The 461,373-nt window shown below is 40.3% G+C and carries 395 protein-coding genes and 1 tRNA gene (1 of these 396 only partly in view); 127 read left to right on the plus strand and 269 right to left on the minus strand.

The window, feature by feature from the left end:
* Positions 1-173 precede the first annotated feature (173 nt).
* The gene (locus DMZ48_RS00005; RefSeq protein ID WP_143953049.1) at positions 174-551 is read left to right on the plus strand and encodes a nuclear transport factor 2 family protein; all 378 of its coding nucleotides are present in this window, start codon (positions 174-176) and stop codon (positions 549-551) included.
* A gap of 19 nt (positions 552-570) precedes the next feature.
* Here DMZ48_RS00005 and DMZ48_RS00010 read toward each other — a convergent pair whose 3' ends face one another.
* Both DMZ48_RS00010 and DMZ48_RS00015 read right to left on the minus strand, forming a co-directional pair.
* A complete protein-coding gene (locus DMZ48_RS00010; protein WP_143953050.1) occupies positions 571-1,164 on the minus strand; it encodes a hypothetical protein in 594 nt (197 codons plus the stop codon).
* A gap of 132 nt (positions 1,165-1,296) precedes the next feature.
* Positions 1,297-1,917, minus strand: a complete 621-nt coding sequence (locus DMZ48_RS00015; RefSeq protein WP_143953051.1) for a hypothetical protein — start codon at positions 1,915-1,917, stop codon at positions 1,297-1,299.
* 124 nt (positions 1,918-2,041) lie between these two features.
* Between DMZ48_RS00015 and DMZ48_RS00020 the strand changes: the two genes are divergently transcribed.
* From DMZ48_RS00020 to DMZ48_RS00060, 9 genes are all read left to right on the plus strand, one after another.
* Positions 2,042-3,511 (plus strand): sensor histidine kinase, encoded by a 1,470-nt coding sequence (locus tag DMZ48_RS00020; protein WP_143953052.1) that lies wholly within the window; start codon positions 2,042-2,044, stop codon positions 3,509-3,511.
* Complete coding sequence (locus tag DMZ48_RS00025; protein ID WP_199287913.1) at positions 3,499-4,194, plus strand: response regulator transcription factor; 696 nt, start codon at positions 3,499-3,501, stop codon at positions 4,192-4,194. The genes DMZ48_RS00020 and DMZ48_RS00025 overlap by 13 nt, the downstream gene beginning before the upstream one ends.
* Positions 4,195-4,215: 21 nt before the next feature.
* Complete coding sequence (locus DMZ48_RS00030) at positions 4,216-4,473, plus strand: hypothetical protein (RefSeq protein ID WP_143953053.1); 258 nt, start codon at positions 4,216-4,218, stop codon at positions 4,471-4,473.
* A gap of 117 nt (positions 4,474-4,590) precedes the next feature.
* A complete protein-coding gene (locus tag DMZ48_RS00035) occupies positions 4,591-5,718 on the plus strand; it encodes a Gfo/Idh/MocA family protein (RefSeq protein ID WP_143953054.1) in 1,128 nt (375 codons plus the stop codon).
* Positions 5,719-5,849: 131 nt separating this feature from the next.
* Entirely contained in the window at positions 5,850-6,320 is a 471-nt protein-coding gene (locus DMZ48_RS00040; RefSeq protein WP_143953055.1) for a YybH family protein, read from the plus strand.
* A 155-nt stretch (positions 6,321-6,475) separates the two neighbouring features.
* On the plus strand, positions 6,476-6,877 hold the full coding sequence (locus tag DMZ48_RS00045) for a DoxX family protein (RefSeq protein WP_242009061.1): 402 nt from the start codon (positions 6,476-6,478) through the stop codon (positions 6,875-6,877).
* Complete coding sequence (locus DMZ48_RS00050) at positions 6,874-7,707, plus strand: MBL fold metallo-hydrolase (RefSeq protein WP_143953057.1); 834 nt, start codon at positions 6,874-6,876, stop codon at positions 7,705-7,707. The genes DMZ48_RS00045 and DMZ48_RS00050 overlap by 4 nt, the downstream gene beginning before the upstream one ends.
* A gap of 442 nt (positions 7,708-8,149) precedes the next feature.
* A complete protein-coding gene (locus tag DMZ48_RS00055; protein WP_143953058.1) occupies positions 8,150-8,494 on the plus strand; it encodes a hypothetical protein in 345 nt (114 codons plus the stop codon).
* A gap of 74 nt (positions 8,495-8,568) precedes the next feature.
* Complete coding sequence (locus DMZ48_RS00060; RefSeq protein ID WP_143953059.1) at positions 8,569-10,008, plus strand: DUF1254 domain-containing protein; 1,440 nt, start codon at positions 8,569-8,571, stop codon at positions 10,006-10,008.
* 95 nt (positions 10,009-10,103) lie between these two features.
* Here DMZ48_RS00060 and DMZ48_RS00065 read toward each other — a convergent pair whose 3' ends face one another.
* The 12 genes from DMZ48_RS00065 to DMZ48_RS00120 all read right to left on the minus strand — a co-directional run bounded on the left by DMZ48_RS00065 (position 10,104) and on the right by DMZ48_RS00120 (position 26,712).
* A complete protein-coding gene (locus DMZ48_RS00065; RefSeq protein WP_143953060.1) occupies positions 10,104-12,083 on the minus strand; it encodes a calcineurin-like phosphoesterase C-terminal domain-containing protein in 1,980 nt (659 codons plus the stop codon).
* A 10-nt stretch (positions 12,084-12,093) separates the two neighbouring features.
* Positions 12,094-13,326: a BACON domain-containing protein gene (locus DMZ48_RS00070; protein WP_143953061.1), complete on the minus strand. Its 1,233-nt coding sequence runs from the start codon at positions 13,324-13,326 to the stop codon at positions 12,094-12,096.
* A gap of 23 nt (positions 13,327-13,349) precedes the next feature.
* The gene (locus DMZ48_RS00075; RefSeq protein ID WP_143953062.1) at positions 13,350-14,924 is read right to left on the minus strand and encodes a SusD/RagB family nutrient-binding outer membrane lipoprotein; all 1,575 of its coding nucleotides are present in this window, start codon (positions 14,922-14,924) and stop codon (positions 13,350-13,352) included.
* Between the two features lie 11 nt (positions 14,925-14,935).
* Complete coding sequence (locus DMZ48_RS00080; RefSeq protein ID WP_143953063.1) at positions 14,936-18,526, minus strand: SusC/RagA family TonB-linked outer membrane protein; 3,591 nt, start codon at positions 18,524-18,526, stop codon at positions 14,936-14,938.
* 136 nt (positions 18,527-18,662) lie between these two features.
* Positions 18,663-19,649: a FecR family protein gene (locus DMZ48_RS00085; RefSeq protein WP_143953064.1), complete on the minus strand. Its 987-nt coding sequence runs from the start codon at positions 19,647-19,649 to the stop codon at positions 18,663-18,665.
* Between the two features lie 199 nt (positions 19,650-19,848).
* Positions 19,849-20,439, minus strand: a complete 591-nt coding sequence (locus tag DMZ48_RS00090) for an RNA polymerase sigma factor (protein ID WP_143953065.1) — start codon at positions 20,437-20,439, stop codon at positions 19,849-19,851.
* Positions 20,440-20,564: 125 nt separating this feature from the next.
* Complete coding sequence (locus DMZ48_RS00095) at positions 20,565-21,026, minus strand: DUF4377 domain-containing protein (protein ID WP_162558636.1); 462 nt, start codon at positions 21,024-21,026, stop codon at positions 20,565-20,567.
* Positions 21,027-21,228: 202 nt separating this feature from the next.
* The gene (locus tag DMZ48_RS00100; protein ID WP_143953067.1) at positions 21,229-22,503 is read right to left on the minus strand and encodes an NAD(P)/FAD-dependent oxidoreductase; all 1,275 of its coding nucleotides are present in this window, start codon (positions 22,501-22,503) and stop codon (positions 21,229-21,231) included.
* Positions 22,504-22,646: 143 nt separating this feature from the next.
* Positions 22,647-23,084 (minus strand): carboxymuconolactone decarboxylase family protein, encoded by a 438-nt coding sequence (locus DMZ48_RS00105; RefSeq protein WP_143953068.1) that lies wholly within the window; start codon positions 23,082-23,084, stop codon positions 22,647-22,649.
* A gap of 63 nt (positions 23,085-23,147) precedes the next feature.
* A complete protein-coding gene (locus DMZ48_RS00110; protein WP_143953069.1) occupies positions 23,148-23,723 on the minus strand; it encodes a Crp/Fnr family transcriptional regulator in 576 nt (191 codons plus the stop codon).
* A 306-nt stretch (positions 23,724-24,029) separates the two neighbouring features.
* Positions 24,030-25,376, minus strand: coding sequence for a sensor histidine kinase (locus DMZ48_RS00115; protein ID WP_143953070.1), 1,347 nt, complete (start codon positions 25,374-25,376; stop codon positions 24,030-24,032).
* The gene (locus DMZ48_RS00120; protein ID WP_143953071.1) at positions 25,366-26,712 is read right to left on the minus strand and encodes a sigma-54-dependent transcriptional regulator; all 1,347 of its coding nucleotides are present in this window, start codon (positions 26,710-26,712) and stop codon (positions 25,366-25,368) included. Before DMZ48_RS00120 ends, DMZ48_RS00115 begins: the two co-directional genes overlap by 11 nt.
* A 380-nt stretch (positions 26,713-27,092) precedes the next feature.
* Here DMZ48_RS00120 and DMZ48_RS00125 point away from each other — a divergent pair, with 380 nt between their 5' ends.
* Genes DMZ48_RS00125 through DMZ48_RS00145 form a run of 5 tightly spaced genes read left to right on the plus strand, consistent with a single transcriptional unit; the run spans position 27,093 to position 35,370 of the window.
* Complete coding sequence (locus DMZ48_RS00125; protein WP_143953072.1) at positions 27,093-28,346, plus strand: efflux RND transporter periplasmic adaptor subunit; 1,254 nt, start codon at positions 27,093-27,095, stop codon at positions 28,344-28,346.
* Between the two features lie 54 nt (positions 28,347-28,400).
* Entirely contained in the window at positions 28,401-29,078 is a 678-nt protein-coding gene (locus tag DMZ48_RS00130) for an ABC transporter ATP-binding protein (protein WP_143953073.1), read from the plus strand.
* 31 nt (positions 29,079-29,109) lie between these two features.
* Positions 29,110-31,512, plus strand: a complete 2,403-nt coding sequence (locus DMZ48_RS00135) for an ABC transporter permease (protein ID WP_143953074.1) — start codon at positions 29,110-29,112, stop codon at positions 31,510-31,512.
* A 24-nt stretch (positions 31,513-31,536) separates the two neighbouring features.
* The gene (locus tag DMZ48_RS00140) at positions 31,537-33,936 is read left to right on the plus strand and encodes an ABC transporter permease (protein ID WP_143953075.1); all 2,400 of its coding nucleotides are present in this window, start codon (positions 31,537-31,539) and stop codon (positions 33,934-33,936) included.
* Positions 33,937-33,948: 12 nt separating this feature from the next.
* Positions 33,949-35,370, plus strand: coding sequence for a TolC family protein (locus DMZ48_RS00145; protein ID WP_143953076.1), 1,422 nt, complete (start codon positions 33,949-33,951; stop codon positions 35,368-35,370).
* Between the two features lie 101 nt (positions 35,371-35,471).
* Here the strand turns inward: DMZ48_RS00145 and DMZ48_RS00150 are convergent, their stop codons facing one another.
* Both DMZ48_RS00150 and DMZ48_RS00155 read right to left on the minus strand, forming a co-directional pair.
* Positions 35,472-36,407 carry a glycerophosphodiester phosphodiesterase family protein gene (locus tag DMZ48_RS00150; RefSeq protein ID WP_143953077.1) on the minus strand — a complete coding sequence of 312 codons (936 nt, stop codon included), beginning with the start codon at positions 36,405-36,407 and terminating at the stop codon, positions 35,472-35,474.
* Positions 36,408-36,412: 5 nt separating this feature from the next.
* Positions 36,413-38,005 carry a calcineurin-like phosphoesterase C-terminal domain-containing protein gene (locus DMZ48_RS00155; RefSeq protein ID WP_199287914.1) on the minus strand — a complete coding sequence of 531 codons (1,593 nt, stop codon included), beginning with the start codon at positions 38,003-38,005 and terminating at the stop codon, positions 36,413-36,415.
* A 291-nt stretch (positions 38,006-38,296) separates the two neighbouring features.
* Between DMZ48_RS00155 and DMZ48_RS00160 the strand changes: the two genes are divergently transcribed.
* From DMZ48_RS00160 to DMZ48_RS00180, 5 genes are all read left to right on the plus strand, one after another.
* On the plus strand, positions 38,297-38,737 hold the full coding sequence (locus DMZ48_RS00160; protein ID WP_143953078.1) for a DinB family protein: 441 nt from the start codon (positions 38,297-38,299) through the stop codon (positions 38,735-38,737).
* Positions 38,738-38,790: 53 nt separating this feature from the next.
* Positions 38,791-40,143 (plus strand): serine hydrolase domain-containing protein, encoded by a 1,353-nt coding sequence (locus DMZ48_RS00165; protein ID WP_143953079.1) that lies wholly within the window; start codon positions 38,791-38,793, stop codon positions 40,141-40,143.
* 730 nt (positions 40,144-40,873) lie between these two features.
* Positions 40,874-44,179 carry a SusC/RagA family TonB-linked outer membrane protein gene (locus DMZ48_RS00170; RefSeq protein WP_143953080.1) on the plus strand — a complete coding sequence of 1,102 codons (3,306 nt, stop codon included), beginning with the start codon at positions 40,874-40,876 and terminating at the stop codon, positions 44,177-44,179.
* Between the two features lie 12 nt (positions 44,180-44,191).
* Positions 44,192-45,592, plus strand: a complete 1,401-nt coding sequence (locus DMZ48_RS00175; protein ID WP_143953081.1) for a RagB/SusD family nutrient uptake outer membrane protein — start codon at positions 44,192-44,194, stop codon at positions 45,590-45,592.
* Between the two features lie 26 nt (positions 45,593-45,618).
* A complete protein-coding gene (locus DMZ48_RS00180; RefSeq protein WP_143953082.1) occupies positions 45,619-46,596 on the plus strand; it encodes a hypothetical protein in 978 nt (325 codons plus the stop codon).
* Positions 46,597-46,671: 75 nt separating this feature from the next.
* Here the strand turns inward: DMZ48_RS00180 and DMZ48_RS00185 are convergent, their stop codons facing one another.
* The gene (locus DMZ48_RS00185) at positions 46,672-47,241 is read right to left on the minus strand and encodes an RNA polymerase sigma-70 factor (RefSeq protein ID WP_143953083.1); all 570 of its coding nucleotides are present in this window, start codon (positions 47,239-47,241) and stop codon (positions 46,672-46,674) included.
* 121 nt (positions 47,242-47,362) lie between these two features.
* Between DMZ48_RS00185 and DMZ48_RS00190 the strand changes: the two genes are divergently transcribed.
* From DMZ48_RS00190 to DMZ48_RS00205, 4 genes are all read left to right on the plus strand, one after another.
* Positions 47,363-48,484, plus strand: coding sequence for a FecR family protein (locus DMZ48_RS00190; protein ID WP_143953084.1), 1,122 nt, complete (start codon positions 47,363-47,365; stop codon positions 48,482-48,484).
* A gap of 94 nt (positions 48,485-48,578) precedes the next feature.
* Complete coding sequence (locus tag DMZ48_RS00195; RefSeq protein WP_143953085.1) at positions 48,579-52,112, plus strand: SusC/RagA family TonB-linked outer membrane protein; 3,534 nt, start codon at positions 48,579-48,581, stop codon at positions 52,110-52,112.
* 2 nt (positions 52,113-52,114) lie between these two features.
* Positions 52,115-53,512 carry a RagB/SusD family nutrient uptake outer membrane protein gene (locus DMZ48_RS00200; RefSeq protein ID WP_143953086.1) on the plus strand — a complete coding sequence of 466 codons (1,398 nt, stop codon included), beginning with the start codon at positions 52,115-52,117 and terminating at the stop codon, positions 53,510-53,512.
* Positions 53,513-53,519: 7 nt separating this feature from the next.
* Positions 53,520-54,737, plus strand: coding sequence for a TlpA disulfide reductase family protein (locus tag DMZ48_RS00205; protein WP_143953087.1), 1,218 nt, complete (start codon positions 53,520-53,522; stop codon positions 54,735-54,737).
* A gap of 3 nt (positions 54,738-54,740) precedes the next feature.
* Here DMZ48_RS00205 and DMZ48_RS00210 read toward each other — a convergent pair whose 3' ends face one another.
* Positions 54,741-56,189 (minus strand): hypothetical protein, encoded by a 1,449-nt coding sequence (locus tag DMZ48_RS00210; protein WP_143953088.1) that lies wholly within the window; start codon positions 56,187-56,189, stop codon positions 54,741-54,743.
* A 7-nt stretch (positions 56,190-56,196) separates the two neighbouring features.
* A complete protein-coding gene (locus tag DMZ48_RS00215) occupies positions 56,197-56,844 on the minus strand; it encodes a hypothetical protein (protein ID WP_143953089.1) in 648 nt (215 codons plus the stop codon).
* 277 nt (positions 56,845-57,121) lie between these two features.
* Between DMZ48_RS00215 and DMZ48_RS00220 the strand changes: the two genes are divergently transcribed.
* Positions 57,122-57,706, plus strand: coding sequence for a hypothetical protein (locus DMZ48_RS00220; protein WP_143953090.1), 585 nt, complete (start codon positions 57,122-57,124; stop codon positions 57,704-57,706).
* 20 nt (positions 57,707-57,726) lie between these two features.
* Here DMZ48_RS00220 and DMZ48_RS00225 read toward each other — a convergent pair whose 3' ends face one another.
* Positions 57,727-58,368 carry a hypothetical protein gene (locus DMZ48_RS00225; RefSeq protein WP_143953091.1) on the minus strand — a complete coding sequence of 214 codons (642 nt, stop codon included), beginning with the start codon at positions 58,366-58,368 and terminating at the stop codon, positions 57,727-57,729.
* Positions 58,369-58,529: 161 nt separating this feature from the next.
* Between DMZ48_RS00225 and DMZ48_RS00230 the strand changes: the two genes are divergently transcribed.
* From DMZ48_RS00230 to DMZ48_RS00240, 3 genes are all read left to right on the plus strand, one after another.
* Positions 58,530-58,901: a VOC family protein gene (locus DMZ48_RS00230; protein ID WP_143953092.1), complete on the plus strand. Its 372-nt coding sequence runs from the start codon at positions 58,530-58,532 to the stop codon at positions 58,899-58,901.
* 126 nt (positions 58,902-59,027) lie between these two features.
* Positions 59,028-59,723 (plus strand): NUDIX hydrolase, encoded by a 696-nt coding sequence (locus DMZ48_RS00235; RefSeq protein ID WP_143953093.1) that lies wholly within the window; start codon positions 59,028-59,030, stop codon positions 59,721-59,723.
* Between the two features lie 349 nt (positions 59,724-60,072).
* The gene (locus DMZ48_RS00240; protein WP_143953094.1) at positions 60,073-60,552 is read left to right on the plus strand and encodes a hypothetical protein; all 480 of its coding nucleotides are present in this window, start codon (positions 60,073-60,075) and stop codon (positions 60,550-60,552) included.
* A gap of 161 nt (positions 60,553-60,713) precedes the next feature.
* Here DMZ48_RS00240 and DMZ48_RS00245 read toward each other — a convergent pair whose 3' ends face one another.
* The 6 genes from DMZ48_RS00245 to DMZ48_RS00270 form a co-directional block, all read right to left on the minus strand.
* The gene (locus DMZ48_RS00245) at positions 60,714-62,732 is read right to left on the minus strand and encodes a glycoside hydrolase family 97 protein (protein ID WP_242009062.1); all 2,019 of its coding nucleotides are present in this window, start codon (positions 62,730-62,732) and stop codon (positions 60,714-60,716) included.
* A 10-nt stretch (positions 62,733-62,742) separates the two neighbouring features.
* Complete coding sequence (locus tag DMZ48_RS00250) at positions 62,743-63,984, minus strand: glycoside hydrolase family 99 protein (protein WP_143953096.1); 1,242 nt, start codon at positions 63,982-63,984, stop codon at positions 62,743-62,745.
* Between the two features lie 72 nt (positions 63,985-64,056).
* Complete coding sequence (locus tag DMZ48_RS00255; protein WP_143953097.1) at positions 64,057-65,559, minus strand: RagB/SusD family nutrient uptake outer membrane protein; 1,503 nt, start codon at positions 65,557-65,559, stop codon at positions 64,057-64,059.
* A 26-nt stretch (positions 65,560-65,585) separates the two neighbouring features.
* Complete coding sequence (locus DMZ48_RS00260; protein ID WP_143953098.1) at positions 65,586-68,516, minus strand: SusC/RagA family TonB-linked outer membrane protein; 2,931 nt, start codon at positions 68,514-68,516, stop codon at positions 65,586-65,588.
* A gap of 43 nt (positions 68,517-68,559) precedes the next feature.
* Positions 68,560-69,642: a hypothetical protein gene (locus DMZ48_RS00265; protein ID WP_242009063.1), complete on the minus strand. Its 1,083-nt coding sequence runs from the start codon at positions 69,640-69,642 to the stop codon at positions 68,560-68,562.
* The gene (locus tag DMZ48_RS00270) at positions 69,639-70,151 is read right to left on the minus strand and encodes a DUF5004 domain-containing protein (protein ID WP_143953099.1); all 513 of its coding nucleotides are present in this window, start codon (positions 70,149-70,151) and stop codon (positions 69,639-69,641) included. Before DMZ48_RS00270 ends, DMZ48_RS00265 begins: the two co-directional genes overlap by 4 nt.
* 415 nt (positions 70,152-70,566) lie before the next feature.
* Between DMZ48_RS00270 and DMZ48_RS00275 the strand changes: the two genes are divergently transcribed.
* Positions 70,567-72,204: a DUF6377 domain-containing protein gene (locus DMZ48_RS00275; protein ID WP_143953100.1), complete on the plus strand. Its 1,638-nt coding sequence runs from the start codon at positions 70,567-70,569 to the stop codon at positions 72,202-72,204.
* Between the two features lie 63 nt (positions 72,205-72,267).
* Here DMZ48_RS00275 and DMZ48_RS18875 read toward each other — a convergent pair whose 3' ends face one another.
* The 3 genes from DMZ48_RS18875 to DMZ48_RS00285 are packed head-to-tail and all read right to left on the minus strand — an operon-like array spanning position 72,268 to position 73,543.
* Positions 72,268-72,426, minus strand: a complete 159-nt coding sequence (locus DMZ48_RS18875; RefSeq protein ID WP_422395430.1) for a DUF6686 family protein — start codon at positions 72,424-72,426, stop codon at positions 72,268-72,270.
* Entirely contained in the window at positions 72,389-72,619 is a 231-nt protein-coding gene (locus DMZ48_RS00280; protein ID WP_143953101.1) for a DUF6686 family protein, read from the minus strand. The genes DMZ48_RS18875 and DMZ48_RS00280 overlap by 38 nt, the downstream gene beginning before the upstream one ends.
* A gap of 18 nt (positions 72,620-72,637) precedes the next feature.
* Entirely contained in the window at positions 72,638-73,543 is a 906-nt protein-coding gene (locus DMZ48_RS00285; protein WP_143953102.1) for a DUF6607 family protein, read from the minus strand.
* Between the two features lie 105 nt (positions 73,544-73,648).
* Between DMZ48_RS00285 and DMZ48_RS00290 the strand changes: the two genes are divergently transcribed.
* From DMZ48_RS00290 to DMZ48_RS00300, 3 genes are all read left to right on the plus strand, one after another.
* The gene (locus tag DMZ48_RS00290) at positions 73,649-75,772 is read left to right on the plus strand and encodes a TonB-dependent receptor plug domain-containing protein (RefSeq protein ID WP_143953103.1); all 2,124 of its coding nucleotides are present in this window, start codon (positions 73,649-73,651) and stop codon (positions 75,770-75,772) included.
* A 10-nt stretch (positions 75,773-75,782) separates the two neighbouring features.
* The gene (locus tag DMZ48_RS00295) at positions 75,783-77,192 is read left to right on the plus strand and encodes an HmuY family protein (protein ID WP_242009064.1); all 1,410 of its coding nucleotides are present in this window, start codon (positions 75,783-75,785) and stop codon (positions 77,190-77,192) included.
* A 430-nt stretch (positions 77,193-77,622) separates the two neighbouring features.
* Complete coding sequence (locus tag DMZ48_RS00300; RefSeq protein ID WP_143953104.1) at positions 77,623-77,817, plus strand: hypothetical protein; 195 nt, start codon at positions 77,623-77,625, stop codon at positions 77,815-77,817.
* 256 nt (positions 77,818-78,073) lie between these two features.
* On the opposite strand, the gene DMZ48_RS00305 is transcribed toward DMZ48_RS00300, so the two are convergent.
* From DMZ48_RS00305 to DMZ48_RS00325, 5 genes are all read right to left on the minus strand, one after another.
* Positions 78,074-78,259, minus strand: coding sequence for a hypothetical protein (locus DMZ48_RS00305; protein ID WP_143953105.1), 186 nt, complete (start codon positions 78,257-78,259; stop codon positions 78,074-78,076).
* A 30-nt stretch (positions 78,260-78,289) separates the two neighbouring features.
* Positions 78,290-78,451: a DUF1328 domain-containing protein gene (locus tag DMZ48_RS00310; RefSeq protein ID WP_143953106.1), complete on the minus strand. Its 162-nt coding sequence runs from the start codon at positions 78,449-78,451 to the stop codon at positions 78,290-78,292.
* A 132-nt stretch (positions 78,452-78,583) separates the two neighbouring features.
* The gene (gene fabD, locus DMZ48_RS00315; RefSeq protein ID WP_143953107.1) at positions 78,584-79,474 is read right to left on the minus strand and encodes an ACP S-malonyltransferase; all 891 of its coding nucleotides are present in this window, start codon (positions 79,472-79,474) and stop codon (positions 78,584-78,586) included.
* Positions 79,475-79,842: 368 nt separating this feature from the next.
* The gene (locus DMZ48_RS00320) at positions 79,843-80,355 is read right to left on the minus strand and encodes a gamma carbonic anhydrase family protein (protein ID WP_143953108.1); all 513 of its coding nucleotides are present in this window, start codon (positions 80,353-80,355) and stop codon (positions 79,843-79,845) included.
* Between the two features lie 30 nt (positions 80,356-80,385).
* On the minus strand, positions 80,386-81,381 hold the full coding sequence (locus DMZ48_RS00325; protein WP_143953109.1) for a PorP/SprF family type IX secretion system membrane protein: 996 nt from the start codon (positions 81,379-81,381) through the stop codon (positions 80,386-80,388).
* 86 nt (positions 81,382-81,467) lie between these two features.
* Here DMZ48_RS00325 and DMZ48_RS00330 point away from each other — a divergent pair, with 86 nt between their 5' ends.
* Positions 81,468-82,391: a NifU family protein gene (locus DMZ48_RS00330; RefSeq protein ID WP_143953110.1), complete on the plus strand. Its 924-nt coding sequence runs from the start codon at positions 81,468-81,470 to the stop codon at positions 82,389-82,391.
* An 85-nt stretch (positions 82,392-82,476) separates the two neighbouring features.
* Here DMZ48_RS00330 and DMZ48_RS00335 read toward each other — a convergent pair whose 3' ends face one another.
* Positions 82,477-84,741 carry an inorganic phosphate transporter gene (locus tag DMZ48_RS00335; protein WP_143953111.1) on the minus strand — a complete coding sequence of 755 codons (2,265 nt, stop codon included), beginning with the start codon at positions 84,739-84,741 and terminating at the stop codon, positions 82,477-82,479.
* A gap of 190 nt (positions 84,742-84,931) precedes the next feature.
* Here DMZ48_RS00335 and DMZ48_RS00340 point away from each other — a divergent pair, with 190 nt between their 5' ends.
* The 4 genes from DMZ48_RS00340 to DMZ48_RS00355 all read left to right on the plus strand — a co-directional run bounded on the left by DMZ48_RS00340 (position 84,932) and on the right by DMZ48_RS00355 (position 89,072).
* Entirely contained in the window at positions 84,932-85,132 is a 201-nt protein-coding gene (locus tag DMZ48_RS00340; protein ID WP_143953112.1) for a dodecin family protein, read from the plus strand.
* A 53-nt stretch (positions 85,133-85,185) separates the two neighbouring features.
* Positions 85,186-87,213 (plus strand): thioredoxin domain-containing protein, encoded by a 2,028-nt coding sequence (locus DMZ48_RS00345; RefSeq protein WP_162558637.1) that lies wholly within the window; start codon positions 85,186-85,188, stop codon positions 87,211-87,213.
* A 146-nt stretch (positions 87,214-87,359) separates the two neighbouring features.
* Positions 87,360-88,157 (plus strand): mechanosensitive ion channel family protein, encoded by a 798-nt coding sequence (locus DMZ48_RS00350; RefSeq protein ID WP_422395433.1) that lies wholly within the window; start codon positions 87,360-87,362, stop codon positions 88,155-88,157.
* A gap of 102 nt (positions 88,158-88,259) precedes the next feature.
* Positions 88,260-89,072 (plus strand): mechanosensitive ion channel family protein, encoded by an 813-nt coding sequence (locus tag DMZ48_RS00355; RefSeq protein WP_143953115.1) that lies wholly within the window; start codon positions 88,260-88,262, stop codon positions 89,070-89,072.
* Here the strand turns inward: DMZ48_RS00355 and tsaB are convergent.
* The 28 genes from tsaB to ruvB all read right to left on the minus strand — a co-directional run bounded on the left by tsaB (position 89,069) and on the right by ruvB (position 121,081).
* Positions 89,069-89,743, minus strand: a complete 675-nt coding sequence (gene tsaB, locus DMZ48_RS00360; RefSeq protein ID WP_143953116.1) for a tRNA (adenosine(37)-N6)-threonylcarbamoyltransferase complex dimerization subunit type 1 TsaB — start codon at positions 89,741-89,743, stop codon at positions 89,069-89,071. The genes DMZ48_RS00355 and tsaB overlap by 4 nt on opposite strands.
* 21 nt (positions 89,744-89,764) lie before the next feature.
* The gene (locus DMZ48_RS00365; RefSeq protein WP_143953117.1) at positions 89,765-91,084 is read right to left on the minus strand and encodes a TolC family protein; all 1,320 of its coding nucleotides are present in this window, start codon (positions 91,082-91,084) and stop codon (positions 89,765-89,767) included.
* A gap of 25 nt (positions 91,085-91,109) precedes the next feature.
* On the minus strand, positions 91,110-92,231 hold the full coding sequence (locus DMZ48_RS00370; protein WP_143953118.1) for an efflux RND transporter periplasmic adaptor subunit: 1,122 nt from the start codon (positions 92,229-92,231) through the stop codon (positions 91,110-91,112).
* A gap of 48 nt (positions 92,232-92,279) precedes the next feature.
* A complete protein-coding gene (locus tag DMZ48_RS00375; RefSeq protein ID WP_143953119.1) occupies positions 92,280-93,548 on the minus strand; it encodes an ABC transporter permease in 1,269 nt (422 codons plus the stop codon).
* A 1-nt stretch (position 93,549) separates the two neighbouring features.
* Complete coding sequence (locus DMZ48_RS00380) at positions 93,550-94,782, minus strand: ABC transporter permease (RefSeq protein WP_143953120.1); 1,233 nt, start codon at positions 94,780-94,782, stop codon at positions 93,550-93,552.
* Positions 94,775-95,476, minus strand: coding sequence for an ABC transporter ATP-binding protein (locus DMZ48_RS00385; RefSeq protein ID WP_143953121.1), 702 nt, complete (start codon positions 95,474-95,476; stop codon positions 94,775-94,777). The genes DMZ48_RS00380 and DMZ48_RS00385 overlap by 8 nt, the downstream gene beginning before the upstream one ends.
* A 154-nt stretch (positions 95,477-95,630) precedes the next feature.
* The gene (locus DMZ48_RS00390; RefSeq protein WP_143953122.1) at positions 95,631-95,852 is read right to left on the minus strand and encodes a hypothetical protein; all 222 of its coding nucleotides are present in this window, start codon (positions 95,850-95,852) and stop codon (positions 95,631-95,633) included.
* A gap of 1 nt (position 95,853) precedes the next feature.
* A complete protein-coding gene (locus tag DMZ48_RS00395; protein WP_143953123.1) occupies positions 95,854-96,387 on the minus strand; it encodes a DUF420 domain-containing protein in 534 nt (177 codons plus the stop codon).
* Positions 96,388-96,394: 7 nt separating this feature from the next.
* A complete protein-coding gene (locus tag DMZ48_RS00400) occupies positions 96,395-97,075 on the minus strand; it encodes an SCO family protein (protein WP_143953124.1) in 681 nt (226 codons plus the stop codon).
* Complete coding sequence (locus DMZ48_RS00405) at positions 97,065-97,748, minus strand: hypothetical protein (RefSeq protein WP_143953125.1); 684 nt, start codon at positions 97,746-97,748, stop codon at positions 97,065-97,067. Before DMZ48_RS00405 ends, DMZ48_RS00400 begins: the two co-directional genes overlap by 11 nt.
* A gap of 75 nt (positions 97,749-97,823) precedes the next feature.
* Positions 97,824-98,171: a cytochrome C oxidase subunit IV family protein gene (locus DMZ48_RS00410; RefSeq protein ID WP_143953126.1), complete on the minus strand. Its 348-nt coding sequence runs from the start codon at positions 98,169-98,171 to the stop codon at positions 97,824-97,826.
* Between the two features lie 17 nt (positions 98,172-98,188).
* The gene (locus DMZ48_RS00415; RefSeq protein ID WP_143953127.1) at positions 98,189-99,166 is read right to left on the minus strand and encodes a cytochrome c oxidase subunit 3; all 978 of its coding nucleotides are present in this window, start codon (positions 99,164-99,166) and stop codon (positions 98,189-98,191) included.
* A gap of 53 nt (positions 99,167-99,219) precedes the next feature.
* Positions 99,220-99,801 carry a cytochrome c oxidase subunit 3 gene (locus DMZ48_RS00420; RefSeq protein WP_143953128.1) on the minus strand — a complete coding sequence of 194 codons (582 nt, stop codon included), beginning with the start codon at positions 99,799-99,801 and terminating at the stop codon, positions 99,220-99,222.
* Positions 99,801-100,706, minus strand: a complete 906-nt coding sequence (cyoE, locus tag DMZ48_RS00425; protein ID WP_143953129.1) for a heme o synthase — start codon at positions 100,704-100,706, stop codon at positions 99,801-99,803. The genes DMZ48_RS00420 and cyoE overlap by 1 nt, the downstream gene beginning before the upstream one ends.
* A gap of 94 nt (positions 100,707-100,800) precedes the next feature.
* Complete coding sequence (locus DMZ48_RS00430) at positions 100,801-101,586, minus strand: energy transducer TonB (RefSeq protein WP_143953130.1); 786 nt, start codon at positions 101,584-101,586, stop codon at positions 100,801-100,803.
* Positions 101,587-101,688: 102 nt separating this feature from the next.
* Positions 101,689-102,402: an energy transducer TonB gene (locus DMZ48_RS00435; RefSeq protein WP_143953131.1), complete on the minus strand. Its 714-nt coding sequence runs from the start codon at positions 102,400-102,402 to the stop codon at positions 101,689-101,691.
* 66 nt (positions 102,403-102,468) lie between these two features.
* Positions 102,469-102,843, minus strand: coding sequence for a VanZ family protein (locus DMZ48_RS00440; protein WP_143953132.1), 375 nt, complete (start codon positions 102,841-102,843; stop codon positions 102,469-102,471).
* The gene (gcvH, locus tag DMZ48_RS00445) at positions 102,833-103,213 is read right to left on the minus strand and encodes a glycine cleavage system protein GcvH (RefSeq protein ID WP_143953133.1); all 381 of its coding nucleotides are present in this window, start codon (positions 103,211-103,213) and stop codon (positions 102,833-102,835) included. Before gcvH ends, DMZ48_RS00440 begins: the two co-directional genes overlap by 11 nt.
* Before the next feature lie 71 nt (positions 103,214-103,284).
* Complete coding sequence (sov, locus tag DMZ48_RS00450) at positions 103,285-110,346, minus strand: T9SS outer membrane translocon Sov/SprA (protein ID WP_143953801.1); 7,062 nt, start codon at positions 110,344-110,346, stop codon at positions 103,285-103,287.
* A 53-nt stretch (positions 110,347-110,399) separates the two neighbouring features.
* The gene (gene ruvA / locus DMZ48_RS00455; protein WP_143953134.1) at positions 110,400-110,981 is read right to left on the minus strand and encodes a Holliday junction branch migration protein RuvA; all 582 of its coding nucleotides are present in this window, start codon (positions 110,979-110,981) and stop codon (positions 110,400-110,402) included.
* 88 nt (positions 110,982-111,069) lie between these two features.
* Positions 111,070-113,349, minus strand: coding sequence for an NADP-dependent malic enzyme (locus tag DMZ48_RS00460; RefSeq protein ID WP_143953135.1), 2,280 nt, complete (start codon positions 113,347-113,349; stop codon positions 111,070-111,072).
* 70 nt (positions 113,350-113,419) lie between these two features.
* On the minus strand, positions 113,420-115,390 hold the full coding sequence (locus DMZ48_RS00465) for a trehalase family glycosidase (protein ID WP_143953136.1): 1,971 nt from the start codon (positions 115,388-115,390) through the stop codon (positions 113,420-113,422).
* Positions 115,391-115,460: 70 nt separating this feature from the next.
* Positions 115,461-116,405: a tRNA epoxyqueuosine(34) reductase QueG gene (gene queG / locus DMZ48_RS00470; protein ID WP_143953137.1), complete on the minus strand. Its 945-nt coding sequence runs from the start codon at positions 116,403-116,405 to the stop codon at positions 115,461-115,463.
* A gap of 92 nt (positions 116,406-116,497) precedes the next feature.
* Positions 116,498-117,076 carry a hypothetical protein gene (locus DMZ48_RS00475; RefSeq protein ID WP_143953138.1) on the minus strand — a complete coding sequence of 193 codons (579 nt, stop codon included), beginning with the start codon at positions 117,074-117,076 and terminating at the stop codon, positions 116,498-116,500.
* Positions 117,077-117,350: 274 nt separating this feature from the next.
* Positions 117,351-118,007, minus strand: a complete 657-nt coding sequence (locus tag DMZ48_RS00480; protein ID WP_143953139.1) for a hypothetical protein — start codon at positions 118,005-118,007, stop codon at positions 117,351-117,353.
* A gap of 339 nt (positions 118,008-118,346) precedes the next feature.
* The gene (locus DMZ48_RS00485) at positions 118,347-118,742 is read right to left on the minus strand and encodes a DUF4242 domain-containing protein (RefSeq protein ID WP_162558638.1); all 396 of its coding nucleotides are present in this window, start codon (positions 118,740-118,742) and stop codon (positions 118,347-118,349) included.
* A 96-nt stretch (positions 118,743-118,838) separates the two neighbouring features.
* Positions 118,839-119,939: a nickel-binding protein gene (locus tag DMZ48_RS00490; RefSeq protein ID WP_143953141.1), complete on the minus strand. Its 1,101-nt coding sequence runs from the start codon at positions 119,937-119,939 to the stop codon at positions 118,839-118,841.
* 119 nt (positions 119,940-120,058) lie between these two features.
* On the minus strand, positions 120,059-121,081 hold the full coding sequence (ruvB, locus tag DMZ48_RS00495; protein ID WP_143953142.1) for a Holliday junction branch migration DNA helicase RuvB: 1,023 nt from the start codon (positions 121,079-121,081) through the stop codon (positions 120,059-120,061).
* 144 nt (positions 121,082-121,225) lie between these two features.
* Between ruvB and DMZ48_RS00500 the strand changes: the two genes are divergently transcribed.
* Complete coding sequence (locus DMZ48_RS00500; RefSeq protein ID WP_143953143.1) at positions 121,226-123,487, plus strand: acyl-CoA dehydrogenase family protein; 2,262 nt, start codon at positions 121,226-121,228, stop codon at positions 123,485-123,487.
* A gap of 55 nt (positions 123,488-123,542) precedes the next feature.
* On the opposite strand, the gene DMZ48_RS00505 is transcribed toward DMZ48_RS00500, so the two are convergent.
* From DMZ48_RS00505 to DMZ48_RS00530, 6 genes are all read right to left on the minus strand, one after another.
* Complete coding sequence (locus DMZ48_RS00505) at positions 123,543-124,127, minus strand: DUF3332 domain-containing protein (protein ID WP_143953144.1); 585 nt, start codon at positions 124,125-124,127, stop codon at positions 123,543-123,545.
* 74 nt (positions 124,128-124,201) lie between these two features.
* Positions 124,202-125,215, minus strand: coding sequence for a phytase (locus DMZ48_RS00510; RefSeq protein ID WP_143953145.1), 1,014 nt, complete (start codon positions 125,213-125,215; stop codon positions 124,202-124,204).
* A gap of 84 nt (positions 125,216-125,299) precedes the next feature.
* The gene (locus tag DMZ48_RS00515) at positions 125,300-128,140 is read right to left on the minus strand and encodes a TonB-dependent receptor (protein WP_199287915.1); all 2,841 of its coding nucleotides are present in this window, start codon (positions 128,138-128,140) and stop codon (positions 125,300-125,302) included.
* Positions 128,141-128,358: 218 nt separating this feature from the next.
* On the minus strand, positions 128,359-128,619 hold the full coding sequence (gene rpmA / locus DMZ48_RS00520) for a 50S ribosomal protein L27 (protein ID WP_143953146.1): 261 nt from the start codon (positions 128,617-128,619) through the stop codon (positions 128,359-128,361).
* A gap of 29 nt (positions 128,620-128,648) precedes the next feature.
* Positions 128,649-129,140: a 50S ribosomal protein L21 gene (rplU, locus tag DMZ48_RS00525; RefSeq protein WP_143953147.1), complete on the minus strand. Its 492-nt coding sequence runs from the start codon at positions 129,138-129,140 to the stop codon at positions 128,649-128,651.
* Between the two features lie 98 nt (positions 129,141-129,238).
* Positions 129,239-129,700, minus strand: coding sequence for a DUF4199 domain-containing protein (locus DMZ48_RS00530; RefSeq protein WP_143953148.1), 462 nt, complete (start codon positions 129,698-129,700; stop codon positions 129,239-129,241).
* A gap of 301 nt (positions 129,701-130,001) precedes the next feature.
* Between DMZ48_RS00530 and DMZ48_RS00535 the strand changes: the two genes are divergently transcribed.
* Positions 130,002-132,068, plus strand: coding sequence for an insulinase family protein (locus DMZ48_RS00535; RefSeq protein WP_162558639.1), 2,067 nt, complete (start codon positions 130,002-130,004; stop codon positions 132,066-132,068).
* A gap of 6 nt (positions 132,069-132,074) precedes the next feature.
* Here DMZ48_RS00535 and DMZ48_RS00540 read toward each other — a convergent pair whose 3' ends face one another.
* Positions 132,075-132,950, minus strand: coding sequence for a DMT family transporter (locus DMZ48_RS00540; RefSeq protein WP_143953150.1), 876 nt, complete (start codon positions 132,948-132,950; stop codon positions 132,075-132,077).
* A 199-nt stretch (positions 132,951-133,149) separates the two neighbouring features.
* On the opposite strand from DMZ48_RS00540, the gene DMZ48_RS00545 reads away from it, so the two are divergent.
* A complete protein-coding gene (locus DMZ48_RS00545) occupies positions 133,150-133,572 on the plus strand; it encodes a hypothetical protein (protein ID WP_143953151.1) in 423 nt (140 codons plus the stop codon).
* Between the two features lie 36 nt (positions 133,573-133,608).
* On the opposite strand, the gene gldD is transcribed toward DMZ48_RS00545, so the two are convergent.
* From gldD to mutY, 4 genes are read right to left on the minus strand one after another with little or no spacing between them, the layout of a single operon-like run.
* Positions 133,609-134,163 (minus strand): gliding motility lipoprotein GldD, encoded by a 555-nt coding sequence (gene gldD / locus DMZ48_RS00550; protein WP_143953152.1) that lies wholly within the window; start codon positions 134,161-134,163, stop codon positions 133,609-133,611.
* Positions 134,164-134,165: 2 nt separating this feature from the next.
* A complete protein-coding gene (locus DMZ48_RS00555) occupies positions 134,166-135,482 on the minus strand; it encodes a gliding motility-associated protein GldE (RefSeq protein ID WP_143953153.1) in 1,317 nt (438 codons plus the stop codon).
* A gap of 24 nt (positions 135,483-135,506) precedes the next feature.
* Complete coding sequence (locus DMZ48_RS00560; RefSeq protein ID WP_143953154.1) at positions 135,507-135,986, minus strand: single-stranded DNA-binding protein; 480 nt, start codon at positions 135,984-135,986, stop codon at positions 135,507-135,509.
* A 55-nt stretch (positions 135,987-136,041) separates the two neighbouring features.
* On the minus strand, positions 136,042-137,079 hold the full coding sequence (gene mutY / locus DMZ48_RS00565) for an A/G-specific adenine glycosylase (protein WP_143953155.1): 1,038 nt from the start codon (positions 137,077-137,079) through the stop codon (positions 136,042-136,044).
* Between the two features lie 133 nt (positions 137,080-137,212).
* Here mutY and DMZ48_RS00570 point away from each other — a divergent pair, with 133 nt between their 5' ends.
* From DMZ48_RS00570 to DMZ48_RS00580, 3 genes are all read left to right on the plus strand, one after another.
* Positions 137,213-137,503 carry an HU family DNA-binding protein gene (locus DMZ48_RS00570; RefSeq protein WP_143953156.1) on the plus strand — a complete coding sequence of 97 codons (291 nt, stop codon included), beginning with the start codon at positions 137,213-137,215 and terminating at the stop codon, positions 137,501-137,503.
* Between the two features lie 332 nt (positions 137,504-137,835).
* Complete coding sequence (locus tag DMZ48_RS00575) at positions 137,836-139,380, plus strand: Rne/Rng family ribonuclease (RefSeq protein ID WP_143953157.1); 1,545 nt, start codon at positions 137,836-137,838, stop codon at positions 139,378-139,380.
* Between the two features lie 43 nt (positions 139,381-139,423).
* Complete coding sequence (locus DMZ48_RS00580) at positions 139,424-139,900, plus strand: regulatory protein RecX (protein WP_242009066.1); 477 nt, start codon at positions 139,424-139,426, stop codon at positions 139,898-139,900.
* On the opposite strand, the gene DMZ48_RS00585 is transcribed toward DMZ48_RS00580, so the two are convergent.
* The 6 genes from DMZ48_RS00585 to DMZ48_RS00610 form a co-directional block, all read right to left on the minus strand.
* Entirely contained in the window at positions 139,887-140,756 is an 870-nt protein-coding gene (locus DMZ48_RS00585) for a cupin-like domain-containing protein (RefSeq protein ID WP_143953159.1), read from the minus strand. The two genes, DMZ48_RS00580 and DMZ48_RS00585, sit on opposite strands and share 14 nt — an antisense overlap.
* 124 nt (positions 140,757-140,880) lie before the next feature.
* Complete coding sequence (gene bioB, locus DMZ48_RS00590; RefSeq protein ID WP_143953160.1) at positions 140,881-141,981, minus strand: biotin synthase BioB; 1,101 nt, start codon at positions 141,979-141,981, stop codon at positions 140,881-140,883.
* A 131-nt stretch (positions 141,982-142,112) separates the two neighbouring features.
* Positions 142,113-143,300 carry a beta-ketoacyl synthase N-terminal-like domain-containing protein gene (locus DMZ48_RS00595; RefSeq protein ID WP_143953161.1) on the minus strand — a complete coding sequence of 396 codons (1,188 nt, stop codon included), beginning with the start codon at positions 143,298-143,300 and terminating at the stop codon, positions 142,113-142,115.
* Between the two features lie 39 nt (positions 143,301-143,339).
* Positions 143,340-144,632, minus strand: a complete 1,293-nt coding sequence (bioA, locus tag DMZ48_RS00600) for an adenosylmethionine--8-amino-7-oxononanoate transaminase (RefSeq protein ID WP_143953162.1) — start codon at positions 144,630-144,632, stop codon at positions 143,340-143,342.
* 81 nt (positions 144,633-144,713) lie between these two features.
* Complete coding sequence (gene bioD / locus DMZ48_RS00605) at positions 144,714-145,334, minus strand: dethiobiotin synthase (RefSeq protein ID WP_143953163.1); 621 nt, start codon at positions 145,332-145,334, stop codon at positions 144,714-144,716.
* A gap of 28 nt (positions 145,335-145,362) precedes the next feature.
* A complete protein-coding gene (locus tag DMZ48_RS00610; protein WP_143953164.1) occupies positions 145,363-146,523 on the minus strand; it encodes an aminotransferase class I/II-fold pyridoxal phosphate-dependent enzyme in 1,161 nt (386 codons plus the stop codon).
* Between the two features lie 100 nt (positions 146,524-146,623).
* Between DMZ48_RS00610 and DMZ48_RS00615 the strand changes: the two genes are divergently transcribed.
* The gene (locus DMZ48_RS00615) at positions 146,624-148,408 is read left to right on the plus strand and encodes a M61 family metallopeptidase (RefSeq protein ID WP_143953165.1); all 1,785 of its coding nucleotides are present in this window, start codon (positions 146,624-146,626) and stop codon (positions 148,406-148,408) included.
* Between the two features lie 77 nt (positions 148,409-148,485).
* Here the strand turns inward: DMZ48_RS00615 and DMZ48_RS00620 are convergent, their stop codons facing one another.
* From DMZ48_RS00620 to DMZ48_RS00640, 5 genes are all read right to left on the minus strand, one after another.
* Positions 148,486-148,764, minus strand: coding sequence for a F0F1 ATP synthase subunit delta/epsilon (locus DMZ48_RS00620; RefSeq protein WP_143953166.1), 279 nt, complete (start codon positions 148,762-148,764; stop codon positions 148,486-148,488).
* Between the two features lie 58 nt (positions 148,765-148,822).
* Positions 148,823-150,331: a F0F1 ATP synthase subunit beta gene (gene atpD / locus DMZ48_RS00625; RefSeq protein WP_143953167.1), complete on the minus strand. Its 1,509-nt coding sequence runs from the start codon at positions 150,329-150,331 to the stop codon at positions 148,823-148,825.
* Positions 150,332-150,711: 380 nt separating this feature from the next.
* A complete protein-coding gene (glmS, locus tag DMZ48_RS00630; RefSeq protein WP_143953168.1) occupies positions 150,712-152,559 on the minus strand; it encodes a glutamine--fructose-6-phosphate transaminase (isomerizing) in 1,848 nt (615 codons plus the stop codon).
* A gap of 24 nt (positions 152,560-152,583) precedes the next feature.
* Positions 152,584-154,275 (minus strand): BamH family beta-barrel-assembly machinery protein, encoded by a 1,692-nt coding sequence (locus tag DMZ48_RS00635; RefSeq protein ID WP_143953169.1) that lies wholly within the window; start codon positions 154,273-154,275, stop codon positions 152,584-152,586.
* 19 nt (positions 154,276-154,294) lie between these two features.
* On the minus strand, positions 154,295-155,104 hold the full coding sequence (locus DMZ48_RS00640; RefSeq protein ID WP_143953170.1) for a glycogen/starch synthase: 810 nt from the start codon (positions 155,102-155,104) through the stop codon (positions 154,295-154,297).
* A 109-nt stretch (positions 155,105-155,213) separates the two neighbouring features.
* Between DMZ48_RS00640 and panC the strand changes: the two genes are divergently transcribed.
* From panC to radA, 5 genes are read left to right on the plus strand one after another with little or no spacing between them, the layout of a single operon-like run.
* Positions 155,214-156,062: a pantoate--beta-alanine ligase gene (gene panC / locus DMZ48_RS00645; protein ID WP_143953171.1), complete on the plus strand. Its 849-nt coding sequence runs from the start codon at positions 155,214-155,216 to the stop codon at positions 156,060-156,062.
* Positions 156,063-156,074: 12 nt separating this feature from the next.
* Complete coding sequence (gene panD, locus DMZ48_RS00650; RefSeq protein ID WP_143953172.1) at positions 156,075-156,425, plus strand: aspartate 1-decarboxylase; 351 nt, start codon at positions 156,075-156,077, stop codon at positions 156,423-156,425.
* 15 nt (positions 156,426-156,440) lie between these two features.
* The gene (locus DMZ48_RS00655; RefSeq protein ID WP_242009067.1) at positions 156,441-157,394 is read left to right on the plus strand and encodes a lysylphosphatidylglycerol synthase transmembrane domain-containing protein; all 954 of its coding nucleotides are present in this window, start codon (positions 156,441-156,443) and stop codon (positions 157,392-157,394) included.
* Between the two features lie 34 nt (positions 157,395-157,428).
* A complete protein-coding gene (locus DMZ48_RS00660; protein ID WP_143953174.1) occupies positions 157,429-158,574 on the plus strand; it encodes an alpha/beta hydrolase in 1,146 nt (381 codons plus the stop codon).
* Positions 158,575-158,614: 40 nt separating this feature from the next.
* Positions 158,615-159,976, plus strand: coding sequence for a DNA repair protein RadA (gene radA / locus DMZ48_RS00665; RefSeq protein ID WP_143953175.1), 1,362 nt, complete (start codon positions 158,615-158,617; stop codon positions 159,974-159,976).
* A gap of 13 nt (positions 159,977-159,989) precedes the next feature.
* Here radA and DMZ48_RS00670 read toward each other — a convergent pair whose 3' ends face one another.
* The 3 genes from DMZ48_RS00670 to DMZ48_RS00680 all read right to left on the minus strand — a co-directional run bounded on the left by DMZ48_RS00670 (position 159,990) and on the right by DMZ48_RS00680 (position 162,883).
* A complete protein-coding gene (locus tag DMZ48_RS00670; protein ID WP_143953176.1) occupies positions 159,990-161,030 on the minus strand; it encodes an aldo/keto reductase in 1,041 nt (346 codons plus the stop codon).
* An 89-nt stretch (positions 161,031-161,119) separates the two neighbouring features.
* Positions 161,120-162,079 carry an OmpA/MotB family protein gene (locus DMZ48_RS00675; RefSeq protein ID WP_143953177.1) on the minus strand — a complete coding sequence of 320 codons (960 nt, stop codon included), beginning with the start codon at positions 162,077-162,079 and terminating at the stop codon, positions 161,120-161,122.
* A gap of 39 nt (positions 162,080-162,118) precedes the next feature.
* Positions 162,119-162,883 carry an exodeoxyribonuclease III gene (locus DMZ48_RS00680; protein WP_143953178.1) on the minus strand — a complete coding sequence of 255 codons (765 nt, stop codon included), beginning with the start codon at positions 162,881-162,883 and terminating at the stop codon, positions 162,119-162,121.
* A 104-nt stretch (positions 162,884-162,987) separates the two neighbouring features.
* Here DMZ48_RS00680 and DMZ48_RS00685 point away from each other — a divergent pair, with 104 nt between their 5' ends.
* A complete protein-coding gene (locus DMZ48_RS00685) occupies positions 162,988-165,051 on the plus strand; it encodes a TonB-dependent receptor family protein (RefSeq protein WP_143953179.1) in 2,064 nt (687 codons plus the stop codon).
* Here DMZ48_RS00685 and DMZ48_RS00690 read toward each other — a convergent pair.
* Both DMZ48_RS00690 and DMZ48_RS00695 read right to left on the minus strand, forming a co-directional pair.
* On the minus strand, positions 165,048-166,601 hold the full coding sequence (locus tag DMZ48_RS00690) for a glycine--tRNA ligase (RefSeq protein ID WP_143953180.1): 1,554 nt from the start codon (positions 166,599-166,601) through the stop codon (positions 165,048-165,050). The two genes, DMZ48_RS00685 and DMZ48_RS00690, sit on opposite strands and share 4 nt — an antisense overlap.
* A gap of 35 nt (positions 166,602-166,636) precedes the next feature.
* Positions 166,637-167,557: a hypothetical protein gene (locus DMZ48_RS00695; protein ID WP_143953181.1), complete on the minus strand. Its 921-nt coding sequence runs from the start codon at positions 167,555-167,557 to the stop codon at positions 166,637-166,639.
* A gap of 139 nt (positions 167,558-167,696) precedes the next feature.
* On the opposite strand from DMZ48_RS00695, the gene DMZ48_RS00700 reads away from it, so the two are divergent.
* Both DMZ48_RS00700 and DMZ48_RS00705 read left to right on the plus strand, forming a co-directional pair.
* Positions 167,697-168,296 carry a ComF family protein gene (locus DMZ48_RS00700; RefSeq protein WP_143953182.1) on the plus strand — a complete coding sequence of 200 codons (600 nt, stop codon included), beginning with the start codon at positions 167,697-167,699 and terminating at the stop codon, positions 168,294-168,296.
* Positions 168,297-168,346: 50 nt separating this feature from the next.
* The gene (locus tag DMZ48_RS00705) at positions 168,347-169,957 is read left to right on the plus strand and encodes an Ig-like domain-containing protein (RefSeq protein ID WP_143953183.1); all 1,611 of its coding nucleotides are present in this window, start codon (positions 168,347-168,349) and stop codon (positions 169,955-169,957) included.
* On the opposite strand, the gene DMZ48_RS00710 is transcribed toward DMZ48_RS00705, so the two are convergent.
* The 3 genes from DMZ48_RS00710 to DMZ48_RS00720 are packed head-to-tail and all read right to left on the minus strand — an operon-like array spanning position 169,944 to position 176,170.
* Positions 169,944-170,723, minus strand: coding sequence for an amidohydrolase (locus DMZ48_RS00710; protein WP_143953184.1), 780 nt, complete (start codon positions 170,721-170,723; stop codon positions 169,944-169,946). The two genes, DMZ48_RS00705 and DMZ48_RS00710, sit on opposite strands and share 14 nt — an antisense overlap.
* 42 nt (positions 170,724-170,765) lie before the next feature.
* Positions 170,766-173,435 carry a DUF5689 domain-containing protein gene (locus DMZ48_RS00715; RefSeq protein ID WP_143953185.1) on the minus strand — a complete coding sequence of 890 codons (2,670 nt, stop codon included), beginning with the start codon at positions 173,433-173,435 and terminating at the stop codon, positions 170,766-170,768.
* Positions 173,436-173,446: 11 nt separating this feature from the next.
* Positions 173,447-176,170 (minus strand): carboxypeptidase-like regulatory domain-containing protein, encoded by a 2,724-nt coding sequence (locus tag DMZ48_RS00720; protein ID WP_162558640.1) that lies wholly within the window; start codon positions 176,168-176,170, stop codon positions 173,447-173,449.
* Between the two features lie 71 nt (positions 176,171-176,241).
* On the opposite strand from DMZ48_RS00720, the gene DMZ48_RS00725 reads away from it, so the two are divergent.
* Positions 176,242-177,270: an endonuclease/exonuclease/phosphatase family protein gene (locus DMZ48_RS00725; protein ID WP_143953187.1), complete on the plus strand. Its 1,029-nt coding sequence runs from the start codon at positions 176,242-176,244 to the stop codon at positions 177,268-177,270.
* A gap of 6 nt (positions 177,271-177,276) precedes the next feature.
* Here the strand turns inward: DMZ48_RS00725 and DMZ48_RS00730 are convergent, their stop codons facing one another.
* The 10 genes from DMZ48_RS00730 to uvrC all read right to left on the minus strand — a co-directional run bounded on the left by DMZ48_RS00730 (position 177,277) and on the right by uvrC (position 192,712).
* Complete coding sequence (locus DMZ48_RS00730) at positions 177,277-177,720, minus strand: hypothetical protein (protein WP_143953188.1); 444 nt, start codon at positions 177,718-177,720, stop codon at positions 177,277-177,279.
* A gap of 135 nt (positions 177,721-177,855) precedes the next feature.
* Positions 177,856-180,492 (minus strand): TonB-dependent receptor, encoded by a 2,637-nt coding sequence (locus tag DMZ48_RS00735; RefSeq protein WP_143953189.1) that lies wholly within the window; start codon positions 180,490-180,492, stop codon positions 177,856-177,858.
* A gap of 169 nt (positions 180,493-180,661) precedes the next feature.
* On the minus strand, positions 180,662-182,299 hold the full coding sequence (gene pgi, locus DMZ48_RS00740; RefSeq protein WP_143953190.1) for a glucose-6-phosphate isomerase: 1,638 nt from the start codon (positions 182,297-182,299) through the stop codon (positions 180,662-180,664).
* Position 182,300: 1 nt separating this feature from the next.
* Positions 182,301-183,602 carry a M23 family metallopeptidase gene (locus DMZ48_RS00745; RefSeq protein ID WP_143953191.1) on the minus strand — a complete coding sequence of 434 codons (1,302 nt, stop codon included), beginning with the start codon at positions 183,600-183,602 and terminating at the stop codon, positions 182,301-182,303.
* Positions 183,603-184,568, minus strand: coding sequence for a tryptophan 2,3-dioxygenase family protein (locus DMZ48_RS00750; protein WP_143953192.1), 966 nt, complete (start codon positions 184,566-184,568; stop codon positions 183,603-183,605).
* On the minus strand, positions 184,568-185,359 hold the full coding sequence (locus DMZ48_RS00755) for a DUF3108 domain-containing protein (protein ID WP_143953193.1): 792 nt from the start codon (positions 185,357-185,359) through the stop codon (positions 184,568-184,570). Before DMZ48_RS00755 ends, DMZ48_RS00750 begins: the two co-directional genes overlap by 1 nt.
* Before the next feature lie 753 nt (positions 185,360-186,112).
* Complete coding sequence (gene hppD / locus DMZ48_RS00760) at positions 186,113-187,252, minus strand: 4-hydroxyphenylpyruvate dioxygenase (protein ID WP_143953194.1); 1,140 nt, start codon at positions 187,250-187,252, stop codon at positions 186,113-186,115.
* A 200-nt stretch (positions 187,253-187,452) separates the two neighbouring features.
* A complete protein-coding gene (locus DMZ48_RS00765; RefSeq protein WP_143953195.1) occupies positions 187,453-188,610 on the minus strand; it encodes a homogentisate 1,2-dioxygenase in 1,158 nt (385 codons plus the stop codon).
* 62 nt (positions 188,611-188,672) lie between these two features.
* The gene (locus DMZ48_RS00770; protein ID WP_242009068.1) at positions 188,673-190,904 is read right to left on the minus strand and encodes a patatin-like phospholipase family protein; all 2,232 of its coding nucleotides are present in this window, start codon (positions 190,902-190,904) and stop codon (positions 188,673-188,675) included.
* Positions 190,905-190,924: 20 nt separating this feature from the next.
* Positions 190,925-192,712, minus strand: a complete 1,788-nt coding sequence (gene uvrC, locus DMZ48_RS00775) for an excinuclease ABC subunit UvrC (protein WP_143953196.1) — start codon at positions 192,710-192,712, stop codon at positions 190,925-190,927.
* Positions 192,713-192,928: 216 nt separating this feature from the next.
* Between uvrC and DMZ48_RS00780 the strand changes: the two genes are divergently transcribed.
* Positions 192,929-193,327, plus strand: a complete 399-nt coding sequence (locus DMZ48_RS00780) for a hypothetical protein (RefSeq protein ID WP_143953197.1) — start codon at positions 192,929-192,931, stop codon at positions 193,325-193,327.
* Between the two features lie 3 nt (positions 193,328-193,330).
* Positions 193,331-193,900 (plus strand): 5-formyltetrahydrofolate cyclo-ligase, encoded by a 570-nt coding sequence (locus DMZ48_RS00785; RefSeq protein ID WP_143953198.1) that lies wholly within the window; start codon positions 193,331-193,333, stop codon positions 193,898-193,900.
* Here DMZ48_RS00785 and DMZ48_RS00790 read toward each other — a convergent pair.
* The 7 genes from DMZ48_RS00790 to DMZ48_RS00820 form a co-directional block, all read right to left on the minus strand.
* Entirely contained in the window at positions 193,897-194,523 is a 627-nt protein-coding gene (locus DMZ48_RS00790) for a lipoprotein signal peptidase (RefSeq protein ID WP_143953199.1), read from the minus strand. The genes DMZ48_RS00785 and DMZ48_RS00790 overlap by 4 nt on opposite strands.
* 77 nt (positions 194,524-194,600) lie before the next feature.
* Positions 194,601-195,320 carry a DUF4097 family beta strand repeat-containing protein gene (locus DMZ48_RS00795; RefSeq protein WP_143953200.1) on the minus strand — a complete coding sequence of 240 codons (720 nt, stop codon included), beginning with the start codon at positions 195,318-195,320 and terminating at the stop codon, positions 194,601-194,603.
* Positions 195,280-195,663 (minus strand): TraR/DksA family transcriptional regulator, encoded by a 384-nt coding sequence (locus DMZ48_RS00800; RefSeq protein WP_143953201.1) that lies wholly within the window; start codon positions 195,661-195,663, stop codon positions 195,280-195,282. The genes DMZ48_RS00795 and DMZ48_RS00800 overlap by 41 nt, the downstream gene beginning before the upstream one ends.
* Before the next feature lie 4 nt (positions 195,664-195,667).
* On the minus strand, positions 195,668-199,066 hold the full coding sequence (ileS, locus tag DMZ48_RS00805) for an isoleucine--tRNA ligase (protein WP_143953202.1): 3,399 nt from the start codon (positions 199,064-199,066) through the stop codon (positions 195,668-195,670).
* A gap of 230 nt (positions 199,067-199,296) precedes the next feature.
* On the minus strand, positions 199,297-200,013 hold the full coding sequence (gene recO / locus DMZ48_RS00810) for a DNA repair protein RecO (protein ID WP_143953203.1): 717 nt from the start codon (positions 200,011-200,013) through the stop codon (positions 199,297-199,299).
* An 85-nt stretch (positions 200,014-200,098) separates the two neighbouring features.
* Complete coding sequence (gene gdhA / locus DMZ48_RS00815; RefSeq protein WP_143953204.1) at positions 200,099-201,439, minus strand: NADP-specific glutamate dehydrogenase; 1,341 nt, start codon at positions 201,437-201,439, stop codon at positions 200,099-200,101.
* 102 nt (positions 201,440-201,541) lie between these two features.
* A complete protein-coding gene (locus DMZ48_RS00820) occupies positions 201,542-202,696 on the minus strand; it encodes a cystathionine gamma-synthase (protein WP_143953205.1) in 1,155 nt (384 codons plus the stop codon).
* Between the two features lie 92 nt (positions 202,697-202,788).
* Between DMZ48_RS00820 and DMZ48_RS00825 the strand changes: the two genes are divergently transcribed.
* Positions 202,789-203,535 (plus strand): DUF3298 and DUF4163 domain-containing protein, encoded by a 747-nt coding sequence (locus DMZ48_RS00825; protein WP_162558641.1) that lies wholly within the window; start codon positions 202,789-202,791, stop codon positions 203,533-203,535.
* A 27-nt stretch (positions 203,536-203,562) separates the two neighbouring features.
* On the opposite strand, the gene DMZ48_RS00830 is transcribed toward DMZ48_RS00825, so the two are convergent.
* Complete coding sequence (locus DMZ48_RS00830; RefSeq protein WP_143953207.1) at positions 203,563-206,124, minus strand: T9SS type B sorting domain-containing protein; 2,562 nt, start codon at positions 206,122-206,124, stop codon at positions 203,563-203,565.
* A 111-nt stretch (positions 206,125-206,235) separates the two neighbouring features.
* On the opposite strand from DMZ48_RS00830, the gene DMZ48_RS00835 reads away from it, so the two are divergent.
* Together DMZ48_RS00835 and DMZ48_RS00840 are read left to right on the plus strand one after the other, a co-directional pair.
* Positions 206,236-206,601, plus strand: a complete 366-nt coding sequence (locus DMZ48_RS00835) for an arsenate reductase family protein (protein ID WP_143953208.1) — start codon at positions 206,236-206,238, stop codon at positions 206,599-206,601.
* Positions 206,601-207,494: a DMT family transporter gene (locus DMZ48_RS00840; RefSeq protein WP_143953209.1), complete on the plus strand. Its 894-nt coding sequence runs from the start codon at positions 206,601-206,603 to the stop codon at positions 207,492-207,494. The genes DMZ48_RS00835 and DMZ48_RS00840 overlap by 1 nt, the downstream gene beginning before the upstream one ends.
* Here the strand turns inward: DMZ48_RS00840 and DMZ48_RS00845 are convergent.
* Entirely contained in the window at positions 207,486-207,962 is a 477-nt protein-coding gene (locus DMZ48_RS00845) for an acyl-CoA thioesterase (RefSeq protein WP_143953210.1), read from the minus strand. The genes DMZ48_RS00840 and DMZ48_RS00845 overlap by 9 nt on opposite strands.
* A 90-nt stretch (positions 207,963-208,052) precedes the next feature.
* Here DMZ48_RS00845 and DMZ48_RS00850 point away from each other — a divergent pair, with 90 nt between their 5' ends.
* From DMZ48_RS00850 to DMZ48_RS00860, 3 genes are all read left to right on the plus strand, one after another.
* Positions 208,053-209,036: a YheT family hydrolase gene (locus DMZ48_RS00850; protein WP_143953211.1), complete on the plus strand. Its 984-nt coding sequence runs from the start codon at positions 208,053-208,055 to the stop codon at positions 209,034-209,036.
* A gap of 82 nt (positions 209,037-209,118) precedes the next feature.
* A complete protein-coding gene (gene azu / locus DMZ48_RS00855) occupies positions 209,119-209,631 on the plus strand; it encodes an azurin (protein WP_199287916.1) in 513 nt (170 codons plus the stop codon).
* Between the two features lie 8 nt (positions 209,632-209,639).
* Positions 209,640-210,506 (plus strand): 3-keto-disaccharide hydrolase, encoded by an 867-nt coding sequence (locus tag DMZ48_RS00860; RefSeq protein ID WP_143953212.1) that lies wholly within the window; start codon positions 209,640-209,642, stop codon positions 210,504-210,506.
* A 55-nt stretch (positions 210,507-210,561) separates the two neighbouring features.
* Here DMZ48_RS00860 and DMZ48_RS00865 read toward each other — a convergent pair whose 3' ends face one another.
* From DMZ48_RS00865 to DMZ48_RS00910, 10 genes are all read right to left on the minus strand, one after another.
* On the minus strand, positions 210,562-211,962 hold the full coding sequence (locus DMZ48_RS00865) for an efflux transporter outer membrane subunit (protein ID WP_143953213.1): 1,401 nt from the start codon (positions 211,960-211,962) through the stop codon (positions 210,562-210,564).
* A 7-nt stretch (positions 211,963-211,969) separates the two neighbouring features.
* Positions 211,970-215,119: an efflux RND transporter permease subunit gene (locus tag DMZ48_RS00870; RefSeq protein ID WP_143953214.1), complete on the minus strand. Its 3,150-nt coding sequence runs from the start codon at positions 215,117-215,119 to the stop codon at positions 211,970-211,972.
* Positions 215,120-215,137: 18 nt separating this feature from the next.
* The gene (locus DMZ48_RS00875; RefSeq protein ID WP_143953215.1) at positions 215,138-216,262 is read right to left on the minus strand and encodes an efflux RND transporter periplasmic adaptor subunit; all 1,125 of its coding nucleotides are present in this window, start codon (positions 216,260-216,262) and stop codon (positions 215,138-215,140) included.
* Between the two features lie 26 nt (positions 216,263-216,288).
* Entirely contained in the window at positions 216,289-216,801 is a 513-nt protein-coding gene (locus DMZ48_RS00880; RefSeq protein WP_143953216.1) for a GbsR/MarR family transcriptional regulator, read from the minus strand.
* A gap of 157 nt (positions 216,802-216,958) precedes the next feature.
* Complete coding sequence (locus DMZ48_RS00885) at positions 216,959-218,104, minus strand: AEC family transporter (RefSeq protein ID WP_143953217.1); 1,146 nt, start codon at positions 218,102-218,104, stop codon at positions 216,959-216,961.
* A 12-nt stretch (positions 218,105-218,116) separates the two neighbouring features.
* Complete coding sequence (locus DMZ48_RS00890) at positions 218,117-219,301, minus strand: pyridoxal phosphate-dependent aminotransferase (RefSeq protein ID WP_143953218.1); 1,185 nt, start codon at positions 219,299-219,301, stop codon at positions 218,117-218,119.
* A 137-nt stretch (positions 219,302-219,438) separates the two neighbouring features.
* Positions 219,439-219,834, minus strand: a complete 396-nt coding sequence (locus DMZ48_RS00895) for a hypothetical protein (protein ID WP_143953219.1) — start codon at positions 219,832-219,834, stop codon at positions 219,439-219,441.
* A gap of 13 nt (positions 219,835-219,847) precedes the next feature.
* Positions 219,848-220,867 (minus strand): phenylalanine--tRNA ligase subunit alpha, encoded by a 1,020-nt coding sequence (locus DMZ48_RS00900; protein WP_143953805.1) that lies wholly within the window; start codon positions 220,865-220,867, stop codon positions 219,848-219,850.
* Between the two features lie 51 nt (positions 220,868-220,918).
* On the minus strand, positions 220,919-221,614 hold the full coding sequence (locus DMZ48_RS00905; RefSeq protein ID WP_242009069.1) for a ceramidase domain-containing protein: 696 nt from the start codon (positions 221,612-221,614) through the stop codon (positions 220,919-220,921).
* Positions 221,614-221,970: a hypothetical protein gene (locus tag DMZ48_RS00910; RefSeq protein ID WP_143953807.1), complete on the minus strand. Its 357-nt coding sequence runs from the start codon at positions 221,968-221,970 to the stop codon at positions 221,614-221,616. The genes DMZ48_RS00905 and DMZ48_RS00910 overlap by 1 nt, the downstream gene beginning before the upstream one ends.
* Before the next feature lie 64 nt (positions 221,971-222,034).
* On the opposite strand from DMZ48_RS00910, the gene DMZ48_RS00915 reads away from it, so the two are divergent.
* On the plus strand, positions 222,035-222,559 hold the full coding sequence (locus DMZ48_RS00915) for a CvpA family protein (protein ID WP_143953220.1): 525 nt from the start codon (positions 222,035-222,037) through the stop codon (positions 222,557-222,559).
* Between the two features lie 67 nt (positions 222,560-222,626).
* On the opposite strand, the gene DMZ48_RS00920 is transcribed toward DMZ48_RS00915, so the two are convergent.
* The 12 genes from DMZ48_RS00920 to DMZ48_RS00975 form a co-directional block, all read right to left on the minus strand.
* On the minus strand, positions 222,627-223,253 hold the full coding sequence (locus DMZ48_RS00920; RefSeq protein ID WP_143953221.1) for a carbonic anhydrase: 627 nt from the start codon (positions 223,251-223,253) through the stop codon (positions 222,627-222,629).
* 30 nt (positions 223,254-223,283) lie between these two features.
* Positions 223,284-224,867: a SulP family inorganic anion transporter gene (locus DMZ48_RS00925; protein ID WP_143953222.1), complete on the minus strand. Its 1,584-nt coding sequence runs from the start codon at positions 224,865-224,867 to the stop codon at positions 223,284-223,286.
* Positions 224,868-224,948: 81 nt separating this feature from the next.
* Positions 224,949-225,266 carry a hypothetical protein gene (locus tag DMZ48_RS00930; protein WP_143953223.1) on the minus strand — a complete coding sequence of 106 codons (318 nt, stop codon included), beginning with the start codon at positions 225,264-225,266 and terminating at the stop codon, positions 224,949-224,951.
* Between the two features lie 59 nt (positions 225,267-225,325).
* Positions 225,326-226,099, minus strand: coding sequence for an SH3 domain-containing protein (locus tag DMZ48_RS00935; protein WP_143953224.1), 774 nt, complete (start codon positions 226,097-226,099; stop codon positions 225,326-225,328).
* A 13-nt stretch (positions 226,100-226,112) separates the two neighbouring features.
* Positions 226,113-227,888, minus strand: coding sequence for a BatD family protein (locus DMZ48_RS00940; protein ID WP_143953225.1), 1,776 nt, complete (start codon positions 227,886-227,888; stop codon positions 226,113-226,115).
* A 29-nt stretch (positions 227,889-227,917) separates the two neighbouring features.
* The gene (locus tag DMZ48_RS00945; RefSeq protein ID WP_242009070.1) at positions 227,918-228,766 is read right to left on the minus strand and encodes a tetratricopeptide repeat protein; all 849 of its coding nucleotides are present in this window, start codon (positions 228,764-228,766) and stop codon (positions 227,918-227,920) included.
* Between the two features lie 82 nt (positions 228,767-228,848).
* Positions 228,849-229,901 carry a VWA domain-containing protein gene (locus DMZ48_RS00950; protein WP_143953227.1) on the minus strand — a complete coding sequence of 351 codons (1,053 nt, stop codon included), beginning with the start codon at positions 229,899-229,901 and terminating at the stop codon, positions 228,849-228,851.
* Entirely contained in the window at positions 229,902-230,903 is a 1,002-nt protein-coding gene (locus tag DMZ48_RS00955; RefSeq protein ID WP_143953228.1) for a vWA domain-containing protein, read from the minus strand.
* A 2-nt stretch (positions 230,904-230,905) separates the two neighbouring features.
* Complete coding sequence (locus DMZ48_RS00960; protein WP_242009071.1) at positions 230,906-232,588, minus strand: hypothetical protein; 1,683 nt, start codon at positions 232,586-232,588, stop codon at positions 230,906-230,908.
* Positions 232,589-232,591: 3 nt separating this feature from the next.
* Positions 232,592-233,458, minus strand: a complete 867-nt coding sequence (locus DMZ48_RS00965; protein WP_143953229.1) for a DUF58 domain-containing protein — start codon at positions 233,456-233,458, stop codon at positions 232,592-232,594.
* Between the two features lie 69 nt (positions 233,459-233,527).
* Positions 233,528-234,529, minus strand: a complete 1,002-nt coding sequence (locus tag DMZ48_RS00970) for an AAA family ATPase (protein WP_143953230.1) — start codon at positions 234,527-234,529, stop codon at positions 233,528-233,530.
* Positions 234,530-234,682: 153 nt separating this feature from the next.
* The gene (locus tag DMZ48_RS00975) at positions 234,683-235,768 is read right to left on the minus strand and encodes a DUF4382 domain-containing protein (protein ID WP_242009072.1); all 1,086 of its coding nucleotides are present in this window, start codon (positions 235,766-235,768) and stop codon (positions 234,683-234,685) included.
* A gap of 254 nt (positions 235,769-236,022) precedes the next feature.
* On the opposite strand from DMZ48_RS00975, the gene DMZ48_RS00980 reads away from it, so the two are divergent.
* The 3 genes from DMZ48_RS00980 (at position 236,023) to DMZ48_RS00990 (ending at position 238,860) form a co-directional block, all read left to right on the plus strand.
* Positions 236,023-236,886, plus strand: coding sequence for an aldo/keto reductase (locus tag DMZ48_RS00980; protein WP_143953231.1), 864 nt, complete (start codon positions 236,023-236,025; stop codon positions 236,884-236,886).
* A gap of 17 nt (positions 236,887-236,903) precedes the next feature.
* On the plus strand, positions 236,904-237,662 hold the full coding sequence (locus DMZ48_RS00985) for an SDR family NAD(P)-dependent oxidoreductase (RefSeq protein WP_143953232.1): 759 nt from the start codon (positions 236,904-236,906) through the stop codon (positions 237,660-237,662).
* A gap of 61 nt (positions 237,663-237,723) precedes the next feature.
* Positions 237,724-238,860, plus strand: coding sequence for an ATP-binding protein (locus DMZ48_RS00990; protein WP_143953233.1), 1,137 nt, complete (start codon positions 237,724-237,726; stop codon positions 238,858-238,860).
* On the opposite strand, the gene DMZ48_RS00995 is transcribed toward DMZ48_RS00990, so the two are convergent.
* Positions 238,851-239,801, minus strand: a complete 951-nt coding sequence (locus DMZ48_RS00995) for a carbohydrate kinase family protein (protein WP_143953234.1) — start codon at positions 239,799-239,801, stop codon at positions 238,851-238,853. The genes DMZ48_RS00990 and DMZ48_RS00995 overlap by 10 nt on opposite strands.
* A 121-nt stretch (positions 239,802-239,922) precedes the next feature.
* Here DMZ48_RS00995 and DMZ48_RS01000 point away from each other — a divergent pair, with 121 nt between their 5' ends.
* The gene (locus tag DMZ48_RS01000; protein WP_143953235.1) at positions 239,923-240,657 is read left to right on the plus strand and encodes a metallophosphoesterase family protein; all 735 of its coding nucleotides are present in this window, start codon (positions 239,923-239,925) and stop codon (positions 240,655-240,657) included.
* Between the two features lie 46 nt (positions 240,658-240,703).
* Here the strand turns inward: DMZ48_RS01000 and DMZ48_RS01005 are convergent, their stop codons facing one another.
* The 15 genes from DMZ48_RS01005 to DMZ48_RS01075 form a co-directional block, all read right to left on the minus strand.
* Positions 240,704-241,225 carry a hypothetical protein gene (locus tag DMZ48_RS01005; protein WP_143953236.1) on the minus strand — a complete coding sequence of 174 codons (522 nt, stop codon included), beginning with the start codon at positions 241,223-241,225 and terminating at the stop codon, positions 240,704-240,706.
* A 20-nt stretch (positions 241,226-241,245) separates the two neighbouring features.
* Positions 241,246-242,142: an OmpA family protein gene (locus DMZ48_RS01010; protein WP_143953237.1), complete on the minus strand. Its 897-nt coding sequence runs from the start codon at positions 242,140-242,142 to the stop codon at positions 241,246-241,248.
* 560 nt (positions 242,143-242,702) lie between these two features.
* Positions 242,703-244,133, minus strand: coding sequence for an SDR family oxidoreductase (locus DMZ48_RS01015; protein WP_143953238.1), 1,431 nt, complete (start codon positions 244,131-244,133; stop codon positions 242,703-242,705).
* Between the two features lie 104 nt (positions 244,134-244,237).
* Positions 244,238-244,621, minus strand: coding sequence for a VOC family protein (locus tag DMZ48_RS01020; RefSeq protein WP_143953239.1), 384 nt, complete (start codon positions 244,619-244,621; stop codon positions 244,238-244,240).
* A 4-nt stretch (positions 244,622-244,625) separates the two neighbouring features.
* Entirely contained in the window at positions 244,626-245,534 is a 909-nt protein-coding gene (locus DMZ48_RS01025; RefSeq protein WP_143953240.1) for a bestrophin family protein, read from the minus strand.
* Between the two features lie 84 nt (positions 245,535-245,618).
* Positions 245,619-246,464 carry a metallophosphoesterase gene (locus tag DMZ48_RS01030; RefSeq protein ID WP_143953241.1) on the minus strand — a complete coding sequence of 282 codons (846 nt, stop codon included), beginning with the start codon at positions 246,462-246,464 and terminating at the stop codon, positions 245,619-245,621.
* A 118-nt stretch (positions 246,465-246,582) separates the two neighbouring features.
* Positions 246,583-248,481: a DUF4139 domain-containing protein gene (locus DMZ48_RS01035; RefSeq protein WP_143953242.1), complete on the minus strand. Its 1,899-nt coding sequence runs from the start codon at positions 248,479-248,481 to the stop codon at positions 246,583-246,585.
* A gap of 194 nt (positions 248,482-248,675) precedes the next feature.
* Complete coding sequence (locus DMZ48_RS01040) at positions 248,676-250,253, minus strand: DHA2 family efflux MFS transporter permease subunit (protein WP_143953243.1); 1,578 nt, start codon at positions 250,251-250,253, stop codon at positions 248,676-248,678.
* Positions 250,254-250,273: 20 nt separating this feature from the next.
* Positions 250,274-251,422 carry an HlyD family secretion protein gene (locus tag DMZ48_RS01045; protein ID WP_143953244.1) on the minus strand — a complete coding sequence of 383 codons (1,149 nt, stop codon included), beginning with the start codon at positions 251,420-251,422 and terminating at the stop codon, positions 250,274-250,276.
* A gap of 12 nt (positions 251,423-251,434) precedes the next feature.
* Positions 251,435-252,796 carry a TolC family protein gene (locus tag DMZ48_RS01050; RefSeq protein ID WP_143953245.1) on the minus strand — a complete coding sequence of 454 codons (1,362 nt, stop codon included), beginning with the start codon at positions 252,794-252,796 and terminating at the stop codon, positions 251,435-251,437.
* Position 252,797: 1 nt separating this feature from the next.
* Positions 252,798-253,421, minus strand: a complete 624-nt coding sequence (locus DMZ48_RS01055) for a TetR/AcrR family transcriptional regulator (protein ID WP_143953246.1) — start codon at positions 253,419-253,421, stop codon at positions 252,798-252,800.
* A 171-nt stretch (positions 253,422-253,592) separates the two neighbouring features.
* Positions 253,593-253,985 (minus strand): hypothetical protein, encoded by a 393-nt coding sequence (locus DMZ48_RS01060; protein WP_143953247.1) that lies wholly within the window; start codon positions 253,983-253,985, stop codon positions 253,593-253,595.
* A gap of 13 nt (positions 253,986-253,998) precedes the next feature.
* Positions 253,999-255,420, minus strand: a complete 1,422-nt coding sequence (locus tag DMZ48_RS01065; protein WP_143953248.1) for an amidohydrolase family protein — start codon at positions 255,418-255,420, stop codon at positions 253,999-254,001.
* A gap of 75 nt (positions 255,421-255,495) precedes the next feature.
* Positions 255,496-256,029 carry a YfiT family bacillithiol transferase gene (locus DMZ48_RS01070; RefSeq protein ID WP_143953249.1) on the minus strand — a complete coding sequence of 178 codons (534 nt, stop codon included), beginning with the start codon at positions 256,027-256,029 and terminating at the stop codon, positions 255,496-255,498.
* Between the two features lie 31 nt (positions 256,030-256,060).
* Positions 256,061-256,753, minus strand: coding sequence for a cyclase family protein (locus DMZ48_RS01075; RefSeq protein WP_143953250.1), 693 nt, complete (start codon positions 256,751-256,753; stop codon positions 256,061-256,063).
* 346 nt (positions 256,754-257,099) lie between these two features.
* On the opposite strand from DMZ48_RS01075, the gene DMZ48_RS01080 reads away from it, so the two are divergent.
* Entirely contained in the window at positions 257,100-258,089 is a 990-nt protein-coding gene (locus DMZ48_RS01080; RefSeq protein WP_143953251.1) for an acyl-ACP desaturase, read from the plus strand.
* A gap of 46 nt (positions 258,090-258,135) precedes the next feature.
* On the opposite strand, the gene amaB is transcribed toward DMZ48_RS01080, so the two are convergent.
* From amaB to DMZ48_RS01155, 15 genes are all read right to left on the minus strand, one after another.
* On the minus strand, positions 258,136-259,692 hold the full coding sequence (gene amaB / locus DMZ48_RS01085; RefSeq protein WP_143953252.1) for an L-piperidine-6-carboxylate dehydrogenase: 1,557 nt from the start codon (positions 259,690-259,692) through the stop codon (positions 258,136-258,138).
* Between the two features lie 70 nt (positions 259,693-259,762).
* Positions 259,763-260,302 (minus strand): 3-hydroxyanthranilate 3,4-dioxygenase, encoded by a 540-nt coding sequence (locus DMZ48_RS01090; RefSeq protein WP_143953253.1) that lies wholly within the window; start codon positions 260,300-260,302, stop codon positions 259,763-259,765.
* A gap of 246 nt (positions 260,303-260,548) precedes the next feature.
* Positions 260,549-262,168, minus strand: a complete 1,620-nt coding sequence (locus DMZ48_RS01095) for a sodium:solute symporter (protein WP_143953254.1) — start codon at positions 262,166-262,168, stop codon at positions 260,549-260,551.
* A 4-nt stretch (positions 262,169-262,172) separates the two neighbouring features.
* Positions 262,173-263,360 (minus strand): aldose epimerase family protein, encoded by a 1,188-nt coding sequence (locus tag DMZ48_RS01100; RefSeq protein ID WP_143953255.1) that lies wholly within the window; start codon positions 263,358-263,360, stop codon positions 262,173-262,175.
* Positions 263,361-263,383: 23 nt separating this feature from the next.
* Complete coding sequence (gene araA, locus DMZ48_RS01105; RefSeq protein ID WP_143953256.1) at positions 263,384-264,892, minus strand: L-arabinose isomerase; 1,509 nt, start codon at positions 264,890-264,892, stop codon at positions 263,384-263,386.
* A 30-nt stretch (positions 264,893-264,922) separates the two neighbouring features.
* Positions 264,923-265,624 carry an L-ribulose-5-phosphate 4-epimerase gene (locus DMZ48_RS01110; RefSeq protein ID WP_143953257.1) on the minus strand — a complete coding sequence of 234 codons (702 nt, stop codon included), beginning with the start codon at positions 265,622-265,624 and terminating at the stop codon, positions 264,923-264,925.
* Positions 265,625-265,627: 3 nt separating this feature from the next.
* Positions 265,628-267,304: a ribulokinase gene (locus tag DMZ48_RS01115; protein WP_143953258.1), complete on the minus strand. Its 1,677-nt coding sequence runs from the start codon at positions 267,302-267,304 to the stop codon at positions 265,628-265,630.
* A 77-nt stretch (positions 267,305-267,381) separates the two neighbouring features.
* On the minus strand, positions 267,382-269,373 hold the full coding sequence (locus tag DMZ48_RS01120) for an alpha-L-arabinofuranosidase C-terminal domain-containing protein (protein WP_422395431.1): 1,992 nt from the start codon (positions 269,371-269,373) through the stop codon (positions 267,382-267,384).
* A complete protein-coding gene (locus DMZ48_RS01125; protein WP_242009073.1) occupies positions 269,373-271,289 on the minus strand; it encodes a glycoside hydrolase family 127 protein in 1,917 nt (638 codons plus the stop codon). Before DMZ48_RS01125 ends, DMZ48_RS01120 begins: the two co-directional genes overlap by 1 nt.
* A 62-nt stretch (positions 271,290-271,351) precedes the next feature.
* The gene (locus DMZ48_RS01130; RefSeq protein ID WP_143953260.1) at positions 271,352-272,332 is read right to left on the minus strand and encodes an arabinan endo-1,5-alpha-L-arabinosidase; all 981 of its coding nucleotides are present in this window, start codon (positions 272,330-272,332) and stop codon (positions 271,352-271,354) included.
* Positions 272,333-272,342: 10 nt separating this feature from the next.
* On the minus strand, positions 272,343-273,341 hold the full coding sequence (locus DMZ48_RS01135) for a glycoside hydrolase family 43 protein (protein ID WP_143953261.1): 999 nt from the start codon (positions 273,339-273,341) through the stop codon (positions 272,343-272,345).
* Between the two features lie 10 nt (positions 273,342-273,351).
* The gene (locus tag DMZ48_RS01140; protein WP_143953262.1) at positions 273,352-274,875 is read right to left on the minus strand and encodes an arabinan endo-1,5-alpha-L-arabinosidase; all 1,524 of its coding nucleotides are present in this window, start codon (positions 274,873-274,875) and stop codon (positions 273,352-273,354) included.
* Between the two features lie 11 nt (positions 274,876-274,886).
* A complete protein-coding gene (locus DMZ48_RS01145; RefSeq protein ID WP_143953263.1) occupies positions 274,887-276,443 on the minus strand; it encodes an alpha-N-arabinofuranosidase in 1,557 nt (518 codons plus the stop codon).
* 91 nt (positions 276,444-276,534) lie between these two features.
* The gene (locus DMZ48_RS01150; protein WP_143953264.1) at positions 276,535-278,169 is read right to left on the minus strand and encodes a RagB/SusD family nutrient uptake outer membrane protein; all 1,635 of its coding nucleotides are present in this window, start codon (positions 278,167-278,169) and stop codon (positions 276,535-276,537) included.
* A 22-nt stretch (positions 278,170-278,191) separates the two neighbouring features.
* Positions 278,192-281,212: a SusC/RagA family TonB-linked outer membrane protein gene (locus tag DMZ48_RS01155; protein WP_199287917.1), complete on the minus strand. Its 3,021-nt coding sequence runs from the start codon at positions 281,210-281,212 to the stop codon at positions 278,192-278,194.
* 224 nt (positions 281,213-281,436) lie between these two features.
* On the opposite strand from DMZ48_RS01155, the gene DMZ48_RS01160 reads away from it, so the two are divergent.
* Positions 281,437-282,126, plus strand: coding sequence for an NUDIX hydrolase (locus DMZ48_RS01160; protein WP_143953265.1), 690 nt, complete (start codon positions 281,437-281,439; stop codon positions 282,124-282,126).
* 11 nt (positions 282,127-282,137) lie between these two features.
* Here DMZ48_RS01160 and DMZ48_RS01165 read toward each other — a convergent pair whose 3' ends face one another.
* On the minus strand, positions 282,138-282,650 hold the full coding sequence (locus DMZ48_RS01165; RefSeq protein WP_143953266.1) for a CAP domain-containing protein: 513 nt from the start codon (positions 282,648-282,650) through the stop codon (positions 282,138-282,140).
* A gap of 215 nt (positions 282,651-282,865) precedes the next feature.
* On the opposite strand from DMZ48_RS01165, the gene DMZ48_RS01170 reads away from it, so the two are divergent.
* Positions 282,866-283,945: an isoaspartyl peptidase/L-asparaginase family protein gene (locus tag DMZ48_RS01170; protein ID WP_143953267.1), complete on the plus strand. Its 1,080-nt coding sequence runs from the start codon at positions 282,866-282,868 to the stop codon at positions 283,943-283,945.
* Between the two features lie 39 nt (positions 283,946-283,984).
* On the opposite strand, the gene DMZ48_RS01175 is transcribed toward DMZ48_RS01170, so the two are convergent.
* On the minus strand, positions 283,985-284,986 hold the full coding sequence (locus tag DMZ48_RS01175) for an NAD(P)H-dependent glycerol-3-phosphate dehydrogenase (RefSeq protein WP_143953268.1): 1,002 nt from the start codon (positions 284,984-284,986) through the stop codon (positions 283,985-283,987).
* Between the two features lie 396 nt (positions 284,987-285,382).
* Between DMZ48_RS01175 and lysM the strand changes: the two genes are divergently transcribed.
* Positions 285,383-285,856 carry a peptidoglycan-binding protein LysM gene (gene lysM, locus DMZ48_RS01180; RefSeq protein WP_143953269.1) on the plus strand — a complete coding sequence of 158 codons (474 nt, stop codon included), beginning with the start codon at positions 285,383-285,385 and terminating at the stop codon, positions 285,854-285,856.
* Between the two features lie 7 nt (positions 285,857-285,863).
* Here the strand turns inward: lysM and nadD are convergent, their stop codons facing one another.
* From nadD to DMZ48_RS01200, 4 genes are all read right to left on the minus strand, one after another.
* Positions 285,864-286,448 (minus strand): nicotinate (nicotinamide) nucleotide adenylyltransferase, encoded by a 585-nt coding sequence (gene nadD, locus DMZ48_RS01185; protein ID WP_143953812.1) that lies wholly within the window; start codon positions 286,446-286,448, stop codon positions 285,864-285,866.
* 16 nt (positions 286,449-286,464) lie between these two features.
* The gene (gene gmk / locus DMZ48_RS01190; protein ID WP_143953270.1) at positions 286,465-287,073 is read right to left on the minus strand and encodes a guanylate kinase; all 609 of its coding nucleotides are present in this window, start codon (positions 287,071-287,073) and stop codon (positions 286,465-286,467) included.
* Between the two features lie 20 nt (positions 287,074-287,093).
* Complete coding sequence (locus tag DMZ48_RS01195) at positions 287,094-287,966, minus strand: YicC/YloC family endoribonuclease (RefSeq protein WP_143953271.1); 873 nt, start codon at positions 287,964-287,966, stop codon at positions 287,094-287,096.
* A gap of 129 nt (positions 287,967-288,095) precedes the next feature.
* A complete protein-coding gene (locus tag DMZ48_RS01200; protein ID WP_143953272.1) occupies positions 288,096-288,455 on the minus strand; it encodes a toxin-antitoxin system YwqK family antitoxin in 360 nt (119 codons plus the stop codon).
* A gap of 251 nt (positions 288,456-288,706) precedes the next feature.
* Between DMZ48_RS01200 and aspS the strand changes: the two genes are divergently transcribed.
* The 4 genes from aspS (at position 288,707) to DMZ48_RS01220 (ending at position 292,887) form a co-directional block, all read left to right on the plus strand.
* The gene (gene aspS, locus DMZ48_RS01205) at positions 288,707-290,455 is read left to right on the plus strand and encodes an aspartate--tRNA ligase (protein ID WP_143953273.1); all 1,749 of its coding nucleotides are present in this window, start codon (positions 288,707-288,709) and stop codon (positions 290,453-290,455) included.
* A gap of 94 nt (positions 290,456-290,549) precedes the next feature.
* The gene (locus DMZ48_RS01210; RefSeq protein ID WP_143953274.1) at positions 290,550-292,349 is read left to right on the plus strand and encodes a chloride channel protein; all 1,800 of its coding nucleotides are present in this window, start codon (positions 290,550-290,552) and stop codon (positions 292,347-292,349) included.
* A 2-nt stretch (positions 292,350-292,351) separates the two neighbouring features.
* The gene (locus DMZ48_RS01215) at positions 292,352-292,600 is read left to right on the plus strand and encodes a hypothetical protein (RefSeq protein ID WP_143953275.1); all 249 of its coding nucleotides are present in this window, start codon (positions 292,352-292,354) and stop codon (positions 292,598-292,600) included.
* Between the two features lie 92 nt (positions 292,601-292,692).
* Complete coding sequence (locus DMZ48_RS01220; protein ID WP_143953276.1) at positions 292,693-292,887, plus strand: cold-shock protein; 195 nt, start codon at positions 292,693-292,695, stop codon at positions 292,885-292,887.
* Between the two features lie 57 nt (positions 292,888-292,944).
* On the opposite strand, the gene DMZ48_RS01225 is transcribed toward DMZ48_RS01220, so the two are convergent.
* Positions 292,945-293,394, minus strand: a complete 450-nt coding sequence (locus DMZ48_RS01225) for a nucleoside deaminase (protein WP_143953277.1) — start codon at positions 293,392-293,394, stop codon at positions 292,945-292,947.
* 120 nt (positions 293,395-293,514) lie between these two features.
* Here DMZ48_RS01225 and dxs point away from each other — a divergent pair, with 120 nt between their 5' ends.
* Together dxs and DMZ48_RS01235 are read left to right on the plus strand one after the other, a co-directional pair.
* Positions 293,515-295,293 carry a 1-deoxy-D-xylulose-5-phosphate synthase gene (dxs, locus tag DMZ48_RS01230; RefSeq protein WP_143953278.1) on the plus strand — a complete coding sequence of 593 codons (1,779 nt, stop codon included), beginning with the start codon at positions 293,515-293,517 and terminating at the stop codon, positions 295,291-295,293.
* A gap of 41 nt (positions 295,294-295,334) precedes the next feature.
* On the plus strand, positions 295,335-296,357 hold the full coding sequence (locus tag DMZ48_RS01235; protein ID WP_143953279.1) for a DUF3078 domain-containing protein: 1,023 nt from the start codon (positions 295,335-295,337) through the stop codon (positions 296,355-296,357).
* Positions 296,358-296,387: 30 nt separating this feature from the next.
* Here the strand turns inward: DMZ48_RS01235 and DMZ48_RS01240 are convergent, their stop codons facing one another.
* On the minus strand, positions 296,388-297,734 hold the full coding sequence (locus tag DMZ48_RS01240; protein WP_143953280.1) for a deoxyguanosinetriphosphate triphosphohydrolase: 1,347 nt from the start codon (positions 297,732-297,734) through the stop codon (positions 296,388-296,390).
* Between the two features lie 327 nt (positions 297,735-298,061).
* Here DMZ48_RS01240 and DMZ48_RS01245 point away from each other — a divergent pair, with 327 nt between their 5' ends.
* Positions 298,062-299,261, plus strand: coding sequence for a porin (locus tag DMZ48_RS01245; RefSeq protein ID WP_143953281.1), 1,200 nt, complete (start codon positions 298,062-298,064; stop codon positions 299,259-299,261).
* A gap of 28 nt (positions 299,262-299,289) precedes the next feature.
* The gene (locus DMZ48_RS01250; protein ID WP_143953282.1) at positions 299,290-301,587 is read left to right on the plus strand and encodes an inorganic phosphate transporter; all 2,298 of its coding nucleotides are present in this window, start codon (positions 299,290-299,292) and stop codon (positions 301,585-301,587) included.
* Positions 301,588-301,671: 84 nt separating this feature from the next.
* Here the strand turns inward: DMZ48_RS01250 and DMZ48_RS01255 are convergent, their stop codons facing one another.
* The 4 genes from DMZ48_RS01255 to DMZ48_RS01270 all read right to left on the minus strand — a co-directional run bounded on the left by DMZ48_RS01255 (position 301,672) and on the right by DMZ48_RS01270 (position 307,161).
* Positions 301,672-304,092 carry a ribonucleoside-diphosphate reductase subunit alpha gene (locus DMZ48_RS01255; RefSeq protein ID WP_143953283.1) on the minus strand — a complete coding sequence of 807 codons (2,421 nt, stop codon included), beginning with the start codon at positions 304,090-304,092 and terminating at the stop codon, positions 301,672-301,674.
* A gap of 121 nt (positions 304,093-304,213) precedes the next feature.
* Positions 304,214-305,194, minus strand: a complete 981-nt coding sequence (locus DMZ48_RS01260) for a ribonucleotide-diphosphate reductase subunit beta (RefSeq protein WP_143953284.1) — start codon at positions 305,192-305,194, stop codon at positions 304,214-304,216.
* A gap of 270 nt (positions 305,195-305,464) precedes the next feature.
* Positions 305,465-306,436 (minus strand): hypothetical protein, encoded by a 972-nt coding sequence (locus DMZ48_RS01265; RefSeq protein ID WP_143953285.1) that lies wholly within the window; start codon positions 306,434-306,436, stop codon positions 305,465-305,467.
* 155 nt (positions 306,437-306,591) lie between these two features.
* Entirely contained in the window at positions 306,592-307,161 is a 570-nt protein-coding gene (locus DMZ48_RS01270; RefSeq protein WP_143953286.1) for a DUF3109 family protein, read from the minus strand.
* Positions 307,162-307,284: 123 nt separating this feature from the next.
* Between DMZ48_RS01270 and DMZ48_RS01275 the strand changes: the two genes are divergently transcribed.
* Genes DMZ48_RS01275 through DMZ48_RS01285 form a run of 3 tightly spaced genes read left to right on the plus strand, consistent with a single transcriptional unit; the run spans position 307,285 to position 308,708 of the window.
* Positions 307,285-307,857, plus strand: coding sequence for a MarC family protein (locus DMZ48_RS01275; protein ID WP_143953287.1), 573 nt, complete (start codon positions 307,285-307,287; stop codon positions 307,855-307,857).
* 39 nt (positions 307,858-307,896) lie between these two features.
* Positions 307,897-308,100, plus strand: a complete 204-nt coding sequence (locus tag DMZ48_RS01280) for a hypothetical protein (RefSeq protein ID WP_143953288.1) — start codon at positions 307,897-307,899, stop codon at positions 308,098-308,100.
* On the plus strand, positions 308,097-308,708 hold the full coding sequence (locus tag DMZ48_RS01285) for an FAD-dependent oxidoreductase (RefSeq protein ID WP_143953289.1): 612 nt from the start codon (positions 308,097-308,099) through the stop codon (positions 308,706-308,708). Before DMZ48_RS01280 ends, DMZ48_RS01285 begins: the two co-directional genes overlap by 4 nt.
* Before the next feature lie 7 nt (positions 308,709-308,715).
* Here the strand turns inward: DMZ48_RS01285 and DMZ48_RS01290 are convergent, their stop codons facing one another.
* The 4 genes from DMZ48_RS01290 to DMZ48_RS01305 form a co-directional block, all read right to left on the minus strand.
* Positions 308,716-310,317, minus strand: a complete 1,602-nt coding sequence (locus DMZ48_RS01290) for a S41 family peptidase (RefSeq protein WP_143953290.1) — start codon at positions 310,315-310,317, stop codon at positions 308,716-308,718.
* Positions 310,318-310,752 (minus strand): deoxycytidylate deaminase, encoded by a 435-nt coding sequence (locus DMZ48_RS01295; RefSeq protein ID WP_143953291.1) that lies wholly within the window; start codon positions 310,750-310,752, stop codon positions 310,318-310,320.
* A 118-nt stretch (positions 310,753-310,870) separates the two neighbouring features.
* Positions 310,871-311,455 (minus strand): HupE/UreJ family protein, encoded by a 585-nt coding sequence (locus DMZ48_RS01300; RefSeq protein ID WP_143953292.1) that lies wholly within the window; start codon positions 311,453-311,455, stop codon positions 310,871-310,873.
* Positions 311,456-311,549: 94 nt separating this feature from the next.
* A complete protein-coding gene (locus tag DMZ48_RS01305) occupies positions 311,550-312,281 on the minus strand; it encodes a TerB family tellurite resistance protein (protein ID WP_143953293.1) in 732 nt (243 codons plus the stop codon).
* A 185-nt stretch (positions 312,282-312,466) separates the two neighbouring features.
* Here DMZ48_RS01305 and DMZ48_RS01310 point away from each other — a divergent pair, with 185 nt between their 5' ends.
* The 4 genes from DMZ48_RS01310 (at position 312,467) to DMZ48_RS01325 (ending at position 314,818) form a co-directional block, all read left to right on the plus strand.
* Positions 312,467-312,877: a BrxA/BrxB family bacilliredoxin gene (locus tag DMZ48_RS01310; RefSeq protein WP_143953294.1), complete on the plus strand. Its 411-nt coding sequence runs from the start codon at positions 312,467-312,469 to the stop codon at positions 312,875-312,877.
* 66 nt (positions 312,878-312,943) lie between these two features.
* Complete coding sequence (locus tag DMZ48_RS01315) at positions 312,944-313,378, plus strand: arsenate-mycothiol transferase ArsC (protein ID WP_143953295.1); 435 nt, start codon at positions 312,944-312,946, stop codon at positions 313,376-313,378.
* Between the two features lie 24 nt (positions 313,379-313,402).
* Entirely contained in the window at positions 313,403-314,146 is a 744-nt protein-coding gene (locus DMZ48_RS01320; RefSeq protein ID WP_143953296.1) for a lysophospholipid acyltransferase family protein, read from the plus strand.
* A gap of 9 nt (positions 314,147-314,155) precedes the next feature.
* Complete coding sequence (locus tag DMZ48_RS01325) at positions 314,156-314,818, plus strand: HD domain-containing protein (RefSeq protein WP_143953297.1); 663 nt, start codon at positions 314,156-314,158, stop codon at positions 314,816-314,818.
* A gap of 18 nt (positions 314,819-314,836) precedes the next feature.
* Here DMZ48_RS01325 and DMZ48_RS01330 read toward each other — a convergent pair whose 3' ends face one another.
* From DMZ48_RS01330 to DMZ48_RS01360, 7 genes are all read right to left on the minus strand, one after another.
* Positions 314,837-315,613: an enoyl-CoA hydratase/isomerase family protein gene (locus DMZ48_RS01330; RefSeq protein WP_143953298.1), complete on the minus strand. Its 777-nt coding sequence runs from the start codon at positions 315,611-315,613 to the stop codon at positions 314,837-314,839.
* Between the two features lie 45 nt (positions 315,614-315,658).
* Positions 315,659-317,110 carry a sensor histidine kinase gene (locus DMZ48_RS01335; RefSeq protein ID WP_143953813.1) on the minus strand — a complete coding sequence of 484 codons (1,452 nt, stop codon included), beginning with the start codon at positions 317,108-317,110 and terminating at the stop codon, positions 315,659-315,661.
* Positions 317,111-317,198: 88 nt separating this feature from the next.
* Positions 317,199-317,747 (minus strand): CopD family protein, encoded by a 549-nt coding sequence (locus tag DMZ48_RS01340; protein ID WP_143953299.1) that lies wholly within the window; start codon positions 317,745-317,747, stop codon positions 317,199-317,201.
* Between the two features lie 52 nt (positions 317,748-317,799).
* Positions 317,800-319,137: an MATE family efflux transporter gene (locus DMZ48_RS01345; protein WP_143953300.1), complete on the minus strand. Its 1,338-nt coding sequence runs from the start codon at positions 319,135-319,137 to the stop codon at positions 317,800-317,802.
* 14 nt (positions 319,138-319,151) lie between these two features.
* Positions 319,152-320,174: a ferrochelatase gene (hemH, locus tag DMZ48_RS01350; RefSeq protein ID WP_199287918.1), complete on the minus strand. Its 1,023-nt coding sequence runs from the start codon at positions 320,172-320,174 to the stop codon at positions 319,152-319,154.
* A 92-nt stretch (positions 320,175-320,266) separates the two neighbouring features.
* On the minus strand, positions 320,267-321,001 hold the full coding sequence (locus DMZ48_RS01355; protein ID WP_143953302.1) for a ThuA domain-containing protein: 735 nt from the start codon (positions 320,999-321,001) through the stop codon (positions 320,267-320,269).
* Between the two features lie 2 nt (positions 321,002-321,003).
* Positions 321,004-321,891 (minus strand): helix-turn-helix domain-containing protein, encoded by an 888-nt coding sequence (locus tag DMZ48_RS01360; RefSeq protein WP_143953303.1) that lies wholly within the window; start codon positions 321,889-321,891, stop codon positions 321,004-321,006.
* Positions 321,892-322,099: 208 nt separating this feature from the next.
* Between DMZ48_RS01360 and hemA the strand changes: the two genes are divergently transcribed.
* From hemA to DMZ48_RS01420, 12 genes are read left to right on the plus strand one after another with little or no spacing between them, the layout of a single operon-like run.
* Positions 322,100-323,353: a glutamyl-tRNA reductase gene (gene hemA, locus DMZ48_RS01365; RefSeq protein ID WP_143953304.1), complete on the plus strand. Its 1,254-nt coding sequence runs from the start codon at positions 322,100-322,102 to the stop codon at positions 323,351-323,353.
* A complete protein-coding gene (hemC, locus tag DMZ48_RS01370) occupies positions 323,350-324,273 on the plus strand; it encodes a hydroxymethylbilane synthase (RefSeq protein ID WP_143953305.1) in 924 nt (307 codons plus the stop codon). Before hemA ends, hemC begins: the two co-directional genes overlap by 4 nt.
* 16 nt (positions 324,274-324,289) lie before the next feature.
* Positions 324,290-324,949, plus strand: a complete 660-nt coding sequence (locus DMZ48_RS01375) for a uroporphyrinogen-III synthase (RefSeq protein ID WP_143953306.1) — start codon at positions 324,290-324,292, stop codon at positions 324,947-324,949.
* Between the two features lie 16 nt (positions 324,950-324,965).
* Positions 324,966-325,994, plus strand: a complete 1,029-nt coding sequence (gene hemE / locus DMZ48_RS01380) for a uroporphyrinogen decarboxylase (protein ID WP_143953307.1) — start codon at positions 324,966-324,968, stop codon at positions 325,992-325,994.
* A complete protein-coding gene (locus tag DMZ48_RS01385; protein WP_143953308.1) occupies positions 325,994-326,503 on the plus strand; it encodes a DUF6973 domain-containing protein in 510 nt (169 codons plus the stop codon). Before hemE ends, DMZ48_RS01385 begins: the two co-directional genes overlap by 1 nt.
* On the plus strand, positions 326,500-327,402 hold the full coding sequence (gene hemF / locus DMZ48_RS01390) for an oxygen-dependent coproporphyrinogen oxidase (RefSeq protein ID WP_143953309.1): 903 nt from the start codon (positions 326,500-326,502) through the stop codon (positions 327,400-327,402). Before DMZ48_RS01385 ends, hemF begins: the two co-directional genes overlap by 4 nt.
* A 12-nt stretch (positions 327,403-327,414) precedes the next feature.
* On the plus strand, positions 327,415-328,392 hold the full coding sequence (hemB, locus tag DMZ48_RS01395) for a porphobilinogen synthase (protein ID WP_143953310.1): 978 nt from the start codon (positions 327,415-327,417) through the stop codon (positions 328,390-328,392).
* 7 nt (positions 328,393-328,399) lie between these two features.
* Positions 328,400-328,912, plus strand: coding sequence for a DinB family protein (locus tag DMZ48_RS01400; protein WP_143953311.1), 513 nt, complete (start codon positions 328,400-328,402; stop codon positions 328,910-328,912).
* A gap of 46 nt (positions 328,913-328,958) precedes the next feature.
* A complete protein-coding gene (locus DMZ48_RS01405; RefSeq protein WP_143953312.1) occupies positions 328,959-330,068 on the plus strand; it encodes a CNNM domain-containing protein in 1,110 nt (369 codons plus the stop codon).
* A complete protein-coding gene (locus tag DMZ48_RS01410) occupies positions 330,049-330,525 on the plus strand; it encodes a methylated-DNA--[protein]-cysteine S-methyltransferase (protein ID WP_143953313.1) in 477 nt (158 codons plus the stop codon). Before DMZ48_RS01405 ends, DMZ48_RS01410 begins: the two co-directional genes overlap by 20 nt.
* 50 nt (positions 330,526-330,575) lie before the next feature.
* Positions 330,576-331,748 (plus strand): serine hydrolase domain-containing protein, encoded by a 1,173-nt coding sequence (locus DMZ48_RS01415; protein ID WP_143953314.1) that lies wholly within the window; start codon positions 330,576-330,578, stop codon positions 331,746-331,748.
* On the plus strand, positions 331,726-332,439 hold the full coding sequence (locus tag DMZ48_RS01420) for a 3'-5' exonuclease (protein WP_143953315.1): 714 nt from the start codon (positions 331,726-331,728) through the stop codon (positions 332,437-332,439). Before DMZ48_RS01415 ends, DMZ48_RS01420 begins: the two co-directional genes overlap by 23 nt.
* Positions 332,440-332,466: 27 nt before the next feature.
* On the opposite strand, the gene DMZ48_RS01425 is transcribed toward DMZ48_RS01420, so the two are convergent.
* Positions 332,467-335,067 carry a S8 family serine peptidase gene (locus DMZ48_RS01425; RefSeq protein ID WP_143953316.1) on the minus strand — a complete coding sequence of 867 codons (2,601 nt, stop codon included), beginning with the start codon at positions 335,065-335,067 and terminating at the stop codon, positions 332,467-332,469.
* A 290-nt stretch (positions 335,068-335,357) separates the two neighbouring features.
* Positions 335,358-336,314, minus strand: a complete 957-nt coding sequence (locus DMZ48_RS01430; RefSeq protein WP_143953317.1) for an endonuclease/exonuclease/phosphatase family protein — start codon at positions 336,312-336,314, stop codon at positions 335,358-335,360.
* A 53-nt stretch (positions 336,315-336,367) separates the two neighbouring features.
* Between DMZ48_RS01430 and hflX the strand changes: the two genes are divergently transcribed.
* Positions 336,368-337,591: a GTPase HflX gene (hflX, locus tag DMZ48_RS01435; RefSeq protein ID WP_143953318.1), complete on the plus strand. Its 1,224-nt coding sequence runs from the start codon at positions 336,368-336,370 to the stop codon at positions 337,589-337,591.
* Positions 337,592-337,633: 42 nt separating this feature from the next.
* Here hflX and DMZ48_RS01440 read toward each other — a convergent pair whose 3' ends face one another.
* The 9 genes from DMZ48_RS01440 to DMZ48_RS01480 all read right to left on the minus strand — a co-directional run bounded on the left by DMZ48_RS01440 (position 337,634) and on the right by DMZ48_RS01480 (position 345,325).
* The gene (locus DMZ48_RS01440) at positions 337,634-338,557 is read right to left on the minus strand and encodes a DUF3078 domain-containing protein (protein WP_143953319.1); all 924 of its coding nucleotides are present in this window, start codon (positions 338,555-338,557) and stop codon (positions 337,634-337,636) included.
* A gap of 91 nt (positions 338,558-338,648) precedes the next feature.
* Entirely contained in the window at positions 338,649-339,152 is a 504-nt protein-coding gene (locus DMZ48_RS01445; RefSeq protein WP_143953320.1) for a DUF2480 family protein, read from the minus strand.
* Between the two features lie 15 nt (positions 339,153-339,167).
* Complete coding sequence (locus DMZ48_RS01450; RefSeq protein ID WP_143953321.1) at positions 339,168-339,491, minus strand: SUF system Fe-S cluster assembly protein; 324 nt, start codon at positions 339,489-339,491, stop codon at positions 339,168-339,170.
* Between the two features lie 7 nt (positions 339,492-339,498).
* Entirely contained in the window at positions 339,499-339,921 is a 423-nt protein-coding gene (locus DMZ48_RS01455) for a SufE family protein (protein WP_143953322.1), read from the minus strand.
* 98 nt (positions 339,922-340,019) lie between these two features.
* Entirely contained in the window at positions 340,020-341,234 is a 1,215-nt protein-coding gene (locus DMZ48_RS01460) for an aminotransferase class V-fold PLP-dependent enzyme (protein ID WP_143953323.1), read from the minus strand.
* A 152-nt stretch (positions 341,235-341,386) separates the two neighbouring features.
* On the minus strand, positions 341,387-342,700 hold the full coding sequence (gene sufD, locus DMZ48_RS01465) for a Fe-S cluster assembly protein SufD (RefSeq protein WP_143953324.1): 1,314 nt from the start codon (positions 342,698-342,700) through the stop codon (positions 341,387-341,389).
* Between the two features lie 15 nt (positions 342,701-342,715).
* Positions 342,716-343,468: a Fe-S cluster assembly ATPase SufC gene (sufC, locus tag DMZ48_RS01470; protein WP_143953325.1), complete on the minus strand. Its 753-nt coding sequence runs from the start codon at positions 343,466-343,468 to the stop codon at positions 342,716-342,718.
* A gap of 61 nt (positions 343,469-343,529) precedes the next feature.
* A complete protein-coding gene (sufB, locus tag DMZ48_RS01475; protein ID WP_143953326.1) occupies positions 343,530-344,975 on the minus strand; it encodes a Fe-S cluster assembly protein SufB in 1,446 nt (481 codons plus the stop codon).
* A 20-nt stretch (positions 344,976-344,995) separates the two neighbouring features.
* Positions 344,996-345,325, minus strand: a complete 330-nt coding sequence (locus DMZ48_RS01480) for a HesB/IscA family protein (RefSeq protein WP_143953327.1) — start codon at positions 345,323-345,325, stop codon at positions 344,996-344,998.
* Positions 345,326-345,563: 238 nt separating this feature from the next.
* Here DMZ48_RS01480 and thiL point away from each other — a divergent pair, with 238 nt between their 5' ends.
* A complete protein-coding gene (gene thiL / locus DMZ48_RS01485; protein WP_143953328.1) occupies positions 345,564-346,619 on the plus strand; it encodes a thiamine-phosphate kinase in 1,056 nt (351 codons plus the stop codon).
* Positions 346,620-346,811: 192 nt separating this feature from the next.
* On the opposite strand, the gene DMZ48_RS01490 is transcribed toward thiL, so the two are convergent.
* From DMZ48_RS01490 to DMZ48_RS01500, 3 genes are all read right to left on the minus strand, one after another.
* Positions 346,812-347,054, minus strand: coding sequence for a hypothetical protein (locus DMZ48_RS01490; protein ID WP_199287920.1), 243 nt, complete (start codon positions 347,052-347,054; stop codon positions 346,812-346,814).
* 61 nt (positions 347,055-347,115) lie between these two features.
* Positions 347,116-347,895 (minus strand): alpha/beta fold hydrolase, encoded by a 780-nt coding sequence (locus DMZ48_RS01495; protein ID WP_143953329.1) that lies wholly within the window; start codon positions 347,893-347,895, stop codon positions 347,116-347,118.
* A 141-nt stretch (positions 347,896-348,036) separates the two neighbouring features.
* Entirely contained in the window at positions 348,037-349,329 is a 1,293-nt protein-coding gene (locus DMZ48_RS01500) for an aminopeptidase P family protein (protein ID WP_143953330.1), read from the minus strand.
* A gap of 395 nt (positions 349,330-349,724) precedes the next feature.
* Here DMZ48_RS01500 and DMZ48_RS01505 point away from each other — a divergent pair, with 395 nt between their 5' ends.
* From DMZ48_RS01505 to DMZ48_RS01520, 4 genes are all read left to right on the plus strand, one after another.
* A complete protein-coding gene (locus DMZ48_RS01505) occupies positions 349,725-350,387 on the plus strand; it encodes a succinate dehydrogenase cytochrome b subunit (protein WP_143953331.1) in 663 nt (220 codons plus the stop codon).
* 12 nt (positions 350,388-350,399) lie between these two features.
* Positions 350,400-352,403 (plus strand): fumarate reductase/succinate dehydrogenase flavoprotein subunit, encoded by a 2,004-nt coding sequence (locus tag DMZ48_RS01510; RefSeq protein WP_143953332.1) that lies wholly within the window; start codon positions 350,400-350,402, stop codon positions 352,401-352,403.
* Between the two features lie 50 nt (positions 352,404-352,453).
* Positions 352,454-353,200: a succinate dehydrogenase/fumarate reductase iron-sulfur subunit gene (locus DMZ48_RS01515; RefSeq protein WP_143953333.1), complete on the plus strand. Its 747-nt coding sequence runs from the start codon at positions 352,454-352,456 to the stop codon at positions 353,198-353,200.
* Between the two features lie 128 nt (positions 353,201-353,328).
* Positions 353,329-353,934, plus strand: coding sequence for a DinB family protein (locus DMZ48_RS01520; RefSeq protein ID WP_143953334.1), 606 nt, complete (start codon positions 353,329-353,331; stop codon positions 353,932-353,934).
* A 163-nt stretch (positions 353,935-354,097) separates the two neighbouring features.
* Here DMZ48_RS01520 and DMZ48_RS18470 read toward each other — a convergent pair whose 3' ends face one another.
* From DMZ48_RS18470 to trhO, 7 genes are all read right to left on the minus strand, one after another.
* Positions 354,098-354,235 carry a hypothetical protein gene (locus tag DMZ48_RS18470; RefSeq protein WP_162558642.1) on the minus strand — a complete coding sequence of 46 codons (138 nt, stop codon included), beginning with the start codon at positions 354,233-354,235 and terminating at the stop codon, positions 354,098-354,100.
* 244 nt (positions 354,236-354,479) lie between these two features.
* Positions 354,480-355,136, minus strand: a complete 657-nt coding sequence (locus DMZ48_RS01525) for a CoA transferase subunit B (protein ID WP_143953335.1) — start codon at positions 355,134-355,136, stop codon at positions 354,480-354,482.
* Position 355,137: 1 nt separating this feature from the next.
* Positions 355,138-355,842: a CoA transferase subunit A gene (locus DMZ48_RS01530; RefSeq protein ID WP_143953336.1), complete on the minus strand. Its 705-nt coding sequence runs from the start codon at positions 355,840-355,842 to the stop codon at positions 355,138-355,140.
* A 126-nt stretch (positions 355,843-355,968) separates the two neighbouring features.
* Positions 355,969-358,320 carry a penicillin-binding protein 1A gene (locus DMZ48_RS01535; protein ID WP_143953337.1) on the minus strand — a complete coding sequence of 784 codons (2,352 nt, stop codon included), beginning with the start codon at positions 358,318-358,320 and terminating at the stop codon, positions 355,969-355,971.
* Between the two features lie 8 nt (positions 358,321-358,328).
* Positions 358,329-358,811: a gliding motility lipoprotein GldH gene (locus DMZ48_RS01540; RefSeq protein ID WP_143953338.1), complete on the minus strand. Its 483-nt coding sequence runs from the start codon at positions 358,809-358,811 to the stop codon at positions 358,329-358,331.
* Complete coding sequence (locus DMZ48_RS01545; protein ID WP_143953815.1) at positions 358,804-359,973, minus strand: PSP1 domain-containing protein; 1,170 nt, start codon at positions 359,971-359,973, stop codon at positions 358,804-358,806. Before DMZ48_RS01545 ends, DMZ48_RS01540 begins: the two co-directional genes overlap by 8 nt.
* A gap of 123 nt (positions 359,974-360,096) precedes the next feature.
* Entirely contained in the window at positions 360,097-361,128 is a 1,032-nt protein-coding gene (gene trhO, locus DMZ48_RS01550) for an oxygen-dependent tRNA uridine(34) hydroxylase TrhO (protein WP_143953339.1), read from the minus strand.
* 278 nt (positions 361,129-361,406) lie between these two features.
* Here trhO and recA point away from each other — a divergent pair, with 278 nt between their 5' ends.
* The 4 genes from recA to DMZ48_RS01570 all read left to right on the plus strand — a co-directional run bounded on the left by recA (position 361,407) and on the right by DMZ48_RS01570 (position 364,957).
* Positions 361,407-362,408 carry a recombinase RecA gene (recA, locus tag DMZ48_RS01555; RefSeq protein WP_143953340.1) on the plus strand — a complete coding sequence of 334 codons (1,002 nt, stop codon included), beginning with the start codon at positions 361,407-361,409 and terminating at the stop codon, positions 362,406-362,408.
* A gap of 101 nt (positions 362,409-362,509) precedes the next feature.
* Positions 362,510-362,935, plus strand: a complete 426-nt coding sequence (locus DMZ48_RS01560; RefSeq protein ID WP_143953341.1) for a hypothetical protein — start codon at positions 362,510-362,512, stop codon at positions 362,933-362,935.
* An 18-nt stretch (positions 362,936-362,953) separates the two neighbouring features.
* Entirely contained in the window at positions 362,954-363,499 is a 546-nt protein-coding gene (locus DMZ48_RS01565) for an RNA polymerase sigma factor (protein WP_143953342.1), read from the plus strand.
* Positions 363,500-363,505: 6 nt separating this feature from the next.
* Entirely contained in the window at positions 363,506-364,957 is a 1,452-nt protein-coding gene (locus tag DMZ48_RS01570) for a PorT family protein (protein WP_143953343.1), read from the plus strand.
* A 76-nt stretch (positions 364,958-365,033) separates the two neighbouring features.
* On the opposite strand, the gene DMZ48_RS01575 is transcribed toward DMZ48_RS01570, so the two are convergent.
* Positions 365,034-365,774 (minus strand): lysophospholipid acyltransferase family protein, encoded by a 741-nt coding sequence (locus tag DMZ48_RS01575; RefSeq protein ID WP_143953344.1) that lies wholly within the window; start codon positions 365,772-365,774, stop codon positions 365,034-365,036.
* Between the two features lie 137 nt (positions 365,775-365,911).
* Between DMZ48_RS01575 and trpS the strand changes: the two genes are divergently transcribed.
* Positions 365,912-366,883, plus strand: coding sequence for a tryptophan--tRNA ligase (gene trpS / locus DMZ48_RS01580; protein WP_143953345.1), 972 nt, complete (start codon positions 365,912-365,914; stop codon positions 366,881-366,883).
* 12 nt (positions 366,884-366,895) lie between these two features.
* Here trpS and dprA read toward each other — a convergent pair whose 3' ends face one another.
* Positions 366,896-368,002, minus strand: a complete 1,107-nt coding sequence (gene dprA, locus DMZ48_RS01585) for a DNA-processing protein DprA (protein WP_143953346.1) — start codon at positions 368,000-368,002, stop codon at positions 366,896-366,898.
* A 101-nt stretch (positions 368,003-368,103) separates the two neighbouring features.
* On the opposite strand from dprA, the gene DMZ48_RS01590 reads away from it, so the two are divergent.
* The 5 genes from DMZ48_RS01590 to DMZ48_RS01610 all read left to right on the plus strand — a co-directional run bounded on the left by DMZ48_RS01590 (position 368,104) and on the right by DMZ48_RS01610 (position 373,694).
* Positions 368,104-369,039 (plus strand): HU domain-containing protein, encoded by a 936-nt coding sequence (locus DMZ48_RS01590; protein ID WP_143953347.1) that lies wholly within the window; start codon positions 368,104-368,106, stop codon positions 369,037-369,039.
* A 9-nt stretch (positions 369,040-369,048) separates the two neighbouring features.
* Positions 369,049-369,609, plus strand: coding sequence for a Crp/Fnr family transcriptional regulator (locus DMZ48_RS01595; RefSeq protein WP_143953348.1), 561 nt, complete (start codon positions 369,049-369,051; stop codon positions 369,607-369,609).
* 76 nt (positions 369,610-369,685) lie between these two features.
* Positions 369,686-372,010, plus strand: coding sequence for a beta-glucosidase (locus DMZ48_RS01600; RefSeq protein WP_199287921.1), 2,325 nt, complete (start codon positions 369,686-369,688; stop codon positions 372,008-372,010).
* Between the two features lie 6 nt (positions 372,011-372,016).
* A complete protein-coding gene (locus DMZ48_RS01605; protein ID WP_143953350.1) occupies positions 372,017-373,057 on the plus strand; it encodes an alpha/beta hydrolase in 1,041 nt (346 codons plus the stop codon).
* A gap of 121 nt (positions 373,058-373,178) precedes the next feature.
* A complete protein-coding gene (locus DMZ48_RS01610) occupies positions 373,179-373,694 on the plus strand; it encodes an acyl-CoA thioesterase (RefSeq protein WP_143953351.1) in 516 nt (171 codons plus the stop codon).
* Positions 373,695-373,883: 189 nt separating this feature from the next.
* On the opposite strand, the gene DMZ48_RS01615 is transcribed toward DMZ48_RS01610, so the two are convergent.
* From DMZ48_RS01615 to DMZ48_RS01705, 19 genes are all read right to left on the minus strand, one after another.
* Positions 373,884-375,107: a murein hydrolase activator EnvC family protein gene (locus DMZ48_RS01615; RefSeq protein ID WP_143953352.1), complete on the minus strand. Its 1,224-nt coding sequence runs from the start codon at positions 375,105-375,107 to the stop codon at positions 373,884-373,886.
* A gap of 3 nt (positions 375,108-375,110) precedes the next feature.
* Positions 375,111-375,893, minus strand: a complete 783-nt coding sequence (lolB1, locus tag DMZ48_RS01620) for a lipoprotein insertase outer membrane protein LolB1 (protein ID WP_242009074.1) — start codon at positions 375,891-375,893, stop codon at positions 375,111-375,113.
* Positions 375,894-376,841: a tetratricopeptide repeat protein gene (locus tag DMZ48_RS01625; protein ID WP_162558643.1), complete on the minus strand. Its 948-nt coding sequence runs from the start codon at positions 376,839-376,841 to the stop codon at positions 375,894-375,896. It lies immediately after the preceding gene.
* A gap of 41 nt (positions 376,842-376,882) precedes the next feature.
* On the minus strand, positions 376,883-377,893 hold the full coding sequence (locus DMZ48_RS01630) for a sugar phosphate nucleotidyltransferase (protein ID WP_143953354.1): 1,011 nt from the start codon (positions 377,891-377,893) through the stop codon (positions 376,883-376,885).
* A 23-nt stretch (positions 377,894-377,916) separates the two neighbouring features.
* A complete protein-coding gene (gene dut, locus DMZ48_RS01635) occupies positions 377,917-378,351 on the minus strand; it encodes a dUTP diphosphatase (RefSeq protein ID WP_143953355.1) in 435 nt (144 codons plus the stop codon).
* A 6-nt stretch (positions 378,352-378,357) separates the two neighbouring features.
* The gene (locus DMZ48_RS01640) at positions 378,358-379,839 is read right to left on the minus strand and encodes a lipopolysaccharide biosynthesis protein (protein ID WP_143953356.1); all 1,482 of its coding nucleotides are present in this window, start codon (positions 379,837-379,839) and stop codon (positions 378,358-378,360) included.
* A gap of 58 nt (positions 379,840-379,897) precedes the next feature.
* Complete coding sequence (locus DMZ48_RS01645; RefSeq protein WP_143953357.1) at positions 379,898-380,401, minus strand: hypothetical protein; 504 nt, start codon at positions 380,399-380,401, stop codon at positions 379,898-379,900.
* Between the two features lie 304 nt (positions 380,402-380,705).
* Positions 380,706-381,566 (minus strand): ATP synthase F1 subunit gamma, encoded by an 861-nt coding sequence (gene atpG / locus DMZ48_RS01650; protein WP_143953358.1) that lies wholly within the window; start codon positions 381,564-381,566, stop codon positions 380,706-380,708.
* Between the two features lie 50 nt (positions 381,567-381,616).
* Entirely contained in the window at positions 381,617-383,197 is a 1,581-nt protein-coding gene (gene atpA, locus DMZ48_RS01655; protein WP_143953359.1) for a F0F1 ATP synthase subunit alpha, read from the minus strand.
* A 67-nt stretch (positions 383,198-383,264) separates the two neighbouring features.
* Positions 383,265-383,813 (minus strand): ATP synthase F1 subunit delta, encoded by a 549-nt coding sequence (atpH, locus tag DMZ48_RS01660; RefSeq protein ID WP_143953360.1) that lies wholly within the window; start codon positions 383,811-383,813, stop codon positions 383,265-383,267.
* Positions 383,814-383,820: 7 nt separating this feature from the next.
* Positions 383,821-384,324, minus strand: a complete 504-nt coding sequence (locus DMZ48_RS01665) for a F0F1 ATP synthase subunit B (RefSeq protein WP_143953361.1) — start codon at positions 384,322-384,324, stop codon at positions 383,821-383,823.
* Between the two features lie 83 nt (positions 384,325-384,407).
* Positions 384,408-384,599: an ATP synthase F0 subunit C gene (gene atpE / locus DMZ48_RS01670; protein ID WP_117158138.1), complete on the minus strand. Its 192-nt coding sequence runs from the start codon at positions 384,597-384,599 to the stop codon at positions 384,408-384,410.
* Between the two features lie 33 nt (positions 384,600-384,632).
* Entirely contained in the window at positions 384,633-385,712 is a 1,080-nt protein-coding gene (gene atpB / locus DMZ48_RS01675) for a F0F1 ATP synthase subunit A (protein ID WP_143953362.1), read from the minus strand.
* Between the two features lie 108 nt (positions 385,713-385,820).
* Positions 385,821-386,216 (minus strand): DUF6168 family protein, encoded by a 396-nt coding sequence (locus DMZ48_RS01680; protein WP_143953363.1) that lies wholly within the window; start codon positions 386,214-386,216, stop codon positions 385,821-385,823.
* Positions 386,217-386,220: 4 nt separating this feature from the next.
* On the minus strand, positions 386,221-386,451 hold the full coding sequence (locus DMZ48_RS01685; protein WP_143953364.1) for an AtpZ/AtpI family protein: 231 nt from the start codon (positions 386,449-386,451) through the stop codon (positions 386,221-386,223).
* Positions 386,414-386,830, minus strand: a complete 417-nt coding sequence (locus DMZ48_RS01690) for a bactofilin family protein (RefSeq protein ID WP_143953365.1) — start codon at positions 386,828-386,830, stop codon at positions 386,414-386,416. The genes DMZ48_RS01685 and DMZ48_RS01690 overlap by 38 nt, the downstream gene beginning before the upstream one ends.
* Before the next feature lie 2 nt (positions 386,831-386,832).
* Complete coding sequence (gene porW / locus DMZ48_RS01695; protein ID WP_479685354.1) at positions 386,833-389,352, minus strand: type IX secretion system periplasmic lipoprotein PorW/SprE; 2,520 nt, start codon at positions 389,350-389,352, stop codon at positions 386,833-386,835.
* Between the two features lie 390 nt (positions 389,353-389,742).
* Positions 389,743-390,450, minus strand: coding sequence for an ABC transporter ATP-binding protein (locus DMZ48_RS01700; RefSeq protein WP_143953367.1), 708 nt, complete (start codon positions 390,448-390,450; stop codon positions 389,743-389,745).
* An 8-nt stretch (positions 390,451-390,458) separates the two neighbouring features.
* Complete coding sequence (locus DMZ48_RS01705) at positions 390,459-391,931, minus strand: DUF5687 family protein (RefSeq protein ID WP_143953368.1); 1,473 nt, start codon at positions 391,929-391,931, stop codon at positions 390,459-390,461.
* 215 nt (positions 391,932-392,146) lie between these two features.
* Here DMZ48_RS01705 and DMZ48_RS01710 point away from each other — a divergent pair, with 215 nt between their 5' ends.
* The gene (locus DMZ48_RS01710; protein WP_143953369.1) at positions 392,147-393,199 is read left to right on the plus strand and encodes a ferredoxin--NADP reductase; all 1,053 of its coding nucleotides are present in this window, start codon (positions 392,147-392,149) and stop codon (positions 393,197-393,199) included.
* A gap of 156 nt (positions 393,200-393,355) precedes the next feature.
* Here DMZ48_RS01710 and DMZ48_RS01715 read toward each other — a convergent pair whose 3' ends face one another.
* Both DMZ48_RS01715 and DMZ48_RS01720 read right to left on the minus strand, forming a co-directional pair.
* Positions 393,356-394,093 (minus strand): glycosyltransferase, encoded by a 738-nt coding sequence (locus DMZ48_RS01715; protein ID WP_143953370.1) that lies wholly within the window; start codon positions 394,091-394,093, stop codon positions 393,356-393,358.
* 54 nt (positions 394,094-394,147) lie between these two features.
* Positions 394,148-394,756, minus strand: a complete 609-nt coding sequence (locus DMZ48_RS01720) for a DUF4254 domain-containing protein (RefSeq protein ID WP_143953371.1) — start codon at positions 394,754-394,756, stop codon at positions 394,148-394,150.
* Positions 394,757-394,903: 147 nt separating this feature from the next.
* Here DMZ48_RS01720 and mce point away from each other — a divergent pair, with 147 nt between their 5' ends.
* Positions 394,904-395,341 carry a methylmalonyl-CoA epimerase gene (gene mce / locus DMZ48_RS01725; RefSeq protein ID WP_143953372.1) on the plus strand — a complete coding sequence of 146 codons (438 nt, stop codon included), beginning with the start codon at positions 394,904-394,906 and terminating at the stop codon, positions 395,339-395,341.
* Positions 395,342-395,639: 298 nt separating this feature from the next.
* Here the strand turns inward: mce and DMZ48_RS01730 are convergent, their stop codons facing one another.
* On the minus strand, positions 395,640-395,861 hold the full coding sequence (locus tag DMZ48_RS01730) for a DUF6341 family protein (RefSeq protein ID WP_143953373.1): 222 nt from the start codon (positions 395,859-395,861) through the stop codon (positions 395,640-395,642).
* Between the two features lie 48 nt (positions 395,862-395,909).
* Between DMZ48_RS01730 and DMZ48_RS01735 the strand changes: the two genes are divergently transcribed.
* Positions 395,910-396,848, plus strand: coding sequence for a DUF6427 family protein (locus DMZ48_RS01735; protein ID WP_277872827.1), 939 nt, complete (start codon positions 395,910-395,912; stop codon positions 396,846-396,848).
* Between the two features lie 120 nt (positions 396,849-396,968).
* On the opposite strand, the gene purD is transcribed toward DMZ48_RS01735, so the two are convergent.
* The 25 genes from purD to DMZ48_RS01860 form a co-directional block, all read right to left on the minus strand.
* On the minus strand, positions 396,969-398,240 hold the full coding sequence (gene purD, locus DMZ48_RS01740) for a phosphoribosylamine--glycine ligase (protein WP_143953375.1): 1,272 nt from the start codon (positions 398,238-398,240) through the stop codon (positions 396,969-396,971).
* A gap of 184 nt (positions 398,241-398,424) precedes the next feature.
* Positions 398,425-399,777: an exopolysaccharide biosynthesis polyprenyl glycosylphosphotransferase gene (locus DMZ48_RS01745; protein WP_143953376.1), complete on the minus strand. Its 1,353-nt coding sequence runs from the start codon at positions 399,775-399,777 to the stop codon at positions 398,425-398,427.
* Positions 399,778-399,791: 14 nt separating this feature from the next.
* Entirely contained in the window at positions 399,792-400,925 is a 1,134-nt protein-coding gene (locus DMZ48_RS01750; protein WP_143953377.1) for a glycosyltransferase, read from the minus strand.
* Positions 400,926-400,929: 4 nt separating this feature from the next.
* Complete coding sequence (locus DMZ48_RS01755) at positions 400,930-401,934, minus strand: NAD-dependent epimerase/dehydratase family protein (protein WP_143953378.1); 1,005 nt, start codon at positions 401,932-401,934, stop codon at positions 400,930-400,932.
* Positions 401,935-403,152, minus strand: a complete 1,218-nt coding sequence (locus DMZ48_RS01760) for an O-antigen ligase family protein (RefSeq protein ID WP_143953379.1) — start codon at positions 403,150-403,152, stop codon at positions 401,935-401,937.
* Positions 403,142-404,212, minus strand: a complete 1,071-nt coding sequence (locus DMZ48_RS01765; RefSeq protein ID WP_143953380.1) for a glycosyltransferase family 4 protein — start codon at positions 404,210-404,212, stop codon at positions 403,142-403,144. The genes DMZ48_RS01760 and DMZ48_RS01765 overlap by 11 nt, the downstream gene beginning before the upstream one ends.
* Positions 404,200-405,357, minus strand: coding sequence for a hypothetical protein (locus DMZ48_RS01770; RefSeq protein ID WP_143953381.1), 1,158 nt, complete (start codon positions 405,355-405,357; stop codon positions 404,200-404,202). Before DMZ48_RS01770 ends, DMZ48_RS01765 begins: the two co-directional genes overlap by 13 nt.
* 12 nt (positions 405,358-405,369) lie before the next feature.
* Positions 405,370-406,476, minus strand: coding sequence for a GumK N-terminal domain-containing glycosyltransferase (locus tag DMZ48_RS01775; protein WP_143953382.1), 1,107 nt, complete (start codon positions 406,474-406,476; stop codon positions 405,370-405,372).
* Positions 406,473-407,507, minus strand: coding sequence for a glycosyltransferase (locus DMZ48_RS01780; protein ID WP_143953383.1), 1,035 nt, complete (start codon positions 407,505-407,507; stop codon positions 406,473-406,475). The genes DMZ48_RS01775 and DMZ48_RS01780 overlap by 4 nt, the downstream gene beginning before the upstream one ends.
* Positions 407,508-407,549: 42 nt before the next feature.
* Positions 407,550-408,683, minus strand: a complete 1,134-nt coding sequence (locus DMZ48_RS01785) for a polysaccharide pyruvyl transferase family protein (RefSeq protein ID WP_143953384.1) — start codon at positions 408,681-408,683, stop codon at positions 407,550-407,552.
* A gap of 2 nt (positions 408,684-408,685) precedes the next feature.
* Positions 408,686-409,723 carry a nitroreductase family protein gene (locus DMZ48_RS01790; protein WP_143953385.1) on the minus strand — a complete coding sequence of 346 codons (1,038 nt, stop codon included), beginning with the start codon at positions 409,721-409,723 and terminating at the stop codon, positions 408,686-408,688.
* Positions 409,720-411,246: an oligosaccharide flippase family protein gene (locus tag DMZ48_RS01795; RefSeq protein ID WP_143953386.1), complete on the minus strand. Its 1,527-nt coding sequence runs from the start codon at positions 411,244-411,246 to the stop codon at positions 409,720-409,722. The genes DMZ48_RS01790 and DMZ48_RS01795 overlap by 4 nt, the downstream gene beginning before the upstream one ends.
* Positions 411,247-411,476: 230 nt before the next feature.
* Positions 411,477-412,733 carry a sulfate adenylyltransferase subunit CysN gene (cysN, locus tag DMZ48_RS01800; protein ID WP_143953387.1) on the minus strand — a complete coding sequence of 419 codons (1,257 nt, stop codon included), beginning with the start codon at positions 412,731-412,733 and terminating at the stop codon, positions 411,477-411,479.
* An 18-nt stretch (positions 412,734-412,751) separates the two neighbouring features.
* Positions 412,752-413,657, minus strand: a complete 906-nt coding sequence (gene cysD / locus DMZ48_RS01805; protein ID WP_143953388.1) for a sulfate adenylyltransferase subunit CysD — start codon at positions 413,655-413,657, stop codon at positions 412,752-412,754.
* Between the two features lie 4 nt (positions 413,658-413,661).
* Positions 413,662-414,252: an adenylyl-sulfate kinase gene (gene cysC, locus DMZ48_RS01810; protein ID WP_143953389.1), complete on the minus strand. Its 591-nt coding sequence runs from the start codon at positions 414,250-414,252 to the stop codon at positions 413,662-413,664.
* 4 nt (positions 414,253-414,256) lie between these two features.
* Positions 414,257-414,664 carry a DUF2061 domain-containing protein gene (locus DMZ48_RS01815; protein ID WP_143953390.1) on the minus strand — a complete coding sequence of 136 codons (408 nt, stop codon included), beginning with the start codon at positions 414,662-414,664 and terminating at the stop codon, positions 414,257-414,259.
* Entirely contained in the window at positions 414,664-415,458 is a 795-nt protein-coding gene (gene cysQ, locus DMZ48_RS01820) for a 3'(2'),5'-bisphosphate nucleotidase CysQ (protein ID WP_143953391.1), read from the minus strand. The genes DMZ48_RS01815 and cysQ overlap by 1 nt, the downstream gene beginning before the upstream one ends.
* 58 nt (positions 415,459-415,516) lie before the next feature.
* A complete protein-coding gene (locus DMZ48_RS01825) occupies positions 415,517-416,467 on the minus strand; it encodes a GDP-L-fucose synthase family protein (RefSeq protein WP_143953392.1) in 951 nt (316 codons plus the stop codon).
* An 84-nt stretch (positions 416,468-416,551) separates the two neighbouring features.
* Positions 416,552-416,902 (minus strand): four helix bundle protein, encoded by a 351-nt coding sequence (locus DMZ48_RS01830; protein ID WP_143953393.1) that lies wholly within the window; start codon positions 416,900-416,902, stop codon positions 416,552-416,554.
* A gap of 93 nt (positions 416,903-416,995) precedes the next feature.
* A complete protein-coding gene (gene gmd, locus DMZ48_RS01835) occupies positions 416,996-418,108 on the minus strand; it encodes a GDP-mannose 4,6-dehydratase (protein ID WP_143953394.1) in 1,113 nt (370 codons plus the stop codon).
* Positions 418,109-418,114: 6 nt separating this feature from the next.
* Complete coding sequence (locus DMZ48_RS01840; protein ID WP_143953395.1) at positions 418,115-419,104, minus strand: mannose-1-phosphate guanylyltransferase; 990 nt, start codon at positions 419,102-419,104, stop codon at positions 418,115-418,117.
* A gap of 112 nt (positions 419,105-419,216) precedes the next feature.
* The gene (locus DMZ48_RS01845) at positions 419,217-420,299 is read right to left on the minus strand and encodes a hypothetical protein (RefSeq protein WP_143953396.1); all 1,083 of its coding nucleotides are present in this window, start codon (positions 420,297-420,299) and stop codon (positions 419,217-419,219) included.
* 9 nt (positions 420,300-420,308) lie between these two features.
* Positions 420,309-421,994 (minus strand): DUF6909 family protein, encoded by a 1,686-nt coding sequence (locus DMZ48_RS01850; protein ID WP_143953397.1) that lies wholly within the window; start codon positions 421,992-421,994, stop codon positions 420,309-420,311.
* Between the two features lie 136 nt (positions 421,995-422,130).
* Positions 422,131-423,627 (minus strand): GH3 auxin-responsive promoter family protein, encoded by a 1,497-nt coding sequence (locus DMZ48_RS01855; protein ID WP_143953398.1) that lies wholly within the window; start codon positions 423,625-423,627, stop codon positions 422,131-422,133.
* A 2-nt stretch (positions 423,628-423,629) separates the two neighbouring features.
* Positions 423,630-424,499, minus strand: coding sequence for a M23 family metallopeptidase (locus tag DMZ48_RS01860; RefSeq protein ID WP_143953399.1), 870 nt, complete (start codon positions 424,497-424,499; stop codon positions 423,630-423,632).
* A gap of 119 nt (positions 424,500-424,618) precedes the next feature.
* Between DMZ48_RS01860 and DMZ48_RS01865 the strand changes: the two genes are divergently transcribed.
* Positions 424,619-424,792 (plus strand): Sec-independent protein translocase subunit TatA/TatB, encoded by a 174-nt coding sequence (locus DMZ48_RS01865; RefSeq protein WP_143953400.1) that lies wholly within the window; start codon positions 424,619-424,621, stop codon positions 424,790-424,792.
* A 77-nt stretch (positions 424,793-424,869) separates the two neighbouring features.
* Here DMZ48_RS01865 and DMZ48_RS01870 read toward each other — a convergent pair whose 3' ends face one another.
* From DMZ48_RS01870 to DMZ48_RS01880, 3 genes are all read right to left on the minus strand, one after another.
* The gene (locus DMZ48_RS01870; protein ID WP_143953401.1) at positions 424,870-425,871 is read right to left on the minus strand and encodes a DUF4837 family protein; all 1,002 of its coding nucleotides are present in this window, start codon (positions 425,869-425,871) and stop codon (positions 424,870-424,872) included.
* A gap of 25 nt (positions 425,872-425,896) precedes the next feature.
* Positions 425,897-427,480, minus strand: coding sequence for a LysM peptidoglycan-binding domain-containing protein (locus DMZ48_RS01875; RefSeq protein WP_143953402.1), 1,584 nt, complete (start codon positions 427,478-427,480; stop codon positions 425,897-425,899).
* Positions 427,481-427,681: 201 nt separating this feature from the next.
* Positions 427,682-428,872 (minus strand): phosphoglycerate kinase, encoded by a 1,191-nt coding sequence (locus DMZ48_RS01880; protein WP_143953403.1) that lies wholly within the window; start codon positions 428,870-428,872, stop codon positions 427,682-427,684.
* Positions 428,873-429,258: 386 nt separating this feature from the next.
* On the opposite strand from DMZ48_RS01880, the gene DMZ48_RS01885 reads away from it, so the two are divergent.
* Positions 429,259-430,401 (plus strand): DNA polymerase III subunit, encoded by a 1,143-nt coding sequence (locus DMZ48_RS01885; RefSeq protein ID WP_143953404.1) that lies wholly within the window; start codon positions 429,259-429,261, stop codon positions 430,399-430,401.
* A 318-nt stretch (positions 430,402-430,719) separates the two neighbouring features.
* On the opposite strand, the gene DMZ48_RS01890 is transcribed toward DMZ48_RS01885, so the two are convergent.
* The 6 genes from DMZ48_RS01890 to DMZ48_RS01915 form a co-directional block, all read right to left on the minus strand.
* Positions 430,720-430,793, minus strand: a tRNA-Cys gene (locus DMZ48_RS01890).
* Positions 430,794-430,851: 58 nt separating this feature from the next.
* A complete protein-coding gene (gene folB / locus DMZ48_RS01895) occupies positions 430,852-431,208 on the minus strand; it encodes a dihydroneopterin aldolase (protein ID WP_143953405.1) in 357 nt (118 codons plus the stop codon).
* Positions 431,209-431,267: 59 nt separating this feature from the next.
* Positions 431,268-432,212, minus strand: coding sequence for a PorP/SprF family type IX secretion system membrane protein (locus tag DMZ48_RS01900; protein WP_143953406.1), 945 nt, complete (start codon positions 432,210-432,212; stop codon positions 431,268-431,270).
* Positions 432,213-432,233: 21 nt separating this feature from the next.
* Positions 432,234-443,906, minus strand: a complete 11,673-nt coding sequence (locus DMZ48_RS01905) for a T9SS type B sorting domain-containing protein (RefSeq protein ID WP_143953407.1) — start codon at positions 443,904-443,906, stop codon at positions 432,234-432,236.
* A 45-nt stretch (positions 443,907-443,951) separates the two neighbouring features.
* Entirely contained in the window at positions 443,952-446,129 is a 2,178-nt protein-coding gene (locus DMZ48_RS01910; RefSeq protein WP_242009076.1) for a PorP/SprF family type IX secretion system membrane protein, read from the minus strand.
* A gap of 29 nt (positions 446,130-446,158) precedes the next feature.
* Complete coding sequence (locus tag DMZ48_RS01915; protein WP_143953409.1) at positions 446,159-448,348, minus strand: T9SS type B sorting domain-containing protein; 2,190 nt, start codon at positions 448,346-448,348, stop codon at positions 446,159-446,161.
* A 262-nt stretch (positions 448,349-448,610) separates the two neighbouring features.
* On the opposite strand from DMZ48_RS01915, the gene DMZ48_RS01920 reads away from it, so the two are divergent.
* The 4 genes from DMZ48_RS01920 (at position 448,611) to DMZ48_RS01935 (ending at position 451,407) form a co-directional block, all read left to right on the plus strand.
* The gene (locus tag DMZ48_RS01920) at positions 448,611-450,293 is read left to right on the plus strand and encodes a glutamine--tRNA ligase/YqeY domain fusion protein (RefSeq protein ID WP_143953410.1); all 1,683 of its coding nucleotides are present in this window, start codon (positions 448,611-448,613) and stop codon (positions 450,291-450,293) included.
* A 163-nt stretch (positions 450,294-450,456) separates the two neighbouring features.
* The gene (locus DMZ48_RS01925; protein ID WP_143953411.1) at positions 450,457-450,834 is read left to right on the plus strand and encodes a YtxH domain-containing protein; all 378 of its coding nucleotides are present in this window, start codon (positions 450,457-450,459) and stop codon (positions 450,832-450,834) included.
* A 3-nt stretch (positions 450,835-450,837) separates the two neighbouring features.
* Positions 450,838-451,185 carry a phage holin family protein gene (locus DMZ48_RS01930; RefSeq protein ID WP_143953412.1) on the plus strand — a complete coding sequence of 116 codons (348 nt, stop codon included), beginning with the start codon at positions 450,838-450,840 and terminating at the stop codon, positions 451,183-451,185.
* 18 nt (positions 451,186-451,203) lie between these two features.
* Positions 451,204-451,407, plus strand: coding sequence for a DUF6327 family protein (locus DMZ48_RS01935; RefSeq protein WP_143953413.1), 204 nt, complete (start codon positions 451,204-451,206; stop codon positions 451,405-451,407).
* Between the two features lie 63 nt (positions 451,408-451,470).
* On the opposite strand, the gene DMZ48_RS01940 is transcribed toward DMZ48_RS01935, so the two are convergent.
* Both DMZ48_RS01940 and gltX read right to left on the minus strand, forming a co-directional pair.
* On the minus strand, positions 451,471-452,397 hold the full coding sequence (locus tag DMZ48_RS01940) for an SPFH domain-containing protein (RefSeq protein WP_143953414.1): 927 nt from the start codon (positions 452,395-452,397) through the stop codon (positions 451,471-451,473).
* A gap of 164 nt (positions 452,398-452,561) precedes the next feature.
* Positions 452,562-454,076, minus strand: a complete 1,515-nt coding sequence (gene gltX / locus DMZ48_RS01945; protein WP_143953415.1) for a glutamate--tRNA ligase — start codon at positions 454,074-454,076, stop codon at positions 452,562-452,564.
* Between the two features lie 190 nt (positions 454,077-454,266).
* Between gltX and DMZ48_RS01950 the strand changes: the two genes are divergently transcribed.
* From DMZ48_RS01950 to DMZ48_RS01970, 5 genes are all read left to right on the plus strand, one after another.
* Positions 454,267-457,608 carry a DUF4175 family protein gene (locus tag DMZ48_RS01950; RefSeq protein WP_143953416.1) on the plus strand — a complete coding sequence of 1,114 codons (3,342 nt, stop codon included), beginning with the start codon at positions 454,267-454,269 and terminating at the stop codon, positions 457,606-457,608.
* Positions 457,601-458,023 carry an rRNA maturation RNase YbeY gene (ybeY, locus tag DMZ48_RS01955; RefSeq protein ID WP_143953417.1) on the plus strand — a complete coding sequence of 141 codons (423 nt, stop codon included), beginning with the start codon at positions 457,601-457,603 and terminating at the stop codon, positions 458,021-458,023. The genes DMZ48_RS01950 and ybeY overlap by 8 nt, the downstream gene beginning before the upstream one ends.
* Before the next feature lie 20 nt (positions 458,024-458,043).
* Positions 458,044-459,915, plus strand: coding sequence for a tRNA uridine-5-carboxymethylaminomethyl(34) synthesis enzyme MnmG (gene mnmG, locus DMZ48_RS01960; protein ID WP_143953418.1), 1,872 nt, complete (start codon positions 458,044-458,046; stop codon positions 459,913-459,915).
* 102 nt (positions 459,916-460,017) lie between these two features.
* Positions 460,018-460,857: a class I SAM-dependent methyltransferase gene (locus DMZ48_RS01965; protein WP_143953419.1), complete on the plus strand. Its 840-nt coding sequence runs from the start codon at positions 460,018-460,020 to the stop codon at positions 460,855-460,857.
* A gap of 197 nt (positions 460,858-461,054) precedes the next feature.
* Positions 461,055-461,373: the 5' portion of an OmpH/Skp family outer membrane protein gene (locus DMZ48_RS01970; protein WP_143953420.1), read on the plus strand. 191 nt of this gene lie beyond the right edge of the window; the window shows 319 of its 510 coding nt (coding positions 1-319); the start codon lies at positions 461,055-461,057; its stop codon lies beyond the right edge, outside the window.

Genomic DNA, 461,373 nt, shown 5'->3' on the forward strand with positions numbered 1-461,373 from the left:
TTAACTCTTAATTCTTAATTCTCAATTTTCAATTCCTCTTACTTACGCTGTTACATGTTACCTTGTGAAGCAGTATGCAATAAGCGGTATTCTTTATTAATTCTTAATTCCCAATGATTTTACACTTTACAAAATATCTTTTACCTTCATCATGAAATAGAAAAACTGAAACCATGACGAAGATCATCATGAAAGCTGATTGTGGGAACTCACCGAAGATGCAATTTCTGAAAGATTTCAATATCGCCTTTGCCAAAGGAGATATCGACTATCTGATAAATGCAGTTACTGAAGATTTCGTTTGGAATATTGTTGGCAGTACTACCCTTTCAGGCAAAGAAGCATTTTTACAGGAATTACAGCAGATGAACAAACTGATAGTGAAAGAATTGGCGATCGACAAGGTATTATCTCACGGTCGTGAGGGCGCTGCCAGCGGCTCCCTCACAATGGAAGATGGAAAAACCTTTGCTTTTTCCGATCATTATGAGTTCAAAGGAGCGAAGGGTACAAAGATCAAGGCAATGACCTCCTATGTGATTAGTATTTAAACTTTATTCTTTACTATCATTATTGTAAACCTTCCGAATATCGCTCCAGATATAACCTGAGTTTTTGTCCTTTATTATTCTCCTCTTCGAATTCGGCTAGCAATTCACTGTCATCAGCAATAAGATCTCGTAACCATTCTTTGGTTAGCTCCACGGCTTTCTTATTACGCAGATCAATGACCATCTCGCGTCGGTAATTAGATCTGGAATTGTTTACTTTCATTACATAAGCATATTCAACATAACAAAAGTCCCCCATAAATTGAGGCTGGTAATATCTTACATTTGGATTCATCACATCAGCCCAAGGATTGATATAAACCTCCTTTCCATTGGAGAATCCAAAAATGGAACCTACTTCCTTACCTTCTTTATTCTTTACCTTTAAGTAGGCAACCGGAATACTTCCTCCCAATGCAAACATCCCATACCCTACCTTCTTATGCTTAATTTCATAATCCAGAGGTAACGAAGGTTCATTATTCAGGAATTCCTCATAGGTTTTGTAAATTCCCTTTTTATATGTTTCTGTCATTGAAATGGTGGCCTGTGCAACGCATAGATTCACTATGGTTACTAAAAGGAATAACGAAAATAATATTCTCCTATACATCTGTTTTTTTAATTTAACATTACTTTACCTACAAATATATAAGATACCGTTAGTTCTCACAAATCACGATGCTAAACTTACCATCAATCAATCTTTGGATGTTTGTACATTTAATGCTACATAAATTATCGGTCACTCTGTAAACAGAATTTCAATCAGGAAATAATGAGGAATATCGAATTCCTGAAAGATCTTTTCAGGATCGACACCGGAGCCGGTTACATCACACCAGGAACCGGAGCCATCTTCGTTGCGCTTTGGGGTTATAAACGAGAATAAACAGATCGAATCAGAATCTGAAGAAAGTACTTTATCAGCATTGGTATAACTCTGAAAAGCCAGATCTCCTTTAGTATTATCAATAGATACCACGGTCTTCTTTGAACCAAAGCCCTCGCCCCTGATCCACAATTTCAGCTCATCATCAGAGATCTTTGAAAGTAATTTAAAGGCTAAAGTGTCAGTACTGACTCTGAAATATTCAGATTCGCTCCCATCGAACAACATTCGTGGCGCTTGCGGCACACCTGATCTGAATTCCTTAAGAACTACCCTATACTGCTTGTTTTTTATCCCGTCTCCGGTGAAAAATAGCGTATTATAATTGATGTCCTCAAATTCAAAATAGGTTCTGAGTTCTTCACTAAACCCTGATCCCCCCAGGGAAACCCTGATCGCTCCCTGTGCCTGGCTCTTCCAACCATTAAGCAGTAAAGTTAAAATCAGTACGACGTAAATTTTAAAATGTTGCATAGTCTTTATTTTTATACCACTAAACTATAGCTCCTTAATCGCAAAATAGGTTAGCGGAGCGTTATGCTATGTTATCGTATGTTAACAGGTATCAAATTTAATTTCAGAAAGTTATTTTTGGAATATGAATAAGAAAGTCAGATTCCTGTTGGTATTATCGGTAGTGACCATAATTTCTGTGCTGGTACTGCAATTCCTCTGGGTGGGTAAGTATTACCGGAATGTTCGCTATAACTATGAAAGGGATATCAATCTGGCATTTGAAGATGCCCTGCGAAAGGATTTTCAGCTCCGTTGTGATACGATAGAAAAACTGCTCATCCGGGAATTTCTAAATCCGGAAGAATACAGCATCGCCTCCGCATTCGATCAGAAATTGGACAAATGGAAGTACAGCATCATTAACAGACATGATTCACTGGATAAAATTACCTTTACTCCGGCTGAAGGCGAATTCAAAGAACTCACCCCTGAAAGAGTAGCCGCCATTTATGCCCAAGAGGTGAGAGAAGACGACCTGGAACATCATTTTGTTTATTACAGAACACAGAATCTCGGCAAATACCTGAGTGAAAAGATCGTAGAATTCCAATTCGATACCCTCTCTTTTCGCCCCATATTTGATGCATACTTACAAAGAAGGGCTATTCATTCCCAGTATCAACTCCAATATCAGCAACAATCTAATCTTTATTACGATCACCAAACCGATCGGGAGGTTATCGACACCCGAACACTCCCTACTCATAAATGGTATACTCCTGAGGAAGGTTATGTACATGCTTCATTCACAGACCTGCATTTCGATATTTTCTCAAAGATATCCAGGGAAATATTGAGTAGTCTCCTACTTATCATGGTCACGGCTATTTGCATAGTATTGCTCTTTAAAGCCTTACTGAATGAAAAGAAAATGGCAAAAATAAAGGATGATTTCATCAGTAATATCAGTCATGAACTAAAGACACCGGTGGCCGTGATCGCTGCCTCTCTGGAAACTGTGACCGATAAACAAATTACGCTGGAACCGGAAAAAAAGGCGCGGTTCTTAGAGCATGCCAGGTCAGAGGTACAGCATCTGAATAGTCTGGTTGAGGAATTACTGCAGCTCTCCCTGTATGAGAATAAAACCCTTCCGGTAAATCCGGAGAACTTCGATTATAGCTTTGAGATCGAAAAGATCATAAGTGCATTTCAGACCACCCAGGCTGAAAATTTTAAAACAAGCATCACACATACTTCAGCTGATCCCTTTCTGTACACCGACCTGAAGCATTTCAGGATCATCGTGGGCAATGTTCTGGAAAATGCTATCAAATACAGGAAGCAGACGGCCCACATTCATATAATCTCTAAAAAAAGTCCGGATGAACTTCAAATAGAAATTTTGGATGATGGAGCAGGAATAACTAAAGACGACCTTCCAAGAGTATTAGACAGGTTTTACCGTGCTCCCGGGAAAGCTCATCAAGTCAAAGGACAAGGTCTCGGACTTTACATCGTGAAAAACCTCATCGAATTGAACAAGGGAAGTATTCAGATCGAAAGTAAAAGGAATGAATTCACCAAAGTAATACTGGCATGGAAACTATGACCAATAATGAAAACTATATTCTTTTCTTAGAAGACGAACTCAATCTGGCTGAGATCGTTCGTGAAAACCTTACCGCCAGAGGCTTCTCTATTTCACACGTAGCTACCATACAGGAAGCTAATGATAAGATCGCTTTTGGTAAACCGGCACTCATCATCGCTGATGTCATGCTCCCGGATGGAGATGGCTTTGATTTCATAAAACGTTTACGTCGAACCGATAGCCAGACACCGGTAATTTTCCTTACCGCCCGATCTCAACCCAAAGATGTTGTCAAGGGTTTTGAAACCGGAGGAAATGACTATCTGAAAAAACCCTTCAGCATCGCCGAACTTGAAGTGCGTATCAAAGCCTTACTTCAGCGGATATCATCAAGTGTACCATCACCTATTGAATTTAACTTTGGTAAGTATCAGTTTAAATACCCTTTGGGAACCTTGATCCATGGAGCTTATGAAATACAGCTCACTTCCCGGGAGGCCGATCTGCTTCATTTACTGGCCAGAAACCGCAATTCCTTTGTCAGCAGAGAAGAAATACTTATCAATTTCTGGGGCGAATCCGATTATTTTTCGGGACGCAGTCTGGATGTATTTATCTCCAAATTGCGTAAATATCTGAAAAATGATCCTTCGATCGCTATTAATAATGTGAGGGGATTTGGATATAAATTTGTATACTGACCCAAAAATAATTTTAAGGATATGAATTTAAGGTTTAACCCCCTCGGTTTATATGCCATGGCTATACTCTTTATACTTGTATTTTTCTTTCTGGATAACGATCCTGAAATCGGAAAACTGGTGACTGCTGCCGATGTTACAAGACCGGCAACCGGATTTAGTATCTTCTTTTTAACCGGAATTTTAGCCTATGCTTCTCTTATTTTTGGTATTTCCCTGGCAGGAGTGCAAACTTTTCTTCTAATAAGGCGACTTTTCAGAAAGAATTTACCCCGTTGAATGCTCCCCGAATATGCCCTGGCTAATCCTTCATTAAAAAATTAATTTGATTAGCTTTATAGTATACGGTTCATCTTCCCCTCATGTTTCCGGTAATCGAACATTAAAATGTCTATTATGAAAAAATCAAGCAGAAGATCATTCGTTAAAAAAATTGGACTCGGTTTAGGGGCAACCACATTACTACCCACTTTATCTTCTTTTGAAGCTTATACAACAAACCTGAACCTTCCTTCCGATAAAAAACTCAATATCGCCCTCTGCGGCCTGGGACGATATGCCAGTCTGCTGGCTGAATCTTTTAAGGACACTAAATATTGTCACCTCGCCGGCATCATAACGGGAACACCCTCAAAAGCGGTTAGCTGGCAGCAGAAATACAATATTCCGAAGGAGAACATCTACAGTTATGAAAACTATGATGATTTAGTCAACAACAAGAACATCGATCTGGTCTATGTGGTCCTGCCCAACGGTATGCATAAGGAATATACCATTCGCGCCGCACAGGCCGGTAAACATGTCATCGTGGAAAAGCCCATGGCGAATACCGCTGCAGACTGCCTCGAAATGATCAAAGCCTGTAATAAGGCCGGGGTTCAATTAGCAGTTGGGTACCGACTGCACTATGAACCCAATCATCAGGAACTCATGCGACTCGGGCAACAGAACATATTCGGACAAGTCAACCTCATCGAATGTTCTTTGGGTTATGACATCAGGGATATTTCTTTAAGTGACTGGCATCTGAACAAGGAACTTTCCGGAGGAGGTGCATTGATGAACCTGGGCATCTATTGTGTACAAAGCAATCGGTATGTACTCGGAGAAGAGCCTGTTTCGGTCACCGCGCAATTTGCGCCCAAGACCAGACCTGATATTTTCAAGGAAGTGGAAGAGAATATAAGCTGGCAACTTAATTTTCCCTCCGGAGCCCTTTGCACTTCCAACACCACCTCGATTTGTGGCGTTGATCGCTTTTTCGCATCGGCAGATAAAGGTTATTTCGAATTGAGTCCGGCCGTAAGTTACGGACCCTTTCGCGGAAGATCCAGTGAGAAGGAATTCGATTTTCCCGTGATCAATCAACAGGCGGCACAAATGGACGGAATGGCAAAGGTTATCCTGGCCGGAAATGATCTACCCGATCATATCACAGGAATAGAAGGCTGGAAAGACCTGAAAGTACTGGAAGCGATCTACCAGGCTGCCGAAACCGGCAAGAGAATTAAGATCGAATCCTAAGCGCAGAAATTCCGCTTTTCAAACTCAGATAAATAAACTATATTTAATAGTACCCACTGCTTATCTATACTTCACAAGCACTATACTGCTATGCCGGTAGTATAACCACTAACTAATGACCAACAGCCATTATGAAAAATTCACGCTTGCTGACCCTTATCACACTGCTCACCCTATTCGCTTGTAAAGAAGCACCCAAAACAACAGATACCAGTCTTGAAAAGGAGAAGATAAAAAAACTATTCCTGACCTGGGTAAAGGAAAGCACCGAAAGTAGAGACCCGAATGTTTACTTCTCCTATGTCACCGATGATTATATCTATTCTGCACCTGGTACAGAACCTATGAATGATATAGAAGCAATGCGTCCGGAAGTAGCCGATTTTCTCCAGAATAACGATATCACAATGGAAGACTGGAAATCGGAAGAGGTTATCATCGAAGGTAACCTGGCCATTCACAGACATCAGGGAACCCTGGTGCTGAAACCTGTCAATGATACCGTTGTTATTAAAAATTACCTGAAATACACCGACATACTGAAAAAGAACGAGGCAGGTGAATGGAAGATCTATCTCCATTCTGATATGCCCTATAAATAAAATTTAAGGCGTTTCCGGAGCCATGGCTCCGCTTATTACCCGGATTAAATGGATTCCCGGTTAGGGTATAAGAAGAAGGTACAATTCAGACACCAATATATACAAGACATCCGAAGTTGGATTTTGCATTTTTACGTATCCCTAAAAAAATGAAAATGAAAAAAACAACGTTCTTCTTTTTGCGTCTACCCATGGCACTTTCACTATTGGGGCACGGACTCATACGCTTACCGAAACTTCAGGGCTTCAGTACCTGGATGGCTGATTTTATGCAAGCCTCCTATCTTCCTGAATTTTTGATCACAATCTTTAGTTATAGTGTGCCGTTCATAGAACTGATCACCGGATTACTGCTACTTGCAGGCATTTTCACACGGGTTACCCTATACCTGTCTTTGACATTAATGGCCTTATTCATCTTTGGAAATACGACCATTGAGAATTGGGAAGCCATCACCTCTGAACTGTTACATGCTGCCTATCTGGGCGGATTGCTCATCTGCCTGGAACGTTATAACCTAAAAGATCTGGAACTGTTTAATCTCCGGGAAAAATGAAAAAAACAACCATTTTGATGCTGTTCTTCGGGATCGTAAATCTATGTTATTCGCAATCCGAAATAAAAGAATATAAGGTGCAGGACAGCCTTTACCTGGTCGGTGACCGGGTTTATTCACTTTACTATATCACACCAGACGGTGTAGTGGTGATCGATCCTATCAATGAAAGGATCGCTTCTGAAACCCTGCGATCCATCCGCAGTCATACCGATCTTCCGATAACCCATGTGATCTATAGTCACAATCACTGGGATCATAATTCAGGCGGACGTATCTATAAAGAACAGGGTGCCACTTTTCTGGCTCATGAGAAAGCGGCCGCCAACATGACCCCGAATGAAAATGTGATAGAACCTGACGCTGCCTGGTCCGGAGACAAAACCGTACTGGAAACGGGAGGCAAGGATATCGAGCTCTATTTTTATGGTCAGAATCATGGGAATGGAATGACGGTATTTCGATTTCCGGAGTATAACGCCGTATTCACCGTAGATCTGGTAGTCCCTGATCGAGTACTGTATGCCTACCTGCCGGATGCCAAACCAAAACAATGGTTGGAAGATCTGTATGAGATCGACAAGCTTAAGTTCGACGAACTCTATATGGCCCATGTACGCCCTATCGGCGACCGGTCTGATTTAAAATTACAGATTCGCTATTTTGAAGATCTGTATGCTGCAACTGAAAAGGCCATGGCTGATGGGACTCCCTTCTTCGAGATCCCGGACAAAGTACGAATGCCGCAGTATGAAAACTTGAAAAACTACGACGAATGGTTACATATGAATGTCTGGAGAATCCTGATGGAAAAGTCTATCGGGCAGTAAATCAAAATATTTCGTAGCTGCCATTCAAAAATTGGCATCTAGATCGTAAGTAACCTGTCCTGTTAAAAATTCGGTTCACATCAATACTATTTCTAACAATACTCAGCGGTTGCAACCCGGATTTTGAACCCGCTACTCCAGGTGCAATAACGGAGATCTACTCTCAAGATTACTATCGATCAGATAAGGGAGGTATTCCGCACTTCATCAATCTGGATCCCATAGCCAATTCCACTTCTTTCCCCTCTCACAAAATATATACTGACTACAAAAAACCTTGATTAATCCCTTTATTCAATCTAATTATTTATTAATCCTAAACCCTTAAAAAAGGGATAGTTATACGAATTTTAAACAGGTATATTCATGATTCTGACGTATCTTTATATCCATTATTGATTTACCTTTTTTAAGGTAAATAACTGGTTAAATGAGGTTAAAAATGAAAACTTTAAAGCCTCGACTAATTTTAAACGGCCTACTCATTAAACAGATCAGAACTGATACTGATCTTCTTAAAAATGGGCTTTCTTGTAAGCCACAGGACTTTAGTTTTTCTTTTTTCCGTAAATATACAGTAGGCAAAATCAACTTATATCCTTCTGTTATCTCCAAAGTCCCGACTATTGCTGAAGGGAAGGAACGCGAGGTAAAAAAAATAAACCAACAAAACAAGCATCATCTTTATAATCCTGGAATTGTAATTACAATCTTGCCACGTTATCTAAAGCACTATCTTCAAAATTTTCGCCCTGGTTACTATAATTTCATGGTAATCTCAAGATAATTTAAAGACCATCAACCGGCTGTTGTAATTTCCTAAAACAGTAAATATGTACAACTCCATAAAATTCAGAAAAGATGAAAGCTATAAACAAAGCCCTAGTCCGGCAACTGGTGTTGTCACTGGGAACATTATTTTTTATTTTATCATGTGCCAGCCAGGAAAATTCTAAATCAGATGAGGAAATTCTGGCTATTGCCCAAAAGGCCTATGTCTATGGATACCCCATGATATTAATGGACCTGACTAAAAAGGTCAGCACCAATGTCATCAGCCCTACCGATGACGGATATGCTCCTATAAATCAGGTGGCCAATAACCGCAAATTTCCAGATGATAAATTCACGGCGGTCGTAAAAGCCAATACAGACACCTATTACTCCACCATGTGGTTGGATCTGAAAAATGAACCCTTAGTTCTTATGGTCCCGGAAACAGATCGATATTATCTTTTACCGATGTTGGATGCTTATACTAATATTTTCTCCGTACCGGGAAAAAGAACCACGGGTACTGCAGCTCAGAACTTTCTGATCGCAGGCCCTGAATGGCAGGGTAAGACTCCATCTAATATGACATTAATCCAAGCCCCAACCAATATGGTCTGGATCCTGGGACGCACGCAGGTTAATAGTCCTGAAGATGGTGCTACAGTAGTCAAAACCATACAGAATGGCTTTCAGTTGGTTCCATTAAAATCTTTCGGTAAACATTATACACCCCCTAAAGGAAAGATCATTGACGAGAATAAAAAGATCGTACCCGTAAAGGATATCGAATCGATGCCAATCACAGTATATTTTAATCGAATGTCTGAACTTATGGTCGATAATCCACCTGCAGTCGCAGATTCTGCAATTATTCGTGAAATGGCTTCAATCGGAATCATCCCCGGGCAAAAATTCCGAACAAATTCATTTAGTAAGGAGTTGAAAGAGAAATTAACCCAGATTCCTGAATGGGTAGACCAGTCCTTTAAGAAACAAGTAGCCAATAATGATCCCAGTATATTGATCAATGGATGGAGTTCCCTTTACAGAAATGAATCGATGGGAAATTACGGTACTGATTATAATTTCAGAGCACTTGTATCCTATGTAGGAATCGGAGCAAATTTGCGACAGGATGCGGTATATCCGAATACGGCGCTGGACAGTGACGGCAATTTGTTGAATGCCAGAAATACATATATTATGCATTTTGACAAAAAGGATATTCCACCGGTAAATGCTTTTTGGTCATTGACCATGTATGACAGCAGGAATCTGTTAACTTCTAACCCAATCAACAGGTTCTCTTTAGGAGACAGAGATCAGCTCCAGTATAATGAAGATGGATCTCTGGATATCTATATTCAAACTGAAAATCCGGGAAAAGACAAAGAATCCAACTGGTTGCCAGCTCCGAAAGAAGGGAATTTCGAGTTGACAATGAGACTGTATTGGCCAAAAGAATCCGTTTTGAATGGCGAATGGGCTCCGGTACCCGTCCAGAAAGTTGAACGATCTACGTATTAATAGCGAAATAAGAAAGCCTGCAGCACAAACTGCAGGCTTCTCTACTAATCATAAAATCAACTCTAATTACAAACTAAATCTATTCATGTATTGTATTATTTCATATCCAGGCTGAAAGCTTTAGGACGTGCCATTTCTTCTGTAAAAACATTACCAAATCGATCAGTTACCTTTACCGACAGGGTTGTATCCGGTGCAACGGCGTTCACACTGAATAAGTGAGCGGTCTCTCCGGTTATAAATGCCCCGGTCGGATTTGCACCTGCATTCAATCGAAAAGCCTCATAGGAAATGATATGTAACGGATCTTTATCCCTGATCCTCTTTACTTCAAGCGGATTCCCATTTTCAGAAACCTCGATCTTCCAATGTGGGTCATATCCCCATACGTTGAGGAGCACTTCATTGTTAGCATTCTGACTGGAATACCTACCTGAAAATGCAGCCATGGCCTCTTCTGATGCATTCGGAGCAAAAGCTGCCGCTGTAATATGTACATTATTCATATCATAGGTCCTGAACTGATAATCGTCCTGATATCCGATACCTTTATAATGCCATTGCAGATCCCTCCCTTTTATTTGCCAGATACCATAACCTCCGGGACTACCGTCTTTACAAATGTGATTTCCTGCATAGCCATTCCTTCCTGTCCACCACCAGGTAGCGCAGATCGCCGCAGTATTATGCTCCATTATATTGGCTTCCTTTTCCACGGTGTAATTGATATGGGTATGACCACTAAGTACATGGACATTCGTAAATTCCTTCAGACAATCCACAAGGGTTCCGCCATTGGCCAGATCCAGTTGATCCACCTGATTTCCTGATTCGTCCAGTGTGGGATTCTTATACAAAGGAGTATGCATAGCAACCACTACCGGTGTACTTTTATCGGTAACCGTAGCAAGATCCTTTTTCAACCATTCGATCTGATCGTTACTGATACGCTCATTATAATTCCGGTTTCCTACCGTACCTTCAGCACCTCCTGAATTCAGATATTCCACATCATCGAGTACCACATAGTGCACCTGTCCGAGATTAAAGGAATAATAGGTTGGTCCCAGTACGTCCCGGTAAGCATTCTCAGCTTCCCAGTCTCCTTGCTTATACGGATCGTTATCATGATTTCCCATCAGATTAAACACCTGTGTATTCAATTGATTCATGTATGGGATATAATCATTCAAGCCGAAATTATTGGAATACCAGTACAGGTCCCAGGTCATATCTCCAAGTGTAAGCACATAAGTCTTTTTCCCTTCTGCTATATATTTATCGATCGTGGTATTTACATCCGGAAGTACTTTATTCGTAAATTGATCAAGATCATTATTCCGATTCGCAAGATGCCAATCGGCCATGGATATCACCACATGATCATCATTATCAGTTTTGATCAGGGAAAAATCCTTTTGCTCAACAGCGTCTTTATTATTACTTAGTCGCTTGAAGTACTGGGGCGCATTCCCTACTGCCGCTACTTCATAATTTCCCGGCAGAGAAATAAAAATGAACCCGGTCTTTTTCTCAGATGGCAGATAATAGCGTCCTTCTCCATCTGTAACAGTCACTTCAAACCCGTCTGAAACCACAACACCTGGTATCCCAACCCCATCGCTGTACACCACTCCTTTTACAGTCATGCCTTCACGATCCGGAATATTCAGGTTAGCGACAAGATTCAGTAATAAACTACCGAGTACCAACCTTTCCTCACCACGAAGAATTGTTAACTGATACGTACCGGTAGTTAATTCTTCCGGAACCGAAAAAGTGACCGATCCCGCATCAACCGATACAGTCGAAGTGCTAAACTTCTTACTGGCATCCGTTAACAGATCCAATTGAAGAACATCACCATTTTCAAATCCCTGACCGTTGATGACCAAGGCTCCTCCCGCATAAACATCCATACTGGAGGGTATGGAAACCTTGGTGATTTTGAGTTTGTTATTCTCATCGATGACAGTTTCTTTCGAGCAGCTGGAAAAGGCAAAGCCAATACCGCTGAATCCGGCAAGCGTTGTAAGCCCTCCGATTTTTATAAATTCTCTTCTTTTCTGATCCATCAAAGCTGCCTTAATTGATTATCTCAACTTTGATATCATCCAGAAAGATCCTGTTCTTCCCCTGCCCTATTCCGCGAAGGTCGAAATCACCTCCCAGGAATCTGATCTGAGTCTCGGAAGTGGCTCCGGTGATGGTAAATTCATAGGCTCTGTCTTCCGCCCAAATGTCATTCTCTATTCCCGCATCATCATCCGCTCCTGCATTTGGCACATTGTCGATGGTGAATTGTGAAACACTTACATCTCCTGCACCTAACGATGATATATTGAGCAGACGGTCATCGATATTTCCGCCCTTGGAAATATAAGCCGCTGCTTTGAAGGTAACTTTAAGCGTCACGGTTCCATCGATATTCATTTTGGGTGAGATCAGGTCGCCTCCGTAATTCGTCTTTCCTAGTTTCACGAAGCCTTGTCTCGCATAAACGATCTGCTGTCCACTTGAAACCTCGTTCGGTGTACTGTACCACCCATGATCCTTTTCTTCCTGTGTCCAGGTATCATATCGGGTCTCTCCGCTAGTCTCATAAGGAACTGCGCTTCCATAGGTCAGCCAGGAAAAATTTTCCTCCAGGATCACATTTCCGGGAGACTGAACAATGGTCACTTCCTGCTCCAGCTCCGGAAAACCGGGAGCGCTTAAAGTCAATAACACAGTCCGCTCTTCCCCGATATTAGCATCCGCTAATAATCTGATCTCATCTTCAGAAACTTCAACCTGAGACAACCAGCTATCATCAGACAGCTTATAGGTCCATTCAACATTTGCATTTACGGCAATTCCGAATTCACCACCTGCTGAAGCTATTGTAATTCCCGATCCTGCATCTGGTATGGTAAGGTACGGTACATTCTTATCTTGTTCTATCCGGAATAGGGTAGGTTGCTCTTCACCATCCACTATAAAGGCAAAATTGGTAGCTCTGGCTTCAAATCCATCATTCTTTGAAACAATAAATTTGAAGATTCCATCATCTGCTCCTTCATCAGGAAATGCGGTTACCCAGGTATTCTCATCCTGACCGACGATCTTCCAGGGCCTGTTCGACCGTACGACATATCGCTGGGTAATACCGTTCACATCAGCAGAAAGTCCGGTTGGAGCACCTTCAATACTGAAATAAGGTGCTTCGGAAAACGAATCATCATCACTACACGAGACAAGTCCCAAGGTAAAGCTCAGGCAAAGTAGCATCGGAACGATCAAACTCATTTTCCTTGTTAAGATTCTATTTAAATTCATTTTAGTCTTTTTTAGGTATTGTTTTATTTTCCTTCCTCAATCGCTTGTTTACTCCACCAAACCGGTGTTTTCATCGTATTATCCCCTCCCATTCGCGCAAGCGCAGCCTTTGCATTTTCGTTGTTGGTCGCCATTGTCGTAGTAGGATAGGCAAAACGGGTAGGTAATATATGATCGTTATAGACCGTACCCGCACCGATGGTCAATTCCGGGTATCCGGTACGTCTGTACTCATGATAGGCTTCCATACCGATCCAGAAAAGGGACAGAAACTTCTGATCACCGATCAGTTCTTCTTTATTCGACACAAGATCCCATGAACCCAGTTCTGAAGATAGGAAGGTAGCGATATCCTCCTCGGAGATGCTAACCGGTGTTTCACTGTACTGACCATATTCCGACCATTTCTTCATCGATGCTGTAACCCCGGTTTCGTAGTAAGCTTGCGCAGCAGATTCACCTCCTGAAATAAGTCCTTTTAAAGCGGCCTCCGCCAGAATGAATTGCACTTCGGCATAGTCCATAAAATACCCGGGGGCACCGGATCTACAGAAAACGGCAGCATTCAACCAGGAAGAACCGCGGTCCACAGAACTTTGTTCCTCTTCTGTACAACCGGCCACCGTGCCGATCCATTTGTTATCCGGATTTGAATCCAGACTCGGGTTCTTTTTCCCGAAAATGGCCAATCTTGGGTCTTCATATACCTGATTTTCGCTTCCATCCTCCAACACTGTCATTCCGATCAGTTGCCGGGTCAGCTTTCTTCCTGAACTTGTAAATCCTCCTTCATTAGTATCAGCGAATTCATTTCTGTAAGGATCATTTCCTGAGAACACTACAGTTGCATTATCTGCATTGGAAGTAAAAACAGGATATTTTGCAGCATCGTTCAGTATCGTGGTCATCTTCTCCCCCACGTTCATCTCTGACCGACCACTGACACGACAAAGCAACCTGAGATATAAGGAGTTGTTGAATTTCCTCCATTGCTCCATGGATCCTCCATACATACCATCCAGTTCAGGTTTTATAAATACAGGGTTGCCGGCATATAACGTATTGGCTGTTTCAAGGTCTGCGAACATCTGTTCATAAACTTCTTTCTGAGAATCGAACTTTGGTTTGGTGGTTCCATCCGGCTTTCTGGCCGTAAAGGCTTCCGAATACGGAATATCCCCGAACATATCAGTAAGATTCGACATATACATTACTTTCAGGGTCAAAGCGATAGCCTGCAATGATTCATCATCCTGCTCCATGCTAAGGTCATACATGTGCATGGCATTATTGGCATAACGTGCATACAGATTCCATACGCTCTGCCAGTTACCATCACTGATAAAATAACGATGTTCCTGTCTGGTGGTTCCACCGGTAAAAGCCGTGAACTGAATCAGTTCATCGTTCCAGAACCAGGTATAGTTCAACCAGGCATTGGCTCCATTATATAATAAGGGCTCAAACATTCCCGAAGCCTGGATCTCTCCTACTGTTGTCTGATTAGGGTTCGTATTTACGTCCTCAAAATCTGAGGTACAACTGAGTGTGCTTGCCAGGGAGATTCCCGCTAACACTATTTTCTTTATACTATTCATTACGTCGCTGTTTAGAATGAAAGTTTTACATTAAAACCGTAAGATCTCGTCATCGGGAATGACATGGATTCAATACCCATATGAATATCGGATCCATTGAGCATACCCGTTTCAGGATCGTATTGCGGGAACTCTGTTATACAGAATAAATTCGTTGCGTACATCCCCAGGCTGGCATTCTTGAATACCCCGGTCTTTGCACAAACCTCAGCCGGAACCTGATAATCCAGACGTACTTCTTTGAGCTTGAGGAAATCTGTACTAAACGTGTTCTTCTCTGTGTTATTACGGTTCCATACATAGGTGTTGTAATAGGTCTGTATATTGCTGGTAACCGTTGTATTTTTGGTATAACTAACTGTTCCGTCTCCATTATCCACGACATTGACCCCGTTATGCACGAGTCCGTCATAGCGTCCTTCCAATGAGTTCTTAAGTTTTCCCTGATAGGAAAGTGCGAAGTTGGTCACCGAAAAAGCATTCCCTCCCATTTGTGCGGTAAAAGCTGCAGACAAGGAGAAATTTTTATAACGGATTCGTTGGGTCATTCCTCCCCGCCAATCAGGATTCACATTTCCGATCTTGCGATCCGGAGATTCATCCAGAATGGGATACCCCTCCGAATTCACGATATCCATCCCGGAAGCATCGATCTGATTTCCATCCTCATCGACATAGTAAGCCCCTTCGGGAGCCTTTTGAAAGCCACGTCCATAGATAACATGCATTTGTTCTCCAACATAGGAATAGATATAGGTCCGGTTTCCGATAGTGGTTCCCATGTCAGTCTGTAAAGGCTCGTTCGGGTCCCATCCCTCCTGTAGACTAACCAGTTTATTCTTGTTCATGGACCATGCAAGATCGAAAGACCAGTCGAAGTTGGCAGTACGAACAGGCGTTATACCTGCTGTAACTTCAATACCTTTATTTGAAATCTCTCCGGCGTTGATCTTCATTCCGGTCGCACCGGTGATCTGATCTACATCCACAGAAACGATCTGATTGGTCGTTGATGATGAATAAGCCGTAAGATCCAGGGAAAGCCGGTTCTTAAACAGTTTTGTCTCGATCCCTGCCTCCCAGCTTTCCACATTTTCAGGCTGGATCAACGGATCCGGAATCGTACCCGGAAGGGTATATCCTCCTGGATAGGACGTCGTCCCGTAATACTGATCCAGTGCATAAGGCGAGGTGTCATTCCCTACATTAGCCCAGGAAAAACGCAGCTTCATCATGTCGACCCAGTTTGCGTTTTCTCTGAAATTCAGAACCCGATCCATTAACACACTGGCTGCTACAGAGGGGTAGAAATAAGACCAGTTGCCTTCAGACAAAGTACTTGACCAGTCATTTCTTCCGGTAATATCCAGAAAATAAGTGTCATCCCAGCTAAGTGAGACCAGTCCGTATAAACTGTTCACTACTTTTTTGCTATGGTAGTTATAAGGGTCCGGATTCACCCCTGTTGGCAGGTTGGTGGTATGATATACCCCTTCCTCACCAAGCTGACTTAAGGTGATCTTCGTATTATGATATTTGTTCGTCATATTATTACCCCCCAACATGGCAGAAAATCCGAAACGCTTGTCTGCCCACTCGTTATTGGTATAGCGCAACATGAAATCATTGTTGAGCTCATAATAACCAACGGTCTGTTCACGATAGAATCCATTCTCATATCCGGCAGTATAGAAGGGCTTACGTTGTGTTCTGAAATCACTGGACCAGTCAAGTCCAGACCTCAGGTCCAGCGTTAAATTTTTCATGAGATCTATCGAGAGGCGCATATTTCCGAACACTCGGTTCTTATCCTGAGTATTCAATGCTTCATACAGGGTTCGGTACGGGTTAAAAGATCCGGATGAAGGAAAAACAAGTCCTTGTCCGTTCTCACCCATGGCAGCCCAGTTGGCATAGTTATAACGCCCTTCAAAATATTCATTCTTCCAGTCATCCATGGAGTTTACATTGAAACCCCACACCAGGGCATACATCGGGTTGGTTTCATCATAACCTCCACCAGGCATATTATCACTCTTCTTATGGTTATAGTTGATATTGGAGGTCAGTTTGATCTTATCATTGATAGGTGTGTTAAAAGATAAAGAAACCGTCTGTCTGTCAAATCCGGTATTCGGCATGATCCACTCATTCTTAAAATCGGTTACGGAGAAACGCGTGGATGTTCCCATCCCGTTATTGCCACTAATGGTTACAGTATTGTTATAGGTTACCCCTGTTACGAACAAACCTGTATACCAGTCATCCTGATATACCCATGGTAACTTTGTATAGGTATCATTATCCCAGTCTTTAGAAGCATACAGATAACGCAGTTTGGAGGCATCAAATTTTTCACCGAAGGTATAACGTGAGTAATGTCTGGGTACCGCGATTCCATCGGGAGCCATATCCGACGATATTTCCCAAAGCGAATATTCACCAGCTCCCATATCGGAACCATTTCCGTATTCAGTCTGGAAATCGGGAAAATAGCTGGCTTTATCAAAGGTTACCGAAGAATTTATGGTGACCCCGAGTCCTTTGTTCTTTCTCCCTGATTTTGTGGTGATGATAATCGCACCGTTTGCTGCCCGGGATCCATAAAGTGCAGCAGCAGCCGGACCTTTTAAAACAGATACAGCAGCGATATCTTCTGGATTCAGATCACTTGCCCCATCACCATAATCGATGGGTGCATCGGCCTGAGCATAGTTACTTACACTTCGAGTGGCCGTCATTCCTGATGAGATCGGCACTCCGTCAACGACAAAGAGTGCGGTGTTATTGGAATAGTTCAATGACTGATCGCCACGTAAAGTTACTCGTATCGAACCACTGGGCCCGGTTCCTGCCTGTGCCGAGAAAAGTCCGGCTACCTTGCCATTCATTCCGTTTAGCCAGTTTCCGGAAACCGATTTTGTCAATTCTTCTCCCTCAACTTTAGAGACCGAATACCCAAGTGACTTCTCTTCTCTGGTGATGTTCAGTGCGGTTACCACTACTTCATCCATAGCCACACTCTCCTCAGTCATCATCAGTTCGACCTGAGCACGTCCATCGATAGACTGTTCTTCCTCTTTCATACCGATATAACTAAATACCAGCGTACCATCAGATGGAATACTTTTGAAATTATACAACCCGTCAAAATCGGTAGTGGTTCCTAAGGTGGTGCCTTTTAATCGCACGGTTACTCCATAAAGCGGTACACCCTGCGCATCGGAAACTTTACCTTTCACATTCTTTCTTTCCGTGAATTTAAGGGTAACACTTTTGCCGTCGATCATATAACTGAGTCCGGCATCCTTGCTTATTCTTTTCAGAATATCTTCCAGTGGACGATCGATAAAATTATAGGAAAATTGTTGGTTGCTTTTGAGGATATCGTCGGTATATCTGAATTGATACCCAGATTCTGTTTCCAATCTTTTAAAAAGCTGATCCAGGGTCACCTCGCGTACTTCAAGCGTATAGGTACTGTTATTACCCTGCCCCAGTACACTCCCGAACTGAAAAATGCAGCATAATAACAAAAGAATTTGCAAGCCGGGAACGTTTCTGAAAAGATATTTTTCTTTCCCAGTTGATATTAATTTCATAATTTGATCAATAATTTTTTAGTAAATAGGATTTTGAAAATTCTAACTTTCTATAACCGGAACTGGTGACGACAGTTCCGGTTTTTTTATGTTATTTATTACCGGTTATCGTTAGTATGATTTTTACATAAGGTTCTTATTTTATGATTATTGAATCGTTTTCTATGTGAACCTCGAAACCGATCATAAAACGAAGGTTATCGAGTACGGTTTCCAGAGGCTCGTCGGTATAAACCGCTCTTATCTTTCTATTGAGGATATCTTCAGAATCACAATGAATGGTGATGCCATACCAATTTTCCAGAGTGTTGAACGCTTCTGCAGTCGTGATCTCTTCAAATCGCAGGATATTCCGGTGCCAATCGGTAAAAAGTCGCGCATCCACATCACTGGCTTCGAACTCTTGAGTTTCGCAGTCATAAGCGGCCCGATCGCCTTTTTCAAGAATGACCATGGCTTTTGAATCCTCGCTACACACCTTAACCTTTCCCGATTCAACTGTAACAGCGATCCCGGTACTGTCTTTGGTTAGCACATCGAATGAAGTACCCAACACTGTGGTCTTAAATTTGCCGGAGCTCACGATAAAGGGCTTGTGGATATTTCTTTCCACCTGAAAAAAGGCCTCCCCTGTAAGTTCCACGATCCTTTTGCTTCCATTGAATTGTTTTGGATATTTGAGCATTGCACCCGAATTGAGATAAACGGTTGAACCGTCAGATAGCACGACCTGATTTCGTTCACCAGGCGCACTGGACACTACAATATATTCCATAGGATTTTCCATTCCGTATTGCAACAGGTAATATCCCAATGCGGTTCCAATGAGTAAGGTAAGTGTAGCGGCTACCCTGAAAAAAGTGGTTCTTTTAAAAGATCTATTCAAGCTAACTTCTTCAGCTCTTGCTTTTTGAATCTTTAACCTAAGTTTTCCTAATCCGCGTTCGAGGTCAAAATCTTCAGACCCGGTTCGAATATCACGGCGCCATTCCGTTTTCAACCATTCAAAAGTGTGACGGTATTCCGGATCGCTAAGGAATCCTTCCAGTTCCTTTAGCTCTTCCGGGGTGGCTTCTCCCGTAAGTACTTTTGCCGCCAATTCATAAAACACATCAAAATTCATTGTATACGATCTTTACCTCTAAGACCCAAAAATGAACTCCTACCTGTTATCCGGGTCGATTATGAAAAGGTTAACTTAATGTGAAGTGACGATGCTGCTCCCTATTTATTGGGACAACTTGGACGAAGTTGAATTAACGACCCTGATTGCAGCAGGCTGGATCCTTTTAAAGCAGGAATTACGCGAAGTACCTTCTTTGCTAATGACTGATCACGTAATAGGTTAGAAAAATAAAATAGGGGATACAGGAAATATGGAATTCGGATTCATATTTGGAAATATGACGAATTGCTTCCATCATCTGTTTTTGAACGGTATGTACTGAAATTTGTAAAATTTCGGCGATCTCTTTGTATTTGAAACCTTCGAGACGATTCAAGGTAAAGATCAGTCTTCGTTGTGGAGGGAGTTCTTCAATAATACGCTCAATATGTTTCTCCGTTTCACGGTATTGAATGGAAAGTTCTCCGGAATGATGATCTGATTGTAACTGGATTTCTGAAAAACCGATCTCCTCGAAGGTAATATTATTAGTTCGCATCGCCTTCAGTGACTGATTTTTTATAGCGATGAACAGATACGATTTAAAATTGTATTGAATTTCCAGGGAATGTCTTCCTTCCCAGATCTTGAAGAACACGTCGGCAACGATCTCTTCAGCCAGATCCGTACGTTTTACGAATGAGGCTGCGAACTGACACAAAGGGAAATAATATTTGCGAAATAATCGCTCCAAAGCCCTTTGGTCATCACCTTTTATTTGCTCGATCAACAGCTTATCCTGATCCATTTTCTGACGGGTAAATCGTACCTGATTCAAGGGAAACAATGTACCCAGAAAGTAAGTACCTGCTGTTATCTTAGAATTAAATTAATATTATGAAAGGTATTTTACTATTCCTGAATATCGATTTATCAATTAAAGCCCAGAAGTTCTATGGAATTATTTTCCCCGTGTTTAAAGACCCCGATAAGAAGATTTTCCTCCCTTAACTTCGTAGTCAGTTCATCACAAAGTGCCCCGCAAGCTACATTTACCTGCTTTAACAGTTGATAATTCTCAGGATCATCTCCCGTGATAAAACTATCCCCATTGAGTTTTAGAAAAACAGTGAATTCGGTATCGGCTGCAATCTTTTCCTTTTCAAGGATCTTTTTAAGCGTATACTTCTTCGAGCTTCCATCCGCTGGTGGATCAGGAATTTGTTTTACATCCACAAGCAATTTATAGATATATCCGGGTTCATAATCAAACCCTTTTATCCCGGAATAGAAATGCATCCATTTTGCATCTTCAGACATTGTGCCCTCTTTCACCAGATAGGTAAGTGTCGGACTTACCGCCATGCCTGTACCCAGATAATGATTGATTTGCATTTCAACGGTGGTGGAAACGGATTCTTCATGGTCAGCGCATCCAATAATAAGAAGCAGGACCGATGTAAGTAAAATTTTCAGACAGGTTTGCATGGTTTTGTTTCTATAAAGATTAAAGCCTGCAGGAATGGTTGCGTGAAATTTTATATTATTAAACACGGTAAACAGCACATCCTTTCATAGACTACTTACCGTGTTAAAATTACGATTTGGTATCTCTTGGACGAATGATCATACGGAACGACTGGTCTTTATTAAAATAATATCCGATCCAGTCATAAAGTGCTCTCATTCGGTTTCGGAAATTCACCAGTGACATAATATGTACGAATACCCAAACGAACCAGGCAGGGAATCCTTTTAAAAACAGTTTTTCATTTGGCCCGTCGGTAACCGCTTTGTTCCTTCCTATTATCGCCATTGAACCTTTATCATGATAACTAAAGGGTTCCCAGGTGATTCCTTCTTTTTTCCCGAGGTTCTTTCCTAGGTTTCTGGCTTGTTGAATGGCAACCTGAGCTAACTGAGGGTGGCCTTTGGGATAAGCCGGGTCGCCACTTAATAAGGCTGTATCGCCTAAGGCAAAGATATTTTCATATCCTTCCACTTTATTGAAGGCATCGGTCTTCATCCGTCTTCCCGGTCCGTATACATCCTTCTCAAAACCATCAAAAACCTTAGCGGAAATCCCCGCTGCCCAGATCAGATTACGAGACTGGATGGTAGTGTCATCTGAGAGGTAAACGATCTCATCTTTGAAATCCTTCACAAGAGTATTCAATTTAATCTTCACCCCGAGCTCTTCGAGTTTCTGTTTACTGTATTTCTGGGTCTTCTCAGACATAGCAGAAAGGACTGCGCTTTGCCCGTCAACCAACCAAATATCACCCAAATCTTCATTCTGAAGCTCCGGATAATCCTTCTTGAGGATATGTTTACGCATTTCCGCAAATATCCCGGACAATTCAACACCGGTAGGACCGGCACCGGCGATAACGAAGGAAAGCAATTTCTTTCTCTTTACCGGATCATTTACTCGGGTCGCTCGCTCAAGTCTGGTAAGCATGAGATTCCTGAGGGTCAGGGCATCTCCTATGGTTTTCATCGGTAATGCATACTTCTCAACATTTTCATTACCGAAGAAGTTGGATTCAGCACCGGTTGCCATTACCAGAATATCATAATGCATTTCCCCGTTACTCAGAATAAGTTTGTTCTCGGAAGGGATCACCTTCTGTAAAGCCCCTAAACGGAATCGTACATTATTTTTCTTCCGGAGTATTTTCCTGAAGGGATAACTGATCGCTGAGGGCTCCATAAATCCGGCAGCAACCTGATATAATAAGGGTGGAAAAAAATTATAATTATTAAGATCGACCAGGGTTATCCTGTGTTCTTTCGAGGTATTCAGATTATTGATCAGTTCCAGACCTGCAAATCCGCCGCCAATGATGACAACCTCTTTTTGAACTCCCATAAAATTAGATGTTTACTGATTTTTTAATTCGTGAATTAGGAGGTCCCGTTTTGTTGGGAAACCGGACTACTAATTTACGGCGTTCTGAAGAAAATTCTTCGATTTAACACGCTTTTAATTACGAACTTCACACCTCATTAACATTAGTCAAGAGGCTTTAGTGTACTAACTGCGATACGGTTCCAGGAATTGATTGTGATCACGGCCATAATAAGCTCTGCAAGCATCTTTTCCCCAAAGACTTCCAGGGCCCGCTCATAGGTTTCCGAGCTGAGTCCTGATTCGCTGATCAAAGTGACCTCTTCGGTGATCTTCAATAGTAATTGTTCTTCCGGGGTAAAGAGATCTGACTCCTCCCAGGCATTTAAAAGAAAAATTCTTTCCTGACTAATTCCAATTTTAAGTGCATCTCTTGTATGCATGTTGATACAATAGGCACATTTATTCAGCTGAGAAGCCCGTATTTTGATCAACTCCATCTGAACCTTACTCAACGAGGAACTTTGAACGAACCTTTCAAGGGTTAACATTGATCTGATGGCTTCCGGCACTACCTGGTCTATTTGAATTCGTGTTTCCATGATGATGATATTTAATGTTTCCTCAAAATTAAAAACCCGAACCTGCAAAAAACTTAACCTGGATTAAGAAAGCTCTTTGCCCCTGATCTTGCTGAGATACTCCGGTGTCAGACCGAGAAAACTAGCCAGCAGATATTGCGGCACCCGCTGTACAAACTCGGGAAACTGTTTGCGAAACTGTATAAAGATCTCTTCTTTAGAATGATCATAGATATATTTCATGCGCATTAACGCAGCACCATAGCCAACCTCATAAACCCTTCGAAAATAGCGCTCCATGATCGGAAATTCTTTTAGCAAAGCATTCATATTCGCTACGCTGATCCCAAGAACCTCGGAAGTTTCCACCGCCTGGATTCCAAATCCTGAAGGACTGTCTTTATAGAAATTCAGATGGTCACCGATCCACCAATTCTCCATTGCAAAAAACACAGTCTTCTCCACCCCCTGATCATCCGTAAAGAACATATGCAGGCAACCCGACACAACAAAATATTTCTGAGGCGATACTGAACCTTCAATTTGAAGCATTCCTTTTTTTTCCAGAGAAATCGGTTCAAAATACGCCATCACCCCCCTAAAATCTAAGGCACTCAGGTCACTAAATTTGGTTATATGGTTATAGAATTCATTTGCCATACTATAAAATTAAACCTTTATAAAACAACATTCCAGAATTGATTATAAATGGCTGCTGGTTAATTGTAGATTGTAGATTAAATCATTAAAGGGAAATTATAATAAAACTGAGCCCGAGAAGCCACTATCACCACAGGTCACTCTAGCATTTTGGGCTAAAGGCCCTAAATAGCGACGACACTCGACGAAACCTAAAGCAGGCCTGCCTGCATTAGGAAGGAGATCGTAACTCCTACTTCGCCGAAGGCAGAAGTCAGGATCGTCACTTTTAATTGCGCCAGCAAACGATAAGCCTTCATTTCAACCTCAGTTAAAAATCAAACTCACCCTCGTCCCAACGCCTTCCTTACTTTTGATCTGTATCCTCCCCTTATGCAGGATCATGATCTGCTTACATAAACTGAGTCCGATTCCGCTTCCCGATTTTTTGGTCGTAAAGAACGGTACAAAGATCTGATCGAGAATCTCCTCCGGAATCCCTTTACCATTATCGATAATCTCAATGATTACCCTTCCCCTGAGGTCCTGATACCCCTTCATTCGAATATTGGGTTTCGCTGCAATATCAACGGCATCAACGGCATTCACCAGCAAATTGATGAGCACTTGTTCGATCAGGTAAGTATCGATATCAATTTCCAGACGTGTATCTTCGACCTTAAAATTCAGGTCGATCGATTTATTTTGCAAGGAAGGTTGCATGAGGTTACTGATATTTCTGAACAACTCGCTTACATACACCCTCCTCAGATTCAGTTCGGTGATTTTATGAAGACTTCGATAGGTTTTTGCAAACATAAGTAACCCATCACTCCTTTTACGAATACTACCGATTGCCTGTTCGAGATCTTCCCGATCAAGCGCCACCTCATCAGGTTTTTCGATAGCTTGTCTGATATGATGTTGCAAAGTTTCAGCCAGTGAAGAGATAGGTGCGATGGAATTCATAATCTCATGGGTCATCACACTCAATAACTTTTTCCATGCTACTGATTCCGTTTGGTCGATGGTCTCATCGATATCCTGGATAGCAACGATCTTAAAGGTTTCCTCATCGATCTTAAAAAGCGCATTCGAGACCAGCATATTAACCGAATCACGACTCACTAAAACAGTCAGAGCGGTGGTTTCAGGAAAATAATTCTCCATCACATCCTTATAGAAATCAGATTTTCGCTTTTCAAGAAAACTTACATTCCTGAATTCCGGGACATCCAGAATCTCTTTAAATGCCGAATTCTGTAATAGTACTTGCCCACTATCGAGACTATAGGCTAAAATACCTGTATCCACCATTTGAAGAATTTCCTTGAGATAGATATGTTGGATCTCCCGTTCACGGTTCATCGATTGTATGGTCCTGATTACGGTATTAAAACTTTTATGAAGTTCCTGCATATCACGGGGACCCGATCCTTCGTTGAACCAACGGGAAAAATCCCGGTACTTCACTGATTCCAGAAAATCATCGACCTCAGTCAGACGTTTATTGACAAATGTATAGAGGTTGATAATGATTATAAAAAACAGGAAAATAGCGATCGCCAGCACATATTCGATTCCCGTATTGTAAGCATACACCAGAAAAACGACACTGAGTACCATAAGGAATAACCGCAGTGTAAGACCATATTTATACCTCCTATATGCCATATTTGTTCAGCCTGCGATAAAGCGCGGTTCGGGTTATTCCAAGATCTTTGGCCGACTTTGAGATATTACCCTTGTTTTTCTCGATCACTTTAAGGATTGTTTGTTTTTCCACCTCTTCCAGATTCAGGTGCTGAGGTATACTCACCGGTTGATGTTTTTCAATGGGAGAAAATATCAGGTCATCAGCAGACAGGTTCTTAGTGTCAGCCATGATGACAGCCCTTTCAAGGGTATATTGAAGTTCCCTGACATTGCCCGGAAATGAGTAGGATTCCAGTTTTTCCAAAAATTCCGGGGTCATGGTATATTCCGGTTTGAAATATTTCTCAGAATACAATTCCAGATAGAATGCTGCCAGGAGTTTGATATCGACATTCCTTTCCCTGAGGGGCGGTACATCGATCTCCACGGTATTGATCCTGTAAACAAGATCCTTTCTGAAGCGCGATTCGTCAGCCAGGAATTTGAGTCCGACATTCGTAGCGCAAATGAGCCGTATATCTACTGGGATTGGAGTATTCGATCCCAACGGGATGACCTGTCGGTTTTGAAGCACCGACAATAGTTTAGCTTGTTGCTGCAGGGTAATATTTCCGATCTCGTCAAGAAATAAAGTTCCTCCATTTGCAGCTTCGAAACGTCCGGCCCTGTCTTCTCTTGCATCCGTGTAAGCGCCTTTCTTATGTCCGAAAAGTTCACTTTCAAAAAGCGATGCTGTCAGCGCACCGGCATCCACTTTCAAGAAAGGTTTATCTTTCCTTCCTGAATTTTCATGGATCGCTTTCGCAATCAGATCCTTTCCGGTACCATTTTCTCCAAGAATAAGAACATTGGCATCCGTTGGTGCCACCTTATTGATCTTCAAAAATACATCCTTCATAGCGTCACTTTCACCTATGATCTTTGCGTCGCTCAATAAGGGAACAGGATTAATTTCTTTCGCTTTCGATTTTTTCCCGAGTATTTCCTGTAAAGCATGAATCAGTTTTTCATTTTTCCAGGGTTTAACCAGAAAGTCAGAAGCGCCTTCTTTAAGTGTCCGGATTGCCAGGTCGATATCTGCATAGGCGGTAATAAGCACGACATCGGTCTCAGGAGTGATCTCCTTAATCCTTCCCAACCAGTAAAGTCCTTCATTCCCGGTATGAACCACACCTTCGAAGTTCATATCCAGAATAATGACATCGAAATGTTTTTTACGAAGTAAGGTCGTTATTACCTCTGGTTTTCTTTCGGTGACGACTTCCTTAGCCATCGGTTTCAAAAGGAAACGCATGGCCATAAGCACATCTTCATCGTCATCGATAACCAGAATGGAAGCATTTTTGAGAAGCATACAACAATATTATAAATTATTCTTGGGTATTTACGGGTTTCAGCGTTACATATCGGAGATCCATGTAATTTTTCGATAAAAACAATTTCCGGTCCCTCTTAAGGACGGTTGTAAAACAGGTATGTTACAACTGAATAAGAACTAAATCTTAAACGCACTGTTATTGTGTGTATTATGTTCGGTATTTCGCATTAACCGGAATACACCCATCTTCCTTAACGTTGCAAGGAGCAGCATCGCTAAAGACCTGTTCGCTAGCGAACACAAAGTGTAACGAAACCGAACACCTTCCTTTTCCCTTTATTATCTAACTAATTGATTTACTGCGTTTTAAGATTATGGCACGATAATACGTATACAATGAACAAACCACGCCATATATGGACATTCCGATAGAAAAGAAAAAATTCGATACAACAAAAATTCTTAAGATAGGTGGAGCGATCGCATTGGTTGCGCTAATCCTGTTCGCAATTCTTGCCTCCGGTGGAAATGCAACCCTCAACGTTAAGCGTGAAAGAATTGCGATCAATGATGTAACCAAAGGGATATTTCAGGAAAACATACCGGTAAACGGAGCGGTACTCCCCATTTCAACCATTTACCTCGATGCCGTAGAAGGCGGACGTGTGGAGGAGAAATATGTGGAAGACGGTGCCGTAATGAAGAAAGGTGAGCCGATACTCAGACTTTCAAATACAGACCTTGAACTTAGCCTGATCAATCAGGAAACAGCGGTTTATAATTTAATCACCCAAATGCAGATCTCGCAAACGGCGGCAAGGCAAAATACCATCAACAGACTCAACCAACTAACTGATGTTGAAAATGCCTATATCGAAGCAGAGCGTGTGTACAATCTCAACAAGAAATTATACGCACAACAAGCGATCGGCCGTCAGGATCTGCAGGAGGCTGAAAACAATTACAATTATCAAAAAGAGCGACTCGAACTTGCCAACCAGATTCTGAAACAGGATTCTATTGCCGTACAGCAAACCAATGATCAGGAAAAAAGTTCCTATGCACGAACCAAAAATGCCCTTGACCTTATGCGTAAAAAGGTGGAAGACCTCATCGTACGAGCTCCGGTAGATGGCCAGCTCACATCGCTGGATGCGGAAATCGGTCAAAGTAAGAACAAAGGAGAAAGACTCGGTCAGATCGATGTTCTCAGCGGTTTTAAGGTAAGAGTTGATATTGATGAACACTACATCGCCAGGATCTATTCCGGGCAACGCGGAACCTTTACCTATAAAAATAAACCCTATACCCTGATGATCAAAAAAGTATTTACGCAGGTGGTTAACGGAAGATTTCAGGTCGATATGGAATTCGAAGGGGAAGTGCCGGAAGGGATACGCAGAGGGCAATCACTCCAGATCCGACTGGCCTTAAGCGAGGAGAAAGAGGCTATCCTGATACCGAAAGGATCCTTTTTTCAGGAGACCGGAGGCAACTGGATCTTTAAACTGAGTGAAGATGGCAACACCGCTTATAAGACAGACATTCAGTTGGGAAACCAAAACACGGAATACTATGAAGTATTGACCGGACTAAAGCCCGGCGACAAGGTGATCACCTCCGGATATGACATCTATAAAGACATCGAAGAATTGAATATTAAGGATTGATACAGGGATCAATCCTAACCAAGCAATTGAAATAATTATAAACACAAGAAAATCATGATTAAGATCAAAGACCTTGAAAAATACTATCGTACCGAAGAGGTACAGACAGTAGCGCTGAACAAATTATCGTTTGAAGTTAAAGAAGGGGAATTCGTAGCCGTAATGGGCCCTTCGGGTTGTGGCAAATCGACCTTACTGAATATTATCGGACTTCTTGATGATCCGGATGGAGGAAGTTTCGAATTCAACGGGATCGAAGTATCCGGCTATAAAGAACGTCAACGAGCAAACCTGAGAAAACACAATATCGGATTTGTATTTCAGAGTTTTAATCTCATCGATGAACTTACGGTATTTGAAAATGTGGAACTACCCTTGATCTATACCGGAGTCAAACCGGCTGAAAGAAAACGAAGAGTAGAGGAAGTATTAGAAAAAATGCAGATCATGCATCGAAGAAATCACTTTCCCCAACAATTATCGGGAGGACAACAGCAAAGAGTAGCCGTAGCCAGAGCCGTGGTTAACGATCCAAAACTGATTCTTGCTGATGAGCCAACCGGAAATCTCGACAGCAGCAACGGAAACGAAGTGATGCAATTACTGACCGAATTGAATGAACAGGGAACCACTATTGTTATGGTAACACACAGTGAGCATGATGCAAAATACAGTCACCGCGTCATCAGAATGCTCGACGGACACAAAGTAACAGAAAGCTTACTCGTTTAATCATTTCATCAATCAATCAAAAAGAACAATTATGATCCGTAATTATTTCAAAATCGCCTGGCGAAATCTTAGAAAGAACAAGATCTATTCCTTCATCAATATTTTCGGTCTTGCAATCGGAATGGCGGTTACTATCATTATCGGACTTTGGGTACACGACGAACTCAACTACAATCATTACTTTAAAAATCGCGATAAGATCGCCCAGGTATTTCAGACGCAGACCTTCAACGGTAATAAGGGTACCGGATCAGCCATCCCAAGACCCCTGGAAATGGCGATGAGAGAACAACATTCCGATAAGTTCAAACATATCGTTATGTCTTCCTGGAATCAGCCCTCCTATCTGGAATATAAAGACATCAACATATCAAAGAATGGTAATTCCATGCAGGAAGGAGCCATAGACATGCTCGGACTCAAAATTCTAAAAGGTGTTAAAGACGGCATATCCGATCGGTATTCGATCATGCTTTCAGCGTCTACGGCCAAAGCCTTATTCGGAGACGAAGAACCCATCGGGAAGATCATTAAAGCAAATAGCCAGTATGACCTTAAAGTAACTGCTGTCTATGAAGACATTCCGGTAAATAACTCCTTTTCCGATCTGGATTTCGTTAAACCCTGGGACCTTTATGCCAATTCTATGGACTGGGTGAAAAGATCAATCGATAGCTGGGGTAACAATTCCTTTCAACTATTTGTTCAAATGAATGACGATCAAACCCTGGATGATCTCAACAAACAAATAGAAAGAATCAAATTAGATGCTCCCGGAGCTGAAGATACCAAACAATACAATCCGGTCATGTTTCTACACCCGATGGATGACTGGCATCTGCGCTCAGAATTCAAGAATGGTGTTAAAACAGGGGGTCGCATTGAATACGTTTGGCTCTTTGGAATTATCGGATTATTCGTATTACTGCTGGCATGTATCAATTTTATGAATCTCAGTACTGCCCGTTCCGAGAAACGAGCCAAAGAGGTAGGGATTCGTAAATCGGTAGGATCCAGCAGAGAACAACTTATACGTCAATTCCTCGGCGAATCACTATTCGTTGTGGTTATCGCCTGGGTATTAGCGATAATAATCGTACTGGCATCGCTTGACGGCTTCAATAAATTAGCGAGCAAAGCCATTGAATTCCCCTGGACGAATCCGTCATTCTGGCTTGCTTCAATAGCCTTTGTCATCATCACCGCGGTACTATCCGGTAGTTATCCGGCATTATACCTCTCTTCCTTCAACCCGGTTGAGGTACTAAAGGGAACCTTCAAGGCAGGAAAACTGGCGCATTTACCGAGAAAGGTACTGGTTGTTACCCAGTTCACCGTCTCCATCGCTTTGATCATTGGTACGATCATAATACTGAAGCAAATTCAACATACGAAGAACAGACCTATCGGGTATTCAAAAGAAGGGCTCATTCAGATCCCGGTGATGAGTCAGGATTTTCTTGGGAAACAAGATATCATGCGCAATGCATTTCTTAGTTCTGGTGCTGCGATCGCCATGTCGACCTCAAGTAGTCCTACCACGAATGTTTGGTCGAATCGATCCGGTTTTCTCTGGGAAGGCAAACCTGATGGATTTCAGGAAGACCTTGCATGGGTGGAAGTATCTCCGGAATATGTATCCTCTCTCGGATTAAAAGTAGTTGAAGGCAGAGACTTTTCCAGAGAATTTCCTACCGACTCCAATGCAGTACTTCTGAATAAGACCGCTGTAAAATATATGGGACTTAATGATCCTGTGGGTAAATTGATCCGTAGCGATGATGATGGTGAAGACGAACCTATGAAAGTGATCGGGGTTGTGGAAGATGTGATCATGCAATCGCCCTACGAGCCCGTAAAACAGACCATCTTTGTCTTTGATCGCCATGGTAACGCAAGTTATTATAACCTGAGATTGAATCCAGACAGAAGCGTTTCTCAGAATTTGGAAACCATCGAACAGGTTTTTAAAGAACATTTCCCCAACCTGCCTTTCTCCTATCAGTTCGTCGATGAGGAATATGCACAAAAGTTCGCCGCAGAAGAACGTATTGCCAGTCTGGCATCGGTATTTACCGTACTGGCCATTCTGATCAGTTGTCTCGGACTTTTCGGACTTGCCTCTTTCGTAGCAGAACAGCGCACTAAGGAGATCGGAGTAAGAAAAGTACTGGGTGCTGATATAACCAACCTGTGGATGTTGCTCTCTAAGGATTTTCTTACACTGGTTGCGATATCCTTGCTCATCGCATCTCCTCTTGCCTATTTCTTTATGCAGAACTGGATCACAAAGTTCACCTATAAGACCAATATCTCCTGGTGGATATTCCTGATGGCCGGTATGGGGGCTATCCTGATCACTATGATCACGGTAAGTTTCCAATCGCTGAAAGCAGCGACCGCCAATCCTGTAAAAAGTCTTAGAACAGAATAATAACAATTAGTAAGCTGACCGATCATGATCAAAAACTATATAATTACGGCACTTAGAAATCTTTATAGAAATAAGATATACAGCAGTATAAATATACTCGGGCTCAGTATAGGTCTTGCATGCTCCATGCTGATCATTCTTTATGTGAAAGATGAGCTTAGCTTTGACCGGTTTCATGAAAATGTAGATCGCGTTTATCGCATCGTGAGTGACGAGGTAGACGTAGAAGGCAATGTGACCAACAAAAACAGTCATACCGGAGCCTTGCAAGGACCCTTATTCGCAGAACATGTACCTGAGATCCAAACCTATGTAAGAATTCAGAGCCAACATATGGATATACGGATCGACAATGAAATAAAATCGGAGGAACTATTCAAAGTCGATAAGGACTTCTTTAAGATCTTTTCCTTTCCTATGATTAGTGGAAATCCCGAAACCTGTCTGACACAACCTTTTTCCATCGTACTATCACAAGACATGGCCATTAAGATCTTTGGGACTACCGATGTTCTGGGCCGATCCGTAATGCTAAAAGATGGTCAGGATTTCCAACCTTATCAAGTTACCGGGGTAGCGAAGAATACTCCCATAAATTCTACTGTACGCTTTAATATACTGATACCCCAGCAACTTGATGAGAGTGAGTTGAGTAACCGGATGAACTGGTTCAATTTTTTTCAAAACACCTTCGTCTTACTTGCAAAGAACGCAGACTTAACGAAGGTGGAAGAAAAGATGGATGCCTTCTATAAATCCGATTCCAAAGAAGCCAGAGATCGCATGGCAAAAGAATACGGAATGACCGAGGCAATGGAGAATTACAAACTGCAGCAATTGACTGATATACATCTCAATACAGAACTCCCTGCTCAGAATGGCTTAACAAGTGCAAGCAACCCGATGTATTCCTATCTGCTTTCAGGGATCGCCTTATTCATACTTTTGATCGCCTGTATAAACTTCATCAACCTGACCGTGGCACGTTCTGTAAAACGTTCCCGGGAAATAGGTATTCGAAAAGTGATCGGTGGAGAACGCAGGCAATTGATCATACAATTCCTGAGTGAATCATTTGTGCTCTGTGGTTTTGCCTTTCTTCTTGCAATCTTACTTCTGAAACTCTCTCTTCCGGTTTTCAACAATCTCGGAAATAAAGCACTGTCATTTTCATACCTTTTAGATCTTAAACTAATACTGGGATATCTACTGCTATTCGTTATCACAGGATTTCTGGCAGGCTTCTATCCTGCAATCGTACTTTCCGGATACAATCCGGTGGAAACCCTTTACAGCAGATTCAATATAGGCGGTAAGAACTACCTGCAAAAATCATTGGTGGTATTTCAATTCATCCTTGCCTCCTTTATGATCATGGCTACACTGGTCATCTACTCGCAATTTAATCTGCTTACCGAAATGGAACTTGGATATAATGACCAGAATCTGGTTGAAGTAAGTAAATATCCATTTGAAAGAAGCGAGTTGGAAACCTTTACCGAACAATTGAAAAAAGATCAGAGCATTATCGATATCAGCGGAAAGAATGGAGGTAGCTGGTTTACCGCAGCCAAAGTAAATGGAGAGACCATCTTACAATTCAGCATTGAAACCGTGGATGAAAATTTCATCCCCATGATGGAGATTCCGGTCATTCAGGGCAGGAACTTCTCGAGAGATTTCCCTTCCGATTCCAGTAATTCTGTACTGGTCAATGAAACCTTTGCCAAGGAAGCCGGGTGGAAGGATCCCATTGGAGAAACGGTCAATTTCTGGTATAATGACAACGAAAAATATCAGGTCATCGGGGTGGTAAAAGATTATCATTTTCAGAGTTTGACCAATAAGATCAGACCCCAGCTTTTCACGATGAATATGCGAAATGAAATGGGTAAGGTATTTATAAAGATCAACCCTGAAAAAACGACCAACGCACTGGAACATATCGAAAGTACCTTTAAGACGCTGTACCCGAATGATCCCTATAATTATGTCTTTACCGAGGAACAAAATCTAAGAAGCTATGAACAGGAATCTAAATGGAAGCAGATCATGTTATTCGGGGCCTTGTTAACCATTTTTGTATCCTGTATCGGACTCTTTGGATTGACAGTACTCGCTGCTGAAAAAAGAACGAAAGAGATCGGAATACGCAAGGTATTGGGTGCATCCGTTAATACAGTGGTTGCCACCCTGACCAAAGATTTTCTGAAACTGGTGATTTTGGCACTTATCGTAGCCATTCCCATCACCTGGCTAACCGCAGGAAAATGGCTTGACAATTATCCCTACCGCATAGAAATAAACTGGCAGCTATTCGTCATTGCCGGAATACTTATCCTCCTGATCGCTGTAACCACCATTAGTTTTCAGGCAGTAAAAGCCGCTGTTTCAAATCCCGTAAAAAGCCTGAGAACAGAATAAAACAGTAAATAAATGATACGTATCATCCTCATATTATCCACTTTTCTATTGAACCTTTTTCTATGTAATGCACAGGAAAAGGTATACACGCTCGAAGATTGCATCGCTATAGCCTTTGAAAACAATCTTGACTTAAAGGGCTCTCATCTCAATGCCGATGCAGCCCGGGTGGATTTAAACCGGTCATGGGGAGATATAACCCCTGCAGTTAATGCCAGTTATGAACTAGGGATCACCGACGGACGAAGTATTGATCCCTATACCAATGACTATATCGATCAGGAACTGACCTATTCAACAGCAGCCCTTTCGTTGAGCGCCACCGTGTTCAACGGATTTAAATTAAAGAATACCATAAAGCAAAGTCGCCAGAATCTGAATGCCTCAGAAATGGAGATAGCAGAAGCAAAACAAGACCTACGCTTGAAAGTCACCCTTGCTTATCTTCAGATCTTGAACACCAGAGACCAGTTAACTCTTGCCAAATCCAGGCTGGAAGTAACCGGACAACAGGTTGACAGACTGGAAGTACTATACCAACAAGAAGTTGGAAATCCTGCTGATTATACCGATATGAAGGGGCAATTCTCCTCTGACCAGATGGCCGTTCTCACTGCGGAAAACAATCTCAAGGCAGCGATCATCAACCTGTTTTTATTGATGGGAGTTGAGACCGAACTCGATGCAGATTTCCAGAACACCGCAGCTTCCCTAAAATTTGAGCTTTACCCGATCTCCTCTGAAGATGTATACGAGGAGTCTCTGGCCAACCTTCCCACCTTTAAAGCCAAGGAACTCCGACAGGAAGCTGCAGAAAGTGGTGTTAGTATCGCTATCGCCGATTACTTCCCAAGAATTTCCTTGTTTGGCGGACTCTTCACCAACTATTCAAGTGCTGCAGAGGTCTTCAACCAAACCGGCACCAACACGGTCAATACCGGAAGTTATGTAAATATAAACGGTACTGATTATGACGTTTTCGCTGATCAGGCGATCTTCAGTTCGGAAAAGATATCCTATGGCGACCAGTTCAATAATAACCTGAACACCTCCTATGGTGTAAGTGTGAATATACCCTTGTTCAATGGTGCCAGAGCAAGAAATAATGTCAAGATCAGCAAGATCGAACTGGAATCTGCCGAAAATGAACTAAAACAAACCAAACTCTCTTATAAAAAGTCTATAGAACAGGCCTATATCAATATGGAGACGGCCTATGACAAGTTCCTGGTACTTCAGGACCAGGTGAAAGCGTATGAAGAATCATTCAGAGTGAATGAAATCCGTTTCAACAGCGGAGTATCCAATATCGTTGAATATATTATCGCAAAGAATAATGTCGATTCCTCCCGACTTAATCTCTCGATCGCACAGTACGAATATGTACTGAGAACACTGGTTCTGGATTATTATCGAGGTAGTTTTGATATGTGATCAGTAAGGCCTAAAATACTTCTCATATAATTTTAGACCAGATAGCCCGGTATTCTGAAGAATTCCGGGCTATTGTATGGTTAGTTATATCGATCAAAAGATCATTTACCCCGGATCAAAGCCTTCACCCTCCCAGGAAAATCTGATATAATTCCATCAACCTTCAAAGTATCCATCCTTTGAATAGCGACCGTATCATTCACTGTCCATGGAATTAATTTCAGTCCCTTGCTGCGTATCGAATCCACAAAGGAGAAACTGTGGATTAGCTTATAGGAAGGACTGTAAATTTCAGGCAGGAAGGTAAGTTCATTTAAATTCATGTCGATACCCGGTTTATACACCAGATATGCGAGCGTTATCTCAGGATATTTACGATGCATCACCTCCAGAATGGCCGGATCGAACGACTGAATATTAACGGGCCCCTGAATTATACTATTTTCAAGAATCTCCATAACCATATCGGTCAATTCCTCAGGTTCCGGCTGAGATATCCCATATTCTTCCGGTTTGGATTTGATCTCTATATTATAACCTACAGGCTTGCGGTTATTCGATTTCAGAAAGTTTTCCACACTGTCGACAACCTCCGTCAATAAAGGTTTGTAGGCAGCCATCTTTCGCTGTTGAGGAAAATCGATATTCCCACGTCTACCGATATCATAATTTCTGATACTATCGTAGGTCATCTTATACAGGTTAAGATCATGTTCTTCTGCTGAAGTAACGACGCTTCCATCCGGAAAACTCACATATTTTGAAGACATATAAGGTTCATGAGACACTACCACCTTGCCGTCTGAAGAAATCACGACATCCAGCTCGATGATATCGGCTCCGTCCTCGATGGCTGCAATATATCCAGGTATACTATTTTCCGGCATGAGTCCACGCTCGCCACGGTGCCCCTGGATCTGAATATTCTTTACTTCAGAATCACGGTTACTAACGGAAGCCTCTGAAGGTTTATTCTCCTTACAGGCTACCCCTGTGGAAAGAATAAGGATTGAGGTAACTATTTTTATTGATTTCATACTGATTAAATTTTGGATTTGGCAATTCTGTATTCAGTCACTGCATGATGCTCTTTCCCGAACATGTCTACCGCGCGTATCTCGATCTTATGAGTTCCGATACTCAGTTTAAAGGGAAGCTCACCACGCCATAAATGTTTACAATCAATGGCATCGGAAGCTCTTCTTCCAGGCAATAATATCTCACTGGTATCCCGCTCTAAATTAGTTGCCACAAAGGAAGGGTCTGGAGCCACCACGTAATCCATATCCTGCCAATTACCTCCATCGACTCTATAACTAACTTTATCTCCTTCCCGACCCACAAAGAAATTTGCATAAAGACCCGATTTAGAACGCCTGCCCTGCTCGATCACTTTGGGCGCGAACACCTTGATCTGATAAGCTTCAGGTTCTCCGGCAACTTTATAATCAAATTCATATTGATTTCCACGGAACTTCATAAACACATAACCTTTTGGAGTTCCGTCGCGCATAGTGGAAACGGGAATTCCCTGATCATTTAAGAGTCCGGAATACCAGTCGCCGGAAGTAGTACCCACATTGAAATGATGATGTGGTTCCTTGCGAAGCCAACCTGATGAAGCATCCATATAATCCTGTCGCTGAATATGCGTATGAGCGGAAAGCGAAAGTGTATGGGGAAAATCTTTTAACAACCGAAACAATTTCTCCCGGTCTTTATCCCTGAAACTATCTCCTTCCGGTTCGCTTAGCGGTATATGAAATGCTAGCACGATCAGATGATCCTTAGACACATATTTCAGATCCTCTTCAATAAATTGTAGCTGATCCGGTCGGAATCCACCCCAATATCCCTTTTGATCTCTTGGATCGGGATAAAGGATATCATCCAGTACGATAAAATGAACCTTGCCATAATTATAAGCATAGTTGGCGGGTCCAAAATGAGACTCGTAGGTCTCATCAGATAAGTTATCAGTTTCCGCATCGAAGTTCATATCATGATTTCCCATCAGATTAAACCAGGGGATTCCGGCTTTTTTCATTACCCCGATATACGGCTCGAAAAGTTCAAGATCATTTCCTACAAGATCTCCGAGACTGAGCCCGAAAATTACATCCTGAATCCCTTCAACTTCGGCTACCACGCCTGCTTCAAAATACGCCAATTCTTCCCGCGTATACGGCTGTGGATCTCCAAAAATAAGCGTGGTAAATTCATCCTTCTCCTCAGCCGGTTTAAGTCCGAAATCGACAGACTCAGGTAAAGATCCGGTAGGCTTCACACCCTCAAACTTAAGAGTTGGGGATCCCATTGGTTTATGGATATAATAAAACTGAGGAAGATTGTTAGCGTTAACGGGCAAGCTGAATCCGGATGGCTTAATCACTGCAATGATCATGTCTTCAGAAACCGGAAGTTCATAATGACCCTTACGATCGGTTTGCACCACATGTACGCCATCAGTTACAGACACCCTGGGTATACCCTTTTCTTCGGTATCGCGTACACCATTACCATTGTCGTCTGAATAAATAATCCCGCTTACTGCAGACTGTGAATAAATTATATTACAGGCTCCCAGAAAGATCAGGGAAACCATAACGCTCTTTAAACTGTTATATGAAATCATATTTTTAGATTAATATTTACGTAAATGATCGAATTGGTCATCAGTCCATTCTCATTAAAAAACCTGATAGGCTTCAGAGAAAAGAAGTTATAACGGATCTTTCGTCACCAGATCCGGAAGTTGAGAGTCGGGAAACCGGCAGTACCCGAATCACAAAAGAAATACAGTATCATGAATAAGTGTTGAGCTTAACTTTAAGGTTACGTTAAATCCATTGGAAACCAGGAAATATTCAACATTCCTATGATTCCATAATAAATCTTTGAAATCGGATTTTCTTAACTTTAGTTCATGAAAGAGCTATTCACAGATATCTTCGAATATCACCATCATTTCAATCAGAAACTCATCGCAGTATTCATAGCGCATGTTTCAGACATTTCAGACCGAAGTATTCCAACCCTGTCCCATATCATCAATGCCCATACAATCTGGAACTGCAGAGTACAAAAAATGGAGACACCTCCATTGAACCAATTGCATTCCCTGGAGGAAAGTGCGCAATTGGATCTTTCCAATTACAATTATACTATGCAGATCCTGGATCAGTATGAGCTTGAAGAAATTATCCATTATTCCAATTCACGAGGGAATTCCTATGAGAATACCATAAGAGACATTCTTTTTCATGTAAATAATCATACCACCCACCACCGGGGTCAGCTTATCTCAGACCTCCGACTTAACGGTATTGAGCCATTCATCAGTGACTATATCTTCTGGAAAAGATAATTGCTATCAATATTTTCATAAATTTAAAAAGACCAAAACCAACCACCTTTAAAATGAAAATATTCCTTACTTCCCTTACGGCTGTTATACTACTGGGATCCTGCCAGGTAAAGACCCGTACTCAAAAAGATTCAGAATTAATCGTTTATGCCGATTCGATCTTCTCTATTGCAGTCGATAGCAGTGAGATCGCAGGTGCTGCAATTCTGATCGCCAAAGGTGATTCAGTACTTCTTGATAATCGTTATGGTTTCAGCAGTCTGGAATTACAGGTTCCTATTCCGGAAGAGGCCCAGTTTGAGATCGGTTCTGTAACCAAACAATTTACCGCAGCCGCTATCTTAAAATTAGCAGAAGATGGAAAATTGAATCTGGATGATGATTTTACCCAATACCTGGATTTCGATACCCGTGGAAGAAAAGTCACCATACGCCAGTTACTGGACCATACTTCAGGTATTCCCGGCTATACCGAAATGCCATTTTTCGGAGATCTCATGATCCAACATAAACCTAAGGACACGCTGGTAAGGCTTGTCGAAAAAGGAGATTTCCTCTTTGAACCGGGAGAAGCCATGATCTATAATAATTCAGCGTATTTCTTTTTAGGTATTATTATCGAAAAGGCCAGTGGAGAATCATATGAAACCTATCTGGAAAAAAATATCTTCATACCATTGAAAATGGAACATACCTATTACTGCAGCAATACAGAAATAAAGAACGGAAAAGTATACGGTTACAGTTTTACGGGAGAAGGACTGAGTCAAAAAGGGTATCTCGATCATACCTGGCCCTATGCCGCCGGATCACTGTGCAGTTCTACTCAAGATCTTTATACCTGGTTAAAAGCCTTACACCATGGGAATGTACTCGATGTCGCTACTTATAAGACCATGATCACCCCTGACACTCTAAATGACGGCACACCGCTTAGCTATGCCAAAGGGTTACTTCATTTCAAGAATCAAGGGCATGATATGATCGCTCATGGCGGAGGGATCAACGGCTTTCTATCAGAAGCCCGATACTTCCCTGACGATGATCTGTACGTTATCTGCCTCGTCAATACCACAGGCCCTAAAGGAGCCGGATATTTTGCAGACGCACTGAGTTGGGAATTATTGGATAAGGTTCCGGTCGATCAAAAGGCACTGGATACTGACCTCTCCAAATTAGTCGGTTATTATTCCGGTGCGGTTAGAGGCAGAAGGATCGGTCTGAATGTAGAAGCAATGAACGATACACTTTTGATCAAACATGAAGGAAGAGAGAAGGTCGACACCTTATCCGTCTTTATAGGAAATAATACCTGGGTGGAAGGTAATGACGTCATTTCATTTTCTGAAGATAAAATGAAGATCAATGAGAACTATGGCTTCTATATTTTGAAAAAATCTGAGTAGACCCTCTTAAAAACTCAATAAATTCCTCATTTTCAATACGTTTTCGTTTTCCACGATCAGACAAACCTATTGATCTGATTTACTGCATTTTACAATTTTACAATTTGTTCACCTATCCATTTTTAGTGTATTTCATAATGATTTTTTTAAAAAAAATTAAGAATAATTTAAGGGTAATTAAAGTTTCATTCGTGATATACAATATATAATTCAGGTTCTTTTCAATAATCATGAATTTTTGACATTGACTGAATTTTATGAATTAAAAAACCGAAAAATGCTGCTACATTTTTCGGTTGGTAATTAAGATGATTAATAATTTAACCATTTAAAGTTATGACCAAATTTACAACTTTAATTCTACGCGGTAAAACAGGCTGTTTTTCTTTAAAAAGGATAGAAATACCTCCTTCATTCATTTGATTCAAATAATAGATCGCGATAAGCAGTAACGGGGCTAACTGCAATTCAGGCTTATCGATTTTCACGCTGATCCGGATTGGTTTCACACCTTTTAAGATCAGACGAAGGGACTGTTATGTCTGAACTTTTCTCAAATGAACAGTAAAGAACAGCGTCCATCGATTTGCTGTCAACCCACCAGTCCCACTTCAAACAAATCAAATTATACTAACTAAAAACAATTTGCAAATGAAAAACGAGCACACCACTAACGACCTGAAACCCGAAAACCGAAACAAAATTGATCATTAAAACCTTATCTACAATTATGAGAAGAATTCAAGCTTACTCTGAATTACTGGGTAAGAAGGGGCTGGCGTTGGCCGGATTCTCTTTCGCAATGATGATTGGCCAATCTTCCACGGCTTATGCTACGGATAACCATACATCTATCCAAAACAAGATCCATACTATAAGTCTGATTAAAAATAATTACGACACGAAAGATCAGACGATCACAATTAAAGGAACTGTCATCGATGAAAAAGGTGTTCCCCTCTCCGGTGTTGTAGTGATGGTACCCAACACGACCATTGCCTCTCAGACTGATTTCGATGGGAATTACACCATTACAGTTCCCGAAAATACCAAAACACTGTTGTTCTCTTATCTCGGATTCGAAGATCAGACCATTACTATCGGTAAGAACCTTACCCTCAATATCGTTATGAAAGAGAATATCGAGGAACTCGGAGAAGTAGTGGTTACGGGATATCAGACCATTTCCAAGGAACGATCCACCGGATCCTTTGCCCAGGTAGAGGCTGAACAAATTCAAACCCGACCTGCCGCCACCAATATCCTGGAAAGGATCGAAGGTTCAGCCGCAGGTATCAATTACACCAACGGCTCGGTTACCGTACGAGGAGGCAGTTCCATGTTACTGGGGCAGAGTCCGCTCATCGTAGTTGACGGATTCCCAATTACCGGAGGAATTGAAACCGTAAACCCCGAAGATGTGGCTACGGTTACGGTACTGAAAGATGCTTCTGCCGCTTCAATCTGGGGAGTTGCCGCCAGTAACGGGGTGATCGTGATCACTACTAAAAAAGGTAAAGCCGGACAAAAGTTAACCGTGGAGGTATCGGCCTTTACTTCTATGACCGAACAGATCGATTATAATGAGAACGACTGGATGAGTACTTCCGATCAATTGGACATGCTCCTGGAATATGATGCAAAAGGTTGGTTCCAGTACGATCAGAAAATATCCAGAAAACAGGCTTTCACCGGCTTTGAACTTGCAAAATTGCATTTACTGGGGCTGGCTCCCGACGGAGATGTATGGTCACAGTCACAGTTTGACAACTACATAAATTCCCTGAGAAATAAAGAGGTGATCGATGACTGGAAGAAGTACCTCACCCGTACACCGGTACTTCAAACTTATAACCTCTCTCTGTCCAGTGCCGGAGAGCGTAACTCTACCTATGCATCCCTGGTGTTCAATGATCAGAAGGATGCTGCTATCGGAGATGCAGAACAACGTTTGATCTTCAATATGAATGACACTTATAAATTCAGTGATAAGGTACGCTTTTCTGCCGCGGTAACTGCTACTTACCAACAAGAACTCAATAACGGGATGTCGGTGAGCAGTGTGAATACCTATGAAGGGTATGAGGCACTGGTGGATGATTATGGTCAGCCAACACAGTTCTATCGGGCCTATGATCCGTGGACCAGTAAGGAACGGGAAGCAGCCAACGGTATTCATTTAGGATTCAACCCTATCGAACAACAACGTGCCAATGACAACTCCTATGAAGCTCTTGATATCCGTGCACGCTTCGGTCTCGAAGCTGAGATCTTAAAGGATCTAACTTTCGCAACCAATTTTCAGTATGAAAACAGCTTTGAGAAATATGATAACTTCTACAGCATGGATGAGTACAACCAGCGATATAAGGTCTCGCGAGCCTATGTTGACGGGGTATACCAGTACCCGGTAGGTACCAACTACCGATTCACCGAAGTGAATGAATATTCCTGGAATTTCCGAAATACCCTGAACTGGGATAAAACCTTCGGAAAACACAAGATCACCCTCTTCGGTGGTGCTGAGGTTAGAAAAATATTCTCAGAGACCACCTCCGACAGTAAATACGGGTATAACAAACAAACGACTCAATCAGTTCCGATCAACCAGCAGGATTTTCAGGCAGGTAGAATATTCGACTGGTACGGAAACCGAATGTACGATACCTTCTGGAACACCTACAATTCAGACCGCAGACAATTCTCGGTCTTTGCCAACGGCGCCTATGAGTTCGATTCCAGATATGCAATCAATGGATCCTTCCGTATCGACCAGGCCAACCTGTTTGGGTCTGACCCGGATTTCCGTTATAAACCACTCTGGTCTGCTGGTTTTGCCTGGAACATCACCAATGAATCTTTTGTGAATATCGACTGGGTAGACATGCTGAGAATGCGGGCAACCATCGGGGTGAATGGAAATGCATCTTCCACCGAATCACCATATGCTCAGGCCGCCAATTATGTAACCTCCTGGGGAGCTAACCTGTACGACATGCTGCGTTTTACCAAGCCGGAGAATCAGCAGTTGAAATGGGAAGAGACAAGAACCTTCAACCTGGGGCTTGATTTCAGTCTCTTTGCCAATGCCATCGGTGGTACGATCGAGTATTATAACAAGAATAGTACTGACCTTTTAGGAAACGTAACCCTCGACCCAACGGTAGGATTTACTTCTGCCAGACTAAACTACGCGTCGATGATCAACCGTGGAGTGGAAGTAACCCTTAATGCAAACATCTTGCAGGGTGATGGATTTAACTGGAGAACCTCCGCCAATATTTCCTATAACCACAATGAGGTGACCGATATTCTGGATCAAAAATTCACACCCTATCGGATTGCAACGGGAGGAGATCTCGCGATTGGTTCTCCTCTGAACAATCTCTATTCGTATAACTATGCCGGACTCGACAATGCCGGTGTGATCCAGTTGGTGGATCCGAACGGAGGTACTAAATCCTGGGATGCCGGTGTGGAGGATAAATCAGAACTGCTTTATCACGGAACCACTGTGGCACCCTGGTATGGTGGACTCACCAATACCTTTAACTATAAAGGGATTGACCTGACCCTGAATCTGACCTATAAGTTTGGACATGTATTCCGTAGGTCTCATGATAATTCCTATACCAATGCCTATAACAGACCGGATAATATCTGGGTGAACCGTTGGCAGGAGCCCGGTGACGAACTTACCACCCGAGTGCCGAAGATTCCGTATAATGGTACGAACCCTTATAATGGTGTTGGAGAGACCTTCTATGACGGACTGGATGCAGATCTCTATTATTCCTATTCTCAGGATCTGATCTACAAAGCAGATTTCATCAGGGTACGAGACATCATCCTGGGATATACACTGCCTAAATCCTTTACTGATCAGACTTTCTTCACGAATCTGAAGTTCTCGTTCAACGTGACCAACCCATTCCTCTGGGTAGCCAATGATCCGGGATATGATCCGGAATACGCGTATACCCAGGCATATAACAACCTGAAGACCTACACCTTCGGATTAAGAGCAACCTTCTAAAAAATACGCAAGATGAAAAAACTATTGATACTTCTGATAACCACGATCCTGATCACTTCGTGCAGCACGGATGAATTTCTCGATGTGATACCTACAGGAAGTAAAATACCCAATACCGTAGAGGATTTTGATAAACTTCTGAACGACTATAATTCCTCCTATCCTACCTGGAACAATGTTTCCTATATGGATCCGGATACCTGGATGCCGGGAGAGAATTATAATTATTTGTGGAGACTCTTCTGGAGAGAACAATACAAATGGTCTGAGCAACAGTACAATGTCGATGACAATGATTACGACTGGATCTACAAATACCAGCGGATTTATGTGTATAACCTGATCATCTCCTATGTGGATGAAGCTCCGCTGGGAGGAACGATGACCGAAGCAGACCGTATGCGAATCAAAGGAGAAGCCCATGCACAAAGAGCCTTCGATTATTTCTTTTTGGTGAATGAATACGGTCCTCATTATACCGCTGCCAATCTGGAGGTACCTACTGTACCCCTGGTATTGGAGACCGATCTTTCTGCCCAGCCGCCTAAAGCGACCGTGGGTGAGATCTACGAATTGATCGAAAATGATATTGCTATCGCCGAAGAATTACTTAAGAATGGCCAGGTGATTGACGAGGATGCTAACTTCAGACCTGGATCGGCTTCGGTGTATGCCTTCCGCTCCTGGATTGCACTGTACAAAGGGGATTTCGAAACGGCAAAGACTTATTCCGATAAAGCACTGGATCTGTTCGATTACCTCTATGACTATACTGAGTTGGAGAACAAGACCGCGGGAGACCCCTGGAGTGGCTTGAGCATTACTGATTTTGATTATTCCACCGATAATCATTCTGTTATCTGGAACCGATACCACCGCTGGACCTACTATGATCCGGCGCAGCAATTCCTTCCTGAATTAGCGGAACTGTTCGATCAGGAGAACGATCAACGATTCATCCTGTTCGCTTCACCTACGAACTATTTCGGAACCTTCGACGCTTCCCCCAACTGGTACTATGCACGTTATTATGCCGAATCAGTAGCAGGAATTGACACCAAAGACCTGTTGATGGTAAGTGCGGAAGCCCACATCAGAACCGGAGATGCACAAGGAGCTCTGGATCGCATCAACTACTTACTTGAACACAGAATATTGAACTTCACACCTTATGAAGTCGGTGATTTTTCCGGAAACGAGGCGATCCTGCAATTCGTAAAAGACGAACGTCGCAAAGAACTCATGGCCACCGGGAAGAACTGGTTCGATCTGAAGCGTTATCATGCCTATGGAGAAACCGTTCCAACCTATACCAGAGAAGTAGAAGGACAAACCTATACGCTGGAGCCGGGAAGTGATAAATACATAGTTCCGATCTCCCCGAAGATCCTTAACCTTAATCCTAACCTGTAGTTTCCATATTTTAAAAACCGAATAAAATGAACAAATTCAAGATATTTAAATATATATCGGTATGTACAGTACTGTTCGCACTCTTTTCCTGTTCGGATGAAGGCTATACCGACAATTCAGGCGTTACCCTGCCTGAAACTGAAGACCTGCCCTGGCAGGCCAATACCACACTGGAGGTAACCCCGGATGAAGACCATGCCTCTTTTATCTGGTATCATGACCTGCTTACCGGAGAAGATTACTGGGGAAATGACGAAGTGATCCTGAATTTTGATCTGGAATCTGTGCTTACCGCAGATCAATTCTCCAAAATCGATTTCTACCTGACCGCAGAAGAAAAAGATGGATATAACTATACAGCCCCTTATGAGACCAGTGGTGCACTTTTGACCACCGTTAGTGAATGGAATGAAGAAGGTCAGTTCAGCCTGACCATTGCGGCTGATTCGGCCTACGATCTCTTTCTGAATAAATACACCTATGATCGCTCCGAAAAACTGGCTCGCGAAGGCGACCTTTTTGAAATTCATTGGGTTATCACGGCCAAAAACGGAGAAGTATATGACTCTCGTGAATCCTGGACTGGGGATACCCGTTTTGGCATTCAGACTAAACTGGAAAACTATGCACCACCGATCTTTGAGGGAACCTTCACTTATGAATATACCGACGCGACGGCAGACGCAGAATATTGGGGTAAAATCTCAGTAGGAGAAACCGGATCCATAAATTTCACACATCTTGGAAATCAGGTTTATTCTGTTCCCAATCTCGGTTTTAGTTATAATTACACCAGTTCAGGCACCATTACACTGGATTTCCTCTCCGGATTGATAACGGTCAAGGGAAATGTTGAAGAGAAATGGATCATTACTAAAGTAGACGGACCGGACCTGTATATCGATATCGAATATAAATATTCAGCCTCCTACAATGAATACTTCTCTGTTAAACTTACCAGAACAGACGGAAATAACTGGCCTGAAAACATCCATACCGAATAATTTTCATTGGTATTTTTGATTAATTTGATTAGAGGAAATGGGGACTTGAAAGTCCCCATTTTATTTAGTATCAGATCAGGAATGACAAAATACCTTCCTGAAAAGAAGAAACATATTCATAAATTGTTCGCCGAGCACTTCTCGAATGCGTTTGTAGGCGATCCTCATCTGAGATTCTACGGTTTTAACGGAAATCCCCAATACCTCAGCAATTTCTATATGTGTTAAACCTTCATACTTATGTAATTTCAGTACTTCCTGGCATTTATCAGGAAGTTCATCGATCACTTTGGAAACCTGTCGATATTTCCTCTGCATGCGATCTTCATCTTCCTGACTCTCTGATTCCAGAGCGGAAGCACCTATATTCACATAGATCTCACTTCGCTTATTTTCTCTTCTGAAATGGTCGATAAGAATGTTCTTGGAAAGTGTAAAAAGGTATTTCAAAGGGGTCACTTCAATAACCACCTCTTCCCGCTTTTCCCATAATTTAATAAAAGCCTGTTGCGCTATATCTTCTGCAAGGGAAATATCCTTAGTATAAACAAGACAAAATGCCACCACACGGTTGAAATACATATTGTAGATCTCCCTGAATAATGGCTCCGTTATCTTTCCGTTATATTGGTCTTTTGTATTCATAGCACGATCAACACAAAAATACAGGATAATACGAAATGTTAAATAAATTATAATAAAATATAGTAACTTAAGGGTGGTTAAATTCTCTTTCGTTATCCCTATAGAATTAGTATACTAATAAATGAAAAAACTGATCCGTAAATACCTCAATTCCAATTTAAATGAGGAAGAAACTCTTGCCCTAAAAAAATGGCTGGAGAAGGATGAGAATAACCATGAATTTGAAGAATTAATTCAGGAAGAATATCTCATCAATCTCCATCACGTTGAAAAATATGGCAAGGATCGCGATCGCATTTTCGACAAAATTATCGCCGCCAAACAGCCAAAGATTATTCCACTTTGGAAAAGGACACTCCGATATGCAGCCATATTTATATTGCTTGCAGGTCTCGGACTCATCCTTAATTATTTCCTGAATAATGATACGATTAATGCAGTGCCTGTCGATATGGTCTCTATCTATTTTGGAGAAAACAGTATTCGTATCGATACCGAAGCTGCCAATCATAATGTATATGATCCTGATGGCAAATTGATTGGAAATTTCATGGGCGACACTTTATTCTATAAAGGGAATACCGGACTCACTGCAGAAATGCTGATGCTAAAAGTTCCTTACGGAAGAAGATTTTCAGTTCAATTGACGGATAGTTCCATGATCACTTTGAACGCCGGAAGTATTCTAAAATTTCCTGACGACTTTAAAAATGAAAATAAAAGACTGGTCTACCTGGAGGGAGAGGCCTATTTTGATATCAGTCATAATGAAAATAAACCCTTTGTCGTGAATGCCTACGACATGAATGTAAAAGTATTCGGAACAAAATTCAACGTTGACGCCTATGCCGGTGAGCCTATGACCAAAGTAGTGTTGGTTGAGGGTAAAGTCGGAATGTACAATATAAATCATGATGACCATGCCCTACTGACTCCGGGTACCATGGGAAGCATGCAGCGATTCGATACGACCCCTGATATCACGGTTTCGGAAGTAGATGCCAATATCTATACATCATGGATGGAAGGGAAGCTCGTATTCAGAAATGTCAACTTCGAATCTGTAATCAAAAGTCTGGAGAGGTCCTTTAATAAGGAAATCATCTTAAAGAAAAATGATCTTAGAGACCAGACCATCAATGCTACCTTTGATCAAAAAGAACTGGAATCTATCCTTAAATATCTGAAAGAACTCTATAATTTTGATTATTCCATTCGGAATGATGTTGTCTATATTCGATAACACATGCGAGCAGTGAATAGGCCGGACTGACAGGGTAACTTTCTGACATTATTCTTGATCAAATTGTTGGAATTGAAAAAATAAAACGCATTGAATGAGGTTCAGACCTGAGCATATTCTCGTAATACTATGTCTTTTGTTCATTTCCGAAATGAATGCACAAAAGAAAAGGATAACGCTCGATCTGGTGGATGTTCCACTTATAAAGGTCCTGGAGGATATAGAACGTCAGAGTCGTTATGAATTTGCCTATCTCGTACAAACCATCGATCCTGATCGCAGGGTTACCATTAAGGTCAATGAAGCTAAGATAAACAGAACGCTTGAACTGTTGTTCAAGGATACGACAATTACCTATAAAATTATCGATGACCAGATCATACTTTCCAAAGAAGAGAATGCCCTGGAAAAAGATAACCTGCCACTGACAACAGTGGTACAAAATTCCAGAACATATTTTGGAATCATTTCTGACGAAAATGGCATCCCTATTCCAGGTGTTACCATTAGCACCTCCGATTACAGATTTCTTGGATTCAGTGATGCTCAGGGACGTTTTGCCATTACCGTTTCCACAACAGCAAATCAATTATATTTCTCCTATGTTGGATTTGAAACTAAAAATATAGACCTGTCCAATCTCGTAAAAACCTCGGGGCTTTCTGTGATTATGACTGAAGAAGTGAATTTTCTTGATGAGATCGTTTTAACCGGCTATCAGGATATTCCTTCAGAACGAATGGCAGGATCCTATGACAAGGCGGATGAGGAGGTATTGGCTAATCGAATTTACACCAACCCGCTTGAAAGAGTTCTCGGTAGATTATCCGGGTTGAATTTCAATCCATACTCCCAGAATTTAGAAGTGCGCGGTCAGTCTTCCCTCCTTAGGAGTAGTACTCAACCACTCATTGTACTTGATGGATTCCCTATGACCGACCAAAGTAATCTCGCCGCGATCAATGCGGAAGACATCGCTTCGGTCACTTTATTAAAAGATGCAGCTGCAGCCTCTGTATGGGGTGCACGTGCAAGTAACGGTGTACTTGTGATCGAGACCAAAAAGGGAGAACGAAATACCCCGTTACAATTGGAGTTATCTACTTTTATCGAGATTGAAAAGAAAGTGAACACCAAAGATTTCAGCTGGCTCACCACTACTCAGGAACTGGAATTCGATCAGGAATATTATGACAAAGGTTATAGCAACCTGCCGAATTACCTGTCGCTGGGACGAAGCCTGAACAATTTTCATTTGGCTAAGGTATACCTGAACGGACTTTCTCCCAACGGAGATATCTGGTCACAACATACCTATGAAAATTATATCGCGGCACTCAGGCAATATGATATCGGCAAGGATTGGGAGCGATATTTAATCAGGAATCAGATCCGACAAATTTATAACCTGTCCTTTCGAGGAGGTTCTTCTCAACATTCCTATTATGGTTCTGTATCTTATAATCAACATTTGGGGCAGCTTATGGGCAATAGCGATGACCGTTTGACTGCCAATTTTAAGAACGACCTGAACTTTAGCAAGTACATCCGGCTAAAGCTAGGCGTCAATGGTGTTTTAAAAAATGAAAAGCTGAACGGACTCACCTTTACCGACCTCCGGAATGCCCAGCCCTACGACCGTCTTATTGACGATCATGGCTTTCGTACTGCCATCAACACCTCCTGGAATCCATGGATATCTCATGAGCGTGAAGAACTAACCGGATTATCATATGCTTATAATTCTCTGGCAGAACAGGAAAATCGTGATAATACATCCCACGGATATGATATCAGAGCCGATATTTCGTTAGAAATAGACCTTTTAAAGAATTTACAGTTCGCCACCTCCTTTCGCTTTGAAGAAGGTGAAGTGGTCAATAATGACTTCAAAAATATGGATCTGCCCTCCTACAGGTTTACGATAGCTGATTTTTATGTTGATTCAGCCTTCAGAATTCCATTAGGTTCAGATTACACTAAAAACACCAATTCCTACATGGGCTGGACCTTCAGAAACACCCTATCATATGATTTGGAACTGGAAAAACATAGTCTGAGTCTTTTCGCCGGAGCTGAATATCAAAGGAGATTTCTCAAAACCATTCTCTCCAGAAAACTAGGCTATGACAAATCAGATGGCACCTATGTACCCTTAAGTGCGATCGGACTTGAAAGTGTATCGATCACCGACTGGTACGGGAATCGATATCCTTATAGCTACAGAAGTTTCGAAAATGAAAATATCGATGATAATCGCTTTGTGAATTTCTTTGCCAATATGGGGTATTCATTTCATGAAGAATTTCTTTTAAATGCTAACATAAGGATCGACCAGGCTAACATTTACGGGAATGATCCTTCTTTCAGATATAAACCTCTTTGGTCGGTTGGAGCCGGCTGGATACCCACAAAATCACTGATCCCGGATTCCGACGTTTTGAATTATCTAAAGATTCGGATATCTGCAGGGACCGGAGGCAATACGATCTTTAATCTTTCACCCTACCCAACTGCTATTCACTGGTCGAACAGCAATGGCTATTTTTATCCCTACAGCTATTATTATGAACCAGGAAATCCTAATTTGAAATGGGAGGAGACAAAAATATACGATATCGGAGTTGATTTCACCCTTTTTGATAATCAGCTATACGGATCACTGGACATTTATTTTAAGAAAAGTGACGATCTCATCGGACTCAAATCACTGGATCCGACCAATGGATTTCTGGATGGATTTGTAAACTACGCCGCTATGAAGAATAGAGGATATGAGATAAAACTGGGTGGGGAGATCCTACGATCATCATCGTTCGAATGGAAAGCTGACATCAACTTCAATTATAATAAAAATAAGATCATTAATTATGAGAACCTCAATTCAACTCCGGATGAGATCACAGCCGGTATCCGGTATTTCGAAGAATATCCTGCAAACGGTCTCTTCGCATATAATTATGCAGGCCTTAATGAACATGGTGATATAATGCTTTATGATACCGATGGCCGTAAAAAACTTTGGAGTGAAGCTATCGGGAATGATGAACTGGTCTATGAGGGTCCAAGAACTCCCCCCTATTACGGAGGTTTTTCCACTTCTTTAAGATATGGATCCTTCGACCTTTCGGTTAACACTGCTTATCAGTTCGGGCACGTCTTTCGATATTCCATCGGCTATGGTATCGAAGGCTATGGCGCAGGTAATAATATCTCGGAATTCAGCTCCTTCAATCTAAGAATGAATGAGGCCTGGGCTCACCGATGGCAAAATCCGGGTGATGAGCTTACAACTCAAATCCCCAGAATTCCCTACAACGGTTATAACCCGGAAAAAGGCGTGTATGAAAATTACTATACCGCCTATACCAGTCACCGGATATGGAGTCAATCAAGCTATCAAACCTATGAAGCCGACAATTTTCGGATTCAGGATATAATTTTCGGGTATACGCTCCGGGGATTCGCACTTAAAAGTTCATCCATAAAATCATTGAGATTCACCCTGCAATGGACCAACCCCTATGTCTGGCTTAAGAATGAAAGAAAAATAGATCCGCAAAATCCCAAAGAAAATGCCTATGCCAATCTGCCGAGATTGATCTTTGGATTAAGAGCAAAATTGTAAGTATGAAAAGTATTTTAAAATACATCCTCTTATCAATCCTGATTGGTGCCTGTGAAACTCCGGATGAATTTTTGGATGTGAAACCAGACAACTCATTCAATCCTTCCACGTTGGGAGAGTTTGAGTCGCTGTTAAATAATGTATCATTTTCCTACAGACGACTTCAGAACCTAACGCTCATCGATCCCGATATAGCCATGAATGATCAATCTTATGCGAATATCATGGCCGATGAAGTAATGGTCAATGCCTTCAGATGGAATCACGAACTCTATAATGAGATCACAAACGATCCGGATTACAATGATGCATATTCCAACATCTTTACTTTTAATCAGATCATTATGGATATTGAAGAGGCAACTGTCAATGAAGGCTACGAAGAATCTGACCGTGCAAATATAAAAGCGGAAGCACACGCCCAGCGTGCAATGGAATATTTCCTGCTAATCAATGAATATGCTGCTCATTATGATCCTGATCACCCTGACATCCCAGGTATTCCAATGCCCTTGGAGAATGATATAGAAGCACAACTCCCACGATCTTCAGTTTCAGATATTTATTCACAGATTCTAAGCGATCTTGAAATGGCCGCAACCTTGTTCGATGATACTTTTGAAGATGTGCAACCCGAAGCCAACTTTCGTCCCGGACTTGCCTCAATCTATGGATTATTAGCTGAAGTACATTTGTATATGGGCGAATTTGAGCAGGCCGCGAGTTATGCAGAAGATGTGCTCCTGCGTTATAATTTTCTCTACGATTATAATACCATTGAACTCGAGGACATGGAAAATCCCTGGAAGGGCATCACTGAAACCGACCTGACCTTTGCCACGCTGAATAAAGAGGTTATCTGGAATCGGTATCATCGATGGAACTATTATAATCCTTTTTACCTGTTTAGCGATGACCTCGTATCAACTTTTGATAAAGCCAGAGATCGTCGGTGGTATTTCTGGTCAACGCAGGTCTCACAAAACGGCATTGATACAAGTCCGTATTATATTTTCTGTATGTCGGATATCGAAACGAATGCAGGGATTACCATTCCCCGTTTGCTTTTGACCTATGCAGAAGCTCAAACGCGTTCTGGAAATGTACCACAAGGACTGGAAGCTTTAAACACTTTGCTAACCCATCGAATTTCCAATTTCCGTCCCTATGAAATCACTGATCAGAATGAACTTCTTCAACTTATAAAAACTGAAAGAAGAAAAGAACTCTTTGGGACCTCTTTAAATACCTTCGACCAGAAACGCTATCATATTTATGGTGAAAAAGTACCGGTTTTTGAACGCTCCCTCAATGGCATGAACTATGAATTATCTCCGGGAGACCAGGGTTATTTCATTGCGATACCCCTAAAGATCCGAAACATAAATCCCAACCTTTAAAGTTCAAATGAATCAAAAAACAACTCCATATATTCCTTATTGGATCCTGATACAGATACTGTCTTTGTCGCTTTTATTTAGCGGATGTAAACGTAAGGAAGATCAGGCTTTAAAAAATCAGAACTTTACCGTGATAGGAAATGTAAAAAACCTGAACAGTGAATACCTGATCTACAGTGAAGATTTCAATTCGAAAACCGGAAACAGAATATATGACACCCTATGGATTAAGAATGGGAAATTCCAATTTCAGGATAGTATCGCCAATTTCAAATATTATCGGATTTTCGCGCGCCAAACCGAAAAAACCATATCACGCGTTGATGAAAAGAGCCATTCTTATCTGCCAACTCCGGTATCATGGTTTCACTTTATTGGATATCCCGGAGCTACAATAAAACTCGAAGGTCAGATTACAGACTTTGTAGATGCATACCCGAACGATGGTGGCATCAATGATTCACTGGGAAAACTTAACCGACGGATCTTTCCGTTACTGGATACCATAGTTAATTTAAAGCAACAATATTATCTGAACAATTCGGATCCGGAAACCTATCATGAGATCAGTAAAATATCTGATGCTATCATGAAAGAAATTCGTGCCGAAAAAGAGCGATTCATAGTATCTCAACCTGATTCTCCGGTTGCAGCTTTTGTATTGCTGGATGCCTTTACACGAAGTGAATTCAACGATGCAGAATTCAATCGGTTATATGAAAAACTAGATAGTATAGCCTTGAAGGATGTTTCTTTTTTCGAAGATCTTCGGGTGAGATATCTTGCCATTGAAAATATCAAGATCGGGAAGATCATTCCTGATTTCACCTCTCCCGATACACCTGACAGTACCCTGTTCAATATTCGGGAATTAAGAGGTTACTACGTACTTGTGGATTTTTGGGGAATCTGGTGTTCGCCATGTACCGATGAACTTCCTCAGATCAAATCCTATTATGAGAAATACAAAGATAAGGGATTGACGATCCTGGGGATCAATTCGGGAGATACGAGGGCAAAATGGCAGGATTATATTTACTCGAATGAATATAACTGGCATCATATTCAATCTGATAAACTTCAAAATGACCTGATCACCCAATTAAATGTCAGGTATTTCCCGACCAAATTCCTGATCGACCCTGAAGGCCGAATCATATTTAGTTCAGAACAATCCAGACAAACGATATTTGAAGTGATGGATGAGATCTTTTCAGACAAATGAGTTTTAGAATTTTCTAAAATAAAAAGTGTACCCTAATAAAAATCCAAAGGAATTATAATCGGCCTGCGTAATGGTGGTGGCCCCTTTTAAAAGATCACCTTCGGTCGGATTACTCAGATTACCGGATTGTTCATAATCACCGGTGGTACCTGTGCTGTAGAGAATTCCCAAACTTAAACTACTATTCGTTCTTGTAAACGTTGCTCCGAGAGAAAAATGATACAAATCCCAGGAACTGATCGTAGTACGGATACCATTGCCATCATTCAGATCATTATCGAAATAAGACATATCTGAACGCCCTCCGATCATAAATGACAAACTTTCATCGACTGTGTATTCATAACCCAAAGCTACGTTCAACACCGATGTCGCCGCGCTTCTTACATTCAGGAATTCATCACTTGAAATATCCGGGGCGAGATCGGCCGGTCTTACAAAGGTTCCGGGAGTGACCTCCATAATATCATAGATATCGATCGAGGAAAAATATTGTGCCGCAATTCCAAAGGCATGTTTACCCGAATCGTAATTTACTCCTACTGCCAAGGATGCCGGTGATTTATATTTCGTTTTTAATTCTGCCTGCCTGTCGGTAGCCACGCCACTCTTTCTTTCCCCATCTTCAAATAACACATTCTTTGCTGCCACATTAGCCGCAGTTGTTCCCTGTCCTCCAATATTCAGAGAAGGCGTGGTAAGGGTTATCCCAAAACTCCAGGGTTCCATCCGGTAGATCAACCCGAGTTTCATCGAATAACGGATGTTATAATAATCGACATTTTGCAAAAGGTTACCCCCAATGAATGATTCTTCAGCATTGTTCTGAAAAATATAGGCAGAGTAACTGCGATTATAGGTATGTGATCGGACCGTGATCAGATTGGTAAGTCCGACCGACAGGTTATCCCCTATCTTTCGTCCGATACCGATACCTCCTACTACTTCGTTCACTTTATTCGATAAGGCACTTTCCCCAACCAATTCTTCATTTCCCGGACTTATCGCATCATCGATCACATTGAAGTTTCCGTCAACGCGGGCAATTCCTTTGAATTTGAAGTCCATGGGAACAACAATAGTATAACCCAACTTCCATTCAGAATTCTTCAGGTTTATCATCCCGCCAACCAACAAGGGAACTGAACCAAGATTCTTACTTTTAAAATCTCCGCGATCACCTAAGGCATTATAGATCTTGATATTCTCAAGCCTGTATGCATTTGCATTGATAGAAATGGAGGCGTTCTCCAGAAAGCCCAAGCCTCCCGGATTATACCAGATCATCGTGTTATCATTTGCCCCACCGATGACAGCACCTGACATCAATGCGGTTCTGGTACCAAACTGTTGAGACCAATAATGGGTATCCTGCCCTAAAGCCACCAGTATTCCTGATAACAGAAAGGTCAGTAGTAGTAGTACGGTATGTATACGTTTAAAAATGATCATAATGCAACTACAAACCCTTTTTGATAACCCCATCTTTCACCAACTGATCAGCCAATGCCTTGGTGTATCCTTCGATAAAGTTCTCGTAATCGGTTGGGTTATAGGTCGCAGATTGAGCTGACCACACCAATTCTTCTGTAGCGGTATCATAAAAATTGCTTTCTACAAAATACTTCTTGTCTTCCGTATAATATCCGGGATCATACGTCATTGGATAATAACTGGAATAATATCCATAGAATCTGCCATACCCCCCATATCCCATGGGAGCATAGGTCGTTGAACCGGGAACATACCTTGTTGAAGTCTCTGTATCCTTCAGAGTTACTGTAAAAATGCTTTCACACCCTGTAGACTTGATCTCTTCCAGCAATTCTTCCTTGGTAGGCATGTTCTCCTTCGAGAAAGTCTGCTTGAAGATATCATGACTCTTAACAGCCTTAACACCTTTTGCACTCACCTTTTCAGCAAGTTCATTTTCCAAAAGATTCTTCAGTTGAACATTGGATCCGATAAAGGCTATGAACACACTGTTATATTTCTTGTCGAATTTGGCATCCGGATTTTTCCAGGATCCAGTCATTTTGGTGGTGGCTCCTCCACAGGATAAGAGTAAAAACGCCCCAATAGTCAGAAAAGAGATGAAAATCTTCATAATACTAATGTTTTAGATACACATCAGTATAAGCGGAAAGATAGATGGTTTTAAAATTAAGAGCAACTAACTAATAATAAGCAATTTATGGATTTTTATTGAATATAAAAACCTTATTAATAAAGTATAACAGTAAAATATTGTTGGTTATTTCCTATAACAAAAAAATCATCGGGCAAAAATTAAGGATTTCCTATAACAAGATCTAAAACACAAACTTTGATAGCTCATTATCAGTTATTTATGTTATTTTTATCTTGAATTAAATCCAATCAGAATGTCATTTAAATTCAACGTGTTAATCAGAATCAGATACTGTTGCCTGTTCCTGTTGTTCTTTTTCGCTACACAACATACTGTAAAAGCTCAGGAAGAAGAAGTTACTATAAATGAAGAAGTCGAAAATGAATCCTGGCTTAAAAATAAATTGTCACTGTATACCGGATATGCCTGGGTTCCAAAAGGGAGAAACCCGGAAACAGGAAACAAACAAACCATTTTTGCACCCTCTTTGGGACTTTCCTATGAATACTGGTTTGCTGAAAAATGGGCCATAAGTACCTATGATGATATCGACATCATTAAAGTTGGAATTCAGGAAAAAGACAATAAGATTCTTGAAAGGGAAAACGCTATCCTTCTGACGGTCGGATTTACTTATGAGGTGATCCCGAAATGGACATTTGCCATCGGAGCAGGAATTGAAACCGACAAAAATGAAACCCTGAAAGTGATGCGCTTTGGATCTGAATATGTTATTCTTGAGAAAAACGAATGGGAGCTTTCGGTCTCTTTATGTTATATCAACAAAGATGTTTATGACATTATAGGCATTGGGTTTGTCTTTGGTAAGAAGTTCTGAATACGTCGGTGAATATATATTTAGTTCAACCTGAAAACAAGTCCGCCACCTAAACTAAATTGCACAAAACTGGAATACGTATTAAGTCCTACCTGCGGTCCATATCCGGAAAAATAAAGCCCGCCACCGATGGCCTGAGGCGAGGAGATCAATTGTGCCTGTAATCTGAATCCAGCCCTGGTAGAAAGCCAGTAAGTACCACCGAGACGTGCTCCCCATGCAAACTTCGTTCCATTAGAACTACTACCGGTTGAAGGGTCTTTAACATTGATGATAGCGATCCCTCCAAGAAGACCAAAAAAACCTTCCAATGGTGACCCCACCCTGCGAAAATATTGATTCCCCCCTGCCAGAATGTAATTGATTCCTAAGTCGAAATCAACATATTCAACGGAAGTATTCAACGATCTGAAGTAGGTAGGTGCGTGCGTATCCATGCGTAGATATAGCAATTCAATTCCTGTATGGGGGGCTGGAAGGAATTCAATTCCCCCACCCCACTGAGCACTTCCTTTGATCTTTCCATCATAATATTCACGGGAAGAATAATATGAATTGAAACTGTCGTCAAAAGCATAATTCAAATAGACATTCAATCTTGTTTCCTGGGCCAATCCGTTGGCACTTACGAAAAACAAGGCAATAATGATAAAGTATTTCATAGTAACAGATTTATCTAAAATTGAAAAGCAGTGTAGGAAAGCTCGGGAATATCTTCTTGATTAAAGATAGTTATTTTGTAGAAATATTTTTTCATATATTACTGACATACTGATTATTACTAAAATATTAAAGGAATTAACATTACTAAAAAACTTCGACGATGAAACTTGGTGCCTTTTCCCTGAGTCTGGCGGTCAACGACCTTTCAGCTTCCAAAGAATTCTATACGAAAATCGGGTTTGAGATCTTCGCCGGTAGTGAAGCTCAAAAGTATCTGATCATGAAGAACGGGGATGCTCTCATCGGACTTTTCGAGGGAATGTTCGAGAATAATATCATTACTTTTAATCCCGGCTGGAATCAAAATGCAGAAACCCAGATGAAATTCGATGATATAAGAAGTATCCAAAAGGATTTTAAATCAAATGGTCTGACACTGCTGACAGAAGCAGATCCCGGTTCTAAAGGCCCCGCGAATTTCCTGATAAAAGATCCGGATGGAAATATAATTCTGATCGATCAACACGTTTGAACAACCCATAGGTTCTATTTGAAATAACCTTTAAGAAAAGTACAAAGTGTGTCGTGGGTATCCCGTACAAAATTCTATTGCCCATATCTTTAAACTTCCGTATTTTTGTGTACTATATACGCAAAGATGTCATTCAAATCGGAACAACACATAAAGGTGGCTGTAGATGCAGTAGTGTTTGGTTACATACAAAATCACTTGCAAATCCTGTTAACGAAACAGAACCATGGAAGCGGCATTCCTAAATGGGCATTACCCGGAGGTTTTGTCAAAGATAATGAATCTGTTGAATGTGCAGTTTCGAGAGAATTACAGGAAGAAACAGGAGTGAATGTGAATTATCTGGAACAATTATTCACGTTTGGCTCGGTGGATCGTGACCACCGCGGTAGAGTTGTAAGTGTAGCCTATCTGGCTCTTATCAATCCACGTCATTTTATCCTTTGTACTTCCAGAGAAGATATGGAAACAGAATGGTTTAATCTGGATGAAATTCCGGATCTTGCCTATGATCATAAAGAGATCATCGAAAAAGGATGGGAACGTTTAAAGGCTAAGATCAATTATCAACCCGTAGGATTCGAATTGCTTAAAAGAGAATTTCCATTCTCAGATCTGGAAAACCTCTATCAGACCATATTGAATAAAAAGATCGATCGCAGAAACTTCCGAAAGAAGATCATGAGTTACGATCTATTGTTAGAAACCGATAAGATCTATCAACCAAAAAGCGGTCGTCCCGCTAAATTATATAAGTTCAATCACAGGAAATACCGTAAACTTGAAAAAGACGGTTTCCACTTTGAGGTAAAATTCGCCTGATCTTCCTATGGCTAACACTTCGGGAGAAAGACCTCTTTAAGGTAAGTCTGTATCTCAAAATCAAGCAAAAAATCATCTGATAAAAGCGATAAATCCAATTTCTCCTTTGGATTTTTAAGTTACTGCAACTGTGTTAATTATACATTTACACGTTATTAACCCACTTGTAATGGCCTTCAAAGGCATATTTTCACTTTTTTTTAACTTTTGTAGTGCATTTCATCGATTTTATAGTGCACTTTACCGATATTTGATTTATATTCGTAAGCCCGCTTTGATTGATTAATAGCTGAAATACAATCAAGTAACCTATTTTTTACCATTTTGAACTATTTAACCCCGAAAAACTATGTCTTACTCAGCAAAATCAAACCATTCTCTTGCGGCAAGAATCATTCTGGAATCAAAGGCTGAACTAGCCAAGGGGAATATCAGAATTGCAGAAATGATCTATTACGTGATCGGAGCCGTCAACTTCGTGATCGCCCTAGGCCTTTACCTCTATGCCAGATCTCTGTCGGTAGACGACAGTTTCCTGCTTATGACAAGGAATATTGTCATCAAAGCTGCCTTTGTACCTATCCTGTTAGGAAATCTCTATCTTTTACTGGGTAGTCTTTTCCAAAAACACACAGGTCCCGTTATGTTCACCGGTATTTTTGTGATGGTCATGAAAATCTTATTTCAGATTGTTTCCTCCGGATTTTATAACGCCATAGGGTTTGAATTCATTTTGGATGTAATGTGTTGCATTGCACTGATATGTGCTGCAGTTTTTTACATAAGATCAAAACATATAATCGAAGAAGTGGAAAAGAAAATACTCTAATTGTCGGGAGAATATGCCGGAAATATGACCGGCATTTTTTCTTTACACCAGGTAAGAGGTTGTCCTGTTCGGACAGCCTTTTATTAATTCATAGAATACCCTTAAAAAAGAGCCGGGTTCAAGGTTTCCCGGCTCTTACAGTTCAAGCTAACACCAAATAATTATTCCGTTACCGGAATAAATTTAATCGCGGCCCCACCTCCGGGTGCCAATGCTATAGTTAGTTTATCTCCATTTGTGTAGTTCTCGGTAGAGAACTTAATCGGATATGGATCTGTCCGGTAATCGGCTCCTTCCCCATCGGTATAAAGTTCCGCTCGATATTTGCCATCTCCCAGAAAGTTCAGATCTATATCCAGCTTCCTTGAATTTTCATCGGTAATTACTCCCATGTACCAGTTTTCACCTTCCCATTCCTTTCTTGCAATGGCAACATAGTCCCCTATTTTCGAATCAGGAACAACCGTTTCAGACCATATGGCCGGGACATCCCTGACAAAATTAAATGCTGGATTACCCTCATAATTCTCTGGGAGATCAGCCGCCATTTGTTGCGGACTGAAGAGAACGACATAAAGGGCCAACTGTTTTGCCAAAGTGGTTTGAACACGGGTGCCGGATGCAGTTTTATAATCAAAATCAAATATCCCTGGTGTAAAATCAAATGGTCCGGATAACATTCTGGTAAACGGCATCACCGTGGTATGTTCCGGTGTATTACCCCCATCCGGCGACCAGGCATTATATTCTTGTCCTCTGCCTCCTTCCTGTGTCATAAGATTAGGATACGTACGCTGAATACCGGTACCTTTTACGGGCTCATGATTATCGATCATAATATGATATTTGGCAGCGGTCTCTATAACCTTGCGATAGTGTCTCACGCCAAACTGGCTATCATGCCATTCTTTCTTATCCAGATATTTATTTACATAACCCGTCTTCACGGCATTAACTCCTAACTTCTCATACATCCCAAAAGCATCCTCCAATTGTGATTCATAATGCGTGGCCGCTCCTGCAGTCTCATGATGTCCGATGAGCCTGACATTTCTACTTGCCGCATATTTTGTTATCTCATCCAGATCAAAATCAGGATAAGCCTCTGTAAAACTAAAAGCCGTACCATCTGCGGTCCAATCTCCATCCCACCCAAGGTTCCAACCTTCCACTAAAACTCCGTCAAAGTTGTTATCAGAAGCAAAATCGATGTATTTTTTTGTGTTTGCAGTGGTAGCTCCATGCTTTTCACCCTGACCCCAGGTATATTTATCCAGATGCATCCCCCACCAGATACCGATATATTTAGAAGGAACGATCCAGGATGTATCGTCGATCTTTGAAGGCTCATTAAGATTGAGCATCATGGTAGAAGTGACAAGATCACCAGGAGTATCTCCGATCATAACTATACGCCATGGAGTATTAAAAGGTGCTTTTGTGTATACTTTAATCCCATCAGCCCACGGCACCAAATCACTTTTATAGCGATTGTTTCCAGTGTTTAGCAAGGTCATCGATGCAAAATCTGTAAGGTTTGCTTCGTGAATTGCCAAATATTTATCATTGACCGATTCAAAGGTTGCCGGAGTATTGATCGTATCAGTAGCGCTGATTTCAGTTCTTCTGTAAAAACTTTCATAATAGCTGTTCTCTCTGTGTACCGGCATCCACCAAACCTCCTCATCGGAAGGAAAAGTGAATTCTGTCAGTTCATCTGTAATCCTCACATCCTCCATCCCCGGTTGTTCCGGAAAATGATATCGAAACGCAATACCATCATCAAAGGCACGAAAGATGAAATTTATCCGTCGACCCTCATTTCCCTTTTCCTTTAATTGCAACGAGAGTTCATTATACTTGTCCTGAATCTTGCGGAATTCGCCCCAAGGCTGCTCCCAGAACTCATCTACAGAATCAACGGCGATACTTTCAACTTCCAGATCAGTATTGATTGGATTCTGATCCATAAATTTAAAACCCAATGCTGAACTGAGTATGATCTGTTTCCCGGAAGAATTTATTTCATAGCTGGGTTCTCCGCTATCAGATAGCCTAAAGATCACTTCATGATTATGATTTGGAGAATAGACGGAGTATTGCACTTTTCTGTCACAGGAAGTGATTACAATACTTAAGATAAATAGTAAGAGTACTATTGTAATTCTTTTATATTTCACTTGATCTAATTTAAATTCCATTAATGATTTCGAGCGCCTTTTCCGGTTTTGCAGCAGCAAACCAGGCAAAGGCATCGTCCAGTTTATGCTGAACTTCACGGTCTGAAGCGTATTTTTTTCGAAGTTGAAACCATTTAAAGATCCCTTCGAAGACCTCTGTTGAAGCCTGTACCCCGGCATAGGTTTGAAGGCGATTGACATAGTCGAACCCAAATTCATGAGTCGGTTCTAAAATGGTGCCTTCCCCATAATCATTCCACGTGATCAGTTGTAACAACTCTGATCCCGAAGCCATCTGTAAAGTTTCATTCAGCGTTTCCCCTCCGTTATGAGGTATCGTAAAACCTATGCTACTTTCCGCTCCGCCTTCTTCATAGAAATCAACGAACCCTGGATAAGCAGATCCCATAGAGTTCTGCAATTCAGGGGCACGTACTTCATAAAAATCTTTCAGATGTGAATTATCCTCATAGACCCAGGAATATTCTCCCGTAGCATTGACTCCGGCATCTCCTGACTCATACCATAACGTAAAGAATTCCGGGGCTTCCTCAAAAACACTGAACATATCGGTCCATTCTTCTTCGGTTTGTAAGGTCACTGGTCCGAAGCAAAGCAAGAGTGGTTTTCCGTCTATTTCGATATAATTTTCGTCGGCGAACATTTCGCGGTCCAGATATCTCATATCGTTCTTTCCTGCACTCAATTGAGTGGGGGCCTTGCCTGCCTCAACTACCTGCTGTAAAAACCTGTCCTCGTATACTATAGCATAATCAAGTCCAACCATCAACAGATGCTCCCTGACCACCTCGGTATTGTCGAAGATCATTCGGTAGTCATTTACATCATAGGTACCATACCAATCGATAAGAACACCATCCACTCCAGCATACTTCATGAGCAATAGTTGATAATCGATTACATCCGGATCTCCTGAATGATACGGTCCGGTTAATGGGTAAAAATAGGATGCTATTTCACGCTTTCCATCTGAATCCATCACATCCGGATTTTTGTTGCTCATGGTCCAGTGATATCCCCATTGGCCGTTCCCGCTACTTTCTTTTGTTTCAAACCAGGTCATAAAATGCATATACATTTTGGTTTGATTGGTTTTAGCAATAGCTGTGGGATCAGGAATCTCAACTTCAGGATCGGGTCTATCCGGATCTGAACCATTGTCATTACTACAGCGAGTCCATAACATCAGGCAGCCACAAGCTAAAATCAGTTTTAGAAAATAATATTTCATAAGGTGCACAATCAATTACTTTTAGAATTGCCCTCCGGCAGGTCAGTACCGGAAGGCTGGATTCATAAACCACTAGTATCCCGGATTCTGTACCAGGTTTGTGTTTTTATCCAATTCCACCTGTGGAATCGGAAAAATACCTCTGTAGGTATCGGTAGTCCCTTTCTCCCACCATGGTTCGAAAAAAGTACCAAACCGGATATTGTCGGTTCTTCTTCTGCCTTCAAAACAGAATTCACGCAGGAGTTCTTTATCTATATAGGCCAGATCTATCAATTCAGGAGTTTCCGTACCGGCTCTTTCTGAGATCTGATCCAAAAATGGACGCGCAAGATCCGGAGAGCCCATCCTTACATAGCTTTCTGCCTGCATCATCAGAATTTCAGCATATCGAATGATTACCAGGTCATGATCTCTTTCCCATTTCTCACCAGCCTTAACTTCATATTTCGCTAGTCTTACTCCCTCATTCTGCTTGGCATCGGTAAAGTTCACGATCTCTTCGGTATAGTCAAGTGGCGCTCCACTGTCCATGATCAGCACTGAACCAGTAGCGAGATTTATCTGTTCACCAGCCAGCATTGCAGATTTACGTCTGTCGACATCTTCAAAGCTGGAAAATACACCAGGCTGTGCACAGATCCCATTCCCACACCAAGGATAATCTCCAGTGGCTGAAACGGTAAACCTATGGAGATAATGATAGGTCATTGAAGAGAGGTAGTTGCCTACTGTGCCGGCATCTGACTCATATGGAATTGCCAGAATTATTTCCGGGGAGCTTTGGTTTTCCGTAATGAAATTTGCAAAGTAATCAGGTGTTAAGGAATATCCGGAAACCTTTTGGCACGCATTGATACAGTCCTGCCATCTGGCTACTCCGACAAAGGCTTCTGAATTCAAATACAATCGGGCAAGAATGGAATAAGCAACATTCTGAGTAAACTTTGAATATACAATACCAGAAGGTAGGTAGGGAATCGCTTCAGTAAGCTCGGTCTCCACAAAATCATATACTTCTTGTCTGGAAGAATTCGCCGGAAGATCCTGATCTTCAAAATCTGTAATGATCGGTACATTTCCGAACATATCCAGTAGCATATAGTAATAGTAAGCCCTTACCGCCTTAAGCTCTGCGTTTATCGGTTTTTTATCCGCCTCGGTTAATCCCGACTGATCGATCTGATAAATGATGGAATTTATCTTTGCAATTCCGGTAAAACAATACCTCCATGCAGAAAGGATCATTCCGTTGTCAGCTCTCCATTCATGACGCTGAGCATCCTGATATCTTCCTCCGTCATACCAGTCTTGTCCCCGTGTAGGGATAGTCGCCTCATCAGACACGACTTCGTTCAGGAAAAAAACGTATTCACAGGTAGGGAAAGAAATGGATATTCCGTCATTAAAACCACGCAGGGAAGAATAGGCCCCTCCCACCAGTGCTTCCACTTCTTTGGGTGTCGTTCCAAAATCTTCGTCTTTCACTTTATCGAACAACTCCTCATCTAAATTAGTGCAGGAGGATGACAAAGCGACGGCGCTTAATAATATGATAATGTTTTTTAGTTTCATCGTCTTCATTTTTAATGATTCATCGCTTATTTACCAAGGGTTAGGTTCAGTCCGAAGGAAATGGTTGTCGGCCTTGGATAGCTGTTAAACCTGTCGATTCCCGGATTTGCCAAACCTGTAGTACTCACTTCTGGATCAACTCCTGAATAATCGGTAAATACGGCAAGGTTTTCACCCAGTAAATAAACTCTCATATTTGAAAAAACTCCCGATACAGGGAATGTATACCCCAGGGTTACGGTCTGCAATCTGAAAAAAGAAGCATCCTCCACCCAGTAACTCGAATAGGTAGGACTTGAAGTAATACCACTACCTAAGAAATCATCAGGAACGTTATACGTAGGTAACCGGTTCGGATCATATAACATCATATTTGTAGCGTTCAGTACTTTTTGGCCAAAACTTCCATAACTGGTAAACCCGAGATCAAAATTTCCATAAGAGAAATTCATTCCCAATCCGAGATTAAGTGTCGGCTGTACATCCCCGATCTTCTGTGGTTCCGACCCCAGAATAAATGCTCCGTTCTCATCCAACCCTTCACTTTGTAATCCCCAGAAAGTACCTACCGGATAACCTTCACGAATAACTTGTGAAAATTGATTGGAGAATCCCGAAAGCCCGTGAAGTGACCCACTGTAGATAATATCAGTCTCATATACCTGATTAGACAACTTTTCGATCACCTGTTTGTTATGGGAAAGATTAAGGTTGGCATCCCAGGTGAACTTATCACCATCGATAATATTCGCATTTAATGTAAGTTCCACACCGGTATTCGATAATTCTCCAACATTAGCGAGCATGGTTCCCACGAGATAAGGTGGTTGCGGCACTTCATATGTATATAAAAGATCATTGGTATATTTATAATACCATTCCAATGAACCGGTGATCCTGCCGAAGAGCCCGAAATCGAGTCCGATATTCGTTTGCTCCGTCGATTCCCATTTCAAATCAGGATTTGGGTTCTGTGTTGGCGAATAAGCCAATTTCCAAGTATCTGAAGCAGCATCATAATAGCTGTCATTTCCTACTCCGAGGATGGACAAGGATCGGTATTCACCGATACCATCCTGGTTTCCGGTTACTCCATACCCTACCCGAAGTTTTAAAGTGTTCAGCCATACTGATGTCCCTTCCATAAAATCTTCTGAGGAGATTCTCCAGGCTACTGAGGCCGACGGGAACACACCCCATTTATTGTTCGCACCAAATCGGCTGGATCCGTCTCTTCGTATCGTAGCGGTGAACATATATTTACTATCATAAGAATAATTGGCTCTCGCATACAAGGAGACAAGATTTGACTTCCCCTTATAGGAATAGACATCCCCTAACCTGTAATCCTGTCCCGCTCCGAGATTATTATATTCAAAGAGGTCGGTTTCAAATCCGCTACGCTGAGCACCGAAACCTTCGTATCGATTCTCGAGGAAAGAATACCCCACCATAGCATTGATATTATGATCCCCGATTTCTTTGGTATAGGTGATATAAGATTCAAGCTGCATATTGGTATACTCATCATAGTTCTTATTCGCATAACCGCCTTCTGTTCTTCCTTCCATTACAGCATAAGACGGCTTGTACCCGCTTCCTGTATGTGCATTATGTTCCAGGGACAGATTCACCACCGCTTTGAAATCCGGTAAAAACTCAAGTTCTGTCTTAAAATATCCAAGGAGACGATGTCTTTTGTCATCGGCAACTCTGTTGGTTAATATCTCTACCGGATTTTCATAAAGTGTCCCTCCAACTTCGGTGAATTCACCATTCTGATCATAAACCGGTATAGTTGGATTCAGGTTGAAAGCTCTTTCGAAGATTCTGTAATCCAGTGGATGCCATTTATCGATGTTTGCAAAGAGTCCGACATCGAATTTTAATTTCTTCTGTAACGCATATTGATAAGTACTGATATTAGCACTTAATCGTTCAAGACCGGTAGTTTGAACAATTCCCTCATTATCCAGAAACGACAGAGATGCTCTTAGGCCACTGTCTTCTTTCCCATTGGTAAAACTCAGGGTATGCGACTGTGTATATGCGGTCTGTTCGAGTTCCTTTTGCCAGTCTGTATTACCCCCGAAGTCAATAGCGTCCTGTATTCCATTCGTTCTGACATAATCTCGCCATTGATTAGCAGACAACATATCAATATGATTAGAAGCATAGCTCACTCCCGATAATCCGGTATAGGTAACAGAGGTTCCTGCACCTTGCCCTTTTGTAGTGATAATGATAACTCCGTTAGCTCCCCTGGATCCATAAATCGCAGTAGCTGAGGCATCCTTCAAAACATCTATTGAAGCAATATCGGATGGCTGTACGGCATTGATATCAACCCCTGGAATCCCATCGACTACGATAAGCGGATTGTTACTTGCGGTTAGGGAAGTTCCTCCTCGGAGTCGTAAAGTAGCACCACTACTCGGATCTCCTGTACCCTGAACCACGGTTAGTCCGGCCACCTTTCCTTGAAGTACTTGTTCTGTGGAAGAGATCACCCCTTTAACAAGATCATCTGAAGAAACTGTAGATATAGCCCCCGTCAGGTCAGATTTCCTCATGGTTCCATACCCAACCGCAACAAGTTCAACAGCGTCAAGACTCACCGTATCGGAGTTCAACGTGATCACAAGCGTACTCGTCGCTGCTTCTATTACCAACGTTTGTGTTATAAATCCGATATAAGAAACTTCGATCGAATTTCCCGGTGTGATCAGAAGGCTGAAGTTACCGTCAAAATCGGTGGTAATTCCATTTGAGGTACCCGTTTCAATTACACTTGCTCCGGGTAAAACTTCACCATCGCCATCATATATAGTTCCGCTGACGTTTATTTTTTCCTGCGCCTGTACCTGGAAACCCATTCCGAACAACATGATCAAAAGGATCAATATTCGAAATAGCATTACCGACTGCAAACGCCATTTATGATTAATTGTATTCATTCGAATCAAATTTTTAAGATTGTAAATGCAAAGTCTTGCAGAGTTATTTAGCCAAAGGGATGGTGGTATCGGAGATCACGCGATCATTATTATCTTTTACCAGTACATGTATTTCGTCTAATCCGGAAATTCCCTTTAATTCAGAGACCAGATCCACGAATCCTTTTATTTCACTGATACCTCCGTTAAATTCACCGGTGATCACTTTACTACCTGCCGTAATGGTATAAGAAAGGGTAGTGACTCCTCTTTCATTATTTATCCGGATCATGCCCAGAAAATCCTGTTGACTGATTCGTAGGGGAAAGAACCTGAATTCAGGCGGTGGTGGCGGGATATACTCTGCTGCGAATAACACCTGGTCAGGTGAGGTGACAACCCAATCCTTTCCTACGAAAAGGAAACGCATATTGGTCATGATATAGCCTTCTTCCGTATTGAAATATTCGGAAGGTATCAGGTCCATTTTATAGAAACCATCACCCATGTCCTTTAGCATCGTTTTTTCAGTGATCTCAGGAAGCCAGGCTTGATATTCCTGAAGTACTTCCCAATCGTTAAGACCGGCATGCATATGCACGCTCGGCACCCCCTCGAAACCTGATACCAGATTGGAATTGAACATAATACTCAATCCTTCATCCAATGCCGGCTTTTCAGGATAGGCACGTATCATTTCATCTGAAGTAAAAAAGGAGGAGAAAACGGTATAGGGTACCTGGGCAACCCCGGATTGTATACTTCCGGTTTTATTCTTCAGGCGAAACCAGAATCCGGCACTTGCGGCAATATCTTCTGGCGTTACCGAGAAATATTCAGTAGGGATAAGTGTAAAACTCCAGATCATATCCCCTTCGTAGTTCAGTTTTGCAAAATCAGAAGAGTTCTCCCAGTTCCCTGCATCCGGTTCCGATGGAGACCAGATCCAGATATAGATATCCTGATTCTCTGCAAAGGTCGTACCCGACAGATCGAAATACCAGGTCACCTCCTCATCATAAGCATATACGACCGGATAAGACCAGATTTTACCAACGTCACCGGCTTCCTCCTGAGCTTCAGTCAAAAGCGGACAAAGCATGAAAAACCCTATCAGGGTATAAACATAATTCTTTATTGTTCTCATGGGTTACTGGCATTTAGATTAAAAACATAGGACACGAAAGGAACGCCTTCGGTAATCCTTACCAATTGGATCTCCATTTCCCCGTTACTTCCGGGAACAGAGGTCAGTCTGAGTTCACCGGTCTGAACCGAATGGTCTGCATTCTGGTATAACAAGATCCTTACTGCCGCTGAATTCGTAGGTTGAAAATCAGAGCTCAGCATCCAAAAACCCTCTGGTTCGAACAAAGGAGGAACATCTCCCATTACCTGATATCTGGTCGGATTCATAGCCTCGTCAACATTGAAGCTGATCCTGAAATCAGGGTAATTAAAGAGTGTACTCAGATTCTGTTCGTCGGGAGTAATTCCATTCGCTCTTGCGAATTCATCGATCATGGTGAGTTTCATCAATGACCATTCCCCGTGCACTTTCTCATACAAGGTGATCGGTGCAACATAAGAACCGTCATCCTGATTATCACATGCGGTAAGCCAGCAAATGACCACACCGAAGAGAAATAATCTCATGCGTTGAAAATTCATAAATCAAGTTAGTTTAGTTATCAAAAGTTTGGTACCCCAATCGGGATAATCAAATCTATCTGTAGAAATTGGCGAATGAAAAATGTTGAGAAAAAATCAAGATAAATCAAAGTGTTGATTTTACATAACTATCTGATTTTCAATAATGTAATAAATTTACAAATGTTTGAAAATCAAGAAAATATTTAGAAAAAACCTCTTATATACAACGTTGTAGATTGCTATATTTATAATTATAAAGCTTTAGATTTTACAAAAAGCAATATATTGGCTTTGATTTTTGTCAATAAAATAAAATTCTGGGGGCCTCAAAAAATTTCATCCTTTTTACTGAACTACGATCGAAGGATCCGGAGTACTTTTATGATCAGCAAGTCTGAAAGGAATCGAACCTTGATTTATGCTAAAAACGCTTATCGATATAAACCTGACCAAATTGAAATTAAAATTATTTACTCCTTTATTTATTTTTCTCTTTATCTCTGTTAGTTCAGGCCAACAGTATTCTTTTCTGGATTCGTTAGATCAGGAAATCCTGAAACGGGATTATTACACATCCCTGAAATTCGATCGAATCAAGAAATTAAAGAAATCGATCGAGAAGCATAATCTGAGTAACGATCAGCTAAAATTATATAATACGTATACTGAACTCTTTGAAGAGTATTGCTCTTTCAAGTACGATACTGCCTATTTTTATCTTGATAAAGCGAAACAAAGCGCCTTTAATAGCAGTAGTGATTCCCTGTTATCGGGTGCACGTATCAGTGAGGGTTTTGTTCTGCTCTCGTCGGGATTATTCAAGGAAGCCCTTGATAGTTTAAAGATAATCGATACTACCGATCTTTCCCCTGTAGATCGTTCCCGTTTTCACAGTGTTCTGGCCAGAACCTATTTTGACCTGGCTGACTATAACAAAGATCCCAGATTTACACTCAGTTATATACGAAAGGGGAATCAGCATCTGGAGAAATCTATTAAACTGGTTGATACCGAATCGAATGAATACTGGGCTAATGAGAGTTTAAAAAGAATGAAACAGCAGGATTGGAAAGGTGCAGAATTCGCTTTTACGTACTGGTTGAATAACTTTGATCTTAGTCCGAAATATTATGGCATTGCCACCTCCAGTCTGGGTTATATCTATTCTGAACAAGGTCTGAATGAAAAAGCGATACGCTATCTGGCGATGGCGGCAATTTCAGATATCAAAAATGCAACCCGGGAAACGGTGGCATTGCGCAATCTTGCCAATGAACTCTTTAAGATCGATCAGGTTGAACGTGCTAATCGCTATATCCACCTGGCCATGGAAGATGCGATGACCTACAATGCGCGACATCGCAAAATGGAGATATCAGCAATTCTTCCTATTATCGAAGAGGCTCAGCTTTTCAATATTAAGGAAAAGAATGATTTTCTGGAGTCGATCATATTTTTACTGGCAGTACTCGGGGTGATCATCGTGATCTTTATAGCGATCATCATCAAACAGCTTATGGCGAGGAGTGCTTCCAGAAAGATTCTCGCCGAAAGCAACGAACGTTTACGAGAAATGAATGAAAGTCTCAGGGAAGCAGATGCGATAAAACAGGAATACATCAAATACTTTCTAAATGCTACGTCCGATTTCATAAAGAAGATAGACTCGATCCAAAAGAGTTCACTTAAGAAGATCATTGCCAGAAAACCGGAAGAAGTGATTACCATACTGAACCGATATAGTGTAAAAAAGGAAAGGGAGCAATTATTTCATCGTTTTGATGAAGTATTCTTAACCCTTTTCCCTTCTTTTAAAGCTGATTTCATGAATTTATTCCCCACAGATAATGACTTCAATCACCGAAATGGGGAATTGCTTAATACAGAACAGCGTATTTTCGCTTTATACAGACTGGGCATTCAGGACAGTCATCAACTCGCTGACTTTATGGACCTGTCTGTATCCACGATCTATACGTATAAGACAAGGATTAAGGGTAAGTCTAAATACAAAGAGAATTTCGAGGAAAAGATTATGGAGATTCGTTCGATATAAAAAAGGCCGGATCTCATCCCGGCCTTTATACTTCAAATTAAATAAATAAAACATTACCGACTTTCAATTCATGAACAGCTTGCCTCCAATCTCATCGCTGGACAGCATTCTGTAAGGTTGAAAAGAATCGTTCAGCAGTGATTGCAATTCAAGAATTTCTTCCCGGTTCAGCAGAATGATAAAATCAGCCTGCCGGGGTTGGAATAGGAATTCGTTTATCATAAACGGACCACTGGTATTCCTGTTCCCAGTAGTCTATATCTACGGCGTTGAGATATTTCCTGAAACTATCGAACTCCTCACAGGTGAAATTGAAATTCAGATTATTGAACAATAAGTAATACAAGCCACTAAGCCTGCTTTGGATCAATAATCCATTTCCTGTTCTGTTAATGATCCGAAGTTTCTCAGACATACCGTAATTATGATTCCATTATTTTCCTTCTGCTAAGAAATTATCAAGTACCTGGTTGATCTCCTTCTTACTACTGTTAGGATCCATGGAGAACAAATAACTGAATAAGGTCTTACGATCAACTTTTGGATAAAGGACCAGATCTTCATCGCGGTCAAAGATTTTGTCCCATTTCGTGCGCACCAATTTCCAGAACTGCTGGTTTTCTTTCCACCATGTCTGAGCAGCAAGACATTTAGTATCCGCTACTTTGGTATAAACGTCATATCCCTTTTCTTCAGCAAGAACAAAATCTTTCGCTCCATCTTTACGAACAACTTTTTTATTATCCTGTTCGTGTAGCCATCCTGAATCGGTGATTTCATGAACATTGCGACGTTGTAAAACATCGTAATCATTTCTGATTGTATATTCTCTTCTTGGAAGTGGAGCATCGGCTACATTTGCCCAATAGGAACGACCATCTTCATGGATCCATGTAGCAGTTCCTTCGTAACGCGGACTATCATCCACCTGATATACTTTTTGGGTCCACTGTCCTGCTACATCCTCTTTAGCATACCTATTATATTTCCAGGTTGTTCCTTTATCATAGGTATAGAGTTCCGTATTTTCATAAAGCCAATCCTGGCGCCAGTGCTTAATCACCATTGAATCACTCACTACCAGTAAGTGCTGCATTACGATCTTATCTGAATTATCTTCAACCAGCTGCACCCATTCGAGTCCGCCTACACGTTTCACAGGCGAACCAGTATAGGTAGAATCCTTAGCATTATTGAAGGTTTCAGCAAAATTGAACTTAACTTCATAACAGCCACACATATCTTTAATGGCCTTGATATCCTTATCTTTTTTCGCCTCTTGTGCAAACAATGCAGATCCCATCAGGGCAAGCATAACAAACAAGTTGGTCGTTCTCATGGTATGATGTTTAATTGTTATCGCAGACAAAAATAATAATTTTATTTAGACTGATTAAAAATAATCCTTATATATTTGCCACGTTAATTAGAATTAATCTAAATAATGAAACAACCGACAAGCTTACTATTACTATTGATCAGTATTCTGTCAATTTCTGCACAGGAGAAATCAATTGACACAACTAAAATCAATACTTTGAAAGAAGTAGTGGTCACCGGACAGATCAACCCACAATCGGTGGAACGTTCTGTATTCGAGGTTAAGGTCATCTCCCGAAAAGATATTGACTTACAGGCCGGAAATAATCTGGCAGACCTACTGAATCAACAATTGAACATCAATATTATCCCGAACGCAACGACTGGTAAATCCGGCGTTCAATTGTTCGGATTAGACGCTCGGTATTTTAAAGTGCTTATCGACAATATACCGGTGATCAATGATGAAGGATTAGGAAATCAGACCGATCTCACCCAGATCAATCTGGATGACATCGAGCGTATCGAGATCGTAGAAGGCTCGATGGGCGTGCAATATGGGGCAGATGCAGTTTCCGGGATCGTAAATATAATTACTAAAAAATCTGCCGAAGATAACTGGGAGATCCGGCCCTATGTTCAGGAAGAGACCATAAACGATGAATATGGCTTCTTCGATCAGGGTCGACATATTCAATCGGTCAGTATTGCTCACAATATAAATAAGGAGCTATATGCCAACGGTGTATTCACCCGAAATCAATTCACCGGTTACAGCGGTGATAAACTGGGGGAAAATCATAATTTGAATGATGGAAAACGGGGATATATCTGGCTGCCCAAGGATCAGTTTCACGCAAAGGCGCTTCTAAATTATTCGTCTGAAAAAATAAATTCATTTTACAAATTTGAGTATTTCGATGAAACCGTAAGTCGCTACGATTCGGTAGTGCGTATGAACTACAATCCTTCTACGCAAACTAATAATCCAACCGTTTCCGATGAAATTTTTCATTCAACCCGCTTCGTACATCATCTCAACCTCAACGGGCCTTTAGCCGGATTATTGAACTATGACATTTCTATATCCTATCAACAACAGAAAAGGGATGTGGAAACCTATAATTACAGGATCAATTCCGAAGAAAAATTCGATGTTGCCTCGTTTGAATATGAGTCACGTAAAGGATTTTATTCAAAAGGTAATTTCACAAACTTCATCAAAGATCCAAAATACGGGCTTCAGCTGGGGTATGAGATCAGTGAGATCAATGGATATGCCTCTACCCTATCAGGAGACTATCAGGGTGATTATATCAGCAGAATGCTGGGATCCTATGACGTATTTACCTCATTCGAATATTCCCCCGGCAAAAGATTCTCAATACGACCCGGAGGAAGAGCACTTTTCTCCTCAAATTTCAATCCGCAACTCGCACTATCTCTTAGTTCGAAATACAGCTTTGCCAATGATCTGGAACTTCGTACGGTGATCGGTACAGCGCCCAGATTACCGGGATATGATGAACTTTACACCTATTTTGTGGATATAAATCATGATGTCCGAGGCAATGAGAACCTGCAGCCGGAACAAGGAGTTTCACTTTTCATGCATCTGAAGAAACCCCTGAAATTCACTGAAGGTTCGCTCAGATTACAAAATAAACTGTCTGCCTGGTATATCGATGTCCGTGATCGTATTGAATTGATAATCGTCAATGAGACTCCCCTCGCCTATCAGTACAGGAACATAGACACCTACCGAACTTGGGGACTATCCTATAACAATAGCGTCTATTACAAAAATCTGAGATTTAATGCCGGAATATCCTATACAGGAGTCTCTAAAGTCTTAAACAGCGATGAGAACTATGATGATGATTACCTGTATGCTTTACAGTTGAACAGCAGTATAAATTATTCGATTCCTGCATGGAAAATGGTTTGGTCCGCCTATTTCAAATACAACGGTCCACAATATCAATTCGTCCAGAAGCAAGATAATGACAACAATACTATTATCGTACGAGGCAAACAAGACAGCTATTCCTGGCTGGATACTTCTATAAAGAAATCTCTCTTGGATAATAAATTAGAATTGACACTGGGAGCCAGAAACCTTCTTGATATCACCCGTGTAAATACTACCGCCACAAATGGAGGGGCTCATACCGAAGCACCCTCGAATGTACTTCTGGGATACGGAAGATCATACTTTCTAAAACTATTATATAACCTAAATATTTAATTATTAAACTATGAGAAAGAATCTATACTTTCTGTTTTTTATAACCGGATTACTATTAACCGGATGCAGCAGTGATGACAGCAATGAGATCACTCAGCCATTTGTTGTAGCCTTTGAAAATCCGTCGGCAAGCTTCACTACTGAGGAAGCATCAAAAACAATTAAACTCGTATTTTCAGAGAGTGCTCCTGAAGATGGCACTGTATTTATTACCTATACAGGAGAAAATGCAGTGTACGGAGAAGACTTTACCACAGATCCTGTATCTGAAGAAGGCACGCTGAATGTAGCTATCACCAAAGGTTCTTCAGCGTTGAGCTTTACAATAAACAAATTGCAGAATCCTATGGAAGGTGAAAGCATGTCACTTACCTTTAATCTTGAATCGGTAACGATAGAAAACAGTAGTCTGCAGGGTAATACAGAACTTGCCGTAAGTTTTACTGAAGCGCCGGCAACCGGAGGTGTGATAGCCGCAGAAGTTGGAGGAGCTAATGAACCAAACCAGGTATATGTCGATCTTAGTTCTCAGACACAGGTTTCTGCACAAAGAGACAGTTGGGATCTTGGATTCTATACCGGAACAAACAATCGTGTGATCCTCAACGGATCTATATATATGGCAACAGCAGCACTGGATGCTACTGATATTGATGCTATCAGCGCTGCAGATGTCAGCGAACTTCAACCCGCTGTTGCCGTAGGCACGTTTGACGCCACTAATACCGCCTATGTTGATAGCCCGGATGGATCCCTGGAAGGAACTGCATTGGCAGAGATCACAGCTTCAGAAGACAGTAAGGTTTACTTGCTAAACCTAGGATATGAGGTCGGAACTGAAACAGCGGAGGCAGGAAGCGTAGAAATAACCGGTGAACACCGTGGTTGGAAGAAAATAAGAATTACGATGAGTGGTTCAGATTATATTCTTCAATATGCAGATCTCGATGCTACCGAACACGAGGAGATCACCATCAGCAAAGATGAACTTACAGACTTTACCTTCTTTAGCTTCAATACGGAGGAGATCGTGGAAGTGCAACCTGAAAAAGGTAAATGGGACCTCAACTTCACTGTTTTCACAAATGAAATCCCCGGATATGGTTCTTATGGTTATGCCGACTTTATAGTAAACAATCTTCAGGGCGGAGTACATGCCTATATGGTAAGTACCGAAGACCTGTCTTATGAAGACTACACCATTGCAGATCTTGATGAAACACTTTTTATCGAAGATCAGCGAGGAATCGGAAGCAACTGGCGCAATGGCGGTGGACCCGGAACCCTACCTTCTCTTAAAGAAAATGTGTTCTTCATTGTAAAAGACGGTGATGGTAATGTTTATAAATTACGATTTACTGCATTGCTCAGTGAAAGTAATGAGCGAGGAAATCCAAGCTTTGAATATCATAAATTATAAAATATCTGGATGAATATCCGATATAGTTAGCTGGAAAAGGGAGACATTGTTCTCCCTTTTTTTATGATTTTACTTCAGTTTTAAGAGCAATAGCAAAAAAAACCATATATCCAAATATAAGATCATAGACTAAAGGTTATTCGCACCATATTTAAAAAACGATAGATTTTATCTATATAAAATTCCATGCTGAATTCAACACCCACAATCAGATGAAAAAATCAAAAGTCCTTATCATCTCTAAACGAACTGGTAATGCGGGCTGCGGGGGATTAAATTTTTAACAAACAGCTGGTAAATTAACCACTAAATAATCCAGCAATTACTACGCTATATTTTATAAATATAGCCTGAAAATCAATTACCTATAAAATTTTACTATTTGACTACAGCAACTTAATACACGATATTTGTGCTACATATAACTATTATGGCATTTATAAAGATTAAAAGAACAACACGACTGGAAAAACGTTATAGCAGAAAAATGGGAAACATAAGTGTTAAGGTGACCTATATCAAAAAGGCGCTTTTAGGTATCTTCCCATACAAGACACTGCATAAGTACCGGGAAACCTATAATGGAAGTGTTAAAGATTGTGAAGAATGCGTTATCAGCGCTTAAAAACATAAACCTCTAAAATGAAGAAGCTGCTTTTACAAGCAGCTTTTTTTCATATATGGGGTACGGGTTCATTATTATTCGATGATTGCAAATCATACTATTATCATTCAGGATCTGATAAACCTGAGATGATACTAATAATTCTACGACACCTATACAGTTTAGTATGCATACAACTTACGAAACTTTGCGATAAAAAAAGCCTGTGTGAGATTTTCACACAGGCTTTTTTTCATATAATACATCGCGATACGACCTAATTATCGTCGGTCATATCATCGATTTCATCTTCTACTTCTTCAGCTCCTTCTTCAATAGCATCTCCGGTATCATCTACCGCTTCTTCTATTTTCTCTCCTGCTGTTTTTTTGTTTTCCCGGCAACTTGTCGTAAATACTCCAAGACTACATACCAAGGCTAACATTACAAATATTTTCTTCATAATTTTCATTTTAAGGTTAATAAATAGATTCTATTTTCTTACCAGTCGTCCGATCAAAGAGATCAGGAACAATACTATAAAAACAAAGAACAGAATCTTTGCAATCCCTGCAGCTGCTCCGGCAATTCCACCGAAACCAAAAATAGCCGCTACGATTGCTACAATTAAAAAAATGATGGTCCAACGTAACATAACTTATTGGTTTTTAGTTAATAACAACCTGAAGGTACATAGAAATTTTACTCGGAAGTATTTATTCTAAAAACTTTAACGGTATACGTTAAAACGCTGTTAACCCCTTAAAATGCGTATTTTATCGACTCATTAAGCTTGCTCCACCGATGCAGAAGCTACTTCAGCGTTACGATCGATCTTCTTTACAAGTCCTTGTAAAACCTTACCCGGACCTACTTCAATAAAGCCTGAAGCACCATCGGCGATCATTTGCTGAACGCTTTGAGTCCACTTAACAGGTGCTGTAAGCTGGAGCATCAAATTCTTCTTAATGGTCTCAGGATCGGTAATTGCCGTTGTCGACACATTCTGATATACCGGACATACCGGTGTACTGAATTCAGTTTGTTCAATTGCTGCGGCCAGATCGGCTCGCGCTGGCTCCATCAATGGTGAATGGAATGCTCCTCCTACAGGAAGAACTAAAGCACGTTTTGCCCCTTTTTCCTTCATGACTTCACATGCAGTATTGATAGCTTCCAGTTCTCCAGAAATAACCAACTGACCCGGACAATTATAATTCGCTGCTACTACGATACCCGGAATGGTTTTACATACTTCTTCCACCACTGCATCCTCCAGACCCAGAACAGCTGCCATAGTACCCGGCTGTTTTTCACAAGCCACCTGCATAGCCATAGCACGCTGACTCACCAAACGAAGTCCGTCTTCGAACTTAAGAGTCTTATTAGCCACAAGAGCAGATAATTCACCAAGTGAGTGCCCCGCAACCATATCCGGTTTGAAAGAATCTCCCATAACTTCACTAAGGATTACAGAGTGTAAAAATATTGCAGGTTGTGTAACCTTGGTTTGTCTAAGGTCTTCCTCCGTCCCTTCGAACATTATATCCGTGATCGAAAACCCAAGGATCTCATTAGCCTTTTCAAAGAGTTCCTGCGCACGTGGTGAACTTTCATAAAGATCGAGTCCCATTCCTACAAACTGCGCTCCCTGTCCGGGAAATATATATGCTTTCATAATAGCGTCATTTTAAATTCTCTGCAAAATTATACAAATAAATAAATTCATGACGCAAGAGTCAAATGTTATAATTACGGAAAGATCCTGAAGTATAGAAAACCTATAAAGGTTATACCGTTATTATTACCTGAAAATTCAAACTGAGCCTGCGAAGATCACTTACACCACAGAACTCTCAAGCAGCATGGTACGTCAGCAATATGATCGGGGCGACACTCGACGAACCCTTTTGCAGGCATGTCTGCCTGCGGCAGGTAGGATCGACACTCCAACTTCACCACAGTTTTCCGAGAATTCGGGAGCAGGATCGTCACTTTTTCGTGCGCCAGCAGACGATACGTTTTTAACCCTCCAAATCCCCTAATTTACTCCTTAAACCAAGAAGCATATTTAATATAATTATTAGCAATACGTTCGATCTGCCCCTTACTGAGATCTTCACTCACCGTTTTAACCTTACGTGCCGGAACGCCAGCATAAATACTACCCGCTTCCACAATGGTTCCCTGGGTGACAACCGCCCCGGCTGCGACTATTGAGTTGCTTTCAATGATACAGTCATCCATTACAATACTTCCCATTCCGATCAGGACATTATCATGAATAGTACAACCATGGACAATGGCATTATGCCCTATGGAAACATTATTACCGATAGTAACCGGAGATTTCTGGTAGGTACAATGCAAAACCGCTCCATCCTGAACATTCACCTTATTACCCATTTTAATATAATGTACATCTGCCCTAACCACGGCATTGAACCATACACTGCATTGATCGCCCATTTCAACTTCTCCTATTAAAGTAGCATTTTCGGCGAAATAACAATCTTCCCCATAAACAGGGCTTTTTCCGTTAACAGATTTGATTAACATAACAATAAAATTAGTGTAACTAAAAGATACTTAATAATTGACGGCAGGACAATTACAATCGTATGGTTTTTTACCTTGAAGAAAATCATACCCCAAAGTAATCTGATGATATCCCCCGTTGTCAAAACGAATATCGCCGAACTGGTAGGAATAATTATAAGAAAACATAAAATTCTTATAATTGACACCCAGTATAGGGGTCAATAACTGAAGTTTTTGCGATGCTTCCTGTCCTTCGATATTGTATTTAGCTCCATCAAAACTTCTTCGAAAAGATAATCCACCCCATAGTCTGCCGAATTCCATGTCCTTATAAACTTTAGCATTCAGATCAATAGCCGCTTCCTCCGTAAACTCTGCATACTGAAACATCACGGAAGGTTCAAACTGCCAGTCGGTTTTTCCAAAAACATACCCTACTGAAAAAAGATATCTTCTGAGATTGTCAAACTCCTCTACGGTATAAAGATCCCTACCGCTGCCCAAAAGGTTCTTTACGGTAAAATGGGTATAGAATTCAAACAGATGATAAGAAACGCCCAGATCCATATTGAAATAAGAAGTATTCAGATCGCCACCACTGATAATCGGATCCGGAATAATACTATTGAATTCTGTCTCATCCAGGCGACTTTGTATCATTCCTACGCTGATACCAAAGGATAACTGGTCAAGATCAATTACATTTCTTGAAAATCTTAGATGATGAGCATAAGTGAGCTTTACTCCTGTTTGCGAATGGTAACCATTCTCATCATTGAAAACGATCGCACCCACACCACTTTTATCCCCTAAACGCACATGTGCATTCAAAGTTTGTAAGTTCGGTGCTTTTTCCACGTCAAACCATTGCTTTCTGGCTGTAAGCCTTATTTTCCCTCCTGTTCCGGCACCAGCCATGGAAGGATGGATCAAATAATAATTGTCGGAAAGATAATCGAAGTAGACCGGTAAGCCTTCCTGCGAAAACATTTTCATACAGCAAAGGAAGGAGACTAAAAGAATAAGTCGCTTTTTATGTAGCATCAGACTGTTACGGTAATTACTTCAAGGTTATCAAATATAACCATAGATAGATAACGATTTTGTAATTTTGTAAAAAATCTTTGAAAATGGGAGAAATTAAGATCAGGATACAACCCACAAACCGTCCTGCCATCATAAAGTTCGAAGCGAACAAATTCTTATCAAGACATAAGAATTATGAATTTAAAAATGTAGATGAGGCGTCGATATCACCATTGGCAAAACAATTGTTTTATCTACCCTTCACCAAAACCGTATATATCTCAGGTAATTTTATCGCAGTTGAAAGATATGATATTGTTAAATGGCCTGAGGTTCAGGAAGAAGTTGCCGAGCAGATCGAAAAATACCTGAATTCCGGTGCACCCGTAATCGAAGACCCGAATGTTCAGGATAAAAAGATTCCGGTTACGGTTTATGCGGAAAGTACACCGAACCCGGCTGCGATGAAATTCGTCTGCAATAAAAAACTAGTACTGGCACCCTATGAATTTAAGAATATCGATGATGCCAGAACATCACCTTTAGCCACCGGACTATTCCATTTCCCTTTTGTAAAGGAAGTATTTGTGGATGAAAACTATGTTTCCATTCTAAAATATGAAGTTGCCGACTGGAATGAAATCGGGATGGAACTGCGTGAATACCTGCGTACGTATATCGAAGAAGGCGGTGAGATCGTAACAAAAGAAGCGATCAGTAGTTCGGCAAAACCAAAAGATAATATCGAAGGTCAAACTGCAGCGAATCTGAATACCGACAATATGGACGACACCTCACTTCAGATCATCGATATTCTGGAAGAATACGTGAAGCCTGCAGTAGCCAGTGATGGCGGAAATATTATGTTTGAATCCTATGACGAAAGCAGTAAAACTGTGAAAGTAGTGCTTCAAGGTGCCTGCAGCGGTTGTCCTTCCTCAACAATGACCCTTAAGAACGGGATCGAAACCATGTTAAAAAGCATGCTTTCCGGAAAAGTAAATGAAGTAGTTGCCATCAACGGATAAGCACACTACCCCATTGATATAAAAAAAAGCTGAATATGTACATTCAGCTTTTTTTTATCATCATAGTGTCTTTATGAACCAAATTCTATTTTTTGATCCTGCTGAAATCATCATGAAATTCCTTGAACAAAGTCAGCAAATTGATGGTTGCTGTGATCATATCTTTGGTTTCCAGTAATAAACTGAAATACAATTTTGTGTTCTTCGGACTCGTTTCAGTGCTTCGGATTCGATCGATCTGTTTCTGTATCAAGGAAGATACATAATCGAGTAGTTCCCGTTTCTCCTTGATGATTCCGGCGATATTATCGAAGGAATCTGAGTCAAAATCCACTTTAACCTCATCGAACAACTCCTGAATTCGCAAATCAATACGCTTCAGTTCCCGAATCTGATTAAACTTCAGATTCTTGTGATTATTATTAACGTGCGAATAACTGTTCTTACTGATATAACCTATAGACTGTACCATATCCTGAAGGTAATCGAGTATGAGTATATAGAACTTACTGGCGCCCACCGAATTCTCATCCAGTGATTTGATGAAATAAAAGATATCACTTTTAAGCGAGTCAACATCATCTTCCAGCTTTTTAAGCTGTTTCTTGGTCTTTTTAAGCTTTTTAAGATCCTGAAGTCCTAGATTATCGATTACAGAAGAATAAATATTATTGATATTACCGATCACACGTGAAATATTATCTGAACTCTCACTGATCATCTCATTGATGGTGATCAGCGAAGTTCGATCGATCTTTTTCTTCGAATTCTTTTCCTTCTCTGTTTTTCGGTATACCAGGAAACTTCTTGTCAGCAACAGCGCCGCTATGATCAGTAAGCCGATCACGGCATATTCCTGACCAAAATAGATGATAACCGCAAAGATCGCTGCTGCTGTAAAAGCGACGATCGCAGTAACGAACCATCCACCGATCACATTGAATACACCGGCCACCCTGTACACTGCACTTTCTCTTCCCCAGGCTTTATCAGAAAGCGAGGTACCCATCGCCACCATAAAGGAAACATAGGTAGTGGAGAGCGGTAATTTCAAGGAAGTTGCTGTCGAAATCAGGATACTTGCCACCATAAGGTTTACAGAAGCCCGTACCATATCAAAAGCAGGTTCATCCTGCTTTTTCAACTGTTTTTCCATCGGGATCCGAAAGTTCTCATCGATCTTTTCTCTCCATGCTTTGGGAAGAATAAGATTAAGGCCGGCATTCATATTCACACTGGCTCTTACGATAAGTCTTGAAAGGAAGTTTGGTTGAAACTTCTCAGCTCCATCCCCGCTTCTGGCGAGATTGATCTCGGTATACATAACCGATCTTGCTTTTTTCGACAACCAAAGAGTGACGACCATGATCACACCGGCAAAGACCAGCAGATAGGTAGGTGTCTCCACTTTCCCCGATAGGCTGTCCATCGCAAAATCGGTAGGCAATACGCCACTGCTGAGATAGGATTGATGCCATATCTCGTAAGACTGGTATGCGGCGATCGGTACCCCGATAAAATTTACCAGATCATTACCGGCAAATGCAAGTGCCAATGCAAAGGTTCCGATCAGAATTATGATGGTCAACAGATTTATTTTAGAAAAGGAAATGATCAATTGCGAGATCAGTCCGAATACAAGAAAACAGATCCCGACGATCAACAATTTGTTGCCGTCAACGAATTCAAGAAAGGAGTCCGGAATAAAGCTCACCCCTTTTATACCTTTGATCAGGATAAAGTAAGTGATGCTTGTCATCGCAACGCCTCCAAAGATCGCTCCCACATATTTTATCCGCTTCTGATAGTGAAATGAAAAAACCATTCTGGAGATCCATTGAACGATAGCCCCAACAGTAAATGCGATAAGCACAGAAAGAAGTATCCCTAAAATGATCTCCGTAGCCTTAGAACCGTTGATATAATTGGAAATATCAGAGAGCTGACCATCATTGCTGAATATCTTGATCATGGAAACCGCAACGGATGCTCCTAATAATTCAAAAACTATAGATACCGTAGTAGAAGTGGGTAATGCCAACGAATTAAAGAGGTCTAATAAGAGAATATCGGTGATCATGACCGCCATAAATATGATCATGATCTCATTAAAATAGAACTCACCGGGATTAAAAATTCCCTTCCTCGCGACCTCCATAAGACCCGATGAAAATATAGCCCCAACGGCTACCCCGATACTGGCGATAATTAGAATTGTCCGGAGTGATGCTGCTTTTGAACCTACTGCTGAATTTAAGAAGTTTACTGCATCATTACTAACCCCCACCGTAAGATCGGTAATGGCCAGCACAAACAATGCAATCAACAAGAAAATATAATATTGCTCCATATCAATAATTAACTGAATGCAAATCTGCTGGAAGATATTTAAACTAAAGTTAACTAATCATTACTAAAAGATTACATCATTTGCGATAAACGGCCTTTATCCCTGTTTTTCAGCATGTTATAATCTGTAAATCAGATTATTATCCCTATCTTTAAGTATTAAAGTTAGTGTTTAATTAAAAAAATATCTTATGGCTGTTTTAAAAGTTATAGAAATTTTGTCAAATTCAGATAAAAGTTGGGAAGATGCTGCTAAAAAAGCAGTCAAGAAAGCTTCCAGCACGGTTCAGAATATTCGCTCTGTTTACATCAAAGAACAGAGTGCTACCGTTGAAAATGGTGAACTGGTGAATTTCCGTGTAAATGTTAAGATCACTTTCGAGATCTCCTGAAGTTGATTAAATTTAACCTCCAACGTCCTGTTTGGGACGTTTTTTTTATGCCTATGTCAAACAAGCTAAAATACGAATCTAGTCCGTATCTCCTACAGCACAGTGAGAACCCGGTAAACTGGTATGCCTGGAACGAAGAATCATTGGAACTCGCCCGACGAGAGGACAAACCGATAATCGTTAGTGTCGGATACGCTTCCTGTCATTGGTGCCACGTCATGGAAAAAGAAAGCTTTGAAGATGTTGAAGTCGCCGAGGTCATGAACAAATATTTCATTTGTATCAAAGTCGACCGGGAAGAGCGACCCGACATCGATCATTTATATATGACCGCTGTTCAGATCATGACCGGAAGTGGAGGCTGGCCTATGAATGTAATCTGCCTGCCCGACGGCAAACCATTCTGGGGTGGAACCTATTTTAAAAAAGAGCAATGGATCTCTGTTCTGCAACAGTTGGGAGAACTTTATGAAGAAGACAAACCAAGGATCGAGGATTATGCCGATAAACTAGCCTCAGGTATACTTTCAGTAAACCTTACCATCCCGGAATCTGACGGAACCGTATTCAGCAAGGATGAACTCAATTCAATCATAACGAAATGGTCTCAAAAGCTTGACAATTCTTTTGGAGGGAGGTCCGGAGCACCTAAATTCATGATGCCTGTAAACCTGGAGTATCTGTTAAAATATTATATGCTGACCGGTAATACCATAGCCGGAGACCATGTACAGCTCACTCTTAAAAAAATGGCCCTGGGCGGACTATATGATCATATCGGGGGTGGATTTTCAAGATATTCCGTTGATGACCGCTGGCATGTACCGCATTTTGAAAAAATGTTGTACGACAATGCTCAGCTTATCGATTTGTATACAAAAGCCTGGGTCACTTTCAATGATCCTCATTATAAAAAAGTGGTGGAGGAATGCATCGCATTCCTTCAGAACGAACTACAGCATTCCAATGGAATGTTCTTTTCCTCTCTGGATGCGGATAGTCCCGACAGTAAGGGTAAGGTAACCGAAGGAGCCTACTACGTCTGGAAAGAAAAGGAACTCAAAGACCTTCCCGAAAATGATCAACAACTTTTTCACCGATACTTCAACATCAATGATAAAGGCTATTGGGAATCCGGCAACTATGTATTGTTCAGAGATTTGGATGATCATGCATTTACTTCGGAAAATAAGTTGACCCCGGAAGAGCTTCACCGTAAACTTCTTAGTTGGAAAACTTACCTATTGAAACTGAGGTCTGAAAGAAAACCACCTTCACTGGATGACAAGATTCTCACTTCCTGGAATGCGCTGGCTATCAAAGCACTGGCCAATGCCTCCGTTACTTTCGACAGACAGGATTGGCTCGATATTGCTATTCGGAATGCGGAATTCGTCAATACGGTACTCACCAAACCTGAAGGAACACTTTTCAGAGTATGGAAAGACGGAAAAGCTTATGTGGATGCCTTTCTTGAGGATTATGCGCTTATCATCGAAGCCTTTATCACTTTATATGAAGTAACGGGTAATGATCATTGGATAATGGAAGCAAAAAGACTTTGTAACCTTGTTCTGGATGATTTCTACTATGAACGAACCGGGTTCTTTCTTTTCAGTCCGATTAAAGATGAACAACTCATCGCTCCTACCATCGAAAAAAGTGACAATGTGATTCCTGCTTCAAATTCAGTGATGGCGATAAATCTCTTTAAACTTGCACGATATTTTTCAAATCAAGCCTATGACGATATCGCATTACGTATGTATAAGGCAATGCGAAGTGAGATCATGGAATATCCGGATTCCCATGCCAACTGGTTGAATCTGGGGATGAACTTTTTGTTTCCTTTTCGGGAGATCGTTATCACAGGGGAATCTTCAGCAGGTATTTTTACCTTGCTGCGAAAAACCCCTTTAACGAATATCCTTTGGGCTCATACGAAAGACCCTGTGAACATCCCCTTGCTTAAGGGACGTTACTCGAAGGATGAAACATTGATCTACATCTGCAGGGATCAACATTGTGAACTACCGGTCAAAACACTTGGGGAAGCACTAAAATTACTGGACACTCCATGATTCTTGCTTGAGCGGCCATCGCTGATCAAAAGGTTATATTTTGATTAGAATCATGGTTCATCCTTTAGGTTACCATATGTTATTAGTATCTTCGAATGACAAAAAAAATCAATTGTATGGAAGAAAATGAAATCGTAAAAAATGGAATGGCATACCTCGAATCTATTGATCTGACAGCCTATGCACTGAAAGCAATCGGAGCGATCGTTATATGGATCATCGGTTCCTGGCTAATTTCAAGATTGGTTAAAGCAGTAACCTATGTCATGGATAAAAGGGAATATGACATGAGTTTAAAACTTTTCCTGCGCAGCCTTACCAGTTGGGGATTGAAGATCTTACTCATCATCATGGTTCTCGGAACACTGGGTGTTGAGACCACATCATTTGCAGCAGTAATCGCAGCTGCAGGTCTTGCGATCGGTATGGCACTTCAGGGATCCCTGGCAAACTTCGCCGGCGGGGTACTGATCCTGATCTTTAAACCCTTCAAAGTGGGTGATTTCATCGAAGCTCAGGGGGTCAGCGGAACTGTTAAAGAGATCGGTATCATCAACACCCAGTTAAATACTTTCGGAAATCAACTGGCAGTGGTTCCCAATGGAAAACTTTCCAATGATAACATTATCAACTATAGTGCGGAAAGTACCCGCAGGGAAAACATTACTGCCGGGATCAGTTACGATTCCGACATAAAGAAAGCCAAGGAAATTCTTCTGGATATCGTCAATAACTTCGACAAGGTCAATAAAGAACCGGCACCACAGGTAATGGTTGCAGAACTTGCAGACAGTAGTGTTAACCTTTCCCTTAGATATTGGGCGAACAATGACGTTTTCTGGGATTGTCGCTGGTATGTTATGGAAGAGATGAAGAATCGCTTCGATGCAGAAGGAATTGAGATTCCTTATCCACATCAGGTCGAAATACAAAAACAAGGATAATTTTCCGTATATTAGAGAGGCAGAATTGCCTCTCTTTTTTTTGCCTTCTTCCCTAATACTTCTACCGAAGTGCATGGTCTGTTTCACTAAAAAACCTTTATCATGGAATTAGAAAAATGGACTGACAAGATTCTGGATGCCATCATCTTTTACGGACCAAAATTACTTCTGGCACTCATCCTCTGGCTAATCGGCGCATGGCTGATAAAAAAATTGACCCGAATGGTCTCCAAAATCATGCAACACAGAAATTATGAAGTCAGTCTTACTAAATTTCTCATCAATCTTATAAGCTGGACCTTAAAAGCGCTATTGGTTCTTGCGGTATTAGGCATCCTCGGAGTACCGACAACCTCTTTTGCAGCAGTAATAGCTGCCGCAGGTCTGGCGATCGGTCTCGCACTTCAGGGTTCACTGGCGAATTTTGCCGGTGGGGTTTTGATGATGATCTTTAAACCGATCAAGGTTGGTGATCTGATCGAAGCGCAGGGAGAACTGGGCACTGTTCATGAGATACAGATCTTTACCACAATATTAATCACCCCTGACAATAAAACTGTGATCATTCCAAACGGTCCCCTTTCAAACGGTAACATTACCAATTACACCAAACAGGGCAATCTTCGAATTGATATGGTCATCGGAGTGGATTATGGGAGTGATCTCGAAAAGACACGGGATGTACTGTTACAAGCTATAGCTTCACATCCCAAGACCTTAAAAGAACCGGTGCCTACCGTTGCAGTCTCAGAACTGGCCGACAGTTCGGTCAACTTTGTGGTGCGTCCCTGGGCTTTGAGTGCCGACTACTGGGATGTTCGATTTGGTTGTATAGAAAATTGTAAAAAAGCACTGGATGCAGCCGGAATTGAGATTCCATATCCACATCAGGTGGAAATACATAAGGAGGCTTAAGACTTCGGCTTAGTAGTCACAAAGTCTTTAAGATAATAAGGCTCGAAATAAGCCACATCTTCAAAGCTATCTGACTGATACAACGATTCTGAAAGGGGTATCATTTCCCTGGAGGAAGGAAGCGTAAATACCTCTGGAAAGATCGCGTTTTCATGTTCGATCACAGACACACATTTTTTTGCCCCATCTCCGATGAAATAAAGTTTTGTGGTTGCCAAAGGCTCCGTAAAGGATTCCCCGGTAATTATTTCAGCCGTAGTATTGGCAACCCTTTTATGATCAGGGCCGAATCCTGCAGTGTATACCTCCATTCTTCTGGCATCGAGCATCGGTATGATCATTCCATCGGAGATCTGCATTTGTGCAGCAAGTATTTCAAGGGTATCTATGGCCAGGAGCGGAATACCCAGAGAAAAACAAAGTCCTTTGGCAGCGGAAACTCCGATCCTTAATCCGGTATAAGACCCAGGACCCTTACTGACCGAAATCGCATCCAAATCGGATAGTGTAAGTCCGGCTTCCTTAACAACCTCTAAAATAAAACGATGAAGGTTCTCTGCGTGAGAGTACCCTTCATCGTTCGTTTCTATTATAGCGATCAGTTCGCCGTCTTTACCGAGGCTTACTGAGCAATTTGTCGTTGCAGTTTCGAGATTGAGTATGATTGCCATACTGCAAAAATACCTGCTATTTTATAATTCATCCAAAGGAATTCCGAAATAAAATTCAAGAACCTTCAATCGGAAGATATAATCATATTTGGTTCGTATGAGTTCAGCTTCAGCATCATCCATTCTGGCTTGTGCCTGACTAAAATCAAAACTATTCATCAATCCTACATTATATCGCTCTTTAGCGTACTCATAAGAAAGTCTTCTGGCCTCTACGGTCTTATTTGCCGCCTGATACGATTTCAAGGAACCTTTTACATCTACATAAGCCTGATTAACATTCGACTCCAGATCGAGTTTTGATTGTTCATAAGACAATTGTGTTTTTTCGAGATTGATCCTGCTACGTCTGATATTGTTTCTAACAGAATTACCATTAAAGATCGGCACGCTCAATTGCAGTCCATAAGAGATACCATCATAGAACCATAACTGATCTTTGAATGACAGATCATTCTGATCATTATAACGCGTGTTATAATTGAAATACCCCCCTAACGTCGGATATCTTGCTCCCTGCGCGATCTTCACATCCAGTTCAGCGATCTCTACATTGACTTCGGCACTTTTTACCGAATTCATAACATTTAATGATTTCGCATAGATCTCATCTGCAGAATGGTTAAGTATGTCAGATTCCGGAATCATATAACCCTCATCAACCACATCAAAATTTTCGTAGTCGCTGATCTGTAATAACTGCGCAAGTGCAATTCTCGATATCAGCACATTGTTCTCAGCATTTACGATTTGCTGTTCCTGTGTTGCCACGGTTGCTTCAATTTCCAGCAGGTCTCCTTTTGGCAAAACCCCATTTTCAACAAGCTGCTCTGTACGCTGGTAATCCTGTTGAGAAACGCGATACTGAGCCTGAAGGGTCTTTAGCGTTTCCTTATTAGACAGAATCTGGAGATAATTATTTGCAACCATGAGGCTGATATCATCCTTCATGCCATCCAGCTGGTATTGTGCTGCAAGTGCAGAAACCTCTGCCCGCTTCACCTGTTTATAGTTTCGTAAACCATCAAAGAGTCCGACACTGGAAGTAATTCCTCCAGACAATGAATTAAAAGTCTGGTTGACCAGGATACCCGTGGTTGGATCCTGTGAAAGACCTGTACTTGCCGAATAAGACGCACTGGCATTCAGATTCGGCAACAGATTTCCAATGGCATCCGACTTGTCCAGCTTAATACTTTCCAGATCCAGTTCCGATTGTTGTACTGAAATATTATGTTCAAGTGCATAGTATACACACTCCCTCAATGTCCATCGCTTTTCCTGAGCCTGAACTGAAATGATCGACAGCAGGAACAGACCCGATAATATCCTAAACTTCATAAAATAGATTTTCAAGGGTTCACTTTTAGTTATTCTCGTCTGTTTCGCGCTTCACCGGTTCGGTCTGGTTCCACACTTTAATTTTATCGCTTTCGGTAACTCCGGATTTGATCTCCACATTAATCCCGTCTGAAAGGCCGAGTTCCACATCCTTTCTTTCAAACTTCTGATCACCCACGACTACTTCCACATAAGGTTTCTGTGTCTCTGCATCATACTGTAATAACGCTTCTTTGATCGCCAGTACATCTTCTTTTTTATCGAGGATCATGGTTGCATTCGCACTATATCCGGCTCTGATGAATACGTTGGTGCTATCGAGGTTCACATCGGCTTTGATGGTGAACTGAACCGCACCGCTTTCTTCTACTCCTTTTGGAGCGATAAAGCGCAATTCTGCATCGAGTTCCTGATCCTGAATTGCCCCTAAACTGATCTTCAATGGCATTCCAACTTTCAGTTTGCCAACTTCAGCTTCATCAACCTGACCTTCAAAGATCATCTGTGACATATCAGCAATTGTAGCGATCGTTGTACCATCATTGAAGTTGTTGGCTTCGATTACCTGATGACCTTCATCCACTGGTATCTCAAGAACGGTTCCTGCGATACTCGCACGAATATTGGTGTTCGCAGTTGCAGATCCACCTGCTGATCCTTCTTTGATGATCTGATAGTCATTTTTTGCATTTTCAAGTTCCTGTTTAGCCTGATTGTATTGCAATTCGATATTCATAAAATCCTGATTTGATACCACACCACGATCAAACAGGGTCTTATTTCTGTCGAATTCGGTTTTCGCATTACTCAGTGTGATCTCGGCATTACGAACACGTCCACGGGCACTAACCAGTGATTGTTCATTCGGTACGACCTTGATCTTAGCGATCAGATCGTTCGCTTTTAATTTATCTCCTTCTTCCACGAAGATCTTTTCGATGATACCGGAGATCTGTGGTTTGATCAGTACTTCATCTTCTGGAACCACCTTTCCCGTAGCAACGGTTTTTTCTTCGATCGTGGTTCTAAAAGGTGTTTCAGACGTAAAGGTAATTGGCGATTTTGCATTGGATTTGACCAGGTAATAGAACGCAGCCATCAGGGCTATTATAAATACAGCTATACCTAAATATTTAACTATTTTCATTCCTTAGCGTTTAGATAATTGATGATTATTTTGATTTTTGTTTAGTTTTTATTCTTCTCTTAAAGCATCGATCGGGCGAATACTCACCGCCCTTTGGGCAGGTATTAATCCGATCAAGGTTCCCAGGATCACCATGATCAACATGGCACCTATGACATAAGGTATCGGCACTGTCGGGTTCGTATATGGGAAACCGCCATCTTCCGGAAGCATCGCATTGATCATTGCCAGCACTCCTACTCCTGCAATTATCCCCAGCAATCCGGCAACAACTGTAAGGAAAACCGATTCCAGCAGGATCTGGGCCCTTACCTCTCTTGGCGTAGCCCCGAGGGCACGTCGTATTCCGAGCTCCTTGGTCCTTTCCTTAACCGAGATCAGCAGGATATTTCCGATCGCGATAACCCCTGCGATAATCGTCGCGAGTCCAACGATCAGGGAAAGCAGGTTCATTCCCCTGGCAAAACCGATGATCTTCCCAAACATTTCTCCGAGGTTGAAAGCACCTACGGCTCTTTCATCATCCGGATGAACATCGTGGAGACGTTTTATGGTTTGCTTGATATTCTTTTCGAGGGCAACAATATCGACTTCGGGAAAGGCTGCGATAGCCATCCACCCAACGATATCACCCATGGCATATACTTTCTGATAGGTCGAGAACGGAATGAAGATCGTACTATCATCTTCAAAGCCTCCCTGATTATCATATTCATACACCCCGATCACCTGAAAATAGATGTCGTTTAGTCTGATATACTTCCCTACAGGGTCTTCATCGATATCAAATAATTCCTTTTGCACTCTTTCTCCGATTACCGCCACTTTTCTTTCGTGCTGGATATCCAGATCATTCAGGAACCTACCCCCATCATAGATTTTCTTTCGTGCGATACGATCGATATCAGGATAATCTCCAAAGATGGTATAAGTACCGGATTTCAATCCTCGCACCACTGTTGGTGGAGCATCCCCGAAGACACCTTTTACATTACGCGGTGCTATAAACTGGATCTCCGGATGCTTCTGTTTAAGAACTTCCACATCATTGAGTCGGAGATTAAAGCTTCTCCCTATCTTAAATCCTTTATAGGGCATACTGGTACGCTGGATCCAGACGAACATACTGTTATTGGCAATATCCTTAAACTCCTTTTCGAATCCATTATCCATTCCTTTGGCAGCACCGGACAAGGCGATATAAACAAAGATTCCCCATAGTACACCGATCACGGTTATAACGGTCCGCACCTTGTTCTTACTAATCGAACCCCAGATCTCCTGCCATGTATCTCTATCAAATATAAATCTGAACATATTATTCGTCTCTTAATGCGATTATTGGTTTGATCATAGCTGCCCGACGAGCCGGGATATATCCGGCAACCGCCCCGAATAAGATCAGGATTCCGGTTGCTCCGAGCATCGTTCCAAATCCAACACTGGGATTGGAAATGAAATAGTCCTTCAAATTATTACCGATAAGATTTAAGGCCACAATTCCCAGTATGAGTCCGATGTATCCGGCCACCATGGTAATGAATATCGATTCATGCAATACCAGACCGATCACAGCTTTTGGAGTGGCTCCTAATGCTTTTCGTATTCCGAGTTCTTTCGTTCTCTCCTTGACCACGAACACCATAATATTACTGATCCCGATAATTCCGGCGATCAGCGTTCCGATCCCCACGAACAAAACCACAATCTGAATGATATTTGCAAATCCCATGTTTTGCTTTACTATTTCAGCCATATTACGTACGAATAATCCATTTTGGTCATCCGGGGCTATATCATGCTTATCCTTTAAGAATTTGGTAAGTTCCTGGTCGAGTTTCATCGCACCTGCATAACCTACTGCAAGCCGGTAAGCTAAAATGATCTGATCGATGTTATCTGTATTCTTTTCTATCAATTGACGTGTGGTATACGGCATATAGATATAACGTTCTTCGTTATCACCTCCGTCATCCTGAAAGACTCCGATCACCCGAAATGCACTTCCCCCAATGTCGATATACTTACCCAAAGCACTGGATCCTTTACCGAAGAGGTCAAGTTCTACAAGCCTACCAATGACAACATTCTTAGCCTTATTATCTATATCGTTCTCATTGATATAACGACCTTTCATTATGATGGTCTTTTCTGCGAACTGATGTGCAGGTCCTACCGCCCGTGTCGTATAATCATTAGACTCACCATGATACTTCACCGTTGCACTCCTGGTAATTCTTGGAGTGATATAATCCAGATAAAATGCAAACTCACGTTTAATATCTGTGAGGTCATCATTCTTAAATTGTATTCTTCTCCCCGATTTAAACCCGCGATAAGGCTTTGAAGTAGTTCCCGGAAACAGTGACAACGTATTTGTGGCGTCATCCATAAAGAATTCATTAAAAGAATTCTTTAGCCCGTTACCCATCCCAAAAAGTACGGTAAAAATCAGGATCCCCAGGGCTACTGTAAAACCCGATAAGAAAGTTCGTAGTTTATTCTTCCGAATCGTATCAAATATCTCCTGCCAACGGTCTCTGCTAAACATATTGGGAAGCTCTAACCTGATTTACTACTCTGTCTTCTACGATCACTCCATCCTTGAGATGAACTACACGCTTACACATTTCCGCGATATCCTCTTCGTGCGTAACCACCAGAATGGTTTTACCCTCATCATTGATCTGTTGTATCAGATCCATAACTTCATAAGAGGTTTTACTGTCGAGTGCTCCCGTAGGCTCATCCGCAAGCAAAACCTTAGGTTCTGCTGCCATAGCTCTAGCGATAGCAACTCTTTGTTTCTGCCCTCCTGAAAGCTCACTGGGAAGATGATCTGCCCAGGGTTTAAGTCCAACCACTTCCAGATATTTGATCGCTTTCTGGCGACGGTCTTTACGATTCACCTTTTGATAGTACAACGGTAATGCTACATTCTCCCATGCGGATTTGTAGTTGATCAGGTTGAACGATTGAAAAATGAAACCGAGGAATTTGTTTCGGTAATTAGCTGCTTTGGTCTCATTCAGGTTTTTGATCAACACACCGTCAAGGGTATATTCACCTGAATCGTATCCGTCAAGCATACCCAAAATATTCAGTAATGTGGATTTTCCGGAACCGGACGAACCCATAATCGCCACTAATTCACCTTCTTTGACACTGAAGTTGATCCCCTTCAGTACATGCAAAGAATTCGACCCCATCCTGTAGGATTTATGGAGATTTTTGATTTCGATCATAGAGATGGTTAGATTTTGATTTTTGATTGAGAATCTGCTTATAAGCACTATGTATTTATAAGCAGATTCTGTCAATAAGACTATGAATGACCGAAAATGTTACGCGGAATTTGTGAATTATATGTTAAAAATATTGAAATGCAGATTAATTCGACTAACCACCGCTCTGTCTTAATTTTTTATAGATGAAGAAACCAAGAACTCCTATGAGCACATAAGGAACTGCCATCAGGTAGATTATTCCGTTATTGATACCACGCGCTACTTCCTGCCCTTCACCACTCTCCAGAACCGCACGGCACATGGCACATTGGGCCATAATATCGGATGGCAACAAAGTCAACACTATGATCAGATAGAATAACGTTTTTTTCATATTATACGTAATATGGAGCGATCATCAGGTAAACCACCACTCCTGTAACTGCCACATACAACCAAATAGGAAAAGTAATCTTAGCGATCTTACGATGTTTGTCGAAGCGGGCCGCGAGTGCTTTCACATAGGTAATCAATACTAATGGAATTACTGCTACCGAAAGGAGAATATGAGAAATAAGTATGAAGTAATACGTGTACTTAAGCGCTCCTTCGCCACCAAAAGGTGTGGGATCTGAGGTCATATGATAGGCCACATACATCACCAAAAAGGCAAGCGACAATCCGATGCAGACCTTCATAAGCTTTTCATGCAGATTTCTGTTCCCAGATTTAATAGCTTTTACTGCCCAAACGAGCAACACAGCTGTCAATCCGTTAATACCGGCATAGATAGGGGGTAAAAAGTCAAGCGGAGCCGCATTGGGAATTCGCACCCCGAATAAGACTGCCACTGCTACAGGAATAGCAATCGAAAGGATCACGATCCACTTATTATACTTCTGTTCCAGAGTTTGTTCTTGAGTATTCATTATGTATTTATGATTTAAGGAGGATTCTGATATCTTGTTCGAGCATTTTAACACCCTCATCTGTAGTTCCGTCATAATAGAAGATAGGATTACCAAAATCATCTTTACGGGAACGAATATTTCCATTTCGATCGATCAGTGCAAATAGTCCGGAGTGCTCAAAGCCACCATTGACGTTTGCATTTGCACCGGCATAAAGATTAAACCCTGTATTTGACAAGGCCATGATCTTTTCCATATCTCCGGTCATAAGGTGCCAGTTCGGATTAGTGATACCATACTTAGCGGCATATTCTTTCAGAACCTCCGGAGTATCATGCGTAGGATTGATACTGAAAGATGCAACGGCAAAATCAGATTCATCTCTAAAGAAGTTCTGCAATTTCACCATATTTTGATTCATGATCGGACAAATCGTCGGACACGTAGTAAAGAAAAACTCTACTACATAAACTTTCCCTTTGTAATCCGCATTGGTAATAGTATCGTTATTTTGGTCGACAAAACTAAATTCCGGAACCTTATGATGCTCTTCGAGAGAAGCAGGGTCCATCTTCCGTCCGCCTACATTATGACGATCATTATCAACAACGTCTCCATGAGAAATTCTACTTACGATTTCCGGAATAAATATGATTCCGAAAACCAAAACTACCAATCCAATCCAGATATATGATTTATTTTTCATGCTGAAGTTTTTTAAGGTATGAATCCCGCTGACTTGTGCCGGATTTATTATTCTTTTTCAAGGCAAGCCGGTATTCCGCAAGAATGATCTTCACATCGTCGACCATCTTATTATTGATCTCCGCAACGGATGTTGCATCATAACCGAATAATAAGCCCATATCTTCATCATCACTTCTTCCTCTAAGGCTTCCATCCCGATCGATAATATAAACCCTGTCTATGTAGACATCATCATTCAGCGCTCCCGGAATATTCAACTTATTGTACATATCCGCCACTTGATCCGTCGGTAGAAAAACAAACTTCCAGTTGGAAATATCGGCTAACGGACTCAATTCCTGTTTTAGTGCTGCAACCTGAGACTTCGTATTTTCAGGAAGTACCATCACAAACTGAAAGTCGGTAAACCCGTTAAAGCGTTTGTATATTTTTTGATTCAGATTAAAGGCGTTGGTCTTTTTATGTTCCAGATCGTCACCTAAGAACCCGAGTATACTGATATGGTCTTTAAAACTGACCTCTGACCCGTTTTCATCCAAAAGCGAAACTTCCGCCAGCACACTTTCTCTCAGCGTAGGGAGCTTACCGAAATTATTAACACCTGAAGCGAAGAAAACATACGCAACTATCGGTAAAACAAAGAGAACTCCGAGAACGAGATACTTTTTCATCGAGGGATTTTTTTCGGGTACAAAAATAAAAAAAGACGGTGGAAATACCGTCTTTTTAACTTTATTTGATGTCTTTTAGAAATCCCAGCTAATGTAGCCTTGTGAATATACATCGTGGATATAATTACCTTCCACCAAGAGTATAAAGGCCAGGTAAGGAATAAGAATCAGTAGAGGCAATACGATAGACCATCTGAAACTACCTTTTTCACCTTCCAGGTGCATGAATGCCCAGGCGATATAATATGCTTTTACCAGCGTAAGTATGATGAATATCCAGTTTAGAATTTTCATTCCCAGAACAAGCGCCATCATAGACTCGGGCTTAATGATACCTAATGCTACCTCGACGATCGTAATTACCGAAAGGATTCCAAATACCGTCCAGATTCTTTTACTATTTGATTCGTGTGCGTGTGCCATTTCGTAGTAATTATATTTTAAACAAGATAGAAGAATGTAAATACGAATACCCATACAAGGTCAACAAAGTGCCAGTACAGACCCACCTTTTCGACCATTTCATAATGACCTCTTTTTTCATAAGTTCCAAGGATCACGTTAAAGAAGATAATGACATTGATCACCACCCCTGAAAATACGTGGAATCCGTGAAAACCAGTAATAAAGAAAAAGAAGTCTGCGAATAAACGGTTACCGTATTCATTATGTACAAGGTTAGCACCTTCCACAACCATAATAGCCTGCTTCATACGCTCTTCAGAATCTGCTCTTGAAAGAACGGTCATCTTACCTTCAGCATCCAGTTTTTCAGTCCTTACAACGATATTTGGGTTCGCCTCGAAACCGGCTTTAACTTCTTCGATTGAATGACTTGGTAAACTACTTTCTGAATTGAACCACACCCCTTCATTTGCGGTATGCGTTTCACGGTCTGAATGTACAGGCTTAGCGAAATCTCCGATCGCAAGTCTTTCTCCAGTATTCGCATCAACGAATTGAAGGATACGTCCGGATTTCATTTCAACCGCACCGTATTCTCCTTTGATAAAATTAGCCCATTCCCAGGCCTGAGACCCAACGAATATTGCTCCACCAATAATGGTAAGAAGCATATAAAGGGTAACTTTTGATTTTTTCATATGATGACCTGCATCCACCGCAAGTACCATTGTTACAGAAGAAAAAATCAGCACGAATGTCATGAATGCCACATAATACATTGGCGCATCCACTCCGTGTAAGAAAGGGAAGTGAGTAAACACCTCATCCGCGATAGGCCACGTTTCAATAAATTTAAATCTCGAAAATCCGTATGCGACCAAAAAACCTGAGAAAGTAAGCGCATCAGAGACGATAAAAAACCACATCATCATTTTTCCGTAGCTAACGCTGAGTGGTTGGTTACCTCCGCCCCATACTTTTTCTTCAGTACCTGTAGTAACAGTAGCTTCCATTATCTATTTTTAGTAATTCAGTTTTAAAAATTTGTCAAATTTACATTTTTTATTTATCTAAAGAAATAGAAAAACAAAATGAGATATACCCATAAAAAGTCAAGAAAGTGCCAAAAGGTTGCACCGAGTTCTAAACCAAGCATTTGACCAGGTGTATATTTTTCTTTAAAATGATTATAAATCAGCACAACAAGTACTAAAAGTCCCGCTACAACGTGCACAACATGCGAAAATACGATCGCATAAAGAAACGAAGTGGTCACCGTACTCTCCTTTCCAGTGAAATAATATCCTGCCTTAACCACCTCTCCGAATCCCTGGAACTGGAAAATTACGAAAAGTATTCCTAAAACCAGTGTTGCCGGCAATAATATCGAAGCCATTTTTCGCTGACCGGAAGAAATCGCTTTTTTCGAAAGGAATAAAGTAATACTACTTAAGATAATAAATCCGGTACTGATATAGAATGCAGCAGGTATTTCAAAATCCTTTAACCAATCCGGCCTGGACTTACTCACCACATAGGCACTGGTAAGTCCGGCGAACATCATAGCAATACTTACGATCCCAAACCAAAGCATCATCTTCTTGGCACGGGCATTTTTTTGTTCAAGGTTTCCCTGGGTTAAATCCATTAACTAAGAAATTTATCGACAACATAGATGATCTGCATCAGACTGATGTAGATCACACTAGCCAGCATCAGATTTCTGGCCGTACGTTTATCGCTATTATTATATAATCTGAAGGCAAAATATAGCATTATCATTCCGAGGAAGGCTACGAGAACAGCAGCAGGAACTGAAAGATGCAGGTCTCCGGTCAATCCGGTGACCGGAAATACCGAGGCAAGAATCATCCAGATCGTATACATAATGATCTGCAATACGGTAGCTCCGTCTCGCTTCCCTGTGGGCAGCATCTTAAATCCGGCCAGTTTATAATCATCATCCAACAGCCAGGCGATCGCCCAAAAATGAGGAAATTGCCAAAAGAACTGGATCATGAAAAGTGTGCCGGGTTCTATACCAAAATCATTGGTCGCTGCAACCCAGCCCAGCATAAAAGGGATAGCTCCGGGAAAAGCACCGGCAAAGACGGCAAGCGGAGTTTTAGTTTTTAGCGGTGTATACACACAGGTATAGAGAAAAATTGAGATCGCCCCAAACATCGCTGTTTTCGGGTTGACAATATACAAGGTAAAAACACCCCCAATTGTAAAAAGAATAGCTATGGTCAATGCAAAGGAAACGGACATCCTGCCTGAGGCCACTGGTCTGTTTTGTGTACGCTTCATCAGCGCATCAAGATCTTTCTCGATTACCTGATTAAAAGCATTGGAAGCCCCAACCATCAGATAACCACCGAAAGAAAGCAAACACAGCACGGTAAAACTCACCTTGTCTGCTCCTAATAAATAACCTGCAACTGAGGAGAATACAACACTAAGAGCAAGTCCAACTTTAGTAAGTTGCTTGAAATCATCTACGGAGATCGCAAATGGACTTTTCTTTACAGCAGTATCGATCGCAGTTTTCATCTATCCTTATTCAAACGGGCTGCAAAGATAAATTACAAATGTGTACTGTGCAACATAAAGAACACCCCTGATTTACAGGGGTGTGAGATATTTCCTAATGGACTTTAAAAAGAATGGGTTTAACGAAGATAACATCGACATCTTTCGACCCCTGTTTACCAGGAGTCATTTTAGGGATCATTGCGGTAACGCGCCGAGCCTCCTCATCCAGGGCTTCGTGAGGAGATCTAACTTTTACATCGGTCACATCACCATTCTTATCGATCTTGAACTGTACATAGATGCGCATCATACCGGTAAGATTATAATCAGAAGCGATGGTGGTATCGAAATTCTTCTTCACGATCTTACTGATCTGCTCACTTAGACACGCCACACGCTCCTTATTATCGGTCAGCATTTCACATCCTGGAAAAACGGGAGCCTCCTCAACCATATCGATAGGCAGCGGACCTACATCCACCTCTGGCTCATCGTAAACTACATCATCCAGTTCTACCTCCTCCTGATTGACTTCAGGTATAAAAAGATCGGTGGTCTCCTGTTTTGCCACATCATCTTCGATGATCTTAAGCTCCTGACTCAGCGAAGCTTTTTGTCGCTTCAATTCCGGAGCTTCGTTTTTAACTTCCTTCTCGACGGTGAAATTTGGCATTACATATTCCTTAAGCTCCTCTCGGATCTCCTTATGTTCCGGCTTTATCGTCTTTGCAGCAGCAAAGGAGTAATCAAGAACCAGCCAGATCACAAGTAAACTGGTAATTAATCCGATCTGAAATCGAAACCACGAGTTATTTCGTAAATTTACAGCATGCTTGCGCACGTACTTCGAATCACGATTGCCTTCGTGAGACGGAGTAATTTTAAAAAAAGATTTCATATAAGTATTGGTTTTATTAATGAAATCTTAAATACAACAAGCATACCAAAACAAAAAATCCCGGGAACTTCCCGGGATTTTTTATATATGATCAAATAATAATTAGTTCAGTTTGAACACGATCGGATAAGCAAAGGTTACCGGAGTCGGTCTTCCCCTTTGTTTTCCCGGGATCAGTTTTGGTAATTTATTGATGATCCTTCTCGCTTCTTCATCAAGACTCTTATCCGGAGCTCTTGTATTTAGAATAGTAATAGTTCCATCTTTATTGATACGGAAGTTAACATAAACCCTTCCCTGAATACCCATCTCCTGAGCGATTTCCGGATATTTAAATGTCTTTCTTACGTGCTTATCAAGATTCTCCTTAAAACAGTTAAACTGCTCATTCTTTGGAACATCCTTACAAGCAGGAAACATCGGCTTATCTTCGATCACGGTAAACGGTACATCTACTGCGATAGGCTCATCAACTTCTTCGATCTCTTCAACTTCTACGATCTCTTCTTCCTGATTGGTTTCAGTTGATTCAATTATGGTCTCTTCCACTTCTTCCTCATCTTCTACCACCTGAATAACCTCAGGAGCAGCTGGTGGCGGCGGTGGTGGTGGTGGAGTGTTCAATTGTTCTGTGATCGGTACATCTTCTTCAAGATCATCTTCCACATCCATGGTATATTCGAACTTCTCCTTTTTCTCATATGTTTTCCACTCAATCGCTCTCCAGGTGAAGAAAGTGATCAAAGCCAGACCTACGGCGAAATATAATCCGCTATTACGCGACAGATCGGCTTTCGGGTTTTTCTTAGGTTCCATAATTTATTTATTTGATTTCGCTAATTTAATTATTTAAATATAAAAATTGCAACTTAAATTTTCTTTTTAGGCTCTTGACGCACCTAATATAAACTTTATCAGAAAACTAGCCAATAAAATTCCTGTTAGATTCGCCAACATATCCTTCAATTCAAAGCCTCTGCCATATGGCATTGCATATTGTAAAGCCTCAATAATCATTCCATAAAGGAATGATCCTATTGCAATTTTCAATAAAATCTTTGGAATTCCCGATTTTCTGAAATGAAGATAAAAAACGGTTGTATTTACCAGGTGGAAAATACAATGAACGATCTTATCGGTATGCCGGAATGAAGAACCGACATGAGGCACCATTTCGAAGGGAACCAAACTGGCAAGGGTGATCACGATCAACCATCCCAATCCTAAAATAAGGAAAATGTTATCTTTAAGCGCCAACTAACTCCTTATAAGCTTCGCTATCCATAAGCTCTTCTACTTCGGATGCGTCTGACATTTTAATTTTGATCATCCACCCATCACCATAAGGATCAGTATTCACTTTCTCAGGCTCATCTTCCAATGATTCATTGAATTCAATGATTTCACCTGAAAGTGGTAAAAACAGGTCTGATACGGTCTTTACTGCTTCAACAGTTCCGAAAACCTCTTCTTTCTCCAATGTTTCATCCACAGTCTCAACTTCTACATAAACGATATCACCAAGTTCTCCCTGAGCAAAATCAGTGATCCCTACAGTTGCAACATCTCCTTCGATCTTCACCCACTCGTGATCCTTGGTATACTTTAATTCGGATGGAATATTCATAATAACAGTTAGTTTTAATTTTTCCCGACAAATGTAATTTATTCTGTGTTTGTTTTCAAACAACGCCCTTCTTAATTTCCAAAATTGTACTGCAGCGATATCCCGGAACGAATCGTTGTTTGGGGAAATGCCGTAGAAACCTTGAATTTCGAGAAGGAATGATCATAGTAGAACTGTGCCGTCATATTCTTCGTGAGATTATAGTTCGCCGTAAATTTAAGCGACCATAGATTCTGTCCGGCCGTTACCTGATTGGTATTGATATCCAGGTTACGAATCACCGTATAATTATCTCTCAAGGAAAGATCTGCCTTCAAAATAAGATCTCCTTTTAATACCACCTGGTTCCCTCCTATTCGCGTAGGGAATTTAAGATCCGGGAAACGATACCCCAAACCGAGTATATACTCAACCCCGGAAACCTCCGTAAGGAGATTATTATCAAAGCTCAGTGCGAGCGAACGATCCTTTCGCATCTCGGCCTGAACACTTACGGAATTCTTCATTTCGAAATCAACACGCATCAACGGATTGAACATTTCTGTCAGCGTTGCATTGGTATACAAAATCTCATTCTTATAATTCCCTGACTGATCGAACTCCGTACCCTCACCATAGTCCAGATTTGAACGGAAACCGTTAATACTGTAACTAGAACGATATGCGTGAGACAGTGAAAATCGTCTGAAATGTTCCTTGAACCAACCCATACGCATCAAACCGGTATACTTCATTGTCCAGTTCGGGATCGGCACATCCCTGAATGCCTTTAAAGAAACCTTCTGTACATTCTGCCCCGTATAAGCCGCCACAAAAGCAGGCAACAACACAGCCTGATTGGTAGGACCGTAACCTTCCGGATATTCTGTGGCTTCAGGATTAACCGGCACACCGGCCAATCGCTGTGCAATAACGATCCTGTTGGTGCTGAAATCAGCGAATACCGCAGAAGCGTCTTCAGAACTTGACATGAAGGCCGTTTTGATCATCAGGTTAGAAATCGAAAAATCTCCATATCGATTCTCGATCAGCGCATTATAATCAAGAATTCCATCTCCATCGGAATCGATCACATTATAGTTCTCTGCATAACTGTCTGAATAACGTCTGTCGGCTACAAGATCGATGGTAAGCTCAGGCAAAGGTTCTGCATTCGCTGAAATGTTCAGCTGTGTTTCATTCCGCTGAATAAACTGCTGATTGAATTCCGGGAAAGTAGTTAGCCATCCTCTCCTTGCCGCCTCATAACGCACATCGGCCTGGCTTCCGAAGGTGAAACCGATCGACGGTCTTAAGGTACCGATGAATCCGATAGACTCCGTATATCCAGGCAACATCTTCCCGGCATTCTTGGAATAAGTTACATTGATTCTTTTCACCATGGTGACAAGATCGATCAGGGCATTGGATAAACCGGCTCCTTTATCTTCATCAGCGGTTTGACCCCCCCCTTGTACCCCATCAGGATCTGCTATTGGCAATGTCCCCCGGGAACTGTTTCCTTTCTTTCTTTTATCCTTTCGAACCAATCCGATATAATCATACAATCTGTCCAGACTAAGCGCTGCATTCAGATCGTGTTTACTTGCATTCTGTATAGTATTGAGATCTTCGCCGGCAACTTCATTCAACACATCACTCCCTCGTTGCCAATCGAAATCACCTGTATACATATACGTTGCATCAACAAATTTGAAGATCGGTATCTTATTCAATGGAATCTCATAGTTCAACTGCAAACGCTGCGCATGCCTGTTGGCATCACCCACATCCCAAAATCCATCCCAAAGGCCAAGGTCTGTATTTACGACCTGCTCTCCGCCCTCATCGATCTCGAAATAATTCTTGACTATATTATTATTAGATGCGGTAAAACTGAGTTGTAATGATTTCGTAAGGTTATAATTGATGGCATATTGCCAGTCGAAAAGAAAATTCCTTTGCTGTAATTCAGGCAACCCGAGTAAACCGGTTGTCTCACCGGTAGTCACTTGCCTGAACGATTGCCTGTTAAAAGTTCTTGTGATATTGGAATTCAGGGAAACACTGGTCGGTAAGACATTGAAATTAAAATCCTTTAACCACTGCCAATAGGCTCCTTTCAGGATCGAATCGGCATTCTTCAAAGGCTGGACTTCCGCAGGCTTAAAATTATAACTGTATACCATTCCGGTTTTCACGTTCTGATCCTTATACTTCTCAACCTCAAAATCGCGATGATCGGTCTGATTGTACGCATAATTAAAGGTGAAGTTCTCGACATCATAAAAATGTGGCCGTTGCTCTTCACTCCGGTTCTTTCGAACCCCGATAAGGTTAATACTTTTACGCTTGGTGTAATCTTCAGCCTGTTCCTGAATCTGATCTTTCTCTTCCTGAGTATCAGCGGCAGCGATACGATCGTCTAGTTTCAAATCCTGATAAAGCGGATCGAATTCCGGAGTGATCAGATCTTCCGATACACTATAATGCAAGGGTAACTGAATCCCCCAGTTCTCAGGCAATAACTGTCCGAGGTTAACATTTGTGTTCAGGGAATACTGACGTGCATCTTCCCGGCTACGCTCACTAGGCAACTGATCGAGACTTCCAAATCCGGAAGTACTCATACTTCCGGTAGCAGATATACTTGCAAAATCAGCAATATTCGCATCCATGGCCAATACAGCGGCCCATCCGCCCTGGTTATCAAGTTCTGAAAGACGAAGTTCATTGAACCAGACTTCACCACAGGCCGTATTCCCCAGGGCTGTGCTGCCATTCTTAACCCCGACCATTACTGCACGTACATTCCCGAGACTTGGGTTACCCTTAATAGCCACACGCTGCTCTCCGATCTCACGGGGATCGAACTCCCCGACCGGATTCCCTTCCTCATCATAGAAAGAAGCCTCCTGAAGATTTCCACTGGCTATGGCCTGCGACTTTATCTCTGATAATAATGACAATGGCAGATCGATATTGTTTACATCAGGCCAGATCACAGCGGCATCCGTTGTACCTGCAGGAGTCACCTGCAACGGTATCTCTACCTGATAATAGTTTTCACTGAAGTCGGTTCCGAATCTTAAGAAACCTACCAGCTGACCATCTGAAAGCGGCACATCATCATACTCTTCCGCATGAATAAACATTTTCAGCCGTTTATATTGACGTATGTCAATGTTCACATTCTTAAAAACTCCCCGCGAATCTTCCGGTTCCAGATCACAGACGGCAAACGACAAGGATTGTTCATTCTGTCTGATGATCGTATTATTATTGTTCAATTGCTCTCTTACTACTCCTGGAGGCAAGCGATATGGAATGGGCTCTCTTTGTTCATTCTCCTGAATATTAACCGTATTCACATCTACGAAGGTACCATCATCATCCGGGTCCGGATCGGTATCCGGCTGTAATGATTTACTATAATTTCTCCAATCACCACGAACCAGATCGAGAGTACCGAATCGCAATACCACCGGCTCATCAAATCCTGTCATAAACATACGCATGAAACTGATAGAACGCAGATCAGATATTCCACCGATGGCTTCATCAAACTCATCGATAGGCACTTTAAACTGAATCCACCTTACCCGGTAATTGCTTCGGTCGGGATTACTGACATTTACTTCCTTGATATCAGACACATAATTATCAGCCCTTGTGATATTCGGTTTAATCGGAATACGGTACTGATAATAACTATCTACCGTATTCATCGTAAGGTCCCGGTTGATGTCTTCAACATCCGGCAATGTGGTAGAACCCCGGTTATTGTTGCTAACTTCCACAGGTGAATTGCCCTGAGGGTTATTGTAGTTATAATATCGCTCTACGATACCTCCTTCACGCTGCAGGTAATATTCATAATTATCGAGAGCGGGGTCAGGACCGGGATTGTTATAGATAGCTGCTTCTTCCGCATCCAGCAAACCGTCATAACCCGCATCCTGTACATTTCGGTTAGCCGTATCTGCATTGAAAGCATAAACCAGCGATTGCGTGGAAGGCACCTTACCAAAGTTCGTATTGTTTACAAGTGATGGATTGTCTGTGGCAGGCAATCCATTCTCATATTGTTTTCTTCCGTCCTTCAGAATATCCTCATTGATATTCCCGAGATTAAATACCAGCTCTCCTCCGTTACCGGGTAAAATACCGTCCTGGAAATATGGGTCAAGGACCCAGAACTGAATATATTCAACGTTCGCCTGTTCGAAATTAGTACTGCTCACAGATCTCATTAGTCCGCCCCAACGTTCATCCGAACTTAATCCGCTGAAATTGTCATTTCCGTTATACGGCCCTTTGTCACCGGGATAGTATGCGATATCCAATGTGGGTTGTACCAGTGTCTGACCCTGGGGCACATCCTGTTGCGGAAAGATCTCATCGATGAAAACACGACGGGTTTCATTGAGGGAAAGATCTTCGTCATTGATCCCGGATGGGCGCTGACTACTATAGAATATCGGGTCGATTGAATACCAGGCAATCTTTGCTCTTTTACCTCCTGAAGCAATATTATTATTTTCGAGCTCCCCACCATAACCTACAGGTGCACTTGCAAGAGACCATGCCAATGCCGAACGGATATCGATCAGTGCCTGAGCCCCTTCAAAATCATCCAAATAAGCCGTAGTCTCCCCATCAAAATCAGCATTCTTAGGGGATCCCGGGATGAGGTATGCAAAATCTCCACGCAAAGACAGGTTCGAAGGTACATCGGTATCAATATTCGGAAGCTTATTTACCATTCTGGTTAAGAAGGGTACTTCCGTCGAATAATTTCCATTAAGACCTAGTATTGTATTGTTGACCGGCTCTACTCCAAAATTGGCCTTTTGAGTTAAAGGACGTTCATTAAGATTCAGGAAGGTTGCTCCCATCATGAAATCTTTGGAAAACTGATGCTCCACATTCAATCCGGTAAATCTCCTGGTTTGCTGCCCGAATACGGCATTGTTCTCCACAGAAACTTCTATTGGTGTATTCGATGCTTTGAGTCCTTCATCGAGAATCTGAACGGTACCTGCGGTATAGTTCACGGTATAATCTACACCCTCCTGAAGAATTCTTCCTCCGGCAGTAACCTTAACAGATCCCTGAGGCACATTAAAGGCGCCGATCGGGATTCCTCCAGAATTCTCCGCCTTATATCGCCCTTTAAGCATGAACTTATTCTTTTCCGTTTCTTGCAATGATGCAGCCTTTGTCTGCTTATACAGATCCCGGAAAACATATTTTGCCTGGTTATCGTTATTCGGCGAATAATTGGGATCATCATAATTAGCTCCTCCACCAAGGAGATCGTACAGAAACTCCCCGAAAGGTTCCACTTTTGTAAATATGATCCGTCCGTTTTGAACATCGACCGTGATACCCGGCTGAAAATCGAAGAATCCGTCTCCTCCGTTCTGGGTATCATTATAAACATTCAATCGGTCAAAATTAAAGACATCCAATAAGATACGCTCTTCTAGTCCTTCAGGCCAGGTTGATTCATCGACCGGAGTAATATAATTCACCGGACTCGGATCGGTATACAGGATGTTCAGACGAAAATCTTCCTGAAGTAATTGATAGGATCCGGTTGAATAGATATTCTTCATCATAAGGTCCCAGATAGGATCCGAAACATTGGTAATATTACTTTTAAGCATTTTCAACACCAACGCCTGTGGGTTTATCTGGGTGATAACTCCGTTGCTCTCCTCATATTCCGTAGCATTGATACCATCATTCGCAAATTCACCCACCTGATAAACCTGACCAGCATACGTATACTGATACGCCACTGCCAGCACCTCATCATTACTAAGTTTCTGATTAAGGGATATATACCCCAATTGGGTGTCTATCTGGTACTCCGTATTCTGATTCAGTTTCCTGGCATTTTCGAGAATCGAGTAATCAAATCCCTGATTTACCATATAGCCACCAACATTGAATCCTTGCTGTACGGTTGCAATATCCCGGATACTTTCTGTCAGTGCCGATCCGGCATTCCCGATATTCGTAGGATCATAGGCGTTAGCAGCATTCCTCGGCAGGTTATTCCCCGCGCTGAAGAATCCTGCAGGAGCATTTTGATTTATTCTTGTATCTTCCGGTAATGGCTCCCCGATATCTTGAACAGCCACCACATTTCTTACATTTTCAGTTTGCTGAGTTCGGTTGGTCACCCAAACTTCGATCCTGGTGATCTGAACCTGACTTCTTATAAAAGGATAGTTCTCCAATGCCTGATCATACTGATCACGAAAGAATTGCGACAGAAAGAAGTGCCTGTCCTCGTCATAGTCCAGAGCCAGTATTTCAAATTCATTCATGGTTCCTCCACCCTGCGCGGTTACACTCCGGGTTTGGGAACGCTGTTCCGAAAACACCCCGGTAACGGTAGTATTTCCGAACTTCAATTGTGTCTTTACCCCAAAAAGACTTTGCGCGCCTGTAATCAGGGAGCTGTTAATCGGCATGCTTACGTTACCCACCTCAACCTTCTGAAGAATATCATCTTCTGTGGGCGTATACTCCATCTTAATGAGATTTTGGAAATCGAAGGTAGCCTCTGTATCGTAATTCGCATTGATGGTAAGCCGGGTTCCGATCTTCCCCAAAAGACTTAATCGAATTCGCTGATCGAAATCAAAGGAAAGGTTGCTTCGGTTCCTCGGAGACAGGGCGGGATTATCATTCTTCTGAAAACGAACACCGAGATCCATAGCCACTGATCCCGTTGGAATAACTTCAATTGTATTTCCCCCAAAAATACTTTCGAAGAAGTTAGAATTTACGTAAAAATTCGGCAACAGGTTCTTTTGCGCATCCTCCTCCGTTTTCCGACCCGATACGGCGTCTATCTTTTCCTTGAAATAATCCTTCATCTGCTCTTTGAGCACGAGTTCACGATATTCCTGGGCAGTAAGAATTATGGGATATTTAATATTATACCCTCCTACAGATTCAGTATAGATATAACGGTCGAGTATAGGATCATAGGTATATTTTGATTCGATACTGGAAGGCTGCCTGAGTCTGATCTTCCCGAATGCAGGGCCGGTTTGCGTAGAATCTTGTTCCTCAGTTCTCTCCTCCTGAGCATACGCACCTTCACTTAACAAGAGTGCACTAAAAAGCACCATTGCAAAGCAAAATAGGTTGAGTAGTTTCAGTCGGGTATTGGTCTTCAAGTTGGTTACAAGTTTTTTAGCGCATGTTTGATTATATCTTCGACGTTTAAGCCGGGTTCGTTTTTAATTATTTTTGCTACAACTTTTTCAGCCTGTTTGCGAGCATAACCAAGCACCTCCAAAGCAGATAACGCTTCATCTCTCGCGGTATTGTCCGAAGTGGCAACAACTTCGTCCAAACCGTAAATTTTCAGGATTTTATCCTTGAGATCAATTACAACACGCTGAGCAGTTTTAAGTCCGATACCTTTTACTGACTGTATGGCACTTACATCATTTGAAGCTATGGCTTCCTGTAATTGTACAGGATCCATAGAACTGAGCATAGTCCTTGCAGTACTAGCTCCGATACCAGAAACGGATATCAAAAGTTTAAAGATCTCCCTTTCTGTTTTATCGTAAAATCCATAAAGTGTATGTGAATCTTCTCTGACGATCAGATGTGTATAGAGTCTGAGTTGTTCGTCGGAGGATATCTTCGAATAGGTATTTAGTGAAATATGGATCTGATAGCCCACACCACCACATTCTATAACCACATCAGTAGGATTTTTCTCAATAAGTCGGCCGCTTATATGTGAAATCATTTCTTAGCAAAATGTTAATGCTCCAAATGTAATAAAATAAATTACACTTGGAGCATTAATGGACTTCACCGGAGATATATCCGATGTATTACTTTTGACGTTTTTCCTTTTCCTGTGCATCCACCACAGCGACAGCTGCCATGTTTACGATCTCTTCCACTCCGGCACCGAGCTGAAGAATATGTACCGGCTTATTCATTCCCAATAGAATAGGCCCTATCGAATCTGATTTATTCAATTCCTTCATCAACTTATAAGTGATATTGGCTGCATCCAGATTTGGGAAGATAAGTGTATTAACATTTTTTCCTGCGATCTTTGCAAAAGGGAATTTTGCTTTGAGCATATCCTTGTTCAATGCAAAATCTGATTGCACCTCACCGTCAACAACGATCTCAGGGTAATGTCTGTGAAGGTAGGATACCGCTTCACCCACTTTAGTTGCTCTGGGATCTTTCGAAGATCCAAAGTTCGCATAGGATAGCATGGCGATAACCGGGTCCACCCCAAATAATTTAGTAGCCTGAGAGGTCATTTGAGCAATCTTTGCCAGCTCTTTGGCGCTTGGATCGATATTGATCGAGGTATCGGCCAGGAACATAGGTCCTCTCTCGGTAATCATCACATTCATAGCAGCTACCTTCGTCACACCCGGTGCTTTCCCGATAAGTTCGATCATCGGTCTGAAAACGGTAGGATAGGCTCTTGCATAACCGGAAATAACTCCGTCTGCATCTCCCTCCACAACCATCATAGCCGCAAAGTAATTACGTTCACGCATTTTCTTTTCAGCATCGTAAAAGGTCACCCCATGACGTTTTCTGGTCTGCCAGTATTTTTTGGCATACTTTATCTTCGTAGGATTCTGATCATCATTCTTGGTATCGATAATAGTCACATCTGCATCAAATTCTATTTCCTGCATCAGTTCAACGATCACCTCACGGTTACCAAGCAAAATAGGTTCTGCAATACCTTCATCATGAACGATCTGTGCAGCTTTAAGGACATCGAGCTGATCACCTTCTGCAAAAACGATACGTTTAGGATCGGTCTTGGCGCGATTATGCAGTAGTCTTACGATCTTATTATCATTACCCAGTCGTTGGAGCAGCTCTTCTTCATAACGCTCCCAGTCAGTGATTGGTGACTTAGCTACGCCACTTTCAATCGCAGCTTTGGCGACTGCCGGTGGAACGGCAGCGATCAGACGAGGATCAAATGGTTTTGGTATTATATACTCACGACCAAAGGTCAACTTAGTTTCTCCGTAAGCGATATTAACCTGTTCAGGAACCGGTTCTTTCGCAAGTTCAGCCAGCGCTTTCACGGCAGCCATCTTCATTTCCTCATTGATCTTGGTAGCACGCACATCAAGAGCTCCTCTGAATATAAATGGGAATCCAAGCACATTGTTTACCTGATTAGGATGGTCAGACCTTCCTGTTGCCATAATAATATCTTCCCGGGTATCCATAGCCAGATCATAGGCTATTTCCGGATCCGGATTCGCCATTGCGAAGACGATAGGATCTGCCGCCATCGATTTGAGCATTTCCGGAGAAACGATATCAGCGATAGATAATCCGATAAAAACATCTGCATCTACCATTGCTTCATCCAGAGTATCGATCTTCCGATCCGTAGCAAACTCCTTCTTTTCAACAGAAAGATTATCACGATCGCTTCTGATCACACCTTTACTGTCAAGCATAACGATATTTTCAGAACTCGCCCCAAAGGCTTTATACAATCGGGTACAGGAAACAGCTGCGGCACCAGCACCACTGATCACGATACGTACCTCATCGATCTTCTTTTCTGTCAATTCCAGCGCATTCAATAGCGCTGCCGCAGAAATGATCGCGGTTCCATGCTGATCATCATGCATTACCGGTATATCGAGTTCTTCCTTAAGTCTGCGTTCAATTTCGAAAGCCTCCGGTGCTTTAATATCTTCAAGATTAATACCACCAAATGTAGGTGCGATAGTCTTTACAGTTTCTATAAACTTATCCACATCCTTGGTGTTCAATTCAATATCGATACCATCGATATCTGCGAATATTTTAAAGAGCAGACCTTTACCTTCCATTACGGGCTTGGCCGCTTCCGGTCCGATATCTCCCAGACCCAATACAGCTGTCCCATTGGTGATCACGGCAACCAGGTTTCCTTTGGTGGTATACTTATAAACGTTTTCAGTATTCTTTTCAATCTCCAGGCAGGGCTCTGCAACGCCAGGAGAATAAGCCAGTGCAAGATCACGCTGTGTAGAATATCTTTTAGTAGGCACTATCTTGATCTTACCGGGTTGAGGTTTGGCGTGGTAAATCAAAGCCTCTCTCCTTCTGCTCTCTTTGCTCATAGTTGGATTTTATTTAAACTGCAAAGTTATAAGAATATACACGGATATAACCTAATCTTATGCCTTGTTTTTATTTACTTTTAAAAATTAGATCCGGATCTTTGAGCTGATCCAGCTCAACGGTAAGCGTATGATCAAGAAGGGTGAGTCCTAATTGATAAGAGGCATTCATCCATCCGAAACCAGAAGTTGTAATATACGAGAAATCGGTCCCCACATTCCCATATTCCGCATACACCTTATGGGTGCAATCCACCACATCATATTTCTCAGGAATAGTACCATTATAATCTACCGCATTCCTGGTTATCATCCATAGCCAACGATATGCCAGTTCTGTTGCCTCAACCTCAAAGCCATAATTCAGGAAACCTCTCCAAACCACCATTTGATGCGGAGCCCAACCGTTCGGATAATCCCATTGCCTTTGTACATCATTGGTCGCATACTTCAAAACCGATGCCCGGGAAGTGGCAGCCACCCCACAATGTTCTTTCAGTGTTTCTTCCAAAAGACTCACCATTCGACCTGCCTGTTCTTCGGTCGCCAGACCTGCCCACAATGGAAAATAGTTGGTGGCAGCATCGAAATCGGTCATTCTTCCAGTCTCCAGATTATAATCATAGAACCCTCCTCTTTCCTCATTCCACATAAGTGAATTCATGCGCGTCTTTCTCGCTTCAGCCTTACGAAGCCAATCGGCAGCCGTATACTGATAATTTCCATGATCATATGCTCCGTCGAAATAAGTAGCGATGAGATATTCAAAATCCTTTTCATATTTGTACAACAATGAATTCAGGCCAACGGTATTAAGACTGGCACAAATACCATCGAGTCTCCAGGAGGTATCATGACCACTTTCCCGTAAACTTCTGTCATGCAAAAAGTAAGTATCCAGATCTCTGTCGACGATTTCTCCTGCCTGATAGGCCCGGGTAAATTCCGCGACCGTTAAAGCCTGTTTCTCAAAATCCTTATGCTTTTCATTATATCTTTCTGTGAAAGTTTTCAGTATCTCATCGAAATGTCCCGCTTCCGTTTCAGGAGGAATACCAATACCTCCGGCTCGATATCGATTAAGGCCATTATCGGTCAATCGCACTCCTTTTTCCATCCAAACGGTTTCATATTCCTTGAAAGCCATATCCATTGCGAAAGCCAACCACTCCTTATTTCTTTCAGGATCCGCTTCATAGACCTCCCTGATAAACGAGGTCAGGAATGGTGGTTGCGTTCTTGTGAGATAATAGGATCTGTTCGCGTTGAGTATCTTTCCGTAATATTTGATCTGATAACAAAAATTCTCTACCATTGCCTTCGCGAGATCCACGCGTCCGTCGATCAAAAGTCCCACCCCTTCAAAATAACTGTCCCATCCATACATCTCATTGAATCTGCCACCAGGCACCACAAACGGAACTCCCATGCCCTCCTTTAATTTCAAGGCAAGTATCCCCGGTTGCGTATTGATCGATTTCACATATTCAGGAGTTATACGTTCCGGCAACGTTACCACTTTAAAGTTTTGAAAATTCCCTTCGATACCTTTGAAATACTTTTGTGCCAAAGTATCTGTAGCCGGAACATAAAGTCTTCTTACGATCGTATCTGAAGACTTGGAATCTTCAAGGATCCTCGCCAATCCTTTTTCATCAACCGTTCGGGTCAGGTCATCCCAATAATTCTCTTTGATATTCCTTGAGATCCTGTGGCTTGGCTTTTCAAGAATACGTGAATTCATCAATAAAGCGGTATCCTTTCCTTCCTGCTTCGCAATCGCAAGTTCCTGCAGGAGGTTCGCAAGATGATAGGTCGATTCAACCGCGTGTTCCTCACCTTCAATATCTTTGAAAATAAAGATTCTGTCACCCTGATCATCTTTGGTAATCTTATCATCATTATCCGTGTCCTCATCCTTTAGTAATTCCTGCAATACAACGGGTACTTCAACTTTGAATTCAGTTACAGAATCGCGTTTACATCCGGAAAACAAGAAGAGCACCAGCAATCCCGATGCGAGCAATTTGTATTTAAACATAAATTTTGGTTTGGTTAAGAAATGCTGATAACAGCCTGTAGTAAAGATATTTAATTTTAGACAAACACTTTCACTCCTGATCTTTCAGAAAATCGATATTTCTCTTTAACCCAGCAAATTTTGTACGTTTAACCGCAGATTTCCGAAAAAGTTTCCCAAAGGTTTCCTCAGTGATCTCCTCCCAGTCTTTGCGTGACATGGATAATAGATCAGGATGTGGATCGAACAAAGGTTCGCTATGTGATTTGGAGAAACGGTTCCACGGACAAACATCCTGACACACATCACAGCCGAACATCCAATCATCGAATTTCCCTTTAAATTCAGACGGGATCTTGTCTTTTAATTCGATGGTGAAATACGATATACATTTGCTTCCATCGACAATATAGGGTTCGGTGATCGCCTGAGTTGGGCAAGCATCAATACATGCAGTACAGCTTCCGCAATGATCGGTTACCGGGGTATCCGGCACGAGCTTCAGGTCGACGATCAGCTCTGCTATGAAATAAAACGACCCTCTCTGTTTGGTAAGTACATTAGCATTCTTTCCCATCCAACCCAATCCGCTCCTCACGGCCCAGGCTTTGTCGAGCACAGGGGCTGAGTCAACAAAAGCGCGACCGTTCACTTCCCCGATCTCCTCCTGAATATAGGCCAGCAGTTGTTTCAGTTTATCCTTGATGACGAAATGATAATCGGTACCATAAGCGTACTTAGAGATCTTCAGTGCTTCAGAATCTATTGGGTGTTCAGCAGGAAAATAATTCAGCGTCATTGAAATAACAGAAACTGCACCATCCACCAGAAGCCGGGGATCCAGGCGTTTATCAAAATGATTCTCCATATAGTGCATCTCTCCGTGCATTCCTTTTTGCAACCAGGCTTCAAGTCTCGGCGCCTCTTCCTCCAGAAATTCTGCCCGTGACACACCACACGACAAAAAGCCGAGGCGTTTAGCTTCGGCTTTTATTGCTTCTGTATGTTTTGCACTTATGCTTTCAGAGTGAGTCATTTTTGAATAGCTGTGATCTGGTGTAAAAATACAATTATAATGTTTGTGTCAGCTATTATCATATACCTCACCACACTTCCAGGCGCTATTCGCTAATAGATCAGCGCAAACTTACCCCCAAGGTCTCCTACATTTACATAGACATTAAGCATCCAGGTTTTGGAAACCGGTTCATATCTCCATTTATCGCCTGCACCGGCAAATCCAACAGGTGGATTTCCTGGTTTACCATCGATCTCATCTGAAAGCCGGTATGCTACCCCGATAAGGCTACGCTGCCCGTCTTCATTCTGATAGATAAGTCCTTCAGGTTCTGAGATTTGAAAATCATCATCTACAATATCTGCTTTGATATAGAGTTCAACTCCTTCAGAAAAATTACTATCAGAAGGAACCAATTGATAACCCGCTTGAGTAGCAAATCCATAATCCTGGTATACATCAGTAGGAATCTGAGCAAGTTCAACCGGATCGATCTCTGAAGGAGCCGGAGCTGCAGGAGCAGTATAGTTCGGATAAACTTCATCTTTACTGCATGAAATCATCATGAACATCATCATAATTAAAATACCTGCCACGAGTTGTAAATAACTGTTGGATTGTTCTTTGTGAACGGAATTGCGACACCCTGTCTCAACTCCATTTTTTCTTAGTGTCATTAAAGTTTTCATAACTGTTCGATTTTAGATTGATAACTGATGTAAAATTAGCGGATGTCTTCTCCAAAGCATGCCATTATAAATTCAACATGCATCACATTTGATTCGGGGAAATATCCCTTACAAACTGCCTTTATCCCCCTCATAAAAAGGGTTAAACAGACAGGATAGTAAGGGTCTTTTTTAAAAAGAAAATTTTTGATTGAAACAATACCTCATAAATACGGCATAAAAAAACCGGACATTTAAATGCCCGGTTCGGTTTAATTAGTCAGTGGCATGGAAATCACATCATAGGTTGATTTAATCTTGTCGCCACCGTATTGGATATTGAAGTATTATCCGTTGCAAATACACCTTCAGGATTACTGGCATTTATCCATACATTCAAAGCCCAAATTTGTGTAGCAGTATGGTTGCTCCAGAAGTCATCGGTACCGGAAAAACCATAAGGTGGCCTGGGTAGTTTTGAACTATCATAGTTGGATATACTATAACGAACGCGGTAAGCTACTGCAACCAATGAAAGGGATCCGTCACTCATTTTACGATACAACAACCCTTCTGGTTTATCCATTTCAAAGGTATGATCGAGCCGATCCTTATTGGTATAGTAATAGATGCCTTTACCGAGATAATCTGAACTCTCCATCGAAAACCCTGCTGCGACAGCATTATTGATATCTTCAAAGGATTTAACGGCATATTTTACACTTTCCAGTTCCGCAGCCCTATCTGAATCTGTATTTCCGGGATTTTCATAAAGTACGGAATCCGTATCATCATTACTACATGATGCAAAGGCGATTGCCATACATATGATCAAGGCAAAGTGAAGAGCATTGAAGCCTGAAAATAGACTCAAGCTTCTTTTCATTGAATTCCAGGCATTGTAATGGCCCGAATTCCTGTTTCCGGATTTAATTGAACTAATAGTTTTCATAACGAACGTTTTTTGATGATTAATAAACTGATTACTCAAAAGTACCGGTAACCTCAAAAAATGAATGCCAATTTAAATTCAATTAAAATGACTTTTGACTCGGGGAAAAACACCTATATAATTAGGAATTTCACCCTGACCAAAAGAAAAAGGCCTCATGTGTTAAGTAATACACCAGGCCTGATCAGCTAATTGCAGTGAAGAAATAATAAACCAAGAAGAATTTTAGTTCCTATAAAGGTATTTCACTAAGCTGAAAAACACTATCCTTTTTGATTCATTTAATAGAACAAAAAAAACGCAACCAGTGGTTGCGCCTTGTACAGAAAAAGTTGCTCGTTATTTTGGTGTGGTCTGTGCAACGATACTTTTAATTTCCGAAATCTTGTCTGCCGGAATATTCATGATCTTAGCATGCTCTTTGATGAGATCGATATTCTTTGCTTTATAGATACAATAGATCTTATCTCCAGTGAAATAACTCTGTACCCATTGAATATCAGCATTTCCAAGGTCATTAATGACACTACACGAGCTTTTGGACACATCGGCCAGGCCATCTACAGGAGTTTCCCCTACGCCGGGCATGTTTCTTTCAATAACGAACATTTTAAGTTCTGAATCCTTGTCCAGTACATTTACGGTCATCGGACCTGCTTCTGCAGTTTGTTGTGCATTGACCGAAGCGGTGATGGCAGTCATGATTACTGCCAGACATACAAATGAAGTTTTCATAATAACTAATTTTAGGTTGTGACATAAAAGTACTATGCTATACTTCAGTATGTTAACAGAAATCATTCTGCTAATAGCACAAATCGTTCAACTTGATTAAACCAAGGCGTTCTTATAGGCTCTTGGAGAGATCCCAAACCGGGAATGAAAGCATTTTGTGAAATACGAAGGACTGTTAAATCCGTGACCGAATAGTACCGAGGCGATATTATCTTCACAGGACTCCAGTTTTCTTCTTGCGAATTCCAGACGAATATCCCTGATAAGATTGTTTGGAGATAATCCCGATAATTGCTTACAGCGACGATACAGTTTAGAAGTACTCATATACATCATCAAACTAAGCTCCTGGACCGTAAATTCAGGGTCATCGATATGCTCTCTAATGCATTTCATAAGTTTATGAAAGAACTTTTCCTCAGAAATATCAGGAAAGCAAAAATTCATCTCCTCCAAAACTGATTTCAGATCATCTCCTCCAGCTTCATCTAAAAACAAATTTGAAGCGATAAGACAAGAGTCTCCATTATAATAATACAGATTCTCCGCCGCCTCTATACTCGAACCGAACATCAATCGACTACCTTCTACCGGTTCACCGCCATGAAGTACGATCCTGTAAGTAACATTTTCAGAAAAATTACCGATTCGATCACCCAATAACTCAGCAGCGTGGACAGCACATTTAGGGTGTTTAAAGGAGATAACTTTATATTCCGAACTCCCCGGAGCTATGGTACCTCCTGTACCATGTGCAATTTCGGAAAAGAGTCTATGGAACTCATTATATGTATTTAAAGCAGTTTCTTTGTCTGTCCTGTTCTCCATCAATACCTGCGGCTCCAAATGCACCACGAGAAGAAATCTATAAGCCGAATCTTCAAAGACCTTTGCGCCATTCCTCATCTCAAAAACTGTAGGATCATTCAATCGACCCAGAAAACCCTGTACAAGACTCTCGTCTACCTCTATGATATCATGTGGAACAAGACCGTGAGAATCACTGTGAAGCTTGATTACCGACTCTCGGTCGGGCGCTTCGATCAGGCAAAAAACCTTGCCCCTGGACTGATCCATCCAATAAGTCATGGCATTACAATTATAATGCTGTTGAATTTTGAGGTCCAGAAGGTGGGCTTCGGCAACCTCAACAGGCTTGACCTGCTCGACGTGATGCAAATCCATGAACAATGGCATAGCGAAAAAGATTTACTTAATTACTGATTAACCAAAGATCAGGGGGAACTATGAAGAGGGAGAACCTTATAAAATTAAGAAAAAATGTCGAATATACATAACGGGGGAAAAACCCGTTTTTAAAACAGGCCTCCCTGAATACCACCTTTTACCTTCCCAAGGTGTTTGTAAGCTAGTTCTGTCACCTCTCTACCTCTCGGAGTTCTTATGATGAATCCCTGCTGAATGAGAAAGGGCTCGTAAACCTCTTCGATGGTCTCCGCATTTTCTGAAACCGCAGTTGCAAGCGTAGTAATCCCAACCGGACCACCCTTAAACTTATCGATGATGGTAGCAAGTATCTTATTATCCATTTCGTCAAGGCCAAAAGCATCTACGTTCAGAGCTTTTAAACCAAACCTTGCAATCTCGATATCGATCTTCCCGTTACCTTTGATCTGAGCAAAATCCCGAACTCTTCTTAAAAGTGCATTAGCAATCCTAGGAGTTCCACGGCTTCGTCCTGCAATCTCAATAGCCGCTTCCATGGCGATCGGCACTCTAAGGATATGTGCTGAACGCTGAATGATGTCCGAAAGTAATTCAGTCGAATAATATTGTAGTCGGCTACTGATACCAAATCTGGCCCGCATTGGTGAGGTTAGTAATCCTGAACGGGTTGTAGCACCAACCAGCGTAAACGGATTCAGATTGATCTGTACGGTTCTTGCATTCGGACCGCTTTCGATCATTATATCGATTTTGTAATCTTCCATGGCAGAATACAGATATTCTTCCACGATAGGACTCAAACGGTGAATTTCATCAATAAAGAGCACGTCCCTGTCCTCTAAATTGGTCAGGAGTCCGGCAAGATCTCCGGGTTTATCCAATACCGGCCCGGAAGTGATTTTTATCCCCACTCCCAACTCATTTGCCAAAATATGGGCTAACGTCGTTTTTCCAAGTCCCGGAGGGCCATGAAACAAGGTATGATCCAATGCCTCAGAACGGAGATTGGCTGCCTGCACGAATATTTTAAGATTTTCCAATACCTGATCCTGACCTGTGAAATCATCAAAGGACAAAGGCCTTAAAGCCTTTTCGATATCTACCTCTTCAGGAGACATTCGTTCAGCATTTGGATCTAAATATTCATTCATAACCGCCAGAAAGCAAATTGATAGTTATACCGGTTTCATTTCAGCAAATATAACAAAGTTAAATGGGTATCCACCTGCACCCCGCTAACAATATAAATTCATCCACTCCTTTATTCGCCCGACTAAATATCGTAATTTTCAATTATGAAAAATATGGAATACAGTCAGGGAATTAAGCGATATATTCCCCTGCTCTATGTAATATGGTCTGACGAACTTCTAAGTCCGTCTGAAATAGCAGTTTTCGAAAGAAACCTGGAAGATGACACGGTTAACCCGAAAGAGAAAAAGCAATTGCTTAAATGGCTTGACCCCGATCATCCTCCCAGTCCGGAAACGATCCTTTCCTGGCGGACCCTAATCGATGAATCGGGAATCAAACTAAATGAAAATGATACATACCCTTTGAGTTCATTCAGCACAAAGCTCGAATCTTCTGAAATTGTTGAAAATGCGACGAATGAACATCTGATCAGTATCGAAACTGACCTCGGGATTCAGCCGAACCATTACCGGCACCTGTTTTCAGTGGAACAGCAACGACATTCTGAATCTGACCGTTATCATGCGACAACTATAGATGCTATTCTCCACAGGAACGTTAAGGAAGCTACAAAGCGAATTCGACATACCTTAGACTCCGATAAGTTTCGCTTTGAAATTTTCAGAGATAAGGAGCATCAAAGAAAAAATGTACTGCAACAGGTAAAAGATCTTGCTTCACACGGGTTTGGAGCTATGGCTTATGATCAAGCATATGGTGGATTAAAGGACATGCCAGGATATGCCTCGGTTTTCGAACACCTGATCTATTCCAGCGGAAGTCTGGCAGTAAAGTTCGGTGTGCAGTTCGGCCTCTTCGGAGGAAGTGTTTTTAATCTCGGAACAGAACGCCACCACGATCGCTATCTGAACGACATCGGGCAGACAAAATTATTGGGCTGTTTTGCTATGACAGAAACCCGTCATGGTTCTAATGTAAGAGGAATACGAACTACCGCCACTTATGTAAAGGAAACCGATCAGATCGTTATCAATACTCCGGGGAAAGATGACAATAAAGAATATATTGGAAACGCACTTCATTCAACGATAGCTACGGTTTTTGCACAACTGATCGTGAATGGTAAAAACGAAGGGGTACATGCAGTGCTTGTTCCGTTAAGAGATCATAACGGAAACGTACTCGAAGGTATCAAGATAGAGGATAATGGTTATAAACTCGGTTTAAACGGAGTTGACAATGGTAAGATTTGGTTCTCAGATGTTGCAGTTCCCAGAGAGAATCTATTGAATCGTTACGGTGAGATAGACGATACCGGAAAATATCGTTCTGAAATACAGAACCCTGACAAACGTTTTTTCACCATGCTTGGCACCTTAGTAGGCGGACGAATATGTGTCGCAAAAGGAGCGCTGAGCGGAGCAAAAATAGCGTTGAACATAGCCGTCAAATACGCATTAAAAAGAAGACAGTTTAACAGTGATCAGAAATTGATGGAGGATCTGATCATGGATTATCCCACCCACCAGCTCCGACTGATAGCACCTTTAGCAAATTGTTATGTATACCATACGGTTCTTGACAAACTGATACATGACTATGATAAAGCTGATGAATCAGGCCGACGAAAGATCGAGACGCAGGCAGCTGCCCTGAAAGCCCTGATCACTGATTTTTCCAATAAGACCATTCAGGAATGTCGGGAAGCTTGTGGCGGTAAAGGCTACCTGCTTGAAAATATGATTGCGGACCTGAGGTCAGATATCGATATATTCACCACCTTTGAGGGAGATAATACTGTTTTATTACAGCTGGCCGCCAAAGGGTTACTCACCGAATTCAAATCTGAATTTAACAGTGATAGCTTTATGGATGCTCTCCGTTACATCGGCACAAGCCTGAGTGATAAAATGGCTACCTATAATCCCTTGTTTATAAACAACACGGATAAATCACATCTTTACGACACGGAATTTCACCTGGAGGCCCTGGTATATCGACGCAGAAGGTTAACTTTTTCAGCAGCTTCCCGCATCAGAAAATATCTTAAAAGAGGTTTGCCGGCCCAGCAGGCTTTCCTCAATGTTCAAACGCATTTCATCACATTAGGTCAGGCCTATGCTGACGAATTAGCTTACGAGGCCTTTCTTTTATTCACCAAATCAATTGATGACAGCGATTATAAGGAACTCTTTGAAAAAATCGGCACACTGAGTGCTCTAAACACCTTACACGAACACGCAGACTGGTATCTGGAACACGGATATTTCAGTTCCGGAAAATCAAAAGCGATCAAAAGAAGGCGCGAACGATTATGCTCTGAGTTAAGACCTTATGTAAATAGTCTTGCGGAAGGATTCGGCATCCCGGAGGGTTTGTTAGCTGCCCAGGTATTACAATAAAAAAAAGGCTGTGTTGAAAATCAACACAGCCTTTTCTGATTTTATTAAAATCGACCTATTTGCCTTCCGCATACATACCGTCGAGATAGAAACATTGTTTATACTCTTCAAGCATAGACTTACCTTCTTCTCTGGTTGCATTTTCCTGAATACGAATTTCAGATCCGTCTGGCATATAAACAATATAGAAGCCTTCGTCAAAAGAAGAAAGTTTGATAATTTCTCCATTGGCTTTAACGGCATTCCATGATTTTTCATCCGGCCTGTAAACAAGATCAACCATTTCTCCTGTTTTAGGTCCTTCAACAACCTTGATCTGCATCCTGTTCTGAGTTGCAGTCATTTTATAGGTGTTGTTCTCATATTTTACATATTGAGTCTCCGACTCACCTTCTTTCATGGCGATCGGATTACTTCCAGTCCAGAATTCCAGAACGTTGAAAATGATCACGTCACCAAGTAGGAATATCTCATAAACAGGTATGATCAACAATCCCCAGAATACGAGGTTATTGATGAATTTACTATCAGAAATACCCTGATTCCAATCTCTAAGATTATTAAATGCAGAGAAAGATCCCAGACAACTGGTAAACAAAACGGAAAGTGCCATTGCACTGCAAAGAGCGATTCTTTTCATAATAAAAATTTTGTCGATTGATTTCTCTAAATTAAGAAAAACAATTTAGAATGAAAGACTTATTTGCCTAATAATTAGTTATTTGGAATAATTTTACTCAAATCAAAGAAGTAAAAATTCTTCGCATCGTTCATGGCTACAAATAATCCGCTAGGATATTTCTCACCTAAAGACTCAGTAACTACATCACAACCATCCGTTTCTGTGGTTGTAAGATCAAGTTCTTTGATGAATTCGTTACTATTCCTGTCAAAGATCACAAACGAATGTTGTTGCTGATTTGATACGATGAGATAACCTTCGCCATCTTTAAACCTGGCAATGGCAATCCCTTCAATATCCTCTCTGAACAATGCTGCACCAAAACAGGCAAGCTCTTCATCTCCTTTTGAAGGTTCAGCATAATACTTACGAATACAATGTCCTTCATCCGAATAGTAAACAATCCCGTTTTCATCATCCACAGCAATAGCTTCAATTTCCTTTTTACCACTGAACTGTCCGAATTTACGAACCAGTGTAGCGGAAATTCCAGCTGTATTTGCTTCCAACTTATACTGATGCAGGTATCCGTTTAAAGGACCAGACTTTCTTCCTACAATGGCATAAAAGGCACCGTCGATCGGAGATTTGTATAAACTCACCCCCATAGGAAGATCGTGTTCGACTCCGGTTTCACCTTCAAAGATCTGAATTCCTCCATTATCAAGCGGTTTCATATCAGGTACTGAAAAGATGCGGATTTGTTTGCGCTCTCGCTCGGTCAATACAACAATATCCGTTTTAGTTGAATCATTGAGCTGAAATCCATATCGGAGATCAACATTATTTGGTCTTTTGAGTCCTCTTATAGTTTTAGATTCAATGATCTTTCCATCGAGATCAAAAGCATACAATGCTCCATCTGTGTCTTTATCGGTTCCGAATACTATTGAGGCAGCAGGATCTTCCGGGTTAACCCAAATCGCAGGGTCGTCAGTGTCATGAAGTGTCAATTCCGTTATGACTTGAGGTTCAACAACAGGCAGATCCTTTCCATTACATGCGATCAGTATAAGAGCTAATAGGGTACTAAATTTGAATTTCATAGGATAACTAAAATAAAGAGAAGAGTGCAAAGAAATGAATCTCTGCACTCAAAAGATTAAGAATTATTGATAGATAATTTTTGATTAACCTTTAAACAGGTCGTATTTAAGTCCGATCGTTATTCTTCTCGAATAATATTCCATCTGCATCGTACGATCTTTCACACCCTGATAATATCGTAACGGTTGATTGGTAATATTGGTCAGGTCAGCATAAAGTCTGAGATTCTTATTAATCGAGAAATTCAGATTGAAATCCAGGAAGAATTGCTCGTCATAATAACGATCTTCAAACGCTCGTCCTCCGATCTCATCGATATAGGCATCAGAATAGTTTGCCGATAATCTCATACTAAGACGTTTTCCTGTATAAGCCAGGGAGCCATTGAACATATTGGGTGCAGTATTCGGAAGATCCAGATCATCTCTTTCATCGCCGTCTTCATTTTTAATTCCATTTGCATCTGAAGAAAGATAAGTATAGTTCAGATAGATACTGAAGTTACTTGCAAATCCCGGAAGGAAATCCAATTGTCTCTGCAATGCGATCTCTGCTCCAAGAATACTGGCATCGTCACCATTTTGTGGCTGGAAAACGTCGTAACCCTCGGTTCCTGAACCGAAACTATCATCAGTTGCTTCAAATACTGAAGTATAAATAAAATTGTCAACCTTCTTATAGAACACTCCTCCGGAAATCAATCCGACATTCTTAAAATAATGTTCAGCCATAAGGTCAAAGTTCATCGAGGTGGTTGGATCGAGTTCTGAATTTCCAAGTACGACTTCATTATCATCAGTGATCACATCGATAGATGGAACAAGGTCTACATAATTCGGTCTTGCCAAAGTATTGGTCCATGCTAACCTGAAAATGGTATTTTCATTCAGATTATACTTAAAATGTACCCCAGGCAGCACATTGGTATACGCGCTCTTATCGGTAACTTTTCCAATAAGATCTTCCTCATCCATGATCTGATTTCCTGTAGCGGTTATATTGGTATTCTCAATACGAACTCCGGCAAGAACTGATAATTTATCCGTGATATTCTGATTAGTCATCAGATAACCCGCATAAACGTTTTCATCCACATCGAAATTAGCTCTCAGGTATTCATCGGGAACATCACTTTCTTCAAAGATATCCTCATTTTTAAGATTCAGACCTCCTAAGAATTCAGGAGTCACAAAATAACCAGCCTGATATTGCGATCCCGCAAGGAAATCAGGATCGGTATAGTCATGTATGGCTACATCCTTCATTGTATCAAATCCTGGAATAAGAGACTCATATTCGTAGAAATTATTATTTCTCTCTTTATTCTTGAAACGACCTCGGGCACCGAATTTAATAGTTCCGCCATGTCCGAGAAGATCAGCAGGTAATTGGAAGTTAAGGAAAGCATTGATATCCTTTTCATCGGTATACTGATATTCTTCAGTTAACTCATCGAATTCATAATTCTCAGGAGTAGTATCTGCCGGATCAACCGGAGTCATGATCGGGTAACGGGTATTCAGGTTACGGTTCACCGCGAATTCACTTGCGTAAGCGATATAACGCTCATTCGGACGTTCTTCTGATGCCTTTGCATAGGAAGCCATCCAATTAACCTTCATATTCCCGAATAAATGATCACCACCCAGACTATAGTTCTGCATGCGCTGATCTTCAAGTCGGGCATTATCATTTCGTCCACCCGGTACACCACCTTTAGTCTCTCTCACTTCTTCGGCAGGAAAACGAACAAGGTTGTTATTACCATCGATCTGAAAATCACCTATTGCGATATCTTCTCCATCCAGGATCTCATTACTGTAGGCAAAACGATTCTCGCGATCATCTCTCCAGTTATACATGGATTTAAAATAGATATTATGATTTTCATTAAAATTATAATCCAGATTTGCAGCAAAACTTCTTCTTACCCGTTGAACAAGGTAAGTTCTGGTTTCATATTCTTTGGTATAAGGATTAACCTCCACCTCTTCGGTATCACTACCATTAAAGTATTCGAATTCATCATCCCATTCAGCTTCTACGTTATCCGAACCGAAATCATTATCATTGATCGAAGCGGAAACCATCCATCCGAACTTCCCGTTCTTGGTACGATCCCCTACAAGGAAGGAACCGTTGAGAATTCTCTTTTCAGTGATTGTGTTCACCCCAGAACCTGCAGTTGCCGAAAGACGAAATCCCTGTGGAGCAGTACGTGTAACAAGATTTACAGATCCGCCCAATGCGTCAGCATCCATATCCGGGGTAACAGCCTTACTCACCTCGATGGTCTGGATCATATCGGAAGGGATAAGGTCCATCTGAACATTTCTGTTATCTCCTTCTGCAGAAGGAATGCGGCTACCATTCAGCGTAACCGAATTCAATTGTGGTGAAAGTCCGCGGATAATAATATTTCTGGCCTCTCCCTGATCCACCTGCATAGTGATTCCGGGTATCCGTTTAACGGCATCCCCTATATTCGCATCAGGAAATTTCCCAATTTGATCTGTCGACACCACATTGGTAATATTCATATTGTTCTTCTGGGTGTTGAGTGCTCTTGCCTGACCGCTCAATCCGTAAGCGGAGATTTCCACTCCTTCCAGTTCCATACTCTCAGCGGTAAGAACGATATTTATATGAGTGGTCTCCGAAGCTTTAACGGTAACATCCACCTCAACATCTGAAAATCCCAGATATTTTACGATGACCTTATGATCGCCTTCAGGAACGGCTACGAAAGTAAATTTACCGTTCTGATCGGAAACTGCACCCTTCATCATATCAGATATTATTACAGTGGCTCCCGGAACATAGATACCGTTTTCATCAGCAATTGTTCCCGTAAGGTTTCCTTCCTGGGCAACTGCAGACAAGAACAGCATAAACATTAGTGAAAATGCAAATAGATTCTTCATTAGTGATTGTAATTTAGTTGACGGTTACAAAGAAACTATGAGGAATCCTGAAACATGTTGTGGGAAAAATAAGGTAATGTTAAGCTACCTTTTCGAATACACAGGAAGGAAGTTAAGTTTTAGAATTATTTAACATATGGTTAATAAACCCCCTGAAAAGCAAAAAGCCCTTTGACAGAAATATGTCAAAGGGCTTTTTATTTTTTGTAAAAAGCTTCTTAAGCCTCGAAAGGCTCGATAGAAACGTAAGACTTATTGTCTTTTTTCTTCTGAAACTTAACGATACCGTCAATTTTAGCATGTAAGCTATGGTCTTTACCCATATATACATTATCACCAGGATGGTGAGCAGTACCTCTTTGTCTTACAATGATATTTCCAGCGATTGCGGCCTGACCTCCAAAGATCTTAACACCGAGGCGTTTCGATTCTGATTCTCTACCGTTCTTGGAACTACCAACTCCTTTTTTATGTGCCATTTTATTAGAGTTTTATCGGTTATCAATAATTAGCTTAATGCTTCGATTAATTCGGCTTTTTTCATAGAAGAGTAACCTGTTACTCCTTTATCTTTTGCCATTTCTCTCAACTCAGCAACGGTAAGATCGTTTAGATCCTGACCTGCAGCGGCTGGAGCAGCTTCAGCTTTCTTTTCTTCTTTCTTAGGAGCAGCTTTTTTAGTTGCACCACTAGCTACGATATTCTCGATTACAAGCTCGGTAAGGTATTGTCTGTGACCGTTCTTAACACGGTAACCTTTACGTCTCTTTTTCTTGAATACAATAACTTTGTCTCCTTTAAGGTGCTTTACGACTTTAGCCTCAACAGCGGCTCCGTCTATAGCCGGGGCGCCGATGGTAACTGAACCGTTGTCATCAAGAAGAAGTACATTGTCAAAGGAAACTTTGTCACCTTCTTCTGAAGCCAAACGATGCACATATACCTTCTGATCTTTTGCAACTTTAAATTGCTGCCCTGCTATCTCTACAATTGCGTACATAACGTATGGATTAATAAAATAATAGTAATTAAACTGCTGCCAAAATGTATTTTTGGCGGGTGCAAATATACTGTTAATTCCCTAAACCGCAAACGTTTTTATGCCTTTTGAATATTTTTTTTAGGGTTCCAGCTCGGTTTGAATTTTTGCATGAAGGCAAGTGTGAGTACAACTGTTGAAGCAAATCCTTCAACCAGGAGTATAAATATGAGAATTCCAGGGCCTTGATTGTAGTCTTTCATCCAGCTTTCCATAATCAATTTCGGGAACTCTTTATCGATATGAAACATATAGATAGCCATAAAGCCTACAAAGATGAGGGTAGCCAAAAATCCGGTGAAAATACCGGTCTTAAATCCTTTATAATAGTCAAATTTATCACCCTCGATCAATCTTCTGATTCGGATCACAGAATAGATACCATAAGCTACTATGGCTCCGTTAGAGATCCTTAACCAAGGATTTTCATGCAAACCGATCAATTTCAATATTAAGAAATAAGCGATCAGTCCTATGGCGATGAAAATTCCAAAACGAATATGCAATTTTTCAGGATTCATAGAGGTAACCTTTTAATTAACAGCATTTAAATTACAAAAAATTGAATGACTCCCGGTTAATATTGACTTAAAATTTAGTCGTTAACCCACCTGATCTGAATTATTCCATTAATTTTACGCCAGAAATTATCAACCGGTGTGCCACAGTGATTTAAACATCCCAACACCCCCCTTTCATTCAAAATCGGGTTATTACGATAAACGATGATTGTTAAATTAAATTAAAGGATTTTCAACTGTACGGTACATTTCTTAATTTCAATACGGAGTTAATCCAGCTCGAATTTAAAAAATGAATTTAATGAAATACTTGTTGTCCTGTTTTGCCATCGCTGCCTGCCTTTCACTGACTGCTCAGACCGGCGAAGAACAACAATCGGAAACCGCAACAGCATCTCAACCGACTATCGAAGTATCCCGATCGCTAATTTTAAGCAATGGTTTAAAAGTCATTGTGATCGAAGACAGAGAACTTCCTAAAATCACCTATACACTAACACTGGATAATCCACTTATACCTGAAGATGACCAGCCCGGTATTACTGCCCTGGTTCATAAAATGACCGGTAACGGTTCTGAAAACATTTCCAAAGAAGAATTTGAGAACCAGATCAAACAGATGGGAGCATCCTTCTCTTTCGGATTGGATAAAAATGTGGCCACCGGACTATCCGGAAATCACGACCAGATCCTCAATTTATTCTCCGATGCCCTTCTGCACCCAAATTTCACAACGGAAGAATTGGAGAAAATTAAAGCTGAATTGATCACTAAAATAGAAGAAGATCAAAATCATATTGAACACACAGCTTCTGATGTTGCAAATATTCTGGCCTATGGAAAGTCACACCCAAGAAGCATGAGAGCAAGTGCAGCTTCCCTTAAAAGCATTTCTTTGGAAGATGTCCAGAAGTTCTATCATAACTATTTTGTTCCGGCAAATGCATATTTGACCATAACGGGTGACATCAGCTTTGAAGAAGGTGCGAGAATAGCAGAAAAGAATTTTTCAGAATGGGCTAAAGCCACTCCCCCGTCTTTCACCTTCAATGCACCAAAGGACCCGTATTATACACAGATCGCTTTTATCGACATGCCTGGAGCATCCAAATCGAGAATTATCTATGAGAATCTTATCGACCTCAAGATGAATCAATCTGACTATCCCGCTGTAATTCTTGCCAATTCTATTTTGGGCAGGAAAGGCAAAGGCAGACTTTTCCGCTACCTGACAGAGACCAAAGGCTTTACTAATAATGTAACTTCTCATGTGGGATATAGCAAGAAATCAATGTCTACTTTTCAGGTTCGTTCAACTGCAAACCCCGAGGATACTGAGAATATCATCAAGGCTATTCTGGAAGTTTTAGAGAACATGAAAGAAACTCCGGTCACTGATACTGAATTACAACAGGCACAACAATCGCTGATCGCAGACATGAAGAAAAGACGGTCTAATCCGGTTAACAGAGCAGATCAGGAGGTGAAAATCATGACCGAATCCTTACCTTCAAACTTTTATGCCGATTTTGAAGCCAGAATTCTTTCTGTATCATTGGAAGATATTCAAAGGGCTGCGAATACCTATTTTAAATCTGACCGTGCGAGAATAATAGTTGTAGGAGATGGCAGTGACATGCTCAGTGCACTGAAATCACTCAAATACAAAAATAAACCAGTGCCTGTCAAATTTTATGACAGAAACGGAGAGCCTGCCACGGAACCTAAATATACCTCAGAAATCCCGGAAGGAACTGATGCAAATACGATTCTGCAAAAATTCATCGACTCTTTGGGTGGACGCGAAAGACTAGAAGAGATCAGCTCTATGTATATGTCTGCAGAAGGCAAGGTACAAGGAATGAGCATGAATATGGAGATCAAAAAACTGAGCGGTAAATATTCCATGGCCATGAAAATGATGGGGAGCACGATCACCAAGCAGGTATATAATGGAGAATCCGGATACATGATCGTTCAGGGAAATGTAGAACCCATGCCTGAAAAAATGATCAACGAACTCAATATCACCTCGAATGTCTTTCCCGAACTAGCCATGTTAAATAATAACATCCTAAAACTCGATCGGGTTGAAATGCTGGATGGAAGAAAAACCTATGTGCTTTCCGGTTTCGGCAATAAATACATGTATTTCGATGCTAAGTCTGGTTTGAAGATAAAAGAGGAAACCGTGGTTAAATCAGGTAATGAAACCATTGTTTCAACTACCCTCATGGGAGATTACCGCGAAGTCAATGGAATCAAATTCCCATATTTCCTTTCACAGACAACCGACAATCAGGAGATCGAAATGAATGTTCAGACATTAAAACTCAACGAAGGGGTTTCGGATACTGATTTTCAGTAGTGATCATCATTTGCCTTTATTGACGAGATAGACACCTCCCAGAATGAATATAGCCCCGAACAAATGCCCCAATCCGAAATGCTCTCCGTCAAGAACGCCCCAGAACACCCCCACAACCGGTATCAGATAGGTCACTGAGGTTGAAAAAACAGCATCTGAAATTTGAATAAGTCTGTTGAAAAGGATCTTAGCCATACCGGTTCCAAAAACCGCAAGTATTGCGATATACATCAGTGAGGTCTGCAGTTCCTGCAAATCCGCTTCATCGGTTTCAAATATTCCGGAAAAACAAAGCAATACGATCGCTGGAAGCACCATAAAAGCGAAATTACCCACAGCTATGCTCATCGCAGAAACATCCTGTAATTTAGTCTTTATAATATTCGCATTAGCTGCATAAAGAATCGCAGCAATAATTACCAACAATGAATAGAAATAGTTTTGATCAGGATTCAGGGAGGCTCCCTGTAAAATCAATAATCCGGCACCTATCAGTCCGAAAAGGACACCAAATAATTGAATCCTGACGAACCGGATCCTGAATAATACCACCCCCATAATAATCGCAAAGAGGGGAACCAATGAATTGAGAACCGAAGCGATATTACTATCGATCTCCGTTTCTGCAAAGGCGAACAGGAATACCGGAATAAAGGTGCCACAAAGCGCCGACAGCCCCACCCAGGGCCATTCTTTCTTCTTAATCCTGAACAACGATCTAAAACCTATCAGAAACAAAAATATCGTTGAAAATATGATACGTACTGCACCGAGTTGCAAGGGTGTAAGGCCACCAAGCCCCTTCTTTATGAGAATATAAGAACTCCCCCATATCAATGAAAGTACGATCAGATATACCCATTTACGTGTATCATTATTCATCGAATACCAATTTTTAAGAGAGCAAAAATGACATAATATTTAATTATTCATACTACGATTCACCTTAAAATTATCGACAACCTCATCGTTATGTTCTGCTCAAATCGAAACATGATTACCAAATCAGAGTTTAGATTCCGGGATTATCTTAAGGCATTGAAAAAAAATAGACTTAATTTTAGACTTTAAATTTACATTCATGAAAAAATTATTGATCCTTATTTTAATAGCTCCGTTAATGCTCCTGTCCTGTAAACAGGAAAAACCTGCAGAGAACGAGCAGATGAAGCGAGTGATTGCTATCCACGATGAGGTCATGCCTCAAATGACGAAGCTCACAAAATTAGTTGGAGAACTCAAGCCCCTTGCAGATTCTACTGAGACGGGAGCTCCTTACCAAAAAGCGATGACCGACCTGCAGGAATCTCATGAACTCATGATGTCCTGGATGAAAGGTTTTGGTGATCGTTTCACACACGAAGAGATCCTTCAGGGAAAGGAACTTAGTCCCGAAAAGGAAATATGGCTCGATGAAGAAGAAATAAAAGTCAAGGAGATGCGAGACAAGGTTAATGAAAGTGTCGCCAATGCTGAAAAACTACTCAGCAAGCCATCTGAATAATTAAAAAAAGAGCCCGTTGATCAACGGGCTCTTTTTTTAATTCCAGGTAAATGATTCCATCAAATGCCTGATATCATCTTCCAGATATGCTGCTGCTGGCATAATACTATCATAATTCGGTTTCGATGAGAAATATAGCGACCCGGTTACGAAGTTACGTGTACTGTCAGTCAAATAGAATTGTGATTGTGATGCAGCATTTCCCCTTACCATATAAAACATACCATAAACGCCCTTATCATCATTTATAAAGGGCTGCTCGGTTATATTATCCGCCTTAACCACATGTTCATAAGTCAGCTTTTGCGCATCCCTAAGTAAGAGATCGAGATCTCCATCAACCGCCTTATAGGTTATATAGATCTTTGCATTCATTCCTTTATAATCGAGATTGAATGAACAATCTTTAAAATTCTCAAGGGTTGCCGCTTTATTTTGTTCGAAATCGAAAGGACATTCCTTTGAGATCCCGGAATATAAGGGAGCTGGATATTCCAGCCTTAGCGTAGCTTTAGGCTTCGGTACGGGGGCATCACCGCAACTACTTACAAAGATCACGGCAACAGAAAGGATCAATAACTTCCTGAACATTCTCAACTCAGACTTACTTTTAATTGTTTAATTCTTTTTTTATCCAGGGCTTCGACCTCAAAAATATAATTGTTGAATTTTATCTTCTCTCCCTTTTTCGGAAAACTACCTGCGATCTCCAGAACGAATCCGGCTATGGTTTCCGATTCACCTTTGCAATCCTCAAATTCCGATTCATTTTCTATTCGGATCACCCGATAAAAATCCTTCAATGTCGTTTTCCCTTCAAATACAAAGTTCTTTTCATCAAGTTTGGAATAGATGAGATCTTCATCGTCGAATTCATCACTGATATCACCAACGATCTCCTCTATGATATCTTCCAGAGTTACGAGTCCTGAAGTACCGCCATATTCGTCTACCACAATAGCCAAATGACTTTTCATTTCCTGAAACTCCTTTAAAAGGTCATCAAGCTTTTTATTTTCCGGAACAAAATAAGGATCTCTGATCAAAGATACCCAGTCAAAGACCTTTCTGTCGATATAAGGCAACAGATCCTTAACATAAAGAACGCCGGTAACATTATCCATATTGTCGCGAAATACCGGAATACGCGAATACCCGTTATCGACGATCAAGCTAACGACCTCCGGAAATTTCATTTCCTCATTCAATGCGAAGATATCGATCCTGGGTCGCATAACCTGCCTGGTATCCGTATTCCCAAAGGAAACAATACCTTGTAATATCTTCTTTTCCTCGTTGGTGGTATCGTCCTCCGAGGTAAGTTCAAGAGCATGAGAAAGCTGATCAACCGATATATTACTTCGTTTTTTACCCAGTTTATCCTGAAGATAGATCGTGATCGCCCGCATCGGCATACTCAACGGATAGAATAAATGATCGAGAACATTCAACGGATGAGCCATGAAAAGTGCAAACTTGGTCTTATTCCGACTCGCGTAGATCTTTGGAAGAATCTCCCCGAATAACAGAATCAGAAAGGTTGCCACGACAACTTCAAGAATAAATCTTATATCGATAAAACCAAATATCTTACCATTAACTCCGGAAAAGAACAACTCACTGAGAGAACTGAATAGCAGAACAATGGCAATATTTATAAAATTATTGGCCACCAAAATGGTAGCCAGTAGTTTCTTAGGTTTTTCCAGTAGTTTGACCACTATATTTCCTCGATCCGATTTCGAGACCTGAGGGTCATTGATATCGGAAGGACTCAAGGAAAAGAATGCGACTTCAGCTCCGGAAATAAGTGCAGAAAATGTAAGCAGGCAAATAAGCACCAGCAGTTTGATGACTGAAGCTGATTCTATAAATAAAAAAGCGATTAAACTCGGGGGTTCAGGGTCCAAAGTCCAAGGTTTTAATTAAACAAATCAGAATGGAAGATCGTCATCTTCTTCTTCATACTGCGATGGTGAATTCGTGGCACTTACAGCCGGTCCTGACTGTTGTGGCCGGGATTCATTTTGCTGACGAGGTTGTGGCGCACCACCGCTCTGACCAGCAGGATTATCGTTTTTATTGGATAAAAATGTGAAATCGGTCGCATGAATCTCTGTTGTATACCTCATATTTCCATCTTCACCCTGCCATTGTCTGGTTTTCAGTCTGCCCTCCACATAAATCTTGTCTCCTTTAGAAAGGTATTTCTCGCAGACCTCAGCCGCCTTATTTCGAACAACGATATTATGCCATTCGGTATTGGTTACTTTTTCACCGGTCTGCCTGTTGAGATAGGTCTCGTTCGTAGCCAGCGGAAAACGCCCCAGGCAATTGCCTCCTTCAAAATAATTCATCTTTACCTCGTCTCCAAGGTGTCCTATCAACATTACTTTATTCAGTGTACCACTCATAAGATCGGTTTCTAATAATCAGGTTATTTTATAAATGTATTAATTTTTGTTGTATCTAAAAATCAAATTCCCGGACAAAATTAGCAATCAACACAGGAACAGGATATTCAGAGAGGCTTTTCTCATCAACTCCATCTTTGATACTACCCTGCAAATTTACGATCCAGAACGTAGTATTGATATGTTGATGCGATAATTTATGAACTTTTGGCTTTTCGTTAAAACGAATAATTTCAAACGGATCGTTTTTCACCAATTCTTTAAATGTTGAATCCGCCAAAATATCTGGTTCCTCCAAGACCTTTTCCGATTCGATCAATGGGAATTCGTAAAGATTCTGCCATATATCACCTTCCCCTCTTTTTCTGAGTATAGTATTTTCACCGGTCCTTACAATCACATAATTAAAAAACCGCTGTCTGATCTTCTGCTTTTTGATCTTTACGGGCAATTCCCCAACCTTTCCGGATTGAAATGCCTGACACTCCATATTCAAAACACACGATTCACAATCAGGATTGACCGGCTTACATTGTACCGCTCCGAATTCCATTACAGCCTGATTATGATCTCCGGGATCTTCAGGACCTATCTGATCATTGGCAATTTCTTTAAAGAGCCTGATTCCGACAGTGGAGTTTATGGGCTCATCAATCCCGAAGTAACGCGACAAAACCCGGTAAACATTTCCGTCGACCACGGCAACAGGTTCATCATAACAGATGGAGGCAATTGCATTGGCTGTATATTCACCTACTCCTTTTAATTTTTTTAATTCTGCTGCTGAAGCGGGAAAAACACCATTAAGTTCTGAAGCTATATACTTTGCGGTAGCATGCAAATTTCTCGCTCTCGAGTAATACCCCAACCCTTGCCAAAGCTTTAAAACTTCCTGTTCTTCTGCATCCGCAAGGTCAAAAATAGTCGGAAACCGCTCTTTAAATTTTAAATAATAGGGCAATCCCTGTGCCACACGGGTTTGTTGTAACATTATTTCCGAAAGCCATATATTATAGGGTATTTTCGATGTTCGCCATGGTAGCAGCCTCTTATTCGCTGTATACCAGTTATTTATATTTTTAGTAAAAGACATACCCGATTAAAATAAATTTTAGTAAATTGGGTTTATTTAGTTAAATTTTAATTGTTTAGAGTATAAATATTGATATTTTAATTTATATATTTGCAACCCCTAAATTTATAACACGTAAAACAAAAATAACAAAATGACTAAAGCAGACATCGTAGCTAAGATTTCAGAAAAACTTGGCATGGAAAAAGGAGACGTACAGGCAACTGTTGAATCATTTATGGAAGAGGTAAAAAACTCCTTGGAAGGTGGTGATAATGTATACCTACGAGGTTTTGGAAGCTTTATTATCAAAACTAGAGCTGAAAAAACCGGAAGAAATATTTCCAAAAATACTACAATTAAGATCCCAGCTCACAACATTCCGGCATTCAAACCAGCGAAAGTTTTTGTAGAGGGTGTTAAAACTAGTGTAGAGGTAAAATAAATTATTAATATAAATCATTTCATAAATGCCCAGCGGTAAAAAAAGAAAGAGACATAAGGTAGCTACGCACAAGCGTAAGAAAAGAAGAAGAGCTAACCGTCATAAGAAAAAGTAGTTAGATTAACTACTTTTTCTTTTTCAAGGTATTTAATACAACTATCGTTCATTGAAATAGGAAAATCAATTGATTTGATTTGATTTTCCGCCGGGTTTAAAAAAAACCTGTCTGACAAAAGAAATTAAGCTCAAACGTTTTCTTAAGGAAAACCAGAGTTATTGTTTAATCCATCGGTCCGTGACATCAACTACGGACAGATATAAATTCATTCAGAGTGAATAAAGAATTAATCGTAAGATCTGGTTCCTCTGACGTTGATTTTGCCATATTAAAGGATGGAAAACTAATTGAATTGCACAAGGAGCAGGACAGTAGTGATTTCTCCGTTGGTGACATCATGCTCGCCAAGGTCAGAAAACCTGTTTCCGGATTGAATGCCGCATTTGTCAATGTCGGTTATGAAAAAGATGCATTTCTGCATTATCACGATCTGGGACCACAATTGTCTTCCCTACTGAAATTCATTAAACGAGTAAGCACAGGTAAATTAAAAGATTTCTCTTTAAAAGACTTCCCATTTGAAAAAGATATAGACAAAAATGGCGTCATCAATGATGTTCTTAAAGCCAATCAGTCTATACTAGTACAAATTGTAAAAGAGCCTATTTCAACCAAAGGTCCGAGAATCAGTTCAGAACTTTCCATCGCGGGAAGATATCTTGTTCTCGTTCCATTTTCCGATCGCGTTTCCGTTTCACAGAAAATAGAAAGCAAAGAAGAAAAAGACCGGTTAAAAAGGCTGGTACAAAGCATCAGACCAAAAGGTTTTGGCGTTATTGTACGTACAGTTGCCGATGGCAAAAAAGTCGCAGAACTAGACAAAGATCTGAACAACCTGTTAAGTAAATGGACAGCGTTGTGTAAAAAAATCTATAAAGCGAACTATCCATCCAAGGTCCTAAGTGAATTAAACAGAGCCGCATCCATTCTCAGGGATGTATTTAATGATGATTTCACAGGAATTTTTGTTGATGATGAGACGCTTTACTACCAAATCAAGGATTATGTGCATCAAATTGCACCTGATAAAGAATCCATTGTAAAATTATATGATTCCAGTATCCCGATATTCGAAAAATTCGGAATAGAGAGACAAATCAAAACTTCATTCGGCAGAACCGTTTCAACCAGTAAAGGAGCTTATCTGGTAATCGAACATACCGAGGCTTTACACGTAATCGATGTAAACAGCGGGAATCGTTCCAATAAAGCTAAAACACAGGAAGACACGGCCCTCGAGGTAAACCTGATCGCCGCCAAAGAGATCGCAAGACAATTACGTCTGCGAGATATGGGCGGAATTATCGTGATTGATTTCATCGATATGACTACCGCCGATAATCGTAAAAAACTTTACGATAAATTAAGAGAGGAAATGAAAGATGACCGCGCTAAGCACAAGATTCTTCCTCCGAGTAAGTTTGGACTCATACAAATTACAAGACAGCGCGTAAGACCGGAAATGAATATCAAAACCAGGGAAGAAAATCCTAATGGTGAGGGCGAAGTTGAAGCCCCGATCGTATTGATAAATAAGATTTCCGCTGATCTGGAGCGCATATTACAAAATAAAAGCTTTAAAGAAGGTATCATTCTAAATACCCACCCTTTTATAGCTGCATACTTAACCAAAGGATTTCCATCCGTCCGTTCTAAATGGTTTTTAGAACACAAAAAATGGGTTAAAGTTTTACCAAGAGATGCTTACACGTACCTTGAATATCGTTTTAAAGATAAAAACGGAAAGGTATTATCATAAAAAAAACCACGCCAAGGCGTGGTTTTTTTGTTTCTTTACGTCCGTGAATACCAAAAAATCCTATACCGTTCAGGAGGCTACCGCAAAGTTGGAATACTATTGCGCATATCAGGAAAGATGTCATCGCGATGTTCGTGAAAAACTGATTTCCATGAATATGATCCCCCTCGCGATAGACACCATCATAAATCATCTTATTCAGGAGAACTATCTGAATGAAGAACGCTTTGCAAGAAGTTTCGCCCGCGGTAAATTCCGGATAAAGAAATGGGGACGCAAACGCATTATAAGAGAACTCAAATTACGTGACATCACCCGATATAACATCGAGGCAGCTCTTTCCGAAATCACCGACGAAGAATACTTCTCAGCACTCGAAGAACTGGCAATTAAAAGACTCGAATCCCTCAGGGAAAAAGATACGTTAATGCGAAAGAAAAAACTATGTGACTATCTGCTTTACAGAGGATGGGAACACCATCTCGTCTATGAAATTTCAAACAACCTTATACAGGATTGATGCCTAAGGCCCGGTGTGTATCAATAACAGCCCGGTCATTTTTATAATCGATCCATTCCTGACCTTTACGCCTTCGCATTAAATTATCAAAATGGCGCATTACAAGCACGTTGTATGCTGCCCTGGCCAAATTCACAGGTTTTCGCGGAAACGCCCTTAAACTCATCGAAAACCCCGGAGTAAGGTATTTCATGTAATGCCAGTAACCCTCAGGCATATATAACATCTCTCCATGATTGAGTTCTGCGACATAACCTTCTGCATATTTTAAGGCAGGCCACTTTTCAAAATCCGGATTATCAAAATCGATATCCTCCCTTGAGATCAGCGAATGAGGTATCTTATACATATACTTAGTCTGATCAGGAGGAAGTATTACACAGCGCTTCTTGCCATGAAAATGAAAATGCAGAATATTGGAATAATCGATATCGAAATGCATAAAGACACGACTATTCTCACCTCCGAAGAATAACATAGGTAATTGTTTAACCAGACGCAAACCGATATCGGGCCAGTTAAAATCCTTTTGTAACGAAGGCACCTCCTTCATCAGATTATAGAGAAAGATTCGGTAATTGGTCGGTTTCGATTTAAGAAGATCTATATAATCAGCCATCTTCATCTTCGCATGCGGCTGGTTGAATCCATCTTCGTGTGAAACAGGCCTGTCATCATATAACGGCACTTCCCGTTCACCAGAAATCTCTTTTATATAATCGAGATTCCATTTATCGTAGGCTGCCCAATCTTTGGTCAGTGTCTCGATTACCACGGGTTTCTGAGGCTTTAGATAATGCTTTACAAAATCTTCCTTAGAGATAGATTTTACGCGGGGTATTTCATGTAATTTCATATCAAAAACATAAACAGAACAAAAAATCACCAGGTAAACCTGATGATTTATCCGATCCTGCCAACACCTATTGTGTTAAGCTAAATTGTCTTTAAAGTTAACTGAAATTTAATTAAAATATTATTTAGATCTTATCTGCCGTTTTGCTTTTTTCTCTCGCAGCCTCATTTCTTTCGATCGTATGCCCTGGTCTTGACCACTTCGGTTTTTCTCCCAAAGCGTTGTATTGTGAATCCTTTTCTTCAACGGTAGCTGGCTGCATCTTCTTGATAAAAGGCTTTTGCGGATTCAATCCTAGCTTTTCGAACATCAGCATATCTTCATTTACATCCGGATTCGGCGTGGTAAGCAATTTATCTCCTGCAAAGATTGAATTAGCACCTGCAAAGAAACACATCGCCTGACCTTCACGTGTCATTTGGGTGCGTCCCGCTGATAATCTTACCTGAGTCTCCGGCATTATAATTCTTGTGGTAGCCACCATACGTATCATCTCCCATATTTCAACCGGAGTCTGATCTTCCATAGGCGTTCCATCAACCGCTACCAAAGCATTGATCGGCACCGATTCAGGCTGAGGATTCAGCGAAGATAACGCAACAAGCATACCGGCCCTGTCTTCAACTGCTTCACCCATTCCAATTATTCCGCCACTACAAACCGTAACATTTGTTTTTCGTACGTTATCTATAGTATCGAGACGATCCTGATAACCGCGGGTAGAAATGACTTCTTTGTAATATTCTTCTGAGGTATCAAGGTTATGATTATAAGCATACAAACCAGCTTCAGCCAAACGTTTTGCCTGATTCTCAGTAATCATACCAAGCGTACAGCACACCTCCATATCGAGTTTATTGATGGTTCGTACCATCTCCAGTACCTGATCGAATTCAGGACCATCCTTAACGTTTCTCCATGCAGCACCCATACAAACGCGTGAGCTACCTGAAGATTTAGCACGTAATGCCTGTGCTTTAACCTGTTGTACTGTCATCAGATCATTACCTTCTACCGAAGTGTGGTAACGAGCAGCCTGCGGGCAATACCCACAATCTTCAGGACAACCTCCTGTTTTGATCGATAACAATGTAGAAACCTGCACAGTATTAGGATCATGAAATTTCCTATGTACCGATGCTGCTTCATACAACAACTCCATTAATGGTTTATGATAGATCTCCAGGATCTCTTCCTTAGTCCAGTTATGTCTGATTTCACTCATAATATCCTTTTAAACAGAACCGTTAAAACGAGTTCCGATATTGGCACAAATGTAATAAATAGATTCAGGTATCTTAGCAATCATTAACAAAAGATGCCTTCGAACCATCCCTGAGCCCTAATATATAAACGTTATTCTTTCAGGTACTTTTCCGGAGCTTCCAGCAGTATGCTGACTGCATTACCACCAAAACCTACCGCATTGACCATTACTTTTCTTATAGGCCCTCTAATTCCAGCACCCTCCTCAAAAGGCACGCCCACGAACTTCTGATCACGTATCATGGTAATCGCAAGATCTGCGCTTAGCAAACCGGAGGCTCCAAAAGTATGTCCTATTTTCCATTTATTGGACGTTAAGGCTGGCTTATGATCTCCAAAAACCTTACCGATCGCACGCAACTCTGAAAGATCACCTTTGATGGTTCCGGGCGCATGCATCACGATGACATCCACTTCCCGCGGATCAATCCCTTTCAACGCCATCTTCATGGAACGTTGAAAACATACGGCATCGGATGTAATGGAAATATTATGTTTCAGTATTTCGGTTGCATAGCCAACTCCGGCAATCACAGCCAGTGCATTTGACGCGACACCACGTTCCAGACACATGGCCGCAGCTCCTTCACCTAAAACCATGGTATTGGAACTTTTCTCCATATCCAGAGCACGGCAGGGATAATCAGCCGCAATATCCCGGGCATAAATCTTAAGGGATCGCATCTGAGCGATCGTAAAAGGTGTCAACGAAGCTTCACTTCCTCCTACCAGAAACCGCTCACTCATTCCTGATCGTATCCAGGCTACACCGTTGAGCAATGAATGAAGCGCTGTACTGCATGTAATGGAATGTGAGATCTGAGGACCTTCATTCTGCAGATCATGAGCCACCCATGAAGAGATATTCCCAAGAGTGGTGGTAGGTGATGCCAAAGTACTGCTATATCCCTTTTCAAGAAACTCCTTATGATACTTTTCAAATAGCTCAGTAGCTCCTCTGGATGATCCAAAATTAATGCCGAAATCCTTTTCTTCATTCCAACCTGCTTCTCGCACTGCAATTCTGGAAACCAGTATCGCATAAATCACACTTGGATCCAGCGAGGCATACTTAGGGTCACCGTTTCGAATTTCTCCCGCAATTTCAAGATCTTTCTCTTGTAACCTACCAACGAAAAGCTCTTCCCCATTGAAAAGATCTTTGGTTAAATAATGCCGATTGTTTTTATACGCTTCCCTGACACTAACCTGATTACTCCCCAGTGGCGACAAAACCCCTGATGCAGTAACCGATATCTTATTGTAAGTCTTCTCCATTCCGGTTCTTCAATATGATCAAATGCCTTTTACAGCAACCTATTCAACCTGATTCATTTTCATGGCAGGCAGCTCTTCAAGTAACGAAAGAATTACCTCATAGATCGTATTCATCTCCTCCTGCCCGATCACATATGGGGCCTGAATATAAATCGTGTTCCCCAACGGGCGAAGGTATACCCCTCTCTCCATAAAATAGGAAAACATCTTATTTCTTAAACCGCCATATCGTGACATATCAAGATCGAGGTCCAGAGCAAAAATGACTCCACACTGGCGAACTCCTCGCACCATCGGATGTCTCTTTACCTGCTCACCAAAAATTTCATGATATCGAATCACCTGACGGATCTGAGACTGAATCGCTTCTGTTTGCAGAAGTTCGATTGCCGCCAAAGCAGCTGTACATGACAATGGATTGGCTGTATACGTATGACCGTGGAAGAAACCTTTTGCAATATCATCACTGTAGAAAGCATCAAATACCTCCTGCGTACAACTCGTAGCAGCCATCGGCAATAAACCTCCGGTCAACGCTTTACTCATACAGATGATATCAGGTTTTTGACTTATCTGATCGGAAGCAAAAGCGGTCCCTGTTTTTCCAAAACCGGTCATAACTTCATCTGCGATCAGTAAAACACCCTGCTTGTGCAAATATTCAAGAATCACATTCAAGGATTCCGCATCATGCATTTTCATCGCCGCCGCTCCCTGTACCAATGGTTCATAGATGAACGATGCGACTTTCTTTGTTTCGCATATTTCCCTGAGAACAGACAACAGTTCCTCAGTGTTATTTCCATTTGGAACCGGAATTCTGATCACTTCGAGCAACATACCTTCAAACGGACCATTATAAACCGAGAGGTTTGAAACAGACATCGCTCCAAAGGTATCTCCATGGAATCCTTCTTCAAAGGCGATGATCACCTGCTTGCGATCTCCCTTATTAAAATGATACTGAAGAGAAATCTTTACACCAACTTCAACCGAAGTGGATCCGTTATCAGAATAAAACAACTTCTCCTGATTATCGGGCAGCAGCGCGATCAATTTCTCAGAAAGTTCAACTGCCGGTTCGTGCGTAAATCCGCTGAATACCACCTGATCGAGGTTTTGCATTATGTGCGCTACCCTGTCGGTGATTTCAGGATTACAATGACCATACATACAGGTATACCAGGATGATATCCCATCGATATAGGATTTCCCGCTTTCATCATATAGGTAAACGCCTTTAGCCCTGGCGATAGCCAGATTCTCAGGGTATGTTTTATGCTGGGTAAGAGGATGCCAAATATGCTTCTTATCTCTTTCGGAAAGTTTCATGAACAAAAGATTGAAGTTGCAAAATTGCTAAATACGGGCAGTAGTGCCAAGTATAAGCCGCTTTAAATTGTTAAGCAGAGGTTAAAGTTTCTGAAGACAGGATCTGAACTTATCCGCATATTTACGTATCACCTCAGGAGTAAACTCCTTTTCCTCATCGATTCTTCCGATGATCTGAACTCCGGTCATATGACTGATAATATCCTCAGTTGCGGGATGCTCCCTTCCATTGAAAAGAATAAAAACCTCAAAGCCCTGTTGCTTCAGGAGATTAACAGTAAGTAACGTATGGTTGATACTTCCGAGATAATGTCGGGAAACAACAATTACCTTATAATCCGGCTTCATCACATCCATGATGGTGCTTTTATCACTTAAAGGAACTAACAACCCTCCAGCCCCCTCTATAACGAGATGATTTTCGGTTTCCGGTTCGATGATCTTATCTACATCGATCACCACACCATCTATAGCCGCTGAAGCATGCGGACTGATAGGGACTTTAAGTGCATAGCTGTTCGGATGAAATTTAGTGACACAGTTTGAAACAAGTGCTTTAACCTTGTGGGTATCCGAATTATCCAGATCTCCCGATTGTACCGGCTTCCAGTAATCCGCTTCCAGTGCTTCCGTGATAATAGCAGATGCTATCGTTTTTCCAACTTCAGTGGAAATCCCGGTTACAAAAATCTTTTTTCTCATTTTTCGTCGGTGGCCTTTACCTTTTAGTTCAGGAACTTACAAATTTAGCAAGTAAGTTTAAAAGGACCTCAATTTCACGCAAAGAATTAAAGCTATGCAAACATATTCTGATTCTTTCCTGACCCTTTGCCACAGTAGGAGACATAATCGCTTTAACGATCAAACCATTATTATTCAAAACCTGAGCAACTGCCCTTACTTCCTCATTACCGGGAACAAGAATTCCCTGGATCGCAGATTTGCTGGCAAGAAGATTTTCATTTACTCCTATCACCGCGGCCAGTTCCCTGAATTCATCGATGACTGACTGAAGTTTAAAAGCTGCCTCAGACCTTTCAAAAAATTTATGGGCCGCAATAATTCCGGCAACAGCATGTGGAGAGAGAGCCGTTGTATAGATAAAACTTCTCGTATAATTGACCATAAAAGATTTTAGCTCTTCACTACCCAGGATCGCCGCACCATGACAGCCCATACCTTTACCAAAAGTTACGATGCGAATAAAAACATCAACAGCTTCATTATCATAGGTCAGCCCCTTGAAGTCTTTCCCGCAAACTCCTACCGCATGGGCCTCATCCACGATCAAACGACATTTATACAGGCTACAGATATCAGATAGCCTGGAGAGATCAGGACTGTCACCATCCATAGAAAATACAGATTCAGTAACCACATAGATCTCTGAATTGATTCCATCTTGCCTGGCATGTATTTCAGCGCTCAATTTCTTCAACAAACGATCCAACGCATCCAGATCATTATGCGGAAATTTATACGATTGCGCATGTCCCATCTGAATCCCGTCACGTATCGATGCATGGATAAGTGAATCGTAAACGATAAGATCATTCCTGTCGGGAATACTGGAGAACAATCCGACATTGGCATCATAGCCTGAATTAAAAATCAAAGCTGCTTCTGCCTTATAGAACGCCGTCAGATACGCCTCTGCCTTTTCATAAAATCGGTGATTCCCACTGATAAGTCTCGATCCTGTTGCCCCTGATCCCGGAATCCCGCTCATCAGTCTAGAGGTAAGTTGTTCGATCTCTGGTTCGTTTGAAAATCCAAGATAATCATTCGAGTAAAAATCAACGCCCTCTACCGGGCCTGACAATTGGCGTAAGGCACCTGCAGACTCCCTCTCGATAAGCTTCTTTCTTAATTTTCCGGGAAATTTTTCCATAGTTCAAAAATACTACCCGAATTTAAATACTGGTGATCTCACGAATAAAAATCATTCATTATCTTCATGGCGATAAGAAATTACAGAAATAAAATTAGCTATGAAGCAATTGAAAAACCCTATTTCATTTTTAGTGCTACTACTTTTCTCGCCATTTAGTCAGGCGTTTTCTCAGGCCCCGGTCAGTTACGGCATAGAGTTCCCCAATGCCGTTCACCATGAAGCAGAGATCACAATGACATTAACAGACAAATCGATGGATACCTTATTTGTCAAAATGAGCAGGAGTTCACCTGGCCGCTATGCGGTCCATGAATTTGCGAAAAATGTGTATAATTTCAAAGCAGCCGATGCAAGTGGAAAAGCATTGAATATTTTCAGACCAGATCCATATACCTGGGGAATCACAGGGCAGGATGGTCCAGTAACCGTAAGCTATACGCTGTTTGGCAACAGAGGAGACGGAACTTACAGCCAAATCGATGAAACTCATGCACACCTTAATATGCCAGCCACTTTCATGTATGCCCCGGCTTATGTCGATGAAGCGATGGAATTGAAATTTGATCTTACAGGACATTCCGATTGGAAAATAGCTACACAGCTTAAAAAAGATAATGAAACTACCTATCAGGCTCCGAATCTCCAGTATTTTATGGATAGTCCTATCGAAGTAAGCAATTTCGAAAAAGAAAGTTTTGAAGTCAACTCCAATGGTAAGACTTACACGATCAACTTCACGCTACATCATCAGGGCAGCCATGAAGACTTCATGACCTACTTTGAACAAGTCAAGAAGGTCGTCCTTGAAGAAGAAAAGGTCTTCGGATCACTTCCTGACTATGACTTCGGCGAATACACGTTTCTGGCCTGTTATATGCCTCAAGCCAGCGGAGATGGAATGGAGCATAGAAATTCTACCGTAATCACCAGTACCAGGGCACTCGCTGAAGGTGGAATGTCTGGAAATATCGGAACGGTTTCACACGAATTCTTCCACTGCTGGAATGTAGAAAGAATCAGACCACAATCACTGGAACCATTTGATTTTTCACAAGCAAATATGAGTGGAGAGCTATGGTTTGCGGAAGGCTTTACCAGTTACTATACCAATCTCATATTATGCAGAGCTGGCATCATGACCCCGGACAAATATATCACCGGTTTAAAAGGCACTTTTAATTATGTTTGGAATACCCCGGGCACTCAATTCTTCAATCCTATAGGCATGAGCTATCAAGCTCCTTTTGTGGATGCCGCAACCTCCATAGACCCCGTAAACCGTCATAACACCTTCATTTCCTACTACTCTTACGGAAGTGTTCTCGGGCTCGCACTTGATCTTAGCCTTAGAAAAGAGGGTTTGAATCTTGATGATTTTATGAAAGAAATGTGGCAGGAATACGGGATGAAAGAACATCCTTACACTGTAAAAAACATAGAGCATACGCTCAGAGCTTATGCAGGCAGTCCTTTTGCTACTGCATTTTTTGCAAAGTACATATACAACAGTGAAATGCCGGATTATAAGAACCTGCTTGCAGATATGGGTATCGACCTATCCACTGATGAAACCGCACCTTATACCGGCCTTAAAATGAATAAAGAAGGTATGCTGGGAAGTGTTTATATGGGAAGCCCTGCTTACAATGCCGGATTGGAATCAGGAGATGAGATCCTGACCATCAACGGAGCATCTGCTTTGGAATCAGATATACTGAAAAAAACTAAACCGGGAGACCATCTTGTAATTAGTTATAAAAGATTTGGAGAAGTCCGCAATGCACAGATCAAGGTGGAAAAGGATCCGGAATATACCCTGTCGATCGCTCCTGAACAAACCAAAAAAACAGATCGAAAAAGATCCGAATGGCTTAAACAATAAAAAGTTGACACTGACTCACAAAAACAAAAACGCCGGACAATTGTCCGGCGTTTTTTATTATTGCGTTGAAAAAATTGTTAATCAGCAAGAACAATCACCTTGTTCTCATTCATTTCTACAGTACCATTATTGATAAGTAGTACAGTTTCATTCTTTTCTCCTTTTATAAATCTGTCAGCATACTGACCGGCAATAGCAACATCGCCATATATCTTCACCTTACCTTTTCCAAGAATTGAAACGATCGGTGCGTGATTATTCAACATTTGAAACTCACCATCTACTCCTGGAACGGCAACTGAATTTACCTCTCCTTTGAACAGTGTAGCTTCCGGTGTTACGATCTCTAAATACATAATCTTAAGATTTCAATTATCAAATGTGGCTTAATCTAATGACCACCTGGTCTAATTATTAAGCTTCAGCCAACATTTTCTCACCGGCCTCGATAGCTTCCTCGATGGTACCTTTTAGGTTAAAGGCAGCCTCAGGAAGGTGATCAAGCTCACCATCCATGATCATATTAAATCCTTTGATGGTATCCTTAATATCTACAAGTACTCCGGGAATACCCGTAAACTGCTCAGCAACATGGAATGGCTGAGAAAGGAAACGCTGTACCCTTCTTGCTCTTGATACGGCAAGTTTATCTTCTTCTGAAAGCTCTTCCATACCAAGGATCGCAATGATATCCTGTAATTCTTTATAACGCTGTAATAGCTCTTTAACTCGTTGAGCACAGTCATAATGCTCATCACCTAACACATCAGCAGAAAGGATACGTGAGGTAGAGTCAAGCGGATCCACAGCGGGATAAATACCTAGCTCAGCGATCTTTCTTGAAAGTACAGTGGTTGCATCAAGGTGGGCAAAGGTTGTTGCCGGCGCAGGGTCAGTCAAGTCATCCGCAGGTACGTAAACCGCCTGTACAGATGTAATCGAACCTGTTTTTGTAGAGGTAATTCGTTCCTGCATCGCACCCATCTCAGTTGCCAGTGTTGGCTGGTAACCTACCGCTGATGGCATACGTCCAAGAAGTGCAGATACCTCAGAACCTGCCTGAGTAAAACGGAAGATGTTATCAACGAAGAAAAGTACATCTTTTCCTTGTCCTTCTCCAGCCCCGTCACGGAAATATTCCGCAATGGTCAATCCTGAAAGTGCAACACGTGCACGTGCTCCAGGTGGCTCGTTCATCTGTCCGAAAACGAAGGTTGCTTTTGAATCCTTCATCTCAGCCTTATTCACTTTAGTAAGATCCCATCCACCTTCTTCCATAGAGTGCATGAATTCCTCACCATATTTTATAATACCAGACTCAAGCATTTCTCTGAGCAGGTCATTCCCCTCACGGGTTCTTTCACCAACTCCGGCAAATACTGAAAGTCCACCGTGTCCTTTTGCAATGTTATTAATAAGCTCCTGGATAAGTACTGTTTTCCCTACTCCTGCACCACCAAAAAGACCAATTTTACCACCTTTCGCATAAGGCTCGATAAGGTCGATTACTTTGATTCCAGTAAAAAGAACCTCAGTAGTAGTAGTCAGATCTTCGAACTTAGGAGCTTCCCTGTGAATTGGAAGTCCGTTTTTACCATCTTTAGGAAGGTTACCAAGACCGTCGATAGCATCACCGATCACATTAAACAAACGTCCGTAAACTTCTTCACCTATCGGCATCTTGATTGGATTTCCGGTACCGATAACTTCAGTTCCTTTACTCAATCCATCAGTTGAATCCATCGAAATAGTACGTACAGTATCTTCACCTACGTGAGACTGAACCTCAAGGATCAGCTTAGAACCATCTTTTTTTACTATTTCAAGAGAATCATAAATTTTAGGGAGTTCTGAATCAGAACCAAATTCAACGTCAACAACCGGACCAATAATCTGTGCAACTTTACCTGTAACTTTAGACATTACTTAAGTGTTTAATGTTTAGCTTATTATTTACTTAAAAAGCCTGACCTCAATTAATTAAATCGTACTTTTTTAGCGCTGCAAAGATATGTTTTTAATTGAAAAAAAATTGATTTTAAGAATTTTTTTTAACCTCCATTTACACCTGCGGTTTTTAAAGCTTTAATTCCTATAAAACACCAAGTTAACCATACGATGCAGGCCTTCAGAATCCCGGATTTGAGAAATTTAATAACACACTGAAACGCAGACTAACTACCCTAATTATGGCAAACTCATTTTTAAGGATAATTAAAAATTAAAGAAGAATATTACCCTTTCAAAATAAAAAGGCCGGAGCTAAAAACCCCGGCCTTTTTTATGATATAGTAAGTTATCTTTTATTCAACGGTAACCGATTTCGCCAGGTTACGTGGCTGATCCACATTACAACCTCTCATCACCGCAATATGATATGAAAGCAACTGTAATGGAATAGTGGTCAACAACGGAGTTAATGCTTCATAGGTTTCAGGAACTTCAATGACGTGATCCGCCAGTAGTTTCACATCGCGGTCACCTTCGGTAACAACGGCAATGATCTTTCCTTTTCTGGATTTGATCTCCTGAATATTACTGATCACCTTTTCGTAATGTCCTTTTTTTGTAGCGATAACCACCACTGGCATCTGCTCATCAATCAATGCGATAGGACCATGTTTCATCTCTGCAGCGGGATATCCTTCTGCATGGATATACGAAATCTCTTTAAGTTTCAGCGCTCCTTCAAGTGCCACCGGGAAATTATACCCGCGTCCCAGATACAGGAAGTTAGCTACATCCTTATAGATTGAAGATATATATTTAACATGGCTGTCAACTTCAAGACTCCTTTCTACTTTAGCAGGAATTGTTTCTAATTCTGCAAGGTATTGATGAAACTCTGACTGACTGATCCTTCCGTTACGCTTAGCGAGCTTTAACGCCATTAACGTAAGTACCGTGATCTGCGTGGTAAAGGCCTTGGTAGATGCCACTCCGATTTCCGGCCCGGCATGAGTATAGGCGCCCGCATGAGATTCTCTCGCAATAGATGAACCTACCACATTGCACACTCCAAATACAAAAGCTCCGTTCTCTTTAGCCAGTTTGATAGCTGCAAGAGTATCGGCAGTTTCACCGGACTGTGAAATAGCGATCACAACATCATCGCTGTTTATAATTGGATTTCTATAACGGAATTCTGATGCGTATTCCACTTCAACCGGAATCCTTACCAGGTCTTCAAAGATATATTCAGCCACTAATCCGGCATGCCATGAAGTACCACACGCTACTACGATAATACGTTTAGCATTGAGAAACTTATGGATATTATCTTCCAGACCGGCCATTTTAACGATACCATCGTTAATTCGAAGTCTACCCCGGTAAGTATCTTTAATTGCCTCGGGCTGTTCATATATCTCTTTAAGCATGAAATGCTCATAGCCTCCCTTCTCGATCTGCTCAAGATTAAGTTGCAATTCCTGAATATAAGGAGCAACCTGCTTATCTCCATCGATCTGACGAACTCTGACATCCCTTCCTTTACGGATGATCGCCATTTGTTCATCTTCAAGATAGATAGCGTTATTGGTATATTCTATAAAAGGTGAAGCGTCGGAAGCGATAAAGAATTCATCTTCCCCAACACCGATAGCCAGAGGACTACCTAATTTGGCAACGATGATCTCATCCGGTTTATTCCTGTCAAAAACCGCGATTGCATAAGCTCCAACCACTTGATTCAAGGCGATCTGAACAGCCTTCCCTAACTTAACACCTTCATGCTTCTGAATTTCTTCGATAAGATTGACCAGCACTTCAGTATCCGTATCGGAATGAAACACATAACCTCTCTTGATCAATTCTTCCTTGATGGAGGCATAATTCTCAATGATTCCATTATGGATGATCACAAGATTACCGGAATTGGAATAATGAGGGTGGGCATTAACATCATTAGGCACCCCATGGGTAGCCCATCGGGTATGTCCTAATGCGACATGACCTTTAGTAATGTTTTCTTTTTCTGATTTTTTCTTCAGATCTAAGACCTTTCCCTGTGTTTTACAAAGCTGTAGATCCTGGCCATCGTAAAGCACTATACCCGCACTGTCGTAGCCTCTGTATTCAAGACGCTCGAGTCCTTTAAGCACAATTGGGTAGGCTTCGCGATTACCGATATAACCAACGATTCCACACATAATAAAATTTGTTTTCTAGTTTTCTTAGTTTTTTGGTTCGGTATAATAAATCTCCAGACGCAACCTTTTATCGGAATTGTCTGCGGAAACCGCGCTACCATGTAAGATCGTACCAAACGGATACATAACTGAAGAACGCGGAACCGTGATTTCATCTCCCTGAGCATCGTAAGCCTTAACATTTGTCACTGAAGAAATATCCAATGGCAGTGAAAGCCCAAGATGCACATTAGTCGAATCACTATTGATGATCCTTTTCACATGCTCTGTAATTCTGAACTTGTAATAGGGGTCACTTTCATCATCATCGACAAGTACTCCGCTAAATATAGGGTATTTTACAGACGCCCCGGTTGTATTTCCGACAGGATCCACATTAAAGTCTATCAAAGACGTCTGATTATCAATATCGTATAGATAAAGTCGCTCCGGTGAAACAGGACTTCCATATTTTTGAATCTCCTCTTCATCGAGGTAAAATATAAGGTTAGCCTCATTGATCAACACATCTTTACCCATAAGGGCTCCGAACGCTTCATCAATGTCCATTCCACCAGAAAGATCTACTGTAGCAACCGTACCAGCACCTCCCCTTAGGAAGATCTTATCTGCGGCTGTCTCAGCATTCAATTTCTCAGCTATTTCTGAAGGATATTCAGATTCCTGAATATAATTAACCTTGTTCCCGTTAAAATTGATCCTGAATGTTGACTTCTCAACAACGATTCCGTCATCCGAAGTATCATCATCCGTATCATTATCACTGAACGCATCATATTCATACTGAATCTCTATGTACGGCAACAGCTCTGAATCACTATTGGAAAACAGATCGAACAGCATATTTATGTTTTCTGTAGGAACATCTATACTCACGAAGATCCCTCTAAGATAATCCAGGAAAAATCCTGATGAACTCAATTCCTGGGAGCCTTCCATATCAAGGATCTTCTCCTGAAAGAAATCCTTATCAAGTTCAATACGCAATCTTGGAGATAATCTTTCTGAAGGCGTTTCCGATTCATCCTCTTCTGTATCAGGATCATCTTCTGTTTCAAAGAATAACAATTCTTCTTCATTGATATATTGCTCTCCTTCATAGAGTACGGTCGAAAGGAAAGGTGAAGGATCCTCATCTGAAAAATATTGCTGAGCATCCTGAAAACCGGATTCCGGATCTAAATCCCTGAGGAACTTTGTAAACTCTTGCACTTTAAGTGTAAAAGGAGCATCCCTGTCACCGAATATTGAATCCACACGGTAAGACACAGGCTCATTCTCCTCTCTGTCAACCGTATCTGCAAGCGCTGTACTGAAGTAAGGTATGTTCAGGTAAACCGCGGTCACCCGTTCATTTTCATTGATCGTATCCTGACTTCCTCCATTATCACTCAACTCCTCAACATCCTGACGATAATTCCCAAAAAGCGCAGGATATGTAGACAGTGTTAACTGCGTCACAAAAGAGGCTTTATAATGTCCGTAGATCTCATCATTGAAATCTCCAAGTTGATAAGCACCCAGAGAATTGGTACTAACCGATTTCAATTTATGATTATATGCCAGGACATCCAGCGTTAGCTTTTCCAATCCGAAATTGATATCATCGACGATATCTACTCCGATCGTGTTGAATTCCTTTTCACATGATATAAAAAAAATAACACTACCTATCACAAGTAGTGCTTTAAAAACAGAGCTATTTCTTAATTTCATACTTCACCGACTAGGCAGGTTAACTTAATACTTTTGTCTCGTAGAATTCCGTATAAGCTTCTTCGAACTCATAGATCGACATATGTGGCAGCACCGGTTTTGAAAGACCTTCAATATGATCCATCAGATCTTTATCCACATTGTCTGAGGCAATAACCACTGCATCTGAATTATCAACGGCCACCTTTAGTAAATTATTGTAATTCGGCTGATCAAGCACTTTAACATCATCATCACTGATTCCGTCGAACATGATCTTTTCCTTCATGGCCATATCCAGATTCCCTTCGAATCCTGTATTATACACAGAAGTAACGATTTTACTTTCTGCAAACAACGGCTCGTCGGCATAATATTTTCGAAGATACAAAGGCAATAGCGATGCCATCCAACCGTGCACATGAATGATATCAGGATTCCAGTTCAGTTTCTTCACCGTTTCCACTACCCCTTTCGCGAAGAAAATGGCGCGCTCATCATTATCCGGAAACAAATTCCCCTCTTCATCGGTAAACGTAGCCTTTCTCTTGAAGTACTCTTCATTGTCTATAAAATAAACCTGAATTCTTTCTTTGGGAATAGAAGCTACCTTGATAATGAGAGGCATATCCATATCGTTTACCACCAAATTCATACCTGATAAACGAATTACCTCATGCAACTGATGTCTTCTCTCATTGATATTTCCGAAACGAGGCATAAAGATTCGTATTTGTCCTCCTCTGTCATTAACCATTCGCGGGCTTTCATAAGCCAGGGATGAAACTTCATTTTCCGGTAAGTATGGGATCATTTCAGAAGCGACAAATAATACTCTTTTGTCTGTCATAAAATCGAATTGTTTCTTTACACTTAGGACCTAAAGCATGCAAAATTACAAAAAATATGCCTAATTAGTTTAATTTATATAGCTTTGCAAGCTGTTAATTTTTTGACAAATGCAAGTTTTCGAAACAAGGTCAACCCTTAAATCACACTTGGAATCTCTCCGGAAGAACGGGTTTTCAACAGGACTTGTCCCTACAATGGGCGCTTTACACGATGGCCATATATCATTGGTTAACAAATCAGTAAAGGAAAATGACATCACTGTTGTCAGTATTTTTGTCAACCCAACCCAGTTCAATAATCCAGATGATCTGGAGAAGTATCCACAGACGCTGGAAAATGACCTGGAATTACTTAAAAAAACTTCAGAAAACACCATAGTATTCGTTCCAAACGTTCAGGAAATGTATCCGGAACAGGTCAATTCTGCACATTTTGATTTCGGCGGACTCGAAAATAAGATGGAAGGAAAGTTCAGACCCGGGCATTTTGACGGCGTAGGTACTATCGTAAAAACACTACTGGAACTGGTCGCTCCTGACAATGCTTATTTCGGTGAAAAAGATTATCAGCAATTACTCATCATCAAAAAACTGAAGGAGATCGCAGCACTACCTGTAAATATTATAGGCTGCCCGATCAGTAGAGAGGAGAACGGTCTTGCAAGGAGCTCCCGAAACGAACGACTAACTCCTGAGATGAGAAATAAGGCAGCATTCATTTATGAAATCATTAAGACTGCCAAATCACTTTTTGGCACAAAAAGTGCCACCGAAGTAACCGACTGGGTAACCGATCAGTTTAAAAATCAACAAGATCTAAAATTGGAATATGTTGAAATCGCTGATGCAAACACCCTTGAAACTGTTAAAACAAAAGAAGATAACAAAGCATACCGTTTATTTATTGCAGTATATGCAAACGAGGTTAGGCTGATAGATAATATTGCTCTAAATTAATACCTTTGTACCATGCAAATTGAAGTAGTAAAGTCTAAAATACACCGAGTTACCGTAACCGGGGCAGACTTAAATTATATCGGAAGTATCACTATTGACGAGTCATTGATGGAGGCAGCCAATATAATCGAAGGAGAGAAAGTACAGATCGTAAACATCAACAATGGCGAAAGACTCGAAACCTATGCCATCAAAGGAAATAAGAATAGTGGAGAGATCACACTGAATGGTCCGGCAGCACGTAAGGTGCAACGAGGCGATGTAATCATCATCATCTCCTATGCTATTCTTGATTTCGAGGAAGCCAAGCAATTCAAACCCTCGCTGGTATTCCCCAACGAAAAGAATAATACCTTGTCATAACATTTGAAACGGAGCTTGTCAAAAATCCTGAAGACAGTCTTACCCCTATTGATAGGTGTATTTCTGGTTTGGTATTCATACCATAACACCACTCCGGAAGACAGGCAAGCCATCGTACACCACATTAGTAACGCGAATTATTTCTGGGTAGGCATTGCACTTTTAATGGGCTTGATCAGTCATGTTTCCAGAGCTCTTCGATGGAATCTCTTACTGGAGCCCATGGGGTATAAACCCAGATTTGCGAACAATTTCATGGCGACGATGATCGCCTATCTGGGCAATCTTGGCGTTCCCCGATCCGGAGAGATCTTAAGAGCCACCACACTGAGTACTTACGAAAAGATCCCATTTCAAAAAGCTTTCGGAACCATCGTTACTGAAAGAGTGATCGATCTGATCATGCTGCTTTTACTGGTCGCATTAACCACGCTTCTCCAAACTGAGGTCATTTTAGCATTCTTCGAGGAAAAAGGTATAGAGCCGGGAAAAATGATCCTGATTCTAATACTGCTTTTCATCATTGGCATTATCGGACTCTATATTCTAAGAAGAATGAAAACCGGGTTCTTTGGTAAATTGAACCAGTTTATCTCCGGTCTTCTCGAAGGTGTCTATAGCATCCGCAAAGTCAGAAGCAAAAGCCTCTTTATCTTTCATACCTTATTGATCTGGCTGATGTATGTAGGCATGTTCTTCGTAATTAAATTTGCTATCCCGGAAACTGCCGCACTCGGAGTGAAAGCCTTACTTGCCGGATTTGTTGCCGGAGCCTTCGCTATGAGTACCACTAACGGTGGGATAGGACTATACCCAATAGCTGTTGGCAAGATCCTGATGATCTACGGAATCTCGAAAACATCAGCGGATGCTTATGGCTGGATCATGTGGACTTCTCAAACAATTATGGTGATCATTCTTGGTTCTCTGTCGTTTATTGTACTCCCTTTCTTCAACAATAAGAAATAATTTTTTATCTTTCACGCCACTTAACCTAACAATTATGAGAAACTACAGCCTATTGGCAATCACGATGTTACTATTCGTAGCCACCGGTTTTTCCCAGATTAAGAAGAACACGATCGAATCTTATAAACTGGGAGAAAAAAGAGATATCCGTATCTATGTACCAGAGGACTATTCCGCGGAAAAAACCTATCCGTTAATCGTAGTTTTAGATGCCGAATACCTTTTCGAATCATTTGTCGCCACCTCTAAATTCTACAGCCAAAAAGATGAAATGCCCCAAAGCATCGTAGTTGGAATAGAACAGAGTAAAACGAGATATGATGATTGTTTCTATTCAGACAGTGACGGCCTTCCTGATAAAAAAGGTTCATTATTCTTTGAATTCATAGGAATGGAGCTGATCCCGCAACTGGAAAGAGAATTCAATATCGCTAAATTCAAAGCAATTGCAGGACATGATACCACTGCAAACTTCTTACATTATTATCTGTTTAAAAAAGAGCCTTTATTCTCAGCATACATAGCCATGTCTCCAACATTGGCACCAGAAATGGAACAAAACATTACAACCCGACTTAACTCAGTTGAGTATAAAGAATTCTACTACCTCTCTACCTCAGCACAGGACGATCCGGATAATCTGGGAAGAATATCGATGCTGAATGGCAACCTTCAGTCGTTGAAAAATGACAAAGTTGAATATTACTATGACAACTTTCAGGATGGTGACCATTACTCCATCGCAGCCTATAGCATCCCACGCGCACTGAATAAGATCTTCAAGATCTATAAACCGATCAGTGTTAAAGAATATAGAGAACAATTACTGTCCTATGACGGACCGGTGTATGAATATCTTGTCAACAAATACCAAAGCATAGAAACCCTGTTCGGCTTTAAAAAACCGATCACTCTTAACGATTTCATGGCTACTTATTCAGGAAGTAAGAAAAAAGAAGATTGGGAATCGATAAAAGGCCTGAGCGAAATTGCTAAAGAAGAATATCCGGACACCATGTTAGGATTTTATCTTGAAGCCGAATACCTGGAGCAGATGGGAGAACCCAAAAAAGCGATGCGTACCTATGAAAAAGCTTTTGGAATGCAGGAGATAGATTTTCTGACCAGAGATCATGCCATGGAAAAAATCGATAAGATCAAGCAGGATTTCGGTTGGTAATACATATCGCTTACTTTTGCAGCGATAACGAGATATCATAATGGCCAAGACCAAAACAACTTTTTTCTGCCAGAACTGTGGCACCCAGTATGCCAAATGGCAGGGACAATGTTCATCATGCCGTCAATGGAACACCATTGTTGAGGAACTTATACAGAAAACCGACGAAAAAGACTGGAGATCTTCGGAAAATCCTAAAAAGCAACCGGTAAAGCCGTTGCGAATTCAGGAAATCGACGGAACCGCTGAAACCAGACTTTCTTCCGGTAATATGGAATTTGACAGGGTCCTTGGCGGGGGTCTCGTACCCGGATCCGTTACACTCCTAGGAGGTGAACCGGGGATCGGAAAAAGCACGCTCCTTTTACAAATAGCACTTATGATTCCCTACAAAACCCTCTATGTTTCCGGAGAAGAATCTCAGAAACAGATCAAAATGAGAGCCGACAGAATTCATAGTGACAGTGAAAATTGCTATGTGCTTACTGAGACTAAAACTCAACAAATATTCAGGCATATTGAAAAAGTTGAACCGGAGATTGTTGTAATCGATTCTATTCAAACCCTACAGACAGATTTTATCGAATCTTCTGCAGGGAGCATCTCCCAGATCAGGGAATGCACCTCTGAATTGATCAAATTTGCTAAAGAGAGTAACATCCCGGTGATTCTTATCGGTCATATCACTAAAGAGGGTAATATTGCAGGCCCGAAGATTCTCGAGCATATGGTTGATACTGTTCTTCAATTCGAAGGTGACACCAACTATGTCTACCGAATACTGAGAGCCTTGAAAAACAGATTTGGATCCACTGCAGAACTCGGGATCTATGAAATGCAGGGAAGCGGATTAAGAGAGGTCAACAATCCTTCTGAAATACTTATCTCTAAACATGACGATCAATTAAGTGGAACCGCAATTTCGGCAACACTTGAAGGAATGAGACCCCTGATGATAGAAATTCAGGCACTGGTGAGTACAGCGGTTTACGGCACACCACAACGCAGTTGTACAGGCTTTAATATCAAAAGACTTAATATGCTACTCGCCGTATTGGAAAAAAGAGCCGGCTTCAGATTGGGAGCTAAGGATGTTTTCCTGAACATTACCGGTGGAATTACTGTTGACGACCCTGGCATCGACCTGGCAGTGGTTGCTGCAATTCTATCCAGCAATGAAGATATCGCCATAGAAAAGGACATCTGTTTCGCTGCGGAGGTTGGACTCGCTGGTGAAATCAGACCGGTTCAAAGAGTTGAACAGCGCATACTGGAAGCAGAAAAACTGGGATTCGCCCAGATCTTCGTCTCCAAACAAAATAATTTACCTGAAAATAAAGGCAATATCAGAATACATCGCGTTTCCCGAATTGACGAAGTTGCCTCCCTGCTTTTCGGTTAAACTCAAAGCAATTTTATGGTGCGGGATTGGGGTTCCCTTCATGGATCTCCTCAATAGCTTTCAATAAGGAAGCATCAGGAACGTAGGATGCACTCGTAATATTCTCCTTTAATTGTTCCATAGTGGTAGCTCCGATGATATTACTGGTAACAAAAGGCCGGGTATTTACAAAAGCTAAAGCGAGAACCGCTAATGATATACCATGCGCTTTCGCCAATCTGTAATATGCCTCCGTAGCCTTTAAAGCATTTAGCCTATTATACCTGGACATCGACGGAAATAATTCAATTCTGGATGAAGACACATCGCTTCCATCCAGAAATTTATCACTTAATCTGCCAAATCCAAGGGGAGAATACGGCAATAATCCCACATCTTCTCTTAGCGATATCTCAGACATCCCTATTTCATAGGTCCTGTTTAATAAATTGTATGGATTCTGTACAGTACTGATCTTCGGAAGATCGTACGCCCTGCTTTTTTCAAGAAAATTCATGGTACCCCAGGGAGTTTCGTTAGACAACCCGATCACACCGATCTTTCCATCCTTTATAAATCCATTGAGAATCTCCAATATTTCCTGAGTTCGATCTACATACTCGGTTTCCGTTAGTTTAGTCACCCCTCTTTGTCCAAAAAAATTCGTAGCTCTATCGGGCCAGTGAAGTTGATACAAATCGATATGATCGGTCTGTAATCGCTTTAAACTATGATGCAATGCATCTTCAAAAGCCTCTTTAGTATAGACCTTTTCTCGAATATAATGATTATTGAATTTCGCAGGACCCGCTATTTTTGATGCAAGGATCACCTTATTTCTATTACCTGTTTCTTTAAACCAATTTCCAATTATGGTTTCAGTGGCACCCTGAGTTTCCCTTTCTTTTGGAATTGCATATAATTCCGCAGTATCAAAGAAATTAACCCCATGTTCCAAAGCATAGTTCATTTGCCCGAATGCATCGGATTGAGAATTTTGCTTTCCCCAGGTCATAGTACCGAGGCAGATTTTACTAACTTTTAAGGAGGTTCCGGGAAGTGTTGTATAGATCATAGCTATGAATTTATAAAACCGTGTGACGGCATAAAAAAGACCGGTAACTTATAAAGGTCACCGGTCTCAAATTTACAATAATATTTATATCAGATCTCGCTTAACAATCTGCTGACCTCATCCAACTTCGGAGTAAGCACCACCTCAATACGACGATTCTTTGCCCTACCTTCCGGCGTATCATTTCCGGCAACCGGCATAAATTCACCTTTTCCGGACGCAGTTAGATTCGAAGCGTCGATAGCAGAATTCTCCAGCAAAATACCTACGATCGCCGTCGCCCTTTTTACAGAAAGATCCCAGTTGTTCACCAGGGGCCCATTCCCTCGGTAAGGTACATTATCGGTGTGACCTTCTATGGCTACAGCGATATCAGGATTTTGCGCAAGGACTTTCCCTAGCTGACTCACCGCGACACGACCCTGGCTATTCACAGCCCAACTACCACTATCGAACAACAATTTATTTTCCATAGAAACATATACTTTTCCATCGCGTTGTTCTACCGTAAGACCTTTGCCTTCAAAATCCAATAAAGCTCTTGAAATCGCATCCTTCAGACTTCTCATGGCCGCATCTTTTGCACTGATAAGCCCCTCGAGCTCATCTACGCGTTGCGAACGTAAGGCCAGTTGCTTTCTCAGCGATTCTAATCTGGCAGATTCCTCCGCGAGATGTCTTTCTTTTTCTTCGAGCTCTTTTAGCAACTCCCGGTTTCTGCGACTGTTCTCTGCAAGAGCGGAACTACTATTCTTTTCAAGAGCATCATACGAAGCTCTGAGATTATCCAGATTTGCACTGACGGCTGCATAATCCTGTTTCAACCGATCTCTTTCGGCTACTGCATCCTTGTAGGCTCTTTTCAAAGCATCAAGGTCATTCTGCAATGTATTCCTTTCCTCATACAGGTCCTGATTTTCTTTTGTCAGTCCTTCCTTTTCCTTTTTCAGATCGGCATAACGGGATTCAAGATCCTTATACACCTTAGTCGACACACACGAAACACTCATGATTCCGCAGGCCAGTAACAGTAAAGATTTTTTCAGCATATTTAATATTCGTTAGATTGAGATCATTATACACAATAATTATTCCAATTCCAGCATAACAGGACAATGGTCGCTATGAATTGCATCCTTTAATATAACGGCTCTTTTCATTCTATCTTGTAAAGGACTCGCCACCATATTGTAATCGATACGCCAGCCTTTATTATTTGCCCTAGCATTTGCACGATAGGTCCACCATGAATACTGATGTGGTACATCAACATGAAAATGGCGAAAACTATCTATAAATCCGCTATTGATAAAACCATCTATCCATGCTCTTTCAACAGGTAAGAAGCCGGATACTTTTGCATTTCGAACCGGATCATGAATATCGATAGCCCTGTGACAGATGTTATAATCTCCGCAAACAATTAAATTGGGCAAATCCTTTTTAAGCGCATCGACATATTGCTGAAAGTCGGCCATATACGTAAGTTTATGATCCAGCCTTTCGATATTGGTTCCGGAAGGAAGATACATGCTCATCACGGAAACATCTCCGAAATCAGCTCTTATATTTCGTCCTTCAAAATCCATATAGTCAATTCCGGTGCCATATTCGACATGATCAGGCTTAATTTTAGAAATAATCGCAACACCACTATACCCCTTTTTCTGTGCACTATACCAATAATGGTATTTATATCCGGCCTTTTCGAACAATTCGAGATCTACCTGATCCTTATTCGCTTTGGTCTCCTGAATACATAGTACATCCGGATCTGTTGCAACCATCCAGTCGATAAAACCTTTTCTGATCGCCGCCCTTATCCCATTAACATTGTAAGAAACTATCTTCATTGTTTAATTCCGCTTAAATTCGGGCTAAAATAAGGAATCTTACACTGGAGTTCAAAATGAATCAACCACCTTCCTTATCCAAAGAATAATTTTAAATTTACCAAATGCGAACTGTCATTTTACTGCTATTCCTGATTTTGAGTCCCCAACTGTTTTCTCAGGAAACCATAAAGGACACACTGAAGGAAGTGATTCTGGAAACAGGAAGAACTAAAAAGTTAAACGATTTCATCAGACCAACGTCCATAGACACTTTATTTTTGAAGGCTAATCCTCCGTTCGACCTAAGTACCAATCTAAATCAAGTACCCGGAGTATTGGCTCAATCAGGCGGGCCTGGAGTAACCAGACTTTCGATACGGGGAATCGGAACCAGAAACCCCTATGGAACCAATCGTATACGGGCTTATTTTAACGGATTTCTTATCACCAATGGAAGTGGAATTACCGAGTTTGAAATATATGATCCGGAAAGCCTGCAGAATTTCAGTGTTCTCAAAGGACCGGAAAGTTCGCGATATGGTGCAAATCTGGGAGGCGTACTTATTCTGGAAACCACAGCCCCCTTACAGGAAACCACAACTCTCAAAGACAACGTAACCGCGGGTTCATTTGGCATGTTAAAAAATAGCCTTCAACTCTCACATCAGGCAGGGAATGAAGAACTCTACCTATTGTACGACCATCTTCAATCAGACGGCTTTCGACAGAATAGCCGTTACGAACGCGACAATATTTTGTTTAATTATAATCACAAAATTACCCGTAATCAGAAAATTGGAGTTATGGTCAATCACATACTGAACTACGCCGAAATACCGAGTTCCCTCAATTATGAGGATTACAGAAATAATCCTGAGAAAGCAGCTTCGAACTGGTATGCCGCTGCAGGTCATGAAGACAATAGCTACCTCCAGACAGGCATCTCACATGAGATCAGGTTCTCCGAAAATTTGGTTTTATACAGCAATGCATTTTACACCTACCTGGACCACTATGAACCTCGGCCTTTTAACATATTAGACGAGACGAGTAATGGATATGGCTTTCGGAGCGAGTTGCTATACACGCACAGGTTGAACCGCGCTACCTTGCTTATCAATTCAGGCATGGCCTATAATGCAGATGAATATAGCTGGAAAACAATCGAAAATCTTTATGAAGAAAATCCGGATAATGAAAGCCTGGAAGGAACCCTGCTATCAAAAAATAAAGAGTATCGAAAACGCATGGATCTGTTCGCTTCCACACAATTGGATCTGGCAAAGTTCAGGTTCAAAATCGGATTAAATCTTACCGATGTAAATTATCGCTATCGAGATCATTTTAATACCGGAGAGGCCAACCTAAATTCCAACAATGATTTCGCTCCTGTGCTATCCCCTTCTGCCGGAATTAAATACAGGGTGTCAGAAAATTTTAATTTCAGTGGTGCTGTATCCAAAGGCACTTCATTTCCCGGACTGGAGGAAACCTTGACGCAGGATGGAAGAGTCAACCCGGAACTAAAACCAGAAACCGGAATCAGCTATGAACTTGAAGCCCATTTTAATGATCGTTCCAACACCCTGAATATCGATGCTTCAGTTTATTACATGGATGTTAAAAATCTGCTTATAGCAGATCGTATAGGCGAGGATCAGTATATTGGAAGAAATGCCGGAAAAACAAGCCACAAAGGCATAGAGTTTAACTTTCGCTATCGTTTAGAAGCTTCTGAAGACATAAGTATCCTCCCATTTATGAACCTAAGCCTGAATCATTACCGATTTACAGATTTTGTCAATGAAGGAATAGACTATTCCGGTAATAAACTCACCGGAACCCCTTCCACCGTAGTAAGCACAGGCTTCCTGATGCAACTATACAATAAATTTAATTTAGATCTCACCAGTTTATATCAGGGAAAAGCACCTGTAAATGATGCCAATACGGTTTATAATGAAGCCTACACCATCGTGAACATAAAAGCTACTTATAATCCAAATTTTAAAGGAAGGATCAAACTGGAAATTACAGGCGGAATCAACAATTTATTCGACAAGAAATATGCCTCATCTTTTGTGGTGAATGCAACCGGATTTGGAGGAAGTGCCTCGAGATATTATTACCCGGGGCAACCTATAAATTATTATGGTGGACTTCGCCTTAATTATAAATTCAATTAGGCGGTGACTTCGCATTTCTGAAGCCAGTAACGCATGTCTGTCTCCTTGCTTATAATAGATTTCAGATCCTCTATTTTTACCCTGGATTGCTCCATAGTATCTCTGTGACGGATAGTCACTGTATTATTTTCGAGGGTTTCATGATCCACAGTGATACAGAAAGGAGTTCCAGCTGCATCCTGACGACGATAACGTCTTCCTACAGCATCCTTTTCATCATAGTCTACATTGAAATCCCACTTCAGCTCGTCAACGATCTTCTTAGCAATCTCCGGCAAACCATCTTTCTTCACCAAAGGAAGAATTGCAGCTTTTGTTGGCGCAAGTACCGCCGGAATCTTTAAAACGGTACGGGTTGTACCATTCTCAAGCTCCTCTTCCTGAAGCGCACTAGAGAATACCGCCAGGAACATACGATCAAGTCCGATTGAAGTCTCAAGTACATAAGGTACGTAGCTCTTATTCTCCTCCGGATCAAAATACTGAAGCTTCTTATTGCTAAACTTCTCATGACTTCCAAGATCAAAGTCTGTTCTTGAATGTATTCCTTCGAGTTCTTTAAAACCAAATGGAAACCTAAATTCAATATCCGCTGCAGCATCAGCATAATGCGCAAGTTTCTCATGATCATGGAAACGATAGTTATCTTCTCCCAGTCCAAGCGAATGATGCCATTTCAATCTGGCTTCCTTCCAGTATTCATACCATTCCTTCTGTGTTCCTGGCTTGATGAAGTATTGCATTTCCATTTGTTCGAACTCTCTCATTCTAAAGATGAACTGGCGTGCAACAATTTCATTACGAAAAGCCTTCCCGGTTTGAGCGATCCCAAAAGGAATTTTCATACGACCGGATTTCTGAACATTCAGAAAATTAACAAAAATACCCTGAGCGGTTTCCGGACGAAGATAGAGGTCTATTGCAGATTCTGCAGAAGCACCCAGTTTCGTACCGAACATAAGATTGAACTGTTTAACATCAGTCCAGTTTCGGCTTCCTGTTTCAGGATCAGCGATCTCAAGTTCTTCGATCAACGCCTTAACATCAGCCAGATCCTCACGTTCCAGAGACTGCCCCAAACGCTTTAGAATCCCGTTTGCCTCTTCCTGATATTTTAAAACTCTTGGATTTGTGCTTAAGAATTGTGCTTTATCAAAGGATTCTCCAAAGCGTCTTTCTGCTTTTGCTACTTCTTTTTCAATCTTACCTTCAATCTTGGCAACATAGTCTTCTACCAAAACATCTGCACGATATCTTTTTTTAGAATCCTTATTATCGATCAGTGGATCATTGAAAGCATCTACGTGCCCTGAAGCTTTCCATGTAGTGGGGTGCATAAATATCGATGCATCGATACCTACGATATTATCATGGAGCTGAACCATGGCCTTCCACCAATATTCACGTATATTCCGCTTAAGTTCAACACCGTTCTGCCCATAATCATATACTGCACTTAGTCCGTCATAGATCTCGCTGGAAGGAAATATATACCCATATTCCTTCGCATGGGAAATCACCTTTTTGAATTGATCTTCCTGTTTTGCCATGGGGCAAAAATATGTTTTTTAGAAGAAATTAAACCTTATTTGAGTTTAAAAACCGATGAAGCCAGTAAATTTTCTTCATAGAAGACATTGACCCTGTAGTCTCCGGGTTCTTCCATGTCTTTTACGATAATATAATCGCAAATCTCCAGTGGTTTATTATCGTAGTCGATCACTACTTTTTTACTATAGATAAGCTTTTTATTGTTGAACATTTTAAAATCTCTGCTACCGAGAATCTGATTGCGGGGATTGATGAATTGAACAAAGAATTCACGTTCTCCGGGCTGCAAAAGTGTGTTCGGCGCAATATTGAAACAAACCCTTAGTCTTTCTGCCCTATTCACCCGTTGAGTGATCACCACTTTTCCATTGGTACGAACCTTATAAGCCATACCTCGTAAATTGGTAACACCAACTGCTGCACCACCTTTAACCTTGGCCGTCAATTGAATATTTTCGCTGATAAGGGAGTCTGTAAATTGGGTAAGATCCTCATTCGTGGATTTTAATGCCTGAGAATAACGTTCTAGCTCGATATACTTGAGATTCGTACTATCGATCTCCCTGGAAAGAAGATAATTCTGTCTTTGGATCGAATCTGCGAGCTGATGCAGGTATTTATTTTCCTTCCTCATCTCTGCCAATTCTCTTCGATAGCGTCCCAGAATCTGATAATCGACTTCCATTCGCTTAATAGAATCAAGCAACAATGAGATTCTTCTCCTGCTTTGTTCGATCTCCTGAATATGCGATTCATTCTCCTCCGCCAGATTCGAAAGATCATGTTGTATCTCTTCCAGATCCTCAACGATCATCCCCTTGGCATTCTCCAGGAAAGAAACCTTTTCTTCACTTTCAATATAGTTGAAATAGGAAAATGCAGTAAGTGCGACAATACATATAAGCAACACCCCCAGAATGATTTTTTGGCCTAATTGCTTTCTTTGTGCACTCATGTAAAATAATTAGATTTGAAAATAACTTGAACTGCTACAATTGATTAATGCCGTAAAGATAATAAATGATCTTAAAAATTTATTCTTTCCTCCTTACTGTGCAGGTTGCAATTCCATTCTGCTGTATAATTCAGAACCCTTGTGCATAAAATGCAGACATCAGCTACCACTCACCGGATTTGTTCACCTGAACGACAATAATACGGAAAAGATTTTCTTCGGAAGAGTAAAAATTGAAAATGCTGCCTCCTTTATCTGGTTTCACAAAAAAAGCATCACCCAGCGATTAATACATGATCTAAAATATAAAGGCAATCAGAAAGCCGGAAGATTCATCGGAAGATGGATGGGGGCGGAAATGCTGAAAAGTGATCGATTCAAGGAAATAGATATGGTTATTCCTGTCCCTCTCAGTAAACGCAAATTAAGAAACAGAGGATATAACCAGGTTAGTGAATTTGCCAGGGCACTTTCAGAAATGCTTTCCTGCGAGTACAAAGAAGATATTTTATCTCGCAATGACAGCAGTACTTCTCAAACATTCAAATCAAGGCAGATCCGAAATTTTGGATCAGCACCTGTATTCACTCTAAATTCAGACCTATACTTAAGTGGAAAACACATACTTGTCGCAGATGATGTCATTACTACCGGCGCTACACTTGAAAACTGCATCAAGCAATTCAGCCATATTCCCAACCTCCGGGTGAGCATAGTCTCAATTGCATTAACAGCATGATTTTATCTTTACTAAAATTAATCGTTATTTTGCAGCATTAATTCCATTCGATGAAATTGCGAAGACTATCATACTTCAGCCTTTTCTTTGTACTGTTTTTAGGATTCCTGAACTGTGCAAAAAGAGGAACTCCAACAGGGGGCCCTAAAGACGAAACACCGCCAAGTATTATTTCTTCAAGGCCGGAAAATAATACGACTAATTTTAAGGGAAATGAAATTCGCATCACCTTTGACGAATACATTAAATTAAAGGACCTTCAAAAGCAGCTTATCGTCTCTCCGCCTTTGGAATACACCCCTATCATTTATCCCCAGGGTAGCGCCAGCAAGTATATTGATATTGAGATCCAGGACACCCTTCAGGAAAACTCCACCTATGTATTTAATTTTGGCCAGAGTGTGGTTGACAATACTGAAGGAAATCCATACTCTTATTTTTCATATGTTTTCTCTACAGGCGATTACATCGATTCTTTGAATCTTGGTGGTTTTGTCGCTGATGCAGAACTGAAGAAGCCGGATAATTTTATCTCTGTTATGCTGTATAAGATCGATACCGCATTTACCGATTCTATCATTTATAAAAAGCCTCCTACCTATATTACAAATACACTGGACAGTGCGGTTAACTTCAACCTTTCAAATTTGAAAGATGGTAAGTATATGCTTATCGCCATGAAAGACAACGCCGGAGATCACCGATTTGATCCAAAATCAGATAAGATCGCCTTTCTGGATCACTATATTGAAGTACCTAACGACACCTTATACCAATTAACCCTATTCAAGGAAATCCCTGCATTTCGTGCTACACGACCAAACATGGCATTTAAGAATATGATCACCTTTGGATATGAAGGAGATCCTGAAGGGATGGAAATTAAGCTATTGTCTGACCATCCGCAGGATTTCAAATACACCACTATAAAAGCCAGTGATAAGGATTCCATCAATTACTACTTCACTCCTTTCGAAACGGATTCATTGCTTTTCGAGGTTGGAAATAAGAAATTCATCGATACGTTTACGGTAAGAATACGCGATCTCTATAACGATTCTCTCGCATTCAAAGCGCAAAATTCCGGAGCTATCGGATTAGAGGAAGATTTTATGATCAGCAGCAATGTGCCAATGGAGAGCATCGATGATGCAAAGATCACCATCATGGACAAAGATTCTGTTAATGTACCCTTTACGTTTGAATTGGACAAGGTGAAAAACCTGCTCAATTTAAAATGGGAAAAACAGCCTGAACAAAAATACAGGGTTGAAATTTTACCGGAATCTATTACCGATTTCTTTGAAAAGACCAATGACACATTAAAATATGGGGTTAGCACGAAGAGCCTCGCTGACCTTGGAAGCATTCGAATCAAACTCAGAAATGTTCGTGAATTCCCGCTGATCCTTCAGCTGACCAATGATAAAGGCGTTGTACAGTACGAACAGATCGTGACTGCCGCAGGATCTGTACCCGAATTTAAGAATATAGATCCTGGAAATTACCTCATAAGAGTAATACATGATCGAAATTCCAATGGCAAATGGGATACCGGAAATTACCTGAAAAAGATACAACCCGAAGATATCAGTTATTATCCGGAATCTGTGGAATTACGCGCAAACTGGGAAATTGAACAAACTTTTACCCTAGAGTAAAAGTATCCTGATCTTTAAGAAACCCTAATTTATCGCGAATTTCAATCATCGCTGACCTTGATAATTCGGCGATCAGTATTTCTTCAGTTTCGGAGTAACATAATTGATACCCTAATGGATCATAGGCACTACTGGCTCCTGTATACGGATACCCGTTCCCGTCCTTTCCAACCCTGTTCACACCAATGACGTATGACATATTCTCGATCGCCCGGGCCTTTAATAAAGCGCTCCATGCACCTATTCGCATTTCCGGCCAGTTAGCCACATAGATGGCCAGATCATAATCGAGATTATTTCTGGACCATACAGGGAACCGAAGATCATAACAGATCTGTGGAAAAATACGCCAACCCTTGTAGCTAACAACAACACGCTCAGTACCGGGTGTATAGCTCTTATCTTCACCGGCCAATGTAAAGCAATGGCGCTTGTCATAGAATAAATAATTCCCTTCCGGATACACAAACATGAAACGGTTATAAAAACGATTGTCTTCATTGATTACAAGACTCCCACAAATCGCTATATCCAATTCCCTGGCTAATCGCATCATCCAATTCACCGTATCATCATCCATCCCTTCCGCCACCGCAGCAGCATCCATTGTAAAGCCGGTAGAAAACATTTCCGGAAGAATGACAAGATCCGCTTGTTCATTCGACAAAACCTTACGTATTTGAGATTCGAAACGGATTCTATTCTGTGCAGGGGCCTCCCAAACTAAATCAGCTTGTACAAGGGCAGTTTTTAACCGGTCACGCATAACTCATGAATTCTAATATTCCCTAAAATTAAGCAAAGAAGTTCAATTCCTCATACCAGGAGTAAAATCATCAGGAGCGGTCTGAGGTTTACGCATACTCCCTGATACCCCGGAATTGTTCCATATGTTCCACTCAGAATAATCATAGACCGAATTGTTATAGTTTACCTCCTTTTTACGGAGCACTCTTCCATCCTCAAAATCATGATTGGTTCCTGTACCATCCTCTCCTGGAATTCCGAAAATATCAACCTGACCACCATTACCATCTATCAAAACTATGGTGTCATCGCCATTGGAATCTGCAGCACTCCCTCCCCCTCCTACACAAGTTGCATCAAACCCATACGTCTGTAAAAAACCATCCGCATCGGCAGCAATCACTAAGGTTCCCCCTGGGGGAATCTCATAACCGCTAAGTTCGATAACGGAAGCCGGAGTGTAGTTCAAGTTATCATTGGTATACCTCCTGATCTCCCAATCTTTCAGATTCACCGTCTGATCACCTGAATTAGCAAGTTCCACAAAGCGACCGTTAACAGTCGAACTAGTATTGACCGGATCAGCGATTTCGGAAATGAACACTTGTCTGCTCGTGTAATATTCAGAGCAGTCCGATCTTTCCATACTCAGATCAAGATCGTTCGTATTTCGGATCATAAAATCATCCCTCCATTTAAAAAAAGTAATACTTCCACTCCCTCCCAGTACTGTATTCCCATAAAAATAAGCCTCCGGCAATATCGTTAATGACAATTCATTATAGCAATCCGAAACCACCAACTGCTCTTCAAAAACCGCATTGGAATTTTCCGGTTGCATATGTTCTATTTCTAACAAAGTTCCCTGAGACATATTTGGCAAAATGTCAGGGGATACCGAAATTGGCGTAATCGCTTCTAAGGTCCCCACAGCCCTGATCAACTCTTCGGATACACCCGAGATCATTGGAACCCCTGCTTTAATTTCCAGTCTGGCTCCCGCCAAACCCACTTCAATCCCTGAATTAAGATCCCATTCATGGTCATAACCCAGATCGAAACCTACCCCCATAGTTCCGTCTTGCAAAATCAATGACCGTGGTTCAAAGTTTTTTGAATTACGATCCGTGATCACCACCCCCTTAATTTTTATATTCTTCCTGATCGGATCGGATTCACCTGCATATTCACTCATAAAATCTTGTAAAGACATTTGATCTGCCAGGTCGAGAATGTCACAAGCAGTCGCGGTAGAATTGCCTATATCCCTTAGATCACGAATACGAATCTGATAGCCCTTGTCATATTCAAGAATACCTGTGATATTACCGATCAAATGGGGAGCTTCCATCACCGCCCCTTCAAAGTTTGAAGAAATCTTCATCACCAACATACTTCCGTAACAATCAATAAGTAACTTTACGTCATCATCTGCCGGCTTTAAAGAACCCGAATCCAAAAACTGAACATCCCTAAGGGTCACCAGTGAACCCAGATGTTTCGCTTCGACCTCGGCAATGGATAACCTTTCAGTGTCAGTAGTATACTGGTCTCCGGTCAGGTAGAGATATCGATAACATTCTTCCAGCGGAATAGCTTCAACACTACCGGGAACTTGACGGAATATTTCCGGAACTCCATTAACTTCCCTTAGTAAAAGTCCACTGGCATCAACTACCAATACAGATCCTATCGTATAGCCTTCACCGAAGATTCGGTTTCCATCGATCGGGATACGAATTCCATTATTTCCTTCCTGAACATAGAGTTCCCGGTTAAAATTTCCGGATTCATCATCCGCCGTAATCACTCCTGTAAAAATGGTGCCATCAGAAAGCTTTACTCCCTCAACGGTCATCAAATTCCACAATTCACCAATAGATATATTGGGTTTAGGGATTTCGCAGGTCACCGAAAAATCTCCACATCTCAGGCCCGTCATATCAAGATCCGCCGGTTCACTAATACTTATCGCGAAGCCCGAAGAAATTTTTCTTAATACTCCGATCACTGCACCATGACCGGTTGGCATGGGTATCGTTGCCAATTCAGAATAACCGCTGGTAACCAGCTTCAATTTACTACCCATACAATCCTGAAGTTGCCGCTCCGTAGTTTCTTCTGAAACGGCTAAAGTTTGACAAATTTCATCTGGAATCGCCTCTACATCAACGATCTTTACCAATGTGTTCAAATCAGCATCCCTGAGTTCGGAAACCGAACGCTCAACCGGTATTACCTTTCGACCGGTATTACAACTTTTATATACATGCTGAGGAATGGCTAAAGCCGGCAACCTTCCCACCGCGGGATTTCCATAAGCATTAAAAATTCCCCCTATTAGAATTTCGCCTCTCTTTTTCTCAACATATAATCCTTTTAAAGAGATGATCAATGAGTCGCCCGGTTGATACCACCGATATGCATCATTAAGATCAGCATTCAAACAAATACCTATTGTTGGATCTGAATATTTATCCTGCAGGTATATCTTCCCATAATTATTCCCATATTGATCACTGGAATTAACGATTCCTGAAACTACAAGATCCTGTGTTATCAAAGTCGGCTCCTCTTTAGCCATACCTTTTAACTCCGGAAGCAGCAGGTTGACTTCCGGGATATCACCCAAACAGGGATCAGTAATCTGTAACGTATCATTTCTATCGCATTGAAAGAAAAGAAAACAAACGGTTATCAATAGTAAGACAGGTTTCCGGTTCACCTTCATAGGCAATACATTTAAAAGTTAATCGCTAAATTGAGAAAGTAGGTCCGGCCTGACCCATACCAGTATTTCGGCCCAAATGACGGATTACCACTTAGCCTATCTTCATATAAGGCCTTAAAATTTGCTTTTCGATTCTGCTCATAACCACCGGATCTATAGCTATGGTCGAACAGGTTGTTCACACTTAAGAACAAACTCACATAGGTGTTATCAATGCGCCATGATTTACCACCGATAAAATTCAAAAGATATATAGGATCCAATTTTTCCTCCCTCAGCAATAATCCGATATTTTCGACGGTAGCCTCTGAAAAATCCTCACCTGTTTCCGGATCGACAGAGAAACTTTCTGTTCTGCTGATCGTGGATATACCGGGGTAATTCTGCCCCAGATAATTCATGGATAAACCGAACCACCAATATTGCTGAGCCCTGAATTCGATTCCCGCAGACAAAGCGATCTGCGGTCCGGTGTTTAGGTGGTAGCCTTTGATCTTCGCTTTACCCAAATTTGCATATCCAGTCGTATTTATTTGATCTTCATTTTCGTCAGCAGTATCGAAACTGATTGCTATATCCGGGTCATTGAGATATTTATAATCTCCCCATGCAACCACCCCATTTACTTTAAGTTCGGAGGTAAGACTATATTCAACACCCAACTCCATCCCTTTATAACCTCTGTCGATACCGGTTACAATCTCCTGTACAAAATCACTTCCAAGTCCGCCTTCGAAATAGAAGAAATTAATATCGGTTCCACTTAAAGCACGATAATAGTACATTGAAAACAGCATTCTCAAATCCGGATAATCCAATTGGTAATCCAAAGACACCGCCTGTATCTTTTCGTTTCTGAGATTTCCTACCGTTCTGTCATGCTCCCTGGGATTGATGAATATTAAATCCGGGGTTGGAATTATCTGCAGGTACGCTGCATCCAGTTTTAACCGATGTCTTCCGGTTATTGCATATGCAGTACCTGCCTTCAGTGAAAGTCCGGAAGAAATGACACTTTTACTTTTCCCAAATGAAGATGCGGAATAACGTTCATTTAAAAACCTTCCTTCGCGATGAACTACAGCTCCCGAATATTCTAATGCAAAGTAATTATGCCAATTGGATTTATTGAGTTCAAATTTTCCGACGCCCGTAAAATCTGTTAATTTCAAAAGATAATTATAGTTGAAAAGGTCTCCTTCAACTTTCCATAATTTTCCGTTCACATCATTGGAAGTATTTGAAAATGAATCCTGATCGAGATGACCCGAAGCACCCAGCAGATCCGTGATTCTTGCAAAATTATGGGAACTGGTATTCCTTTCCTTGGCAGCAACCACAATTCTACTCTCAGCAAAAGGTTCGAATGCCACCCGAATCTTTCCGGATATACTTTGTTCCTTTGCAACATCATCATATAGGAGATATGCCGCAGCCCCCTTTTGGGAAAATGACTGGTTAGCCGCAAACAAATTCTCCCAATTGACCTGAGAATTCTCATTAAATCCCAGTGCTGCAAGACGAGCATTCTCAAAATTCCCTCCGTGATTGATATAATAGGAAGGTAAGTATCGATAATAATCCGGATATGGATTCGGGGCATTGTAATACCCCAGACGGGAAGAAGAATTAGGTCCGAATCTATATTGAAATCCGAACTGGAGATTCCATTGCTTTCGTTTTGTTGTATATACGAACTGAAATAAAGGTCTTTCATACTTTTTCACCCTGGTGTTCCTAATTTCCGATTGCACAGACCCCCAATAAGGATTGTATCGCTCTCCACCCAAGCTATGTACTTCCTCCGTTACCGCGGCATTACCAGCTCTTCTCACGGGGGTATACCAACCTAACACCACTAGCTTACTAAAATCAGAAAATCTGTATTCTAACCCAGCGAAAATTGCCAGAGCGTTATAAGGGGTGCCGTTCATGTACCCTGTCTCTCCTTTCCTGACAGATCCTGACATACTCCAGGCGAACTTTTTATTCTTAATCCCTGAACTATACGTAGCCATCATTCTTTTTGAATAGGATCTGTTCGACACAGATACTGAAAGTCGTAATCCTTTTCGAAGGGAAGAGGGAATTACCCGCATATTGACAGAACCAGCCAAACTTCCAAAAAGATCTGAATTAAGAGCATGACCCCCCTCAACCTCCTGATCTCGTAAAACATCGTTTAATCCTCCCCAATTACTCCATATCGCGCTCCCACTAATCGGATCATTGAGTTTTATACCATTTAGAGAAACGTCCCTATAGCCGGTATCAAAACCTCTGGATCGATAAAACGCCTGGCCGAAATCAAATGCAGCTTTACGTCGAAATACGGGAGTATTCGAATTTAACACAATGTAGTTCTGCCCTGTATTTTCATAGTTATTGGACTCTATTCCATCAGGCAAAACGATAATATCGTCTTGCTCATAACTTTTTATAGGCTCCAAAAAGATCTCACCCAATACTCTATTTTGAAGAATAACTATGGGAAATGATCGCGTTATATAATGCTCAGCAGATAATAATAGGGTATAATGACCTGGAAGCAACGTTTTAAATTCAAAATAACCGTCAGCATCGGTAGTAGTAATAACAGCTTTTTCCTTAAGTCTTACTGTGACACCAGATATAGGTTCTTTTGAAAACTCATCAAGCACTTTTCCTTCTAAGGAATTCTCTTGTGACAGTGAGGATATGCAATACAAATTACACATTACTAATATTAATCTCATGGACATTGTTTCATTATTGTGAATTTAAAACTATAGAATATTTTCTATATTTAAAGGATAATTACGATCCCATGAAATATATTCTGATCCTTCTGACCCTTATGTCCATATCTGTGAGCGCCCAAATGGACAAATACCAATTAGTATTGATCGCCTTTTACAATGCTGAAAACCTTTTCGACACTTCCAGAGACACCCTGATTCTGGATAATGCCCGTACTCCCGGAGGAAGATATCAATGGACTGAAGAGCGATATCAGAAAAAATTAAGAAATCTGGCAAAGGTTTTAGCCAATATCGGCGCTGCTCCATACCTGAGAATGCCCGATATTATAGGACTTGCTGAAATAGAAAATCGAAAAGTGCTGGAAGACCTGATCACTACCGGGTCATTACAGCGATATCCATTAGGGATTCTACATATTAATTCGCCCGATGAAAGAGGTATTGATACGGCAATTATCTATAATCGTGACACCTTTATACCGGTATCTGTAAAAGCACATCCCTTACGAATTTACTCAGAGGAAGGATTCCGCGACTATACCCGCGATCTATTTCTGGTTTCCGGGTATTTGAAAGGAGAATTGGTTTATATTATGGTAAATCACTGGCCTTCCCGAGGGGGTGGAAAAAGAAGTGTATTCAACCGTGAAATTGCTGCCCGACAGGTAAAACGTAAAACAGATTCCATCCTATATAGAAACAGTGCGGCTAAGATCATCATTATGGGGGATTTCAATGACAATCCAACCGATCATAGCATAAAAGACATAATGAAAACTTCCGGTAACAGGCAAACTATCAGTAAAGGTCAATTGTTCAATACGACCGAGAAACTGTATAAATCCGGATTAGGTACTCATGCCTATCGCGATGAATGGAATTGTTTTGACCAGTTTATGATCAGCCAAGGATTATTAAATAATAGTAAAGGATATCGATATTGGCGTTCAGGCATCTTTAATCCGGCATTTCTGAGACAAAAGAAAGGCCGCTACAAAGGTTATCCTTTTCGAACTTATTCAGGCTTGAACTATACGGGTGGATACAGTGATCATTTCCCGGTTTATCTATACCTGATCCAACAGATTAATTAAAGAGATTTAGGCCAACCAAATATCGTAAGGAATACGAAGTAGGATCAATACGAGTCCGATACCATAGAATAAAGCGATCTTCCCGAATTTACGTTTAGAACTCACCTCTTTCTTATGCTTACTCCAACCGATCGTGATCAAAGCAACAGCGATAAGATTAGTAACCGGGTGTTCCACAAGGATCAGACGAAGCAGGCTATCGCCCATAACGCCACCGGTTTGCCAGGCATCAAAACGAGGTGTCATAAAATAAAGCACGAGTCCGAGCAATAATTGTATATGCGTAAAAATAAGCGCAAACAAGCTAACTCTAAGATCTTTAGCCATAGTAAAGTCCTTATTCTTGAAATAACCCGTTAGGGCATTTAAAACAGCGATAACAAGAATGATCAGTGTAAAATAAGCCCAATATGAATGAAGGGTGTTTACAACGCTATAGGCAGAACTCATGATTATATATATTGAAGTTGAACGTTCAAATGTAAGGATTTTTACCCATATCGGATATAACTCAAACGAAACTAAAATAAAAAAACCTGCAAGTTCAATACCTGCAGGTTTTTTATATACTGTGATAGAATACTCTTAGAAATTATATCTTACTGAGAAGTTCCAGGTAAGTCCGTTTCCGTAGAAATATCCGTAGTTATCTTTTTGGTTGATATATTCCTTATCAAAAAGGTTATATGCATTTCCTCTTAAAACGATGTTATTGTCACCGAAATTGAACTTATAGGTTGCTCCAAGATCGAACAGAGAATACGCATCTAACTTTTCAGCCTGATAGGTCTCACCTGCCTCAGAAGAAGCAACAACGTCCTCTACGTCAACAAATCCATAGAGATTTGCATACCCGTTCCAGTCAGCATCAACAGTAAGTACATCTGGAATGATCTGATAAGAAGTCCCTAAACCATAAGAAGTTTGAGGAGCCTGTCCAACATAAGTCCCGGTAAGATCAACATTATACGAAGCAACCTGCTCATTATTCGTGTTGTTTCTAACATTCACAGGAGATGATCCATCATATTTCCAATCACCGATAGTGAATTGCCCTCTAAGCATAAAACCATAAGTTGGTCTCCATTTACCATCGATCTCAATACCTTTGTGCAACTGACCGATATTTGTAAAAGAGAATCCTGCATCATCAATAAACTCACCACCTGGAAGCGTGTACTCTCCGGTAGTATACAAGTATCGATTATCCCATTTCGTGATATAACCATTAAGGTTGGCTACGAAATCTCCAGCTTCAAACCTATAACCAGCTTCAAATCCGAAGATCTCCTCGTTATCAACTTCCGGATCAGCATACATTGTATTATCATCATAGGAAGGGAAGATGTTATCAAGGAATGGTTGTCTTGAATATTTACCACTATTAACATAGACGGTATTTCCTTCTATAAAGTTCCATGATACACCACCTTTGATGTTGTAACCTGAAATGTTCTTTGTTGAAGATTCTTTTGGAGTAGCGAAATTACCTCGATCTTCTCTTTTATAAGACTGGTTTGAGATTGCCCCTTGAACGAAAGCAGTGAAACCATTATTAGCATACTCTACTTGTCCGAAAGCCCCCTGATAATTGATATTCTCTGAATAATCATAATCGATTCTTTCATCTTCATCTGCATAGTTAAAAAGAGCCGCCCATGGATCCGGGTTGAAAGTCGCAGACACAACATAATCGTCTGGTCTTCCTGCAATTGGTTCAACACGCCCGTCAAGTCCTAAAAGATCGGTAATCTCACGGAAGTGATCTCCTGCATAGAATCTGAAATCAGCACCTACATTAAAAGTAAAGTTCTTTAATGTATCATAGCTATAGTTAAATACTGTACCATACCAAGCGTGGTTATTTACAGAAGCTCTTAAGATAGTTCCGTTATAACCCTGGCTTAAATTATTCGCAACACTTGGGTTGTAAGTGTTCACAATATAGTTCCAGTCAATAAGACCGTTACTTGAAAGATAAGCTCCTCTTGTATCAGGATCTCCATTATCTACATAAGAAACTCCATTTCCGTAGTCTCCTGTTCCACCACCTCTACCAAATGATGCATAAACAACAGTAGAGAAACTTGATTTTTCAGAAATGTTCCAGTCCCAGTTTAAGTTAAGTACGGGCTTGTGATAAAAGTTTCTTCTAAGTGAAAGATATTCTCCGTTCTTAAATCCATAGTTGTTATTAAAACGAATTCCATACTTATCATAAAGTTCCTGACTCTTTGAAAAATTCTGATCGTGCCATTGTGGTGCACCGGTGATGAGGAAGTTAAAGTTATGGTCTCCTGCTTTTTTACCAACAGAAAAGAAATAGTTCTGACCCTGACCTTTAGTCCCGTTAGCATACTTACTGTGTGCCTGCCAGTAATCTAGAAGGAATGAGAATCCCCATCCACTGTCACTCATTCCTGTATTATAAGAAGCAGTTGTTTTGAAGTAACTTCCATTACCAACCATCACTCTCGCAAATCCTCCTTCAGTTTTATCAGTAGCACGTGTAACGATGTTAACCGTACCTCCCACAGAAGAAATCGCAAGTTTCGAAGAACCTAATCCACGCTGAATCTGAACACCATTGGCAACATCAGACATACCTGACCAGTTTGACCAGTACATATTTCCATCTTCCATACCATTGATCGGTTGACCGTTAAGAAGGAACGCAGTGTTATTCTGACCAAAACCTCGAACAAACATTTGTGAATCTCCAAAACCTCCCGACTGGTTAGAAACATAAACGTTAGGGGTGTTTTTCAAAACTTCAGGAAATTCAACATTACCTACGGCTTTGGTTTGAATTTCAGTTACACTAACAGATGAAACCGCGATAGGTGTTTGACGATCATTTGCGAGGTCGATTACTCCCGACCCTACAACTACAACACCTTCCAATTCTTCTGCATTGGAATTCAAAGTAATTGTACCAAGGTCCAGAGAACCTCCGCTTAAAGTGAATCGTACATCTTTAGATACAAAACCAAGGTAAGAAAATGTCAATACCCCGGTATTGGAATCCACATTGATAGTAAAGTTCCCATCAAAGTCAGTAGTGGTTCCGGTTGATGAACCTTTTACCATTACATTAGCTCCCGGAAGTGGTTCGCCAAGATCGCCATCGACTACCTTACCGGTAATCACCCCCTGTGCAAAAGCAGTGGTAACTGTAAGAAATAATACTGCAGTTAAAAAACAGTTGTAAATTTTTCTCATTGAATAATTGATTTTTGTTTGTCCCGCAAAATTCCTCTATTCGAAGAATTCTGAGTTTACCTAAATGTTAAATAAAATTAAACTAAAACAAAAATAGCTGAAAAACTCAATTTGATGAGATTCAGCTATTTATAAATATAAATTTTATGTATTTGTTAATTGTTAGCCTTTATTTCTTAAAATGTGTTAACAAATTAACGGTAGATTTATCATGTTTTCCGATTTCGGGACTTTTTATGTCTTTAAGAATGTTGTTCGCAAGCTGCTTTCCAAGCTCAACTCCCCATTGATCGTAGCTGAAAATGTTCCAGATCACTCCCTGAACGAAAATTTTATGCTCATACATTGCGATGATCTCCCCTAAAGATTGCGGTGTTAGTTTGTCGATCAGAATGGTGTTCGTCGGCTTATTTCCTTCAAATAATTTAAAAGGTAATAGCTTTTCAATTTCTGCTTCCGACATCCCTTTATCCTTTAATTCAGCTACTACCTCATCCTTTTCCTTACCCATTAGCAGGGCTTCGGTCTGAGCAAAGAAATTCGCCATTAGCTTATCATGGTGATCAGTATCCCCATGAAGAGATTCCATGAATCCGATAAAATCTGCCGGAATTAATTTAGTACCCTGATGTATCAACTGGAAAAATGCATGTTGAGAGTTCGTTCCGGGCTCTCCCCAGATAATTGTTCCTGTCTGATAATCTACGCGATTACCAGAACGGTCAATACTTTTACCGTTACTCTCCATGATTCCCTGCTGCAAATAGGCTGATAAACGATGTAGATATTGTGTATACGGAATGATCGCTTCGCTTTCCGCTCCATAGAAATTGTTGTACCATACACTTAGTAAAGCCAGTACCACCGGTATATTCCTTTCAAAGGGCGTTTCTTTGAAATGATTATCCATCGCTCTTGCTCCATCCAGCATTTTCTCGAAATTATCATAGCCCGCAGCCAGTGCGATCGACAATCCTACAGCGCTCCAAAGTGAGAATCGACCTCCTACCCAATCCCACATAGGGAAAACATTATCCGGGTGGATTCCAAATTCATCAACCTTTTCGAGGTTGGTCGATACTGCAACGAAATGTTTGGCTACATCTTCCTGTTTTGCATGCTCCAGAAACCATTTTCGAATCGTAGTTGCATTGCTAATGGTTTCCTGCGTCGTAAAGGTTTTCGAAACAATAACAAAAAGTGTTGTTTCGGGATCTAGGCCTTTCAACGATTCATAGACATGATCTCCGTCGACATTGCTAACGAAGCGTACATTGAGATGATTCTCATAAAATTTAAGCGCCTCGGTAACCATTGCCGGCCCCAGGTCTGAACCACCGATTCCTATATTTACGACGTCGGTAAATGCTTTTCCGGTATAGCCCTTTCTGGTACCGTCGATCACTTCGTTAGAAAATGATTTGATCTTTTCCCTTACGGCATATACTTCAGGAATCACATTCACACCATCCACCAACACTTCATCCTTGGCAGCAGCTCTCAGTGCCGTATGCAGTACTGCACGACCTTCGGTTTCATTGATGATATCCCCCCCGAAATAAGCCTTAATAGCCTCCTTTAGTTTGACATCTTCAGCGAGCTCCAACAAAAGATTAAAGCTGGTATTGTCGATTCTGTTCTTGGAAAAGTCCAGATAGAAATCATTCCATTCAATTTTGAAGCGGTCAGCCCTTGCAGGATCTTCCTTGAAAAGGGCCTGCATCTGCATTCCTTTTACTTCTTCAAAATGTTCTTTTAATTTATTCCAGGCCTGCGTTCCTTTCGGATCAATCGCGGATAAAGCCATATTATTGATTTAATGTTATTAATTCATTCTCAAGCGAATCCTTGTTTTCCTCAGGATAGGCTATAGCCTCCAGCTGTAAACGTACCGGAGAGATGAAATCCATGTAACGCGTTCTCAAACTATCATGAATCGGTTCTGCATCAGGCAACTTCTGACGGAACGGATCCACCTGGCTCCCGTTTTTCCAGAAACGGTAACAAACGTGAGGCCCACTCGTATTCCCAGTCATCCCAACGGTCCCTATCACATCACCCTGCTTAACGAAATCACCGACTCTTACCAGTCGTTTCTGCATGTGCAGATACTGTGTTGAATAAGTGCTGTTATGTTTGATCTTAACAAAGTTCCCATTACCTCCACGGCGCGTAGATTCGATTACGGTTCCATTAGCTGTCGCAAGTATAGGAGTTCCTACCGGTGCTGCGAAATCAGTGCCCTTATGAGGACGGATCTTGTTTCCGTAATAGGCAATTCTTCTTTTAAGATTGTATCGTGAAGAGATTCTGCTGAATTGAACCGGAGCTCTCAGGAAGGCTCTTCTTAAGTTCTTGGCATCTTCATCGAAATAATCTATAATATGTTTCGTAGAATCCGTTTCGAACCTAAACGCATAAACCGGCTCACCCTTATGTTCAAAATAAGCAGCTTTGATCTTGTCGATACCTGCATAGATCGTATCGTCGATATACTTCTCAGTGAAGATAACCTTAAACCGGTCTCCCTCCTGAATTCTGAAGAAATCGATCGTCCAGGCATAAATATCAGAGAGTTTATAGGCGATAAGCGGACTCATACCCTGCCCCTGAAAGGTCTCGTACAGCGTACTGTTAATCACTCCGGCTGCTTCTCTTTCCACTATTTTTACAGGCTTACTACCTTTGATAACCTTGGTTGAATCCCGAAAATCGACCACTACATAATCGATCGTATTAGGCTGATAGATAAAACATAACGGGCGCTGCAATGAATCTTCTTTATTACAAAGTAATGTATAAGGTTTCCCTGCCTGAAGGCTTGCAATATTAAAAGAATCCTTTGCTCCTTCAACGATCTGGTAGATCTCAGGATAATCAAGTTTATTCCGCTGAAGGATAGCTCCGAAACTATCACCGGATTTTATAGTATCTCTGACAACATGATAGTCGTTCAGATTATAACCGAATTCGTGAACTTCTATCGGTTTAACCTCTTCAGGTTTTATGGTCACCACCGATTCTTCCACTTTTGTGGGTTTAGTTTCCTCCTTACATCCTCCTGCCAATGCTCCAACAAGCATCAGGCCTACCAATACATTTTTAAACATTTACTCTTTAATTTTCGGATTAAAAATATGATCTACCCATTGTTTGCCCCAATCCGACTTTTCACGATCAGTCCAAAATTCAGGAAAAAAGATGATTTTCTGAAAATTTGGAGGTAAATATTGTCGCCAATTTGTTCCACCGGTAGCATCGATCGCTTTTTCTCCTTTGCTAAGGTGGCGATATGCCGCCCCCATATGCATGAGATTCCAGTTAACATTCGCGTTCACATCTAAAGCTCGCATAGCCTCGATAAGTCTGGGGTTTTCTCTGGCCTCCCGGGGTAGTGCCAGATATTTATCATATAAGGTCATCCCCTTAACCGCGTGCGCAATTCGCATAAAGCGAGGGGTATATCTATATTCGAATTGTTTCAGGGTGAGCGTTTTCTCTCCTGTCGCTGTATCAACGGCACCTTTCTTCCAATATATATTCTCATAGAGTTCTTCTAATGAACTCGAGCTATCAAATTTACCAACTACCGTATTATGCACCAAATTGATCAGTGGCGTCGCATAGATCTCTATCATTCTGAATTGAGCAGACTGAAACCCACTGGCCGGAAGTAGCGACATCCTGTATTGCAGGAATTGTTCACGATCCATTCCGTTGATCATAATATCAAAGGAAGAAATCAGTGCTTTATAGTAATTATTGATCCGATTGATCCGCTGTACATAAAAATCAACCTGTTGCAACTTATCATCAATGATCTGTTTTTGTTCATGGATGATCAGTTTAAAATATAATTCTGTGATCTGGTGATACATAATGAAGATCTCTTCATCCGGAAAATGTGTCCTTGGAACCTGCAGACTCAAAAGCGTATCCAAATGGATGTAGTCCCAATAGGTCAGGTATCGTTCGTGCAGTAATCCATCGAGATAAGAACCGAGGTCCTGACCCGAATTTTTGTATTTCTCTTCAAGTTTTGCAATGCGCTCTTCAATCTCCGCTCTAATCGCCATTAATCAACTTTAATTTTAAATTGATGTTTCAATCCTTTAAATGCCTCCAGGTCTGCCTTCAGAGACCCGATCATCAAGTCTGCTTTAATTCGAATCGGCACTTTATTCTTATCATCTGAAACCCAAAGTGTTAAGCTTTCCTCTTCTTTAAAGACCCTCCCAGATTGTACATAAGGCCGAAATTTAAGACAATTTACATTACCAAACTTGGTATTTACCTCTTCTCTTCCCAGGAATTTAAGTTTAAATCGAAATGGTTTATCATCATCATACAACAAATCCAATATAATTTCCTCTCCCACCTTGAGATCTTCTGCCTGATAATTCTCTCTAAGAAAATAAAAAGCCGATAACAGATCCTGAATTTCATTATTGGTTTCTATTGTCTTGGTAGTTCCGTGCTTATGATTGGTCACCACCGCCTCGTTATCCTGATGATTGAAATTTATTTCAAGATCCTTGGTATACCCTCCTTCATCGATCTGTCTGATAAACCGGTAGGGCTTTCCATCCTGTTTATCAAAATAACTCTCATAATTATCGTCTACCGCAAAAAACCAACGGGCAAGTCCGGTGGTCTTGCCTTTCCCCACCACATGATATACCGATTTTCCTTTTAGCATTTCATCTTTTAACTCCAGAGTTGCATAGCTGGCGTTGAACACTCCGTAATGTATTCGAAACTGAAACCATTCACCACCCTGAAAAGAAGAATTAAACACAGGTTCTTCGTTCTGATAAGCAAAACTGGTCAGTAAAAATATTAGTATGACAGGGATAATTTTTCTCATGTTCTGAATATGGCGTAAAAATAATAAAATCAGAAACATTTACTGTTCAAACGCAGCAAAATCAAAATATTGTCAATACAGAATTTTTAACACACCCTAAAAGTATAAATCCTTCAGAATTAATTTATTCCGCATCGCATCATTTACTTACAAATTCGAATCCAGCAAATGCCCCGGCATATTTAACTGCAACAGCCATGCCATTAATAAGACGACCAAAAAGTATCCTTGTTACAACGGTAATATCCAATATTACAGTAAACAGTGAAGCAGTAAGGCAGTAAGGCAGTAAGCAGTAGGCTGTAAACCGTAAGCTGTTTTCCGTTTCCCGTTTTCTAATTAAGGAAACAAATATCAAAATCGAAAGTTTAAAATGTCACAGGCGAATTCAAATTAATTAATCCTTAACCCTGTTACCTGTTACGTTGTGACGTTGTTACTTGTAACCATTTAACGTGTCACCTTGTAACATAAATAGCAGAAAACGCAACACACATTACCATAAGTGATTACGAAGCGTATTAAAAGAAAAAAGCCCGGCGCGAAGCCGGGCTTTTCCATTAACCAACCAAAAACTTTAAATTATGAAAACTTTACTTAAAGTCAGCAAAAGGGCACCACCCACTTTTGCGACTGCAAATATACGTCGAGTTCCGAGTTTTGTCCTCGCGTTATTATAAGTTTAACTTTTTTAACAACCAGAATGCAACGGGTTGAAAAAAACAGTGTGTTTTTGGCAACAATTCGGTCATTTTATAGCGTTCCACGCATTTCCTGTTCCCTTTCAATCGCCTCAAAAAGGGCTTTAAAGTTTCCTTTACCAAAGGATTTTGCACCTTTTCTTTGAATTATTTCAAAGAACATAGTCGGCCTGTCGAGAACTGGCTTTGTAAATAGCTGTAATAAATAGCCTTCATCATCCCGATCGATCAAGATTCCCAATTCCTTAAGCGGCTCCAGATCTTCGTCTATTTCACCTACACGATCCAGAACTGTATCATAATAGGTCTCGGGAACATAGAGAAATTCCACACCTCTTGACTTAAGCGCTTTGACTGTTTCAATAATATTATCGGTAGCAACTGCAATATGCTGGACACCGGCTCCATTATAGAAATCGATATATTCTTCGATCTGAGATTTTTTCCTCCCTTCAGCAGGCTCGTTGATCGGAAATTTGATCCTTCCGTTTCCATTGCTCATCACTTTACTCATCAAGGCTGTGTAATCGGTGGAAATATCCTTATCGTCAAAGGAAACCAATTGGGCAAATCCCATAACTTTCGCATAGAATTGACACCATTTATTCATCTCATTCCAACCAACATTACCCACCATATGATCGATATACTTAAGTCCGACCGGAGCAGGCTTAAATTCCGGATTCCATGCTTTAAAACCAGGCATAAACGCTCCGGAATAATTCTTTCTTTCCACGAAGATATGTACGGTTTCTCCATAGGTATGAATCCCTGACAAAACAACCTCCCCTTGGTCATCAGAAATAGTCTTCGGCTCCATATAGGGCTCTGCTCCACGCTTAACGGTTTCTTCAAAACTTTGAGTTGCATCATCGACCCAAAGGGCAACCACTTTCACCCCATCTCCATGTTTTTCAATATGCGCATTCACATCGCCTCCCTTTTGCAAAGGAGAAGTCAGCACTAACCTGATCTTATCCTGCTGAAGTACATAGGAGACCCGGTCTTTCATTCCTGTTTCCAAACCCGAATAGGCAACCGGTTGAAAACCCCACGCGGTTTGGTAATAATGGGCCGCCTGCTTGGCATTCCCAACATATAATTCAACGTAATCTGTTCCCAGCAATGGCAGAAAATCCGCTGCTGACTCAACTGTTTTATCAAGGTTTAAAGATGATGTATCTGTAGTCATAATATTCAATTTTTATCATATCCCGCATCCTGTTAAAGCAATGATCTGACCACTAGGAACAGCGAAGATATGATCGTTTTTTTAATAGCAATTTAGTAATACTCCCAATAAATTCAAGCTCGCTTAGCTGCCTGACTCAATGAAATTACCTCACCACATCGCTCTGAGATGAGCCGTTATGTCTACTCTGTAATTAAGCATTAGTCAAGCCAGGATTTATGATAAGATTCATCTGCAATCTCCATCGCTTGTTTAGTAACCTTAAGCGGCTTGAACGTATCTACCATCACAGCGAGTTCGTCGGTCTTTGTTTTACCGATACTTCTCTCAACAGCGCCCGGATGCGGACCATGAGGTATGCCGGCCGGATGTAGCGAAATATGTCCTTTATCAATATCATTCCTACTCATAAAATCACCGTCAACATAGTACAACACCTCGTCTGAATCAATATTGCTGTGATTATAAGGAGCCGGAATACTTTCCGGATGGTAATCATACAACCGGGGCACAAAACTGCACACTACAAAAGCATCCGTTTCAAAGGTCTGGTGAACCGGCGGCGGCTGATGTATCCTGCCAGTTATGGGTTCAAAATCATGAATACTCAAGGCATACGGGAAATTAAATCCGTCATAACCCACAACGTCAAACGGATGTGTAGCATAGACCACATCGAATATTTCTTCCTGTTTTTTGATCTTGATCAGAAAATCACCTTTTTCATCATTGGTTTCCAGGGTTTCGGGGACTCGGATATCCCTTTCACAAAAAGGAGAATGTTCCAATAATTGTCCAAACCAGTTTCGGTATCGCTTAGGGGTGTATATAGGCCTTCTCGATTCCACTATAAAAAGACGGTTATCTTCATCATCAAAATCCATTTTATAAATAGTCCCTCGCGGAATCAGCAAATAATCGCCATACCCAAATTTCAGATTTCCGAGATGCGTTCGCAAGGTACCACTTCCTCTATGAATGAAGACAAGTTCATCCGCATCGGCATTCTTATAGAAATATTCAGTGGATCTGTTTTCCGGTGCGGCAAGAATTATGGTACAATCACTATTGGTAAGCACAGGAACCCTGCTCTCCAGATAATCTTTGGCAGGTTTAACCCTGAAACCATGAAAACGATAGGACTTTATATTATTTTCAATAGCGATCTCCGGAGAAACCTTTCTTTTACCCAGAATCTCCTTTACCTGTGTCGGACGATGTACATGATACAGGTTGGTCGACATTCCGTCAAAACCAATGGTGCCAAAAAGTTGTTCGTAATACAGTGACCCGTCGGGTTTCTTAAAGATGGTATGTCGCTTATGAGGTATATTTCCAAGTCTATGATAAAAAGGCATTTCGCAAACGTTTGAATATTCCAAATATCGGAATAATAAAGGAGATTCCTGCTAATAATTTCTTAAAACCAGAACCCTACATTTACTGACCAGAAACTGTTATTTCCTTCAGGTGACCAGTTATATTTCAACTCGACCGGTCCTACGAATGACTCGAAACTATATCCACAGGCATATCCCGTATAATCTGGCACTTTAAACCACTCTCCTCCTTCAAAGATATTGTCATCTGCATTCGCAAAATTGGCCATAAAATTTATGTGACTTTTAGGGATAAACTCCCAATCGAGATTCAAAGAAGTCTTCACATAACTATCCCCCCCAAAGCTCAGATATTCATACCCTACAAAAGGAGACATGTTCACCGGCAGATCATTACCGTAGCCACCCAGGATGAAATCGAGCGAACCGATCTCTGCATCCCCCAGAGTGAAACCACCTTCCATAAACAAATTCATAGATAAACGATGATATACCGGCAATGCAAAGCCCATTTTTAGTTTTGCCACTGAATACCCCATAATATCTCTGGGCTTGTAATCGGTTCCGAACATATAGGTATTCCAGTCTGCATCAAAAAAGAAACCCCTGGTCGGAAAATATTTATCATCCAGCGAATCGAACTTTATAAAAGCATAAGGCCCTAAGTAATTACTGTTATAAAACACCAGTTTACTTTGTTCTTCCGGCACCACGGTTTCCGTTTGGATTTTCAGTAATTCATGCTCAACACCCAAACCTACATTAAACTCCTCATTCCAAACCGTTTGCATATAAATCTGGTTGACAAGATCATCGAATTCCAGATCCAGCTTATTAACAGTCGACAATAAATTCGGAGCAGTCTCAGCTGCAAAATTAAAATCGATATCCTTCACAAAGGTGTTGAATCTCGATCGAACCCCCAGACTCCAATAAAACCCCTTATCTATATAATAGTCGAAATTATAACGAAGATTATCACCAAGAATAAAATCAAACGACGCAACATCATCTTTAAATAATAAATGCTTTTTGGTAATATTGATAAGGCCTGCTGTCTGATAAAGATCATCATAATGCACACCGAGTTTGAGGAAGGTCTCCGTAGTCCTTTCTTTTACATGCAGGTCCAACGCATACCCGTCCTCATTTGGCCTGATCACATATTTCAAACTTTTAAAGTTATTAGTAGCAGCCAGGGTATTGAACCCTTGATCCAATTTCTGAAAATTGGTGTATTGTTCTGTGTCATATCTTAATTTCCCCTTGATATAAGCCCTGGAATATTGCTCATTCCCTCTGATATAAACACTATTGATATGAAAACTATCCAGTTTCTGAATTGGATAGTGCTTACGCAGCTCTCCGGATTGCAACATGGCAAGACTATCTAAAGGAATCTTCTGCTTCAATGCCGCACGATATCCATTGTTAATGATACTGTCTCCCTGATCAAAGGAGATAACGGAGTAATCCTTAATATCCGGTTTAACATAGATATCGGTTTCTCCCCGCTTGTTCTTCATATCATTCACGGTCCGGTAATTATTGATCTGCAGCAACACTCCAGTCGCTGAATTCAATTCATCTCTTTTGGATAATGGGTCCTGTACATCCACCCCTATAATAATATCAGCCCCCATAGCCCTTACCTCATCGATCGGATAATTGTTCACCACCCCACCATCGATCAAAATACGATTTTCGATCTCAACGGGTTCAAAAAGTGAAGGAAACGCACCACTTGCAGTAATAGCCAACGGCAGATAACCTCTATCCAGCTTCACCATTTCACCAGTCTCCACATCGGTCGCAATACAGAAGAAAGGGATCGGTAATTTATTGAAATCCTCTACATCATTAACGTGGAATAACAGTTCATTGAGCAGGTTATAGACATTCTGCCCTGTTGAAATAGCAGAAGGAAAAGAGATTCGTAATTTTTCAAACGGCAGCTTTAATGCATACTTCTCCTGATTCTGTTTCTCATAAAAGGACATAGTGGAACGAGGCACATACCCCTGAATCAGTTTGGTGAAATCAACATCTTTAAATATGGAATCGAGCTCATTGGCCGAATAACCCGATGCATATAAAGCACCTACGATCGCCCCCATCGAAGTACCTCCGATATAATCGATTCTTACACCCGATTCTTCGATAACCCTCAAAGCACCGATATGAGCCAATCCTTTAGCCCCTCCACCACTCAGAACGAGACCGACTTTCAGGTCATTATCAAAGGCTTCTTCCTGTGCATACAGAGAGAAAGCCAACCCGATGAATACGATTAGTAAGTATTGTTTCTTCACAGTGTTAAATTAAAGAATTTTCAATGAAGCGCCTTATAAATTTTTGCTGCCTTTGAAGCGCCCACAACTTCGGTAAGACTTTCAAGTGATGCCTCTTTTATACGTTTTACGGATTTAAAATTCCTGTAGAGTTCTTCAGCGGTTTTTTTACCGATTCCGTCAATATTTTCAAGTTCCGAACCTATTGCAGATTTACTTCTTTTATTTCGATGAAAGGTAATCCCAAAACGATGTGCCTCATTTCGCAACTGTTGTATGATCTTTAGCGTCTCAGACCGCTTATCGAGATACATCGGTACTGGGTCATCCGGATAATAGATCTCTTCAAGACGTTTTGCAATCCCGATAATTGCAATTTTACCTCTCAAACCTAAAAGATCCAGACTCTTTAATGCTGAACTCAATTGCCCTTTACCCCCATCGATCACGATAAGCTGCGGCAACTCCTCACCTTCTTCAAGCAACCTGCGGTACCTGCGATGCACAACCTCCTCCATGGAAGCAAAATCATCTGGTCCATCCACAGTTTTTATGTTAAACTTCCTGTAATCCTTTTTACTGGGCTTCCCGTCTTTAAAAACCACGCATGCGGCAACAGGATTCGTACCCTGTATATTTGAATTATCAAAACATTCAATATGGCGCGGCTCTCTGGAGAGCCTCAGGTCAGATTTCATCTGAGCCATGATCCTGTTCGTATGACGGTCAGGATCCGTTATCTTTATTTGTTTAAAACGTTCCTGTTTATAAAATCGTGCATTTCTTTCAGAAAGTTCCACCAATCTTTTTTTATCACCCAGCTTTGGAACCGTAACCTTGACATCTTCCCCTACATTGATCTTAAAGGGAACATAGATCTCCTTGGATCTTGAATGGAACAAATTTCGGATCTCAGTCACTGCAAGTTCAAGCAACTCCTTATCAGATTCATCCAGTTTCTTCTTCATCTCTACGGTATGCGCACGAATTATAGAGCCAAATGACAATTGAAGAAAATTGACATAACCATAGCCCTCATCAGATATAATGCTAAATACATCAACGTTACTGATCTTTGGATTCACCACAGTCGATTTCACCTGATAGTTTTCAAGAACTTCTATTTTCTCCTTGATACGCTGGGCATCTTCAAATTTCATTTCAGCGGCATACGCCTTCATCTGCTCCCGAAACTGCTGCAACGAATCCTTGAAATTCCCCTTGATAATTTCTCTTATGGCCGCAATTTGCTCATCATAGGATTGTTGCGATTGCAAACCCTCACAAGGCCCCTTACAATTACCCAAATGATATTCCAGACAGACTTTATATTTCCCGTTTTCTACCTTAGCAGCGGAGAGATCATAATTGCACGTACGTAAGGAATAAAGTCCCTTGATCAGATCCAGTAGGGTTCTGATGGTCTTCATGCTGGTATAGGGACCGTAATATTCCGAACCATCACGAATAACTTTTCGTGTTGGAAAAACCCTGGGAAATCGCTCATTCTTAATACAGATCCACGGATAAGTCTTATCATCTTTCAGCAAGACATTATAGCGAGGTTTGAATTTTTTGATCAGATTGTTCTCAAGTAGTAATGCATCGGTTTCGGTAGGCACTACAACATGCTTGATAGAACTGATCTTTCGCACCAAAACTCTTGTTTTTCCATATTCATGGTTCTTAACAAAATAGGAAGTGACTCTTTTTTTAAGATTTTTAGCCTTTCCTACATAGAGTATAACGTCATTTTTATCATAAAACTGATAGACCCCGGGACTCTCGGGTAACGTTTTTAACTGGATATCAAGTGGAGTTTCCTGCATAATAATTCCCTGATTCAGGATTGAATCGCTGACACAAAGTTAGTGGTCCATTAAGAAATCTCATGCAAATTACAGTAATTTAAACTTTACAACAACCTTCTTTTAACCTCAAAGAAGCTACTATTCATCTAATAATCAATGCAAGACTCAAATTATTAATTATATTTACCATGTTAAATGTCCCAAACAACGAGTACTGAATATAAAATGCCTGAAATGGAAGGAAAAATTGACTTAACCTTAATTATCAGTAAAGATCAGAATTACCTGGAAATGTCTGCCCGGTCCTTTGAGATCAATCAATCTTTATTGCATATTGAAAAGATCGCTTCTCCAGAATCTGCATGCGAAACTCTTTCCCGACGATTATCTGAAGACGCTTCGATCAAGAATATACTATTCGATATAAATATGGAATGGTGTACGGCCAGATCACTTTTTGAAAATCTGAGTAAATACAGCACTGAATCTCCTAGCTGCCTGAACTTCTTTTTATTGAACAGCGGAATAAACAGACTTGAAGCGCAAGCGATCGAGGAAATCAATTTTCATTCACCTCACAATATCAAAGGTATTTCAGTGAATGAGCTACATAATATCACTGAAGCCATCTGATCAATGGAAAAGGCCCGACTCCGTAGCCTGTATAAAAAGTTGCGAAACGAGCTTGGCAGCGATGAAATCGAATCAAAGAGCATTTCAATTGCCAACCAAGCTTTAAAAATGGATATATGGAATCATAATTGTTACCATATCTTTCTCAGTATTGAACAACAAAAGGAGATCGACACTTCCTTTCTACTAAGTATTCTTCAAGGTAAAGACAAAGACATTACCGTTTCCAGATCAGATTTTAAAACAGGAGAATTGGAACATATACTCCTAACCGACAACACCAAAATCAGCATTAATAATTACGGTATCCCTGAACCGGTAAACGGAATAGCTATCTCTCCTGAAAATATCGATGTTGTTTTCATCCCGCTTCTTGCCTATGACGAACATGGCAACCGAATTGGATACGGAAAAGGATTCTACGATCGCTTTCTGAGTAAATGCAAGGCTAATACCAAAAAGATCGGACTTTCCTTCTTTCCACCAGAGCATAAGATCACGGATATCCATGAAGGCGACATTCGGCTTGATGCATGCATCACACCAGAAGCTATTTATTATTTTGAAGTTTAGTCTTCCTTTTTCTTTGGAAAGGCTTTCTTATTAAAAACGATCAAAACCCCTACTCCTGTACTGATCGCCGTATCTGCAATATTAAAGACCGGCTCAAAGAATCTGAAGTTTTTACCTCCTACAACGGGCACCCATTCTGGCCATGTGGTATCGATCATTGGAAAATGAAGCATGTCGACCACTTTACCATGAAATAACGACCCATAAGGTTCAGATGAAAACAAGGTTGCCACCTGCCCATAAGAATCATTGAAAATGACTCCGTAAAACACTGAATCAATAATATTACCCAAAGCACCGGCAAAGATCAGAGATATTGCAACCATAAGGGTTATGCTACTCTTTTTTCTGGCAGAATCATATAACCAGTAACCGATTCCACAGATTGCCACAATACGAAATAAGGTAAGCGCAAGCTTTCCGGCTTCCTCAGAAACAAATGGAATTATATCGCTAATTCTTGTACCCCAGGCTGCCCCTTCATTCTCTATAAAGAGTATTCTGAACCAACTGAAGACTTCGGTATATTCACCGAGTACAAAATGAGTCTTAATATAAATCTTTGAGAACTGATCGATCAAAAGGATCAGCACGATAAACAGCGTAGCTTTCTTTAACGACATTATTTCAGCGTGTCTAATTTTAATTCGTTATTTCGGTTCACAACCGGTAGGTATGCAAGAAGCCAAAAATAAGAATATTATTCGTTTTCATTGATGTGTATATTTCCATTGACTGAATTAAATCGGAATTCACTTCCTCCCGGAACAACCTTTCCTTTAAAAATCTTACCATAGGAAGATTCTGCCCTGGCGATGACGCCTTTTATACCGGAAGCATGGATGTCGCCTGAAAATGTCCTTACCTCTATAAGTCCTGAAGTACCGACAAGGAATACAGGACCATCATAGGTCTTGATCTCCAAATCAGAGAAATTCCCTTTTGGCAACACTCTTGTGGCATGACCACTTAATGAAACTTTCACGGATTCCGGAACACTGATCACCAGATCAACAGAAACAACTTTATGAGCACTGAGTTTATCATTCGGATCTTTAAAAAGCGGCATAAACCTGCTTTCCACAAAAAGACTGGATCCCTTCTGATCTGCAGTGATCACAAGATCATTCCTGTACTCTCCCTCCATAGAAGCTATAATCGTAACCGAAGGTTTTCGATGGGTGTGTAATTCCACTCTGTACATCTGATCTGCATTGATATTAACAGAAGTAAGGTCATGGGCATCAAACACCTTTTCCAATACTTTCTGTGCAGCAGCCGGACTAACGGATGCGAACAAAGAAAAGAACAGAAATGCTACAAAAAAACGCTCTTTGACAGAGCGTTTGTATAGTAAAAAGTTATTTATCCGATTCAAATCAACTTTGCATATTCTTTGCTTCGATACTGAGTGTTGCATGAGGAACAAGTTTCAATCGCTCTTTATTGATCAGCTTTCCTGTAACTCTGCATATACCATAGGTCTTATTCTCAATACGAACCAAAGCATTCTTAAGATCCCTGATGAATTTTTCCTGACGGATCGCAAGTTGCGTGTTCGCTTCCCTGCTCATGGTCTCTGACCCCTCTTCAAACGCCTTAAATGTAGGCGAGGTATCATCGGTACCATTGTTACCGTCATTTTTATATGAGCTCTTCAACAGATCCAGATCCATTTTAGCTTTTTCGATCTTATTTTCAATAAGAACTCTGAATTCATCCAGGTCCTTATCCGAGTACCTTACTTTAATATCTGCATCCATAGTACTAGTGTTTTTGTATGAACAATCTGGTATTGACCTCATCAAAAGCAATATCTGTGCCGAGTTCAAGGTGTTCTTCAAAATTCAAATGTGCTGTCAGTGTCTCTGCTTTTATATATTCAAGATTACTCTGAACAGCCTCTTCTACAAATCCATCTTTCTGAAGCTTGACATCAATTTTATCAGTCACTTCAAAACCGGAATCCTTACGAAGGTTTTGAATTCTGTTCACCAATTCTCTCGCAACTCCTTCTTTGCGGAGGTCTTCGGTGATTGTAACATCCAGGGCTACTGTAATTGCTCCTGAGCTGGCCACTAACCAACCTTCTATATCCTGCGATGATATTTCAACTTCATCGCATTCTAAAATAATACTTTTTCCATTAATATCAAGTGTGATTGACCCCTCCCGTTCGATATGTTGTATATCTTTTTGGTCGAATGCACTTATTGCATTGACAATCAACTTCATATCTTTACCGAAACGCGGACCTAACACCTTGAAATTCGGTTTGATCTGTTTCACCAGTATTCCGGAAGCGTCATCGATTAGTTCGATCTCTTTGACATTAACCTCCGACTTTATCAGGTTTTCCACCTCCTTGATCTCAGCCTTCTGAGCTTCGTCAAGAACCGGAATCATTACTTTTTTAAGGGGTTGTCTCACTTTGATCATTTCCTTCTTACGCAATGACAACACAAGGGAAGAAACGATCTGAGCTTTTTCCATTTTGCTCTCCAGTGATTTATCAACAAAATTTTCAACACTTACCGGAAATTTTGCAAGGTGAACACTCTCGCTTTTCTCCTTTCCGGAAACAGCATTCAAGTCTCTGTACAACTGATCCATAAAGAATGGCGCCACCGGGGCTCCCAGCTTAGCAACAGTTATGAGACAGGTATATAACGTCTGATACGCTGATATCTTATCCGTCCCGTAATCACCTTTCCAAAAACGTCTTCTGCTCAAACGTACGAACCAGTTACTCAGGTTCTCCTGAACAAAATCAGAGATAGCACGACTCGCTTTTGTCGGTTCATAATCTGCAAATGCCTCATCGACTTTAGCGACAAGTGTATTTAACTCTGAAAGAATCCAGCGATCTATTTCCGGACGTTGCTCGAAAGGCACTTCATCTTCCGCGTATGTGAAATTATCGATATTCGCATACAGACTAAAGAACGAATAGGTGTTGTAAAGCGTACCGAAGAACTTCCTTCTTACTTCTGCTACGCCTTCCAGATCGAACTTAAGGTTATCCCATGGATTGGCATTACTGATCATATACCAACGGGTGGCATCCGGGCCATACTCCTCAATGGTCGTAAACGGATCTACAGCATTCCCCAGTCTTTTAGACATTTTCTGTCCGTTCTTATCGAGTACGAGTCCGTTTGATACTACATTCTTATAGGCAACAGAATCGAATACCATGGTCCCGATAGCATGAAGTGTATAAAACCAACCTCTGGTCTGATCGACACCTTCTGCAATATAATCTGCAGGAAATGCTTTACCTTCATCGATCTTTTCCTTATTCTCAAAAGGATAATGCCATTGTGCATAAGGCATTGATCCGGAATCGAACCATACATCGATCAGATCACTCTCACGTTTCATTTCCTTACCTGAAGGAGCCACGAGAACGATCTTGTCTACTACATTTTTATGGAGATCCACTTTTTCATAGTTCTCCTCACTCATATCCCCAACAACAAAGTCATCGAATATATCCTGTGCCATGAAACCTGCAGCAACAGATTTTTTCATTTCAGCTTTCAATTCCTCAACAGAACCTATGATCAGCTCCTCTTTACCGTCTTCCGTTCTCCATATCGGCAAAGGTATTCCCCAGAATCGGGAGCGTGAAAGATTCCAGTCATTGGCATTTTGCAACCAGTTTCCGAATCGACCTTCACCGGTTGCTTTAGGCTTCCAATTGATCGTTGTATTCAGATCGAACATACGATCTTTAATTTCAGTCACTTTGATGAACCAGGAATCCAGCGGATAATAAAGTACCGGCTTATCAGTTCTCCAACAATGCGGATAACTATGGACATATTTTTCAACCTTAAAGGCTTTATTCTCTTCTTTGAGCTTGATAGCGATCTCTACATCTACAGACTTCTCCGGAACTTCGGCATCACTGTAATACTCATTCTTCACATATTTACCGCCGATCTCAGCTAATTCTTCACGAAATCTTCCCTGAAGATCTACCAGTGGTACAGGATTGTTATTCTCATCCAGTACCAGCATCGGTGGCACTTCAGGTTTCGCTTCTCTGGCTACCTTGGCATCATCCGCACCAAATGTCGGTGCAGTATGTACAATACCAGTACCATCTTCAGTAGTTACGAAATCTCCCGAAATAACACGGAATGCATTTTCCGGGTGTTGATACGGCAACGCATAATTCAGCAACTGCTCATAACGAGATCCGACGATAGCTGCTCCTTTGAAGGATGCGACCACAAGGAAAGGTATCTTCTTGTCTTCGCTGCTATAATTCTCAAGATCAGTCTCGCTTTCAGCTTCAGTATATTTTCCCGCAAAGGTTTTTGATAACAGTGGCCTCGCCAACACCAGGTTAACCGGTTCAAAGGTATATTGATTAAAGGTCTTTACCAGTACATAATCAATTTTCGGCCCTACAGTAAGAGCAGTGTTTGATGGTAAAGTCCATGGTGTTGTGGTCCAGGCAAGAAAATGCACGGCTCCAAACCCTTGCAGAACTTCCGGAAGACTATCCTGTACCGCTTTGAACTGCGCGATTACGGTAGTATCCGAAACGTCCTTATACGTACCCGGCTGATTTAGCTCATGTGAACTCAAACCGGTACCGGCCTTTGGTGAATAAGGCTGAATGGTATAACCTTTATACAGCAGATTCTTATCATAGATCTGTTTCAGCAACCACCAAACGCTTTCCATGTATTTGGATTTATAGGTAACATACGGATCTTCCATATCCACCCAATACCCGATCTTACGGGTCATATCATTCCAAATATCAGTATATCGCATCACTGCCTTTTTACAGGCAGCATTATATTCTTCAACAGAGATCTTTGTCCCGATATCTTCCTTGGTAATACCGAGTTCCTTTTCTACTCCTAGCTCCACAGGAAGACCATGGGTATCCCATCCGGCTTTTCTTTTAACCTGAAATCCTTTCTGGGTTTTATATCTACAGAAAATATCCTTGATCGTTCGGGCCATTACGTGGTGAATACCCGGTAAACCGTTAGCGGACGGCGGGCCTTCAAAAAACACGAAGGGTTTATTGCCCTCTCTTTCGGTAATACTTTTTTCAAAAATGCCATTATCTTCCCAGTACTTCAGAATCTCTTCTGCAGTACGTGGTAAATCCATTGCCTTATATTCTGTAAACTTCATTTATCTAAAAAAATACCTTGTCGTATTAAAGTTGGCAAAAATACTAAATTTCAGCGAATTGACCCTTTATTAAACCTTTAAAATACCGTAAAGCAAAGCGTTCCCGGATTTAAATCACTGTATTTCTGAATATTTCCATAAATTAAAAGCGGGACAATTCTGACCACGGCGAATATACACCTGCCTCATTAACTTTCCAAGTGTTCAGATTCTTCAAACGCAACCACGCTCTAGTGAAATACCGATTGCAGGATATCGAGTGATTTCGGCTTTCGGAATCCGTGAAGATGTATCTGATAATATTCAACGAGCATATTCAACATACGCACCCGTTGACCTCGATTCATGCGTACTGAAGACATATTCTCAAAACCGGCCTCCATCAGCGATGAAAGTATATCCAAAAGATCACCGGACGCTGAGGGATTTAGCGTATTTTCCACCAATTCACCTTCAACAAGATCGAAAACAGGAGCCCCTTCATTAGAAAAATCAGGATAAAACCCCAAAAATCGGGTAAGATGAAGCATAAATACAATATGAAAACTCGCCATATCTTCATTCTCATCCAACCAGTCTGCAGCTCTGATGATAAAATCATACAGGTCCGGATCATCATCGGTTTCCTGAACACCGTATTGTACTACTTCTGCTAAGAACATCACCAGACTTGATTTCACAATATCGGTCTGAAGACTTTGATAATGATGCGCCAGTCTTACTTCCCGAAGGGTCTCCAGGGAACCTTTATCTTTATGAGAAGCGACAACCTCCAATTGCGTAAAAGGCTGGAAATATCCCGGTCTTATCTTCTTCTTTCCAGGAGAACGAACCCCTTTAAGCATATACGATCTCAAACCGTAATTCTCCGTAAGCAATCTTGCGATGAGACTGGACTCACCATACTTGATTACTGAAAGTACTATTGCATTGGTTTTAACGAGCATTGTTATTACGTATATCTCAGGGTAAATGTAAAAAAAAACAGCCTCCCGGTAAGGGGAGGCTGTCTTGAATTTATGATAGAAAGAACTATACTACGCCCTGAGCGAGCATTGCATCGGCAACCTTAACGAAACCGGCAATATTGGCACCCTTAACATAGTTGATATAATCCCCTTCTTTACCATGCTCTATACATGAATTATGAATACTTTTCATAATTCCTTTAAGCTTTTCATCTACCTCTTCACGTGTCCAGCTGTAACGAAGTGAGTTCTGAGCCATTTCAAGTCCTGAAGTAGCCACACCACCTGCGTTAGATGCTTTACCAGGAGCAAAAAGGATTTTCGCTTCATGGAAAGCAGTGATCGCTTCCGGAGTACAAGGCATATTTGCCCCTTCACTCACGCAGATACAACCATTTTTAAGCAGAGAGGCCGCATCATCACCATTCAACTCGTTCTGAGTTGCACATGGCATCGCAACATCACATTTCACATTCCAAGGAGTCTCTCCTGCAAAAAATTCAGCATTTGGATACTTCTTAACGTACTCAGAGATTCTACCACGTTGCACATTCTTAATATGCATAACGTGTGCGAGTTTCTCTTCATCGATACCCTCTTTGTCGTAGATATAACCGGATGAGTCAGATAGTGTCACCACTTTTCCTCCCATCTGATTTACTTTCTCTGTTGCATACTGAGCCACATTACCCGAACCTGATACCACCACGGTTTTACCCTCGATACTATCATTTCGTGTTTCCAGCATATTTTGTGCAAAATATACATTTCCGTAACCTGTTGCTTCAGGTCTGATCAATGAACCACCCCAGGAAAGACCTTTTCCGGTCAGTACTCCTGTGAACTCATTTCTTATTTTTCTGTACATTCCGAAAAGGAATCCGATCTCACGGCTACCTACCCCGATATCACCCGCAGGCACGTCGGTATTAGCTCCGATATGACGGAACAGTTCACTCATGAAACTGTGACAGAAACGCATGATCTCGTCATCTGATTTTCCTTTAGGATCAAAATCTGATCCTCCTTTACCTCCTCCCATAGGAAGGGTGGTAAGGCTATTCTTGAATACCTGCTCAAAGGCAAGGAATTTAAGAATACTCATGTTTACGGTTGGGTGAAATCTAAGACCGCCTTTATAAGGACCAATAGCAGAGCTCATCTGGATACGGTAACCACGGTTTACATGGATCTCTCCTTTGTCGTCAACCCACGGAACTCTGAAAGTGATCGCACGTTCCGGTTCAACCATACGAAGAAGAATGTTCTTACCATTATAGATCTCGTGCTGAGCGATGTAAGGAATTACAGTTTCTGCAACTTCCTGTACGGCCTGAAGAAATTCAGGCTCATGAGAGTTACGGAGGGTAACTTCCTCCATAAACACTTTAATTTTTTCGTCCATTGCGTTCATAAAATGTTGGATAATTGTGAACTTTAAAATTTCGCCGCAAAATTATGCAAATAATTAAATTTAAGCAGCTATTTTTTATTTATTTAATAAAATTTAACCTAATGCCTGCTCCAGATCAAAAATAAGATCCCTACTGTCTTCAATACCTACACTCAATCGAATCAATGAATCTTTTATACCACTTTCCAACCTGACTTCTTTAGGGATGGATGCATGTGTCATACTCGCAGGATGCCCCGCTAGTGATTCGACTCCCCCTAAAGATTCTGCAAGCGTAAACACCTTTAGCTTTTCAACAATAGCGATCGCCTGCTCATAATTGTCTCCGGAAACATTAAAAGAAACCATTCCACCAAAGTCAGTCATTTGCCGTTTAGCGATCTCATGGTTCGGATGTTCTTCGAATCCAGGCCAGTACACCACATCAACTGCAGGATGCCCTTTTAAAAACCCAGCAACTCTTGCAGCATTCTCACAATGCCTTTGCATACGCACATGCAGCGTTTTGATTCCCCGAAGAACGAGATAACTGTCAGACGGCCCCAAAATAGCACCACTCGCATTTTGTATAAAATAGAGCTTTCCTGCCAGTGCATCGTCATTAACCACCAGACCACCGGCAACCACATCACTATGACCTCCGAGATATTTAGTCGCGGAATGCATGACTATGTCTGCCCCGAGATTCAAAGGAAGCTGTAAAAAAGGAGAAGCAAATGTATTATCAACCGCTACCAAAATACTCTTTCCACGTACCAGATCAGCTACTGCCTGAATGTCTATAATATTTAATAAAGGATTAGTGGGTGTCTCAATCCAGATCAATTTTGTTGCTGTAGTTACGAGTGCAGAAACAGATCCTGCATCTCTCATATCGGTATAATGAAACTTTATTCCCGCTTTTTTATAGAGCCGTTCAAATAATCGGTAACTACCGCCATAAAGATCATTCGTCGCAATAACCTCATCACCGGGTTCCAATAATTTCAATACTGCATCAATGGCAGCAAGTCCGCTTGCAAACGCCAATCCATACGCACCATTCTCGATGCTGGCCAGACTATTTTCCAATGCAGATCTGGTCGGATTAGCGCTACGTGAATATTCAAAACCTTTATGTTTTCCGGGAGAAGATTGTGCATACGTTGAAGTTTGATAGATGGGCGGCATGACCGCACCGTATGCCTTATCCGGGGTTTGTCCACCGTGAATCACTTTAGTGTTAAACCCAAAATCTGACTTCTTCATAAGCGATGGTTATTCATAAAACAAAATTACTGTTTAGTTTTCGGTAAACAAAGAAGGTCTTATCTTTATTCCCAAATATGAATCCGGATACAATGAAACTTAAATTTGCCCTTCTCTCCCTCATAGCTGGCGTGATGATCTCCTGCGGAAAAGACAACGAAATGCAATTTGAACATTACACTCTAATCTCAGACAATTGTGATAAATGTGTAAATGTGGATATCGATATTCCATTGGCTAAATCATCGGAAAGAAAGGCAAGAAAGATCAATGACCAACTGAATTCACATATTGTAAAACTGATTGATTTCTCAGACAAAGGTGATGCTGAAGATATTAAATCGGCTATCAAATCCTTTGAAAAAGCCCAGTCTCAACTTCTGAGTGAATTCCCTGAAGCTCCGGCAAAATGGGAGGCACGTATCAAAGGGGAATTAAGCGACCAAACGAATGATTTAATCTCTATTCATCTCGACTCCTACATCTATAGTGGAGGAGCTCATGGATACGGCAGTGAATCCTACCTGAACTTTGACCCTGGCACTGGTGATTTGCTCACCGCTGACGATTTGTTCAAATCTACCGGTTCATTTCAGGATTTTGCAGAAAAAAAATTTAGAAAAGACCACGGACTGAAAACGGATGAAAATATAAACAGTCAGGGCTTTATGTTTGAAGAAGACCGATTTGTACTTCCTAACAATATTGGATTTACCAGAGATTCTCTATTCCTTGTCTACAATCCTTATGAAATCGCAGCCTATTCAGAAGGAAGAATCTATGTGGGATTTAAATTAGCTGAAGTTCAGGAATTTTTAAAGGTAAACAACAAACCTTAATTCTTTTATAAAAGTTATAAAGACAACTTATCTCTTGAGCGTAAAATGTCCTTTACTGATAAGAGTGCCATCAAGGTTCTCGACACGAAACCAATAATCTGAAGCCGGAAGCGGACTACCATTAAAATTACCATCCCAACCCGAACCTGTGGTTGTCATTTGTTTTAGCAATTTACCATATCTGTCATATACAAATACTATGGCATGATCAGCACAATCTCCATTTAATCCATATGCCTGCCAGGTATCATTTACCCCATCTCCATTCGGACTAAAATAATTCGGGAAACCGACTACACAGATCTCAGAAACAGTGGTGCCACATCCATTTCGATCACGGACATAAATATTGTATTTACCTCCGGATAGCCCTTCAAATTCAGAGGTCTCGACATAGTTTATACCGTCGATACTATACTCGTAATCCCCCATTCCGGTTGCTATCACTTCGATCGTATTCTCTCCCGCAATACTGCCATCATCGATCTCAACACCAGCAATTACCGGTTGTGATGATCTCAAAACAGTGACCAAAGCTTCTGACTCACACTTTTCAGGTGAAGCTGAAATAGCTTTCACCGTATAATCACCCTCTGAAAAAACCTCTGCCCGGGTTCCCCCTGCAAATAAGTGTCCGGTCGCATCATACCACTCATAACGATACGTAGGATCGTTTCCGGAAACTCTCAGTACGACACTGCGACTTCCATCACATAAATACACCGGGGAAATCACCTGAATTTCAGGGAGAAGTTCAATCTGAAGTCTGACATAAGGTCCGAGATCAACACACCCACCATTATTTGCATCTTCAATCTTGACAATCAAAATCTCCCCAAAAGCACTATTGCTATTCACATAATTCAAATCTGTAATTTCATTTAGCCCTAATAAGGCATCCTCTTCAGAATGATAGAATTTGAAAATTAGGCCCGAAGGATCACTGAACGTATTTTGCAACTCCGCTATTGCAGAATTAAGATCAAACTGCGCGACACCATTACCATTTACATCACATGCACTCAAAACTACTTCAAAATCTGCCGGCAATACGATAGCGGTAATACCCAACGTAATTTCGGTGGTATCAAAACAACCAAATTCATCAACTGTATTTAAGTAAATCGTTGAAAAAGCATCATTTCTGAAAGCGGCAATATCCACAATAGAAGATTCTACAAAATTATCACGGGCATCATTTAGATCTGTGTAAAAATAGAACGTATATAAACTGCTGTCCAGAGATAATATCCCGGGAATTCTACTCAGATCATAAAAGGTTATCCCATCACCATCCGGATCACATTGATCATATTCAAAAGATAATGGTACGGCCGGAGGCTGATGAAGCTCCAAGTCAACATTAGTTACCGCATAACAGCCTTTATCGATATCCGTCAACCTGGCATATACCGATCTGGTCGGGGAATTACTTTCATAGGTTTCAGGACCAACGATTGGGTTCGTGTTGGTGGAGGCATCGTTTAATGATTCGTAATACGTGATCATAATCTCAGCATCTGATCGCCCATTACGTAATACCTCATCAAAGGCGGTGAGGTTAAAAATTCCAAGACCATCTCTATCTGAATCACAGATCAACATAGGATCGGGTGTCCCGGCTTCCGGAGCATAGATAGAGATAATCGCAGGTTGCGAAGCCACCATACAATTCGGACTATCAGCATTAGACGCCTCGAATGCCATATAACGGTATTGCCAACCCTCCTCAAAACCTGAAATTATGAGTTGAGATCCGGTTTCACCATTAAGATCTATCCACGTATTTCCGTCATCAACACTTCGCTGCCATTGAAATGCAGGATTATCAAATGGATTTCCTGCAGGATCAAGTTCCAGTGTCAATGCATCATCTTTACAAACTCCCGACTCAAAATCTGCATTCGAGGCTTCGATATCACTTAATGAACTACAAGCACGAAAACTGATATCATCTATCGCCAGGTCATTACCACATCCTCCCGGACCATTATTAATGAGTACAACCTCAACAGAATCCACTCCTGATGGCACGCGAAAATCAAATGAATAGCGCCTCCACTGAGGAGTACTGGTTGAATTAATATCTCCGGTCTCTAAATTTCCCAGGACATTTCCATTTCCATCTTCGACCTGAAAAATTATGTTATTAGGCACAACATTATCACAATACTGAAAATTGCTTACCAGTAAATTCATAAAATAAGCGGAAAACTCGAAAACCTGCCCCTCACACAATCCGGAAACCGTTCGTCTATAAAAAGCACCCGTATCATAGTCGGCATTAACGATCAACATATAACCTTCCCCTTCATCATCATCCGTATGATCCAGCGTGTCAAAAAAACTATCTAACCCATATCTTCCATTGATCGAGATGGTATATTCCCCATCCTGAACATCCTGAACAGATTTGTACCGATACGTTGTTACCCCGGCGGGTAATGCAGGTCCATAAATAGCGCCGGTAAGAGAATTATTCCCAAAATCTTCTGTGAAGACAGGTTCACCGTAATTACCACCACATAATTGTGCAGTAACAGACTCAAAAACGGTCAACAGTAGGAAAAGTAGTAGATATCTAAACATAAATCTCTCAAAAATAACATATTTTAAACATGAAAATTATAAAATCATCAGGAAACATCGGGGTATTTTACTGAGAAGCCTGATATTTGCAGTAATCAACGAGATTTTCTTATGAATAAATTCATCTACCTAAGTACCTGTGATACCTGTAAACGCATTTTAAAAGCTCTTGATCTTCCGGAAAATGTTGTCCTGCAAGACATAAAGTACGATCCGGTAAGTGTTACAGATCTGGAACATATGAGAAAATTTGTCCCCGATTATGAATCACTTTTCAATAAAAGAAGCAGGCTTTACAAGGAACAAGGCCTTAAAGACAAGAATCTTACAGATGAAGATTATAAACGATTGATCCTTGAACATTATACCTTCCTCAAAAGACCTGTCCTGCTTGCCGATGATGCCATGTTTGCCGGAAACAGCAAAAACACCATCGAAGACGCTGTAATCTATGTTAAAGAAAATCTCAGGAATTAATGAATAACAGAACACTGGCACTACTCGCTGCTTTCGGAGCCAGTATCATATACGGAATAAATCATACGGTCGCAAAAGACCTTATGCCCGTTTATATCAAACCATTCGGACTGATTCTCCTCAGAGTTCTGGGTGCATCTGTATTATTTTGGATCATCGGATTAAGCGGCCCGAAAGAGAAGATCGAACGTAAAGACATGTTGCGTTTTGTAGCCTGTGCATTATTTGGAATGGTGATCAATATGCTAATGTTCTTTAAAGGCTTGAGCCTTTCCACGCCTATCAACAGTTCGGTGATAGCCACTCTATCACCTATCATCGTCTTTATTCTTTCTGCCATGTTTATCAACGAAAGGATCACACTGATCAGATCGCTGGGAATAGCACTTGGCTTTGCAGGAGCACTGACATTGGTACTTTATGGGGAAGAACGCCAGTTCAACGCCCCCAATATACCCTTAGGCAATATTTTATTTATGATAAATGCAACCAGTTATGCCATTTATTTGGTCCTGGTGAAACCACTTACTGCAAAATATCACACCTTCACCCTGATGAAATGGTTGTTTCTGATCGGTGTATTCATCAATCTGCCGGTAACACTCGGCGAATTTTTGGAAGTAGAATGGACAGCACTGCCATTCGAAGCCATCTGGAGAATGGCATTTGTAGTGATCGGAACTACATTTATGACCTATTTGCTTAATATTTATGCGTTACGCATGTTAAAAGCTTCCACGATCGGTGCCTTTATTTATTTACAACCTTTGATAGGGATTATCTATGCGATGTTAACCGGTGCCGACAAGCTTGATCTGTTGAAAATACTTGCCGGCAGCATGGTTTTTCTCGGCGTATATCTCGTCACTAAAAAAACACCGGAATCAGCTTAGATCCACAGGTTTTTTAGCATATTTACGGGTATCCTCCCGCGTTAAGATTCTAAAATCATCTGACCTGATCGCTTTATCGAATAAACTGAGCATCTGTTCCGGAAGAGGAATAAGCTTACGCGTTTTAAGATCCATCCATCCACCCATGATTTCGCAATGGGCAATGTTGCGATTCTTATAATCATAAAAATTATGCTGAAACTCGAAGAACATCCCATCTTCACTCATCCCCGTAAAATCCAACGTAACTCGTACCGGTTTTCCTGAAAAAGCTTCCCGGAAATAATAAATATGTTCATAGAACAAAACCGGACCAATATTCAATTCACCGAGTACATGATGATCGATTCCATGTTCTATAAGGAAAGTCATCCTTGTATGTGCTGCAAATTCAATATATGCTTTATTCGCTAAATGCCTGTTTGCATCCAGATCATTCCATCTAACTTCAAATTCTTTAATATACATCGCTCTAAATTTTTATTATGCTTGCATAGCAAAAAGTAAAATTACGGATGATTTTGTCAAATCGAATTATCTTTACGAAAAAATAAGGCCATGCCGTTAATTTCTTCCGATTACGATCCACCGATTTTGTTCCGAAACACACACATCGCAACAATCTATTCCGGTACTATAAGGAAGGTAAACGGACTTACACAAATCAGGGAAACAATTCCAACACCAGACGATGATTTTATGGATCTCGACTGGAGCTATGCCTATGAAACTACTGAATCCACCACCGATCGGTTAATAGTTATACTCCACGGACTTGAAGGAAATGCTCAACGACCATACATCACCGGAGTAGCAAAGATCTTCAATAAAAAAGGCTTCGATGCCTGCGCCATGAATTTCAGAGGTTGTAGTGGTACTCCCAATAAACTGTTTCGATCCTATCATTCCGGCGTAACAGAGGATCTTGCCTGTATCATCGATCATATAACTGCAAATCATTCTCATTACCGATCAGTAGTTCTATTTGGATTTAGCCTGGGCGCTAATGTTACATTAAAGTATCTCGGGGAAACTTCAAAAGTGCCGGACATTATCAAGGCCGCTGTTGCGGTTTCAGCTCCTTGCGACCTTTACGATGCCATGTTGGAACTCCATAAACCTGTGAACTTCCTGTACGCTCTTCGATTCAAAATGAATTTGATCGAAAAGCTTAAGATCAAAAAAGAACAATTTCCCGAACTGGTCAGTGATGCTGATATCAAAAGCGTACATAAACTTCGGGATTTCGATGAAGTCTACACCTCCCGCGCACATAATTTTAAAGATGCAGAAGACTATTACAGGCGAGCCAGTTCTTTGCCGGTGCTGGAAAATATCAACATCCCGGCACTGTTACTCAACGCAACAAACGATAGTTTTCTAGGCATGAATTGTTACCCGATAGAAATAGCAAGGAAGAACCCATTTCTATTTCTGGAAATGCCCGAATACGGCGGACATGTCGGATTTTTTGAAAAAGGTAATATCTTCTTTAATGAGCAACGTGGAATATCATTCATTTCGGAAATACTATCTCTTTAAAAAACGGGCATTCTTTCTGTTAATCCCATAAAAGCAAGATAGATTAATTCATTATATTCGTGTAATAAATAAAATTTCACTTATGAAGACCACATTGAAAATAGCAACACTCTTATTAACGCTGTTCATCGTAGGATGCGGACAGGATAAGAAGAAAAAAGAAGGATTTGAATATCAGCAACAAACCGAAAAGGAAACCCCTGCTGCAACAGAATCAAAATCTCAGAATGAGATTGTGATCACCGCCGATGACATGATGAAATATAATAAGAAAGAAATTCGTGTTAAGGCAGGTGAAAAAGTAACCCTTACCCTTAAGCACATCGGGAAACTGGATAAAAAAGTAATGGGACATAACTGGGTATTACTAAAGCAAGGAGTTGATCTGGTCGATTTCGCTACAGAGGCAACCACTGCTATGAATAATGAATATATCCCTGAAGGAAGTGAAGATTTCATCGTACACACCAAACTTTTAGGGGGTGGTGAATCTGATACGATCACATTCGACGCACCAGAACCAGGAACCTACCAGTTCCTATGCAGCTTCCCCGGACATTATGGAATGATGCAAGGTACATTCATCGTTGAATAAACATTGATTTGAAGCATATAACCACCCTCTTAGCCTTACTTGCCCTTCTTTCCTGTAAAACGGAAGAAAAAAAGGGTACCGATACGGAAGTTCAGGACATACAACAACCCAAATGGATCCAACTATTCAACGGGAAAGACCTGTCGGGTTGGACACCTAAGATCACGAAGCATCCCATTGGTGACAATTACATGAATACTTTTCGTGTATCCGACAGTGTGATCGAGGTAAATTATGACGGGTATGAGCAGTTCGATAAACAATACGGACATCTTTTCTATGAAAAGCCTTATTCTGCCTATTTCCTCGCCGTAGAATACAGATTCAAAAATGAACAAGCCAATGGAGGTGAAGGTTGGGCATGGAGAAACAGCGGTGCTATGCTGCATTCGCAGCCTCCGGAAACTATGACTGTTGATCAGGACTTCCCCATTAGTATCGAAGGGCAGTTTCTTGGCGGTAACGGTACTGACCCCAGAAGCACGCAAAATCTTTGCACTCCTGGCACATCCGTTTTTATTGCAGATACACTGTATACTCCGCATTGCATCAATTCCGACTCAAAAACCTTCGATGGTGATCAATGGGTAAGAGCAGGCTTTCTGGTATTGAAAGACTCTCTTATTCAACATTACGCCAATGGAGAAATGGTTCTGGAATATACGCACCCGGAAAGAGATGAAATACTTCCCGGAACAGATACCGGACTGAAACTGGAAAAAGGGTATATCTCCCTTCAAAGCGAGAGTCATCCCATCGAATTCAGAAAAGTCGAGATTATTGATCTGGATAGTCTTTATAATGACAAATCCTCTTTACAAAAGGAGATTGACCTTATAAGAGACTTTGAAAAAAACTATAAACTCTCGCAATAGAAAATAAAAAACCGGAAAGTCAACTTTCCGGTTTTTTGTCTTCTTTATTTTTGGTCTATTGCCAACCCCCTCCTAAAGAGCGGTACAGCTCAACAACTCCTTTCAATCTTGTAACACGTAATTCGGTTAGTGATAACTCAGAGCTAAGCGCATTATCCTGAGCGTTCAAAACTTCAAGATAATTTACCATACCCTGATTCAGAAGTTCTTCCGAATAAGCTGAAGCCTTTTCATTTGCATCCAGCTCCATCTCTTTTATTCCAATCTTCTTTTCAGCAGCGTCAATAGTATACAATGCATCTGAAACTTCCCTTCCGGCATTCAACAAAGTTTGCTTATAGGAAATAAAAGCTTGCTCCTGTCTTGCCTGACTCGCTTCATATTCAGACCGTATTCTTCTACCATTAAAGATTGGTTCTGTAAGGCCAGCAATAATTGTATTGAAAAAAGAGCTGGCACTTAACCAATCTGAAAATTCAAGACTTTGCAACCCTGCATTTCCAGTAAGAGTAAAAGACGGATAGAAGTTAGAACGAGCAACATTGGTCAGCTCAAAGGCGTTGACCAATCCAAATTCTGAAGCCACCACATCCGGGCGGTTTTGCAATAAAAGATACGGCACTCCGGTTTTCAATTCCGGATCAAGAACCTGATCTTCCAATGCACTTCGCTCTACAGGACCGGGATTCTCACCAAGCAATATTGAAAATGAATTTTCCAGAACCTTGATACTATAGACCAGATCAATCTCCAATGCCTGTGTACTGTATAATTGAGCTTCGGTTTGTTTTACCGCCACTTCGTTGACCATGCCGGCCTCTTTTAATCCTTTGATCGTTTCGACACTCTTCAACCTGTTTTCGAGAGTACGTCTTGTGATCGCAAGCTGTTTATCAAGAGAAAGCAATTGGTAATACGTGTTAGCCACAAGTGCAACCAACTCAGTTTTCACCGCCTTATGAGCTGTTTGAGTTTGAAGATATCCAGCCTCATAAGCTCTTTTATTACTTCTGATCTTCCCCCAAATGTCTGCCTCCCACGAAACATTCAGACCCATTTCATATTGCGTCAGAATTCCGGAAAAAATACTTCCGAACTGACCATTTTCTGAATTATCTGTTCTCGTAGCTGTGGCAGAATAATTAACTGTTGGATAATAACCGGCCTTCCCTTGTTTCAAATATGCTTCTGCTGCATCGATCTGAGTTAATGCGATGCGTATATCCATATTATTCTGTAAAGCAGTATCGATATGCCTCACCAGTATGGGGTCTGTAAAAAGTTCTTTCCATGAGACCATCCCGAGTGACGTGCTGTCAACATCGAGCTGATCTGTTCGGTATAGCGCTTCCGTTTCCATTTCCGGACGCTCATAATTCTTAGCCACAAAACAAGATTGTAATAAAAATGGTATTGTAATGATAACTAAGAGTCGTAAATATTGTGATCTTTTCATAAGTTAGTTACTTATCTAAAGTTTCTGTTTGCAAATTTTCCTCAACAGGCGCACCCGTAAATCTTTCCTGTAACCATTGGAATATTACATATAATGTAGGTATGATAAATACCCCTAATATGGTTCCTATCAGCATCCCTCCGGCTGCACCCGTACCGATCGAGTTATTTCCTGATCCACCTACACCTTTTGCCAACACTAATGGCATAAGTCCGAGTATAAATGCAAAAGAGGTCATAAGAATCGGTCTCAAACGGGCTTTTGCTCCGTGAACAGCTGAGTCTACCAGGGATTCTCCACGTCTTCGTCTCTGTATAGCGAACTCCACTATCAGAATCGCATTCTTAGCGAGAAGTCCGATGAGCATCACCAGTGCGATCTGGAAATAGATATTGTTTTCCAGTCCGAGAAACTTGGTTGAGAAATAGGCTCCAAAAACTCCTAGTGGTAAAGACAGGATAACCGAGAACGGCAACAAATAACTCTCATATTGAGCAGCAAGCAGGAAGTAAACAAATACAATACTCAATACGAATATCAGGATCGTCTGACTACCTGAAGCAACCTCTTCCCGGGTTAACCCTGAATAGTCGATTCCATAATTTGCATCCAGTTTTGACACTTCCTCTTCAATGATGCGAATAGCATCACCCGTACTGTATCCCGGATTTGAAGCACCGGTGATCTTCGTGGAATTAAACAGGTTGAAACGTGTTACAGACTGAGGCCCGTACACCCTGTTTAGTGTGATAAACTGAGTAATCGGCGTCATTTCACCGGTATTGGTACGTACATATAAGGCTTCCAGAGAAGTCTTATCGGCTCTGTCTTCAGGAAGTGCCTGGACATAAACACGATACTGCTTACCGAACCGGGCAAAATCAGCGGCATAAATACCCCCGATATACCCCTGCAAGGTTGCAAAAATATCACTTACCGTAACCCCTTTTTCCTTAGCCACAGGTATGTTAATATCGAGCTCATACTGAGGATATTTGGTATTGAAAGATGACTGGGCATACTGAATTTCAGGATGCTTCATCAATGACATCATAAATTCCTGATTGGTTTTATCCAGATCGGTGAACGATCCTCCTGATCTATCCAGCAGATTTACTTCAAAACCGGACGAAATACCGAATCCAGGGATACTTGGTGGTTCGAAAAATATGATGTTTGCATTCGGGATCGTCGCTGCTACACCAAATAATTTTTTGATCAAGGCTGTCGAAGAAACAGAATCTTCCTCCCTTTCTGACCAATCTTTGAGCTTGATGAATCCAAGCCCATAATTACTTCCCTGTCCGCCTAAGAGACTGAATCCATTAATCATAGACACTCCATCTACTCCTGGTAAATTAGCTGCCCGATCATAGATTTCTTTGGTCACAACATTGGTCCTATCAAGTGAAGAACCTGCTGGAAGTTCTACATTTACAAAGATTAATCCACGGTCTTCATTTGGAACAAAACCTGTAGGGAGTGTTTTGGTAGTCCATAAAATTCCCACCACGGCGAGTATCAATACAACACCGGTGATCCATTTATGTTTGAGGAGGAACCCTAAAGCCTTTCCGTAACGTTCAACTGTGGCATTAAAGCCCTTATTAAATCGGTGGTAGAACTTCTGCAGGAAATTCATATTCTGTTCGTGATGATCATCATGAGGTTTCAGGAACAGGGCACAGAGCGCCGGACTCAATGTCAAGGCATTTACCGCTGAAATAAAGATAGAAACCATCAGAGTGATTCCGAATTGTTTATAAAAAACTCCTGTCGGCCCTTGCAGGAAAGTAACCGGAACGAATACCGCAGACATCACCAGGGTGATCGATATGATCGCTCCGGATATTTCATGCATTGCATCAAGAGTTGCTTTTTTAGCGCTTTTAGCTCCTTCATCCAGTTTGGCATGTACTGCTTCCACCACTACGATCGCATCATCCACAACGATACCGATCGCAAGAATCAATGCGAACAGGGTTAACAGGTTCAGGGAGAATCCAAACACATTCAGGAAGAAGAATGTACCTATGATCGATACCGGAACCGCGATCGCAGGGATCAGCGTTGAACGCACATCCTGAAGGAAGATGAACACTACGATAAATACCAGGATAAAGGCTTCGATAAGGGTATGCAACACCTTATCTATAGATGCTTCGAGGAAGTCGTTCGTATCATAATTGATGTAAACTTCCATACCCGGAGGAAAATCTTTCTTCAATTCATCTAGATTCAACTTAATCGATTCGATGATATCCTGAGCATTTGAACCTTTGGTCTGGTAAACCGCCATGTTAATACTCGGATATCCTTTTGTTGTAGCGGAAGTAACATACGAAAATGCATCCAATTCTATATCCGCAACATCGGAAAGCCGAAGGAATTTACCATTCCCCAATGCCTTAATGATGATATCACTATATTGGTTTTCGGTTTTGTAACGGCCTGGATATCTGATCACATAAGAGAATTCTTCTCCACTGTTCTGCCCCAACGAACCTGCAGCCGCCTCGAGACTCTGCTCTTTCATCGCTCCGATAACATCAGCTGGCATCAGGTTATATGCTTTTAGTTTCTCTGGCTTTAACCAGATACGCATGGCGTAATCCTTACTTGAAAATACGTTAACGTCACCAACCCCTTTGATACGCTGTAAGGCAGGTATAACATTGATCTTCAGATAGTTTTGAACATAAGTATCACTGTAATCCTCGTTAGTTGAATATACGGAAAGGAACATCAGCGAACTGGTTTGTTGTTTCTGAGTAATCACACCAGTTTGTATTACCTCCGAAGGAAGTAAAGGGTTTGCCCGGGAAACACGGTTCTGAACGTTTACTGCCGCAATATCCGCATCTGTATTCTGGTCGAAATACACCGTGATATCTGCAGTACCGTTATTCGTAGCGGTAGAAGTTATATAGGTCATTCCTTCCACCCCGTTGATCTGTTCCTCAATAGGGATGATCACACTTTCCAAGACTGTTTCCGCATTTGCTCCGGGATAGGTAGCGGTCACCTTAATGGTAGGTGGCGCAATATCCGGGTATTGCTCCACCGGAAGCACGGTTATCCCGAGTACTCCCAGAATCACTATTAAAATGGAGATCACTGTAGACAATACAGGTCTCTCAATAAATGTCTTTAACATAATTTGTCGTTCTTCCGATTATTTAAACAATACTGTTGCAGGTTTAATGATACTATCGAATGGTGTAGTCTGAGGAATGATCCCCATACCATTACGTAGCTTTCCTGCACCTTCTGCCACGATGAGATCTCCCTTATTCACTCCGGAAGAAATAACATATAGATTGTTAACCACATCTTTGATATCCAGTTTTACCGATTTAACCGTATTGCTATCGGAAACACGATAAACAAAAATATTTCCTTGTTGTTCAAATGTGGATACCTGAGGCACCACGATCGCATCTTTATAAGTCTTAGGGATCATCACTTTTCCACTATTCCCGTTGGTAAGTAATTTACGCGGGTTATCAAATACCGCTCTGAATGTAACAGTACCGGTATTAGGATCGATCTGACCAGTTACGGTTTGAATTTTCCCTTCGACCGGATACACCGATCCATTGGCTAGCTGTAGCTTAACATCAGGAAAATTCGCTACTCTTTCCGTTAAAGTTTCACCGGGAGTATTTTGAAGGAAATCAAGATAGTCCTTTTCATTCATGGTGAAATAGGCATAAACCTGCTCAATGTCGATAACCTTTGTAAGTGCTACCTGGTCACTCGGACTCACAAGTGCACCTTCTCTAAAAGGTATACTACCAACATATCCGTTTACCGGGCTCTTTACCGTTGCATAACCAATATTAGCAGCGATACTGTTATAGTTGCTTTTAGCTTGTGCAAGATTTGCCTTTGCAGTTTCCAATTGCACATTACTGATGATGTTCTTTTCTACCAGAGGTACAAGTTTGTCAACTTCTACCTGCGCAACATTAACCCGGGCCTTGGCAGCTTCTGCATCCTGACTCAGGGTTTGAGTTTCGAGTTTGAATAAGGCTTGTCCTTTTCGCACACGTTGTCCTTCATCAACGAGGACCTTTTGAATATATCCGGAAACTTTAGCTCGCACATCGCTATTGATAACCCCTTCGATACTCACAGGAAAAACATTATATCCTGTCAATGTCATAGGCTCGAGATTCGCCACCGGAAATGGCAGTTTCTGAGCTCCCTGGGGTGTAGCTGCACCATTCTCCTCACCACAGCCGACAGCCAAAATGGCTACCAGAGTTAATAATATCAAATTTGATCTTAGCTTCATTAGTTATTCTGATTTTGATTTTGATTTTACGAAATAGTATTTGATAGGGTCACTTGAAATTCTTCCACTAATTTGATCATTCCATCTAAAAAATTGAGATACCCTGTATGAATTCGGCAATCATAAGCTTTATCATCTCCATTATTGACAAGTTTGGCATTACAAGCCAATTTAAACTCCATAAGTTTAATATGGATCTCCCGTTCCTTTTGCCAATTCTCTAATAACATTTCAATTCGTTCACGGAAATGAAACGGAGTGATTCTGTAGTACCGCTTTCTTTCACCAGACTTGGTGTAATAATCGATCCTGTTAAGTTTAACCAGAAGATTTAAATTCGTGGAAATGGTACTTTTACTTGCCTGCAGCGTTTCTACCAGTTCATCGAAGGTAACGCCGTGTTCACTTTCCATGATCAGATGCGCAAGGATACGGCCAGCCATTGGAGGCAGATCATCCTTCATTTCGATGAATACGCCCAATTGCTCCACAAGATCCTTTCTTCGCTTTTCGATATGTTCTGAACTCAATTCTGACATTTTGGAAAATATGAAATGCAAAGATACCGTTAGTTCGGTACAAACCGAACCAACGGAACTATAATGTTTTGTTAAATTAATCTAGGGAGAAAAATGTGCTGAAAAATGTGCTTAACTGCTGTATATCAGCGATATAAAATTAGTTAATTTTAAGCGCTTATTCTTTCTCTTCAGCCAATTCTTTAATATTTAACATTTTCGACATATTCATATAATAGGTCGAAGAAGCTTTTATTCGGCGAAGTAAAACAGGTAAAACAGCTAACAGTAGCAATACAAACCCGGTAATAAATATGGTGACAGGATTTGTAAATAACTTATCTGAACTTAAAACGAAAAGGATAAATACTACGGAAATCGGGAGTGAAAATGCAAGTATTGCAATTGCAAAATTCGTGTCGAAGGTCTTTTTTTCCATACCGAGCTTATTTTCCTCTGCATCGACCATCGCGATATGCATAAATGGCCAGAAGCTACAAGCACTGAGTGAAAAGGCGAGAATGAGAAGAATATCGCCATCAACTTCGATATTTCCTAACCAAACAAGCAATCCACCCAGGATCATGGCAAGTCCGGCTCTAAAGCTCAACAGACTAAATATAGTACCCATCTGATGCTTTTTAAGCTTAACTGCAAGCCCGATGTATAACAGCACCAATGGTGTCATTATATAGGATAATCGTTCGATTATGTCTTTCAGGAAAACAGGAAAGTCGTTCAGATGAATTCCAAGCATTATAAAGGCGATAGCTGCAAACATCAACAGATTAACAGGTTCTGCCAGCATTTTTTTAACGAGAGCCCAAAGTTTATCTTTACGGGATTCCTCCTTCAAAAAACCTTCACAGTTCTTTCGGAACCAACTTAAAGCTACAAGATAAAGGATCAACAGCACAAAAATCTTATTCCCAAGATCTGCCATCGCCGCTTTAGCCAGAAAATCGTGGCCCAGAAATTCCAGGACAAATGGAAAGCATGATAAACCCGGAGCCAGGGAAGGTAGCAGCATACGAGAAGTACGTCCAACCGGAGAACTTTTATCGATACCGATAAGATCTAAAAAACGGGGAGTTACAAGAAAGAAAATAACATTTAACGCAAGCGCAAGAAGCGGTAACATTAAAAACGTCAGGTCGATCTTAACCTCGAGCAATGCGATAAATATAGTCGCTGGTAAAGCAAGATTAAGTATAATCTTTTTAAGCCCGTCTGTTTCTTCTTTACTGCTGAACTTACTTTTCAATATAACCCCGATGACCATAAAAGAAATGAACACCAGGGTTTTACTCAAAACAACATTCATTCAAAATAGGATTTATAGTAATACCTCAGTGATGGCATTGGTAAATTTCTTCATTTCATCCATGGTCCCGATACTTACACGACACCAGTCTTTATCCCAGTAATTGAAGGCTCGAACCCCAATCCCTTTAGAAGTCATTGACTCAAGGAATTTCTTCGGCTCCATTTCAATCGGAAAAATAACAAAATTGGTTTCTGAAGGAATTGGATCAAAGCCATTCGCCTTCAGATAATCCACGGTATAATCCTTTGCTTTAGATATCTTATCTTTACAGTCTTCAAGAAACGCAGTATCTTTCATACTTGCGATCGCAGCCATAATAGAAGGTCCTGTGATCCCCATTCCTCCACGAGTGATCTCACTGATCGTCTCGATTGATTTTTCACTTCCGATCATATAACCGATGCGTAATCCGGCCATACCATGGATCTTTGAAAAAGTCCTCGAAACAAAAACATTTCGACCTTTAGCAACAAGTGGCGCCATGGAATCAGCGATGCCATTTTTACTAAGTTCGATATAGGCTTCATCAACAAATACCGGAACTTTTTGAGACACTCGGTCACAAAAATCATACAATGCCTTAGCATCCGTAGCAGAACCGGTCGGGTTATTTGGATTCGTGATATATACTAATTTGGTTTCGGAATCGATCGCATCTTCCATCGCTTTCAGATCATGTTGAAAATCTGCCGTTAGACGTACAGGCCTCCATTCTCCACCCATAGCCTTTGAAACATGGATCATCGACATATAACAAGGGTCTCCGGTTACGATGTTACCACTATGCACAAAAGAAAGCATTCCAACTTTTTCGAGAAGGTCGGAAGATCCGGGCCCCATCATAATCTGCTTGGTCGTAACCCCTTCTTTCTCGGCGATCATACCCATTAAATCATACAGCGTTCTCCAGGAATAACGGTTCCCGGTTTTCATTTCAGCCTGAAATGCCTGTAACGCTTTTGCCGAAGGCCCGTAAGGATTTTCATTTGCATTAAGTCTGCTGACAACAACATCTTTTTTGTCATCTATCAGATACTCCTTTAAGGGAGAGCCTGAAGACCATTTAAAGTTGAAGGAATGTGGAACATATTTCTGTTCTCTGGCAAAAATACCGGTAGGTACAAGACTAAGGGCTCCCAGTGAAAACGCACTATTGCGCAACCAGGCTCTTCTGCTTTGATTTTCTGGATTCATCGGTTAATTGGTTTTTGATCCCTAAATTTAAGCAGAATTCAAGCTGATTACAACTGGAATATTATAATAAAACGTGCATTAATTTCAGTTTTATTGAAATTAATTACATCAATACTAAGAATTTTATGTTAAAAATGTTAAGGACGTAGGATTCCTTTCAGTCCCATAACAGGAATTTCTGTTTCATTCATCTCATCAATTGAATCGGAATCAAATGTATAGACCGTTTCATACATCTTGTTCCCCTCAAAAAAAGTCACTAAAAACTCATTTTTAAAAGAAATAAGGGCTTCCGTCAAAAACTCGACCTTTGCATACGAATTTGGTTCCATTTTTTCGATACTACGTCGCATCACAGAGGTTTTTTGAGTATTAAACTCACCTCTCGAAACGACCAGGATCATATCGATAGTAGCAGACCGGTTATTGATGATATACATATTCCATACATCAGCACCCAGATCCTCATTAAAACCTTTGACTGCTGCCATATATACACTTTCAACTTCCGGTATCTCGATATCCTTTTTCATTCAGAAGTAAATACTATAAAGCAGATTTGAACTGTTTCAGGAATCTGATGTCATTCTCACTCAACATTCTGATATCAGAAATCTGATGTAATAACAATGCTATCCTGTCGATTCCCATCCCAAAAGCAAAACCGGAATAGGTTTTTGAATCGATACCACAATTCTCAAGTACATTCGGATCAACCATACCACAACCCATTATCTCCAGCCATCCGGTTCCCTTGGTCATTCGGTAATCAGTCTCAGTTTCGAGTCCCCAATATACATCTACCTCAGCACTTGGTTCTGTAAACGGGAAATATGATGGCCGTAATCTAATCCTGGATTTACCGAACATTTCAGTGGTAAAATACTGCAATGTCTGTTTAAGATCAGCAAATGAAACACCCTTGTCTATATACAAACCTTCCACCTGATGAAAAAAACAATGTGATCTCGCAGAGATCGCTTCATTTCTATAAACGCGGCCAGGAGAAATAGTTCTTATAGGAGGCTGGTTATTCTCCATGTATCGCACCTGCACCGAAGAAGTATGGGTTCTTAAGAGGATATCCGGATCGGTCTGTATGAAGAAAGTATCCTGCATATCTCGTGCAGGATGATATTCCGGAAGATTAAGGGCGGTAAAATTATGCCAGTCATCCTCCATTTCAGGACCTTCTGAAACATTGAAGCCGATACGTGAGAATATCTCAACAATTTGATTTTTTACGATAGAAATCGGATGTCTTGAGCCCAGTTCAAAAGGTGCTCCGGGCCTTGTCAGATCACCATATTGTTTAACCTGCTCCTGTCCGTTCTCAAGGATCTCCTTAAGACTGCTTACCTTGTCCTGTGCAAGATCCTTCAATTGGTTAATGGCCTGACCATATTCCTTTTTCTGATCGTTGGGAACATTCCTGAACTCTGCAAAGAATTCATTGATCAATCCCTTTTTTCCTAAATATTTAATTCTGAAAGCCTCTATCTCATCTGCCTTATCAGCATTAAACTTTTCAACCTGAGATATATGTTCCTTAAGCGTATCGATCATCATAGTTCAAACTTTGAGTGTGCAAATTTAATCATCTTAATTAAAATAACATCAGTACGGGACAGGCAGTTTTACTTTTCGGTCTTCATATAAATACCGAATGATGAAGAATACCGCAATTCCGCCAAACAAATGCCATAACCAATGCGTTCCGATATCCGAAAAATCCTGTCTCCTATCAAGTACTCTGAAAATTATGGCTACTGAAAAAAACGTAAATGCCAATACCACATCACCTACATTCCTGTAACCGGTACGAAACAGATATATCAACAAAGGCACCAGCAATGTGATTGCCGTTACAATATAACCGATGGTAATACTTACTTGGTGAGGAAAAGGCAGGTTGCGAACGATAAGGGATGTGCCCAATATCAGTAATGTTACCATAATACGCATCGACCAATTCTCCCAAAGTCTGAAAATAAGATAGACCACCGCACTGAAGCATAAAAGCACAATTGGAACCCAATCCATGAGCAGCCATATTTCGTGACTCCGGGTACCGTGAAACAAGGTACCGCCTATCCAGCCGATAAACAAAACAGGTAAAACAAGACTTAAATAGCGCTGATCATTACGATTTTTCCAAACTCTGACTCCCCAAAATATAACGATAAATAGAAAAACAAGATTACTGAAAGTATTGAACGGCTCAACAGGGATCCGACCCATTAACGTCTCCGTGTAGATCGGCCCCGTATCATTGGGCAGTTGAAACAACAGCATTCCTGTATTCAAATTCATCAGTCGATATATTTCTTTTCAAGGAAGTACTGAACAAGCGCCTCCTTCATCAATACACTCTGCTCTCCGGCCTTTAATGAAGGTAATTCTTCCTTCAAAGTATAATGTGGCCAACCATCATCGTCATAGAAGTCAAATTCATAATATCCAAAAGGCTCCAGCAATCTGCATATCGCAATGTGCATGAGATTGACCTTCTCATCCTTTTTAAATTTACGGTTTAGTTGTTGCAATTCCTGTACCCCCACCAAATAGATGATAGCATCCAGTTCCAGAATATCACCATCTGCAAATCTTTCCGATAATTTACCGGTCAATAGTTCCCATCTTCGCTTTAATTCTTCATCACGTGTCATAGCAGGTATTTTCTGCAAAAATAGAAAGTTCAAATGACTTATATTTGTTATAAACACTGACTTGATGAATTTTATCGATATTGTACTTGGCGGCCTCCTCCTTTTTGGTTTAATCCGAGGACTCATGAAAGGATTTTTTATCGAAGTCGCTTCTTTAGTAGCACTTATCGCCGGTATCTACGGAGCTATCCATTTCTCTTATTTTGCTGGCGACTATCTGAGCTCAAAACTTGAATGGGAAGAACGATATATCAATCTCACAGCTTTCGCCATCACTTTCGTAATTATCATTATCGCCATAGCTTTCCTCGGAAAATTACTGACAAAAATTGCGAATATGGCTGCTCTTGGATTATTAAACCGCATACTTGGTGGAATATTTGGATGTCTTAAGTTTGCTGTTATACTCGGAGCCTTTCTATTATTCTTTGACAAGACCAACAATACGCTGGGCCTTCTCGATAAGGATCAAACAAATTCATCGATCCTATACGAACCGGTTAAAGCGGTAGGTTCATTTGTGTTTGACAGCATCTTTAATACTAAAGAAGATAATTTGGAAGTCATCCCTGATCTCCGAAAGGCATGATCAGTTTTACAACAGGAAAAACATTTTAAATTAAAAGCCCCGTGTAAACACACAGGGCTTATATTTTTTATCCAAGATCATAGATCTTCATGATCTCATCCAGAATACCGGGAAGATCCACATTCAGATCAATCAGATTTCCGGTATGAATATCAAATACCCACCCATGTACCTTCAGGCCTCTTTCCTTATAAGCCTTCTGTACTGCAGCAGTTTTGATCAGGTTTACACACTGCTCTTGTACGTTCAATTCCACCAATCGCTCATAACGCTTCTCTTCATCAGTGATCGCTTCAAGCTCATCCTTATGGAGCCTGTAAACATCTCTGATATTACGTAGCCATGGGTTAAGAATACCCAGATCGGCCGCCTGCATGGCAGCTTTAACACCACCACAGCTATAATGCCCACAAACCACAATGTGATTTACTTTCAAATGATTTACCGCATACTCGATAACAGAAACGGCATTTAGATCCGTTCCGATCACCATGTTGGCGATATTACGGTGCACAAAAACATCGCCGGGACCCAGGCCCATCAGATCCTCTGCAGTCACACGGCTGTCCGAACAACCGATGTAGAGCATCTCAGGACTTTGTCCTTTTCCCAGTTCGTCAAAAAAATCACTATTTATTGCGAGTTTCGATGCAACCCAATTCTTATTGTTCTCAAATACTTTACTAATATCCATTATATAAAACTTTTAATTTCTATGATAAATTTACGCAGCAACTTCCTTTCTTCTAAGGAAAATATCTATAAAACTATCCGGATTATGAAATTCTCCCCGGTTCGAGATAACCCTGATATCAATGTTCTTTGCTTTTGACTTATAAGCAAACTCATCCAGAATTTCCAGAATATCATAATTCAAACGAATCGTCTTACGCACGTCCAGTTCGAGAAATGTATTATCTGGCAAATTATTCAACTCTCTCAATATCGCTCCCTTGTTTAGGAAGGAAACCTCCTCTGCCAATGTCATTCTAACCCTATGATCACCGTTGTCATTTTCATGAATATGCAAAAAGTGCGAGTTTTTATAACTGCGAATAAGAATAGAAGTTATACCTACGGCCAATCCTAAACCGATACCCATTAAAAGGTCTGTAAATACCACTCCGATCACAGTAACCACATAAGGGATAAACTGGCCTTTTCCAAGCTTATACATTTCAACAAATTTAGCAGGACTTCCCAGCTTGTAACCGATGATCAATAGCACTGATGCCAACACGGCTAATGGAATTTGATTGATTAGATTTGGAATCAGAATAATCGCCAGCAATAGCCACAAACCATGCATTACGGTAGATAATTTAGTTTTACCGCCAGATTGAACATTGGCAGAACTCCTAACGATCACCTGAGTGATTGGGAGACCCCCAATCATTCCGGAAACGATATTCCCAGTTCCCTGAGCAAACAATTCTCGATTGGTAGGTGTCACTCTTTTCTCCGGATCCAGTTTGTCTGCAGCTTCAACTGACAACAGAGTTTCAAGACTTGCAACAACGGCAATAGTCACACCGATTACCCATACTTCATAATTGGTGATCGCACCAAAGTTCGGGAAAGTAAATTGCCCGAAAAAGGATGAAATTCCATCAGGAACAGGTACGCTTACAAGATGTTCATCCATAATAGACAAACCTGTAGAAGGATCTACAAACGTATTATAAATGATACCTACGATTACCGCTACCAAAGGTCCCGGAACAATCTTAAAGAAATTGTGCTTTTTGGCCAACACTTTATCCCATACCAGAAGTATTGTTAGTGATATCAACGTTACCAAGACCGCCCCCATAGAGATATGATCCAGCATTGAACTCAAGGCAGAAAAGGTGTTTTCACCATCTGCCTGGAAAAAGTCAAGATCTCCTTCATAATCGGCATCGTACCCTACTGCATGTGGTAATTGCTTCAGGAAAATAATAATTCCGATACCTGCGAGCATACCCTTGATCACTGCTGAAGGAAAATAATAACCGATAACTCCGGCCTTCAAAATACTAAGGATAATTTGCAGGATACCACCTATAATCACTGCAAGCAAAAAGGTTTCATAGCTTCCGAGTTTAGTTATTGCGGTTAATACGATTACGGCCAAACCGGCTGCAGGACCACTAACACCGAGTTGTGATCCACTCAAGGATCCGATCACAACTCCTCCTATAATCCCTGCGATCAAACCGGAAAATAAAGGAGCTCCACTTGCTAAAGCGATCCCTAAACACAATGGCAACGCAACAAAGAAGACTACCAGACTTGCCGGCAAATCATTTTTAAGATATTTAAACATAAAAGAATAAGTTTATGATCTTTCCTTTCTGGTTAATTTTGGAAAGATCTGGTTAAGGTTTTTTGTACTTTACGATGTTAACTAACTTAAACTGATATGTTCAGGTGGAGGTAATAATAATTCCGGATGAAACGAATAACGTGACATTTCGTTGGAAGCTATAATATTTTGAGAAGTTTCTTTTATTTCAAAAGTATCCTTCAGAAAATCTTCAAAATAAAGAATGTGTTTGGCACTTTTTTCAACACCGGTTTCGTGTTTCTCTTCTTCCTCAGCGAGATTGTAGAAATAGGATACATCTGCACTGTTATCTGTAAGAATTATAAGTGAAGGACTTAAGATAAATGTGCAGAAGGTAACTAATATAAGATACAGGTATATTTTTCTATCCTTCTTCAACAATTTGATTTTTGGAATCTCAAATTTAAGAGGAATATACCATTCTTTTGTTAATTTATTTAAAAATCTTTGACTTCACGAAGCTCTTCAGAAGGTAACCAACCGATCTTTCCATCGCTTAGCTGGATCTTTTTCCATTCACCCATCGCTTCCAGAACATTCACCTTAGTACCCTCATGTAACTGAAAGACATCCTGACTTCCCATATTAGGTTCCGACTTGACCGTAGTCTCAGCGGCGAAGATGATGGCAGGATCGGCTCTGTTCTCTACACCTTGTTGATGAAAGGCAAAGAATATACTCAACACAGCAAATATGAGCAGAACCATACTCAGGGAGAAATACAATCGCTTTTTCAATTGAACCGAAGAAAAATAGTATACCAGAAAGAAGATCACAAAGGCAAACATCAGCACGATAGACAACACACTCCATGAAGTATAACTCATGACACCTACATAATTATCAAAGATCTTTGCCAATCCGGTTTGCGGTAATTTATCGATCGCATCGATGGTCATATTCCTCGCAAATGCCAGGTTATTTTGAATATCCTCATCATTAGGCATAAGTTGAAGCGCCCGTTCATAATAGAGTATACTCGGTCCAATCTGATTCAGTTTGTAATAACAATTACCAATATTATAATATAATGCTGCCGAATGCTGCCCACTTTCTGCGATCTCAAGATATTTACCAACCGCTTCCTGATACGCTCCTGCGTTATACAACGTCCCGGCTTCCTCGAAAATCTTATCGTTTTGAGCATAACCGAATACCGTGGAAAGCAATGCCACTACTAACAACATGTATGATCTGAATAAATCTTTCATTCTCGTATACATCTTAAACGATTTGTTTATCAATCCTTGAAATCACTCCCGCAGCCTTCTCATAATCGTTTTCCATTTCTGTAACAGTAGAAGGCGTATATCGTGCGAGTTCGCAGCTATTAAGTATACCGATAAACGCTTCGGTCTCTTCCAACTTAACAGATCTGCCGGATAATAATTCCCGTATTCTGTCTTTGCTTAGTTCCGTAGTAGTGATCTTTAATTTAGCCTTAAGATAATTATGCAGTGCGCGTTCCAGAGATTCATAGAATGATTCCTGACTACCTAGGTTTTTACGCGCTTCGGACAAATATTTTCTTGCAAGCTTGTTAGCCTTTCTGACCCTGTTCCCTTCAACATCCATCGCGATGGCCTTCCTTTTCTTACCCACACCGATTGCAATCGGTATCAATAACAAAGGACCTAACAACAACACATAGTACAACGACGTATTAAAGAATCCCCCTTTAACCTTGGATGACAGATTCGCATCCAGTTTCAGGAATCTGAACTGAGACTTATCGGCCACCACGGGTTGTTTCGTGTTGACGTCATTAGTATTGGCTACAGTAGTGCCTGATGATGGCCCTTCATAAACGTTTATAAGCGCCTGCGCTGAGCTGATGGATTTATATTTCTCCTCTTTCGGGTCGAAGTAGGAAAATGACACGGAAGCCACCGGATATTTTCCTTTATATTGTGGCACGATGGTATAGCTTTCAGTCACCTTACCTCGCATTCCAGTAATATAAGTACTCACCTGTTCTTCGAATTCGGGTTCATACACCTCCAATGCACTTGGAAGGGTAAGCTTTGGAAGATCGAACAATTTAAGATTACCACTCCCGGATACTACCATTCTTGCGGTCAGCGATTCGTTGGCTTTAAGATCGGATTTTGATAACAGAACATCAAATTGAAAATTCCCTACGGCTCCGGTAAAATCCGCCGGCTTTCCTTTTTCCGGGAGTGCCTTCACATCGATAACCTTCTTTCCTGCAGTTACACGCTGATTTGCCTGTTGGAACACTCTTCCCCCGAAAATATCACGTCGATTAGTAGGAACCTCTACCTTCACTTCCAGTGTAAGGGGTTCAATTTCGAGTTTGCCGCTTTTTTGTGGATAAAGCACCACCTTTTTCAGCACAACAACCCTGTATTGCTTACCTTCATAAATCGCATTCTCCGCCCGTAGTCTTTTGATCTCTATATTTTGCGACCAGAAGTTATTATACTTCGGATTATCGATAGGTATATAATCATAAAGGTTGACATCAGGAGACACATAAAGCTTGTATTCAACACTAACTGCTTCATTCATATAAGGCTTAGAATCGGACACTTCTGCGACCAGATGCAACTTTTCAGCCGCGATATCTTCCGGCGATTTCGGCGCATTCGGATTATCTACTGCAGCCGTTACCTCTATATTCAAAGGAAGTGTCTTATAGGTTTCACCGCCAATCTCAACCGTTGCCTGTTTAATCGTAAAATTTCCCTTTTCCAGGGGCGTTAAGATATAGGAATATGTTTTTGAATAGGAACGCTTACCATTTGCCCATTGATTACTGATGGATTGATTTGGCCCCATCAAAACCCGAAAACCTTCAAAATTAGGAGGTGTGAAATTATCACCATCCTTATTCATGGCAAAATCGATCCTCAAGCGTTCGTTCACACCAAGTTTACTCTTACTCACAGAAGCATTGAATTCCACCGCATCTTCCTGTGAATATCCAGCAAAACCCGTGAGTATTAAAAATAATAATATGTAAGCTTTTAATTTCATTTCAAAGATGAAAATACAACTATTTTTCTTTACCAATCTTTCTCAGTCTTAACCGGCTGACCTTTAACCTTTTTAGCATTTACCTTCTCCTGAACCTTCTTTTCTTCATTGTTCATCGCTTCCAGGATATTTTTTATCTGCTGAGGAGACAACTGATTCGGACGCGGCTTACTTCCTCCTTCCTCCTGAGGTTTCTTCTGTTGATCCTTTTGCTGATCCTTCTTTCCATTATCCTTTTGATCATCCGACTGGTCGCTGTCCTTATCCTGATCACCTTCATTTTGATCCTGCTTATCCTTATCTCCTTCCCCCTGGTCTTTCTGATCTTGTTGCTGATCCTTCTGATTCTCGTCTTTATCCTGTTGATCTTTGTTTTGATCTTTATCCTTGTCCTGGTCTTGCTTCTGATCATCCTTATCCTGATCATTATTCTTTTGCTCGTCCTGTTGCTTTTTTAGCATTTCCTTTGCCAACGCCAGGTTATATCGGGTTTCTTCGTCGGAAGGGTCATTTCTAAGGGCTTCCTTATAGGCATCCACCGCCTTCTGATATTCCTTATTCTTCATGAAAACATTCCCCATATTGTGAAATGCCTTATGTTTTGAAGGCTTATCTTCCGCTGCCGTCCCTGCTTCTTTGTAACGCATGAATGCCTCACCGTAACTATTATTGTTATAATAAACATTCCCAAGATTATAGGGAGCTGAAGCATTTTTACCACTTTTATCGATCGCTTTACGATAATTCATCTCAGCATCAACAAAATCCTTTGATTTCACCTCTTCATTCCCTTCCCAGGTATAATTCAGTGACTCCTTTAGATTTTTCGCTTCCATTTTCTCCTTATCTTCCTGTGCTAAACCGGAAACAACCATCATGAATATAATAAGTTGAATGGTCGGCAAACATACTTTTCTTATGAAAACCGACGTGTCACAGAAAACATTCATTTTTTTAGAATTAACGTTCATCTTCATCAGATTTTTCATTAAACAGATTTAATTTTCTCAACCAGGCTGTTTTTCTTTCCAATAAAAAGAAATCCAGAAATAAGAATAAAATAGCCCCTGCGATGAACCATTGAAACTGATCCTTAAAATCAGCAAACTGTTTGGCTTCGAATTCGGTTTTATCCATTTTATCAAGGGCATCTTTCACAAACTCTATAACATCATCGGTATTACTACCATTGATATATCCGCCATCCCCTTCTTCGGCAATACTTCTGAGCATCGCTTCATCCAGCTTGGTCATCACAACATCTCCGTTACCATCCTTCTTATAAGACTGAATAACGCCGTTATATCGCAGTGGAATTGGCGCTCCGTTCACATCCCCGATACCGATCGTAAAAATTTTGATACCTTCGTTTCTGGCTTCCTCTACCGCCTCTGAAACATTCTGCTCGTGATCTTCACCGTCCGAAATTATGAACAATACACGATTGGTCTGATCCTGATCATCATAATACGTCTTTGCCAGTTTAATCGCGTCACTAATTGCCGTCCCCTGAGAAGACATCATATCCGTATTCATATTCTGCAAAAACATTTTTGCGGCAGAATAATCAGTGGTTATCGGCAATTGCGGATATGCCTTAGCCGCATAGGCAATAATGCCGATCCTGTCACTTGCCAGACTGTTTATGATTTCAGAGGCAATTCTTTTCGCTTTTTCCAAGCGACTTGGTGCAATATCCTCCGCCGCCATACTTTTGGATACATCAATCGCAAAAACAATGTCAACACCTTCCCTTTTAACGGTTTCAAGTTTCGTGCCGATTTTTGGATTAACCAAAGCAATGCTAATACAAGCAAGAACCAGCGATAAGAGTATCAATTTCAGAACTGGCTTAAAAACCGAACGATCCGGACTTAGTTTCTTCAGAAGTTCAGGATTGGCAAAATACCGCTGTCTGTTCTTCTTCCACAATGAAAGCATCAGAAATAAGAACACCAGTACCGGAATAACCAGCAATCCGTAAAAATATATTTTCTCGTCTAATTGATACATCTATACAAAACTTCTAAATACAGTATAACGCAATAAAACTTCCATCAACAATAATAAACCGGCAATTATAGCCAGCGGCCTGAACATCTCATGCTTATTGTAATATTTTATTTCCTCTATATCGGTCTTTTCCAATTTATTGATCTCTTCATAAATCTCAGAAAGCTTTTCATTATTCGTTGCTCTGAAATATTTTCCACCGGTTTGTTCGGCAATGTTCTGTAAAAGATCTTCATCGATCTCCACATTTCTAAACCCGTATCGAAAACTTCCATCAAGATTATACCCTACCGGTGTTTCCGCCTGACCGTTCGTACCAATACCAATTGTGTATGCTTTTATTCCGAATTCGACGGCCAGTTCAGCAGCCGTGGCTGGTTCGATGAAACCGGAATTATTTACTCCATCCGTCAGCAATATAATCACTTTACTTTTTGCCTTACTTTCTTTCAACCGGTTTACCGCAGTCGCAAGACCCATGCCGATCGCTGTTCCATCTTCCAGCTGGCCGAATTTGATATCTTCGAGTGAACGCAATACAATTGCCTTATCACTGGTAATCGGAGTTTTGGTAAAACTCTCTCCGGAATAAACAACAAGTCCGATTCGGTCATTTCTACGCTCCTTTATAAAATTCGCTGCCACTTTTTTCAATGCGGTCAGCCTGTTTGGCTTCAGATCTCTTGCCAGCATACTGGAAGACATGTCTATCGCCATCACGATATCAATACCCCTCGTTGTCTTTGTACGGGTAGAAACATCTTCCGTTTGCGGGCGAGCCATCGCAGTGATGAGTGCCGCCAACGCAACCAATCGCAAGGCAAACAACAAAGGCTTCATCGAGGTAAGAATCGATCTTGAAACCTTGAATCCCTTAATACTTGACAGCTTCAGTGATGCTGTTTCCTTTTTATGCCTGAAAACATACCATACTATAGCAAGCGGCAGTAAAAGAAACAGCCAAAAGAACTGTGGATTAGCAAATTGTATATTCTCAAACATTTCTAACCTTCTGTTTTAAAATCGATAGAATTAACTATTCTGTTCATCACCTCTTCTGCATATCGATCCTCACTGTCATATACCATGATCAATTGTTGAATTCCTCCATTATGAACAAAGTTCAACAAGGTATACTCTGAACGTCTTACTTTATCAGAACCTTTAACCGGCACATTCAGGGTTCCATAAACCTTAAGTCCTTCCTTACCAGTCGGACTCGTATATTTTTCTTCTTTCACAATCAAATTGGAAGCCCCAGCTTCCTCCAGTATTTTGATCGCATTATCGATGGCCTTCTCAGGTTCAATCTTTGAATCTTTCTTAAAAGTAGTTACACTTAAGTTGATATAGAACTGATCTTCAAGTGTTCCCATTGCGAAAATCTGATTTCCAAAGATTTCTCCTACGATATCTTCAGGTAACTCCCGATCTACTCTTTTTAATACGCCCGGGGTTTCAATATAAATAGAAGGATATCCATAATCACTTCCAACCCAATTTGTTTCAAGCATCGCTTTAGTTGGGTGCCCCGTGATCGTATCCTTAACATTATGAAATCCATAATACGTTATCAGACCACCGGTTGCTACCAAAAGAAATACTGCGGCTGCAACAACACCATACACCAACTGTTTCTTTCTCTTTTTCTTTTCGAGAAGTTCCAGATACTGCTCATCATGTAACAATTCCTCCTCAGTTGGCTCGGGCAAAGCTTCATGAGTTTTCTCTAGTATATCCTCAACCGTCTTTCGATCTCTTCCGATAATCGTGTTATCCGGTTTCGATTTAGCAAATTTCACCAGGTCAGCTGTACGCAACACCATTTGAAATTGCTTTAAAGTATCGTTCTCAAGTTTAAGGTTACCCGAATCCTTCAGCATCTCCAGTTTAGCGATAAGCTCATCGGTAGTACTTTCCAGTGCCGTCACATGAACATCCTCTTCGATATACGCTCTGACGATATTGGTGAGTTCAGTATAGTATTCTTTATATTCTGATTGGATCAGATATTTAGATTCATCCAGATGTTTTAACTGTAATTTCGCCCGGTCATAAGCAGGCAATAAAGCTACCTTCTCCTCTTCGGTTAACTTTGGTTTTCGGAAGAAGAACCAATAAGTGATAAAAGACAGCCCCAGCAGTATTGCCAGAATCCATAAGGCCAATCGGATCAACCAGGAATTATCCCGCTGAACTTCCTGAAAGCCCTTGATATCATACATACGCTGTTTCAATGTATCTACCACAACTGTATTGACATCGATTCGAAGGGAGTCTGTAAAAAGTGGTCTGTTACCCACCATTATCTGCTGAGTAGGAAGTGTATAGCTACCGGAGTCGAACTGAGTCAGGGCATATTCCTTAATCAGGTTAAACCGGTCTCTGTTTCTGATGGTATCAATCGGAAGATCTTCAACCACTTCCAAGGGTAAAAAGGTTTGCCCTTCCGGGAAAAAAACCTGCTCTGTAGAATCTGCATCAACCTCAACTCTGAATTTGATCTGTTCTCCGATTCTAATCTTGGTAGTATCAACCGTTGTTTTAACTGTAGGTTCCTGCTGTGCAAAAATCCCGGAAGAAAATAAAAATACACACAGGCATAAAAACCCACAACCGGAAAAAATACGACCGGCCACCCGGGATTCGGGTCGTTTTAGTACGCTATGTTCATATAACCATCTCATCGGTCAGGCTCTGTTTTTAAAATACCCCATTAACTTAACAACATAACTTTCGTCTACCCGGCAACTCAATGACCCGGCACCGCTTTTGCTGAAAATGGATTTATAATAATTTACTTTGTCTTTATAATAAGCTGAATAGGCGTTTCTGACTTTCTTGGATTGTGTATTCACCAGCAATAGTTCACCTGATTCTGCATCTTCCATATTCACTACTCCCAGATTAGGAATACTTTCCTCTCTTGCATCATAGATTCTGATCCCCGTTATATCATGACGGTTTGCAGCGATCTTAAGGGTAGATTCATAAGACTCGGATATAAAATCAGATAAAGCAAAAACGATCGCTTTTTTCTTCATCACGCTGGAAAGAAATCTAAATGCCTCAGAAATGTCGGTCTTTTTACTGGTCGGAGTGAACTCGATAAGTTCTCTGATAATCCTTAAGACATGAAATCTTCCTTTTTTAGGGGGAATATACAACTCGACAACATCTGAAAAAAGAACGAGTCCGATCTTGTCATTATTCTGCATAGCAGAGAAGGCCAGTGTAGCCGCAATCTCGGTAATCATCTCCCTTTTGAATTGATTCGAGGTACCGAAAAGTTCCGACCCACTGACATCGACAAGCAACATCATGGTCAATTCGCGTTCCTCTTCAAAAACCTTCACATAGGGCTCATTGTATCTGGCAGTAACATTCCAGTCGATATTTCGCACATCATCACCGAACTGATATTGACGCACTTCGCTGAAAGTCATTCCACGTCCTTTAAATGTAGAATGATACTCCCCGCCAAAGATATGATCACTCAATCTCCGGGTCTTGATCTCAATTTTTCTTACTTTCTTAAGTAATTCTTTGGTATCCATTATTAGGGTTCAAGGTTTAGGCTTATCATTACAGGGAATGAGCACCGGAAAAGGTGCTTTCAGCAATTCCTATGGAACCTCAATCTCATTTACGATCTTGTTAATAATATCTTCGGAAGAAATATTTTCGGCCTCTGCCTCATATGTAATTCCGATCCTGTGACGAAGCACATCCAGAACAACAGCTCTAACATCTTCAGGAATTACATATCCCCTGCGTTTGATGAAGGCATAACATTTTGCTGCCGTCGCAAGGTTTATACTACCCCTTGGTGAAGATCCAAAACTGATAAGGGGTTTTAAGTCGGATAGGTTATATTTTTCAGGATATCTGGTTGCAAAGATGATATCAAGAATATATTTTTCGATTTTCTCATCCATATACACCTCTCTGACAGCCTGTTGTGCTCTAAGGATATCATCAAGACTTACGACCTGGTTCACCTTTTCAAATCCACCTTTCAAATTTGCGCGGATGATTAGCTGCTCTTCATTAAGCTTAGGATAATCAATAACGGCTTTTAACATGAATCGGTCAACTTGTGCTTCCGGCAAGGGATAGGTTCCCTCTTGTTCTACCGGGTTTTGAGTTGCCATTACCAGAAAAGGTTTATCCAGAATAAAGGTTTCATCACCTATGGTAACCTGCTTTTCCTGCATAGCCTCCAGAAGTGCAGATTGTACTTTAGCCGGAGCCCTGTTAATCTCATCAGCTAACACAAAATTGGCGAAGATCGGTCCCTTTTTGATCGAAAAATCATTTTCCTTGATATTGTATATCAATGTACCCACAACGTCTGCAGGTAAGAGATCGGGGGTGAACTGAATCCTGCTGAAACTCCCGTGAACAGCTTTTGCAAGTGTATTGATCGCAAGTGTCTTTGCCAGACCCGGAACACCTTCCAACAGGATATGTCCCTGACCCAGAAGGCCTATCAGTAATCGCTCAACCATATGTTGCTGACCAACGATCACCTTGTTCATCTCTCTTGTCAATACATCAATAAAAGCACTCTCTTTCGCAATTTTTTCGTTAATAAGACTGATATCTATAGTACTTTCTTGCTCCATTTGTGTTAATTTTTTAAGGCATCAATATAACACCCTATCTTGTAGCACGCAAATTGAAAATTAATTTAGACTGACGCTGTTAATAATAGGTTAAAAAACAAAGAGTAGCCCTGGGTTAGGGCTACTCTTAATAATTATTTATGACAATTTAACTTACTCTAAAGTAATTTGACCAATGTCAAGCACTTGACCGGGAACTACTGTAACTTCAGCAATCTCCTTAACCTCGATTTCCGAACCTTCTTCCGGCGTTATAGTAATGACATAAACCCCTACCGGCAAATTGTAAAAAGTAAAGGTTCCGTCTTCAGCAATTGCGGTCGTATAAAGTTCAGTTCCCACCATAACACTTGCTTCTCCGGAAAAAGATTCATTGGTTACCGTTCCGGTAACCGCACCAACACCTTCCATCATACTCAGCGTCACTGCATCGGTTTCTGTAAGGTCTCCGTTAACTACTATAACACCCTCGATGATCGTTTCATTATAACCTGATGCAGGATCCGGTGTGATGAGCACATCATATGTTCCCGCAGGAACTCCATTTAAGACGAATATACCGTTTTCATCGGTATAGGCCGAAATCGTTTCTTCTCCGACAACTACACTAGCCATAACCTGAAAATCAAAAGGGGTAATCGCTCCCTGGATCTTTCCGGAGGTTGCGATCGTACTTGCATAAAGAACAGGATGTAAATTATATTTTCCGGAACCTCCGGCTTCCACAACGATCGATTTATCCACATCAAAATCTAAAAGAAAATCATAAGTATATCCGGGCTCAAGGGTTTCATTTACCTTTATCTTTAATCCGGACTGCATAGCACTCGGAGTATCCAGATCCATCATTTCACCATCGATCTCAACAGAATTATTCTCACCCAACAACAATCTTATCTGTGAAATTTTTCCTGCAGGCACTTCATTGTCAGCCAATACTACAGAAATACCACCGGTTAATTCCAACAAGTTATAAACCCCTGCTTCGATATTACCGATACTTTGCCATCCACCACTATTCTCTTCTTCACCTTCTTCAATAGCACCATAATTTACCAGAACATCCTGTATATCGACATAAACTGCATCATAATCTCCCGGGGCATCTGTCAGATGAATTCTTAGATTTGCAGTTTCAACACCCATTCCGTTATCATCATTATCACTACACCCGATTAAAAAGGTAAAAGCAAACAATGATGTAAATAGCTGAATGATAGATTTTTTGTTCAATTGCATACGTAGTTTTTTTATAATTCGTAGTACTATTTATACGCTAAGAAAAAGGGGCTTAGATGTTAAAGACTGTTAAACCTGATTCCTATCAAAGTTTGAAGCCTCTGTAAGCATGTTTTCTGCCTACATAATTCTATAACAATAACGCATTAAATTTAACTTTATTAGAGATTGGCTGTCCTAATTAATCTTTACCGATTATTTGAGATCCGGCAATTACTCAGGAATACGTAATTTTACAATTCGAAATAATTCCTATGACCTTTTCAAAAATAATCGCAGGTACAATGACCTGGGGAAGCTGGGGTAAAAACCTCTCAGTTTCGGAAATGAGCCGTCTGATCCATCATTGTTTTGATAATGGGATTGACAGTTTTGACCATGCTGATATATATGGTGGATATACGACGGAACAAGAATTCGGTAAAGCCTTTAAAGCAACAGGTCTTTCTCGGGACAAAATGAAATGGATCACAAAATGTGGTATTCAATACATTGCAGAATCGCGAAATAATCATGTCAAACATTATGACCTGTCCAAAGACTATATTATCAGGTCTGCAGAAGAAAGTTTAAAAAACCTCCAGACTGATCATATCGACCTTTTCCTTTTACACAGGCCTAGTCCTTTAATGCATCCGGATGAGATCGCAGCTGCCGCTGCGCACTTAAAAGTATCCGGTAAGATCCGTGAATTCGGACTTTCAAATTTTTCTCCGTCACAGAGTGATCTCGTCATGAGCAAAACAACGATATATGCCAACCAAATACAATTCTCCCTCACCCATGCAGAAAGCATGTGGAACGGGGATCTCGACTATATGATGCTCAACAACATAGTCCCTATGGCCTGGAGTCCATTGGGTTCTGTGTTCAAGGAAAATACGCCACAATCAGAACGCCTAAAACGATCTCTTTTTAAATTTATCGAAAAATATCGTGGAACAGCTGATCAGTTACTATTGGCCTGGATCCTGAAACATCCATCCGGAATACTTCCCGTTATCGGAACCACCAATCCGGAACGGATCAGTAATTCGGTAAAAGCCATCGACATGAAACTTGAAACCGAAGATTGGTTTGAAATGGTTCAGGAAAGCCAGGGTCACCGAGTTCCATAAAACTTAAAATACAAAAAATGAAAACATCCAAAACAGCACTCATCACAGGAGCAACCAGCGGAATCGGACTCGCTGTAGCCGAAGAGTTTGCAAAGCACAATATCCGATTGATTCTCTGCGGACGGAGAAAAGAACGCCTGAAAGAAATATCAGACAGATTAGAAACCCAAACCGATGTTTATACACTCAGTTTTGATATCAGAGATCGAAACGCCGTATTTGACAATATAGCCTCTTTACCTGAGGATTTCAAGCAGATCGATATCCTTATCAACAATGCTGGTAATGCCCATGGACTCGAACCCATAGCAGAGGGTAATGTGGATGATTGGGAAGCTATGATCGACATTAATGTAAAGGGTTTGCTTTATGTTTCCAAGGCAGTTATACCAGGTATGACCTCAAGAAAGAGTGGCCATATTATCAATCTTGGATCTACTGCCGGTAAAGAAGTTTACCCTAAAGGAAATGTTTACTGTGCCAGTAAGCATGCAGTCGATGCCATAAATCAGGCTATGCGTATCGATCTGAATGAATATGGTATTCGGGTTGGAGCAGTAAACCCGGGAATGGTAGAAACAGAGTTCAGCAAAGTTCGCTTTAAGGGCGATGAACATCGAGCCAATGCTGTCTATCAGGGATTTGAACCCTTGCAGGCAAATGATGTGGCCGAGATCATTTATTTTATCGTTTCACGCCCTGCACATGTGAACATTGCCGACCTTGTAGTCATGTCAACTGCTCAGGCAAGTAGTACCATAGTTAAAAAGGATTGAATATCTTTATAGTGCCCGAAACTCAATTCCGGTTAACCGGCGGGCACTTAAAGATATAGCCATGATCAATAAACGCCTGCTTGTAAAGAACCTTCTGGCTCATAACGACGAAAATAGTTTTTATGACAAGAAGCGCTTTATCAATATAGGTGACAAGGAAGGTAAAGCTAAATTCATCAAGCATATCTGTGCGCTTTCAAATTCCAACCCTAAGAACAATTCCTTTATTGTAGTGGGTGTCGAAGATGAAGACAATCGAATAGTAGGAGTTGATTTTTTTGATGACAGTAAACTTCAAAATCTGGTGAATGCCTATATCGAAAATCCCCCGATTATATCTTATGAAAACATCCCCTTCCCTCAATTACCTGAAGGTAAAGTGGTCGGACTTGTCACGATACGATCAACCGGAAAGCTTTGTGCTCTAAAGAAGAATATCTGGAAATACTGGGGCGGTAGTGTTTTCTTCAGAGACGGCTCGATGAGCATGCCTAAGGTATTTGATATTCACATCAGGGATGTGAATTCACAGATCGTTGCTGAAATAGAGAAACATGCGCAAAACAACATCGAACTCACACTGGACGGAGTTATCGATTTTATTAATTACCGTCATGCCGATCTGGAATCAAACTATAAAGTCTTTAAGGAGCAGTTCGTGGTCTGCTGGGCAGGACTGGCAAAGAAAATAAAAGATCGAACTTATTATTCAAGAGTTGATATCGAATTGATCAATGAACAGGTTAAATTGTTCTATTCAGCGCTGGATGAAGTAGAGATCAGCGTTACTGATAATTCTTTTACTACCACAGAATATGTAAAACTTGGGTTAAACGGACAAAAAAAATTCTACCCTTTGGAGGAAGTTGTTATTACATTTCGTGATAACGGACTTTATAAACTGGACAGTAAACTGATCTTTGAGCCACCGCAATACGATCGCAAAATGCTGTATCATTTGTTTAATTCCAACAATGCTATCCTGGAACGACTTAAAAAACGACTTTCGTTAAGTGAACGTGACGAAAAAGACCTCAAGAATCTTCCCGCAACTCATCTGATCTGCTATTTGAACGGGTTTGAAGGTGCTAAGCAAATGTTAGAAGATTACCGATGGTTTGTCAAGGATCACGATAAAGAAACCTATCAGTCGCTCAAAGAAGCATTGCGAATACTTCGCAAAGTTCGCTATTCATAATCGGAAAGCCTTCGCAGATCCGGCATTGCCGGAATAGCTCCGTAATTTAATGTGGTAATTGCCCCTGCTTTATTCGCCAAAGTTGCCATGGTACAGAGCTTATTAAGATCATTCAATTCTTTTAACGGACTTTCATACTTGGATAATTGCCATAAAAAACAACCGACGAATGCATCTCCGGCACCGGTGGTATCCTTCGGATTCACCTTGATGCTATCAACCAATTCTGAGGAAGTTCCATTACTGATCAAAACGCCATTGGCGCCCAAAGTGATCGCCAAGGACATTACGCCAAGATCATGCAGATCTGCACAAGCTTCTTTCAGGGCTTTGCGTCCGGTAATAAGCATAGCTTCCTCTTCACTGAATTTACCGAAATGTGTATGCCTGAGGTAAGGCATAACCTTTTCAACGAATATCGTCTCTCTTCCTTTCCAAAGATCAATTCTGAAATTCGGATCAAAGCTGATCAAACTACCTGACGTAACAGCATCTAACAAGTGATTGTAATAGGCAGCTTCGAGTTCACCTCCTAAAAACGATGTGGCGGCACCAAAATGAAAGATATCATTTACGAATTTCGTTCTGAGTTCAGGATTATATTTGAGCATGGCATCCGCCCCACGACTAAACACAAATTCCCTTTCACCAGTTTCATCAAGTGCGACAAATGCCAGCGTGGTAAACACATCAGATCGGGTTACAAATTGTGTATTGATACCAATCTCTGAAATGGTATCGATTAGAAAAGTCCCGAATGCATCCTTTCCAACACAACCTACAAAATACGAATTGCCTCCGAGCAGGGAAACTGCAGCTGCAACATTTGCCGGAGCTCCTCCGGCTTTCTTTGAAAAAACCTGAGCCTCAGCAAGAGCACCTCCCGGGGTTTCTGCCACAAAATCGATCAGCATTTCTCCAAAACAAATCACATTCTTCATCTCACTGTAATAAACGATTATTTTAAAGATAGCGAAATTTAATTGAGTACTGCCTGCATCCTATAATTGAAAATCCATGCGTATCTTTATAGTCATTTTTAAATTTACGAAGAGAACTGAAATGACGCAGAGAACTTATGTCATAGGAGATATTCATGGTGCATTGAAGGCACTGGATCAAGTATTGGATAAAGCGCCCCTGCAAAAGGGAGATAAACTTATCTTTCTGGGAGATTATGTGGATGGATGGAGCGAATCACCCGGAGTGATTGATCGGCTGATCGAGATTCGCGATAATTATGAATGTATTTTTATTCGTGGAAACCACGATGATCTTTTTTTGAAATTCCTGTTGACCGGGAAGAAAAATGATCAATGGCTGATCCATGGTGGAAATGCCACCCTTGAATCTTATCAGGATATCCCGAATTGTAAGCTTGAAATTCACCGCACCTTTCTGGAATCTCTCGAGAACTACCATTTAGATGAACAAAATCGATTGTTCCTACATGCAGGATTCACCAGTTTACATGGAATTGAAAGAGAATATTTCGAAGAGATGTTTTATTGGGATCGCAGCTTATGGGAAATGGTAAAAGCTCTGAATCCTAACCTTGACATTACCGATCCATTGTATCCGGACCGATTGAAACATTATCATGAGATCTTTATCGGCCATACTCCTACGACCCGAATAGGTTATGATGTTCCACTTAATTTCGCCTCTGTATGGAATCTCGACACCGGAGCCGCTTATATGAGTCCGCTAACCATTATGGATGTAGAAACCAAGGAATACTGGCAAAGCGATCGCGTAAATAAACTATATCCTGATGAACCAGGGAGAAACCGATAAAATAATCCCCTGCTTTACAGCAAGGGATTTTGTTAACTTTTGATTTTCAAAGTCGGCCACCGTCTAATTTATCCTGCCATTCCAGCAACTTTTTCCATTTACCTTCATAAGCAAGTCGTGCTTGTTCATGCCAGGTTTCAGGATCATGCACCACAAATCGTTCTCCTTCCGAGTCAAGTATTTCCTGACATCTTGCAACTGTGGTTTCTGAAAGATCCTTCCAGGTCTTAATTCCATGTTTATGAAAAAGCTTTTCGATTTCCGGACCGATCCCCTCCACAACTTTCAGATCGTTTTCCTTAATGGATTTACCAAATACAGATTTTGCCAAAGCAGCATCAAAAGGTATCACCGCAGCTGCGGCAAAAGCAGCAGAAGTTTCGGCATTGCTTTTCGCAACGGTAAGTTCAGACCTGCATTTTGCCAGATCTTTTTCCAAAGAAATATATTTGCTTTTCCATTCATCCAGTTCGGAAGTATTGCCGCCGGAAAGTAATTTCCCTAAAAGATAACCCAGGATCGCACAAATGACCCCTGTAATTATTGGAATGATTAAACACCAGTTCATAATATATATTTATAAGTTGATTAATTAATTGTTATCACCGTTCTTCGGTTCTCTGCCCGACCTTCTTCAGTCGTATTATCAGCCACAGGCTCTGTTTCACCCTTAGAATCGACAGTAATCCTGTCTGCCGGGATTCCATGAGAGACGAAATAATCCTTAACGAACTGTGCGCGTTCCATTCCGAGTTTTTGATTGAACTCCGAAGAACTCTTATTATCAGTATGGCCTATGATATGACAACTAACATCATCAGACATATGTACATATTTTGCGATCTGCACCACTTTCTCCCGTTGCGTATCCGTTAGCGGAAAGCTACTTTCACCATAATCGAAATGAACGACCAATGGACGGTCCCGGAGCAGTACTGCCAGAGAATCCAGCGTTGTTTCATTCATTTCAGCAGCTCCGGAAAACACAAATTGTACCGGACCATAATAAATACTATCCTGCTGAACAAGACTTGAACCCTCTTTCCCATAGAAGTTGATCTGTTTTGGATTGACACCTCTGGACACGAAATAATTTTTGATATGGGTCGCACGGGCAATACCCAGATTGGGATAAGGCGAGGAATTGGTTTCACCGGCTTCATAGAGCCCGGTAATATCGATAAACTTACCTGGATTATTATTCAAATACACTTTTACTGAATCAACTCCATCCCTTACACCACTTGAAAGCGGTCTGAGGATATCATAATTCGAATCATTAAAATTGAAGTTGTCATTCGTCGTATATGCAAAACTTCCGTCTGCATCCTGAATGTTCAAAGGGTTCGTTTTGACCGTGGTTGAAGGTGTCGCCACAGGAGTGACCACTACTTCAGAGACATTACAACACAGCCACCAATTCAAAATAGTTCCGACAATGATCGTCAGTACTATACCAAATAGGTAAAGAGATTTTTGTGCCATTATAAGTTGTTGATTATTAATTCATTATAAATTTAATCAAAAAATGAGAAGAATCCCTTCACACACCATTTTATTTCCTGTTAAATACTGATCTTGAACAATTTGAATGCAAATGAGTATTGGTTAGCTGCCATGTGAATGGTCGGCGGTAGTATAATCAATAGGGTATATGTTAGAATGTTACGTGTTACTCTGTGAAGATATAGGTTATTGGCGTCAGGAAGTAAGTAGTAAGTGGTTCGTTGGAGATTTTAATTCTTTGCATTACGGTTAGCCTAACCTGATGTCCAATTAACAGACCTGAAAAAGACTCTAATTCATACCGATTCCTGAACGGCATCCTCTGAGCCCAAAAAAACCTGAGCCTGCGAAGAACACTTTCACCACAAGTCACTCAAGCATTAAGGATTAAAAGCCCTAAATAGCGACGACACTTACAGCGGCGCAAGCAGGCAACAACACTCGACGCATGCGCAGCAAAGGATCCTTCCTCGCCGGTAGGCAGTATCGTCACTTTCCAGTGCGACTGCAGACGATAAGATTTTATCCTCCCTCCTTTTTCAATCAATTGAATTTCCCTCGGTGATCTTATCGATCATCCCTTTAAATATAAACCCATGAAACGGTAGTACTGCATACCAATACAGCCTTCCTGCTAATCCCAGTGGACGGAAAGTTGCCGTTTGAACCAAGAGGTCACGTTCCAGACGAAATTCAAGCCAGGCTTCTCCAGGTAATTTCATTTCCGCAAAAAGCAATAAACGTCCTTCCTGCTCATCGGCATACAAGACTCTCCAGAAATCGAGCGCATCACCAGACTCTATCATAGATTCGTTCGTTCTCCCTCTTCGCAGTCCTACGCCACCTACTAACCTATCCATAAAGCCCCTTAATTTCCACATCCAGTTACCATAATACCAGCCATGCTGACCACCGATCATCCAAATCGCTTTTATACATGCCTTACGATCCTTCACCCTTTTCTTCCTGATATCCCTAAAACACCCAAATACCGGAACTTCCAGAAAATCCGATAGATTGATATTTAATCCGCTACTCACATAAGCATCCTTCCAACTGGAAACAACAGCATTACTTTCGATCTTTTTAAACGCCCTTTCCAGAGCCTCACGGTAACTGATGGCCTTAAGCTCCAGCATATCCTGTAAACGGGTATCCCTGCAAACCACCTCAATCTTCATACTGTCGACAAGGGCTATTGCCAACATATAGGAAGTAGAGGTAACAAAATACAACCAGTACGATGATAACCTGGGGGTCATTACGGGAACTACAAGGATCGAACGCCTGAGTTTTCTCACCGCTGCAAATCCAAGCAACATCTGCTTATAGGAAAGAATGTCCGGCCCACCGATATCAAAATCCTGATCATAGGTTTGCGTATTGAATACCGTTTTAGAAAGCAACGTGATCACATCGGTAATACCGATAGGTTGACATTTGGTATTCACCCATTTGGGTGCAATCATAACCGGTAGTTTTTCCACAAGATCCCTTATGATCTCAAAAGAAGCACTTCCGGATCCGATGATAATACCGGCTCGTAAGGTAGTAAAATGAAATCCACCTTCTTTTAAAGTATCTTCAACCTGTTTTCTGGAAGACAAGTGCTCGGAGAGTTCTTCCTCATTCACGATTCCACTGAGATAAACTACATGTTTGACCCTCGTGTGTTTTAAGCGGTTTCGAAAGTTACGTGCAGCCCTCAATTCGAGTTCACGATAATTTTTATTCCCGGACATCGAATGCACAAGATAGTATGCCCCGTCGATATCTTCTGGTATGTTAGCAAGGGTAGATTCGTCAAGTAGATCCAGAATGACTACACTGGTAGCAGCTCTTACGGATTCAGGAATATGAATTCGATCAGGATCTCTGACACAGCAAATCACTTCATGTCCTTCTGAGATCAGTACCGGTAAAAGTCGCTTCCCGATATATCCCGTTGCTCCTGTCAATAATATTTTCATGCTTTCATCTTTCACGTTCATTTAAGGAAGATCCACTACCCGCAACCAACGCATCGAATGTCTTCTCTTAAAGATAACTAAAAAGATGGAGAAGTGAATCCATATCAGAAGTCCTGATCGATTCGCCAGGGAGGATATAATCGGTTTAGCCCGGCATGATACAAAATAATTCTATTTCCATCGGGGTCCTTTAATCGGGCCTCTCGCCATAACCAGGGCTGGTCTTCAGGCAATTCATCAAAAACGATACCCGCGGAGATCAGCATCTGAACGTGCATATCGAGATCTTCGCATTCAAAATACACCCAAATACCAGGTTCAGGAATTTCTTCCACAAAATGGAGTGAAAATGAACTATTCCCATCAGGACATTCGAACCTGGCATATTTCGGCAAAGCACTTACAATAAGTTTCAGTCCGAGTTTTTGGTAAAACGGAACCGAAATATTCAGATCTGCAGAAGGCACTGTAATCTGGTTCAAATTCATGGGATCACATTATATACTCTCCGTCGACACTTTGAACGGGTTCAGGAATATCTTTTTCATTAAGAGCTTCCAGTAAATTGATCTCGATGGTTCGGGTGATCTGATTTAGAGGAATACCAGTTATGATATCATCAAACGGATTCAACAGGGTTATCCCTATTTTCTGTGTTGTGAGGAATACATAACCGACCAGCGTTCCTACAATGATCGAATAAGCCCCCAGACTTCCTGCAGAAGCGAGCGTCACAAAAACGATAAAGATCCAGGTAAAGAGCTTGGTATAATAATTATAGGTTGTTGGAAAAACCGTATTGGCTATACGCTCAGATTTCCCCATTCCATCGCAGAAATTAACCAACATTTTATTGAGCTCAATAAACCGAAAACCATCAATATCGCCTGAACTGTACACCTTATTTAATTCACGTGTTTGTATGTTGAGAATTGCATTGGCTTTATTACTCTCTGAACGCACATGTGAGACTTCGTCTTCAGAAATATATTTGATATATTCTTCTTCAACAGATTTTCGCAATCCTTGCTTCAAAGCATAAAGGAAAGCAATATGACGATGCACCATCTCCCTGATCACCCTATCAGGTTCCGGCCCTGTATGGTTTGTTTCGATAAAATATATCACCTGGCGAGCCCAGGTCCTGGAATCATTTACCAAGGCTCCCCAGATCTTTCTGGCCTCCCACCACCGGTCATAAGCCTGATTATTTTTAAAACCGATGAAAAAAGCAAGGGCTGTACCGAGTACGGAAGGGATCAGTACCGGAATTCCGATTTTCGAATCGGGAATTAACAAATACAACACATAGGTTGAAACACAAAGGGTAAGGTCCACTAAAAAATGACTACCGGTACCGGAAACAATATTATGAATATTGACTCTGTTCGAAATGAGCATAATGCAACTGGATCGTTAGATATTATGGTTGAAGGTACGAATTAAAAAAATAAACATTTGGCTTTTCAATAGTCATGAACCCGGCTATGAATATCTTTTTAATTCAAAAAGTGTGATTTCAGGTCTGACATTGAATCGTATTTGCCAAAGATTCCCCAAAGCCCTGTTTATATATAACATCCTACCATCATAGAGATCGATCTTACCGCATGTATACCTTTTGTTTTTTACAGGTATTACAGGCGCTGGAAGGAAAGGTGGTTTACATTGTCCGCCATGGGTATGACCTGACAGAATCCAGCCTTGATAATCGTTCCATACATCAAGGTCGCAAACGTCCGGATTATGACACAATACAATCGTTGGTTTGGCAGGGTCATGTTCAGACATGACCTTTAAAGGGTCGAAATTCAATGCCCAATAATCATCGAGTCCGATAATATTTAATCCATTGAATAGCCATTGTTCATTTTTAAGAACCTTGATCCCATGATCTTCCAACAGGCTAGATACATGATCTGCAACCTCCTGCTGGGCATAACCAACACCATAATCATGATTACCCAGAATACCAGCAGTACCCAGCTTACCCTGAACTGCAAACGGTAACACCTCCTTCAATTGTGAAAATTGAGAATCGTTTTCGTAAGTTATGTAATCTCCGGTATATACAACGAAGTCTGGTTCGAATTTCTGTGCTTGCTGAAAGGAATCAATAATATATTGATAATCAAAACGATCTCCCACATGAATGTCACTGATCTGCATCAGCAATTTTCCATCCAGATGTTTCGGAAGATTTTTAACCGGCATTTTCACCTTCACAAATTCCAGCCAGAAAGGCTCCACCTGCCATGAATAAAGACCTCCTAATACACCAACTCCAATCAATCCGAAGAATCCTCTTTTAATGAATTTCCTTCTACTCATTCAGACAAGGATATTATATCATTCATAATTTACGTATACAGTATTGAAAATAGTTTAAAAACAACCAATGATCCCCAAATAACGATATTGAATATATCCCACAAAATATCGCGTATTCCTATTCGATATAGAGATTCCTGCTTTTGGGATACTTCACCTTGTATTTAAGATCCAGTTCTTTGGCGGTATTAGGTTTCAAACTGAATAGCCATTTCACTTCTCCAGTGGTTTCATCCAATTTACCTTTTGAAAGTTCTTCCACCTCAACAGCGATCTCCTCCAGCATCGCCACCGGAATCTGATCCAGGATCATCAATTGAATTTCCTGATCCTTATTATTTCTAACTACGGTCTTCCAGGATCTGGTTTCCTCCTTTTTACTTCCGATGAATTGTCTTGTGGTGAAATCCCGGACCTTCTCACGGGTTACGACTACTTGCTTATCTCTTCCTAAAGAAAATTCGAGCGTATCCTTTGCATATCGTACATCCATGATGGTTTTCCCCACATAGGTTTCTTCAAAAAAGATATTGGCTTCACCCTCCAAAAGATTATACTTCTCCCAATCGGTGATACTAGCGATCAAAAATGCCTCACGTTCGATTTTTGGCACACTGTAGTACCTGAAATCTACCGGAAGTTCATAGTAAGCCATATCGACCGTATAATTCTTATTATCTGAGTTTATGGTATAAGGAGTCTTGATCTCGAAATCTACTGTTGTCTGATTTCTTACCTGAACACTGGTATTCGCAATACTCGCCGCACCTCTAATCTTAACATTGGATTTATCCTTTCCAATCTGAACACCGGCAACCCTTCCTTGCAACACATCTGTAACGTTCGTTGATCGCTGTGATCCATACCCAACGACGACGACTTCTTCCAATTGATTCGTATCTTCCTGTAAGGCTATATTCATAGCATTCCCATTTACAGGTACAGTTTTATTAGTGTAACCAAGATAAGAAAAGATTAAACGGGAATCCGCATCCGGAACCGTAATGGAGTACTTACCATCAAAATCAGTAATAGTACCTATTGTGGTACCCTCCACCATAACATTGGCTCCGGGAATCGGCTGGCCTTGGTCATCGAAAACCACACCACTTATCGTATTGTTCTTTGTAAGTCCGTATGTTGGAGGCGCCACGTTATAATTCAAAAAATAGGTGCGTAATTCCGGAGCTATTCCGGAAATATTCGGGTCAGCCGAAGAGAATTTAAGCTTAACGTTCTTCCAGTCTACCTTAGTATCCTGTTTCACGTTAGCCTTATAGATGAGCTGTACCGGTTCGTCGATCTTGTCTGCACGGATATCATAGGATGGATACCATCCTGCGTTCCCTACTGTATAGCTAAGCTGAACGGGGAAATTTCCGGAAGATTTCACCTCTACTTTTACAAGAATTTCTCCGGAAGCATATTGTTTCTTTGAGGTGATCGTTTGAATCTGATCATTGATATTTCGAAATTCCTCATTTAATTTTTCAAGATTCTTTTCACGTTCTAATGATTTCATACGAAGCTCTGTCAGCCTGTTTCCAAAATAAACGGAAGCCTGTTGTAAATTGGCAACACTGAGTTCGTCATTCTTCCCACCGATATTACGGTTATCATGTAGAAATCGCACTTCTTCCGTTAAAATATCGATATGGGTACGTTCCAGTACGATCTTGTCATTGAGACTTTCTCGTTTTTTTTCTAAATCTTTTAGTTCTTCTGATTTCTCAAGTTCATTCAGATAATTCTGCTGATGATTGACAGCCAAAACTGTAATGGCTCCATCAGCACTGGCCTGAATACTCTTGGCATCGATAAAAGGGGAAAGCGACACAAATTTTAATACATTGATCCCCTTAGGCAGTTCCACCCTCTTCTGACGTGTGACCTGAGCACCATCCAGAAATACCGTAACTTCTTTAATTTCTGTTTTTACGTCTTTAAGGGGAAGTTCCTGCGCATGAGAAAAGTTTAAACACAAAAATGCTATCAGAACTTTAAAAATAGTTTTCATCGAATATTGATTGCTTGAATAATTTATTTACAGCATTTAAAGTAAGAAAATAATTATAGTAACCTGAACTTTGTCATGAACAAATTGTGAACTTATCACTGCAGGTTCCAGGTAAAATGAAAAAGCCCGGATCTAAAAAAATCCGGGCTCGTCAAAATAGCTGACTAACTTAATTAAAAACTACCACTTATTGTTTAATGAGCTGCAGCGGAAGCGTTCACTTTCCCAGCACCTTTTTTGATCATCAATACAAAGGGAACACAAATTAAAAATACAAGGCCTATTCCCAAAAATACATCCATATAAGATAGTACGGTTGCTTGTTTATTTACCGACAGGTCTATCATTTTCAGAGCCTGTTCTCTGGCTCTGTCAAATGAAAATCCTTTTGACATAAAAGAGTGTGTCAATGCTGTTATTCGTTCCTGAACGTTGAGTTTTATGGTTGACAAGTGACTTACCAGGTCGGATCGGTGTACCTGATTCTGCCTGGAAATATAGGTCGTGATCAAGGCGATACCGAAAGATCCTCCTAACTGTCGCATCATTCCTGTAAAGGCGGCTCCATCACCGATTTCCTGTGGTTTCAACGAAGAAAGGGACAAGGTTGTTATCGGCACGAACAATAATCCGAGACCAAGTCCTCGCACTATAAGTAACCAAAAGAAATGTTCTTCACCCGTGCTTGGCGTCAGCAGATTATGTGCCCAAAGACTATATAGGAAGAAAATCGTAAAACCACCTGCCACCAGATATTTTTGTGACACACCCCGCTGCAACAATCTACCGATGATCGGGAGCATCAATCCCGTTGTAAGTGAACTTGGGATCAACAATAAACCAGCCTGTGTAGCCGTCCATCCCATGATAGACTGCGTATACAACGGAATAATAAACGTGGATCCGAAGAGTCCGAATCCTAGAACAAAAGTCAGGATCGCACCCACACTCAGGTTCTTATTCTTTAAAACACGCAGGTTCACAATCGGGAATTCATACGTAAGTTCCCGCCAAATAAACAGGTAGGCCCCAAGAAATGCAGTAATTGAAAAGAATATGATCGAACCATTAGCAAACCAATCCTCCTCCTGTCCCTTTTCCAGCACATATTGGAGTGATCCCACTGCTAGGATCAGGAAAATGATACCCAGCCAGTCAATCTCCTTAGCCGTTCTTTTAGAACCGTATTTTGGACTTTTAACGAACTGAAGTGTCAGGAAGAATGCTGCGATCCCCACAGGGATATTTATATAGAATATATAAGGCCAGGAGTAATTATCGATAAAATAACCTCCAAGGGGCGGCCCCAGGGTGGGACCAACGATCACTCCCATCCCATAAATAGCCTGGGCCATTCCTCTTTTTTCCGTTGGAAATGTTTCAGTGATGATCGTTTGTGCAGTGACCAGTAATGCTCCACCGCCAAGACCCTGAATGAATCTGAACAGCACCAGTTCCCAAATCCCGTTTGCATTCCCACATAAGAAGGATGAAATGGTAAAGATCAGAATAGAAGCTGCAAAATAATTTCGCCTTCCAAACTGCTGAGACAACCAGCTGGTCATGGGTACGATGATAACATTTGCAATAGCATAAGCCGTGATCACCCAACCGAGCTCACTCATTGTGGCACCGAGATTTCCCTGCATATCGTTCAGGGCGACGTTAACGATCGTAGTATCTATGATTTCGAGTAAAGCACAGAGGATGGCCGTTATTGTAATGACCGCACGTTTCCAGCCGTACTCTACTAAAGATTCGGCTTCACTCATAAATTAAGTCTTCTTTTCAATTAATTGATATGCACGTCAACCTCAACATTCATCCCTGCCCTGAGCTTCTCAAGAAACGGATCATTCATGTCATCGAATTGTATCTTTACCGGAATCTTCTGCACCACTTTCACAAAGTTACCAGTAGCATTATCTGCCGGAAGTAAAGCGAACTTATTACCGGTTGCCGGGGAAAATGAACTCACTTTTCCCACAAAGGTGTGTTTAGGCAAAGCATCCACATCCAGTTCTACTTCCTGCCCTGGTTCTATTCTGCTTACCTGAGTTTCCTTGAAATTTGCCACTACCCAATAATTGCGAACATCAACGATATTGAACAAAGACTGACCAGCCTGAATAAGCTGTCCACCTTCAATATTCACCGCCGATAATTGTCCATCGGATTTAGCCTTTAAGACGGTATAAGAGAGGTTCAATTTTGCTTCTTCCAAGGCTGCTTCCCGCTGTTTTACCTCTGCTGCAGCCACTGCTACACGACTGGAGGAAACATTGGTTTGAGAGTTTGTGGTCTTACTCTGGGTAACAGCTACCTGACGTTGCTTTCTAAGTAATTCCAATTCCTTTTCAGCCGATTGTTTCGCTGCAAGTGCTTGTTCATATTGCTGTTCAGTAATGCTATGGTCTGCCCATAGATTCGAATATCTCTTATAATCATTTTCAGCACGCCATAACTTCACCTTTGCTGCTTCAATATTGGCATCTGCAGCCATAACCCCGGCATTGGCAGAATAGGTTTGACTATGTCCTACTTCAACCCCTCTTTCTGCTACCTGAAGATTACTCTTTGCCATTTCGAGTGCTGCTTCCGCTTCACGAACCTTCACTTCATAATCACGACTATCCAGGACCAGCAGGGTATCACCAGCCCTTACCTGCTCATTATCTTTTACAAAAACTTCCTCTACATATCCTGAAACTCTTGCGGTAACGGGAATAATATTAGTCTCCACCTGAGCATTCTCAGTAGATTCGTGATGCAATGAATGAATATAAAAATAGGATCCCGCACATACTCCTATGATCGTAAGTCCTAATAATACGACTCCAAACTTCTTATTTTTTTTCTTTTTATTCTCCCCAGAATTTAAATTTCCGTTAAGGTTGGCTTTCGTCGCCTCTTTTTCTATTGTATCGGTCTGTTGTGCCATTTCTTTCTTAAATTATTCTTCAATTAAGTTATTTACCGAGGTGCTGTTGAGTTTTCCCGAAACCTGAAGGAGTCGGCAATATGCCGCAACTGCATCTACACGTGCATATTCCAGATTCAATCTGGCCTGAAACTGATCTATATCCGCATCCAGTAGCTCAGTGGTTGTCACAAGACTATTCTCATGCTTGCTCTTTACAATTCTATAATTCTCTTCGGCCTGTTCCCTGGCCGTTTCGTAAACATGAATACGTTCAACGGCCTCTTGATAATTACTGTAAGAACTAAATACCTGACTTTTCACCTGGTCGGTCAACTGATCTTTCATGATCTGAGTCTGCAATTGTTGTTCCTTAGCCTGATGAACCTTGCTACTACCTTTAAATAGATTGGAAATATCGAAATTGACACCAACACCAACAGAGAGTGCATTCGTTAGCGTTGCGACATTATCGATATCTGCCGCGATATATCCACCTGTTAAAGCAAGGCTTGGATAGTAGGAACCCTTGGCTATTTTAACTGCCATTTCACTGGCTTTTTCCCGTTCATCCATCGCCTGAAGATCCTTTCGGTCAGTCATAGCATTTTCACGCCAATCATCCTTTCCTGCGATCAATGGCAGATCAGAATTATTCAAATTCTCAAGTTCCAGCTGTGTATCATCCGCAAAGCCCAGTAACAGATCCATGTTATAATTGGCTATTCTGGCATTATTACGGGCATCAAGAAGTGCAAGTGATGTATTTGACTCCATCAATTTCGCACTTAATAAATCATTCTTTGCCAGCAATCCATTATCCATCATATTCGTAAAATCCTTCACCCTTTGTTTTGCCTGAACCAGATCTTCTGCTACCAGAGCTACTGCCTGTTGCGCCTTGTACAGATTCACATAGGCATCCACAATATTCATGACCGTTTCTTCCGTTTGGGATGCCGCATCCAGGCCGGCAGCCTTTTCCAGATACTCAGCAGATCGGATTCCATTGGAAATTCTAAACCCTGAAAACAAAGGAATACTTAACGATGCTTGTCCAAGCATCAAATATTTCGGGGCAGTAAAGGAACCTGATTCACCAGAATCGGCATTACCATCAGCATTACCCGCTAATCCTGAACCTAAACTAATATTGGGTTCATTCAACATCAGGTACTGGCCTGAGGCAGTAAGGTCGGGTAATCGCTTATCTCTCATCTCATGAGTGGATGCTTCCGCTCCCCGAACACGTGACAGTGCCAGTTTGACTGCCTTACTGTTATCTAAACCATGGTCTATGGCCTCAGACAAGCTCAGATGCCTGGGGGATTGGGCACTGACTTTTATGGCAAACAGAAATACTGTCGCCAGGATCATTCTATATATAGGTTTCATGTTATTTTTTTTCAAGAATTAATCGAAAGGCATTTTTTAAAAAATCCTTATTTCTCTTTTTGAATTCATCATGTGTGGGCTCATAACCGTGATCTCTGTTCAATGTAAAACGCAGAAAATCTTCATTGAACAACATGAATTTTGTAATTCCGGGTATCATTGTATAGAGCATCATCATATCAACTTCCGTATTGAAATCACCCTGTTCCTGACCCCTCTTCACGAAATTTGTGATAGTTTGATAATTTCGATACTTTGCCTCATTGATGAAATTCCTAATACCTTCATTGTTGGTAAGCCCATGCTCACGAATCAGAATCCGATGAAGTTTATGATTATCACTGAAACGTTCAATATACTCATCGATAAAGAAATCGATCTTTTGCCAGTTCGTTATAGAAGTATCATTGATCAGTGTCTCAATACGGGTACGCAAATAATCACCACGGTATCTGAAAATGCTTTCGAATAACTTGTCCTTGCTCTCGAAATAATAGTTGATCATAGCAACATTGACATCTGCCAGCTTAGCAATCTCTCTAACAGAAGTCCCGGAAAATCCATTAATAGCGAACAGATCTTCCGCCACCTCCATGATCTTAATCTTCTTTTCATTCAATTCCATGAGACAAAACTACAACGGGCAATAAAACTAAACAAACGTTTAATTGATTTTTTTAAACAATTGTTTAAATCATATAAAATGAGCGTACATTTTTCACATTTGGAAAAAAAGCGATCAAAACCTTAAAAACAATTGAAATAATTCTGTTGCAGAAACTGTAACAATTAAAGCTTATTCGTGATAAAATACCGGAAGTCCATCTTTACAAACAACTCCATCAGGCTCTACATACAACATACAGTCACTTACGATATTCCATTTGAGATTATATGCCTCTTCCTTTTCGGTATAACTATTTACTAGTCGTAAAAATTTCACCTCATCGATATTCAGTGAATAGGCTATATAACCTGATGGTCCTCCACAAGCTTTAGAACCCCTTGCAGTAAAAGCCCATTCATTTGCATTTATACATTGTTCTGACAGGGACAATTTTACTATTGAATCATATAAAGTCTTTAATTCGGCCCGATCTTCTTCCTTCGATGTGTTCTGCCCATCATCTGAACTGCAACCTACGATGAAAGTTAAGAGTAAGATCCCTATGAAAATGCGGGTAACCATATCAAAGTGTATTTTAATTCACCCCTACCATACCCTTTACGGATTCAAATAATTTAGCAGAATCATAACCTACTCCCTCTTTAAAAACAAATTGAAGGCTTCTTATATTCCGAATATTCTGCTGTAAGTCTCCGTCAATTAATAGCAGATCTGATTTCTTACCGGGTTCAATTGTTCCGATAGAATCTTCCTGACCCAGATATTTAGCTCCATTTAACGTACATATTTTAATCGCATCCACGAGTGGAAAACCATTTTCCACAAGGATTTCCAATGTACGTTGATTTGCATAACCTGCAACCGTACGTCCGGCACCCGTTGGATCGGTTCCAGCCATGAGCAATCCTCCTTTATCATAATATCGTTTTAACCAAATCAGGTCTTTTACAAATGAGGCTTTGACCACAGAATCCTTATTGATTCTGCGATCATATCGTGCCTGAACATCCGCAAGTATTTGAGGTGACAATGCTTTTTCACCGCCACCCGGAACAACCTCGTAATCTGTATAAGGTTCAAAAACTACCGGAGTTGTCGTCACAGCCGTCCCGTTTTTGACAAGTATATCAATCAATCTGGTTATTCTTGGATCATCGACGGATGCCATTGCCAATGACTTTCTTGCTTCCATAGGGTCACAAAAATTCTCCTCTTTATGTTCGATAAAATCACTTGAAGCCATAAATCCATGTTCCAGATTATCAATCCCAATCTCCGAAGCCTCTTCGTAAGTTATAGAACACAAATGACCCGTTACTTTCAATCCACGCTTATGCGCCTCCTCAACACAAATTCGCATATCTTCCTTCGTGATATAGTTGTAGAGTTTGAAGGATGTTACTCCCCGTTCTGCCCAGTAATTCACCATTTCCGCTACATCCTCAGTACCTTTTATATATCCTAACTCAGGAATTTCATACCCCGGCCTTTCGATAAAAGGACCGGTCACATCCATTTTAGGACCCGTCATTTTACCCTCATTGATCCATTTTTTAACGTTCAGATCTGTTTGCGGCTGTATACTTCCAGCAGTTCTCATGGTGGTTACTCCTCCGGCAAGATATAAGCGAGGAAACGAAAATGTCATCTGCCCGACACTGAACCAATTTTCAAAGGGTTTTGAATAGAACATATGCTCATGCATCATAACCAAACCCGGGATCACAGTCTTACCTGTTCCGTCAATAATTAAAGCTCCTTCAGGAATAGCGGACATTTCACTATCTCCTACGGAAATAATCCTGTCTTTATCAAATACGATGGTCTGATCATTTTTAATAGCTTCTCCGCTACCATCGATCAGAGTTACGTGAGCTATAGCCACCATTGTGGTATCTATAGCGACGAATTTTTCAATGGCACGTGAAATTTCCTGAGCGGACAACTGGGTGCAAAAAAGTGTGCTCAGTAACAAAAAGAAAAATCTGAATTTCATCTGGTTGGTATTGGTATTGGTATTCTTAAAGATAGGGAAATGTGTTAAACCTTACAATTACCTTCGTTGATTAGCTTAATTGTACTTTCCTTCAGAATTCAGAGCCTGCCGAATATGGGCCAGATGGTGCTCCGAATGCCAGGCATAAGTAGCGATAGCTTCCCGAAGCATTACCTTTCTTTTCATTTGAGGATGATAATACGTTCTTACGAGTTGTTCTTCAGTAAGTGATTCCATCAATATTCCCAACTTTTCATGTATACCACGAAGAATACTGATGGGTGCGTTCAAATCATAAGATTCGGCGTCCGGTAGATTCGCCCAGCGATCTTCGTGATAGGGTAATATTTCCGGATTATCTTCTGTTAATGCGAGTTTAATCCTCACGATACAATTCATATGGCTATCAGCGCAATGATGCACAACCTGTCGAATCGTCCAGCCGTCTACGCGATATCTATAATCCAGAACGATCTCAGATAAGCCATTAGTCAATTTCACCAGTTTATCAGGAAAAACTTTTATGGTTCGTATCCAACCTGAAATATCGGATTCCGTATAGGATTCAGGTGCTTGAAATTTACCAATCGGATATTTTAAATTCTCCATTTGTTAAGGTCTGTTTATTGTTAGGTATGTTTTACTCAAAAATTGCAACTGCTCTTACCGGAGACCCGGTTCCTCCCCGGATCTTTAATGGAAGACCGACAAATCTGAATCTCCCTCTTCCAATAAGTTTATCCAGGTTGACCAAATTTTCATAATGTGTAAACCCGAATTCTCCACAAATATGATGCACATCTCTATTGGAGACTCCCGAGACGCCGGGTGACATGGTCTCCACTCCGAATGCTGAAATTCTCTTATGTGCAAACCACCGTGCAGCCTCCGCTGTAATACCCGGTCCGTTCTTCCAGTCGGGCGTATTGAAATGCTTAAAATAATGGCCGGTATATAACAATACCGTATCTCCCTTCAATATTTCCAACCCTTCCTTCAAGCATGCTGATTCAATCTCCTCACTACTTATTAATTCATTCAAATCTTTATGGGAGAAATCCAGACAGATACCATGGGTATAAAACATGGACAATGGCATTTTATCAATTGACTTCCCCTCATGTTCGATAGCCATATGATTAATAGCATCGACATGAGTTCCGGTATGTTCACCAAGCTTAAGTTCATGAACTGCTGGGGTTCTTTTTACAGGATTGGTGATTCCGTTCCATTCTTCATGTGAATTGTGTATCCGCATACGAACCTGAGGCAGGTCTTTAAAAACCGGCATCCCTTCATAGATTTCCTGGCTAAGATCAATTATTTCAATCATTTTTTGGATCAATTTCCGGTACGTCAACTTACTTCGTCAAAGTTATTAAATCAATACGTGGGTTCAATAGCCATTACGATCAATCTCAGCATTTTAATCATTTAATTACTATCGGGCGATCATGATACTCACTTAATATGGATTATTATTAACAAGATGGCCTGTTGTGTATCGGTAATATTCGCGCTACCCCTAACAACCACATTGTATTGATTATGTGAGCAATAATGATGATTTTTCTTTGAATTCAGGAGTGCATCCGTTATATTATTGATAACACGTATGATAAAAGTCTTAAAATGATTTGTATTCCCCATAAAAAAACGAACTTTACAAAAAATTGATTATGAGCATTAAGAATATACGATTGGAAGTGATGCAGACCGTTGAAAAACGGATCGATGAATTCATGGACACCTATCTGATCCCAATTGAAAAGATCTGGCAACCCACTGATTTCCTACCTGATTCTTCTAGTGAAACATTCTTTGAAGAGGTACGTAAGATCAGGGAAGAGGCTAAAGAACTCAGCTATGATTTTTGGGTGGTACTTGTTGGTGACACCATTACTGAAGAAGCCTTGCCTACCTACGAATCCTGGTTGATGGATGTTGAAGGAGTCGATCAGCATGAAAGAAATGGCTGGTCAAGATGGGTTCGAAACTGGACCGCTGAAGAGAACCGTCATGGAGATGTTCTGAACAAGTATCTGTACCTTTCCGGGAGAGTCAATATGAGAGAGGTTGAAAAAACCACTCAATATATGATCGCCGATGGCTTCGATATCGGTACTGATCGTGATCCTTATCGAAATTTCATCTATACGAGTTTCCAGGAATTAGCTACGAACATTTCCCATAAACGTGTCGGTCAACTGGCCCGAAAAAGAGGGAACGGACTCCTTGGAAAGATGTGCAATATCATTGCAGGAGATGAAATGCGACACCATTTAGCATACCGAGAATTTGTAAAGATCATCTTTGAATATGATCCTAGTGAAATGATGTTAGCCTTCGAGGATATGATGAAGAAAAAGATCGTCATGCCTGCACAGTTCATCCGTGAATCGGGTGAGGCCATAGGAACTGCATTTGAGAAGTTCTCCAATGCAGCACAACGTCTTGGTGTATATACCACGTATGACTATATTGAGATCCTCAATCGGCTGAACGAATATTGGGAAATCGATAAGGTTACCGGACTCAATGATCAGGCTCAACGAGCCAGAGATTATCTTATGAAGTTACCGGATAGAATGAAAAGAATCTCCGAACGTATCGCTATCCCGAAAGACCCTTATGTCTTCAAATGGGTAGAAGCAAACGGAGTAATGTAATATAGAAAGAGGTAAGAATAGATGATCATTCTTACCTCTTTTTAATTTAGAGTATATCAAATTTGATGCCTTGAGCAAGTGGCAATTCTGTCGTGTAATTTATAGTGTTGGTCTGCCTTCTCATATACACTTTCCAGGCATCTGAACCACTTTCACGTCCACCTCCTGTTTCTTTCTCTCCACCGAAAGCACCACCTATCTCTGCACCACTGGTTCCTATATTCACATTGGCAATACCACAATCAGATCCGGCGTAAGACAGGAACTGCTCAGCTTCTCTAAGATTGTTGGTCATGATAGCAGAAGATAATCCTTGAACCACATCGTTCTGAATTTCAATAGCGTCCGAAACGTCTCCAGCGTATTTCATAAGATAAAGTATCGGCGCAAAGGTTTCTTCCTGTACGATCTCATAGTCATTATTTCCTTCTGCAATTGCAGGTTTGACATAACAACCGCTCTCATAACCAGCACCTTCCAGTACGCCGCCCTGAACCAGAAGTTTACCTCCTTCAGAAACGACTTTTTCCAAAGCAGCACTGTACTTTTCTACAGCTTGCTTATCGATAAGTGGACCCACATGATTATTTTCATCCAATGGATTTCCGATCCTAAGCTGCTTATAGGCAGTAACCAGAGCATCCTTTACAGTATCGTAGATATCTTCATGAACGATCAATCGCCTTGTCGATGTACATCGCTGACCACAAGTTCCAACCGCCCCAAATACTGCTCCGATGACGGTCATTTTGATATCTGCATCAGGTGTAACGATGATGGCATTATTCCCTCCCAGTTCCAGTAATGATTTTCCAAGTCTGGAAGCAACTCTCTGAGCGACGATCTTACCCATTCTAATAGATCCCGTTGCCGAGAGCAGCGGAATTCGTTTATCCTCGGTCATAAATTCACCAACCTTATAATCGCCGTTGATCAAACATGAAATTCCATCAGGTAATTCATTTTTCTCAAGTACCCCGGCAATCAGCTTTTGACAGGCAAGAGCGGTCAAGGGTGTTTTCTCTGAAGGCTTCCAGATACAAACATCTCCACAGACCCAGGCGAGTGCCGTATTCCAGGACCATACTGCTACAGGAAAATTAAATGCTGAGATGATTCCGACGATACCCATAGGATGATACTGTTCATACATACGGTGTCCCGGACGTTCTGAATGCATGGTTAGTCCGTGCAATTGCCTTGAAAGTCCTACCGCAAAATCACAGATATCGATCATCTCCTGAACTTCACCATACCCTTCCTGCAATGATTTCCCCATTTCATAGGAAACCAATTTTCCCAATGGTTTCTTATAATGGCGCAGCACTTCTGCAAATTGTCGTACGATCTCCCCTCTTTTCGGAGCTGGAAGCATTCTCCATTCCTTAAACGCTTCCTGTGCGGTTTTTACCACTACCTCATAATCAGCCTCCGATGTTGTTTGAACACTGGCGATACATTCCCCATCGACAGGAGACCAGGATGAGATGATTTCACCGGATGAAAACCAATAGGAACCTGTAGAAGTCCCTTTATTTTCTTTACCTATTTCAAATATTTCGAGTGTTTTAGCAATATCGGTTGCCTGCAATACTTCTGACATTTTTATAACTTTTTTAGCGTGTATTGTTACATTTTTACGAATGTACGAATTCCATATTGAATACTATCATTTATTCCTCTCCTATGAATCGTTGGTCAACCGGCATTACCGTTCCACATTCATCACAGGTTCGAAGTTTCTCGCTTCCATAAAAATGTTTAAAATGTTTTAAAAAATCCTTTTCGATATCATGAAGAGGAAAATAGACTTCATAGAGTTTATTATTGCACTGATCACAATACCATAATAATCCGTCTTTACCTTCCAGATCTTCACGTTTTCGTTCGATCACCAGGCCTATGGAACCCTCCTCCCTCACCGGAGAATGTGGTACTCCGGCCGGATGCAGATACATATCTCCTGGACCGAGTCGCATAGTCCGTTTTTCTCCATTATCCTGTACATGCACCTGAATATTTCCTTCCAGCTGAAAGAATAATTCTTCGGTTTCATTATAATGATAATCCTTCCTTGCATTCGGACCTGCCACTACCATTACTATATAATCATCGGCTTCCCTGTAAAGATTCTTATTGCCAACAGGCGGCTTTAGTAGTTCACGATTTTCATCCAGCCATTTATACAGATTAAAAGGAGCTCTTATTGACATATCCATACTGATTTTTAAGTGATATCCGATAGAATTATTGTTCCCTTAAAATTAAGCATAACCGAACAATTAAATCATGCTCCATTCATAAAATTACGCTAATAGATCCTCCTTAGTAATTCCATTACCTCTATGAAAAATCAGGGAAATAACCCAAAAAGCCGAAATTGTGTCAGCATCTTCTAATTCATAAAAAAAGCGGGTTGATCAACAACCCGCTTTATGCATATTAGAGTAAACGCCTTGTTACTTTCCATTAAAGAACAGCATCACCCAACCAACGATGATGAGAATCAAAATGGAAACAAGGATATCTTTCCAGTTATAACTGGTCTTGCTTTTGGATTTCTCTTCTTCGGAAATCGTTCCAAAGGTGAGATTATCAGTCTTTATAGCCGGAGGTGCAGGAGACATTAAACTCACTATGATCACCAGAAGAATACAGAAAAGGAAGAACCAAGCACTGAAGGTAAGGAAGTTCACATCCCCGATCTTATATAAGATACCATCCGGGTCTAACGAGCCTTTTACCAATTCCAATACGATCCTGAAGGCTGCCACAATAAATCCGGCAATCAGGGTAATGAAAGCTCCCTGTCCATTAATTCTCTTATGGAAGATACCTAACAGGAATACCGCTGTGATCGGAGGTGCGATATACGATTGAACCTTTTGAAGATATTCGTAAAGCACTCCAGAGATATTCGCCATTATCGGAATCCAGATGATCCCGATAATCACCACGATCACCGTAGCGATCTGCCCGGTACGTACCAATTTCTTTTCCGGCGTATTCGGACGTAATTTTTTATAAATATCAACGGTAAATAAGGTTGAACATGAGTTAAATACCGAAGCCAGGGAACTCATCAGGGCTGCAAGCAGTCCTGCAGCTACCAGTCCTCTAAGTCCGGAAGGTAACAGATTGCTCATCAGAACCGGGAATGCCTGATCCGGTGAATCCCATTCCAGCTCACCTCTCATTTTCAGCGTTAATGCAATTACTCCAGGAATCAGAAAGATGAATACCGGTAACAACTTTAATAGTGCACCGAAGATCGTTCCTCTTCTTCCTTCCTTAATGTTTCTGGCGGTAAGAGCACGTTGTACGATATACTGGTCGGTACACCAATACCAAACACCAACGATGGTGCTGGTGATCAGCAGAGGCAACCATGGAAAGTCAGGATCTGACAACGGACGCCACATATTGAGGTACTCAGGAGTGATGGTTTCACGCATACTCTCCCATCCACCTACTTGTTCCAATCCTATTACGGTTAAGGTAGCCGCTCCAAGCAACAGGATGATCGCCTGTAAGGTTTCAGTATAAACAACCGCACGCATACCTCCAACTACCGTATAGAGCCCGGTAAGAATTACAGTAGATAATGCTCCTGTCCAGAAGTCGATACCAAGTAAGGCAGACACCACTACACCCCCGGCATAAATGGTCACGGAAATCTTTGTCAATACATAAGCGATGATCGAAAATACGGATAGAATCCAACGCGATCGCGCATCAAACCGTTTTTCCAAAAACTCAGGCATCGTAAACACCCCGCTTCGGGCATAAAACGGCAGGAATACCCAACCTAAGATCAATACGACCCAGGCCTGTATCTCGTAGATCAACATGGGAAGTTTGTTACCGGCACCTGCTCCTGCAAGTCCTACTACGTGTTCAGATCCGATATTCGAAGCAAAGATCGATGCACCGACTACGAACCAGCCCACATTTCTACCGGCCAGGAAATAATCTTCCGTATTCTCTTGTTTCTTTCGAATAATCCAGATAGCGATTCCAACAAGAACCATAAAATAGCCTGCGATGGCAATCCAATCAAAAGTATCTAATGTCTTCATCGGCTTATTTTATTGAAAATTTAAACGTGGTTTTTGTAGTATAGGTAGCCCCCGGCTCTAGTATTGTCGAAGGAAAATCCGATTGATTCGGACTGTCCGGATAATGCTGTGTTTCCAAGCAAAATCCAGTTCTGTATTCATGTTTACCTTCCCCTGATTTCAGTGAAAGTGTACCATCTAGAAAGTTTCCGGTATAGAATTGAATTCCGGGTTCATCCGTAATTACCTCAAGTAAACGACCGGTTTCTTTATCATAAGCGGTAGCAGCTACACGCATCCCGGTATTTTGTTCGTTAAGCACCCAACAATGATCGAATCCTGCACCCCTTTTCAGCTGCTCATCTTCCACCTGAATATCTTTTCCGATGGGTTTTGCAGTCGTAAAATCAAAAGGAGTTCCTGCAACTGAAGCGATCTCCCCGGTAGGGATCAGTGTTTCATCCACAGGTAAATAATGATCGGCATTGATCATTACTTCCTCATCCAGAATGGTCTTGCTTGGATCTCCTGATAGATTGAAATATGTATGCTGGGTCAGATTGACTACGGTCTTTTTATCGGTAGTGGCCTGATAAGTGATCTCCAAAGCATTCTCCTCTGTTAATTCATAGATAACCACTGAAGTTAATGCGCCAGGAAATCCTTCCTCCATATCATTACTAACATAAGTGAGCTTGATCGCAGGATTGTCTGAATCTTCGACAACACTGATATCCCATACTCTCTTATTAAAACCTTCAGTACCTCCATGCAAGGTATTTTTTCCGTCGTTCACAGATAACTGATAGGTCTCTCCATCCAATTCGAACTTCCCATCCGCGATACGATTTCCATATCGTCCAATGAGAGCACCAAAGAAAGGACCGTTATTAAGATAAGCTTCTAAATTCGGTAATCCCAGTACCACATCATTAAAATTTCCATCTTTATCCGGTGCCGTCATTTTAGTAATGATCCCACCATAGGAAATCACATCCACTTCCATCCCTTTGTTATTGGTAAGGGTAAAACGGCTGATTTCGGTACCGTCAGGTAGTTGTCCGTAGTCTGATTTACGAACTCCTGCTGCACTTTCCGCGATCGTGACTTCCTTCTCCTCTTTCTTCTCAGACGTTCCGGTCTTACAGCTAAAAGTGGTGAAGCCAAGAAACGAAACGGCAAGCACTAGTGCGAGTCGCTTGTTAGCATTCATAATTAGTTAAGTTTAAGTGTTAATTATTTTCCGTGCTGAAACAGATGATAGTAGGCTTCATTCGCATTGATTCTATCTTTGAAGTCTCTCACGGTAGTTTTATTATCGATAACCAATAGTTCTATTCCGGCAATATCGGCAAAATCTTCCATAAATTCGGTGGTTACCGCCTGAGAATAAACGGTGTGGTGCGCTCCTCCTGCCAAAATCCATGCAGTAGCTGCGGTTTCGAGATCAGGATTACAATCCCACAATACACGGGCAACCGGAAGCTTCGGCAGGTCAGCCATAGGCTCCACAGCATCCACTTCATTCACCACCAAACGGAATCTGGATCCCATATCTACCAAAGATGCATTGATCGCAGCACCAGCCGGTGAATCGAATACCAAACGTACCGGATCCTCTTTTCCTCCAATTCCAAGTGGGTGTACCTCACAATTCGGTTTGTCTGAAGCGATCGTCGGACAGATCTCCAACATGTGTGAACCGAGTACATAAGACTTCTCAGGTCCGAAATGATACGTATAATCTTCCATAAAAGAAGTTCCACCCTCGAGTCCGTCCGCCATTACTTTCATGGCACGAACCATCGCCGCGGTCTTCCAGTCACCTTCTCCTCCAAAACCGTATCCATCAGCCATCAGACGCTGTACAGCAAGTCCGGGCAGTTGTTTCAGTTTACCTAGATTTTCAAAAGTATCCGTAAAGGCTTTAAACCCACCTTCCTCTAAAAATGCACGAAGTCCGAGTTCAATCTTCGCGGCCTCAACTAAAGATTCTCGCTGTGCGCCACCTTCTTTTAAAGCCTCAGTCAGGTTATAAGTTTCTTCATATTCTGTTAAAAGCGCACTCAGTTGTGCCTCGGATACTTCCTCGATCTTGGCAACCACATCGGAAGAGTCATATCCATTTACCGAAAAACCAAAACGCATCTGGGCTTCCACTTTATCACCTTCGGTTACGGATACTTCACGCATATTATCACCGATACGTGCTACTTTAAGATTTTGAAGCTCATCCCAACCGCGTGCAACCCGTGCCCAAACACCAAGTTTCTCTTTTACGCGGTCCGTATCCCAGTGTCCAACCACAACTTTGCGTTTTCTGCGAAGGCGAGACATCATAAATCCGAACTCACGGTCACCGTGTGCTGCCTGATTCAGGTTCATGAAATCCATATCGATGGTATCCCATGGAATTTCTTTATTGAACTGGGTATGCAAGTGACAGATCGGCTTTTTTAACTGATTCAATCCGGCGATCCACATCTTGGCCGGTGAAAAGGTATGCATCCAGGTAATGATCCCGATACATTCATTCGTAGTATTTGCTTGCTGACAAACTTCCAGAATCTCCGAAGGTGTTGTGACCACCTTTTTATATTTTATAGTAACAGGGATCTGACCCGCTGCATCAAGACCGTTTGCAATGGCTTCCGAATTTTTTGCTACCTGTTCTAAGGTTTCAGGGCCATATAAGTGTTGACTCCCGGTTACAAACCATATCTCTTTATTTTCAAACTCCTTCATCAAATGATATTTTATTGTGAATACAATTGTTTATTGTCCGTAATAAGCGTCTTTTCCGTGTTTACGCTCGTAGTGTTTTTTAATCAGTGAATCTTTTAATCGCGGGGCATCCGGATTGATCTGAAGCGTAAGGTAGGCCATCTCCGCTACGGCTTCCAGAACTTTGGAATTATAAACTGCTTTTGCTGCGGTAGGTCCCCAGGTGAAGGGTCCGTGATTCCCCAGCAGTACCATTTGCACCTCTTCATGAGAAATTCCTTTTTCCTTAAAACAATCCAGGATCTGAATTCCGGTATTATGCTCGTAATTTCCTGCGATCAATTCATCCTTCATCGGGGGTGCACAGGGAATATCCGCCGTCAGGTGATCGGCATGTGTGGTTCCGAAGATCGGAATATCCCGTTGTGCCTGTGCCCACGCCACGGAATAGGTAGCATGGGTATGTGCGATTCCGCCAATATCTTCCCAATGTTTATAGAGGTAGGCATGGGTCTTCGTATCAGAAGAAGGACGTAAGGTCCCCTCTATGATGTTATTGTCAAAATCGAGAATAACGATATCCTCCGGTTTTAATACCTCATAAGGAACACCGCTGGGCTTGATGGCAAATACGCCTTTGGAGCGATCTACCGCACTTACGTTTCCGAAGGTGTAGATGACCAGATTCAGGGCATTCAACTGCATGTTCGCCTCATAACATTCCTGTTTTAAAGCTGAAAATTCTGAATTCATCTCTTATTTGTTTTTGGTAATCGTGGTTTCTATAAATCCGGCCAGTTCCGTGTAACCTGCCATTAGTTCTTCATAATAGGCCAGTTTATCCGATTGCGGTTGATATTCCGCTTCGAAATCACTACCCAGGTGCTTACTGGCCTCGTTAACATTCGGATAGACTCCGCCCACTACCGCAGCGTAGATCGCAGCACCTAAAGCTGGCGCCTGATCTGAAGCTGCCACCATGATTGGCTTGTTCAACACATCGGCCAATGTTTGCATAATGAAAGGTGATTTACGCGCCACCCCACCGATACCGGTGACACTGTCGATGCGCACCCCTTCCGCTTCAAAGCGATCAACGATCATCTTAGAACCAAAACAGATAGCATTTACCAGTGCATTGAAGATATGTGGTGCACGGGTACCCAGGGAAAGCCCGGATATCGCCGCTTTCAATTCCTGATTTGCATCGGGAGTTCTTCGCCCATTGATCCAGTCCAGTGCGATCGGAATACTTTGATCGGCACTCAGGCTGGCGGCTTCTTCAGAAAGTTTTGCGATAAAGGTATTATCGACCTGCTCTTTCAGTGCGCTTCGCTGTTCTTCGGTAAGAATATCAGATGTATACACCAGCGTTTCCAACGGCCAGGAAAGCACATCCTTAAACCAGGCTAAAAGATCACCAAAAGCAGACTGACCTGCTTCCAGACCTACCAGTCCGGGAATTACCGATCCGTCTACCTGTCCGCAAATACCATTAACAGTATTAGCTCCTACATCTTCATTATCAGCTACGATAATATCGCAGGTGGAAGTACCCATCACACGAACCAGATTGTGCTCCTGCACCTTGGCTCCTACCGCTCCGGCATGTGCATCAAAGGTACCTACGGCAATAACGGTATCTGTGGTAAGTCCGAGCTTTTCAGCCCACTCCTCATTCAGGTTACCGGCGGCTTCATCTGAAGTATAGGTTTCTGTATATAATCGGTCTCTTAAAGCTGCAAGTTCCGGATCCAGTTTGCTTAAAAATTCTTTCGACGGAAGTCCTCCCCATTCACTGTGCCACATCGCCTTATGCCCGGCGGCACATCTGCTTCTGCGGAAACTTTCCAGATCCTTATTATCGGCGAGTACATAGGTGAGGTAATCACAATGCTCCATCCAGGTATGTGCAGCTTCCTTTACGCCGGCATCCTCACGGATAATATGCAAAATCTTAGCCCAGAACCATTCCGATGAATAGATCCCTCCTTCATATTTACTATAATCAGGACCTCCCCAGCTTTTGCATAGTTCATTGATCTCTGCAGCTTCTTTAACGGCGGTATGATCTTTCCACAGCACCATCATGGCGTTAGGATTCTCTTCAAATCCCTCCTCAAAAACCAAAGGCTGCCCTTCAGCGGTTAACGCCATCGGAGAGGAACCGGTGGTGTCGATACAAATCGCCTTTACGGATGCTGCGGGAACCCCGCTCTCTTGCATAACCCCTTTGATCGTATTTTCCAATCCTTCTAAGTGATCCAGAGGATGTTGGCGAAATTGATTTATGATGGGTTTACAATATTGCTTTTCTTTCCAGCGCTGATAATAATGTACCGATGAGGCCACTTCTGCTCCATCTGCGCTGTTTACCAGTACCGCCCTAACCGAGTCGGTACCGTAGTCTAATCCTATTACGTATGTTTTCATTTCAGTAGTGCTTTAACAGGGTCAGCAAATATAGTAAAAATATTAAGTGTTGATTAAACACTTATAAAAACTTTATCTTATCTGTAGCTGAGTTTGATCACATTAAGTGACTGCCCTTCTAATTCTATTTCTACCTTATCCGATCCGGTTTTTATCTCTTGGGTTACGGGGCTTACATGCATTGGATCATCCAATGAATTCTCTGCGGAGAGGTCTGTCGCGACCAACTTCACCAATGTCGCTTTACGTTTCACCTTATTTCCACTGATATCAATACTCACGGTACTTTTATTGGAAGCTGTATTAACAAGCTTGATAATAATTTCGCCGGCCCTGGTATCTTTAACCGCAGAAGCATAAATTTCCTGTTGCCCGATAACAGCCTCACCTCCTTTGGTAATCTTCAACAGCTTGTCGCCACTATTCATTCCAAATAACTTTTGTACATAATAATTTGGAGTACCATAGGATCTAAGGTTATCGAACCATAAAAGATCCGGAGTCCATTGCCATCCTTCTACATGCGCCATTAGCGGGGCATAGGATGTCAGGTGAACCACATCTGCATTGCGCTCCAAACCGGTCATAAAAGCCGCTTCAGCAAGTGCACATTCCCAATTGTTCTTGTTCTCGGGACTTGCGATTGCAACACTTTGAGCTGCATATTCACCTGCAAAGATCTTTGGCCCGTTTCTGTCATAACTATCATATCGATCAGCATTCTCACGAAACCATTGCGGACTCCTGTAATAATGCTCATCAACGATCTCAGCATCTAACTTCTTGAGTTCTTCCATGCCATATTCAAAGAAATCACCATCTGGAAACGGTCCACTACCGGATACGATGATCATCTCAGGATAAGCAGCCTTTATCGCTTTTGCAAAAACTTTATATCGATCGATATAATCAGGACCCCACTGTTCATTTCCTACACCGATATATTTAAGGTCGAAAGGTTCCGGATGTCCCATATCGTTTCTGATCTTACCCCAGGTGGTAGTTATAGCTCCATTTGCAAATTCTATAAGGTCTAGTGCATCCTGTACATACGGATCGAGTTCATCCATTGGAACCAATTCTCCAGTATTGAACTGACAGGCCATCCCGCAACTCAAAATTGGTAAGGGTTCTGCACCAAGATCTTCAGACAATTGGAAATACTCAAAAAAACCTATTCCGAAGCTCTGAAAATAATCAGGAGTCAGTCGATGACTGAACTCGGTATTCCATCGATTGATGAGAATCTCCCGGTCTTCAACCGGACCAACCGTTTTCTTCCATTGATAACGCTGCTCAAGTGTTCTTCCTTCCACGATACACCCTCCGGGGAATCTAAGAAATCCCGGATTCAATCCATCAAGAAGCTCCACGATATCCTTTCTTAAACCATTCTTACGTCCTTTCCACGTATCTGTAGGAAACAATGAGATCATATCCAGATCGATCACTCCAGTACCTTCAAAACGAATGCTGAACTTCGCTTTTTCTTCGGTACGATTTGCTGTGAACATCACCTCATAGGTTTTCCATTCAGCGCTGTTCGGAGTGATCTTACTTTCTGCTAAAACCTTATTTTCACTATCGACTAGTTCGACAATGATTCCGGTAATACCTCTTTCCGGCAAAGCAGCATCCACAGACAATCGGTATTCCGCACCCTGCTTTACTCCCATTCCACGAAATCCATTGTTGATCATGGAATACCCCGCAGCATTATTTACGGTAACCCTGCAATAATTTCTATTGGTGGGAGCACCTTCATAGCGAACAGGCACCGCGATTCCCGAATCAGAATTATAGGAATGACGATCACTATTGGGTTGTTCCCAACCCATTAAAGGATCGAGAAACTCAAATGAACGGTTTTTAATCATTTCCGCATATAAACCGCCATCTGCGGCAAAATTAATATCCTCAAAGAAGATACCATACATCGTAGGCTGCACTTCTGAAACTTCGTTAGAAGCATTCAACTGTAATTGAACATCCTGGGCAGAGGTCAACACCCCTGCAGTCATAAATCCAGCACCAATGGCACTTTTTATCAGGTCTTGTAATCGAAACATTAATTCTCAACTTTTTCGTTAAGCCAAACTTTCATTTTCCCAATTCCCCTGTTAGACCAGCTGTAATAAGGAATTGCATTTATATTATCGCTTTGCAACATGTTGATTCCCCCGAGTAATTCAGGTTTTTCAACAATTTGAAACTTATCTGTACTTGAAATCGAAATATTGTCAATATCAGTATTATCCATTTCCTCCACTGCATAAACAAGCGGACCATATTCCAATGCGAGTTTACCCTGGTCCTCTGTAACTGCAGCATTAGCCTTTACAAAACGTGGCTCCATCGGAATATTCATGGTGATCTTATCTCCCGCCTTCCAGGATCTTTTTAATACGATATATCCCTCCTCGATGGTGGGTGTAATATTTTCTCCATTGACCGTAACAGAAGGAGTAAGGTCTGCAGTATTCACATAGCTGTACAGATCACCCGGTAAAACTTCATTTCTGGACCAGCCGGGAACTCTTAATTTCACAGTGAACTCTTCAATTCTTTTTGGCTCCAATTCAAGATTCACGTCACCCTTCCATGGATATCCTGAACGTTGCTCTATAGTAACACTTCCATCGGCAAGATCGATCTCTGAATCGGATGAAGCATATAAGTTCACATAGATCTCATCGTTCTTTTTTGAATACATCAATCCGGGAATCGCCGGAATGAATCGAATAAGGTTTGTCGGACAACATGAACAATCGAACCAGGACTGACGTGTACATGCGCCTCGGTTGAACTCATATTTTCCATCGGATTCCAAGGCGTTCGGATAAAAGAAATGCACCCCATCCAAAGAGATTCCGGATATAAGTCCGTTATAAAGGGTTCGCTCAATGATATCGTAGTACTTAACATCTCCATTGATATTATGAAGTCGTTGGTTCCAATAAACGTCTCCGATAGCTGCACAGGTTTCATTATAAGCAGTTAGATTCGGTAATTCATAATTCTCACCAAAAGCTTCCCCGTCATGTTTTGCGCCAATACCCCCGGTCACATACATTTTCTTATTGACCATGTTATCCCATAAGGCATTTACAGCATTGTAATAGGCACTATCCTGCTCAAGAGCAGCAATATCAGTCATAGCCGCATACATATAGACTGCGCGTACTGCATGACCGACAACTTCATCCTGATCGATTACAGGTACATGATCTTGTGAATAGGCTCCGAATAGTTTATGATTTTCAGGATCTCCACGATGATCGAGGAAATATTTAGAAAGGGTAAGATAGTCTTCTCTCCCTGTGATCTGATACAACTTGATCAACCCAGTTTCTATGATCTGATGTCCCGGAACCGCATGAATCTTTTCAGTGCCGTCACCAAATGTATTCACCATCAGGTCTGCATTCTTTAAAGCAATATCCAGGAAATTTTTCTTACCCGTAGCCCTGTAATGTGCGGCAGCGGCTTCGTATAAATGTCCTGCATTATACAGTTCATGACTCATGAATAATGACTCCCAGCGTTTTCCTTCTTTGACTTCAACCCAGGTAGCCGGAGGTTGTGCAGGGTTAATAGTTCTCCAGGTAGTCAGATATCCATCTTTTTCCTGTCCTATTGCTACAATTCCGATGAGTGAATCCAGCAACTGACTCAATTGTTCATTCGGCGAACTGATCAGAGAGTACGATGCTCCTTCAATAATCTTATAAACATCTGTATCATCGAATGGCATCGCTCCTTTAACAGTTCCTTCCAATTGACCTCCGGCCATCAGGAAGTTATCAAGTCTGCCTTCCTCCCGGCATTTCTCGATAGCAAATTCAATCGTCTTTTGTTGAACCCGTTCAATCACAGGCAACCAAAATGAATCTTTTAATTTTACATCTCGAATATTAACAGGCTCAAGATGATAGGCCAATGCTGGAAGATTACTCTCCATAGTTGCCTCACTCTTGTCCTCCACTTTTTTACAAGATGTTAAACATATAACTCCCGTAAAAATTCCTAAAAAAACAGATCTTATCATTATAATACATTTGATTTTAATTCTGGCCAGTCTGCGGCATCCCATTTAAGTTCCGAAACTTTCAATTTGGGTGCACCGTTCTCACTGGCGTCATATGCGTGAAAAAATATATAATCTTTATTTTCAAAAGTATAAACACTGCAATGTCCGGCTCCATACCATTTCTTATTTCCTTGTATAATCAAAGTTCCGCCACCTTGATTCAATCGTTTTCCATCTTTATCTAAATAAGGCCCCTGTACATTTTTTGAACGTCCCACTACGACTTTATAAGTACTGTTTTCCCCACGACAACACAGGTCCCAGGATAAAAATTGATAATAGTATCCGTTCTTTTTAAATATGAAGGGAGCTTCCAAAGCCGCATCCCCCGGATCGGTATCTTCTAATTCGAAACTTCGTTCTCTACGCGCTATTGTATACCATTCTTCCGGCGCTGCGACGCTTTTAAGGGATTCGTTTAACTTCACTAATTTAAGTCCATCCCAAAATGATCCAAATGCCAGCCATGGAGTCCCCGAATCATCAAATACCAGATTAGGATCTATGGCGTTCCACAGATCACGATTCGGATAAGACCGGACAACGATTCCCTGATCTACCCATTTAAATCCGGGATCTTCCGGATTTAAGGTTGTATTAGTTACAAGTCCGATTGCAGAAGTGTTTTTAGCAAAAGCAGAAATTGAGTAATAAAGATAATATACGCCCTTATGGAAAGTGATATCCGGTGCCCAGATATGATTTTTAAAATCAGGTACTACTTCATCCGCCCACACTGGCTTTTCCGGGAATACCGGCGCCTCCTTTTTCCAGGTAACCATATCCTTGCTACTGAAACAAGCGATTCCTTTGCCGGTACAATAGAGATAATACATCTCTCCTGATTTAATAACCACTGGGTCATGAACATATGTATCCTGACCGAAGACGGAACAGATCGATAAAATCAGTAAGCAGAAAACAAAATTACTTTTCATCCTTGATAATTTACAATTGGATACCTTCAGAGGTCATTACAACCCGCCTCATCGTACCATCTTCATTATAGTACAGCTGGTCAACACAAACGGATCGGTGAAAACTTCCCCCATTGGGCTGTATACCTCCGTTATGATAAATAAAATACCACGTATCTTTATATTCAATGATCGACTGATGATTGGTATTGCAGTTTCCTGCCAACTCATTCAGAATACCTTTAAACTCATAAGGCCCTTCGATCGATCGACTCATCGCATAAGCTGTCTTTTCCGGAAACTGGTATGCGTATGAGAGGTAATACCAGTCATTTGCTTTATGAATCCATGGAGCTTCCGTAAAATTTGGAAGGTCTATAGTTTTTATAGGTCCATCCAGAGACACCATATCCTCATTTAATTTGGCGTAATAACAAACCGTATTCCCCCAAATCAGCCATGCCTGTCCGTCATCATCAATGAATACAGTAGGATCGATATCATCCCAGGAAATATTGGTTTCTTTGGTCATATCATTGGTAATCAAAGCCTCCCCGATCGCATCCTTAAAGGGTCCTGTCGGACTATCAGACACGGCCACCCCTATTGATTTCCCCTCGATACTTCCATGGGAAACGGTTACATACCAGTAGAATTTACCGTTCCTTTCGATTACCTGAGCTGCCCAGGCATCTCCTGCCGCCCATGAAAAATCTGAAGGCTTTAAAGGAACCGGATGTTCTTTCCAATTCACCATATCGGTCGTGGAATACACCAGCCACTCATCCATTTTGTAAAAATGAAAATCATCAGCTGCCATATCATGCCCCGCATAAAGATACACGGTATCGTTATACACCAATGCAGCAGGATCAGCCGTAAACTTATCCCGAATGACAGGGTTATTGAACTGCCTGGCCATATCAGCATGCTCACCTACTTTATTCTCGGGGATAATTTCACCTGATTTTCCTTTACAGGAAAGAAGAAAGATCAAAATTCCGAAAACCAGTATTCCTGATATTCTCATTATTTTTTAATTAGTTAATCTTTTTACCCCAAATGGCAGTACCATCATTGTTCAATCCACTTAATAAAACAGTCTTCACGACATTATTCTCCCAGTCTCTTCCAAATTCCGCATATAGAATATCGGTATACCCGTTTGCCCAGCTTAAGGTAAGCCAGGGTGCATCATAAGACCATGTACTTCCTGAATCACCGTTCAAGGTTCCATCAGTTCCCAGAACCAAGGAGATTGAAGTTTGAAAATCAGGAGATGTTTGTTCTTTATCATAACCTGGAACAACTGTATATCCTAAAATGATCTGCTCATAGGTCCCGGCCAGATCAGCATTGGTGATCCCGGTAGATTCCACCATCGCATACCGCTCCGGTGAAACGATAGGCCAGCCATCTTCAGTCCAGTGTATTTTCCTCACATGTAAGACCATATAATAACTATCGATACCCGGCCTTCCCTGATGCGCCATAAAGTATTGACCGCCTCCATCATTGAAGACCGCAGGATGTGAGACTCCCTGCCAACCGGAATGACCATCAAATTTGTAAGGTGCGAGAATCATCGGAAAATTATCAGTTTCCGTATTTATGTCATTACCATTATAATCCAGAAACGGACCTTCAGGTGTATCACTGCGACCTACTCTTACGTTATATTTTGTTTGCAACCAATCATATGAAATGAACATAAAATACTTATCCAGGCTCTCATTGTAGATCACCTCGGCCCCTTCAATATTCCCATTTACAATGCCGCCGGTGAATCCTCTTTGTGCCACCCGCTCTCCTTTAAAACCAGAATTCAATGCCAATCCTGTGGCTGGATCCAATGGCAATCTATAGATACCATCCCATGCCGAACCATAGTAGAACCAATGCTCTCCGGTAGGGGTTACCACTACCGTCGGATCGATGGCATTGGTTTGAACAGTTGCATCATCCTGTGAAGTCACGACCAAACCTTTTTCAGTCCATGGACCAAGAGGACTACTTGCCGTAGCCAGTCCGATGACACTTAATCTGGGTACAGCACTGCTTAACGAATAATATAATCGGTATTCATTGCCATATTTATAAATGAAGGGTGCCCAAAGCGCCTGAAAAGGTTCACCACCTTTTGATTTTATAAACTGTGATCCTTTTGCCGGAATACCATCGAACACCCAACCAACAAAATCCCATTTCAACAGATCTTTTGATTTTCTGATCTGTATTCCCGGTTTTACCTCCGCACCATAGGCCACATCGGTATTGTACAGATAATAGGTGTCACCTTCCTTTACCACAGACGGATCATGAACATTATAGGGACCCCATCGATAGACATTTTCTACTGGAGCGAGCTCCCCGTATGTGTCTGCATATGTGGAAAAATCAAAACCTGTTTCCTCTTCCGGCTCTTCTGGGACTTCCGATATTTCAGGTGTCTCCTTACCAGCATCGGGGTCAGCAGGAGAATCCTTTGAACAACCCGTAAACGATAACCCTGTAAAAATTATCGCCGGTATCAGAACATATATCGAGCATTTGTTTTTTTTCATTCTTATCGAGATTATTTCCCTTCCAGAACAACTACCGAAAAAGGAGGGATTTCCAATTCAAGGGTTCCTTTTCTGAATTTGAATTTATCATAGGAAACAGGCACGATTGCATTTGGCTTATCGAATGTGTTATGATCTTGCAACTTCTTCGAAGTTAATATTCTTCCTGTGAATTTCTTCAAACCGAGCTCTCCGAGATCGATACTCACTTTGTTGGATTTCTTTGAATCGATGTTTACCAGGGAAACATGTACTGCACCGGCAGTATCTTTTGAAGCAGATACAGAGATGGCTGGTAACGATGCATCACCATAAGTAAATTCAGGAGATTGAAGGGTAACCGGGAGCATTGTTGCTTCCTGATGCACTTTATACATTTCCATCACATGATAGGTAGGCGTCAATAACATCTTCTCATCCTCAGTAAGAATCACGGCCTGTAACACATTGACGGTCTGAGCCAGGTTTGCCATCTTCACACGTTTACTATGGTTATTGAAGATATTCAATGTAGTACCAGCGATCATTGCATCACGCATGGTATTTTGCTGATATAAGAATCCCGGATTCGTACCATCCATCACTTCATACCAGCCTCCCCATTCATCGACGATCAATGCGATTCTGTTATTCGGATCATATTTATCCATAATCTCCGAATGCTTTGTAACTAATTCTTCCATTTTAAGAGCGGTTTCCATTGTGGAGAAATACTGTTCTTCATTGAACTCCAAAGAAGATCCTTTATTTTCCCATTCCACAAACGAATACGAGTGCAAAGCAACCCCTTCGATCAGATTCTTGGGTATATCGCGCATTAAAACTTCAGTCCAGTGATAGTCGGCTACGTTTGCACCGGAAGCGATACGGAATAGTTTATCGCTATTGGTCCAGTCGGTCATGAAGGTGGCATATTGCTTATAGATATTCGCATAATACTCAGGCGTCATATTTCCTCCACAACCCCACATCTCATTTCCAACTCCCCAGAATTTAACATTCCACGGTTCAAGCCGTCCGTTCTCTTCACGAAGCTCAGACATCGGGCTGGTTCCCTTATGATTTACATATTGCACCCACTCATTGAACTCTTTTACGGTTCCACTACCAACATTGGCAGCCAGATAAGGCTCTGTACCTAAAATTTCACACAGATTTAAAAAATCGTGAGTACCAAAGCTGTTGTCCTCGGTAACCCCTCCCCACCATTGATTGACTATGGTTGGTCTGTCTTCCTTAGGACCGATACCATCTTTCCAGTGATAGGTATCTGCAAAACAGCCACCGGGCCAGCGAAGGTTTGGAATTCCCAGTTGTTTCAAGGCATCGATAATATCGTTTCTAACCCCGTGGGTATTTGGAATCGGACTATCTTCTCCAACGAAGAATCCACCATAGATACATCTTCCGAGGTGCTCAGCGAAATGACCGTAAATATGTTTACTGATCACGGGAGCATCTGCCTCTTCCGAAACTTTAATCGTTGCGGTATCCTGCGCCGTGACTGCATTAATTCCAAATGCAGTGAAGGCTATCAAAAACCCTTTAACCAATCTGTTCTTTTTCATAAATACTAACTGTTAATAACATCATATGGTAAGCTTTCTACGGCTTACCATATGATTAATTGAATATAGCTAACTAACTGATTTTTTCATTTTAGTAACCGGGATTCTGGGTGAGATTTCCATTGGTTTGTAATGCTCCGAATGGAATAGGGTATATCTCTCTGTACTCCCCTGTTGAACCCGCATTATGGGAGAACCATGATTTGTTTGCAAAAACTCCAAAACGAATCATGTCCTGTCGTCTTCGACCTTCCTGATTAAATTCCCAGGCAAGTTCATCCAAAAATCTTCCATATTGGATATCTGCTCCACCTTCGTTTGAAGATTGATCCACAGTTCTTAAACCATAATCATAAGAGCTACCTTCCATAAGTTCTGCTCCTGTAACCTCTGCCTTAGAAGGGTTAGCTGCAAATGCCCGCTGTCTCACTTCAGTCACTAAACTAGCTGCGGCATCAGCATTACCTGTACGTAACAACCCTTCTGCTTTCATCATTATTACGTCCGCATATCGCAATACAGGATAATCATTACTTAAAATATTATTGCTCCCTTTCGCAATTTCGAATTTACCAAAACGGTATCCATGAATTTCTTCGGATTGATCAACACTCGGAACTTCGTTGATGTAGGCTAATGGCTGACCTGTAAAAGCACCCATAGTACAATAAATCATATCTCCCGTAGAAGTATATTGTTGACCGTATATGAAATTATCAGTTAAACGGCTATCATCCGGATCGAATGTATCGATAAACTGAGGAATTGCACACATTCCACCCCATGGGGTTTGCGTTAATTCATAAGTCGCCTGATTAGATGGCTGTAATGTTTGCATATGAATATCAAACTGGTTCCATGCGGTAGTATAAGAACCGTCAATTGCTAATCCAAAAATTATTTCAGGAGAATTCTCATTTTCAGTGATAAAAACATTCTTTTGATTTGATTCTAAAGAATAAACACCTGCATTGATAACTTCATCACATGCCTCAATACATTCAGCCCAACGAGCTGTTCCAGTATAAACTTCGGCATTTAGATAAATTTTTGCTAAAAGTGTATATGCGGCCCATTTATTAAAACGGCCATACATTTCCTTGCTGTTTGATTCACTTAGATCATCTAAACTCTCAGTGATTTCTTTTATAACAAAGTCATAAACCTCCTGTCTGGTATTTTGTTGAGGTAAATATCCTTCTTCAACTTCCCAATCAATGCTCAATGGCACATTTCCATAAAGGTCCATCAATATATAAAAGTAAGAAGCTCTCAATACTCTCAATTCAGCAAGAGTGGCGTTTTTGGTCTCTTCATCCATTGGAATGTACCCTGTATCCACCTGATAGATCAATTTATTACAATTGGTTACTCCTTCATAGGTTCGATACCATCCCTGATAAACATTATCATCTTCCGGATACCAGTTATGCTGATGCATTCTTTTATAAATTCCTCCATCGACCCATCCATTAGGTCTTGCTGGAATAACTATCTCATCTGCGGTCACTTCCTGTGAACGCCAAACGCCATTCCAGAATAATAATGTTTGTCTCCAGGCAGTATAACCGGATCCGATCAATGCTGCCACATCTTCATCTGTAGGATTAAAATCTTCAGCAACTATTGTGCTATAATTTCCATCCTCTAATTGCGTACAGGAACCAATACTGAGAAGTGACAGAACGACTCCTACGCTTAATATTGTATATCTAAATTTTTTCATTTTATTATCCTTAATAAGTTAATTAGAATGATATATCAAGACCCAAAGTAAAAGTTCTCGCTGTAGGGTATTTATCTCTGTAATCATTACCAGGTGTTAATCCTCCTCTATCAACTTCAGGATCAATTCCCTTGTAACCTGTAAAGGTGAAGGTATTTAGGGTAGAGGCGTAGATTCTGGCAGAGCTGATATATTTACCTAATGCACCAAAATTATAGCCCAGTGTAATATTATCAATCTTCCAAAAATCCCCATCTTCAATATAATAATCGTTATATTCTAAATCGGCAGTCAATTTTGACTTATCAAAAACCAGATCCTCTGAAGACGTCAATCTATTATAATATTGAATTGTAGGATTCTCCAGATACATTCTGTCAAAATTTAAAATTTGATAATCAAAGGCTCCTCTCATAGTAATACTAAGGTCAAATTTCTTATATCTGAAACTATTGTTCCAACCGGCATACCAACTAGGCAATCCGTTACCTAATTTTTGTTTATCCTCGGTAGCATGGCTGAATTCATTATAATTCTGAATCTCTCCTTCCGGGGTTTCATAAATCCATAAACCGTTTTCATCTATATCGACAACCTTAAACCCGTAGAAATTACCTATTTCCTCACCCACTTCAACAATATGCGTAAAAGTCTGGATTGGTTCCCCTGTGCCGCCAGTATAGAAATAATCTGAACTCAACTGGTATATATCATTAGATAAACTTTTCAGTGTACTTTTATTCGTTGAAAAATTTAGACTAGATGTCCATTCAAAATTTTCTGTCTGAATCGGATTGATGTTCAGAACTACTTCAACCCCTTTGTTCTGTAATTCCCCAACGTTTGCACGAGTAGTTGGATATAAGTTTGGTGGACTTGGAACTGAATAATCGTATAAAAGATCCTTTATATTTCGCTGATAATAATCAACGGATCCCGAGATCAAGTTATCAAATAATCCAAAATCCAAACCAATGTTGGTTTCATGCTTTTCTTCCCATTTCAAATTAGGGTTAGCATTCTGAGATGGTTCAAGGGTCTTGATCCATTCTCCGTTATAGTAAAAATACGAACTATATCCTAGTAAAGCTACGGCACCAAAGCCATTGCTATTAGGAGTACCGGTAACACCAAATCCCGCCCTAAGTTTTAGTTCATTGATCTCATCCACATTATCCATAAAACCTTCCTCTGATATTCTCCAACCAACGGAAATAGCAGGGAATGCACCCCAAGGATCTTCTGTCTTATACAATTGGCTGGCTGCTTCGTATCTTAAACTAGCCTGCAAAAGGTATTTGTTATCATAGGAATAATTAGCCCGGCTAAAGAAACTTATCAAGTTAGTTTTCGTAGTGGTACCCCCAATATTCGCATAGGTACTTCCATTGTCTATACCAAGTCCCAATCCAATATTATGATACCCGAAAACATCAGTCTGGAAATCATTGTTAGTCATCCAGTAGTCACGGTATAAATTATCCTGATAACTGTATCCTCCCAAAACATTAAGATTGTGTTTATCAAAATTTGTGGTATACTGTGCTGTAAGTTCGACAAGACGATCCTGAGTTTCTCTTGTACCATTGGAAACATAACCGTTTACTCCACTTCGGGTATTAGAAATATGATTTTTTGATTCTGCATACCCTCTGGTTTCATTGTATCTTGAATAAGAAACAAGAGCTGATAACTCTAACCCATCAATCGGATTATAAACAACGCGCCCGTTGATTCTGGAAAAATTATTTCGGTTCTTTCCATCCGACTCATAGATTCTCCCCAGTGGGTTATCATAATTAAAGTTCGCAATGTCAGCTGGTGAATCCCAAACCCCATTGTCATATTGTGTTGGAGATGTAGGATTCCGAATCAATGCCTGACGATAGGTATATCCATTGAAACTATATCCGTCACCTGTAGTTGTGTACTGACCACTTCTTATCAAATAGCCAATATTAAACCTTAACTTATCATCAAACATTGAATGATTAACATCTACCCTACCAGTTATGATCTGGTTATCGGATTTGAGAAAAATCCCCTGCAATTGGCGAACATTTAATGTAGCCAAATAATTCGTTTTGAAATCACCTCCTCTAAATGTTAAATTGTGGTTGTGACTGATCGGAGTCTGAGTAATTTCATCCTGCCAGTCAGTATCATAACCCATATCGTAGCTTGGATCTCTTTCGCCAGCATCGATCTGTCGGCGATAATCGCTGGCTGATAATACATCCAGTTGTTGAGCGATCTGTTGTGTACTTATACTTGTGTTATAAGTCACCCTACTCTGGTAAGAACCTGAAGCTCTTTTCGTAGTTACCAAAATAACTCCATTCGTACCACGGGTACCATACATTGCTGCTGCAGACCCATCCTTTAAAACACTCACAGATTCAATATCCTGAGGTGCTACAGTGTTAAAATCACCAGGAACTCCATCAATCAACACAAGTGGACTCGTGTTAGTACCTAAAATGGTACTGGTACCCCTTAACCTTACCTGAGTAGTTGCCGTTGGGTCACCTGAATTTAAAGATATGGTTAGACCAGCAACCTTCCCCTGGATCAATTGACCAATATCAGAAGCACTACTCGGACTTACAAAATCTTTAGAATCTACTGCGGCAACTGAACTGGTTACTTCCTCCCTCTTCTGGGTTCCATAACCAACAACGACTACTTCGTCTAGTGAAGCGAAATCCTCCTGAAGCACTACATCGATTGAGAGATTATCTTCAACTTGGATTTCCTGATTCAAAAACCCTACATACGAAAATACAAGTATATCTCCTTTGGTTGCATTGATGGAATAATTTCCATCAAAATCAGTAGAAGTACCTACAGAGGTACCTTTAACAATAACATTAACTCCTGGCAATGGTGTATTATCTACACCTGAAGTGATATTTCCAGTAATCGTCACGGTCTGCTGAGCATGAAGATTAACAGAAATGAGCAGGAATAAAATGACCACAAAAGAAAATCTCATACGAAATCGATTGCGGTCAAAATCTGATAAAACTTTAGTCCTTATCATATTAAGTTAGTTTAAAATAGTTATAAGTGTGTTTTTTACATTTCCAAATAACTTAAAGAATTTTTAAAAAAGCAAATTTATTTTTAGAAATTATTATAAATAGTGGTTCAGAATAGAGATATCCGTAATCACAAAAAGCCATAGTTAAGATTTTCTAAATGAGATGTTATTGTCTTTTTAATTAAAAAAAATTAAGTTTACATCTTGTTTGAGAAATTCAGGTCATGTTAAATAATTATAACACAGAGGATAAAGTGCTCCTCGCAGTCGATTGTATCATTTTCGGATTCGATAATGAAGAACTAAAGATATTACTTATTAAAAGGGATTTTGAGCCAGAAAAAGGTAAGTGGTCTCTTATGGGTGGATTCCTTAAAAACCATGAAACTCTGGACAATGCAGCCAACAGGATCCTGCATCACCTAACCGGATTTCACAACATTTACATGGAACAACTTTACAGTTTCAGCAAAGTAGACCGCGATCCGGTTGACCGGACTATCTCTGTGGCCTATTATGCACTGATCAACATCGAGGATCACAATGAGGAATTGATCGAAAAATATTCTGCGAAATGGTTTAATATCTCTGAAGCGCCCTCACTGATCTTTGACCACGACATCATGGTGGAACATGCTATTCGCCGCTTACGACATCGTACCTCCACCAAACCTGTGGGATTCGAACTATTACCTGAAAAATTCACGATGAGACAGCTTCAAAAACTATACGAAGCGATCTTGGATGAAAAACTCGATAAACGAAATTTTATCAATAAGATCAATGCACTTGACATTCTCCATAAGCTTGATGAAAAAGACATGAATTCCTCTCGAAAAGGATCTTTTCTATATCAATTCGACAAGGAAAAATATGACAAGAAAGTATTGGATGGTTTTACGTTTAAACTATAAATTAGCATCATCTATTCGGAAGCCAACTGTGAAACATTCTTCTTAAAGAACACCTGTGTATAGAAATACTCCCCCTTACTGTTGCTAATCACAGCAACAGCTGCGTGGGTAAAATCTCCAAGAAGATTCTTATTATGACCTTCACTTAACGTCCAACCAACAAATGTATCCTCTGCAGATGTATAATACGCTGCAATGTTCTCAGCCACTGCATCAGCATCCACCTTTGAGGCCAGCTTCGAAGCTCTGTTCGAAAAGTTTGCGTGTTCCAGCTTTTTGCTGTCTGCCATATATATACACTGCGCTAAGGCCATATCATATGCCTCCTGGCTAAATTCAAGGGTATTCAGATCATAACTTTCTGATCTGTATTCATTGGTGAGGATCATCACGTCTTTCCCCATTTCAGGAAATTCTGCATAAACCTCTTCTTCTGTTACTTCATAAATCTCTGCCTCTTCATTTGAGCAGGAAAACATTACTAACAAAGTCATCAAAGACAACACTTTTAAAATATGATTCATACGGTATACTTTTTTAACAAGTACATGCGTCAGAATGGGGGACAAACCATAATTTCAAAGTAATTCAAGCACACGGTTATTAGCTGAGGGGCAACTAAATAAACAATAACAGAAGTAAAAAGGGAAGTTCAGAACTATTTCAGGTTAAAAAATAGTCTTGTGGTTTGATTGGGAAAGAACTAACTTAGGCATTTTCCTAATTTAACAAAACATATATGTATAAAAGACTTCATATTCTCGTTGTAATACTCTTATTAATAGGTTGTAAGGAAAATTCTGAACAAAATTCCACCGATTTCACTGAATCAGAAACCTCAATTTCAACCCCTCAAAAGGAAAATTTCGGTATTGTAATTCATGGAGGTGCAGGAACGATTCTTAAAAAGAATATGACACCGGAAAAAGAAGCAGAATACAGAGCGAAACTCGAGGAGGCCATCAGAGCTGGTTATACCATACTCGAAGCTGGAGGAACCAGTCTGGATGCGATAACCGCTACTATTCAGGTTATGGAGAATTCTCCGCTATTCAATGCCGGTAAGGGTGCCGTGTTCACAAATGAAGGCACCAATGAACTAGACACATCCATCATGGATGGAAAAACACTGAATGCCGGTGCTGCAGCAGGAGTAACTACCGTTAAAAACCCTATTCTTCTTGCCAGGGCTATTATGGATAGTTCAGAACATGTAATGATGGCTCGGGAAGGAGCTGAAAAATTTGCAAAAGAACAAGGTTTGGAGATCGTCGACCCCTCCTATTTCTATACAGAAAATCGTTATAAGTCGCTGGAACGCATCAAGGAAAGAGAAAAAACCGAGTTAGATCACGATGGCCAGGCTTCTTTCTACGATCCGATCATCAAAGATTCGAAATTCGGAACTGTTGGTTGTGTAGCGCTTGATAAAGATGGCAATCTTGCCGCCGGAACCTCTACCGGAGGAATGACGAATAAAAGATGGGGGAGAATTGGTGATTCACCGGTCATCGGTGCAGGAACCTATGCAAATAATAAAACCTGCGCAATTTCTTCAACCGGCTGGGGAGAGTATTTCATCAGAGGGGTTATCGCATATGATATTTCCGCAATGATGGAATATGGGAACAAAACTCTGGCTGAAGCATCATCACTCGTCATCCAGGACAAACTCTCAAAAATGGGAGGTGATGGAGGAATCATCGGTATCGATCACGAAGGCAATGCTGTTATGGAATTCAACACTGCCGGAATGTACCGTGCTTCCATGAACCGTAAAGGCGAATTATATGTGGGTATTTATGGGGATACTGAATAAAATATCCCTTTCATAATCCAAAAGAATCGCGTATTTCTGTTAATTGAGTTTTTCTGTAAGCTTTGAAAAAATCTTTTTAGGCTCTTTACCTTCGTACAGAACCTCATATACAGCATCTATAATAGGAGTACGCGACTTTTTCTTTTTATCTGCCGCCAGCAACTTAGCACTTTTCGAAGCATAATACCCCTCTGCGACCATATTCATTTCCATCATCGCACTTTTAACGGTATATCCCTTCCCGATCATATTTCCAAACATACGGTTCCTACTAAAGACAGAATAACCCGTAACCAACAGATCACCGAGATAGGCAGAATCATTGATGTTTCGCTTCATTTTATGAATCTTCTTTATAAAACGTCGCATTTCACGTATCGCATTGCTCATCAATACAGCCTGAAAATTATCGCCATATCCAAGCCCATGTGCTATCCCTGCAGCAATCGCATAAATATTCTTCAATACCGCCGCATATTCAGTACCAATAATATCATCACTGATCTTAGTGGTTATATAATCGCTTTCAAGCTTTGCAGCCATTAACTTCGCCTTTTCCTCATCGAAACAGGCAACTGTCAAATAAGACAAGCGCTCTAAAGCCACTTCCTCCGCATGACATGGCCCTGTCAGTACTCCTACACTATTGATGGGTACATTATATTTATCACTGAAGAATTCTCCCACGATCTGTCCGCTTTCCGGAACGATCCCCTTGATAGCGGAAAATATCACTTTATTACTAATATCGGCATTGAGCTTTTTCAATTCAGAATTCAGGAATGCAGAAGGAATCGCGAAGATCAGATAATCGGCATACGCTACCATTTCATTGATGTCGTTGCTCAGTTTTAACTGATTCACATGAAATTCAACTGAACTGAGATAATTCGGATTATGATACTGTTTCCTGATGTGCTCAACCGCATATACACTTCGCATATACCAACCGACCTCATCCATATTTTCACAGAGCATTTTAACTATGGCAGTGGCCCAGCTTCCTCCGCCAAATACCGCTACCTTAATATCCTTAGCCATAAAAACAATAAAATTTTGCCCCAAAAATACTTAAAAATAATACCAATTCAGCGTATTTACCAACTCATCCTGTCAAAATAAAACTTTAACACTAACTTATGAGTTAGCACACAATGATTTCTACCAATGCGACGTTTTTATTAAAAATCGATGCACAAGCAGAATTATTATGGCATGGTTTATGAAAGATACATCATATAATTCTGAACTTAATTGCTAATGCAGCAATGAAATTTAGTTAGTTGATTTTTTTGGTTGGTTATTTAGTTTGAAAAACCGTTGTCAGAAATTACTTGGCAGCGGTTTTTTGTGCTTAATATCCTTATTATCAATATTTTAATTGCTATCCGGATTTCTTTTCACTAAATTGAATACCGTAAATTCAATTCGTTAAAAATGGGACTATTCAACTTTAATAAAGATGCAGGAACAAAGATTCATGATGAAAAGACTGAAGCTACTGCAAACGAAATGCTGTTAGCCGAAAAAAATAAAAAAGCTGCTGCCAAATTAGAAGAAACAATAAAGGATCTTAAACTTGAAGTACAAGGACTTAACATATCGATAAATGGGGAGACCGCGACCGTTACCGGTAAGGCTATAGATCGAAAAACCAAGGAGAAAACCATTCTTGTTATTGGTAATTCCAAAGGCATTGCATCCGTTGACGATCAGATGGAAATGGTAAACGACGAACCTATGTCAAAATTCTATAGTGTTGAAAAAGGAGACAGTCTGAGCAAAATCGCAAAGTCTTTCTATGGAGATCCTATGAAATACCCTTTGATCTTTGAAGCGAATAAACCAATGCTAAAAGATCCGAATAAGATCTATCCGGGTCAGGTACTCAGAATTCCACCGGTTTCCTGAACACCCATCACTTGTAAAAATTCATTTCTTCGATGTATTCCCAGACTTTATCAGGTAACAACGGACGTACAATCTTACCTTTCCTGATACTCTTTCGGATGAATGTCGAGGAGATTTCCATCAAAGGTGCATCGTCAACAAAATGAATATTTGGATGATCCTTCAGCGTCTCTGAAGGAGGTTTTGATTCCACACGGGGATACACATAAATTTCATGATGCTTTAAAATAACATCATGATTCTTCCATTTATGGAAATTACTCAGGTTATCCTCCCCCATGATTAGACTAAAGTTCTTTTCAGGATATTTTTCCTGAAGATGAACAAGGGTGTGAATGGTATAGTTTGGTTGCGGAAGTTCGAATTCTATATCACTCGGCTTAAGTCCGGGATAGGCCTCAGTAGCTTTATACACCATTTCATATCGATGACGGTTGTCCAGCAATGACATTTTGGTTTTAAAAGGATTCTGAGGGGTAACCACTAACCATACTTCGTCCAGATCACTGAATTGCTGCATATGATTCGCGATCACCAGATGTCCGATATGAATCGGATTGAAGGTCCCGAAATAAAGTCCGGTCTTTTTCATCATTTATTGAAATGAATTAAGCGACGGTATCGTCCTGATTCGAAAGTCCGATGAAGTTAGCCACCAGGTTATAAGCCTCCTTTTTGGCAGTCTCGAGGTCGTAGTTCTTAATGATGACATCGAATTGAGGAGCGGTAGCAAGTTCAACAGAAGCCTTGGCGATCCGCATATTGATCTTATCCTCAGTTTCAGTTTTACGCTTTTTAAGGCGTATCTTTAACTCATCGATACTCGGAGGTTTCACAAATACTGCCAGTGTCTCTTCCGGGAATTTTCTTTTTATACGAAGCCCACCTGCAACATCTATATCAAAAATAACATTCTTTCCTTTTGCCCAGATACGCTCTACTTCACTACTTAAAGTACCGTAAAAATTATCCCGATAAACTTCTTCCCATTCTAAAAAATCACCTTTCTTGATGTGTGATTTAAAGTCTTCAAGACTCAGAAAGTAATAATGCTCTCCGTCTTTCTCTTCTCCACGTGGCGCTCTGGATGTTGCCGATATGGAAAACTCAAGATTAAGTTCAGGATGTTGCAATAAATGTTTAACAATCGTGGTCTTACCACTTCCCGATGGTGCGGAAAAAATTATGAGTTTACCTCCTTGTTGTCGTTCTTTCATTATACCTCTTTCCGTACCTTTTATAAAACGTTCAGCATTTGTTCCTTGATCTTTTCAAGCTCATCTTTCATCTGCACCACTACCTTTTGCATAGGTGCATAGTTCGCCTTAGAACCTATTGTATTGATCTCTCTGCCAATTTCCTGGCAAATAAATCCGAGTTTTTTACCATTAGATCCCGCTGCCTCAAGTGTTACCAGAAAATAATCGAGATGATTAGCAAGTCTCACCTTTTCTTCGGTGATATCATATTTCTCCAGATAGAAGATGAGTTCCTGTTCAAAACGATTCTGATCCACATTCTCTTTAAGATCGGATACCGCCTTTTCCAAACGTTCCCGAATAGAACCTAAACGTTCCGGATCCAAAGCTTCCACTTCTTTTAACAAGGAAAGAATTACCTTGATCCTGTTGACAAAGTCATTTTCCAGAATTGCTCCTTCCTGCCCTCTGAAATCGTTTATACTTTGAAGTGCCTCTTTTAAAGCGCCTTCGATAACCGCGTATTCCGATTCATCGATCTCGTCCTTTTCAGTCTTTAAAGCATCGGGCATCCTTACCGCCATCTTCATCAATTCAATAGTATCCTCCGGACTCGTATATTCAGGATACACCTTCTTCAGCTGATCGACATATTGTCTTACCACACCAGTATTCACAGTAACATTACTCTCTTCCCCGGTAATTTCGATATAAAGACTTAGATCGATTTTACCCCTCTCAAGAGTATTTGCGATCAGTGTACGCATATCAAGCTCCTTTTCCCTGTAATTCGAAGGAATTCGTGCATTGATATCTAGACTTTTACTATTGAGGGATTTTAATTCAACGGTTATCTTTTTTGAGGAAAGCTGAACGATGCTCTTTCCAAAACCTGTCATGGATTTTATCATGCTAATCGATTAAATATTGGCAAAAGTACAAAAAGCTGTTCAAGTTGTTTAAAAACACTGAACAGCCTCTTAAAAAAGAACATAAAAAAACCCGGTCAAACCGGGTCTCTATAAATTTTATATACAGAATTAGTCATTATTGATAACAACCGGATTGGCACTTTTCCATTCGGTTACACTAGCAATTCTGCTATCTTCATAGTTAACTTCACTCAGAGTCTCATTCTTCCAGAAAAACCATTTTCCTACTTTTTGACCCTCATCGTAATTTCCTAAAGCAACCTTCTTACCTTGCTCATCATAAGCCTTCCATTCACCATGTGGCTTACCATTCAAATAAAAACCGGTTTGTGCCACAGCACCATTATCATGAAAATAAGTGGCTTTAACCATATTATTTTCAATAGTGTAAACAGGGGAGTTCTCTTTGTCTTGCGAAAAGGCGATGAAAGATACCATCATCATCACCAGCATAAGTATATTTTTCATGATCACCAGTATTGAAATTAAACTTCAGTTTGCTGTAAATTTACCTTTACATAACAAATATAGGATATAATTTACTTTCAAGCAACAATTACGTAACATTAAATTAACATTAGAACTCAAATTGAGATCATAAAATTCCCTGAACGACATCCAAAACATGAATTTGTTGTGAAAACATAAATTTCCAAGCTAAAATTTGTTTCTATAGCCCTTCGAACTTATTACCTTTGCACCTAAATTCAGAATTTTTCATGTACAGAAGTCATACTTGTGGTGAGTTGAGATCAACTCAAATCAATGATACAGTAACCCTTTCGGGATGGGTGCAAAAGTCAAGAGATAAAGGATTTATGATCTGGGTAGACCTTCGTGACCGCTATGGGATCACTCAGTTGATATTTGATGAAGAGCGTACTCCCGCAACGGTATTTCAAAAAGCAAAGGAGCTCGGAAGAGAGTTCGTTATTCAGGTCACTGGAACCGTCATCGAACGTGAATCTAAAAACAAGAATATCCCAACCGGGGCTATTGAAATCCTGGTTACCGATCTTGAAATACTGAACAAGGCCAAACTCCCTCCGTTCACCATTGAAGACGAAACTGATGGAGGCGATGACCTCAGAATGAAATACCGTTATCTCGATATCCGAAGAAATCCGGTAAAAAACAGTTTGATGTTTCGCCATAAGGTTGCTATGAAAGTTCGCAACTACCTTTCTGAAGAAGGTTTTATAGAAGTCGAAACGCCATATCTCATTAAATCAACACCAGAAGGTGCACGTGACTTCGTAGTTCCATCACGTATGAACGAAGGACAATTCTACGCGTTGCCACAATCACCACAAACCTTTAAACAGTTGTTGATGGTGGGTGGAATGGATAAGTATTTTCAGATCGTGAAATGCTTCCGTGATGAGGATCTTCGTGCAGATCGCCAGCCTGAATTCACACAAATAGACTGCGAAATGGCTTTTGTTGAGCAGGAAGACATTCTCAATATCTTTGAAGGATTGACAAGATTTCTTTTAAAAGAGATCAAGGACGTTTCGGTGGAAGCGTTTCCAAGAATGACCTATGATGAGGCGATGAAACGCTATGGTAACGACAAGCCTGATATTCGTTTCGGGATGGAATTCGGCGAATTGAATGAAGTTACCAAACATAAAGATTTTAAAATATTCAACGAAGCAGAACTGGTTGTGGGTATTGCTGTCCCTGGAGCCGCTGCGTACACTCGTAAGGAGATCGATGCCCTCATCGACTGGGTAAAGAGACCACAGATAGGAGCGTTAGGAATGGTTTATGCCAAATACAATGAAGATGGCAGCTTCAAATCATCTGTAGATAAATTCTATGATGAAGAAGACCTGAAAAAATGGGCAGAAGCTACAGGAGCAAAACCAGGTGACCTCATCTGTGTACTATCCGGAAACACCAATAAAGTCCGCTCTCAGTTAAGCGCATTACGTATGGAATTGGCTGAGCGTTTAGGACTCAGAAATCCTGACGAATTTGCACCGCTTTGGGTTGTTGACTTTCCACTTTTGGAATGGGATGAGGAAACCGAACGTTTCCACGCCATGCACCATCCATTTACTTCTCCAAAGAAAGCGGATATACCATTACTGGAAACCGACCCGGGTGCTGTACGTGCAAATGCATATGATCTTGTTCTTAATGGAAATGAAATCGGAGGAGGATCTATAAGAATCTTTGACAAAGATCTTCAGGCACTCATGTTCAAACATCTCGGATTTACCGAAGAAGAAGCCAGATCTCAATTCGGGTTTTTAATGAATGCCTTTGAATATGGTGCGCCACCACATGGAGGTATCGCCTTTGGTTTTGACCGGCTGGTAGCAATACTCGGCGGACAGGAAACCATCCGTGACTTTATCGCATTTCCTAAAAATAATGCAGGTAGAGATGTTATGATCGATGCACCTGCAAAGATCGATGACGAGCAACTTCGGGAATTGCACATTAAACTCGACCAATAATAACAAAACAATCCTATGTCGGCCGGCTTAACAAGTCAGGCCGACATTCTTTTATATTGATTTATTTAATAGATTTGATTCTAATCGAGAAGGTATGCCAACTTCTAAGTCTAAAAAAAGCCTGCTAACAAGATTCCTGATCTGGAAATACAAACATATTTCCGATAAACATTTCGTTTACATTCTGAGTGTCATTGTTGGATTCACTTCCGGAATAGGGGCTGTGATTTTAAAAAACCTCACCCACTTCATCCAATCAGCTCTTGAAGGAAAAATCATTAAAGACCTCCATCATGCTCTTTATTTCATTTCTCCCTTCATAGGTCTGACACTGGTCTATTTCATAATGAAATATGTTATTCGTAACAAAGTAAGTCATGGTATCCCATCAACACTCTTTGCGATATCCAAGAAAAAAGGATTGCTGAAGCAATACCAGATGTTCGGAAGTATCCTGACCGCACCAATCACTGTTGGTTTCGGAGGATCTGTCGGACTTGAAGGGCCTACTGTTGCAACCGGAGCAGCTATCAGTTCCAATCTTGCCCGGTTGTTCCATATGAACCAGGCTGCCAGAACTCTTTTAATTGGCTGTGCAGCAGCCGGAGCCTTGTCATCGATATTTAAAGCTCCGATTGCCGCTATCATATTTGCTGTGGAAGTATTCAGTCTGGACCTAACATTGGCCTCACTTTTGCCATTATTACTGGCATCCCTATCAGGTATCATCACTTCCTATTTCTTTTTTGGAAACGATATCCTGCTTCCTTTTAGGATTACCGAAAGTTTTGAATTTTCAGACATACCATTCTATATTCTGTTAGGCGTAATATCGGCCTTTACCTCCATCTATTTTGCAAGGGTTTACGAAGGAGTTAACAGCTATTTTGAAAAACTGAGCTCCCCGATAAAGCAATTGCTTATCGGCGCACTCGCCATAGGCATCCTCTTATTCTTCATCCCGCCACTTTATGGTGAAGGTTTCGATGTCATTAACAATCTGATCAAGGGACACCCTGAAAAAGCTCTTGAAAATAATTTTTTCAACCTTGACCTCACCAACGTATGGGTAGTAATCGCCCTTCTTGCAGGCCTGGTTGCCTTCAAAGTATTTGCATCATCCATAACCTTTGGAGCCGGAGGTGTCGGGGGTATCTTTGCTCCGGTACTTTTCATGGGTAGTATTATGGGACATTGTTATGCGCTATTCATGAACAATACCGGTCTTTTCAGCAAACAGATCGCCGTAAGTAATTATACACTGGTCGGGATGGCAGGATTGATGGCTGGTGTACTACATGCCCCGTTGACAGCAATATTCCTTATCGCAGAAGTTACCGGAGGTTATGATCTATTCGTTCCACTGATGATCACTGCTACAATATCATTCGGAATCACAAAGTATTTCATTCCACACTCTGTTTATGCGATGGAGCTGGGACGAAAAGGGGACCTGATTACACATAATAAAGATCATGCTATCTTAACCTTGATGGATATAAGTAATGTGGTAGAAACGAATTTCATTCCGATCTATCCTGACATGAATCTCGGAGAGATCGTTCATGAAGCAGTTATCAAATCTAACCGGAATATATTCCCGGTCCTTAACAGAGAAACCAATTACCTGGAAGGAGTGATATTACTGGATGATATTCGTCATGTCATGTTTGATCAAAGTATGTATAAGGAAATTACCGCAGCTGAGATCATGCATAACCCTCCTGCCGTCATCAAACTCAACAGAGACAAAATGACGGATGTAATGCGTAAGTTCCAGGATAGCGGCGCATGGAACCTGCCAGTAATCAAAGACGGCAGTTATTATGGATTCGTATCGAAATCAAAATTATTGACGGCCTACAGACGGAAATTGATAAACTTTACAAACTAGCCATGAAACGATTGATTCAGATTTTGTTCCTATTGATAGTACTGGGTATCATCACGGGATATGTATTCAAATGGAAGAATGATGACGAGACCGGAGACATTTTTATAGGCATCTCAATACTCGTAACTTCCTTTATATTAATGCCTTTATTCATTTTTCACCGAGGAAAAGGCAAAAAGATACAGGATTACATGCTTACCAAGGAAAATTTGGATAAAATGCAGGAAGAAAAAGATAAATCTCCTGAATAACAGTAAATTTTATCAATAAATTTACATTTATTAACTCGATTTGCGAATTAAAACACTACATTTAGATTTTAATTTTTTATTTATTTTTTACAATGATTGGTACAGTCAAATTTTTCAACGAATCCAAAGGTTACGGATTCATCACCAATGACCAAACCGGTAGAGACATCTTTGTTCACGTTACATCACTGAACGGAGTTGAACTCAAACAGGGAGACAAAGTAGAATATGTGGAATCAGAAGGAAGAAAAGGCACAGTTGCTTCACAAGTGCAAGTAATTGGCTAAAAGTAATATATTTTATTTTTGTACGCGTTCTAGATGCCCTCTCACAAGAGGGCATTTTTAATTCAAATTGCGTTTCTCAATAAAGAATTTTTTCAACAGATCGGAAGCTTCATGCTCCATGACACCACCCTGAATTTTGGTTTTCGGATGTAATTTCGTTCCCATCACCCCGCATCCTCTTTGCTCATCTCTGGCTCCAAATACCACTCTGTCAATCTGACTCCAATATAATGCTCCTGCACACATCTGACATGGTTCTAAAGTAACATATAAAGTACAATTCTTAAGATACTTCCCACCAAGAAAATTAGCAGCTGCAGTAATAGCCTGCATTTCTGCATGAGCAGTTACGTCATTTAGTGTTTCCGTCAGATTATGAGCCCTGGCTATGATCTTATTCTCAATAACTATAACGGCCCCTACGGGTATTTCATTCCTGTCAAAAGCCAACTCTGCTTCCTGCAGCGCTTTTCTCATAAAGTAATTATCATCGAAAGGATCCAGCATTTCACAAATGTACAATTTCAGACCAGGAAAATCATTGAAATACGGGACGATAACTAATTTTCAAAACGTTTTTTTTAGAAAGCACTAGAACATAAAGCTTTCTACTTGTACATTTGTGGCATGCAATATCCCTTACTCGATACGATCAAATATCCATCAGATCTCCGCAAGCTTAAAGAGTCTGATCTGCCGGATCTTGCCCGGGAATTACGATCCTTTATTCTGGATGTGGTTTCCGTAAAGGAAGGTCATTTGGGGGCCAGTCTGGGTGTCGTGGAGTTAACGATCGCGATTCATTATATTTTTAATACACCGATCGATCAACTGGTATGGGATGTTGGCCATCAGGCCTATGGGCATAAGATACTCACCGGAAGAAAAGCCGTATTCGATACCAATCGCCAACTACATGGAGTAAGCGGCTTTCCAAAGAGATCTGAAAGTGAATATGATACCTTCGGTACCGGACACAGTTCCACTTCCATCTCTGCAGCTTTAGGAATGGCCATAGCCGCTAAGCTCCAGGGCGATGAGGAAAGACAGCATATCGCAGTGATCGGAGATGCCTCTATAGCCAGTGGAATGGCCTTTGAAGCATTGAATCATACCGGGGTAAGCGATGCCAATCTTTTAATTATCCTGAACGATAATGCGATCGGAATAGACCCTAGCGTAGGCGCGCTTAAAGAATACCTCACGAAAGTCAAAACCGACAGGAGTGCTGCCAGAAATAATATCATTCAGGCATTGAATATCGAATACAATGGCCCGGTTGATGGTCATAATCTCCCCAAACTTTTAAGAGAGCTTAAACGCCTGAGAAAAAAGAAAGGACCTCAATTCCTACATATTATTACCACCAAAGGCAAAGGACTTAAACAGGCTGAAGAAGATCAGGTCAGGTACCATGCTCCCGGCAAATTTGATCGTAAGACAGGGGAGCTACTTAAATCCTCAACAATTCCCCAGCCACCAAAATTTCAGGATGTTTTTGGAGAAACCCTTACAGAACTCGCAGCGATAAATGAAAAAATAGTAGGGATTACTCCCGCAATGCCCACCGGAAGTTCTATGAAGATCATGATGGATAAGTTCCCGGAAAGGGCGATCGATGTAGGAATCGCCGAACAACATGCAGTAACTTTAGCTGCAGGAATGGCAACTAGCGGGCTTATACCCTATTGTAATATCTATTCGACTTTTCTTCAACGAGCTTATGATCAGGTTATACACGATGTAGCCCTGCAAAATCTACCGGTAATATTCTGTTTAGACCGGGCAGGTCTGGTAGGTCAAGACGGCGCAACACATCACGGTGTATTCGATCTCGCTTACCTAAGATGTATTCCCAATATCATCATTTATGCACCAAGAGATGAAGCAGGATTGAGAAATATGCTTTATACTGCACAGCTTGAAGCAATGGGACCGATCGCAATCAGATACCCGAGAGGAAGAGGCGATGTTATCGATTGGAAAAAACCTTTCAAGCGTATACTTATCGGTAAAGGTGAACGTTTAAAGAAAGGGAGTCATATAGCAATAGTCACCATTGGGGTAATGGCAGGAGTAGCGCAAAAGGCACTAAAGTTCCTAACAAAAGAAGAACAGATGAGTATCGGCCATTATGATCTGAAGTTTTTAAAACCTTTAGATGAAGACCTTCTACATGAAATTTTCAAATCGTATAAAAATATTATTACGCTTGAAGATGGAACTATAAAAGGAGGCATGGGTGATGCAATCCTGGAATTTGCTTCTAAACATCAATATAACAGCCAAATAACTAAACTAGGCGTGCCCGATGAATTCATCGAACAAGGTACCATACAGGAATTACGGGAAATTTCGGGCATCGATGAAAAGAATTTGGCACAGGAATTGAAAAGGCTTTTATGACTAACCATTTTTTCTCAAATTTGTAATCTAATCAACAATCAATGAGGTACTGGAGGGTTTACCTGTTATTTTTCATCTGTTTTTCAATTAAGGCCCAGGACGATAAATTCATTATCGGCGAACGCAAGCTGCAAGACACACTGTTCATCATCAAAAAGGACACGATCAATCTCAATCAATTACTGCAATCCGTAAAACCAACCCCTGCCAAATGGAAACGGGTAAACAAAGTTGGTGTTAATATTAGTGAGATCGCCTTTGTCAACTGGAATGCGGGGGGAAATAATTCCGTTTCTGCACTTGCCAACACGACATTTGAACGTAAATACAAATTCAAAAACGTTCAATGGACCAATGAGATGATCCTTAAATATGGTGTCAACATACAGGAAGGTCAAAAAATCCGAAAGACTGACGACGCATTGCAGATAAACTCAACCTTTGGTGCCCGACCTAACAGCAACACTTCATGGTACTTTTCGGCAAAAGGTAACTTCAATACTCAGTTCTCTAATGGTTACCGATATCCGAACACAGACAATCCAATTTCCAGATTCATGGCTCCAGGTTATTTCTTTCTCGGGGTCGGAGGTGAATACGCACCGGATAAAAAGGATCTCACCATTTACTTATCTCCTTTAACACAGAAATCTACCTTTGTTCTGGACCAGACCCTCGCAGATGCCGGCGCATTCGGTGTAAGGGCCGCTGAATATGATGCGGATGGCAACAAAATCAGAGGTGGTCAAAAAGTATATACGGAGGTAGGCATACTCGTCACAAATTCTTATCAGACCAAGGTATACGAAAACATGTTCTTTTCAAATAAGCTAACCCTTTATACCGACTACATCAACAGTTTTGGAAATGTGGATGTAAACTGGATTATGGATTTTGAACTTCGTGTCAATGAATATGTAAAAGCCGACCTCGGAGTCAATATTATCTATGATGACGATGTTAAATTCAAGGAATTTACCGAAGAAGACGGAACCGTAATACCCTATGGTGCCAGAATACAGTTAAAGCAATTGCTGGGCGTAGGAGTTGTATACAACTTCTAGACAATACTTTATTTGGTGGCAAAATCCTGTCTACACGGCAGAAACTCCACCATTCAACTTATTGAACAGCATCAACGCATTACCATCGGTTAATCCGGCTACAAACTGAGAAACGTTCAAAAGCGATTGATACCCCCCTTCAAAGTTCTTATATTTTTCCGGGATCAATTGTAATATCAGGCGATCATAACTGCCGGCTTCTCCCATACTCTCCTTGATCACAGCCTCTGTAAATACCTCCAGCAGGCTGTTGATGATGCGATACCCAGCCACTTCTTTTTGCACCACTTCGGTACTTTGATAAATATTCCCGACACTGAGTTTGAGTATATCATTAACCTGTGCCTTATAAAGTGACCTGTCTAAAAGGGCAACATCAAAATCCCCTTTCAGGATATTCTCCTCATTTTCGATAAAGATTCTAGCTGCATCATTAATCAGGGTACTGATCGATAAAGCTCTCAGGTAACCCAATCGGTCTTCTGTTGTTTTAAGCGCATGATACTTTGCTGTATTGATGGAATCTCTAACAAGATTGATCAGATATTCCAAAGCATATTCCTCTTGAATTAGTCCGAGATTAATACCGTCTTCAAAGTCGATGATCGTATAACAAATATCATCTGCAGCCTCTACAAGAAAAGCCAGTGGATGACGACTAAAACTTATGTCGTTTCCACTTCTGGTCTGTAATAATCCCAAATCGGTCGCCACCTCGTTGAAGACTTCCCGTTCGGATTGAAAAAATCCGAATTTTTTATCTTCTATTCGTTTTGTCGGGCGTTTTGGTAATGATTCCTTAGGATATTTCATGAAAGCCCCAAGTGTGGCATAGCTCAATCGCAGGCCACCACTTAAGCCCTCTCTGGACTGCGTAAGGATACGGAAGCCATTTGCATTCCCTTCAAATTCTATCAAATCGGTATATTCTTTCTCGGTGAGTAAGCTTCGATACTTATTACCATTTCCTTTGCTGAAGAATTCACCAATGGCCTTCTCACCACTGTGTCCGAATGGAGGATTTCCAATATCATGTGCCAGAGCAGCTGCTGCTACGATCGCACCGAAATCATTGATCTGGTAGCCGTGAATTTCCAAAAGATACGGGTGTTTCTTAAGAATCTCCTTCCCTACGGCACGCCCCAGACTTCTACCCACAACAGACACTTCAAGACTATGTGTTAATCGGGTATGTACAAAATCGGTTTTTGACAGCGGAATTACCTGGGTTTTGTCCTGAAGACTGCGGAATGCAGAAGAAAAGATAATACGGTCATAATCCACTTCAAATCCTAACCTGATCTCATCCTGCTCAGTTCTAAGCCTTTTATGACGGTCTCCAAATCGCTTTAATGAAAGTAATGATTCCCAATTCATACTGATAAATTTGAACCGCAAGATAACCTTCCCGGAAGAAATCCTCCCCTTATTTCAATAATTAAAATAATCACTTTTTAACAAAATTAATATTAAGTTAATATTCACGTTACTTTGATTTCATCAATCTATCCCATTTTTGCCCGGTCTTCACAATAAGACAAAATATTTCAAACGTAATTAGTTTTTGTCGACTATTTGAAATATTAAGGGTTACCAAATCGGTAACCCTTTTTGTTTTAAATAAATGACATGAAAATAACAATCAGGAAACAATTTCTTAACATTGAAATCTGTTCTTTGCCCCCGACAAAAATTAATTACAAAATGAAATATTTAGCAACGGTCGCAGGACTGTTACTGATGAACTTGTGTGTGATGAATGCACAGGAGGTCAAAGCCCCTAAATTCGGAAAAGGTCTACTTAAAATTACTGGTAAAGACAGTACCTGGACCATGAACTTCGCAGCGCGTGTACAATTTCTATCTAGTACAACCTGGAACTATGCAGATGAAGAATTTCAAGACCCAGAAAGTAATTTCCTGATCAGGAGAGCACGATTGAAATTTGATGGTTTTATCATGACTCCAAAGCTCAAATATAAATTGGAATTCGGATTATCAAACCGTGACATGGGTGGTACTTCTGTCTACACCAATAATGTGCCGAGGTTTATAATGGACGCTGTCATCAAATGGAATTTCTATGAAAACTTCGAATTATGGGTAGGACAAACCAAATTACCGGGTAACATAGAACGGGTGATCTCTTCCGCGAATTTACAGCTCGTAGATCGTTCAATAGTGAACTCTCTATTCAATATCGATCGTGATATGGGTCTACAACTACATCATCATACAAATATTGGAAATTCAGTCTTAAGAGAGATCGTGTCCGTTTCGCAGGGAGAGGGTAGAAATGTAACGGTCGGGAACCTTGGCGGACACCAGTTTACCGGACGTTTGGAATTCTTACCCTTTGGATTATTCACCGATAAAGGTGATTATTTCGGAGCAGACCTGAAAAGGGAGCAAAGCCCAAAACTTTTACTGGGAGCTACCTATGATATGAACATGAATGCAGTAAGAACCCGAAGCAATATGGGCTCTTATATGGAAACAGATTATGGTTGGCATGAAACCGACATCAACACATTATTCCTTGATATGATGTTCAAATATCGTGGCTTCTCCTTTATGGGAGAATATGCAAACCGTGATGCTGACGATCCTTTCGCAAGAAACAGCGACGGCTCACTTACAGGAGATATCGTACAGGTAGGTAAAGGATTTAATTTACAATCAGGATATTTGTTCAAGAGTAACTGGGAGGTCGCTGGAAGATTCTCACAGGTTAATCTGGATAAATCGATTACCGGTAAAGGCATAGAAGATCAATACACCCTGGGTGTTTCTAAATATATCGTTGGACATAAGTTTAAGGTTCAAAGTGATGTAACATACATCAACCTTGCCAACAACAATGACAGACTGATGTTCCGTATTCAAATGGACGTTCATTTCTAATTTTTTACACAAGTAAAACCCTGTTAAAATGGAAAATATCTATTTATTAATGATCGTTGCACTGGCAGTTCTTGCTATTGTCGATCTGGTTGTAGGAGTAAGTAACGATGCTGTTAACTTTCTTAACTCAGCCATCGGTTCGAAAGCTATCTCTTTCAGAACCATCATGATTATTGCCAGCCTTGGTATCTTTTTAGGTGCAGTATTCTCATCTGGGATGATGGAGGTTGCAAGAAAGGGCATCTTCGTCCCTGAAAATTTCATGTTCAGCGAGATCATGATCATCTTCATGGCAGTAATGATCACGGACATCCTGTTACTGGATTTCTTCAATACCCTTGGGATGCCAACCTCAACAACGGTTTCCATCGTGTTTGAACTTCTGGGTGCAGCTGTAGCCATGGCGCTGATCAAAATTTCTGTATCCGACACGGAAACGATATCAGACCTAAGCAAATACATCAATTCCGATAAAGCCCTTGAAATCATCATGGGAATACTTTTGTCTGTAGTGATCGCTTTCAGCGTCGGTGCATTAGTTCAATTCCTCACGCGTCTTATCTTTACTTTCCAATACGAGAAAAAGATCAAGAGGTTCGGAATGATCTTCGCAGGTATCGCTCTTACCGCAATCACCTACTTTATCTTTATGAAAGGATTAAAAGGAACTCCCTATTATGGTGACCTTAAAACATTACTTACTGGTAACGAACTATACATCATCGCAGGAAGCTTTATACTTTGGATCGCAATTTCAGCTCTATTTGAAAAACTGACGAAAAAGAACAGCCTTATCCTCGTGATTATAATGGGTACTTTCGGTCTGGCACTTGCATTTGCAGGAAATGACCTGGTTAACTTTATCGGTGTACCGATGGCAGCCTATCATTCCTATGAAGCATGGGTAGCATCAGGGACTGCAGCAGACGCGTATTCAATGGGCGCACTTTCTGCCAAGGTACCGACAGAACCAGGACTTCTATTTATCGCCGGTGGTGTAATGGTACTTACCCTTTGGTTTTCTAAAAAAGCTCGTACGGTAACCGAAACAGAACTCGGGCTTGCCAGACAAGATGAAGGTCAGGAGAAATTCCAGCCGAACCTTTTGTCAAGACTCATCGTTCGTGGAGCTACTTCTGTAAATAATGGCCTGGTTGCAGTTCTTCCTAAGAGTACCGTAGAAAAAATGAATATCAGTTTTACCAAACCAGCGCTTACGATTAAAGACAGCAAAAAAGATGCTCCTGTATTCGACCTTATCAGAGCCTCAGTAAACCTGATGATCGCAGGTGTATTAATCTCTCTGGCAACTTCTATGAAGCTTCCGCTTTCTACTACCTACGTAACCTTCATGGTGGCCATGGGATCGTCGTTAGCAGACCGTGCATGGGGTAGAGAAAGTGCTGTTTATCGTGTTGCCGGTGTATTCAATGTGATCGGAGGATGGTTTTTTACCGCTATCAGTGCATTTATCGCAGCTTCGATCATGGCGTATATCATCTATCTTGGTGGTGCAGCAGCAATTGCTATCCTTTTATTCTTTGCAGGAGTATTGTTGGTAAGAAACTATATCACTTATAAAAAGAAATCCAAAGTAACCGCTGAAGCAGATAGCCTGAAACGCTCAGAAAGCAGCTCAATTCAGGGTGTGATTGAAGAAAGCGCAGATAATATCGCAGCTGTTGCAAAACGCAGTAGCTCGATCTATACCGATGCCATCATCGGACTTTCCAAGGAAGACCTGAAAACACTTAAGAAAAGTAAAAAGGGTACTGCTAAACTAACTTCGGAAGTCGATGAATTAAGAGATAACATCTTCTATTTTATCAAGAATCTTGATGAATCCAGTGTTGGTGCCAGTAATTTCTATATCACAGCCTTAGGCTATTTACAGGATATGACACAGTCACTTGAATTTATTGGAAAGGCAAGTTACAAACATGTTAACAACAACCACAAGAAACTCAAGTTCAATCAAACAAGGGACCTGCTGGAACTACAAAGCGCCATGCAGCTATTATTCGATAATGTCAATAAAGCATTCGTCTCCAGAAACTTTGATGAGATAGAACTCGTATTACAGGCAGAGCAATCACTTCTTGAAAATGTATCAACGAAGGTACAGCGTCAAATCACCAGAACAAGAACTGAAGAATCAAGTCCGAAGAACACCTCTTTATACTTCAGCCTACTGATGGAGACCAACGACCTTATCAAGGCAGTAATGAGCTTGCTGGAGTTGTATTATAAAGAATACGATAGTAGTGTTCCTACAGCTAAGGTGAACCATAATAATAATGGTGACTCTGTAAAGACCATTTCATAAGTTTCGGTTACATACCGACCATAAATAAAAAAGCGGCTTCATTTAAATGAAGCCGCTTTCTTTTATACATAGAATAAACGTTATTTAAGAACCACACATCAGACAATCATCATCCTGACCGTCTTTAGATTTTGCCAGCATTTCTTTTAATTCCTGTGGAGTCAGAGGTTCTACCGCAACAGGTGCTGGCTTCTCTTTAACTGCCGCAGCATTTATCTCAACAGGAGCTGATTTCTTGGAATTATCAAGCGTAAACTTGATCGCATCCACCGCTGATTTAGTTCTGAGGTAGTACATACCGGTCTTTAATCCACTCTTCCATGCATAAAAATGCATCGATGTAAGCTTCGCAAAGTTCGCACCTTCCATAAATAGATTCAGGGACTGAGACTGATCGATAAAATATCCTCTGTGTCGTGACATATCGATAACATCCTTCATACTCATTTCCCAAACAGTTTTATACAAATCCTTTATATCCTGCGGAATCACTTCAATATGCTGAACCGAACCATTGGCACGCATCAATTCCTGCTTAAGTTCTTCATTCCATAATCCAAGATTTACGAGATCTTCCAATAAGTGTTTATTGACTACGATAAATTCCCCGGACAATACTCTTCTGGTATAGATATTTGAAGTATAGGGTTCAAAACATTCATTGTTTCCAAGGATCTGCGATGTTGAAGCTGTAGGCATTGGCGCCACGAGCAGTGAATTTCTCACTCCATGTTTCATCACCTTTTTTCTAAGATCACTCCAATCCCAATTTCCGGAAAGTTCTTCATCCTTGATACCCCACATATTGTGCTGAAACTCTCCCTGTGATATCGGAGAACCTTCATAAGTCTGATATGGCCCTTCCTCTTTTGCCATTTCCATCGAAGCCGTTACAGCAGCATAATAGAGGGTCTCAAAAATATCCTGGTTCAGTTGTTTTGCTTCATCTGAAGTAAAAGGCATACGCAGCTTGATAAATGTATCTGCAAGTCCCTGAACACCCAATCCGATCGGTCTGTGTCTGAAGTTTGAATTCTCTGCTTCTTTAACAGGATAATAGTTCCTGTCGATTACCCTGTTCAGGTTGCGTGTTACTCGCTTGGTAACTCTGAACAGTTCTTTATGATCAAAACTTCCATTCTTGATAAACATAGGAAGCGCAATGGAAGCCAGGTTACAAACCGCTACCTCATCTGATGAAGTATATTCAAGAATCTCAGTACAAAGGTTGGATGACCTGATCGTTCCGAGATTTTTCTGATTTGACTTTCTATTAGCAGCATCCTTATACAACATATACGGAGTACCGGTCTCTATCTGAGACTCCAATATCTTTTCCCAAAGTTCACGAGCATTGATCGTTTTTCTACCTTTCCCTTCACCTTCATACTTGAGATATGCTTTCTCAAAATCATCTCCGTATTTATCAGGTAATCCCGGACATTCATTCGGGCACATCAGAGTCCATTTACCATTCTCTTCCACTCTTTTCATGAACAGATCCGGAATCCACATGGCATAGAAAAGGTCGCGCGCACGCATTTCCTCTTTACCATGATTCTTTTTCAGATCAAGAAAGTCCATAATATCAGCATGCCATGGCTCCACATAAATCGCAAAGGAACCTTTACGCTTCCCACCACCCTGATCTACATATCTTGCGGTATCATTGAAAACTTTCAGCATAGGCACGATACCATTTGAAGTTCCGTTGGTACCTGCAATATAACTTCCGGTGGCACGTACGTCATGGATTGACAAACCGATTCCTCCGGCAGATTGTGAAATCTTGGCAGTTTGTTTCAGCGTATCATAGATCCCGTCGATACTGTCCTCTTTCATGGTAAGCAGAAAGCAGGATGACATCTGAGGTTTAGGCGTTCCGGAATTGAACAGCGTAGGCGTAGCATGCGTAAAGTATTTCTTCGACATCAGCTCATAGGTTTCAATAACACTATCGATGTCATCCAGATGAATTCCAACAGCAACCCTCATCAGCATATGTTGCGGTCTTTCGGCAATCTTACCATTAAGCTTCAACAAGTAAGATCGCTCCAGAGTTTTAAAACCAAAATAATCATACCCAAAATCACGGTTATAGATGATCGTTGAATCAAGGACTTCAGCATTTTCCGTTACCACCTTAAAAACCTCATCAGAAAGCAGAGGGGCGTTTTTACCGGTTCTTGGATTGACGTAATTATAGAGATCAGTCATGGTTTCCGAGAATGACTTTTTCGTATTCTTATGGAGGTTGGAAACCGAAATTCTCGCAGCCAGTTTAGCATAATCCGGGTGCGTGGTTGTCATTGTAGCAGCGATCTCCGCAGCCAGATTATCCAGCTCTGAAGTAGTAACACCATCGTACAATCCTTCGATCACACGCATCGCTACTTTAACAGGATCTGTTAATTCGTTTAATCCATAACACAACTTTCTCACCCTCGCAGTGATCTTGTCGAACATTATGGGTTCTTTTCTACCATCTCTTTTAATTACGTACATGCCTTTTGTTTGGTTTAGTTTTTTTGGTTATAAATACCTACCCGTTTCCCCATGGAACGGTTTGCTGAATTCATTAGTCTCTTCCAAAAGAGCGTTTTGGAAACTATAAAGGGTCTGTTAGTTAAAAGTCTGCGTCGAAACTAATCTTCTGATTATCCTCATCCTTGTTCAATACACCTGCCTTCTGATATTCAGACACTCTTTTCTCGAAGAAATTGGTTTTCCCCTGAAGCGAGATCATATCCATAAAGTCGAAAGGATTCGAAGAATTGTATACCTTCTCACAACCTAGCTCCACCAATAAGCGATCGGTAACGAATTCAAGATATTCCGTCATCAGTTTCGCATTCATCCCAATTAGACTTACCGGCAACGATTCTGTGATAAATTCACGTTCAATATTAAGCGCATCAACGATGATATCTTTAATTCGTTCTTTAGGCACTTTATTTACGAGATGGTGATTATGTAAATGTACCGCAAAGTCACAATGCATCCCTTCATCTCTGGAGATTAACTCATTCGAAAAGGTCAATCCAGGCATAAGTCCGCGTTTCTTCAACCAGAAGATCGAACAAAAAGCTCCTGAAAAGAAAATACCTTCAACAGCCGCGAATGCGATCAGTCGTTCAGCAAAGCTCGGAGATTCGATCCAGCGTAAAGCCCAATCTGCCTTTTTACGGATGGCAGGGAAATTTTCGATTGCCTTAAATAAAATACCTTTTTCTTTTTCATCCTTTACATAAGTATCTATCAAAAGTGAGTAGGTCTCAGAATGAATATTTTCCATCATGATCTGAAAACCATAAAAGAATTTAGCTTCCGAAAACTGAACTTCATTCACAAAGTTTTCTGCTAAATTTTCATTTACAATTCCGTCGGAAGCAGCAAAGAAAGCCAGGATATGTTTGATAAAATATTGCTCATCTCCATTCAGTTTATTGTTCCAGTCATTCAGGTCCTGATGAAGATCGATCTCTTCTGCCGTCCAGAAACAAGCTTCCTGCTTCTTATACCAGTCCCAGATATCATGATGTTGAATTGGAAATATTACAAATCGGTCCTTGTTTTCCTGTAAAATTGGTTCTACTGCCTCTGACATTTTTAATCTTATTTAAGGAGTTAGTTATTGATACTTTGAGGTATTTGGGGACTAACAAATATTTAAAAATGAAGGCAGAATTGAAAGGGCGTTTAAGCCTTAGGGCGTAAAAGTTTTTAACAAGAATTGTTGAAATGTAGATTAATCATTGATGAACAGTGGGATTGTAAATTGTTCTGACTGCTTACAAATTTTTAAAGCTTCAACAAAGGTTAAACTGAATTGATTTTTAGTGATTTTCAATCTGTCTACTGCGAACACAGGCCAGAACTAATCCACAGTGAACAGATAAAGCATTTTTGCCGATAAGGGATCCGGAATTTCAGAAATCAATGCATAATTTCCAGGAGTGAGATTCACCTGAAAAAATCCGGTTTGTCCTTCATCAAGTTCCTGAATTCCTCCCAAAAACACCAGATCGCTTGGAGCAGGACTCATAAGACCTTTTGGATCCATCCAATTCATCCACGAAGAAAGCTTATCCAGATCTGCATTTTTACCTAAACGAACCAGATGTACATCATGACCCTGTAAATTCTTATATCCTTCCTGATCCAGAAAGTTCACCGCAAAGGTCTGCAATCCTTTCGCCGGAATATCATTCAAGGCTATTCCATTTTCAGAAGACAGATCGATCTCATATGCTGCGTTTGGCCTTCCTTGTTCACCATTAGCTTCGGTCACTACAATTTCCTTGAGCATCCCCATGAAGGAATGAAAATTACCATCTGGCCGTTTCACATAACATTCCATCAGATAATTTCCCGGCGACAAATTTATGATCGACCTTCCTGCTTCGCCGGGCGATACCAATCCGACCCCTCCAATAACCCCAACTCTCGAATTCCATGCCGGAAGTTTCTCAAAGGCTTTTTGACCGAATTCGATGTCACCATCGATGATCCGATCCATACCTTCTTTATATACTGGAATTATATCCGATGAAAAATCTTCGAGATGTATTCCTTCCGGCATTTTTTTGAGAATGAGAAAATGAGTTTCTGATGATAGATTCACATACTTAAAGGTCGTCCAACCGGAAGAAATCGAGTCTGCACTATAGAATTCCATATGCCGGGTAATAACCTCAACCACCTTACTATCGGATCTTTCTTTTAATACCGCAGTTTCAGTAATCGCCGTACCCGTTTGCACTGGAGTATCCCTCGCAGAATGGTTACCTGTATCCCGGCAACCTGTGAAGAACAAAAAGAAAATAACACAAACCTTAAACCTAGCCATCCCCAACCTGATAATAAAAATTGACTTTCCGTAATACTTCATCTAAAACACTCAACCGAACAATATTCGGCCTGCGCTTCCCTTTCATATTACAGAAAAACTGTCAATTTACTTAAAATCAGCAAACAAGCAAAAAAATAAGGACTTAACAATGATCAGGGACGATGCTCATCTGCAACTTTTTCGAGCTCCTCATACCACTCTTTTCCAAATTTTCTTATCAGAGCATCCTTAACAAATTTATAGACCGGAACCTTTAGCTCCCGCCCAAGCGTACAGGCATCGTCACAGATATACCATTTGTGGTAATTTACTGCAGAAAACTCATTATAATCTTTAACCCGAACAGGATACAAATGACAGGAGACCGGCTTTTTCCAATCGATCTCACCTGAGTTATACGCCTCTTCTATACCACAAAGGGCGGTACCTTTTTTATCGAAGGTCACATAAGCACATTCGCTGCCATTCACAAGAGGAGTCTCCCATTCGCCATCGAGTCCTTTGATATAGACACCCTGTTCTTCGATCGCTTTCACCCCTTCTTTTCTGAGGAAAGGCTTCACCTTAGGGTAAATCCGATCGAGTATTTCCAATTCATTTTCCGACAGCGGAGCACCCGCTTCCCCTTCAACACAACAAGCCCCTTTACAAGCAGAAAGATTACAAACGAAATCTTCTTCAATAAGCTCTTCTGATACTATGGTTTTTCCTAATTGAAACATATTGCAAAGATATCCTAATTGTTGAATTTGCCTTTGGTCATATTCTCTTAAAATTTCTCATTGAAATAATCTCAGATCTTGTTGTTATTCATAATTTTGCTCCAGTTTCTAAACTGTATCATTATGAATTTCGATCTTAAGGAAATCCTGACAGCGGGCATGATCCTTTTCGCCATCATCGATATCATCGGCAGCGTACCGATCATTATTGATCTGAGAAATAAAGTGGGTCACATTCAATCAGAAAAAGCCTCGGTCGTTGCTGCGGTAATAATGATCGCATTTCTTTTCATCGGAGAAGAGATCTTAAAATTGATCGGTATTGATGTGAACTCATTTGCCGTTGCCGGTTCTTTCATCCTGTTCTTCTTAGCAATAGAAATGATTCTCGGAATCACTCTTTACAAGGATGATGCTCCGGAAACCGCATCCATTGTACCGCTGGCATTTCCACTGATCGCCGGAGCAGGTACTATGACTTCATTATTATCTCTAAGAGCCGAATATCATGTAGAAAACATTATCGTTGCCATCATCATTAATATTATCTTTGTGTACATCGTTCTGAAATCCTCAAGAAGGATCGGAGCTGTACTGGGAAAACAAGGACTGGCGGTAATTCGCAAAGTGTTTGGAGTGATCTTACTAGCCATCGCAGTTAAACTTTTCACCACCAACATATCCGGTCTATTGTAATAATGTAGAAATACGGGAAACCGTGCTAAATGATTAGTCATGAAAACCATCACTATAGTTCTTATTGTAATCGCTGTTGCCATCATTGGCTATAATGCCACACTGATCGATTTTGAAAATCCATTTGAAGGTGATAGTGTAATCGCCCTGATAGGTATCGTTGCCGCGTTATGTGCTGTACTTTTACTGGTGATCTTCAATCAGTCGAAAAAAGTGGAACAAAAGATCCGGGATAAAAAATGAAATATGACATCCTGATCATCGGTGGTGGCGCCGCCGGACTTCAATGTGCACTGGTATTGGGATCTGCTATAAAGCAACCTTATGCAGCAGATAAGAAGATAGGAATCATCATTCATCAAAAAGCTTCACATCTGAACTCCGCATTACTAAATAATGTTCTTGGAATACCCCCGGGCACCGAGGGAGGTGTCATTTTGGAATCCGGTAAAAAACAACTCTCAGACCTTTACCCTCATGTTGACCAGATCGAAAATGAGAAAGTCCTGAATATTTCCGGCACCGAAGGTAATTTCACAATCACTTCAAATAAAAGAAACTATCAGGCCGTGGAGATCGTTATCGCAACCGGGTATGCCAAACCATTCGGCATCAAAGGACTCGAGAACTTAGAGATCCCTCATCGCAGATCGGTTGCCGAAAAAGATCGGATCGAACTTAAGAACAGTGACCACCTTAGCGCTCCAGGCCTATGGGTGGCAGGAACATTAGCAGGATGGAGAAGTCAGTTTGCGATAGCTGCGGGAAGCGGAGCTCAAGTTGCTACTGACATACTTACCAAATGGAATAATGGAAAACATGCAAAAGTGCATGACAAGATAGCTGAGTAAAGAATCGCTATTCCGATTCCTTTTCACTGATTCCTATAACCGTTTCAAGCATCGGATCCTGGGCACGAAGTATCTTTTCAGAAGCATTCTGACCGTACAATTGTTCGGCAATAGTTGCTTTTAAATGAATTCTGAGACTTTCCTCATGATTATCAAAATTCATTTTCTTGAAGGCAGTCTCCTCTCTTAAAAGAAATTCCGAGAACCCATCCATCAGATCCTGATCAACCACGTATTCCGCATTGTACTGATTAAAATCCATGCCTTTAAATTCGTTTCTGTGATTATCGAGGTATTCAAAAACGTAGAAAGACATCAGGCCCGATTCAAAAATGTAATTGTAATAACTTTCTTCTCTGGTTTCTTCAAGAGGTACAAAGACATCGGGTATAATACCTCCTCCACCGTAAACGATTTTACCTTTAGGTGTCCTGAATATTAAAGAATCGTCTACCTTGATACTATCTGCAGACTGAAGCTCACCGTTATCATAACGGTGATAATAGCTTTCGTAATAATCTTCGGTACCATGATCATAAGGCCTTTGGATCGATCGACCTGTTGGGGTGTAATATCTGGAAACAGTAAGCCGGACAGAAGACCCATCACCGAGCCCCATTTCCCTTTGCACAAGTCCTTTTCCAAAAGATCTTCTTCCCACTATGGTTCCACGATCGTTATCCTGCAGAGCACCCGCAACGATCTCGCTTGCGGAAGCTGATTTTTCATTGATCAGCACAAAAACCTCTCCGTCTTCAAAATCACCTTTTCCGGTTGCGTAGGAATTCTCGATGGCACCACTCTTATTCTTAGTGAATAGTATGAGCTTATCATCCTCCAGAAATTCATCAGCGATCTGCTCTGCGATTCCCAAATAACCACCAGGATTATCCCTAAGATCAAGAGCAAGCTTTCGCATTCCTTGTCGCTGCAATTCTCTTAAAGCCTTCTTGAACTCTCTGTAGGTGCTCTCAGCAAATCGATTCAGGCGAATATATCCCACCTCATCATCGAGCATATAATAAGCATCCAGACTACTCAAAGGAACTTTGGCCCGATTCAGTGTAATATCGATATACTTATCTTCTGATTTCCTGTAGATCTTGAGTTTTACCGGAGTATCCGACTCTCCTTTTAATTTAGAGATCACCCGTTCACTGCTCAGATTCTTACCATACAGAGTGTCACCTCCAGCCATTAGAATACGGTCTCCCGCTCTTATGCCTGCTTTGATGCTTGGTCCTCCTTCTATAGGTCTGATCACAGAAAGAGAATCCCTGAACATGTAAAAACTGATCCCTACCCCGACGAAATCCCCTTTCATATTTTCAGCGATGCGCTCGGCGTCCTGTTTGGGGATATATACAGAGTGTGGATCTAATTTATCGAGAATATTGTTTACTGTGACATCGACGATACTGTCTGTATTAACATCATCGACATATTCATAATCGATGTAATCAATAAGGCGGTTCAGTTTATCTTTTTTGGAATTGGTAGTAAAGAGCTTTTCAGGTGTATCCTTAAAATTCAATTTACCCCCTATAACGATCCCTAGTGCGAAAACTGCTGCAAGAATAAGAGGTAATATATATTTTCGCTTCTGCATTTACTCATCGTCTAAATTGTCGATCTTTATTAATTCAACGCCGGCTCTTTCGAGAAATTGCAAACCGGAATCATCTTTATAGGTATCCATGAATACCACTCTTTTAATTCCCGCCTGATGAACAAGCTTACTGCATTCCTTACAAGGTGAGAGCGTTATATATAAAGTGGCTCCGCTACATGATTGTGTGGAGGATGCCACCTTTAAAATAGCATTGGCTTCCGCATGGAGTACATACCATTTGGTGTAGCCTTCATCATCTTCACAATAATTTTCAAATCCCGTCGGTGTTCCATTATAACCATCGGAGATGATCATTCTATCCTTTACAATAATCGCACCAACTTGTTTTCTTTTACAATAGGAAAGCTTTCCCCATTCTCTGGCCATTCTTAAATAAGCCTTATCGTATTTCCTCTGCTTTCTTTCAGACATAAATGGATTCGGGTCAAAAAAAGCAACACTACGATTAGGTTGCTTCAGACGTCTTAACGAAGATATAAGGTTTCGCTTTGATTTACAACCTTATGACTAATAATTTCACTTTACAGCACTACCAGAGCCAATTTCCTCGGATCATCGGAATGACAAATCCGATGACTATCGAAGATATCACCATGATCCAGTCACGCTTGTTGAACCGGAATATGGATTGAAATAAAAATCCGAGAATCAATACTATCAATACGATGATCACCTGCGCTGCTTCCACACCCAGAGCGAACTCCAGCATCGGTAAAAGTTTACTATCCTTACCGGATACATTCATACGGAAAAAATTAGAGAATCCTAAACCATGGATTAATCCAAAGAATAAGGCCACAAAGAACGTCAACCCAAGTTTTTCCTTTCGAGCCCCTTTACCAGCTGTAAATACATTGAATACCGCTGTTATCAGGATCGTGATAGGAATTAGAAACTCAACATAACTTGCATTGATACTAACAACACCATAAGTTGCCAGTATTAAAGCAAGCGTATGACCCAATGTAAACATCGTCACTAGTGTTAAAACACGCTTCCAATCTTTGAACGTGTAAGGAACTGTAAGTGCTATCAGGAAAAGTACATGATCGTAGGCATTTATATCCAGGACATGCGTAAGTCCCATTTTAAGGTAAAACCAAAAATCTGACATTTAAAACGGTATTTATTTATAGATTCAGAGCAAGCCCAAACATACAATTATTTTTATCAAGAACTCAAAACGGATTCGTTAAAACAATGCTAACTCAGAATCCTCTTTCTTTTTGAATGGTTTCATAGGCACGCTGCACCTCCCGAAACTTTTCTTCAGCTCCTTTTTTGATCGCTTCATCATCTGTTCTGACCTTATCCGGGTGATATTTTTTAACCATTTCGCGATAAGCTTTCTTCACTTCAGCTTCCGTTGCAGAACTATTGACCTCAAGGATCTTATAGGCATTATCTGCAGACTTGACAAACATTGCTTTAATGCTTTCAAAATCTCTGCTCATCACTTTAAGATAACCTGCAATCTCTGCGATTTTATCCGCTTCAGCCTTACTTACCGAACCATCAGCCTGAGCTATCCCAAATAAAAAATGCAACAATTGCAATCGAACAGGATAGCGGGTATACTGATTTAAATAGGTACAAATTCTCGCAGCAGAAACCTCACGCTTCTTCACCACTTCATTGAATGTCCTGAATATGGCATTCGCCTTATTAACACCATAGGTTGAAACAAAATAATTCCGGACATAATTAAGCTCGGTTGGCGTAACATTACCATCGGCTTTGATCACGATCGAGCACAGTGACAATAAATGCAATTCAAAATCAGCCGGAGTGACTTTTTCAGTCGTTGCTTTTTGTTGCGTGGTGAAAACTGCAGGACTCTTTTGCAAGGTATCGACCATCCGGCCAATCATATATCCGATAAAGGCCCCGGGCAATCGATAAAGAAAATACCCTACAATCGCAAAGATCCATTGAAACATAGACAGTATTTTAGGATTTCAAAGATAAAAAGATTCGTCAGAATATCTTACCCTACACCAACTGTCTTTGGACCTTGTTAAGATTGACATGAAACTGTTGGTTTTTGATTATATTTGCGACATAAGAAAAATGATATAATAACCAGGTCGCTAATCGAAGCGATCTTCTTAAAAATAAATTGCTTATGTACCCAGCAGAATTAGTTAAACCTATGAAAGAAGACCTGACTTCTGTCGGGTTTACCGAATTGTTCACTCCGGAAGAAGTTGATGAAGCCATGAAAGCACAAGGCACTACGCTGGTAGTGGTGAATTCAGTTTGTGGTTGCGCAGCTGCCAATGCACGTCCGGGGGCCAAAATGAGCCTGTTGAACGCAAAAAAACCAGATAATCTTTTTACGGTTTTTGCAGGAGTTGAAAGAGATGCCACCGATACGGCAAGAGCCTACATGCTTCCTTTCCCTCCTTCTTCTCCAAGCATGGCCTTATTCAAAGATGGTGAACTCGTTCATATGCTTGAAAGACATCATATCGAAGGAAGGCCTGCTGAAATGATCGCAGAAAACCTTATGGATGCCTATAACGAATTCTGTTAATTACAGCATCCGAAAATTTTGAAAAAACCACGATCATATCGTGGTTTTTTTATGACGCATTACAATATGAACCAACACATTCTCTTTCTTTGTACAGGAAATTACTACCGTAGTCGGTTTGCAGAGATCCTGTTTAACCATATCTCCCGGATCGACAATCTTCCTTACCGCGCTGACTCACGCGGACTCAGAATTTCTCCAAGAAATAAAGGCCCCTTATCGATACATACCATCGAATATATGAAATCATTAAATATCGATATCGTCCCTTTTCTAAGAGACCCGTCACCGGTTGACGTATCCGATTTCACAAGCTATTCGGGTATTATAGCCATGGATAGAAAGGAACATGAACCCATGATGAAAGAACTGTTTCCAGATTATTATTCTAAAATTGAGTATTGGGATTTCGAAGATGACTATATTACAGCCCCGGAAATTGTTCTTCCGAGATTGGAGAAAAAAATCAGACTCCTTGTTGAACAGTTTAAATTAAAGTAATTTCATAGATATTTAGAACAACTTATGGCTAAAATAATCGCATACCCTTTAAGCGCCATTTACTATTTTGCATTCGGACTGTTACTGGTCATTTTCCACCCTATTCAATGGATCTGCTTTAATCTTTTCGGATACAAGGCACATAAAACCAGTGTTGAAGTTCTGAATTTCGGACTTATGAACTGCTTGTTACTTCTGGGCTCCTATGTAGTCTTTCGAAACCCTTATAAGCTTGCCACTGACCGACCTTCCATTATCGTGGCAAATCATCAGAGTATGTATGATATTCCACCAATCATCTGGCATTTACGAAAGATTCACCCCAAGTTTATCAGTAAAAAGGAACTGGGAAAGGGTATCCCCAGCGTTTCTTACAACCTTCGACATGGTGGTTCGGTATTGATAGACCGAAAGAATCCCGGTCAGGCGATCCGGGAAATATTAAAGATCTCAGCCTATGCTGAAAAAAACAACCGTTCTGTGGTTATTTTCCCGGAGGGAACACGCAGTCGAACCGGAAAGATCAAAACCTTCCAGCGACGCGGATTAAAAACCCTTATCGATAGAATGCCTCATGCACAGATCATCCCGATCTCTATAAATAACTCCTGGAAAACACAACGCTATGGTTCCTTCCCAATGGGTATTGGAAACCGAATTACTTTCGATATACATGAGCCTGTTCTTGTTGGAAGCATGAGCACGGATGAATTGATAGATCTTACTGAAAAAATGGTCATCAGCGGAGTTAAAGACAGGACAAATTAATACGGCAGCATGAAACTATCGAATACCGAGCTTATTGAACAAACCATCCAATTTGTCCGGGAAACCCTAAGAGGCGCAGAAGGCGGGCATGACTGGTTTCACACAGAACGCGTATTTAAAAATGCATTGTTCATCGCAAAGGATGAACCAAAGGCGGACCCCCTCGTCGTAGGACTGGGAGCCCTGTTGCATGATATTGCCGATTCTAAATTCCACGGAGGAGACGAAAGTATTGGCCCTGAACTGGCAGGAACCTTTTTAAGAGATCTTCAGGTATCGGAAAAAGTAATCGAACATGTCATATCGATCATTGAAAACATTTCCTTCAAAGGTGGGAATTTTGATCAGAAATTCAGGTCACTCGAATTGGATATAATTCAGGACGCCGACCGCCTGGATGCTATTGGCGCAATAGGTATTGCCCGCTGCTTCAATTATGGCGGATTTAAGAACAGACCACTCTACGACCCTGCAATCCCTCCCAACCTGAACATGAACAAAGAAGAATATAAGAATTCGGTGAATCCCACTATCAACCATTTCTACGAAAAACTCTTACTACTAAAGGATCGTATGAATACGAAAACGGGAAAATCTATGGCAGCGGAAAGGCACACTTTTATGAAAAGCTTCCTGGCACAATTCTACGCAGAATGGGAAGGTAAACGATAGTCCTTCGCTTTTTTTCGCTTAATTCCCTGTGAATTTGGCTTTTCTCTTTTCGAGGAATGCAGAAGTTCCTTCTTTGAAATCCTTTGATCCAAAACATTCTCCAAAAGCCTTGATCTCTGTACTGAAACCATGACGGCCAAAACCAGCATTAACAGCCTTGATCGCTGTGGCGATCGCGCGTGGTGAATTATTGATGATCTTCCCGGCAATACTTTTACACAAAGGAATAAGCTCCTCTTGAGCAACCATATGATTGATAAGCCCCGACATATGTGCCTGCTCCACTCCGATCATACCGCCGGTGAGGATCAACTCAAGCGCCCTACCCTTGCCGATCAATTGCGGTAGTCTTTGCGTACCTCCATAACCCGGAATAACTCCCAGTGAAACTTCCGGCAGCCCCATTCGGGCATTATCGCTGGCAACTCTGAAATGGCATGACAAAGCCAGTTCAAGCCCTCCACCCAATGCGAATCCATTGATAGCTGCGATCACAGGAGTTCCCAATCGTTCAATAAAATCAAACAAAATCTCCTGACCGCGAGCAGCAAGCTGCTCACCTTCCTTCATTGAAAAACTTGAAAATTCAGCAATATCAGCTCCCGCAACAAAAGCTTTGGTTCCTGCTCCGGTCATAATAATCACCCTCACCTCATCATCTTCATTAAGGGCTTTTAAAGCCTGATGGAGCTCACTGATCGTTTCCCGATTCAATGCATTTAACTTTTCGGGACGGTTGATCGTTAGCAATGCGATATGGTTCTCGATTTCGACTAATAGATTCTGATATTCCATAGTTTATTATTGTTGATTGATGTGTTGAATTCAGCGAACCTGAAGTTAAGAATAATTCGGCTTACTAAGAGGTTTACATTTAGGAAAACTTACGGTAAATACCGTTCCTTTATCTTTCAGAGAGGTAAAACTGATAGTCCCGTTATAATTCTCCACCATATTTCGAACCATTCCAAGGCCCAATCCCATTCCACTGGTCTTGGTCGTAAATTTAGGTTCAAATATTTTCAGGCTGTTCTCCTCAGCGATTCCGAGTCCGTTATCTGCCACAGTAATCTTTACCGATTCACAATCCGAAAACACATTAACCATAATCTTCGGCTCCCGGTCTTCAGGAATTGCCTGGATCGCATTCTTCACCAGGTTTGTTATAACCCGGATCAACTGAGTTCGATCCATTTTTACGATAACCTCTTCCTCATCACTAAAGAAACGAATATAATCTTCTGTAAAGATATCCAGTGCCAGTTTAACAACCTTGACCACATTTAGCGTTTCATTCTGTTGAGCAGGCATATTCGCGAAATTACTGAATGCTGAAGCAATACTGCTTAAGGTATCGATCTGTTGAATAAGTGTATGTGAAAATTGAGCGAGTTTCTCAGAAGCCTCTGGGTCATTGGCGTCGAATTTCCTTTCAAAATTCTGAACACTCAGACGCATCGGAGTTAACGGGTTCTTGATTTCATGCGCCACCTGCTTTGCCATCTCACGCCATGCTTGTTCCCGCTCACTCTTCGCCAGCAAAACCGCACTTTTTTCAAGCTCGTCGATCATCCCGTTATAGGCATCTACCAGAGCTCCAATCTCCTCACTTGGATCCTCGAGATAAATCTTTTCGTTCCGCTTACTCAACCTGGTCTCATCGAGTTTCTGACTAATACTCTTTAAAGACCGGGTAATATAACTGGATATGAGATACGCCAGCAAAATGGCGATTCCAAACATGATAAGAAACCCTCCTCCCTGTCTCATCAGGAATTCCTGTAATTCGTAATCATAGAAGGTATTATCTTCAAAATATGGAATGTTCAATATCCCGATAGGCTTGAACTTCTGATCGAGAATATACGTATAAGAGGATTGATAACGCTCTCCTGCGGCAGTATTTACTTCAACGTATCTTTTCGAATTCGTTTCAGGATTCACCACACTGTTCTTCAAACTGTCCAACACATAAGGAGGTACTTTCACATAAAGTGAATCATCTGCAAACCTGGATTTGGACCCTATGATCAAATGTCCTTCAAGATCAAAAATGTTAAAGTTCAGACTTTGAACATTAGCAATCTCATAGATCTTACGAAGAAAGATATATTTTAAATTGGAGGTTTTAACCTCATAAGTAGTACTGCGCAATTCGTAATCGATCTGAGCCTTAAGCTGCAATTCCTTACGTTCAAGCATTTCCCGGTGATAATCTTCATTTTGAATATTATACTGATAAACAGTCACTCCGGCGAAAAAGATAGACGAAATGATCACAATCAGGATCATCGTCAGAAAGATTCGGTACCGCAGGGATAGTTTTTTATACACAGCCTAATATTTTAATTTGAGGCATCAATAATTACGCCAAGCGCCTTCAGGCATCAGGGTTTTTATCTCGAATGGATTTATACAATTTTATTCCCAACATAATCAGGATCATCAATACAAACAACCCCGTTAATCCAAAGATCCAGTTCAGAGAACTTCTGAGTATTACCAGGAATATCACAGCAAATAATATGATAGTCGATCCTTCGTTCCAGATACGCATAAACCTCGACGTATATCGAATCTCATCTCGCTGAAGCTGTTTATACATCTGATGTGTCTTCAAGTGATAAATAATCAACAACAATACAAAAAGTAATTTCACATGCATCCAACCCTGCTGAAGCCAACCGGGCATAATAAGTAATAATAAAACAGCCGTGAAAATTGCAAGTATCGCTGAGGGCCAGGTGATGATATTCCACAGTCTTTTGGTCATCAGTTTTAACTGACTCGTGAGTATCTCACGCTCCGGAGATGGCTTCTCATCAGCTTCGATATGATAGATAAATAATCGCGGTATATAAAAAAGACCTGCAAACCAGGTTATCACGAAAATTAAATGTAAAGATTTGATGTAATTATAATACTCCATAGTAAAAGCTGTTTCCATGAACCGATGCTAACTTCGGTTTAGGCATTTCAATTTACAAATTTGTTTTAACCTCTTTATACAAAAAATACCCGGTCACGATTGTCGAGATCAGATCCGCTAGTGAAAAGGATATCCACACCCCTATCTCCCCAAGATATTTTGGAAGGATCAACACCAACGGTATAAAGAAAAAACCCTGTCGTGTCAAGGTTAGGAAAAAAGCCGGCACGACTTTCCCAACCGCTTGAAAATATGCTGAACCTATCAGCTGTATGACAACGATAGGTGTTGCAGCAAAAACAAGTCGCATCGCATTTGGAGTCTCCGAAAGCACTTGGGCTTCATCCGTAAAAACTCTTGTAATAGCTTCCGGAAATGCCATGATCAAAAGAAATACAACTAACCCCAATACGGCAGCATATTTGATAGCCGTCGTTATTGACTCTCGCACTCTGGGAAACTTCCCGGCACCATAATTATATCCCGCAATAGGCAGAAAACCCTGAGTAATCCCCAAAACCGGAAACAGTGCAAACATCAGCATTCTACCTACGATGGCATAAACCGTGATCGATGATTCCCCACCGATCTCAAAAAGTATATTATTAACGAAGAGATAGGTAACACTTACCACCGCCTGTCGGGCCAGTGTCACACCCCCAAGAGAAGCGATCTCTTTTACCAGGCCAGGAATCAGGCGCATATTTTTAAATCCGATAGTAAGCTCCGATCTCTTAGACAAAAAGAACCAAAGGATATAGAGCAAACAACATATATAAGATCCTGTGGAAGCCCATGCCGCCCCGAACATTCCAAGATCCATGATATTGATAAAAAGAATATCCAGCAAAAGATTACCTGCAGAAGGTATGATCATGGCGACCATGGCAAAACGAGGCTTACCCTCCGCCCTGATCACATTATTCCCCATCATACTTAAAGCCAGAAAAGGCACACCGTATAAAACGATACGGTAATAAACTCGTGCAGGTTCGAATATCGCACCTTTACCTCCAAACAAAGGAATTATATCATCCGTATACCAAAGTCCGAAGAAAACCAAAATACTGGTCAGAATCAGTGTGAGTGTAATCTGATTTCCAAATGTATCAAGTGCTTTTTGCCTGTTACCTCCTCCGAGAGCCCTGGAAATTATAGAAGCTCCTCCGATACCTATCGCCATGCCGAGTGCTGCGATAAAAAAGGACACCGGCAACACAACATTGATCGCAGCGATTGCTGTAGCTCCGATCCAGTTTCCCACAAATATGGTATCGACCAATATATTCAGGGACATTACCAGAATTCCTATGGAAGCAGGTACCGCCTGTTTGACCAGTAATTTACCGATGGGTTGCGATCCTAATTCCTCAGAAGAGATTTTCGCCATATACAGCTATTTTATCAGACAGTGTGAATTGCCCATTCATCGATCCATCGTGCCAGCACTTTAACCCATCCTTCATCATCATTCAAACATGGCACCAGATGAAAGTTTTCACCACCGTGCTCCACAAAACTATCCTTTGCCTCCATACCGATCTCCTCGAGGGTCTCAAGACAGTCAGAAACGAATGCAGGAGTAACCACAGCCAGATTCTTAACCCCTGTTTCAGCATATTCATCTACCGTTTTATCTGTAAATGGTTTCAGCCAAGGGTCAATCCCGAGTCTTGATTGAAAGGAAGTATGATAACTCCCCTCAGGAAGCTCAAGATATTTCGCTACCAACCTGGTGGTTTCATAACATTGGTGACGATAACAGAATTGATGTGCAGGGGAGGGATTTCTACAACATTGACCATCGATCCTGCAATGAGAGCCGGTTACGTCTGACTTTCGAATATGTCTTTCCGGTACTCCGTGATACGAGAAAAGCAATTTCTCCCAATCCTTTCCTTCCAGTTCCTTCCTGATAGATTCAGCAAGCACTCTGATATAATCGTCATGATTATAAAATGCCGGAATAGTCGTGAAGGTCATGTCTGAAAAGAATTTTTTTCTAAGCTCTTCAGCCAGAACAATGATCGTCTCGGTAGTAGCCATTGCAAATTGTGGATACAAAGGAATCAGGAGCACTTCATTCACTCCCAGGGCCTTCAGAGACTCCAAACCTTCTTTTATCGAAGGATTTCCGTAACGCATCGCTAATGCAACAGGAACGCTGGTTAGTTTGTCTACTTTATCCTGAAGTCTTTCAGATAATACGATCAAAGGAGAACCCTCATCCCACCAAATACGGGAATAAGCCTCTGCTGATTTTTTAGGCCGGGTTTTTAAAATAATACCTCTGACTATCAGACTGCGCAACCAATAGGGCATATCGATCACACGCTCATCCATTAAAAACTCATCCAGATATTTTTTTACATCTTTGGGATCGGTCGAATCCGGAGAACCCAGATTTACCAGTAACACTCCTTTCATCAGGCAATAGTATTTTAAGCAAATTTACACTTTTAAGCGGCGTTATCCATGTTTGCAATAGGAATAGTTTATAGCCCGCCAATTTAGTTGATTCAACGGTGAAGACAGTATTCGATACCGCCAAGTATATGTTCGCGAAACAACGGCTCACTATACGATTCTTCAGTATGACCCAATCCCGTATAGAACATTCTTCCTCCGTCAAAATCCCTACACCAGGCGATGGGATGATCACCCCCATTCTTACCTCCCTTATAACTGGATTCATCCAATTTGAGTAAAACCTGAATTCCATCCTGGATCTCTTTATAGTTATACCATTCATCGGTTCTTTCCCAATGTTCCGGCAACATAGAAGTCGAAGGATGAGCGTCATCAATTCGAATTATCGTAGCTTCCTGAGTTTTTGGATGATCTACAAAATAAGCGCCTGTAAGCTCACCATACCAGGACCAGTCGAATTCTGTATCTGCTGCAGCATGTATACCTAAATAACTTCCACCGTTCTCAATATATTTTTTAAAAGCCGCTTCCTGGCCGATATTGAGCACATCTCCTGTAGTTGACAGAAATATCACAAGATCATAGGCTGCAAGGTTTACATCATTAAATTGTGAGGCATCTTCGGTATGAGAAACTTCGAAGTTATGTTGCTGCCCCAACGACATAAGCATCGCAACCCCAACAGGAATTGAACTATGCCGGAATCCTTCGGTCTTTGAGAAGACCAATACACGATCTGTTGCCGAAAGATTCTCTGACTCATTACTCCCACAACCCGTCATATAGATTGAAAATAAAGAGATCAAAAATTTCAGATATATCATGGCTATACGTTTAAGGACATTAGATATTTTTTGGGGGTGGTTCCGTATTTCTTTCTGAAGGCTGCGATAAAATGACTCGAAGTGCTGTAGCCTACCTTATGCCCTACTTCATTTACATTGCAGGTTCCGCTTTCCAGCATCTTTCTTGCATATTCCATTTTATAATCAAACAGAAAACTATAAACGGAATCTCCATAGATCTGTTTGAATCCTTCTTTTAATTTTTTAATATTCAACCCGATCTCTTCAGCTAATTCCTGCAATCCGGGAGGTTCAGCCATTCTTGAGATTACAATATCCTTAGCTCTTTTAATCCGTCTTACATTATCTTCATCGATCAGAAACGGACATTGATCAGTATCGGCATCCTCTGGCTGATTGAAGTATAAAGCGAGTAATTCATATACTTTTGCTTTCAGATAGATATGTTTGACCGAATGATGCATATTGAAGTTGATAATCTGACTCAACACCACCGATATTGCAGGAGTTACCGGTAATGAATTATAATATTTTTTGTCCCTGTTCTCTTCACTCAAAAACGTGATATAATCGGCTTCCATGGAAAAGAGACTATGAAACTTCTTTATCGGTATCAGCAACGAAACCAGCCAGGTCTTGGAAAAAATCGTTAGATTCATCGGAAGGTCTCGCTGAGGATTGTACAGCAGTAAAGAACTGTCTTCATTGACTTCCAGAACATACCGCGAATTGTTAAAATTAAAATTGGTATTCCCTTTTAAACAAAAATGAAACTGTATGAAACTACTGTCAACATCCTTTGTAAAGGACTGAACTTCATCAGTTTCATTCTGATACTTTATCAGCTTAAACCCTTCTTCGAACTCCACTTCCTTCAAAGTTCTTTCAGCGATATTTTTTTTACTCATAATCCCCTAAATTAGCCGTTCATTTATTTAGAACAGTTCTAAACTAAACACCATAGAAACGCGGTCACAATCCCAAAAATACGTTATTTTAGGCAATTAAGCCTTTCAGGCAATATAAAAGACCTCAAACGATAAAAAAAGTACCTCTAGCGTTATTTTTTTATAAATAACACCCCTAATTTTGTCACCTGACTTCAGAATTAACTGAATGAAAGCGTTTTTACATTCCAAACATAATTCCTTCTACACCGTAGGTATCAGTTATAAGAAAGCTGATGCCGGCGTCCGTGGTCAATTTAGCATGGACGAGGAAACTGTAGTGAACCTGCTTCGTCAGGCAAAATCTTCGGGTATAGAAGGTCTCATGGTCATTTCCACTTGCAACCGAACAGAGCTATTCGGATTTGCCCAACACCCCTTTCAATTAATTCAATTACTTTGCGGAAATTCCAACGGAACCGTTGAGCAATTTCAATCGATCGGATATGTCTACAAAAATTATGAGGCGATCCATCACATGTTTAAGGTGGGTGCAGGACTCGATAGTCAGATTCTGGGTGATTTTGAGATAATCGGACAACTAAAGCAAAGTTTTATTCGCTCAAAGAAGGAAGAGTTAACGAATCCTTTTCTGGAAAGACTTTGTAACTCTGTGATCCAGGCCAGTAAACGAATAAAGACTGAAACAGAGATATCATCTGGCGCCACTTCTGTCGCCTTTGCTTCTGTTCAATATATTTTATCACGCGTACCGGAAGTCTCAAAGAAGAATATTCTACTTTTCGGTACCGGTAAGATCGGAAGAAACACCTGTGAAAATCTGGTCAAGCATACCAGAAATAACCATATTGTTCTTATTAACCGGACTCGTGAAAAAGCGGAAAGGATCGCTGGAAAATTCAACCTCATCGTTAAAGAATATGCCCAGCTCCAGGAAGAGATCCGGGATACCGATGTGCTCATTGTCGCTACAGGTGCAACACACCCCACCGTAAATCGGGAATTGATTCATACCACAAAACCTTTACTCATCCTCGACCTCTCCATTCCAAAAAACGTTGACGATGATGTAAAATCCATGGACAATGTAACTCTTGTTCATCTGGATCAGTTATCCAAAATGACAGACGATACACTCAAAAGAAGAGAAAAGTTCATACCTAAAGCCAAAGAAATCATCGAAGAGGTCGAAGAAGATTTTAAAAGTTGGCTTGAAACCAGAAAATTCGCCCCTACCATAAAAGCCCTTAAGAAAAAATTAAAAACTCTTAAGGATTCCGAAATTGAGTTCCAGCGTAAAAAACTCAGTGACTTTAACAACGAACATGCTGAGATCCTAACCAACCGGATCATTCAAAAAATCACCACCCAATTCGCCAATCATCTGAAAGAATGTCCTGATTCTTCCGATGAAAGTATTGAACTCATAAAAAAAGTGTTTCAACTAGAGACCACCAAATGAATAGAATGATTAGAATTGGTACGCGAGACAGCGAATTAGCACTCTGGCAGGCCAAATATGTACAGCAACAACTGGAATCCTTTGGCTGTAGAACCGAATTAGTACCTGTAAAATCCACCGGAGATCTGATCCTGGATAAACCGCTATATGAATTGGGCATTACCGGCGTATTTACAAAGACCCTTGATGTTGCTATGCTAAAAGGAGAGATCGATATTGCTGTTCACAGCATGAAAGATGTTCCGACTCAATTACCCAAGGGAATTGTAAAAGCCGCAGTTCCGGAACGAGCAAATGTTCATGACTTACTCGTCTATAAAAACAACAACGAATTTCTTAACAACAAGAAAGCGTTGATCGCTACCGGGAGCCTAAGACGTAAAGCACAGTGGCTAAATCAATTCCCAAAACATCAGATCACAGATCTTAGAGGAAATGTGAATACGCGTCTTCAGAAGCTTGAAGACAACGATTGGAATGGAGCCATCTTTGCTGCTGCAGGTTTGGAACGAATCGGGATCAAACCTGAAAAATCGATGGTTCTTGACTGGATGGTACCCGCGCCAGCCCAGGGTGCAATGATGGTCGTGGCGAAAGAAGAAGACACCGACATCATCAATGCTCTAAAACCGCTCAACTCTTACGAGACAGATATCTGTACTACCATAGAGCGGGAATTCCTGCGCACATTGGAAGGAGGATGTACTGCCCCCATAGGGGCACTGGCTACCATCGACGTAGACTATCTTTGCTTTACCGGAGTTTTATTATCCCTTGATGGTAAGCAGAAGATCTCCATTGAAAAAAAGATTCTGATCGAACATTTCGAGGGACTCGGTGTAATTTGCGCACAGGAATTACTTGCAGATGGCGGACAACAACTCATGAAGAAAGTTCGAAAAGAACTGGAAAAGAAATAACGCTAAAAGGACTGGAATGTCTAAAGACACGATTCGTATACTAAGCACTAAAAAACTAACACCTTCACAAAAGGAGTTACTTCTCAATGCTGGCATAGCGATTACCGATGTCGATTTTATAGAGATCACTCCATTAGAATTCAACATAAAACAGCCGGTTGAAAATGCGATTTTTACCAGCAAGAATGCCGTCAAAGCTGTTGTTGATAAGAATATCGTAATCAAGAACTGTTTTTGTGTGGGTGACAAGACCTCTGAACTTATTTCAGAACAAGGGTGGAAGGTCCTTGAAAGTGCATATCAGGCAGATAAGCTAGCAGAAAAGATCATTCAAAGCCATGCAGATAAGAACTTCGTATTCTTCTGCACCCAGCGAAGGAGAGAAGAACTACCTGAAATGCTACAGCGAAATAAAATTGGTTTCACAGAAATCGAAACCTACAATTCCAACCTAAAACCCCAATTGGTAACCACCGGATTTGATGGCATTCTTTTCTTTAGTCCCAGTGCTGTGGAAAGTTTTGCGCAAAACAATCTTTTTGAAGACTTCACGGCCTTCTCGATCGGAAAAACAACCGAAAAGGCATTAAAAAAACATACGAACAATATAATTACAGCCAATAAAACGACCATAGAAAATGTGATCGTACAGGCGATTAAATACTATTCCACCTAGGAAAAAATTAAACAATATGATCAAAAACGACCTTTTCTTACGAGCTTTAAGAGGAGAAACCGTAGAGAGACCTCCGGTATGGATGATGCGTCAGGCAGGCAGGTATTTGCCGGAATTCATGGCGTTAAAAGAGAAATACGATTTCTTCACACGTTGCCGCACCCCTGAATTGGCCGCAGAAATAACCATTCAACCGATCGATATTGTAAAACCGGACGCCGCAATTTTGTTTTCAGACATCCTGGTTATTCCACAAGCGATGAATATTGAGGTGGAAATGAAGCCCGGCGTAGGGCCCTGGTTGCCAAATCCAATCAAAACCACTGCGGATGTGGATAACGTAATCGTTCCCGACATCAACGAAACACTAGGTTATGTGATGGATGCAATCGATATTACCAAGGAAAGACTTAATGACCGTGTTCCTCTTATCGGATTCGCCGGTTCACCCTGGACCATTTTATGCTATGCCGTTGAAGGAAAAGGTTCCAAGAGTTTTGATGCAGCAAAGGGATTTTGCTTTTCGAATCCAATCGCAGCTCATAACCTATTACAAAAAATTACAGATACGACGATCCTTTATCTAAAAGAAAAGGTAAAACACGGCGTAAATGCCGTACAAATATTCGATTCTTGGGGAGGCATGCTTTCTCCGGTTGATTATCAGGAATTTTCCTGGCCTTATATCAATCAGATCGTTGAAGCACTTGCACCGGAAACGGAGGTCATCGTCTTTGGTAAAGGATGCTGGTTCGCACTTAATGAAATGTCAAAAAGTAAGGCAAGCGCTCTTGGAGTTGACTGGACATGTTCACCAGCCAATGCGCGGTATCTGACCGGTGGTAAAATTACGTTACAAGGGAATTTTGACCCTTCCAGATTGTTATCGCCCATAAGTGAAATTAAAAAAATGGTTTGGGAAATGATCGATGCTTTCGGAAAGGACCGCTATATAGTGAATCTTGGCCATGGTATCCTTCCGAATATTCCGGTTGATCATGCAAAGGCATTTATAGAAGCGGTAAAAGAATATCCGAATCGATAATGAAACTTTCCGAACTGATAAGATCGCTGGATTTTTCACAATTATTAAGTCTGAACAAATATTTCTTGAGTAATCCGTTGTTCTTTATCGCAACGATTACAGCGACCAAAAGTTGCATGCTTATTTGTAATGATCAGTTCGGAGATACACATCATCAAAATAATCAGGCAAATGCCTTTCGACATGCATTTTGGAATGCCATGATCATCAGACAGTGCCTAAAATATACAAGCAAGGTTGAAAATGCGATGTCATGGTCTAAAAAAATTACCGACTGGCATGAAGAATTTTCACCCAACGAAAGGCTGGCCCGAGTGATGGATCTGCATAACAATGCTGTAGGTAGAACTTTTTATTTGAATACCTTTGGAAATAGCAGACCGGAGCTTTCAGAAATGACTATCTCCTATCGAAAACTGGCAGACCATTCCATTCAGATCTACTCGTCTTCTATCGGGGACGATCTTAGTGATTCGCTGGTCTATATCGAACAATTAAAATCAGAATGAAAGAAGCGTTTTATACATATATCGAGAAACTGCAAGATCGGATTACTTCGAAACTGGAAGCTATCGACGGTAAAGCAAAATTCCAACAGGATCTCTGGCAAAGAAAAGAAGGCGGTGGCGGAAGGACCCGAGTGATCGAAAATGGTAATGTCTTTGAAAAAGGAGGTGTGAATATCTCTGCCGTTCACGGCCCCTTACCAGAATCGATGCAAAATTATTTCAAGGTTGAGGATGTTGATTTTTTTGCTTGCGGACTTAGCCTGGTCATACATCCTGTTAACCCCATGGTACCCACGGTTCATGCTAACTGGCGTTATTTCGAAATGTATGATAAGCAAGGTACTATCGTTGATCGCTGGTTCGGCGGCGGTCAAGACCTTACTCCCTACTACCTGTTTGAAGAAGATGCAAAACATTTTCATCAGGTGTGCAAGAACGCTTGTGACAAACACCATCCGGAATTCTATCGTGATTACAAACAGAAATGTGACGACTATTTCTGGAATACTCACCGTGAAGAAGCACGAGGAGTCGGAGGTTTATTCTTCGATTATTGCAGGGAGAAACACGGCTTTAGTATTGACAACTGGTATGACTTTATTACGGAGATCGGCGATAGTTTTCTAGAAGCCTATGTCCCGATCGTTGAAAAAAGGATGCAACTTCCTTATACACCAGCGCAAAGAACCTGGCAGGAGATACGAAGAGGCCGATATGTGGAATTCAATCTTGTTCATGATAAAGGAACCTTGTTCGGACTAAAGACGAATGGCCGTATCGAAAGCATCCTGATGAGCCTGCCTCCTCATGTTCAGTGGGTATACGATCATCACCCTGAAAAGGACAGTGAAGAAGAAAAGTTAATCAATGTCTTAAAACACCCTATAGACTGGGTTTAAAAATATAAAATTATGTATCCTATCAAAAGAAACAGAAGATTACGTACCAATGCCGCTATACGTGCAATGGTCAGAGAAACAACACTGAGCACCGATGATCTCATGGCGCCTCTGTTTGTGGTTGAAGGGGATAAGATCAAGGAAGAGATCAGCTCAATGCCTGATTATTTCCGGTTTAGCCTCGACTTGCTTCAAGAGGAGGTTAAAGAATTATGGGAATTAGGAATCAAATCAGTGCTTCTGTTTGTAAAAGTACCGGATGAACTTAAAGATAATCTGGGAACCGAAGCCTTAAATCCAGACGGACTGATGCAACGTGCCATTAAACTCGTAAAAAGCACCATCCCGGAAATGCAGGTATTCACCGATGTCGCACTTGATCCCTATTCCTCTTACGGTCATGATGGTATCGTAGAAAACGGTGATATTCTGAATGACGAATCAGTTGAAGTTCTCGCTAAAATGGCACTATCCCATGCGGCTGCCGGGGCAGATTTTGTAGCTCCCAGCGATATGATGGACGGACGTATATTGAAAATGAGGGAACTCATGGAAAAAGAAGGATTTAAGAATACCGGCATCATGAGTTACAGCGCTAAATACGCATCCGCATTTTACGGACCCTTTCGGGATGCCTTGGATTCGGCACCAGGTTTTGGAGATAAGAAAACTTATCAAATGGATCCAGCGAACAGGACAGAGGCGCTTAGAGAAACCCATATGGATATTGAAGAAGGAGCCGATATCGTGATGGTAAAACCAGGATTATGTTATCTGGATATCGTTCGGGACATTAAGAATAATTTTGAAATTCCTATTGCTGTTTACCAGGTAAGTGGTGAATATGCCATGATCAAAGCTGCTGCACAGAAAGGTTGGCTCGATCATGATGCGGTCATGATGGAACAAGCGCTAGCAATAAAAAGAGCAGGGGCAGATATAATCGCCACCTATTTTGCCAAAGACCTTGCAAAAATTCTAAAACCCTAACCAAAACATGAAAAGAACTTTACTTATTCTAACCATGATCATCAGCTCTAAAGCCATGAGTCAACAAAGTACAATCGATGCATTCCTTGAAAAATGGCAAAACTCAAAAGCATATCTACTGGAAATTGCAGCAGCCGTACCTGAAGATAATTATGATTTTAGCCCTACAGAAAGGGAGATGAATATAAAAGAGCAACTGGTGCATATTCGGGGAAATATGATCTGGCTGAGCACCACCTATTTTACAAAAACTCCGGCAGATAAAGCAGCCATTTCCATCAATCCCGGGACAAAGCAGGAGTTGATAGATGAGCTCACTAAATCATTTGACAGTGTTAGTGACGCTATTAGAGCCACCGATCCTGAAACCCTCGATGAAACCGTTGAATTCTTTGCAGGACCTAAATCAAAATTACAGATTTTGAATCTCCTTCAGGATCATGTAACTCACCACAGAGGCCAACTCATCGTCTACCTGAACCTGCTCGAGATCAAGCCGCCTAAATACCGAGGCTGGTAATCATAAAATTAAGATTTAATCATTAACTTAGCTGGAAAGCGCTAAGATGACGTTACTTATCATTTACGCCCTGATATCTATCGGGGTATCTTTTTTATGCTCGGTACTGGAGGCAGTATTCCTCAGTGTAACTCCTACTTTTATCAATGTCAAAAAGCAAGAAAACAAGGCCTACGCCTTCTTACTTGAGAATTTAAAGAAGGATGTCGATAAACCGCTGATAGCAATTTTAACCCTGAATACGATCGCTCATACCGTAGGCGCCATAATGGTGGGTTCTCAAGCGGAGAAATTACCATTTAAAGTTGATTTTTTTGGTATTAATATTGTCGGAATTGTTTCAGCATTGATGACCTTTCTTATTTTGGTCGTCTCCGAGATCATCCCAAAGACTATCGGCGCCACGTATTGGAAAAAACTGGCAAACTTCACATCGAAAGCACTGACCTTCATGATCTGGCCTTTGAAGTATACCGGCATACTCTGGTTACTGCAATTAACAACCAAACTAATCGGCGGCAAGCATGCCCATGGATCAGTTTTCAATCGGGAAGATTTTACAGCCATGGCCGATATTGCGCAAGAAGAAGGCGTATTTCAGGAATCCGAATCAAATTTCATCAAAAATCTGGTACGTTTCAATGAGATCCAAGCAAAGGATATCATGACTCCCAGAACCGTGATTAAAACAGCTTCAGCAGATCAAACCATCGAAGCATTTTTCAAAGAGAACCCAAAACTTCGATTCTCGAGAATTCCAATATATCAGGAGAAAATGGATAACATCACCGGTTTTGTTTTAAAAGATCAGGTGTTGGAAGAAATGATCAATGGAAACGGACACAATCCGCTTTCAACGCTAAACCGGGAAATTCTGGTAACCAAAAGAAGTATTCCACTACCCAAATTATTTGAGAAGTTTATACAGAACCGAGATCATATCGCATTAGTTGTCGATGAATATGGCTCTATAAGCGGTCTGGTTACCATGGAAGATATCATTGAAACCTTGCTTGGCCTGGAGATCGTTGATGAGAGTGACAATGTCGAAGACCTGCAGCTTCTAGCCAGAAGAAACTGGCAGTTACGCGCCGAACGCATGGGAATTCTTGAAATCACTGATGAGGAACAAAAAAATGAAGAAAGCAAGGATTAAAACACCTTTAGGAGTTGCAGAAATTTGCGGTGATGAAAATGGGATCTCATCCATAACCATACTTGAAGACTCCAATATTCTATCCACTAAAATACCGGAAGAACTCAGTACATGTGCCGATCAATTAAATGATTACTTCGAAGGAAAACTTACCGATTTTAATCTTCCGCTTAATCCGAAAGGAACTCCCTTTCAAAAATCTGTTTGGCAAGCATTGACGGAAATCCCTTTTGGCAAAACCATGTCATATCAGGAGCTTTCCATAAAACTCGGAGATATCAAGGCAATACGTGCAGTGGCGTCAGCAAATGGAAAAAACCCGTTATGGGTTGTCATCCCATGTCATCGTGTGATCGGAAGTGATGGCTCACTAACCGGATACGCAGGAGGTCTATGGCGTAAAAAATGGTTGTTGGAACACGAACAGCCTTCTACTCAAATACGCTTGTTCGAATAAATATTATTCCTTAAATTTAATAGAAGCCTTCCGTTCAAAAATTCGAAAAAATGAAATTGCTCAGAAACACACTCGTGTCCTTTCTAATTTTTTTCGGATTAACTGTGGTTTCTCTATATGCTTTTAATTATGGCTATATAATCACTGCCGTCAAGACTGTCTATTTCAACGGACATACCACAGCCTTTTTGAAAGATTACCAAGAATTTGACAACCGCATTATTCAGGGATCAAATACCAGCAATACCTGGCCTGAACATGAACTATTTAATCAGATCCAGCAAACGGAGAAATTAAAAAAAATCAATATTGAACTCGGAACAACAGCATTCCTGATCATAAAAAATGATAGTATTTGGCACGAATCCTATTATGATAGTTTTGACGAAAATGAGATCAGCAATTCTTTCTCCATGGCCAAAACCATAGTCTCTGCATTATTAGGTAAAGCGATCTCCGAAGGCTATATTAAAGGTCTTGATCAACCTGTTACCGATTTCTTTCCTCAATTCGAATCTCCCTTCCAAAATCACCTGACCATCGGCGACCTCTCCACAATGAGTAGTGGGCTCGACTGGGATGAGTCTTATTATTCGCCGTTTTCTGTTTCAACACGATCCTATTTTTCAAAAGACCTGAGGGAACTAATCCTCAGTCTCAAGATTAAAGAAGAACCGGGAAAACATTATAAATATCAGAGCTGCAATACAGAGCTACTCGGAATGATCCTTGAAAAAGCTACCGGAAAGCCGCTATCAGAATATCTCTCCTCTTCCTTCTGGATACCCTTAGGAATTACAACTAATGCCTTGTGGCAGCTTGATAGCGACAATTCAGGCATGGAAAAGGCCTATTGTTGTATTGCCGCTACTGCCAGAGATTTTAGCCGATTCGGAAGGCTCTACAAGGATTATGGAAAATGGAATGGAGTACCCTTGTTAGATTCAGCCTTTGTAGCACGATCTAAGCAACCCCGATTTAAAGAGAGTCCTCAATACGGTTACGGACTTTGGCTATTGCACTATAAGGAAAAGGATTTTTTTATGATGCGTGGACATCTAGGACAATATGTTATCGTACAGCCTGAGGATGATCTTATAATCACAAGGCTGGGTCATCGTTCTGCTCCCAGAGACCCTAAAAGTAATTTCCGTTCAGATATACTGACTTATATTGATGAATCTTACCAAATGTTAAACAATGATCAACAATCTATCCCTTGAGAATATTTTATTCCTAGATATTGAAACGGTACCTGAGGCTGCCACATTTGAAGAATTGTCCCCCAAAATGAAAGAACTTTGGGAATTGAAATCAAAATTTCAACGAAAAGAAGAATATACCGCTGAAGAATTTTATGATCGCGCAGGTATATGGGCAGAGTTTGGCAAAATAATTTGTATTTCCGTTGGCTTTTTCACTTATCGCGGTGGTGGTCGCCAATTCAGGGTTACTTCTTTTGCAGGTGAGGAACAAGCATTACTAGGGGAATTCTCCGAACTCATCAATAATCATTACAATTCACCACAACAATTATTATGCGGTCACAATGCAAAGGAATTTGATTTCCCGTATATCGCAAGACGTATGATCATTAATGGACTTAAACTCCCGAATAAATTGAATCTTTTCGGTAAGAAACCCTGGGAAATACCGCATTTGGATACTATGGAACTCTGGAAGTTCGGAGATTTTAAAAATTACACCTCATTAAATCTTTTAACTAATGTACTCCATATTCCATCGCCAAAAGACGATATTGATGGCAGCATGGTAAGAAACGTATATTATGAAGATAACGACATCGAAAAGATCGTCAGATATTGCGAAAAGGATGTGGTAGCGGTAGCACAGGTACTCTTACGTTTCATGGGCGAGGATCTCCTTGATCAATCGGAGATCCTCCACCGCTAAAGAAACTAACTTACGAGATTAGATTGCTTATTTATTAAGCATAAACTTTTTTGCACGAATCTTTCCATCCTCAACCACGGTTACAATGTATAAACCGGTTGGATAGTTAGAGACGTCAATATTTTTACGGAAGCCATATCCTGTATATACAATTCTTCCCGAAGCATTAAAGATCTGATATTCCTTATTATCCGCCGTAGCATCGACAGCAATCGTCTTATTTACGGGATTCTGATACACGGTAAGTATTCCACTTCTCGCATTGAGCGAAATAGTTGGTGTAGAAAGACTGGCAAGGATATTAGGATTATAAGCGTAACCTTGCGCATCGATCTGATTCTTAGTTACCGTTACCCAATCACCTACCCCGTGTAAATCATCATCGGAATCTTCATTTTTCAGAAGATCGTCCCGTAATGTAGTTGCGCTGTAGATATCGGTAAACGCAGAAATATTATCGCTTTCGTCAACGGCATTTAACTGAATCTGATAGGTCCTGTTCGGGTCCAATCCGTTAAGATTGATCTTTGTGCCTTTATAATTTTTAGTATGAAGCTTTCCATCAAGATAAATATTATACAATACCAAATCACTCTTATCATCCTGAGATGGATCCCATTCGATTTCTACCGAATAGCTCGTGATCATTTGAATTCTTATATCTAAAGGAACGGTTGGGGGAACCTCGTCTCTTATTATGGTGGAAAACTCAATAGAATTGCTGTAATCAGAACCGATTAATGCTGTACAAAGTGAACGTACGCGAAAATCATAATTCTCATTTGCGAGCAACCCGGTAATCAAATATTCCTCATCCGTCGTCATTTCAGTAGTCCATTCATCAGAATCGGTGAGTTTGTATTCAATTTCATAAAGAGCATCGGTTGAACCTGTCCAGGAAACTTTAACATTATTTTCATCCAGGGTTTGCGCTTTCAAATTCTGCGGAACGTCAGCCTCACAATCGCTAACCTTAATCCCGGTAACAACGATCGAATAATCTTGTTCTGCAGTGTAGAGCTTACCTTTATGTGAAATGGTAATAGTATACGTACCACTAGCATTTGGAATTTCAATCTTTTCGAAAGGATCAACTATGTTATCTCCACGTACTGCTCCTCCTTTTAAATTACTCATGGATAATTTCCAGGGCTTAAAGGTTTTACCATCCTGTTTAATCCTGATATCAAGATCATTAACCAGAACAGCTTCACTGCTGTCCATCCAACGATTATATTCTTTAGGATTCGCTGGATCAGTCCAGGAAATCGAAGCCATGAGGGTTTTTCCCTCATCAGCCGTTACCTCAAATGAATACGTTCCTCCATCAGACAAGGACTTTTCCTGAACCAGACTTTTAAGGTCGTTGTTCATTAAAGTGGTAGCCGCCTTCTTATCATTGATGATTCCCCATCCAAAGACAGGATCCGGACCATCAAAATCACCTGCTTCATCAGCGGTATGCAGCGCCAGCCCCTTCAGGGTTGATGCTTTCATATAAGATCCATATATATTGTAATAGTATTGTTGCAATAAGGTCAATGCTCCCGTCACACCTGGCGAAGCCATGGAAGTTCCAGACATTGTTCTATAGTCATCTGTTGCATCTCCGTAACTGGAATAAATATTAACTCCTGCACCCGTGATATCCGGCTTGATCCTGCCATCATCCGTAGGTCCATAATTACTGAATGAAGCGATCTTTGATGAGATCAGATTTCCTGATTCATCGATCTCAGCACTTTCCGAAGCCGCAACTGTAATTCCATTCTTAGCTACAGCAAATCCTAAAAGCAGATCATAGCCATCCTTTCGGCTACCATAATTAGGATCATCATTATAACCCATACCCTGTGTATTACCGGCTGCTGTAACCATCAGATAGTAAGGAGCATTATACATGATCTCATCCCAATCCTTAGCCTGATAGATATAGGTTCCAAAATACCAATCCGGTATCGATTTTCCACTAATTCCGTAAGAGTGATTTGATAATAGAAGCCCCCCTGCAGCAGCATCAGCCACTTCTCCTTCATCTTTTGTCCAGTCATAAGAAACTCCCTGTGCATTATAAGCTACACCTTTTGCCACCGGATCAACACCAGCAGCCAATAACGTTCCCATAACATGAGTAGCGTGATCACTAACTCTTTTTGAGTTATCTCCAGCTACTACCCTGCCAACGAGTTCCTGGTGATCCATCAGTGCCTTACCACTATCCCATACACCTACTAACATTCCTGTACCATCCAGATCCAGGGAAAGATCGCCATTCGCATAAAGAGAATTGGACCGAGATGTCTGTACCACAACATCATTATATGTGGTATAGTAAACTGGGGCTCCATCCGGTCCAATTTTTTGAAGTTCAATAAACCCTCCGTCACCTAACTCTTTGGAGGTAACCCACCCTTTTTTAGTTGCCATTTCAAGGGCCTCAGCCTTGTTAGCTATGGCTCTATCCTGAAATCTGACTGCAAGCTCCTTTAATCTGGCGACAGAACTTGCGGGATAATATGGGGCATTCCCGCATTCGTTCTTGCTCTGAGCATTTACACTGTCTGTGCTGAATGCAAAAACTGCAAGGGCGACAGGGCACACCAGAAGCTTAAGTAGGTCAGTTTTCATAACAGTGGATTTGGATTAGTCATACTAATGTAAAATTTAACACGTATTGTACGATTAAAAGGACGTTTTTTTCGATGAAATACACCTAAAATTTTGGATTTATTCTAAAAAAACCCATATATGTGGTAATATTCCTTATTATTTGTAATCTTTTACAACTAATAAAAATGCATTTTATCGGATATTTCTGTCCATATATCCAATTTCTATAACTTTTCCTACAAAAAGTAGCTTCAAGTATCTAAAAAGTAATCTGAAATTGTAAGATTCTGAGTTGCAGTATGTAAGAATTAATTTCTTTTCAACTGAATATATACCGGGAAATGATCACTAACTCCGCCAAAATATCGCTCACCCACAAACGTTCTGAAAGGCGTATCCTTATATTTTCCTTTCCACTCGCGAAGCATGATATCATTATAAATATTGGAACTTTCATAACTGTGCATGCCTGACCGATTGGGTTGAAGAAATTTTTTAGAAAAAATGATCTGATCGAAAAGATTCCATCTTGAATTATGCACCAGGCTACCTCGGTTATATGGATCGATTAAATTCTCCATCGGATTATACAGCTCCCCAGTCAATAAATATTCCTTTATACTTGTTGAAAAAGGGTCATCATTAAAATCCCCCATAATAATAAATGAAGGGTCATTCTCCTTTTCTTTAATACCATTCATGACGAAATGCACGGTTTTGGCAGCTTCGATCCGTTTATAATCGGTAACGCCCATACCTTCTCTTCTGGACGGCCAGTGATTCACGATGACATGAATTCGTTCACCGTTCAATTCGCCGGTAACACGAAGCACATCCCTGGTATAGTCGCGCTGTCCTGATCTGTCATCTGTAATCATTACAGGTTCGGTATACGCTTCGAAAACTTCAAAACGTGTTCTATCATACAATAATGCAGTATCGATCCCTCTTTCGTCAGGAGAATCAAAATGAACGAAGTCATAATCGAGATCGGATAGATGATGTGAATTCAACAGGTCAGTAAGTACACGGTCATTTTCGGCTTCTGCAACGCCAACAACGGCCGGTGGAAGATTCGACTCTTTGAATCCAATCCCTGCAATCGCCTGACCTAGTTTATAAAGTTTATTCTCATAGCGTTCATCATCCCACTCTCTATCACCTTCCGGCGTGAATTCTTCATCCAGAATATACGGATTGTTCTCAGTATCAAATAAATTCTCAAGATTGTAAAATGCAACAGTATGGAGCTCCTTCTTTTTCATCAATTAAAAGTAATAAAAAATCAATTGACTACCTTTGTACTTTATTTCATCATATGCTTGAAAAGAAGAATTTAGACTATGAAAAGGTAGTACTCATCGGAGTGATCAACCAGGAGCAGAACGAGGAAAAATCCAATGAATATCTGGATGAACTGGAGTTCCTTGCCTATACTGCCGGAGGCGAAGTTCAGAAACGCTTCACCCAAAAGATAGATGTTCCTAACCCGAAAACTTTCATCGGGACAGGAAAGATGGAGGAGGTCGAAACATTCGTAAAAGAAAATGAGATCGGGACCGTAATTTTCGATGACGAACTTACCCCTGCTCAACAAAAGAATATAGAACGCATATTAAAAGCGAAGATTCTGGATCGAACGAGTCTGATTCTGGATATTTTTGCACAACGGGCACAGACCAGTTATGCCCGAACTCAGGTTGAATTGGCACAATATCAATACCTTTTGCCAAGATTGGCCGGTTTATGGACTCACCTTGAAAGGCAACGTGGTGGTATCGGTATGCGAGGACCGGGTGAAACGGAGATCGAAACTGACCGAAGGATCGTAAGAGACCGAATTGCACTTTTAAAACAAAAGCTGCAAAAAATTGACAAACAAATGGAAACACAACGGGGTAACCGGGGAGCACTTGTCAGAGTCGCTTTGATCGGTTACACGAATGTCGGCAAATCCACTTTGATGAATGTTATTAGCAAAAGCAATGTCTTTGCAGAAAATAAATTATTCGCGACTCTCGATACTACGGTACGAAAAGTGGTCATCGGCAACCTTCCGTTTCTGTTAAGTGACACAGTAGGATTCATCAGGAAATTACCCACTCAACTGGTAGAATCATTCAAGAGTACGCTTGATGAAGTACGTGAAGCAGATCTGTTACTCCATGTGGTCGACATCTCTCATCCAAATTTTGAAGAACATATCGCATCAGTGAATAAGATCCTGGATGAGATAGACAGCGCAGATAAACCAACCATTATGGTCTTTAATAAAATCGATGCCTATAAACATGAAACCATCGAAGATGATGACCTGATGACTGAGAAGACCAGCAAACACTTCACACTGGAAGAATGGAAAAAAAGCTGGATGAACCGAATAGGAGATAACGCACTATTTATCTCAGCATTGAATAAAGAAAATCTGGAGGAATTCAGAAAGAAGGTATATGAAGCGGTTCGTGAAATACATATCACCCGGTTCCCTTATAATAATTTCCTGTATCCCGAATATCACGAAGATCTTGATACAAAAGAATAAGCCTGGATTCCTCCAGGCTTTTTTTATAAGAATTACAATTTCCTAGAAATTATAATTAAGTCCAAAAATCCAATAAGACTGGATATCATTATCGATATTATCGAAAGTTGCGTCAGCATTACCAATGGTATTCAGCGCATAATCGAGTGCTTCCTGCTGATTATCTCTGAGCGCAAACTCAAACCCTACTCCTATATTTTTCCATAAGGTATACCCAAAGGCATTCGTCCAGGTCCAGTTCGAATAATTACTATCCTTATAACTCATAAAAACAGAGAGATTGGATTTTATACTCAGAGCTCCAAACTTCCTGTTATAATCCGCAAGGATCTTACAACCTGCAGATGAAGTATAGATGTTATCTTCGTCACTAAATACGAGGTTATAGTTCAAAGGGTGAAATACAACCACAAGATCATTGAGAGGAGTCCATGTAGCACCAATACCCAGATCAAGATATCCAGGATCATTAAAATTACTCAGAATCGTGGTTCGATATTCCATCAAGGCTGAAGCGGCAAATTTGCTGGATAATTTATAACCATATAAACTTGAAATATTAAAAACATCCGTAGCCTCGCGATAACTATCATCATCATTTGGATCATCCTTATCATCGTATTTCAACCATGACAAATTGATCAGTGCTGAATTACGCCAGAAATACTTTTCCTGGTTCAGGTTTGCATAAAGATTGACCGTACCGCCAATCTTACCGGAGGAAACATTGGGTGTTCCTTGAGAATACCACTTATCAAATTCAGAAAGACTTATTCCTATAGTACCAAAAGCACCGTATCGCCAACCAGGATATTTATCAATCTTGCTTTGCAAGGCGTCGACTCTTTTTTGAATATCACTAATAGAATCCTTTTTTAATTTTTGAACCTCTTTGAGCTCATCTAATGTTTGGGAATAACCTGTTATTGAAACAAAAAACAGGAAGATAGGGAGTAGATACTTCATTTTCATCCAGAAACACTTAAGTTGTTGATTTTACAGTGATTAAATATACTGATATAAAAAATGCCAAAAAAGTTAGTGCTACAGAAAGCTATTATTTTCGCTTAACTAACGGCACTGAAGAGCAAGCCTCCCCATACATGATACTTTTCGCCACAGGTTGCAATTTTGCGAGCAACTGTAAATATGCATTTTCAGGAACCGGCTTCTTAGAACAACCTTTTACGATCACAGGCTTATTCTCATATTGAGACACATCGAAATCCCGTATAAGATCCTGAAAAATAACAGTTTCAAGCATTTTAAAATCTCCTGCAACCACTTTCTTTGCAATACCTTGTAATCGCGTAGAAAGGAACATTATCGCCCATGCTGGCAATATCGTATCTGAACTGCAATAAATCGCAACATACTTATCGCGATATTGTTCCCAATTATAGGTGTCAGCACGTTCTCTAAAATCCTTCTCCCGCAGTATCAATCCTTCATACAACCAATCACTGATATCCAGTCCGACCCTTTCTCCAACCGGATAGAGATCCTCCAGATCGAGGGTGACTAATTTGCTTTCTGCTACTCTATTTCTGATCTCCTCCATTTGAGTTGACTTAAATTATAACAAGCCGAGTTCCAGCTTTGCTTCCTCGCTCATCAGATCCTGGCTCCATGGTGGATCAAAGGTTATCTCTACCTCTGCATCCTTTACATCATCGATGCTTTTAATTTTTTCTTCAACCTCTACGGGAAGTGTTTCCGCAACCGGACAATTTGGAGTGGTAAGAGTCATTAAAACCTTAACCTCTTGGTCTTCATTTACGAAAACATCATAAATCAATCCCAATTCATAGATATCTACAGGGATCTCCGGATCATAAATCGTCTTTAGAACTCTGACAATCTTTTCTCCTAATTCAGTTGTATCTGTGGCTGTGCTCATTATTCTCTTAGTTTAATTGCGTCTGGTATGCGATCGCATACATTTTTAATTGTTTGATCATATTCACCAAACCATTAGCTCGTGTTGGTGACAAATGCTCCTTGAGTCCGATCTCATCGATGAATGCAGTATCTGCATTGATGATCTCCTGAGGTTTATGTCCCGAAAAAGCCCGGATGAGTATAGCGATAATCCCTTTCGTTATAATCGCATCACTATCGGCAGTGAACAATAACTTTTCATCTGATAATTCTGCATGCACCCAAACCTTACTCTGACAACCTTTAATTAGATTATCATCTGTTTTATAAGCGTCATCGATCAATGGCAGTGACTTCCCCAACTCGATCATATACTCATATCGTTGCATCCAGTCATCGAACATGGAAAACTCATCTACTATATCCTGTTGAATTTCCTTTATTGTCATAATCATTATTTTAAACAAAAGTACAACATCACACTTTCGTAATCAACTGTTTCTGTATATGGCACTATAGAAGGTATCGATCAGAGAAAATATAACTGTTAGGCCAGCATTAAATGTGCTTTTTTGACCGCAGCCACAAGAACATCTATCTCTTCTTTCGTATTATAAAAGGCAAAGCTCGCCCGTACAGTACCCGGTATTTTGAAATAATCCATGATCGGCTGCGCACAATGGTGACCTGTACGTACGGCAACCCCTAATTTATCAACTATTGTTCCGATATCATAGGGATGTACCCCTTCGATATTGAACGAAATCACCGATGTTTTATGCTTTGAAGTTCCATAGATACGCAAACCTTCTATTTCCTCCAAAGCCTTTGTGGCATATTCTAAAAGCTCATGCTCCCATGCCATGATCTCCTCCATCCCAATGGAATTCAGATAGTCAATAGCAGCTCCAAAAGCAATCCCTCCACAGATATTCGGTGTTCCTGCTTCAAATTTGTGAGGCAGATCTGCATAGGTGGTTTTTTCAAAGGTAACCTCAGCAATCATCTCACCTCCCCCCTGATAAGGCGGTAATTTATTTAACCATTCCTCCTTACCATACAGAACCCCTACTCCAGTAGGACCGCACATTTTATGTGCTGAAGCGACATAAAAATCAACATCCAGTTTCTGAACATCCGGTTTTAAGTGAGGACAAGCCTGAGCCCCATCGATCAATACCGCAGCCCCTACATTATGAGCGAGTTGTATGATCTCCTCTATCGGATTGACAGTCCCCAGAGCATTAGAAATATGATTACAAAAAACAAGTTTTGTATTTTCATTCAGTAATTCCTTATAGGAACTCATGATAAGCTCCCCATTTTCATCCATCGGTATTACCTTCAGAATTGCCCCGGTTCGCTCACAAAGCATTTGCCAGGGAACGATGTTAGAATGATGTTCCATCGCTGAAACGATCAGTTCATCCCCTTCTTTTAAAAAAGAACCGAATCCGTTTGCGACAAGATTAATTCCATGAGTAGTACCTGATGTAAAAATAATTTCATAGGAACGGGCAGCATTGAAATGACCTCTGATCTTATTTCTTGCTTGCTCATATTTATCGGTTGCTTCCTGAGACAATGAATGCACCCCCCGATGAATATTTGCATTATAATTTGAATAATAATCAACAATACAATCAATGACTTGCTTTGGTGTTTGTGAAGTCGCGGCATTGTCGAAATATACGAGTGGATAACCATTCACCTTTCTCTTCAGAATGGGAAAGTCTTCTCTTATTTTATTGATATCAAACATAGGATCTGTTTACACAAATGTACTAAGTATTTAACTGAGGGTAAGCGCGATCTAACAAAAATCACAAACCCATATGTACCCGTTATTACCCGGGTAAAATAAAAAGACCGGCACTTAGAGATACCGGTCTGTATAGTAAAAGCTGATACGTCTTACAGATCGAATCCGAGATTAACTCCCAGTTTCATAGCGATCAGTTTATTGATACGTTGCTTAACTTCTGGTATCTTAACGCTTTCCAGAACATTATTTGCAAATGCATACATCAGCAATGCTCTGGCCTCTTTTTCAGGAATACCTCTTGATTTCAGATAAAACATAGCTTCATCATCCAGCTGACCAATGGTACAACCATGCGAACATTTTACGTCGTCTGCAAAAATCTCAAGTTGTGGTTTCGCATTGATCGTTGCCGTATCATCGATAAGGATATTGTTATTCTGCTGGAATCCATTAGTTTTCTGTGCCTCCTTCTCAACGATGATCTGACCATTGAATACTCCGGTACTTCTGTCTGCATAGATCCCTTTATAATCCTGATGACTCTCACAGTTCGGAGTTGCATGATGCACCAGCGTACTGTGATCCACATGCTGTTTGTCTCCAATAATAGTGACTCCTTTCAGGGTAGAATCAAGATATTCTCCTTTATGGAAGAATTGAAGATTATTTCTGGTCACATTCCCCCCTAGCGAAAAGGTATGCACCAGCGCATGACTATTCTGCTGCTGTGAAATAAAAGTATTATCGATCAGTGAAGCAGATTGTCTGTCATTCTGAATTTTATAGTAATCAACGATCGCTCTTTTATTTGCAAAGATCTCTGTTACTGAGTTTGTAAGCACTGGATTATCAGTAAGACTCTGATGTCTTTCGATAATCTGTACATGCGCGTTTTCACCCACAACGATAAGATTCCGAGGTTGCAATAGCAATGAAGATTCATTGCCTGTAGAAAAGTGCAGGATCTGGATCGGTTTTTCCACTACTTTTCCTCTTGGAATATTTATAAAGGCTCCTTCACGGGAAAATGCAGTATTTAAAGCTGTCAGACCGTCGGTCTTCGCGATTTTATTGAAATAATTATCGATGATGATCTTGTACTTTGGCTTGGACAGCGCAGCACTCATCAAACATACGTCAAGACCTTCATGGGAAGTCTCAGACAGATGTGAACTATAGATTCCGTCGATAAATACGATCTTATAAGAATCGATCTCATGAATGAAATATTTTTTTACTTCTTTGAATTCAAGAGATGATTCATTTTTTGGAAACACACTGTAATCACTTTTAAGCAACTTACTTAAGGACGTATATTTCCAGGACTCCAATTTTTTGGAAGGGAATCCGAGATTTTCAAAGTCTTTTATCGCCTTACTTCTGACCTCATGTACCGGTAGATTCACATCTACGGTATCTTCAAATGCCATAAAGGACGATACCAGTTTATCTTTTAATTCCATGCTTGTGATTTCCTTTTATACAGTTGCCTCCTGCTTGATCCAGTCGTAACCTTTTTCTTCCAGTTCAAGTGCCAGTTCTTTTCCTCCGGATTTAACGATCTTACCATTGAGAAGCACGTGAACAAAATCAGGTACTATATAATCGAGTAAGCGCTGGTAGTGTGTGATCACAACCACTGCATTTTCATCATTCTTCAGACGGTTTACCCCATTAGCCACAATTTTCAATGCGTCGATATCAAGACCTGAATCGGTCTCATCGAGAATTGCCAGTTTAGGCTCCAGCATTGCCATCTGGAAGATCTCGTTTCTTTTCTTCTCTCCTCCGGAAAAACCTTCATTAAGAGAACGTGAAAGGAACTTTCTGTCGATTTCAAGTAATTCGGATTTCTCTCTGATCTTTTTCAACATCTCATTAGCCGGCATCTCTTCAAGTCCTTTTGCCTTTCTGGTTTCATTGATCGCCGTTTTAAGGAAATTCGTTACGGTAACACCGGGAATTTCAACAGGATATTGAAAAGAAAGGAAAACACCTTTGTGCGCTCTCTCTTCCGGAGCCAGCTCATTAAGCTCTTCACCTTCGAGAAGTACCGAACCTTCCGTGATCTCAAAATCTTCATTTCCTGCAATTACAGAGGCAAGTGTACTCTTACCGGAACCGTTAGGTCCCATTATGGCATGTACTTCTCCGGGTTTCACATCCAGGTTAATACCCTTTAAGATCTCCTTACCTTCAACATTCGCATGTAAATTCTCAATCTTTAACATATGTATCTATTAACAATCCTGATTTCCAGGATTAAATATTCAAAACTCTGTTTATACTTAATTAACCTACTGACCCTTCCAGGGAGATTTCCAATAACTTTTGAGCTTCCACTGCAAACTCCATCGGAAGTTTATTCAAGACCTCTTTACTGAAACCATTCACGATCAAAGCGATCGCTTTTTCAGTATCGATACCTCTTTGGTTACAATAAAAGATCTGATCTTCTCCAATTTTACTGGTAGTAGCCTCATGCTCGATCTGAGCAGTTTTATTCTTAGCCTCGATGTACGGGAATGTATGAGCCCCGCACTGATTACCCATCAACAGTGAATCACACTGCGAAAAGTTCCTTGCATTGGCTGCACGACTATTGATCTGTACAAGTCCGCGATAACTATTCTGAGAACGACCGGCCGAAATACCTTTAGAGATAATGGTACTTTTGGTATTCTTCCCTAAGTGGATCATCTTGGTACCGGTATCTGCCTGCTGATAATTATTAGTAACCGCGATAGAGTAGAACTCACCCACAGAATTATCTCCTTTCAAGATACAGGAAGGATATTTCCAGGTGACGGCTGAACCGGTTTCCACCTGTGTCCAGCTAATTTTGGCATTAGTTTCACAAAGTCCGCGTTTCGTCACGAAATTAAAAACTCCACCTTTCCCTTCTTTGTCTCCAGGAAACCAATTCTGAACAGTACTGTATTTTATTTCAGCATCATCAAGAGCGACCAGTTCCACAACCGCTGCGTGCAATTGATTCTCATCTCGCATCGGGGCAGTACAACCTTCCAGATAACTCACATAACTTCCTTCATCTGCAATAACCAGTGTACGTTCAAACTGACCTGTACCCGCCTGATTGATTCGGAAATATGTAGAAAGTTCCATAGGACACCTCACTCCTTTTGGGATATAACAGAAAGAACCATCTGAAAATACCGCTGAATTCAAAGCCGCATAAAAATTGTCTTTCTTCGGCACCACAGAACCGATATATTTTTTAACGAGTTCCGGATGTTCTTTAATAGCTTCAGAAATCGAACAAAATATGATCCCCTTTTCCGCCAATGTCTTCTTAAACGTTGTGGCTACAGAAACTGAATCCATCACTACATCAACCGCTACTCCGGCGAGCTTCTTCTGCTCTTCAAGAGATATACCCAATTTCTTAAAAGTGTCCAGAAGTTCTGGATCCACTTCATCCAGGCTATCGTATTGCGGCTTTTTCTTAGGTGCAGAATAATAGGAGATCGCTTGAAAATCAGGCTTTTTATAAGTAACATTTGCCCACTCCGGCTCCTCCATCTCAGTCCATGCCCGATAGGCCTCGAGGCGCCATTCAGTCATCCAGGAGGGTTCTCCTTTCTTCAGGGAGATTGCCTTTACGATCTCTTCATTTAAACCAACAGGAAAAGTCTCAGATTCTATATCGGTATAGAAACCATATTCGTACTCCTTGGTTTCGAGTTCTTTCTTTAATTCTTCTTCAGTATATGCCATTACAAATCTTTCTAACTATATTAAAGTGAAAAACTTTCACCACATCCACATGTGCGTTGTGCATTTGGGTTGTTAAATACAAAACCCTTTCCATTGAGTCCGCCAGAATATTCAAGAGTGGTACCCACGAGATATAAAAAGCTTTTTTTATCAACGATTATCTTTACTTCGTTATCTTCAAAAACCTTATCATTATCCTCACTGTTCTTATCGAACTTCAGTTCATAAGACAATCCGCTGCAACCTCCGCTTTTCACACCTACGCGAACAAAGTCCTGATGAGGATCGAATCCATCATCGGTCATCAACTCTGCAATTTTCTTTTTTGCTGTTTCAGAAACTTTTATCATCGCAATTAGATTACTTCTAAATAGGCTACAAAAATAAGATTTTAAACAGGATATACCATAGCTTATAACATTATTATAATAAATGCCTGTATAGAGGTTAACTATACAGCCATCAATCACTTCCTGTTCGGTCTGAAAAAGCCATATTTGTTTCTCTTAAAATCCCTGCTACCAGGAAATTTCAGCCTGTTCCATCGATCCATTTACCCAATACACCTCCTTTGATTACCTTTGCACCATGATCGAAGATAAAGACCAGAAAAAAACATCGATAACCGAAATGGGAGAATTCGGACTCATCGAACATCTGACTAAGGACTTCCCTGCCAATATGGAGTCAACAATCAAGGGTATAGGTGATGATGCCGCCGTGATGAATTATGACGGAAAGAACACAGTAGTTACTACGGATCTTTTGGTGGAAGGAGTTCATTTCGACCTTTCCTATATCCCTTTAAAACATCTGGGCTATAAGGCGATCATGGTTAATCTTTCCGATGTATATGCAATGAATGCAAATCCCACACAGGTAACGGTTTCAATTGCGGTTTCCAATCGTTTCCCGCTGGAAGCGCTTGAAGAGCTATATGCCGGAATCTATCTTGCCTGTAAAACCTACAACGTCGATCTCGTCGGAGGTGACACCACCTCTTCTAACAAAGGGCTACTTATCTCGGTAACTGCCTTAGGAACTGCAGATTCCAATAAGATCGTCTATAGAAATACGGCTGGAAACAATGACCTGCTGGTCGTAACGGGTGACCTGGGAGGCGCCTATTTAGGGTTGCAGGTACTACAAAGAGAAAAAGAAGTTTTTAAAGTGAATCCTAAGAATCAGCCAGATCTTGAGATGTATTCCTATATTATCGAGCGACAATTAAAACCGGAAGCTCGTGCTGATATACCCAGATTACTGGAAGCTCTGGATGTTCTCCCAACTTCCATGATCGATATCAGTGACGGACTTTCTTCAGAAATACTGCACCTTTGCAAACAATCGAATGTTGGCTGCAATCTGTTTGAGGATAAAATACCTTTAGACCCACAAGTAATAAACACCTGCGAAGAATTCAATATCAGCAGTACCACAGTTGCTCTCAGCGGAGGAGAAGACTATGAATTGCTTTTCACGATTGCTCAGGAAGATTATCCAAAAATCAAAGGGAATCCAAACCTTACCGTGATCGGGCATATGACCGAAGTGAAAGAAGGCATTCACCTCATCACCAGAGCTAATACAAAGATCCCGATTGTTGCTCGCGGCTGGAACGCATTCTCTGAAGATCAGGAATAGATTCAACAGCGAATATTCGATATTGCTAAAAACAGAATAAGAGAACACCAGCCGTAATACACACTAAATCGGCTTTCATTAAAATCGCCCTTACAACAGGTATTGATTATACCTATGCTCTGGGCAGAAAAAGTTTTCTACCCTAAAAATTACAGAACTAAAAGGGGAATTGGTTTGCGTTTCAAAAAAACATTAAGCAACGGTTTGCAACGAATGTCTTCTTCGGTAAAAATCTGCAAGTGTTTGATTGATCTCCTTTAATTCAGGGGTTAGTACATCGAGTTTTCCGGAAACTGTGGTAGTGGTTTCGCAATTGCAAACTTTGCAACGATACTCAGTGATGTGTGGCGTGATTTTCTTCGAAGTTCGGTAGCGATGTCCAAAGACAGAACATAGCATTTTTCCGAAAGCTGAAGTTGAATTTGAGCTTTTCATCGGTTATTTAGTTTAGGTTAACAAATTTGGGTATCCGAAAATAAAAATAATTCTCAAACCATCAAATTTTTTTTAAGAAAACCTTGAAAATATCGATGAACTGCACTTTGTTTTCAATAAATGACATATGACCGTCCGGAAATTCTACGATTTCCACCGAGGTATCCTGCAATCGTTGCGCGAGCATTCCCGCATCCATGACCGGATCTTTTTTTCCAAGTATAACCATCTTTGGAAAAGGAGTGAAATGCATAAGAACTTCCCGATCAGGGCGTTCCCTCATCCCCTCCAACGCAGCGACAATTCCCTGAACCGGAGTTTTGAGCGCTTCCGATTTCAAGGCTTTGATTTCATCTGCAAAGATTTTCCTGTTCTTAGGCCTGAACAGATTCATCACCCCCAATCTTACAAAATTCTTATGATTCTGTTTTACTGCTTTTATCGCTCTAAGACGATTCAACTTCTTTTCATCACTATCAGCAAGTGGTGTGGAATTGACCAGGATCAGTGCCTTTACGTCATCCGGAAACTCTTCCGCATAGGCCAGTGCCACATATCCTCCCATAGAATGACCTGCAAACACCGCCTTTCTAATCTTAAGATGATCGATCACGAATCGTACCGCCATGGCCATCTCTTCCATCGAATGGACATAACCGAGACATCCGGTCGCTCCATGCCCAAGAAGATCAATACAAACAACCCTATAGCGACTGATCAGTTCATCTTTCAACGAGTCCCAAATACTCAGGTTTTCCAAAAAACCATGTAAAAGAACAATTGAAGTCCCTTTACCCTCAGCAGTATAATGTATTTTAATTCCTTTATAATCCAATTCCATCTTACCGAAATTTAGAAAGCAAATCAAAGATATTTAACTACAGTACAAATAACAACGCAACCACTCTAATTCGCTATACATTAAATAAAACCGGCATCACAAAACTGCGATGCCGGTCTATATAACACTCTATGAAGTTTCTTATTTATTCATCCATTCTTCTATCTCCGCTGCCTCGATCGGGATATTACGCATTAGATTGAACGGCTCTCCATTATCGCGGATCACCACATCATCTTCCAGTCGGATCCCAAATCCTTCTTCCGGAATATAGATTCCAGGTTCAACAGTGAATACCATATTAGCATTCATCGGTAATTTAAGAGGTCCGTAATCATGTGTGTCCAGCCCCATATGATGGCTTGTTCCATGCATAAAGTATTTCTTATAGGCCGGCCAATTCGGGTCTTCATTCTGAACATCTGCTTTATCGAGTAGCCCTAGACCGATCAACTCGGAGGTCATCACCTTCCCCACTTCCTCATGATAGGCTTTCCAGTAATTACCAGGCACCAACATTTTTGTCACTTCATTCTTCACACGAAGAACGGCATCATATACCTCGCGCTGTCTTTTGGTGAAACGTCCGCTAACCGGAATTGTTCGGGTCATATCACTTGCATAATTAGCATATTCAGCACCAATGTCCAGCAAAATCAAATCTCCCGCCTTACATTGCTGGTTATTTTCTACATAATGCAGCACATTCGCATTATTACCCGAAGCAACGATCGGCGTATAGGCAAAACCTCTGGAACGATTACGAATAAACTCGTGAATGAATTCAGCCTCGATCTCGTATTCCCATACTCCGGGTTTCACGAATTGAAGGACTCTTTTAAAACCTTTTTCAGTTATAGTACACGCTTGCTGAATAAGATCGATCTCCTGCTGCTCTTTAGTACCTCTGAGTCGCTGCAGGATCTGATTGCTTTTTTCCCATTTATGTGCCGGAAATTTCTCCTTACACCATATGATAAAGCGATCTTCTCGCGTTTGTGTCTCAACAGATTGACGATAATGCTCATTGGTGTTAAAATAAACCGTTTCAGCTTCCGTCATAAGTTCAAAGAAAATTTTATTGAACTCGGTCAGCCAGTAAACGGTTTTTATTCCACTGGTCTCGTAAGCCTTGTCTTTAGTCAGCTTTTCCCCTTCCCAAACTGCTATATGTGCATTGGTTTCGCGTACGAAAAGCACTTCCCGATGTTTTTCTTCAACCGCATCCGGGAACAACACCAATATACTTTCCTCCTGATCAACTCCACTGAGATAAAAAATATCCCTAGCTTGCTGGAAAGGCATTGTACTATCTGAGCCAATTGGATAAATATCATTCGAATTGAAAACGGCAATGCTTTTTGGTTTCATTTCAGAAACGAATTTCTTTCTGTTTTTAACAAAAAGCTCCTTGTCAATAAGATCGTATTTCATGTGATAAATTTTAGATCTTCAAAATTAAAAAGAAACAATGCTTTTCCTGTTAAACTTCGCCTAAAATGTTTTCCTGACGTTTTTAAATAGAAATTTTCACATTTTTTTTCCTGCATCAATCTCAAAAACGGGATTTACAATAGCCAAAAAGCAATCCTGCTTGTCACCAGTTCTTTAAAATTTGAAAATCTCTAAAAAAACCCTTCCCTTACAAAGGAGCTGTAAATCTGACACATACAACACAAATTTATATTGGAATTTAACGGAATTTCAAAATTCGGAATGATCTGTTCACACATTCTTTATATTCATTCTAAATTCCTTTTAAAACAACAATGAAAGTTTGGCGGAAAATGGCTCGTGCAGTATTTTTGCCCTATTTAAAAATAAACACTATGAGCGGATTATTAAATTCATCGATAGCACGTAAAGTTGCTATGGCTTTATCCGGAATTTTTTTAATTTCATTTCTACTACTCCATTTTCTGATCAATTTCACGTCTGTTGTAAGCGAAAGCACTTTTAACGAATTATCCCATTTTATGGGAACCAACCCGTTAATTCAGTTTCTTATGCAGCCCATACTTATCCTGGGTGTGATCTTCCATTTTGTGATGGGAATTGTGCTTGAAATCAAAAACAACAAAGCCAGACAAGTTCAATACAAAATGTATAAAGGCAACCTCAACTCTTCATGGGTATCGCGTAATATGATCATTACCGGTCTCGTAGTACTGGCGTTCCTCGGTTTACACTTTTATGACTTTTGGTTTCCTGAAATAGTTTATAAATATGTAGAATTCAATCCTGCCGACACCACCCGTTATTTTGGTGAAATGGTTCACAAATTTGAGAGTCCCGTAAGAACAGGGCTTTATGTGATCTCATTTGTATTGCTCGCTATGCACCTTTGGCACGGATTCCAGTCTTCATTTCAAACGATTGGAGTTAACAATAAATATACTCCGTTCATTCACAAGCTGGGATACACTTTTGCAGTGGTTGTTCCGGCAGGCTTTATTTTCATAGCCCTATTTCATCATTTTATCACTAATTAAAGATAGTTACGTATGTCAATTTTAGATTCAAATATACCAGAAGGGCCATTAGCCGATAAATGGACAAAGCATAAAAACGACATCAATCTTGTCAACCCGGCAAACAAAAGAAATATCGATGTGATCGTTGTGGGGACCGGTTTAGCCGGAGGGTCTGCAGCCGCTACCCTGGCAGAACTCGGTTATAACGTTAAAACATTTTGCTATCAGGATTCCCCCAGAAGAGCGCACTCTATCGCAGCTCAGGGAGGTATCAATGCCGCAAAGAACTATCAGGGTGATGGTGACTCTGTTTACCGACTATTTTATGATACCGTAAAAGGTGGTGATTATCGCGCGCGCGAATCAAACGTATACCGTCTTGCCGAAGTTTCTGCCAGCATCATCGACCAATGTGTTGCTCAAGGGGTGCCTTTTGCACGCGAATATGGCGGACTTCTTGATAACCGTTCTTTTGGTGGCGTACTTGTTTCACGTACCTTCTATGCAAAAGGTCAGACAGGGCAACAATTATTACTAGGTGCTTATTCAGCGATGAATCGTCAGATTCACCGTGGTAAAATAAAATCATATAACCGTCACGAAATGCTGGACATAGTAATCGTAGACGGAAAAGCAAGAGGGATCATCGCCAGAAACCTCGTGACCGGAGAGATCGAAAGACATTCTGCTCACGCGGTTGTGATCGCAACCGGTGGATATGGTAACGTATTCTTTCTTTCAACCAATGCAATGGGATCGAATGTTACCGCCTCATGGAAGATCCACAAAAGAGGTGCTTTGTTCGCTAACCCTTGCTTTACACAAATTCACCCTACCTGTATTCCGGTATCCGGTGATCATCAGTCTAAACTAACCCTTATGTCTGAATCACTTCGTAATGACGGACGTATCTGGGTTCCTAAAAAACTGGAGGATGCGAAAGCAATCCGGGAAGGTAAGCTGAAACCTGTAGATCTCAAAGAAGAAGATCGCGATTACTATTTGGAAAGAAGATATCCTTCCTTCGGAAACCTTGTGCCCAGAGACGTAGCTTCACGCGCCGCGAAAGAGCGTTGTGACGCCGGATTTGGTGTTAATGCAACCGGTGAAGCCGTTTACCTGGACTTCGCTTCTGCAATACAGCGATATGGAAAAGAAAAAGCTGCCGTTAGCGGTATTACTGATCCTGGTCCGGACTTGATCCGCCAATTAGGAGAAGAAGTTATCGAAGCTAAATACGGAAACTTATTCCAGATGTATGAAAAGATCGTTGATCAAAACCCTTATAAAACGCCGATGATGATTTATCCGGCCGTTCACTATACCATGGGTGGTGTATGGGTGGATTACAATCTTATGACCACGATTCCCGGATGTTACTGTGCCGGAGAAGCTAACTTCTCTGATCACGGAGCTAACAGGCTTGGAGCTTCTGCACTGATGCAAGGTCTTGCCGATGGTTATTTCGTACTTCCTTATACTATCGGAGATTATCTATCAAAAGATATCCGTACCGGCGCAATCCCAACGGACCTTCCAGAATTCGATGAAGCAGAGAAGAACGTGAGAGATCAAATCGACCGATTCCTGAATAATAACGGAACCCTGTCGGTTGACCACTTCCATAAGAAACTTGGAAAGATCATGTGGAACAAATGTGGAATGGCAAGAAATGCTAACGATCTGGAATCAGCAATTAAGGAGATCAAGGAACTCAGAGATGAGTTCTATGCGAAAGTGAAGGTGACAGGCAAAGCCGATGCCAAGAACAGTGAGCTGGAAAAAGCTTTACGGGTAGCGGACTTCCTGGAATTGGGAGAACTTTTTGCCAAGGATGCTCTTCACAGAAATGAATCTTGTGGAGGTCACTTCAGAGAAGAGTATCAGACTGAAGAAGGTGAAGCCTTGAGAGATGACGAAAACTTCAAATATGTAGCTGCCTGGGAATATAAGGGTGAACCTTCCAAGGCTATACTGCACAAAGAAGATCTTGTTTACAACAATATCGAACTTAAAACAAGAAGTTACAAGTAAAAGGTTTCAAACAAAACACCTGAAACAACAGGTCTTAAAAGCATAAGATTATGAATTTAAAACTAAAAATATGGCGTCAGAAAGATGCCAACTCAAAAGGTCAGATCGTAGATTATAATATCACAGATGTTTCTCCGGATATGTCTTTTCTTGAAATGCTGGATGTTTTAAATGAAAGTCTGGTAGAAAAAGGAGAAGAACCCGTAGAATTCGATCATGATTGCCGCGAAGGAATCTGCGGCACATGTTCTCTACAGATCAACGGAGAACCTCATGGTCCTGATAGAGGTGTCACCACCTGCCAGCTACACATGAGGAAATTTAAAGACGGAGACACTATCTATATAGAACCTTTCAGAGCTAAGGCATTCCCTGTGATCAAAGACCTTATCGTTGATCGAAGTGCCTTTGACAGAATACAGCAGGCAGGAGGTTATGTCTCTGTAAACACTTCGGGTAATACGATCGATGCGAACGCAATTCCGATCAACAAACACGATGCTGATGAAGCCTTTGATGCCGCTACCTGTATCGGATGCGGAGCTTGTGTTGCCGCTTGTAAAAATGCAAGTGCGATGCTCTTTACCTCTGCTAAGGTTTCTCAATTTGCACTTCTACCCCAAGGACAGGTTGAAGCAACAGAACGAGTACTGAATATGGTAAAACAAATGGATCTTGAAGGATTCGGTAACTGTACCAATACCGGGGCTTGTGAGATCGAGTGTCCGAAAGGCATTTCGCTAAAGAATATCGCACGAATGAATCGTGAATATCTTGCCGCAAGTCTGAAAGGATAATACATACAAGCGCATTAAAAAAAGCCCTTAACTCACTGTTAAGGGCTTTTTATTTTGTTCTATTTGATTATCAATATGTTAGATGCTTTTTTTGTATATTTAAGTATTAACTTAAAAGGGGCAAAATCATGAAATATTTAATTATTCTCTTCGCATTCCTGTATGCAGGAACCGCAAACGTTTCGGCACAAGACATGACCAAGGACGAACGTAAAAAAGCTATCAACATGTTGGAAAACTCAAGAGACCAACTTTTAGAAGATATCAGAGGATTGTCTGATGAACAACTCAATTTCAAACCAGATGAAACATCATGGTCAATTGCAGAATGCGTGGAACATATAACCACCACAGAAGACCAGTTTATGACTATGCTGGAGAAAGGACTTGAAGAACCAGCGAATCCAGAAAGAAGATCGGAAGTAAAATTTGATGACAATTCCGTCTATAAAATGATCACCGATCGATCAACAAAGTTCAAAACATCTGAACCACTTGAACCCACGGAAAAATATGGAGATTTCAAATCTACACTAAAGGCTTATAAATCCACAAGAAACAATACGTTGAAGTATGTACGATCAAGTAAAGACGATCTTAGAAATCATTATATGGCATTCCCTTTTGGAACTGTAGATATGTATCAACTTCTGATTTTTGATGCAGGTCACAATATGCGCCACAATGAGCAGATCGCCGAAATCATGGCGAATCCTTCATTTCCTAAGAAATAAGGCAGGAAAACGCCTGGTTTAACCGTCAAATCATCTCGAAGTCTCGGTTTGAGGTAACTATAGTCGACATGAAATATAAAAACAAAAAAGGAGATCTAATTTGGGGCTTTAGATCTCCTTTTTTTGTTTTACGCTAAGCGCAATCTTGTTACTCCAGGGGCAATTAGAGCATCAATAGCTTCTTAGCAACTAACATCAAACTCTTCATTAGAGCAAAAGTTCCTTTAAAGCCTTGGGCAAAGGCACTAAGAAACGTGGCATGCTCTTCATCACTTTGGTAGGTCATTACATGATTTCTCATAACATAAGTGGTTTAAAGTAGGTATTAGGTCTTAGTCTTTATTGGGTTTAGTAAATGTATGTAAGTTTGTGTGTTACTTCCTAATAATTGTTGTGAACACACAAAATGTTGTTGTCAAAACACATTTAAAAAAATTCAGACTAATCACAGAACTTTTCATTTCTAATGATGCTTTCAAAAATAACAGAATCGAACATAATACCGATAAAGTGAATTATTTTTTCGATGAAATGCATGTATTAAATTAAAACATCATCTCAGGCACCTCAGAAGGTACGGTTAAACGACCGGTTGTAGCCGCTTTAATTTCATCGACACTAACACCCGGCGCTCTTTCCAATAACAAAAATCCATTATCAGTGATTTCAAGTACGGCCAGATTTGTAACTACCTTTTTAACACAGTTAACCCCGGTTAAAGGAAGACTACAATCGGATAATAGCTTAGATTCACCTTCCCTATTGGTATGCATCATAGCTACAATTATATTCTCAGCAGAGGCAACAAGATCCATCGCTCCTCCCATACCTTTCACCATTTTACCAGGAATTTTCCAGTTTGCGATATCTCCGCTATCCGAAACTTCCATAGCACCAAGAATAGTCAGATCCACATGCTTACCGCGTATCATACTAAAACTTAATGCCGAGTCAAAAAATGAAGCCCCGGGAAGTGTAGTAATAGTCTGTTTACCCGCATTAATTATATCTGCATCTTCTTCTCCTTCAAAAGGGAATGGCCCCATTCCAAGAACACCATTTTCACTTTGAAATTCTACAGAAATATCATCTCTGACATAGTTCGCTACAAGCGTTGGAATACCGATACCAAGATTAACATAATACCCATCCTTTACTTCTTTTGCTATTCTCTTAGCTATTTGTTCTTTTGAAAGGCTCATATCAATATTCCTTTTTTTGGGTAGTTCTTTTTTCGATTCTCTTTTCAAAGCGTTCTCCTTTAAAGATTCTTTGAACAAATATGCCTGGGATATGTATTTCATTAGGGTCAAGTGACCCTGCCGGTAAAAGCTCTTCAACTTCCGCTACCGTAACCTTAGCAGCCCCGCACATTACCGGATTAAAATTCCTTGCAGTTCCTTTAAAAATGAGATTCCCGGCCTCATCTCCTTTCCAGGCTTTAACCACGGCAAAATCAGCCTGAAAAGCAAATTCCAGTAAATGAGGTTTTCCATTAAAGATCCGGCTTTCCTTTCCTGCACCTACTTCCGTACCAAACCCTGCCGGTGTATAGAACGCCGGAATACCTGCTTGAGCTGCCCTGCAGCGTTCAGCTAACGTACCTTGTGGAATCAATTCCACTTCGAGTTCGCCACTTAACATTTGCCGTTCGAATTCATCATTCTCCCCGACATAGGAAGAAATCATTTTTCTGATCTGATGTTTTTGAAGTAAAAGTCCGAGTCCGAAATCATCGACTCCGGCATTATTAGAAATACAAGTGATGTCCCTGACCCCTTTATCACTTAGAAATGCGATACTGTTTTCAGGGATTCCACAGAGTCCGAATCCCCCAAGCATCAGTGTCATACCGTCCGTTACATCATGAAGTGCATCTGTAACGGAAGCTACTGTTTTATTGATCATTCGAATAACAATTTATCAAGAGAATTACTGTAAAATGCCTCTCTTTTGATTATATGATAAATATACTACCGAAAAATACGAATAATCAATAAAACAGATTAAATTGTTGAAGTATTAACTCATTTATTAGAAATCCGGCACATAACCTTCTTCCTCTTTTACTTTTAAAGTATCTACCGACTCATCATCCGTAACCGCCTGAGTACAGTCTACCCTAAAACTTAACTCTTCCGGGGCAACAAAATCTTCTTTGGAAATTTCCAGATCTCCATCCTCATAACATTTTTTCATGTATAGCCCCCAGATCGGAAGTGCCATGGTAGCCCCCTGACCATAGGTAATGGTCTTAAAATGTATAGAACGATCTTCTCCACCGACCCATACTCCGGTTACCAGGTTTGGTACCATACCCATAAACCAACCATCGCTATGATTTTGTGTTGTACCTGTCTTACCAGCTATTGGATTATCGAAACCATAAGGATAACCTGTGATCACTTCCTTATATTCAGCCTTGTCTACTGCCCACTGATGTCGAAGTCTTGCTCCAGAGCCTCCTTCAGTTACCCCTTTAAGTAAGCTTACCGTAGTATAAGCAACTTCTTCACTTAAGACATCCTTGGTTTCCGGAACCGACTCAAAGAGCACCGTTCCGTTCTTATCCTCTATCCGGGTGATCATTACCGGCTTGACATACACGCCCTGGTTGGCAAAAGTTCCGTAAGCCCCTACCATTTCATATACGGAAATATCAGGAGTACCCAGTGCTATAGAAGGCACTGCAAGTATATCAGAGGTGATTCCCATCTTCTGGATCAGGTTCACTACGGGCTGCGGACCTACCATATTCATTAATCGTGCCGTTACAGAGTTTACGGAATTCGCTAAAGCATCTTTTAACGCTAGAAGCTTACCGGTATATTTACCATTGGAGTTTTCCGGGCACCAGGGTTCCATATTACCATATTTACCCGCTTCAATACAAGTTAGAATATCCGGTAAGGAATCGCAAGGTGATAGGTGCAACTGATCGATGGCAGTAGTATATACAAAAGGTTTAAATGTAGAACCCGCCTGACGCTTTGCCTGCTTTACCTGGTCATACATAAAATGACGATAATCAACACCTCCAACCCAGGCCTTTACATGACCTGACTGAGGCTCCATAGACATCATTCCGGTTCTCAGGAAAAACTTATAATACCGGATGGAATCTAAAGGAGTCATCACAGTATCCACCACTCCATTATAGGTGAAGATCTCCATTGGGATTTTTTGTTTAAAGGATGCCAGTATCTCCTCATCCGACTTCTTCAGATCGTATTTCATTTTTCTCCAACGCTCAGAACGACGCATCGTCAGACGCATTAACGTATCAATCTGGCCATTTCGGAGATCAAGAAAAGGTGCCGTGGGATTACGAACCTTGGTATTCTGATGAAAGAATTCAGCCTGTAACTTAGACATATGTTCATTTACCGCGTCTTCCGCATAAGCCTGCATACGCGAATCGATGGTTGTATAAATTCGCAATCCGTCCAGATAAATATTATAAGGTTTTCCGTCTGGCTTGAGGTTCTCTTCTTCTCGCGTCCAATTCTTCAACCACTCTCTAAGGTATTCACGGAAATAAGTTGCGATACCCTGACTATGCGATTCCGGATGATAATCGATAGTCAATGGCAAAGCCTGAAGACTGTCTTTAACTTCCTCAGTAATAAAATCATTCTTATACATCTGTCCGAGTACCACATTTCGTCGGTTAGAAACCCCTTCAGGATTGCGACGAGGATTATAAAGTGAAGAATTCTTAAACATCCCCACCAACATGGCAGATTCCTCAACGTTCAATTCCTGTGGTTCCTTACCGAAATAGATACGCGCTGCGGATCTGATTCCATCCGCATTATTATTGAAATCATATATATTGAAATACATTGCGATAATCTCCTGTTTAGTATACTGTCTTTCCAGCCTTATCGCAATAATCCATTCTTTCATTTTTTGAATAACACGTTCGATAACATTCTGCGCAACATCATCTGTAAACAACTGTTTTGCCAGCTGTTGCGATATAGTACTCGCCCCTCCGCGTGATCCTAAAAATACCGCGGCACGTAAAGTACCCCAGGCATCTATTCCTGAATGGTCGTAAAAACGCTCATCTTCGGTTGCTACCAAAGCATTTACAAGGTGATCGGGTAAATTTTCAAAGGCAACAGGAGTTCTATTATCACTTAGATAATATTTTCCGAGGGTTTTACCATCGGAAGAAATCACTTCAGAGGCCAGATTGGTCTGGGGATTCTCAAGGATTTCGAAAGTTGGCAAGGGACCGAACACCCCCCATGACGCAAGAAGGAACATTAGAATCATAGCCAGAATACCAGCTGCAAATAGGCGCCAGAACCATATGATATATTTTCTGAAACCTTCTGACTTCTTACCTTTTTTCTTAGTTGATGTTTTCTTTGCCATCTGTACAATTATTCTTCTTTACGTTCTAATGCTATACCTACGTCTGTAATACCCTTGAGAGATGTCACACCTTCTACATTTCCGATCTTTCTCATAGCGTGACCTATACTGATTTTATAATCTCCTCCTCCAGGAAAGACCACACCTTCCTTATACCAGAGTTTGTTTTCTTTAAGATCGGAAAAACCTGTACCCAACCATTCTCCATTGGGTTTAGCCATTTCATACTCCAAAGTATCCGTTATAGTTCTTCCATTAGGAAAATCCATATCCACGATTAAAAACAGGTTACTGAAACCAAAATTCTCATCATTTCTAAGGTTGATAAACAGATCGTAAGTATTGATCGTATCAGGTGCTTTGAAGTCAAAAATCACCTTTTCTTCTTTGCCCCATCCGTTCTTAAGGCTCTTGTAATCCGAGAAAACGGCATCTGCATTACAGGATATCAGGCAGATTCCAATGATCAGAATCAAAGAATATTTAAGCATTTTTAGGTCGTCTCCTTCGGTTATTGTTTCCTTTTTTGTTCTTGGCAGGTCTGCTCTTCCGGCTTTTCTTCGGACGGTCGAACCTGGTTAGACTATCTTGTCCTACAACGTTCTCAAATTCCTTTTTAGTATTTGAATCAGGATCAATTGCAAATTCTTCGAGGCTTGCCACTTTTTGTTTTTTCTTATTCTGTTGAATAATGGTCGATACCTGATCTAGCGTTAAAAGGTGCCATTTTGCCCATTCTCCATCATAAGCATACCATAATAATCCCTGAAATATATCAATTTTCTGACATACCGCCTCTCCTTTTTGTGTATAAAGTCGTACTTCCTGATCAGGAAAGTCCTTTAATGCATCCAGATAGGCATCCAACTCATAGTTGAGACAACACTTTAATTTACCGCATTGCCCGGCTAATTTTTGTGGATTTAGGGATAGCTGCTGATATCGCGCTGAAGCGGTATTTACAGATCTGAAATCTGTTAACCAGGTAGAACAGCACAATTCTCTTCCGCAGGAGCCGATCCCACCGAGTCTTGAAGCTTCCTGCCGGTAACCGATCTGTCTCATTTCAATACGGATATTAAATGCACGTGCCATATCCTTGATCAATTGACGAAAATCGACACGCTCTTCAGCAGTATAATAAAAGGTAGCCTTGGAACCATCTCCTTGAAATTCTACGTCAGATATCTTCATTTGAAGGTTCAATGCGATGGCTAATTCTCGGGAGCGTTTTTGAACACTGGGTTCTCTATCACGGGCTTTCACCCAAATATCGATATCCTTTTGAGATGCTTTTCTGTAGATCTTAGGGAGTGCTTCATCATTCGGGTCAACGTTTTTTCGTTTCATCTGAACTTTAACCAGCTCTCCGGTTAGTGTTACGATACCCACGTCATGACCGGGAGATGATTCAGTGGCGACAACATCACCAATATTTAAACTGAGACCTTCTTTGTTCTTAAAGAACTCCTTTCTGCTATTTTTAAATCGGACTTCCACACAGTCAAAAGTATTTTGACCATTGGGGAGCGACATATTTGAAAGCCAATCGAAAACAGTAAGTTTATTACAACCATCACTCCCGCAAGTACCATTGTTCTTACATCCACGTGGCTGTCCATCCTTACCGGTCGAACAACTGCTACAACCCATAATTTTATATCTAGATCCGGTAATAGACTGATTGACAGCATACCGGAAAAGGTTCATAATTAATTTAACTATCTCGTAAAGATACTATTATTTCTGAAGAACTAAAACGAGCCTCGATCAGGGCTAATTTTTGAACTTCAAAGCCTCTGATCTTCCTTTTTTAAAGATCAGATTACTCTTCTGTTGTCCTTTCCGAAGTGCTTTCTGCTCTTCATACGGCAGCGCCACAACTGACTTGCATTCTTCAGAACAACATTGATCCATCATTTCCGCACATTCCGGACATTGGATAAACAACAAATGACATCCCTCATTGGCACAGTTCACATGGGAATCGCAAGGTTTTCCACATTGATGACACTTCGCGATGACATCGCCCGATATCTGTTCTGATCTACGTTGGTCAAAAACGAAATTCTTCCCGAGGAATTTATTTTCAAGCCCTTGTTCCTGAACCTGACGATAATAATTAATGATACCGCCTTCGAGTTGATACACATTTTTAAAGCCTTTATGTTTATAGTAGGCGCTAGCTTTTTCACAACGAATACCACCGGTACAATACATCACCAGCTTCTTATCATCTTTGTGCTCCTTCAATGATGCTTCGATGATATCCAGAGAATCTCTGAAAGTATCCACATCTGGTGTTACCGCATTTTTGAAATGACCAATTTCACTTTCATAATGATTCCGCATATCGACAAGTACGGTATCAGGATCTTCAATGATCTCATTAAATTTGATCGCATCTAAATGGACACCCTTATTCGTGACATCAAAAGTTTCATCATTGAGTCCGTCAGCAACGATCTTATGACGCACTTTTACCTTTAATTTTAAAAAGGAAAAATTATCATGTTCAATAGCGATGTTGAGTCTGACATTCTCGAGAAAAGTTATCGAATCGAGATGATCCTTGAAATTTTGAAAATTCTCAGCAGGTACCGAAAGTTGTGCATTAATACCTTCTTGAGCGACATAAATGCGACCGAGCACATCCAGTTCATCCCAGGCGAGAAACATATGATTCCTGAATAATTCAGGGTTACCTATTTTAGCGTATTTATAGAAAGAGATCGTCAGCCGGTCTTTCCCAGCCTTTTCAATGAGTTCTGCTCTTTCTTTTGCGCTTAAATTATTGTACAGTTGCATGCTATACCAATTAAATTAAGTTAAAAGAAAAATCCTGATGCAAAAGTATGGTTTTCATCAAGAATTACGAATTATGTATACTTAATTGTATTATAAAGAAAAACAAGCAGCATTAAATCCCTTGTATTATAGTATTTTTCTTTCTTTTTGTAATGAAATGAACCACTTAGAATAAGAACCAATAAAAATAAAGGCATCTTGAAACGACCAACGGTTTGATTGCCGACTTAAAAATAAATAGTATTTTAGCAGCATTCATTAAATCATAAAATATACAGATGAGTTCGGAAAAAGACGCCAAATTAAAAGCGCTTAAATTAACCCTTGATAAACTGGACAAAACCTACGGAAAGGGAGCGGTAATGAAGATGGGCGACAGTGTCGTTCAGGATGTAGAAGTAATCCCAACCGGATCGATCGGCCTTGATATTGCACTTGGAGTAGGAGGATATCCCCGTGGTAGAATTATCGAGATCTACGGTCCCGAATCATCAGGTAAAACCACGCTTACACTTCACGCAATCGCTGAAGCACAAAAAGCTGGTGGTATTGCAGCTTTTATTGATGCAGAACATGCTTTTGATAGATTCTATGCAGATAAACTCGGTGTCGATATAGACAACCTCATCATTTCGCAACCCGATCACGGAGAGCAGGCATTGGAGATCGCTGATAACCTGATCCGTTCCGGAGCAATCGACATCGTTATCATCGACTCGGTTGCAGCACTGACTCCAAAAAGTGAGATCGAAGGTGAAATGGGGGATTCTAAAATGGGACTTCATGCACGATTGATGTCTCAGGCATTGCGAAAACTAACCAGTAGTATCAGCAAAACGAGATGTACGGTTATTTTCATCAACCAGCTACGTGAAAAAATCGGAGTAATGTTTGGAAATCCTGAAACCACCACTGGTGGTAACGCATTGAAATTCTATGCATCTGTAAGACTTGACATCAGACGTTCTACCCAGATCAAAGACAATGACGGGGAAGCCGCAGGTAATAAAACACGGGTTAAAGTTGTAAAAAACAAAGTTGCACCACCTTTTAAAGCCGCTGAATTTGACATCATGTATGGAGAAGGTGTTTCACGTGTTGGAGAGATTCTGGACCTCGGAGTTCAATATGAAATCATTAAAAAAAGTGGCTCCTGGTTTAGCTACGGCGACACCAAACTCGGACAAGGCCGGGATGCGGTTAAAAGCTTACTCGCTGACAATCCCGATCTGCTGGAAGAACTCGAAGGTAAAATTAAAGAAGCGTTAAAAACTTTATAACTTAAACTTAATCCCGATTTTTTCGGGATTTTTTTTGTTTTGTACGCAACCTTTTGGCAAGATCTGCATCTTTATATTGAATATCGAAAATGAATTGAAAGATGAAGAAGATTTTTGCCTTGTTTCTTACTACTATTATTTCACTCGGAATGAATTCCTGCGATCTTGATGATGACGACAGCGCGAACTTTCATTTCGAAACTCTTGAGACACTAAGTGCAGAATTACCAGAGAGTTTTGACTACGGTCAGGTATATCGAATAAATGTTGACATGCTTAGGCCAAGTGATTGTCATTATTTCGAAGGTTTTGATTATAATCACACTGATAAAACGGTAAGAACCATTTATCCTATTGCCTCGGTGATCGAAAGAAACGATTGTAATGATCTGGAAGATTCAGAAATGACACAGTATTTCGATTTTGAAGTTCGATTTACTGACACCTATACCTTTAGATTCTACACCGGCACCAATGAAGCCGGAGAAGACGAATTTATCGAGTATGAAGTACCGGTTAACCAATAAGATTAATTAAAACTATCTGTGAGTTTAGAACAACTCGTTGAAGAATGTAAAAAGCAGGACAGAAAGGCACAAGAACAGTTGTACAGGCTTTTTGGCAATAAGCTGTATTCGGTCTGCCTTAAATATTCCCGCAATTTCGCTGAGGCAGAAGATAATCTGCAGGATAGTTTTTTGACAATATTCAATAAAATAGGAACCTTTAATTTCAGAGGTTCACTTGAAGGATGGATGCGTAGGATCGCTGTGAACACCGTTCTTCAAAAATACAGGAAAGAAGGAGTTTTTGACGTATTGACAACCGAAATACCTGACGAGATTCAGGAGGTGGAGATCACTGATAATGACCTTAATCTGGAATATCTCCTGCAACTGATACAGGAACTACCTGATCGTTACAGGCTTTGCTTTAACCTTTATGTGTTGGACGGATATTCACATAAGGAAATTGCAAGTATGCTGGAGATCAGTGAGGGTACTTCGAAATCAAATCTCGCAAGAGCAAAGATCATACTCAGAAACAAGATCGAAGATGACAATTTAAACAAAAAGGCGAATTCCTTTTGACGAGCAATGAGTGATAAAAAAAATATAGAACGTCTATTCCAGGAAAAATTCAAGGATTTTGAGGCAGCCCCTTCTCAAGATCTATGGGAACAAATTGAAACAAAACTGGACTCAGGTAAACAAAAGAACAGAAAGGTCATCCCTTTTTGGTGGCAACTTGGTGGTGTTGCTGCATTGCTTACACTCCTGTTTCTGGCCGGAATCTCCCTATTCTCATCTCCAGAAATCTCAACAGACCCTCAAAATACTATCGTTAACACACCTCAAGAAGAAAGCAGCCCTTCGGAATCAGACAATAATCTTCCAGATCCGCAACTAAACTCGGTACAAAACAGTGAAGTGGCAACTACCCCTGAAAGTGAAGAAGACAACGTAAACAGCAACAAGAGCACTAACCTCAAACCTCAAATTCAAAGAGGTCCTGATACTTCCGATAAATTCTCTACTGCTGTCGCAAATAATAACACCCCTTCCCAACCTACAGAAAGCAATATTGTACCGAATATAAATAACAATACAGTGGTTTCATCATCCCGTATCAACCCGGGCAACCCCATCAATAACACGATAAAAGAAACAGACATAGCATCCGATAAACAAAATTCTGAAAATGCGGTTGCCGCGAACGAAGAAATGGCAGATGACAATGTTAATTCTGAAACCGATGGGAAAAAATCGCTTACTGAATATTTAAAAGAAAAAGAAGAAGAAGCTTTGGTTGCAGATGCAGCTCCGGCAGGATCAAGATGGAGTCTTAATCCGAATTTGGCTCCGGTTTATTACAATTCCCTTTCCGGAGGCTCTCCTATCGACCAACAGTTCAATGATAATTCAAAGCAGGGCGAATTAAATATGAGTTACGGTTTGAATGTTGCCTATCAGGTAACGGATAAACTCAGCATACGATCAGGTATCAATAAAGTTAATATGGGATATCGCACACAGGGAATTCAATTTATCCCTTCTTCAAGTGCCGTAAGTATGAGGAATATTAATTATTCTGATAATGCAATAATGGTGAGTATCATCGATCCAAATTCTCTGAACCGGCCAAATCTGGCATCTTCTGAGCTCGCCTCTAAAACCACAAATACTTATTCAGGTAATCTTAGTCAGCAATTCGGATATCTTGAAATTCCTCTCGAATTAAAATACAGGCTTACCGAAAATAAATTCGGAATAAATTTGATCGGAGGCTTCAGTTCCTTGTTTCTTACTGATAATCAAATAACTCTGAACTCAAACGATCTGACTACCGAAATAGGAAAAGCTAATAATATCAATAATTTGAATTTCAGTACAAACTTTGGCGTGGGATTTGATTACAAATTTTCTGACAAAGTTCTTATAAATCTTGAACCTATGTTCAAGTATCAATTGAATACATTCTCCGGCAATAATGGTGGTTTCAACCCTTATATGCTGGGTGTCTATACAGGCTTTAGTTTTAGGTTTTAAATTTTTTTAGTTGGTTAGGTTTGTTATTGCAAAAAGCAATGAAACCGGATGCTCCCTGTGGTGGGGAGCATTTTTTTTATGAATATTTCTGAAGTTCCTGAAATATCACCTGACGACAAGAAGTTTTTAAAATCTCTTTATCCACCCCGGAAAGTCCTTTAGTCTCCTGAAACGGATGAATAACAGCCCGCATTTTACCAGGTCCGCCTGCCAGGAATTTAAAAGGAAATCTTTTCTTATTATCAATAAAAGTCATGGGTACCACCGGAATCTGATGTTCGATGGCCAAACGGAACGCTCCATCCTTGAATTCATCCAAAATGACATTTTCATCATCTGGAACTCCTCCTTCAGGAAAAATACAAATACTAAGTCCTTGATTAAGCCGACGCTGTGCACGTTTGTATACCGCTGAACGACTCTTCGTAGAATTCCTGTCTACCATAATACAAACCCTCTTATAAAAAAATCCAAAAACAGGAATCTTCACAAGCTCCTTCTTCCCGACAAAAACAAAAGGATTCGAGGATGCCCTCAACATCAACATAATATCGGTCATAGAAGTATGATTTGCTACCAACATATAACTCTTTCCTTTAACGGGTTTCTGTTCGCGTTTAATGCTTACCCAACACCCCATACCGAATAGTATAATATTCGCCCATATATTTCTGGCAACCCAAAAAAATGCCGGATAGAATTTCTCGGAAGAACTGAGAATTAAGAGAAATGGGAACAATATAACGATCGGTATGGCAACAAGCAGATAAAACCAGATTCTATACAGTGTATATCCTATTGCCTTAAAAATTATCATGTGCAGTTTAGCTTAGTCTAACCGGGATTCAAATTACAAACATAATCCAATCGATACATTTATGTCAAATAATTATTGAAATACCGGTTTTTTTAAATAGGCGGTATCCTTACCTTTGTGAACTTTAAATTCGATATATGGCTAGGATACTAACAGGTATACAAAGTACCGGAACACCGCACCTCGGAAACATTCTGGGAGCACTAGTTCCTGCGATCAATATGGCGAAAGACCCAAAGAATGATTCTTTTCTTTTTATCGCCGACATGCATTCCTTAACACAGATAAAGAATGGTGAACAGCTCAGAGCCAACACCTATGCCACAGCAGCCTCATGGCTTGCATTTGGACTTGACACCGATAAAACGGTATTTTATCGCCAAAGTGATGTGCCTCAAACCGCAGAACTGACCTGGTACCTTAGTTGTTTTTTCCCTTATCAGCGACTTACTCTCGCACATTCTTTCAAGGATAAAGCAGACCGACTGGATGATGTAAATGCAGGATTATTCACCTACCCCATGCTAATGGCCGCTGACATACTCCTTTATGATGCAGAAATTGTACCTGTGGGAAAAGATCAGCTACAACATATCGAGATAACCCGCGATGTAGCTTCGAGAATGCACGCTCAACTCGACACGGAAATATTCGTCCTACCAGAAGGTAAAGTTCAGGAAGAGACCATGTATATTCCTGGTACTGACGGTCAAAAAATGAGTAAGTCAAGAAACAACCTCATCAACATTTTTCAGGCAGACAAGCCTCTGAGAAAACAGGTTATGTCTATCGAGACCGATAGTACTCCACTCGAGGACCCAAAAGATCCCGACAACTGCAATGTATTTGGCCTCTACAAGATCCTGGCTACAACAGAGCAAACCGCTCAAATGCGAGAGAAATATCTTGCCGGCGGCTATGGTTATGGTCATGCCAAACAAGAACTCTACGAATTGATTGTTGCGAAATTTTCGGATGCTCGTGAACGCTTTGAGTATTTCATGAACAACAAACATGAAATCGACAGTGTATTGGAACAGGGCGCAGAAAAAGCAAGAAAAATTGCTGACGAAACGCTTCTGAGGGTGCGCTCAAAAATCGGCTATTAAATAAACCGAGGATCAGCATATTTCAAAATATTTACCGGGAAGGGGTCTGACGATCCCTTTCATTTCCATATTGAGAAGATCCACGGCCACTTTATGCACCGGTTTTTTACAGATCAAAGCAATATCATCTAACAATTGCTTCCCTCCTTTTTTAAGAAATGTCATTATTTGTTCCTCATCATCGGTCAGATCAGTAAACAATTGCGTTTGTACCGATTTTTTTCCAGACAATTCATCCGGATTCCAACCCAACATATAAATTAAATCCTCCGCCGATTGCAAAAGATGGGCACGCTGCTTTTTGATCAATTCATTACACCCGGCACTATAGTGATCCGTCACTTTACCAGGAACTGCAAAAACTTCCCTGTTATAAGAATTAGCGATATCTGCTGTAACCAATGCCCCTCCCTTGCCGGCTGATTCAATAACGATTGTTGCTTCAGACATCCCCGCGATTATTCGGTTTCTTCTAAGGAAATTATTTCGCTCTGCCTTATCACCACTCCAAAAATCAGTCAAAAAGCCACCAGAGTTCATCATTTCAGGCACATATCGGGCATGCACTGCAGGATAAAGTGAGCCTAATCCATGTCCGAGACAAGCTATAGTTTTAAGTTTATGTTCCATGGCTACGCGATGAGCGCATATATCAACACCATATGCAAAACCACTGATGATGACGGGATCCATTATAGCCAACCCCCTGATCAGCTCCTCACACACCCTTTTTCCGTAGCCAGACATTTGACGTGTTCCAACAATACTGATCATTCTTTTTGAATTCAATCCTTCCCCGCCCTTTACATAAAGTATCAGTGGACCATCGACACAATGTTTTAATCGTTCCGGATAACCAGACTCTGTATAAACTGCAACTTTAATACCGTTTGTTTTGATATATTCTAATTCTTCATAGGCTTCCTCAGGCCTGTAAGCATCTTTCAGCATCCGCAACACAAATTTTCCTACACCATCGATTCTTTCTAAAATTGACGGTTTTTCTTCAAAAACAGCTGTAGCAGACCCACAAAACTGAATCAATTTTTTAGAAGTAATGTCTCCAATTCCTACTGCATGCTGCAAAAGCATTAAATCAATCAATTCTTTTTCCTTCATTATATAACTTATTTTCTACAGGAAGGTAATAAAATTGAATCTGTTAATAAAAACCTAAGTCGGAATTCTATTCATTTTATAAAAATTCACATATTTGCCTTATGCGAATTGAGAAATACATCAGCGATCTATTATATCGGTATCAATGTGTAACCGTACCCGGACTGGGATCCTTTCTGGCTCAACACCAGTCTGCGCGCGTACATGAAACAACAGATGCCTTCTATCCGCCAAGTAAATTGATCTCCTTTAACGGGCAGCTTCAATCTAATGATGGCCTTCTTACACGATATATAGCTGATGTCAATAAGATCTCTTATGAGGAAGCTGCTACCATTCTGGAAAAAACTGTAGCATCCTGGAAATCGTCATTTGCCAATGGAGAAAAAATCTCCATGGAATTTATCGGAGACCTGTGGAGCAACGAAGAAGGCAAGATACTTTTCCAGCCTTCTTATCATATTAATTACCTAACCAGCTCTTTCGGTCTTACTTCTTTCGTATCCCCATCCGTTATGCGTGAGGATATGAAGCGGGAAGTTATTAAACTTGAAGAAAAAGCACCTGTTGCTTTTACACCCGAAAAAAGAAAACAAAGATCTTATCTTAAATATGCAGCTGTATTTCTTTTGGCGATATCAGCAGGAACCACAGGTTACAAGTTGGTTAAAATGAATGAGGCCAAACAAATCGAGATGGTTCAAAGAGAAGCGCAGGAAGCAGTTCAAAGAACGATTCAGGAAGCGACTTTCTTTGATGTTTCTCCTTTAGAAATGCCCGCTGTAACACTCAACCTTAAAAAAGCTCCAAAGATCTATCACATTATTGCCGGCGCTTTTCGGTTCGAAGAAAATGCCCAGAAAAGAGTTGATGAACTCCGCAGAAAAGGCTTTGAAGCTGAAATTATCGGCAAGAACAAATATGGCTTGCATCAGGTAACCTATGCCAGCTTTTCCGAAGTGAATGAAGCGCTGGAAAATCTGAGACAAATCAAAGCAGGAGAATCTTCTGAAGCCTGGCTATTCGTAGACAAATAATTTTATACGATGTTTTCTGAATACTTCAATATACTCGGCTCTATCAGTCCGATTGGAGAATTATGCAGAAAAAAAATCGAATCCCATCTCACCATTAAAGAATTCAAAAAAGGTGAACACATTTTGCATACCGGAGAAACTTGTAACCATATCTATTTCATGTACAAAGGTTGCAACCGAATTTATTATTACAAGAATGATAAGGAAATAACGGAGTGGTTTACTTCTGAAAAGCACTTTTGCTTTTCAATCACCAGCTTCTTCGACAAAACACCAAGTCATCTTTCCATAGAAACACTGGAGGATTCTGTTGTTATACAACTATCCAGAAAAGGCATAGATGAACTTATACATTCAGATCTTGAATTTGCCAACCTTTTTATAAATATTCTCTCCGGTTCTCTAAAGCTTTCCCAAAAAAGAATGGACTCCATGCAATTCGAAACTGCAAGACAACGCTATCAAAACCTAGTAACAGAGCAACCGGAAATACTTCAATTTGCAAATTTACAGCATATCGCTTCATTCTTAGGTATTACTTCAGAAACACTTTCCAGAATTCGCAGTTAAAACCTTATTTTTTGATAAATGTCAATTTTATTGTCCCATAAAATTGACATATTTGATATAAATAGACACTGCAATTATGAAATATTTATTCTCTCTTTTCCTGTTCGCAGGAATAGTGCACCTACACGCACAAACGAAAAACGATCAGATAGATGATCTTCTATCGAAACTTACCCTGGAGGAAAAGGTCTACCTTGTAATCGGAAGCGGCATGGACATCCCAGGTATGGATATGGATAACACCCCAGTTCAGGCCACCGTAGGATCTACAAAGAATAAAGTACCCGGTGCAGCCGGTACCAGTTTTACAGTTGACCGATTAAATATTCCTGCCATTGTTTTTGCAGACGGACCAGCCGGCATCAGGATTGATCCCACCCGAACAGACACACCCGGCAGCACGTATTATGCCACGGCTTTTCCAACAGCAAGCTCCTTGTCTTCCAGCTGGAACAGACCATTAATCCAGCAGGTGGGTGCGGCCTTTGGGCGTGAAGGAAAAGCGTATGGTGTTGATTTTCTTTTAGCACCAGCACTAAACATCCATAGAAACCCATTAGGAGGGAGAAATTTTGAATATTATTCCGAAGACCCGGTACTATCCGGAAACACGGCTGCTGCATTTGTAAACGGAGTTCAATCAGAAGGAGTTGGGGCTACTATCAAACATTTTGTCGCCAACAATTCAGAAACCAACAGAACAGCACTCAATACAATTGTCAGTGAACGCGCACTCAGGGAGATCTATCTGAAAGGATTCAAAATCGCCATTGAGAAATCGAACCCATGGGCCGTAATGTCTTCCTATAATAAGATCAATGGTACGTACAGTTCAGAAAATAAAGAATTGCTTACCGATATTCTGAGAGATGAATGGAATTATACCGGATTCGTAATGACCGACTGGTTTGGAGGAAGAGATGCGGTCGCACAGATGAAAGCGGGAAATGATCTTCTCATGCCCGGAACTAAAGATCAAGCCACCACTCTGATCGATGCAGTAAAAAACGGAGAGCTTGATGAAAAAATATTAGACAGAAATATCAGGCATATTTTCAACCAATATCTAAAAACCTCTTCCTACAATCGATTACCGGTAACCAATCAACCCGATCTCGAAGGAAATAAATCAATAGTTCGCAGCGCCGCTGCAGAAGGTATGGTACTACTTAAAAATGATGATGATGCCCTACCGCTAAAAACCAATTCTAAAATCGCTTTATATGGCGTTACTTCCTTTGAAACTATTGCAGGAGGAACCGGAAGTGGCGATGTCAATAAAGCGTATATGGTTTCGATCTATGAAGGTCTGAAAAATAAAGGATATATCATCGATCAAAACCTCGCAACAGCATATCAAAACTACATCGAAGCCGAAAAAGCCAAAATGCCTCCAAAGAAATTCTTCTTTGAAAAAGATATTCTTGTAGCCGAAAAAACATTTGACAAAGTTTCGCTTTCCAATACTGCTAAAAACAATGACATTGCTATTCTAACACTAGGCAGAACTTCCGGCGAGTTCGAAGATCGTAAGAAAGATGGTGATTTCTATCTAACCGAAACTGAAAAAACCTTGATCAGCCAGGTAGCCGACGCCTTTCAAAGAGAAAATAAAAAGCTGATCGTTATCCTGAATATCGGTGGTGTCATAGAAACCAACAGCTGGAAATCTTTACCCGATGGTATTTTAGTGATATGGCAACCCGGTCAGGAAGGTGGAAATGCTACTGCTGATATATTGTCAGGATCGGTAGTTCCAAGTGGGAAATTACCCGTAACTTTCCCAATAACGCTGGAAGATCTTCCTTCAACCCGAAATTTCCCGGGTCATATAATCGATCCAAATGCCCCAAAACCGTCAAACCCTCTGATTGGTCAGGATTCTGAAGAGATCTATGAAGAAGATATTTATATAGGATATCGATACTTTGAAAGTTTTGAAGTAGCCACCTCCTACTCATTTGGATACGGACTTAGTTACACACAATTCGACTATGCGGATTTTAATATTGAAAAAGAGGACAATATGATCAAAGTAAAACTTCGAGTTACTAATACAGGTAAGCTTAGCGGGAAAGAAGTGGTTCAGCTATATGTATCTCCACCGCAAAATGGTATTCATAAAGCAAAGCGCGAGTTAAAAGCATATACTAAGACCTCGAGCCTTGAACCAGGTAGTTCTGAAATAATCGAACTACTCGTACCAACAGAAGATCTGGGGTATTATGACTCAGATGTGAATGCCTGGCTATTACAGGGTGGCTCATACACTTTCGAGATCGGAAAAAATGCTCATGAAATATTAGATTCAACTAAAGTTGATCTCTCTGCAACTACCCTGCAAAAAACGAATGATCTTTTAGCACCACAAATAATGATCAACACACTTAAACCTGAATAATCCAAAATGAAAAAGCTACTATCCTTATTGTTTATTTGCGGAATGTTTTTCACGTACGCCCAAACAGATACAACCCATGAGATAAAAATCAAAAAAGACATACAATGGTCAAGTCCTGAAGGATACGACCTTACTATGGACATTTACACTCCTGATTCGGGGATGTCCAGCTACCCCGTGCTGATCATTTACCATGGAGGTGGCTGGTTGATCAATAATAAATCGATCATGGACCAAATGTCAAGCTACGTCGCTTCTCATGGGAATTATGTGGTATGCAACGTTGACTATCGATTATTAACGGCAAATGACAATACAACCAACATGAATAGTATAGTAGAAGATGCTTTGGGTGCGGTGATCTGGGTCAAGGAACATATCAGTTCCTATCAAGGCGATCCGAACAGAATTGCTGTTACCGGAGATAGTGCCGGTGGTCATCTGGCCGCTATGGTGGTTAATGGAAATGAACTTTTGGGTAGCCATGGTTTCGATGGAAACCATTTTGAATTTACACCCTCTTATATTCCATCCGGTGCTACCCCCGAAGAATTAAGAACTGAAGGAGCCGCGATCGTACAGGCAGCTATCCTGAGTTATCCCGCCGTTGATATCTACGCGGCTAATAAAGGAAATGGCAAACCTTATACCGGATTCGAATCCGCCTCCAACTTCTTTTGGCAGATGGGAGGTGGTAAACCCCGCGGGATATTCGGAAATGACGTCAATGCCATAGATAATCCTGGATATTACAAGCAAGTATCCCCAATGTATACAATTCCAGATAGTAATCAACGAAAACTTCCTCCACAGTTTCTGCATGTTGGCAGCAAAGACAACACAACCACTCCGGAGTCTATCAAAGCTTATCATGAAGCATTGCTAAAGGCAGGTCATCCCTCAGAATTCTGGATATACGAAGACAGACCACATGCCTATCTTGATTCAGGCAGCAATGAATACCTCGGTGTAAGTTTTGAAAAAGATGCGATAACCCCATTAAACCGAATTCTCGACTTCCTTAATGATGTTTTCTACAAGGACTAACCTTAACACACACCTGACTATTTTAAATAATCCCTCTTAAATTGAATTATTAAGAGGGATTTTACTGTTATATATTTTAGAATGCGACTCAACCTGATATCTTTGCAAAAATTTTAAAGCGATGCAAGCAAAATTTCCTAAAGATTCACGTACAGTTATGACTGACCTGGTACTACCTAGTGAAACCAATCCACTTAACAATCTGTTTGGGGGTGAATTACTGGCGCGGATGGATCGGGCAGCTAGTATTGCCGCAAGAAGACATTCCAGAAGAGTCACCGTAACTGCTTCCGTAAATCATGTTGCTTTTAACCGGGCAGTCCCTTTAGGAAGTGTTGTGACCGTTGAAGCGAGCGTTTCAAGAGCTTTTAAGAGCTCTATGGAGATTTATATAGACGTGTGGATAGAGGATCGCGAAAACGGCCAGAAATCAAAGGCAAATGAAGCGATCTATACCTTCGTTGCTGTAGATGACATGGGAAAACCTGTAGCAGTACCACCATTAGAACCCGAGACTGAATTGGAAAAACAACGTTTTGATGCCGCTTTACGCAGAAAACAATTAAGTCTTGTTCTTGCAGGGAAGATGAAGCCTAATGATGCCACTGAATTAAAGGCATTGTTTACAGATAACTAAAACTCGGTTTATATTTAGTCCGGTTAAAATCTTCTGGTCTGCTTGCGCTGCGGCAAGTATTCCAATAATTCGGGAGCGGGATCAGTTCTTTTTGAGGGCTTCGCGGGCGAAGTAAATCAAAAACACCACTTTCGAACTACAAATTAAAAGGATAGGATTATGCCCAAATGGGGTAGATTGGTTTAGAAACTACATTCGGTAGATCCAATTAGCAGGATTATCGATCTTATCATTGTTATAGATCATAAACCGCAACTCGGTTTCATGGGTGGAGGCACTGGTAAATACTTCCCCAATATCCTGTTTCGTCTTTACTTCATCACCCTCCTTCACAAATACCCTGACAAGGTTATTATAAACCGAAATATAATTTCCATGTTGTATCAAAACAGCCTTATTTCCACCTTTATGTCCCTGCACTGCAAGCACTTTTCCTTCATAAATGGCGCGCGCCTTTGAACCTTCTTCAGTAACGATCCTAACACCATTGCTATTAATGGTAACGGTTTTTACTACAGGATGTGGTTGTACTCCAAATCTAAGTTTAACAACCCCTTTCTCAACAGGCCATGGAAGTTTACCTTTATTTTCTCGAAATCCTTTACCGACCAACTCTGCTTCGGCAGTTAAGGCAAAGCTGGATGACTTTACGTCCCCTCCTTTTTCTTTATTCGATTTAGCGATCGCATCTCGTACAAGCTTATCGATCTGTCTGTCGATCTCAGCAGCTTCCTGTTGTTTTTTTCTGATCTGTGCTGCGTATTGGTTTTCTTTCGACTTGATTGTAGCGATCAAACTTTGCTGTGATGACAATTCATCCTCAAGGGTCTTTTGCTCATTGCGATTCTCAGCGATCAGCGCTTCTTTATCTTTTCGTTGAATAACCAGATCCTGATTCAATTTTTGCAATTCTGCAGTTGTATTCTTAATAGCTTCCCCTTGTTCCTCTCTGTATCCGGCATATTGCTGCATATATTTCAGACGTTTATACGCCTGAAGAAAGTTTTCCGAAGACAACAGAAACATCAAACGGCTTTGCTGGGATTTGCTTCGATAGGATTTCCTGATCATCGCCGCATAATCCTCTTTCAGTTCCTTTAATTCATCACGCAGGCGACTGATCTCATTTAAATTGTTATTGATCTGACGATTGAGCAGGTTGGTCTGGCGATTGGTGACTTTAATTAGTTCCTTCCGCACTCTTACCTTCTGATCGAGATCTTCCAGAACTTCAAGCACAGATTTCTTTTCTCTTCGTTGCTGTGACAACAAAGAATTGATCTGTGTGATCTCCTGCTGCAACCTGTTTTTCCGGGCTTCCAGTTCCTTTTGCTCATCAGATTGAGCCTGCAGGCTGGTAAGAGAGATCAGGGCAGTAAAAACACATAATATTAACGAAAAGCTTTTCTTCATTTTTTAATCAAGCGTTAGTTGCCTGAATCCATTAGGGATCTTATATGGAAATGATAACTGCTGATCAAATTCTATATTGTTATATTCTATATCTATTCGGTTTTGAACACTTCCGTCTTCGGCAATAATACGAATCTTATTGGGAATGATCCTGCCATTCACATTCTGATAATTCTCGTATGCAATATTAAGCAATCTTCCACTCTCTGGTTGAGAAATCTGTTGCATCGCCATTTTGAAATTACCAGGCTCTAAAAGAAAGAGCGTTTTATACAAAGCCTTTTGTGTTTCTGGCTTGAGTTGATAATAATTATTACTTATTGACGCATAATAGGGCTCATCCCGAAGATCAACGATACTTTGACCCAGCAAAAGGTTTTGTAGTATTTGAAAATCTACTTCCGTTCCCAATAATTTACTCAGATACTCAAAATCCCCTTCGAAATAAGTATTGTCGAGCTTGTTATAAAAGCTCATCCTCTCCGGAGTGATATAAGCTTTAACTACCGAAAGTGCAGCGCTTATCCAAATAGCACTATCCTTTTGCATTCGAAGACTGACCGTAAAGGATTTCGAACCTTCATCCCCCTCGGAATAATCAATTCTTATGCGTCCTCTAATCGTATTAAAATCAAGTTTGTTATCGTAATGCCTCTTAATAATTCCACGGGAAGACAGATCGCTTTTCAATTCTCCCGCTTCCAGAACTCTTTTCGAACCACATGAGATCATGAACATCGAGATTGCGATCAAAAGTATTCCGAAAACTCTTTTATTATAAACCATTTATAATCTGCCTTCTTTTAATTTATTTTGATATTCTTTCAATTTATTTTGGTTGTTGAGCGCTTTAAAAATAGCGATTAGCTCTTCATAGAATTTACGGGTCAGCTCTTCATCCTCGATAATATAATCTAATCCTTCTTCAAGGGTCTCCACCGCAAGATCCGGATTACCCGTCATTCTTAGTCCAACTCCTTTGTAGTAATAGAACTCAGGTTGCGCTGGAAAATTGTCAACGGCTTCACTACTATTTTTTAGAAGTTCAGCGTATTCCCCACTTCCATATAACGAAGAAAGTTTTGAGCGGTATTTTTCCAAAGGTGATTCCTCAATACTTTTTGCCTCTTCCGGTTCACTAACAGCGTTCTGAAATTTACTGTATGAGATAAGTCTATCCACCTTAAGCCTCAGAATCTTTGACTCACTACTATCCCCAAATTTGTTCACGTAGGAATCTATAACATTCTTAGCCTTATCGTAATCCCCTTTTTCCACGTAGAGTTCTGCCAGAGGAAGGAAATATTCACCATGATTTTCAGTGAGTCTGCCAGCCACCTCAATAGCCTTCTCCAGATCATGCATCGCTCTGTAAACTTCCAGCAATCCGTTCAGGTACCATTTATTTCCTGGTTCTCCCTGAAGTGCAATCGTATAATGATTTTCAGCTTCCGGATAGTTATGCATCAGGTAATAATTTCTGGCCAATTCATAATCTACGACCACACTATCCGGTTCCAGCTTTTTACATTCCATAAGGAACTCGATAGCCTTATCGTAATTTTCAATTCCTTTAGCTCTCAAAGCCTCAAAGAAATTATCCTGGAAGGCATCGGTATAGGCCTCCTGATAGATCTCATCACTCTTTTCTTTTTCCTCTTGTGAAAGCGCATAGAAAGGAATGGCGATTATCACCGGTATAATCAATTGCTTTATACTTTTTACAATCTTCATTCCTTTCATTTTTAATCTTCAGACCGATTACCCCACTCCCTTTATGTCAGTGAAGAATAGTCTCCAATGCTAACATCTGTAAAATCACCATTAAAGACCGCATAATTTCCGATCATCGCATTGTCTAAGTTAGCATTTTTTACAGTGGCATTTGTCTGAATAAGACTGTTTTTAACAGTGGCATTCTCAACGATGGTATTGTCTCCGATCGATACATTGGGACCTATTACCGAATTCTCGAGCACTACACCATCACCGATATAACAGGGAGGTATAATTTGCGAATTGGTAAGCGTCACTGAATCCGAAACCAACACTTCCTTATCTTCATGCAGGAAGTTAAGCATTCGGGAATTCGTTTCAACAGTTACGTTCTTATTTCCGCAATCCATCCATTCATCCACTTTTCCCGGAACAAAAATCTTACCTTTTTCCATCATGGATTTAATTCCATCATTGATCTGATATTCACCACCATGAATTATATTATTATCGAGAACTCCCTGTAGTTCATCTCTCAGCACTTCGCCCTGTTTAAAATAATATATTCCGATCACAGCAAGGTCAGATACAAATTCTTTTGGCTTTTCGACTAACCCGGTGATCTGACTGTTATCCGTAAGTTGTACAACACCATATGCCTGCGGATTTGCTACCTGCTTCACCCAAATAACACTATCTGCCTCTGGATCGAGATCGAAATCAGCTTTAAAAAGGGTGTCTGCATAGGCAATTACACACGGGCCAGAAAGAGAATCTTTTGCACACATAATGGCGTGACCGGTTCCCAAAGGTTTATCCTGATAATAAATTGTTCCTTTCGCATTTTGCGCCTTAGCGATCTCCATCAGTTTACTTTCGATCTCCTGACCGAAATCATCCTTAATGATAAAGGCGATCTCGTCGATCTCTTGATCGAGTACTTTTGCAATATCTTCGACCAGCCTTTGAACAATGGGCTTTCCGGCGATCGGTATCAAAGGTTTAGGTACGGTAAGGGTGTGCGGACGTAATCGGGATCCACGTCCGGCCATCGGTACAATTATTTTCATTCCAGTTAGTTTAATGTGGTGAATTACTTAGTTCCAGTACTGCCGAATCCACCTTCACCACGTGATGTTTCAGACAGGATCTCAACTTCATCCCATTGGATATGTTCATGTTTAGCAATCACAAGTTGAGCGATACGCTCTCCATGAGTCACTGTAAAATCATCATTAGACAAGTTAACGAGAATCACTCCCACTTCCCCACGATAATCTGCATCGATTGTGCCGGGAGAATTCAAAACGGTGACCCCTTTTTTAGCGGCCAATCCACTTCTCGGTCTGACCTGAGCCTCAAATCCAACAGGCAGTTCAAGAAAGAGTCCGGTTTTAACAATAGCTCTTTCCAATGGTTTTAAAACAATAGGTTCTGACATTTCTGCACGAAGATCCATCCCTGCAGAAGCAATCGTTTCATATTCAGGTAACGGATTAGACGAACGATTTATGATTTTAACCTTCATAAAATTCTAACGGCTTTTTAAAGTTGTTGAAGTTCTAGTTTTGATCATGGTTCTGAGGTTTTTCGACTCCAACACCCAGATCAATGCCAAAAATACTAAAAGTAAAACGCTTCCTATAATCAGATCTCTGTCAAAAACGTAAAATGAAAGCCATGAAAAAAGTACGGATACTCCAAGATAGATTCCGATCTTCTTCAGATCATAGGGAATCGGATACTTTTTGCTTCCTAAATAATAAGAAATTACCATCATACTTCCGTAGGCTGCAAGGGTTGCGATAGCAGAGCCTTTAAAACTGATCACTGGTATAAGCATAAAATTGATTCCTAAAGTGATCAGGGCACCGATCACTGAAATCACTGCACCATACATGGTCTTATCGGTGATCTTATACCAAACGGAAAGATTATGATAGATCCCGAGGCAGAGATTTGCCAACAGAATAAACGGCACCACCCAAAGCGCACGCCAATAGGATGGATCGGGTAACATAAGCATCTTGAAAAGATCGGTATAGACCACTACAAAAAGCAGGATAAGCGAACCGAAAATGGTGAAGTACAAAGTTATCGCAGCATACGTCTCTTTGGAATTCTTTTTGTTGGCATGGCTGAAAAAAAATGGTTCCACACCTAATTTAAAAGCTGTCACGAATAACGTCATAAATGCACCCAGTTTATAGCATGCCCCATAAACCCCAACTTCACTTTCCGCAATTGAATCAGGCAACAGGTAACGCAGTAAAAGCTTATCAAAACCTTCATTAATTGCAAAAGCTACCCCGGCTATAAGTACCGGATAAGCATACTTCACCATTTTCTTAAGCAGGTATCGATCTAAACGAACCCCGATTCGAAAATAAAGGGGAAGCAAAATTAAAAAGGTAATAAAGCTCGCTATTATATTCGCAAGGAAGATATAATGTACTTTATTCGCAGGTTCCATTGATACCAGCGAAGAATCAGGATAACTGGATACAAGATAGGGTATACCTAAAAAGAACAACAAGTTCAATCCTAGATTAATAACAACACTTAGTATTTTAATAACCGAATACCGTATCGACATTTCCTGATTTCTGAACCAGGCAAAAGGAATTACAGCAAGTGCATCTAAGAACAATATACCGATCACATATACGATAAACAATTCATCGTACTGTAACCAAAAAGCAACCTGATTCCTTAGTAACATTGCAGTTATAAAAAATACTATCGACGAAATCAGTATAGCGGTTAGTGCCGTAGACTGTACTTCAGATTTTCTTTCGCTCTTATTGACGAATCTAAAAAAGGCTGTCTCCATACCGTAAGACAACACCACGTTACCTAAAATCATATATACCATCAAACTGATATAAATACCATAATCTGATTCGGGCAAAAGTGACGTGTAAAATGGAGTTAGAATAAGTCCGAGTATTCGAGGCAACACCGTTGCCATACCATAGATGAATGTATGCCTGAAAAGTTTTTTAAGGGCACTCAAAATAAAAAAGTTTAGGTGCTAAAGTATCGATTTTATAAAGAGGGAACAATACTATTAATCAATTATTAAGCACTCTGGATTCTTCTTCATAATGTATTGCAGACGATGGTATAATTTCCTGAATTTTATAATAACCTTCTTTGCCCCCGAAGTTAAATTTAACTACTGCCTCCCCTTTTTTCAAAGTAAAAGGGAGCGTTTCTTTAATCTTTGGTGGGCGATTTCCAAATTCCTGTACGGCATTTGCATCCATATTGATATCATAAGGAGCTTCATCTATGATTCGCCCTTTAAAAACTAAATAGGTGCCTTTTTGAAAACGTTGAAGTATAATTCGATGATCGTTATAGTAAAGCTCTTCCAACATAACTTCCTTACCCTCAAAAACCGGTAAATAAAAATTTATTCCGTGCAAGACAGAATCAATTCCTGCTGTCCAGGGCTCACTCTTCACCTCGCCTAAGGTAAAAGGAGGATCTTGTGTTAAGGTTTGCGAAGCAGCACACCCTCCCAAAACCAATGAAAAGATAAATGTATAAACTATTGCATATGGTGATTTCATGATAAGCGTTTTACTATAAAAATACATTTATTGTGCCAAAATAGTACCCTGGAACTGGAGAAAGCATAGTGCTTCCATTCACTTTTACCTGTTGAGAAGCAACGATCCGTACTCAAGATGACAGCCGTGGTACATGTTGCCGTATTAAATTCCTGTTGTAGTAATGATATTCTCTTTATAGGTATATAAAAAAGTCATCGACCGCAAGGACTTTGGAGAAAATCTAAGGTATTAGTACTGCCTATGGAAATAACAGACAAAAAAAAGGCCCCTTAAAAAGGAGCCTTTTCTCTTCTAAATATTATTAAGCATTCAGGGCTTCCGCACCACCCACGATCTCAAGGATCTCATTGGTAATAGCTGCCTGACGAGCTTTATTGTATGTCAATGTAAGTTCCGCCTTAAGGTCTTTAGCGTTATCTGTTGCCTTATGCATAGCGGTCATACGTGCCCCGTGTTCAGAAGCAAAAGAATCTCTTAAAGCTTTGAATAACTGTGTCTTCAAAGATTTAGGAATAAGAGTTTTCACTATCTCTTCTTTCGACGGTTCAAAAATATAATCTTTGGCAGTAACAGTCTCCTCTTCCTTTGAAGAGATCGGAAGGAAATCTTCTGCTTCGACTATTTGTGTAGCAGCATTTCTGAAACTATTGTAAACCAGAACGATCTTATCAAACTTTCCTTCTACGTAATATTTCATCAATTCTTCGGCTATTTCAGAAGCATTCTCAAAATTGAGATCATCAAATACACCGTTGTTATAAAGAATTACGTTTTCTGTTTTCTTAAGAATGTCATTCCCTTTTTTACCTACGGTCACAAAAGACACTTCCTTACCAGCATATTGCTCGTGTCGTAATCTAAGTGATTCTTTGATGATATTAGAATTAAATGCACCGCAAAGCCCTCTGTTAGAAGTAATGGCTACGATAAGCACTTTATTCACCTCACGTTTTTCAGCAAAAATACTACCTGAATCTCCGTCGAGTGTTGCGCTAAGTTGCTGCAATAATTCAGTAAGTTTATCAGAATAAGGACGCATGGCGGTAATGGCATCCTGTGCCTTTTTCAATTTAGCAGCCGATACCATTTTCATGGCGCTGGTAATCTGCATGGTTGAACCTACCGATGAAATCCTGCTTCTTATTTCCTTTAAATTTGCCATTTGTTGTATTATGAATTATGAATCCATAACTCAGAACTTAGTATTCTGAATTAAGCCTTATATTTCGCAGAAAGATCCTTTGCTACTGCAGTTAAAGTTTCTGTTACCGCATCCGTCAACTGACCCGCTTTCAATGTATCCAATACATCTCTATGCTTTGTATTAAGGAATGCGAGGTAATCTTTTTCAAATTCTTTAACCTTATGAACCGGAACATCTCTAAGTAGATTTTTAGAACCTGCATAGATAATTGCGATCTGATCTTCTACGGTATAAGGGTCATTTTGAGCTTGCTTCAGAATCTCAACGTTTCTTTGACCTTTTCCGATAACGCTCATAGTTGCAGCATCAAGATCGGAACCAAACTTAGCAAAAGCTTCTAATTCACGGAACTGAGCCTGATCCAGTTTCAATGTACCGGCTACCTTTTTCATCGACTTGATCTGAGCCGAACCTCCTACTCGCGATACAGAGATACCAACGTTAATCGCTGGACGTACACCAGAGTTGAACAAGTCAGATTCAAGGAAGATCTGTCCGTCAGTAATCGAAATTACGTTTGTTGGAATATATGCAGAAACGTCACCCGCCTGAGTTTCGATGATCGGAAGTGCGGTCAAAGAACCACCTCCTTTAACAACCGGCTTCAGTGATTCCGGAAGATCGTTCATATTCTTAGCGATATCATCATCAGCGATCACTTTCGCTGCACGTTCAAGAAGTCTCGAGTGCAGATAGAAAACGTCACCTGGATATGCCTCACGTCCTGGTGGACGACGTAATAAAAGAGACACCTCACGGTAAGCTACCGCTTGTTTAGAAAGATCATCATAAATGATCAAAGCTGGTCTACCAGTATCTCTGAAATACTCACCGATCGCAGCACCTGCAAATGGAGCATAAACCTGCATAGGAGCAGGATCGGATGCATTTGCAGCAACGATAGTAGTATAGGCTAATGCACCTTTATCTTCAAGTGTCTTAGCGATTTGAGCAACTGTTGAAGCTTTTTGTCCAACAGCTACATATATACAATATACCGGTTTACCGGCATCGAAAAATTCTTTCTGATTAATGATGGTGTCGATACAAACGGTAGTTTTACCAGTCTGACGGTCACCAATTACAAGCTCACGTTGCCCTCTTCCGATCGGAATCATGGCATCGACAGATTTAATACCTGTTTGTAGTGGCTCATTTACAGGCTGACGGAAGATAACCCCAGGTGCTTTACGCTCCAGTGGCATATCATAAAGCTGTCCGCTGATAGGACCTTTACCATCAATCGGGTTTCCAAGCGTGTCAACCACACGTCCAACCATTCCATCACCTACATTGATAGATGCGATCTGTTCTGTACGTTTAACGGTATCACCTTCTTTAACTTCTGTAGAAGGACCGAGTAATACGATACCCACGTTATCTTCTTCAACGTTAAGTACGATACCCTCCATACCTGATTCAAACGCTACAAGCTCTCCATATTCGGCGTTGTTCATACCGAATACACGGGCAATACCATCACCTACCTGTAAAACTGTACCAACTTCGTCTAATGAAGCACCAGCTTCAAACCCTGATAGTTGCTTTTTTAATATTGCTGATACTTCAGCAGCTTTAACTTCAGCCATCTTAATTAAATATTTAGATTTTCAGACCTTTATGATAACGCAACAAGGTCCTGTTTTTTTTTTGTTATTAAGCGACACGTGTTTTATTAACGAAGTCCCTTTTTAAATTGTTCAATTTACTTGCAATGCTGGCATTATATTGCAAATCACCAACACGTAATATAAATCCACCAATGATACTTTCATCAACACGATTAACCAACGTTACATTTTTACCTGTTAGTTCGGTTACTTTATCAAGCACGCGTTTTTCCAGTTCAGGAGTGATAGGCACCGCTGTGGTAACAACCGCCTTTTGATTACCCATCAGTTCGTCATAACGTATCAGGAACTTTTCAGCTACCTCTCCGATAAGACTCAACCTGTCATTATCCATTAAAAGCACTAGAAGTCTTTCGGTCGTGTCTGAAAACCCACCATAGACATTCTCGATCGCCGATTTTTTCAAACCGGTCTTCACAATCGGATTTTCAATAAATAATTGAAGATCCTTATTGTCGTTCATTTTAGATACGATAACGGTCATGTCTTTGTGAACCGCATCCAGAACGTTCTGTTCTTTTGCGAATTCAAGGACTGCCTTAGCATATCGTGATGCTGCTCTGCTACCTATCATGTGTATCTTAGTTGTTTAAAGTAACGTCATTCAACATTCCCTCAACCAGCTTTATTTGCTTATCCTTGTCGGAAAGTTCTTGTCTCACTACTTTCTCCGCGATTTCAATAGAAAGCTTAGCCACCTGATCTTTAAGATCGTTTACAGCAGCCTGCTTTTCACTTTCGATCGCTGAATGAGCAGCTTTGATGATTTTATCAGCTTCAGCCTGAGCTTCACTTTTTGCATCGGAGATCATTTTTTCTTTGATCTCACGGGCATCCTTCATCATTGCTTCTCTTTCAGAACGAGCTTCCTGAAGCAGCTTTTCATTGTCTGCCTGAAGATTTTGCATCTCTTTACGTGCTTCCTCAGCAGATTGTAATGCAGTTCTAATACCTTCCTCTCTGTTATTAACAGCATCAAGAATTGGTTTCCATGCATATTTTTTCAATAAAAGAACCAGCAAAACAAAGATTATAATTTGCCAGAAAAACAGTCCGAATGAAAATTGCTCAATTAACTTTTCCATGAAATATTTCTATTAAAAATGTTTAATTCGTTATTGAACAAATAGCTACAACCAACCGTTGCAGCTATTTGTTTAAAAATTCCTTACGCTGCGAAAAGAGCAGCAAATCCAATACCTTCAATAAGAGCGGCAGCGATAAGCATAGCTGTCTGAATCTTACCTGAAGCCTCTGGCTGACGTGCAATAGCTTCCATAGCCTGACCACCGATTCTACCGATACCAAGACCAGCTCCTATTACAATTAAACCAGCTCCTACAATAGTTGGGATTTCCATAATTATATAATTAAAAATTAAACATTCAATTTATTAATGATGCTCGTCATGATGTTCTTCATTCGCCATTCCGAAATACAGCGCTGAAAGCATAGTAAAGATGTACGCCTGAAGGGCCGCCACCAAAAGCTCCAGAATAGAAAGGGCAAATGCAAGACCAAATGACAATGAACTTCCGATCCAGTTCTTGAACAGGAACATCAATCCTATAATACTCATCAATACAACGTGACCAGCGGTCATGTTTGCATAAAGACGAATCATCAGTGAAAATGGTTTGATGAACATACCCAACACCTCGATCGGCGCAAGTACGATACGCATCAGTTTAGGAACACCTGGCATCCAGAAGATGTGTCCCCAGTAATTTTTATTTGCGGTAAATGTTGTGATCAGGAAGGTAAGCATCGCAAGCGCAAAAGTGATCGCGATGTTTCCGGTAACGTTTACCCCCAGAGGTGTCATCCCAAGAAGGTTAAGGAACCAGATAAAGAAGAAGATCGTAAGCAGGAAGCTCATATACTTCTTATAATTCTTTCCGATATTAGGAATAGCAATATCATCTCTGATAAAAACCACTAAAGGCTCAAAGAAACGCCCAACACCTTTAGGCATACCTCCATTCTTAGTATAACTTTTAGCAAGACCTCCGAAAAGCAGGAACATCAATATTGAAACCAACACCATAGTAACAACATTCTTGGTGATCGAAAAATCAAGTGGTTTCGCATTTGACGGGTGATGATCCTCATCATAGGTAATCGTACCTTCTGCGTCTGTTTTGTAGATCTTGTTGTGATATAGCGTGTAATATTCTCCGCCAACCTCAGCTACTTCCTCTCCATGGTGAAATTTAGAAGCCGAAAAAACCTTAAGTCCATTATCCCATAAAATCACGGGTAACGGAATACCATAATGTGTTCCGGTTTCCTCATCTTCAGTGAAGGTAAAATAATGAGAATCTAAAAGGTGATGGTCTATAAACGCCTTAATATCCTCTCTTTGAGATTCGGTTCCGGTACTAATTCCTTCTAATTCATGTTGTGCCCAGGTAAAAAACGGGGATAATACTAATACAATTACAAGGATTTTTTCAAAAAATTCTCTTCGCATATCACTCTAATAATGGTGGCTTAAAAATCGGTGCAAATGTAATGCTTTAAATGAAAAACAAAAACAATTTTTATTGTTTTATTAGGCGCATTGTTGCCTGACTACAAATTAGTTATCTTCCGAAGTATTATTTAACAGTTTTGACACTGCGATTGTTTCGATCATGAGACAGACGCCGTAAGGAATAAAAAAGCTCAGGAACTCCAGGCGGTCTAATTGACCATCAGCTCCATACCGCGGATTAAAAACAACAAAGAATACAAGAAATTTCAACATGCTTCCCCCAAGAAAAAAGAAGCCTATCTGCGAGAAGAATCTTTTTCGGAAAATAAAAATGATTGTCACAATAGCTGCTGCGAGAATCACATTGATAATATAGGCCGCAGGCAGGTATAGTCCTGCCGTAGACACACCAAGAAGATCAAGTACATACTTATGCAATCCAAAAGCCACGAAACCTGTGACCAGAAAAACCAGTAGAAAACGTATTAGAAAAGAAGGCATGTGCTTAGTTATCCTGCAGGTTATTCAGTTGTTTGATGACCGCATAAATCGCAATTCCCACCCCTAAAAGGGTGAGAATTATAAGGTATAATTTATTTCCGTCATTGTATTTGTCATCCAGCCATCTGCCCAACCAGGCAAAGAGAAATATGGTCAATCCCATCTGAATGGCAATACCGGAAAAAATAGCAAAATTCTTAAGCGGATTTTTCGGCTTTTGATCCTTGTTTTTCATCACCTTTCAGAGATTTTACAGCAGCCCCTTTCATCGTACAAGCAGCGTTGAAGTTAGCTCCCGGCTCAACAGCCAGTTTCCCAACCACAACATCTCCTTCGATGTCAGCTGAGCTCTTTAAGCTAAGGATATTCTCAACTTTAAGCTCTCCGTTGAACTTACCTTCGATGTCGGCATTCGCACAATTGATTTTACCGGTAACTTTACCTGATCTTCCGATCACGATCTTACCGCTTGTATTCACACTACCGTCTAATTCCCCGTCGATTCGGATATCAGCTTCTGAGGTAATATCTCCCTTAATCTTCGTGTTCTCTGCAATTCTGTTGGTTAATCCGGTAGTTGGTTCCATTTTAGCTTTTTTTGATTCGGCAAACATGATTAATTAGTTAGATTTGGGTTTAACTGTTGTGTATTTGTAAGGTATTCTTTTAGATTCTTATGTATTTGTAAGGCTTTATAGGCGCTTCGCGAAATTACAAAATTCTCATTATCAACCAAATAATCTTTGTTAATATTCATAAGCTCCGCATACCCCAACGCCTTTAAACGATCACCCAGTTCGTGTACTACTAAAAACACAGTTTGAGCATCATAAACTTCCAGGGTGTAATGCAGTTTTCGCGCAGTCAGTTCTTCCATTGATTTTTCTATTTTCTGAGTGAGCTTTTTCACCCCCAATGTATCATTTTTCCGGAAAGGATAAATCAATTTCCAATCAGGTGTATTTGGATTCTCCTCAGCTATACTCAAAGCTTCCAGACGAGGAACTGTGGTCTTAAGCAATTCCGCTGCTTTTTCGCCTTCTTCCTTACCCGGATAGTTCATCTGGATATCATTTAAGGCTCTTTTATAAACAGCGATTCCCTGCAACCTGCCCAACGCTGTTGCTTTGATCATATCAAACTTTGCAGCGATATCTTCACCATTGTATTTTGAACTATACTCCGTTGCCCTGGCTATAACTTCTTCATAGCGTTCATCATTTAGCATTTCATAAAGCTCCTTGTAATTTGAATCAGGACTATTTGCTTCCTGTAAAACCACATTGGGATTCAAAATCATCAATGCATAACGCGAATCCGGATGCGAGGTGAGAATTTCATTTTTCATTCCTTCCTCCAACGGAGAGCCTGTCACCTGATAGATCTTATATAAATTGTATTTTGAAGGCAGCACATAACGCTCATCCGGATTAAAACTCAATAGATCCTGAAATCTCGAAGAAGCAAGTAAATATTCACTGAATTTTTCCTTATAAAGTATTCCCAGTTGAAAATAAGCAAAGTCTCTTTGCTCCTGGATACTATCGATCTCCTCTGGTGTTTGGGGAAGTTGTGCGGTATAAAAATCAACTTCATATTTGCTTCCTGTTATTTCTCCAAGCCCACTTTCAGTGCCGGCTATGACAGACGTTTCCAGCTTTCCTCCTGAAGCGAATCTCCAGTTATCCTTTAACTCCCTGCTCCCCCAGCGCTTTTGAAATTCCTGCCTTCCATAAGCGACGATCTGAGGACTATAAAAATAGAAAACATCAGATTTTTGCCCAACGGAAGGTCCACTTTGAAAGGTAGCCTTATTCTGTTCCTGAAGTGCCGCAAGTTCTTTTCGTTCAGCCTCCAGTTCTTCCTTCAATTTGAGAGAGTCTATATAATCCTGATAATAAGAATCAATCTCTTCCACGGGCATCGACAAAACATGTAGAATACTATCATTCCGTTTTACAACTCCTTCATACTTGATCACATCTTCCAGATTATCTCGCTTTCTGCTCAGTGCTCTATACTTAGTCGTATTTTTATCGGAAAAAACCAGGGTACTGTCATAATAGGCTCCGGCATTCACATATTCTGAGGCATCAAAATACATTTCTGCCAATTCCTCATAATTCTTCGACTTAAGGATACTGTCTGTAGTTGCCCTTCTAAGTGATTTGTTAAAATATAATCGGGCGAGATCAAGTGAATCACGATCGAGAAAATACATAGCCTTTTGCCGATAGATCCTGTCCAGAAAAGGTCGGTTTTCTCTATTTTCCTCAAGATCCGTCAGCTGGTCTAACAGCAACTCCCCATCAATACCGGATCTGTAAAGGTTATTCACTTTTTCAAGTTCGGCATTGATCAAATACGATCTAGAAGTACGACGGTTCAGGTCGATAACCTTATCAAACGCATAATTTGCACTATCGGGTTGCCCCAGTTGATTATATAACTGACCGATGATGAAATAATATCTTCCCCGCTCTTCATTATTTTTAGTGAGATGAGAAGCAATTTTCAACCTTTGAATCGCACTATCCTGATATTTAAGGTTGATATAAGCCTGGCCCATCATAGCAGAAGCGTCTGCATAGTCCTGATCATTGAGATTCGCCAATTTGAATAATTTTTTTAGATTATTCAAAGCCAACTCATCGTTTTCAAGCCTGATATTCGTTTTCTCACGCCAGATTCTGGCATGATTAATAATATCACTATCCGTATATTTATTGAGTATATAATTGAAAGCTTCAAGTGCAGGAATGAACCGCTGATCGTAATATCTTGCCTTTCCCAAGAGGAGATATGCCTCATCGATCTGACTGTTCTTTTCTCTCCCCCCTATATTCATACCATGCTTTTGAATAGCTTTAGTAGCTTTCTCCTCTGCACGTTCAAAATTTGGTGTAAGCTGGGTACCATCCAGTATCACTTCATCTCTGACTTCCATCCGCTCGACAGGAAGAACATCCCAAAAATTATCTGTATAGTTGGCAATGAGATCAGCTTGCCCCTCAGAAAGCGCATTCTTACCGTTATACAACGCATTGTATTTCGCATTCATAGCGTGCCATTTCCTATTCATGAACGCATCTTTTTTAGTAGAACATGCTACCACAAAAAGACCCGTCAGGATCACTGAAATACGTCTATTTAAGGAAATCTTCAAGGCAAACAGGTATTCGTTATCTAACAGCAATATCAACAGATTATTGCCATACCCGGTAAAAATACATTTCTTTTTTAGAAATATGAAGTTTGTGTTGTGAGATGAAGGATAATGTGTGCAAAACCTCCACTGGTGACACTGGCGACATTGGTGACACAAGAATTACCCGTGAAAATAGCCGTATTAAATGTTTCAGAATAATAAAAACCTAAGCCCGCGAAGCCACTTACAACACAGGTCACTCCAGTGTTTTGGTTAAAGGCCCTGAATAGCGACCACACTCGACGCCGCCGAAGGTAAGGGATTGACACTTGCCAGTGCGCCAGCAGACCGGAAAATTTTAACCGTTCAACAATCTCCTTACACCATGATCTCACCGGAGAAAAAAGCCTCCAGATCTTTAAGTGTTTCGGGGGAAGTTTGTATATCTTTTACCATATTCCCTTTTTCAAGCACCACAATTCTTTCACAAACCTCTGTTACATGCATCAGATCATGACTTGAAATAAGAACGGTCACATCTTTCGTCATTTTCAGCTCTTTTAGAATTTTCTTCAGTCGAATCTGAGTGGTCGGATCCAGATTTGCAAAAGGCTCATCAAGTATAATAAGTTCCGGGTTGCCGATGAGCGATGCAACGATCCCAACTTTCTTCTGATTTCCTTTGGAAAGATCGCGAAGATACTTACGAACTCCGATGATTTCTCCATTGAAGAAATCTTCAAAATCGGCTAACAGATTATCGACATCTGCTTTATTCTGATTTCTGAGCTCCCCGATAAAATAAAAGTATTCTTCTGGCGTCAAATACCCAATTAAAAACGTTTCATCGATAAATGCCGATGTATAAGGTTTCCATGATTCGCTCTCATTCACCTTGACATCTTTACTTTTAACAAAGCCTGTCGTGGGTCGAATCAGATCAAGTAAAAGACTGAACAAGGTCGTTTTACCAGCCCCATTATTACCCACAAGTCCAAAGCTCTGACCTTTTGGAATGTCCAGCTCTTCAATATTTAAAACTTTTTGACCTTTATATGATTTTGAAAGTTCGGTAATGTATATCATGATAATGATTAATTTTTTTGTTTGTAAGCAGCTATGGTTTTATATTTTTCTGATTTATAGATCCCTTCGATAAGGTTAAAGACCTTTTCTTTAAAGGCAAATCCGAGCACCCCTGCACCGGCCACCAATATATAGCCCAGAACAGGACCCACCGTATAGTGACCTATTGCATATAGTAACAATGGCAATACCAATTTTGGCAATGTCAACACCATGGTCTTAACATTGAAAGCTTGTTTATCACCAAAGGCCTTCTTATTGGACGTCAGATCGATAGGTGTTTTTATATAAGCTCCTCCCCATAAGACAATATGAGAATTAACTCCAATATTATAGATAGCCCCGACCAATATTGCCGAGTATACCTCCCAGCCAAAATACAGATAGAAACTAGCCAGCAATGTTGAAATAACAGTAGCCATCACTACCAGCCACCATTTAGAGTTCAGATAATCCCTGTACAGGATGTTCTGACTCATCATCAAGGGATAATAAGAACTATCCCAACTTGGAACAAACTGACCAAAGGTGAACAGAAAGCCTCCTGTAACGAAAATACCAGCAAAGATTCTCCAAACAGGCCCTTCATAGGCCTCAATAGCACCGGTAAAGAACAATAACCCATAGAAGAGAAAAATGAAACTCATGATCACTGAGGTACGAGACCTTTTGTTTCTTTTTATCAGCTTGATATCATTTTTAAGAAAGGTGGAGATACTCCCGAACCGATTGAGCCAGTCAAGATTTTCGGTAGAAACCGATTGCTTTTTAACCGAAAGCCCAGCATCCAGATACAGATTCTTTTTAAAATATTTAAACGCCGCAAAATATAGCAGGGCGAAGAATCCAATCGGGATGACTACGAGTAAAGGTTGATCATAAACCGCATCGAATATATGATGTGTATATTTTGTAATGTCAAAATAACCGAGGTACATCAATACACCACATACAATAACGATCACCAGAAAGGAATAGAAAAAAGCATCTACATCATTCAGGAAAACATTGATGAAATTATTCGAATAAATGAGGCATATGATCATGGCAAACCAAGCCAGTACATGCCATACCGGATAGCCATTACCCAAAAGAACAATAGTGAACGGTATAAAGAAAAAGAAATGTATGAGATTAAAAAAAGAGAACACCGTCTTTCCAAGACTGAACGTTACAATCTTATTCTTGCTGAACGGAATATATAACAGCGGTTTAATATTCACTACCGGCATTTTCTGCATCATATATCTGATCATTAGGTCCACCGTAAAATAAAAGAAGAGAATTTTGTTAACGACACGGAGCGGATCCTGATGTAATTGATCCTGAATAATCTTAAAAGACAAAGCGCCCATCAGGGAAAACATTCCTATGAAATAAAGCGCCATGAATCCCATAAAGATCTTCATAGCCAAATTTGTTTGAAAGGATGCAGACCTTACAAAAGATTTCCATTGAAGGAAAATGAACTGTTTAAGCATGGTTGATTAATGGTTTTAATATGTATGTCACTTAATTGTCTAATTTGTTACAATTTACGTAGAAAACACTGATTCTAATGAATGAAAGGAATTCTAACAAATAATACAGATAAAAGGATAATTCCTATGGTTCATACAGCATAAATTAAGATTAATACCTTAGAATTATGACCTTAAAACCGATTCAAATTTTCTATTTTTACGAAAAATTTATTATGACCCATTTTCACCCTTTAAAGGTAAAGGAACTGAGGCGACTAACGCCGAATGCCGTAGCGCTGAACTTTGATCTGGATGCCGTATCAGGCAGTGATTTTTTATTTAAAGCAGGACAATATATTACTATAAAGAAAGAGTTCAACGGTAAAGAGATCCGCCGTTCTTATTCAATTTGCACGACTCCTTCTTCCGGTGAATTGGAAGTTGGAATCAAAAGAATGCCTGAAGGCACCTTTTCAGAATTTGCTAATAGCGAATTGAAGGAAGGAGATATTCTGGAAGTACACAGCCCGGAAGGTAAATTCACTTTTGAACCCGCTAAAGGTGACTCCTCTTATATTGCTGCTTTCGCGGCCGGAAGTGGTATCACACCGATCATGAGCATCATGAAGACCGTTTTGGAAGAAACCGATCATAATTTCCTACTGGTCTTCGGAAATAAATCGATCTCGGAAACCATGTTCCACAAGGAAATTCTTGAACTGATCAGCACCTATCCTGACAGGTTATATGTTCAGTTCATATACAGCCGCACTCAGGAGGAAGACAGTATCTTTGGCAGAATTGAAAGATCGACGGTCAACTTCATCATAAAGAATAAATTCAAAGAAGCAAACTTCAAATGTTTTTATCTCTGTGGTCCTGAAGCCATGGTTGAAACCATCTCAACAACCCTGCAGGAAAACGGAGTTTCAGAGGACACCATCAAAACTGAACTTTTTACCAGTGATGATGACGGAGCAGACATTTCTGACTCAATTGCAGCAGGCAAAACCCGGGTAAAAGTAATCGTGGATGATGAAGAATCAGAATTTGTGATGGATCGCAAACAACGGGTACTTGATGCTGTGCTCGCTGAAGATATCGATGCCCCATATTCCTGTCAGGGAGGTATCTGCAGCAGCTGTATCGCAAGACTTACAGAAGGTAAAGTTGAAATGGTTAAAAATCAGATACTGACCGACAGTGAACTGGATGAAGGACTTATTCTTACCTGTCAGTCACACCCACTTACCGAATCGATCTCCATAGATTACGACGATGTTTAAAAAGAAAATTTAAGAGGATGTGAAAGCATCCTCTTTTCATATCTTTCGATGCATTGAGTCTTCGAAATACCTAAACTTGCAAAACACCTGAGCCATCTATGCAAAGGAGATCAACATCGGTTAATTCCAAATTTTCATCGCATTTCCGAAGCAATATTATTTCCAATAATCCGCCACCCATTTCGCCGGACGAACATATCGATACCATTTACCTCTTCCGCCTTCAATAGCTTTATGAGGGTTGATCTCACCATGGAAAATGATTATTTTGGCGCCTTTTGTAATCTTTGGAGTTTTCCAGAAAGCGATCGGAAATCTGGAAACACAGTCATATTTGAAACTCGGACACCATTCTTTTGGCCAGTAGTTCAAATATCCCTTTTCATTTACCGCCCAGGTAAGATATTCCTGTTCATTGCGGTGTTGCTTTCTAATATTTTCGAAGTTTTCCACGAAGTAATCGAAAACATAACCGTGCTTTCCTATTTCGAATCGATATACCGATGAATTACCGGTGATTCTCCAGGATTTCCATGTATAATCCTTGATGATCCTGAACGGAGCATCATCTTCAAAAAAACAATCAATATTATCTACGATCACTATATCAAGATCAAGGAATAATGCGGTTCCTTCCAATCCATAAAGATCTTCCTTCAAGGTAGTCAACTTCTTCCACATACGCTCTGGAAGATTTCCGGGTATGTCAATCTCAGGAATCGGGAAACATTTGATCTGATCTTCTATACCTGTCTCATCATCCGTAAAACAAACCATGGTGAAGGGTAACGACAAATTGCGTTTAACCATGGAGTAAAGTCTGTTAACATAGGTTGCATCATACAGGGTCCCCCATTTCATGCAGAATATATGGATGTTCTTGTGTTTGGACATAAATCTTAATTATAGATTATAAATGGTGAATTATAATCATTGAAAAATAAACCTTTAGCTTTTCTTTTGGTATAAAACAGGATTCAGCTCCTCATCGTTATACATCTTCATTTGCTTGTATACTTTCATATACTTACTTCCTGATTCAATATCATTTAACAACTGATCGATGGCTGTAGAGAGGTCCACCCGTTGTTCCAGCAAAACATTTAGCTTTTCCTGGCATTTAGCGCGGTGTGCATCACTGGCATCTTTACGCGCTGCCTCCTCTTTCATATGATAGATCTTCAATGCAAGTATGGAAAGACGATCGATCGCCCAGGCCGGACTTTCTGTATTGATAGTAGCATTTGCTGATGGAACCACTGATTTATATTTATCCAGAAAATAGCTGTCGAGGTATTCCACCATATCGGTACGTTCCTGATTGGAAGCATCGATCTTTCTTTTCAATTCAAGTGCTGCAACCGGTTCAATTTTAGGATCTCTGATGATGTCTTCATAATGCCACTGCACTGTATCGATCCAGTTTTTATGATACAAAAGATGCGAAATATCCTTATCCGCGAAGGGATTGACCAACTCCTGATAGACATCGTCTTTTATATGGTAATTACTGATACTTTTTTCGAAGATTTCAAATGCAAAATCACTAAAACTCATTCCATTTTCTTTTAGAATTGCAAATATACAATTTTAGAGCCATTACCGGCTCAGTGATAGAAGCATCATCAGTGATATTAGGAACAATAGTGCTCTATGCAAGAAATTAAATACTAAAAACATTATTTTTAGCGAAAGTAAAATAAGATGAATAAGATTGAACATATCGGAATTGCCGTAAAGAATCTGGAAGAAAGCAATAAAGTATACAGCGCACTCTTAAACATAGCACCCTATAAAGAGGAGGAAGTTATTTCAGAAGGTGTAAAAACTTCCTTCTTTGAAATAGGTCAAAGTAAAATCGAATTACTGGAAGCCACTAATCCCGATAGCCCTATCGCTAAATTTATCGCCAGAAAAGGTGAAGGTATTCATCACATCGCCTATGAGGTAACGGATATAAGAAGTGAAGTTAAACGACTTCAAGAAGCGGGGTTTGAGATCATCAATGAAACACCAAAAGCAGGAGCCGACAATAAGTGGGTTGTTTTTCTTCATCCAAGATCGACCAACGGGGTTCTCATAGAACTTTGCCAGGAGAGACGGGGTGATAGTGACATTAGTGATACTGGTGACAATAGATAAAAAAATCAATTCTCAATTTTAAATGCTCAATTGATTTAGTTATAAGGTTACTTGTTACGTTGTGAAAGAGTAAACAGTAATGCAGTGAACTGTTTTCTGTTTAGTGACCTGTTGCGGAGTTACAAAGTTACAGGGTAATAGCGTTCATTGCTTACAACACATAGCTCATAATTTGACTTCGGTTACTTGTTACATGGTGAAGCTGTAAACTGTTTTCCGTTTCCTGTTTTCTAAGGATATGGTAAAATAAAAAGCCCCCGAAATACGGAGGCTTTTATGGTATAGTTAAAATATTTTCTTAAATATAGGAATGAGCAGAAACATCTTTTCTTTCTTCGTTGTTATCATTGAAACTTTTCAATTGCAACATCCAGTAAATAAAAGCGGCAAATCCGATTGCCATAAAGATCCAGCTAATGGTACTAGCAGCCCACCAACTATCCATAAAACGCAAGGCATTCATCGGTTGGAATAAATAATCTTCAAATAAGTGCTGGATACCGTAGAAAAAATCACTCATGAGTAAAAGATATATTAAATTTACCTGGCAAAAATACAAAAACCCAACATGATTACAAGCATTTTTGGACGTTCAAAACCAATAAATTTAATAATACTTGGGATAACCCTATTCATTTTTGTTTTGGCATACTACCTAAGTGATGAGCATATCGGCTTTAATGTCAGCAGATTGCCTTCATATTTAGGGATGGTAATTCTGACATATTTCACGATGTTGGTCGTAGGCTTCATCAATAAAAAAAATCAATTCACGGGTAATAACTCTTATTTAAGCCTGTTTTTCATATTATTCCTGTGTATGTTTCCGGGAGTATTCAATGATTCGAACATGTTATTTTCGAATCTTTTCATTTTGTTTGCTTTTCGAAGAATTGTCAATATGCGTTCAGGACATCAGGTCAAGCTAAAGATCTTAGATGCATCGATATGGGTTTGTATAGCTACTTTATTTTATCCATGGGCTGCCTTATTCTTTATATTAGTTTTTACAGGGATCTTTCTTTACGGTTCCAATGACCTGAAAAACATCCTGATCCCTTTTGTTGCAGTACTCTTTACGGGGCTATTGACAATTACTTATTTGATGTATTTTAAAGATCTAAGTGTTATACAAACCGCAATAGAATACAGGCCGGAATTACATATCAACAAATATCGCAACGCCAGATTTTTCATTCCGCTGTTGTTCATGCTTGGGTTCGGATTTATCTCCACAGTAATTTACGTAGCGAATATAAGTAGGGTAGCCTATAAATCGAGTGTGCCTGTTTTTCTGCTTCTTGTATATATGGGAATAGCGCTGACGGTCGGAATGCTTGATGAACGCAATGGCAGTACCGAACTCATATTTCTGGGTTTTCCTTTGACGCTACTTATGGTAAAATACCTCGAAACCGTAAAACGATACTGGCTTAAAGAACTTTATCTATGGCTCTATATCTCAATTCCGTTAACTGTTCTGATCTTGGGAATCCTAAGAGATTAGTAACTTTTAAAACATCACAAGTACGTAAAAATCATTGCATCACTTGATCTATACAAACAAAGGAGTCCGCCTGGCCGGCAGACTGGGTTATCGCATTCTAGTGGCCAGGCAGATTTTTATTTATAAATCGAATCCCAGATCCTTTCTGTAATACATCCCTTCAAAATCCATTTTAGATACGCTTTCATACGATTTCTGAAGTGCTTCTTTAAAATCCTCTCCATAAGAAGTCACAGCGATCACGCGTCCTCCTGAGGTAACCACCTGTCCGTCCTTAAAGGTAGTTCCAGCATGGAATACTATAGAATCCGCAATTGCATCGATACCACTTATCACCTTCCCTTTCTCATAGGCTTCGGGATACCCGCCAGATACGGTCATTACTGTTGTGGCAGTTCGATCATCGATTTCCAGCGATACTTTGTCAAGCGTACCTGTTGCCGTTGCTTTCAGAAGATCTACCATATCAGTTTTAATACGGGGGATCACAACTTCAGTTTCGGGGTCGCCCATTCGAACATTGTATTCGATCACATACGGCTCTTCTCCAACTTTTATAAGTCCGATAAAAACAAAGCCTTTGTAAGGGATACCATCTTTGCTAAAACCGTCGATGGTTGGTTTTATAATTCGCTCTTCAACTTTCTGCATGAATATTTCATCAGCAAAAGGCACCGGCGAAATTGCCCCCATACCTCCGGTATTTAATCCGGTATCTCCTTCCCCTATTCGCTTATAGTCTTTAGCGGTTGGCAGAGTGACATAGTTCTTACCGTCGGTAAGAACAAAAACACTGAGTTCAATACCACTTAGAAACTCTTCGATCACCACCTTGGTACTAGCGTTACCGAATTTAGCGTCAACAAGCATACTTTTAAGCTCATTTTTAGCTTCGTTCAGGTCTGAGAGTATCAGTACCCCTTTTCCAGCCGCAAGTCCATCTGCTTTGAGCACATAAGGTGGGCTTAATTTTTCAAGAAATGCATATCCGGCCTCCAGGCTTTTTTCGGTAAAACATTCATATGCCGCAGTAGGGATATTATGGCGTAGCATAAATTCCTTCGCGAATTGCTTGCTACCTTCAAGAATAGCCCCGGCTTTTTGCGGTCCGATTACAGGAATTGCCCGTAAGGCTTCATCCTGTAAAAAGAAATCATGAATACCTTTCACCAACGGATCCTCCGGACCAACAACCACGAGGTCTATCTCTTCATCAATAACCAGCTTTTTTACGGCTTCGAAATCATCAGCAGCGATCGGTACATTTACAGCGATCTCATGAGTTCCTGCATTTCCGGGAGCAACAAATAATTTCTCGGTTTGAGGGGATTGTGCAATCTTCCAGGTCAGGGTATGTTCACGGCCTCCGGAGCCGAGGATAAGGATGTTCATGATTGAAAAATTATAAGATTCTAATATTAAAATGCAAAGATATGGATTTATGCCTATTGGTCACCTTCCGACTATAACTTACGAACCGCTGTAATGAAGCAATAAGTGATTCAATCAGAAAGGCAAGTCTAAACCTCCTCCAAAAGAAAGCAATTTATTAAATACACTAAAAGCAGATATGTGTTTAGTATGCTTTATCTTCTCCTTTGAAGACATTGAGGATGGTCTGAATGATAATCTTAAAATCAAGAGCCATTGACCAGTTCTCGATATAAAAAATATCAAATTTAACACGATTGATTATATCCGTATCATTTTCAACTTCCCCTCTATAACCTCTCACCTGTGCTAACCCTGTTATTCCGGGTTTCACAAAATGCCGAACCATATATTTATCCACCATATGACTGTATTTATTGGTGTGTAAAACCATATGTGGCCTTGGACCCACCACCGACATCTGGCCAAATAGCACATTATAAAACTGTGGCAATTCATCGATACTGGTTTTACGGATAAACTTTCCGATACGGGTTACACGCATATCTCCTTTAGTAGCCTGTTTTTGATCTGAATCAGTATTAACCGCCATCGATCTGAATTTAAGACACGCAAACTCCTTAGAATTAATGCCGTTTCGATACTGTCTGAAAAATATAGGACCTTTTGACTCCAGTCTTATCAACAAAGCAACCAATGGAGTTAACCAGGAAAGTAAAAATACGACGACAGTCAGGGAAAAGAAAAAATCGAATGCCCTTTTCATTACATAATTAAAGGAATTCTCTAATGGAATATCTCTAAGGGAGAGTACCGGGAGATAATCATAATACTCGAACTTAAGTCGTTTGTTATAAATAAATTTATTATCAGGGATGAATTTAACCACTTTGAGATTATTGTCTGCGAAAGCAATAATCTCTTCTAATTGCCTATTCCTAAGTTCAGCAACTGAGCAATAGATCTCATCAATGTTATTTCCAATGATATATTCAAAGCACCTTTCCAATGAAAATCCCGGTTCATTAACGGAAAACCGTTTTTTAAATACATACCCAAATTCCAGACGTTCCTGAAAGATCTGGATTAACTGGTCTGTTTTCTTATTCTCTCCGATCACTACAGTTGTCCTGCGATTTCCCCCAATCACTTCACGATACCGCTGAAGAAGAACATAAACTAGAAGCTTAAAAAAAGATACTAGAAGAAAACACAGAATGAAGTATTGACCTAGTAGAATTCGGCTTATCATATTCTCCTTAAAGAACCCTATAAACGCGTAAAGTATGAGGAAAAAGAAAACAAACTGACGAAATATAAGTGACAACACCGATGGAATCTTCGTGTAGCGCTCTACGTCATAAAAGCTATTACGAACAGAGATTATGATCCACCCTATAAACAAATAGGAAAAGAACAAGATCGGATTATACAATCGAATTGGCAATATATATGCCAACAATAAGATCACAGTAAGATCTATGAAATACGAAAGTGGTTTTAAAAATCCGGAATATCGGCCTTGTTTGCTAAACATAATCAAATTTACATCTAATAATCCGCATTAAATTCCCTAGAAATAAATGCATTAATTTCATTTCTCATTTTCCTATCAAAAACATCTTCACCGAATTTTCTTGAATGCCTCCTTATCCAATCAGGATCAATTTGGTCACTAATCTTTTCAAAAAGATCTATAGTGGAATTAATTGAATTGACCGTTTGCTCATAAAAAAATAATCCTGAAGACTCTCCTACATTTTGAAGATTCTCAATTACCGTCTCCAATGCTCCCCCTTGACCAAATGCCAAAACAGGTAATCCATAAGCCATGACTTCTAGAGGAATCATTCCAAAATCCTCTTCTCCCGGAAATATCAGTGCTTTAGCTCTATAGATATGTTTTTCAATATCAGACCAATCTAAAGTTCCGGTAAATTCTATATTCGATTTCGATTTATATTCTAATTTCTGTTTTTCTGAGCCATCTCCTATAATAACCAATTTTTTTCCGTTTTCATTGAATGCATCTACTAAAAGATCTATTCTTTTATAGGGAGTTATAGCACCGAAACTAAGAAAATACTCTCCAAAATTAGATTTGACTTCATTTTCAAATAATTTAAGATGTATAGGAGGGTGAATAACGCATGCTTCCTTTTTATAAAATCTTTTGACACGATCTTGAACATTCTCTGAATTTGCAATATATAAATCAACATTATCAATTGTACTTTCATCCCAAATTCGTAGTCTTTCAAAAAAGAACTTTGCCAATAGTCTTAAAATAGCTGGTAGACTTTTTACATATTCGCTCGTATATCCCCAACAATATCTCATAGGACTATGGATATAACAAATATGTGGTGTTCCTTCTGGTTTACTTATACCCTTAGCTGGTCCAGATTCAGAAGAGATTATTAAATCATAATTATCTTTTAATTTAAGTGATTTTATCCCTAAAGGATAAAGGGGAAATATCTTTTGATAGTGTTTTCGAAAGAATCCAATTTTTCCAAGATTTGAAACATAAACTTTATTGTCATCCAAAAAGTCTCCATAGGTTTTTCTATCATAAAATAAGGTATAGATATCAGCATCTGGAAAGATTTCCAAGATTTTTTCTACTACCTTTTCTCCCCCACGTCTGGTTACAAACCAATAATGTATGATCGCTACTTTCATCAATTCAATTAAAGTCTTCAGGACAAACCTTTTTCCAATGCCTCAAAGCTGCTCTAAATTCAAACTTAAATTCAAAACCATTATCTATGAGGAACTGGGGTTTTATATTGGTAGGAAATCCAGCCTTTCTTACACGAACCGGATGTAAATCTGTCTTCTTACCTACTATCTTATATCCATTACTAATAAAGCCTGCTAAAATACTTAAAAACCATACGGGTAGTTTTAGAGTAGGCTTTTTTATACTTAACTCATCTTTTACAATCTCCACCATTTCTTTAAGTGAAACAAGTGGATTTTCTGCATAATTATAAACTATTAATGGATCTTTCCGGTTCATAGTAAAAATTATGCTGTCTATTAAGCCAAAGATATATCCGTAACCTTTAATAATATTACCCCCATTTGGCAATATAAATGACCCTTTACGCAATGATTTAATCATTCTGAATACATTCCCTGGGTCCTTAGGGCCAAAAATAACGCTTGGACGAACAATAATCAAACGTCGAGAACTATCTTCGTGTAACCATTCTCTATGAATACGTTCAGCCAAGGCTTTGGAAACCCCATAGGCTGTCTCAGGATATAAGTAGGACTTTTCAGAGCTTTGCTTAAGTGATTTACCATAGGGAGCAATACTGCTTGTAAAAAATAGGTTTTTAATTTCCGATCTTCTCAGATATTCATTAACATTTTCGGCCCCTGATATATTAGTATCGAAGTACTCATTATATTCATGGCCGGGTTCACGATGTATGGCTGCCAAATTAAAGACCCAACTATTTTCAATATCCGGATTTTCTATTTCCAAATTAATTGAATTTCTTACGTCAACCTTTTTATCACTTACTAAAGGATTATCATTGAATTCATTACCAAATATTAAATATGAATCCCTTATATCACATATAATTATTTTATCGAAGTATTTTTCTTCGATGAGTCTATTTTTTAAGAATGTACCAATGTATCCCGATCCGCCAAATATGATGCCGTATTTTATCATCTAATTAATAAATTTAAAAGCTTTATTCTTCTTATTATCAATCCCACATATTAAGTACATACTCATAAAGATTGCATAAAACATCTGCCCATATCTTCTATCCATGTAGTTCTCAGTCATTCCTATTATGAGGATTGATAAACATACCACAAATAATAAAATGTTTTTTTGTTGTATAGCTCGATTAAAAATCAGCATAAACCCTAGAAATATCATGATGGTTTGTAAGTATCCATATCTAAATAAATAGGATAAATATTGATTATGCGTATGCAAATTTAGCCAATCCTTTCGATTACTATTTTTAGAGACACAATCATCTAACATGGCTTGTGTATTACCTGCGCCAACTCCAGTTAACAGTTCTGAATTATTACGAATTAAGTCCAAACTGCATTTCCATATTAGACTTCTAGGATTATTTTTATCATCCAGAATCCGTTTGAATCTATAAATCGTAGATTCAGAATTCAATAACAAAATGCCAGCTATTAGAAAAACTAAAAATGTCCCTAACAAGGTTTTAAACTGAAAACCATTTTTTATTATTCTATTTGCTACAAGTAATGAGATAAGAATAAACGCCAGAATAATATTTGTTCTGGATGAAATGAAAATAATAAATGGAATGACTATAATGCAGCCAATAAAAACAAAAGATTTCTGGTAAAAATTATAATTCCACAAATTTTTGATAAGAAGCACACACGCCATTATACCATACAAGCCTAAATAATTATGTTGTATCAAAGTGATGCTTTCCAAATCACCAAAATATAGGAACCTGCCTGATTGCAAATACAAAGTAATTCCTTTGATCCATGAAACTATATAACTGATTAAAACGATTATAGTGAAAAGAATTTCTAATTGTTTTCTTCCTTTTTTATCCAAGGGTTCTACAAAAAAAATTGTGGTGGAAAAAAGAACAACATTAACTTCTTTTGAAAGAACCTTAAAAGTACTATAAAAATCATCCGTATATATCAGACTTAATAAACATGCAATAAAGGGAAGTTGTAGGAAAATAAAATACTTAAATCTATCCTTAGAAAATGTCAATCCATATTTAATTCCATAAAAAACAAATAGTATCAACAAGAATATTTCTAATATACTTGATATAGCAAATGAAAAAAGAACAGAAGATATACTTAATATACTTAACAGATATATAACTCCAATTAATTTTTGTTTTGAAAAGATGTCATTTCTCATTTACAATCAATGCTTTATGAAGTTCAAAAGAAGTTTTCCACGAAAAAAGTTTCATTCGTTCAACCCCAAGATTCACTAGTTTATACTGTAGTTTGTTATTAGAAACCAACTTTAATAATTGTCCCGCTAAATTTTCGGGTGAATCTGATTTAAAGTAAAGTACTGCATTCCCCCCAACCTCGGGAAGTGATGCAGCATTGGAGGAAATTACAGGTATTTGATATGAAAAAGCTTCAAGTATAGGTATACCGAAACCTTCATACTTTGACGGTAATATAAAAATGGTAGCACCTTTATAAAGTTGGACTAGCCTCTCATTAGAAACATAGCCAATCATTTCAATATCATTATTTGAGCTAATAGACTTCTTTATATATTGTGAATATTCATCATTATCATCCCTTCCGATTATTTTCAAGGATAGGTCTTCATATTTTCCGAAATTCTCTTTAAATAATTTAAATCCTTCTATCAGAACTTCTAAATTTTTATGCGGCTTAATATTTCCAACATAGAGTAAATACTTTTCTAAATACACTTTATCTTCTATAATTTCGCCACTTTCTAAAGTTTCAAATCCATTATGAATTACATTGATGTCTTTATCATGAATTATTAAAGAATTTATTTCTGATTTGGAAAATTCTGAAACCGTAATTATAGTATCACTTAACCTTATGGCTAAATTGTAAAATAACTTAGCATACCATTTTTTAATCCAACTCAATTCATCTGCAAATCTTAAATGGTATACATCATGAATGGTAACAATTCTTCTTTTTGCACTAATCGGTAAAATAGGAATATTGAAATGTGGAGTCCAAAAAACATCACATTTTGGTATTTTTAAAGGTAATTCAGCTATTTCACCAATGGAATATATCTTAGATTTAATCGGAATATAATGAAACATATCACCTAAGCAACCTACGTCATTATTATAAACTAATAAATGAATTACCAACTTGTCACTTTTGGAAAATCTTCTTACTAAACTTCTGATATAGACTCCTATTCCGGAATTATTTATCATTCGTGCATCGATAACTATTTTTTCCATATTGGTAATGATCTTAATAAAATAGTTAAAATAATTGTGAGTAAAACAGCTATTATAAGTGTGAAAACTATACCATTTCCAAACCAGAATAATCGCCAAAATTCTGCAAAGCCATAAAGTAGAACCGTATATAAAAGAAATAGATAATTAGATTCATTTTTAGAAAAGACTCCCGCTAAAAATGAAAGTATCAATAACGAAATTGCCATATATAAAAAACAATACCAGTCGTAAAGTATAAATAGTTCTAAAAATGAAGAATTGGTAGTCAATGACTCCTCAATATGTGCATATAACATTCTATTAGCTGGCTGCTTCCTAATAAGATCGGTATTATTACCTACAGCTACAGCTCCTTGGAAAGGAGCTCCTAAATAGGTGATAATTTCTGAAATGCCGGCTCCATAAAAGCCAAGCCCCATATCTTTATAAAAATTACTATTTCTGGTATAGTTAAGTAGTGCAAGTAAATGAAATCCAAGAATTGCGATTAAAATACCTCGCTTAAATCCAATTTTAAATCCATTATAGTTAACGTAAATAACAGCAAAACTTATAAAAGTAATTATAATAGAAAGCCTGCTTGAAATTATTGCTATTACTAACAATGAAAGGAAATTAAAAAAATCCAATCTGGACTTTTTCTTAAGAATAATTCTTCTAACTAATGCTACAGTGCAGCTGAGTATCGCTACATATCTTAAACTTAAAATTCCTGGTTTGTAGTTCTCATATAATGCATACTTTAATTGATTTGCATATCCGGTAATAATTAAAGTAAAAATGTTTACTAGATCACGACCTAGTGATTCATAAATCTTTAAACAAGTGAAAATCAAACCAAAAAACGTTAACAAAGTAATGATGTGATAAGGTGTCTTATTTTCAAAATTTACGAATCTATCTATAGCTTTATTTTTAATCTTTATTTGAATTCCTAAGGTAAACCCAATTAATGCAAACAGCAAGGCAGACATATACCATAAAACCGCTATAAAAAATCCTTTAGAAAATATAGAAAAACCTTCACTAAAGCCCTTTCTGAATATCCCAAAATCCGGAAATAACCAGAACCCAAAACTCAATAGAGTCGTAAAGTATATAATATTATGGGGCCTGAAAAGTGATTTAGTATTAGAGTTCATACTATTATATATTTAATCTACATCCAACATTTGCGACAGTTCCATCCATGAGTAAATGGCGGGTTCATATATCTTAAATACATTCAAATTACTTGATAATGCAGCATTCAAAGCTGATTCAATATTTTTATAAGAAGAATAAATAAATAATTTCTTATTTGTATTTTTTAAAAATGCCGGTGCAATAATTGGAAGTTGGCAATAACTATATTGTATAGATTTTAAACTGCTTTCACTTAATGACTCTGCCCCTGGATAATATACAATCGTATGTAAAGCTATATCTGCAAATTTTATAAAGGGTATTGTATCTTTAAAAGGCATTTCGCCATAATATATAATATTATCCGATGTGATTTTCTTTTCTAATGGACCAATAATATGAAACTTAATGTCTTTCCTGATCTCAGAAGCTATTTTTAAAAACTCATAATCCAAATTTGCCACTCCAATAAAAAGTGCATTCATTTCACTTCCAGTGTAGGGATTATGAAATTCCTGGTCAAAGAGTGATTTGTCTAACCCATGATAATGCAATTTAATATTAGCATCAACTGTTTTCGATCGTAACTTATTCAAGACATAAGTGCTCGCGGTTGAAACCAGATCAAATCTATTTAATATCGTACGCTCATATATTAACAGTGAAGGGTGCGCCTGTACTAATTCCAGATCATCTGAAACACGATAAACATACCTGGCATTGGGATTAAGTTTTTTGACCTGATCAAAGAGAAATAACCCAGGAGTTGATTCAAATATTATTTGATCTGCATTGCGGATAAAATCCTTAGCTCCTTTAAGTGAAAAAATCTGATATACTTTATATAAGTATTTCGTTAATTTGTTGAGACATTTATTCTTTAGACTAAAAATATGAAAGGGTGTAGCATGAACGTAAATTTTTAAACGTTCATTTATCTTAGTAATATGATTTGTTTCAATGTCCATGTCATTGAAATGATGTTTTTTAAGACTGAATAACCAGCTATATGGAGCCGTTAGGAATAAAACTTCAAAGCCTCGTTCCTGATAAGCTTTAGCTAGCATATGAAACCCTGCTTTTCTTTTTGATAAATAATAATGTCCGGATATTAAAACGATTTTTTGAGTGCTCAAGATTGCTTACTATTTATTATTTCTTCCAATTTATCACATATCTCCACATGGGAATGTTTTTTAGAAACATAAATATTCATTGCTTCTCCCCATTCCTCAAAGATCCTGTTATGTGATCTTTTTAAATTAGTAGCAGCTAGAATTGTCTCTTTTAAATTCCCTAAATGCTCTGATCTATTAGTATAGGTATATGTCAAAAACGAAGTTTCTTCTAAATCATTAATTGTACCGATATTCGGACAAATTACAGATATTGCATAAGAAAATGCTAATATAACCGTGCCAGAATTCAAACTACTTTCTAAATTATATGGTAAAACTACAAGATCATATTGAGAAAGAGTTTCACCAATTCTCTTGTCTTCTATAAATTCGAAAATGAAATTAATTTTATCATTTTTAATATAGTTCTTCAATTTATTTTTGTAATCATTACTTTCGGGTTTACCCATAATAGTTAATTCTATATCAGAATTTTCCAGTTCATTGACAACATCTATTAGTAACTCTATATTCTTATAAGGTTTAAGCTGTCCAAAAAATAACAATCTTAATTTATCATCATTAAATTTTGGTTTTGGTATAATAGAGCCGTATATACCACAATAATTGGGGTGTGGTATGTATTTGATTTTTGATCGCTTCTTAATAGGTATCTCTTCTTCTGAAATTTTACTATGAACGATTATAACATCAGAAAAATGAATTGTAACTTTTTGCAACAATGCTGAAAAAAAATTGAACCCTGGCTTATGTGTCCTTTTATTATGTAATACGTAGATTATTCTCTTGCCGAAAATTTTCATGATAGGCAAGACGATCAGTCTTACTATAGCCATGAACTCATTAGTCACGCTTTCATACCAATTCAGCCAAATAAATTGACTCCGCCATACCGAAGATTTTAAAAGTAAAACACTTTTAATTGAAAATGGCACCACTTCAACTCCTTCAATTTCTTGAAGTAAATTACGTATAATATGAATATACTGATTCTCAGTATTAATATATGGGGTAAAGGCTATTTTCATTCTAAACAAGAAGCGATTGTACTTATAAAATATTTAAGTGCTTTACGAATTTAGATTTTTAATTAAAAAATCCATTGAAGAAGCTCTGAATCGATCTAATTTCTCATTAATATGATTCCAGTCTATATTTTTATTTAGAATAGAATTCATTTGACCAGTATTAAATTGGGACATCAAATGGTCTTCAAGATTCAAAATTCCTAGCATACTTGTAATACGCTCGTTCATTCCTTGGGCATGCCCTGTATTAGGAAGAATTACAAAATTTGTATTATTTAAAATACAGAAAAGCATACCGTGAAATGATGTTGTAATCACAAGAGCGGAAGTACTTATGTAATATACCCATTGCTCAATAGTCGGGTAAGATGATCCAGATAAATCGTCATTCGCAGCTGCATGTATCAGAGAAAACCCTTTGAGATTTTTTGCATAATGCACAAATTTATTTCTATCAACTATTTTGCTATTTCCAAGTGTATATAGAAAAATTTGATTCTTTTTATCTAATGGATTTTCTCCTATAGTATTTAATTTCAGAAGATCAACCCATTCCAATCTATTAAATAACATTGTAGGATCGATAACCCAATCAGAATTCAGTCCGATATTACCAACTATATCAGTACCGCTCTTTTCTCTAACACTTATAGCATTAAATTTACTCAGATGAATCTTAAACAGTTCCTGAGTAACTGAATCCTGTTCATTTATTCCAAAACTTGCCGCATATGAAATACGTTTAATTTTGTCAGAGCCAAATCCCAATAAAAATGCATTAACAGGTGAAGAAAAAGTGTGATTCCAAACTTGATCACTTCCTACGATATAACCATCTGCTTGTGGTGGATTTTGTTTTAATTCCTCCACATGGAAATATTCTGATTTACCAAAAATTAAATTTTCGTTTTTGAAATCAAAAAATGACCTCCTTTCATCCAATAATGCTGCCTTATTCCTGTCATTACCTGCGAATCGATATTTAATAGAATCTAGGATATTAACATTCCTAAGTCGATCCATAAGCGTTCTATTTTCTGCCACTGGAACCCTGTGATATTTAATTACAAAGGGATCATGACCTAATCTTTGTAAAATACACTGTAAGGCATATAATTGTAAAATTTGACCATAATTATTCTTGGACTCCCAAAATGTTAAAATACCGATCTTCATAGTTAATAAACTTTGACAATTTCATTTAAAAGTTTTCTATTTGAAATTGCGACCTTAAAATCCTGTTTTAGATTTCCTACCGCTATATACATAATTGGAACTGTATCTTTATCAAAATTCATTATTTCATCAAATTTTCTATTCATCTCAGCTGTATAACTAAGATTTAAACAGCATGTGCCAAACCCCTTACTATGCAACGCTAATACAATTGACATTGCAAACATTCCCCCATCAATAAAAACTTGATTTCGTTCATAGGCAAAGAAATGTGAAAGTTTACCCGTTACAACAATCAATGAACTGATTGAGTCGCCGAAACCCTTATTACCATTCTGAACAGAAAGAAGTTTACTCTTTAATTCTGTATTTTCAGGTCTTATTACATAGGCTTTCCAAGGTTGACGGTTACAGACTGAAGGGACATATTTTGCAGTATCTATTGCCTCCAAAAGAACATCAACATTAACAGGTTCATCACTAAAATCCCTCACACTATATCTTGTCTTAAAAAATGTGTCGAAATCTATATTCGAAATTGAATTGAAAACATCACTTTTTTTGATTTTCTTAGTACCTCCTCCTATTCGAATATCCTTTAAATTATGATCTGTAATCTTCTTAAGAATGTCATCAATTAAAGGAATCAATTCATTTTTATCTTTATTATATGCTTCATCAAAACTCTTATATTCCAATAGAACATTCTTAGTCACTACAATGACATCATCTACCCCGTATTCGTCTATATAATATGATAGATATTCAATAAGATTTTTAATTCTTTCCTGACCAAAACCAACTTTAGGTCTCTGTAATGCCAATCCTTTCTCAATCGCATGATATTCTTTTATTAAAAACGATTTAAGTTTTTCATTTGTATTCAAATTGAAACTGGCTGAATTTTTTTCAAACTTTTTCTTGTCATAGGCAAAACCTTCATTAACTATTCTTTTATGCAGACTATAGTCTTTCATTTGCTTCAATCTCACCACCCAGGAAGTTGGAAGAATGTTCTTTATAGACTCTTTAATTTTCATAATATTTTATTCTTCAACTTATTAAATCCATTTAAAATCAAATCCTTTTCGAATTTTTCTAAACCAAATACCCAAATTAAAAACACATAAAAAACAAAAGATATTCCACATGAAAGTAAAAACGCATAGGAGAAATTAAAGTTAATAAGCATTAAGTAATTAAGTGCTAATGATAAAAAAACTGGTTTAGATTCTTTTAAAAATACTTTACTGCAATATTCTATAATAGATAATCCCATTTTTTTATTCAAAATTATCAATCTAAAAGTACAAGCAACTAATTCAATACTAATGTAGACCGCTAATATTATATAAGCGTCCTGTTTAAGATATCTAAGTAAAATATAAGATAAAGGTAAATTCAACAAAATAGTACCCCCAACAATTAATTGATAAAACTTTATATCACCACTTGCCTGTATTGCAGATTGTAAGCCAATTGTAAGTTGATTTGTCATTGCTCCTATTAGAACCAATTGACAAAAAATTACAGTATATGGAGGAACCTCCTTCAACCAAAAATGTAGAATTGATGTCATCTGAAATATCACAGGAATCGCAAAAATAGATATCAAAAAAAATCCAAACTTACTTGCCATCATAGACAGGCGTAACGTCCTTTCTCTATCACCAATACCTTCGCTTTTCATTATCTGTGGGTTTAAAGCTCTTAGCATTGTTTGAGAAAAAAATAATAATTGGGTGCCCACTTGATTTGCTATTGCATATGCGGCATTGATGACAGCTCCAAAAAATAAATTTAATAAAATAGTGGTTCCTTCTACTCTACTTAAACCACAAAGAGCACCAAACATATTCCAACCTGCAAACTTACCAAGTTCCTTAATCATCATTTTTTGAGGCTTAAAGACTCCCGAAAATGTACATTCAGGATACTTCCGAAGACAATAGATCATATTCAAGAGCAAGCTTATGATTATTACACTTGCGGTAAGTATTCCAAAAACAACTAATTTATCTGCTACAACCCAAAATAATGAAAGGGCAATAATCAATTTTAATATTGATTCTGTAATATTTATAATAGCAACCCAGAACATGTTTTCATGAGCGATTAACAATCCCTGAAAAGGTACTGAAATCACAGTAAAGAAAACCGTAACAGCCATATAATGATATATTATCCGGGCACTGGATATTCGATTTTCGGGTATATTTAAAAAACCGTTAAAAAGAAAAAGCCCCCCCAGTTCGAGAAAGAGCACAAGAATAACTCCAATCAGAATATGTAAAAAAAAACTATTTGTAAATACCTGACGAAGCTTTCCAATTTCACTATGCGTTTGATGAAAAGATAAATAACGCTGAGTACTGGTGGCCATAGCGGAATTTAAAAATGTCAGCATAACAATTACTCCCGCAACCAAATTATATATACCGTAATCTGTACTCCCCAATGCATTCAACACTAAACGCGTTGAATATAAAGATATTCCCATTGTGAGTAACATCCTACCGTATAGAATAAAAGTATTTAATGCTACCCTATTTGCGGCATCCATGAACTTTCAGAATAGAAATTATAATTAATCAATTTAATGCACAATTAACCTAATAAAGAATTTCTTTTGAATTCAAATTGTATGAGGGAGAAAGTTGACTTTATTATGGTAAGCGGACAAATTTAAAAATTTAAAATTTAAATAAATCACATTACTGTAATGTCTTCCTTTTATTCCATAAAAAAATCCAACCCTATTATGAGTTGGATTTATCTTAAAAAACAATGATGCTACACAACCATCCCAGCCGCAACAGTCTCATTCGTAGATTCATCCACTAAAATGATACTTCCGGTTGCCCGGTTATCTCTATAAGAATCGATCATGATTGGCTTCGTAGTACGGATCTTTACTTTGCAAATATCATTCATCGCTATTTCCTTATCCTCTGCATTTCGCTCCAACGTGTTTATATCGATCTTATATATGATCTCTTTGATCATCGCCGTCTGCTCATTTGAAGTATGCCTGATCGCATATTTTGCTCTCGGCTTAGCCGGACTATTATTCAACCAGCAAAGCATTACCTCGATGTCCTGTAAAGCTTCTGGCTTATTATTCGATCTTACGATCATATCTCCTCTGCTAATATCAATATCATCTTCTAGGGTAATGGAAACCGACATCGGAGCAAAAGCTTCTTCCAATTCGGTGTCAAAGGTATCGATCGATTTGATTTTTGAAGTAAATCCTGATGGTAAAACGGAAATTTCATCTCCTTTTCTGAAAACCCCGCTGGCAATTCTACCGGCATAACCCCTATAGTCTATAAACCCTTCACTTTGGGGTCTGAGGACCGTTTGTACCGGGAATCTTGCATCCACTTTATTCGTATCACTACTGATGTGAAGCGTTTCCAAAGTTGCCAGTAAAGGTGCACCCTGGTACCAGTTCATATTTTCTGAGCGATTCACCACATTGTCTCCTAAAAGAGCACTGATCGGAATAAAACGAATATCCTTCACTAACAATTTGGAGGAGAATTCTTCAAATTGCCCAATCACCTTATTATAAGCGTCTTCATTAAACTCTACAAGGTCCATTTTATTAATACACACAATAATATGAGGTATCTGCAGTAAAGAGGCTATAAATGCATGTCTCTTGGTCTGTTCGATGACTCCATGACGTGCGTCCACTAAAATAATAGCTGCATTCGCAGTAGATGCACCGGTTACCATATTTCTGGTATACTGAATATGTCCGGGAGTATCCGCAATGATAAATTTTCTTTTTGGAGTAGTAAAATATCGATAGGCAACGTCGATAGTTATCCCTTGTTCACGTTCATCTCGTAAACCATCCGTAAATAACGCAAGGTCAACGCCTTCATGCCCCTTCTTCTTACTGGTGTTCTCAACAGCCTCGATCTGATCTTCAAAAATAGACTTGGAATCATATAATAATCTACCGATCAAGGTACTTTTACCGTCATCTACACTTCCTGCTGTTGTGAACCGTAATAATTGGTTGTTATCAATTGTCATTGCTTTATGCTTTATTAATTAAAAATAACCTTGTCTCTTTCTATCTTCCATAGCGGTTTCAGAGCGTTTATCATCGGCTCTGTTCCCTCTTTCCGTATGGCGCATTGCAGCCACTTCCTCAACGATCTTTTCTAAATTATCGGCATCAGACTCAATACCTCCGGTAATGGTGATGTCACCCAAAGTTCTGAAACGGATTTTTTTTGTGACGATCTCTTCTCTTTCATCGAGGATCAGGTATTCAGAATTTGGAATCCAGGATCCATTTCTCCAGATCACTTCACGTTCATGGGCGAAATACAGACTTGGAATACTTATATTCTCTCTTTTTATGTAGTTCCATACATCCATTTCTGTCCAGTTACTGATCGGGAAAGCACGGAAATGTTCTCCTTCAAAATACTTACCATTGAACAGGTTCCAGAGCTCCGGACGCTGATTCTTTGGATCCCATTGACCAAAGTCGTCTCGATGAGAAAAGAACCGTTCTTTAGCTCTTGCTTTTTCTTCATCTCTCCTACCTCCTCCAATTGCACAGTCGATCTTGTTGCTTTCAATGGCGTCAAGTAATGTGGTTGTTTGTAAAGCATTTCGGGTAGCATTCTTGCCTTTCTCCTCTGCCACTCTACCTTGATCGATCGATTCCTGAACAGATCCGACAATTAGTCTGGCTCCTAATTCCTTGATAAGATCATCACGAAATTTGATCGTTTCAGGAAAATTATGCCCGGTATCCACATGCATCAGGGCGAATGGGATCTTAGAGGGATAGAACGCTTTACGTGCCAGATGGGTTACAACAATTGAGTCTTTCCCTCCAGAAAACAATATAACCGGGTTTTGAAACTGTGCAAAAACTTCTCGCAAAACAAAGATCGCCTCAGATTCTAACTCATCCAGATAATTTAAATAATACTTTGTCATGGGTCTATACTTCTAATTTTCTTTCTAAATAATTCATAATTAAGGAAACTGCATCTTCAACAGAAACATCTCCAGATATCTCGACGTCCGGTGATTCCGGAGCCTCATACGGAGCGGAGATTCCCGTCATATTCTTGATCTCTCCGGCTCTTGCTTTTTTATACAATCCTTTTACGTCACGAGCTTCACAAATCTCAAGTGGCGTATTTACAAATACTTCGACAAAGTTATCACGATTCACGGTATTGGCAATGAATTCTCTATCTTTTTTGTAGGGTGATACAAAAGCTGCCAAAACCACTAATCCCGCATCGATCATAAGTGCAGAAACCTCTGCAATTCTCCGCAAATTTTCACTGCGATCTTCAGGAGAGAAACTAAGATCTTTATTAAGTCCGCACCTGACATTGTCACCATCCAGCGTATAAGTGTTAAATCCGCGTTTATATAAATGTTCCTCCAGTGCATTTGCAATGGTTGACTTTCCCGACCCTGACAATCCGGTAAACCAGATCAGAAAAGATCTGTGTTTATTTGACATATTTCGATCTTCCTTGCTAACCTTAAACTGATGACGAATTACGTTCTTTTCCATACTTCTAATGACTGCGTTTTTCGAGTCCAAAATCAATCTTATACCAAACTCTTTCGTGCAGATAATACAATAACATTTTAGTAATCACTTCTGCAGATCCTATTTTAAGTCCGGTCATAGGATCACCGGTGATAAACCAGGCGATCATCATGGTGTCCAGTGTACCAACAAACCTCCAGGTCAATGTCTTTAAAATATGCCTTTTCCTGCTATCCGGAAACTTCATTTTAAACCAAACTCTTTCATGGAGATAATACAGCAACATTTTAGTGATCACCTCTGAGAAACCGATCTTTAATCCGGCTAATGGATTACCGGAAATGAACCATGAAAGCAAAATTGTATCTATGGTCCCTACAATTCTCCAGGTAATAGTTTTTGCAATGTGTCTTTTCTGAGAAGTTCCAGACATTATCGACTAACTAAGAAATAATTATTCAAAAGATTCTCTCTGTTGTAAAGCATAGGTTCACCGGTTTTTTGATCGACAACCTTAAATCCTGCTGCTTCACAAATCGCCTGACCAGCAGCTGTATCCCATTCCATGGTCGGTGCAAATCTCGGATACAGGTCTGCCTTCCCCTCGGCTACAAGACAAAACTTAAGCGAGCTCCCTTTCGAAACGATCTCGACTTCTTTATATTGTTGCTGAAGTTGACTCATGTACTTTTCAGTATCTTCATTCATATGAGACCGACTTCCCACCACTCTGATCTTATCTTCATCGTACACTGTCGAAATCAATTCGAAGGAACTCAATTCCTTCATTGATGGAATCTCTTCTACCGCTGTAGCTATAAACTTATACGCCTTCTTGTCGGTGACATTTCCCAGAAAGAGCTCCCCGGTCACAGGCACATAAATTACTCCAAAAACAGGTTTTTGATCCGTCACTAAAGCGATGTTCACGGTAAACTCTCCATTCTTTTTTATAAATTCTTTGGTGCCATCCAGTGGATCAACGATCCAACAGGTACCCCATTCCTTCCTGGTATTATAAGGCAATAACTTATTTTCCTCGCTAATAACAGGAATGTCGGTTACAGCAAGTGCCTTATTTATCTCTTCATTAGAGGCTTTGTCGGCGGCGGTTAATGGAGATTGATCATCCTTGATCTCTACCTGATGATCACTTTCGTAGACTTTTAAAATTTGCTTTCCAGCTAAAACAGCGGCCTCAACCGCTGTTACTATTAATTTATCCAAATTTCAATTTTTTTTGAATTCTAAAGATATAAAAAGTTGCCTGTAAATCTATTGCAATCTACAATTTAACTTCTTTGAAAGATTCCTGATTTTGCAAAAACCATTCATAGGTTAATGCTATACCATCTGACAACGAAATACTTGCCTTCCAACCTTGATCTCGCATCTTATCCACATTCATAAGTTTTCTTGGTGTTCCATCAGGTTTTGTGCTATCCCATTGAATTTCACCCTCATGGCCTACTATTTTTTGAATTGCTTCTGCAAGTTCTTTAATCGTGATATCTCTTCCTGTTCCTATATTATATAAATTCTCAGGAAGTTTATTTTCCAAGGCATAAACCACTGCATCGGCAAGATCTTCTACATAAAGAAACTCTCGCATCGGACTCCCGCTTCCCCACAAAGTAACAGGTGCATTCCCATTATTCTTGGCATCATGAAACTTTCGGATCATCGCAGGTAACACATGAGATGTTTTAAGATCGAAATTATCAAATGGGCCATATAGATTTGTAGGCATCAGACTTACAAAATCCTTTCCGAATTGTTTTCGAATTGCTTCACACGCCTTAACACCAGCAATCTTTGCAATGGCATACCATTCATTCGTTGGTTCGAGAGAGTCAGTTAGGAGATATTCCTCTTTAAGCGGCTGTGGTGCAAACTTTGGATAAATACACGAACTACCCAGAAATATAAATTTACTGACATCAAATTTATGGGCTCCATCGATCAGATTATTTTGAATCTGAAGATTCTCCATTAGGAATTGGTACGGATAATCATTATTGGCAAGTATTCCCCCAACTCTTGCTGCGGCATCTATAACGATCTCAGGTTTTTCTTCTTTAAAAAATAAAGTCACAGCCTTTTGATCTCTTAAATCCAGTTCTTTACTCGTTCGCCCTACTAAATTCGAATACCCTGAATTTTCCAGTGCACGCCAAATCGCAGAACCTACCATACCTCTATGTCCAGCAATATATATTTTAGAATCTTTATTCATCTCTCTTTAATTTTTATTTAAAGTTACTTCGTTACACTGTTACAGAGTGACCTCATATTTAGTGACATTATAACTAAAAGTAAATCATAGCTTTTGAATTAATGATCTTTTTAAACTTAAAAGCATATTTCTGATTTTTGAAACATTTACTGGAATAACATCTTGATAATCAATATATTTAAGCTCTATGGCAATTATTAATTGTGTTTCCAATTCACTTAGTGACCCAATTGAAATATCCAAAAACCTGAGCATTTCTTTAGTGGAAGATCTACCAGCACCTTCAGCAATATTAGATGGGACAGAGATTACAGATCTCCTTATTTGCTGAGTTAGACAAAAATCTTCTTTCACTGGAAAATTCTCTAATAATTTATAAATATCAACTACTAATTGTATACTCAACTTCCAAACTTCTAAATCTTTGTGCGTCATGGGATAGTTTTTCTTAAAAATTAGAAACTATCCCTTATATCTTAAGGATTAAAAGTCACAGGTCACAGGTAACAGGTTACTTTGTCACATTTCCTACTCATAATAATTCATTATATTATACCCACCTTCTTTAAGGTAAGTTTCTTTCTTCATGAGTTTAATATCTCCTTCCATCATATCTTTAACCAACGCCGGCAGGTCGTATTCAGGAACCCAACCTAGTTTTTCCTTAGCTTTAGTAGCATCTCCTATCAACAGGTCAACTTCAGTCGGACGGAAATATTTAGGATCAACATTGAGAACTTCTTTTCCTATTGGTAATTGATATTCTGAATTAGAACAAGACTTCACGAATGCCTTTTCATCAACACCTTCCCCTTTAAATTCCAGTTCTATACCAACCTCAGCAAAACTCATCCTAACAAAATCCCGTACCGGAGTGGTCTTATTAGTCGCGATGACCCAATCTTCCGCCTCGTCTGCCTGAAGGATCATCCACATCATTCGAACATAATCCTTAGCATGGCCCCAATCGCGTTGTGCGTCAAGATTACCCAGGTAGAACTTATCCTGCAAACCAAGTGCAATTCTGGACACAGCTCTAGTGATCTTACGAGTTACAAAAGTTTCTCCCCTAATAGGAGATTCGTGATTAAACAAAATTCCGTTACACGCATAAATGCCGTAAGCCTCACGATAATTCACAGTGATCCAGTAAGCATACATTTTTGCCACTGCATACGGACTCCTGGGGTAAAAAGGCGTCTTTTCAGTCTGAGGAACCTCCTGAACCTTACCATATAACTCTGAGGTAGAGGCCTGGTAGATCCTAGTTTTCTTTTCAAGTCCCAATAATCGTACCGCATCAAGGATTCGTAGCGTTCCGATACCATCAGCATTAGCCGTATATTCCGGCGTTTCAAACGAAACATGTACATGACTCATCGCAGCAAGATTGTAGATCTCATCGGGCTGTATCTCCTGAATAAGACGGATAAGATTCGTACTATCGGTCATATCTCCATAATGGAGATAAAAATTTCTATTCTCCTCATGCGGATCCTGATATAAATGATCGATTCTATCGGTATTGAACAACGACGATCTTCGTTTTAATCCATGAACCTCATATCCCTTCTTTAATAGAAATTCAGATAAATAGGCACCATCCTGACCGGTAACTCCTGTGATCAATGCAACTTTCATGTAATTTTATTTATGTTTTTGATAGATTTCTTTAACTTTTTGAGATGCTTTTCGGGGAAGTATAAGTATTTCATTTTCGGTTTCCACAACGATCATATCTTCCAATCCTATCCCAAGTACTTTCTTTTTAGCTAAGGCAAAACAATTTTTGTTCTCCACTCCCTCCACTTCTTTGCAGATTCCATTTAAATCGCCACATTTTTCAAAATAGGAAACCAAGGAATCAAAATTCCCAAGATCCTGCCAATTAAAATCAGAGGGTACCGTTTTAATTCTGGTACTTTTTTCAAATACGGCATAATCGACACTATCTTCCGGTATTGCACTCATTGTTTCTACAGTGATACCTTTCTCATGAGCTTTAACCGATGCTTCATAAATTTCCGGGCTATGCAGTTTTAATTCATTCAGAAAAACACCTGCCTTGAAACAAAACATACCACTATTCCAGTAAAAATTACCGCTCTTGAGAAATTCCTTGGCAGTTTTCAAATCCGGTTTTTCGCGAAAACTCAATACATTTTCCTGATCAAACTCTATATATCCATACCCGGTTTCCGGGTATTCGGGTTTTATTGAAAAGGTAACCAGATAATCAGATTCAGCCAATTCCAATGCTCGATTCACACATCGATCATAGGCTTCCTGATCACTGATCATATGGTCACTTGGGGTAACGAATAATATATCTTCCGGAGCGACAGCTAATGCAGCCAGGGCTATTGCAGGTGCAGTATTACGAGGTACCGGTTCGAGAATTTGTTTATCAAATTCCTTTCCTAACTCAGCCATTTGAGCTTTTGCAAAATCAATATGGCTATTGTTTGTTAAGATCATAGTTGCATCAACAAGAGCTGTATTTCTCTCCACAGTTAACTGAAAAAGAGAACTTCCATTGAATATTTTAAGAAATTGTTTGGGATGATCGGGACGTGATAAAGGCCATAATCGGGTGCCGAAACCACCACTTAAAATTGTGTGATAAACTTTTGCCATAGTTTTCTTTGAACGTAAATTTAAAACTTCATTTGTATAATTCAACCGGAACCATAAAAAAACCGTCAAATGGTTTCATTTTGACGGTTTTAATGGATTGATTGAGAATATTTTAATTCTTATAAGACTTAAGGAACTTATTCAACTGAAGAAGACTTAACAATAATAAACAAACTCCAATTAATGTCACTGGTAACATAAATACGTAGGATTTGGTAAAGCCCTTTATTTCAACCCCTCTTCTAGGAAAATCAGAGATGATATTAATTATACTTGATTTATTGGCTCGTTCTTCATTGAGCTCCACAATATTTTCTTTTAATTCATTACGCTCCCGGATCAATGCCATTTCCTTATTCTCACTTCCCTTACCCTCACCAAGACTGATGTTCGTTCCCTGAAGAGGTTTCTCCGCTTCTTTTAACAGCACCAATTTATAAAGTTTTTGTAGAGAATCTATTTCCGTAAGTTGCATTTTCACAATGCTATCCTGTATATTTAAATTTTCTATGGAAATATTCTTTTGAGACTCAAAATAAGCGTTTCGCTGAATGGAGGAAATAATGGCGGGTTGAGATTTCTTAGCAACGAAACTATTATTCGCAACCACTGAAATTGTATGAAAACGTGCATCGAAGGAATTAAAATTTTCAAGAAACTTTTCCATATTGATCGTTTTCTGAGTCGAAGTATCAAGATTTCTTACAAATTGATCGAACAGCATTATTTTTTGATTTTCATCTGCATAAGATTCTATACTGAAAGATTTAAATGCAGATGCTTCTGCCGGTGTAATATCTAACACTTCATCATTCGGATTGGTATCCAGCGCCTCCGCCAACGCGACTGAATCCCCAGCCATTGCTAATTCATTGTAAAAATTAATATTGTTATACAATTGTTGTGCACTATTAAAGTTAGGTTCCACCACCATGGTAGAAATAAAACGTGGCCCCTTTTTATTATCTAAAAAAACACCAACTATCAAACCGATTAATCCAGCAACTAAAAGCTTTAAAAAGTGTTTTTGTATAAAAATTAAAAACAGAATAATGAGGTGAAACAAACCAGAAAAAATTGATGCTAAGAATTCAAAAAAATTCTTAAACATATTTCCAATTACTAAGAATAAATTTCCAAGATCGATTTCTTCTGAAGAGTTTTGAGATTTGTTTTGAGGCTGATTTTCACTCATTGCTTTTATTTAGTTTAAGATTTGTTTCAAAATCATTTCCGTAATAAGGTAAGTAGGTTTAACTCCTGTTATACCTAATCCTCCCGATGCCAGCGTACTCCCTGTTTCCAGAGGATTATCTGAAGCGTAATAAGCATACCTTACCTTTACATTCTCAGCTATACTCTTACGAATTCTGGAAGCCGATTGTACCGCTTTCTGGTAATGTGCGCCCTCCATTTCGAGACCGATCACATTCCAGGAACTGTCGTGAAAGAACTTTAAAACATCCTTGTTCTGTAAAGATGTCCCTAAAACCGTAATCATCGTTCCTTCAAAGACTTTCAATTCATTGCCTTCAAAATCCTTTGCACATAATTCATTATGAAAAGGATAATTGTCGGCAGTACCCTCAAAGATATGTGCATTAGGAATCATGAGATCTCCCTTGTCTCCTTCAAGAATTCCTGCCTTACCCATAATAGAAACAGATTCCACATTGAGAAATTCCTTTTTCTCACCCTTATCTTTATAAGGTTTCAGGAATTCATCAATGGTTTCGTACGCTTGTTCACCAAACGCATAATCCATCACAAATAAAACGGGGGAATCGTGATCTTTTTGAAAGTCTCGCCCAAAAATAGGATTTATTTTGGAGGTGTCAATTTTGGAGGTGTCAAATAATTGAACATCGATATTCGTACCTGAAAAATCATCGATCTGAATCATGCCTTGTTTTTCTGCATAAGCAACGACCTTACTTCGCAGTTTTCCATTTTCCGGCTGACTCAGTAATTCGTACAATTCCAGATCCGACTTCTTTGCATAAGCCGTACCTAAAGCCTGTCTGGCAAATAATGTATTCATCACCGAATGCATATTTGCACTGATTATATGTACAGGACGTTTGAAGAGTCCGTTCTTTTTTAAAGTTTTTTTGATGTTATTTGCCCAGATCTCTCCATGTATATGATGACCCAGTCTTTCCCTTAAGACCGGGCTAAAAGTTATAGTGCGTTTTTCTCCACTCACCTCTTCTTCGATCGCCAGTTTCCCTAACCAGTAAACAATCTCAAGAAAACGATCGGGTTCCTCTTTAGATCCAAACAGCTTATGGGAAGCTAACACTTCTTCAAAAGTTCTCCCCAGTATCGTTGATAAATGACTGAGGGCGATTTCTCGTTCTTTATCCGTTAGCTTTCTTTTAGATACCGCCTCTTCAAGTTTTGCCCAATCCCGAATCATCGTACCGGAATCTTTAAGGAATACCCGGTCACAAATCTTTTGTGATTCAATAAATAAGAAAGTAAGATGCGTAAGAATATCATAAATATCTGATCTGCCTCTGGTGATCTCAATATTCATCTGCTCATCATCAATGCGATAACAGTTTCTTCTACGCTTAGGTGGAATGATTACTTCAAAACCCGAATTCTTATATCCTTCATCAGAAATAAGATTTATAAACCTACATTGCTCAATTCCTTTAGGCAAACGGTCAAGAATATAAACCAGCCCATGCAATTCAGCTTTTTCATCTGAAACCGATCCGTAGATTTCAGGCCTTAATTGTAAAAGTGCTTCACGCAAAGTTTCACCTGAAACTCCCATTGGTTTATAAAATCCACGATTAAAGAGATGTCGCATCGTGATGTACATTCTCTCAATTGCTGCAGTAGACTCCTGAGCACGGGTTCTTGTCTGAATTTTACTCATATCTGATTTTCAGTCCAAAATTAAGAATCTTTGTGCTAATTAAGAACTAAAACCCCTTCATAGATTAGGATATAAGATAATTTAACCGTTAAACAACAGGAATTGAACAATCGGAAGTCACTGAATTATAGCGCTATTATACCAGATATGGTTTCAAATCTTCTACAACGCTGCGATCATTTGCCAATCTTTGGATCTTATTCTGGCCTCCCAGTTTCCCTTTAGATTTCATGTAATTATTAAACCCTTCCTGCAAAACCTTTGAGATCTTCAGGGGCTGTAAAACTTTTCCGGTTATCAGGTCATTATAATATGTATTTTGCTTTTGCATAGCCTGATCGATAGCGCTGGCAAATTTGGTAAGATCCGTAGGTTCATTCTCAAATTCGATAAACCATTCATGAAACGGCAATTCCTCTCCTTCCGGGGTTATCTGAGGCGCAACTGTAAATTCATTGATACTACATTCATACTGATTCATCGCTTCTTTCAAAGCCTCTTCGACTTCTTTGGCTATGACATGTTCTCCGAATGCCGATATAAAATGTTTGATCCTTCCAGACACGATGATCCTGTAGGGTGAGGTAGCTACAAATTGTACGGTATCACCAATGTTATAAGCCCACAGCCCTGCATTCGTGGATATAATCATCACATAGTTTACCCCTAATTCAACATCTTTTATGGTCAGCCTTTCCGGAGATGCATCAAAAAACTCATCTGCTTTTATGAATTCATAGAATATACCAGAATTGAGTAATAGTAACATCCCCTTTTCCGATTGGGAATCCTGAAAGGCAAAGAACCCTTCACTGGCGGGAAAAAGTTCGATACTTGGTACTTTTCTTCCTATTAGTTCTTCGAATTTAGCCCGATACGGCTCATAATTAACACCACCATAGATAAAGAGTTTAAAGTTCGGAAACACCTCCCCCACTGTTTTACCTGTACGTTGTTTTATTCGTTCAAAATACATTTGAACCCATGATGGAATACCCGAAATAACCGACATGTCTTCCGGAAGGGTTTCGTCAATAATCGCTTCCACTTTGGTCTCCCAGTCGTCAATACAATTGGTTTCCCAGCTAGGCATGCGGTTCTTTTGCAAATAACCCGGCACATAATGCGCTACGATTCCTGACAACCGCCCCAGTTTCACTCCGTTCTTTTCGGTTAATTCCGGACTCCCTTGCAGAAAGATCATTTTTCCGTCGACAAATTCAGTATTTCCGGTATCATGGATATAACAAAGAATCGCATTTCTGGCAGCTTCTATATGATAAGGCATTGAATCTTCCGTAATCGGAATATATTTGGCCCCTGAGGTGGTTCCTGAAGTTTTGGCAAAATATAAGGGTTTTCCCGGCCATACAACATCCTTTTCACCTTCTACTACCGAAGTTATATAGGGTTTAAGATCTTCATAATCACGAACAGGAACCTTTGACCGAAAATCTTCATAAGTTTTGATATCCTTAAAATCATGATCTTTCCCAAACCGTGTTTGCGTTGCGGTTTCGATCAAAGATCTAAAAACTTCATCTTGTGTCTCCACTGGATTATCCGCCCATTTCCTGATACGGCCATACACTATCGTGGCAAATAATCTGGCTCCTAAAGATTTTATTGACATATTTATTCGAAATCTATATAATCGGTTGGGTTCACCGGGTATCCTTCACTCCAAAGTTCGAAATGCAGATGCGGACCTGTTGTAAGTTCTCCTGTGTTACCAATAATTGCAATAACTTCACCTGTCTTTACCAAATCACCTTGTTCTTTGCTTAAGGAAGAATTATGCTTATAAACCGATGTCAATCCATAAGGGTGTTCAATGATCATTACATAACCCGTTTCAGTGGTCCATCCTGCAAAGATCACAGTGCCGTCGGCTACTGCCTTTACCGGAGTGTCTTTGGGAGCAGTGATATCTACCGCTAAATGTTTGTCAGATTGGTTGTATCCCTGGGATATGGTTCCTGTTAATGGAGGAAACAATATGAAATTAGATCTGGAGGATGCAGTTTCAAACAGATTATATTTATCCTCCATCGCTACTTTTTCACGCAACAACGAATCCTGCCTGTTCGGCATCAGATCATATTGAGCAGTGTCTTTCTGAAATTCAGCAAAAAGAGAATCCTTGTTGATCTCCTGAGAGTTTATCTCCCCTTTCAATGCCTGCTGAATTCTTTCATAATAAACCTCATTAGAGGACAACTGATGTTCCAGCGAATCCAATTTGAAAGACAGATCGGTTGCTTCTCTTTTTAAAGCCGTAGAAGAATATCCTGGAATATATTCCTTTAGCGGAGTCAAAGCGATCAGGAGTATGGTGAAAGTGATCAGAAAAACTGCAAACAAAGTTCCCAATACAAACACATTTAAGCGATTGAGTTTAAAGGAAACCCTTTCTTCAAAGGTATCTTCATTTAAAACTACAAGCCTGTATTTATGGAGTAGTTTCTTTTTTAAATGTTTTCGCTTTTGTTTTTTCTGGGCCATAGTACAGCAAATATAATTATTCAATAGAAACCACTTTCTTATTTTATACGCTTTTAACGATTGTATTTAAGTTTAATTCTTACCTTTGTTGCTGAGTTTAACCTTAAATCGAATTACTAATGTTTTTTCTAGCAATTGGTTGGCAACAAGTTCTGATTATAGCGATCGTGGTATTGCTATTATTCGGCGGTAAGAAAATCCCGGAATTAATGCGTGGACTTGGAAGTGGTATCAAAGAATTCAAAGACGCCTCCAAGGAAGAGGATGGTTCAGTAGATAATAAGAAAGACTGATATTTTAAAAGATATACTTAAAAAGGCCGTTTGAAATTCAAACGGCCTTTTTAAGTATTTATCAGATTTTATCTGTATTATCGCGAAGTAACAGCCTCATCGCTTTTACCCGTGAACTTCAGTGTTTTCATAATAGCTTCCAACTCAAACATATAATCGCGTTTATCCGTAGATGGAGCAAACGTAAATCCTTCCAATACCAGTAATCTGTTATTTGGTTTGTCTTCAACTATATAATTTACGAAGGGTCCTGCCATAAAGAAGTTCTTAACTTCCCACATTCCTTTGGTTTCAATTGCTTTTCTTCCTGCTAACTCTGCATCGAACACATAAGGGGCATACGCTTTTTCAGTTATCATATACATTCCTTCTTCTCTTCCAGGTACATACAGTTGACCGATACTATCTCTCATTTTAATAATTGCATCAACTCTTGTTGAATCTTCAGGAATGCTATTCATTGGCATTTCATAAACGAGTATATTCATGGTTCCCTTTTGAATCAATCGCTCGATCCAGTAGAAATTATTTTCCTTTTTAACGATCTTATAGATGGAAGGCATACGCAACGATATACCAAGACCCTTTTCCAGATCATCTTCCTTATTCAAAGATCTCAGAAAACGCTCCTGACTCTCCTTAATATCCGTTTCTTTAAAGGTTGCAATAATCTCCGGAGATTTCTTTTCGATCTCGTGAATAAGTTCTTCACGGGTTTTACCTTTGAAGATCCCTACATTTTGTGGTTTAGCAAATAGATTCTCTTCAAGTACTGCCCCGTTTACGGAATCCAGTTCAACGATGACCACATTTCTACGATGTCTTACAAAATCGGTAAATACCTCCGGTGTAACCTGATGAATTGTAAAAAGGGGTTCGTCCTGAGGCAAACCATCAACTGGAGCTGCAAAGAACTTACGAATACTATCACCTACTTCTCCTTCCCATAGATCGTTATCGATCACCATGGAAATATCATTGATCGCTCCCACTGAATCCGGAAGGTATGTAGATTTCTTATCTTCCTTACAGGAAACCAAAACAAGGGTTAGGATCAATACAATCAGGTAATTTTTCATTAGTGTCGGTTTATTTATTTTAGGATTAACATTTACAAAGCTTGAGTTTTAAACCCGGCTTCAAATTGTCTCCGCGAATATCATTCCATTCTTTAATATTTTCGACAGAAATTCCCGGAAATTTTTTAGCGATACTCCACAATGAGTCTCCTTCCTGAACTTCATATTGCTTTTGATCACCCGTATACGTTGATGCAGATGCCTTTTTAACAGGTGCTTGCATACCCGGTTTTCTCGGATAAATTGTTAATCTTTCCCCAGCTCGAATATTATTATTCCGCATACCATTCCATCGCTTGATCTCACTTACCCTGACCCCAAACTTACTCGCGATCCTTCCGAGATAATCTCCACTTTGTACTTTGTATCGAATTTTACTCTCAGTCTCCAATAATTCCGGTAGTGGCTTTTCCCTTTTAGCAAGTTCCTGCTCCACATAAGTGTATATTGCTTGTTCATTGGCCACAAACCGACCTATGTCTGAAACTTCTAACCGGAGCGTATAGTTCTCATCCTCCACATACGGAATGATATCCAGTTTATAAGAAGGGTTAAAAAACTGAACTTCCTCTACACTGATGTTTAATAATTCTGAAATTTGATCAAAGGTGATCACTTTCTTAATTCGAACCGTATCTGTTTGAAAATATGCTGCTTTTGGATTCACTTTTTCGAAACCATGCTCTTCAGCATATTCAAATATATACATTGTTGCTAAAAATGCCGGCACATAACCCGCTGTTTCTCTGGGAAGAAAAGGTCTTAAATTCCAATAATTCTCATAACCTCCGCTTCGGCGTATAGCTTTTGTAACATTTCCAGGTCCAGAATTATAGGCTGCTAATGCGAGATCCCAGTCTCCAAAGATCTTATAAAGGCGAGCGAGATATTTACTGGCCGCAGTCGTTGATTTAACCGGGTCACTTCGCTCATCGACGTAACTACTCACATCCAGGCCATAAACCTTACCGGTTCCGAACATGAATTGCCACAATCCCGTTGCCCCAACTCTTGATTTCGCCCTCGGATTCAATGCGGATTCCACAATTGCCAAATACTTTACTTCAAGCGGGATATCATAATTATCGAGTTCCTGTTCAAAAAGCGGAAAGTAAAATTTACTCAATGCCATTAATTTGGTCAAATGTTTCCTTCTGTATTTAAGAAAGGAATTGATCACACTTTCCAGACCAGGATTATACTCGATATTAAAAGGTGTTTTCTGATTGAGCTTTGCGAGTCTGGCCTTAAGTGTGTCGGTAGGAAGATCAACATTACTGACCTTTTCAAACTCCATGGTTGAAATGTCTGTATATAAGGTATCGAAAAGGCCGGAATCATAATAATCTTTCAGCCAAAGACTATCCAGTTTTCTGGCATCAGGCCTGTCATTCAATTTAAATACCGCATTATCCCTGAAAACGATCGGTTTCCCATCGATCATAATGTTCAATGAATCACCTTGAACGAACATAGAATCTTCCCTGGCGATCACAAGGCTATCATTTATGGCAAGAGTATCTCTTTCCTGCTCCGATCTTTCGGTTTCTTGCGAAAAGCCTGCTATGTGTACAAAAAATAAGGCCGTTAAAAGATAACGATACTTCATTTGAGATATAATTTGAGGTGTGAACCCGCAAAAATGGTTAAAATTTCATTTTATACGGGAAATCAGATGTTAAAATAAAAAGATTGTCCCAAAATTGCACGGTATTGGATGTCCCTGTGCATCCATGGCCACACAGGATCCTGAGATTACCTTACAAATTTGAGACAATCTGATTATCTCAACGAAAATTTTATTCTTTTCTTATTTCAGAATAGCTGCAATTCCCGGAAGTGTTTTTCCTTCCAGGCTTTCCAACATAGCTCCACCTCCGGTAGAGACATAGCTTACCTTATCCTCAAAACCGAATTGTTTCACGGCCGCTACCGAATCTCCACCTCCAACAAGCGAGAAAGCTCCATTTTTAGTAGCCTCATCGATAAAGTTCCCTATTGCGATGGTGCCTTTTGCAAAACTCTCCATCTCAAACACTCCAACCGGACCATTCCACAGAATCGTTTTTGACTCCAGAATAACTTTCTTAAAATTTTCAAGTGTCTTCGGCCCTGCATCCAGACCCTGCCATCCGTCAGGAATATTATCTACAGCCGAAACCTGAGTATTTGCGGTGTTGCTAAAATCATCAGCAGCCACAACATCAACCGGCAAATAAATATTAACTCCCTTACTCTTCGCTTTTTCCAGAATGCTAAGCGCAAGATCCTGTTTGTCATCTTCACAAATAGAATCCCCGATCTTACCTCCCTGAGCTTTAACGAATGTATAAGTCATACCTCCTCCGATGATCAGATTGTCTACTTTATCCAGGATGTTTTCTATAATTGTGATTTTGGAAGAAACTTTAGATCCACCCAGGATTGCGGTCACAGGTTTTTCACCACTGGCCAACACCTTATCGATTGCCTCGATCTCATTGGCAAGCAGATACCCAAAACACTTATTATCTCCGAAATACTTCGCAACGATCGTAGTAGAAGCATGTGCCCTGTGTGCAGTTCCGAAGGCATCATTCACATAAATATCTCCCAATTTGGAAAGTTGTTCTGAGAAGGCTTCATCTCCCTTTTCTTCCTCAGCATGAAATCTAAGATTTTCCAATAACAATACTTCTCCCGGCTTAAGATCGGCCACTGCCTTTTCAGCAACGTCTCCGACACAATCCTCAGCAAACTTAACCTGAACCCCAATTATCTCTGATACTTTATCAATAATGTGTTTCAAAGACATATCTGGGTTCGGTTGTCCTTTTGGTCTTCCGAGGTGACTCATCAGAACTGCACTACCTCCATCTTCAAGAACTTTAATAATGGTCGGTTTTGCAGCTTCAATACGGGTTGCATCAGTTACTTTAAATTCTTCGTTCAGCGGCACATTAAAATCAACTCTTATCAGTGCTTTCTTGTCTGAAAAATTAAAATCATCTATAGTTTTCATACTTTTTTTATTATGTGAGTAACAAATTTAGTTAAATCCGCTCACCTAAAGTATGAGGAATACGAGTTTAAGGAAAATTTAAAATCAGTCACGGCTTACGGAAAACTATTGAAGGCCTTACAGAATTAACATACAACAACATTCAAGGGAAAATAGATTTTCGGTAATGAGTTAAGAAATTTTGGGGTTTAGTTAAAATCTTTTGGTCTGCTGGCGCACCGGATAGTGTCTCCCGAGACTTCGGGAGCAGGCTCAGGTTTTGGAATTTTCCCCTGATACCTGTGGTTTGAAAAATAAATGTTCCGGATGCATTTAGCATTCAAATTATATCCATTTCTTGTACGAACAGTTGAGAAGTCCTATTTTCACGCGATAAAAGTCCTAGCATGCTATTCAGCGATATAATCGGTCAGGAACACATAAAGAAACATCTCGTTCACAGTGCAGATAATGGAAGGATTCCCCATGCCCAATTGTTCGTTGGACCTGAAGGATGCGGTCTGCTATCCATGGCAATTGCCTATGCACAATATGTGCTTTGTAAAAATACTGATGGTGAAAATAATAATGGAAATTCGGCATGTAATATTAAGTTCAATGCCTACTCACATCCTGACGTACATTTTTCCTATCCGGTTTCCTCCACAGATAAAGTAAAATCACACCCTGTCAGCAAACATTTTTTAGGAGAATGGCTGGAATTCCTCAAGACGGAACCTTATGGAAATCTTTTCGATTGGTATAAGCGGATCGGAATTGAAAAAAAACAAGGACTAATCAGCGTTGATGAAAGTACTGAGATCATAAAAAGTCTTTCCTTAAAGGCCTATGAAGGCGGCTATAAAGTTGCGATCATCTGGATGGCTGAGAAGATGAATGATGCTTGTGCCAATAAGTTACTCAAATTAATAGAGGAACCACCCGGGGATACCCTGATCCTATTACTTGCAGAAGATGTAGAACAGATCATTGGAACCATACGATCAAGATGTCAAATTTTACATTTTCCTGCCTTAGGTGAACAGGCCATCACAGATGCTTTAATCACTCGTGGAACTAATGAGGCAGAGGCTTTAAAAATAGCCCACCGGTCGAATGGAAATTTCAATAAGGCACTGGATCTGGTCAATCAGGATTCTGAAGATACCGTATTTGAAGAATGGTTTGTTTTTTGGGTTCGAACCGCATTCAGAGCGAAAGGAAACAAAACGGTAGTTCAGGACCTCACTGCCTGGAGTGATGAAATATCTAAGACCGGGCGTGAAACGCAAAAGAAGTTTCTGGAGTATTGTATCAATGTCTTCCGCCAGGCCTTAATGCTAAATTATAATGCCGGTTCTTTATCCTATATGGAGTTTGAAAGTGGTTTCGATCTACATAAATTCGCCCCATTTGTACATGGGAATAATATACAGGCAATCTTCAAAGAACTTGAAGATGCTAGCTATCACATTCAGCGAAATGCTAATGCAAAGATCGTCTTTACCGATCTATCCATCAAACTCACGCGATTCCTCCATATGAAGTAGGTATACTTATGAGTTAAGGATTATGGATTATGGATGAAGAATTATGGATTAAGGATTAATTATAACGGATCAGTCACAAATTCTGGGTTTATGTTACAGGGTGACACGTTATATAGTTACAAGTAACAACGTAACATGTAACATGTAACAGAAGACTGTTTACCGCTTCACTGTTTACTGCCTTACTATATGCTCCTGAAGAAACATCCGGAGCCATCGGCAAACTTATAATCTACAATTTATAACTTACCATTACAACTTCCTGCATTACTGTATACCTAAAAATAAAAAGCCGTCTGAAACAGACGGCTTTTTATTTGGAGGCATCGAGCGGATTCGAACCGCTGTACAAGGTTTTGCAGACCTCTGCCTAGCCACTCGGCCACGATGCCCTTTATATGGTGCGCAAATGTAATAAATTAATTCGCTTTTTTCCAAACACAATCGTTCTTACTTTGATAATGTCATTTGTATCGTTACTCTTTCAACATTCCCACCGATAGGAGGATTGATTTTAGACACTTCAACCGTTGCTTGTTCGGCAATATCAATCTCTTTGAAAATACGGTCCAGAATTCGTTTGGCAACCGTTTCAAGAAGTTTAGATCGTATTGCCATTTCCTCTTTAACGATCTTATTTACATGCACATAATCAACGGTCTCCTTTAAAGAGTCACTGATCGCAGAAGGTTGCAGGTTTGCTTTTACTTCAACATCAACCCTGTAATCACTTCCAATCTTTCCTTCTTCTACAAGGCATCCATGATAGGCATAAACCTGTATATTGGTGATCTTTATTACTCCCACTTACCACTATTTTGTACAAAAGTACATTACTGCAAGCACAGTGGAAAGAGAAACATCAATTATCGCATGGTACATTTACAATTACTCACTCCCTGGAAAAGATCGATTCCCAGAGTGATCACATGTGTTCCGGTGCTATACGATTGAATCTCATTAAAGATGACCTGATAGGAATACGCGAAGTAAAACCCACCTTTCTTAAGACCTGCCATGGGTCCGATATTCCATGGATTGAAAAATTGATCATTCAGGAATCTGTAAGTAAGACCAAACCAGTAGTAGTCTTCAAAATCGAAGTATCTGAATTTCATATTCACATCGGTACTGGATCTGCCGTCACTTTCAAACAACTGGAAGAACAAGGAAGGCTCCATTTCCCAATTGGAGGTCTTGTGGGTTTTATACCTATAACCGGTATATAGATAGTAATTACGCAGTCTATTCGGTTCAGATATAGCAAAGATATTAAGATCCTTATTCAGGATGTTAGCAGCGTTAAAACTAGCAAAAAACGGTCCTTTTCTGTAAAGTACCCCTACATCGAAGTTATGATTCGTGGTGGAACGATCATCCGTGATAGACGGGTCAGCATTCGGATCGAATTCATTGATATCAATCCTGAATTGGTTCACATTATAGGATAATCCAAATGAAAGGAAACTATCGTCTCTGTCATTAAGGGTCAGGTGATGCGCAAATGAAATCCTTGCTCCGAATTGGCTGGTATACCCATTTCGGTCATTATAGAACAATATCCCCGTTCCGGAACGTTGTCCGAGTCGGACGTCACCCACAAGGGTCTGGGTATCGGGGGCATCTTTGATCCCAACCCATTGGGTCAGGGCATTACCCCTTACCTTCACATAATCTCCGATCCCGGCATAAGTAGGTGAGATCACAAATTCATTATCGGCCGTATACTGGGTAAAGGTCGGGAGGGTTAGCTCCTGGGCAAGAGCTCCCGTCCCGAATAAGGCCAATGCTGCAACAATCAATTTTCTCATTTTGGTAAGGTTAAGTTTCTTTTATCTATATAAGGTAAAGTGACCTACGAATTCCCGTTCATCCGATTCTCCGTTCAATTTGATCACATACCAGTAATCTCCGGTTGGTAATGGGTTTCCGTTGTATTTACCATCCCAGGACTGACCGATCGTCATTTCACCAACAACTCTACCGTAGCGGTCATAAACCTTGGTAATGATATTTGGATAATGAATTACATTTTCAGGCCCCCAGGTGTCATTATTATTATCTCCATCAGGTGTAAAGAAATCCGGAATATCGATATCTATGTATTCAAGCTCAATAGTTCCTCTCTGCTCACAACCTTTTGCGTCACGTACCACTACTTCATAAACACCGCTTCTGGTGATTCGATAAGTTTCATCATCTCCAACAGATACACCATTTACGAAATATTCATAAGGAGCTCTACCTCCGGTAGCATGCATCGTAAGTTCATTGATGGTCTCCTGTCCCAATGATAGTTCAAGTGGTTGCAGGTTCTCAATCTCGAAATTGATCGTACGTTCACAGCCATATAAGCTTACTGTCATGGTATGCGGACCAGGTGAAAGATCGATGAATGTATTATCAAACTGGTCTTTAGTCTGATCAAGTGTAAAGATCACGTCTTCCAAGGTTTCATCTGCCATTATTACTGTTACTTCGTTGGAAGAAGAGTTACCAACACAGGTATAATTCACCTGAAGTTTAGAATCAAGGTTGATATTCTCTTCCAGTTCAACGATCACATTGGTTTCACAGCCCATGGCATCACGAACGAAAACCACATAGGTTGCGCCGCCTTCAAGCCCTTCAAACAGTAATCTGCCCTCCACGAAATCTGCATCGCTTCTGGAGTTGATCGCTGTATAATACGGAGCAACACCTCCGGTTACCTCAATCTCAAAGCTTCCCGTGTTCTCACCAGCACAATATTCCTGTGACAACACCTTTGGTTCTGCTGTAAGTTTCTCAGGAGCAACAATCTCTCTTTCAAAGATAAATGGTTTACATCCTCTGGAATCCTGAGCAATAATAGTATAGGTGCCTGGTTCCAGATCATAAAATACATTTTCACTCTGGAACTGGTCAAGTCTAGGAGATATCGCATACTGATAGTCACCTGTTCCACCTTCCAGTTCGATCTCTATTGTTCCCAGATCATCGGAACACATCGGATTATAAACTACCGGATCTTTAGCCGATAACGGATTACCTTCTTCGATCTGTACACGTTCCATAACCGAACAATCTTCACTTTCCACATATACATAGTATACTCCGGCCGGAAGATCATAGAACTCATTGGAAGCCTGTGCATCTCTAACCGGATTACTCATATTCTGAGACACATCGAGTAAGGTATACATATAATTACCTAATCCTCCGATCGCCTGCACTTGAACATACCCGGTAGATTCACCGAAACAGCTTACATCTGCAGTTACTTCAGCCATTACCTGAAGAGTTGGCACCTCTTCAATGGAGATCGCGTTTGTAACCTGAGACACACATCCATTCGCATCACGAACATAATATCTATGAGTCCCTACAGGTACTGATATACTGATTGTATTACCAGACATTGCTATAAAGCCACTATCTGCGGAAGTACTATATTCATAAGGCGCTGTTCCCCCTGTAGCCGTCAATATTAGCACTGCATCCGTTGCACAGGTATTAGCAGCATCCATACGGAGTGTTGCAGCAACTTTTGTAGGTTGCGAAATAGTTACCGGAGCCGAGATTCCGTCACAACTCCAACTATCGGTTACCGTTACACTATAGTTTCCTGCAGGAAGGTTTGTAAAGGTATTGGATGACTGAGCTCCGGTACTTGCTGTTATATTTCCATTATCATCAAGGAAATTCAAGATATACAGGTATTGGGCATTCGGATCGATATCCGGACGACCTCCTGATACTCCGTCAACAATAATACTACCTGACTGATCTCCTTCACAAAGAATCTCTGCATTTGCGGAAATTGAAGCAACGATCTGATCAGGTTGAATAAGCTCAACCGTCTCGGTGTCACTACATCCCTGGCTGTCTCTTGCAGTGATCTCATAAGTGCCCGATGCAAGATCAGAGAATACGTTATTAGTACCAAAGTTCTGGATAATGGTTCCACCAGCCGTAAGATTTACTAACTGATATTCATAACCACCCCACCCTCCGGTAGCGTTCGCAGTGATCTGACCACTTTGAGCACAGGTCAGATTCTTAGAAATCTGTGCTACCACTGCAACTGGTGAATCAGGTCCGGTGATCGTGATCGTATTGGAAACTGCCGGACAATATGGATATTCCGTTGCAGTAATCTCAACATGATAAATTCCAACATCAAGACCAGTGATCGTTTCAGGATTAACCGCTGTATTTCCAGTTAATGGACCCTGAACTAAATTATTGTTATTATCAAATACATTATACGTATATGCTCCACTATAACCCGTAACGTCAAACTCCATTTCTCCATCCGCAGCTCCGAAACAAGTTACATTCTTAGTAGCTGTAGCTGATACTGCAATGGTATCATAAGGAGCTACCGTATAAGGAGCTGTTGTAAAGAAACATCCCGTTACATTATCCGTTACCTGGAATACATAATCGCCAGGTGTCGCCAAATCAAAGGTCGCATCGTAAACTCCTGCGCCGGAAGCAACACTCGCTGTTCCCATTGGTAACAGATCAAAAGTGAAGTCTCCCGATCCGCCCGTTACCACCAACTGTACCTGTTCAGCATTCGCACAGCTGATCGCTGTAAGTTGCGTGATCGCCACATTGGTAATCACCGGTAAAGGCTCGATCGTCACAGAAGCCGCTCCAAAACATCCGTTCGCATCACGAACATCGATATTGATCGACTGAGCTACGCCCGTGTCGGATACCATGAAGATATTTGACTCCTGATAGTTTGTACCATCAATACTGTACATATAAGGCGCCGTTCCTCCACTGGCCGTAACCGTGATGGTTGACTGATTCACCCCATTGCTCGCATCGCAGGCAAATTCCGTAGCTTCTGCCAAGGCCGATACAGGATCCGGTTCTAAGATCGTCTCCGTTTTAAATAAGAAACATTTTCTTTCAGACTCCACATGTACTTTATAAGATCCTGCTTCAAGTCCGGTAAAGATCGGTGAAGACTGTGGTCCGGTGATCAGCGTTGTTTCATCCATTTCATACAGTGAATACGTATAGGGTGGATTATTCATTGAAGGATCAAGAATCACCGTAATACTTCCATCCAATCCGCCGTTACAACTCACGTTAGTAGGTTCAGTTTCAAATAATACCGCAGTAGGTAACTCAAGTTCGATTTCTACATTGGCATTACAACCTGCTGCAAGGTCATCATAAACCCATGCTGTATAATTATCAGCTCCCAGGCCAGTAAATTCATTTGAAACCTGAGGTCCTCCGGTTACACTTACTCCTGATCCATCAAAAAGTTCATATTTGTAACTTCCGGAACCACCGGTAGCTCTTACCGTAACGGTTCCATCATTATTGCCACAAGTAGGCTGTGTAATGATTTCTGCTACTAGTGAGGTTGGTTTATAAATATTTAGCGTAATTGAATCCGAACATCCGTTCACATCTCTTACTTCGATGGTATGGGATCCTGAATTTAAATTATCAATAGTAAAGCTATCCCCGGCAGCACTCATGGCAACAGCGCGGAATACGCTTCCGTCAATGCTATAGCTATAAGGATTAACTCCAACATTGGTTAAACTAATTTCAATACTGAAATTACCTTCAGTAGCAGCACATTGATTGGTAACCACACCCGAAATCTCAGGCGATGGATCTTCATCCACAGAAATGGATTCTACCTGAATACAATTATTAGCATCCTTGATATAAACGTCATAATCTCCAGCCTCAACATTGAATACGTTTGCAGATGAACCGGTCCATGTATCTTTATCAGGAGCACTTCCACCACTAACTACCAATTGATATTCATAAGGAGCTGTACCATATTGTCCGATCGCTGTGATCGTTCCCTGGTTAACACCACAATTATCGTTTGTAGCTGTTAAGGAAAGTGCTAGTGCATTTGTGGATTCGGTTATGGTAAACGGATCTGAAGCTGAAGTACAGCCATTGTATCCTCCACCAATTTCTGTAAAAAGAATATAATAAGTTCCCGGTGCCAACGGACCAGCATCTTCAACAGTTTCAGGGCCGGATGAAACCGGTATTGTACCTGCAATCCCGGTTGAAACATTAGATTGTGTTGTAAATATCTCATAACCTACATCAGTTGTGCCAACTTCATAGTTATCGATCGTAAAGCTAACTGAGCCGTCTGCACTTCCTGTACAAGATACCGGAGACACGACATCAAGTGAATTCGTTAAATTCGATGGCGTATCAATAGGTGCTTCCGCTGATTTGAAGTAATAACATTTAGTAACATTATCCTTTACTACAAAAGTATAGGTAACGCCAGGTATCAATCCTGTAAAGATTGTTGAAGCTCCTCCCGGGTCGGTTGGACCCTGATAATCATTTGCTTCATCATCTACATAAGGTGGTTCATACTTTTCAAGAATGGCAAATACATAATCACCCGATAATACTGAAGTTTCAACAGTAACAATTGCTGTTCCTCCAGCAGCACAATCGGTGGTGGTAGTACTCACATCGATGTCTAGATCTTCTGGTGGAGATGCGATAAATTCTACAGTCTGAGCTGCACATCCATTTGCATCTACAACATCCACCTGATAAATACCAAATTCAAGAATTGTAAATGTATAATCTTCTCCTCCGCTGGTAGTAGTATAACTCGCAGAATAACCGTTATTCCCTTTCAGATAATAGGTATACTCTGCTGTTCCACCTCCAACATTCTCTATGGTTATGGTACCATTGCTGGTTCCTGAAGCATTACAGGTAATCGGAGTAAAATCTGTTTCATAAGTAACCGGATCCGGCTCTGTAATCGTGATAGTATCAAAATCTGAACAGCCTTTAGCGTCCGTGATCGTTACTGTATAATCGCCCGCGGTTAATCCAGAAGTCAGACTTCCGAAATCCTCTCCGGTTGTATTGTTAATTACACTGATTGTAAACGGAGCCGTTCCAAGTGTATTATCATAATTGATCTCAATGGCAGCACCCGCTTCTCCACTACACAAAATCTGTGTTGTTTGTGCCAGTGAAACGATATCCGGAACGGTCAACACCGGTACATTAACAGTAGTAGTGGTAACACAACCAATGCTATCAGTGATCCTGAAAGTGTAATCACCGGCTACTGCGGTAGTATAACTAATCGATGTCAATCCTGCTCCAACCGCAACCGGTGCAGTATAGGCTCCTCCGTCATGACTTACTTCATAGGTGTAATCAGGATAACCCCCTTCGATGGTTACATCGATAGTAGCATCCGGACTACCGGAACAATCAAGCTCTTTGGTAAGCAGACTGCTCGCTCTGAATTCCTCAGAAATAGTATGACTCACTGTAGCTGTACATCCATAACTATCTATAACCTCAAAATCATAGGTTCCAGGAATCAGATTGTCAAAAACATTTCCGGATTGTGGGGAACCACCATTTACGCTATAGGTAAAAGGTGCAACACCACCGGTTACATCAATAGTTATAGAAGAAAGGCTTACTGAATCAAAACAAAGCACAGAGGAGGCACCAATAGTTGCTACAGGACTTACCGGAGCATTAATAGTGAATGTATCGGTTACATCACAACCGTTTCCGTCACTCAAAGTAATGGTATAGGTTCCAAGTGCAGTTAGTCCGTTAAAGATATTCGAGGACTGTGGCCCTACGTTGGTCGTACCATCAGGATATGTCAGTGTATATTGATAACTTCCCCATCCTCCTGTTGCGGTGATCACCACGGAGGCATCACCATTACAGGTAAGCGGATTTAATTCATAGCTCAGGCTTAACGCCGCAGTCGGTCCTGCTACCGGTACTGAAGCCGTAGCCTCACATCCCGTAGCCGATTCGGTAACTGTGATCGTATAATTACCCGCAGCAAGATTATCTACTGTGATCGCCCCGGTACTAACACCTGTTGCGCTATCTACAGTACTTCCCGATCCATCAACCACTACATAATCATAGGTAGTGAAATTCGATACCGTAAAGTCTATCGAACCATCCGCAGCTCCAAAACAACTCACATTGTTGCCAAGAGTTCCTACTACGGCGATCGGGGTTATCGTATTGATCGTATAATTCTCTTCATAGGCACATCCACTCTCGTCAGTAACACGGAAAGTGTATGTGTCAGGAGCAAGTCCTGTAAATATACCTGTGGTATTGCTCGCTGCACTGCCCGCAGGTGCGATGATCTCATAAGTAAGTACTCCATTTCCTCCAGTCGCTGTCAGCGTAATATCCGAAGTCAATGCAGGACATACCACAGCAGTAGCACTAATGCTCAGATCCGTTACCGGAGTCAGTGGGTCAATCGTGACAGGAAGACTAAGGGTACAGCCATTCGCATCTCGTACAACCACTGTATAGCTTCCATCGATTAATCCGCTAAAGCTGTTATTGCTGCTGAAGTTCGTTCCATCGATGCTGTACTCATAAGGTGCCGTTCCTCCGGTTGCATTCTGAACCTCAACCACACCTTCGGTGATACAGCTGTATGCCTGAGTGATCGCTGCCGTAGCGGTAATTGCTGTTGGCTCACCCACTACCGCTGTACCACTTACGGTACAACCTTTACTGTCTCTAACTGTATAGGTATAGCTACCCGCAGTTAAACCACTGTACGTAGTTTGAGTGCTGTAACCATTTCCGTTAAAATCTATTTGATAAGGTGGCGTTCCGTAAGCCGTATCTACTACAATACTTACCACACCATCATTTCCGCCGTTACAACTTACATCGGTAACACTTGGCGTTGCCTGTGGTTCGCTGATCGGTTCAACCGTCATCACTGCAGTTTCCACCACACAACCTTCGCTATCCGTAATTTGGAACTGATAGGTTCCATCACTCGAAGCTGTGTATACAAAAGAAGTGCTGCCAGCTGCTAATGCTGCTCCCGCAGTATAACCGCTACCATCCACATTCACCTCATAGCTGTAATCAGGATATCCTCCCGCTATGTTTACAGTGATCGTAGCATCAGGACTCGCTGAACAATCCAGTTCCTTGGTGATCGAGGCTGAAGCCGTAAGCTGTGGTGCCACTGTTAATGCAGTCGCTGAAGTAGCCGTACATCCGTAAGCATCCGTTACCGTTACCGTATAACTTCCAGGTGCCAATCCGCTAAATACATTGCTGTTCTGGTTCGCACCACCATTTAAACTGTAGACATAAGGTGCAACACCGCCACTTACCGTAGCTTCCAGACTCACACCCGTTGCAGGATCGTAACAAAGATCACTCGTTGCCGCTAAGGTCACAGTTGGTGGGACTGCATCCGATATTTGGAAAGTTCCGGATAATTCACATCCATTCGCATCTCGTACTGTATAGGTATAATCTCCTACCTGAGTCAGGTTATTGAAAATTGAAGATGCCTGAGGTCCGCGGAGGGTACCATTCGGTAAAGTAAGAAGATATTCATAGGATCCCCATCCTCCGGAAGCGGTAATAGAAACAGATCCATTGCTGCTGCAGGTTAACGGAGAAACGGTAGCATCAATTGCAATCGGGGAAGGTGGTTGAGCCACCGTAACCGAAGCAGTATCCTGACAATTGGTAGTATTGTCTGTAACTGTGATCGTGTAGTTACCAGCAGGTAATCCCGTTACTTCAATGGTCGCTGCATTTGCTGCAGATCCATTTTGAATTAAGGCTCCCGAACCATTGGTAACACTATAATCATAAGACGTAAAATTAGATACGGTATATCTTATTGTTCCGTCACTATCACCATAACATTGTACATTATTTACAAGATTTCCGATCACTGCTATCGGTGTCACCGGATTGATCGTATAGTTTTCCTGATAGCTACATCCTTTGGCATCGGTAACTCTGAACGTATAGGTGCCAGGCTCAAGTCCGTTGAACACTCCTGTTGTATTTGAGGTTGCTTCCGAAGCCGGAGCAATAATCTCATAAGTGATCGCACCACTACCATTAGTTACACTTAGAGTAAGATCCGCTGTTAAATCAGGACAGGTAAGGGTAGTAGCGGTAAAATTGATATCTGTAGGTGGATTCGGAGGCGTAATCGTTTCCGAATCCGTAACCAAACAGCCATTGGCATCTCTGATATAAAGGGTATAGGAGCCGGGAGCAAGGTTTTCAAATCTTGAATCTGAACCATAATTTGTTCCATCCAGGCTATAGCTATAGGGAGGCGTTCCTCCGGTAACATTTATCGCTTCGATAATCCCTGTATTCGTGCTATTTCCCGCAGTACATATAGCATCCTGAACCAGGTTTGATTCTCCTGCTAATGCACTATCCGGTTGTGAAATAGTTATAGGGTGTTCGAAGGTACAGGTTTGATTTCCATGAATCTGATGTACAAAAAGCACATAATCGCCCGGAGGTAAATTGTCGTAGATACCCGATTCATTTCCTAAAACAGAACCATCTGCATACTGTAATTCGTATTCCAGTTTATATCCTCCGCCACCGGAACCTGGTATAACATTTACGGTTATATTACCGTCATTGGCTCCATAGCAAGTAACATCATTAGGAACAACTGTATAATCCACCGCCGGGATAAGATCAATATGAACCGGATTCGACAACGCTACACAATTATTTCGGTCAATTACTAAAAACTGATACGTACCCTGTCCTCCAAATGGAATATCAAAAATCACACTGGTTTGAAAATCCTTATTGGCGATCTCATCGAAATCATTATAGCTGATAGCGGGCATTGTTGCATCTGAATCTGGTACGTAACTCCAGATCGCATAGGTATGCGGTGTCTTACCACCATTAGAATCCATCTGAATATTCCCCTGATCACAAACGATATGTTGTGATACACGTGCAGTAAGCGAAAGTGTTGAAGAACTTTGAATCGTAACCTCTTCAGAATAGGTACAACCATCGGTAGTTGTAATACTTACAACATAATCTCCGGTTGGCACATCGGTAAAAGTGTAGTTATTATCATTATCCGGACCATAGGTATCGACCAGATTTCCGTCACCGTCCCTTAATTCGTAGCTATATTGCGGATCGACATCATTGATCGAGATCGAGATGGACCCCATATCAGTAGGACAATATGGATTCGTAACATCAACATCAACGGTAAAGTCTCTGTTTACGATAGCGATGTTAGGTACTGAGAATAAACATGGCTCACGATCAGAACTGGAAAAATCTATTCCGGTCTGTCTGATGAATACGGTATAGACTCCTTCTGCAGCGATATCAAATACATTACTGGTTTGCCATGAAGCAGAGTCAACATTAAAGTTACCCGGATCATTGGTTAGCGCAAATTCATACCCTGAACCTACATTGGTAACTGTGATTTTACCCTGGGCATCGCAGAAAATATCCTTTTTATTTACAACCGGATCTACCGAGTTTTCATAGGCTTTGAAATAGAAACGGTTGAAACATCCATTTTGGTAAGTTGCCACAAAACGATACTCACCCGGACCGTCAAGCACATAATCTTCATCTGTAGATACGGTAGTCCAGGTACAACTATTCGAACGTGTAGGACAATCATCGATCGCTTCGTCAGCACATCCATCGTTCAATCTTTGCCATTCAAAAGAAACCGCATCATCAAAAGTAACATCCAGAACTCTGTCATCGTTCGTTCCACAAAGGTAGAACTTAGGCAATTCTGTTCCGTCATTGGTACAGGTTACGATCTCATCTGCCATTGGCAGGAATGGATTTGTGATACCATTACTAAAAGCTACCACGGCAATATCTTCATTAAAGCTAAGACACGGAGCCGGAGCGGTTTTGATAACGCGATAATTCCCTAAGGAAGTCGCATCATAGGTCTGACCAGTTGCACCGGGAATATCTGAATAAGAACCATCCCCGTTTTGTTTTTGCCATTGATAGGTTTCAAAACCACTTCCCGCAGTTAATGTCGCTGAAGAACCACATAAGAACACTTCCCTTGAAAAATCACAATCTCCAAGATCTACCAGGAAATTCGTTGCGCCGGGAATTCCTAGATTACAGGAATCAAACCCAGCCACTGAAGGATCATCCGAAACTATTGCTTTATTGATCTCTCCTGTATAAGAAGCATAAGCTGTATTTTGGATTAGGTTAGAACACGCATCTCTAAGTTCAAAACAATTATCCTTTACTTTAACCTTTAATTTTATCTCATATTGCGGATCACCGATCTCCACATAGGTATCGGGAATATTAAAAACGATCTCATGGGTAACGGGATCATAGGTATAAGTAACCGATTCACCGTTTATACTGTTCGGTAAAATAATATCAGCCTCAATAGGATCCACGTTTACCGGAAGTACATCACGAAGCACATAATCCTGAGCATTATCATTACCGATATTCTGGAAACCAAGGTTATAATACATTTCCTGACCGAGAGTAACCCCATCTCCGGAAATATCATTTCCTAAAAGGTCTTCCACGGTCTTGGTAAGTAAAATATTAGGCTCTATAATCTCAACAGAAATAGTATTAAGAAATACACCATAACCATCTCCATTGGTTTCAACTCTTACAGTTACACCAGTTTCATTATTCCCAATGATTCCGTTGTTAGTATTATTCAGTTCAAAGATATCAGCATCGAAACCTAAAGCGTTGAAACCTTTTGGTTGTCTTGTTGTAACATTAGCACCATCAACAGTAATACTACTGTTAAAGAAGTTATTGTTACTTCCCTGATCGTTTGGAATATCATAGAAATCTGTTGGATCCGGGTTCCCATCTGCAATAATTTGCATACGGTCATTAGTCTTTGCATAATCCCCTTCCAGAGCACCAACTCCTAATCGCGCTCTAACAGGTCCAGTTGGAATGGTTTGAAATCCACCATAACTAAAATCTAGCTGATTATCCACTCCTCCACCGCCAACAGCGGCATATCCGTCGAAAGTAGAAATATATTTTCCGGGAAGATTAGGATCTTCATAGATCAGTACCAGAATCCAACCTGCACCAGATCCACCATTTTTATAACCCTGGTTCGCACGTACGTTAGCAACAGTATAAGTACCGTTTGGATCCGCAAGCGCCGTCACATAATCTGTAACGTCTTTGTAACATACATAAGAAGTTTCATTATCCCGGTTCGTTGGCGAGCCATAATACTGCCAGTCTGCGGTAAGATCCACATATGGTTGCCCCGGTACCATAAGCTTTGCCTGATTCCAATCATTCTTGATCGGAGTATTTTCATCATTGTCATGCGGATATATGGCGGACCAGTATAAACCGGCATAGACAATTCGCGAACATTCATCCAATGCAAGATCAGAACTTGAAGAACTAAATGTTTTTGTATCTCCGTCGATATCAATATAGGCTACATCCACATCATTATTATCCTGTGTACCGTTGTAATCGGCATTCGGATTAGAAGAAGGATTGAGAATGTTATTGGATAACATGATCAATTCTCCCTTGATATTTGTAGTATAGCGCTGTTCAAAGGTTTTTCCTACCTGAGCAGAAACCACAAAATTGCCTGCAAATAAAATGAAGGCAAGGAGTAGTAGGTTGGTTAATTTAGAGTAATTTTTCATCATAGCATATCAATTTGGGGCTCAATACTATTCGATTTGTTTTGGGACTTACGAACTGCCTACCGGCATAATCCATATATCGTTCTTATACTTTTCCCGGATTCCGGAGCGATAGGAGCTCATGGCCTTTTTCCAGGTCTTGTATTTTTCCAGATATACGTACTTGTAATTGTTTACTGGGTTAATATATATTTCTGCTTTAATCCCTTGTTTGTCTAATGAATCGACAAATTTTTGGGCGTAGGTCATATCCGTATAAACGTTAGCTACAATATAATAGCCATTGGGGTCTTTTTCTACAGTCGTCGTTTCATCGAGACTGGCATCAGCAAGAAGTTCTTCCTGTGGTAATGCCTTGCGATAAGGCGCCATCAAAGATGCAATATACCGTTCAGTACATTGTGAAATACCTGCTTTATTGCGTTGTAAATACTCTTCATAGGAAGTATTGATCAAACCTGATCCCTTACCTATAGTAGTATTACTGGCCGACTTGTCAGAGTTGGCTATCTCGTTATTATCTTCAGTATAATTATCTTCCGAATCTTTAGCTGCGTTATCCGCTGAAGCGATTGCGGTATTAGAAGGTTGAACACTTGCAGGAATATCATCATTAGTAATGTTATAAACCCATGTGCTTCCGGAATAGGTTCCGTTATAATCGTGTGCCTTGGCATCATAAGCAGCAGATTTACTATCATATTTATCGATATAAACATACTTCAATCCGTTTGCTTCAAAAACACCTGCATCTATACCATCGCCTTTAAGTTTATCCAGGAATTTCTGTGTATAATAGTCACCTTTATAAACATTAGCAATCACATAGGATCCAGTAGGCATACCAGCAACATAATTTCCTGTTGATAGAGAATAGGAATCTTGTCTTTTTGCAGAAGTGGAGCCTGTTGTAGTATTAGCTGCAACCCTTGTATTATACTTTTTGGTATTTTTTTGGTGTTCTTCCTGCTGTGATTCCATAGCAGCTCTAAGCGCCCGTTCTCTTATATTATCAAATTTATCTTCATCGAAGGCAAGACCATTATCCAGATCATTTTTCATCTTCATGATCTCATCTCTGACTTCACGGGCCTTTTCGGGATCATTGATATCTTTCACATAATGTAAAAGATAGGCGAACCTTTTATTCACTTCCCGTTGTTTCGCTTCATTAATGGAATCTTGTCTGAACATCATTTCTTCCCTCCTTCTTTGATTCTCTGCGATCTCTTCCTGAAGCTTATTGATAGAATCTTGTGCTTCTTCATCCAATTCCACGATCATTCCATCTTCTTCGATATCTTTCAGAACCATATCTTCCGTAAGGTTTGGCTGGAATGAATAGGCAAAATGCACTTCATGAGTTACACCAAAATTCGAAATCTGATCTTTTAATCCCTTTTCTATGGTATATCCAATTGAGATTCTTTTATTCAGGTTAAAGCCGAGTCCTGCAGAAACACCATAGAATTCATCATATCCGGCCTGGGCCCAACCTACTTTTGGCAGATCCAGGATCAAACTTCCGGATAGGTTGATATCTTCCTCCCCTACCCGTCTTACTCTCGAAAGAGCACTTAATTTACCTTGCTCCATAATACCATTGGTGTTTTTAAACCGTTTGGTATACATCAGGTGTCCGGTAAATGTTTTTTCACTGAAGCTGGTAAGAGATTCACCTGCCTTCAAATTGTAATCAAAGAGATTCTCAGCATAGATACCAACATCGAAGCTTCCTACAGACAGATTGAAACCTGGTTGAAATGAAAGCATAGAACTTCCATTAAGTTCCATTAATACCGGGTCATTAGGTTGCGCAGAACTTAAACCACTCTGATCAACACCACTGTCATAATAAGAAAGGTTGAAGCCGAAGGTAAGGTTGCTCAGATCAGAAAGTTTAACTCCGTATGCATAGTTCGCCATTACCCCAAAATTTGAGATCGTTGCGAATTTCTGATGGTAGATACTCAACCCAAGTCCCGAACGATCCCCTATTCTTCCTGAATAGCTGGCAAGAAATGTTTGGTAATTGTCATCGAATTTAACCCATTGATTTCTATGATAAAGATTCAGATAACTTTTATCCTCCTGTACGGTGGAGAAAGTAGGGTTAATAAGAAAACGATTAAATTTCAATAAATTCTGGGAAGGTATATTGATGGGTGCCACAGGCTGATCTTCCTGACTGAAGAGCCAGGAGCCGCATAGCATCAAAATCATCATTATGAATAACTTCCCTTTCATTATTATACTTACTTGATAACGGTAATTGTACCTTGTTTAAGCGTTTCTTTTCCTCGGGTAATTCTGTAATAATATACCGGTGGGTTTCCAGCCTGATAAGTTATAGAACCTGATTGTGGCCAATTATTTTGGTAATCTGTAACAGAAAATATCTGAGTACCTGCCTGGGTATAGATATTTACATTGATTTCAGGATTATAGGCATATGCAGAAGGCAATACCCACAGATCATTTACACCATCACCATTCGGGGTGATCACATTCGGTACAGCATAGCTTAATTGATAAACCACTTTTATAACTTTCATCACTTCACAACTACCTACCATCGCTTTCAGAATGTATTCCCCTTCCGTAGAAAGTGTCACCGAAGAGGATGAAGATAATTGGTTATAATCGGCATCAAACCATTGATAGCTTTCCGCACCACTAGCTGAAACGATCTTTGTATCGCCTTCATTAAGTATGATAGTGTCCGGAGCATCAATCTGAACAGCCTCTTCATCAAAACCATCGATAGTAACGGCCTCTGACATAGCTGAACAATTTCCCCTGGTAATTTTAACACTGTAAAGACCTCCTGAAGTAGTTTGCATACTCGAACCGGTGGCAGATAATTTCTGACCATCTTTATACCAGGTATACACATAATCGGTGTTGAGCACTGAAGCGGTTAACGTAACTGCTGTTCCTCCGTCACAACTAACTTCTCCATCAATGATGATCACAGGAATTTCATTTACTCCCATCACAATATTCATCGCATTTGATTCAATGGCTTCCGATTCAGTGATCATAACCTTCAATGCATATGCACCGTTCAGTGCGTTTTCATCAAGAACAAGCGTTCTTTCAGTTTTACCTTCCAGATCATTTCCATTATATACCCATTGGTATGAAAAGCTTTGTAAACTGGACTCGTCCAGTGTTTCGTATCCATTTTCTGTATCTACAGAAACAGAATTCAAGGAAAGAGTAACCTCTGACGCACAAGAAGTATAATCGTCTGCCGTAATCTCCGCAACATATCCGGAAGCTGTACCAATAGTTATGGTTTCAGATTTCTTTTCAGAAACACATCCGTTCACCGGGAAGATCTTAACATAATAACTTCCGGCTTCGGTAATATCGAGTGAAGCACCGGTTGCATCCGTGATCAATGTGTTATCCTTGTACCATTCATATTTACTCACTTCTGCTGACGTACTGGCACTTAAAGTTATCGTCTGACCTGGATATAATGTATTTCCGCCACTATTAGATAACGTCAGATCAACTCCGGTGGCAGTTAGCTTAACATTATTACTAGTTTCAGTACAACCACCACTTGGCTTTTCAAGTTCTACGTAATAAACACCTTCAAAATCTGCGTTTGAAGCATCGATCTCGTATGAATTATTACTGGTTTTTTCAAGAAGTTCGCCATCTTTATACCAGGCATAGGTCATGTCAGGATCAAAGAAATTGGTAGTCAGTGAATAGGTTTCTCCCTCACACAAAAAGATCTCGCTATCTCCTATTAATTCTATTCCCACAGAAGCTTCAATAAAAACTTCAACAAGATTAGAAGCAGTAGATACCGAGCAATATTCTCCATAATCAACTTCTGCAAAATAGATACCCGGTTCAGATACTTCTATGGAAGCTTCTTTTTCTCCGGGGATCAATACCATGTCTTTATACCAGTTATAAGCCTTTTCATCAGGGTAATTATCTACCGAGAGAAAAACAGTGGTTTCTTCGCATACTGCCTGCTCTTCATAGTTATTTACGACTAGAGCATCCGTAACTTTTAGATAGTGTGCTGTGAAGACATCACTTGCAGGACTTGTAAGAGCAGGTTTGGTGCTTCTTACGCGTACCTTGTAACTATTACCGGAAACCGATTCCGGCATAGCGAAGTTGAAATCAAAATCGAAAGTGGTGTTTTTGTCAGACAATCTGCTTAATTCTACAGGATTGCTGAAAGATCCCGATACATCGGAAAGCTCGAGGACAAATTCATTCGTTGAATCCACCATCTTGGTTGGATTCCAGGAGAATGAAACTGCGAAACTGTTGAAACCTGTAGATGCGCACGCGTCTGAAAAACCCAATACGGGTTTTTGCAATTCCTGTGCACGGAGAGAAGTTACGCCTGAAGCGCAAGCGACCACCATAAGCAGGCACACAGTTTTTGGGATTCGTAGCAAATTCATAATAGTTTTTGGTATTAATTTGGGTACTTACAAAGTAAAAGCATTTGAAATTAGTAACCTAAAGTTATGAGATTTTTTCAACAGCTATCCACATTTGTGGTGAAAACGCTATTTATATATGCCAAGCGATTAATTTATAAGGTCTTGAAAGTAGAATTCTAATTATTATACCATTCGGTATGGTCTTAAACTACAAGAAATAAAGGGCTTTAGCTTAAAAAACATGTGATTTTACGTAATTTTGCCACTTTAAGATAAAACTATGGCAGAAGAAGTTAAATCACTGAATTTTATAGAGCATATCATAGAGGAAGATCTGCGCAACGGATTTGACCAAAACAGTCTCCGTTTCCGTTTTCCTCCAGAACCTAACGGTTACCTGCATATAGGACATGCAAGTTCTATATGTTTGAATTTCGGACTCGGACTGGAATACAACGCACCGGTAAACCTTCGTTTTGATGACACCAATCCTGCCAAAGAAGAGCAGGAATTCGTTGATGCGATCAAAAAGGATGTTTCCTGGCTTGGTTTTGAGTGGGATAAGGAGTGTTATGCTTCCGATTATTTCCAACAATTGTATGACTGGGCCGTTTACCTAATTCAATCAGGTAAGGCTTATGTAGATAGCCAGACTTCCGAAGAAATGGCTGCTCAAAAAGGTACACCTACCCGACCGGGAACGGATAGCCCTTACAGAAACCGAAGTGTGGAGGAGAATCTGGATCTTTTTGAAAGAATGAAGAAGGGTGAATTTGAATCCGGATCACATGTTTTGAGAGCAAAGATCGATATGAACTCTTCAAACATGTTAATGCGTGATCCTGTAATGTACAGAATTCTCCATAAATCACACCATCGTACCGGAGATACATGGTGCATTTACCCTATGTATGACTGGACTCATGGTGAGAGCGATTATATCGAACAAATTTCACATTCACTTTGTACGCTGGAATTCGCAATGCACCGCGAACTCTATGAATGGTTTCTGGAACAGGTTTATGATACTTCACAGGTAAAACCAAAGCAACGTGAGTTTGCACGTAGAAATCTGAGTCACACCGTTGTAAGTAAACGTAAGTTACTTCGTTTGGTTCAGGAAAAGGTCGTAACCGGATGGGATGATCCGCGTATGCCAACTATTTCCGGATTACGCAGAAGAGGTTATACGCCGGAATCAATCCGAAAATTTGCTGATACCATTGGAATTGCAAAGCGTGAGAATCTGATCGATGTTTCATTACTCGAATTTTGTGCTCGTGAAGACCTCAATAAAACAGCGCCAAGAGTAATGGCTGTTTTGGATCCGCTTAAAATTGTGATCACCAACTATCCGGAAGGAAAAACCGAATATGTAACCGCTGAAAATAATCCGGAAGAGGAAAACGTAACCTATAGAGAATTACCTTTCTCCAAAGAGTTATATATTGAACGTGAGGATTTTAAAGAAGAAGCAAACCGAAAATTCTTCCGTTTAAAACTCGGTGGAGAAGTACGACTTAAGAATGCGTATATCATCAAGGCGGAAAATGTGATCAAAGATGCTGATGGTACAATACTTGAAGTGCATTGTACCTATGATGAATTGAGTAAAAGTGGTAGTGGCACTCCCGAAAGTATGCGCAAAGTTAAAGGTACCCTTCACTGGGTTTCAATTCCGCATGCTAAAAAAGCTGAAATTCGTGTATACGACCGTCTGTTTACAGAAGCTGAACCGGATGGACATGAAGACAAAGACTTTTTAGAATTTATAAATCCGGATTCTCTGAGTATTGTCGAAGGTTACATAGAACCCGGACTGGTAGAAGCGGCAGCCGGAGAGCGTTTTCAGTTTCAGAGAATCGGCTATTTCTGTGTTGATCCGGATAGCAGTAAAGAAAATCCTGTTTTCAATAAAACTGTTGGATTACGTGATTCCTGGGCTAAGATCGCTGAAAAGTAAAATAGCCATAAAATAATGTTAAAATGAAGCCCTTTTTTAAGGGCTTTTTTTTATATCTTTATGTAATATGTTAATAATTAACTAATTGCCTCCTATCTGCTAAATATTCTGTTTACCTTTCTAATAAATATTTCGATCACAGATCACTTAAAAATTCATTATTATGAGCAATAACACAGGAAACACATTATTAGCATTATTAACAGGTGCTGCCATAGGTGCCGGAATTGGAATTCTTTACGCACCCGAGAGCGGTTCTGCAACCAGAAAACGAATTAAGAAAAATGCTAAAAAAGCACAGAAAGAATTCGAGAAACAATATGCCAGAACCAAATCAGACTTTAATGAAAAGGTTTTTCATGCTAAAACTCAATTTGATACGAAGCTAAATGACACGCTCAATACTATGAGTTATAAAGCGGATGACATTATAGATGCATTGGAAAACAAATTAGACGAGCTGAAGAATAAGAATGCTAAATTGAAAAAGGATACCACTATTGAAAAAATAGAAAACGAAATAGCGAAGGCTACCAAATAATATATGGCATTGAACGATCTTTCAAAAAACGTCCAGGATTTTAACGATAATGCTCACGAATTATTCGAACAAAATTATGAGTATTATAAGTTAAACCTGTTCAAGAAGATAACAAAAGGCATCTCAGCGATGGTGCAATTCGCACTCATCGTTGCGGTGCTTTCTCTTGGATTATTTATGTTATCCATGGCCTTAGGCTATGCGTTAGGTGCTTGGTTAGAGAATGTAGCATTAGCTTTTGTACTAATCGGTATTTTCTATATTATTGTTGCAGTACTGATATTTACAATATTTCGCAAACCTATTGAACGCAAAATACTTATCATAGCTTCTAAGGAATTTTATGATTAACCAAATAAACTGAGGCTAATGAAAATTTATACTTCCTTCGAAGATGTCGACAGAGATCTTAAAATCTTAAAGCTTAAAAAGGAAATTCAAAAAGAGCAATTAAAACTCAGCATCAACGAAGCTAAGGAAAATTTTTCCTTCATGGGTGTTGTTGGCAAATCTGCGGGGTTTGTTATAAAAAGAATACTCACGCTGAAGTTGATCAACAAACTCTTTAAATAAAAAAATCGGAGATTATACCAATAGGTCTTATCTCCGATTTTATTTTAGAACAACAAGGTGCGATTATTCCTTATTCTTTTTATTTTGTTGTTTCATCGCCTCCCCTATTTGATTACTTGCCGTAAACGAAGCAACCATATTATTTAACATATCACTACCGGCCTGAGGAGAATTAGGCAACAAAATCAAATTACTATTGGTTTCTTCACCAATCGCCTGAAGTGTATCATAATGCTGAGTAACCACGATCAAAGCACTGGCTTCCTGAGAATTAATTCCAACTTTATTTAAAACTTCAACGGATTCTTCAAGTCCCCGCGCAATCTCACGACGTTGATCCGCAATACCCTGTCCTTGTAATCTTTTACTTTCGGCTTCAGCCTTAGCCTTCTCAACGATGAGAATTCTTGCTGCATCTCCTTCAAATTGAGCAGCGATCTTTTCTCTTTCAGCAGCATTGATACGGTTCATTGCCGATTTTACCTGTGCATCTGGGTCGATATCCGTTACCAGGGTTTTTATAATATCATAACCATACTCAAGCATTGCATCCTGCAATTCTGCTTTTACAGCAATAGCTATATCATCCTTCTTTACGAATACATCATCGAGTTTCATTTTTGGCACTTCTGCTCTAACAACATCGAATACATAAGATGTAATCTGATCATGCGGATATTCCAATTTATAGAAAGCCTCATAGACTTTGTCTTTGATAACCACATATTGCACAGATACTTTTAGTTTAACAAAAACATCATCAAGAGTTTTTGTCTCTACGATAACATCCAATTGCTGAATCTTTAGACTTAACCTTCCTGAAATAGTATCGACAATAGGAATCTTTAACTGTAAACCTGAATTACGGATACTATGAAATTTACCAAATCGCTCTATTACAACAGCTGTCTGTTGTTTGACGATAAAAAAGAATTTGAATAATATCAGTAACGATACTATTATGATCAACGGAAAATAAAAAACAGTCATAATTTATAGTTTAAAGCTTTGTGAATTTACAAAGTAAGATCTAAAGTATAGGTAACATAAATCAGTTAAATGTTACAAATTATTTAAAAGTCCATAAATAACAAAAGCCCATTAAATATACCATAACGTATATTTAATGGGCTTTATCACTCCCTGTTTCTGTTTTATCCAAGTATTTTCACTGCATTCCTAAGTCTTGCTGTTGTTTCTTTTTTACCAAGAAACGCCATTATATCGAATACATGTGGTCCTTTCATTTCACCAACAAGAGCTAAACGAAGTGGGGGCATAATTTTACCAAAGCCCAGACCTTCCGCAGCGATCCAGTCTTTAACCGCCGTTTCTGCAGCCATAGAAGTAAAATCATCAATCTCTTCTAATAGGTCTATAACACTATTGACATACTGATCAGTATCTTCCTTCCATTGTTTCTTCACAGCCTTTTCATCAAAGGATTCAGGCGCTATAAACATGTAGGAAGCCAAATCCCAGAAATCTGCAATGAAATCTGCTCTTTCCTTATTTAAAGCAACAACTCCGGTTACAAACTCCGGACTAGCCATTATTCCCTTAGCTTCCAGAAAAGGCAAAAATTTAACGGCCAACTCTTCATTTGGATGAGCCTGCAGATAATGGTGATTAAACCATTTGATCTTCTCCGGGTCGAAACGAGCTCCGGATTTATTTACTCTGTGTATATCGAAAGATTCAATAAGTTCTTCCATATTGAAAATCTCCTGTTCCGTACCAGGATTCCAACCTAATAACGCAAGAAAATTAACCACCGCATCCGAGAAATATCCGGATTCCCTATAACCGCTGGCCGCATCACCATTTACAGGATTCCAGGCCAATGGGAAAACAGGGAATCCTAATTTATCACCATCCCTCTTGCTTAATTTACCCTTACCCGTTGGTTTTAAGATTAATGGTAGATGTGCAAATTCGGGGGCCTTCCAATCAAAAGCACGATATAATAAAATATGTAATGCCATTGAAGGTAACCATTCCTCGCCTCTTATAACATGAGAGATTTCCATCAAATGATCATCGACAATATTGGCAAGATGATAGGTCGGCATACCGTCACTTTTGAATAATACTTTATCATCCAAAATATTGGTGTCGATTTCAATTTCTCCACGAATCAGATCTTTTAATAAAAGTTTTTCATCCTGCGGTGACTTAAAACGAATCACATATTCTTCTCCATTCTCAACTCTGGCCTGTACTTCTTCTGGAGATAAGGCCAAAGAATTCTTGAGTTTTAAACGATTATGCCAGTTATAAATAAAGGTTTTGCCTTTTTCTTCATGCTCTTTTCGATGTGCATCCAATTCCTCTGCAGTATCGAATGCATAATAAGCCCATCCACTCTCAATTAGTTGATCAGCATAGGCTCTGTAAAGATGTTTACGCTCGCTTTGCCTGTACGGACCATACTCCCCTTCCGTTCCGGGACCCTCATCATAGGGCATACCACACCAAAACAGAGATTCAGAAATATATTCCTCTGCACCTGGTACATAACGAGTCTGATCTGTATCTTCTATCCTGAGAATAAACGTACCGTTATGCTTTTTAGCGAACAAATAATTAAACAATGCTGTACGTACCCCACCTATATGTAGAGGACCTGTAGGACTGGGAGCAAAACGAACCCTGACATTATTACTCATCGTATATTTTTTGCGCAAAGATACAGGTTCTCTCTTGAGAATTAAAACAAACGAAATGTCATGGTATCTTCTATTTAACACGGATTTAGAATCATGCAGCCGTATTGTATACAGGAAAATTGTAATTTTAGTAGATTAACGACTGATTATAAAGAGAATTAAGCCCAAAATCCTCATTTAACACTAAGACATGAGTACTTTAAAAACCGATCATATTAGCATAATAAACAGCAAACTTGAACTGTTTTTGCGTAAATATTATACCAATGACCTTGTTAAAGGTATCATCCTTTTTATAGTAATTGGTCTCGTATATCTACTTTTTTCTATTGCAGTTGAATGGTTATTCTGGATGGATCCCATGTGGAGAACTTTGTGGTTCTGGCTTTTCGTTATGGTAGAAATATTATTATTTACCAGATTTATCGTATTCCCTTTGTTATATATCTTCAAATTAAAAAAGGGATTGGATCACCAGGAAGCTTCTAAAATCATTGGAAAGCACTTTCCTGAAGTACAGGATAAACTACTCAATCTGTTACAATTAAAAGAACAAGATAAAAATTCAGAACTGGTACTGGCAAGTATTGCACAAAGGAGTGAACAACTAAAACCTATTCCCTTTCAATCCGCAATAACCTTTAAATCAAATATTAAATATTTAAAATACCTCATCATTCCTTCTACAATTTTATTATTGATATTACTTAGTGGGAGCTTGACAGGGTTTAGTATGGGCTATTCACGTATGATCCATCATAACATAGCTTATACACCACCAGCACCATTTGAATTTCTCCTGATCAACGATTCATTAACCGTTCTGGAAAATTCGGGGATCATCATCAAGACTCAAACGAAAGGAAAACTAATACCTGAAAACATTCAGATTGAATATGGAGGAGAAAAGTATTTTATGAATAACCTTGGCGAAGGAAGATTTGAATATGACTTTGAAAACATCAAAGAAAATATTCCTTTTAAATTATCAGCAAACGATGTTTATAGTATTCCCTACGAAATTGAGGTAATAGAAGTTCCCAGAATGTTGAATTTAAGCATGGAACTCGACTATCCAACATATACAGGAAAGAAAAAAGAAATTTTAAATGGCACAGGTAACGCACAGGTACCTGAAGGCACGAAGATCAAATGGATCATTGATAGCAGGAATACAAAAAATATCAAACTATCCAGTAAAGATACCATACTCGTCTTTCAAAAGGAAACAGATCAATTTAAATTATACCATTCAGTATATAATAATTTTAATTATAATATAAGCAGTGCGAATGAAGAAGTTTCCAATTATGACAAACTTGAATTTCGCATTGATGTAACCAAAGATAAATCTCCTGATATCAGTGTTATAAGTAAAAAAGACAGCACTTATAACCAGGAAGATATCTTTGTGGGAGAAATCAGTGATGATTATGGAATTTCAAAGCTAGAACTTGTATATTATCCTTCCGGATCTTCGGATAATTCCAATAAGATCAAAATTCCTATTAAAAAAGGAAACTACGACAGGTTTATACGCACCTTTCCTGGGACAATAGCACTCCCCCCAGCCGTTCCTTATGAATTCTATTTTGAAGTAACTGATAATGATGGTTTACGCGGAGGCAAAAGTACAAGGAGTTCAATATTCACCTATAGAAGACTCAGTAAGTCAGAAAAGCAAGATCTACAACTACAAGAACAACAACAAACCATCGATAAAATTGATCATTCCCTTGAAAAATTTGAAGAGCATCAAAAAGAATTAAATACTATCAATGATCAAAACAAAGAAAAGCAGGATCTGAACTATACCGACCGAAAGAATATTGAAAACTATCTGGAACGTCAACAGCAACAAGAACAAATGATGCAAAAATTTAATCAGGATCTAAAAAAGAATCTGGATGAGTTCAATAAAGAAAATCCTGAACAAAGAGAATTCAATGAATTATTAAAAGAAAGACTAGAGCGTGAAGCCCTCAAATTAAAACAAAATGAAGAATTGCTAAAAGAGCTTGAAAAATACAGTGATAAAATAAACAAGGACGAGTTAAGCAAAAAATTAGAAGAATTATCCAAGCAGCAACAAAATGATAAGCGTAGTTTGAAACAACTATTAGAACTTACTAAACGCTACTATGTCTCAGCAAAAGCCGATAAGATTAAAAAAGACTTAAAGGATTTAGCTAAAGAACAGGAAGATCTTTCTCAATCCACGAACAACAACAGCCAACAACAGGATAGTTTAAATACCAAATTCGATACTTTAAGTAAAGAAATGGAGCAATTACAAAAGGAAAATGACCAATTGCGTAAACCTATGGAGCTGGGTATGGAAAAGAAAAATGCTGAGGAAATAAAACAGGATCAACAAAAAGCTCAAGAAGAGCTTCAAAAATTCGAGGAGAACAACAAAAACGAGGCAAAACAAAACGCTCAAAAAAATCAGAAAAACGCTGCACAAAAGATGCGAAAAATGTCACAAAAAATGGATCAAAGCATGTCCATGTCAGGAGCTCAAATGCTCATGGAAGACACTGCTATGCTACGCCAAATACTGGACAATCTTGTTATTTATTCGTTTGAACAGGAAAGCATCATGGAAAAACTAAATGATTTTAATCAAAAGAATCCAAATTTCCCAAAATATCTGAAAAAGCAAAACGACCTCAAAAGTATGTTCGAACATATCGATGATAGTCTCTTTGCGCTAAGTCTGAGAAAACCTGAACTCACAGAACAAATTAACACCAATATCACAGAGGTTTTTTATAATCTCGATAAAACTCTTGACAATTTTGCTAACAATAATATTTCTCAAGGAATCGCCAATCAACAATATGCCTTAACAGCTTCTAATGAACTCGCTGACTTTTTAAGTGAGGTTTTAGATAATTTACAACAAAGTATGAGTGGATCATCAGGTGGTGGATCCCAGGATTTTCAATTACCGGACATTATACAATCACAACAAGAGCTCAACGAAAAAATGCAACAAGGCAGTAAACAAAATAAAGAAGGTGAACCACAACAACAAAATGGAGAAGAACAAGGTGAAGGTGAAGGGAAGCAAGAAACTAAATCAGGCCAGGGACAAAACGGTCAGGAACAAATGTCACAAGAGTTATTTGAAGTATATAAACAACAACAACAGTTAAGGAATGCTTTAGAAGAACAGCTACAGAATATGCAAGGTGAAGGAAATAAACAAAAAGCTGATGTGCTGATTAAAGAAATGGAACGCATTGAAAACTCATTATTAGAAAGAGGTTTCAACGAAAACACATTAAAGCGCATGCAACAACTCACCCATGAACTATTAAAATTAAAGAATGCCGCGCAGGAACAAGGTCAAGATAAAGAACGCGAAAGCAAGACAAATACCAAAAATTATACAAATACTTCCACAGATCAATCCCCTGAGCTTCAAGAATATTTAAAGGAGATTGAAATATTAAACAGACAAATATTACCTTTGCGCCAAAATTACAAAGAACGCGTACAGGAATACTTTAAAAAGAATGATTGAATTTAATTTTGAAATCGACTTTACTTTAAACAATCCGCTCACTCATAAAGAATGGATAGATAAAGTTATTCTTTCAGAAGAATGCCTAACAGGCGAAATCAATTATATCTTTTGTGATGATGAATATTTATATAACATCAACACAGAATTTCTCGACCATGACACCTATACCGATATTATCAGCTTCGATTATACTGAAGGAAATATCATTAGTGGAGATATTTTTATATCGGTCGATCGTGTAAAAGAGAATGCACTAACCTACCAGACTTCCTTTGAAAATGAACTAAGACGTGTAATGATACACGGCATATTACATTATTGTGGTTACAAGGATAAATCAACCGAAGAATCACAATTGATGCGCGAAAAAGAAGATGAAAAGCTTCTTTTGTTTCACGTGGAACAAAACTGAAATCCCATAAAACATAATTTATGTTTAACGAAGTATATGACGTTATCGTAGTTGGAGCTGGTCATGCCGGTTCTGAGGCTGCCGCCGCTGCTGCAAACATGGGCAGTAAAACATTATTGGTAACAATGAATCTTCAAACCATCGGACAAATGTCCTGCAACCCTGCCATGGGAGGAATTGCAAAAGGTCAAATCGTAAGAGAAATTGATGCCTTAGGTGGTTACTCCGGAATCGTTACTGATAAAACCGCCATACAATTTAAGATGCTTAATAAGTCCAAAGGACCCGCTATGTGGTCTCCCCGAGCACAAAGTGACCGAATGCGTTTTGCAGAAGAATGGCGTTTAATGCTGGAGAGAACTCCCAATCTTGATTTCTACCAGGAAATGGTCGCTGGATTAATAATAGAAAACGAACAAATAAAAGGTATACGAACCTCTCTGGGAATAGAGATACGATCAAAAACGGTTGTATTAACGAATGGAACATTCTTAAATGGATTAATCCATATAGGAACGAAACAATTAGGTGGTGGACGGGCAGGAGAAAAAGCTGCAACCGGTATTACTGAAGATCTAATAAAACATGGTTTTGAAGCTGGTAGAATGAAAACCGGAACTCCTCCCAGAGTTGATGGGCGTTCACTCGATTATTCTAAAATGACAGAACAACCTGGAGATGAAATACCAGAGAAATTTTCTTATTCCGATCAAACAAAACCGCTGGCAATTCAGAAAAGTTGTCATATGACCTATACTAGTGAATTGGTACATGATCTTCTTCGATCCGGCTTTGATCGATCACCGATGTTCAACGGACAAATACAGAGTACGGGGCCTCGTTACTGTCCTTCAATCGAAGATAAAATAAATCGATTTGCAGACAAAGATCGCCATCAATTATTCGTAGAGCCAGAAGGATGGGATACCGTAGAAGTATATGTAAATGGATTTTCAACCTCACTTCCGGAAGATATACAATTCAAGGCCTTAAGGAGTGTTGAAGGATTTGAAAATGTTAAGTTCTTTAGACCAGGCTATGCTATAGAATACGACTACTTCCCTCCTACTCAGTTACAGCATACATTAGAAACCAAACTGATCCAAGGGTTATATTTTGCAGGTCAAATAAATGGCACTACAGGATATGAAGAAGCCGCATCACAAGGACTCATGGCTGGAATTAATGCAAGTCTTAAAGTTCAGGAAAAAGGACCTTTTATTCTTAAAAGAAATGAAGCATATATAGGAGTACTCGTAGATGATCTTATCACTAAAGGCACCGAAGAACCTTACCGAATGTTTACATCCCGGGCAGAATATCGCACACTTTTACGACAGGATAATGCTGATATACGATTAACACCAAGATCATATGAACTAGGATTAGCGTCAGAGGATAGAATGAATCGTATGGAAGAAAAACAAAAAGCATCGAATGCATTCATTGAATTCTTTAAAGAAAGTAGTGTTAAACCAGAAGATATAAATCCAATATTAGCAGAACTGGGATCTTCACCTATGAAACAATCTGATAAAATGTTCAAAGTATTTAGCCGACCTAAGGTAACTTTAGAACATATGAAACAATTAAATGAAGTTACAGCATACATTACCCAAAACAATCTGGATACCGAAGTTTTAGAACAAACGGAAATTCAAGTTAAGTATTCAGGTTACATTGCGAAAGAAAAAAATAACGCTGATAAATTAAACAGACTTGAAGATATAAGAATCCCAAACAATTTTGACTATTCCAAACTTAAATCATTATCGTTTGAGGCAAGAGAGAAATTAAATAAAATAAAACCCACAACACTTTCCCAAGCTTCCAGAATAAGCGGCGTATCCCCGAGTGATATTTCAGTCATGCTAGTTTACATGGGTAGATAAACCAAAAAAAAGATTTATAAAAATAAAGGGTTCCACGTGGAACCCTTTATTTTTTATCCATACTTTTAAGCCATCAATACGACTAAAATAATATACGAGTAAATGAATTGTAAAGACTATCTGGTAAGTAATGAATCCTTTGAATTGATTCCAAATACAGAACATGGATATCTAATAACTACACCACAACCCGAACCAAACGAACTACCAAAATATTATGACAGTCCACAATATATATCTCATACAGATTCATACAAAACTTTCACTGAAAAACTATATGGCATTGTTAAGCAATACAATCTTAAACACAAAAAAAATATAATAGAAAAATATCATCCAACAGCGAAATCAATTTTAGATATAGGTTGTGGTACAGGAGAATTTATTTTTCATTGCCAGGAAAATTATGAGGTTTTTGGTACAGAACCAAATCTAAAAGCACAAGCAATAGGATTAAATAAAAAACTAAAAATATACAATACCATAGAACAATTACCCGAAAGAAAATATTCCGTAATAACCTTATGGCATGTATTGGAACATATTCCTAATCTTCAGGAAACCATTCAAAAAATAAAATTATTACTAGAACCTGATGGAATAGTTATAATTGCAGTGCCCAACCATAGATCCTATGATGCCCAATATTACGGTTCCACCTGGGCAGCTTATGATGTTCCACGGCATCTTTGGCATTTTGACAAATCCAGCATCACCTCACTTTTACAAAGCTTTGAATTAAATGTAGTAAAAATCTTACCAATGATATTTGATGCATTCTACGTTTCCCTCCTATCTGAAAAAAATAAGAACGGTAAAAACAATTTTTTGAAAGCGATGTTAACCGGATTAACTTCTAACATTAAAGCATTACAAAATCATGAGTACAGTTCTCTAATTTACGTAGTTCATAAACAAAAAAAAGCAAATAAGAGCGTTTAAGGCATTACATAAGTTTAAAACAAGGTAACACTATAAATAAAATCAAAACCCTCTTAAAACTTCTTAAAATAACCCATTTATAATAAACTTAAACTATAAAACGATACTTAATAATAATAAATATCTATAATATTAAAAAAGCTAAAAATACCAGCTAATAATAACTTTTATATTTTTGACAAACTAAAAATCCTAACATGAAAAAACTAAGTTTACTTTTCTCAGCTACCCTACTTTTTATAGCATGTGAAAAAAATAAAATTGCCTACGTAGATAATTCCAGATTGATCAATGAGTATCAGGAAAAGGTAGATCTTGAAGCTGAATACAATGTAAAAATTCAAAAGTTCAGCCAAAAAGCAGATAGCATTGGAAGAATCTTACAACAAGAAGCTAAAGAATTCGAAAATCAGGTAAAAAACCTTTCGCAATCAACAGCTCAACAAAAATACAATGAGATTCTTCAAAAGAGACAACAAGTAAGTCAACAATTCCAAAACGAAGAGAATCAATTAA

The sequence above is a fragment of the Robertkochia solimangrovi genome (genome assembly GCF_007279655.1).
In the GTDB taxonomy this organism is placed as follows: domain Bacteria; phylum Bacteroidota; class Bacteroidia; order Flavobacteriales; family Flavobacteriaceae; genus Robertkochia; species Robertkochia solimangrovi.

Coding starts and splice junctions, on each gene's coding strand:
- DMZ48_RS00005 (WP_143953049.1), top strand. CDS start 174: ATGACGAAGATCATCATGAAAGCTGATTGTGGGAACTCACCGAAGATG.
- DMZ48_RS00010 (WP_143953050.1), bottom strand. CDS start 1,164: ATGTATAGGAGAATATTATTTTCGTTATTCCTTTTAGTAACCATAGTG.
- DMZ48_RS00015 (WP_143953051.1), bottom strand. CDS start 1,917: ATGCAACATTTTAAAATTTACGTCGTACTGATTTTAACTTTACTGCTT.
- DMZ48_RS00020 (WP_143953052.1), top strand. CDS start 2,042: ATGAATAAGAAAGTCAGATTCCTGTTGGTATTATCGGTAGTGACCATA.
- DMZ48_RS00025 (WP_199287913.1), top strand. CDS start 3,499: ATGGAAACTATGACCAATAATGAAAACTATATTCTTTTCTTAGAAGAC.
- DMZ48_RS00030 (WP_143953053.1), top strand. CDS start 4,216: ATGAATTTAAGGTTTAACCCCCTCGGTTTATATGCCATGGCTATACTC.
- DMZ48_RS00035 (WP_143953054.1), top strand. CDS start 4,591: ATGAAAAAATCAAGCAGAAGATCATTCGTTAAAAAAATTGGACTCGGT.
- DMZ48_RS00040 (WP_143953055.1), top strand. CDS start 5,850: ATGAAAAATTCACGCTTGCTGACCCTTATCACACTGCTCACCCTATTC.
- DMZ48_RS00045 (WP_242009061.1), top strand. CDS start 6,476: ATGAAAAAAACAACGTTCTTCTTTTTGCGTCTACCCATGGCACTTTCA.
- DMZ48_RS00050 (WP_143953057.1), top strand. CDS start 6,874: ATGAAAAAAACAACCATTTTGATGCTGTTCTTCGGGATCGTAAATCTA.
- DMZ48_RS00055 (WP_143953058.1), top strand. CDS start 8,150: ATGAAAACTTTAAAGCCTCGACTAATTTTAAACGGCCTACTCATTAAA.
- DMZ48_RS00060 (WP_143953059.1), top strand. CDS start 8,569: ATGAAAGCTATAAACAAAGCCCTAGTCCGGCAACTGGTGTTGTCACTG.
- DMZ48_RS00065 (WP_143953060.1), bottom strand. CDS start 12,083: ATGGATCAGAAAAGAAGAGAATTTATAAAAATCGGAGGGCTTACAACG.
- DMZ48_RS00070 (WP_143953061.1), bottom strand. CDS start 13,326: ATGAATTTAAATAGAATCTTAACAAGGAAAATGAGTTTGATCGTTCCG.
- DMZ48_RS00075 (WP_143953062.1), bottom strand. CDS start 14,924: ATGAATAGTATAAAGAAAATAGTGTTAGCGGGAATCTCCCTGGCAAGC.
- DMZ48_RS00080 (WP_143953063.1), bottom strand. CDS start 18,526: ATGAAATTAATATCAACTGGGAAAGAAAAATATCTTTTCAGAAACGTT.
- DMZ48_RS00085 (WP_143953064.1), bottom strand. CDS start 19,649: ATGAATTTTGATGTGTTTTATGAATTGGCGGCAAAAGTACTTACGGGA.
- DMZ48_RS00090 (WP_143953065.1), bottom strand. CDS start 20,439: ATGGATCAGGATAAGCTGTTGATCGAGCAAATAAAAGGTGATGACCAA.
- DMZ48_RS00095 (WP_162558636.1), bottom strand. CDS start 21,026: ATGCAAATCAATCATTATCTGGGTACAGGCATGGCGGTAAGTCCGACA.
- DMZ48_RS00100 (WP_143953067.1), bottom strand. CDS start 22,503: ATGGGAGTTCAAAAAGAGGTTGTCATCATTGGCGGCGGATTTGCAGGT.
- DMZ48_RS00105 (WP_143953068.1), bottom strand. CDS start 23,084: ATGGAAACACGAATTCAAATAGACCAGGTAGTGCCGGAAGCCATCAGA.
- DMZ48_RS00110 (WP_143953069.1), bottom strand. CDS start 23,723: ATGGCAAATGAATTCTATAACCATATAACCAAATTTAGTGACCTGAGT.
- DMZ48_RS00115 (WP_143953070.1), bottom strand. CDS start 25,376: ATGGCATATAGGAGGTATAAATATGGTCTTACACTGCGGTTATTCCTT.
- DMZ48_RS00120 (WP_143953071.1), bottom strand. CDS start 26,712: ATGCTTCTCAAAAATGCTTCCATTCTGGTTATCGATGACGATGAAGAT.
- DMZ48_RS00125 (WP_143953072.1), top strand. CDS start 27,093: ATGGACATTCCGATAGAAAAGAAAAAATTCGATACAACAAAAATTCTT.
- DMZ48_RS00130 (WP_143953073.1), top strand. CDS start 28,401: ATGATTAAGATCAAAGACCTTGAAAAATACTATCGTACCGAAGAGGTA.
- DMZ48_RS00135 (WP_143953074.1), top strand. CDS start 29,110: ATGATCCGTAATTATTTCAAAATCGCCTGGCGAAATCTTAGAAAGAAC.
- DMZ48_RS00140 (WP_143953075.1), top strand. CDS start 31,537: ATGATCAAAAACTATATAATTACGGCACTTAGAAATCTTTATAGAAAT.
- DMZ48_RS00145 (WP_143953076.1), top strand. CDS start 33,949: ATGATACGTATCATCCTCATATTATCCACTTTTCTATTGAACCTTTTT.
- DMZ48_RS00150 (WP_143953077.1), bottom strand. CDS start 36,407: ATGAAATCAATAAAAATAGTTACCTCAATCCTTATTCTTTCCACAGGG.
- DMZ48_RS00155 (WP_199287914.1), bottom strand. CDS start 38,005: ATGATTTCATATAACAGTTTAAAGAGCGTTATGGTTTCCCTGATCTTT.
- DMZ48_RS00160 (WP_143953078.1), top strand. CDS start 38,297: ATGAAAGAGCTATTCACAGATATCTTCGAATATCACCATCATTTCAAT.
- DMZ48_RS00165 (WP_143953079.1), top strand. CDS start 38,791: ATGAAAATATTCCTTACTTCCCTTACGGCTGTTATACTACTGGGATCC.
- DMZ48_RS00170 (WP_143953080.1), top strand. CDS start 40,874: ATGAGAAGAATTCAAGCTTACTCTGAATTACTGGGTAAGAAGGGGCTG.
- DMZ48_RS00175 (WP_143953081.1), top strand. CDS start 44,192: ATGAAAAAACTATTGATACTTCTGATAACCACGATCCTGATCACTTCG.
- DMZ48_RS00180 (WP_143953082.1), top strand. CDS start 45,619: ATGAACAAATTCAAGATATTTAAATATATATCGGTATGTACAGTACTG.
- DMZ48_RS00185 (WP_143953083.1), bottom strand. CDS start 47,241: ATGAATACAAAAGACCAATATAACGGAAAGATAACGGAGCCATTATTC.
- DMZ48_RS00190 (WP_143953084.1), top strand. CDS start 47,363: ATGAAAAAACTGATCCGTAAATACCTCAATTCCAATTTAAATGAGGAA.
- DMZ48_RS00195 (WP_143953085.1), top strand. CDS start 48,579: ATGAGGTTCAGACCTGAGCATATTCTCGTAATACTATGTCTTTTGTTC.
- DMZ48_RS00200 (WP_143953086.1), top strand. CDS start 52,115: ATGAAAAGTATTTTAAAATACATCCTCTTATCAATCCTGATTGGTGCC.
- DMZ48_RS00205 (WP_143953087.1), top strand. CDS start 53,520: ATGAATCAAAAAACAACTCCATATATTCCTTATTGGATCCTGATACAG.
- DMZ48_RS00210 (WP_143953088.1), bottom strand. CDS start 56,189: ATGATCATTTTTAAACGTATACATACCGTACTACTACTACTGACCTTT.
- DMZ48_RS00215 (WP_143953089.1), bottom strand. CDS start 56,844: ATGAAGATTTTCATCTCTTTTCTGACTATTGGGGCGTTTTTACTCTTA.
- DMZ48_RS00220 (WP_143953090.1), top strand. CDS start 57,122: ATGTCATTTAAATTCAACGTGTTAATCAGAATCAGATACTGTTGCCTG.
- DMZ48_RS00225 (WP_143953091.1), bottom strand. CDS start 58,368: ATGAAATACTTTATCATTATTGCCTTGTTTTTCGTAAGTGCCAACGGA.
- DMZ48_RS00230 (WP_143953092.1), top strand. CDS start 58,530: ATGAAACTTGGTGCCTTTTCCCTGAGTCTGGCGGTCAACGACCTTTCA.
- DMZ48_RS00235 (WP_143953093.1), top strand. CDS start 59,028: ATGTCATTCAAATCGGAACAACACATAAAGGTGGCTGTAGATGCAGTA.
- DMZ48_RS00240 (WP_143953094.1), top strand. CDS start 60,073: ATGTCTTACTCAGCAAAATCAAACCATTCTCTTGCGGCAAGAATCATT.
- DMZ48_RS00250 (WP_143953096.1), bottom strand. CDS start 63,984: ATGAAATATTATTTTCTAAAACTGATTTTAGCTTGTGGCTGCCTGATG.
- DMZ48_RS00255 (WP_143953097.1), bottom strand. CDS start 65,559: ATGAAACTAAAAAACATTATCATATTATTAAGCGCCGTCGCTTTGTCA.
- DMZ48_RS00260 (WP_143953098.1), bottom strand. CDS start 68,516: ATGAATACAATTAATCATAAATGGCGTTTGCAGTCGGTAATGCTATTT.
- DMZ48_RS00265 (WP_242009063.1), bottom strand. CDS start 69,642: ATGAGAACAATAAAGAATTATGTTTATACCCTGATAGGGTTTTTCATG.
- DMZ48_RS00270 (WP_143953099.1), bottom strand. CDS start 70,151: ATGAGATTATTTCTCTTCGGTGTGGTCATTTGCTGGCTTACCGCATGT.
- DMZ48_RS00275 (WP_143953100.1), top strand. CDS start 70,567: ATGCTAAAAACGCTTATCGATATAAACCTGACCAAATTGAAATTAAAA.
- DMZ48_RS18875 (WP_422395430.1), bottom strand. CDS start 72,426: ATGATAAACGAATTCCTATTCCAACCCCGGCAGGCTGATTTTATCATT.
- DMZ48_RS00280 (WP_143953101.1), bottom strand. CDS start 72,619: ATGTCTGAGAAACTTCGGATCATTAACAGAACAGGAAATGGATTATTG.
- DMZ48_RS00285 (WP_143953102.1), bottom strand. CDS start 73,543: ATGAGAACGACCAACTTGTTTGTTATGCTTGCCCTGATGGGATCTGCA.
- DMZ48_RS00290 (WP_143953103.1), top strand. CDS start 73,649: ATGAAACAACCGACAAGCTTACTATTACTATTGATCAGTATTCTGTCA.
- DMZ48_RS00295 (WP_242009064.1), top strand. CDS start 75,783: ATGAGAAAGAATCTATACTTTCTGTTTTTTATAACCGGATTACTATTA.
- DMZ48_RS00300 (WP_143953104.1), top strand. CDS start 77,623: ATGGCATTTATAAAGATTAAAAGAACAACACGACTGGAAAAACGTTAT.
- DMZ48_RS00305 (WP_143953105.1), bottom strand. CDS start 78,259: ATGAAGAAAATATTTGTAATGTTAGCCTTGGTATGTAGTCTTGGAGTA.
- DMZ48_RS00310 (WP_143953106.1), bottom strand. CDS start 78,451: ATGTTACGTTGGACCATCATTTTTTTAATTGTAGCAATCGTAGCGGCT.
- fabD (WP_143953107.1), bottom strand. CDS start 79,474: ATGAAAGCATATATATTTCCCGGACAGGGAGCGCAGTTTGTAGGAATG.
- DMZ48_RS00320 (WP_143953108.1), bottom strand. CDS start 80,355: ATGTTAATCAAATCTGTTAACGGAAAAAGCCCTGTTTATGGGGAAGAT.
- DMZ48_RS00325 (WP_143953109.1), bottom strand. CDS start 81,381: ATGCTACATAAAAAGCGACTTATTCTTTTAGTCTCCTTCCTTTGCTGT.
- DMZ48_RS00330 (WP_143953110.1), top strand. CDS start 81,468: ATGGGAGAAATTAAGATCAGGATACAACCCACAAACCGTCCTGCCATC.
- DMZ48_RS00335 (WP_143953111.1), bottom strand. CDS start 84,741: ATGGAGCAATATTATATTTTCTTGTTGATTGCATTGTTTGTGCTGGCC.
- DMZ48_RS00340 (WP_143953112.1), top strand. CDS start 84,932: ATGGCTGTTTTAAAAGTTATAGAAATTTTGTCAAATTCAGATAAAAGT.
- DMZ48_RS00345 (WP_162558637.1), top strand. CDS start 85,186: ATGTCAAACAAGCTAAAATACGAATCTAGTCCGTATCTCCTACAGCAC.
- DMZ48_RS00350 (WP_422395433.1), top strand. CDS start 87,360: ATGGCATACCTCGAATCTATTGATCTGACAGCCTATGCACTGAAAGCA.
- DMZ48_RS00355 (WP_143953115.1), top strand. CDS start 88,260: ATGGAATTAGAAAAATGGACTGACAAGATTCTGGATGCCATCATCTTT.
- tsaB (WP_143953116.1), bottom strand. CDS start 89,743: ATGGCAATCATACTCAATCTCGAAACTGCAACGACAAATTGCTCAGTA.
- DMZ48_RS00365 (WP_143953117.1), bottom strand. CDS start 91,084: ATGAAGTTTAGGATATTATCGGGTCTGTTCCTGCTGTCGATCATTTCA.
- DMZ48_RS00370 (WP_143953118.1), bottom strand. CDS start 92,231: ATGAAAATAGTTAAATATTTAGGTATAGCTGTATTTATAATAGCCCTG.
- DMZ48_RS00375 (WP_143953119.1), bottom strand. CDS start 93,548: ATGTTCAGATTTATATTTGATAGAGATACATGGCAGGAGATCTGGGGT.
- DMZ48_RS00380 (WP_143953120.1), bottom strand. CDS start 94,782: ATGTTTAGCAGAGACCGTTGGCAGGAGATATTTGATACGATTCGGAAG.
- DMZ48_RS00385 (WP_143953121.1), bottom strand. CDS start 95,476: ATGATCGAAATCAAAAATCTCCATAAATCCTACAGGATGGGGTCGAAT.
- DMZ48_RS00390 (WP_143953122.1), bottom strand. CDS start 95,852: ATGAAAAAAACGTTATTCTATCTGATCATAGTGTTGACTTTGTTGCCA.
- DMZ48_RS00395 (WP_143953123.1), bottom strand. CDS start 96,387: ATGAATACTCAAGAACAAACTCTGGAACAGAAGTATAATAAGTGGATC.
- DMZ48_RS00400 (WP_143953124.1), bottom strand. CDS start 97,075: ATGAAAAATAAATCATATATCTGGATTGGATTGGTAGTTTTGGTTTTC.
- DMZ48_RS00405 (WP_143953125.1), bottom strand. CDS start 97,748: ATGAAAAAGTATCTCGTTCTCGGAGTTCTCTTTGTTTTACCGATAGTT.
- DMZ48_RS00410 (WP_143953126.1), bottom strand. CDS start 98,171: ATGGCACACGCACACGAATCAAATAGTAAAAGAATCTGGACGGTATTT.
- DMZ48_RS00415 (WP_143953127.1), bottom strand. CDS start 99,166: ATGGAAGCTACTGTTACTACAGGTACTGAAGAAAAAGTATGGGGCGGA.
- DMZ48_RS00420 (WP_143953128.1), bottom strand. CDS start 99,801: ATGGATTTAACCCAGGGAAACCTTGAACAAAAAAATGCCCGTGCCAAG.
- cyoE (WP_143953129.1), bottom strand. CDS start 100,706: ATGAAAACTGCGATCGATACTGCTGTAAAGAAAAGTCCATTTGCGATC.
- DMZ48_RS00430 (WP_143953130.1), bottom strand. CDS start 101,586: ATGAAATCTTTTTTTAAAATTACTCCGTCTCACGAAGGCAATCGTGAT.
- DMZ48_RS00435 (WP_143953131.1), bottom strand. CDS start 102,402: ATGGAACCTAAGAAAAACCCGAAAGCCGATCTGTCGCGTAATAGCGGA.
- gcvH (WP_143953133.1), bottom strand. CDS start 103,213: ATGAATATTCCATCCGAATTAAAGTATACCAAGGATCACGAGTGGGTG.
- sov (WP_143953801.1), bottom strand. CDS start 110,346: ATGGTGCTTTTTAGTGCACTCTTGTTAAGTGAAGGTGCGTATGCTCAG.
- ruvA (WP_143953134.1), bottom strand. CDS start 110,981: ATGATTTCACATATAAGCGGCCGACTTATTGAGAAAAATCCTACTGAT.
- DMZ48_RS00460 (WP_143953135.1), bottom strand. CDS start 113,349: ATGAGCAAAGAGAGCAGAAGGAGAGAGGCTTTGATTTACCACGCCAAA.
- DMZ48_RS00465 (WP_143953136.1), bottom strand. CDS start 115,390: ATGTTTAAATACAAATTGCTCGCATCGGGATTGCTGGTGCTCTTCTTG.
- queG (WP_143953137.1), bottom strand. CDS start 116,405: ATGACTCACTCTGAAAGCATAAGTGCAAAACATACAGAAGCAATAAAA.
- DMZ48_RS00475 (WP_143953138.1), bottom strand. CDS start 117,076: ATGAAAACTTTAATGACACTAAGAAAAAATGGAGTTGAGACAGGGTGT.
- DMZ48_RS00480 (WP_143953139.1), bottom strand. CDS start 118,007: ATGAAAACTATTAGTTCAATTAAATCCGGAAACAGGAATTCGGGCCAT.
- DMZ48_RS00485 (WP_162558638.1), bottom strand. CDS start 118,742: ATGAAAACTTCATTTGTATGTCTGGCAGTAATCATGACTGCCATCACC.
- DMZ48_RS00490 (WP_143953141.1), bottom strand. CDS start 119,939: ATGCCATTGTTCATGGATTTGCATCACGTCGAGCAGGTCAAGCCTGTT.
- ruvB (WP_143953142.1), bottom strand. CDS start 121,081: ATGAATGAATATTTAGATCCAAATGCTGAACGAATGTCTCCTGAAGAG.
- DMZ48_RS00500 (WP_143953143.1), top strand. CDS start 121,226: ATGAAAAATATGGAATACAGTCAGGGAATTAAGCGATATATTCCCCTG.
- DMZ48_RS00505 (WP_143953144.1), bottom strand. CDS start 124,127: ATGAAAAGAATCGCTCTTTGCAGTGCAATGGCACTTTCCGTTTTGTTT.
- DMZ48_RS00510 (WP_143953145.1), bottom strand. CDS start 125,215: ATGAAATTCAAATTTAGTACCCTATTAGCTCTTATACTGATCGCATGT.
- DMZ48_RS00515 (WP_199287915.1), bottom strand. CDS start 128,140: ATGAAGAATCTATTTGCATTTTCACTAATGTTTATGCTGTTCTTGTCT.
- rpmA (WP_143953146.1), bottom strand. CDS start 128,619: ATGGCACATAAAAAAGGAGTTGGTAGTTCCAAGAACGGTAGAGAATCA.
- rplU (WP_143953147.1), bottom strand. CDS start 129,140: ATGTACGCAATTGTAGAGATAGCAGGGCAGCAATTTAAAGTTGCAAAA.
- DMZ48_RS00530 (WP_143953148.1), bottom strand. CDS start 129,700: ATGAATCCTGAAAAATTGCATATTCGTTTTGGAATTTTCATCGCCATA.
- DMZ48_RS00535 (WP_162558639.1), top strand. CDS start 130,002: ATGAAATACTTGTTGTCCTGTTTTGCCATCGCTGCCTGCCTTTCACTG.
- DMZ48_RS00540 (WP_143953150.1), bottom strand. CDS start 132,950: ATGAATAATGATACACGTAAATGGGTATATCTGATCGTACTTTCATTG.
- DMZ48_RS00545 (WP_143953151.1), top strand. CDS start 133,150: ATGAAAAAATTATTGATCCTTATTTTAATAGCTCCGTTAATGCTCCTG.
- gldD (WP_143953152.1), bottom strand. CDS start 134,163: ATGTTCAGGAAGTTATTGATCCTTTCTGTTGCCGTGATCTTTGTAAGT.
- DMZ48_RS00560 (WP_143953154.1), bottom strand. CDS start 135,986: ATGAGTGGTACACTGAATAAAGTAATGTTGATAGGACACCTTGGAGAC.
- mutY (WP_143953155.1), bottom strand. CDS start 137,079: ATGTCTTTTACTAAAAATATAAATAACTGGTATACAGCGAATAAGAGG.
- DMZ48_RS00570 (WP_143953156.1), top strand. CDS start 137,213: ATGACTAAAGCAGACATCGTAGCTAAGATTTCAGAAAAACTTGGCATG.
- DMZ48_RS00585 (WP_143953159.1), bottom strand. CDS start 140,756: ATGAAATTACATGAAATACCCCGCGTAAAATCTATCTCTAAGGAAGAT.
- bioB (WP_143953160.1), bottom strand. CDS start 141,981: ATGAGTGAAATCAGACATAACTGGACTAAGGAAGAGATCCTGGAGATC.
- DMZ48_RS00595 (WP_143953161.1), bottom strand. CDS start 143,300: ATGGAGAAGACTTACAATAAGATATCGGTTACTGCATCAGGGGTTTTG.
- bioA (WP_143953162.1), bottom strand. CDS start 144,632: ATGAAACTTTCCGAAAGAGATAAGAAGCATATTTGGCATCCTCTTACC.
- bioD (WP_143953163.1), bottom strand. CDS start 145,334: ATGAGAAAAAAGATTTTTGTAACCGGGATTTCCACTGAAGTTGGAAAA.
- DMZ48_RS00610 (WP_143953164.1), bottom strand. CDS start 146,523: ATGGAAAAATTTCCCGGAAAATTAAGAAAGAAGCTTATCGAGAGGGAG.
- DMZ48_RS00615 (WP_143953165.1), top strand. CDS start 146,624: ATGAAGCAATTGAAAAACCCTATTTCATTTTTAGTGCTACTACTTTTC.
- DMZ48_RS00620 (WP_143953166.1), bottom strand. CDS start 148,764: ATGTATTTAGAGATCGTAACACCGGAAGCTACACTGTTCAAAGGAGAG.
- atpD (WP_143953167.1), bottom strand. CDS start 150,331: ATGTCTAAAGTTACAGGTAAAGTTGCACAGATTATTGGTCCGGTTGTT.
- glmS (WP_143953168.1), bottom strand. CDS start 152,559: ATGTGTGGAATCGTTGGTTATATCGGTAATCGCGAAGCCTACCCAATT.
- DMZ48_RS00635 (WP_143953169.1), bottom strand. CDS start 154,275: ATGAAATTAAGAAATAGCTCTGTTTTTAAAGCACTACTTGTGATAGGT.
- DMZ48_RS00640 (WP_143953170.1), bottom strand. CDS start 155,104: ATGACAGACAAAAGAGTATTATTTGTCGCTTCTGAAATGATCCCATAC.
- panC (WP_143953171.1), top strand. CDS start 155,214: ATGCAAGTTTTCGAAACAAGGTCAACCCTTAAATCACACTTGGAATCT.
- panD (WP_143953172.1), top strand. CDS start 156,075: ATGCAAATTGAAGTAGTAAAGTCTAAAATACACCGAGTTACCGTAACC.
- DMZ48_RS00660 (WP_143953174.1), top strand. CDS start 157,429: ATGAGAAACTACAGCCTATTGGCAATCACGATGTTACTATTCGTAGCC.
- radA (WP_143953175.1), top strand. CDS start 158,615: ATGGCCAAGACCAAAACAACTTTTTTCTGCCAGAACTGTGGCACCCAG.
- DMZ48_RS00670 (WP_143953176.1), bottom strand. CDS start 161,030: ATGATCTATACAACACTTCCCGGAACCTCCTTAAAAGTTAGTAAAATC.
- DMZ48_RS00675 (WP_143953177.1), bottom strand. CDS start 162,079: ATGCTGAAAAAATCTTTACTGTTACTGGCCTGCGGAATCATGAGTGTT.
- DMZ48_RS00680 (WP_143953178.1), bottom strand. CDS start 162,883: ATGAAGATAGTTTCTTACAATGTTAATGGGATAAGGGCGGCGATCAGA.
- DMZ48_RS00685 (WP_143953179.1), top strand. CDS start 162,988: ATGCGAACTGTCATTTTACTGCTATTCCTGATTTTGAGTCCCCAACTG.
- DMZ48_RS00690 (WP_143953180.1), bottom strand. CDS start 166,601: ATGGCAAAACAGGAAGATCAATTCAAAAAGGTGATTTCCCATGCGAAG.
- DMZ48_RS00695 (WP_143953181.1), bottom strand. CDS start 167,557: ATGAGTGCACAAAGAAAGCAATTAGGCCAAAAAATCATTCTGGGGGTG.
- DMZ48_RS00705 (WP_143953183.1), top strand. CDS start 168,347: ATGAAATTGCGAAGACTATCATACTTCAGCCTTTTCTTTGTACTGTTT.
- DMZ48_RS00710 (WP_143953184.1), bottom strand. CDS start 170,723: ATGCGTGACCGGTTAAAAACTGCCCTTGTACAAGCTGATTTAGTTTGG.
- DMZ48_RS00715 (WP_143953185.1), bottom strand. CDS start 173,435: ATGAAGGTGAACCGGAAACCTGTCTTACTATTGATAACCGTTTGTTTT.
- DMZ48_RS00720 (WP_162558640.1), bottom strand. CDS start 176,170: ATGAGATTAATATTAGTAATGTGTAATTTGTATTGCATATCCTCACTG.
- DMZ48_RS00725 (WP_143953187.1), top strand. CDS start 176,242: ATGAAATATATTCTGATCCTTCTGACCCTTATGTCCATATCTGTGAGC.
- DMZ48_RS00730 (WP_143953188.1), bottom strand. CDS start 177,720: ATGAGTTCTGCCTATAGCGTTGTAAACACCCTTCATTCATATTGGGCT.
- DMZ48_RS00735 (WP_143953189.1), bottom strand. CDS start 180,492: ATGAGAAAAATTTACAACTGTTTTTTAACTGCAGTATTATTTCTTACA.
- pgi (WP_143953190.1), bottom strand. CDS start 182,299: ATGGCTTTATCCGCGATTGATCCGAAAGGAACGCAGGCCTGGAATAAA.
- DMZ48_RS00745 (WP_143953191.1), bottom strand. CDS start 183,602: ATGTTTAAAAATGTATTGGTAGGCCTGATGCTTGTTGGAGCATTGGCA.
- DMZ48_RS00750 (WP_143953192.1), bottom strand. CDS start 184,568: ATGGCGATTAGAGCGGAGATTGAAGAGCGCATTGCAAAACTTGAAGAG.
- DMZ48_RS00755 (WP_143953193.1), bottom strand. CDS start 185,359: ATGAGAAAAATTATCCCTGTCATACTAATATTTTTACTGACCAGTTTT.
- hppD (WP_143953194.1), bottom strand. CDS start 187,252: ATGACTACAGATACATCATCTTTAAACCTTGATAAAACAGTTGAGTCA.
- DMZ48_RS00765 (WP_143953195.1), bottom strand. CDS start 188,610: ATGCCTTTTTATCATAGACTTGGAAATATACCTCATAAGCGACATACC.
- uvrC (WP_143953196.1), bottom strand. CDS start 192,712: ATGCAGGAAACTCCACTTGATATCCAGTTAAAAACGTTACCCGAGAGT.
- DMZ48_RS00780 (WP_143953197.1), top strand. CDS start 192,929: ATGGAAGGAAAAATTGACTTAACCTTAATTATCAGTAAAGATCAGAAT.
- DMZ48_RS00785 (WP_143953198.1), top strand. CDS start 193,331: ATGGAAAAGGCCCGACTCCGTAGCCTGTATAAAAAGTTGCGAAACGAG.
- DMZ48_RS00790 (WP_143953199.1), bottom strand. CDS start 194,523: ATGTCGTTAAAGAAAGCTACGCTGTTTATCGTGCTGATCCTTTTGATC.
- DMZ48_RS00795 (WP_143953200.1), bottom strand. CDS start 195,320: ATGCAACACTCAGTATCGAAGCAAAGAATATGCAAAGTTGATTTGAAT.
- DMZ48_RS00800 (WP_143953201.1), bottom strand. CDS start 195,663: ATGGATGCAGATATTAAAGTAAGGTACTCGGATAAGGACCTGGATGAA.
- ileS (WP_143953202.1), bottom strand. CDS start 199,066: ATGAAGTTTACAGAATATAAGGCAATGGATTTACCACGTACTGCAGAA.
- recO (WP_143953203.1), bottom strand. CDS start 200,013: ATGCTCGTTAAAACCAATGCAATAGTACTTTCAGTAATCAAGTATGGT.
- gdhA (WP_143953204.1), bottom strand. CDS start 201,439: ATGGACGAAAAAATTAAAGTGTTTATGGAGGAAGTTACCCTCCGTAAC.
- DMZ48_RS00820 (WP_143953205.1), bottom strand. CDS start 202,696: ATGAAGAAGTCAGATTTTGGGTTTAACACTAAAGTGATTCACGGTGGA.
- DMZ48_RS00825 (WP_162558641.1), top strand. CDS start 202,789: ATGAAACTTAAATTTGCCCTTCTCTCCCTCATAGCTGGCGTGATGATC.
- DMZ48_RS00830 (WP_143953207.1), bottom strand. CDS start 206,124: ATGTTTAGATATCTACTACTTTTCCTACTGTTGACCGTTTTTGAGTCT.
- DMZ48_RS00835 (WP_143953208.1), top strand. CDS start 206,236: ATGAATAAATTCATCTACCTAAGTACCTGTGATACCTGTAAACGCATT.
- DMZ48_RS00840 (WP_143953209.1), top strand. CDS start 206,601: ATGAATAACAGAACACTGGCACTACTCGCTGCTTTCGGAGCCAGTATC.
- DMZ48_RS00845 (WP_143953210.1), bottom strand. CDS start 207,962: ATGTATATTAAAGAATTTGAAGTTAGATGGAATGATCTGGATGCAAAC.
- DMZ48_RS00850 (WP_143953211.1), top strand. CDS start 208,053: ATGCCGTTAATTTCTTCCGATTACGATCCACCGATTTTGTTCCGAAAC.
- azu (WP_199287916.1), top strand. CDS start 209,119: ATGAAGACCACATTGAAAATAGCAACACTCTTATTAACGCTGTTCATC.
- DMZ48_RS00865 (WP_143953213.1), bottom strand. CDS start 211,962: ATGAAAAGATCACAATATTTACGACTCTTAGTTATCATTACAATACCA.
- DMZ48_RS00870 (WP_143953214.1), bottom strand. CDS start 215,119: ATGTTAAAGACATTTATTGAGAGACCTGTATTGTCTACAGTGATCTCC.
- DMZ48_RS00875 (WP_143953215.1), bottom strand. CDS start 216,262: ATGAAGCTAAGATCAAATTTGATATTATTAACTCTGGTAGCCATTTTG.
- DMZ48_RS00880 (WP_143953216.1), bottom strand. CDS start 216,801: ATGTCAGAATTGAGTTCAGAACATATCGAAAAGCGAAGAAAGGATCTT.
- DMZ48_RS00885 (WP_143953217.1), bottom strand. CDS start 218,104: ATGAATGTTGTTTTGAGTAAAACCCTGGTGTTCATTTCTTTTATGGTC.
- DMZ48_RS00890 (WP_143953218.1), bottom strand. CDS start 219,301: ATGAATCCAGAAAATCAAAGCAGAAGAGCCTGGTTGCGCAATAGTGCG.
- DMZ48_RS00895 (WP_143953219.1), bottom strand. CDS start 219,834: ATGAAAAAGGATATCGAGATACCGGAAGTTGAAAGTGTATATATGGCA.
- DMZ48_RS00900 (WP_143953805.1), bottom strand. CDS start 220,867: ATGATCGATACGCTTAAGGAACATATATCTCAGGTTGAAAAGTTTAAT.
- DMZ48_RS00905 (WP_242009069.1), bottom strand. CDS start 221,614: ATGAATTTGAATACAGGAATGCTGTTGTTTCAACTGCCCAATGATACG.
- DMZ48_RS00910 (WP_143953807.1), bottom strand. CDS start 221,970: ATGACACGTGATGAAGAATTAAAGCGAAGATGGGAACTATTGACCGGT.
- DMZ48_RS00915 (WP_143953220.1), top strand. CDS start 222,035: ATGAATTTTATCGATATTGTACTTGGCGGCCTCCTCCTTTTTGGTTTA.
- DMZ48_RS00920 (WP_143953221.1), bottom strand. CDS start 223,253: ATGGATATTAGTAAAGTATTTGAGAACAATAAGAATTGGGTTGCATCG.
- DMZ48_RS00925 (WP_143953222.1), bottom strand. CDS start 224,867: ATGTTTAAATATCTTAAAAATGATTTGCCGGCAAGTCTGGTAGTCTTC.
- DMZ48_RS00935 (WP_143953224.1), bottom strand. CDS start 226,099: ATGAAAGATTTATTCAGATCATACATGTTGTTAGTAGTGGCATTGCTT.
- DMZ48_RS00940 (WP_143953225.1), bottom strand. CDS start 227,888: ATGAAATTAAAAGCTTACATATTATTATTTTTAATACTCACGGGTTTT.
- DMZ48_RS00945 (WP_242009070.1), bottom strand. CDS start 228,766: ATGATGGTTGTTTCCGGTTTAGCACAGGAAGATAAGGAGAAAATGGAA.
- DMZ48_RS00950 (WP_143953227.1), bottom strand. CDS start 229,901: ATGTATCAATTAGACGAGAAAATATATTTTTACGGATTGCTGGTTATT.
- DMZ48_RS00955 (WP_143953228.1), bottom strand. CDS start 230,903: ATGTTTGAGAATATACAATTTGCTAATCCACAGTTCTTTTGGCTGTTT.
- DMZ48_RS00960 (WP_242009071.1), bottom strand. CDS start 232,588: ATGAGATGGTTATATGAACATAGCGTACTAAAACGACCCGAATCCCGG.
- DMZ48_RS00965 (WP_143953229.1), bottom strand. CDS start 233,458: ATGGATACCAAAGAATTACTTAAGAAAGTAAGAAAAATTGAGATCAAG.
- DMZ48_RS00970 (WP_143953230.1), bottom strand. CDS start 234,529: ATGGAGCAAGAAAGTACTATAGATATCAGTCTTATTAACGAAAAAATT.
- DMZ48_RS00975 (WP_242009072.1), bottom strand. CDS start 235,768: ATGCAATTGAACAAAAAATCTATCATTCAGCTATTTACATCATTGTTT.
- DMZ48_RS00980 (WP_143953231.1), top strand. CDS start 236,023: ATGACCTTTTCAAAAATAATCGCAGGTACAATGACCTGGGGAAGCTGG.
- DMZ48_RS00985 (WP_143953232.1), top strand. CDS start 236,904: ATGAAAACATCCAAAACAGCACTCATCACAGGAGCAACCAGCGGAATC.
- DMZ48_RS00990 (WP_143953233.1), top strand. CDS start 237,724: ATGATCAATAAACGCCTGCTTGTAAAGAACCTTCTGGCTCATAACGAC.
- DMZ48_RS00995 (WP_143953234.1), bottom strand. CDS start 239,801: ATGAAGAATGTGATTTGTTTTGGAGAAATGCTGATCGATTTTGTGGCA.
- DMZ48_RS01000 (WP_143953235.1), top strand. CDS start 239,923: ATGACGCAGAGAACTTATGTCATAGGAGATATTCATGGTGCATTGAAG.
- DMZ48_RS01005 (WP_143953236.1), bottom strand. CDS start 241,225: ATGAACTGGTGTTTAATCATTCCAATAATTACAGGGGTCATTTGTGCG.
- DMZ48_RS01010 (WP_143953237.1), bottom strand. CDS start 242,142: ATGGCACAAAAATCTCTTTACCTATTTGGTATAGTACTGACGATCATT.
- DMZ48_RS01015 (WP_143953238.1), bottom strand. CDS start 244,133: ATGAAAATATTATTGACAGGAGCAACGGGATATATCGGGAAGCGACTT.
- DMZ48_RS01020 (WP_143953239.1), bottom strand. CDS start 244,621: ATGAATTTGAACCAGATTACAGTGCCTTCTGCAGATCTGAATATTTCG.
- DMZ48_RS01025 (WP_143953240.1), bottom strand. CDS start 245,534: ATGCTCATTTCGAACAGAGTCAATATTCATAATATTGTTTCCGGTACC.
- DMZ48_RS01030 (WP_143953241.1), bottom strand. CDS start 246,464: ATGAGTAGAAGGAAATTCATTAAAAGAGGATTCTTCGGATTGATTGGA.
- DMZ48_RS01035 (WP_143953242.1), bottom strand. CDS start 248,481: ATGAAAACTATTTTTAAAGTTCTGATAGCATTTTTGTGTTTAAACTTT.
- DMZ48_RS01040 (WP_143953243.1), bottom strand. CDS start 250,253: ATGAGTGAAGCCGAATCTTTAGTAGAGTACGGCTGGAAACGTGCGGTC.
- DMZ48_RS01045 (WP_143953244.1), bottom strand. CDS start 251,422: ATGGCACAACAGACCGATACAATAGAAAAAGAGGCGACGAAAGCCAAC.
- DMZ48_RS01050 (WP_143953245.1), bottom strand. CDS start 252,796: ATGAAACCTATATATAGAATGATCCTGGCGACAGTATTTCTGTTTGCC.
- DMZ48_RS01055 (WP_143953246.1), bottom strand. CDS start 253,421: ATGGAATTGAATGAAAAGAAGATTAAGATCATGGAGGTGGCGGAAGAT.
- DMZ48_RS01060 (WP_143953247.1), bottom strand. CDS start 253,985: ATGGTTACCCGCATTTTCATAGGGATCTTACTCTTAACTTTCATCGTA.
- DMZ48_RS01065 (WP_143953248.1), bottom strand. CDS start 255,420: ATGAAATTCAGATTTTTCTTTTTGTTACTGAGCACACTTTTTTGCACC.
- DMZ48_RS01070 (WP_143953249.1), bottom strand. CDS start 256,029: ATGGAGAATTTAAAATATCCGATTGGTAAATTTCAAGCACCTGAATCC.
- DMZ48_RS01075 (WP_143953250.1), bottom strand. CDS start 256,753: ATGATTGAAATAATTGATCTTAGCCAGGAAATCTATGAAGGGATGCCG.
- DMZ48_RS01080 (WP_143953251.1), top strand. CDS start 257,100: ATGAGCATTAAGAATATACGATTGGAAGTGATGCAGACCGTTGAAAAA.
- amaB (WP_143953252.1), bottom strand. CDS start 259,692: ATGTCAGAAGTATTGCAGGCAACCGATATTGCTAAAACACTCGAAATA.
- DMZ48_RS01090 (WP_143953253.1), bottom strand. CDS start 260,302: ATGTCAATAAGAGCTCCTTTTAATCTGTATAAATGGCTGGATGAAAAT.
- DMZ48_RS01095 (WP_143953254.1), bottom strand. CDS start 262,168: ATGAAGACATTAGATACTTTTGATTGGATTGCCATCGCAGGCTATTTT.
- DMZ48_RS01100 (WP_143953255.1), bottom strand. CDS start 263,360: ATGAATGCTAACAAGCGACTCGCACTAGTGCTTGCCGTTTCGTTTCTT.
- araA (WP_143953256.1), bottom strand. CDS start 264,892: ATGAAGGAGTTTGAAAATAAAGAGATATGGTTTGTAACCGGGAGTCAA.
- DMZ48_RS01110 (WP_143953257.1), bottom strand. CDS start 265,624: ATGAATTCAGAATTTTCAGCTTTAAAACAGGAATGTTATGAGGCGAAC.
- DMZ48_RS01115 (WP_143953258.1), bottom strand. CDS start 267,304: ATGAAAACATACGTAATAGGATTAGACTACGGTACCGACTCGGTTAGG.
- DMZ48_RS01120 (WP_422395431.1), bottom strand. CDS start 269,373: ATGTTTCGATTACAAGACCTGATAAAAAGTGCCATTGGTGCTGGATTT.
- DMZ48_RS01130 (WP_143953260.1), bottom strand. CDS start 272,332: ATGAAAAGTAATTTTGTTTTCTGCTTACTGATTTTATCGATCTGTTCC.
- DMZ48_RS01135 (WP_143953261.1), bottom strand. CDS start 273,341: ATGAGAATATCAGGAATACTGGTTTTCGGAATTTTGATCTTTCTTCTT.
- DMZ48_RS01140 (WP_143953262.1), bottom strand. CDS start 274,875: ATGAAAAAAAACAAATGCTCGATATATGTTCTGATACCGGCGATAATT.
- DMZ48_RS01145 (WP_143953263.1), bottom strand. CDS start 276,443: ATGAAAAAGAACAGATTGGTTAAAGGGTTTTTGATAGCCTTCACTGCA.
- DMZ48_RS01150 (WP_143953264.1), bottom strand. CDS start 278,169: ATGAAAAAATTTAGATATACAATATTAAGCGTAGGAGTCGTTCTGTCA.
- DMZ48_RS01155 (WP_199287917.1), bottom strand. CDS start 281,212: ATGATAAGGACTAAAGTTTTATCAGATTTTGACCGCAATCGATTTCGT.
- DMZ48_RS01160 (WP_143953265.1), top strand. CDS start 281,437: ATGTTAAATAATTATAACACAGAGGATAAAGTGCTCCTCGCAGTCGAT.
- DMZ48_RS01165 (WP_143953266.1), bottom strand. CDS start 282,650: ATGAATCATATTTTAAAAGTGTTGTCTTTGATGACTTTGTTAGTAATG.
- DMZ48_RS01170 (WP_143953267.1), top strand. CDS start 282,866: ATGTATAAAAGACTTCATATTCTCGTTGTAATACTCTTATTAATAGGT.
- DMZ48_RS01175 (WP_143953268.1), bottom strand. CDS start 284,986: ATGGCTAAGGATATTAAGGTAGCGGTATTTGGCGGAGGAAGCTGGGCC.
- lysM (WP_143953269.1), top strand. CDS start 285,383: ATGGGACTATTCAACTTTAATAAAGATGCAGGAACAAAGATTCATGAT.
- nadD (WP_143953812.1), bottom strand. CDS start 286,448: ATGAAAAAGACCGGACTTTATTTCGGGACCTTCAATCCGATTCATATC.
- gmk (WP_143953270.1), bottom strand. CDS start 287,073: ATGAAAGAACGACAACAAGGAGGTAAACTCATAATTTTTTCCGCACCA.
- DMZ48_RS01195 (WP_143953271.1), bottom strand. CDS start 287,966: ATGATAAAATCCATGACAGGTTTTGGAAAGAGCATCGTTCAGCTTTCC.
- DMZ48_RS01200 (WP_143953272.1), bottom strand. CDS start 288,455: ATGAAAAATATACTTATGCTGGTGATGATGATGGTATCTTTCATCGCC.
- aspS (WP_143953273.1), top strand. CDS start 288,707: ATGTACAGAAGTCATACTTGTGGTGAGTTGAGATCAACTCAAATCAAT.
- DMZ48_RS01210 (WP_143953274.1), top strand. CDS start 290,550: ATGCCAACTTCTAAGTCTAAAAAAAGCCTGCTAACAAGATTCCTGATC.
- DMZ48_RS01215 (WP_143953275.1), top strand. CDS start 292,352: ATGAAACGATTGATTCAGATTTTGTTCCTATTGATAGTACTGGGTATC.
- DMZ48_RS01220 (WP_143953276.1), top strand. CDS start 292,693: ATGATTGGTACAGTCAAATTTTTCAACGAATCCAAAGGTTACGGATTC.
- DMZ48_RS01225 (WP_143953277.1), bottom strand. CDS start 293,394: ATGCTGGATCCTTTCGATGATAATTACTTTATGAGAAAAGCGCTGCAG.
- dxs (WP_143953278.1), top strand. CDS start 293,515: ATGCAATATCCCTTACTCGATACGATCAAATATCCATCAGATCTCCGC.
- DMZ48_RS01235 (WP_143953279.1), top strand. CDS start 295,335: ATGAGGTACTGGAGGGTTTACCTGTTATTTTTCATCTGTTTTTCAATT.
- DMZ48_RS01240 (WP_143953280.1), bottom strand. CDS start 297,734: ATGAATTGGGAATCATTACTTTCATTAAAGCGATTTGGAGACCGTCAT.
- DMZ48_RS01245 (WP_143953281.1), top strand. CDS start 298,062: ATGAAATATTTAGCAACGGTCGCAGGACTGTTACTGATGAACTTGTGT.
- DMZ48_RS01250 (WP_143953282.1), top strand. CDS start 299,290: ATGGAAAATATCTATTTATTAATGATCGTTGCACTGGCAGTTCTTGCT.
- DMZ48_RS01255 (WP_143953283.1), bottom strand. CDS start 304,092: ATGTACGTAATTAAAAGAGATGGTAGAAAAGAACCCATAATGTTCGAC.
- DMZ48_RS01260 (WP_143953284.1), bottom strand. CDS start 305,194: ATGTCAGAGGCAGTAGAACCAATTTTACAGGAAAACAAGGACCGATTT.
- DMZ48_RS01265 (WP_143953285.1), bottom strand. CDS start 306,436: ATGGCTAGGTTTAAGGTTTGTGTTATTTTCTTTTTGTTCTTCACAGGT.
- DMZ48_RS01270 (WP_143953286.1), bottom strand. CDS start 307,161: ATGTTTCAATTAGGAAAAACCATAGTATCAGAAGAGCTTATTGAAGAA.
- DMZ48_RS01275 (WP_143953287.1), top strand. CDS start 307,285: ATGAATTTCGATCTTAAGGAAATCCTGACAGCGGGCATGATCCTTTTC.
- DMZ48_RS01280 (WP_143953288.1), top strand. CDS start 307,897: ATGAAAACCATCACTATAGTTCTTATTGTAATCGCTGTTGCCATCATT.
- DMZ48_RS01285 (WP_143953289.1), top strand. CDS start 308,097: ATGAAATATGACATCCTGATCATCGGTGGTGGCGCCGCCGGACTTCAA.
- DMZ48_RS01290 (WP_143953290.1), bottom strand. CDS start 310,317: ATGCAGAAGCGAAAATATATATTACCTCTTATTCTTGCAGCAGTTTTC.
- DMZ48_RS01295 (WP_143953291.1), bottom strand. CDS start 310,752: ATGTCTGAAAGAAAGCAGAGGAAATACGATAAGGCTTATTTAAGAATG.
- DMZ48_RS01300 (WP_143953292.1), bottom strand. CDS start 311,455: ATGTCAGATTTTTGGTTTTACCTTAAAATGGGACTTACGCATGTCCTG.
- DMZ48_RS01305 (WP_143953293.1), bottom strand. CDS start 312,281: ATGTTTCAATGGATCTTTGCGATTGTAGGGTATTTTCTTTATCGATTG.
- DMZ48_RS01310 (WP_143953294.1), top strand. CDS start 312,467: ATGTACCCAGCAGAATTAGTTAAACCTATGAAAGAAGACCTGACTTCT.
- DMZ48_RS01315 (WP_143953295.1), top strand. CDS start 312,944: ATGAACCAACACATTCTCTTTCTTTGTACAGGAAATTACTACCGTAGT.
- DMZ48_RS01320 (WP_143953296.1), top strand. CDS start 313,403: ATGGCTAAAATAATCGCATACCCTTTAAGCGCCATTTACTATTTTGCA.
- DMZ48_RS01325 (WP_143953297.1), top strand. CDS start 314,156: ATGAAACTATCGAATACCGAGCTTATTGAACAAACCATCCAATTTGTC.
- DMZ48_RS01330 (WP_143953298.1), bottom strand. CDS start 315,613: ATGGAATATCAGAATCTATTAGTCGAAATCGAGAACCATATCGCATTG.
- DMZ48_RS01335 (WP_143953813.1), bottom strand. CDS start 317,110: ATGATCCTGATTGTGATCATTTCGTCTATCTTTTTCGCCGGAGTGACT.
- DMZ48_RS01340 (WP_143953299.1), bottom strand. CDS start 317,747: ATGGAGTATTATAATTACATCAAATCTTTACATTTAATTTTCGTGATA.
- DMZ48_RS01345 (WP_143953300.1), bottom strand. CDS start 319,137: ATGGCGAAAATCTCTTCTGAGGAATTAGGATCGCAACCCATCGGTAAA.
- hemH (WP_199287918.1), bottom strand. CDS start 320,174: ATGAAAGGAGTGTTACTGGTAAATCTGGGTTCTCCGGATTCGACCGAT.
- DMZ48_RS01355 (WP_143953302.1), bottom strand. CDS start 321,001: ATGATATATCTGAAATTTTTGATCTCTTTATTTTCAATCTATATGACG.
- DMZ48_RS01360 (WP_143953303.1), bottom strand. CDS start 321,891: ATGAGTAAAAAAAATATCGCTGAAAGAACTTTGAAGGAAGTGGAGTTC.
- hemA (WP_143953304.1), top strand. CDS start 322,100: ATGAAAGCGTTTTTACATTCCAAACATAATTCCTTCTACACCGTAGGT.
- hemC (WP_143953305.1), top strand. CDS start 323,350: ATGAATAGAATGATTAGAATTGGTACGCGAGACAGCGAATTAGCACTC.
- DMZ48_RS01375 (WP_143953306.1), top strand. CDS start 324,290: ATGTCTAAAGACACGATTCGTATACTAAGCACTAAAAAACTAACACCT.
- hemE (WP_143953307.1), top strand. CDS start 324,966: ATGATCAAAAACGACCTTTTCTTACGAGCTTTAAGAGGAGAAACCGTA.
- DMZ48_RS01385 (WP_143953308.1), top strand. CDS start 325,994: ATGAAACTTTCCGAACTGATAAGATCGCTGGATTTTTCACAATTATTA.
- hemF (WP_143953309.1), top strand. CDS start 326,500: ATGAAAGAAGCGTTTTATACATATATCGAGAAACTGCAAGATCGGATT.
- hemB (WP_143953310.1), top strand. CDS start 327,415: ATGTATCCTATCAAAAGAAACAGAAGATTACGTACCAATGCCGCTATA.
- DMZ48_RS01400 (WP_143953311.1), top strand. CDS start 328,400: ATGAAAAGAACTTTACTTATTCTAACCATGATCATCAGCTCTAAAGCC.
- DMZ48_RS01405 (WP_143953312.1), top strand. CDS start 328,959: ATGACGTTACTTATCATTTACGCCCTGATATCTATCGGGGTATCTTTT.
- DMZ48_RS01410 (WP_143953313.1), top strand. CDS start 330,049: ATGAAGAAAGCAAGGATTAAAACACCTTTAGGAGTTGCAGAAATTTGC.
- DMZ48_RS01415 (WP_143953314.1), top strand. CDS start 330,576: ATGAAATTGCTCAGAAACACACTCGTGTCCTTTCTAATTTTTTTCGGA.
- DMZ48_RS01420 (WP_143953315.1), top strand. CDS start 331,726: ATGATCAACAATCTATCCCTTGAGAATATTTTATTCCTAGATATTGAA.
- DMZ48_RS01425 (WP_143953316.1), bottom strand. CDS start 335,067: ATGAAAACTGACCTACTTAAGCTTCTGGTGTGCCCTGTCGCCCTTGCA.
- DMZ48_RS01430 (WP_143953317.1), bottom strand. CDS start 336,314: ATGAAAAAGAAGGAGCTCCATACTGTTGCATTTTACAATCTTGAGAAT.
- hflX (WP_143953318.1), top strand. CDS start 336,368: ATGCTTGAAAAGAAGAATTTAGACTATGAAAAGGTAGTACTCATCGGA.
- DMZ48_RS01440 (WP_143953319.1), bottom strand. CDS start 338,557: ATGAAGTATCTACTCCCTATCTTCCTGTTTTTTGTTTCAATAACAGGT.
- DMZ48_RS01445 (WP_143953320.1), bottom strand. CDS start 339,152: ATGGAGGAGATCAGAAATAGAGTAGCAGAAAGCAAATTAGTCACCCTC.
- DMZ48_RS01450 (WP_143953321.1), bottom strand. CDS start 339,491: ATGAGCACAGCCACAGATACAACTGAATTAGGAGAAAAGATTGTCAGA.
- DMZ48_RS01455 (WP_143953322.1), bottom strand. CDS start 339,921: ATGACAATAAAGGAAATTCAACAGGATATAGTAGATGAGTTTTCCATG.
- DMZ48_RS01460 (WP_143953323.1), bottom strand. CDS start 341,234: ATGTTTGATATCAATAAAATAAGAGAAGACTTTCCCATTCTGAAGAGA.
- sufD (WP_143953324.1), bottom strand. CDS start 342,700: ATGGAATTAAAAGATAAACTGGTATCGTCCTTTATGGCATTTGAAGAT.
- sufC (WP_143953325.1), bottom strand. CDS start 343,468: ATGTTAAAGATTGAGAATTTACATGCGAATGTTGAAGGTAAGGAGATC.
- sufB (WP_143953326.1), bottom strand. CDS start 344,975: ATGGCATATACTGAAGAAGAATTAAAGAAAGAACTCGAAACCAAGGAG.
- DMZ48_RS01480 (WP_143953327.1), bottom strand. CDS start 345,325: ATGATAAAAGTTTCTGAAACAGCAAAAAAGAAAATTGCAGAGTTGATG.
- thiL (WP_143953328.1), top strand. CDS start 345,564: ATGATCGAAGATAAAGACCAGAAAAAAACATCGATAACCGAAATGGGA.
- DMZ48_RS01490 (WP_199287920.1), bottom strand. CDS start 347,054: ATGAAAAGCTCAAATTCAACTTCAGCTTTCGGAAAAATGCTATGTTCT.
- DMZ48_RS01495 (WP_143953329.1), bottom strand. CDS start 347,895: ATGGAATTGGATTATAAAGGAATTAAAATACATTATACTGCTGAGGGT.
- DMZ48_RS01500 (WP_143953330.1), bottom strand. CDS start 349,329: ATGAAATACGATCTTATTGACAAGGAGCTTTTTGTTAAAAACAGAAAG.
- DMZ48_RS01505 (WP_143953331.1), top strand. CDS start 349,725: ATGAGCGGATTATTAAATTCATCGATAGCACGTAAAGTTGCTATGGCT.
- DMZ48_RS01510 (WP_143953332.1), top strand. CDS start 350,400: ATGTCAATTTTAGATTCAAATATACCAGAAGGGCCATTAGCCGATAAA.
- DMZ48_RS01515 (WP_143953333.1), top strand. CDS start 352,454: ATGAATTTAAAACTAAAAATATGGCGTCAGAAAGATGCCAACTCAAAA.
- DMZ48_RS01520 (WP_143953334.1), top strand. CDS start 353,329: ATGAAATATTTAATTATTCTCTTCGCATTCCTGTATGCAGGAACCGCA.
- DMZ48_RS18470 (WP_162558642.1), bottom strand. CDS start 354,235: ATGAGAAATCATGTAATGACCTACCAAAGTGATGAAGAGCATGCCACG.
- DMZ48_RS01525 (WP_143953335.1), bottom strand. CDS start 355,136: ATGAGCCTTTCAAAAGAACAAATAGCTAAGAGAATAGCAAAAGAAGTA.
- DMZ48_RS01530 (WP_143953336.1), bottom strand. CDS start 355,842: ATGATCAATAAAACAGTAGCTTCCGTTACAGATGCACTTCATGATGTA.
- DMZ48_RS01535 (WP_143953337.1), bottom strand. CDS start 358,320: ATGGCAAAGAAAACATCAACTAAGAAAAAAGGTAAGAAGTCAGAAGGT.
- DMZ48_RS01540 (WP_143953338.1), bottom strand. CDS start 358,811: ATGCTTAAATATTCTTTGATTCTGATCATTGGAATCTGCCTGATATCC.
- DMZ48_RS01545 (WP_143953815.1), bottom strand. CDS start 359,973: ATGGGTTGTAGCAGTTGTTCGACCGGTAAGGATGGACAGCCACGTGGA.
- trhO (WP_143953339.1), bottom strand. CDS start 361,128: ATGCAACTGTACAATAATTTAAGCGCAAAAGAAAGAGCAGAACTCATT.
- recA (WP_143953340.1), top strand. CDS start 361,407: ATGAGTTCGGAAAAAGACGCCAAATTAAAAGCGCTTAAATTAACCCTT.
- DMZ48_RS01560 (WP_143953341.1), top strand. CDS start 362,510: ATGAAGAAGATTTTTGCCTTGTTTCTTACTACTATTATTTCACTCGGA.
- DMZ48_RS01570 (WP_143953343.1), top strand. CDS start 363,506: ATGAGTGATAAAAAAAATATAGAACGTCTATTCCAGGAAAAATTCAAG.
- DMZ48_RS01575 (WP_143953344.1), bottom strand. CDS start 365,774: ATGATAATTTTTAAGGCAATAGGATATACACTGTATAGAATCTGGTTT.
- trpS (WP_143953345.1), top strand. CDS start 365,912: ATGGCTAGGATACTAACAGGTATACAAAGTACCGGAACACCGCACCTC.
- dprA (WP_143953346.1), bottom strand. CDS start 368,002: ATGAAGGAAAAAGAATTGATTGATTTAATGCTTTTGCAGCATGCAGTA.
- DMZ48_RS01590 (WP_143953347.1), top strand. CDS start 368,104: ATGCGAATTGAGAAATACATCAGCGATCTATTATATCGGTATCAATGT.
- DMZ48_RS01595 (WP_143953348.1), top strand. CDS start 369,049: ATGTTTTCTGAATACTTCAATATACTCGGCTCTATCAGTCCGATTGGA.
- DMZ48_RS01600 (WP_199287921.1), top strand. CDS start 369,686: ATGAAATATTTATTCTCTCTTTTCCTGTTCGCAGGAATAGTGCACCTA.
- DMZ48_RS01605 (WP_143953350.1), top strand. CDS start 372,017: ATGAAAAAGCTACTATCCTTATTGTTTATTTGCGGAATGTTTTTCACG.
- DMZ48_RS01610 (WP_143953351.1), top strand. CDS start 373,179: ATGCAAGCAAAATTTCCTAAAGATTCACGTACAGTTATGACTGACCTG.
- DMZ48_RS01615 (WP_143953352.1), bottom strand. CDS start 375,107: ATGAAGAAAAGCTTTTCGTTAATATTATGTGTTTTTACTGCCCTGATC.
- lolB1 (WP_242009074.1), bottom strand. CDS start 375,893: ATGGTTTATAATAAAAGAGTTTTCGGAATACTTTTGATCGCAATCTCG.
- DMZ48_RS01625 (WP_162558643.1), bottom strand. CDS start 376,841: ATGAAGATTGTAAAAAGTATAAAGCAATTGATTATACCGGTGATAATC.
- DMZ48_RS01630 (WP_143953354.1), bottom strand. CDS start 377,893: ATGAAAATAATTGTACCGATGGCCGGACGTGGATCCCGATTACGTCCG.
- dut (WP_143953355.1), bottom strand. CDS start 378,351: ATGAAGGTTAAAATCATAAATCGTTCGTCTAATCCGTTACCTGAATAT.
- DMZ48_RS01645 (WP_143953357.1), bottom strand. CDS start 380,401: ATGAAATCACCATATGCAATAGTTTATACATTTATCTTTTCATTGGTT.
- atpG (WP_143953358.1), bottom strand. CDS start 381,566: ATGGCAAATTTAAAGGAAATAAGAAGCAGGATTTCATCGGTAGGTTCA.
- atpA (WP_143953359.1), bottom strand. CDS start 383,197: ATGGCTGAAGTTAAAGCTGCTGAAGTATCAGCAATATTAAAAAAGCAA.
- atpH (WP_143953360.1), bottom strand. CDS start 383,813: ATGATAGGTAGCAGAGCAGCATCACGATATGCTAAGGCAGTCCTTGAA.
- DMZ48_RS01665 (WP_143953361.1), bottom strand. CDS start 384,324: ATGGAAAAGTTAATTGAGCAATTTTCATTCGGACTGTTTTTCTGGCAA.
- atpE (WP_117158138.1), bottom strand. CDS start 384,599: ATGGAAATCCCAACTATTGTAGGAGCTGGTTTAATTGTAATAGGAGCT.
- atpB (WP_143953362.1), bottom strand. CDS start 385,712: ATGCGAAGAGAATTTTTTGAAAAAATCCTTGTAATTGTATTAGTATTA.
- DMZ48_RS01680 (WP_143953363.1), bottom strand. CDS start 386,216: ATGCCTTCTTTTCTAATACGTTTTCTACTGGTTTTTCTGGTCACAGGT.
- DMZ48_RS01685 (WP_143953364.1), bottom strand. CDS start 386,451: ATGAAAAACAAGGATCAAAAGCCGAAAAATCCGCTTAAGAATTTTGCT.
- DMZ48_RS01690 (WP_143953365.1), bottom strand. CDS start 386,830: ATGTTTGCCGAATCAAAAAAAGCTAAAATGGAACCAACTACCGGATTA.
- DMZ48_RS01700 (WP_143953367.1), bottom strand. CDS start 390,450: ATGATATACATTACCGAACTTTCAAAATCATATAAAGGTCAAAAAGTT.
- DMZ48_RS01705 (WP_143953368.1), bottom strand. CDS start 391,931: ATGCTTAAACAGTTCATTTTCCTTCAATGGAAATCTTTTGTAAGGTCT.
- DMZ48_RS01710 (WP_143953369.1), top strand. CDS start 392,147: ATGACCCATTTTCACCCTTTAAAGGTAAAGGAACTGAGGCGACTAACG.
- DMZ48_RS01715 (WP_143953370.1), bottom strand. CDS start 394,093: ATGTCCAAACACAAGAACATCCATATATTCTGCATGAAATGGGGGACC.
- DMZ48_RS01720 (WP_143953371.1), bottom strand. CDS start 394,756: ATGAGTTTTAGTGATTTTGCATTTGAAATCTTCGAAAAAAGTATCAGT.
- mce (WP_143953372.1), top strand. CDS start 394,904: ATGAATAAGATTGAACATATCGGAATTGCCGTAAAGAATCTGGAAGAA.
- DMZ48_RS01730 (WP_143953373.1), bottom strand. CDS start 395,861: ATGAGTGATTTTTTCTACGGTATCCAGCACTTATTTGAAGATTATTTA.
- DMZ48_RS01735 (WP_277872827.1), top strand. CDS start 395,910: ATGATTACAAGCATTTTTGGACGTTCAAAACCAATAAATTTAATAATA.
- purD (WP_143953375.1), bottom strand. CDS start 398,240: ATGAACATCCTTATCCTCGGCTCCGGAGGCCGTGAACATACCCTGACC.
- DMZ48_RS01745 (WP_143953376.1), bottom strand. CDS start 399,777: ATGTTTAGCAAACAAGGCCGATATTCCGGATTTTTAAAACCACTTTCG.
- DMZ48_RS01750 (WP_143953377.1), bottom strand. CDS start 400,925: ATGAAAGTAGCGATCATACATTATTGGTTTGTAACCAGACGTGGGGGA.
- DMZ48_RS01755 (WP_143953378.1), bottom strand. CDS start 401,934: ATGATAAAATACGGCATCATATTTGGCGGATCGGGATACATTGGTACA.
- DMZ48_RS01760 (WP_143953379.1), bottom strand. CDS start 403,152: ATGAGAAATGACATCTTTTCAAAACAAAAATTAATTGGAGTTATATAT.
- DMZ48_RS01765 (WP_143953380.1), bottom strand. CDS start 404,212: ATGGAAAAAATAGTTATCGATGCACGAATGATAAATAATTCCGGAATA.
- DMZ48_RS01770 (WP_143953381.1), bottom strand. CDS start 405,357: ATGAACTCTAATACTAAATCACTTTTCAGGCCCCATAATATTATATAC.
- DMZ48_RS01780 (WP_143953383.1), bottom strand. CDS start 407,507: ATGAAAATAGCCTTTACCCCATATATTAATACTGAGAATCAGTATATT.
- DMZ48_RS01785 (WP_143953384.1), bottom strand. CDS start 408,683: ATGAAGATCGGTATTTTAACATTTTGGGAGTCCAAGAATAATTATGGT.
- DMZ48_RS01790 (WP_143953385.1), bottom strand. CDS start 409,723: ATGAAAATTAAAGAGTCTATAAAGAACATTCTTCCAACTTCCTGGGTG.
- DMZ48_RS01795 (WP_143953386.1), bottom strand. CDS start 411,246: ATGGATGCCGCAAATAGGGTAGCATTAAATACTTTTATTCTATACGGT.
- cysN (WP_143953387.1), bottom strand. CDS start 412,733: ATGACAATTGATAACAACCAATTATTACGGTTCACAACAGCAGGAAGT.
- cysD (WP_143953388.1), bottom strand. CDS start 413,657: ATGACAAAGTATTATTTAAATTATCTGGATGAGTTAGAATCTGAGGCG.
- cysC (WP_143953389.1), bottom strand. CDS start 414,252: ATGGAAAAGAACGTAATTCGTCATCAGTTTAAGGTTAGCAAGGAAGAT.
- DMZ48_RS01815 (WP_143953390.1), bottom strand. CDS start 414,664: ATGTCTGGAACTTCTCAGAAAAGACACATTGCAAAAACTATTACCTGG.
- DMZ48_RS01825 (WP_143953392.1), bottom strand. CDS start 416,467: ATGAATAAAGATTCTAAAATATATATTGCTGGACATAGAGGTATGGTA.
- DMZ48_RS01830 (WP_143953393.1), bottom strand. CDS start 416,902: ATGACGCACAAAGATTTAGAAGTTTGGAAGTTGAGTATACAATTAGTA.
- gmd (WP_143953394.1), bottom strand. CDS start 418,108: ATGAAAGTTGCATTGATCACAGGAGTTACCGGTCAGGATGGTGCCTAT.
- DMZ48_RS01840 (WP_143953395.1), bottom strand. CDS start 419,104: ATGGCAAAAGTTTATCACACAATTTTAAGTGGTGGTTTCGGCACCCGA.
- DMZ48_RS01845 (WP_143953396.1), bottom strand. CDS start 420,299: ATGAGTGAAAATCAGCCTCAAAACAAATCTCAAAACTCTTCAGAAGAA.
- DMZ48_RS01850 (WP_143953397.1), bottom strand. CDS start 421,994: ATGAGTAAAATTCAGACAAGAACCCGTGCTCAGGAGTCTACTGCAGCA.
- DMZ48_RS01855 (WP_143953398.1), bottom strand. CDS start 423,627: ATGTCAATAAAATCTTTAGGAGCCAGATTATTTGCCACGATAGTGTAT.
- DMZ48_RS01860 (WP_143953399.1), bottom strand. CDS start 424,499: ATGGCCCAGAAAAAACAAAAGCGAAAACATTTAAAAAAGAAACTACTC.
- DMZ48_RS01865 (WP_143953400.1), top strand. CDS start 424,619: ATGTTTTTTCTAGCAATTGGTTGGCAACAAGTTCTGATTATAGCGATC.
- DMZ48_RS01870 (WP_143953401.1), bottom strand. CDS start 425,871: ATGAAAAATTACCTGATTGTATTGATCCTAACCCTTGTTTTGGTTTCC.
- DMZ48_RS01875 (WP_143953402.1), bottom strand. CDS start 427,480: ATGAAGTATCGTTATCTTTTAACGGCCTTATTTTTTGTACACATAGCA.
- DMZ48_RS01880 (WP_143953403.1), bottom strand. CDS start 428,872: ATGAAAACTATAGATGATTTTAATTTTTCAGACAAGAAAGCACTGATA.
- DMZ48_RS01885 (WP_143953404.1), top strand. CDS start 429,259: ATGCTATTCAGCGATATAATCGGTCAGGAACACATAAAGAAACATCTC.
- DMZ48_RS01900 (WP_143953406.1), bottom strand. CDS start 432,212: ATGAGAAAATTGATTGTTGCAGCATTGGCCTTATTCGGGACGGGAGCT.
- DMZ48_RS01905 (WP_143953407.1), bottom strand. CDS start 443,906: ATGATGAAAAATTACTCTAAATTAACCAACCTACTACTCCTTGCCTTC.
- DMZ48_RS01910 (WP_242009076.1), bottom strand. CDS start 446,129: ATGATGATTTTGATGCTATGCGGCTCCTGGCTCTTCAGTCAGGAAGAT.
- DMZ48_RS01915 (WP_143953409.1), bottom strand. CDS start 448,348: ATGAATTTGCTACGAATCCCAAAAACTGTGTGCCTGCTTATGGTGGTC.
- DMZ48_RS01920 (WP_143953410.1), top strand. CDS start 448,611: ATGGCAGAAGAAGTTAAATCACTGAATTTTATAGAGCATATCATAGAG.
- DMZ48_RS01925 (WP_143953411.1), top strand. CDS start 450,457: ATGAGCAATAACACAGGAAACACATTATTAGCATTATTAACAGGTGCT.
- DMZ48_RS01930 (WP_143953412.1), top strand. CDS start 450,838: ATGGCATTGAACGATCTTTCAAAAAACGTCCAGGATTTTAACGATAAT.
- DMZ48_RS01935 (WP_143953413.1), top strand. CDS start 451,204: ATGAAAATTTATACTTCCTTCGAAGATGTCGACAGAGATCTTAAAATC.
- DMZ48_RS01940 (WP_143953414.1), bottom strand. CDS start 452,397: ATGACTGTTTTTTATTTTCCGTTGATCATAATAGTATCGTTACTGATA.
- gltX (WP_143953415.1), bottom strand. CDS start 454,076: ATGAGTAATAATGTCAGGGTTCGTTTTGCTCCCAGTCCTACAGGTCCT.
- DMZ48_RS01950 (WP_143953416.1), top strand. CDS start 454,267: ATGAGTACTTTAAAAACCGATCATATTAGCATAATAAACAGCAAACTT.
- ybeY (WP_143953417.1), top strand. CDS start 457,601: ATGATTGAATTTAATTTTGAAATCGACTTTACTTTAAACAATCCGCTC.
- mnmG (WP_143953418.1), top strand. CDS start 458,044: ATGTTTAACGAAGTATATGACGTTATCGTAGTTGGAGCTGGTCATGCC.
- DMZ48_RS01965 (WP_143953419.1), top strand. CDS start 460,018: ATGAATTGTAAAGACTATCTGGTAAGTAATGAATCCTTTGAATTGATT.